Here is a 461,373-nt window from a genome sequence, read left to right on the forward strand (position 1 = left end):
AAAGTAAAACGATGATTACTAAAGACCAGTAAATAAATTTCCCAATTTTTGCATTGCCTAGTAAATTCTTGCTTAAGGATATATCTAATAAATCAGGGTAGGTTAAATATTCGTAATCATCATCTTTAAAATCTGGAATATTTAAATTATATGATTTATAAATACCTTTTATTTTACCACCTAATATTGAACTTTCAATCAGTAAGCAATAACAATTCATCATTATAAGGGGTAAAAAACTACTTAGGATGATTAACATTGGAGATAAGTTCAATGTTAAATTAATCCACTCAAAATCTATACTTTTAGTAGGTTTTATTATTCCCAATGATAAAAAAATTATCAAAATTGAAATCCCAAAAATATATCGATATGATCTGTTAAGGCTTTTTCCCATGGCTTCCATGTTTTTTGATAACTGATCTACAAAGCTTAGTTCTTCTGCTGCTGCCATTTTAGTCGAATGTTGTGAATTAATACAATTAACCTATCAACAGCCTAAACTATTCATAAGTCCTACTTTGTTCTAAATAAATCTTTCGTGGTATTTGCAATCTTCGTGGTACTACGAATGTATAAATAATTTTAACATTTGCCCGCTTTCTTCCATTTATTTTTAAAAAGGATTTGTGGCAAAATATTTTGCGCAAAAAAAATTGCCACAAAAAAATTGCCACAAAAGTGTGGCAAAAAATCTTTCGGTATAAAAATTGCTACACCCAAAATATGAAAGCTGAAAAAAGTATAAGCGCGTATTTGGGATTTACCCAAGAGGAATTGGCCATGCTGTTGTTGGTACAACGAAGCCAGCTGTCTATGTATGAGTTGGGGCTGCGCCCTTTGCCTAGCGGTGCTTCACAGCGGCTGGCTGAGATTATTGCTGCAACAGGAAAGCTGAATCCGTCCGGGCTTTTGGAGCTGCATGCTGAAAAGCAGTCACTGCAGCATAAAGAGCTGCTCGGGAAAATGCTAAAGGACAATGAGTACCAACAATATGCAATGTCCTTAAAGATAGCGGTATTGGAGCAGAAAATCCAAACCAACCTCAAGTCGTTGCATGTAATACAGCAGCTTATCGGAAAAGAGGTGTTCGGGGATGCTTTTCGGTCAGGCCTTCTAAGTGCGTTGGAATCCAAAAGAATCAATGCACTGCAAAAACACAGCACGTTAAAGTTGGCGGAATACCAAATGAAATTAAAAGCCCTGCAATTGGAAGAAAAGTTATTGCGCGGAGCAATGGAAAAGTAGCCGTCAGCTATAAACCACAAACAAAGCTATTCGCCATCATAGGCCGTTGCATTCTTTTGGAGTTTATCATCGAGGATTAATGCAATGGCTCTTTTTAATTCTTCCAGCGGAATGTTGTCGGTTTTCCAGCCATAAGGATAGGTGAGGTGGGAACCATTCTTTACTTCGCAAAGTACATGTTTGTTTCCGTTGCCTACCTGTATGGTTTTCTCAACGGTGAAAATCCGCTCTACTTCATCTCTTTTGTGGTTGAATACAAATACCTTATACGAAACATCCAAGACTTTTTTAGCATCTTCAAGCGATTTATAGATGCTTAGTTTTTCCTTGTCCGATTCATAATCATCGATGTCCACAATCTTATATTTCATGTCCTGCTCCGGAAGTTCGTTATTCCTGTAGGCGGTTTTCATTACGTCAAACACGGCTTCCGCTTTTGCATATTCCTTTGCAGCGTTATAGGCTTTGATAAGTTTGGGATAGTATAGATAATCCTTAGGCTTCAGCGCGACAGCTTCTTCATAGGCCTTTACAGATTTCTGGTAATTCTGGGTGTAGGTATATTCCAACTGTCCAATGCTTTGAAGCGTACTTACATAATACCGGTTCTGTTGCGGGATTTTCTCAAGGGCGATATAATATTGCCTCAGGGCTCGTTCCAAATCATTTTTCCCGTGATAGATATAGGCAATCCAAAAATAGGGTTCACCATACGTATTTGGGAATCGGGCTGCGGCATCAAAATAATCCAAAGCCTTCTCTTCATCCCCCTTGCTTTTGTAAATCAGGCCTTTCTGGTTCATGTACTCCTGATTGTTGGGCTCCTTGACCAGGGCAATGTCGATTTCCTTAACTGCGGCTTCGTATTTTTTCAGATAGGTGAGTGAAATGCTTTTGTAGAAATGCGTCGGGCTGTTATCAAAACCCTTGGCAATGGCTTTGTCGTAAAACTGGACTGCCTTGGCATCGTTTTCCAATTGGTAAAAGGCATATCCTACCATGCACAATTCCTCAGCCGTGAGGCTTTCGGCCTTTTCCTCAAATTTAATAAGCGCTTCGTAGTCTTTACTGCTGTAGAGCTCAGTAGGAGTGGTCTGCCCTTGGATGGCAGTAGCGAGCAAAGCAGTGAATAGTATCGTTACTTTTCTCATAATAGCTGGTTTAGGGGTTAGCTATAATGTCGCTCCAGATTATGCAAATTCCTAAAACTGGAGCAATCTGTTGCGGTAAAGATATATATTTTTTTAATACAAACTACAACTATTTGATTTTTAGCTTTTTGAGGCTAAAATTAAATCGATGAGCAATCCCAAAAAAATCACGCCGGCATAAAATAATAAGTAGCCTAAAAAGTAGGCCAAAAACGCCTTGACATAGTTCAGCACTTTGTTCCCATCAAAGAACTGTCCCATGGCCCAGGTTGGGTAGGCAAGCGATATGATTGAAAGTAGGATTTTGTAAAGCTGTTCATTAAGTACGTTGACAAAGAAGGTTTCGAGTGTCAGCAGCAGCATTCCCTGTCCCATGACAAAACATAAGAGGACTGATATTTCAAAGAAATTGTATTGGTATTTGCGGAACAAAAGCTTCACCCACAACGCAATGAATCCACCCATAATAATATTGGCGTAGCCATAATGCGTTTCGACCCAATTTTGAATCGCCGCAATGCTTGACTTTCCAAACATCAGTTGTTCCTTTCCGTTGTAGATTTCGTCGGCATGGAACAGATGTGAGATTAGGGTAAAGAGCAACGAAGTCAGGATAAGGAACGCAATGGGTTTCATGTGCTTTGTCCTGTTTTCGGTTATGAATTCCCTGATGCTGTGTCCAGGCCTTATCATCAATTCCCTGACGTTATAGAAAAACCCTTTCTCAAAATGAAGCAGGTGAAAGACTTCGTGGTAAACATAATGCTTATCAATTCTTTTGAGATGTATGGGCTGCCCACAGTTGTGGCAGAAGTTTTCGTTGGGCCTTAGTGCGCTGTTACAGTTTTTGCAGTGGGTCATTGGGTAGATGCGGTTTATTGCTTCCAGGTATCCTGGATTTCAGAGATTTCGGTTGAGCCGAATTTCGATTTTGCCGAAGAATAATGGCGTGTATAAATCAGGCTGTTGTCTGCCAGGTCAAAGATGGAGATTTCAGTATAGGAATTATAGGCAAAATACATCAGGCAGTAATCTTTAAGTTCTTCCTCTTTTAAATTGGTAAACTCTTCAGTTGACATCAGTTTGTAATTGATGCCCTTTCTCTTCAAATCATTCAGCTCGATATACTTTTTGGTTCCGTCAAGGATGATTAAGGTTTTGCCCTTTAACGCAATTGATTTTGGGGTAATGCTGTTGTGCAGCCTTCTGTAAAGTGACTGTCCGGTACCTGTAATGTCGTTGTCTTTCATGGTCTGGACCGCATCGTTCATTCCTTTAACTGCCAGGCCTATAAATAGCTCGGCAGCTTCGGAGTCAGAAGTCTGGTTGAAGCCATCCAGGACAAAATAGCCAATGCATCTGTACTTGGACACGGCACCACTCCACTTCTTGAGTTCACCGTAGCGGATAATTGCGAATATCCTGTCGCCATCCATAGAGCTGTCGGTTGCTATGATGTCATCGTCGGTAAGCTGATCTGTTGAGAGGTTTACTGCGTTATAATTAGTGACTTTCCAGTAATCATTAAAGGCATTTAAATAGGCTTTGGTAGTTTGGGAATTGGAATTGATAACAAAACTCAATCCGTTTTTTGCCAGTTTCTTAAAATCCTTATCGCTGTTCCCTTGATAAAAAACCTGAGCCGAAACCATAGTAGTAATTAGCAGGCAGCAAAGCAGGACTGTATTTCTCATGATGATGGCATTTTTCATTTGGATAGCCAAATATAAAAAACCTTTGTAACAAAATATGGTAATACTGTTAATTTCCTTAGAAGCTGGCGCTTTTCACCAGATTCAGATTTTCATCGATAAAAAAACCTGTCATTTGACAGGTTATAATTTTTGAAATACTTTTAGTCATAGGGTGTCCAGATTCCTTTGTCTTTTGATCCTAACAATCTTTTCCAGTATCCCTCTTTCTTTCTCATTTTCCTCACCTCTTTTTCATAAGCTTTTTTCTCTTTATGATAAGTTTCCAACCTTTCGGAGATTGATTTATCATTATTTTCAAAACCTAATAATTCTAGTAATTTCATAATGTTGTGTGTTTTAATTATGAACTAAAGGTAGCGAATATCTTTTTTGAAAACTCTAAAAAAGTCCCTGTTTCTAAGGGTTTAGCTAACGTACCGCCGCTTGGCGCAGTAATTTTCAACAATATTAAAAGAAAAAACTTACGACTTAAATCCGGTTTGTTTTCTATCTTCCGTAGCAAAACTGGAACAGCATTTCTTCACCAATGGAATTCGGTTTTACGGACTCCATATCTGCCAATAGCTCGTCGGTGCTTCTGGTGTCTAATAGTTTGCCGTCTTTGGAATACACGATAGTTTTGATTAAGCCTATTTTTTTTGACGAACAGCTGTATTTATAAAGATACACCGTATACCCGTCAACAGTGGTTGGCTTTGCATCATCGTTGGATGCATAAATGCTGGTCGTTTCCGACACCACTTTTACCCAGGCTGTGGAGCGACTGTTTAATTTGTAATAATACACGTTGTTATTGGATTCCGTTAAATACTGCCAATCCTGGGCGGAGCAGGCAGAACCAATTAACAACAATAGAAGAAGTAGTTGTTTTTTCATAGCGTTTTGATTTGTTTGGGCAAACGATGAATCGTTTATTATTTGACCTTACAAAGTTAAAAAACACCAGAGCGGATGCTCTTACAGGAAAAAAGGAAATAGTTGTAGGATTGTGACGTATGCGGTGATTTATGGTTTAAGCCAATCCAAAACAATGTAATAGGCAATCCATCCGACTTCCTCTGCCACATCATCTTTGTGATTGGTATGGCAATATCCCACGATGTGCATGTATTCATGACAGATATGCACAGCATAGGCGTATTCTATAGGCAAATTTCCCATATCGCATTTAATGGCTTTAAAGTTTGAATTTATTACAGACGATTGAGGACAGGTAGAGCCTAAGGCACCCCTACATCTACCATTGTTGATTATTAACTCCAGTATCACATTCTGCCTTTTGAACAGGCTGTCTAAAACTTCTGCCCCTGGTATTCTTTCATCCCGATTGGAGGATTGGTGACCGCAATCAGAACAATGGTTGTCGTATCTAAAATCCAATTCCGATAGCTTTTGTTTAAATTCCGGGGAATTAAAAATTTTAGACGCAATGATTAATGCACTGTCCGCAATTTTACCGGAAATGGCGTTGCTGTCAAATGTTGTGAATTTATCCTTTGCCAACTTTAGAGTAGGATACTCCTTTGCTAATTGGCCTTGGGTAAATTTTACCTTGAAACTGGTTCTGCCATCGGTATTCGAAGTACAGTCGGATTCTTCTTTACAGCCATTTAAAAATAGAAGCAGGAAACCGGAAAATAGGAGTGCGTTGATTTTTCTTTTCATGATTGAGATTTTAGTTGATGTTTTTATAGGTGCTTTTGGTATCGCCACTATTTGGAAATCCTGATATCGGTGTTTTGTTCTTGTAGATTTTTATCCAGAAATGCTAAAACGGCATGAAGCGTGAAAATTTGTTACGCCTAAATTACAAAACATCGGAAAAGCAGTATGTATTTTTCCGGGTTCCTCGGGCGACGAACAGGAGAGAGTTATCATATAACTGTCAAAAGAAAGTTTTTCTGCCATAGCGTCGCCAAGAAAGATTTTAATAGGACCGGTTTCCAATGCAGCCGGAACCTGTTTCTTACTTTCCTTTACTAGTTTTGTCAGGAAATGTCCATTGCTCATGATTAATTTGTAGAAATGGAAATGGAATATCATTGTTTTGGGTAACTCTGAAAAGACCTGAACGACAGCATCTGCATAGATATGCGATGTTATTTCTAATTTAACGTTTGGAATATCTGGCATGTCTCTAATTTTTTTTACCTACTCTTCATCGGATTTTCGGTTTACTCCACATTGGTTTTGATCATTGTTAACTTTAATCGATACATTGCCGTGAATAACCATAGTTATTCCTAAACTGTATTAATTTCCGTTAAAGATTCTGTGGTATTTTTTGTGTGGTATTTTCGACCTGGAGTAGTACTAAAGTAAAAATAAAATTAACAGCTTGTATGCTTTGTTGATAACTATCAATGAGTTAGGTTATGATAAAATGATTTTAGGATAAAAATTATAGGTATCTTACTTTCTCTTCCTCCATATCCAAATGGTGCAGGTGCCTGCGGATGATGTTCTCATCTATTTTATCATTCTTCTTATTTTTCTTCAAAAGCCATTTCCGTTGCTGGCTTAGGATGTTCAGGTAAATGATTTTACAGTCGGCAGTCATGTCGGTATCTTCGGTCAGCATCTTACTGTCTTCCCATTTATGGGCAATTTTTTGCAGTATTGGCTGCTCTTCCAGTGCTTTTCCGTAATGATCATTAAGATGCTTAAGCGCAAAATCAGCTAGTTCGTATTTAACCTGTTTGAATTGGCGTTCCTCTTCCTTTTCCTCCTCAATGGTAATCATGTGGAATTTCCGAATGATGTAAGGTAATGTCAATCCTTGTACTACCATCGTAAGCAGTATGACCATAAAAGTGATAAACAGGATTAGATTCCGTTGCGGAAATGGGCTCCCATCACTCATATGTACTGGTATGGATAAGGCTGCGGCCAAAGAAACCACGCCACGCATTCCGGTCCAGCCAATGATAAACGGTCCTTTTACTCCGGGATTGCGTCGGTCGGCCACCGTTATAAAGTTTCTGGCGATGAGTGTTGTAATCACAGCACCATAAGCTGCGAGGATTCTTCCCACAATTAGTACTGCGGTTACCAAAACTCCATAACCTATTGCAGAAGTAAGGCTTACATTTCCCAATCCAGCCGTAATCATAGGCAGCGAAAGCCCAATCATGGTGAACACCAACCCATTGAGTACAAACACCAAACTCTGCCATACATTATAACCTCTTACCCGCGAAGCACTCGATAGGAAGGAATGCCTTTTATGCGACAAATACAATCCGGCACTTACCACGGCTAAAACTCCGGAACTGTGCACTTCCTCAGCAGCGAGGTAAATCATATAGGGCGTTATCAGCGTAAGCGCAATGTCCATATTGGCATCGGTAGGAAGGTATTTGTGGAACTTCATGAACAGCCAGCCAATCAGCAATCCAATCCCAATGCCGCCAATGACCATCCAGGAAAAATTCATCGTTGCCTTTGACCAGACAAACTGGCCGGTGCCCACCGCAATCAGGGCAAACCTGAAGATGATTAACGAAGAGGCATCGTTCAGCAAACTTTCGCCTTCAAGTATGGATGATATGGTGCGTGGAACCTTTACAAACTTTAAGATGGCTCCGGCACTTACGGCATCGGGAGGCGATACGATTCCGCCCAACAAAAAACCTAAGGCCAAAGTAAAGCCGGGTATAAAATAATTGGCAACAAATGCTACCGATAAAGCCGTCAGGAAGACCACCACAAAGGCAAAGCTCAGTATAATGCGGCGCCAGTGCCAAAGCTCTTTCCACGAAATTGCCCAGGCCGCCTCATAAAGTAACGGCGGAAGGAAAATCAGGAAAATCAGTTCCGGGTCGATAGTAAATAATGGGATTCCGGGTATGATGCTTATCAGCAATCCTGCAACAATCAATAGGATAGGGTAGGCAATCTTAATTTTGTCGGCAGCCATCATGATGACAACAATCGCGAATATCAATACAAGGAAATAAGGAAAATTGTCTAACATGCGGTTTTAGGGTTTTTGGTCTTGGTTAGCTGATGCATAAAAATATAAAAAAATCCTTTACCGTTTTCACAATAAAGGATTTCAATATAATTAGATGTAGTAGTTAGTTAACGGCTATCTTTTTATAAACAAAACCATTCTCTGACTGGAATTTAAGGAAATAAATCCCGACTGCTAAGTTGTCTACACGTATGGTGTTGGTGTCGATTTTAGTTTCCGATAATTGTTTTCCGCTCAAATCATAAATGCTTACGGTCTTGATTGCAGTATTGGATTCAAAGCTAACAACTCCATTGGTTACAGGGTTTGGGTACACGCTCAGTGCGATGTTTGTATTTTCCTGCAGCCCCAAATTATTGGAAGCATCCTTATAATTGATAATTCCATCATGGTCGTCGTCGTCGTCCATCAGGTTACGGTTGCCATTAGTATCTTCATCTACATTCAAAATACCATCGTTATCAAAATCCTGGTTGTATGGAACAGCAACCAATATTAATCCCATAAATAAGGTTGGACCCCAAAAACAAGGTGGCTGGGCTACAAACTGTGGACCATTACCATTATAGTTAAAGAAAATAACGCATTCTTCACCCAGGACTGTATTGGTATACTGTAACGGAAGCGGAGTCAAATTAGGACCACCTTTCACTTCAAAGTCATACCCTGAAGAACTTACACCATAAATGCTTTCCTGTCGTGGTCTTTCTATATGTTCTACCCAATAGGCAAAGTCAAAAGTGGTATATCCATCATTGTCCATGTCAACGGCAAATACAGGGCTTATTCCCGGAGGAGGAGGAACGTTTCCACATTGGGCATTGGCCAATGTAATAAATCCAATTGAGAAGAATAAGAGTAGTTTTGTTTTCATATGTTGGGTTAGATTGTTTGACTGTAATGAAAATTTCGAGGATAAAGATACTAGTTTTCATAACATTACCAAATTTTAAGGCTTCAAATTGTAAGATTTACGCATAAAAAATCCTTTACCGTTTTCACAATAAAGGATTCAATATAATTACGGGTAATTATTAGTTAATAACTATCTTTTTATAAACTGAGCCATTCTCTGACTCGAACTTAAGGAAATAAATTCCGGCAGCTAAACTATCTACACGAAGTGTGTTGGAAGCCGTTTTTGTTTCCGATAATTGCTTTCCGCTCAAATCATAAATTGTTACTGAAGTGATTACAGCATTCGATTCAAAAGTGGCAATACCATTGGTTACCGGATTTGGATAAACGCTAAGGCTTATGTTTGTATGATCTTGTAATCCTAGGTTATTTACCGTATCCTTTAGATTGATAATACCGTCATGATCATCATCATCGTCCATCAGGTTTCTGTTAAAATTGGTGTCCTCATCCTGATTTAGGATTCCGTCATTATCAAAATCCCCGTCAAACGGGACGGGAATCAGCCTTAGCCCGTAATTCATCCATACATCAATCGGCCAATAACACGGTGGTTGTGGTTCAAACATAGGACCTGAACCGCTGTATTGATGATCCATATAAATGCTTTCGTTTTGAATAACGTTGGTATACATTAAAGCAATAGGCTCATTGTTGGTGTTTTTGGGGATAAAGTTATAGCCCGACGAGCTTACATTGAAATTATACTCCATCAATGGGCGGTCCCAATCATCAATATATTGTTGAAGGTCAAAAGTGGCAAACCCATCATTTTCCATATCAAGCGCATAGATATAATTAAGTCCCGGAGGCGGTGGCGGTACACCAGGACATTGTGAATTGGCATTAATTGCCAGGCATAACGAAAAGAATAAAAGTAATTTTGTCTTCATATATTTTTATTTAACTGCTATCATCGAAATTTCAATGTTTACTCCTTTTGGCAATCCTGCAACTTGAACGGTTTCACGTGCCGGTGCAGTGGCTTCGTCAAAATAGGTTGAATAAACACTATTGATTCGGGCAAAATCACCCATATCGATAATAAAGATACTGGTTTTCACGACATTGCCAAAATTCATTTCTGCCGCTTCCAAAACCGCCTTCATATTTTCCATCACCTGTTTGGTTTCGGTTTCAATATCATCCATAACCAATTCCATTGTGGAAGGGTTCAATGCCACCTGCCCCGAAGTATATAATGTGTCGCCTATCAAAACTGCCTGGCTGTAAGGCCCGATAGGTGCCGGAGCTTTGTCTGTAAAGATTATTTTTTTCGAATTCATAACTTATGATTATTTGATTACCCTGTCTGCCTGGTTGCGTTTATCCCATTTGATATCGCTCAAAACTCCGGCCTTTATCCCGATAAAGAATCCCCAATAGGGATTATCCCCAAAAGGAACCCAGTTGAAATCCATACGCCAGCTCAACAAATCCCTTTCGAATCGCAACTGTGTAAAGGTAACTCCTTTGTTTGCAAAGTCATAACCGGTGGAGGCGCCAATCTTCCATTTTGGAGTTAGGTCGGTATTCATCGAAACCATCAGCGAGTTACCGGTGATTTTCTTCTCACGGTTGTTATTGGAATACGTAAGTGAATAGGCGAGGTTCATATCCCAGGGCAGTTCATATTTAAAGAACTCTGTTGCTGTTTTTTCGGCTTCCCCATCATCTTCCTTAAACTGGCTTTCCCGTCGGTCACTCAAATCGGTATTGGTTCCGAATAAATCATCTTCGCGGCCTCCGTTTCGTTCACCCTGGCTGTTCTTCTTGTCACCGCTGCTGTCTTTGCTTGAAAAGGCATAATTCAGTGTCATGTTGGCACTAGTCATTCGGAACAAACTTCCACCGTTATCAATATTCCATACATTGATACGCTGCCCCGAATTATTGATTGCATAAGGATCGAGGTTTGCCGCAAAGTTGATGTTCATTTTTTGATTGAACAGCTGCGTTCCTCCGCTGATACGTAACGGAGACCATTTTAAGGAATCTGCTGTGATGTCGTAGCTGGTTTGGAAATTCAGGTTGTTCAACAACATGATTTTCTTAGGTTCGGTTTTAGTCGAATCCTTATCGGTAACCTTTGCTTCAAAAGTATTGCTCAGGTTGAAATTCAAATTGTTTGACATATTCTTTCCCGGAGCACCAAATATCCCGCCGTCAAATCGGGTGTATTCCTTTATCATCGTTCCGGTGCCATCGGAATCGTAAGTGTCATAATATTTCGAAAAACTTGGCGTATAACTATAGGAAATATTTGGGCGCATTACATGTCGGATTGCCTGGATTTTTTTCTTTTCACCAAAATTAAAGGTTCCGTAAAGCGTGGTACCCAATCCGGCGCTAAAGGAATACGTCCTAAAAGCGTCAAATCCCTGTACTTCTGTGTCAACCACTTTATTTTGCGTGGCGTCATATTGCCTTTTGATGGTTTTTAAATACCAAACTTCATTATAATTCAAGGAAGTTGTAGCACTAAAATATTTTAATACCTTGAAATTGGTACTCACCGGAATGCTGTGCTGGAAACCAACTTTGGCATCCCTGAACATTTGCGGTTTGAAGAAAAGGGAATCGGTGGTGCTAATCCTGTTTTCAGCCTTAACGCTATACTGGAAGTTGATATTTTTAAAAACTCCTTTTTTGATTCCATCTCCCGGAGCAAAGGGGAAAATCCTGTCAACACTTACCTGCATTGTTGGAAGGGTCATGTTGATTTGCTCTGTATTGGTATTTTGGGAGTGTGTTGCTGCCAAAGTCAGGTTTACCTGCGGCACCGAATTGAAGGTTTTTGAATACGAAATAGAGGAGCTCAGCGTATTATTAAGCCTGGAACCAACATTCGACTGATTGATGGAATTTACAAAATACTTACTACTCCCTAAGTTCACCGAAGCAGAAAACCTCGAATTGGGATTGGATTTTACATCTTTGGAATGTGACCATTGAATGTTGTAGATATTGGTCCTTGAATAGTCGGGATATCCTCTTTCGCTATTGATTAGGTTTTCAAAACGGACATTGATGTTTCCCCTAAACTTATACTTCTTTGCATACGAGGATTCAAATCGCATGGCATAACTTCCATTGGTGTAATAATCCCCAAGGATTGCCAAATCGTAATTGTCGCTCAGTGCAAAGTAATAACCACCATTCTGCAATGAAAAACCTCTGGTATTACTGTCGTTATATGATGGGATGATAATTCCCGAACGGCTTTTTTCAGTCATTGGGAAAAAGGCAAATGGTAACGCAAGCGGAGTAGGAACATCGGCGATGACCATATTGGTGAAACCAACAACTACTTTTTTTCCGGGTACAAATTTTACCTTATTCGTTTGAAAATAATATTCGGGATCATCAATGTCTTTGGCTGTTGTAAAACGGGCACCTTTCATAAAATAAACCGAGTCATTTTCCTTTTTGGTAATTTCAGCTTTTACGTTAAATTCCCCTTGATTAGTCCTTGAATTCCAGACTAATGCTTTTTTGGTTTTAAAGTTGAATCGAATCGAATCGGGCTCAACCACATTATTACCCTGTTTGAAAATAGGCCTTTGTGTCAAGGTTCCCGTCGAGTCCTTTATCCTTCCGGCATAGACTTCGCTTTTTTCGTAATCAATGACTATGATTCCCGATTTTAGTTCTATATCCTGGTAATACACTTCCGCCTTATTGTAAAGCGTGATGAGTTTTTTCTTCTGGTCAAACTTTTCAAAATCAAGAGCCTTTCTTTTTATTTTGCTTTCTAAGATTGGCTTTTTCTTTTTGATGCTGTCCAGCTTGATGGTATCGGTAACCTTTAATGCATTTTGGGTAACAACTTTCGTTGTATCTGGCTGGTTTTTAGGAGCAAAGGTTTTGCTTTTCCGCCTGCCATCTTGTGAGTACGTTTTTGCGTTTCCCAATGTTAGGAAAATTGTTAAAAAAACGATATAAAATAAGTTTCTTTGCAAAGGTTTAGTACTATTTTTGTAGAAATATGGCTTGATTTTTGACGAGGCAAACTTACACAATATTTTTGGTCAAAAATAAGGAAATATTGGTTTTATAAGCTTTCGCTTTTAATTAAAATTAACTTTTGGATTCATGAGATTTTCTAATTATATAAAAAGCTGTTTTACAATACTTTTCGTTTTTAGTATTTTAAATGTCTTCGGGCAAGGTGCTTCCAATAAATTTGTATTGGTATTGGATGCAGGGCATGGCGGAAAAGATCCGGGCAATTCCTATCACGGTTATGTAGAGAAGGATATTGCCTTAAAGACGACACTTAAAGTGGGTAAATTCCTTGAAAGGGAAGAGGGTTTTCAGGTGACTTATACCCGTAAAACCGATGAATTCATAGAGTTGGTCAACCGACCAAAAATTGCCAATAAGATTAATGCCGATTTATTTGTTTCCATTCATTGCAATTCCGTTAAGAACTTTGAACCCGAAGGAACCGAGACCTTTGTAATGGGGCTTTCCCGTACCAATATGAACATGGAGGTTGCCAAAAGCGAGAACTCGGTAATATTACTCGAGGAAAATTACAAACAGACTTATAAGGGATTTGACCCAAACAAACCGGAAAACTTAATCGGGCTAAAAATAATGCAGGAGGAAAACCTGTACAGCAGCATCAATCTTGCCACAACAATCCAGGAAAATTTTACCAACAAGCTAAGCCGAAAAACCAGAGGTGTTAAACAACAGCCTTTATGGGTTTTGGATGCTGCTAAGATGCCGGGAGTATTGATTGAATTAGGATTTTTATCCAATAAAGAGGAAGGTGAATACCTGAATTCTGATGAAGGACAAACAGAAATGGCTCGTCAAATCGCCAATTCCATCATTCATTACAAAAAAATGTATTTCAATGAACCGGAAAGCGTAAACGATTCAAGAGTTGTTGAAAAGCCATACAGACCTGAACCAAAAGTGGTTGTTGAGGATACTGTGGTTAAATCCAACGATACGATAGCAGCTGCTGAAGTTATTGAAGGACAGGGGATTTATAAAGTCCAGTTGTTTGCCAGCTCTAAAAAGAAGGATATTTATTCAAAAGACTTTAAGGGATTGAACAATATCTCAGTTACTTTTGAAAACAACCTTTACCGTTACTATTACGGTAAATCATACGATTTGAATATTGCAAAAAGATTGAATAGTGAAGCTAAAAGCCACGGTTTCCCGGATGCATTTATAGTCGTTTTTGCCGATGGAAAAGTATCTGCCTTAAAATAATTAATTAGAATACATATTTTGAAAATAATAAAAGAAATGAAGACGTTAACCTTGGCAGTAACCACTATTTTGGTTTTTACTTCTAGCGTAATATACTCCCAAAAATTTAAAGTAACACTCGATGCCGGCCACGGTGACCATGACTATGGCGCTGTATACCATGGGCATATCGAAAAGAACATTGCCTTAGCCGTAGTTTTGAAAGTGGGTAGGATTCTGGAAAAAAGGTCGGATATTGACGTGATTTATACCCGTAAAACAGACCAATTCATTGATCTTGTTGAACGTGCCAATATTGCCAACCGTGCTGATGCGAATATTTTTGTTTCGATTCACTGCAATGCCAATCCTAACAATGCTGCCGATGGTTGCGAGACTTATGTAATGGGTTTATCCAAAAATGCATCCAACCTTGAAGCGGCAAAAAGGGAAAACTCGGTAATCACTTTAGAGAAAGATTATAAGCAGAAATATGAAGGTTTTGATCCAAAGTCACCCGAATCAATGATTGGCCTGACTATGATGGGTGAAGAATACCTTAACAATAGTATTTCACTTGCAGGTAAAGTCCAGGAGCAATTTATGAATGTTGGCAAAAAAAGCCGTGGTGTGAAACAGGCACCCTATATGGTTTTGCACAAAGCGTACATGCCAAGGGTTCTGATTGAAATGGGGTTCATTTCCAACCCAACTGAAGGGGCAAAACTAGATTCGGAAGCAGGACAACAGGAAATCGCAGAATCCATAGCCAATGCCATCATTGGGTACAAAAAGGAAAATTTTGAAACAGGAAATGACGACGCAGTTAAGCCTTCCCAAAAGGTAGAACCAATAAAGGTTGTCGATTCAGCAGTTAAAAAACCAACGGCGAAAATTCCGGAAATCAAAAAGCCGGAAGCATCCAAACCAGAAATAAAACCAGAACCGGTAAGCACAGGTGTTGCAACATTCAAGGTGCAGCTTTCAGCAAGTGGAACCAGATTGGATACTACACCAAGCAATTTTAAAGGCCTGAGCAATATCTCAGTTTCGTCTGAAGGGAGTTTGTACAAATATATGTATGGCGAAACCAGCAGCTATGATGAAGCAAAAAGATTGCTGTCGGAAGCCAAAGCTAAAGGATATGGATCAGCATTTATAATAGCATACAGGAATGGTAAAAAAGTTTCTGTCCAGGAAGCTTTAAAACAATAATATCAGGAGTTTTAAGAATTTAGTTTAACTTTGCCACACGAGACCGAAAGGTCGAACTGTATGAAATAAAAAACAATCTACCATTGAAAATCACTAGAGAAATCAAGACCGCGATATTAGTTATTGCCTCTATTTTATTATTTATTTGGGGTTACAGTTTCCTAAAAGGAAGGGACTTACTTTCCAATTATAAGGAATTCTATGTTCAGTACGATAATGTAGAAGGTTTGATGAGCTCAGCACCTGTAACCATTAACGGTCTTACAGTGGGTAAGGTGAGCAGCATCAAATTCCTGAATGATACCGGGAAAATCCAGGTCCAACTCCAAATCAAGAATGATTTTCCTTTTTCAAAATCAAGTGTGGCTTCCATTTACGAGCCAGGGTTGATTGGAGGAAAACAGATTATGATTACACCCAATTTTGAAGATAAAACCATTGCCGAATCGGGCGCAACTTTAGTGGGTGATGTCAAGCCAGGTTTGACTTCGCTCGTTGCTGACCGTTTGACGCCTTTACAGGAAAAAGTAGAGAAAATGGTTGTTTCTGCCGATGTGTTGTTAAAAAATGTCAATTCCATTTTGGATGCTAAAACCAAAGCCGACCTAAAAAGCAGCGTTGCCAATCTGAATGAAACTTTGGCCGAATTCAAGGTGGCTTCCAAAAGCGTAAACGAAATGTTGGCCGATAACAAAGGCAAAATCAATTCGACAATGTCGAATGTGGATAAAGCTTCGGCAAACTTTGCAAAGATTTCCGATTCTATATCCAAAGCCAATATTGGCAAAACTGTTAAAAGCTTAGAAAAAACACTTGCCAGTGTTGATAAGATAATGGCTGATGTCCAGGCAGGAAAAGGAACTTTGGGCAAACTTGCCAAAGATGAAACCATGTATGCCAATCTGACCAAATCTTCAAAGGAACTGGAATTATTGCTGCAGGATTTTCGTTTGAATCCAACGCGATATGTAAATGTTTCGCTGTTTGGGAAGAAGAACAAGCCCTATAAAGCGCCCACTGCTGAGCAAATAAAAACAGACTCGATTGTTAAAAAGAAAGAATAGTTATGATGTATATTGACAACATACTTTTTGCTATAATCCTGATTGCGGGAATTGGTTTTTTTGTTCAAAATGTCAAAAAACTAAAACGCAACATTAACCTTGGCCACGATGTTAACCGTACTGATAATCCATCAGCGCGTTGGAAAAACATGGCGATGATTGCGTTAGGGCAATCCAAAATGGTCAAACGACCGGTTGCCGGATTTTTGCACATCATCGTTTATGCAGGTTTTATCATTATCAATCTGGAAGTCCTTGAAATCATCATTGACGGACTTTTCGGAACGCACAGGATATTTTCATTCCTTGGCGGATTTTATAGTTTCCTGATTGGTTCGTTTGAAATCCTGGCTGTTTTGGTTTTGGTTTCTGTTATTGTTTTCTGGATTAGAAGGAATATTATCCGATTGAAACGTTTTGCGAGCTCCGATTTGAAAGGTGCACCAAAGAAAGACGCTGATACGATTCTGTATTTCGAAATGGTTTTGATGTCGTTATTCCTGATTATGAATGCGACCGATTTGCATTTCCAGGCAATGAATTCCGGGAATGTGATTTCACAATACCTTAATCCATTATTTTCATCTCTGGACTTGGTTCAGGTTGAAATCATCGAAAGGACAGCATGGTGGTTCCATATTATTGGAATCCTGTTGTTCCTAAATTATTTATACTATTCAAAGCATTTGCATATCCTTTTGGCTTTCCCAAATACGTATTTCGCCGATTTGAATCCGAAAGGACAATTCGACAACCTGGAAAGCGTTACCAAAGAGGTAAAACTGATGATGGATCCAAATGCCGACCCATTTGCAGCGCAGCCTGTTGATGAGAACGCTGGTCCGCATAAATTTGGCGCTTCGGATGTGCAGGATTTGAATTGGGTTCAATTATTAAATGCCTACACCTGTACTGAGTGCGGTCGTTGTACATCATCATGTCCAGCAAATCAAACCGGAAAAAAACTCTCCCCACGTAAAATCATGATGGATACGCGTGACCGATTGGAAGAAGTAGGAAGAAACATCGATGCCAACAAAGGTGTTTTTGTTCCTGATAATAAATCCTTGCTGAATGATTACATAACTCCCGAAGAACTTTGGGCATGTACATCCTGTAACGCCTGTGTTGAAGAATGCCCTGTAAACATCAGCCCGTTATCAATCATTATGGATATGAGAAGGTATTTGGTAATGGAGCAAAGTGCGGCGCCACAGTCATTGAATGCGATGATGACCAACATTGAGAATAATGGTGCACCTTGGCAGTACAATCAGCAGGATCGATTAAACTGGAAGAACGAATAAGACAAAAATAAAAAACAAATTTGCCATAAACGTGAGACTTGGGAATTTGTCTAATGAATGTGAAATATTAAAATTAAAAAAATGAAAGCGGAAGACATTGACAAAAGCTTGCAGAGTATCACCCAAAACGGACAGCATCTGAGTCCGATTTTACCAAAAGGGATTAAGAACTATTTAATTGACATTGACGGAACAGTTTGCGACGATATTCCAAACGAAGAGCCTGAAAGAATGCTGACTGCAGAGGTTTATCCTGATGCATTGGCAACATTAAACAAATGGTATGACGAAGGACACATTATATTTTTCTTTACTTCAAGAACTGAAGCACATAGGGAATATACTGAGATTTGGTTGAAAAAACACGGATTCAAATACCACGGAATTTTATTTGGGAAACCTCGTGGCGGTAATTACCACTGGATTGATAACCACTTAGTAAAAGCAACCCGTTACAGAGGGAAGTTCACCAATTTAGTTGAAAAAGAAGTAACCATCCAGGTGTTTGATGACGAGCACCACGATTAAGTTTAGATTTCAAACTTTGCAACTTTGCAGCTTTGCAACTTTGCAACTAAAATAAAAATATGTCAGAAGTATTAAATGTGCCTACAATGGCAGAAATGATGGCTCAAGGCAAACAACCCGAAGTATTGTTCTGGGTTGGTTGTGCTGGTAGTTTTGACGACAGGGCAAAGAAAATAACCAAAGCATTCGTTCGTATCCTGAACAGGGCAAATGTAGAGTTTGCGGTTTTGGGTACAGAAGAAAGTTGCAATGGTGACCCGGCAAAACGCGCCGGAAATGAATTCTTGTTTCAAATGCAGGCAATGATGAACATTGAAGTCCTGAATGCCTACGAAGTCAAAAAAATAGTAACTGCCTGCCCGCATTGTTTTAATACCCTGAAAAATGAATACCCGGATTTGGGTGGGAATTACGAAGTAGTCCACCACACTCAATTCTTGAAATCATTACTGGATTCTGGACGCCTTACTATTGAAGGTGGTCAGTTCAAAGGGAAAAGGATTACGTTTCACGACCCATGTTATCTAGGAAGGGCCAACAATGTTTACGAAGCACCAAGGGATTTAATCCAGAAGCTGGATGCCGAATTGGTTGAAATGAAACGCTCACGTGCAAACGGTTTATGTTGTGGTGCCGGTGGTGCACAAATGTTTAAGGAACCTGAGCCGGGAAACAAAGACATCAATGTCGAAAGGACCGAAGATGCTTTGGAAACCCAACCGGAAATTATTGCGGCTGGATGCCCATTCTGCAATACGATGATGACTGATGGTGTAAAAGCCAAAGAAAAAGAAGGAGAAATCAAGGTGATGGATGTTGCCGAATTGATTGCAAATGCTCAGGATTTATAATCCGGTATTTCAATTAAACCCATAATTTATAAATCATAACTCATAATTCGAATGTACGTTCCTTTTGAAAATTTACCAGAAGATTCCAAAATTTGGATTTACCAATCCAACCGAAAATTTTCAGATGATGAAATGTCCGAAATCGAAAATGATTTGAAAGCATTTATCGAAAACTGGGCAGCACACGGAACCGGATTGGAAGCTTCCTATTTATTAAAATACAACCGCTTTATTGTTCTTGCCGTCAATCAGGAAGTACAGCAGGCAACAGGCTGTTCGATAGATTCGTCAGTGGCATTTATCCAAAACCTGGAACAGAAATATAAAGTTGACTTATTGGATAAAATGAATGTAACCTTCAGGAATGGTGAGCACATAGCCCACAAATCCCTGATTGATTTTAAACGAATGGCCAAGGAGAAAGCCGTTACCCAAAATACTATTGTTTTCAATAATTTAGTAAATACCATCGAAGAATTCAACGAAAACTGGGAAGTTCCGGCTGGAGACAGCTGGCACAGCCGTTTCTTTTAAGCCCTAAATTTTATGAAAAGGTTTTTGCTCAGAAGTGTTTCATTATTTGGATTGTTGCTTTTGGTTTCGAATTGTTCGTCAACCAAAGTCAGCAAACCCGCTCCTGCAGTTGTTGCAAAAACCGAGGTAGTTGCTCCCGTTGATGAAACAGCTTACGTACCACAAACCAAAAAGAACTTTTTCCCCGAAACAGAAGCCGAAACCCGTTGGGTTGACAGTATTTATAATCAAATGTCTTTTGACCAAAAAGTAGGGCAGCTGTTTATGGTTGCGGCTTATTCCAATAAGGATGCTGCACACGTAGCTGACGTTGAAAAATTGGTTACCGAAAATAAGGTTGGCGGATTGATTTTCTTTCAGGGCGGACCAATGCGCCAGGCGTTGTTAACCAACAGGTATCAATCCCTTGCTAAAGTCCCTTTATTTATAGGCATTGATGCCGAATGGGGTTTGAGCATGCGTATTGACTCAACATTCCGTTATCCTTTTAATATGACTTTGGGTGCCATCAAAGACCTCAATCTGGTTCAGAAGGTTGGAACTGCCATGGCTAAGGAGAGCAAAAGAATGGGAATCCATTTCAATTTTGCACCTGTTTTGGATATCAATACCAATCCCAAAAATCCAATCATTGGGTACCGTTCTTTTGGTGAAAACAAAGTCAATGTTACTGAACATGCCATTGCATTAATGAGTGGGGCACAAGGGCAGGGAATATTCTCAACAGGAAAACACTTTCCCGGCCACGGAGATACAGCAACCGATTCGCACAGCACGCTTCCGGTAGTCAACGCTACTTTAGACCATTTGGAAAAAGTGGAACTCTATCCTTATAAAAGAATGTTCGATGAAGGGTTGGTGTCGGTGATGGTAGCTCATTTGAATGTGCCAAGCCTTGAGCCTCGTGAAGGTTATCCCACTTCGGTTTCGAAACATGTGGTTACTGATGTATTGAAAGGCGAACTTGGTTTTGACGGACTTATCTTTACCGACGCACTGAACATGAAAGGCGCAGCCAATTTCAGAAAGCCGGGAGAACTCGACTTGGAAGCTTTCCTTGCCGGAAATGACATTTTGCTTTTTGCCGAAAATGTACCACTTGCCGAAGAAAAAATATGCATGGCGTATCAGGATAGTTTATTAACAGATGCCCGATTGGCGCAGTCGGTGAAAAAGATATTGCATTATAAATTCAAGGCAGGCCTAAACAAATACAAACCCATCGAAGGCATCAATCTTTATAACGATTTGAATCCGAAGTCGAATGAGACTTTGCAATATGAGCTGTATGAAAATGCGGTTACTGTTGTAAAAAATGATGGGAACATTTTGCCTATCAAAAACCTGAATCAAAAAATTGCCTACGTAAAAATGGGCGATGATACCAACAGTTCCTTTGTAAATACCTTAAAAAAATATACCGAAGTCACCGAAGTCGCCGATGCCAATATCGACACATTGATGACCAAGCTGACCAATTATGAAACCATCATCATTGGTTATCATAAATCGGATAAATCGTGGTGGAAATCACCCGAGCTGACAGTTCCTGAATTGCAGATCATTGATTCCATTTCAAAAAAGAAAAAAGTAATCATTGACTGTTTTGCCAAACCATATTCCTTATCCAAGATTTTGAATTTCGGAGAACTGGAAGGTGTAATTGTTTCCTATCAGAATGGTGACATTGCACAGGAAGTTTCAGCAGAATTGATTTTTGGTGCTGTGGATGCCAAAGGATTGCTTCCCGTTTCGATCAACAGTACTTATAGCGCTGGCTATGGAATAACAACCCAGAAATTAAACCGTTTGGGTTTTGGTACACCGGAAAGTGTGGGAATGAATTCCGAAAAACTGAAGCAGATTGAGACCTATGCCCAAAAAGCCATTGATGGAAAAATGGCGCCGGGAATGCAGGTTCTTGTCGCACGAAAAGGAAAAGTCATTTACCAGAAATCATTTGGGAAACAAACCTATGAAGGTGATGTAAAGGTTAAAAATTCGGATTTATACGATGTGGCCTCATTGACCAAAATGGTTGCGACCTTACCCAATGTAATGCAGGTTTATGACCAAAAGAAAGTTACCCTTGAAACCACTTTGGGTGATATGCTGCCCAATTTCAAAGGTTCGAATAAAGACAAAATGACTTTTAAGGAATTGCTTTCGCACTATGGCAGGATGCAGGCCTGGATTCCGTTTTATAAAGCTACTGTTGATTCGGCAAAAATGCCAATGGACAAATATTACAAAAAAGTATACTCTGAAGGATTTACCAAAAGAGTTTCAGACAGCCTGTATCTGAGAGATGATTATCACGATACCATCATGAAGCAAATTATCAACAGTCCACTGATTGATAAAAAAGAGTACCGCTACAGCGATTTTACATTCATAATCCTAAAACAATATTTGGAAAGAATAATGGGCAGGCATTTAGACGAATTGGCAACAGACAATTTCTACAAAACGCTCGGCATGAATAATACGACTTACAATCCGTTGACCAGGTTTGACAAAGCACGGATTGCTCCAACTGAAATTGATACCTATTTCCGCCATGATTTGATTCAGGGATATGTTCATGATATGGAAGCGGCGATGGAAGAAGGAGTAGGAGGTCATGCCGGAATTTTTTCAAATGCAATGGATATTGCCAAGATGATGCAGATGTATCTGCAGAAAGGAAATTATGGAGGTATTCAATATTTTAGCGAAGACACTTTCAATACGTTTAATACAAGTTGGTTTTATGGAGAAGGTGTACGTCGCGGACTTGGATTTGATAAACCACAGATAAGTGGTGGCGGTCCAACATGTGGCTGCGTATCGATGTCGAGTTTTGGGCATACAGGATTTACAGGAACCATGGCCTGGGCTGATCCGGCAACAGATATTGTTTACGTATTCCTTTCAAACCGCACTTATCCTGATTCTAATCTGCCCAACAAATTATCACAGCAGAACATTCGTGAAGACATTCAGCGTGTGATTCAGGATGCGATATTGGACAAATAATCCACAGATAATATATTAATAATCAAACGATAAACCTCAAGTAATCTTGAGGTTTTTTATTTGTACTCCCTCCGACATGGGATATATATAAACAATCAGATTAATCATGTAATGCGTTTCGGAGCAGAGTTAGCCAACTTTGTAATACAATCAAAAACAAAGAAACTATGAAACCAAACGAAGTACAGGAAGCTTTTAAAATTCCCAGCGATTGGGATGTAAAAGCAAAACTATTGCGAAGGAGATTCCCGCAGCTTACATCATCAGATTTAGAGATCGATGAAAAGGAAGACGAAAATAGTTTGTTAAAGCGGATTGAAATCCGACTCAACAAAAAAAGGAATGAAGTAATAGAAATTATCAAAAACACAATACCAAACAAATTCATTAATAATTTAAAAATTCAATATCATGAGTAATCTACTTTATACAATAGCAATCATCTTAGTAATATTATGGGCATTAGGTTTTTTTGCCTACGGAATGGGAAATTTAATCCACATCCTTTTGGTCATCGCAATCATTGCCATTCTATTCAGAGTAATTAAAGGAAAAGATCCGGTATAGTCATACCCTCAGGATTTCCCAAATCCAACAAAATTTAACCTATTAAATAAAAACAAAAATGAAAAAGAGAATTTTTACAGTTTTTGCAGCTATTGCTATGGTTTTTACTGCAAAAGCACAGGAAACAACAACGAATACCGACACCAGGAGCAATTTTGTTTTGGGTGCCAAATTAGGGGTCAATTATTCCAATGTTTATGACAGCGAAGGAGAAGACTTTGTTGCCGATCCAAAAGTGGGCTTTGTAGCCGGTGGATTTGTTACGCTGCCATTAACACAATGGTTTGCAATACAGCCTGAGGTTTTATATTCCCAAAAAGGATTCAAAGGTTCGGGAACATTATTAGGAAACCCTTATAGTTATGAACGTACCACGGATCACTTAGACGTTCCGATTTATTTTGCATTCAGACCGATTGAGTATTTGTCAATTTTGGCCGGACCTCAGTTTTCTTATCTGTTAAGTGAGAAAAATGAATTCAACGGAGCTATTGACCAAACACAGGAGGAAGCATTCAATAATGACAATATCAGAAAAAACACTTTTAGTGTAATTGGTGGTGTCGATGTAAATGTTTCAAAATTGGTTATCGGTGCAAGAGCCGGTTGGGATTTAAAAGAGAATAGAGGTGATGGTACTTCTGATACACCACGTTATAAAAATTACTGGTATCAGTTAACCTTGGGTTACAAATTTTAAAAAATAAAATAAATATATAATAATTAAAAATCAAGTAAAATGAAAAGTTCAGGTAACATGAAAGTAGTAGGTGCCCTAGTTTTAGGAGCAGCTGCAGGAGCCGCATTAGGAGTATTATTTGCACCTAAAAAAGGTTCAGAAACAAGAAAGGATATTGCTGACAATGCAAAAAAAATGTCCAAAAACTTAAAAGACAAATTTCAAGGACAGGTAGATGATTTAAAAGACCAGGTTGCAAAAGCCGAAAAATTCCTTGAAAAAAACGCTTCAAATATCAGGGATAATGTTGAAGAAAGATTTGCGGATGCAAAAAGTTCTGTAGAAGACAGAGTATCCAGCGCAAAAAACAATATTGAACATAAAATCAGTAATGCCGCAAGCGCAGCAAAATCATAAAATTAACCTAGTAACCTTTTATTGTCATTAGCTATGCAACTCAATGAAAAATTAGAAGCGTTAACAGATAGCCTTAAAGAGTATGCAGATACTAATTACGAGCTTATCAAATTGGAAGTTATTGACCATTCCTCAACCATAATTTCTGGAATTGTCACTACACTTATAATTACGGTCGTATTAGTTCTGTTTGCTTTTTTCGGCAGTATGTATCTGGCTTATTATTTGTCGGACCTACTCGATATCGATTACATTGGGTTTGCCATTATTGGTGGATTTTACCTGCTTCTGGCAATTATCATCTACATCAATAAAAAGAGCATGATCGAAAAACCGGTTTGCGATAGTTTTATCGGTAAACGAATGACAGTCAAACCAGAATCAACAACTGAATAGTTATGGGAGCAACAGCCAAACCTTGCCAAGCAAGCTTACTCAGCAGAATTGATGAGTTACGTATTCTAAAAGCCGAACAGGAAGCACAGATAAGCCAGCAGTTTCAGGATTTAAAAAATTCAATTACTGTTGGTAACATCTTAAAAGAATCCATTTCCCATATTGCTGAAGACAAGGATACCCAAAAGGATATCGTAAAAATTGCTGCTACAACGGGTACTAATTTCCTGATTGAGAAATTGCTCGGTAGTAACAACAGCATCAAAGGTTACCTTGGTTCCCTCTTGGCTGAAAAGGTCTCAGGCTCTTTTATTGGTAAATGGATTTCCAAGTTTTAATAACCTTTAGCCATGGTAAATGTAAAGAAAGAAGGTATCCTGTTAGCAAAAACCGATTTGGAATTTGAGCAGGAAGGTGTTCTCAACCCCGGAGTAGTCCAGGAAGGAAATGACGTTCATATTTTTTACAGGGCTTTGAATAAAGGTAATCGTTCCACCATTGGATACTGTAGATTAAATGGACCACTAACTGTTGCCGAACGCAGCAAAGAGCCGGTCATTAGCCCGGAATTTGATTATGATTCCCAAGGTGTTGAGGATGCGAGGGTTGTTAAGATTGATGGCGAATACCACATTACCTATACTTCTTATAACGGAGTCAACGCATTGGGTACTTTGGCAACTTCCACCGATTTGAAAAAGTGGGAAAATAAAAGGATTATAGTTCCGCAGATTACTTATGAAGAGTTCAATCATATTGCGAAATTCAACCGTTACATTACTGAAAAGTACCAATATTTTTACCTGCGCCATAAACCTGAAAGTGAACTTGAAAAATCAATGCTGCTGTGGGATAAAAACGTGGTCTTCTTCCCAAGGAAAATAAACAATTACTATTATTTCTTTCATAGGATACTTCCTGAGATACAGCTTGTAAAAGTCAAAAGGCTCGAAGATTTAACCAAAGAATATTGGCATGATTATTTTCTGACTGTTGATAAACATGTGGTGCTGACTCCAAAATACGGGCATGAAATCAGCTATATAGGTGGCGGATGTCCTCCAATTGAAACCGAAGCGGGTTGGGTGGTAATTTACCACGGAGTCCACGATGTAAAAGGCGGGCACATTTATACAGCCTGCGCAGCCTTACTCGATTTAGATAATCCTGGGATTGAATTATCCCGTTTGCCCTATGCCCTCTTTGTTCCCGATCAGGAATGGGAGTTGATAGGAATAGTAAACAATGTGGTTTTTCCAAGCGGAACAGCGTTATTCGGAGATACCTTATATGTTTATTACGGCGCTGCCGACAAGCTTATAGGCACAGCGTCCATGAGCCTTAAGGAATTGGTAGCCGAATTGGTTCACTATAAAAAATTCAAATAACCAAACCTCATTTTAAACTATTAACTATAAATACTTTTAATTGTCATGGCAAATAATTTAGTGGAAAGAAAAGGTAAAACTTTACTTTTAAACAAATCCGGAATCAAAACTAAACCTACTAAAACTTTATTATTCAAAACTGACAAAAATGGTGGTATTGCCAAAATGGTAAAATCGCCAAAACCTTTACCCGAAATTTTATTCATTACTTCTTATCCTAATCGTGAGTGCGGCATTGCTACTTACACTCAGGATTTGATCCATGCGATTAAAAACAAATTTGGGCATACCTATGCCTTGAAAGTTTGTGCCCTCGAAGAGAAAGACAGGGAATACAAGTATCCTGAAGAGGTAAAATACGTTTTGCAGACTTCTGATTTGATGCGCTATTATGCCATGGCTCAAAAAATCAATGACGACAAGAAAGTCAATTTGGTTGTGGTGGAACATGAATTTGGCTTGTTTGGAGGGGAATATGGCGATTACTACATCAAATTATTATCCTTAATCAAAAAACCGGTAATCACCAGTTTCCACACTGTTTTGCCAAACCCTGATGAGAAAAGGAAAAACGATGTAAAAACAATTTCTGATCTGTCTGCTTCTGTAATTGTAATGACTGAAACTTCTAAGTCGCTGCTGGAAAAAGATTATAATGTCCCAAGTGATAAAGTGCAGGTGATACAGCATGGAACCCATTTGGTAAAATCAGGTGGACCAAGCCTCAAAAATGACAAATACCACTTTGGTGACCGTTTTGTATTTTCTACCTTCGGGTTGTTGAATTCAGGAAAATGCATCGAAACAGCACTGGACGCTTTACCAACCATCATCAACAAATTCCCCAACGTTCTGTACCTTATCATTGGAAAAACACATCCAACAGTTAAGGCAAATGAAGGCGAAAAATATCGAAATTTCCTCGAAGATAAAGTAGTCAGCCTCGGATTGCAGGGACATGTCAAATTCATTGACAAATACCTCGACCTCGAAGATCTGCTGGCTTATCTTCAACGCACGAATATCTACCTGTTTACCTCAAAAGACCCATTCCAGGCAGTCAGTGGCACTTTTTCCTACGCTATGGCTTGTGGCTGCCCAATTATTTCGACACCAATTCCGCATGCTACTGAAATGCTTAAAGACGGAGCGGGATTGATTGTTGATTTTGAAAACCCAACACAATTAGCTCAGGCAGTAATCAAACTACTATATGACCCGATTTTGTTGGAACAAATGAGTTTGAACGGACTTCACAAAATAGCGCCTACAGCTTGGGAAAATTCAGCAATTGCCCATGTGGAGTTAATCAACAAACACCTAAAAAACAACGCAAAGAAAATTCATTACGAATTGCCCGAAATATCTTTGGAACACATCAAAAGGCTTACTACCGAAACCGGAATGATCCAGTTTTCCAAAATTGGAGTTCCCGATTTGTCTAGTGGATTTACATTGGATGATAACGCGCGTGCTTTAATAGCTGTGGCTAAACATTACCAAATGACCGGTGATGAAGCTGATTTGCGTTTGATTGATATTTACCTCGACTTTATCATTTTCTGTCAACAGGAAGATGGCACCTTTATGAATTATGTCGACCACGATGGTACTTATTTTGATAAAAACCGGGATGAAAACCTGGAAGATTCAAACGGGCGTGCCATTTGGGCATTGGGTGAATTTTGCTCCTACGATTGTTTGTTCAGTTATGCGAATTTAAGACGTGCTGAAATTGCGCTCGAAATAGCTTTGCCCAACATTCCGAACCTTACTTCTCCAAGAGCCATGGCTTTTGCCATAAAAGGCTTGTACCATTATAATATCAAAAACAATGATTCCGCTATTCAAAACCTAATTACTTCATTAGCTGATAATCTGGTTTCAAAATTTAGGGGAGTTTCAGATTCAAATTGGAGATGGTTTGAAGATTACCTGACTTATGCAAACAGCGTTTTACCCGAAGCCATGTTGTATGCTTATTTGGCAACTGGCAACACGGTTTTTGAAAAAACGGCCATCATGTCATTTGATTTCCTGCTATCCCTTATTTATAAAAACAAACAGATTAAGGTAATTTCGAATCAGGGTTGGCATAACAAAGGAAAAATTTCGCACACATTTGGAGAACAACCCATTGATGTTGCCTACACCATAATGTCACTCGGATTGTTTTACGACACCTTTGGCGATAAATCCTATCTGAAAAAAATGATTAATGCATTTAACTGGTATCTGGGCAAAAACCATTTGAATAAAATAATTTACAATCCCTGCACTGGTGGCTGTTTTGATGGTTTGGAAGAGCATCATGTAAATTTGAACCAAGGCGCGGAATCGACAGTAAGTTATCTAATGGCAAGGCTTCATGTTGAAAAATATAACAGTAAAAATCAAATTATATACATGCCACTGGAATCAATGATGAATTATCCAGAAACAATGGCAAATGAATTTACATACTAAATAACAACTCAACCACGAAAAAGGCACTCTGAAAAGAGCGCCTTTTTTTATTTCTTAATCCCCAATTTTGTCTAAGGGTGGAATGTCGTCCATTTTATCCAATCGTTCTGATAGTTCTTTTTTAAAGCCAATCAATTCCTTTTCGGCATCAATCAAGGCTTTGTGTAATTCTTCCTTACCGCTTTTTGTTTTACCCAGCTTTCGCAGGATTTCAAAAATTTCACCTTCTGCTTCCATTACCTGAAGCCTTTTGTAATAGGTAAGGGTTTCGGTCATGTGTGCCAATACAATCATTGCAGTCAGGAACGGATGGTTGTTGGTGACATTGGCAGCCTTCAGTCTTCCGTGCTCGAGTTCCACTTTCAAAGCATAGGCAAACTCTTCCATATTAAACCCCTCATATTTACTTTTCGGGTTGAAATAGGCTTTGATGCATTCAACATTATTTAGTGTAGACAAATCTACCGAAGTGTCATTTTTCTTATATAAATCTTTGTAAAGGACGTTACGTATTGCCCTTGCTTCTTCAATTGTAGGATCGTTTTTTGGATTCTCGAAATCGCGTTCCGACCAATCCCAATTTTTGGGATGGACTGGTTTGATGTATTTTTCGCAAAATTCGGTGACGTCATTTTTAAGGCTGATAAGCGTTCCGTCTCTTCTGATATAAACGTCCTGATAGGTTCCTGGAATTGTTTTCATATTTGATTTTCTTATAAAGTTAACACTTTTAAAAACACCATTTTACGAACCGTTAAACTATGTAAATCTTTGCAAAAATCTTATAACCCCGGCTAATTGTTGTAGCGGTAACTTTAAGTAAAAATAAAAAGCCATGATACTACAATTAGAGCCTTCAATATTAGTCGAAACGCCATTGGGAACTGGTCAGGCCATGTTCATCATTGATTATGGAATGCACCAAAACACCTGTTGGGTTGTGGCATTGCAAAAAGACGGAGTCATAAAACATTTCGACTGCAACGACGTGATACTTTCAACGAATTATACCTATGGCATGAATCTGAGAAAAAACAATTTTAACAATAAAGAAAAATCCGCAGACAGGTGACATAGATTAGTTTTAACTAATTTTTAAAGGAGCACTAACCATTTTTCCTTAAATTCGTAGCACTAAAAGCAACACATGAAAATAGCCATCGTATGCTATCCGACCTTTGGTGGTAGTGGAGTAGTAGCAACCGAATTAGGTCTTGAACTTGCCCGTCGTGGACACGAAATCCATTTTATTACCTACCGTCAGCCTGTTCGCCTGGCGCTGTTAAATTCCAATGTGCATTATCACGAAGTTAATGTTCCCGAATATCCTTTATTCCATTATCAACCTTATGAGTTGGCGCTTTCGAGTAAACTTGTTGATATGGTAAAGCTTTATAAAATTGAATTGCTTCACGTGCATTATGCCATACCGCACGCTTATGCAGGTTATATGGCTAAGCAGATGTTGAAGGGAGAAGGTATTTCAATTCCAATGGTTACCACACTTCACGGAACCGATATCACACTGGTTGGAAACCATCCGGTTTATAAGCCTGCAGTTACGTTTAGCATCAATAAATCGGATATTGTAACATCGGTTTCCCAAAGCCTTAAAGACGACACCAATCAGTTATTTAAGATTAAAAGGGAAATCCATGTGATTCCCAATTTCATAGAGCTGGATAAAATACGCAACGAAAGCCAAATTTCCTGCCACCGTTCGGTTATGGCAAAGAAGGAAGAACGTATCGTTACACACATCAGTAACTTCCGAAAAGTAAAACGCATCCCGGATATTATTAGGATATTTGAAAAAATCCAGCAAAAAATCCCAGCTAAACTAATGATGGTAGGCGATGGTCCCGAAAAAAGAGGAGCAGAGCAGTTGTGTAAGGAGTTGGGCATTGAGGACAAGGTAATCTTTTTTGGAAATAGTAATGAGATTGACCAAATCCTATCCTATTCCGATTTGTTCCTGTTGCCGTCTGAAACCGAGAGTTTTGGTTTGGCTGCACTCGAAGCCATGGCATGGAGCGTACCGGTAATTTCGAGTAATTCCGGAGGTTTGCCTGAAGTTAATTTTGATGGGGTTTCGGGTTATCTAAGCAATGTGGGCGATGTAAACAGCATGGCTGAAAATGCCTTAAAAATCCTTTCGGATGATGTTGTTTTAGCTGAGTTTAAACAGAAAGCGCTGACCGTTGCCAAACAATTTGACATCAAAAACATTTTGCCCCTTTATGAAGATTTATACCAACAAGCTATAAACAATTCCAAAAAATGAAAAAATACATTTCAATACTAGCAATCGTGCTGCTGTATTCCTGTTCACCAACAAAGAATGCTGTGAGCAGACCATTGTATGAAGTACTAACGGTCAATAATGATGGTGGTGCCAATATTAAATTTTATGAAGTATTGTCGGAAGAAAAAGAAATCAAAATGCTTTTGGGAGACGAGACTTTGGCCAAATTGATAAAACCAAAGGATATAGTCGAGAGTAGTTTTCTGGTTCTTAATACGGGTCCAACCAAGGAAAGCCTGAACAGGATGAAGATTGAAAAAATAGTGGAAACACCAACACAAATTGAAGTTTATCTCAAGGACACCCAAAAAAACCTCGATGTAACGCAGCTTGATGATGAAACTAAATATCCGTACACGGTTGTAAAAGTAAATTCCAAGAAACCCATAGTTTTTAAATAAAAAAATCCCGTCTGAAATAGACGGGATTTTTTGTTTATCATCGTTTGATTAAAATCTGTAACGAATTCCAAGTGCGATGTCCGGACCAAAACTGTCGTAGTCATCAAAGTCACTTCTGTTGTCTCCAAAATACAATTCAGGTCTAAAGTCTAGAGATAACTGAATTGGAGCCTCTTCAAAATCGTACTCAATTCCGATATCTCCTGCAGCTAGAAGGAATGTTCCTCCATCCGGATCCGGATCACCAGGACCATCGTAGCTCCAGCTACCAATTCCGGCTCCTACACCGGCATACCAATTGAAACCTCCGTCGATGTTCCAAACCCATTGGTATAAACCTACCAACTTGATCGCATCAATGTTTTTGCTGTTTCGCCACCCCAAATCGAACTCTAAACGGTTGTCTTTAGATGCAATCTGTCTTTGGTACGAAATCTCTCCACCAAATCCGTCGTTGTCACCCAAACGTAAACCTAAAGCATTCTTTGAAATGGTCTGAGCTTGTGCGCTAAATGCTAATCCGATTAGCATGAAAGCAGATAAAATGATTTTTTTCATCGTTTGTGTTTTAAATTAGATACTACAAATGTCATCATTATTATGATAAATGACTTATATAATATGGCAAACTTATTACACAATTTTTAACCAAACTAATGAGTTGAATTATTTTATTCCTTAGAAAATATTATCGAAGCGATAAGTTGCTGACTGATATAATCTTCCATTTCAAATAAATCTTCTTCTTCACGTTCGGTATGGTCTTCATACTTGTAAAGTTTCCATCTGCGGTTATTGTATTCCAAAGCTGTGAGGTTTTCAACCCAATCTCCCGAATTTAAGTATAGCGTCGAACCATTCTTATTTTCCTTCTCGATGATTTTAGGCTCATGGATATGCCCACAGATAACATAATCATAACCTTTTTCTATGGCCAAATCGGTTGCAGTGGTTTCAAAATCGGAAATATGCTTCACAGCAGATTTAACGCTCGCTTTGATTTTTTTCGAAAAAGAGTAAGGTTCCTTTCCCATTCTTTTAAGGCACCAATTCACAAATCGGTTTATTAATATCAAATAATCATAACCCAAACCTCCAAGTTTTGCAATCCATTTGGAATGTTGTACCGATGCATCAAATACATCCCCGTGGAAAATCCACGCTTTCTTATAATCCAAATCCAAAACAAGTTTGTCTACAATCGAGAAATTTCCAATGCCCGAATCACTGAATTTGCGCAGCATCTCATCGTGGTTACCGGTTACATAATACACTTTGGTACCTTTGGAAGCCATATCAACTATACGTTTGATGACTTTTAAATGTGCTTTGGGGAAATAGGATTTTCTGAATTGCCAAATGTCGATAATGTCACCGTTTAAAACTAAAATCTTTGGCTTGATAGAGGATAAGTAATAGTTCAGTTCGTGTGCATGTGAGCCAAAAGTTCCTAAATGAACATCTGAAATCACGACTAAATCTAATTTTCTTTTTTTCAAAATGAATGAATTTAGAGTTTAACAAATTAAGAAAGAGCATATTATTTCAAGTTTATCCCAAGGTTAACTTTTGGACAATAATCTTTTTCACTTTTAAACTTTCACCTATATTTGTTTAAAACAACGGAACATGGCCGGAAATAGTTACGGAACGCTTTTTAAACTCACGACTTTTGGCGAATCACATGGCGAAGCTTTAGGCGGAATCATTGATGGCTGCCCCGCAGGAATCACACTTGACTTTGATGCAATCCAAACCGAAATGCAGCGCAGGAAACCAGGCCAGTCTTCAATTGTTACCCAACGTAAGGAAGAGGATGAAGTGCAGTTTCTTTCGGGTTTGTTTGAAGGCAAAACTACCGGCACGCCAATCGGTTTTATCATTCCGAATACCAATCAGAAGTCAGATGATTACTCGCATATAAAAGACAGTTACCGTCCAAGCCATGCCGATTATGTTTATGAAAAGAAATACGGTATCCGTGATTATCGAGGTGGTGGAAGAAGTTCGGCGCGGGAAACTGCCTGTCGTGTTGTTGCCGGAGCCATTGCCAAACAGGTTTTAACCAATATCAAAATCAATGCTTTTGTTTCTTCTGTTGGAGAAATTTTTATTGACAAGCCTTACCAGGCTTTGGATTTTTCATTAACCGAAACCAATGCGGTGCGCTGTCCTGATTTGGCTACAGCCGAAAAAATGGAAAACCATATCAAGGAAATCCGAAAAGAAGGCGATACCGTTGGCGGAACGATTACCTGTGTTTTGCAAAATGTACCTATAGGTTTGGGCGAACCTGTATTTGATAAGCTTCACGCCGAATTAGGAAAAGCAATGCTTTCCATCAATGCGGTACACGGATTTGAATACGGCAGCGGTTTTTGTGGCGCCAAAATGAAAGGCAGCGAGCACAACGATTTATACAACGAAGACGGATCAACCAAAACCAATCTTTCAGGCGGAATCCAAGGCGGTATTTCAAACGGAATGGATATTTATTTCAGGGTGGCCTTCAAACCGGTGGCAACCTTAATACAGAAACAGGAAGTACTGACCAATCAAAATACTTTAGTAGAACAACAAGGTAAAGGCAGGCACGATCCGTGCGTAGTCCCAAGAGCAGTTCCCATTGTGGAAGCTATGGCAGCCATTGTTCTGGCCGATTTTTATTTACTAAACAAAACCTACCAAAAATAAATGAGCACAACCAAAACCCAAAAGAAATCATTCTTTTCCAATCTTACGGTTCAGATTCTTATTGCAATGCTTCTTGGAGCCTTTTTAGGGATTTTTGTCCATTATAATTATACTGAGGACATTGCCAAGGATTTTAGTGGCTATATCAAAATGCTGGCTACAATTTTCATCCGATTGGTGCAGATGATCATATCGCCGTTGGTATTTACAACCCTTGTTGTTGGAATAGCCAAATTAGGTGACATCAAAGTTGTAGGCAGGATAGGAGGAAAGGCCTTAGGCTGGTTTTTTACCGCTTCGTTTATTTCATTATTGATTGGAATGTTTTGGGTCAACACGCTTCAGCCGGGACATGGTTTGGAGCTTGGAAGCGTAGATGTTTCAGCTGCCAGTGAAGTAGTAGAGAAAACAGATGGTTTTTCGGCCCAGAATTTTGTCGAGCACATTATCCCTAAAAGTATCATTGAAGCCATGGCTACCAATGAAATATTGCAGATTGTGATTTTTTCAATATTCTTCGGATTGGCAGCTGCATCAATTGGCGAAACCGCAAAACCAGTCGTGAATGGCCTGGATAAGGCTTCACACATTGTTTTAAAAATGGTAAACTATGTAATGAAATTTGCTCCTGTTGGGGTATTCGGGGCTATAGCCGGAGTTTTTGCCATTAGGGATATAGATGATTTATTACTGACTTACGCGAAGTTTTTCGGGTCGTTTTTAGTCGGGATTTCAACGCTTTGGTTTGTATTGCTATTGATAGGTTATATTTTCCTCAAGGACCGAATGACCGCATTGCTGAAACACATAGTGAGTCCGCTGATCATCGCTTTTGGAACTACAAGTTCGGAAGCCGTTTTTCCTAAACTTACCGAAGAATTGGAGCGATTTGGCGTAAAGAATAAAATCGTTTCCTTCATGCTGCCATTGGGCTATTCCTTCAACCTTGACGGAAGCATGATGTATATGACTTTTGCCAGCATTTTCATTGCACAGGCTTATGGCGTTCCACTTGATTTTGGTACACAAATGACAATGCTTTTGGTGCTAATGCTTACCAGCAAAGGAATCGCAGGAGTTCCCAGAGCGAGCCTTGTTGTGGTAGCCGCAACCTGCGGAATGTTTAAGATTCCGGTTGAAGGCATTGCGTTGATACTTCCGATTGATCATTTCTGCGATATGTTCCGAAGCGCCACAAATGTTTTGGGGAATGCACTGGCTACATCGGTAGTCGGCAAATGGGAAAAGGACAAATAAAAAATATTTTTTAAGAATTCTTTTTTTTAAATTCGCACCTTATAACTAAAAAAACAAAATGTATTTTATGAAAAAACTATTACTATTATCTACGATTATCGGTTTCGCTTTTACAGCAAACAGCCAGGTTGTATTTAGCGAAAACTTTGACGGAATCGGTCCTGGAATGTCTGGATGGACATTATACAACGTTGATGGGCTTACGCCAAATGCAGGTGTTGCTTTTGTAAACGCTGCCTGGGTTGCTACTCCATCTGAATTTGACAACAATGTTGCTATGAGTACTTCATGGTATACGCCGGCTGGAACTTCAAACGACTGGTTGGTTTCACCAGCAATCACTTTACCTGCTGGAACCAATATGTTATATTGGGATGGTCTTACTTATGACCCAACTTACCCGGATTCTTATAAAGTTTATATTTCAACTACCGGAAACGCTGTAGGTGATTTTACAGAATTATTAAATGTTGACCCTGAAGATACTACTGACTGGGTAAGACATGCGCTTGATTTAAGTAATTTTTCAGGACAAACGGTTTACATTGCTTTCCAAAACTATTCTTCTGACATGTATTTATTGGCTTTGGATAACATCGCAGTTATCAATAATGATATCTGCATTGCTCCGGATAGAGGAATCACAAGCAGTACAACTACAACTACTGCAACTATCGAGTGGACAGGTGTTGGTGATTTTGATGTAGCTCTTGGAACTCCAGGTTTTACACCAACTGTTACAGATACTGCAAACGGCGGACCTACTTATACTGCTACAGGTTTGACACCTAACACACGTTACCAATTTTACGTAAGAGGAATGTGTGGAAGCCAATGGATTGGACCATACTCTGTATTTACAGCGAATACTTTACCATATGCTTACGGATTTGATACTGTTGGAGGATTTGCACAGGACGGATGGTCTGGTGGATTCAGTCTTGGAACCACGGCTGCAAATGCACAGGCAGGAACTCAATACGTATTCTCTAATAATTCTACTACAGCTGCTACAAACAGATCGGTATTTACAAGACCAATTTCTATGCAGGCTGGACAACAGGCTACAGTTAGCTTCTGGCACAGAGAAAGCTCTGCTACTGCTAACCGTTCATTGAGATTAAGAGTTTATCCTCCGGGAGCAACTACAGGAACTGTAGTGTGGACAGGAACAGCTTTGAGCAGTAATACTGCATACGTTCAGGTAACTGCACCAGTTTTTACTGCAACTACAGCTGGAACTTATTTCTTTGAATTCAATGATTTCAGTGGTGCAGGTGCTGCTTCTACATTGAGATTGGATTCAGTTGCGATTACTACCAATTTGGCAACAAGCGAAGTTTTGGCAAACAATTTTTCAGTTTACCCTAATCCTGCAAATAACGTAATCAACTTTTCTAACACTATTAATGCAGTAGTGAATACAGTTGAAATGAGTGATTTGAACGGAAGAGTAGTTAAATCATCTAAAGTTAATGCTACAGAAGGTCAAATTTCTATCAGCGATTTAGCTGCTGGTGTTTATATGATGAAAATCAGTACTGACCAAGGCGTTGCAACTAAGAAAGTTGTTAAGCAATAATCCTTACTTCACATAATAGAAAAGCCATCAGGAATGATGGCTTTTTTTATGCTAAAAATTTAGATTGCAATTCGGGTGTAGGAACCATGCAGCTTTCTTTTTGGCCAAACCATTTATACCTTCTTTTGGCAACATAATCATAGACAAAATCTAAAAATGATTTTGGCAGGACTGAAAACACCAGCAAAATTTTATGGATTCCGCTGATTTCCTTTAGAATCTTAAACGCAACATCAGATTTGTAATAATAAGCCTTTGCGGGTTCATACAAAATGGTGCTGTCAATTTTGGAATCTGAGATTCCGATGTGATTAATGATTTTTTGGCCCAATTCCGACTGTAGCGCAACAAACCGGAAAATGTCCTTTTTATCATGCCTGATGACAAACTGGACCGAAGAATCACAAAGATTACAAACCCCGTCAAACAGGATTATTTTTTTGTCTTTAGGTAAGTTTGAAATTTCCATTGGTTATTATTTTGCCTGAACATATTCGAGTTCTTCAAGGCTTACCTTAGAAGTAAAAATCCCGTAGTTTACTACAGCTTTATTTTTTTCAATTTTATCGATGGTTCCAATTGATTTTCCGTCAACCATTCGAACCCTGTCCCCAATTTTCAAGGTGACTTTCGGTTTTTCAGCTTCGGCTTTTTGGGCTTTTATCTTTTTCTCCTTTTTGGCAACACGGATTTCCTCTACCTTAACCTTAACCTCCTCAATTACCTTTTTCTGGATGATTTCCTTTTGTTTTTTCTCTTGGACTGTTGCTTTTTTACGTTTGGAATTTTCTATTTCAACCATCTTTAAAAACTCGCCAATTAAGACTTTTTTGTCTTTGTTGTTAAAGTATTTTTCGGAAATGTCATCCACTTTCTGCCCCATATAAATCAGGCGCTGGTTGGCATCATACAATTCCTGGTAACGCTCGAGTTTCTCCTGTATTTTTGTATTGATGCTTTCCATTTTTTTGCCTTCTTCACGTGCTTTGGTTTCTTCTTCCTTGAGGTTTAACGAAGTTTTCTCGAGTTTGGAACGCTCTTTCTGAAGCGTGGCAATCGTTTTGTCAAAGCGTACTTTACCGCCTTCAATCTTCTTTTTCGCGCGATTGATTAGTCCAAATGGGATTCCGTTTTTCTGTGCGACTTCAAAAGTAAACGAACTTCCGGCCTGCCCAAGGATTAATTTATACATTGGTTCCAATGATTTTTCATCAAAAAGCATATTGGCATTGGATGCAAATGGCAATTCATTGGCCAGCATTTTTAAATTGGAATAATGCGTAGTTATAATTCCGAATGCCTCCCTATGATAGAATTCTTCCAGGAAAACTTCCGCCAGAGCGCCACCCAATTCGGGATCGGAACCGGTTCCAAATTCATCAATCAGGAATAAGGTTTTATCATTGCACTTCTTCAAAAAATAATTCATGTTCTTGAGTCGGTAACTATAGGTACTCAAATGATTTTCAATAGATTGATTGTCACCAATATCAGTTAGAATCCTGTCGAATAAAAAGGTTTTGCTGCGCTCATGAACCGGAATCAGAATACCGCATTGCAGCATCAATTGTAATAAACCAACGGTTTTCAACGAGATGGTTTTTCCTCCTGCATTGGGTCCGGAAATCACAATAATCCGGCTCGAATCTTTAAGCTCAATAGTTTGAGGAAATGTCTTTTCCTTCTTCAGCAGATTATTCAGATACAAAATAGGATGGAAGGCATCCCTGAAAAAAAGTTCTTTCTTATCTGTGATTGCGGGCAGGATTGCGTTGATTTTATGGGCATATCTGGCTTTAGCCGCAACTACATCCACATCGCTCAAAAACTCCTGATACAGAAATAATAGTTCCAGATAAGGGCGGATTTCATTTGATAATTTTTTCAATATCCTGGTAATTTCCTCACGCTCTTCGTATTCCAGATTACTCAATTCCCTCGAATAGCGAAGCGTTGCTTCAGGTTCGATATACGCTATACTTCCTGTTTTGGAGCTTCCCAAAATTGAACCTTTCACTTTTCGTCGGTACATTGCCAAAACAGCCAAAACCCTGCGGTTTTCTACAATGCTTTCGCGGATTTCGTCAAGGTAACCCAAGGAGTTGTATTGGCTTAATGCCTGTCCGAAACTTTGGTTGACCTTGCCACGAACCAGATTCATCGCACGTCGTGTTTCGTTTAACTGAGGCGAAGCATTGTCTTTGATTTCGCCATATTTATCAACGATTTCATCTATTTTCTGAATAATGAATTTAGTATATTCAACCTGTGCTGCTTTTTCGTTCAGCTTTGGATAATAGTCGTGGAATTTTTTAAGGAACAGCAATAAAGCATTTACCGTTTCCGAAAGCGTGGCTATCTTCCTGAAACTACCAACTTCCAGAAAGCTATCTTCTATGGCTAGGAATTTCAAATCGTTGGTAAGATTGTCAAATCCGTGGTTGGGTATAGCGTTATTATTGGTAAATGACGAAAGATATTCAGACGTTTGCAGCAATGAATCCATCAGTGTTTCCTTGTTGCTGAACGGAACAATTTCAAGCGCTTTCTGCTTTCCGATTTCAGTGGTGCATTTATCTGAAATGGTTTGTAGAACGGTATTAAATTCTAAATCCTGTAATGTCTTTTTGGTAATTGAAATCATAAATGTGGCAAAGGTTCAAAGTTACAAAGTTTTAAAGTATCTATATTTGTAAAAAATAATTAAATGGACGTTAAAATACATTCATCCTGGCAAAAGATGCTTTCGGGCGAGTTTGAGAAACCTTACTTTCAGCACTTAATTTCATTTGTTAAAAATGAATATGTTACGAGAAGGTGTTTTCCAAAAGGAAGCGAAATCTTCGCAGCATTCGACCATTGCCATTTTGAAGATGTCAAGGTTGTAATTATAGGCCAGGATCCGTATCACGGATTTGGGCAGGCTAACGGTTTGTGTTTTTCGGTGAATGACGGTATTGGTTTTCCTCCATCTTTAATCAATATTTTTAAGGAAATTGAAGCTGATCTGAGCAAGCCTTTTCCAAAAACAGGAAACCTCGAGCGCTGGGCAGACCAGGGAGTTTTATTGCTCAATGCAACGCTGACTGTTAGGGAAAGCGAAGCAGGAAGCCATCAGAATCAGGGTTGGGAAACATTTACCGATGCAGTAATCCAAAAAATCTCAGACGAAAAACAAAATGTCGTATTCCTTCTTTGGGGCGGATTTGCCAAGAAAAAAGGCGCACGCATTGACCGAAGCAAACACCATGTCTTGGAAACCGGGCATCCTTCCCCGTTGAGTGCTAACCGCGGTTTGTGGTTTGGCAATAAGCATTTCAGCAAAACCAATGTTTACCTGGAAAGTTTAGGAAAAAAAACGATTGAATGGTAAGCTAGTTTACCGTAAAGTGGTAATAACCTGCAGCGTCAATTCCGGTTACCAATGAATCTATGTTTAAAAACAAACGCGTTGGAGGGCTTATCGAACGTATTTCTACACTGTTCAAGGATTCACTGTTGTAGCCATAACTCAAACGATAGGTTCCGGCTGCCAGCAATGGGAATCCCATGCGGTATTCATAAGTTTCGTCGACATCATTGTATTCACAAATGGCATAAACATACGGGCCACTACTGTAGGCGTTTCCTTTTACGATATCCAATAGGTTTTCATCAAGGCTTACCGTTTCCCAATCACCTCCGCTGATTTGCTTCTCGATTACATAAGAAAAAGCAAATTCTGTCGCGCCTGTGGTTTCGAAAGCATCCAAAGTCCTTATGCCATCTGGAAGGTATCTTGAAAAATCTGCACTCAGGTATAATTTTTCTCCAACAGTGTACGTATTAGAATGTGCGTCCATTGCTACCAGATTAGGCACTTCAGCATAAACGTTGTTATAAAAACCATCGTCGTTGGTGTCACAATCAGCAAATAAAAATGCAACTGCAATCAGGGCTATATAATGTAATTTTTTCATCTTTATCTGTATTAAAATCGGTAACCTAAATTTAAGCCAACCCTTGAAATCACGTCAGGGCTTTTATCACGATTGGTAAGGTTGGAACCAAATCCAACAATGAATTCCAAAGCGATACTGTCCTTGAAATACATCTTGTAACCCAAACTTCCTCCAAGTCCAAAATCGGTATATTTTGATTTTTTTGTAGTGTAATAATCATTCCCGACTTCATCGGTCAAACGTATGATTTCCTTGTAATCACCGCCATTATAGGAACCAAAGACTTCGGCAAAATAATAGCGCGATTTGCTTTTGGAAAGCGCATACCTCAAATACGGATTGAATTCAAACTTAGGGACATTGTTTCGGTACCCTTTGTCAAAATCATCGTTGAGTTTATTGCTGTTGGAAAAGTTCACATTGAAACCGGTTGACCAATCCTTTCCGAAGAAACGCTCGTAACTCAAACTCGCTTTTGCATATACTATGGCAGACAAAACGTCTACACGGAATTCGTTCTTTTTATTGGCAAGTACCGTATTTTCTGCACCTTCTTGTGCGAGCAAAGCCAGTGGCAACAAGAGCATTAGGCAAAATAGCTTTTTCATTATAGGATGTTTTATTGAAAACGAATATAGTAAATAAAATGGCGATTAGCAGATTCCCAATTATGAATTATGAACGAGTTATTAACCCGAAATTCTAATCTAAAGTCAATGCTCCGAGGATTTCCTCATTCATAAAAGGGCCTCCGGGATATTTGGCAGTATAATCTAAATTAAGCCAAACATTCCCGCGTTCATCAATGTGGTAATTGATGGGTTTGTTTTTACTTTCCTTTACAAATAAAACCTTTTTGATGGCGTAGTTGATGTGCTCCAAATCCTTTTTGGTTCCAATGAGCAGCTCAGGGTAAATATGCCCTTTGGTATGGATCAATCGGGTAGTGCCGCCAATCGATTTAATACAGGCCGCCATGAAGACCGAATGGTCATCACAATCGCCCGAAAGATATTGTAATGACTCTGTGGCTTTGGCAATATAATCATGTCCTTTTGGGTCGCTGACGTAATTCCAACGGCTGTTGATTTCCTTAAAAATGGCAAACGACTGAATGATAATATAATAATCATAGTAGCCTTTAACATCCTTAAAATTCTTGTTGATTGCCATGATCGCAAAGTTTCGGATTTTAGGATTTTGGTATTCTACTGCATCCAGGATTTTGGATTTATTTGGAAACGGAAGCAGTTTGGTGATGATAATATCCTGCGGATAAGGATTCTCATCCATGGTGTACATCATTGAACGGTAATCCTCAAACACTCTTTGAAAGCTATATTTCCCGGAAACTGTCCCAAAAAGAAGAAAGAGCAGATACAATATCACCGATATCAAAGTTACCCTTCTCATGGCTCTTAAAATGAGTTGGATTGCAACAAGAATAACGATAAACATCAAAACCCTATCGGCATAATGTGCCCACTCGAGCAAAATAAGGTTGTGGTGCAGGATAATAAAAATAGGAATGGTTATCAGGATGTTTAGGATGAAAATGATAATCATGTCCCATGGACTTTTTATCCTGAATTTTTCCCTAAGTTGTTGATAAGTAAGATTCCCAATTTTTATCATATTGCCTTTGGCAAAAGCTAAACGGCTTTTACTATTTCAGCAAAAGTACCCTTTTTATCGATTATTTTGAGGTCAAACAATTGATTTTGGATATTGTTTAACACTTTTTCTTCCAATGGTTTTTGCGACCATTTGGTAAGTTGGAGCCATTGCTGAATATCCTCCAATTTCTGATTGAATCTTGAAGCTAAAGTCCGGTCAATGCTTGGAATCTCTTTGAATTCCTGCGTTGTGTGGTTTATGGTTTCCAAAATGAGCGCCACCGATTGTTTGTTGTTTTGCAGGAATTCGTTCCTAACGACAATTACAAAGCTGGGCCATGGCGTAGGGCAGTCGGCAACACGGCGGAAGATTCCTTTGTCAACCAATGGTTTGGTCATAAAACGTTCCCACATAAAATAATCGGCAGAACCATTTGTCAGCGATTCTACAGCGCCGTCAATGGTGTTTACAATTTCAAACTGCAGGTTTTCGGCATCCCAATTTTGGTTTTGTGCATTGACATACGCCATTAAATGGGAACCCGAGCCATAACGTGAAATAGCCACTTTTGTGTTTTCCAAATCATTCAGCGAATTGTATTTTGAATTCGCACCAACATGGATTCCCCAAATCAACGGACTTTCAACATACACCTGAACAATTGAACAATCGTTTCCTGCAATAATATCCTTTACAATGCCTTCTGTCAGGATGACAGCCATATCGGTTTCGCCATCACGCAGCATTTGGCACATTTTGCCTGTTCCTTCAGGAATATCAGTCCATTGCAAATCAATTCCAATTTCCTCAAACTCGCCGTTTTCAACGCACAATTGCCAAGGCAGGTTAAAATGTTCGGGAACGCCTGCTATTTTTATGGTTTTCATTGTAATTTATTTTTTAATTCATACCAATAACACGGAATGCCTTGGTGTGAGTATTGTTCTTTTTGCTGCAGCCCAATTTTCTTCAGTATTGTATTGGAGCCAATATTATCAATATGTGCCGACGCATATATTGTTGTAATTTTCATTTCATTGAAAGCGTAAACGAGCCAGGCTTTTGCACCTTCAGAAGCATACCCTTTTCCCCAAAACTCTTTCCTTAACCGATAGCCAATGTCATAAAAATTGATATGGCTGTTTTCTTCTTCTGTAATGAATTTCAAGCCAATCCAGCCTATGACTTCTTTGGTCTCTTTAATCTCAGTGATGAAACGGCCAATGCCATTCTGAGTATATTGATTTTGGATGCTTTTGATATAATCGTGAACCTGCTCGATTTCAGTCAACGGATTGTTTCCAAGGAATTCATGAACCTTTGGATTGCTGTCCATGGCAAACAAGGCATCGGCGTCTGAAAACTTAAAAGGACGCATAATCAGCCGCTCTGTTTCGAGAATGAGATTCATTTATTTTAAATTGTGTTTTTCAATTTTATACCAATTGTGTGGCTCATTGTTGGCCATATATTCATTCGTGAATTCAAAGCCCAACTTCTGTAAAACCTTGTTGGAACCAATATTGTCTTTTACCGCACACGCATGGATGACCGATAATTTCATTTCGTTAAATCCGTATTTGAGCCAGGCTTGAGCTGCTTCGGTGGCAAAACCTTGGTGCCAGTGTTCTTCAGCAAAACGGTATCCCAAATCATAAACATTTTCATACCCATTCTCTGCGTTGGCGCGAAGTTTCAAGCCCGAAAAACCTATCAGATTATTGGTGTTTTTCAAAACGACTGCGAATCTTCCGATGCCGTTTTTTTGATATTCGTTGATGATTTTCCGGATGTATGCTTCGGCTTCACCTCTTGTTTTGAGCGGAATCCGAAGGTATTTGCTGACATTCGGATTGTCATTCATAGCAAAGAAACCGTCAACATCGGAAAGTTCCAATGGGCGAAGGATTAATCGTTCGGTTTCAAGGATTAGGTTCATTTTAAACTGTTTTCTAGCCCGGATTGCAACGGCATCCTTTTGCTTTAGCAAAAGATATAGTGGAAAGCCGGATTAGCTCCTAATTACTCAACAAATTTCCCCAAAGTATACTGAATCAAAGCGTCAACTGCTTTGTATGGATCGGCGCTAAAGGTTCCGTTGGCGCGGTTTGCGATGATGGCGTTAAGCGACAAACAGTTGTGTCCCAAAAGTTTACCTAAGCCATATATAGCCGAAGTTTCCATTTCAAGATTTGCCATTCGGGTTTCTCCGAATTTGAAGTTATCCATTTTTCCATTCAGTTCCGGATCTTGAATATCCAAACGCAAAACACGTCCTTGTGGACCGTAAAAACCTCCGGCAGTTCCTGTGATTCCTTTGTGGATTTGGTCGCTGTCGAATTTGTTTTTCATTGTTTCAGAACAGGCAAAGATGTAAGGCGTTCCTTTTTTCAAATCCCAGTTGGTGTGTTTGATGAAGGCCTTTTCCATGTCTTTTTCAACGATGTCCTCAATAAGGTACGAGCGCATCATATTGTCAAGGCCCAATCCGAATTCGCCCATTACAAAGCTGTCAACCGGAATGTCCTTCTGCAACGAGCCTGAAGTTCCGATACGGACAATGTTAAGCGATGTCAGCTCTTTTTTTGGTTTACGCGTTTCCAAATCGATGTTTACCAAAGCATCCAATTCGTTCATCGTGATGTCGATGTTGTCCGGGCCAATTCCGGTTGACATTACGGTAATCCTTTTGCCTTTGTAGGTTCCGGTTTGGGTTTTGAATTCGCGTTTTTGGGTTGAAAATTCGATATTGTCAAAAAACTGCGTAATTTTTTCCACACGGTTTTGATCACCAACAAAGATGATGTCGTGTGCGATATGTTCTGGTTTCAGGTTTAGGTGATAAACACTTCCGTCTGGGTTTAATATTAATTCTGATGATTTAATCATGGTTGGTTTTATTCGTTAATGTGGTTATTTGTTTTTTCTGTCATTCCCGCGAAAGCGGGAATCTATTTTATTTATTTGTGGATTCCCGCCTTCGCGGGAATGACAAAAGGTTTATCCGCCGACACGTTTGACTTTGAAGCCTTTGTCCTTAAGCAGGTTCATGATCTTGTCGCGATAATCGCCCTGTATGATGATGGAGCTGCCCTTAAAAGTTCCGCCTACGCTGAGTTTGGTTTTTAATTCCTTTGCCAAAACCTTGAAATCCTCATCGCTGCCTTCATAGCCTTCAATGATGGTGGTGGCTTTGCCTTTTCGCTTTTCGTATTTGCAGATCATGGGTTCCTTTTGAATGAAAAGAACGTGGTCCTGTTCTTCAACAGCTTCAGGTTCGTTTGAAGGTTCGTGGTCTGGGAATAGTTTCTTTAATTGTTCCTGTAAATCCATAGTTTAAAAAATACAAAAAGTAAAAATCCAAATCCCGACGCAAATCGAGATTTGGAAATTACTAATTCAAAGATATAGATTTATTTTTTGATTAAGCCTAATTCTACCAATCTTTCGTGAAGGAATTCACCAGCGGTAGTATCTTCATATTGTTTAGGATGTTCTGCATCAATACATTCAGGCAGGCAGTTTAATGACATATCGCTAACCGGATGCATGAAAAATGGTATAGAATAACGGGATGAACCCCATAATTCCCTTGCAGGATTCACAACCTGGTGGATTGTTGATTTCAGTTTGTTGTTGGTGTGCCTTGACAACATATCGCCAACATTAATCATCAATTCGTCTGGTTCAGCCATCGCATCAACCCATTCACCATCGTGGTTCATCACCTGCAATCCTTTGCCTTGAGCACCCATCAAAAGGGTAATCAGGTTGATGTCGCCATGAGCAGCTGCACGTACAGCACCGTCTTTAGGTTCGTCTGTAATTGGCGGATAATGAATAGGGCGTAGGATGCTGTTTCCGTCCTTTACATATTTGTCGAAATAGAATTCATCCAAACCTAAATGCAAAGCTAAAGCCCTTAGTACATAAACTCCGGTTTTTTCGATCATTTGAAATGCTTCCTTACCAATAGTATTGAACTTTGGCAGTTCTTTCACCTCAACATTGTCAGGATATTGGCCTTCGTATTTGGAACCTTCGCTAACGTATTGTCCAAAATGCCAAAACTCCTTCAAATCTCCCGCAGAACGGCCTTTGGCTGATTCCTTTCCAAAAGAAACATAGCCTCTTTGCCCTCCAATTCCTGGGATTTCATACTTTTCTTTGGTTTCGAGAGGAAGATTAAAGAAGTTGCGCACTTCTTCATACAGATTCTCAACCAATTGGTCATCCAAAAAATGACCTTTTAATGCTACGAAGCCAATGTCTTCGTATGCTTTTCCGATTTCATTTACAAACTTTTGTTTACGTGCCGGATCGTCCGACAGGAAATCACGTAAGTCAACACTTGGGATTTGTTGCATACCGTTAAATGATTTTTGGGAAGTTTCCCTAATTAAAGGGTACAAAGATAAAGTTTTTCTACGTTATAGTGTTAACGGAATGCTAAGTTTGAAAGTTATTTGATACTCATCCGCATTTCAATCATATGCCTGGAGAAGCCAAATTTTTCATAAGCACTAATCGCTGGACTATTATCGAAATAGACTTCCAGCCTTAATTCTGTTATTTCCTGAGACTGCGCCCAATCCTTTAAATAATCAATGATCTTACGGTTTATGCCTTGTCCGCGATATTCGGGAAGAACATACATAAAACCTAGGTAAGCATGTTTCTCATGTTGCAGATAAGGCTCTGAAGTTTCTATTCTGGCATAACCCGAAGCAATTATTTCATGATTGACTTCTGCCACAGCAAACTGAATATGGGGCATCGTCAGCATTTCTTCGAGATTGTAATATTTGGCATCATGGGTTTTTAAAGTGCTGTCAAAAGCACGTTCAGCGTCAATTACTCCCTGTTCAAAATCCAGGAGTGTTTTCAAATCCTCAAAAGAGGCTTTTCTTATCGTAATGTTATCCATTGATATTTTTTTTAGTTTGCCTGTGGTAAAGATAAGCTTAATAAGTGCAAACAAAAAACCTCAAAGTAAGGGGATTGCTTTGAGGTTTTTAAAAGTAAGTAAGAAGAGTTATTTATATAGAAAAGTTTTTGGGTCATGTTTATGATTTTCCCAATTTATCTTGATGAAGTCTGAAATGATTTTCAACAATTCATTGAATTCATAAGGCTTTACAACATAATAATTGGCACCCAAATCCTGGCTCTTGTCAATATTATCCTGATTGGAACTCGTAGAATACATAATGACAGGAAACTCTTTGGTCTCCGGGTTTTTACGGATTTCTTCCAGAAGCTGGAAACCCGACTTAAAAGGCATGTTGATATCCATGAAAACAAAGCCTTGTGCCTGCTTATTCTTTTTGATGTTTTCTATGAGGCTTTCCCCATTTTTATGAAGATGTAAATGGATGGTGCTTTCAGAATCAGTAGAGATTTTTTCTATAGCTTCATTAAAAAGCATCAAATCATCCTCATCATCGTCAGCATAAAAAATAGTAATTTTCTTCATTGACCCTTATTAAAAATTGTTGAGTAAAATTATATTTTTTAATCAGTAAAGACTTGTAATTTTATAAATGAAATTTCTAAATTTTACTGTTTTTTCTTGGTTAATTCCTGAACGGTCAACCTTCTTTTATTTTTTAGTTTTTTAAAATGTGTCGGATTGTAACCTGTGATTTTTTTGAATTGTGTAGAAAAGGCCGATAAATTATTGAAGTTTAGCATGGCTGCAATTTCCGAAAAATTATAATCCTCAAACAAGATCATTTCCTTTGCCTTCTCAACTTTTAAAAGATTGATGTAATGTACAATGGTACACGATTCAACTTCTGAAAACAGGTTTGACAGGTAATTGTAATCCTTATCGAGTTTGTGGGATAAATATTCGGAGATATTGACTTTTATTAATTTTTCTGAAATGACATATTCCTTGCAGTAATGCTTGACTTTTTCAATAAGGATTTCGCCTTTGTTTTCAACAATCTGAAGGCCAACCTTGTTGATCAAGGCATCGAGTTTTTGCTTTTTGGCATCGGTTAAATCTCCTTTTATTTCAGCTTCGCCAAGTTCAATTTTAACAGGTTGGATATTTAATTTTATGAGTGCATCCCTTAGAACTACTTTACAGCTTTCGCAAGCCATATTCCTAATGTAGATTTTCATTTATATTTCAAATTAAAAGTTAGGTTTTCGTGTAACAATATTATTGTTTTTAATAATAAATTACTTCTACTTTTATATTTGAAATTTCTAAATTTTACTGATTTTCCTTGGTAAGTTTTTGGATTGCAATCCTCCTTTTGTGTTTTAGGTTTTTAAAATGCGTTGGGTTATATCCGGTGATTTTCTTAAACTGGGTTGAGAACGCAGACAAGCTGTTAAAGTTGAGTTTGTGGGCGATTTCGGTTAAATTATTATCCTCAAAAAGAATCATTTCCTTGGCTCTTTCAATTTTCAGCAGATTGATATAATGAACAATGGTGCATAATTCTACTTCCGAAAAGATATTCGATAAATAATTATAGTCGCGGTCTAATTTTTTAGAAAGGAATTCGGAGATGTTGACCTTTACGTGTTTTTCGGAAACCACATATTCCTGGCAGTAGTTCTTGATTTTCTCAATCAATATTCCGCCTTTGCTTTCTACAATTTCGAGACCGGCCTTGTTAATCAGGGCGTCAAGTTTCTTTTTTTTGGCCTCTGTAAGTTCTTCCTTTATTTCTGCCTGGCCAAGGCTTACCTTTACCGGATTGAGGTCAAGGTCCTTGAGGGCTTCCCGTACTACAATCATACAGCTTTCGCAAGCCATATTTCGGATATAGATTTTCATCATAATTTCAAAGTTGGTTTTAGAAGAATAAAGGTAAAAAAATTATCAAAAATTTTATATTTTATATTAAAAAATTACTGCTCCAATCCTAATCGTTTTTATATTTTTGCGGAGCTTAAATAAAACGAGATGAATTTCGATAGAAAAGACTTATCCAATGTACAGTTATTGGACTTATATAAAAGATTGCTGAAACCAAGGCTTATTGAAGAAAAGATGCTTATCCTGCTACGTCAGGGAAAGGTTTCCAAATGGTTTTCGGGAATAGGGCAGGAAGCTATTTCAGTAGGGATAACAGCTGCTTTGGACAAGGATGAATACATACTTCCGATGCACAGAAATTTGGGAGTTTTTACAGGACGAGACATTCCACTGCACCGATTGTTTTCGCAATGGCAGGGAAAGAAAACCGGATTTACCAAAGGACGTGACCGTAGTTTCCACTTTGGGACGCAGGAATTCAAAATCATCGGAATGATTTCGCACTTGGGCCCACAAATGGGTGTTGCCGACGGAATTGCTTTAGCAAACAAACTAAAGAAAAACGGAAAAGTTACTGCGGTATTTACCGGTGAAGGAGCAACTTCTGAAGGTGATTTCCACGAAGCTTTAAATATTGCTGCAGTTTGGGATTTGCCGGTTTTATTCGTAATCGAAAATAACGGTTATGGTTTGTCAACGCCAACAAATGAGCAATACCGTTGTGAAAATTTGGCTGATAAAGGTGTGGGTTACGGAATGGAAAGCCACATCATTGACGGGAATAATATTCTCGAGGTTTTTACCAAAATCGCTGAATTAAAAGCATCGATGGTTGAGAATCCAAGACCGGTATTGTTGGAATTCAAAACATTTAGGATGCGTGGCCACGAAGAGGCTAGTGGAACCAAATATGTTCCGCAGGAGCTGATGGATATGTGGGCAATCAAGGATCCGATTTCAAATTATAAGGAATACCTTCTTCAGATTAGCGTGCTTTCTGAAGAGGAAGATGAAAAGATTACCAAAGCAATCAAGAAGGAAATTGATGAAAATTGGGCAATTACCCAAGCCGAACCAGATATTACGGCTAGTTTGGAAGAAGAATTAGGTGATGTTTACAAACCGTATGATTTTGAAGAAGTTAATCCTTCTGATACAACTGAAAATATTCGTGTGGTGGATGCCATTTCCAATGCATTGAGACAGTCTATGGAACGCCATGGGAATTTGGTGATTATGGGTCAGGATATTGCCGAATATGGTGGAGCATTTAAAATCACCGATGGCTTTGTAGCACAGTTTGGGAAAGAAAGAGTCAGGAATACGCCAATTTGTGAAAGTGCTGTAGTTTCTGCAGGAATGGGATTGTCCATCAATGGGCATAAGGCTGTTGTTGAAATGCAGTTTGCCGATTTCGTTTCTACCGGATTCAACCCAATCGTAAACTTATTGGCAAAACAGCATTACCGTTGGAATGAAAAAGCCGATGTAGTTGTGCGAATGCCTTGCGGTGGTGGAACACAGGCCGGGCCATTCCACTCGCAGACCAATGAAGCCTGGTTTACCAAAACTCCGGGTCTGAAAGTAGTTTACCCTGCATTTCCATACGATGTAAAAGGCTTGTTGAATACAGCAATAAACGACCCAAATCCGGTGATGTTCTTTGAGCACAAGCAATTATACCGTTCGGTTTACCAGGATGTGCCAACAGATTATTACACAATTCCTTTTGGAAAAGCGGCTTTGCTGAAAGAAGGAACGCAGGTAACAATTATTTCGTTTGGTGCAGGTGTGCATTGGGCTTTGGAAACCTTAAACAAACATTCAGGTATTAGTGCAGATTTATTGGATTTAAGAACCTTACAGCCTTTAGATACTGAAGCCATTTTTGCATCGGTTAAGAAAACGAATAAAGTAATCATACTTCAGGAAGATACCTTATTTGGAGGTGTTGCCAGCGATATTTCGGCGATGATAATGGAACAGTGTTTCGAGCATTTAGATGCACCTGTCAAAAGGGTAGGAAGCCTGGAGAGTGCCATTCCATTTGTAAAATCATTGGAAGACCAATATCTGCCAAAGGAACGATTTGAGAAAACCTTATTGGAACTTTTAGAATATTAAAATAAAAAAGACGCTGATTAAAGCGTCTTTTTCATTTACTGTGAGGTGTGTTTTTCAAGCCTTTCACGGATAATCTGCAAGGGCGAAGCAATGGCATTAATGTATTGAAAATTCCCATCGCGTTGGTTGTTGATGGAAAGCTGTATCGGGCATGCTTCGCTTTGCACGGCATTGACCTTGAATTTGTCTGCGGCAGCATCATAAACCACATAAGGTGCGCCCGAAGAACCAAACCTAAAATATCCCTTAATCAGGTAACGCAAACCTTCAAGGTTGTAATTTCCTTCAAAACGTTCCTGGAAAATAGCAAAATGTTCGGTAAAGCCATCAATTTGTGCTTTGTTGAGGAGCTTGCCAATTTCACTTGTAGGCGAACTTTGCAGGCAGTAATAATTTTCCTGATTGTCATCCAAAAGCGTGTAATCAATTTCAAGGCTTGGCATGGCGTCAATTACAGCTTGTGGCGTGTTGATGATTTTATATAGTGCGATGTCTTCATTGTAAAATGCTTCAACCAATTCCACTTCAACCAAAAAGGTATGACGCTGTATGGCCGGTTCGGCAAAATAAGTCGCCTGATTGAAATGCGCCGAAAGTTCAGGTTTGTTAAAGAACAGGTTATTCTTGAATTGGATGACCAAATGCGGCCTGCAGATTCTGCGGTTCATCATCGTAATCCAACGCGAATCGAAATTGATCTGTTTGAGTAAATTAATGATGGTTTGATAATCATTAGGATTGGTAATATTGGCATAACGCCTTTGATTTCCGGGTTCTAAAGGGTAACAGCTCTCAAACAGCTGCGCCTGTTCGGAATTCAGGTATGGAAAAATATCCGTCAGGTATTGCCCGTTTTCAATCGATTTAAAAATATTGGCTTCAACCTTCAGATTATGCGCCACCGAAAGTATAAATCCGTTGCCGATGTGGAACGCGCAAATGTTATTTTCAAAATGGCGCCTGTGAGGCTCATCGCGGTTTTGTATCCACATAATCCGGAATAGAGGAGAGGTTTGTTCGTTGGTCAATTCGAGTTGTTTATTGAGCTTGTTATTTGGTGTCATACTATTTTGGGTAAATAATTTTTAAGGCAAAATCAAATATATACAAAGAAAGGAATCAACTGTTTTTTTGCCTTGCTTTTTCGATAATAAGCACAATAAGAACGCCAACTAGATAACACAGGATGTCCATCCATTCAAACGAAGTGCCAATGGCAGTCCGCGCAACATCGGAACTTTTGAGTTTGAGTTTTTCTACAATGTTGATATACTGAAGCGTTTCGATTGCAAATGCAAACAGCAGTACAAAAACAGCTGTTGGTAAAACCCTTGCATTTAGGAAAGATTTAATGAAGCAGTAAATAAGGATCACCACCAAAACATCACCCATATAAGGCCTGACAAAACTATCATGCACATAAAGGGCTATCAGCACTTCTGTAATAAACAGCAATACAGTTAAGGCAAAATAGGTTTTATTGAATCTTAGCATAGTGGTTTTGTTCCCTGCAATATATGAAAAATCCGCATCGGTTTCGATGTCTTAAAAAAGTATTAAAACCCAAAATAAATGCGGTAGAAATCTATTTATTTACGCTATTTTTGTAGCACTTTTTAAAATCCAATTCCAACTTATGGAAAAGAAAATATACTCTATTTTATTCTCTACACGATTAATGGCGCTTTTGTTTATTGGTTTTGCTGTAGCGATGGCAATCGGAACATTTATCGAAAGCAAGTACAATACTGATACAGCAAGGATTTGGATATACAACTCCTGGTGGTTTGAGGCAATCATGTTGTTTTTTGTGATTAATTTCATTGGAAACATCAAGCGTTACCAACTCTACAAAAGAGAAAAATGGCCTACATTACTGCTGCATTTGTCTTTTATCCTTATCATTTCAGGAGCGTTCATCACACGATACATCAGTTACGAAGGCATGATGCGCATCCGCGAAGGCGAAAGCTCTAACCAGTTCTTATCAGAGAAAACCAATCTGAGTGTTTTTGTGGACGGAATCCACGAAGGCAAAATGATGCGCCGCATTATTGAAAGGCCATTATTGCTTTCTCCAGTGACCAATAATCATTTTTCGATTAATGAAAAGTTTGACGACATCCCTTTTGAAATTGAATACAAAGACTTTGTGCTTGATGCGAAGGAAACCATTAAGGAAGACGCAAAAGGAGCTGTTTATCTTAAGTTAGTAGAATCCGGTGGCGGAACAAGGCACGAGCACATGCTGAAGGAAGGCGAAATCCAGGACATTCACAATGTCTTGTTTTCGGTAGATAAGTTTGTAAAAGGAGCCATCAATATCGACACCAAAAACAACACCATCAGTTCACCTTTTGACGGCCAGTTCATGCGTATGGCTGATAAAATGCAGGGAACCGTAACCAAGGATTCTGTTCAGCCGTTGATGTATCGTTCGTTATATAATGTTGGCGGAGCGCAATTCGTTATTCCCGACCAGCCTAAAAGAGGATTCAAGTCGTATAAACCAAGTGGTGATTTCAAAGCCAAAAAAGGAGAAGATGTCATTACGCTGCTTGTAAAAACGGGTGGAAAGGAAGAAGAGGTTACGCTTGTAGGTTCGAAAGGAGCAACGGGTGAGCCTAAATCAATCAAGCTGGGCAAGTTGGAATTTACTTTAAGTTATGGGAGCAAAGCTTATACTTTGCCATTTAGCATAAAACTGAATGATTTCGTCGCCGAAAAATATCCGGGAACCGAAAAAAGTTATTCTTCCTATGAAAGTAAGGTAACCGTTCAGGATGGAGGCAAAAATGAAGACCATCGAATTTATATGAACCATATTTTGGATCATAAAGGTTATCGTTTCTTCCAGGCGTCATTTGACCCTGATGAAAAGGGAACCGTACTTTCGGTGAACCATGATTTCTGGGGAACTACCATAACCTATGCAGGCTACTTTTTGTTATTCTTCTGCTTAATGCTGATATTGTTTGTAAAAGGTTCGCGTTTTACCGATTTGAAACGAAAGCTGGAAAATGTGAAGAGGAAGAAAGCCAAGCTTTCCGCTATGATTGTTTTGCTGGTTTCGTTTAACGGATTGGCTCAAAACCATCCGAACCATACCAACGCTTTGCCAACGCAAAAACAAATCGATTCCATTCTTAATAAATACAAGGTTTCCGAAAGGCATGCTGCACAGTTTGGCCGTTTGGTTATCCAGGATGAAGGTGGAAGGATGAAGCCTATCAATACGTTTTCATCTGAATTATTGCGAAAAGTAAGCCACAAGGACACGTATAACGGATTGAATTCCGATCAGGCATTTATATCGATGACGCAGTTTCCGACGGTTTGGTTTGAAACACCATTGATTTACATCAAAAGTGGCAATGACAGCATCCGCAAGATATTGGGAATTCCGGCTGATGCCAAATATGCAACCTTCCGTTCCTGCTTTGACGAAAAAGGAAATTATAAATTATCACCTTATCTCGATGAAGCCTACAAAGCGGCCAATCCAAATAACTTCGAAAAGGATTTTGTGGAAACCGATAAGAAAGTCAATCTTCTGAATTCGGCATTAAGCGGGAAAATCCTGCGCATCTTCCCAATACCGAAAGACCCAAACAATAAATGGCTTTCCTTTTTGGAATTAAACCATGCAACAGGAACAGCTTTGGATACGATCAGGCTAGCGTTGCCGGCTTATCTGAATTCGGTCATGAAAGCCAGCCAGGACAATGATTATACGATGGCAAATACCTATTTGGTGGGAATGGAAAACTACCAAAAGAAATTTGGTAAAGCCGTTCGCCCTTCGGATAAAAAAATTGATTGCGAAATATTATACAATAAATACGATGTGCTGCAAAAACTGCCTTATTGGTATTTAACTGCTGCAGGTTTGATGTTTTTATTTGTAATGATCAATATTTTTAAGGAGCGGAAAGCAGTTAATATTTTAATCAGCATTACCCACATAGCAATCGGATTGCTGTTTGTCCTGCACACAGTTGCATTAATCTTCAGATGGTATATTTCGGGCCATGCGCCTTGGAGTAATGCTTATGAAGCGATAGTTTATGTAGCCTGGTCAACAATGTTCTTTGGATTGGCCTTTGCCTGGGAAAAAAGAAAACCAGCACTTTCCGGGAAATTCATATTTGATACGTTTTTTGGATTGTTCTTCAAAAGCAACTCCAAACTTACGGTCGCTTCCTGTGCGTTTGTATCGGCGATGATATTAACAGCAGCTTACGCGAATTGGATCGACCCTGAAATTGCAAACCTACAGCCGGTTTTGAATTCGTACTGGCTGATGATACACGTTGCGGTAATTGTGGCAAGTTACGGGCCTTTCGCAGTAGGTATGATTTTAGGTTTTGTCTCTTTACTATTGATGTTTTGCACTACCGAAAAGAACAAAGCCAAAATGGAACTGCACATCAAGGAAGTTACAATTATTAACGAAATGGCTTTAACGATTGGACTGGTGATGCTTACCATTGGAAACTTTTTAGGAGGACAATGGGCAAATGAGAGTTGGGGACGTTATTGGGGTTGGGACCCAAAAGAAACCTGGGCTTTGATCAGCATCATGGTTTATGCTTTTGTCATTCACATGCGTTTTGTTCCTGCAATGCGCAATAAATGGTTGTTCAACCTGATGTCAATGTATGCATTCCTATCGATTTTGTTTACCTATTACGGAGTAAACTTCCACTTGGTCGGCCTGCATTCGTATGCGAGTGGAGAAGCGAAGTCACTAAGCTGGATTTGGTATTCCCTGGGAACGATTTCAATAATTGGTTTGTTGACCTATCCGAAGTATCGCAAGCATTACAGAAAGAAATAATAAAAAAGTCCCGGTATTTACCGGGACTTTTCCGTTTGACTTGCGTCAACTTTGACAGTGGGATTTAGACTTTCCCCAAAGTATATAATTGTTCCATTGTTGGTGTTGGGCTTCCTCCGGCTGGTTCAAGCGTTATTCCAAATGCTTCTGCATCTCCTGTCTTTTCAACAGCGAAAACCTTGCTTCGGTTGTCTTTGAAATTGGCCAAAGTTCCAATGCTGGTTGGCGTCAACTGTGGCTGTAATTTCAACGACCAGATTTGGTATTCCTTTCCTTCCGGTGGTGTTGGCAATCCGCTGGCGTCTACATACACGACCTGAGTTTGTTTGTTCCAGTATATTTTTGCTTTGGCAGTTGGCGCTACAGCCTGTCCGGCAAGAGCTACTACAGTATTGGTTTCGTCACGAACCACATTCAGGACGGTTTCTGTTTGCTTGTTTTTTGTTTCCAAATCTACTACAGTTTCCTGTAATTTTGATTTTTCCTTTTCTATCGTTGCCACCTGATTGTTCGCCTGGTTCACTTTTGAATATTGGTAGCCAATTCCGATTAGTAGTAGTATTGAAGCAGCCCATCCTATGTAAGCAGACCAATTGCTTCGGTCTCTCATGGTTACGACTTTTCCGTGTTTCAGCTCGAGCTGTGCCTTGATTTTTTCGAACTGGCTATGCGAAATAAAAGGAGAGAAGCTACTTGACAGGTTTATGATTGCCTTTTCAATAGCGAGGATTTCAGTCTTTATTTCCGGGTTTTTATTGGACATTGCAGCAACTTCATCATTTTCTGATTCGCTAAGCAAACCATAAACATAGAGTTCCAATATTCCTGATTCTATATATTCTTTACTTTCCATTACACTTTTAAAAAATTTCGTAGGTCGTTGATACAATTTCGATTTTGGGTCTTAACAGTTCCAAGCGGCATTTTTAATTCATCCGAAGCTTCCTGTTGCGTGAATCCTTTGAAGAACAGCAGGTCAATTAACTGAATGCATTTTGGCTTGAGTTTGTTGACAAATTCCCTTAGTCCAATGCTGTCTATCCTATTGGTCAGCTTGTTGCTGTCATCCAACAGATGTACGAAATTATCAGAGGATAGGTTTTTCTGGCTGTTGTTAAAACCTTTGGAACGCAGCTTGTCAATCGCAGCGTTGCGGGTGATGTTGAGCATCCATGTATATAATCTTCCTTTGCTTTGATTATAGGTTTCGATGTTTTTCCAGATTTTGACAAACACTTCCTGAAGCACATCTTCGGCTTCTTCACGGTCGCTTATCAAATTAGTAATGATACTAAAAAGGCTTTTGGAATACATATCGTATAAAAGGGTAAATGCCCTTTCTTCCTTTCTTAAGAGCAATGGTAATAGTTCTTCCTGTGTCATACTTTAAAATGTTTATTGTAAAAATAGAATGTTTTGCCTTTAAACAGTTGTTAAATATAGAATTAAATTTTAACATTTCCTTAAACCTTTTTGCAAACAATGCTTCAAAATCGTTAATTGAATGTCAAGTGGTAGGGTATACGAAACCCTAACTGTTTTTATAGCGTATATGACGTCAGGGAAGATTTGCTATGAAAATATTTCTTTCGAGGTTTTGGTAATAGAAAGGTTTTCTATTATGTTTTGTTAGGGGAACCCAGCGGATGATTAGACGCTGGGTTCTTTTTTGTTTACAATTTTAAGGAATGTATAACAGTAACTCTTGAAATTATCATTAATTTTATCAAAAATTATGTATGAAAAAGTTCTCTCTATTCGTAACAATATTAACGCTATTCAGCTGCCAGAATCAGGCGCAAAACAATAAAAAAATGGAAACACAAGCACCAATAAAAACGGAAACAATCTATCAGTTTAAGGTAACCGATTTGTACGGCAAGGAATTCGACTTTGCCTCACTTAAAGGTAAAAAAATACTAATCGTCAATACGGCTTCTGAATGTGGTTTGACACCACAATACAAAGACCTGGAAGCCATTTATGAAAAATATAAAGATAAAAATTTTGTCATCATAGGTTTCCCTGCCAATAATTTTGGCGCACAGGAACCTGGAAGCAATGACCAGATTGCCAAATTCTGTGAAATGAATTACGGCGTTACTTTCCCAATGATGGGCAAGATATCGGTAAAAGGGGATGACATGCATTCGGTTTATAAATTCCTTACCCAGAAAAGCAAAAACGGATTGCAGGACAGCGAAGTGGAATGGAACTTTCAAAAATACCTGATCAATGAGCAGGGTGAATTGGTGAAAGTATTATCTCCAAGAATATTGCCAACAGATGCGGCCATTGTAGGCTGGATTAACGGAAAATAAGTATCTGGTTATGTCTAAACAAACGAAAGCATTCATTTATAACTTTCTCAGCTTTGCAGCATTCTTCCTGCCGATTTATTACCTTATTAAATCGTATACCGGTTTAACCGGATTCTGGATTCCTGTAACTTCGGGTGTGGTATCAACGTTATTGGCACCCAAATTCCAATCGATTAAAACACGTGATGGTGAGAAGCTTTTTATGAAGTGGATTTTCAGCAGGGAAGTGAAGGAGCTTAAATAATTTTTTAAGTTATGAATTATGGGTTAAAAAGATTCATAGTAACAATTACTTATAATTCATAACTTATTTCTTTTTCTTTTCCGCTTTCTCTTTTGCTTTTACCGTCGATTTGTAAAGTGGAATGAAATACGAAACGGTATAATTGAACCCAACGCCAAAATCTCCATTATAAGTCCTGTTGAAACCCGGAATATAAAGATTGTCAAAGTTATTTGGCAGTTTCTGTGAAACCAAACGGTTCAGCCTTACACTAAATCCAACAAAGATGTTGTTGAACACTTCAGTTTTCATTCCGGCAACGACTTCAATCCATTGTGCAGATAAGCCTTTAAATTCTTCACCAGAAGGAATTTCCTGTGCCTGTCCAAAGTATGGGTTCGGATTGTAAACGGTATAACTGTTCAACGTCTGGGTGAAACTACTCACACCATAACGCAGTCCAACAGAAATGATATTTTCCATGTTGAGCCAGTTTTCATAAGTATTGTAATCAAAACCAACTTTTAAATAGCTTCCTTTTGTAGTAAAGTTGAGCATATCATCATCAACAGTCTTGTCTTCGTTACCAATTTCTCCCGCCAAATAATATCTTCGTGTCAAACGATAATCACCGACTAATTCCAATCCGCGATAATCCGTTTCGTAAAATGATTTAGTCAGTTTGAATAAATCGACACCCACACGTAAACCGTAACGTTCCTTTTTTACCGGAATGCTGTCTGTTTTCTCTACGCTCTTTCCGGCTGTTCCTTTTGCGGGTTTAAAGTTTATTTCCTCCTGTGCATTGCCTGTAAATGAAAGCAATACCAAGAATAGGCTAAAATAAAATCTTGATATGTGTTTCATTTTCAGTTTCGATGTTTGGTGTTAAAACGTTGACATCCTGCATCCAGAATGTGTCCGGTGTTGCCGAATCGGTTAGTGTAACCCCGTTAGGATTATTCAGTGTGAAGATGGTTTTGTAACCACAGGCTCTTGATACAAATACATCCTCATGGGTATAGTCAAACTGGAGTACGTCTTCATTAGGATTTGCAGCGGTGCTGTTTAATATCAGGCTGTATTTGGTCATCAAATCGTCAATTTTCAAGGGCAATTCAACTTTGCTGCCATTAAAGGTTCCCAAATCCAAATCATTGAACGCCCCAACTCCCTTGACTTTAAGGTTGACTACATTTTTCAATGTTCCCGGATTGGAAACATCATAAAATTCCAATATCAGCCGTGGTGTGGTTTCTTCGGTGCAGATGTCGTCCTTTTCGCAACTTGAAAAGGCTATGGCAATTAATAATAGGGCAAGTATTTTTTTCATTTAAATTTTATCTTTTTACCAAAAGTACAACATTTTCCACATGGTGCGTCTGCGGAAACATATCCACAGGGCGAACGCGTGTCACTTTGTAATGTTCGTCCATCAACGCCAAATCCCTTGCCTGTGTAGCCGAGTTACAGCTAACATATACAATCTTATCGGCACCAATTTTTAATAACTGCTCCACAACATCCTTGTGCATTCCGTCTCTTGGCGGATCGGTGATGACCACGTCAGGTTGGCCATGCTGTGCTATGAAAGCGTCGTTGAATACATTTTTCATATCGCCAACATAGAACTCACAGTTGGTAATATTGTTGCGTTTTGCATTTTCTTTGGCGTCAGCAATCGCTTCGGGAACGGCTTCAACGCCGATTACCTTTTTTGCTTTTTTGGAAACGAATTGTGCAATGGTTCCGGTTCCCGTATATAAATCATAAACCACTTCATTGCCGGTTAGCCCTGCGAATTCGCGTGTGATTTTGTACAATTCGTATGCCTGGTCTGAATTGGTCTGGTAAAACGATTTGGCATTGATGCTAAACTGCAGGCCTTCCATTTCTTCCAGTATGTAATCACGGCCTTTGTACAGTTTGATGTCCTGGTCGTACAGCGTATCATTCGCTTTGCTGTTGATGACATATTGTAGAGACGTAATCTGTGGAAAAGTTGCGTAGATATGGTCGAGCAGCAATTCCCTTTGTTTTTTATCTTCTTTGTAAAACTGGATTAGGGCCATGATTTCTCCGGTTGACGCAGTCCGAATCATCAGCGTGCGCAACAAGCCTTCGTGGTTTCGTGCATTGAAGAACTCCATGTGGTTTTCGGTTGCGAATCGTTTGATTTCGTTGCGGATGGCGTTTGACGGGTCTTCCTGTAAATGGCATTTCTCGATATCCAGGATTTTATCCCACATCCTTGGAATGTGAAAACCCAAAGCAGGTTTTTTACTTAAGGATTGGTCTTCCGATTTGATTTCGATATCGCTTAACCAACGCGTATCCGAAAATCCAAACTCCATTTTGTTGCGGTAGAAAAATTGCTTTTCAGAACCCAATATCGGTTCAAAGTCGGGCAATTCAATTTTGCCAATGCGTTTCAGGTTATTATAAACTTCCTGGTTTTTGTAAAATAATTGTTGTTCGTATTTCATATTCTGCCATTTGCAGCCACCACAGGCGCCAAAATGCTGGCAGACCGGCTCAATGCGGTTTTCAGAATAGGAGTGGAACTTTATGGCTTTGCCTTCAAAATAGGACTTTCTTTTCTTTAAGGTCTGCACGTCTACCACATCGCCCGGAACGACGTTGGGTATGAAGATTACCTGGCCTTCGGGTGCTTTTGCCACCGATACGCCTTTGGCTCCGGCATCAAGTACGGTTACGTTTTCAAAAATGACTTTGTTGGTTTGTTTTCTTCCCATGGCGCAAAAATAAGGCATTATTTTAAATTTTGAATTTTAAATTTTGAATTAAGGAAGTAATGCATTCTACATGCACTATGTATGCATTATCTATGCTTTGTCTATGGAGTATCTATGCTTTATCCTTTGATGAATTATGGAAATTTTGATAGTTGTTAGAGTAAATTATTATATTTGATTGTTACTCAAATTGAGAGTTTGATTTGAGTAGGAACAAATTAACAGGATTTAACAATACAATTTTAGCTTATGAGCAAATGGAATCGAATAAACAAAGATGGGCTATGTACAGTAGAATTATCTTCTTGGAAACATTTTGCAGATTTTGTTAACCAAGATTTCCTAAGTAGTACAGAATATATTTTTCGAGGACATCAAGATAGTAATTGGAAATTAGAATCAACTTTTGACAGGCTCATACCAATTAACTCCAAAGAATATTTGAAAAGAAGAAATGAGCATTTAGAAAAGTTTAAATATTTTTCAAGAGGACGATTAAAATTTGAACACAGAAATCAATTGATTTCTGAGAATGACTGGTGGGCTATAGGTCAACACAATGGACTTGCAACTCCTTTGTTGGATTGGACTGAATCACCTTTTATTGCGGCATATTTTGCATTTCAAGTTGAAAATTTTTCTTTCCCTAATAAAAGAGTTATTTATTCCATTGCTACTGATTATATTACTGAACATTCAGATGACAAAATAGAACTATTTTATTCACACAATGATGAAAATCCTAGATTAATCAATCAGCGAGGGTTATTTACAATAACAAAAGGGAAAATTGATATTGTAGAACATATAAACAAAAATTTTAAACATAAGGCAGACCTTACGGCTATTTATAGAATTGAGATTGAAGAAAAAAGCTCTCAAGACAGAATAGAGTTTCTTAAGTTTTTGAATAGAATGAATATTAATGATTTGACTTTATTTCCAGATTTAATAGGTACAGGTAATTACTGTAATAAAACATTAATGATAGAAAAATACTAATCCAAACTACAACTAATACCTTCGATATTTGACTGGCGCGACGTCTATTGTTGAATGTTGACCACATAAACATCCATATCATCAGCGTAGAAATAAAGGATACAAATAACGGCGGTTTTTAATACATTTGACCTTTTAAAAAATACAATGAAACATAAACTACTTCATATTATAACCGCAATGCTTTTGTGCCTTGCCGGATTCAGTTACGCCCAACCCATCGCAGCAGGCGGCAATCATTCGCATTTTGTATGTACAGCAGGAATAGTGCAGGGCGTAGGGACTAATTTTTCAGGCCAGCTTGGGGATAACACCCTTACGGATAGAAAGATTCCGACCAACGCTTCGGGGCTTACCGGGATTTTAGCGGTGGGTGCAGGATATTCGCATACGGTTTACCTTAAGGATGACGGTACTGTTTGGGCCAGCGGTAGCAATGGTTATGGCCAGCTTGGCGATGGAACCACTGTTTCAAAACGCGTTGCCGTGCAGGTAGTGGGACTTACCAATATTATTGCCATCGCGGTGGGTGACAATCATTCGGTTTTCCTAAAGAGTGACGGGACCGTTTGGGCGGTTGGCTGGAATACCGGAGGACAATTGGGCGACGGAACCACTGTAGATAAAAGCACTCCGGTGCAGGTGACCGGGCTTAGCGGAATTACAGCTATCAGTGCAGGTATGTTCCATACCCTTTGCCTGAAGAATGACGGAACCGCATGGGCAACAGGTGGTAATTACTACGGACAGGTAGGAAACGCACCCTTATTCGGCACCAATATTCCGGTACAGATTGATGTTACAGGAATCACCAAGATTTCTGCGGGAGCTACCTTTTCGCTCTTCCTTAAGGGCGACGGAACGGTATGGGGGGTTGGGTCTAATCAATACGGAGAAATGGGCGCTTCCAATCCGGGTATGAATTACACGCCGTTCCAGATTGCCGGACTTAGCGGCATCACAGCAATGTGTGGTGGATTCCTGCATTCGCTTTTCCTTAAAAATAACGGTACCGTTTGGGCAATAGGAGATAATAATTATGGACAGCTTGGAGACGGAACAACCACCCAAAGGCATACTCCGTTCCAGATAGCGGGACTGACTGGCATTACAGCAATAGCTGCCGGAAAGTACCATTCACTTTTCCTAAAGAACAATTTTACATCCTGGGCAACCGGATTGAACAATGCCGGACAGCTTGGCGACGGAACCTTGATTGACAAACATGCACCTGTACAGGTAAATGGGGTATGTTTTGTAGCCTTGGAAACTGAGGAACATACTATCGAAAATAGTGTTTCGGTTTATCCTAATCCCTGCCACGAACAATTATCCATTCAATTAAACGACTATAATAATACGATTGCAGAAATATATAATTTACAGGGACAGCTGTTGCAAAGTATCAAATTGCAGTCATCCAATACGGCAATTTCGGTTAGTGATTTGCAGACAGGAGTTTATTTGGTTCACCTAAAAAATCCCAAAGGGACAATTGTAGAAAAAATAATCAAGGATTAATGAAAACCCACCTCGCATTGCTCCGTGGCATCAATGTTTCAGGGCACAAAATGATTAAGATGGATCTGCTTAAAAAAGCACTCGAAGCCATTGGGTTTAACAATGTACGCACCTATATCAATTCGGGGAATGTTTTTGTCGATTCGAATGAAGATTCGGCTAAGGTTGGTTTTATGATAAAGCAGGAAATCTTCAAGGTTTTTGGGCACGATGTACCCACTTTTATGGTAAGTGAAGCCGATTTGAAATTCGCTTTGGAGAACAATCCGTTTTATAAGGAAGGCAAAGAAACCAAGCAGTTGTATGTTTGTTTTTTAACAGAGAAACCCACGCCAAACAGCATTCAGGAATTAAAGGATCAGGATTTTAAAGGTGATGTTTTTGAAGTGAAGGAAAGTTTTTTGTTCTTGAAATATGCCGACAGTGCTGCGAACACCAAACTTGACAATAAAATCATCGAGAAGAAACTGAAGGTAAGTTCTACGACACGAAATTGGAATACCACCAATAAGTTGTACCAAATGTTCCGGGAGTAATCTTAAAAAGGCCTTTTATCTATCGACATAATCCACCCTCAAAATTTTAGTAAGGAAATACAAAACTTATTGTAGGAATTTTGTAAGTTTGGCTAAATGTGATGGTTATGGATATATCTGAAAGTATTTTAAGATTAGAAGAGGAATTGAATACCACCCTTACAAAAGGCAATCCAGCAAAAACCGTAGGCAGGAATTCTTACTGCGTTGACGAAAATAATGAAGTCATTATACTTAATTTAAGTAAAAATCATTTGGAGGTACTACCTGATTTAAGTGCATTCCCCAGGCTTCTCGAATTGGATTTAAGCTTTAATAAGCTAACGAATTGCCTGCCACTTAGAATTTTAAAGCGTTTGGTTAAGCTTAATATAAAGAATAATATCAATATTGTCAATATTGATTTCCTTGAAAACTGTGATAAAATCACATACCTGCATCTAGGCAGCAACAGCATTTCCGATATTTCACCAATCCAAAAATTACGCAATCTTGAGACACTGATACTCAATAATAATAAAATTAGAAGCATTGAAAGCCTTAAGGAATTAATGTTTTTAACCGAATTGGATTTAAGTTTCAATGAAATAAACATCATCCCCAGCTTTATTAATTTTAAAAGGCTTACTACGCTCTCGCTTACAAAGAATGGGATAGAGGATGTCTCATTTTTAGAAGGTTTAACCAGCCTGAGGAATCTATCCCTTTCCTCAAATCAAATTAAAGATATCTTTCCTTTGATTAATTTAAAAAACCTCAAAACCCTTGATTTGGATTATAATCAGATTGGAATTGTACCCATTGAACTCAGCAATTTTTTTATTGATTCAAGGAAAAACCTAATCAATCCTTTGGTTAGGCCTCCTAAATTGATTTTTGAGCAGGGCAGGGAACAAGTCCTTAAGTACTATAAGGACATGGAAAGCCAGGACTGGACTGGCATTGAGATTGAAGGGCCGATTGATGAACCTGAAGAAATCTTTGGACGGATTAAAGGAAAAAAAACAGTAAAAAGCCCCAAAATCCCAAACGAACCTAAAAAGGAATACACAGCTCCTAAAACAACAGAAAGTTTAGGGAAGCCTATAGAAACCAAAAAGCCTGCAAAGACATTGCCTATAAATGAGGCCAAGCTGATTTTTATTGGCAATGGCCGTGTTGGTAAAAGCTCCATCAGGACAAAGCTGATGAATAGAGAGGATAAACTACCGGAATTAAGTACTCATGGAATGGATGTTTTTGAATGGGACACCATAATCCAAAAGGAAAATAATCCTATCAAATTCAAGTTTAATATTTGGGATTTTGGCGGACAGGGTGAATACAGGACTGTGCAGCAGTTTTTTTGTGCCAGGAATTCCATATATGTCTATGTTACTTCGCATGACGACCAGACCATCAACCACAATGATGAATACATCGATTTTGATTTTTGGTATCCTTTTGTAATGATTTACAGGAATGATACCGACAAGGAAAAATACAGTCCGTTAATACATGTACGCAACAAAACGGATGTTGGTGTACTTCCGTTAAATGAAAGCAGCTACAGGAAACTATATCCTAATATGTATCCCGAGTTCATACAGGTGAGTTGCAAGGATAATTCCAATATGGATGTGCTCGAGGAACTAATCAAAAAAGTATTGACGCAATTGGGCTCAGACATATTTAGTGAATATCCTGTTTCCTGGATGATGGCTAAAGCGGAGTTTGAAAAAATGAGGAACCACGAAGTCCCTTTTATAACAAGGGATTATTTTGATGAAATCTGCAAAAAGAACGGAATGGATGATGAAGCCATTGAAATTTGGATTAGGATTCTTGACAGCATCGGTACGATTACCTATTTTGGAAAAATCGACAGGCTGAAGCACTTGGTAATCTTAAATCCGGAATGGCTTAAAGAGGCGGCTTACAGAGTGCTGAAGAAAAACCATATCCGCAATAATTATGGAGTTTTCAAGGATTTTGATGAAATATGGAAAGGAGCAAAATACCCTAAGGATCGATTTAAGGATTTAACCGAATTGATGCGGGCTTTCGAAATTTGCTATATAGGAAAAGACGAGAGAAACAATACGGCGTATTTCATACCCTCATTATTTGCCAAAAAAAGTGAGGACCAGCAGGATGTTTTTGATAAATTGGTTAGTGAACATTCTAAAGATGAAGAATGTTATCTGTTTAAAATTACTTACGATTTATATATGCCGGCAGGAATACTGCACAAATTAATGATTAGGCATAGCAATGAAATTGACAGCCGCCATAAATGGTCAGACAGTGTTATCTTTAATTATAAGGGAACGTATGCCGAAGTAAGCGAAAATTGGAAGAAAAAAAGGATACTGATAAAAATCCAGGGTAAAAATCCCGGATACATTTACAGGTTTGTAACCAATGGGCTGAAAGTAATTGGAGAGGAATTGGTTGAAAGTAAATCCATAAGGCCTTTAAAATTCAGGACCACGGCGTTTTATAAAGGGAGTTACGAAAAAATAACTTCGTTAGAAAAGAACCCGTTGGCTGTAAAGCATTTCAATTTCCTGTTTGAAACAAACAGAAAGAAAAGGATATTCATAAGCTATTCGAAAGATGATTTAGACTGGGTGCTTTCATTTACCAGGAGCTTAAAGACATTACTGCAGGATAATCTTATCAGCGTTTGGTTTTGTACCGACATGATTCCGGGCGACGAGGTGGATAAAAAAATCAAGGAAGAGAGTGAAGGCGCCGATATCATCTGTTTTATGTGTTCGGATAAATTTTATGATACGCCATATATTATAGAAAATGAACTCAGACCTGCATTAAAAAGAAAAGAAGAAGGTGGCAAACAGATTTTACTGCCTATCATTGTAGATCATTGTAGATGGATTACAGACGATCCTGAAATAAATTTGGGAAAATATAACGCTCTTCCTTATAGGGCAAAACCGGTTTCCGATTTCGGGAATATCAGTTATGCATGGAAGCAGATCAATTGGTTCCTGGAACAGGTGGTTAAAAATAATTTCAATGGAGACATGTTGGATTTTGATTTGAATATGCCAGCGGAACTTAAAAAAATATTACAAAGGCAGATAAAAGGGGAATTGGATAAAAAGACCAACCTGACCACTTATCTTGCATTATTCCGCGGCGTTAAAACTCCTGATAATAAGTCAATAAAAATGGGTGATTTAAAGCATTCAATGGAAGCTGCAGGATTTGTCAATGTACGCACTTATATTCAGTCAGGAAATGTATTTATTGATTCTGGTGAACCCAATCAAAATATAGTTTCTGATATTATCAGCAAAACAGTAATGGAATCGTTTGGCCTGGATGTACCGATACTCATAGCTACCAAAGAAGATATAAAAGCCTGTTTAGAGAACAATCATTTCCTCAGGGAAGAAGATGCTGATTTAAAAAACCTTTATGTTTCATTTATTTCCAATAAGGTTTCCAGCCAAACAGCTGCAAAGCTTGACCTGAGCTTCATTGAGCCCGATAAGATCCAATTCGACGGAAGACGCATTTATTTAAAATACCTTACATCGAAAGCAGAGAGCAAACTCAATAATAATTGGATAGAAGAAAACCTGAACGTAATTTCAACTATGCGGAATTGGGATACGATAGAAAAATTATACCAAATGTTCCAGGAGAAATAATAATAGTATAATTAATAACAATGATTTCGTAACTTTAGGGACTGATTCAATCCTTACATTTGACAACAATTTTAATCAACATAACACCATGAAAAGAAATGCAACCGCAGTTTGGAAAGGTTCCTTAAAAGAAGGAAAAGGAGCACTTACCACCCAAAGTACCACATTAAACAATACACAATATTCATTCGGTTCCCGTTTTGAAGATGGTGTGGGAACCAATCCGGAAGAATTGGTAGCCGCAGCACATTCGGGTTGTTTTACGATGCAGCTTTCAGCATTTATTGGCGAAGCCGGATTTACACCAGACAGCATTGAAACGAAATGTGTCATCGATTTCCAGAACGGAAGCATTGTGAGTTCTACTTTGACCGTAGAAGCCAAAATCCCGGGAATCTCCAACGATACGTTCCAGGAATTGGTAACCAAAGCAGAGAAAAACTGCCCAATCTCAAAATTATTGAATACCGAAATCAGCTCATCAGCAACCTTGGTATAACGAATCCAATAATCTACATAAATGAAGCCTCATTTCTTTTAAAGTTATGAGGCTTTTTTTATTTAAATTAGCACTAAAAATACTATCAATATGAATCTGGAAAAAGAACTCGCTAAGAAGATAATTTCTGAAGAAGAGGAAATAGACAACCGCACTTTTGGAGAAAGGGTAGCAGATAAAGTCGCCGATTTTGGCGGCAGCTGGACATTCATCATTTCATTCCTGATATTCATAGTGATTTGGATTGGCGTCAATGTCTTTATTTACGTAAACAAGGAGTTTGACCCGTATCCGTTTATACTGCTCAACCTGATATTATCGTGTGTGGCTTCGCTACAGGCGCCTATCATCATGATGAGCCAAAACCGGCAGGAAGACAAGGACCGTGAACGTGCAAAAAAGGATTTCGAAATCAACCTCAAATCGGAAATGGAGATTTGCGAGATCAACCGAAAGCTGGATATGCTTATAAAGCATTATAAATTGGAAGAAAAGAAGTAATTACGAATTATATAAATAACTGTGTAATATGGTATTAATAGATAATGTCTGGAAAAGACTAATCATTTGTTTGATTTTTTCTGGTTTTATAAGCAAGATTGTAACCAAGATTATAGCCAATCTAACAGACTGGAAAGTTAAATTTAGCGCTTTATTTATAGGTATGATATTGTATTTCATATTGGCAGGCATTTATAGAAGGCATGAAAGGCGGATGAACAATCCGTAAAATATACTTTAAATTCATAATTATATTTTACTTTTGCTAACAATGGATGATTTCTCTCCAATAAGAAGGAATTGATATTTTGGAATAGCCCATAACGAGTTTGGGTACAAATTAAAGATTATGTCAGTTTTAGAAAAAATGAGTTCAGCCGAAGCAATTGCTTTAGAAAACAAGTATGGTGCGCACAATTACCATCCGTTACCGGTAGTTTTGAGCAAAGGAGAAGGGGTTTATGTTTGGGATGTGGAAGGAAAAAAATACTACGATTTCCTGTCAGCCTATTCAGCAGTAAACCAAGGGCACTGCCATCCAAAAATCGTTGGCGCCATGTTGGAGCAGGCGCAGACTTTGACGCTTACCTCGAGAGCTTTTTACAATGATAAATTAGGAGTTTACGAAGAATATATTACCAAATATTTTGGTTTTGATAAGGTATTGCCAATGAATACCGGAGCTGAAGCGGTGGAAACAGCTTTGAAGCTTTGTCGTAAATGGGCTTACGAAAAGAAAGGAATCAACGAAAACGAAGCGCAGATTATTGTTTGTGACGGAAACTTCCACGGAAGGACTACAACCATCATTTCGTTTTCAAATGATGAAAATGCCCGTAAAAACTTTGGCCCCTACACAGCAGGATTCATAAAAATTGCCTACGACGATATCGATGCTTTGGAAAAAGCCATCACTTCCTCAAAAAATATTGCAGGTTTCCTTGTAGAACCAATACAGGGTGAAGCCGGGGTTTATGTGCCAAGCGAAGGTTATCTGGCGAAGGCCAAAGCTTTGTGCGAAGCAAATAATGTATTGTTCATTGCAGATGAAGTTCAAACCGGAATCGCACGTACCGGGAAATTATTGGCAGTAAACCACGAAAACGTTCAGCCTGACATTTTGATTTTAGGTAAAGCCATTTCGGGTGGAGCTTATCCTGTTTCGGCAGTCTTGGCAAATGATTCGGTTATGAATGTCATCAAACCGGGACAACACGGTTCTACTTTTGGTGGAAACCCGGTTGCGGCAGCTGTTGCCATTGCGGCACTTGATGTTGTAAAAGATGAAAAACTGGCTGAGAATGCTGAGAGATTAGGAAAAATATTCCGTTCCGAATTGGCAAAATATATTGAAACCTCAAACATTGCGACTCTGGTTCGTGGAAAAGGCTTGCTGAATGCAGTTGTAATCAACGACACCGAAGAAAGCGATACGGCCTGGAACATCTGCATGGCTTTGCGCGACAATGGTTTGCTGGCAAAACCGACCCACGGAAACATTATCCGTTTTGCACCACCTTTGGTAATGAATGAAGAGCAGTTATTGGATTGCGTTTCAATCATCATCAAAACACTAAAGCAATTTGAAAGATAATCCAACAATCTAAAAATCTAACAATCTATTTATGGAAGACCAAAACAAATTAAGTTTAGACCATTTAGCTGTTCAGGCGCTGAGGGAAAGTGCCAAATGGTGCATGTTTTTAGCGATTGTCGGATTCATTTTCATCGGATTGATGGTAATGGCAGGAGTTTTCATGACTATTGTTATGTCGGCTATGCCTGCAAACTTACCAAATGATCCTTATGCACAATTGGGTATGGACAATCCTTTCATGAAGATTAAAAATTATATTGGGATAATTTACTTTGTATTTGGACTTATTAATTTCTTCCCGGTTTATTATTTGTTCAATTATGCCAAAGGCACTAAAGATGCTTTGGACAGCGGAAGGGAAGAAGTGTTGAGCAATGCTTTGGTGAATTTGAAATCACACCACAAATATTTAGGGATATTTACGATTGTAATGCTTTCGCTTTATGTAATCGGAATTATTGCTTTGATTGGTTTCGCCGCTTCGTATGCAAGCTCGGGACTCTAACCAAGTTAAAATATAATCATTTAAAACCAGCTTATTCAGCTGGTTTTTTTATTTTTGAAGAAGTGAAAATCCATACAATGAAAAAACTTCTTATTCCTTTAATGTTCGTGGCAATCATTGTTGGTTTGTTTGAGCAATCCAAAGACAAACCCAACATTTATATCTTGTGCGCAGCAGTTGCGGTGTTTATGTATGGAATGATGGTATTGACCTCAAAAGTTCCGAGTAAGGATAAGAAAGAAGAAATGGAGGACGAAGATGAATAAAGGCGATAAGGTTTCGGTTTTGGATGATGCGATTGACGGAATTGTGGTTGATGTCAAAGGTTCTGATGTTACTATTGAAACTACGGATGGTTTCAACCTGACGTTTAAAATTAATGAGCTCATCAGGATTGAAAGCAATCCGATGAATTTCAGCTTTAACAAAAACCAGGTGATAAGCGAGAAGGAAGTTGTGAAGCCCAACTATAGCAACAAAGCTCCAAAATCAAAAAAGGAAATCCCTGTTCCTGAATTTGACCTGCACATCGAGAAACTGGTCAAAAACCACAAATCGATGAACAATTATGACATCCTGACCAAACAGATTGACACGGCAAAATACCATATCGAATTTGCCATCAAAAACCGAATCCCAAAGATTGTATTCATTCACGGAGTTGGTGAAGGCGTGTTGAAATCAGACCTTGACTTCCTGTTGGGAAGGTACGATAATGTTGTTTTTCAAGATGCTAATTATCAGAAGTATGGACAAGGCGCAACAGAAGTTTACTTTAAGCAGAATGCGAAATAAGTCACAAAGTTCCAAAGTAGCAGAGTCCCAAAGTTTTTTTGCTTTTCTTTTGTATGCTTCTGACACTTTATAATTTTGCTACTTTGCTACTTTGCTACTTTGCTACTTTGCTACTTTATAATTTCTCCAACTTATAGTAATTAATCAACAAATCGACAAACTTACTGTAACTGTCAATGCCTTCTTCCTGCTGGTTTGCCTTTAGGTATTGATCATAAAAAGCATGGAAACCTTTATCGATAAAAGTGTCGTACTGCCTCCAGAAAAGCTCACTTTCCTTGTAATTGGCTAGGATTCCCGGATTTATTTTTGGCTTTAAAGCCTTGAATTTTGCTTCATCTTTCAAAAATACATTCTCCAGGCAGTAACGCAGCGCATTGGAGTAAGCCGAATATTGAAAATACAAATCCTCATTTTTGATGCACGCCATAAAACCAATGAAATTGCATTCGCTTTCGCTGGCATAACCAATCTGATGCGCCATTTCGTGGCAGATTACATTTGGGAAACCATACATCGGCAGTTTGTAATTGACCTGAGATTCATTGGTAAACGGATTCAGGTAACCGCCAAATCCCATATAAGTCAGTGGCAGACTGAATAATGATTTCTTCCGGCTTGGAATTTCATACTTGAAATAAGGATGTATTCTGGCAAGGTTATCATAACCGTTCTGCGTCATAATGAAAATGCTGTCCTGCGAATACGGATTGATTACCTTTTGATTTTTGTTATGTGTAATGGCAAGCTGTACTTCGTTGGTTTTTACAATCAGTTTTTCGGTGAAGGCATATAAATCCTCGTTGGTGTATTCACGTTGGATCCTCATTTTTTCAAATAAAGGTTCGCGATAATAATTCAGCGCCCATAAAATGTGGAACACAAAATAGAAAATGGAAAAGCCGCCTGCGATTTCCAAAAGATTATCTTTCCACTCACTGCGCCAGGTTTTTCGGTTTTTCCAAATGGAAGCCAGTAGATAAATAATCAGCAATCCATATAAAACATCTCCAACCGAAAACGGAATCCAACCCAAAAGGAATCGCTCAACCTTTGAAGTGAAAGCATACAAACCATTGCTGTAATAACGCTCAATGACTTCAGGAAAGAAAGCCAAAACCTTTAGGAAAATGATCTGGAATAACAGGAAAAGAGGAAGAATGTATTTGCGTTTCACTATGCAGATTTAAAATGTAAATATAATGACTAATTAATTTCTGAAGAAGTTAAACTTTGTAACTTTGTGCTCTTGAAAATTTAACTAATACTATATAATGAGCCAGGAAATCAGAAACCTTGAACCCAAAGTGCTTTGGAATAAATTTGCCGACCTAAATGCAGTTCCGAGACCATCTAAAAAAGAAGGAAGAGTAATTGAATTCATGAAAAAATTTGGCGAAAGCCTTGGATTGGAAACCTTTGAAGACGAAATCCGAAACGTAATCATCCGCAAACCGGCAACTAAAGGAATGGAAAACCGCAAAACCATTGTCCTGCAAGGGCATTTGGATATGGTGCACCAAAAAAACAACGATACCAATTTTGATTTTGATACTCAGGGAATCGACATGTATGTTGACGGTGACTGGGTTCGTGCCAAAGGAACCACGCTTGGCGCGGATAACGGACTAGGAGTAGCAGCCATCATGGCAATTTTGGAAAGCAAGGACATTCCGCATCCTGCCATTGATGCACTGTTTACCATTGATGAGGAAACCGGAATGACCGGCGCATTAAATTTGAAAGGCGGAATTCTAAAAGGTGAAATCCTTTTGAATTTGGATACGGAAGAAGACGATGAAATTGATATTGGCTGTGCCGGTGGAGTAGATGTTACCGCAACAAGAAGCTATAATGAAGAGGAAACTCCTGAAGGTTCTGTGGGTTATACAATTACTGTGAAAGGTTTGAATGGTGGGCATTCGGGTATGGATATCCATAAAGGTTTGGGCAACGCCAACAAAATCATGAACCGTTTATTGTTTGACGGATTTGAGAATTTTGGTTTGCAGATTGCTGAAATCAACGGAGGAAGCCTGCGTAATGCTATTCCACGTGAGAGTGTGGCAAAAGTTATTGTAGCCGGAATGTACGATGAGGCTTTTGTGTTTGATATGCAGGAAATCATCAATGATATTAAATTTGAATTTAAAACCACTGAGCCAAATCTTGCTATTGAAATCGTAAAAGGCGATCTGCCTAAAAAAGTAATGGATTTAGGTGTTCAGGAAGGGTTGATTCGCTCGATTTATGCTGCGCACAATGGCGTTTACCGAATGAGTGCCGATATGGCTGATTTGGTGGAGACTTCGAATAATATTTCAAAAGTTGTGGTAAAAGACGGAAACATTTCCATCCAAAACCTGACGCGCTCTTCGGTGGAAAGCTCTAAGTTTGATTTGGCAAATGCCTTGCGTTCGGCTTATGAATTGTTTGGCTGCGAAGTGGAATTTGCAGGAAGTTATCCGGGTTGGACACCAAATGTCAAATCGGAAATCCTGGATGTCCTGGTTGACATTTACGAAAAACAAAACGGAGCAAAACCAAATGTTGTGGCATGCCACGCAGGTTTGGAATGTGGGATTTTAGGAACCAATTATCCGGGTATGGATATGATTTCGTTCGGGCCAACAATCCACGGAGCGCACAGCCCTGATGAAAGAGCTTCAATTAAATCATCGCAGAAATTCTGGAAGTTTTATTTGGAGATTTTGGCAAACATACCAGTAAAGAAATAACAGAAACCCGCTTAGCAATAAGCGGGTTTTTTTATTGAAAATTATTTTGGGAAATTATATACTTTTAGTACGAATTTTACGTTATCACAAAAACACTGACAAATGAAGAAAATCTTGCTTCTCGGAATGATTTCGGTTCTACTTTTTTCCTGCTCTGAAGACAGGAAACTGGCCAAAGTGGAACGTGCTTTTTACTATTGGAAAAGTAGCTATCTGGATAGCGGTGAAAACACTGCCCTGAAATTTTACCATGCCAATAAGTTGTATATAAAATACTTTGAAATTGACTATTCTGAAGCAATGGGGAATTATCCGTTGGATAAAACCCAAATCGGGGAATACAACAGGGAAAAGATTGACAGCCTTACCATTATCCCGACCATTTATATCAAGAATGAAATTTTTCAGTACAACAAGGAACACGATTTAGACAAACTTGCCGACAATATTGTGTTCCTGACAGACAAATACAGCAAGGAGAAATTTGAAAACACGTCGGTCGCCAATGAAATCCAGATTGATTGCGACTGGACCAAAACTACTAAAGAGAAATATTTTTACCTACTCAAAAAAATAAAGGAACTTTCCAAGCGCGAAATCAGTTGCACGCTGCGTTTGTATCCTTACAAATACCCTGAAATCATGGGAACGCCGCCAGTTGATAAAGCAACCTTGATGTGTTATAATTTGGTAAAACCTTTGAGTGATGGCGATAAAAATTCGATTCTCGATTTAAAGGAACTCGATTCCTACCTGAACCTCAAAAAGGAATATCCGTTGCCGTTGGATGTGGCTTTGCCCATTTACAGCTGGACGCATTGGTATCAGAACAATCATTTTTCGGGCTTGCTGACCTTGGGTTCCAAGGAAATAAAAACCTTTGCCAAACCAATAAAACCATTGTGGTACGAAGTTACCAAAGATACGTCACTGAATTACGAAACCTATTTCCGAAAAGGTGACCAGCTCAAATGCGAGGAAATCAATGCCAAACTCATCAATGATGCGATAGCCATAATCAAAAAGAACGTCGTTTTAAAGGACGGCTGTACGATTGCTTTATTTCACTTAGACGAACATATCCTAAATCAATATTCCAATGAAGAAATTAACGGTTTCTATACTGCTTTTACTAAGTAGCATCAATAGCTTTGGATGTGGTTATTCGCCTTATGGCGAAGATATCCGGTATTGCCTGTTCCATCCCGATTATTTCAATTTCAATGCCTATTTCCCATTTTATTACAATGCGAATCAGTTTGGACTTTATGGCTATGATTCCGATGAAGAACGGACAACAAGCTTTTACGAAAGCAATATTTTGGATTGGTACAATTTTGCCCAAAAGAAAGTGCCGCTTTCTGAAATTGAAAAGTTCAATTACCATTTAAAACTTACCGATATCAGTGCAGGCTGTGGCAATGCTTTTTTGGATTATCTGTATAAAAACAAAAAATCAAAAGCGCTGCGTTACCTGATGTTTTCCAAAAAATGCGAAGATTTCAATACGCTGCAAACCGAAGATGTCTGGGAACGAAAAAGAATTGATAATTCAGCTAAAATCGAAAAGTTTTATGACGAGTTATTTGCTGCTTACAAAGCTGAAAGCAGTGATTACCTAAAGCGTAAATATGCTTTTCAGTGCATTCGCTTTTGTTATTATACCAACGATGCCACATCGATAAATGCCATTTTTGAGGAAACATTCAAGGGTTCAAAAAAAGATTATCTGTACTACTGGAGTTTGTACTTTACCTGTTTTTCGAGTGATGCTGACCGTGATGTAAAAATCGCGAACCTTTTTGCGTATTCTCCCGAAAAAGCCTTGGCGGTGTATCATTATTTCCATGAGAGTTTTTCTTTGGAAAAAGCTTTGGCGCAGGCCAAAACCAAAAGCGACGTGGCTAATTGCTATGCGTATGCTTCGGCACAAAAGACTGATAGGAATTTGGAGAACCTCAAAATTATGTACGGCAATAATGCCAATTCAAGGATACTCGATTTCCTGCTTTTACGTGAAATCAACAAAATTGAAGACTGGATTTATACGCCTTATTATTCCAATTACCTGCCTTCTATAGAGGAAACCAATTATTATTGGAGCGGCACTGAAGACAAAATTACCACAGAAGTACTGCGCCAGCGCTCTGAAAAAGACAGGCTCTATGCTCAGGAATTGCTCGATTTTGTCAATACCGTCGATTTTTCAAAAGTGAATAACCGGGTTTTGTGGAAGTCAGCGCAAATCCAATTGTTATTCATGACCCGGAAGTTTGACGAATGCCTGGCTAAAGTTGACGCTTTTCAAAAACAACATTCCAACGAAAAAATATTTCAAGAAGTGGAGCAGATAAAAGCACTCTGCCTTACTGCAAACCAGCCTTATGGAAAAGCAATTGTAAAGGACGAAGTAAAACCGATTTACCTAAAATACAACAGCAACAGTCGCTTTGTTTTTGCACTGGGAAGGGAATTGGAGTTTTTAGGAAACCTTCCTGATGGAATGGCGATGATCAGCAGTATCAATAAAGATAACCAATATTATATGTACAGTGAAGGTTCGACAGGAGTAGAGTGGCAGGGCAATCGTTTGAAAACGACCGATAACCTGAGTTACTTTTATGAGTATTTTGATTATCTGGATTTTGTGTATTCTGCCAACCAGATGCAGGTTATTGTGAATAAATTAAATACTGATATCAGCGATGATTTTGAAAAGAAACTGTATCACTATTTGTTATCCGATAAAAATTACCTAACCGATTTGCTGGGTACCAAATACTTGAGGGAAAACCAATTGAATAAAGCCTTGGTAACCTTCCGTTCGCTGTCTAAAAAATATTGGGAGGAAAATTACAATCCGTGGGAACACGACCGATACAAGGAAGAACTCCAGTTTGATCAAAATCCGTTTTACTCTTTCAAATACACTGAAGATTTTATTCCGCATAAAGAGAAATTCATTGTGACCAAACTTTCAGTGACCGAGCATTTGATAAGTTATCTTAAGAAAGCCAACAATCCAAAAACTGCCGATAGGGATTATTATTATTTCCTTGCAGCCAATTGTTTCCTGAATATGGATTGTAGCGGGAATTCCTGGATGATGCGTCGTTACCAAAGCAGTTCTTCAAGTTATAACGAAGGTTATTATGATGTTTCCTATATCGATGAGAAGGAATACCGGACAAGCCAGTTGGCACAGCATTATTATCAGTTGGCATTTGACCAGGCAAAAACTCCCAAGTTTAAAGCGCTATGCCTACGTATGATTGACTATGCTGAATTTGGTTACCCGGATGATTTTGCCAAAATGAAAGCAGCCTATCCCGATTATTATTCGGAACTCTCCAGTTGCATGAACCTGGATTCTTATTTTAATTCCAGAAGATAAAGTCAGCCCGCTTCCACAAGCGGGCTTTTTTATTCATTCTTAGGTTAATAACTTTATTAAGAACAATTAAAAATAGTTTAATTCTTATTTGGATTTAGTTTAAATAATATTTTACATTTGCCGAATAATAATCTAAGCAATGAAATTAAAGGTATACACGTTATTCTTTTTACTGTTTTCAATTGGTTTATCTGCACAGGCTCCGACTTTAAACGACAGTTTGGTAAAAAAACTAAAAGCCGAAATCAAGGAAGAGCTTCGTCAGGAAATGATGAATGAAGCCAAAAACAAACCACAACAAACATCAACTCTCGATAAATTTTCGCTTCACGGTTATGCAGTGGCCAATTATTATAACTATGATTATGATACCGATCCAAGCTTAAAAGACAAGATTGATGCTGAACGTCTGAATATTTACCCTGAATACCAGTTCAATGACTGGATTGCCTTTCGTTCTGAAATTGAATTTGAACACGGCGGAACCGGAGCTTCGGTTGAATATGATACCCAGGAAGAGTTTGGTGAATTTGAACAGGAAGTTGAAAAAGGAGGAAGCGTAAAAGTGGAGCAGTTATATGTTGATTTTGCCATCAAACCGTATTTCAATATTAAGGCGGGAAGATTGAAACTGCTTTTCAACCTGGCGCAGAGCCTGGATGACCCGGATGAATATTTTACCACGCACAGACAGGAAATGGAAAGTGAACTGCTGCCTTTGGGTTGGTACGAAACCGGAATTTCATTTTACGGAACTTTTGCAAATAAAAAACTGAACTATGTTTTCTCTATCGTAAACGGATTGGATTCTTCGGGATTTAGCTCGAGAGGCTGGGTGAGAAGAGGTTATCAGGAGAAATTCGAGATGGTCAATGCCGAATCGTTTGCTGCCATGATGCGTTTGGATTATAAATTTGGGAAAAACAAACACACTTTTGTCGGTTTGTCAGGATACATAGGTGATTCGGCTAAAAACAGGCCAAAAACAGATATGAAGGAAACAGCGTATGTGACTATCGCGGAAGCGCATTTTGCATACTATGAATTTCCGTTTAGGGTTTATACTTCGGGAATCTTCGGGAACCTTGAGAACTCAAACATCGTATCTATAAAAAATGCCGCTTTGTCCAATAATTTAGGAGTGGTTAGAACTCCGGTTGGAAAAAATGCCGTTGGTTTTACCACTGAGATTGGATACGAAGTATTGCACCATTTCAATTTTAAGAAAAACATGCTTTATCCATTCGTTCGTTATGATTATTATGATACGATGTATGATGTTGAAGGAAGCGTAATTGACAATGACCGATGGGAAAGAAGCTCGATAACTGGTGGAATCAACTGGGTGATAGCACAGGAAGTTACTGTGAAAGCACAGTATTCCAACAGAAGGTTGGGCTCTAAAAAATACGATTTGTCAACCTTGGAATATACCGGCGGAAAACAAATGGAAAATACTTTTTCAGTAGGGCTTGGATTTGAATTTTAATAAACAACTTAATAATATAGATATGAAATTGAATAGAATTTTAGGAATTGGATTAGTGCTTTTGGCACAATTGGCTATTACTTCTTGTAGCAATAATGATGGCGAAAGCGTTGACCCAAATGCACCATTGTATAAAACGGTTTTGACGAATGTTTCGCAGGACGTTATTACCAAAACTTACGAAACCATGAATACAAATTCGCAGGCTTTGGTAAATGCAATTTCTAATTTTACCATTGGAGATGAAGCTGAATTGACTGCAATGAAAAATGCCTGGATGGCAACACGTGAGCCATGGGAAAAATCAGAAGGATTCCTTTATGGTCCTGTTGATACACAAGGGATTGACCCAGCTATGGATTCATGGCCGGTTAACGTAAACGATATCAATGCGATATTGAACAGCAGTGGCGACATTACACCGGATTTATTGGAAAACAACAACGAAGCCAGAGGTTTCCACACTATGGAATATTTCATTTGGGGACTTAACGGAACTAAGACAGCAGCCGATTTTACCGTTAGGGAAAAAGAATATTTGTTTGCAGCTGCCCAAAACCTACATGCAAAAACGACACAATTGTATGAAGGCTGGATTGCTTCAGGAGGAAACTACCAAAACTATTTCATTACTGCAGGTGACGCCGGAAACGCGGTTTATACTTCTCAAAAAACAGCTTTGTTGGAATTGGTTGACGGTATCATCACTATCGCTGACGAAGTGGGTAACGGAAAAATCGAAACTCCGTTAAACGGAAATAATGGTGGGCCAAAACCTGAGGCTGAGGAATCACGTTTCAGCAACAACTCCAAATTGGATTTCGCGAACAACATCAGAAGCATCCAAAATATCTATTTAGGAGATTATAACGGTGTTGATGGTAAAGGTTTGACGGATATTGTTGCAATAAAAAACGCAACTTTAGATACCAACATCAAAACCAAAATCACTGCAGCAATCAATGCAATTGAAGCGATTCCGGGAACATTCACTTCTGCGATTACCAACAACAGGCCGGAAGTTCAGAACGCTCAGGCTAAAGTTGCAGAATTACAACAATTGTTAGACAGTAGTTTAAAACCATTGATTTCTAACTTGTAGAAATCACACTATACATGAAAAGGAAAAGAATTAGAATGCCTGGATTATTCCGGCATTCTTTTTCTGCTTAAAATTAGATTATGATTAAAAATACTTTTTTGCTTGCCATTTTCAGCTCGTTTTTGTTCTCCTGTAACAACAATGACGATTATGTTGATTTGCCCGATTTGAACGAAAGATTATATGCTGGTGGAGAAACTACCGTTTTTTCAGAAAACAGTACCGCTTTCCGAACTCCGGCCGTAAATATCTACGGAACCGATTTGGATATGCATTTGCTTGGTGATACCGATTTTGAACAGGCATTTGTCACAGCGCCGGCGCAAATCAATAATGGACTGGGAAGTATTTTCAACAATACCTCTTGTGTTTCCTGTCATCCAAAAGATGGAAGGGCAGCATTTCCTGAGAATATGGTCAATCTGAGCGGACTCCTTTTAAGAGCCAGCATTCCGGGAATGGATGCTCATGGCGGACCAAATCCTGTTCCGGGTTTTGGTACACAAATCCAGAACCAGGCAGTTTTCGGGACGTTCCCTGAAGCGCGCTATCAGGTTGCTTTTGAAACAAAGACTGAAACACTTGCCGATGGAACTGTAGTTACGTTGAGAAAACCAGTTATTAGCTTGTATGATTCCTATATTCCTTTTCCGGCTAACGGAATGCTTTCCCCAAGGATTGCAACTCCGGTTTTTGGTTTAGGCCTTTTGGAATCCATTCCTGAAGCTAATTTATTGGCAATCCAGGATGTGAATGATACAGACGGTGACGGAATTTCTGGAAAGGCAAATTATGTTTGGGATCCAACGGCAAATCAATTGAAAATTGGACGCTTTGGATGGAAAGCCGGAGCACCAACCGTTTTGGTTCAGTGTGCCGGAGCTTATGTGGATGATATGGGTGTAACCAATTATGTTTTCCCTAACGAAGTAGGCGCAAGTCAATCCAATGGCCAGGACGGTTTAACAGACGATCCTGAAATTGCTGACGAAACCCTGAATCAGGTGACTTTTTACTGCAGAACATTGGCAGTTCCTGCTCCAAGGAATATTACCACTGATGCGGTTAGAAAAGGGGCAAAAACCTTTGAGGAAATCAGCTGTACCAAATGCCACGTTCCAAAACAACAAACCGGTTTCAACATTATTGCTGCTATTTCTAATCAAACCATTTATCCATATACCGATTTGCTGCTGCATGATATGGGAGCTGATTTAGCGGATAACCGACCTGATTTTTTAGCATCGGGAACAGAATGGAAAACAAGGCCTCTTTGGGGAATTGGCCTGACACAGGTTGTCAATGGCCACACACATTTTTTACATGACGGAAGAGCCCGAAACATGACCGAAGCCATTCTTTGGCATGGAGGTGAGGCACAGGCTTCCAAAGAAAAATTCAAACAGTTATCGACCCAGAAGCGTAACGAATTGTTGGCGTTTTTGAATTCGTTATAATTTCGTTTAAGAAATAATAAAAAAGGGTTTGCCGAAAAGCAAACCCTTTTTGTTTTAAAATTAACCAAACAGAAATAAAAACAAAAGAGGAAAAATCAATCCGGCTATGGCCAGTTTCCATCCTCTTCGTTTAAAGCTAAACTTCCCGGCGGGAATCATAATTGCTCCTGTGACAGCTATTGTTATCAATGATATTCCAAAAATATCAGAGTAATAAATCCACCAATTGGATGTGTTTTTGTGCAGCTTCATCATATGGCTGATGAGTGGTGTTTTCTTAAAGGAAACAATTTCACCTCTACCAGTTTTCATATCAATTTCTACATCATGCTTTTCAAATGAAATCTTAAGTTTCCCTTCTTTTACATTATGACGACGTATTTTGTCATCAATCCCTAGGGCTTTTCCCAAAGAATCTGCAAATGGCTCGTTGATTTTTTCTTCTGCAGGCAATGTAACTTCAATTGCTTTGGTTTCGACGGTGTATTTTTCGGGATGCCAACTTTCACGGTGGTTCATCATAATGCCCGAAAAGGCAAAAGATATGATTAATCCAATGTAAAAATAGCCTAAGTCGCGATGGAGATTCCTGATTTTTGCCTGTTTCATTTGTTTAGAATTTATAATTTAATGCTACCGAATAATTTCTTGGAGCAATAGGATTTAAACTGTTATCGTCATGGATATTGTAATTAAGCTCATTGAATACGTTACTCCATTTGGTGTGGATGGACCATTTCTTATAAGAGTAACTCAAAGTTGCGTCCACCTGAATATAACCTTCTAACGGTATCAATTTGTAGGTGTCATTAGGAATAGTCAGCCTGGTTGAACGGCCAGCATATCGTTGCCCAAAATAACTATTGATCAATCCCAGGTTTAAACCTTTCAATTTTCCGGTTTCAAATTTATAGTTGATGTTGAAGTTGGCAGTATTTTTAGGATTGTAACGCAATTCGCTTCCTTCGATGTAGATATTGCTTTTTCTGTATTTGGTTTCATTAAAGCTGTAACCAGCCAAAACGGAAAGACCTTTTAGCGGATTGGCAACCAAATCAATCTCAACTCCATTGCTTCGGGTTTCACCAGCTAATTCCCTTGCAGTTGGAACAGTCAATGATGCCTGAGCCAAATCGCTATTGGTAATTTGGTAAGCGGTTATATTGACAAACAATCTTTCGTCAAAGAATTTGTTTTTAATACCGATTTCATATTGATCTATAATAGACGGATCTAAATTTTTTCCATTAACATCAACTCCGGTATTGGTTTGAAACGAGTTCGAATAACTTGCAAAAATGCTGTGGTTTTCGGATGGCTGGATTACCAAGCCGATTCTTGGAGAAAACGCATCATCATAATTATCGGTTGGCGTATTGGTAGCAGGATTGGCTCCAACAGCATATTTGTAAACATTATTGCGGGTATCCTGATAAGTATAACGCACACCTGCCAGTAATTTTACATATTTATTTAAGGAAACCAAGTCCTGGATATATACTCCGAAACGATTCACAGGTACAGTTGTCAAGGTGTTCTTATCTAAGTCGGGACGAGGAAGTTCAACTGCTGGGTTATAAGGTTGAAAAATATTGATGTTGTCGTAAAAAGCCTGCCCGCCATTATTGGCAGCGGTTAATCCGTAATAAGCAGTTGTTGTGGTTTTATATTTTTCCCAATCGCCACCAAAAAGCATTTGATGTGCAATTTTACCCGTATTAAAATTTCCTTTAAGGTCAAGTTGTTGGATGTAGTAATTGTCCTTTACTTCATTTCTTTGAAGGTTTCTATTCCAACTCCCATCAGGCTGCACTACAGAACCTGCAGAATTTGGTCGTGCGTTTGAGAACAAATCGGTATCGTAATAACGGATTCCGTTTAAATAGGAAATATTCCATTTGCTTGATAATTCGTGAGTTAATGTGGCTGTAGCCGATGCTTGTCGGGCACCAAAGTAACCCCAACTTACACCTACAAAACGATCTCTTGGAATGTCTACAATTTCGTAATTGATGATTCCGGCTCCAAAATCAGGTGTTCTTCTGTCTTTAAGAAAATCACCTTCAATTAAAAGTTGGGTTTTTTTGGAAATTTTAGCTAAAAATGATGGGTTAAAATAAAAGCTTTCTGAATGGACTTCGTTGCGGAAGCTATCCCCTTTTTCGTAAGCACCGTTAACCCTGAAAGCTAAAGTCTTGCTTTTATTTAGTGCATTGTAAACATCAAATGTTGGTTTGAAGGTATTCCAACTACCTAATTTGAAACCTGCTTCACCACCAAATTCAAACTTAGGTTTTTTTGTTACAAGATTCAAAACGCCACCCGGAGCAACATTCCCAAATAGTATGGCTGCGCTTCCTTTTAAGAACTCAGCCCGTTCAATTCCGCTCATTTCAGTTCTCATTCCGCTAAAATAACGAACGCCATTTTTGAATGTATTCGAGCTTGATAGGGCAGAACCTCTTGATGCAATCTCTTCCTGATATCCACCTGTTGTTCCCATTATATAAACCCCATTTACATTTTTCAACAAATCGGTAATAGAGTTTATCTGTTGGGTTTCTATTACTGCTGCTCCAACAACTGTGGTAGCTTGTGGTAAATCCATTGGTTTGATTCCGGATTTTCCAACAGAAACAGGATTTTTTTGCTGGTTAGCGGTCACAATTACTTCCTGCAGAACCTGTCCTTTCTTGTTCTTTACTGTATCGTTAAGTACATAATATTCTTCTGGAGTACTTCTATAATTTTCCTGAGAAAAAGCGGCAACACTTATAAGCAGTGCCATTGTCGTAAGGGGCAAAGATTTAAACATTTATTTAGATTAATTAAAAATAATTTTTTGCAAAGATACTCTTCAAAATGCATTTTCAAAAGATTATTTAGACTGATTATTAATAAAGTTTTTATTTGATTGATTTGCTATATATTACAGCGAAACTTTAACATTTTGCCTTACAGGTTTAGAATTCAAAAAGGCCAACTTTAAAGCTGGCCCTTTTGAATTCTTTTTGTGTATAGTAATTATCTAACGATAAAAGAATCAATAATTTTATCTACTTCTTCCTGAGTTGCCGTTGGTTTTAATTCGAATAAAAATTCGTAAATGTTTTTGCCGTCTACTTTTTTCTGTAGTGTCAGATCTTTGTTGGCTGCATAAACCTTATCCCATTTTGCCCTAACTTTTTTCCAAAGCTCTCCGTTTTTCTTCCAGTAATCCTGAGCTGCCTTACATTTACTGTTGTCCACTTTAGTATAAACATCAAGCCCTTTTTCCTGTGCCAACAAAACATCGTTCCCGCTATCATCGCGAACCAGCTTATCATTATCCTGTTCGTGCAGCCAGCCATATTTTGTGATTTCGTGGATGTTCCTTCTTTTCAAAACATTGTAATCATCACGTTTAGTATACTCCCTTCTTGGAAGCGGCGCGTCGGCAGTATTTCTCCAATAATCACTTCCGTCAACGTGAACCCAGCTTGAACTTCCTTCATATCTTGGGCTGTCATCAACCTGATACACTTTCTGTGTCCATTGTCCTTTCGCATCTTTCGAAGCCAGTTTTTTGTATTTCCAGGTTTTGTCCTTTAAGAACGAATATTGATCAGTGTTTTCATAAAGCCAATCCTGGCGCCAGTGTTTTACAATATCGTCTTCAGTTTTTCCAACGATTAATAAATGTTGCAGTACTAATTTGTTTGGTTGGTCTTCAACCAATTCCACCCATTCCAAGCCATAATCGTGTTTTGTTTCAGATGGTTTGTATTTCGCCGAGTCTTTAGCATAACTGAATGTCTCTGTAAAATTGAATTTTATCTCATAGCAGCCACACATTGATTTAATCGATTTTATGTCTTGTTGTTTTTTTGATTGCTTTACCAGTTCGCTTCCGCTCGTGCCCTGGCTTTTTACAGTAATTCCAACCAGCATAATTGATGCGGAAAATAGGAGTGTTTTGATTTTCATAAGGTTATGTTTTTAAGTAAAAATTTCTTTTGCAAATATATTATATTTATTTAGAACAATTAAAAATAAGGTATATATTTGCCAAAAATAATTATTAAGAATGCTTCTAAATAGATATTGTTGTTGGTTAATGATAAGCTGCTCAGGTGCTGTATTTGCTCAGGAAACGAAGCCTGTTGATAGTACCAAAATAGAAACTCTAGACGAGGTTTTTGTTACCGCAACACGAACGGAAAGACAACTTTCATCATTGCCATTACCCACATCGATAATCCTTTCTTCCGATATTATCAAGGCTGGTGTTACAAAGTTAAATGAAATTTTATCAGAGCAAACCGGAATAATTACAGTCCCTGATTTTGGTGGAGGAGAAGGTGTTCAAATCCAAGGAATGGATTCTGCCTACACCTTAATCCTGGTTGATGGCGTTCCACTTATAGGACGAAGTGCCGGAACTTTAGACTTGTACCGAATCAGTGTTGGAAATATCGACAGGATTGAAATCGTGAAAGGAGCTTCTTCTGCTTTGTACGGTTCAGAAGCTTTGGCCGGAGTAATCAATATCATTACAAAAAGGCCTAAATACGATATGTTTGCAGGAGGTATTTCGGAACGTTTTGCAACTTTCAATACACACGATGTCAACGGGAATCTTATTTGGAAAAAGAAGAAATTTTCAGGAACCTTTTTTACCAATTATCACAGCACAGACGGTTACGATTTTAACGATCAGCCTTTCATACAGACTGTAGAACCTAATCACGATATAACTGTGCAACCCCGATTTTACTATGACTTTTCAGATAAACTAACGCTTATAGCAGGCCTACGGTTTTATAAAAACGAGCAGGATTATAAGGCAATAATTGAAGACGAAAATTGTGAGGGAAAGTCAGATGTCGATGAATGGGGAGCACAATTTCGTTTGGAGCATAAATGGAACTCCAAGATTGAATCGGAATATGAATTTTACAGCACAAATTATAAGGCAGAAGAATTCCTCAACAATCCTGAAGGACAGCGTTTTGATGATAGTTTTTATAATCAATGGCTTTTCCGCCCGGAAATCCGGACCACTTTTTCAATAAACAAGGATAAGCTCACAACCGGAGTTGGTGTCAATCACGAAACGCTGGAACGGACCTATTTTGACAACCGGATCACTTTTGACTCCCAGTATTTTTATGTTCAATACGATTACAATCCGATAGATAAGCTGAACATTTTAGCAGGATTCCGTTACGATATCCACAATCAATTCCAGTCACAATTGAGTCCGAAACTGGCAATGAATTATAAAATTTCCCCAAGCATTTCGCTAAAAACATCATTCGGCTATGGTTTTAAGGCTCCGGATTTCCGTCAGCTGTATTTCGATTTTACGAATTCTTCTGTGGGTTATACCGTTTTGGGATACAACGTGGCAGAAAACCGATTGGACACATTCGAGGTCCAGGGACAATTATTGTCAAGGGTTGAAGGAATCAGTTTTTCCGATCATTTGAAACCGGAAAGCTCAGTCAATTTCAATTTAGGGTCTTTATACCAAAAAGGAAAACTGAAAATGGATGTCAATGCTTTCTATAATTCCATTACAAACCTAATCGATACGCGTGTTGTTGCCCAGAAAACCAATGGGCAGAATGTATTCAGCTATTTCAATATCAATGAGATTTTTACCTACGGAATTGAATACAATGCAACTTATAAATTCAGCAGCGACTTTAGGGTTTCATTTGGTTACCAATATATGGTTGCCAAAGATAAGTCGGTGATTAAAGCAATTGAAAACGGTGAAGTTTTTGCACGTGACCCCATTACTTTGGAATCCTTTCAGCTGACAAAATCGGATTATTTCGGTTTGTTCAATCGTTCGAAACACATTGCCAACATTAAGCTGTATTACAGCATTCCAAAAATAAAAACCGATGTCAGCCTGCGTGTGATTTACCGCAGCAAGTTTGGATTGTTCGACACCAACAGCAATCAAATTTTAGACATCTATGATGATTTTGTAAACGAATATTACATTGCCAATTTATCATTATCCAAATCATTTAAAGACAAAATCACACTCCAGGTTGGCGCCAATAATTTGTTTGATTTTACCAATCCACGTGAGATAAGCAATATTCCGGGAAGACAGGTTTTCGGGAAACTGCAGTTCAATTTTTAACTTATTTAATCACTTATATATAAACACTTTTTTACTATGAAAACAAATTTTTTTAAACTTTCAATTTTAGCTTTAGTAGTTGCATTTTCTTCCTGCAGCAATGATGATTCAAACCATACAGTTGCTTTGGAAACCAAAACAGTTTCCAACCTTAATGCTCCACAGACAGGAGGACAGGGACAACCTGTTGGAGGTGCTTTTACCAAATTCAGTTTCTCTCAAAACGCTGTAGTAACAGATGATTCCTGGGATATCGCTTTCCGCGGAACAACAATCATTGTAAATGGTGGTGACGAAATCGGAATTACTGACGAACCAACAAGAACCGGAGTTGGAGCTGTAAGCATTGTGAGCAGTACCTTGGCGAATGTTACGACTTTCCCGGCAGCAGCTACTTTTGCACAAGACGGAGCAACAACTTATGCAATTCCAACAGGAAGTGGAAATGGTTGGTATTCTTACGATCAGGCAACCAACATCATTTCTCCGATTGCAGGGAAAGTGTTTGTAGTTAAAACACACGATGGGAAATATGCAAAATTCGAAATTTTGAGTTATTATAAAGATGCACCAGCAACGCCTGATGCAACTTCACTGTCGAGATGGTTTACATTCAAATTTGTTTATCAGCCAAACAGTACTACGACTTTCTAGTTTAATTTTTAAATGCAAAAAGACCCGATCATTAATTTGGCCGGGTCTTTTTTATTGTGGGAAATTGATTTTATTTTTTAACCATCGGATAACTTTCCTGGCTTTGTTTTCCCTGCTGTTTTCCTGAAATTGTAGCAAGAAGATTGGTTTCGTTTACTCTTTTATAAGTAATTTTTTGAGGATAATCGTGCGCCGGGTTTTCAAAACTGAAAGCATTTTCAGCATCTGAAGTCATCGTAAAGGTTGTTGGTTCATTGTTGTTTTGACCATTAACCGTTGGGATGTACAACAAATTATCTCCTTTTTGGGTCAACACAATATTCTCTAAATGAATCGTATCTTTTTCCTTAATGAAAAAACTCCTTCCGGTAAAGGTGCTGTCATTTTCCTTGGTCCAGATTTCGGAAACTATTCCGTCAGGAAGCTTTTGTTCCCAGCTTCCGATAACCCATTCCATTTTTTTGAGTTTCTCAAATTTGTTCCCCGTTTTTTTTTCGCACGAAGCCAGGCAGCATAAAGCCAATGCTGATAATAATATTAGTCGATAGTGTTTCATAGAAGTTTGATTAGTAAGGTAAAAATAGTAAACTTATTTGTGATTTACATATTTTGGAAAAAAAGGGATGCGCTTTCTAACTTCAGAAAACTTTTTATGAACGGGATATTGCCTGTTTGAAGTAATGTTGTTGAAAAATAGCGCGACAAGGAGCAATATCATGCTTCCCACCAAAACGGGAGATACCACATACCAATAGCCAAGGTTTTTCAGTTCAGCCGAACCCGTTACAGCAATCAGTGCTGTTGCTCCTCCAGGAGGATGCAGGGTCTTGGTAATCTGCATTAGGACTATAGATAAAGAAACCGCCAATGGAGCTGTAATCCATAAAATATCGGGTGCCAGTTTTTGGACCGTAACCCCAATCAAAGCCGAAACCAAATGCCCGCCAATTAAATTACGTGGCTGAGCCAACGGGCTTTGGATTACACCATATACCAAAACACTTGAAGCACCAAAAGAACCAATGAGGTAAATTACATCCGAATGTGGCAAAGTTTGCGATTGCAGGTATGCAATAATTCCGATGCCTATAAACGAACCAACAAATGCCCAAAAATGCTCGCGGAAATTGATCAGGGTTTCCTTGTACAGAATGTATCTCGTTCGGCGGTAACCTCTTTTTATCTTTTTTATCGGCATGACCTAAGATTTGGAAATGGCAGGAGAATAAGTGTAAACCGTAAACGGATAAATCATTTTCGAAGTGTATTTAGCAATCAGGCACACTACTAGAATTGGCAAAAATAAGGTATAATCATTCGTCATTCCACAAACCAGGAATAATGAAGTGAAAGGTGCATGAATGCTGGCACTTAAAACGGCTGCCATTCCAATCACCATAAAATTAACAGGAATGACATCGGCGTGGAAACTATTCAATATAGTAGCCAACAGCAATCCCAAAAAAGCACCAATAAAAAGGCTTGGTGCAAATACACCACCATCACCACCGGAAGCCAATGTAACCGAAGTGACAATCGGTTTAAGAAGCACGATTCCGGCGAAGCTCAATAAGAACCCTAATGTTAATGTTGGATTAGTTTCCAAAAATAAACCTTTCATGGCATGGTAACCATCGCCATATAATTGCGGAAAAACGAACAAGGCCGCACTCAAAAGCAAAGCTCCAAAACCAATCCGGTAATAATCATTATTGAATTTAGAAAATTGTGACTTAAAAAAGATAACCATTTTTGTCAGGAACACCGAATTGATTCCGGCCAAAATTCCTAGTAAAATAAAATAAGGAATCGCATATAAGTGCCAGCTGGTAATGCTTACAGCAAACAGCGGTTCTTCGTTCATCATATACAATAAGGCTGAAGCCAATGATAAGGCGATGATATTCGTCAGGAAGAAAATCCTATTGGTTTTTTTGGCAATCACTTCCATCGAAAAAAGGATTCCTGCAATAGGACTGCTGAAGAGTATGGTAATTCCGGCTGTAATTCCGGAGCAGATTAATTCGGTTTTATATTTCCTGAAAAGATGCTCTTTCTTTTGTGTCGCCGCACCAATTGCTGCCGTTGAAACTACAGTCGAAACCTCAATTCCCGTTGAACCTCCAAACGCAACAGTAAATAATCCGTTGATGAAGTGTGATGGGATTTTATACATCGGCAGACTTTTGTTTTTGGAATTGGTCGCCTCAAAAATTTCCTTGATGCCTTTATTTTCCTTTTTCTTAAACAGGTAATACCTCAAAAAGTGAATGATGAGCAATCCGATTATTGGGAAAACAAACATTAAAATGCGGTTCTCTGTTGCTTTTAAAAGGAAAATGCTTTCCAGGTATTCGGTGGAATGCTTTAAAGTAATTGCCAAAAAGGAGGAAAGTACACTAATTAGCGCAGCGGCTATAATCAGTTTTCGGATGAGGATGAGGCTGAAATACTTTTTGATTTTTGTAAATGATGTCATTGGGAAGTGTCTATTTTACAAAATTACTAAAGCATTTCCCTAAATCCGATTTTAGAATCTTAAAACTATCACAAAAAAACGAAAGGTTAAAAAGGAGCAAAATTGAACAGTTTTTATTACTTTTGCACTCCAAAATGAATACGATATGTTAGATAGATTGCAATATGTAAAACAACGTTTCGATGAAATCTCGGATTTGATTATTCAGCCCGATGTTATCTCCGACCAAAAACGTTATGTACAGTTAAATCAGGAATACAAAGGATTAAAGGCATTAATGGAAAAGCGTGACGAATATGTTATGCTTGATGCGAATATAAAAGAAGCCAACGAAATCCTGGCTGATGGTTCTGATGCAGAAATGGTTGAAATGGCCAAAATGCAATTGGAAGAAGCCAAAGAACGCTTACCGGAATTGGAAGAGGAAATCAAATTCATGTTGATTCCTAAAGATCCTGAAGACGCTAAAAACGTAATGGTTGAAATCCGTGCCGGAACTGGTGGCGATGAAGCCTCTATTTTTGCCGGAGATTTATACAGGATGTATACCAAATATTGTGAAAGCCGTGGTTGGAGAACTTCAACTGTTGATATGAATGAAGGAACTTCAGGTGGTTTTAAAGAGGTAATCTTTGAAGTAACCGGTGAAGATGTATACGGAACCTTGAAGTTTGAAGCCGGAGTGCACCGTGTACAGCGTGTGCCGCAAACAGAAACGCAAGGACGTGTTCACACTTCTGCTGCGACAGTTATGGTTTTACCGGAAGCTGAGGAATTTGACGTACAGATTGATATGAATGATGTCCGTGTCGATTTCTTCTGTTCATCTGGTCCAGGTGGACAATCGGTGAATACTACAAAATCTGCTGTGCGTTTGACACACATTCCTTCTGGTTTGGTGGCACAATGCCAGGATCAGAAATCACAGCATAAGAATAAGGATAAAGCGCTTGAGGTATTGCGTTCGCGTTTATACGAACAGGAATTAGCCAAAAAACAGGCTGAAGATGCTACCAAACGTACCTCTCAGGTAAGTTCGGGTGACCGTTCGGCAAAAATCAGAACCTATAACTATGCACAAGGACGTGTAACCGATCACCGAATTGGATTGGACGTTTTTGATATGGATGGTGTGATGAACGGAAAAATCCAAAAATTTGTTGACGAGCTTCAGTTGGTCAACAATATGGAGAAACTAAAGGAAAGCGAAGTTTTCTAAACCAAAATAAAAAAGGGCTAACATTTAATGTTAGCCCTTTTCTCTTGCTTACTTAGCATTAGATTCAAAGTGACCGAATCTAAATCCATAAACAAGTTGACTGCTTACTTAGCTGCAGGTTTCCATGTTTTAGAGCCTGAATCCATAAGCAAGTCTCAAAGCGATCATCCCGAAACCTTTATCTGTAGTTCCGTCATCGTTAATTGTCGGGAAATCTGTATAATGTTCATATCTCAAACTGGCATCAAAATATTTATTGGCATAACCAATACCAGGGCTTAAAAGGAATGAGTTGTCGTCATAATCATTGGTAACTGCAAATGCATAACCAACTTCTCCTAGTAAATAAAGCTGGTCTTTTAAAACGAAAGCCTTAAATCCTCCTTTTACAGGAATGTATCCTAAATCGTTGTCATCTCCTTTGATGAAAAAATTGTTGAATCCTGTAGTCAATGTTAGCGAATATCTTGTAGATAAGTCATATTGAAGCCTAACATCGGCTCCTAAATTCCAGTCATAAGGATCTGCACTTAATGGTACTCCGCCGCTAAGGCCGAACCCAAGGCGCCATCCCTGGTCATAATTTTCTGTTGAAGTGCTTGTTGTAGTCGTCGTTTCCTGTGCGGTGGTCGTGACTGAACCTAGTAGACATAGGGCTGCTACTGCTAATTTCGCTGAGTTTTTTAAAATCGTTTTCATGGTATTTAATTTAGTTAGTATTGGTGTAGGTTTTCTACACTCAGAGGTGCAGCATTGCTACACTTTCTCTCCTTTTATGATTTTTAATAATACAACCACAACTGCTGCCAATAATAATAAATGGATAATTGCTCCTGTGTTGTAAATAAAAAATCCTAATGCCCAAAATATTAATAGTAATATCACGATGCTATAGAGTAAATTTTGCATGACAGATTCGAGGATAATTGTTAAAAAAATAGTTCCTGTTCCAATGAAATTGCCTATTCTCATTGTACATTACAAAGTTGCAAGATTTACAAAAATGTTGTGTTATAGTTTTTTTTTGAATTGTTATAGCATTCCCATGAAAAAATCGGTGAACAACAAAAAACTCCTATGAATAACACAGGAGTTGGAGATTTGAAGGATTATAGTTAGTTTTCTGTCTCTTCGGGAAGATAGATGGTAAAGGTTGCGCCTGCATTGGGTTTTCCTGTTGCAGAAATAAAACCTCTGTGGTTCTCTACAATTTTTTTGCAAATTGCAAGGCCTATTCCGGTTCCTTCATATTCATTCTTATTGTGAAGACGGTTGAAAAGCACGAATATCTTTTCGGCATATTCCTGCTCAAAACCGATACCATTGTCCTTGAAGGTAATTTTATAGAACTTTTCCTTGTTGCTCTTTGGAATCAATTCCTCATCAGCAGCAGTTACTTTTTTACAGGAGATTTTTATATCTGGCGGTATACCTGCCTTGCTGTATTTTAGAGAGTTGTTGATAAGATTGATAAACAATTGCTGAATCTGAAACGGAATCACTTTGAGTTCGGGTAAAGACTGATTGGTGATTTTTGCGCCCTTTTCTTCAATAAATTGTGCCAGATCCAATTTGGCATTGTCCAATAACTCATTCAAATCGGTATCCTCAAAAACCTTTTCGTTTTTGGTTGTTCTCGAATATTGGAGTAAATCCTCAATAAGAATCCGCATTCGTTCGACCGAATTATTGATTCGCTCCATATACTCCTTGCCGGTTTCAGATAGGCTATTGCCTTCTTTCTCAGACAAACGCGAAACAAAGGTTTGTATTTTTCGCAACGGTTCCTGCAAATCGTGGCTTGCGGCATAATTGAAAGCCACAAGTTCTTTATTGCTCGCTTCGAGTTCGAGATTTTGTTGTTCCAATGACAATGATGCCAATACTTCATCGGTTACATCGCTATTGGTTCCAATCAGGATTTTGTCTCCAAGTTTATTGATAACGATTCTCCCTGTAGTCCTAAAATACCTTACTTTTTTATCTTTACGGATAATCCTGTAGGTAAATGGGGGAAGGCTGACATTCTTCACCAATTTATCAGTAGCTTCCTTGAATGAATTCAAATCTTCGGGATGGATATATTTCAGGAAATTCTCCTGACTGGCAAAAAATCCCTGTGGTTTGAAACCAAGCAAACTGTAGTTGTTATCAGACAGCGTATATTCATTGGTGTCAATATTCAATTCCCAGCTTCCGAAACTGCCGACATTTTCGGCAAGATTGCTTGACTCGTTAAGCAATGCCAATCGGTTGTTGGTCATTTTAAGCCTGTCCAAATCCTTATTGATCCTAATGTAGGATATTGAAATTAAAACCAGCGTTACCAATAGCGTGAGGTATATGAAAACCGGAGTGACCTTAACAGTGTCTTTGTAATTGATTTCCCTTGCCTTGAGCATTTTTTTCTCAACCAAGTTCATTTCGTCGATTTGTTTCCGAATGCTGTCCATGGTTTGTTTGCCAATGTCAAATTTTTCCTTTAATCTTTTGTCAGATAAGGATTTGCCCATGGCAAGATGTAAGGTCAGCGAAAGATAGTTCTGCCTTTTGCTGATGTAAAATTCCAATTTCCTGAGATTGTGTTCCTGAAGCCTATTGCCCTGGGTATATTTTTTGACCTTTTCAAAAGACTCGTCTATTTTTTTTTTGGAATCAAGATAAGGCGTTAAATAAGTAGAATCCCTTGTAATCAGATAGCCACGCTGTCCTGTTTCAGAATCTTTGATGTAGGACATCAACCGTTCCAATTCCAAACTCACTTCATACGAATGGCTTACCCTGCTGGATGAATTGCCAACAAGGCTGATGTGTTTGAATGTGACGGCAGAAATAAAGAAAATAACAAAAATAGAAACCACAAAAATGCTTTTGAGAAAAATGCTTGATTTGTATATTCTCTTTAGTTCCATGGTTTTTATTTGGGGTTTGGGCTTTATAAACGCAATAGAAAATTATCTTTATTTAATCCTGATGTATGGTATTGCCAGTTGATGGTAACCACTTCGGCGAGTACTTTCTTGAGTGTTGTAAAATCGCTGGGCTTCTTTATATAAATATTGGCTCCCTGTACAAAAGTTTCTTCAATATGTTCTTCTGATGATGAAGTAGAGAATATGGCAATGGCTATATCCTTGAATTTGTCATCGCTCTTAATTTCATACAGGCATTCAATTCCGTTTTTCTTGGGCATGTTTAAATCCAGGAATAAAACGTTGGGTAATACCGCATCAGGCGTATTCAGATAATCCATTAATTCCACACCGTCGTTAAAAGTGTTTACTTTGGTGTTAATCTTTAATTCATCGAATGCATCTGTAAAAAGCAATCTGTCGTCTTCATCATCGTCCGCCAAAATAATGTGTATATAATCCTTATCCATTGGTTTTATTTTTTATTAGCTATTTCTCTTCTTTTGTTTATTATTCGTTGGAAAGCAGAAGGCGTAATTCCTGTTGCGTTCTTAAATTGTGTGCTCAAATGGGCAACACTCGAATAATTCAGTTGAAAAGCAATTTCGGTTAAACTCAAATCAGTGCTTACAATCAGTTGTTTTGCATATTCAATTTTCTGTAAGATAATATAATTCTCGATAGAAGTATAGGTTACGTCAGAAAATAAATTGGAAAGATAGCCATAACTGTGGCTCAGTTTGTCAGCAAGATAAACGGAACTTTTTACGTTTACCAGTTCCGGGCTGTGGATCATCTCGATTATAGTGTCTTTTATTTTTTGGACCAAAACACTTTTTTGGTTTTCAATGATGTCAATGCCATAACCTTTCAGTTCTTCGGCAAATGCTTTAAAAACATCGGTGTCTGGTTTCTCCAAAATGTCAACTTCTCCAAAGCCCAGTATTTTGTGCTTAATGTTGTGTTGGATGAGTTTTTCTTCCAAAACTTTGCGGCAGACAGTATTAAAGTCAAATTTGATAAATAGCTTCATGTAAATTTTTCGGTTTGATGTAAATATAAAGATATTCTAATAAAAAAGCCGCATTTGTCACGCGGCTTTTTTTTACTAACCCCAACTTTTTATTATTGGGCAAACAATAATAGTAGGTGCTTATCGTTTGCTTTACAAAGATATTCGGCATATTCTTCAGGATGGTTATATAATTATCCAGTATTGTTACAGAATTTTCACTTTCTGAATTTCAATTTGTAACTTTGCCCAACACAACTACAATATGACTACACAACAACTTGTTCAGGAAATCCACAAAAAAAAATCATTTCTCTGCATTGGCCTTGATGTCGATTTAACCAAAATCCCAAAGCATTTGGCAGGACTTGAAGATCCAATTTTTGAATTCAGCAAAGCTATTATCGATGCGACACATGATTTATGTGTGGCTTACAAACCCAACATTGCCTTTTATGAAGCCTATGGTTTAAAGGGATGGAAATCGCTTCAGAAAACCATTGATTACCTTAATGAAAACCATCGCGATATTTTTACCATTGCCGATGCAAAGCGAGGCGATATTGGCAACACATCAACAATGTATGCTAAGGCTTTCCTTGAAGATTTGAATTTTGATTCGGTAACGGTTGCTCCTTACATGGGAAAGGATTCCGTAGAACCTTTTCTGGAATTTGAGAATAAACACGCCATTATGCTGGCATTGACTTCCAATGAGGGCGCCTTTGATTTCCAAACAAAAAATGCTGAAGGAAAGGAATTATACAAACTTGTTATTGAAACATCCAAAACCTGGAAAAATCCCCAGAAACTGATGTATGTTGTGGGCGCAACCAAAGCGGAATATTTTACTGAAATCCGGAAAATAATTCCCGATAGTTTTATCCTCGTTCCCGGCGTTGGTGCTCAGGGCGGAAGTTTGCAGGAAGTCTGCAGATATGGAATGAATGAAAATGTTGGGTTGCTCATCAATTCTTCACGTGGAATCATTTATGCCTCAAATGAAAAGGATTTTGCCCAAAAGGCGAGGGAAGAAGCGGTTAAAATGCAACAGGAAATGGAAATCATTTTGGCAAATAAATAATCGCTTTGAAAACCATAATTGACCAAATTGGAGTTTCCCATACTTTTGAAACAACCCCTAAAAGGATAGTCTCATTGGTTCCTTCGCAAACGGAATTGCTTTATGATTTGGGACTGGAAGAAGAAATTGTTGGGATTACGAAATTCTGCGTGCATCCTTTTCATTTTAAATCGACCAAGAAAATCATCGGCGGAACCAAGAAAGTCCATGTTGAAAAAATCCGTTTGTTGCAACCGGACATCATCATTGCCAATAAAGAAGAAAATACCTTTGAGATTGTTGAGGAATTATCCAAAATCTGCACAGTTTGGGTCACCGATATTATTACTTTGGTAGACAATCTGAAAATGATAGAGAATTTCGGGGTTCTTTTCAATAAAAGGACAGAAGCTCAAAAATGGATTGATAAAATCAATTTTGCCCACAAGGATTTTCTAAATTTCATCAAAGAAAAGGAAACTTTAAAAGTGGCTTATTTCATTTGGGCCAATCCCTATATGGTTGCCGGAGGAAATACTTTTATCAATGAATTGCTTAAGCTGAATAAGTTTGAAAACATCTATGATAATAACCCAAAGTATGAAGGAAGATATCCCGAAATCATTATCCAAAAAATGCGTATTCAGGGTGACCCCGATTTGGTTTTATTGTCTTCTGAGCCTTTTCCGTTCAACGATGAACATGCCTTCGAATTAGGCAGGCATACCCATCATGCCAAAACTGTTTTTGTCGATGGTGAGATGTTCTCGTGGTATGGCAGCAGATTGGTAAAAGCTTTTGATTATTTCAAAAAACTACACGAACGTATTGCATAAAAAAAACCGGTGCCTCTTGGGGAAACACCGGAGTTTTTAACTAACCTAAACCAATATAATAAAAAACCAAATTTATTACACTACAAAGATACGCCCACTTTTCGAGTGTCTGTGTTAAACAAATGTTATTCTTATGTTATTGGTTTCTAAAAATTTACAATTATTTTTTGTCCTGCATTGCGAATACATTTTGCAATAAAGTTGAAGTCCTTGAATTGAGGTTGGTTCGGATGTTCTTTTCCTCAACCGCTATCATTTTGAAAACACCTTCCAGTGCTTTATTGGTGGTATAATCTGTTAAATCAGGGTTAACTTTTTTGACAAAGGGAATGCTGTTGTATTTGGTTATTATGTTTGACCAAACCTTATCAGCTCCAACTTTGGCAAACGAATTTTTGATAACCGGATTGAATTTCGTGTATAACGGACTTGTAGTTGTAGTCTGCAGGTAAGAAGTTGCAGCATTGTCATTTCCCATTAAAATGTTTTTGGCATCGGTAAAAGTCATTTGTTTTACTGCATTGACAAAAATCGGAGTGGCTTCTTTGGTGGCATCTTCTGCAGCCCGGTTCAGCATTTTGATTCCATCATCTGCCAAAGAACTCAACCCAATTTTCCTTAATGCCTTGTCTACTTTTTGTAATTCTTCGGGCATAAGGATTTTAACAGCTTCATTTTTATAAAAACCATCCACAGCAGTAAGCTTAGATACTTGTTTGGATATTCCGTTGTTCAGCGCTTCCTTTAATCCGCCGGCAATGTCGATGCCGTTTGTGGAATTAACTTGTGGGAACTGGCTGGCAACCTGCTGTAGTTCGGCACAGCTCATAAATGTAAATGCCAGTAAAAAGAAAAATAATGATTTGATCATAATTGAAAAAATGTTTTTTGGGTATTCAAAAATTGTAAGTTTCATAATAATAGATTTGAAGTTCAAATTTAAAAATAGATTAACAGGAATATGTTAATTTCTGCCCAAACTTTCCAAAAATTATGCCAGTGGATTAGGCGTTAATTTTTATTAATTCCGTAAATTGCGGCACTAAAATTATCATATTCCCATAATGGAACCACAAATCCCATACATTCCAAAAAATAAAGTTAGAATCGTAACAGCAGCGTCACTTTTTGACGGCCACGATGCTGCTATCAACATCATGCGGAGAATCATTCAGGCTACTGGTGTTGAAGTAATCCACTTAGGCCACGACAGAAGTGTTGAAGAGGTTGTGAATACAGCAATCCAGGAAGATGCCAATGCCATTGCGATGACTTCGTATCAAGGAGGCCACAATGAGTATTTCAAATATATGTACGATTTGCTTAAAGAAAAAGGAGCAGGGCATATTAAGATTTTTGGTGGCGGAGGCGGAGTGATTCTTCCGAGTGAAATAGCCGAGCTGCAGGACTACGGAATAACCCGTATTTATGCTCCTGACGATGGCCGCGCTATGGGATTGCAGGGTATGATTAATGACTTGGTACAGCGTTCCGATTATCCGATTGGCGACAAACTAAACGGTGAGCTTAAGCATATTGAAGACAAGAATCCAACTGCGATTGCACGTTTGATTTCTTCTGCTGAAAATTTCCCTGAAATTGCCAAACCGGTTTTTGATGATATACATACCCGAAATGAAACCTCTAAAATCCCAGTCCTTGGAATTACAGGAACAGGCGGAGCAGGAAAATCTTCTTTGGTTGACGAATTGGTTCGTCGTTTCCTTATCGATTTTCCGGAAAAAACCATTGGTTTGATTTCGGTTGACCCATCCAAACGAAAAACGGGTGGCGCTTTATTAGGTGACCGAATCCGTATGAATGCCATTAATAATCCTAGAGTTTATATGCGTTCGTTGGCAACACGTCAGTCCAATTTGGCATTGTCAAAATATGTTGCCGAAGCGATTCAGGTTTTGAAGGCAGCGAAATACGATTTGATTGTTTTGGAAACTTCAGGAATTGGCCAATCCGATACTGAGATTATGGATCATTCCGATGTTTCTTTATATGTAATGACGCCCGAATTTGGGGCAGCTACGCAATTGGAAAAAATTGACATGCTTGATTTTGCCGACTTAGTGGCAATCAATAAGTTTGATAAACGCGGCGCACTCGATGCAATCCGCGATGTAAAGAAACAATATCAGCGTAATCATAATCTTTGGGATTCCAATCCTGATGATATGCCGGTTGTTGGAACCATCGCATCGCAATTCAACGACCCGGGAATGAACACGCTTTACAAAAAAGTGATGGACAAAATCGTGGAAAAGACAAATTCGGATTTGAAATCCGATTTCCACATTACCCGTGAAATGAGCGAAAAGATTTTTGTAATCCCGCCACATCGTACAAGGTATTTATCTGAAATTGCAGAGAACAACCGCAAATATGATGAAACGGTTCTGACTCAGGTTGAAGTAGCCCAAAAGCTTTATGGAATCTATAAAACGATAGAAACGGTTAGCAAAAAAGCAGTCAATATTGACAAGTCTGGAATTGAAGCTAACTCACTGAACATAAATAATGATAACGAAGATTTTCTAAACTTATTGGTTAAGGAATTTGATCGTGTTAAAATGAACCTTGATCCATTCAATTGGGAAATTATCAACACCTGGAATGACAAGGTAAATAAATATAAAAATCCAATCTACAGCTTTAAGGTGCGTGACAAGGAAATCAAAATCCAAACCCACACCGAAAGTTTATCGCATACCCAAATCCCAAAAGTAGCCCTGCCAAAATACCAGGCTTGGGGCGATATTTTGAGATGGAATCTTCAGGAAAACGTTCCTGGTGAATTTCCGTTTGCTTCAGGATTATATCCATTCAAGCGTGAAGGCGAAGATCCGTCGCGTATGTTTGCCGGTGAAGGTGGACCGGAAAGAACCAATAAGCGTTTCCATTATGTAAGCCAGGGAATGCCTGCCAAACGTTTGTCTACAGCGTTTGATAGTGTGACTCTATATGGAAATGATCCGGATTTGCGTCCGGATATTTATGGGAAAATCGGGAATGCCGGAGTTTCAATCTGCTGTCTTGATGATGCCAAGAAATTATATTCAGGTTTTGATTTGAGCCATGCATTGACGTCAGTTTCGATGACAATCAATGGTCCGGCACCAATGTTGTTGGGATTCTTTATGAATGCAGCCATCGACCAAAACTGCGAAAAGTACATTATTGAAAATAACCTTCAGGTTGAAGTTGAAGAAAGAATCAATGAAATCTACAAGGAAAAAGGATTAACCCGACCAAAATACAATGGCGAATTGCCACAAGGAAATAATGGGCTAGGGCTTATGTTGCTTGGAGTTACAGGAGACCAGGTGTTACCAAAAGATGTGTATCAAGATATTAAGGTAAAAACATTATCTCAGGTCCGTGGTACAGTCCAAGCCGATATCTTAAAAGAAGATCAGGCACAGAATACCTGTATTTTCTCTACCGAATTCGCTTTAAGGTTAATGGGTGACGTTCAGGAATATTTCATCCAGAAAAATGTGCGTAACTTCTACTCGGTTTCCATTTCAGGATATCACATCGCCGAAGCTGGTGCCAATCCAATTACACAGTTGGCATTTACACTGGCCAATGGTTTCACTTACGTGGAATATTATCTGAGCCGTGGAATGAACATCAACGATTTTGGTCCAAACCTGTCTTTCTTCTTCTCAAACGGAATTGATCCTGAGTATGCTGTAATCGGTCGTGTAGCGCGTAAGATTTGGGCAAAAGCCATGAAAAATAAATACGGAGCAAACGAAAGAGCGCAGATGTTGAAATACCATATCCAAACTTCAGGGCGTTCATTACATGCACAGGAAATTGATTTTAATGATATCCGTACGACCTTACAGGCGCTTTACGCGATTTATGACAACTGTAATTCACTGCATACAAATGCCTACGACGAAGCGATTACAACTCCAACGGAAGAATCTGTACGCCGTGCAATGGCAATCCAATTGATTATCAATAAGGAATTAGGTTTAGCGAAAAATGAAAATCCGATTCAGGGTTCATTCATAATTGAAGAACTCACAGATTTGGTTGAAGATGCTGTATTACAGGAATTCGATAGAATTACGGAACGTGGTGGAGTTCTTGGTGCAATGGAAACAATGTATCAACGAAGCAAAATCCAGGAAGAAAGCTTGTATTATGAAACCTTAAAGCATACGGGTGAATTCCCAATTATCGGGGTAAATACTTTCTTAAGTTCAAAAGGCTCTCCAACAGTGTTGCCTGCAGAAGTCATTCGTGCCACCGAAGAGGAAAAACAGGAGCAAATCAAAACATTGGACAACTTGCATAAAACCTACCACGACAAAGAGGATGAACAGATTGCGGCACTTCAAAACGCTGCAATTAATAATGAGAACATCTTTGAAGTATTGATGGATGCAACCAAGTATTGTTCACTTGGCCAGATAACTTCCGGCTTGTTTGAAGTAGGAGGACAGTATAGACGAAATATGTAAGCAGAAAACCAAAATCTTGTAAAGATTTTGTGGTGAATCGCTTATCCCGATGACTAATCGGAATCTATCATTAAAAAAGCCTCACATTTCTGTGGGGCTTTTTTTATCGTCATAAATTATTTCCATACTTGCCATTAAAGTGCCATAATCAGTTTCAGCTATTGGAATAGCTTGTTGCTATTACCTATTCTCCTGGCTTCTTCTTATTAAATTTTTTCGCAATCGCCTTGAGCTTTTCTTCACGCACGGCTTTCTTTGATTTTTCCTTATCTTGTGCCTTGTGAAGCTTATCGTTATGCGCTTTGATATTTTTGGCATTGTTTCTTCCCATGGTGTAAAATTACAATTTTTTGTTAAATTAAATTTTTGGCATAATTAATGAGTAGAACTTTGCATATCAAAAAACACTAAAAAAAATATAGCTATGAAAAGAATGACCCTAATTTTAGCCTTTATCGGGATGATATCGCTACAAAGTTGCAGTAATGAAGAAAACACAGACACCATCAGTGAAGTATTTGAATATACCGGTGTTAACTTTTTACCAAATGATTATAGTGTGGTATTAACATATCCTCACTCTACCTTTAACTCTGATATGGTGCTGGTTTACAGACTATCAGGATCCTTTCAGGGAGAAGATGTCTGGAAGCTTTTACCGGAAACGTATTATTTTGATGATGGAACCTTGGATTTAAGATACGATTTCGATTTTACCCGTTTTGATGCCGAAGTGCATCTTGAAGGTTTTGATTTAGCAGGTGTCAGCGATGCATTTAAACTAAATCAGGTATTAAGGGTTGTAATTGTCCCTGGAGCATTTGGTAAAACTGCTAAAGTAGATTACAGAGATTACAAAGCCGTTGTAAAAGCTTATAAGATAAAAGAAAGCAATGTTGTGAAAGTACAACAGTAAGAACATAACGGATTATTTAAAAAGCCATTCTTTTAAGAGTGGCTTTTTTTATTAAAAGATTGTTTTTCAATAGTTTGAAACATTTATTTTATCTCAAGTTAATTATTGATTTTTTAAGAATTTCTTAACAAATAACTTTTATTTTTGCTGATTAAATAATAAAAGCCCTTAAAATGAATATTCTAAAAAACAAGAAGTTTAGCCTTACCCATATTCTGATCTTCTCTTTATTTGCCGCAATCATAACTTATTTCATTACCAACTTTTTTGATTCCAAGCAATCAACCCAACAACTTGCCAGCACTAGTGGAACCTGCCGTGTAGACGTGAAAAGGCTCAATGGCCTAAAATACATCAAACCAATCATGTTTGAAGATGATGAATGTGAGGCGGACAATTTAGCCGACCTAAAGCTTAAAATCTCTCAAATTATAGATAGATATAAGGCAAATAACGATGCAGTAACTGCATCTTTTTACCTTCGTAAATGTGATAATAGTGAATGGACTTCACTAAACGACAATGAAAAATTTAGGCCTGCTTCGCTTTTAAAGATTCCGGTACTGATGACCATCCTTAAGATGAATGAAGACAATCCTGGATTTTTAAATAAGAAATTGAAGTTTGAAAAGAGCTTTGATGTATCCAAAAATGTAGCTTTCCGCTCTAAAGGCATTGAATTAGGAAAGTCCTATACTGTAAAGGAATTGCTGACTTACATGATAAAATTTTCAGATAATAATGCTACTTTATTGTTGGAAAACAATATGAGAATTGATGTTTTTCAAAAGATATTTGAAGATTTTGGACTGCCGGCCTTTAATCCAAAAGATAAATACTTTATCAGTGCCAAAGAGTATTCTTTTTTTATGAGTGCAATTTATAACGCGGCTTATCTGACTATAAAGGATTCTGAATTTGCAGCCGAGCTTTTGACAGAAAGTGATTTTAAGGATGGTATTGTTAAAGGCCTGCCTTCAAACATTCCGGTTGCACACAAGTTTGGTGAAGCAGGAAACATGATTGATAAAGAATTACATGAGTCGGGAATTGTTTATTTAGACCATGGTCCTTATTTACTGACTATAATGACAAAAGGCAGGGATAATCAAAAGCTTTCCAACTTGATTGCCGATATTTCTCAAGCGGTATATTTGGAAATGCGTAACAATGAGGCATCTACAATGTAAATAATTTTGATAAAAAAAGGCGTCCATCGGGACGCCTTTTTTATTTTATAATTACAGCTGATTAAGCCATATCTTCAACGTTGGCTTCAGCTAATTTAGCGTAAGTTCCGTTTGTCAATTTTTCTCGTATAGCATCAAATGCGGTCAAGGTTTCTTCAATGTCGGTTAAAGTATGCGATGCTGTAGGAATCATTCTCAACAAAATAATCCCTTTTGGAATTACAGGATAAACCACAATCGACAAGAAAATATGATAATTTTCACGTAAATCATTTACCATAACCATTGCTTCAGGAATAGAACCTTCAAGATACACAGGAGTTACACAGGTATTGGTATCGCCAATGTTGAATCCGTGGGCTTTTAATCCGTTTTGCAAAGCGTTTACATTTTCCCAAAGCTTGTCTTTCAAACTCGGATTGTCTCTTAACAATTGCAGTCTTTTCAAAGCACCAACAGTCTGGATCATTGGTAAAGATTTAGCAAACATTTGTGAACGCAGGTTATATTTCAAATAATCTATAATGTCTTTATCTGCAGCTAAAAAGCCTCCTATGCTGGCCATAGATTTAGCGAATGTTCCAAAGTAAATATCAATTCCATCCTGGCAGCCTTGTTCTTCTCCAGCACCGGCACCAGTTTTACCTAAGGTTCCAAATCCGTGGGCATCATCAACCAAAAGACGGAAATTGTATTTCTTTTTCATTTCCACAATTTCTTTCAGTTTTCCTTGTTGGCCACGCATTCCGAAAACACCTTCAGTGATGAATAGGATTCCACCTCCGGTTTCTTCAGCCATTTTAGAAGCACGCTGAAGATTTTTCTCCATGCTTTCCAAATCATTATGTTTATAGGTAAAACGTTTTCCCATGTGAAGGCGCACACCATCGATGATACAGGCATGTGAATCGACATCGTAAACAATAATATCATTTTTAGTCACTAACGCATCAATGGCAGAAACCATTCCCTGATAACCAAAGTTTAATAAATATGCTGATTCTTTCATAACAAAAGCAGCCAATTCTCTTTCCAGCTGCTCATGAATATCGGTGTGACCACTCATCATACGTGCTCCCATTGGGTATGCAGCACCATATTGCGCAGCAGCATCCGTATCAGCCTGGCGTACTTCAGGATGATTGGCTAAACCTAAATAATCATTGATTGACCAGTTTAAAATTTCTTTTCCGTGGAATTGCATTCTTGGACCAAGTTCGCCTTCCAATTTCGGAAATACATAATATCCTTCGGCTTGAGATGCCCATTTTCCTAATGGACCTTTATTGTTTTGTATTCTTTCGAATAAATCTTTTACCATAATCACTTTGTGTTTTAGTCGTGGCAAAAGTAATTATAAATTTAGTTTAGTCCTAATGACAATTTTGAATTTTAATTAGAGATTAGGGAATAGGAGGTACTATTGCTAACTTTAACAACCTACTCGTCAATAAACATAGCACAACCTAATCCCAACACTCTAAATATTCAAAAACTAAACAACTTCAAAAATCTTAGGCATTCACTAAAGAACTGATACATTCAAACAGCATTTTTTCATTTACGGGTTTAGCCAAATGTTTGTTTATGCCTATTTCCAATACACGCTCATTTGTGCTCTTTGATATATCTGTAGATAAGTCAATAATTGGTATGCTCTTATAGTTTTCATATGCTTTTCCTCTCCTAATTGCCATTGTCGTTTCGTATCCATCCATAACGGGCATTTCCAAATCCATCAGGATTATATCATAAGCATTCCTGGATAACTTTTTCAAACCTTCTTTTCCATTGGACGCAAAATCCACATTCACATTCATCCATTTTTTGGTAATCATTTTTATGATTATAGGATTAGTCAAATTGTTGTCAATCACTAAAATGGAATTTCCTTTTAAATCATAATCAGCCTGTATCGGTTTCTTCTTGAAAAAACTCTGCTGAAAACAGGTATTGGCAGATTGGTAGATTAGTGACAAATAGGAAGGGAAGTCCCTATTTACAATAGTCTGTGTTATTTGCATCACGTTGGTTAAGTATTTGTTGATGCGAAATTATAGTTACAGATGCTCAATTTGATTTTAGAGTTGCAGTAATATTTAACTAATCGATGAATGCCATTGTTTATCGGATGAATGATTTTCGGAATTCACCGAAATCGCTTTCTTTAAGAATAACGCTACAGATCAACTAACCAGCATTTTTATGATTTCAAAAAGAGTATCCTTATCAACGGGTTTCGACAGATACTTGTTCATGCCAATTTCGATTACCCTGGTTTTGGTAGTTTCCATGACATCCGCTGTTAGCGCAACAATCGGAATCGATTTCTTGTCTTCGCCGGCTTCGCCGTTGCGAATGGCTATGGTAGCTTCATAACCATCCATAATCGGCATTTGCAGATCCATTAAGATGATGTCATAATTTTTCTCCATCAGTTTCTGAACACCTTCCTGGCCATTATTGGCAAAATCAACAGTGGTATTCAGCCATTTTTTGGTAATCATTTTAATTACCATCTGATTCATTGCATTGTCTTCGACAACCAATATCGCTTTACCATTTAAATCGTATTCCAATCCAGTTGCTGCTGTTTTCACTTCGGTTTTGATCTCAACATTCTCATAAGTCAAATCGATAGTGCAGACTGTCCCTAAGCCCGGAGTGCTATCGACTTTAATCTTGCCTTCCTGTAGGTTTACCAAATGTTTAACAATGTAAAGTCCAAGGCCAAGGCCTCCAAATTTCCGCTTGTTGTTAATGCCTTCCTGTGAAAAGGAATCAAAGATGCTGTTCATTTTTTCTTTCGAAATTCCAACTCCGGTATCACTTACAGTAAAAGTAATCAGCGCTTTATTGCCTTTGATATTTTTATAATCCAATTTGAATTTTACAAATCCTTCCTGGGTAAATTTAAGGGCATTGCTCAATATGTTGTGAAGGATTTGGCTAAGCCGGACTACATCACCTTTTACTATTTGAGGTAATTCTTCACTTTTTATAAAAGCAAATTCCAAACCTTTATCTTTTGCTTCGCGGGAGAAGTTATTGGCAATATGTTCAACAGTTTTTACCAGATCGAAATCACTTATTTCGAGTTTGATTTCATTTCGTTCTATTTTAGAGAAATCCAGTATGTCATTGACGGAACTTAGCAAGCTATAAGTCGAATATTTTATGATTTGGCTGCCATTTTGTATTTGTTCGTCATTAGAATCATTTGCCATAGATTTGGCTGTATTTAAAATGGCATTCAAAGGTGTGCGTAATTCATGGCTTATATTCGAAAGGAAATACGATTTCAGTTCGTTCATTTCTTCCGATTTCTGAAGGGCAATGGTTTGCAGTTCTTCTCGTTCATCTTTTAGGTTCCGGATCAAGTTTGCCATCGAAAGAGACAGGAATATCACTTCCATTCCGGTACCAAATTTAGAACCATTTTCTGTTAAAAAGGTAAGAGGAAGAACTCCGAAGTTCTTCAGGATAAAAATCACAAAACCCGCAATAAGGAAGAAAATACCAGTTGCGAAAAAACGGTCAATCTTTCTGGTACGGATGAAAATGATGAATTGAGAAGTAATAATCAGCAACAGCAATATCAATCCAAGGCCATTGGCGATAGGATAGGAGTAGGCATGGTCCTGAATAAGGAATAGCGAGATTAACAGCAGTAAATCTATTGCGTATACCACATAAAAAGCATTGTTTATAAAAACGTTGTACTGCTTTATCTTTAAATATACCTGAGCATAACAACCCAGGAAGAAACTCGCAAAACAGGCAAAAATGATGACCGCATGCATTGAGAACCAACCCGATTGTGGCGTGACAAATTTATAGAAATAACCATCGATTGAAAATTGAAGCAAGCCAATAAAAACCACATACATGCTATAAAAGAAAAACGTTTTATCGCGCATGGCAAAGAAAAAGAACAGGTATAGGATTGCCGCAATAAGAAGTATGCCGTAGAAAAACCCAAAAATGAACTGCTCAAAGGAACTTTGCTCGAGTAAACTCTCGGGAGAATGCAGTATCATTGGCATTGAAAGCTGTTCTCCATCACTTTTTACATGAAGATAGAATTGCTGTGACTCGTTTGGTAACAGATTGATTTTGAATATTGTTTTCCGTAACCTGAAACTTCTCTGATCAAAAGGAATCGCATCACCGCTAATGTACTTCGTAATCATATCGTCGGCCTTTATGATATACAATTCGGCCACATCTGTAATAGGCCTCGCGGTTTCAAAAAAATAATTTACCTCTTCATCGCTGGCGTTCTTTAACTGAAAACGAAACCAAATATTGTGATTTGTGAAACCAAAATCCATATTCTCCTTTTTCATAGGAGCAAACTGGAAACCCTTGATATTTCTAATCTGGTCTAATGAAACTTCCACTTTGCCTACATCGACATACTCAACCTTAGAATAAATTGACAGTGCCTCTCCCGGTTTGGCTTTTTGCAAAAACACTTGGGCTGTAATATGTTGTGATGAAATAATCAAAATGCTAAAGAGGTAAAGCAGGCTCTTCCAATTCAAAGAAGTAGTTGGTATTTTCATAGAGGGTTGTGGTATTTCTACGAATATAGAAAGGTTATGCATTAAACAATTCTTAAAAATAAAAAAATGTTAAAAATATTTTGAAAACAACGAGCTATTGATATTCTTTCCATCTTTGCAATCTCATCAAATACAACCATCAAAATGCAACTCGTCTTTGCTTCAAATAATCAAAACAAAATCAAAGAAGTCCAACTATTGCTGCCTGAATCCATTAAGGTTTTGAGCCTGGAAGACATTGGATGTTTTGAAGATATTCCTGAAACTGCTGACACCATTGAAGGCAATGCAATCCTTAAAGCTGATTATGTTACGCAGAAGTTTGGCTACAATTGCTTTGCAGATGATACCGGTTTGGAAGTAGCGGCACTAAATGGTGAACCCGGAGTTTATTCTGCACGCTATGCGGGCGAACAAAAGGATGCCAATGACAATATGGATAAATTGTTGGAAAACCTAAAGGGCAAATCAAATCGTTCAGCCCAATTCAAAACCGTAATTGCCTTAAACCTCAACGATACACAGATTTTGTTTACAGGAATCATCGAAGGGAAAATCATTACAGAGAAAATAGGAACCAATGGCTTTGGTTATGATCCAATTTTTGTTGCCGATGGATATGATAAAACCTTTGCGGAATTACCAATAGACGAAAAATCTCAAATCAGCCATCGTGGTTTGGCTGTTAAACAATTAGTTGCCTTTTTGAAATAAAAAATCCGCAACAAAAGCTCTGCTAAACATCTTTTGATTGTGAATAAATCGTTAAAATGTTTAATTTATTGATTATCAGTTAATTTTAAATTAGGGTATATGGTATTTAAAGACTACCTTTGCACCCAATTTAAAATACAATATGAATAAATTTGAACAATTAGGTCTGAATGAGTCGTTACTGCTGGCGATCAAGGATCTAGGATTTGAGAATCCGTCAGAAGTGCAGGAAAAGGCTATTCCGATTTTATTGGAACAAGAAACAGACTTAGTAGCTTTAGCACAAACAGGTACAGGGAAAACGGCAGCTTTCGGTTTTCCACTGATTCAAAAAATTGATGCTGAAGACAGAAGCACACAGGCGCTTATTTTATCGCCAACTCGTGAGCTTTGCTTACAAATCACCAACGAAATTAAACAATACTCAAAATATGTAAAAGGTTTACATACAGTGGCAGTTTATGGTGGTGCAAGCATTACAGAACAGGCCCGTGAGGTAAAAAGAGGAGCACAGGTTATTGTGGCGACTCCAGGAAGAATGCAGGACATGATTAATCGTGGACTTGTAAACATTAAAAATATCAATTACTGTATTCTTGATGAAGCAGATGAGATGTTGAACATGGGATTTTATGAAGATATCGTTTCGATATTATCAGACACTCCAGACGAGAAAAAAACTTGGTTATTCTCAGCAACCATGCCTGCGGAAGTAGCGCGTATTGCTAAGAAATTCATGGCTGAACCGGTAGAAATTACCGTTGGGCACAAGAACTCAGGTTCGGCTACGGTTTCACACGAATTTTACTGTGTGAATGCCCGTGATCGTTACGAAGCTTTGAAAAGATTGGCAGATGCTAATCCGGATATTTTCTCGGTAGTTTTCTGTAGAACAAAACGTGATACACAAGCGGTTGCTGAAAAGTTAATCGAAGATGGATACAACGCTGCAGCTTTGCATGGAGATTTATCTCAGGCGCAACGTGATGGTGTAATGAAAGCCTTTAGAGGAAGACAGATTCAGATGCTTGTTGCGACAGACGTTGCGGCACGTGGAATCGACGTTGATAACATCACCCACGTAGTAAACTATCAATTGCCGGACGAAATCGAAACCTACAACCACCGTTCAGGAAGAACCGGACGTGCCGGGAAATTAGGAACTTCTATCGTAATCATCACCAAAAGTGAATTGCGTAAAATTTCGGCTATCGAAAGAATCATCAAACAAAAATTTGAAGAGAAAACCATTCCAAGTGGAATCGAAATCTGTGAAATCCAGTTATTGCACTTAGCAAACAAAATCAAGGATACTGAAGTTGACCACGAAATAGACAACTATTTACCGGCTATCAACGAAGTACTTGACGGATTGTCTAAAGAGGAATTAATCAAAAAAATGGTTTCTGTAGAATTCAACCGATTCATCGCTTACTACAAAAAGAAACGCGATTTATCGGGAGAAAAATCAGAGAGAAGTTCGTCGGAACCAAGAGAAATCAGAGCCGGAGATCCTGTTCGTTATTTCGTGAACATTGGTGCACGTGATGATTTTGACTGGATGCAGTTGAAGGATTTCTTGAAAGAAACTCTAGATTTAGGTCGTGACGATGTGTTCAAGGTTGATGTTAAGGAAGGTTTCTCTTTCTTTAATACTGATGGCGAACACACTGATAAAGTAATGTCAATCCTTAACGGATTTGACCTTAACGGAAGAAGAATCAACGTTGAAATCTCTAAAAACGAAGGCGGAAGCCGTGACAGACGTGATCACAACGGAAGAAGTGGTGGCGGTGAGCGCAGAAGTTCAGGCGGATTTGGAGGAAGAAATTCTGGTGGCGGAAGCTTCGGACCAAAAAAAGAAGGCGGATTCAGAAGCGACAGAAACGACAGCCCAAGAGGTGAACGTTCTGACCGACCAAGAAGAGAAGGCGGTTTCAGAAGTGACAGCGCTCCAAAAAGAGCTCCTGGTTCATTCCAAAGAGAAGAAAGAGCACCAAGGCGTTCAGAAGGTAACAATGACAGGCCAGCTGGTCGTTCGTTCGAAGCGGCAAAAAGCAGAAGGCCGAGAAAAAGCTAAAAGCTTACATCTTATACCCTGAAAAGGGAAATCCACAACTCCGTTTTTACTCAACATTTGAGGTAAAAACGGAGTTTTTTGAGGTGTATATCCCAATTTGTTAATTTTGTTCTAATTCTCAAAGCAAACAACGAAATATCTTAAAAGAGTTTCATACTTTTAAACCATCAAAAGCAACCATGAGATATTTAATATTTTACTTTTTATTTCTGTTTTCCCTTAGCGTAGCAGCACAAGATAATCCAACAGCCCAAAAAGTTTCCGGAACTATCGTCAACGATAATACCCTTTTACCGATTGCGAATGCAAACGTAATCAACCTTAATAAGGTAAAAGGCGTAGTTACTGATTTTAAAGGGTTTTTCGAATTGGAAGTCAGTGTTAACGACACGCTACATATTTCGTTGCTGGGTTACCAATCGTTACGTGTCAGGGTAACTAATGACTGGCTTAAAAACGGAACTGCCAAATTACAGCTGACCGAAAAGGCAATTGCACTGGAAGAAGTCATTGTCAAAAAATACGATTTGACAGGTTATCTTGAAATTGATTCCAAACTGATTCCGGATAAGGATAACAATTACCGCTATAGCATTTCAGGATTATCTCAGGGATATGAAACAGGAAGCAGTTCTCCGGGTGCATTCTCAAGGGTGTTGGGTTCGATTTTCAATCCCGCGGACATGCTCTATAATTTCTTTGGCAGCAAAACCAATGAACTCCGGAAACTCAAGAAAATGAAGCAGGATGACACCGTCCGGCATTTATTGGAATCCAAGTTTGACCGGGAAACGCTAGGCGTATTGCTTGGTGTAGACAAAAAGGAAATCGCCGAAATCCTAACGCGCTGCAGTTATTCGGAAGAGTTTATCAGAACAGCAAACGATTTGCAGATTATGGATGCCATTAGTGAATGCTACGAGCAGTATAAAGTGCTCAAGAAAAAGTAAGCTTTGAATTCCTTCTTCAGAGAATATAAAACCATCCTTTGGCAAATCTGTTTTGCATGGTTTTTTATTCTGATGCTCAACATCACGCTGAAGTATGTTTCCTTTGATTCCGATGCTGCGTTTCTTCAGATCAAACAGACTGAAGTCAATACCATTTCGCCCTATCTTTTCATTTTTTATGTCCACGTCTGTTCGGCAATTTTTACCTTATTTGCAGGATTCACCCAATTCAATGACCGGATTTTAAAACGTAAAACACGCATTCACAAAAATGTTGGAAAGCTCTATGTTCTGGTAGTCCTGTTGCTTGCAGCACCTTCAGGATTTTTTATCGGCTTGTTTGCCAATGGCGGATTTTACGCCAAAGTATCCTTTGTAACCTTATCAATCCTTTGGTTTTATTTTACGTTAAAGGCATTTCTGGAAATAAAGAAACGCCAGATAAACAAACATAAAGCGTTTATGCTCAGAAGTTTTGCCTTAGCATTTTCTGCCATTACTTTGCGGTTATGGAAAGTCATTCTCGTATATTTGTTTCATCCGTCGCCTATGGATGTTTACCAAATCATAGCATGGCTCGGCTGGATTCCGAATTTGTTGCTTATTGAGTATTTCATTTATAAACAGAAAATCAAATGAGAAAAACGATATTTTTATTAGTATTGGCAATAGCTTTTGTCTGTTGTAAAAAAGAAGAGAAGCCAAAACTTGCTGAAACAGGTGTTGAAAAAGACATTTATGCTGATTTTTATGGAAATTGGGTAGGTGACTTTAAAGTCACAGCATCAGACAGTACTGCAAAAGGCGATGATTATGTTTACTCCAATAAACTCAATCTGGTTATCAAGAAAATTGAAGGGAATAAAATTTTCGGGCAAAGCATAGTTGCCGGAAATTCGAGGCCACTAATAGGTGATTTGAAAACAAAAAACGGAGGAGTAAGCTTTGTGTTAAAGGAACCAGGCGATAACAGAAATGACGGAAGATTTGAATTTATTGTCCTTAGCGATACGATTATCGGTAAATGGTTTGTCAATAATAAAAAAGCAGCCGTTTGGGAAAGGGAATTCAAACTAACCAAACAACCTTTTAAATACAATCCGAAACTGATGCTTCCAGAGGAAGGAGAATATGTCGACTGGTACAGTGTAAGGATTGATAGTGCGGAATATGAAAATGAAGACGGTTCAAAGGATATGGACTATTCCGAAATGTACAGGGTAGCTTCGAATGTGATTACAAAACTAAATGCTTCAACTAAACTATTGACCGAAAATGATGTAAAGAACCTAAAGAAACTGGAACTCGAAATTATCAGGAATACGATTTTTGCACGTCACGGCTATACTTTTAAGAAGAAAAGCTTCCGTCAGTTCTTTGATCCTGTAGACTGGTATATTCCGATAACTGATGACATGTCGGGGAAATTAACTCCTGTAGAGCAGAAAAACATAGTGTTGTTAAACCGTTTTCAGAAATATGCCGAAGACAACTACGATAGTTTTGGAAGGTAATTACTTTTCCCTTTCTGAATAATAACGCTGTTCAATGCGTCTGATATCCTTAATTGTATTCTTTGCCCAAAGCAATCTTTTTTCAAGCAATTCTTCTTCTGAAAGCTGCCAATTGACATTCGATTGGCGCAGGCGTGTGGTGATGTCTTGAATGATAATCGCCGCGGAAACTGAAATATTCAGACTCTCGGTAAATCCAACCATGGGGATTTTTAAATAACCGTCAGCCTGGCTCATTACTTCTTCTGAAAGTCCTTCCTTTTCGGTACCAAAAAACAACGCACTTTTTTTCGTTACATCAAATTCATGCAGCAAACAGGAATCATTGTGAGGTGTGGTGGCAATGATTTGATATCCTTTGTCTTTAAGGGTTTGGATGCAATTGGAGATGTTTTCAAACTTATTGATATCAACCCATTTCTGTGCGCCCATAGCAATTTCCTTGTCTATGTTTTTGCCGAAACGCTGCTCCACAATATTGATTTCCTGAATGCCAAAAACCTCACAGCTGCGCATCACCGCGCTGGTATTATGAAACTGATAGACATCTTCTACTGCAATGGTAAAATGGTTGGTCCTGTTGGCCAATACGGCTTCAAAACGTTCCTTGCGGTTTTCGGTTAAAAATCCTTCGAGATAGGCGAGGTAATCTAAATCAATCATAGTGTTGCTTTTATCTGTTAGCTTCTGATATCCAATGGAACTGCCTTTCAGCTAATGGGAATTGTTTTTCATTTCGGATGAGTTCATAAAATAAGGTGTCCTTTTTGAAAACTCCTTCCAGCTGAAGCGTATTTTTATCGATGAGTCTATATTTCATTTGGAATAAACCTTTGGTGTCAGAACGGCCTTCCTTAAAATCAATCAGTTGTTTGGTTTTGTCGGTTTCGTAAATGAAATAAGCTCTTCCGTATTGGTTAAGAAAAGTAGTGTCACAGGTTTTAATACTTCCCGATTTATTTTTATCAAATATAAAATCCTTCCACACCAAACTATCTGTAACATCAATTGCTGTAAGCTGGTTATTCTTTTTGAACGTTTTGATATTGTAAACTCCTTGTGGAATAACATTGTTTTCAAGCGTATGCGTTTCCCCATACCAGTTGATGCAGTCGTAAATATTCCACCCAACAATAAGTAGGATAAAAGTAGTTTTTAAAACCACACGTCCAATCTTCTGCCATTTTTTTGTAAAACGGTAATTGTATCCTGCTGTTGTTACGGTTGGTTTGTTGAGTACAAAGAAATTCAGGTACCTTTTGCCGTCAATGACAATTAGGAATAGACAGCAAATGACTATTTGCATTGAATATAGCTTCACAGGTATGTCATAACACATATTCATTGCAAATACATTGACAAATACCCCGAAGCCAACAATCAGCCCAAGTGGTATAGTCCTTCTGTAAAGAAGTAACAAAGCTACAGTGACTTCAGCCATACCCGAAAAGAATTCATAAGGCTGGGAATATCCAATAAACATCCAACTCAAACGCATCGGAAGGAAATCACCCAAGGGTGTTGCCAGCTGGCTTAGGCTTGGAAAAGGCATCTGCAAACCGAAAAGTTTTATGATTCCATAATTTAATGCCACATAAATTATATAATACCTTATAAAATTATGAAGCAGGTATTCAGATCTCTTTGATTCTTTCTCTTTTTTGTCAACCATTGTCCAAATAATGGCAGTTAATAATGAAATTATGATGATGGTATAAAATTCAGCCCAATAATAAGATGTATCGCCACTTCCAAAACCTTGGGTGTTCAGTTTTTCTTTTATATGAAGAAACCAATCATTAAATAAAAAGACAATCCATTCCATAGCCTTGACATAATAATCGGTTACATAACTCACGCCCGGAATAAAGTTTAGCCAAAGCCAGGGAGCTATAGTCCACAAAAAATAAATAAAGAAAAACCGAAGGGTTATTTTTTTGATATACTCCATAAAAATTGTTTTATTTTGCTTCGCTCCATACCGTTCGCCTGCGGCTCGAGTTTGTAAAAATAATAAAATAGTGTAGTTTTAAAACAAATACAAAAAATGAAAAAGAAACTAGTTGTTTTGACCGGAGCCGGAATAAGTGCCGAAAGCGGCATCAAGACTTTCCGCGATGCTGATGGGCTTTGGGAAGGCCATGATGTTATGGAAGTGGCGTCGTATGATGGCTGGCTTAGAAACAAAGAATTGGTATTGGATTTTTACAATCAGCGACGTAAGCAATTGCATGAAGTGAAGCCTAACCGAGGACATCTTGTTTTGGCCGAATTGGAAAATGATTTTGACGTTCATATCATTACCCAAAATGTTGACAATCTTCATGAAAAGGCAGGAAGCACAAAAGTTCTGCATCTTCATGGCGAATTGCTCAAGGTGAGGAGTGACCGTAATCCGGCGAAATATATTTTGGATTGGGAAACCGATTTGAAACTCGGAGATGTTGATGCCGAAGGTTGTCAATTGCGTCCGCATATTGTTTGGTTTGGCGAAATGGTTCCGGCTTTGGAAGAAGCAGTAAATATCACAGAGCAAGCCGACTATGTTGCGGTAATTGGCACATCGCTTCAGGTATATCCTGCGGCCGGTTTGATGCATTATGCCCATCCGATTGCACCCGTTTTCTACATTGACCCAAAACCGGCAAGCATCGGCAAACTACAGAATCCTCTAGAAGTCATACCGATGAATGCTACTGAAGGTGTTCCTTTTTTAAGGGAAAAATTATTTTCGATTAGAAAATAAAAACGTTCCCGCTAGCCCCGATTGGCAGCGCTACCGTGTAGCGCAGAAAGCGGGTGGGATTTTAATAAGAAAAACTAACGTCCTGCTCCTAAAAAACTCATTACTCATTACCCATAACTTATAACTAATCCTTATTTTTGCCATACAAAACAACAACACAACATGTCACTAACCTCACTAAACGCTGTTTCTCCAATTGACGGAAGATACAGGAGCAAAACCAAATCACTTTCGAATTATTTCTCAGAAGAAGCCTTGATAAAATACCGTGTCCTGGTAGAAGTTGAGTACTTTATTGCTTTGTGTGAAGCCGATTTGCCGCAGCTAAAGGGAATTGATTCCAAGGTTTTTGAAAGCCTGCGCAGTCTCTATAAAAACTTCACAACCGAAGATGCACTTTGGATCAAAGACACTGAATTGACCACCAACCACGATGTGAAAGCAGTGGAATATTTCATTAAGGAAAAATTTGAAGGTTTGGGATTGTCGCAATACAAAGAGTTTATCCATTTTGGTTTGACATCACAGGACATCAACAATACAGCGATTCCATTATCGGCAAAAGAGGCTTTCCAGGATGTTTACCTTAAATCCTTAATTGGTCTAATTGCCAAATTAAAGGAACTTGCGATGGAGTGGAACGATGTTCCAATGTTGGCCAGAACCCACGGACAGCCTGCATCGCCAACGCGTTTAGGGAAAGAGATTCTGGTTTTTGTGGAACGTTTGGAAGAGCAGATGCGTTTGTTGTTCAACATTCCGTTTGCGGCTAAATTTGGTGGTGCAACAGGGAATTACAATGCGCATAAAGTAGCGTATCCTAATACCGATTGGAAGCAGTTTGGTACCACTTTCGTGGAAGAAACGCTCGGTTTGCAGCATTCATTCCCAACTACACAGATTGAACATTACGACCATTTTGCAGCATTTTTCGACGCATTGAAAAGAATCAATAACATCATCATCGATTTGGACCGCGATATCTGGACGTATGTTTCGATGGATTATTTCAAACAGAAAATCAAAGCTGGAGAAATTGGATCATCGGCAATGCCGCATAAAGTCAATCCAATCGATTTTGAAAACTCCGAAGGAAATCTGGGCATTGCCAATGCGATATTTGAGCATCTTTCGGCAAAATTGCCAATATCAAGATTACAGCGCGATTTGACAGACAGCACGGTTTTAAGAAACATTGGAGTTCCAATTGGGCATACCCTAATCGCTTTTGATGCAACCTTAAAAGGATTGAATAAATTATTGTTGAACGAATCAAAATTCGCAGAAGACTTAGAAAAAAACTGGGCAGTTGTAGCAGAGGCAATCCAGACTATCCTGCGACGTGAAGCGTATCCAAATCCGTATGAAGCTTTGAAAGGTTTAACAAGGACCAATTCGGTTATCGATAAGGAAGCGATTCACAATTTCATAGCAACATTGGAAGTTTCACAGGCTATTAAGGATGAATTGATGCAGATTACGCCTGGAAATTATACCGGAATTTAATTCCAATCCATATAAAATAAGAAAGGCATAAGCGGTTGACTTATGCCTTTTTTTATAATATGAAATTGATTTATCTCGAATAATTCGGAGCTTCCTTGGTAATGGTTACGTTGTGTGGATGGCTTTCGCCGATTCCGCTTGCTGTAATCCTAACGAAGCGTCCATTTTCCTGAAGCGTAGGAATGTCTTTGGCTCCACAATATCCCATTCCGGCGCGTAGTCCGCCTACAAACTGCTGCATGCTTTCGTTGAGTTCCCCTTTGTAAGGTACGCGGCCCACAATTCCTTCCGGAACCAGTTTCTTGATATCGTCTTCAACATCCTGGAAATAACGGTCTTTAGAACCTTCCTGCATAGCTTCAACGGAACCCATTCCGCGATAGGATTTGAATTTCCTTCCTTCAAAGATTATAGTTTCGCCTGGAGATTCTTTAGTACCTGCTAATAATGAACCAAGCATTACCGAATCAGCACCAGCGGCAATCGCTTTTGGAATGTCACCCGTATAACGAATCCCGCCATCTGCAATTACCGGAACGCCGCTTCCTTTTAAAGCTGCTGCAACTTCAAGGACTGCTGAAAACTGAGGAAATCCAACTCCGGCAACAACACGGGTTGTACAAATTGAACCTGGGCCAATTCCGACTTTTACAGCATCAGCTCCGTTTTGAACCAAATAAAGTGCAGCTTCTGCAGTGGCAATATTTCCAACTACAACATCCAAATCAGGGAATTTAGATTTTACTTCTTTCAAAACAGTAACAACGCCTTGTGTGTGTCCGTGAGCCGTATCAATAATAACAGCATCAACACCTGCGTTTACTAAAGCTGTAGCTCTTTCCAAAGCATCGGAGGTAACTCCCAAAGCCGCGGCAACGCGAAGACGCCCAAATTTATCCTTATTGGCAATTGGTTTTTGGGTAAGTTTTGTAATGTCCCTAAAAGTAATCAATCCGATAAGTTTAAAATTATCATCGACTACAGGAAGTTTTTCAATTTTATTTTTTTGCAAAATTCCTTCAGCTTCCTGCAAAGTAGTTCCTTCGGCAGCAGTTACTAGGTTTTCGGAAGTCATTACTTCCAATATCGAACGTGAATTTATTTTTTCGAAACGCAAATCCCTATTGGTTGCAATTCCTTTTAAGGTGCCGTTTTCATCAACAACAGGAATTCCGCCAATGCCGTATTCCTTCATCGCCATTTTGGCATCGCCAACAGTGGCAGTTAGTGGCAACGTAACCGGATCGATAATCATTCCGGCTTCGGCACGTTTTACTTTTCTGACTTTAGCTGCCTGTTGTTCAATGGTCATGTTTTTGTGAAGTACCCCAATTCCGCCTTCCTGTGCCATGGCAATTGCCATCGAGCTTTCAGTAACGGTGTCCATTGCTGCGGAAACAATAGGGACATTCAAAGTAATATTCCTCGAAAACTTCGATTGAATGCTGACTTCGCGCGGTAAAACTTCGGAATAATTTGGGATGAGCAGAACATCGTCGTAGGTTAAACCTTCTCCAACGATTTTAGTAGTGTGTGCTTTCATGCAATTTGTAGTTGTAGTTAAATTGCATGCAAATATAAGTCAAAACTACGACTTAAAAAGAATCATTTACAAAGTTTTTAACTTTTAATGATATGCCGTGAAAATTTTTGTGGCTTCGTTATAGGAACTCTCAAAACTCATTGGACTGGTATTGGTATCCGCTTTTTGAGTTGTGAAATAGGAGAGGAGTTTTTCGGTTGGCATATTGCCGGTTAAATCATCTTTTGCCATTGGGCAGCCACCAAAACCCTGAATCGCACCATCAAAACGAACACAACCCGCTTTATAAGCTGCATCCACTTTTTCGTGCCATTTATCCGGAGTTGTATGTAAATGTGCGCCAAATTCGATGTTCGGGTATTTCGGAATCAGATTCGAAAACAAATAGGTGATTACATCCGGAGTTGAACTTCCAACAGTATCAGACAAAGAAAGGATTTTCACTCCCATTTTGGCAAGCCTTTCGGTCCATTCGCCAACAATTTCAACATTCCATGGATCTCCATACGGATTTCCAAATCCCATAGAAATATAGGTTACTACTTCCTTATTCGAAGCATCGGCAATGTTTAGGATTTCCTGAAGCGTGATTAAACTTTCGGCAATAGTCTTGTGTGTATTCCGCATCTGGAAGTTTTCGGAAATTGAAAACGGAAAACCTAAATACTGGATTTCCTTATGCCGCGAAGCAATTTGCGCGCCTTGCGTATTGGCAATGATTGCCAGTAATTTACTTTGTGTCTGTGATAAATCCAAATGCGCCAAAACTTCAGCTGTGTCCTGCATTTGCGGGATTGCCTTTGGCGAAACAAAGCTTCCAAAATCAATAGTATCAAACCCAACCCTAAGCAGCGATTGAATGTAATCGACCTTCTTAAAAGTGGGAATGAAGTCTTTGATACCCTGCATGGCATCGCGTGGACATTCTATGATTTTAATTTTTGGGTTCAAAGTTTTATTGTTGGAAAGTGGCTAAGTTAGGAAGATTTTTTCAGAATTGCCTTGTTGATATCAGCAACCAGTTTTGGACCTTCGTAAATAAATCCGGTGTATAACTGCACCAAACTTGCTCCGGCTTCGAGTTTTTCCAAGGCATCATCAGCCGAATGGATTCCGCCCACGCCAATGATAGGGAACGCTTTATTACTTTTCTCCGAAAGAAAACGAATCACTTCTGTCGAACGTTTGGTCAACGGTTTTCCGGATAATCCACCAGTTTCCGTTTTGTTTTCCGATTGCAAACCTTCTCTTGAGATGGTCGTATTGGTGGCAATGACACCGGCAATTTTGGTTTGGTTTACAATATCGATGATATCCAATAATTGTTCGTCTGTCAAGTCTGGAGCAATTTTTAAAAGGATTGGCTTTTGTTTTGGCTTGGCCAGATTTTTATCCTGTAAAAGCTGCAGCAAGTTGGTTAACGGCTCTTTTTCCTGAAGCTCACGAAGGTTTGGCGTGTTCGGTGAACTGACATTTACCACAAAATAATCGACATAATCAAACAAGGTTTCAAAGCAAATAAGATAGTCAGAAGTTGCCTCTTCATTTGGTGTGACTTTGTTCTTTCCAATGTTGCCGCCAATTAAAACTCCATTATTTTTTTTCAATCTCAAAACAGCTGCATCAACTCCGCCATTGTTAAAACCCATTCGGTTGATAATGGCACTGTCCGGTTTTAGTCGGAATAATCTTTTTTTAGGATTTCCATCCTGAGGCTTTGGCGTAAGCGTTCCAATTTCAATAAATCCGAAACCAAAATTGGAAAGCTCCTGATAGCATTTGGCATCCTTATCAAATCCTGCGGCAAGCCCAACAGGATTGCTGAATTTCAACCCAAAAACCTCGCGTTCCAACCGAGTGTCCTTTACTTCGTAAATCGATTGTAAAATAACTGGGACAAAGGGGATTTTTGAAATAAAACGAATAAAACTAAAGGAGAAGTAGTGCACTTCTTCGGGGTCAAACCAAAATAAAATGGGACGAATGAGTAGTTTGTACATGTGTAGTGTTGTTGTACTGCAAAAATAGAAATTCAAAATCAATTTTCTTTTTTAAATCATTAAATTAAATACTATTTTAGCCAAACAATAGTTTTCAAATGATTTCACAAGAACAGTTTCAAAAAGAACTCCAACTCATTATTCAAAACGGAATCCGAGAGGATATTGGCCCGGGCGATTATAGCTCTCTGGCCTGTATCCCAAATGCCGCAAAGGGAAGAGCAAGGCTTTTAGTGAAAGATACCGGGATTATAGCTGGTGTCGCATTTGCAAAAATGGTTTTCCAGAATGTTGATCCTACTTTGGAAATGGAAACGTTTATAAACGACGGAGCTGAAGTAAAACACGGCGATATTGTTTTTCATGTTTCGGGAAATTCGCAGTCTATCTTGAAAGCAGAACGCCTGATGTTGAATTCGATGCAGCGAATGTCTGCCATTGCAACCAAGACTAATGCGTATGTCAAGCTGTTGGAAGGGACAAAGACCAAGATTTTGGATACGCGCAAAACAACTCCTGGTTTTCGTGCCTGTGAAAAATGGGCCGTTAAGATTGGTGGCGGTGAAAACCATCGGTTTGCTTTGTATGATATGGTGATGCTGAAGGACAACCACAACGATTTTGCCGGAGGAATTACCAACGCTATTAATAAAACGAAAGAGTTTCTGAAATTCAATAACCTGGATTTAAAGATTATTGTAGAAGCAAGGAATTTGGATGAAATTAAGGAAATCCTTCAAAACGAAGGTGTTTACCGAATACTGATTGACAATTTTAATTTTGAGGACACACGTAAGGCAGTAGCGTTGATTGGTGATAAATGTTTGACCGAATCATCGGGGAATATTAATGAAAAAACCATTCGTCAATACGCGGAATGCGGTGTCGATTATATCTCTTCCGGGGCTTTGACACATTCTGTTTATAATATGGATTTAAGTTTAAAAGCTTTTTAAATGTCAGCTGCAACTACAGAAAACAAATTTTTAAAGCTGCCTGTTATCAAACAGCTGGTGTTTTTCCTAAATAAAATAAAGCTTCCCTGGCTTCACGGAATGTCGTTGTATGAAATGCTGGATTTTTATTTTACCGGAATTTTCCAGGGCGAGATAACGTATCGTGCTACAGCAATTGCGTTTAGCTTTTTCATGGCTTTGTTTCCGTTTGCGCTTTTTATACTGAACCTTATCCCATACATTCCGATACCCGGATTCCAGGATGATTTCCTGGGATTTGTGCAACAAAGTGTACCTCCAACGACTTATGATGCTATTTATAAAATCATTAATGACATCCTGCACAACAGTCACAGTGGTTTGCTTTCAACGGGTTTTGTGATGGCAATTTTCCTGATGACCAATGGTGTAAATGCTGTTTTGGGTGGATTTGAAAGCTCGCATCACATCCATGTTTCGCTGAAAAGAAAATTTTTCAGGCAGTACGTTGTTGCCTTGGCGTTGTCGATAGTGTTGTCTTTTTTATTGTTGATTACCGTAGCAGCCATTGTAATCTTTGAGGTTTTTATCCAGAAAACAAAAATCCAGGATGTCTTGTCGGATAACATTCCACTAATCGAAATGGGAAGGTATGCTTTTGTTATCCTAATGATCCTGACGGCAACTTCGATTCTTTTCAGGTATGGTGTCAAACACGAAAAAAAGAGGAGCCTGGTTTCAATAGGCTCAGTGGTTACAACACTTTTAATCATAATCTCATCCTATTTTTTTGGGATTTGGGTTGTTAAATTTTCAAAATACAACGAGCTTTATGGTTCAATAGGTACGTTATTGATTGTAATGTTTTATATTTGGATAAATTCAATGGTGTTACTTATTGGCTTCGATTTGAATGCCTCGATACACTTTATCAAACGTGAAAAACAAAAAGAATTAGATTCGCAATGAGGATAACAACAGCATTTTTTCTTATTTTATTTTTCCAAATCAGCTTCGGTCAATCCATTTTTGGAAAATGGAAAACCATAGACGATTTGACCGGAAAGGAAAAAGGAATTGTTGAGATTTATGAGTACAAAGGCAAAGTATACGGCAAAATCATTGAAATTTTTGAAGCAGATAAAAAGCATCTTAGATGCGAAAAATGTGAAGGTGAAGACCGTAACAGGCCAATTTTGGGAATGAATATTATTAAAGGATTGAAAAGAAATGATGATGTGTATGAAGGTGGAAAAATCATTGATCCTAAAAACGGGAAGAGCTACCATTGCAAAATCACCCTTGAAGGAAAAGACAAACTTATCGTTCGGGGTTATATCGGAATTTCACTTTTTGGACGGTCACAAACCTGGATTAGACAAAAATAACTACCCTTATAAATGAATTATTTCATTGAAGTTATTGTTCCGCTTTCTCTCCCTAAAACTTTTACTTACAGGGTTTCTGAATCAGAATTTGATTTTATTAAAAAAGGAATGCGGATTGCTGTTCCTTTTGGAAAAAGCAAAATCTACACAGCGCTTGTTATCGATTTGCATCAAACGCCGCCAACACTTTACGAAGCCAGGGAAATCGATCAGATACTTGATGAGAAACCCATTGTAAACGAACTCCAGATTAATCATTGGTTTTGGATCGCTTCTTATTATATGTGCAACATTGGCGATGTATATCGCGGTGCGCTGCCTTCGGCTTTGCTGTTGGAAAGCGAAACCATCATTTCCCAAAATAAAGATTCTTTTGTTGATGAAAACGAACTTGCAAATGATGAGTTTTTAATCTATGAAGCGTTGCAGCATCAGTCTTCATTGAAGGTCCAGGACATTGTTGATATCCTGAACAAGAAAACGGTTTTGCCTGTTATTCAAAAACTACTTAGCAAAAATATCATTTCACTTCAGGAAGAAATTCAGGAAGAATATAAACCAAAACTTATCCGCTATATTCGATTACACGAAAATTATTTGGCGGAAGAAAAGCTGATTGCACTTTTGGATTCGCTGCGTTCTGATAAACAGAAAAATGTTGTCCTTCAGTATTTCCAGCTTCAGGCAACGGACAAAAAGCCAATATCGGTAAAGCAAATTACTGAGCTAAGTTCTGCAGCTGTGGTGAAGGGATTGATTGAAAAAGGGATTTTTGAGGAATATTTTATCCAGGAAGACCGGGTCAATTTTGATAAAAATAAAATTGAAAATGAGTTGTCCTTAAGTGATGCGCAAAATGAAGCATTTGTTGAAATTAAAAAAACTTTTGAAGACAAAGAAGTCACGCTTTTACACGGAGTAACTTCGAGTGGGAAAACTGAAATTTATACCAAACTCATAGAAGATTACATTGCCAAAGGTAAACAGGTTTTATATCTTTTGCCGGAAATTGCATTGACAACACAACTGGTTTCGAGGCTTACGGCGCATTTCGGGAATAAGGTTGCTGTTTTCCATTCGAAATATTCCAATAATGAAAGAGTTGAAGTTTGGAACAATGTCAACCAAAATTCAGAAGCCGCGCAGATTGTAATAGGAGCGAGGTCGGCCTTATTTTTACCCTTTTCCAATTTGGGTTTAATCATTGTGGATGAAGAACATGAACAAACATTTAAGCAGCAGGATCCCGCGCCAAGATATCATGCCCGTGATGCTGCAATTGTTCTGGCAAATGCGCATCAGGCTAAGGTTTTGTTGGGTTCGGCAACACCAAGCATTGAGACTTATTATAATGCTTCTTCCGGAAAATTCGGTTTGGTATCGTTAACTGAGCGTTTTGGAAAAGTACAAATGCCTGAAATTGAATTGGTGGATTTGAAAGACAGTTATTTCAGGAAAAAAATGAAAGGACATTTTAGCCTGAAATTGATTGAAGAGATTACGGAAGCCTTTGCCAATGGAGAACAGGTGATTCTTTTCCAGAACCGTCGTGGGTTTTCGCCGGTTTTGGAATGCATGACTTGCGGCCATGTGCCTCAATGCCCGCAATGCGATGTTAGCCTGACGTATCATAAATATAAGAATCAGCTGCGTTGCCATTATTGTGGTTATTCGATGGCCAAACCAACCAATTGTCATGTCTGCTCGAGTGTTGATTTGGAAACCAAAGGCTTTGGAACCGAACAAATCGAAATGGAACTTGCTGAATTGTTTCCAAAAAAGAACATCAAACGCATGGACCAGGATACAACCCGCGGCAAATACAGTTTTGAGAAAATCATAGACGGATTCAAGAATAGAGAAATTGATGTTTTGGTTGGGACCCAAATGTTGGCCAAAGGTTTGGATTTTGACAATGTATCTTTGGTTGGGATTATGAATGCGGATAATATGCTGTATCATCCCGATTTCAGGGCTTTTGAAAGAAGTTTCCAGATGATGACACAGGTTGCAGGACGTTCAGGAAGAGCAGAGAAACGCGGAAAAGTAATCATCCAAACCTATAATCCACTGCATAATATTATACAACAGGTCACCAATAATGATTATGAGGGAATGTATAAGGAACAGCTTTACGAACGCAAGATTTATTATTACCCGCCATTTTACCGTGTAATCCGATTAACCTTGAAACATCGCGATTTTGAGAAACTGAAAGAAGGTTCGATGTGGCTGTATCAGGTTTTGCAGCAAAATCTGGCGATTCCTGTGCTTGGCCCGGAAGAACCCGCTATTGGCAGGATAAGGAATGAATACATCAGGACAATAATGGTGAAGATTCCAGGAGACGCGTCGTTGCAGGGCACAAAAAAAACTATCCAGAAAATACTGAATAGTTTTGATTTGGTTTCACAATACAGAGCCATTAAGGTGACTGTGAACGTTGATTTTTATTAAGTAAATTTACGCAATAGCTAAAGCTTTAATTAAATCCTCTTTTTTGTTTCTGCTCAATGGAATTTTGGTAACTCCAATCTCAGCAAACTTACTATTGAAGCGTTCTACTTTGTCTATATTAATAATGTAAGACTTGTGAACTCTGATAAATTTATCTTTTGACAAATCATTCTCAAAAGATTTCATAGTAGAAAGAACAAGATTGCTATCTTCTTCTGTAACCACTTTCACATAATCTCCGTAAGCTTCAATCCACTTAATCTTATTGGTATAGATTTTAAGTTTCTTAAGGTTACTCTTAATGAAGATGTGTTCTCCTTCTTCTTCCTGGTTTTCTTTTTTAAGCATATGGAAATCCATTGCTCTTCTAACAGATGCATTAAAACGGTCTAGAGCAATCGGTTTTTGTAGGTAATCCGTTGCATCATAGTCGAACGCTTTCATAGCGTATTCGGCTTTTGACGTGATAAAAATGATCTGAGGTTTTACTTTTAAACCGTCTAGAAAATCGAATCCACTGATAACTGGCATTTCAATATCAAGGAAGATTAAGTCGACAGTATGGACCGACATGCAATTTTTTGCTTCAATTGCATTAGAAAAATCACCCACTAAGTGTAGGTTTGGATGATTATTCACTAACTTTGCGATGATCATCCTTTGGATCGAACTGTCATCAACAACAACACAATTTAGTTTCATAATTTTTTGAATTATAGATTTGGTTCGGTAAAAATATATACTTTTTTTCAATCCACCTAACATTTCGTCGATTATTTTTGCTTTTAAACGACATTTTTTACTTTTAGACGATTTAAGGCAATTGGTGATTGTTTATTGAAAAATTATTTATACTTTCGCGCCCAAATTAAATTTTAATCATTTTTATTATGAATCATTACGAAACTGTTTTCATCTTAAATCCCGTTTTATCTGAAGTTCAGGTAAAGGAAACAGTAAGCAAATTTGAAGATTTTCTTACTGCTAAAGGAGCAAAGATGGTATCGAAAGAGGATTGGGGCTTGAAAAAACTAGCTTACGAAATCCAAAACAAGAAAAGTGGGTTTTACCATTTATTCGAATTCCAAGTATCAGGAGAAGCTTTAATCGCTTTTGAAACTGAGTTTAGACGTGACGAGAGAGTTATGCGTTTCCTAACTGTAAGTTTGGATAAACATGCAATCTCTTGGGCAGAAAGAAGAAGAACTAAATTAAAAGAAGCAAAAGCAAACTAATTATGGCAAATTTACAACAATCAGCTTCAGGAAAGAAAGACGGAGATATCAGATATTTAACGCCTTTGAACATTGAAACCAACAAAACTAAAAAGTATTGTCGTTTCAAAAAATCCGGAATCAAATATATTGATTATAAGGATGCAGACTTTTTATTGAAATTCGTTAACGAGCAAGGTAAAATCTTACCACGTCGTTTGACAGGAACTTCATTAAAATACCAAAGAAAAGTTTCAGTAGCTGTGAAAAGAGCTCGTCACTTAGCTTTAATGCCATACGTGGCCGATTTATTAAAATAATATAAACTCAGTTGTTGGTTTCCCAAGCGGAACCTAACTTCTATAATAAGGACAACAACATGGAATTGATCTTAAAACAAGACGTTCAGAATTTAGGATTTAAAGATGACGTAGTAACTGTAAAAAATGGTTACGGTCGTAATTACCTAATCCCACAAGGATTTGCTTCATTGGCAACTCCATCTGCTAAAAAAGTTTTAGCTGAAAATTTAAAACAAAGAGCTCACAAAGAAGCTAAAATCGTTAACGATGCTAAAACGTTGGCGGAAGCTTTGAAAGCACTTGAAATTAAAATTACAGCAAAAGCTGGTGGTGAAAAATTATTCGGTTCTGTTTCTAACATTGATATCGCTGAAGCTTTAGAAAAAGCGGGGCACAGTGTAGACAGAAAATTCATCACAAGTGGAATTGTAAAACGTACAGGAAAATACAATGCATCTGTGAGATTGCACAGAGACGTAATTGTTGACTTACCATACGAAATCGTAGCTGAAGTTTAATATTTCGCTATACATTATAAAAGTCCCGATGCAAATCGGGATTTTTTTTTTAATTAGAATTTATGAAATACAAAAGATTAACCAAAGAACAATTTGAAGCATTGCACCAGGAATTCATTAATTTCCTGGCGACTCAATCTATTGATAAAGGAGAGTGGGATAAGATCAAATTAGAAAAACCCGAAGTAGCCGAACAGGAATTGGATGTTTTCTCTGATTTAATCTGGGAAGGCGTTTTGACAAATGCCGGTTATCTTGAGCATTTTTCAAAAAACCATATTTTCCTTTTCCATTGCCAGGAAAAATTAATACAGTCAATTGTTCTAAAGGCTTTAGATTCTCAGGTTGACTTTATGCAGAAAGAAGGATTGCAATGGTTGAGCGATAACATGTTTACCGATGCTGTTGAAATCCATTTAGGCAAAAAGGAATACGAACAGGAAAGGAATGCTGCAATATTCGAATTGATTACCCAAGGCGCGATTCTTAGCGATGGGCAATTGTATCTTCAAATCAACAGTATAATCCAGTCTTAAAGCCCGATTATTTCTTTATGTATTCCGTCTTAATTTTGGATATGGCTTTGTCTATTACCTGAAGGCTGTCATTAATGATTTTTGTCTTATTATCATTTGTAACATTATAGGAAAGGATTCCTTTGATTAACCATATCTCATCAATAGCACCGCTTTCAAACTTTATGGTTTCATAAAAACTGTTCTCGCTGCTTAATAAAAAGACGTCCTTATTTTTATGGCTCCTGTGAATCCTGTTTACAAACAGCCCTTTCGATTTACTCACAATGACTACCAGTGAATTGTCCTGTATGTGATCCAGACTTGTCTCTTCACAAATTGCATATGAGTTTTCATCTATAATAGGAAACATATTGTTGCTCAAAACCTGAAATACCCTGGTATTTTCTGAACGGATAAATGGGAAATTATATTTGGGCAGGTTTTCTAAAATCGTCTTACTGTCAATGCAATACTGAAACTGTACTTCCCTACAAATTAAAGGTGTTTCTGTCAGATAGTTTTTGGATTTGCTGCTATGATTTTCCGAAGTGTAAAAAATTTCATTCAAATCAAATTCGTATAATTCGCAAATTGAAATTATTGATTCAAAATCGAGTGAATTTCTTTTTTTCCAAGTGGATATGGTATTTGGCTTGACATTTAGGAGTTCAGATAATTCAATATCTGTTGTGATTTTCATCAGCTTTTTTAATTTCGATAAAATTAAATTCGCGTTTAGAGAATTATTTTCTTGCATATTCGCAAAATGTATTGTACCTTTATGACTACATAAAAGTAAGAGTTAATATTTTTTTTAACTTCAATTATAATTAACAACCAGTTTAATTATAAAAATCATTCAATAAAAAAAACATTCACTGAGTGTGGTATTTTTTAGATTGTGGTATTACTTGCACATAGCACAATAAGTTAAGAAATGCTAATAACAAAACACTCTAACCATGTGTTGCGTAAAATACGTTTTTAATAGAATTTAGGGTTTTCTATATTATAAAATGGCAAACCATTCTTAGTAACTCGATAAATATACAAAATTACTTAAACAAAAATATACTATTTATTTAGAAATCACATTAAACAAATCATAATAAAATCTTAAAAACCAATAAAAACCTACAATAAAATACACTAATACCACGACAATTTTTAAAAAATACCACAAAAGCAGATTTTAATTTAAGTTCATTAATGCCCCTTATATAATATTAACTTAATCTAAATGCTTATGGATTGTAACACTATTTTTTTTAGAAAAATCGTATCAAGCTGCTTAGTAATCCTAACCTTATTTTTTCTCTTCCCAGGGAAAAGTTATGCGCAGTCGATACCTGTTTACGCCTCATCAATAGTGAGTGAGGATAATGTAGATGCAGCCACCAATTCCATAGATGGAAATATGGCGAGCAGGGCCAGAATAAGAGCCAGCTCGGGAATTGCCATTGGAATTGGAGCTTATTCTGGACATTTGGAAATTGAATTTCCAACTTTAGTCCCTGCAAACACTACAACATTTGTTAAAATTCAGACCGATGACAATTTGTTGCCTGCACTGCTTAGCGGTAGTTTGGGAGGTTTACTGTCTGATATTTTAGGAACTGCACTTATTGGAAACCAGGAATTTAGCGTTCAGGCTAAAAATGGAAGCACTGTTGTACTTCAGGGCAACAGTTATACAATAAATGACTTTGCGACTTCCAGATTGCGAATCGTAACCAATGCGAATAATGACTACTTTATTGCGCTGACTCCTTCTCAGGCTTATAAAAGCATAAGGCTGACAAACCGTTTGGGTTCTTTAGTCGGATTAGGCAATACCAAAAGACTGGATGTTTATGAAGCGTTTTACATTGGCACACCGGATATTTGTGGAGGCGCAAGCTTTACATCCTTTGACGGAACTGGTTTAAATTTAGATTTGCTTGGTTTAGGCGGAGCAGGAGTGACGAATCCGAATTATGTTTTGGATTCCAATCCCAATAACTTCTCCAGATTAAGTTTAGGGATTTTGGCAGTTGCCGCTTCGGTTGAACAAACGGTTTATTTTGATGGTACATCACAGCCAACCGATCAGTTTTTTGTAAAATTAAAAGTGGATCCTGCATTGCTGGCTCTAGGAGTTGCGAACAATATTCATATTGTTGCAGCCAATGGACCAAATGTCATTCAAACTGTTAATTTGAATTCGCTGCTTAATTTAGATTTGCTGACATTGCTTCAGGGAAACCAGGTTGTTACAATTCCGTTTTCTCCCAATGCAACCGTGAATCGAATAACGGTGCGTTATAGTTCTTTACTCAATGTGCAGCTGACTCAAAGCTTGGACTTGTATGGAATTACAAGAGCACCGGCTCAACCTGTCATTTCCGATCCCTTTACCTTAAATCCAATAACCTGTTCAGGGTCAACTGCAACTTTAGTTGCACAATCCGGCCCGGGAACAGAACTGGTTTGGTATTCTCAGGCTCAAGGCGGAACGGCTATAACAACTGTTAATTCGGGACAGCCTTTTGTAACTTCTATCCTGACTCAGGATACTTCATTTTATGTCGCCTCAAAAAGAACAGGATGTCCGGAAGAATCTCTTAGAGTGAGGGTAGATGTTGAAGTAATTACTTTACCTACGGCAGATGACATCACTATTCCGTCAAGTCTAAATGCCTGTAATGGTTCTATAATTTTATCTCCCGCATCTTCGATTGGTGGTGCTGCATTCAGATATTATAAAGACCAACTCAAAAGCCAGGAAATCACAACAGGTTATACCGGAGATGCTGGTGTTACTTATGCAGTGAACAATGCAACAGGCGAATTGACAATCACTGGTTTGACAGCGATTAATTCACCTTATCACTATTTTATTTCGCTTACTGTTGGAGGGCTTTGCGAAAATGCCGCCAATACTTTAAAAGAAGTTGTAGTGAATTATTCATCAACATTGAGTTTAAGCGTATCCGCTGCAATACAGGGTTGTGGAAGTGTAAATTTGAGGGATGCGATTCTTAACTTTGATAATTCAAGCGATATTGTATATCATTTTTATGATAGTACCCACACTCCAATTACAGCCGAATTGGCTGCTAACATACAAACTGGAGGAATTTATTATATCCAATCCAGCAGCCTTAGCGGAAGTTGTTCCTCTTCGGAAGAGCAGGTAACGGTTACGATTAACCCTGAACCAACTTTAGTAATTACTAATACAAATTTGGTTGTCAATTTAGGGACTTCGGTTACGCTGCAGGCAACTTCAAATGCTTCAATTACATGGTACGATTCAAATGGTAATGCATTGCCATCAAATACCTATGGCCCATTTACTACTGCCAGTTTTTACACTTTTACTGCCATTGCCAGCAATGGTAATTGTTCCAAAAGCCAAAACGTTTTTGTTACCGTAATTGACCCTGCAAATTGCCCTGTTTTAACCGAAAGGGTTTATGCAGACAGTCAAAGCTGGAGTTCAATCATAACAGGTGGTGTTGCAAATGCAAACCTGAGTATTGACGCAAATCCGAGAACACACTCCACTATAATTACAGGATTGGGTTTATTAGGAGTTGGAACCACTTGGCAGACTTTACAATGGAATCAGACTGTTCCTGCAGGAACGCCATTAAGCGTAAAATTGGGTTCAGAATATAGCGGACTGGTTTTAGCCGGAGCTTATTCAGTGGTTGGAACCAAAAGGAATACATCCGGAATCCCAATTGATATTGGATTCCTACAGCCGGTTTCTGGCTCTTTATTGGATTTACTTCCGGGAGAAAATACTTTTGAATTTACTTTTGTGCCTTCCGATTTTACCGGTCCAAAAGACTATGATGGCGTGCGGATTATTGTTGGTTCAGTCCTTAGTGTTGCTCAAAACGTAAAAGTCTATGAAGCTTATTATGACAGAGCCGTTGCTCAGGTTGCCTGTAATCCGGAAGATGTAAAGGATGTTTTTTATGGAGCTGTTGATTTAGGCGTAGGCGTTACCACTGCAACTGTTGGAGTTGCCAATCCTTACGATGCGGTAGATGCTGATGATGCCACTTATGCTACTATGTTTAGTGGGCTTGGAGTATTAGCTGCTGCCGATTTGACTATTTCATTCCGAACACCAACGTTAACAGGTGATTCTTTAAATATTATACTTTCCCGTCCGTCAACTATTTTAAATCTTGGCTTGCTGACTGGTTTTACTGTTCAAATGTATATGGGAAACACGCCTGTGGGTTTACCATTAGACAATACCTCGTCTTTATTACAACTTACACTTTTGAACGGCGGTTCAGAAGCTGCTTTGACAGTACATCCACAAACCCAGCCTTATGATCGGATTAAAATTAGATTTGGAGGTGTTGCAAGTGTATTGGATTTATTGAGGGTTCACGATATTCAAAGGTTTGCTGATACTTCTGTAGTTGATGCCGATTTAACAAATACCATTGAGGCCTGTCCCGGAGATACACTTCGTTTAAACATTTTACCCGAAGATTGCGCCACATTTATTTGGTATGATGCTGCCGTTGGTGGAAATATCGTTTCTACCGGAACCAGTTTCACATTGCCTTCAATTTTGGCCGCAGGAACTTATACTTATTATATTCAGCCGGTTCGTTTTGGATGTGAAACCTATGCAAGAGGAACAGTAACTGTTATTGTTGGGCAAACCGCTCCACCTACAGCTATTTCCCAAATACTGATTAATGGTAGTACAAATCCTGTGGTTTGCACAACAACCGGAAATGTAAACCTTCAGGCTGTATTGAACAGCACGATAACAATTACAAATCCGGTATTTCATTGGTATTCTTTTGATGGAACCTCTCAAAACCCAATCGTAGGACAATCTTCTTCAACCTTAGCACTGACAGGATTAACTCCTGGAAGTTATACCTATTATGTTGGAGTAAGTTCAGATGAATATTGCGAAACTGCCCAACCCGACAGGGCAACAGTTACGATAACTATTTTGCCTTTTACGGTTGCAACTGATATTACAGCTAATGATGCATTGTTTTGTTTGGGAAATAATGCAGCTATAACTCCAACAACTATATTGCCAAACCCACAGTTCTTTTGGTTTTTCTCCAACGATAATTCACAGCCTATTGCAAACGGAAGTGTAGTTGGAGCAGTAACATTTACTATTGGAACTGATGGTACGCTTACCGTTTCGGGATTAGTTGCTGGAGTTTATACTTATTATGTTGGCTTAACTTCTGATACAAGCTGCCTAAATCAGGCTGGAGATTTCAAACCAGTTGTGATAACGGTTAGTGGCGGAACAACACCAACAACTATTTCAGCTTCTCAAAGTTTCTGTATGGTAAATAATCCAACAATATCTGATATTCAGGTTAATGAAACCGGAGTGACTTGGTATGATGCACCAACAAATGGAAACGTTTTGGCCGCTTCAACACCTTTAACAAATGGCGGAATTTATTACGCTTCAATCATTGATGGAACTGGTTGTCCAAGTTCGACAAGATTGGCCATTACAACTACTGTTAATCCCGGAACTACTCCAACAACTACTTCGGCTTCACAGAGCTTTTGCTTGGTAAACAATCCTACTATTGCTGATATACAAGTGAATGGGGCCGGAGTTCTTTGGTATGATGCACCTGTAAATGGAAATATTTTGACATCCACAACAGCTTTGACAAATGGTGGAATTTATTATGCTTCAATCATTGATGGAACAGGTTGTGCAAGTTCAATCCGTTTAGCGGTTACCACAACGGTTAATCCGGGAACAACGCCAACCACATCTTCCGCTTCGCAGAGTTTCTGTTTGGTAAATAACCCAACGATAGCTGATATTCAGGTTAATGAAACCGGAGTGACTTGGTATGATGCACCTGTAAATGGAAACATTATAACATCCACAACAGCTTTGACAAATGGTGGAATTTATTATGCTTCAATCATTGATGGAACAGGTTGTGCAAGTTCAATCCGATTAGCTGTTACAACAACGGTTAATCCTGGAACTACACCAACCACAATTTCGACTACGCAGAGTTTCTGTTTGGTAAATAATCCAACCATTGCTGATATTCAGGTAAACGAAACGGGAGTAACGTGGTATGATGCGGCTGTAAATGGAAGTGTTTTGGCATCGACAACTACTTTGACAAATGGCGGAATTTATTATGCTTCAATCATTGACGGAACTGGTTGTGCGAGTTCAATCCGTTTAGCGGTTACTACAACTGTTAATCCCGGCACAACACCTACAACAACTTCAACTTCGCAAAGTTTTTGTTCTACAAACAATCCAACGATAGCTGATATTCAGGTAAATGAAAGTGGCGTAACCTGGTATGATGCGGCAACGAATGGAAATATTTTAGCTGCTTCGACAGTTTTAACAAATGGCGGAATTTATTACGCTTCAATAGTTGATGGAACAGGTTGTGCCAGTTCAATTCGTTTGGCTGTTACCACAACCATCAATAACGGAACTACACCAACAACCACAAATAATTCGCAAAGTTTTTGTTTGGTAAACAATCCAACAATTGCTGATATACAGGTCAATGAAACGGGTGTGACCTGGTATGACGCTGCAACAAATGGAAACGTTTTGGCGTCGACAACAACCTTGACGAATGGAGGAATCTATTATGCTTCAATTACTGATGGTAATGGTTGTATAAGTTCAGTTCGTTTGATGATTACTACAACTATTAATCCTGGAACTACACCAACCACAACTTCTACTTCTCAAAGTTTTTGTTTGGTTGACAGCCCGACTTTAACCAATATTCAGGTTAATGAAACTGGGGTAACCTGGTATGATGCTGCTGTAAATGGAAATGCACTTCCTGCAACTACATCTTTGGCAAATGGTGGAATTTATTATGCCTCAATCCTTGACGGTACAGGATGCGCCAGCTCAATTCGTTTGGCTGTCACAACAACAGTTAATGGAGGAACAACTCCCACGGCAACTAATCCATCTCAAAGCTTCTGCCAGTCAGCCAGTGCTACATTGGCAGATGTACAGGTGAATGAAACCGGTGTGACTTGGTATGATGCGCCAGCAGGAGGAAATGTTTTGCCTTCAACAACATTATTAGCAGATGGAGGAGTTTATTATGCCTCTATCATAGACGGTTCCGGTTGTGCAAGTTCAATTCGATTAATGGTAAATACAACATTTACACCGAATACTCCAGCTGTAATCAACGGAGGAACAAATCCAGCCTGTGCTTTTGACGAGGTGACGTATACCACAAATCCGGGAATGTCTAATTATGTATGGACAGTAATCAACGGAATTGTGATTGCCGGCGGTCAGCCTACAGATGATTACGTAACTGTTTCCTGGACTTCGGTTGGACCGGCTCAGGTGACTGTTGATTTCATTAACAGCTGCTCTGGACATAGTGTTAGGGAATTGGCTCTTAGCGTGGTTTCATGTTCCGATTTGTTAATCACCAAAACAGTTGATAACCCGACTCCAAACATTGATACGAATGTTGTCTTTACAATTACCGTTACCAATTCAGGTCCAAACCATATCTTGAATGTTTCGGTTAATGAACCTCTGCCTTCAGGATATAGTTTTGTGAATGCAACTTCATCAGTTGGAAGCTACAATTCAGGAGTTTGGGAAATTCCAAGGATAAATTCCAATGAAACAGTAACCATGTTGTTAACGGCAAGGGTATTGCCGACTGGAGATTATATGAACACTGTAAGCATCGGAACTTCAGATCCAATTGATACCGATCTTTCCAATAATGATGCTTCAATAACAACAACTCCATTATGCCTCATTGTTTATAACGAGTTTTCTCCAAATGATGATGGTTCCAATGAATTTTTCATAGTGGATTGCATTGAAAATTATCCAAACAATAAACTTCATGTTTATAACAGATACGGAACACTGGTATACGATCGAAGTCATTATTTGAATGACTGGAATGGTACTGCCAATGTATCTGGAACGATTAACGTTAATGATAAACTGCCTACAGGTACTTATTATTATGTTCTTGATGTTGGCGTAGACAATATAGTAAAAACAGGTTGGTTATCTATTGCAAGATAATCCTGTGGATACTTACGCCTGAATTATTAATCTAAATGTTATAAATATGAAACTAAATATACAAATCAAAAATACGTATTGTTTGTTGCTGATTTCCTTTATCACCAATGTGATGAATGCCCAGCAGGATCCCGAATATACGCAGTATATGTACAATACGATGACGGTGAACGCGGCTTATGCCGGTTCTGCAGGTACATTGGAAGCCATTCTTTTACACCGCTCGCAATGGGTTGGGATAGAAGGTGCTCCCGAAACACAGGCTTTTGCCATTCACGCACCTCTTTCAAATGAAAGGGTCGGATTGGGCTTAAGTGCTGTGAATGATAAATTAGGTCCATCCAACGAATTATTCCTTGATGGAAATTTCTCCTATACCATACCATTGGCGTACGATAAGAAGCTGGCTTTTGGTTTAAAAGCCGGCGTCCGAATGCTGAATGTAGACTGGTCTAAAGGAAGATTCAATAATCCGATTGACCCAGTCTTAAACGAGAACATCAGCAATAATTTCAAGCCTTCATTGGGTGCAGGAATTTATTACTATTCAGACAAATGGTATTTTGGAGCTTCGGTTCCAAATTTCATCCGCAATGATTATTACGATGATGTGCAGGAAGCGGTTAACCGCGACCGATTCCACTATTTCTTTATCGGAGGTTATGTTTTTGATATTTCCGATAACCTGAAATTCAAACCTGCTTTCCTGGTTAAGGCAGTTAGCGGCGCACCTTTATCGTACGATCTATCAGCTAATTTCCTGATTCACGAAAAATTTACTGCCGGCGCTTCCTATCGTTGGGATGATTCGGTGAGTGCACTTGCCGGTTTCCAGGTAACTAAAAGCATTTTCATTGGCTATGCCTTTGACTATACGGTTAGTGACCTTAACAAGTATAACGATGGTTCTCATGAGATTATCCTTCGTTTCCAGATGCAGAAAAAATCAAGTCAAATGAAATCACCAAGATTTTTCTAAAAGCTATTATTATGAAAAAAATATACACTCTTAGTCTGATGTTTTGTTTGACGACCGTTTTTGCTCAAACGAAACTAAAAAAGGCAGACGAACTTTTTAAGACCTTTGCCTATGTTGATGCTGCCAAAGCCTACGAAGAATATCTTCAGAAGGTTGAAAAACCAGGAACCCAAACCTTAAAGAATGTCGCCGATTCGTACTATTACACGGGCGATAGCCGCAATGCTTTAAAATGGTATCAAAAACTCTATGATATTCAGGGACAGAGCATGGAAGATACTTACTTCCTGCGATACATCCAGTCAATGAAAGGCGTCATGGATTATGAAAAAGCCGATTTGCTTACCAAGGAATACCTGAATAAAAAAGGCGACCAGAAGCAAATTGCCCATTATGTAAACCAGAAGAGGCAAATGGACAGCCTGGCCAAAACCAAACCTTTGTATGAGATCAAAAACCTGGATATCAATTCGGCTAAATCTGATTTTGGGACCGCTTTTTATGGTGAAAAAATTGTATACGCTTCGAGTAAGGATACCACAAGTTTCAATGAGAAACTCTACAGTTGGAACAAACAGCCTTTCCTTAATTTATATATTGCTGAAAGGAATACGGCTGACGGAAGCTTGTTTAACGATGCATTATTCCTGCCGAATGTTGCCACGCGTTTTCATGAAGCCACGATAACATTCAGCTCCGATTTAAAGACTACTTATTACACCACGAACATTGTTTCGAAGAATAAGCCGGTTTTGGATAAGGACAGGACAAACAACCTGCAGATTATCAAAGGCTCAATCGACAATGGAAAGGTAACCAAATCGGATAAGGTTTTCTTTGATAATCCTAAGTATTCCGTTGGGCATCCGGCTTTGAGCGAAGATGGCAAATGGTTATTCTTTGCTTCGGATATGCCTGGTGGTTTGGGTGGAACTGATTTATACGTGGCTCAAATCGCAGAAGATGGCACGATGAACACACCACAAAATTTGGGACCAAAAATCAATACTGTTGGAGATGAATTGTTTCCGTATTTCAGAAATGGTGTATTGTACTTTTCTTCGGACGGCCATTATGGTTGGGGTGATTTGGATGTTTATGAAAGCAAATTCTCAAACGGACTAAACTTTTCGGAACCAAAAAATTTAGGAGCACCAATAAACAGCAACAAAGATGATTTCTCTTATATCATTGACGCTGGTGGAACTTATGGTTATTTTTCTTCAAATAGGGCAGGCGGAAAAGGCGATGACGACATTTATTATTTCACAAAAGGAAAGCCAGTTTGTAACGAATACATCACCGGAAAAGTAACGGGCATCAAATCAAAACTGCCAATAGAAGGCGCAACGGTAAATGCCTACAACGCTTTTGGTGATTTGATTGCTACGGCAACTACCGATGCTAATGGTTATTACAAGCTGACCGTTCCATGCGATAAGAAAATAAAAGCCGTTGCGACAAAAACCGGTTACAGTACTGAAGAAAGGGAAGTCACGACCAAAAATGTCAATGATTTCGAAATTCCGGATATCAACTTTGAGCTGAGCAAGTATGATGATTTGGTTGCCAAAGATAAATCAGGTGAAGAAAAGATTGTCATTAATCCGATTTTCTTTGAATTTGACAAATGGAACATCATGCCACAGGCTGCGGCCGAATTGGATAAAGTGGTTTTTGTATTGCAGAAATTCCCTAATGTAAAAATCAAGATCGAGTCACACACTGATTCTAGGGGAAAAGATGCCTATAATATGAAACTTTCGGATAACCGTGCAAAATCAACCCAAACGTACATTCTTTCCAAAGGAATTGATCCTGCACGAATTGAAAGCGCACTAGGTTTTGGCGAAAGCCGATTGACAAACAAATGTAGTAACGGTGTCAAATGTACAGAAGACGAGCATTTTGCAAATCGACGTTCCAATTTCATCGTGATTCAAAAATAAATAATTCAGGGGTATTGTTTCTTTAAAGCCACTCTAATTTTAAGAGTGGCTTTTTTGTTTTTGGTAATAATGTTACATTTGAGGGATTCTAATAACATTTCAATTTTCAAAGTTTTATGGACGTTCAAAATACCATTCAATCACTAAGGGACGAACTCAATCAGCACAATTACAACTATTATGTGTTGGACACTCCAACGATTTCCGATTTTGAATTTGACCAAAAACTAAAGCAGCTTCAGGAATTGGAAGCACAGCATCCGGAGTTTTTTGACGAAAATTCACCAACACAAAGAGTGGGTGGAGCCATAACCAAAAACTTCAACACGGTCGTTCATGACTACCGAATGTATTCGCTCGACAATTCCTATTCAAAGGAAGATTTGATTGATTGGGAAACCAGAATCCAAAAAGTTCTTGGAAATGCTCAACTACAATATACCTGCGAATTGAAATACGACGGCGCTTCTATTTCAATAACGTATGAAGATGGTAAATTAAAGCGTGCAGTAACCCGTGGTGATGGTTTTCAGGGTGATGATGTTACGACGAACATCAAAACGATAAAGTCAATTCCACTTCAGCTAAAAGGAAATTATCCTGCAAAGTTTGATATCCGTGGCGAAATAATATTGCCTTTGGAAGGTTTTGCCAAAATGAATCAGGAACTCATTGAAATTGGTGAAACGCCTTATTCCAATCCGAGGAATACCGCTTCGGGAAGTTTGAAATTGCAGGACAGCGCTGAAGTTGCCAAACGTCCATTGGAATGTTTGCTTTACTTCATTGTTGGTAACAACCTCAATATCAAAACCCAATTTGAAGGTTTGGAAGCTGCACGGAAATGGGGTTTTAAGGTTCCAAAGGAGGCAAAATTGGCCAACAATATTGACGAAGTTTTTGAATTTATCAATCATTGGGATACACACCGACACAATCTGCCTTATGAAACCGATGGTGTTGTAATCAAGGTAAATGATTTCCATCAGCAGGACGAACTGGGTTATACCGCCAAAGCTCCGCGTTGGGCTATTGCCTATAAATTTAAGGCCGAACAGGTTTCCACGGTTCTAAATTCGATTTCGTACCAGGTTGGACGAACAGGTTCCATTACTCCGGTTGCCAATCTGAAACCGGTGCAACTTGCCGGAACCATTGTAAAACGCGCTTCCTTGCACAATGCCGACCAGATTGAAAAACTTGACATCCGCGTGGACGACACCGTTTTTGTTGAAAAAGGAGGGGAAATCATCCCGAAAATTATTGGAGTTGATTTTGCCAAAAGAAGCCAGGATTCCAAACCGACTGAATACATCACGCATTGCCCTGAATGCAATTCGGAGTTGGTACGAATAGCCGGTGAAGCCAATCATTATTGTCCAAATTTCTATGGTTGTCCGCCACAAATCATCGGAAGGATACAGCATTATATTTCGCGTAAAGCCATGGATATTGAAGGCCTTGGAGGAGAAACGGTTGCTTTGCTTTTCAACAACGGTTTGGTAAAGGATTATTCGGATTTATATGAGTTAAATGTTGATGACATTATAAACCTGGAACGAATGGCGCAAAAATCAGCGGAGAATTTGGTAAACGGCGTCCAGAAATCCAAAGAGATTCCGTTTGACCGTGTTTTATATGCTTTGGGAATCCGATATGTTGGGGAAACCGTTGCAAAAAAATTGGCTAAACATTACAAAAACATTGATGCACTTCAGAATGCGTCGCTTATGGATTTGATTTTGGTTGATGAGATAGGAGAGAAGATTGCCCAAAGTGTCATCGAATTTTTTGATAACCAGGAGAATGTCAAAATCATTGAGCGTTTGAAAGCGTTTGGAGTACAATTGGAACTGATTGAAAAATTCAATCCAAATGCAACCGACAAATTGGCTGGGAAAACCTTTGTAGTTTCGGGAGTTTTTGAAAAATTCTCACGTGATGACCTTAAAAAAGCAATTGAAGACAACGGTGGAAAAGTGGGAAGTTCCATTTCTGCCAAAACCGATTTTGTGGTTGCAGGCGATAATATGGGTCCGGCCAAACTCGAAAAAGCCAATCAATTAAAGGTGCCGATTATTTCAGAAAATGATTTTCTGGAAATGATAAGTCGTTAAAATGCTCATTTATATCGTTGTAATTCAAAAAATTAGTTTACTTTTATTAGACATTCAACAATAAAGAGTTGTATCAATTATAAAAGTCCTACTGATGCAAAATGATTATTTGGAAAATCTAAAGAATAATAAAGTTGCAAGCTTGCTGCTGGTATTTTTTTTCACGGTTTCTGTTATTGAAGTCCTTGCCGAATATTTTGAAAACAAGCTTTTAATCTGGATGACCAAACCACTGATTCTGCCAATCCTGATTGCTTACTATTTAAGGGTTTCCAAAAAAATAAGTCCGTTTTTCATCATTGCATTATTGTTTAGCTGGGTTGCCAACCTGTTGTTTATCCAGGATTCATTTCAATACATATTCTACGGTGTTTTTTTCTTTTTGGTTTACAGGATATTGGTCATTTACATTATTGTCAACAAAGTAAAAATGCCCAATTCGGTGCCCTTGATCCTGGGTTGTGTTCCCTTTATCTTTCTATATGTCATTGTTACACTTTACACTTATGACACTTTGGGGAATAATGTTTATTTGTTTTTGCTTCAGGGGGGCTTTACGATATTTTTAGGAGGATTCAGCCTTGGCAATTATATCATGGTTTCCAACAAACCCAATTCGTTATTGCTGATAAGCACCATGTTTATGGCCTTTAACCAATTCATATTTTTGTTGAAACTCTACTATGACGATGTGAATGTATTGCAGGCAACTGCTATGATATTGTTTGTTTTGGGGCAGTTCTTATTGACAAGGTATATGTTTTATACAGAGAAGAGTAAGCATAAATATGAGGTTATATAAAAGTTTATAGATGCAAAAAAGAACCAACATAATAAACGCGCTGACGGTTTGCTATTTTGTACTGGCATTCTTTGAAGTGCTTGCAGAGTATTTTGTAAGCAGGCCTGTTATCTGTACATTAAAACCCATTCTTCCATTATTCCTGATACTTCTTTATTATATAGAATCAGATAATAGGGATAAGGTGTTTGTAGTCGCACTGTTATTGTCCAGCGTTACCAATATCCTCTTCATTCCGGATACGCCACAATATTTATTTTATGGAGTGTTGATTTTTTCAGTGCATCGGATTTTGGTTCTTTACCTGATTTTCATGCATCAGAAGGTTAAGGATTATGTCCCGATTATCATAGCAACAGCACCTTTCTTACTGGTATTCTTTTACCTTTTTTCGGAAACAGTCGAAATCCCAGAAAACAGTGTTTGGATTTTGATTATTCAAAACCTGTTGATTTCGTTATTTGCCGGAATCGCACTTTCGAGTTATGTTATGAATGATAATAAACAGAATTCAATATTGCTGATTAGCGCATTGCTTTTTGTAATGCTGCAGTTTGTGGTTTTTATCGAAAAGTACTTTTTGATTGACGAATTCGAAGAGCTCTTCAGGCCATTGGCGATGACACTCAATGCCCTGGCATTCTTCTCGTTTTACAAGTATGTGGTTACAGGTGAAAAATCAAACAATAATGGATTTTCCTAAAGCTATTTTTGAAGCATCGCTGTCAAAATGAAAATCAATCCTGCCCAGGTTTACACCATAACATCCAACCTGATTGACCAAAACATCTTTACCGTCAGCATTTTTTAAAACAGTTGGTTTATCCAAAAAAGTATGTGTATGCCCGCCAATAATCAAATCGATGTCTTTGGTTAGCGTAGCCAATTTGGTATCACAGATTTTATCAGGTTCGTTTGGGTATTTGTAACCAATATGCGAAAGGCAGATGACCAAATCACATTTTTCTTCGTGCTTTAAAATCCGTGCCATATCCTGGGAAATGCCAACCGGATCGTTATAAACGGTTTCCTTATAATTCTTCTTGTCAACCAAACCTTCCAAGCCAACACCAAGGCCAAATACGCCAACCTTAATTCCGTCTTTGTTGAAAATCTTATACGGTTTCACATGGCCATTCATAATGGTATTTTTAAAATCATAATTTGCCGAAACAAATTCAAAACTGGCATTCGGCAATTGATTGTACAAACCCTCAATCCCGTTGTCAAAATCGTGGTTTCCAATGGTTGCCAAATCGTATTTCATCATGCTCATCAGTTTGAATTCCAATTCGCCTCCATAATAATTGAAATAAGGCGTTCCCTGGAAAATATCGCCCGCATCAAGCAATAACACATTTGGATTTTCCTTTCGAATGGTTTCTATCAAAGCTGCCCTTCGCGCTACGCCACCCATATTTGGATTTTTAGGATGCGTAGGAGGAAAGGGGTCAATGTAACTGTGGACATCATTGGTATGAAGTATCGTCAAATGCTTTGTATCCGGAGCTTTAAAACTACTCAGTGATAAACCGCCAAGTCCTAAAAATGCCGAACTCAATGCTGTGTTCTGTATAAAATCTCTTCTTTTCATGGTCTTATTCTTTGGTAATCCTGATGTCTTTATTGGCTGTAATTGTTTTGTTTTCCTTGAAATAATCAATGATGATATTCCGAAGTTTATAGCTCAGGTCATATTGCGCAACGCCTTTTTTGAAGAACAGCATATTGTCGCCGCCATTTGATAAATAATCGGAAGTCACAACATAATAAACTTTGTTTGTGTCTAATGGTTTTCCGTTGACCAATATGTTTTTAGGTTGATTGTCTTTGCCAATGGTAAATGTCAGCCCTTTTAAAGGATGTGGTTTTTTCTCTGTAATGATATAATTGATCATTTCTAAAATCTGTTCGCTTTTCAAACCAATAACGATGGCGCTGTTCTCAAAAGGCATCACTTCAAAAGCGGTTCGTGCTGTTACATTGCCTTTCGGAATGATGCTTCGGATTCCGCCGTGGTTGAGCAGGCAGATGTCGATTGATTTCTTTTCGCGCATTTGAAAAACCTTGTCCGATTTTTCAAAAGTGATATCTGCAAGGAAGTTTCCCATTGCCGTCTGCCATTCGCCCGATTTGTCCAAAGTTTCGGGAGCATTTGCCAGGACTTTATTCAAATCTTCGTCAATTTTATCGCGATAAGGTTTGATAAAGTTTTCAATTGCAGCAACTTCCGAATTCTTGTCTGTAATTCCAATTTCCCTGCCTTCAATTTTGGTTACGGCATATTTCTTTTCGGCGCAGGAAATAAAGGCTGTAAATGTTAATAATAAAACAAAATGCTTTAATACAACGTTATAGTTTTTTAGTTTTACCATCGCTTTTTGGCACTAATTTTAGTAAATTTGTAATTCAAGTAAAAGTAGTATGTTTTTAAATTACTTAAAGGATTTTTCAACAAAAAAAATAGTTAAAAATAGTTTATCCAATGTTAAACATTTAGCTTCTGATAAAGTAATAAAAACAGTAGGGATTATCTTTGACGAAAGCTATTTTTACGAAAGGGAAGCCCTGGTAAATGAATTAATCCAAAACGGAATTGCAGAAAACGATATTAAAATCCTGGTCTTTAAGGATAAGATAAAAAAGAACGAAGTTTTTGATTATCCGGTTTTCAGCCACAAGGATTTGAGTTGGACAGGAACTGTAGATAAAAAGGAAGTAAAGGAGTTTGTGGCTGAGCCATTCGATTTATTGATTAATTATTACGATACTGAAAAAGTTGCATTACTTTTGGTTTCACATTTGTCCAAGGCTGGTTTTAAGGTAGGTTTTGCGTCCATAGATAAAAGGCTCAATCACTTTATGATTGATACCAATGCCGAAAACTACAAGGTTTTTATGGACGAACTATTCAAATATTTAAAAATTCTAAACAAAATATAACATGCAATCATTAATTGGAACAGGAGTTGCGCTTGTTACACCCTTCAAAAAAGATTTCTCAATAGATGTTGAAGCCTTAAAATCCATAGTAAATTTTCAGATTGATAACGGAATTGATTACCTGGTTGTTCTTGGAACTACAGCCGAAAGCGCTACACTTTCCAAAGAAGAAAAGGAATTGGTTATAGATACTGTGGTCGAAGCCAACAAAGGAAGGCTGCCGTTAGTACTTGGTGTTGGAAGCAACAATACATCCGAAGTTGTTGCCGAATTAAAATCAAGGGATTTCAAGGATTTTGTTGCGGTTCTTTCTGTTTCGCCTTATTACAACAAACCAACACAGGAAGGAATTTACCAGCATTTCAAAGCGATTGCTGAAGCTTCTCCGATTCCGGTGATTTTGTATAATGTTCCGGGACGCACATCAAGCAATATGCTGCCTTCAACTATCATAAGACTGGCGAATGATTTCAAAAATGTGGTTGCCGTAAAAGAAGCTGCAGGCGATATCGTGCAGGTGATGAAACTGCTTCAGGATAAGCCAAAAGATTTTCTGGTAATTTCAGGTGATGATATGATTACACTGCCGATGATTTTGGCTGGTGGTTCTGGCGTTATTTCGGTAATTGCAGAAGGTTTTCCGAAACAATTTTCAGAAATGGTGCATCTTGGTTTGAACAAAAGAGTAGACGAAGCGTATAAACTGCATTATCTTTTAGCCGATTCCATCGATATGATTTTTGAGCAGGGAAATCCGGCAGGAATCAAGGAAGTCTTTAAAACACTGGGCTTATCGGAGAATACAGTTCGTTTGCCTTTGGTAAATGTCGATGAAGATTTGGCAAACCGCCTTCAGGCTTTCACCAATAAAATTGCAAAAATGTAGTTTTTTTGAACCCGAAAAAAATATTTTGTTATCTACAATTAATAACTAAATTTGCAGTTGCTTTTTAAAACACAAAAAGTGTTTAAAATCAGCTGAATTAAATAAAAAAATGAAGAAATTTTTAGTCCTGTTTGCTGTATTACTTTTTTTATCGTCCTGCAGTGAATACCAAAAAGCCTTAAAATCGGAAGATACTGCTGTTAAATATGCCGCTGCAGAAAAAATGTACCTGGCAAAGAAATATGGTAAAGCCATAAGATTGTTTGAACAGCTTTCTCCGGCACTAAAAGGAAAGCCATCAGCTGAAAAGATGTTTTATATGTATGCCCAATCCTTGTATAAAACCAAGCAATATTACTTGGCCGGATATCAGTTTGAGAGTTTTGTAGCGAGTTATCCAAAGAGCGAAAAAATTGAGGAAGCTTCATTTTTAGGAGCAAAATCATTTACGTTCCTATCGCCGGTTTATAGTTTGGATCAGACTGATACCTACAAAGCCATTGATAAGCTTCAAGCTTACATTGATACTTATCCTGAGGGTCAAAACCTTCCTGAAGCCAATACCTTGGTAAAGGCAATGAGGGAAAAACTGGAAAAGAAAGCATTTGAAAACGCAAAGATCTACCATACAATCACCGATTACAAAGCGGCAATGGTAGCTTTTGACAACTTTCTTATTAATTTCCCGGGAACTTCATACAAAGAGCAGGCATTATATTATAAATTTGACTCTGCCTATTTGTTAGCAATAAATAGTGTTCCTGCCAAAATGCAGGAAAGGCTTGAAAATGCAAAAGCTGCTTATTCGAGTTTGGTGAAATTTAAAGCTGATTCTGAATACAAAGCAAAAGCCGATGAAAAGTTGGCGCGAATTGAAAACGATTTAAAACAATATTCTAAATAAAAAGTCATGGATTTAAAAAAGACGAATGCACCAGTAAACACAGTTACTTATAATAAGACTGCGATTGAAGAGCGTACTGGCAATGTTTATGAGGCAATTACAATAATGGCTAAAAGAGCAAACCAAATCAATTCTGAAATCAAAAAAGAATTGACCGAGAAATTGGAAGAGTTTGCTACTTACAACGATAGTCTTGAAGAAATCTTCGAAAACAAAGAGCAGATCGAAGTTTCTAAATACTACGAAAAATTACCAAAACCACACGCATTGGCTGTTCAGGAATGGCTTGATGACAAAATTTACTACAGAGATACTACAAAAGACTAATTAAGATGTCTGTTTTAAGCGGTAAAAAAGTACTACTCGGCATATCCGGAGGAATTGCCGCATACAAGACAGCAACGTTAGTCCGATTATTTATAAAAGCCGGTGCACATGTCCAAGTGGTCATGACACCGGCTTCTAAGGATTTTGTAACACCGCTTACGTTATCCACACTTTCCAAAAACCCGGTGCATTCCTCTTTTTATAATGAAGAGGACGCGAATGCACAATGGAACAACCACGTCGAATTAGGGCTTTGGGCCGATTTGATGCTGATTGCTCCTGCAACTGCCAATACGCTTTCCAAAATGGCGAATGGCAATTGTGATAATCTTTTGATTGCTACTTATCTTTCTGCAAAATGTCCCGTTTACTTTGCCCCGGCTATGGATTTGGATATGCATAAACATCCGTCGACACTTTCCAGTTTTGAGCTTTTAAAGAAATTTGGCAACATTATGATTCCGGCCGAAACAGGTGAATTGGCCAGCGGATTATCTGGCGAAGGAAGAATGGCTGAGCCAGAAAACATCATCGCCTTTTTGGAAAAGGATTTGGAAAGCAAACTGCCATTAAAAGGAAAAAAAATCCTGATTACAGCTGGTCCAACTTACGAAGCAATCGATCCGGTACGTTTTATCGGGAATCATTCTTCGGGTAAAATGGGATTTGACATTGCGTCAAAAGCAGCCGAATTGGGAGCTTCTGTAACATTAATTTCAGGGCCAACACACTTAAAAGCAAAAAATCCCGTTATTAATCTGATCCGTGTGACTTCTGCACAACAAATGTATGATGAATGCCATAAGCATTTTAAAGATATGGATGTTGCCATTTGTGCCGCTGCAGTTGCAGATTACAGGCCAAAAGTTGTTGCAGCCCAGAAGATTAAAAAAGCCGATGCGTCTTTGAGCATTGAACTGGAAAAAACGCAGGATATATTGGCATCATTAGGAAAAATAAAGAAAAATCAGTTTTTGATTGGCTTTGCGCTGGAGACCGAAAATGAAATAGATAATGCAAAGTTGAAAATTCAGAAAAAAAACTTAGATTTGATTGTTTTAAATTCGCTTCAGGATGAAGGAGCAGGTTTTGGGAAACCGACAAACAAAATCACTTTCATCGATAAGGATTTTGTGGTAGAGCCAATGGATTTGAAATCTAAGGAATTGGTTGCAACCGATATTATGAATAAAGTAATTGCTTATTATGAGAAATAGAATCAGTCTTCTTTTATTGCTTTTTGTTGGAGTAGTACAGGCACAACAATTGAATTGTACCGTACAAATTAATTCAGACAAAATAGCGAGTACCAACAATCAGATTTTTAAGAATCTAAAAACTTCGATAAGCGATTTTGTAAATAAAACCGATTGGACAGGAGAAGAATACAAGCAAAATGAAAAGATTGAATGCTCGATGGTGATTATCATCAACAGCTATGATTCCAATCAGTTTACCGCAACTTTACAGGTTCAGTCGAGCAGGCCAGTCTTCAATTCATCGTATTCGTCGCCGGTATTCAACTTTAATGACAATGATTTCAGTTTTCGTTATATAGAATTTGAAAACCTACAGTTCAATCCATCAACATTTGATTCCAATTTAGTTTCTGTTTTGGCGTATTATAGTTATATGATCCTTGGATTTGATGCCGATACTTACAGCCCAATGGGCGGCAATAAGAACTATGAGATTGCACAGCAGATTATGACTGTTGCACAACAAGGAGGTTACAAAGGCTGGAGCCAGTCAGAAGGAAATCAAAACCGCTATTATCTGGTTACCGATGTGATGTCGGGAACTTATGATGCTTACAGGCAGGCACTTTATCAATACCATAGGGAAGGTTTGGATACTATGAATTCCGATTTGAAAGGTGCGAAAGACAAGGTTATAGCTTCAATCAATACGCTTTCTGCTATTTATAAAGTGCGTCCCAATGCCTTTTTAACCAGGGTGTTTTTTGATGCCAAAGTAGACGAATTGGTATCCATTTTGTCGGGTGGACCAAAGGTTTCATTATCTGAAACTATTGATAACCTAAATAAAATGTCTCCACTCAACGTAAGTAAATGGCAATCGATTAAGTTATAATTAGTACATTTACTTTTTAAACTTTCCTTCATTTCCTAAACATGATTACTTCGTTATCCATTGAAAATTTTGCGTTAATAGAAAAATTAAACATCGATTTTTCCAATGGATTTTCAATTATAACTGGCGAAACGGGAGCAGGAAAATCAATACTTCTTGGGGCATTGGGCCTAGTTTTGGGAAAACGTGCCGACCTGACGTCACTAAAAAACAAGGACGAAAAATGCATCGTCGAAGCCAATTTTTCTATCGGTAAATACAAGCTGGAATCCTTTTTTGAATCCAATGATTTGGATTATGAAGAGGAAACCATCATTAGAAGGGAAATCCTTCCTTCGGGCAAATCAAGGGCTTTTATCAATGACAGTCCGGTAAACCTTCAACAGCTTCAGGATTTAAGTTTTTACCTTATTGATGTGCATTCGCAGCATCAAACTCTGGAATTGTCTGAAGAAGATTATCAGTTTAAGATATTGGATTCTATTGCAAATAATCAGGAATTATTGGGCGAATATCAGGCTTTGCTTAAAACATACCGTGTGGCAAAATCAACTTTGGAATCGAAGAAAAATGAATTTTCAACGATTCTCAAGGAAAAGGATTATAATGAGTTCCTGTACAACGAACTGGAATCGGCAAATTTAAAACATGGTGAACTAGAGGAACTCGAACAACAGTATCAGTCCTTGAACAATGTCGAATTCATAAAGGAAAACCTCGACAAACTTTTGTCAATGGCAAATGAGGATGAATTTGGAATCCTGAAAAATCTCAAAGAGTTTAAAGCAACGCTTCAAAAAAATGCTGGTTTTTCGACTGAATATCAATCGGTTTTAGAAAGGACAAATAGCATTTTAATAGAGTTTGATGATATTGTAAAGGAACTGAACCGCGAATCGGAATTGGTTTATAATGACCCTGAAAAACTCGAAGCAATCAATCAAAAACTACAGTTGATTTACAACCTGCAGAAAAAACACAACGTTTTGACTGTTGAAGAGTTATTGGAAATCCAGGCTTCCTTGGAAAGCAAAGTGGTTTCTGTTTCCAATTTGGAAGAAGAAATCGCAAAACTTGAAAATGATATAACGGATTTTGAATCTCAATTGGATGTCATTGCTCTAAAAATAAGCAGGAGCAGGAGTGAAGCTGTTCCAAATTTATCTGAAAAACTCATTGCCATCCTGAATCAGTTAGGCATGCCGAATGTCAGGTTTAAGATTGAAATCAGGTCATCTGCTACATATCACAATAATGGGAAAGACAGCCTTGAATTTTTGTTTTCGGGAAATAAAGGAACCGATTTTGGCCTGTTGAAAAAAGTAGCTTCCGGTGGTGAAATGTCGAGGATAATGTTGGCTGTAAAATCGATTCTATCACAATATTCAAAACTGCCTACTATCATTTTTGATGAAATTGACACTGGTGTTTCGGGTGAAATTGCCAATAAGATTGGAGAAATCATGCGGGACATGAGTAAAACGATGCAGGTTTTTGCCATAACGCATTTGCCACAAATTGCAGCTAAAGGAACCAAGCATTATAAAGTATTCAAAACCGTGATGGGAGAAAATACCGTTTCCGAATTGAAATTATTGAATACTGAAGAGCGAATAATTGAAATTGCAGAAATGCTTTCGGGTAAGGATATTTCAGATTCGGCAGTGAATCATGCCAAGGCATTGCTGAATTAAAATCCGAATTCATTACTTTTGTAACACATAAAAACTAATCTAAAAATATTTATAATATGATTATCGAACCAAGAATGCGAGGATTTATTTGTTTGACTGCACATCCTGATGGTTGTGCTGAAAATGTCAAAAACCAAATTGAATATGTGAAATCAAAAGGTCACATTGAAGGCGCAAAGAAAGTATTGGTCATTGGAGCTTCAACCGGTTTTGGTTTGGCCTCAAGGATTACAAGTGCTTTTGGTTCAGGAGCTGGAACGATTGGAGTTTTCTTTGAAAAAGCACCTGCAGAAGGAAAGACTGCAACTCCGGGTTGGTACAATTCGGCTGCATTTGAAACCGAAGCACATAAGGCAGGTTTGTATGCAAAGAGTATTAATGGAGACGCGTTTTCGAATGAAGTAAAACAACAGACAATTGATTTAATCAAAACTGATTTAGGTAAAGTTGACATGGTAATCTATAGTTTGGCTTCGCCTGTCAGGATGCATCCGGTTACAGGAGTTTTGCATCGTTCAGTGTTAAAACCTATTGGCCAGAAGTTTACAAATAAGACTGTTGATTTCCATACAGGAATTGTTTCTGAAGTCAGCATTGACCCGGCAAACCAGGAAGATATTGACAATACGGTAGTCGTAATGGGTGGCGAAGATTGGGCTATGTGGATGGATGCTTTGAAAGGAGCCGGTGTTTTAGCTGATGGCGCTACCACAATTGCTTATTCTTATATCGGACCGGAAGTTACTGAAGCAGTTTATAGAAAAGGAACCATTGGACGCGCCAAAGATGATTTGGAAGCTACTGCATTTAAAATTACAGACAGTTTGAAATCATTAAACGGAAAAGCTTATGTTTCCGTAAACAAGGCATTGGTAACCCAGGCTAGTTCTGCGATTCCGGTAATTCCTTTGTATATTTCGTTATTGTACAAGACAATGAAGGAAGCAAATGTGCATGAAGGTTGTATTGAGCAAATCCAGAGATTATTCGCTGAAAGGCTTTATAAGGGAGAAGAGGTTCCAACTGATGAAAAAGGAAGGATTAGGATTGATGATTGGGAAATGCGTGATGATATCCAGGATAAGGTAAAAGAATTGTGGGCAAAAGCAACAAGCGAAAACCTTACTGAAATAGGAGATTTAGCAGGTTATAAGCAAGACTTCCTGAATCTTTTTGGTTTCGGGTTTGACAAAGTAGATTACAAGGCTGATGCGAATGAACTGGTTCAGATAGACAGCATTAAAAATTAACACATTTATTAGAATTTTTAAATTAAAACTCACAATTTATTTGTGAGTTTTTTTTATTATCCCTACTTTTATTGCTATTAACTTTTTAAACACTATACAATATGAAAAAAATTACGTTATTATTCCTGTTTTTAATAGGATCAATTACGTCATCATTTGGTCAATTCACGGAAGGTTTTGAGTCTGGTATTCCAGGCACGTGGACTGTTATCAATGATGGCGATGCCAATACCTGGGTTGCGTTCACAACTCCAACGGTATTTGTTTTAGATGGGACGACTTCGGCTGTTATTACGTATTCAGCTACAGCCCATGACGATTATTTGATTACTCCTGCAATCACAGTTGTTGCCGGTGTTAATGATCGTTTTAGTTTTTGGGCAAGAAGTTTTGATGTAGATTACCCGGAAGAATTCGATCTTGTGGTTTCTACAACAACTCCAACTAATGGAGCATTTACTGATGTAATAGATACGGTTGCGCCGAACAGTGCAGACACAACTTATACAGAATATACTTATGATTTATCAGCTTATGTTGGGCAGACCATTTATATTGGAATGCATTCAACTACTACTGACAAATGGAGGATTTCTGTTGACCATGTTGTAAACGATGCACTTCCATCTGCAGCTCCTGATTGTGTTACTTTAACTGCGCCAGCCAACGCTGCAACAGGTGTTGATTATTTGGCTGGAATTACCTTAACCTGGGATGCAGCTACAACAGGTGTTCCTGCAGCATCTTATGATGTATATTTAGATACCAATGCTGCGCCAACTACTTTGTTAGGAAACACTACAGCCTTAACAGGAACAGTTAATGGATTATTAGCTTCAACTACATACTACTGGAAAGTGGTAGCAAAAAACCTTGCTGGTGAAGCTACCGGATGTTCAGTATTCAGTTTTACAACAATGGCAAATCCGGTTGCTCCTTATTGTGGACCAATAACATTTACCAACAATGTTGAGCCAATAACTTTAGTGAACTTTGCAGGAATCAATAATGTAACTGACCCTACATTAAACGGAACTCCGGATCACGAAATTTTTGCATCTCCAACCGGAGCTGTAACTGCCGGAAGTTCTTATACAATTACTATTCAAGGAAACACAGATGGTAATTTTACAAATCGTTTTATGGTATTTGCCGACTGGAATCAGGATAATGATTTCGCTGATGCTGATGAGGCTTACACCATAACACAAACAATCACAAATTCAACAGGTACTGACGCCATTACGGCTACTCAATCGCTTTTGGTTCCGCCAACAGCTTTAGCGGGAAGCACTCGTATGCGTGTTAAAAAAATATACGGAACTACAAACTATACTGATCCATGTCTTGGAACTGGTTTCGGACAGGTTGAAGATTATACCTTAGTAGTTACTGCTGCTCCTTCTGATTTACCTGATTACGCTAACTTACAATGGCCTCCAACGGGTACCATTGTTCAAGGTGCGGGTACAGTTACTGTTTATGGTCAAGTTTATGAAGGTGGTTTAACCGATGTAGCTCCAAATATTGTTGGACAGGCTCCAGGAATCAATGCTTGGGTTGGATACAGTACTGATGATACCAATCCAAATACATGGACAAACTGGTTCCCGGCAACATGGAACTCTGGTGCTGTTGGAAACAACGATGAATACCAATATGCTTTAGGTACTGGATTGCTTGCAGGAACTTACTACTATGCAACAAGATTCCAATTAAATGGTGGAGCATTTGTTTATGGAGGAATTGATCCTGTTGGTGCTGGTAATCCTGGTAACTTCTGGGATGGTACAACATTCAAAAGTGGTGTATTAACGGTAACGCCACCACCACCGCCTGCAAATGATGCTTGCGGAGGTGCGATTGCACTTACTCCAGGTAACGTTTTTGGTGACCATCCAGTTACAGGAACAGTATTGAATGCAACTGATGCAACAGAAACTCCATCTTGTGCTTTCAACAATACTCAGAATTCAGATGTTTGGTATACTGTAGTAGTTCCGGCTTCTGGTACTATAACTATTGAAACTCAGGCTGAAGCTGCAAATAGTTTAGGCGATACTACCATAGCTGCCTTTACTGGTACTTGTGGAGGTGCTTTAACAGAAGTTGGTTGTGATGATGATGCAGGTACCGGATTATTCTCATTACTTTCGTTGACTGGCTTAACTGCCGGAGATACACTTTACATTGGTGTTTGGAAATGGGGTACTGATGCTCCAACCGATACAGAAAACCAATTTAAGGTTTCCGCGTATGATGCATCTTTAGCTACTGGTTCATTTGATAATGCTAACTTTGCATACTATCCAAACCCTGTGAAAAACGTTTTGAATTTATCTTATACTAAAGAAATTTCAAATGTTGATGTATTTAATTTATTAGGACAAAAAGTAAGTGCTAATGCAATTAATGCCAACAACGCTCAAATTGATATGTCTAATTTGGCAAATGGAACCTACATGGTAAAAGTAACATCTGATAATCAGGTGAAAACAATTAGAGTTATTAAACAATAATTTTTTTAAAAAATTTTTATAGTTAAAACCACCTATTTAATAGGTGGTTTTTTTTATTTATAATTATATTTGTTAGCTACAAACATTAACCTTTAATTTATTATGAAAAAAATTACTTTAGTAGGCATTTTGTTGGGAACCTTTAGCTGGGTCAATGCTCAGGTTCTGAATCAAAGTGCCAGCTGGCCGAATCCGGCATGGACGGTAACAGGATCTTATGCAACTGCAGCCGCAGCATTTGAGTCTGACCCATTAACAACTTCCAGCTTTGCATTTGATGACGATGATGCAGCAAATGGGCACGAGGACAATATTGCCGCAGAATCTCCTGTAATCAATTTAACTCCGGCTTTTACTGCTGGTGAAACATGGTTGTCTGTTACTGTTCAGTATGGTTACAGATATTTTGCTAACGATCAATTGCGTTTTGAATACTGGAATGCTGATACTTCGGCTTGGGTAGCCTGGGGTGCAAATATTCCAGGAAACAGTACAACATCTACAGATAACTACTGTACGACAATTGTCAAAACAACTTACACAACAACTACATTGAGTATTGCAGGTTTTACACCAACTCAATTGTCTGGATTTAAATATCGTATTTCATATGATGATGATCCAGCTGGTAACGATTGGAACTATGGTTTTTGTTTCGACTCGCCAACAATTGTTTCTGCAACACCTCCGGCATGTCCAAATCCTTCAGCTTTAGCTGCAGTACCTGCGATTACTTCAGCAGTGCTTTCATGGACAGAAAATGGAACTGCAACACTTTATAACATTGAATATGGAGCTAATGGCTTCACACAGGGAACAGGAACAGTAGTATCTGGTGTTTCAAACTCGTATAACCTTTCACCATTAACCGCCCTTACTGCATACTCATACTATGTTCAGGCAAGTTGTGGAGGTGCATCAGGAAACAGTGCATGGATTGGTCCGTTTAATTTTACAACTTTAGCTGCTCCACCAGCAAATGATGATTGTGCCGGTGCAATTGCTTTGACTGTTAATCCAGATTATGCCTGCGGTACAGTTACAGCAGGAACAACTCAAGGTGCTACCTTATCAATGGCTGCAGCTCCTTGTTTCGGAAATCCAGACGATGATGTTTGGTTTAAATTTGTAGCAACTTCAGGAAGCCACAAAATTGTTTTGTCAAGTATTGTTGCGGTAGGAGGTACAGGAACTAGCACAGATGCTTACATGCAGGTTCTTTCTGGTGCTTGTGGTTCACAAACTTCAGTTTTATGTAGTGATCCAAACACAGCAAACCTTACAGATTTAACAATTGGTGACACTTACTATGTAAGAGTTTATACTTATGGCAATACTAACAATATTACATTTAATATTTGTGTTGGAACTCCACCACCTGCACCTGCAAATGATGAGTGTACTGGAGCTATAGCTTTAACAGTTAACCCAGATTATTCTTGTGGTACAGTTACTCCAGGTTCAGTTGCATCTGCAACACCTTCTAATACTGATACTACTGCTTGTACAGGTACAGAAGATGACGATGTATGGTTTTCATTCGTTGCGACTTCAACAAGTCATAGAATTTCAATTTTAAATGCCGCAGGTTCTGTAACAGATATGGCGCATTCATTATGGAAAGGTAACTGTGCAGCTTTATCATTAGTAGCTGGTTCATGTTCTGATCCTGATACAAGTAATCCAACAGGATTAACGATTGGTGAAACTTACTATGTGAGAGTTTATACTTATACTGCTACTACAGGACAGGATACAACTTTCAATATTTGTATTGGAACACCACCACCACCACCTGCAAATGACGATATTGCCAATGCTATTGCAGTTAGCTGTGGAAATGTTTACACTGGTAATACCAGTTTAGCTACATTAGACCAGGCTAATCCAGCATTTGCTTTTGGAGTTGATTTAGATGCGCCAAACGTATGGTACACATTTACAGGAACTGGAACTGCACAAAATGTTAACTTAAACCTTTGCGGTTCTGGATATGATACATCTGTTTTAGTATTGACAGGAACTCCGGGCAATTTGACTGCAGTAGGAGGGAATGACGATGATAACACTTGTGTTTCTAATACATTGAACTCAAATGCTACTTTCACTTCAGACGGTACAACAACTTACTATATTGTAGTTGAAGGATACAATGCAGGAAGCACAGGTGCATTTACAATGAATGTTACTTGTAGTGCTGTAAATCCACCAGCGGTTGCCAATCAAGATTGTGGTACTGCATTAGCAGTAAATGTTGACGGTACTGATACCAACTCTGATAATTCATTTGGAACTGTAAGTTCTGAACAGCCAACATGTGACCAATTTGGAGCAATCCAGGATGTATGGTTCTCATTTGTTGCACCAGCAAATGGTGAGGTTGCAGCGTTATTGACTCTTGGTACAATGACTTCTTTAAACTATAACGTTTATGCAGGTGTTTGTGGACAATTAGCACCAGTAGGAAATTGTACGTCAAACGTTACTACAGCTACCTCTACACAAACCTATACAGGTTTAACAGCAGGTGATACCTACTATGTTCAGGTTTGGAGTAATAGTGTTGAGCAAGGAACATTTACAATGAGGTTAACAGGTACTTTAGCAACTGGAGACTTTGATAGCTCTAACTTCTCTTACTATCCAAACCCAGTTAAAAACATCTTGAATTTATCTTACAATCAGGAAATTTCAAATGTTGAAATATTCAACCTATTAGGACAAAAAGTAATGACCAATGCAGTAAATGCAAACACTGCTCAAATTGATATGTCTAACTTATCAAATGGAGCTTATATGGTTAAAGTTACTTCCAACAACCAGGTTAAAACCATTAAAGTGATAAAACAATAATTGTTTTAATAAATATCTTTATAATTAAAACCACCTATTTTTAGGTGGTTTTTCTTTTTTATAAAACTTATCTTTGTTACCCGAGACTCATATTCGAATTGTAAGAAGTAAAAATTTAAGCCATGTATTTTTCAATTATCATTCCTGTTTACAATAGACCCGATGAAATCAAAGAGCTTCTGGAAAGCCTCTTGAATTCTGATTATAATAAGGAATATGAAATTGTAATTGTTGAAGATGGCTCTTCAATAAGCTGTAAAGAAGAAGTTGAAAAATTTAAAAGCAGACTTAATATATCCTATCACTTTAAGGAAAATTCCGGTCCAGGAGATTCCAGGAATTATGGTATGAAGGTTGCCGAAGGGGATTATTTTATCATTTTTGATTCCGATTGCATTATTCCAGCACAATATCTTTCAGAAGTTGAAAAGGAATTATCATCCAGTTATGTTGATTGCTTTGGAGGTTCTGATGCCGCTTTGGATTCCTTTTCAGACATCCAGAAAGCCATAAATTTTGCAATGACTTCCTTCCTAACGACAGGCGGAATTCGCGGTGGTTCGGAAAAACTAAATAAGTTCCAGCCAAGGAGTTTCAATATGGGGATTTCCAAAATTGCTTTTGAGGACTCTCACGGATTTGGAAACATCCATCCGGGTGAAGATCCCGATTTAAGTATCAGGCTATGGAAGATGGGCTACCAAACCAGGCTTTTCCCAAAAGCATTCGTTTATCACAAACGCAGGATTGATTGGGATAAGTTTTCCGTTCAGGTAAATAAATTTGGCAAGGCACGGCCAATACTCAATAGCTGGTATCCTGAATACAGCAAGCTGACTTTCTTCTTCCCAACACTATTCATTCTTGGATTGTTTGGTGCCATTGCATTATTTCTTTTCAACATAGAATGGCCATTGCTTTGTTATCTATTTTACTTCCTAATGCTTTTTATAACAGCATTTATTCAAACTAAAAGCATCACGATAGCATTACTTTCATTAGCCGCCGTTTATAAACAATTTTATGGATATGGCTTTGGCTTTCTGGATTCTTTTATCAAAGTTGGCCTGCAAAAGCAAAAACCCGAAACAGCTTTTCCTGAACTATTTTTTAAATTAAAGCCATGACAAAAATAATCGGATTAACAGGAGGAATCGGAAGCGGTAAAACTTTGGTAGCCAAACACATAGAGTCATTGGGAATTCCAGTATACATTGCAGATGATGAAGCCAAAAAAATCACGGAAACAAAAGTAGTCACCGATTTAATCATCGATGCTTTTGGAAGTCAAATTTTAGAAAATGGAAAACTGAATAGGGAAAAACTAGCCCAATTGGTTTTTAACAATCCTGAAAAACTACAGAAGTTAAATAGCATTATCCATCCAAAAGTCAAGCAACATTTTGACGATTGGGTCGCTCAACATAAAAACCATCCTTTGGTTGTTAAAGAGGCCGCTATCTTATTCGAAAGCGGAAGTTATAAAGACTGTGATGCCATTATCACAGTAACAGCACCTATCGAAACCCGGCTTCAAAGGGTCATTGAACGCGATAAGAGTACTAGGGAAGCTGTATTGAAAAGAATGCAGAGCCAATGGACTGACGAACAAAGAGTTGCAAAAAGTAATTATGTAATCCACAATATTTCTGTTAAGGAAACCTATATACAAATTGAAGAAATTCTTAAATTATTGACAAATCAATAATTTATATGTAAGATGTTAATGTTTGGTTAATATATTTATTGAACAAATGTTAAAATGTTAAATTTGTATAATGAACAAATTGTTTTTCCGTTTACTGGTCATCTTAATGAGTTTATCCTTGATAGGAATAATACTCGTTCAAGTGTACTGGTTTGATAAATCCTTTGAAAATAACGAAGAGCAGTTCAAGTATCATGTCAAACAAGTTCTGGGAAATGTTGCCGATAAGTTGGAAAAACAGGAAAAGTACAGTTATTATGAGATGTATAACCATCTTAAGGACAGTACCGGCAAGGCTCCCAAAAAAGAGGATTTCCTCGAATTTGCATTCTATCAGCGCGATTCAAGGACCAATGAAACAATAATATATTCAAACAATATAATTTCCGAAGACTATGGAATTTCGGGATCGTTCTTTGATAAAAAATTAGACAGCGTAAAACTTAAGAATTTCACCGCCACAAGGAAAACAGAGATTTACAACGATAATATCGACAACACAAGCATAAAGCAAAACATCACTCCAGACACCAAGATTGAAAAATCAGGGCGTTTGGATTTATTGGATAATGCGCAATTTGAAATTTTTTATAAAGATTATGCTGCTTTAAAACCTATTCAGGAAAGGATCTCCAACGAAATGCTGCAAAAGTTATTGTCTGAAGAGCTCAAGGAATATGGTGTTAAGACTCCGTTTGAGTATAACGTTTACAGCAATGGCTTAGCAACAAAAATAAAATCGGAACGGTTTAAGTATGACAAACCATCATCTTATTCCATTCCTATTTTTATTGATAACGATTTGAATAACAAATACCAATTGTTGCTGCAGTTTCCTCAAAAGAAAAAATTTTTATTCTCAGAATTGATAGGGATTTGCATATTATCAATTGTTTTTACATTGATTATAATCATTGCTTATTCAAGTGCGCTTAATCAATTAATCAAGCAGCGTCAGATTTCTGAAATCAAAACCGATTTCATCAATAATATGACACACGAATTCAAAACTCCAATCGCCACGATAAATCTGGCTTTGGATGCGATGAAAAATCCGAAGGTCATTGAAGACAAGGAAAAGGTATTGCGTTATATGCAGATGATTAAGGACGAGAATAAACGGATGCATGCCCAGGTTGAAAATGTATTGCGTATCTCCAAATTGGAAAAAAGGGAACTCGACATTACAAAGGAATCCAATAATATCCATGACATCATTGAAGATGCTATTGAACACGTGAATTTGATTATTGAAGACCGTAACGGAACGATAACCAAGCATTTTGATGCCACACGAAGCTCAGTTTTATTGAATGACGTTCATTTTACCAATGTGATAGTAAATATACTTGATAACGCAATAAAATACTCGCCTGAAGAACCTGTAATTGATATTCAGACTGAAAACGTAAAGGATTTTATCATTGTCAAAATTAAGGATCAGGGTTCGGGAATGTCAAAAACGGCGCAAAAAAGAATATTTGAAAAATTTTATAGAGAACATACAGGAGATTTGCACAATGTAAAAGGTCACGGTCTGGGATTAGCCTACGTTAAAAGAATCATAGACGATCATAATAGTCAAATTTTTGTAGAAAGTGAAAAAGGAAAAGGAAGTACATTTATTATTAAAGTCCCACTCATAAATTAAAAACAACAACAAACAAATTACAATGGAAAACAACAAAAAAATATTGCTAGTAGAAGACGATCAGAACTTCGGTATAGTTCTGAGAGAATTCCTCACACTAAACGATTTTGACGTAACACTCGCCAAAAATGGTATGGAAGGATTCGAAAAATTTAAAAAAGATAATTTCGATTTATGCATTCTGGATGTCATGATGCCATATAAAGACGGATATACCTTGGCGAAGGAAATCAGGGAAAAAAACAAAGACGTGCCTTTGATTTTCCTAACAGCAAAATCAATGAAAGAAGATGTATTGAAAGGATATAAAGTAGGTGCAGACGATTATTTGAACAAGCCATTTGATTCCGATGTATTGCTGATGAAAGTAAAAGCAATCATTCAGAGAAAAGCGGCAGAAAACAAAAACGAACCAGCTAAATTTGAGTTCCAGATTGGTAGGTTCCTTTTAAACTCAAAGCTTCGTTATTTGAAATTGGATAACAACGAGCCAATCAAATTGTCGCCAAAAGAGTCTGAATTGTTAAAAATGATGGCTACTTACGAAAACGACTTAATGCCAAGAGAATTAGCATTAACCAAAATCTGGAGAGAAGACAATTACTTCACCTCAAGAAGTATGGACGTTTATATCGCCAAATTGCGTAAGTATCTTAAAGAAGATCCAAACGTTGAAATCTTAAACATTCACGGTGAAGGTTTTAGATTGGTCGTAAAAAAATAAAGAATTGAATCCCGTCATTTGGCGGGATTTTTATTTAGGAGCTATATCCGGCTTTCCATTATATCTTTTTAAGGATTGATGTGCCTTCACGATGTTCAGGCCAATCCTTAAAAAGGATGTCATTCCAATCCGGGCTAGAAATTCAGCTGTAAGGCAAAACAAATCTTTCCTTCAGAACTGACAGTAAAAATAGTTGGGTTTTGATTGCTGCCTTTCTCAATCGAAACGGTTTCATCAAGCGAAACTTCCTTCAGGTAATTCATCTCAAAGCTTTGTAATGCCCGATTCAGCAGTAATTTTGGTTCAGTATAATCCAAACACCATTCTAAGTATTTCACGCTGTTGGCGTGGTTTACAATATCCAAATCAGAAAGCAGTATTTTTTTCTCTGTTACAAACATCTTGTCAATAGTGGTGTCAATTTTTGAGAATTGAATTTCTGTTGCCTTGTCGTTTGGGTATTTCTCAAAATGCTCATGGGCCAATGCCAACGGTTCAGGACGTCGGGTTTTGGTATTAAATACAGCCCAAAAGGTTTCACAACCTACAATCTTTTCATCGCCAATATACAGTTCCAAACAACGGATCGATCGCGAATTTTCTAACGAATTAATCCAGGTTTTAACGGTTACAATATCCCTCCACTTTGGCAAACGCTTAATCTCAACCCGCATCCGGCTCAAAACCCAGGCCTGATCATGAACCTGCATGTCCGAAAAACTGATGCCTCCCATTTCGGCATGAACGCCAGCAGTCAATTGCAGGATATTACACAAATCGGTATACTTTAAATAGCCGTTTGGATAACATTGCAGGAAAGTGATTTCCCAATCTTTGAACAATGTCGAAGTGAAGTCTTTTGAAATGGGCATAATCTGAATTATAAATTTTGAATTTTGAATTTTGTATTGATGTAATCGATGATGTCCTGTTTGTCTGCTTCGTAATCAAACCATTTTGCATTTTCTGTTCGTTTGAACCAAGTCAGTTGGCGCTTGGAAAACCTACGCGTGTTTTTCTTGATTTCCTCAATCGCAAATTCCAATGTAACAGTTCCTTCAAAATAGTCGAATAATTCCCTATAACCAACAGTCTGCAAAGCATTAAGGTCTTTGTTTGGAAATAACCCTTTTGCTTCCTCAACCAAACCTTCGTCAATCATCATATCAACACGTCGGTTGATTCTGTCGTACATGATTGGCCTTTCAGCTTCCAGCCCAATGACGATAGGGGTGAAGTTGCGCTGGTTTTTCTTTTGATTCAAAAAGGAGGAATAGGATTTTCCGGTTCCTAAACAAACTTCCACAAAGCGTTTCATTCGTTGCGGATTTTGTAAGGTCTGCGGGTTTTCAAGTTCAATGTTTTGATAGAAATCGGCATCCATTTTTTTCAATTGCTGCTGCAGGTAAACTATTCCAAGTTCTTCAAAATCAGCATTTATATTTTCCCTAACGGAATTGTCTATTTCCGGAAAATCATCAAAACCTTTCAAAATGGCATCCACATACAAACCCGAACCACCAACCATGATTTGAATATTATTTTTTAAAAACAATTCATCCAATCGGGCTATGGCCTCTTTCTCAAAATCGCCAACAGTATAATTCTCAAAAATAGATTTGTCCTGAATGAAATGATGCGTGGCTGCAGCCAGTTCCTCATCGTTTGGAACCGCAGTTCCAATACGCATTTCCTTAAAAAACTGACGACTGTCACAGGAAAGGATATCACATTTGAAATATTGCGCCAAAGCAATGCTCAGGGAAGTTTTTCCAATTGCTGTAGGACCGATTATGGTGATTAGGTAATTCATATTTCTAGCCCCGATGGAAGCAAGCTACCATGTAGCGCGGACAGCGGGATATAACTTCAAAAAATTAAAATTTCAAAATCTTATAAACCTTGTGTTTGCGAAGGTACATTTGTATGATTGTCTTGGTGTCGCGATTGTTCTGCATTGGAATAATCAGGTTTTTCAATATCTCAATATTATTTACCTGGTAATTAAGGTCAAAGAAACAATATCCCTGATAAACCCCATTTTCAATCAACACTGCACTGCGCTCATCTACGCTGCGTCCTCTGTCAATGATGACCATATTGTCGTTGTCAAATTTCATTTCCTGAATGAATTCCTCCACACGTTCATTATACAATTCTGGTGTTTCCTTTCCGAGGCACGCGCCGTTGCATTCTTTTATCTTATATTGGAAACACCCGTTTTTGGTTTCATATAATTCGTTTAGTTTTTGGCACAGATTGTATTTTTCGGTTATCTTGAACAAGGAATTTTTCCCTTCCTGGATAGAAGTGAAGGAGGTTATTTCCTTTTTGCGTCCATCAGCTTTCATGACTTTTAAAGTCAGGTAACCATTGGCATCCTTTTCAGGATATAATGCCCATTGGAAAATAGTTTTCTTTTGTGAACGGTTGTAAACAGGTTTATTGATTTTGATTTCTTCACATTCTTTGAGCAAGGCAACCAATTCGCTTCCGGTTTCTTCATAGGTCACAGCAAAGACTTCGCGTTGGATTTTTTTGCATTTACTCGAACTTCCGGTAAAATGTTGGTTGATTCGTTTTTTGATATTCCGGCTTTTGCCAATGTAAATCAAATCACCTTTCTCATTATGAACGTAATAAATTCCGGTCTTTGTTGGTAAACTCTCTACGATATCCAATAATTTCGGAGACAGTCCTTTTTTGATTTCAGCTTTAATCAAACTGATTAGGATTTCCTTCTTGACATCTTTCTCCAAAAGCATTTTAAACAATTTCACCGTTGCCATGGCATCACCGGCAGCACGATGCCTGTCTGTAACCGGAATTCCCAAAGCACGGACCAATTTGCCAAGGCTATATGAAAGTTGACCCGGAATTAGTTTCTGCGATAATTCAACCGTACAAAGTGTTGGCTTGATGTAATCATATCCCAAACGGGTAAATTCAGTCCTGAGGATCCTGTAATCAAAGGAAGCGTTGTGCGCTACAATGATGCAGTCCTCAGTCATCTCGATAATGCGCTTGGCTATTTCGTAAAACTTTGGAGCCGAACGCAGCATTGCGTTGTTGATTCCGGTAAGTTTTACAACGAAAGGCTGAATGGGCTTTTCAGGATTGACAAGGCTTATAAACTGGTCTACAATTTCGTGGCCGTCAAATTTATAGATGGCAATTTCGGTAATGCCTTCTTCATTAAATTGTCCCCCGGTTGTTTCTATGTCTATTATTGCGTACAAATTCCAGTTTTCAGTTATCGTCCTCCAAAGATACTACTTCCAATCCGAACCATGGTGCTTCCACATTCAATTGCAAGTTGATAATCTCCGGACATTCCCATAGATAGGGTAGTGAGTTGTTTGTGTTTATCGAATATCGATTTGAGGTGTTGAAATTCTTTTTTGATTTGTGCCTGATTATCAGTAAAGGTTGCCATTCCCATCAATCCAATAACCTTTATGTTTTGCAATCCATTTTTGTCGTTCTGTACGAATTGAAGAATCTCATTCAATTCATTTTCATCCAAACCAAATTTAGATTCTTCTTCGGCAATATAGACCTGAAGCAAACATGCAATAATCCGTTTGTGCTTTGCAGCCTGCCTGTTGATTTCCTGCAATAATTTCAGGCTGTCGACACCATGAACAAGGCTCACATATTCTGCCATATACTTGACTTTGTTAGTCTGTACATGGCCAATCATGTGCCATTGAATATCCTTGGGCATTTCTTCCCATTTATCGGTCATTTCCTGGATTTTGTTTTCGCCAAAAATACGCTGTCCCGCTTGATAAGCCTGCATCAGATCGGAAACAGGTTTGGTTTTGGAAACGGCAACCAGGGTTACGTTTTCAGGAATCGTAGCTTGGATTTCAAGAAGATTGGCTGCAATCGGCATAATTATGCTTTAGGCTTAAAATGGATTTCGATTTTTGTTATTTCTACAGGTGCTTCAACATCTGCTTTTAAAACCATTGCCATCTTTTTGCTCTGCAGGATTGATATCGTCGATTTTAAATCGCCATTTACAAACAATTCTATATTCTTCTTTTTGCCATTATAGCTCCAAGTGCCGGATATTTTTTCGTTTGCCGTATAAGTATGGTCTGTTTTAAAAGTATAGGTCAGCGTTTTCATCTGCCCCATTTTTTGAATTTTCTTGTTATTCATCATTGCGTAATCGGCAATCCATGTTTTGCATAAAAGCTTATTGATGGTTTCCTTTTTGGTTACGCTTTGAGAGTAAACAGCGCCTGATATAAGTAATAATACTATTAGTTTTTTCATGTCTTTTTAAGTGTTAAATTATAATTCGTAAACCATTAATCCGCTTCTGAATTTTGGTTCAATATAAGTACTTTTTGGAGGCATTATCAAATTATTGTCAGCCAAAGCCTTGATTTCTGAAATATCGGAAGGAAACAGCATAAAGCCAACTTCAAATTCGCCTTCATCAACCAATTCCTTTATCGTGGCAACAGACTGTTTTCCCGGAATGTATTCAATACGCTCATCATTCCTCAAGTCCTCTATTCCCAATAAGGGCTGTAAAACCTTGTCGTATAAAATTTGGGCATCAAGGTTTTCCAGGATTGAAGGCTGCTTATTCTCTTGTTTATAGAACAAAGCATAAAAATGACCATCCAAATACATTCCAAATTCGAATTTGCTTTGTGGTTTCCACAGTTCCTGTTCCTTGTCTTTTATGATAAAATTCTCAGCCAGTTTTTCAAGGAAATCCTCTTTGGTAAATCCGTTTAAATCCCTTATAATACGATTGTATTCATAAATTTTGACATTGCTTTCGGCAATCAGGAAACTCATAAAATAGTTCAGGTTCTGGTTGCCTAAATGCTTATCCTCATCATACAATAACTCTGCTGAAGCCGAGCGGTGATGCCCGTCAGCAATGTAGAGTTCCGGAATTTGTTCAAATTGGTTTTGAAGCCATTTGATTTCTTCATCAGCATCTATCTTCCAAAGCTGGTGCTTTTCCTTGTTTGTTGTTGAATAATTATAGATTGGTGCTGTTTTCTTCTTTTCAGCAATCCATTTATTCAAAGCTTCATTGTCGGGATAAGTAATCAAAACCGGTTCGGTGTTAAAGCCCGTTTGATGGAGATAATCCTTAAAATATTCCACACGGTACTGCAGGGTGTCTTCGTGTTTCTTGATAACATTGTTTTTGTAATCTTCAATTGAAGTGCCGGCAACAAAACCTGTGAAAGCCTGCACTTTAGTCTGAATTTCATATAAAAAGAAAACCGGCTTGTCTTCTTCCATAAAGATTCCGTCATTTTTGAAATCCTGGTATTTATGAATCACACCTTTAAAGCGTTTGTCCAAAGTAATTTTCTGCGAATAAACATAAGCAGGATGAATCACATGCAAAAACGAATATGGATTGAAATTCAGCCACGAAGCCAACTCCGCGGGCGAATAATCATCGTAGTTCCTACAGGTAACGAGCGCTACTTTGTCTGGCGTAGGGCGAATCGCTTTAAAAGGGATAATTTTGCTCATAGTTTAAGCGAATTGTTTCGAAACCTTCTCGGCTTTCTTCGATTCTGAGTAATCGTAAAAACCTTCTCCCGATTTCACTCCAAGTTTTCCGGCCATGACCATATTCACCAAGAGTGGGCAAGGGGCATATTTCGGATTTTTGAACCCGTCATACATTACATTTAAAATCGAAAGGCAAACGTCCAATCCGATAAAATCAGCCAATTGCAATGGTCCCATAGGATGTGCCATTCCCAGTTTCATTACCGTGTCGATTTCATAAACTCCGGCAACACCATTGTACAAGGTTTCGATTGCCTCGTTGATCATCGGCATCAAAATCCTGTTGGCTACAAAGCCAGGATAATCGTTTACCTCTGTTGGAGTCTTTCCTAATTTCACCGATAAATCCATGATGATTTTGGTCACTTCGTCTGAAGTTGAATAACCACGAATGATTTCCACCAGTTTCATAATTGGCACCGGATTCATAAAATGCATTCCGATAACGCGTTCAGGATGTACAACCTGTGCTGCAATTTGTGTGATTGAAATCGAAGAAGTATTGGTAGCCAAAATCACATTGTGGTCACAAACTTCACTAAGCTGCTTAAAGATTTGAAGTTTTAAGCCAACATTTTCAGTTGCTGCTTCCACAACCAAATCGGTACCAACAACGCCATCCTTAATGTCGGTATAGGTAATTATGTTTGAAATGGTTTTGTGTTTGTCATCTTCAGTAATCGTTCCTTTGGTAACCATTCTATCCAAATTGGAAGCAATGGTTGCCATTCCTTTTTCAAGTGATTTTTCAGAGACGTCAATCAGTTTTACGGTAAAACCGCTTTGTGCAAAAGTGTGGGCAATTCCGTTACCCATAGTACCTGCGCCTATTACAGCAATTGTTTTCATTATATTGGTTTAAGTTTAAATCATATTCATGGAATCGATAATCATATACGCCACGCGCAATGCTTCCGTTCCGTCTTCCAGGGTCACGATTGGAGTCGTATTATTATTAATGGCATCAGCGAAGGTTTCCAATTCATCAAGGATTGCATTATTATTAGTCACTTCCGGATTGTTAAAGTAAATCTGCTTGCGGTCGCCTTCGGCATTTTGAAGGATCATGTCAAAATCTCCAGGATTTTCGGGAGCTTCCTTCATTTTTACCACTTCACAGGTTTTGTCTAAATAATCCACCGAAATGTAGGCATCCTTCTGGAAGAAACGCGACTTGCGCATGTTCTTCAACGAAATCCTACTCGAAGTGATATTGGCTACACAGCCATTTTCGAATTCAATTCGGGCATTGGCAATATCCGGTGACTGGCTCAACACCGAAACACCACTGGCATGCACCAACTTTACTTTCGATTTCACCACACTTAGAATGGCATCGATATCGTGTATCATCAAATCCAACACCACAGGAACATCAGTGCCACGCGGATTGAATTCGGCCAAACGATGCGTTTCGATGAACATTGGGTTTTCAATTTGGTCTTTAACCGCTGTAAAAGCCGGATTAAAACGTTCAACATGCCCAACTTGTCCTTTTACATTATACTCTTTTGACAAAGCGATAATTTCCTCAGCTTCTTCAACTGTTGTGGAAATCGGCTTTTCAATAAAAACGTGTTTTCCCGATTTTATGGCAACTTTGGCGCATTTGTAATGCGAAAGAGTAGGAGTAACGATGTCAATAACATCAACAGCGTGGATTAATTTGGCAATGGTATCAAATTGTTTGTATCCAAATTCGGCTTCGATTTTTGCGCCGTTTTCGTGGTTTTCGTCGTAAAAGCCAACGAGTTCATATTTTTCAGATTGTTGTAATAATCGTAAGTGTATTTTTCCGAGGTGACCGGCACCTAAAACGCCAACTTTAAGCATATAAAAGTATTTTAAACAAAAATAGAAATTAATTGATAATTGCTGATTGTTAATTGATAATTTGTTTTCTATTTTTACCCAATAAATTACTACCCAAATTGAAAGATACAGCAAAACATCAAGGGCTTCGAAATCAATTAGCCAAAATACTGGAAGAAAAAGGAATCAGTGACGTGAACGTTTTGACGGCAATCAAAAAAATTCCACGTCATTTATTCCTTGATTCGGGTTTTGAGGATTTTGCGTATCAGGACAAAGCCTTTCCAATTGGAGCCGGGCAGACTATTTCACAACCTTACACTGTAGCTTTTCAGAGTCAATTGCTTGAAGTCAAAAAAGAAGATAAAATCCTCGAAATCGGAACAGGTTCGGGATATCAAACTGCAGTCTTAGTGGCTATGGGAGCAAAAGTATATTCGGTTGAAAGACAGAATGAATTGTTTAAAACCACTTCGGCATTATTGCCAAAATTGGGAATCAGACCAAAACATTTATCCTTTGGTGATGGTTATAAAGGCCTGCCAAATTTCGCTCCATTCGATAGCATCATTGTTACTGCCGGTGCACCAATAATTCCAAAAGCACTGATGGCTCAATTAAAGATAGGAGGAAGGCTGGTTATTCCGGTTGGTGAAAAAGATCAGGTAATGACCATGCTCATCCGTAAGAATGCGACCCAGTTTGAGAAGCATGAGTTTGGTGATTTTAAATTCGTACCATTGTTGGAAAATAAGAATTAAAACGACTTCTTAATCCGGTCTAAATCACGCTTGGTATCCTGCTCCTTAAGCGATTCCCGTTTATCGTAGGTTTTCTTTCCACGGCAAAGCCCAATATCTAATTTGGCCAACCCTTTTTCATTGGTAAAAAGCTTCAATGGAATAATCGTCAATCCTTTGGTTTCCGAATTTCGTTCGAGCTTTTTCAATTCCTTTTTATTCAGCAATAATTTGCGTTCGCTTTTGGCTTTATGGTTAAACTGGTTTCCATACAAATATTCATCAATCTGGGTATTGATGGCAAACAATTCACCATTGTGGAATTCGCAAAAACCTTCCGTAATATTAGCTTTCCCCAAACGAATCGATTTGATTTCCGTTCCGGTTAAAACGATGCCAGCAGTGTACGTTTCGATTATTTCATAATCAAATTTCGCGCGCTTGTTTAATATGTTTATTGCTTTTAACATTGGATGGCAAATGTAATACAAAATCAAGTTTCCCGAAAATATAAAATTAAATATAAAAATAACACTAAAAATTAGCCTCATTCCTTATTCCATAAGGGCTTAATGCCAATTTGTAACTATGCCTGCTACGCGTGTAACTTCAACCGCTACGCTCGTAACTGTATCTGCTACATCTGTAACTGCACTTGCTTCACTTGTAATTGCACCTGCTTCACTTGTAATTGCACCTGCTACTTTTATAATTACTCTTGCTACGTTTGTTATTCTACCTGCTACATTTGTAATTACAACTGCTTAAAGATTTATTGCGCTAAATTTTCTAATTTTACCAAATGCAGAACAATACCTCAAAAGATCCGCTTCATGGAATTACACTCCAAAAGATAGTCGAAGATTTAGTGGCTTACTATGGTTTTGATACGTTGGGTGAATTAATCCGAATCAAATGCTTTAACGATAATCCAAGTGTCAAATCGAGCTTAACTTTCCTCAGGAAAACAGATTGGGCAAGAAAAAAGGTTGAAGATTTGTATGTAAGGACTTTGCCAAAGCTGGGAAAATAAAATCAAACCGTCACTTCGAGTGATTTCGTCATTTATGACGAAATTGTATCGAGAAGCTATTTCTTCCAATTTCGTTTTAATAACGAATAAATAACCGTATCCAAAAACCTTCCTTCCCAAAGTTCATTTTCAAGAATATGGGCTTCTTTAACAAATCCGTTTTTTTGTAAAACACGTTCCGAACCAATGTTATCAGGATCAATGATAGCTTCAATTGAATGCAGGTTCATCTGTTCGAAACCATAAGCCACAACAGCTTTAATTGCCTCCGACATATAGCCTTTGCCATTGACTTCGGGAAAAGACATATAACCAATCTCAGCCCTATGGTTTTCGGGTGAAACCTTATAATGCCCAATGATGCCGATAATCTTTGGTTCGCCTTTAAGGGTAATTCCCCAATTGATTCCGGTATTGGTAACGATTTTTTCTTCAATCATATTGATGTGGCCCAAAGCATCTTCACGGTTTTTTGCCAGTGGCCTTGGAATGTATTTCATAGTTTCGGGATTGCTTCTAAGCGCCAAAACTTCATCAGCATCATTCTCGTTTAGGCGACGCAAAAGCAGGCGTTCGGTTTCTATATTTTGAAAAGGGTGAAAATTGATAGTAAGCATAGTGTGTGTTTTTGTAAAATTATAAAATTTGGATGCTAAAGCGGTACTCTTTTTCGGTATTGGCAGCTAGATTTTGGATTGCTTCCTTTTCGGCAATATTTCCTGAAGCATTGACCACATCGGAATAACCAGCCCAAGGTTCAAGGCAGATAAAAGGCGCGTTTGCTTTGGTCCAGATTCCAAAATTCGGGAAATCATCAAACCTGAAATTCAGCAGCGATGAACCATTTTCAAGAATTTGGATCTGTTTCGATTTTAATTCCTTAAAGATTAAAGCGTCTTTTTCGAATAGCGAATAGGTGAGTGGCAGCTGGTTTTCATCAAGTCTTATTGCTGTTCTCCTATCGGAAAGTAAATCGTTTTCCAACTGATAACTAATAAGTTTTTCATCCTGTTCAAACTGTAAGCTGTAGTTTTCAAAACTTTCAGGCAGCGCAAATGCCGGATGACCTCCAATGGAGTAATACATCGTCTTAGGATTTTTATTGATGACCTTATAAGTAATTACCAATTCAGAATCTTTCAAAGCATAGCTTAGCTGCAATTCAAAATCAAATGGATAAAGCTCCTTTGTTTTTATATTAGACTTTAGAGAAAACACTGCCTCAGTTTTAGTAGCCAGAATCAAATCAAAAACCATATCCCTTGCAAATCCGTGGCGTGATAGGGTATAAGCCTTACCATCATAAGCAAATGAATTGTTTTTCAAGGTTCCTACAATTGGAAATAAGATGGGTGAGTGCTTTCCCCAATAATCCGGATTTCCTTCCCAAATGTATTCTCTCTTATTAACTATCGAATAAAGCGAAGTCAATTCAGCGCCATTATGGCTGATTGTTGCTGATAGTGTCGAATTGGATAGGGTCGTTTTCAATGTTTCATTCATTTAGCCACAAATGTATTTTTTATATTTCAGTTTATTGATAGCCTTTTGGCTGTTATTTTAAATATGTAAATATTACAAAATAGATTTAAAATGCGTAAGGCAAACCTTATCGACGAACTACATTAAAGTAAGAAAAATACATTATATAAAGATAAATATATGCATTTCATCGATTTTTTTTGGTATTTAAACGATAAAAGATGTAGAATTGTCTAACCAAATCAATAATACGTTCTGTCAAATTTAACTCAATAAAGTGTTTGCCCCACATCTACTTTATTCAAAAACTTAACCTACTACTATGAAAGCAAAAATGTTTAGAGCATTGTTGCCGTTAGCAATCGTGTTCACTATGGTATCCTGTTCTTCTGACTCAGAAGGATCGTCTTCAGACACTAAAGTTGTAACTTCATACAACTACAATGACACCGAATTAAAACTAGTTACACTTATCAATGATTACCGTGCCAGTGTTGGGCTAAACCGACTTGAGGTGATTAACCACATTTCATACAAATCACAGGAGCACAATATCTATATGATTGATAATAAAGTGGTAAACCACGATTATTTTCAGCAAAGAGCTAATAACTTAGTGGAAGTGTTAGGTGCACAAAGGGTAGCAGAGAACGTTGCCTACAACTATCAAACTGCAGAAAGCGCCATGTATGCATGGCTGCACAGTCCAGGCCACAAAGAAAACATCGAAGGAGATTATACCCATATCGGAGTTTCGGTTACCGTTGATGAAACTACAGGAAAAAAATACTACACCAATATGTTTATGAAGAAAAAACCATAACTTCATAAATGTATGTCAAAAAGAAAATAATAGTTTGATTATTGTTTTGTTTGATTTTGACAGATCGAAAAATCCCGCAGTTAGCGGGATTTTTTTTTATTTAAAACCTAAACGTGTTTTTAATTTTAAAAATAATAAAGCTATGGAATAAGCATCGTCTGAAGCCGAATTCCTTTCAGCTTGCGGCAGTTTGTAATGCTTTATCAAATCGTCCAATGAAAATGGTTTCGCCACATCCATTAATTTCTGGTGCATGATTTCAACATCCAGAGCTTCATTCTTCAATTTGCCACATTCCATTTTTTCCAAAACATCATTAATCATTTCAATGTCAAAATGAATTCGGTGCCCAACCAGGACTGCATTTCCAATATAATCAACAAGCGACTGAATTGCCGGATATTCGGCCAATTTGGTCAGTTTGCTTTCAATCAGGAATTCATTGGACATGCCATTATCGTGAAGGTATTTATATTGTAAAATGACAACTTCAAAATTATCTCCTATCCGAACCACATCATTAACTACACCAATAGCCCCAAAAGATAAAATCACATCCTTTTTGGGATTCAAACCGGTAGTTTCTGTATTCAGGATGACATATCGGTTGGATTTTGTTTCAAATTTTGCCAGATACAATTTCCAGAACTCCGGGTACTTATTGCTGCCTGTAAGCCACTCTAACATATTATGAGAATTGTGTTAATTGAAATTTATCCTTTATCAGCTCTTCCAATTCCCTCATTGGACCCAAAGCATTCCGTAATCGTTCCTTATCCGGTTTTGAAAGTTCATCCACATTGATATAATTTCCGTTACTGTCATTTTTTAAACCTTCAAGCGTCCTGAATTTTGACAGGATCAGGAATGCATCAGCACAGTTTAAATAGATTTCAGAAAATTTAGGGTCAACAATCGCCAATTGCTTAAACCTTAAATAGGTATTATTGATTCCACGCAGGTTGAAACTAATGGCAAAAAGACGTGCACCGTCAACCAAAGGCATAATTGCTTTGTTTTTAATATCAAATTTTCCTTTGTTTTCACCTTCTTCCTCAAGGTTGAATTTTTTGAAAAAGTTTAACGGCGGATGTTTCCTTAATGCGTCATTTCCAAGGAAATCAAAGAATAATGCGTTGTTCTTACTGTTATTGAAGACCAAATCATTGAGTGAGTCTTCAATTTTGCTTTCGCCAAAAACAAATTCGTAGTCAAAAAAGATACTGCTGATATCATTTGATTTGTCTCCGGGAGTTTTCATCCAATTGTTGAATTGCTTCATCCAGTCCGACATTGATTTACACCAAAGCATGTTGCTTGCCATGTGACCATTTGGGCAATATTCATAACCAACTTTCTCCAATATCGCTGTGGCTCTTTTGGCCAATTTCAAAAAGTAATCCTTAACATCCCTGTAATTTTCTGCAGCGACGTCTTCAAAAACGAGGAAACTGTCCTGGTCTGTCAAAAGAAATTGCTCTTTTCTTCCCTGGCTTCCAATGCTGAACCAGGCAAAACGGGCAGGAGGCGAACCCAAATCCAAGATGGATAATTCGATGGAACGCTTTATGATTGCCGTTATAATTTCTCCTGAAATATTGTAAATATGTGGAATTGGGATATTTTTCGCTAATGAGCTTTGGATTAAATCCGTTAATTTTTCCCTAACCATTTTAAGTTCCTTAGGCGATAGGGAACGTTTGATTTCCTTGATCAAAACACCCGGATTGTTGGCTTGTGCCACAATCAAATCGTGTTCGGAAATCACGCCTTTAACATCCGATTTATCAGAACCGTCGACTGTCACACACAAATGGGTAACATTATGCTTTAGCAGCAAAAGCTGGGCTTCAGCAACGGAGACATTCTCCGGAACCGTAATAACTGGAGAGGACATTATTTTGTCAATAGTTGAAATAAGTGGAAATCTTCCGTTGGCAATCTTTGATCTAAAGTCACTGTCGGTGATGATTCCGATAGGATAGTTCTGCTCTGTGACAATCACATTATCCATCAGGTTTTCGGTCATTAACTGAGCTGTGTCCTTGGCGATGGCTGTTATGGTTACCTTTAAAGGCGTTTTGTTATAGGCAAGTGACTGGAAATACTGAATTTCATTTTGTTGATTTTCAGTATAAACGTTGTCCGTTATCAACTTTCCACGGTTTTCCTTATCAAAAGGATTTCGTGTGTTGGTTGCGAAACTTTCCAGTAAAAAGTCCAATACCTGCGGATTCTGCGCTACGAAAGGTTTGAAAGTACTAATGGGAATCGCATAAACAATACTGTCTTCGCGTGCTTTTGCCGTCATCATATAATTGTTCTTGGCAAAAAAGGGACGAAGCCCGAATACATCACCAGGATAACATTTATTCAACAAAGTTTCTTCAGCATCAGCTATAACTGTGAGTGTAATAACACCGGAAGCTACAACATAAAAGCTATCATGAAGTTTGTCATTAATCTGGAACAGGTTTTTATGCTTATCTAAATTTACAACACCAATGCTGGTTGCAACCTGAATTAATTCTTCGTGATTCAAATAATTGAATGGCGCATATTCTTTTAAAAAGTTGGCAATATTTTCAGCAATAGAATTACCCATGTTAAAGTTTATTGATAAATGTGATTTACAAAAATAGTAAAGCTAATGAGAAGAAGAAGCCAATTGTTAAAAACATTTATAACTAAGTTATGCACTATTCTGAAAAATTCTATTTTACATAATATAAATTATAGTTTAAAACATGTAATTTATATTGTAACCAGATAATAGTTTGTATCTAATTGATTTTTAAAACTATAAAATACCTTTTATAAAGTGATAATCTAAAAATTTAGCTCTCTGAATTTCTTTCCAATCGCAAGAGATAATTTATTTTTATAATCTTCAATTAGCCATTCGCGATAATTCTTACTGGTTTTTCCAAGACAGCTGATGAATCGTTTTACACGGCTTTCGATATCGTCTGATAATAATTTTGAAAGCGCTCTGGCTTGATTCAATTCTTTGGAATTTTGGACACACATTAAAGCATGCTGATCGATGGATTTTTCAAGGACTTCCTTAGAGCGTTTGTTTTGTGCAATCGTTTTTTTGAATTCTTCTTCGATGTCAATTGTGATGTCTTGAGTTTTGGCAAACATTTTACGAATCGCATCAGGCATTACATATTTAAAATTAGATTCAATTTCAGAATCATCCCTAAGGCTTTCCAAATAATATTCAGGAGACCTGAAGATATGCTGCCAATCTACAGGATCATTCCACAATCCGAAACGCAGAGCATTATTTCCTAAATCGATAACGGTAAAATTATCCTTATGAGGTAGTTTACGCGATCCACGGCCAATCATTTGGAAATACAGCGTCAATGATTTGGTAGCACGATTCAATATGATGCTTTCCACTGTCGGTTCATCAAAACCTGTGGTTAGGATTCCAACTGAAGTCAGAATTGCATCCGGAGTTCTTTTAAACCATTGCAGGATTTCTTTTCGGTCTTCGACTGAAGTTGTGTTATCCAAATGCCTGATATCAAATCCAGCTTCCCTAAAAGTATCATATACATATAAGGATGTATTGATTCCGTTATTAAAGATCAATGTCTTCTTACCTGATGATTTTTCAGTATACGCATGGAGCAATTTCTCCTGCATTACCATGTTCATATACAAATCGTCAGAAGATTTCACGGTATAATCGCCATTGATGCCAACCTTTAACGAAGTTAGCCCAACATCATAACTATAGGTTGTTGCTTTAGCCAAAAAACCTTTATCTATAAGCGATTGAATAGTGTCGCCAACAATAAGTTCGTCATAATTCTGATGCATTGGAAGCTTAATATTGGAGCTCAAAGGCGTTGCTGTAACACCTAGTATGAATGATTTCTTGAATTGGCTCAATAATTTTCGGAACGAATTATAATGCGCCTCATCAATGATAACCAAACCAACATTGTCAATCATCAGTTTTTCATCATTCAGACGGTTTTTCAAGGTTTCAACCATCGCCACAAAACATGAATATTCATCCTGATCAGGCAATTCCTTGATATTACTGTTGATGATTTTATTTTTGACATCAAATCCTTTAAGCATTTTTGAAGTCTGCTTGCAAAGTTCAATTCGGTGTGTAAGGACAACAACTTTTTTGTTATGTTGTGCCAGGTAACGTCTTACTATTTCTGAAAAAATTACCGTTTTTCCTCCACCAGTTGGCAGTTGATATAATAAGTGATAATCGCTTGGAGCGTTATCAAGCTTGTCAAAAATTTTGTCAATATCTCCCTTTTGGTAGCCATAAAGCTCCTTTTTCTCTTCAATTTCGGTAATAAAATCTTTGTGAGACATGGTGATTTTTACAATTTTGCAAAAGTACACCTAAAAAAGAGTTATCTCAAAAATTTAATCGCTTATTTACAAAAAGTTATCATCAAATTTTTCGAGTAGTTCATTGAAATCATACTTATTAACCCAATTCTGACGATTTGCTTCTTCCTTGATCTCCACTACTCTATCCAAAAACTCATTGATGATTCCGTTTTCAATCATAAAATTGAGCGCCTGTTGATAAGCGGTAAACAGGCTTTTAAAGAAAGATTCGTACTTGATATACCGTTTTGAGGAAAAACGCTGAGCAGTTTCAATGGTAAACAGCATTAAATCAGCAACCAAAGTCACATCAACGCCTAGTGAAATAAAATGTTTGATAAATTTTTGGGCTATAGAGCGTCGCATTTTGGCTTTTCGTCCTTTCATTGGGAAATACTCATTGGCAATTTTGACTTTGGCTTCACCAATCAGTTTTTCTTCATTGGGATTGAAGGCAAAATCATAATAGACTTTCACGTCCCTGAACTTCTCGTATAATTCAAACAATTGCTCTTCCAATTGTTCTTTGCTGAGTTCCTTTAGGTATTTTTTTAAATCGCGCTTGCTCATAGCAACAAAAGTAAATTACTTTATTGTTTCTTCCTTATATAATTAAGGATATTCGTTATTTTTGCAACATAAATCATATAGCATGACCAAACTTTTCAAATTCGCTGCCATTGCCGAAGGCATATCTTATCTAGTATTATTTTTTAATATGTTAGTCATCAAACGTTTAAATCCGGAGTTGTACAAATCCTTATTGTTCCCAATAGGAATGGCTCACGGATTATTGTTTATTTCGTATGTGGTCTTGGCTTTCATTATATGGAAAAAACAAGGTTGGAACCTAAAAGAATTTTTAACTGTACAGGTTGCGTCATTATTACCATTCGGCACTTTTTACATCGAGAAAAAATACCTAAAGCATGCATAAAGCTGTAGAGAAAATATTCAATTGGTGTTATCCGCTTTTAAAGAAGCTGGAGTTGGGCGAAACCATTTCTGCCTATCTAAGCCTTGCGGTAAATATTTTCATTCTCGCTGTTTTGTCCTATATCATTTATTTGATTTTCAGGTTTATATTGGTAAGGACTATGATTATCATTGCCCGAAGAACCAAAACAAAATTCGATGATCTATTGGTTTCCAACAAAACGGCAAAGTATACCGCACACTTAATTCCGCTGTTATTCATTTATAAATGTGTTCCGATTATCCTGGAAAATTTTGTGTATTGGGAAGCCGTTTTCGGAAAACTGGTCGGAATTTATATTGTGTTATTGAGTTTATGGATTATCAAAACCATCTTCAATGCGCTGCGTGATTATTTAAAACAGGATCATAAATACAGTGATAAACCGATTGACAGCTACATTCAGATTATCATGATCGTGTTGTGGATTTTCGCCTTCATTTTTGTGGTTTCCAAAATGTTTGAAATCAATACTGCAACAATGTTGGGAACCTTCGGAGCCATTTCTGCAATCATCATTTTGATATTCAGGGACACTATTCTTGGATTTGTGGCCAGCGTTCAGGTTTCGTTAAATGATATGGTTCGGATTGGCGACTGGATTACTTTTGACAAATTTGGCGCTGATGGCGATGTCATTGAAATCAACCTGGCTACTGTAAAAGTGAGGAACTTTGATAATACTACCACAACTATCCCAACCTATAGTTTGATTTCCGACTCGTTCAGGAACTGGCGCGGAATGTTGAATTCTGATGGAAGGCGAATCAAAAGGCATATTTTGATTAAAGCCAATACCATTCGTTTTTTGGGAGAAGAAGAACTAACGGAATTAAAGAAAATCCAATTGGTTTCGGGTTATATTGAATTGCGCCAGACAGAAATTGACAAGTTCAATAAAACCCATGGCATTGATAAATCGGTTTTGGTCAATGGAAGGAACATGACCAATTTTGGTTTGTTCCGAAAATACATCACGCAATATTTAAGTCAGTATCCCGGTTTAAATAAAGATATGATACTACTTTGCCGTCAGCTGCAGCCAACACCACAAGGAGTTCCGTTGGAAATTTATACCTTTTCAAATGACAAACGCTTTGAGAATTACGAATACATCATGGCTGATATTTTTGACCATATTTTTGCATCAATAAGCTACTTCGATTTGGAAATTTACGAAATGCCGTCCGGGAAAAGTGATTTTGTGGAATAACGGTTAATATTTGCATACAATAAAAAAGTTGATTATTAAGTGGAAACATTTATATTTGTAACGATTTAACATTTCATTAAATAATCATAAATCAAACCTTATGAAGAAAAGCTTACTATTATTGATGACATTTTTATGTTTTTCATTAACTACAAATGCCCAAAAGAAAGACAAAAAAAATAAAGCTCCTCTAGATCTTATTGCCGCAGAACCAGACAAGGAACTAACTGGAGAAACTTTCAACAGATGGTCACTCGAAGCTGAATTTGGTACGGCCAAAGGTTCGAAACCTTACACGGATGGATATTATGCAAACAATCCTGGTAAGTTTTTTGGTGGAGTGCAAATCAATCATTATGGTATTGGTGCAAGATATATGTTTAGCCCAAAATTTGGTGTTAAGGCAAATTTGAATGTCGATAATCTTCAGGAACAAAATAATTCAGGCAGCCCTGCTTTTCAAATGCAGCATCACCAGTTCTCTGGTGAAGGAGTTGTAAACCTAACCCGATTATTTGATATCCAGAAACAAGCCGGAAGATTTGGTTTATTATTCCATTTAGGTTTCCAGATTTCTCGTATGACTCCTCAAATGGGACCTCAGGACAAAACAGAATGGAATGGTGGTCTTGTAGGTGGAATTGCTCCACAATTCAGGATATTGAATAATGTGAGCGCCTTTTTGGATGTTACGGTAAACTCAAATGTTAGGCAACATTACAATTGGGATGGTACAACCTTCTCTGATGGAAAAAATAACTTGACAGGTAGTTTATTCAGAACTTCATTAGGTATTTCTGTTGCATTAGGTAAAGGCAAAATGCATGGTGACTGGGCTATTATCCAGGATAAAAATGATGCTAAGTTAGATTCGTTAAACAACAGAATTGGCGAAATCGAAGAATTGATGAATGACAGTGATAAAGATGGTGTGCCAGATTACTTAGATGCTGAACAAAACTCTATCGCTGGTGTTGCCGTTGATACTAAAGGTAGAATGGTTGACAAAAACAACAATGGTGTACCGGATGATTTAGAGAAATATGTTAACAATACAATTTCGAATAATAACACTGCAACTACAAGTGCTGCTACAGAAAATGCAGTATTGCAGCTTATCAACGATGGTTATATTGCAGTTTACTTCGATACGGCTAAATCAAATCCAAACTCTGCATCAGCAAGCAATATCGGATTTATCCTGAACTACCTGAAGAGCAATCCAAGCAGGACTGTTGATATCACAGGTTATGCTGATGAAATTGGCGGAACAGCTTACAATAATAAATTATCAGGTGACAGGGCTCAGGCTGTTAAGGCTATCTTGACAAGAGCCGGTATTTCAGAATCAAGAATAACCATCACTCCTAGAGGTGAAGATGACTCTGTAGACAAGCAATCTGACTGGGCTAGACGACTGGTTCGTAAGGCTGTCTTTAAAGTAAAATAATTAACAATTGATTATTGATAACTATAAATCAACCCCTGTTTTTCAACAGGGGTTTTTTTATAACTTTAAAAATATCTGATACCCTAAAAACATACCCCATGGAAGCTAGAGATAACAATGTCCTTGAATTAAGAGGCGAAGCCTTAGGAACAATAACCAATCAATCTTCCGCAGAGGAGATATTTCAAAATAAAACCCTACGCCCCATTTTAAAGCTGCAAAACGATTTATTCATTCAAGTGTTTATCAATTATGCCGTAAAACAGAAAAGCGTATTCTTTGGGCTTACACCTGAAAAAAAAGAAGCCTATATAGAAAATGTAATCCATCGTGATATTAAGTTCCGTAACTCTTTAAAAGGGATGGTGATTGCTTTCTTTACGCTGGATGAATATGCCGAATACATTCAAATATCTTCCAATCTGAACAAGCGTATGATGAATATGCTTATCGAACGCCTGAAAAGCCAGCTGCAGCTTATTGAACAATAAGTCGGTTATTGCCAATTATTAAAATCGTCCATTGATTTTAAACGTTTTTTTAAGGATAATTTAAAAACTAAATATCTTTAAAAAGTATATCGTAATAGTTCGGTATTGCTCAATTTTTATGTATTTCACAACATTTTTTTCATTATAATTGTTAATCTAATAACAATTTATGAGAGAAGAATATTTTAAATGGCATTCGCCCAATTTAAATCGTGAAATTGAAATGCTTGTTTTTGGACATGCCGGTTATCCGGTCATCCTCTTCCCTACTTCTATGGGAAGTTACCACGAAAATAAAGACATGGGATTAATAGAAAGTGCCCGCTGGTATATCGACCAGGGATTGATCCAGATATTCTGCCCCGATAGTATTGATAAAGATAGTTTCTATAATAAATTCATCCATCCGGTACACCGCATTCAAAACCACGCCTGGTATGACAAGATGATCTGCCATGAAATTGTAGAGCGTGTAAAAAACAATACCGGTGCCGGAAAAGTAGCGGTTGCAGGATGCAGCTTCGGAGGCTATCACGCACTCAACTTTGCTTTCAAGCATCCTGGCTATGTAAGCCATATGTTTTCGATGAGCGGCGCCTTCTCCATAAAAAGTTTTATGGATGGGCATTGGGATGATGATGTATTCTACAATTCTCCCGAAGATTACCTATACGGATTGAATGATGGCGAGTTGTGGAATATGGATATCATTTTAGGGACTTCCAATTGGGACATCTGTTTTGACGCCAATTTAAAACTAAGCAAAATCCTTTCTGAAAAAGATTTGCCACACTGGCTTGATGTCAGGCAGGATAAGGAACACGATTGGCCCGTCTGGAAGGAGATGTTCCCGCATTATTTATCGCGGATTAAGTTTTTTTAAAATGAGTACTATAAATTAAGTAAGTAGTACTCCAAACTAAATAACTAGTACTATAAATTAAGTAGGTAGTACTCCAAACTAAATAACTAGTACTCCAAATTAAGTAAATAGTACTCCAAACTAAATAACTAGTACTCCAAATTAAATAAGTAGAACTCTAGATTAAATAAATAGTACTCCAAACAAAATAAGCAGTACACTAAATCAAATAAGTAGTAAAGAATTATATAAAAGATAACAAAATGAAATCGAAGATTCACGAATTCAAAAAAAAAATATAAAATCATGAGTAAAAAGATTGGAATATTATTCGGAATGGAAGACACATTTCCACAGGCATTCATAGACAGGGTTAATTCGAAAGGAGAAAAAGGAATTGTAGCCGAAGCAGTTTCCATTGATAAGGTGGTACAGAATAAAGGTGGCGAATATGCCGTGATTATCGACAGGATTTCGCAGGATGTGCCTTTTTACAGGGCATTTTTAAAGAATGCTGCGCTAACGGGAACCAACGTAATCAACAACCCGTTTTGGTGGAGCGCTGATGATAAGTTTTTCAATAATTGCTTAGCAGATACTTTGGGAGTTCCACTTCCCAATACCGTAATACTGCCCTCGGCTGAACATCCAACAGATACTACTTCCAAATCATTCCGAAACCTCAAATACCCAATGGATTGGGAAGGCATTTTTGCGTATATCGGTTTTCCTGCTTATATGAAACCTTATGCCGGTGGTGGTTGGAAAAATGTTTACCGTTTGGAAAATATGCAGGAGTTTTGGGAAAAACACCAGGAAACCGGACAATTGGTAATGCTTTTGCAGGAAGAGATTGTGTTTGAGGATTATTACCGTGTGTATTGTTTGGGATGTAAAGATGTCCGCATCATGCCTTATGAGCCAAGAAATCCGCATCATTTAAGATATGTTGTAGAAAACCCAAATACCGATAAAAAACTGATGGCAACCATCAAAGATTATACACTAAGGCTTTGCAAAGGATTGGGCTATGATTTCAATACCGTAGAATTTGCCGTTCGTGATGGAATACCGTATGCAATCGACTTTGGAAATCCTGCACCTGATGCCGAACTGACTTCTGTTGGCGCAGAGAATTTTGAGTGGGTTGTAGAAAATGCGGCCAAAATGGCAATTGCAGCAGCCAAAAAACAAAAACCGGGACAAACGAATTTAACCTGGGGAACATTTATTAAAGATTCAGCAGCACATAAATAAGATTGCTACTCAATAAAAAGGAAGAATGATGAAGAGAAAATTACCCATATTTACACTCGGTGTAGAAGAAGAATACCAAATTATAGATCCGGAAACGCGTGACCTTCGTTCGCATTTGTCCAAAATTGTTGATGGTGCCAAAATCATTTTAAACGAACAGGTTAAAGCAGAAATGCATCAGTCTGTAGTTGAAGTTGGAACCAACATCTGCAAAAATGTCTGCGAGGCCAAAGACGAAATCCGTTTCCTGCGAAGCAAGATTATTGAGTTAGCAGACAAACAAGGACTTGTTGTTGGCGGTGCCGGAACGCATCCCTTCTCGCGTTGGCAGGACCAGCCCATTACCGATGATCCGCGTTACCATCATATTGTAAATGAATTGCAGGATGCAGCGCGTTCCAATCTAATCTTCGGGATGCATTGCCATGTTGGGATTGAGAATCGTGAAATTGGACTGCAGCTGATGAACCAGGCGTGTTATTTCCTGCCGCATATTTTTGCATTATCCACAAACTCACCCTTTTGGGAAGGAAGGAATACAGGCTACAAATCCTTTAGGACCAAAGTATTTGACAAGTTTCCGCGTACTGGATTGCCGGAGTATTTCGACAGCGTTCAGGCGTATGACAATTACCTGGAAACTTTGGTCAAAACAAAATGCATTGACAATCCAAAGAAAATATGGTGGGATTTGCGCCTGCATCCGTTTTATGACACAATTGAATTTCGTATTACAGACATGATGCTGACCGTTGATGAAGCGATGTGTGTGGTTTCGGTAATACAGGCGGTTGTTGCCAAATTGTACAAGCTTACGATGGCCAATACCAGTTTCAATATTTATCGGATTGCATTGATCAAGGAAAATAAATTCCGCGCAGCGCGCTACGGAATCGACAACCACATGATTGATTTTGGTTTGCAGAAAGAAGTTGAAACTAAAGGCCTGATCCTAGAATTGCTCGAGTTTATTGATGATGTTGTAGATGAATTGGGAAGCCGTAAACACATTGATTATGTTCATACTATACTAAACGAAGGAACTGGAGCAGACAAGCAATTAAGGGTCTTTGAACAAACCCAGGATTTGACCAAAGTTGTTGATATGATTACCAGCGAATTCACAAAAGGATTATAATTGAAAATGTATATTTGCCAAAAATAAAATAGCATGAGCCACCAAATCAGGATAGCGGTTTTAGACATGTATGACGGAGAACCCAATCAGGGAATGCGTTGCATCATTGACATTATCAACAGATTCAATCAAATCGTTACGTTTCAGATTTTTGACATACGCGGAAAAAGTGAATTCCCGGATATCAAAAAATTCGATATTTATATTTCTACCGGCGGTCCGGGAAATCCTTTGGAAGGTGACGGCAATTGGGATTTAAAATGGTACGATTTCATCAACCAGATTTGGGAATGGAACAAAGAACAGAAAGTAAAGAAACACGTTTTGTTTATCTGTCATTCGTTTCAAATGGCCTGCCACCATTTTGGCTTAGCCGAAATCACCAAAAGGAAATCAACCTCGTTTGGCGTAATGACCATTCACAAAACCGAAGCCGGAATGAACGATTCCATCCTTGAAGGTTTGAACAGTCCGTTTTATGCCATTGACAGCCGCGATTATCAGGTAGTGCAGCCCAAGTTGAGCATCTTTAGCAAAAAAGGCGCAATGATTATCGCATTGGAAAAAATCAGGACACACAAAGAATACGAAAGAGCGATTATGGGAGTTCGTTTTTCGGATGAATTTGTCGGATTGCAATTCCATCCCGAAGCTGATGCCTTGAGTTTTATCGCCAATCTGAAAAACCAGGAAAGACGCGAAAAAATTATCGAAATGAAAGGAAAACAAAAATTCCGTGATATGCTCGAGGATTTACTCGATGAAGACAAAATCTATAAAACCAACGAAACGATTATCCCAAACTTCCTTCGGGTTGCCATTAATGATTTGATCAAAACCAAAAAAGTGCTTTCTAATTAGTTTTGAATGAATACAAAATACAGACATCTTTTTAACGAGGCTTTTTCGGTTGAAAAATACAAGGATCTGATTCAGGATATTAATTCCGAGTTTGATTATGAAGTAACTTTTCGAATAGGTGAATCGCCTTTTTTCATTCGCAACGAATTGAAACAACAGTTAATCGAGGGCTGTAACCAGGTAATTGATTTTATCAAAAGGGATGATTTCAGAAGTCTAACCAACAGGGCGCTGGAGCTCAACCGCAAGGTTCCCAACGAAGATAACCACACTACCTTTTTGGCCATAGATTTTGGGATTTGTGAAGAAGATGGTAAAATTGTGCCTAAGCTGATTGAAGTACAGGGCTTTCCGTCCTTGTTTAATTTTCAGTATCATTTGTCCAAAAAATTTGTCAGCCACTACCCTTTCCTTTCCGAATTGACACCATTCCTAAACGGTTTGAATCACGAAAGCTATTTGAAATTGGTTGAGGAAGCCATTTGCAACAATCATCCCAAGGAAAATGTTATCCTGCTGGAGATTGAGCCCGAAAAACAAAACACCAAGATTGATTTTTATTATTGCCATCGGGATATCGGGATTCCGATTGTCTGCGTAACCGAATTAATCCAAAAGGGAAAACAGTTGTTTTATAAAAACGATAAAGGCGAAGAGATTTTGGTAAAACGAATTTACAACCGCGTAATTTTTGATGAACTGGATTTGCGCACCGATTTGAAACTGAATTTTGATTTTTCTTCGGATGTTGATGTCGAATGGGCAGGCCATCCTAATTGGTTTTTCAGGATCAGTAAATTCATCCTGCCGTATCTTAAAGGAAAATATTTCATAGAAACCACTTTGCTTTCCGACATAAAGGAAATCCCAAAAGATTTGGAAAATTATGTGTTGAAACCCTTATTTTCCTTCTCGGGAAGTGGTGTAATCTTCCATGTCAAAAAAGAGGATATTGAAGCCGTTATCGAAAAGGATCTATACATACTTCAGAGAAAAGTAAACTACAAACCGATTATCCAATCGCCAAATGGCAAGGTAAAAGCTGAAGTCCGCATACTGGCAGTTTGGAAAAAAGATGCACCTTCCCCTACTCTTGTTACCAATTTGGTTCGTCTGAGCCGTGGCGAAATGATAGGCGTAAAATTCAACCTCGATAAGGATTGGGTTGGTGGAACAGTTGGGATGTTTGAAAAGTAATTATTTTGAATTAAGTTAAATACTGCTTCTTAATCTCCAAAAAGGTCTTTTCTGTAGTAATCAATTCGTTGATAATTTCTTTTCGCAACGCGTCCAAATCGTCGTATTTCAAATGTTTCGCCCAATCGGTTTCATTTAAAACCTGTTTGATTGTCCTGATAGCCCTTGCAGTTTCCTTGGCATTGCGCAGTATGGTTGTTTTTTGATTTTCCAAGGTTTGCTTGTGGTAGAAATTGACATCCTTGGTGTCAAAATCCATCTTGATGTAAAACAATTTTGAGGAATCATCATTCGAATAAAAATCAGTCCAGTTTGCAAAAGCCACTGTGATGTTTTGGTTTTTAAATTCTGCCAAAGGCATCAGGCGCCAATGGCAATCGGCAACCCTTCCCCAGTGATTTGATATCCGGTATATTCCTATTGGCGTAAAAATATACTGGCTTCCCGACTGGCTGGTATAGCTGATTTTCAAATCCTTTATTTCTGCAGGCAGGACTTCATTCCAGATACAGAATGTGTGCTTGTGGAAATTAAGCCTGCTGTAGATTTTATTTTTCACTTTTAATGTAGTTTTTTGACGGCTTCCTGTTGGGCTACTGTGGCAAAATCGCGAATCAGCCTTTCGGCATAATCATCAAGCAATTGCCTAACTCTGGTATCGGAATCACTTTTGACAATCAAACCGGCATGATATTCCAAAGGTACGCGAAAACAAACTTCACCGTCATCAAACCCCGATAAATCAGGATGTTCAAATTTGGAAAGCGTCAATACGATTCCGGCAAACTCCTTTTTCACTGCAGGTAATTTGTATTCTTTTCCTTTGACTAAGCAGTCTTCAATTTTAGCCCACTCTTTCCAAAGATTTATATCGGAAGCCGCATCAACCATTTCGGCAAGATGAGCCCCACCAACACGCGAAGCGGTTTCAAGGAAATAGATTTTCCCGTCATCGTTGCATTTGATAAACTCTGTATGATTGGCTCCATGCATCATTCCGAAAGCCTTGAGCACTTGTGCGTTTATCTTTTTGATTTCCTTATCGTCCTTAGAGTCATACGGAATGTTGGCGCTTCTGAAAATTCCTCCGCCTTGTGAGATTTCCATTGGCGTTGCCAAATATTGTGAGGTAATTGAAAATACTGTTTTTCCTTTCCAATTCAGTCCGTCACAATGATATACTGCGCCGGGCTTGAATTGTTCTACCAAATATTTCATACGGTTGTTGTCTCCCAATTGATGGATTTTCTCCCACAGTTCTTCTTTTGAATACACTTTCATGATTCCCGATGCTGAAGCTTCTGATCGTGGTTTTAAAACCCAAGGAGGCGAAACGGTATCGGCAAACTGATTGATTTCTTCATCGTTGAATAACGAACTAAATGCAGGAATCGGAATCCCGGCATCCTTGGCTTTCATCCGCATCGCAAGCTTGTCACGGAAATACCTTCCTGTAGTCTGACCCATTCCATCGATTCGGAGGTTCTCTCTGAGGAAAGCAGCTTTCTCCACATCAAAGTCATCCAAAGCCACAATGCCATCAATCTTTTTATGGCGCATCAGGCTTCCAACTCCAGTCAGTAATTCGTCCAAATTCCAATCCATATCCTGACCGGGCATGAAGTAAATCTCATCAATATAATCAACAGCCCAGGGTTTATCACGCAGCTTTTCCGAAGTAATGAGATAAACGCGGTTTCCCTGCTTTTTTAAATTGGTCAAAAAATCATTCCCTTTGAAATAATTGGAAACACAGATGAAATTTTTAATTGGACTTTCCATATTATAGATTTTCAACAAAATTAGTAATTAAGTGTACTCCGTAAGCTGTGGCATGTTTTGTTTTGGCAAACTCTGAATCAACAAAGGCAACTCCGGCAATATCCAAATGTGCCCATGAAGTATGTTTGTCTGTAAAGAACTCCAGGAATTTTGCTGCAGAAATCGCTCCTGCAACAGGTTTACCCGAATAGTTTTTCACATCGGCAATCTCGCTTTCAATATCCGGAGTGTAAGCATCCCAAAGTGGCAGCTGCCATAAACGTTCGCCTATTGCATCTCCTGCTTTTTGCAACGCTTTGGATAATTCTTCGTTATTGGTGAACAATCCGGCACATTCATAACCTAAAGTCCCAACAACACTTCCTGTTAAGGTAGCCAAATCAACGACAGTATCAGGTTTATGGTTCTTTATCAAATAAGATAACCCATCAGCCAGGATTAATCTTCCTTCGGCATCGGTATCAATAATTTCAATGGAATGCCCGGCATAACTCTGAATCACATCACTAGGTAAAAACGATTGTGCATCAACCGAATTTTCACAGGCTGGTACAATCGCCGTAATCTGAACCGGCAATTTCAAAGCAGAAATCAACTGCATTGCACCAAGAACAGCAGCTGCTCCGGCCATATCGCATTTCATCTGCACCATTCCGGCTACCTTGATGTTCAAGCCACCAGTATCAAAGGTGATTCCCTTGCCGACCAAACCAACATGCTTTTTGGCATTCGCCGGTTTGTATTCCATGATAATGAACTGTGGTTCCTGCGCACTGCCTTTTCCAACAGAAAGAAACGAATGCAGGCCAACGTGCTCCGATTTTTCCCTTCCGAAAACCGTTACGTCAAAACCATTGGCTTTACCCGTTTCGGTTGCCCAATTGGACAAGTATTTAGGTGTGATTTTATTTGGCGGTAAATCCACTAAAGCCAAAGTTTCGAGTTGGGCTTTGGCTATTTTAATGGCTTTGCCAATTGTTTCCTCAAAATCAGCATTGGCAATGTAATTCAGCTCAAAGTCCGCATTTAAAATAGGATGTGCTTCTGTTTTTTTGTAGTGGCCCAAATTGTAGGTTCCCAATAATAAGCCCGAAACAGCAGCTTCCACCTGATTGTTATTGAAACTATCAGGAAAAACCAAAGCTACTTTTTTCCCGAAAAGGTCTTTCTGTTTCGCTGCGATTCTCCTAAAAATGGTTTTCAGCGATTTATAATCCAAATCTTTTCCAAGACCAATGAATACATGGGTTGAATCGTATTTCTCAACTAAATAATGCGTATCCTTTTTTCCGTAAAACACCTGTGAATAAACCGAAACTCCGTGATATTCAATTGGAACTATGCTTTTTGCAGTGGTTTCAAAAACGGGGATTAATATCGTTCCTGTGAAATTATCTAAATTTTGTATTTTTTTTACCTTCATAATTATTCTTCTTTGTTGCTAAAGTACAGCCATTCAATTGCTTTGGGAAATTCATCGCTCCAATAGCGTTCGTTATGTTTGCCTTCCATATTAAGGCTTAGGCGTACTTTCATCTTATCGGCGTAACCTTCTTTTTTTAATAATCTTTTTCTAAAATTCTTTACATGGTCAATCATCGTTGCACTTTCATCGCCACCGGCATACAGGTAAATCCTGGTGTCCTGTGGTTCATCAGTATCTAAAAATGAAAGCTTGATTTTGGGTACGACCCAAAGCGAAGGCGAGAATATCATCAGCTTTCCAAATACCTCAGGATACATAATCCCGGAGAAAATGCTAACCAATCCGCCCATCGAACTTCCGCCAATTCCCGTATTATTCCTATCAGCCTTGGTCCTGAAATTACTATCAACAAAAGGTTTTAGCGTTTCGGTAAGAAAGCGGATGTACTTTTTTCCCTGCCCGTTTCCAAGCACGGTATTCCCAACATTGTACTCCCTGATGCGTTCCTTTTCGGCATGCTCCACAGCAATAATAATGATTTTGCCAATGTTGTATTCTGACATTACAGCGAGCTTTTTATCAATCTCCCAATTGCCATATTTGGCTTTTTCATTAAACAGATTCTGCGCATCCTGTAAATATAAAACGGGATAACTTTCGGTAGATTTATCATAGTCGTGCGGAAGCAAAGCCCAAACCCGGCGTGTTTTATTCAATTGGGGGATTTCGAATTCTTCAGAAATCAGTTTGACTTTTGGTAAGAATTTGGATTTAAAAGGCAGCCAGTTTTTCCGCCATTTATCAACGTGCTCCTTGCGAACGCCTTGATGTTGCTTGCATGAACGGTTCTCGGTCCGGTTTCCATATTTATCGATTTCTACCTCACTCCAGTCGCCACGGGTAAATTTGTATAACATTTCTTCAGGATAGACAAAATCGTGTTCAAACTTGAAGTGGTACAAGCACTGCCCTACTTTTTCCATCTCGAATTTTTTATCCTGGGTTACCCAATTATTGAAATTGCCCGAAATATAAACCGGACGATCATCATCTTCGTCGGTTGTTAGAATAATATTGAGTTGGGGTTCAATGATTTTTTTGATTTCTAAGTCTTCTGCCACACTGCTTTGTTCTTTGCTCATTGCATTATTATATTCAAAATTTTAAGCGTAGTAAAAATAACTTTTTGCGTTTTGATAACAAAGGCTTTGCCCAAAATATATGGATATTTAGGCAGAATGGAATTGTTGTTGAAGAATACAGTTTTTAAAGGCTGAATTTTGAGAAAACAGCATAAAAAATCAATCCTCATCTTCATGCTCTTCTGCTTCAGAATGGTCAGCTTTATAATCTTTCCTAATTTCAGTGTGACGGATTTCTCCACCAGAAGTTCCGACATGTTGTGCTAAAAAGACTCCTAGGCAGGCAAAGATGAATGTTAAAAATGATATCAAAGCGGCTTTGCTGTGGTTCTTGATATTGGCATACAATCCCAATAATGAAAGAAGTGCTGTGAAATATAATACGTAAGCCAGTTTGTGTGCAACGTCCGCATGTTCGTGAATCCTTTCCTTAGTAATATCGGGCATTCCCTTTACTACTCCGGCAGCAGAACCACCAGTTTTAAGGCTTAAAAATGCAAAAATTGCAGCAACTATGAAGATGACATAGGAAACGTTTTTAACCGTGTTGTTTTTTAAAAGCATTCCGGCAATCATGATTCCCAAACCAAAAATGGTTCCGATGATTGGGAAATGATTTACAACCAAGTGATAATGAGCGTCGTTCATGGCGTGGTGCTTTAGAGTTTAATCAAAGTTAGTTTATTTTGATTAATCCCAATTACATAATTCCCACAGGCTATTTCGTAAAGCTTAAGATGACTTTGGTTCCTACATTTTCCTGGCTTTCGATGCGGAGATCAATTTGGAGCAGTGTACACAAACGTTTTACAATCGACAAACCTAAACCAGTTCCTTTAATTTCAGGATGCTCATTGGCTTTGGAACGATAGAACTGATCGAAGATTTTCTTCAAATCTTCGGTTGCTATTCCAATTCCGTTATCGGCAATGGTGCAGATGGTTTTATCATTTTCTTCAGTAATGGTAAAACTGATCAAACCGTTTGTTTTCGAATATTTGACGGCATTCGTTAGAATATTATTGACAACTATGGAAAACAGATACGCATCGGTCTGTACATGGAAATCCTTGGCAAACATTGCCTCACATTGAATTTTCTTTACATTGATAATGCTGGAGTTTCTTGAAATAATATCCAAAAACAAGGCATTTAAGGAAACATTTTCAAGTTTGAGTGACTGTCTTTGATTTTCAAATCGGGCCAATAGAAGCAATTCATCCACCAGTAAATTAAGGCGGTTGACTTCGTTAATGCAGAAATCGATTTTCTCTTTATACTCTTCCTGGTTCCGTGGTTTGCGGATCAGGACTTCTAAGGTTCCCTTTATTACTGCCAATGGCGTTCTAAGTTCGTGTGAAGCGTCGGAAGTGAACTGCTTTTCTCGCTCGATGGCGTTTTCAACCCTATCCAAAAGATTGTTGATGGTCATGGAAAGCAAATGCAGTTCATCTTTATTTTGAGGTAATGAAATCCTTGATTTCAGGTTATCTTTGGTAATGATATTTGCTGTATGGATAATCGAACTAATTGGCTTAATGCTTCGTCCTGCAATGAATCGGGCAATAAGGAAGAGTACTAAAAGTATCAATGGATACGCCACAACCAATATGAAAAAGAGATTGTTCAAAACCATTACCGAGTCTTCTACCGACATCGCAATGATCATAAAGCCAATAATTTTAGTGTTTTGATAAAGAGGAACTTGTATTTGTCTAACTGAAGTGTTTTCTAGTTTTCCGTCAAACAATACATTGTTGATTGCTTCGGGATAATAGTTTAGTTTTTTCTGTTTTAAATTAGGTGATTTGTCAACAAGTGCTCCCAATTCATCAACAAACTGAATGAAAGCCGGGCTGATTTCAACCTTATTAAACTGTATTTTCTTCCATTGCTTTTCCCTGATGAGCAACACACAGTTTTCCTTGACTTCGATTTCCCGCAAATGCCTTGCAACTTCAATTTTAATATCGTTGTTAACCTTAATATTGATGCTGAACCGTACAATGGCATAAATCACACAAAACACTACAAAAATCAGTAATGCTGTGGAAATAAGATAATTGGAAGCGATTCTATTTTTAAAAGAGAGTTGTTGCATTTTTTATTTAATCGTTGGCAATATAGCCCACGCCACGAATGGTTTTGATGTAGTCCTCGTCTACTTTTAGGTTGAGTTTTTTTCGAATGGAATTCATGAAAACATCAATGACTCCGGTATCGTATTCAAAATGAATGTTCCAGACATCCTGTATGATTTGGGTTCTGGAGCAAACATTGCCTTTGTTTTTTATAAGATAAGATAATAAATCGAATTCCTTTTGGGTTAGTGATACTTCGCGTTTATCAACGGTTACGGAATGTTTCTGAATGTTGATTTCAATTGGCCCCAAAGTCAAAATTTCCTGTTCGCTTTTGTCTCGAAGCTGTACTTTTATACGTTCCAAAAGTTCATCAAAACTAAAAGGCTTTTTGATATAATCATTGGCTCCAGCCTTCAAACCTTCGATGGTCTCCTGTACAGTATCTTTGGCGGTTAAAAATAGTATTGGAGTTTTTGAATCGGTTTCCCTGATTTTCTGACACACTTCCAATCCGGTCATTTTTGGAAGCATCCAATCCAACAAAACCAAATCAAACTTTTCACTTTGGAAAAGATTATAACCGTCCAAACCATTATTTACCGCAGAGATTTGATAGTTTTCCTCTTCCAGTCCTTGCTTCAGGAATTGAAGGATTCCTTCCTCGTCTTCAACTATTAGTATGTGCTTCATAGGATTTTGGGATTAGTGGATAAAGGTACTTTAAAATTAAAACCTAAAACTACTGAGGATTTTATTTTAATCAAAATTTAATTAACGGATTCTGGCAAATGGGTTGTAAAAAAAAAGACCTTCGATTTACGAAAGTCTTTTTTATTTAAAGTTGATTTTTAATTTATCTTTTAACAACCCTAACCGTTTCAACACTGTCTCCTTGTGATACAACTACGTTGTAAACGCCACTTGGATATTGGCTTCCAATGGTTGTGTCCTGCATCTCTGAAACGCTGATGTTTCTTTGTTCCATTAATCTGCCCAGCATGTCGTAAACCTTCAGGTTAACCGATGATTGACTGTTGGTTTTAATATCAAGCATAAAGTTGTCAGCAAAAGGATTCGGATAAGCAACTGCTTTGAATGGCATCATTGCTTTTACAATTGTGCCTCCTTCATCGTCCCCATCTTCATTAGACGCTGTGAACAGGTCACAAGCCGTATCATAATCCCCAAATACGCCATTCAGTTTAATTGCCACAGAAACATTGTAGATCTTACCTTCCTGTGCAATAGAGAAGTCGCTCAATTTGAAATGCGGATAGGTAATTTCTCTTTCTTCAAAGTTAACCACATCCTCTCCACTGATTTCTTCTAGTTTAACTCTGTAGTGAGGGAAACCTGGATACGGAGAAATATTCAACTGTTGTGTCAATGATGTTGCTGTTGACAAACCACACTGACTTGGAATAAGGCTGGTAACCGGGAAGAATGGTGTTTTGATTTTACATTCAGCTCCATAACCTGACCAAACAGTAGAACTTCCGTTAAGTACGCTGTATTGAACTGAAATCGCATAATTCGTATTGTATGCAAACGTAATTCCCTGGAAAGCTGTCAATGATGAGAAACGACTCGCATTTGGCACTGAATAATAGTACGTTGGATTTGGCCCGTTATCCGTGAACAATCTGATTCGGAATTGGTAAGACGTAGCATAAGATGCAGCAGCAGCCGAAATATTGGCATTCATTGCGGCCACTTGTGAACCACAGGTTGGTGAAGCTAAGTTCGTCAACGGAATTGATGGTGTGTTAACCGTACATTCTGCTCCGTAACCCGACTGAACAGGCAAACTTGTAATTGGATCTGTAAAAGTATACTGAACCGCTATTTTATAGCTGGTTGAATATTGCAATGGGAAACCTGTAAATGTATTTGCTCCAACGAAACGTGTTGCCGATTCTGAATAAGCATACGTTGGTGATGGATTTCCATCATTCAAACGAATACGGAAAGTATAGCCTAAAGCATTCAATCCTGCATTTGCTGTGATTGTTGTTGTCAAAGCTGCCAATGTCGCACCACAACTTGAAGTATTCAAGGTGATCAATTGAACTGATGGCGAATTTACAGTGATTGTATTTCCGGCAAAAGCTACAACTTCATCATTAATTACAGCCGAAGCCTTTATCGTAAACTGTGAATTATACGAATGGATTGAAGCCGGAATCGTTACGTAACGAGACGTTTGGATAATATCCGGAGCTGTTATTCCTGTTGTAAGGTTTTTGATTGAAAAACGATATTTAAGATTTGTTGAACCCGAATAAGTATATTCTACTGCTGGTACAGCGATAGATAAAGATGGCAGCGTCGAATTGTTATAAGAAGCTGTCATATTTACTACTACAGGTGTGCATCCTTCTGAGAAGGAACCATCACAATTGTCATCAATGTTGTTATAGCAAATTTCAACTGCACCAGGATTGATTGCAGGATTACCATCATTACAATCTCCACCACCTAATACACTCAAAGTATATCCTGCACCTGGTGAAGTACATGAAGGTGTAGCTGCTCCTGTATAATAGTGATCTCCATCAGCATCTAAATACCATAATGGTTGTGGTGTGATGGTAATATTGGCCGGAGCACTCGTTGCAGAACAACCATTTGAATCGGTATAAGAATAAGTATAGGTTGTACTGCTTGTTCCAACGTAAGGGTTTGCAACACTAAAGTTACCTCCTATTGGTGAACCAACTAAGGCAATTGATGTACCTGCACAACCACTTACATCAGAAGCCGTAACTACTGGCAATGGATTAACCGTTACAGTTGAAGAACCTGTTGCAAAAGTGGAGCCGCTGCAATTTGCATTCACAACACTACCCAAAGTTAAGGTAACATCTGCAGTAGCATTGGATGCTGTTATAATCTGATTAATTCCGGTCAAAAGTAATTGTTGTGTTCCAACCTGACCTGTGATAGTATAATTCAGGGTAGCTCCATTAGATCCATTAACAGTAAACGTAGCATTAAAGCCTGAACAGATTGTTCCTCCATTACTAACAATAGTCGCTGAAGGTGTTGGATTTATTGTAACAGATGAACCATTTGTAGTAGTGCTGGTTGAAGCACTATTTCCAACCAAATCAAATACAGTAGCTGTAAAGGTTACAAGAGTACCTGAACAAGTACCAACCAACTTTGTAGCAGACCATGAAGTACCACTTCCGCTAACGGTTGCAGCTGAGCCATCAATTGTTACTGACGGTGTAGATAATAATGCTTCAGAAGTAGTAAAACTTAAGGTAATTGTATCACCTGTTCCTGCTACTGAAGGGTTTGCATTGTTGGATGCTATTGAAACTGTTGGGAATGTTGGTGCTGCAGTATCAACTGTCACCGATGAGCTGTTTGTAGTTGCTGTTCGTGATGCGGTATTTCCTGCCGCATCCGAAATACTGATCGAAAATGGAGCAATGCCATTCGTATCGCCACTAAGTGTCGTTCTTGTAGCTGTATACGATGTGCCGCTTCCGCTAACTACAGCAGCGCCTCCACTGATAGTTACTGTTGGCGTAACTGCAGGCGTTTGTGAGGTAGTGAAGGTTAGTGTAATAACGTCACCGGCTTTTGCCCGTGTAGTATTTGCATTGTTGGAAGCTATCGAAGCTGTTGGAATTGTTGGTGCCACAGTATCGACGGTCACTGAAGAACTATTGGTTGTAGTAGTTCGCGATGCAGTATTTCCGGCAGTATCAGCAATGCTGATTGAAAACGGAGCAACACCGTTGGTATCCCCACTAAGCGTCGTTCTTGTAGCTGTATACGATGTGCCACTTCCGCTAACCACAGCAGCGCCTCCACTGATAGTCACTGTTGGTGTTGCAGCAGGCGTTTCTGAAGTGGTAAAGCTTACCGTGATAACATCACCGGCTTTAGCCAATGCAGAATTCGCATTATCAGAAGCTATAGAAGCTGTTGGAATTGTCGGAGATAAAGTATCAACCGTAACCGATGAACTATTGGTTGTAGCGGTTCCAGCTGTAGTATTTCCGGCAGCATCACGGATGCTGATTGAAAATGGAACAACACCATTGGTATCTGCACCTGTCACTGTTCTAGTAGCCGTCCATGAAGTACCACTTCCGCTAACAGAAGCAGTGAAACCATTGATACTTGCTGTTGGTGTAGCTGAAGGTGTTTGTGATGTTGTAAAACTTAATGTAATAACATTCCCGGATCTTGCCAACGAGGTGTTGGCATTATTTGATGCTATGGAAATGGTTGAAAATGTTGGTGCTACAGTATCAACTGTAACAGAAGAACTGTTTGTAGTTGTAGTTCTTGAAGTACTGTTTCCTGCTGCGTCTGCAATAGTTATTGAAAACGGTGCAACACCATTGGCATCTCCACTAAGTACTGTTCTGGTAGCTGTATAGGATGTTCCACTTCCGCTAACACTAGCAGCTCCGCCACTTATGGTTACAGTTGGTGTACTTGCAGGGGTTTGTGATGTTGTAAAGCTTAACGTAATTACATCACCTGCTTTAGCCAGATTTGTCGTAGCATTGTTTGATACAATTGTAGCTGTTGGAATAGTTGGTGCCGCAGTATCAACTGTCACTGAAGAACTATTGGTTGTAGCAGTACGTGATGCTGTATTTCCTGCAGCATCAGCAATGCTGATTGAAAACGGTGCAACACCATTGGTATCTCCAGCAAGCGTTGTTCTTGTAGCTGTATAGGATGTTCCACTTCCGCTTACTGAAGCAGCACCTCCACTGATAGTCACTGTTGGCGTTGTAGCAGGTGTTTCAGAAGTTGTAAAACTAACCGTGATAACATCACCGGCTTTAGCCAATGCAGTGTTGGCATTGTTTGATGCAATTGTTCCTGTTGGAATTGTTGGAGCCGCTGTATCAATTGTTACAGATGAACTATTTGTGGTTGCCGTTCCCGATGTGGTATTTCCGGCTGCGTCACGGATACTGATTGAAAATGGCGCTACTCCATTGGTATCACCAGCAAGTACTGTTCTTGTAGCTGTATAGGATGTTCCACTTCCACTCACAGAAGCTGTTCCGCCACTTATGGTAGCTGTTGGCGTAGCACTTGGAGTTTCAGAAGTAGTAAAACTTACAGTAATTACATTTCCGGCTCTGGCCAATGAAGTATTGGCATTATTTGATGCTATTGAGATTGTTGGAATCGTTGGTGCAACTGTATCCACAGTAACAGATGATGCATTGGTTACAGTCGTACGTGTAGCTGTACAGCCAAAAGCATTCTGGATTGAAAGTGAAAAAGTAGCCAACCCGTTACTATCCCCACTAACAGTTCTGGTAGCAGTATAAGAAGTTCCGCTTCCGCTAACTGTAGCTGTTACCCCATTTATGGTTGCTGTTGGGGTAGTACTTGGAGTTTCTGAAGTTGTAAAACTTACAGTAATCACATCCCCATTTTTTGCTAAAGTTGTAGTCGCATTGTTTGATGCAATTGTTGCTGTACTAATCGCCAATGTACAACCGTCGCCACTAACCGTAATATAACCTGTGGTTCCTGATGTAAAATAGGTATTGGTTTTATAAACTGTTGGTGTAGCAGAAGTGCTCGTACTTCCGTATTTAGCTGCCGAACCTCCTACACCACCAAGCGTAATTGTTCCCGCTGTATGTGTGGTTAAAGAACCCGGACTCATAACTGTACCTGAAGCTATCGAAAGGTTTCCACTGATTGCTGCTTGTTTACCACTAAAGTCTTTTGTTCCTCCACCGGAAAAAATGACATTGTTAAAATTAGCGCTAGCCGCTGTACCACTGAATACTTGATTCAAAAAATTGAAATTGATTGTACCCGCGCCTGGCACAAACGTACCATTGTTTGTCCAGTTTCCTGAAACCAAATGGGTAACGCTTCCACCAGTCAAAGAACCACCAGTGCTAATTACAACATCGTTAACTGTAATCGCGGCATTCAATGTAACCGACCCACTAGTATTGGAAATTGTCAAATCATTCATGGTAGCATTACCAAAGTTTGCCGTTTGATTAGCGGCACCATTAAAAATATAATTAGCGGAAGAATTATAAGACTCTGTCGCAAATGATGTAGAAATACTTGCACTTGTACCTGAAACTCCATTAATATTGGCTGTTTTTAAGGTTGCTCCCGAACCTAATGTAAATGTTCCAACACTACCACCTGACACTGTAAATGTCTGCGTATCCAAAGTACCATTAACGGTCATAGAACTTGATGGCCCTGAACCGTCACCAACCTTCAAAGCTGATGTAAGTTGTACAACAGCACCATTATTAATGGTGATACCGTAATATTCATCTCTTGTTGCGTCCACGAATGGTGCTATGCTTACCAATTGTGTAGTGCCCGGACCATTAAATACAAAGCCTCCGTTTACAACTGATGCAGACGTATAGAATCTACCTGTTGATCCTGTTTTAGTACAGTTTCCTGAAATCCTGAATTGATTACTCTTAGTATTGCCTTCGCTACCAAAATCAATGATACCGGTAGAAGAATTCGCCGTACTTGAAGAAGTAAAGTTAGTCGTTTGAAAAGTCGAAACATTCGCTGCCGGTGCTCCTCCGTTATCCATTTCTATAGATGCAGTTCCCGAAAGTGTAACTCCGGTAGCACCGTTTACTGTTGTAGTAGCTCCTGCTCCACTGCCTGAAGACTGCATGCGGAAAAGACTGCTTCCTGACATAGTGAAATTGCCTGTAACCGTTAAACTATAAGCAGTAGCACCAGTGTTTTGAACATAGGTTCCTCCTGTTTGGTTATAATTTCCAGATACAGTAGTATTTATTCCTTGTGATATGGTACCTGCACTTACTGTCAAATTAGGGAAAGCGGTTGTGCTTGATCCTCCAATTGTTCCGGATGCGCCAAATACAACTGTTCCGGTTCCGCTGACAGTCCCTCCATTATTGGTCCAGTTACCATTTACATTGATACTTGAGTTAATAGTTTTGGCTCCGGATGTTGAGAACAAAAAGTTAGTAAATGTAAATGTTCCGGCTCCACTGATGGTTTGACTCCCTCCATTGAATGCAATATCCACGAGCCCTCCATTATCTGTAAAAGTCCCGGCATTGGATAAGTTTCCTCCGATAGTAAGGTCATTACCCCCATTTCCCGCCGAAGTAATTGTTGCGCCTGCATTTACGGTTACGTTTCCGGTAACTGTAAGGGCGCGGTCGGTGTTACTATTTCCTAAAGTAAGGGAACCACTTGTTCCACCACCAACGGTAAGACTGGCAACAGTTACTGTAGTATTAAATACAACTGTAGCGCCATTACCGATAACTACGTTATCTGAACTGCCCGGTAATGAGTTACCACTCCAGTTGTTAGCATCATTCCAGTTATTGGTGGATGCTCCTCCATCCCAAGTCTTTTGGGCGAATGAATTTTGAATTCCGAAAAAGAAAACGAAAAAGAAAAGCGATTGAATGAAAATTGAATTAAAACCTTTTTCACTCAATCTTGTCGAATGAGTAGTTGTTTTTTTCATAAGTAAGTGTAGGTGTTAGTTTGAATCCTAAAATTATCTTAGGTTTTAGTATCAGGACAAAAAAAATCGTTGAGGGAATGATAAATCGGACTAACTTCAAAATTTTGACAGTTTTTGACTCTCTTTTAATGTAGAAAAGATTACAAAACACTTGTTAACGCCTGATAATAAAGTAATTGAAATTTGTATAATCCCGACAAAGTGTAAGAATGACTCGTTGAATAGCATAAATAAAAGAAGCTTTTTTCTTATTTAAAACTACTTTTTTAGTACAAAATGATTTTAAAGAAACTCTTTTTTTCATAATTTCGTTAATAGCACCATAACTCATTTTTTATGGAACGAAAAATTTACAATCCGATACAAAAAGATTATGTCACTTTTTTAAAGACAACTAACGAAACCAATGGTGAATATACTTTGGTGGAAGTAGAATTGGCTGATGGCGGTGGCGTAGGACTGCATTACCACAAAACCTATTCAGAAGCTTTTCATTGTGTTGAAGGGGAAGTCCAGATTAAATTAGGGAAAATCATCCATAGACTTAAGGAAGATGAATCTGCAGTTGCCGAAAAAAACATTAACCAGTTCTTTCGCAACAGAAGCGGAAAGCCCTGTAGGTTTCAGGTTGAGTTAAGGCCGGGAAGCCGTGGTTTTGAGCAGTCGTTGCAAATTGGTTACGGATTGGCTCAGGATGGTTTGTGCAGGCCGAATGGCTTTCCTAAAGACCGACTTGCGTTGGCTTGGTTATTTGATATCAGTGAAAGTAATCTGCCTGGCTGGATGAGTATTTTCGAATTCATTTTACGCAGGCAATCCAAAAAAGCCATAGCGAAAGGCATTGATAAGACCCTTATCGATAAGTATGTGAAGTTTTAGGTTTACAACAAACCATTATATTTCCTGATAAACCATTCTGCCGCAAGTGAAATGGCTATCAAAACCAACAGCCAAACCCAATCAATCAATGGTGATTTCTTTACGAGTGTTTTTTGAACGGCTTTATAGCTGTCATCTGCCATAAGTTGTTTTATAAGCATATCTGCCTGATTTGCCAGATACGCTTTTCCTTTGGTCTGGTTTGCCAATTGGCTGAGTTTATTCCAATCCGGATTTACAAACTGCTTTTCAATGTCAAAATCCAATACCTCAAAACTACTGCTATAGGCCGAATTCGAATTCAATTCCTTTACGGTAAAGGTATAATTGCCTGCAGCCAATCCGTCAAGGTTTACTTTGAAAGCATTGGAAGTGCGAAGCAAATCATAATGTTTGACCTGCTTGGTTTTGTTATTGGTAACCGAAATCGTCAGTCTGGCTTTCTCATCAAGCTCGTAGTTTTTATTGAAATATTGCGCTGTTATTTCAATGCCTTCTCCCGAATTATAAAAACGTTCATGATTTACAACCAAAGATTTCCTCGCATTGTTTGATGCGAGGTATTGAATCGTTTTATCCAGGAAGATATCAAAGTCGGCAAATGTTTTTTTGTCCAAATAGCTGTCTGCTCTCCATTTCCAGATATTTTCTCCAAAAAGTAACGCACTTCTCCTACCCTTATTTTCGGCGAAAGCCAACAAAGGCTGATTGGTTGGAATGTTTCGGATTGTGGAAGATAATAATACATTCGAATTTCCGCTGGCTGTAATGGCTCCAAACGGGTTTTCCAAAGGCGGAAACTGTTCAAAACCGATATTGTCTAAAGCAAAAAGATTGAACTGGCTGTCAAACGAAGCCAGGTAATCCTCTTTTTGGCCTGTCATCTTAAACGAATAATTATCCTGATTCTGATTTAAAAAGCCATAATCGGTATCATTACCAGTGATAATCCAGGTATTGATTTTAGCATTTTCGTTTTGATCAAAAATGGCTTTAAATTCATTATTGGGCTGATACAATACCAACACATTATAATTTGTTAATGAATTGACCTGATTAGGTTTAAGTATCGTTACTTTTCTTTGTGCATTAGATTCAATGCTGCGTTTTATGGCACCTAGATCGGGATGCGATATTGAAGAGATCAAAGCTACTTCAGTCTTTTGGTCAATGACTTCTACCGCAAAGTTCTTAGTGTTATTATATGTGTTTTTTTCCTGTTCTTTTGAGGATAGCGTTGCTTTTAGTATCTGCAGTCCAACCTTATCTGCAGGCAATAATACATTAAGCGTAGCCGATTTTTTGGAAGGTGAAAAAGCAACGGTTTGCTGGTTCAGGACGCTATTTCCTTGGGTAATCTTGAACGTAGCATTGATGCTTTTGGTTCCGGAATAATTCAGGAAAATCTCTACAGGGAACTTGTTTTTGTGGAATGCATATTTATTGACGTTCAATTGCGAAACCCTTAAATCTAAATACGTCAGCGTGTCGCCAACAACCAAAGGATAGACTTTATTATCGGGATTGAATCCAAAAACATAATCTTCACCCGAAGTCTGGTTTCCATCAGAAATCAAAACCGTTGGGAAATGCTGATTTTTATAGATGTTCTTCAGGCTTTTGGCAGCCACATCAATATTGGATTGCGTTCCTTTAAAATCAATCGTGTCCGAAGGCAGGAAATCGGTATCAAACTGATAAGTCTGAACATCGAATTTGTCTTTTAGCTCATTATTTTCAGAGAGCTTTTCAAAGGCTTCCATTGCCGATTTATCTGCTTTTAAATCTTTTATAGAAGCAGAATTATCAATAATGATTGGTAAAGGTGTTTTAACTGTTTCGATTGATTTTCTGGTAATGATTGGATTTATCAGCAACAACAGCAATCCGAATATCGAAAAGAAACGCAAAAAAGCCAAAAGCAGCGTTGTATTGGTCCTGCTTTTGACTTTATATAAATATTGGTAAAATGATAAACCAGCAGCAACAGCTATTGATAAGATTAATAACAGGATTGTCGTGGAATTCATTTAGAAAAGTTATTTTGAATTATGAATTTTAAATTTTGAATGATTCAAATATAGCTTAATTCAAAATTTATAATAATTTTAGGTAAGCATTCCGCCATCAACATTCAAAACCTGCCCAGAAACATAAGCACTCATGTCAGAAGCAAAGAAAAGGCATGCATTCGCTACATCTTCGGGAGAACCACCTCGTTTCAACGGAATAGAATCCCTCCAGCCCTGAACCACATCTTCGTTTAATTTGGCAGTCATTTCAGTTTCAATAAATCCGGGTGCAATTGCATTGCAACGGATATTCCTTGAACCTAATTCCAAAGCAACCGATTTGGTAAAACCAATCATACCTGCTTTTGAAGCTGCATAATTTGCCTGGCCTGCGTTTCCTTTCACACCTACTACACTACTCATATTCACGATAGAACCTTTGCGGTTTTTAAGCATGATTTTCTGAACCGCCTTAGTCATATTGAAAACCGATTTCAGGTTGATTTCAATTACTTTGTCAAAATCTTCTTCAGACATACGCATCAAAAGGTTGTCTTTTGTGATTCCGGCATTGTTGATCAATACATCAACATTCCCGAATTCAGCCATAACATCATCTACAAGTTTTTGCGCTTCGTTGAAATCAGCTGCATTTGATTTATATCCTTTGGCTTTGATTCCCATAGCCGACAATTCATTTTCTAAAGCCTGCGCTGATTCGGCTGAAGAGCTGTAAGTGAATGCAACATTTGCTCCGTGTTGGGCAAATACTTTGGCAATTCCGCTACCAATTCCTCTACTCGCGCCAGTGATGATGGCAACTTTTCCTTCTAATAATTTCATAAGTCGTAGTTATTGTTTTTTAATTGTCTTATGTAATGGCCACATGAAAAAAATAATAATTTTCCAAGCAAAACTCCCGTGTCCATTTCATTTTATAAAAGAGTTTAATTTGATAGCCCAAATATAGGATAATTTATACTTAGTAAAAAATCATTTACTATCATTGTAATCTGAAACCAGGCAAAATGATTGAAAACCAAAGCCATTTTGAAAAATTATACCACGAGTATAAAACACTCGTGTTCAATGTGGCATTGAATTACCTGCAGAATGTTGAAGATGCAGAAGAAATCACTCAGGATGTATTTGTAAAAGTCCACAATTCGCTCCAAACTTTCAATCAGCAGTCCTCTCACAAAACCTGGATTTACCGCATTACAATTAATCAGTGCCTTGATTACATCAAACAAAAAAACAGCCAGAAACGCTTTTTCATATTTGGCAAAAAAAACCAGAATGAGCAGGAATACCTGAATGCATCCAACTTTGAACATCCCGGAATTTTAATGGAAAACAAAGAAGATGCTGCTGTTCTTTTTGCAGTAATTAATACATTGACCGAAAATCAAAAAACTGCTTTCCTGCTTTCAAAACTTGACGGATTGAGTAATCCCGAAATTGCCGAGATTATGCAGCTCAGCATTTCGTCTGTGGAATCCTTGATTTTTAGGGCGAAAGCAACACTCCAGGAAAGATTGACAGAAAAATTCAACCACTATCGCAAGAAAAAATAAAAACCTTCGTCTATATGAACATGGAAAAAGAAACCTGGATAGAAACCATTTTAAACAGTACAAACGGAATTACAGAAGTTGTGCCGAATGATGATTTGCTTTCAAAGATACAGCACAAGATAAAAAACCAGGATGCTGTTTCTTCCAGGACAGTTTGGCTGGTTGCTGCATCGATAGCAGTTTTGGTACTGTTGAATATATCTGTAATCAGTTCCAAAAGCAAATCCGCTAAAGATTCAACCACAGCTTATCTGGAAATGACTGTCAATAAAAGTAACCAATTATATTAATAATCATGGAAAAGACAAAACTCTTAACAATCGCCGTTATTGGATTATTGGTAATCAATTTTGGAACTTTGGGATTCCTGCTTCTGAACGGAAAAGGGCATCATCCTCCGCATGGTGGCAGGCCTGAACCAAAGGAAGTAATCATTGATAAATTGCATTTGGATGCCAATCAGCAAAAGGAATATGCCAAACTAATTGAATGGCATCACAGTGAAATTGAAAGGTTGGACGAGAATATACGCCATGCGAAAAATGAATTGTATTCCCAACTAAACCAACCAGAAATCAATTCAAAAATCAGGGATTTGCTTATAGCAGATATCAATTCGAATCAGAAGAAAATTGAGGAAACCCATTTCAAACATTTTGCAGATATCAAAAAGCTCTGCCGTAAAGATCAGATGGATGAATTCAATTCGCTGACCGAAGAACTTTCAAGGTTATTTGCACCAAAACCTCACGGGCCAAGACATGATTAAAAAGGGAATACATAGTGTTTTCCTTTTCTTTTTTTGTTTCTGGCTTTCGGCACAAAACAAAAGCGATTCACTTGCGGTTAATTTCCATTTGGAATTCAATAAACTTCCACTAAAACTGAATCATAAATATGTTTCTGCAGCCAATGATACTTTGACTGTCGAAACTTTTAGATGCTATATTTCAGGCATTCAGATTCAGTATGACGACAATTCGGTGTTTACCCAAAAAGAGAGCTATCACCTACTCGATTCTGAAAATCCCAATTCTTTCAGCATTCCGATAACCAAAAAGAGCGACAAACTGATTTCAAAAATAATCTTCAATATTGGGATTGACAGCGTGACGAATGTTTCGGGAGCATTGGCTGGTGATTTGGATCCGATAAAAGGAATGTACTGGGCTTGGCAGAGTGGTTACATCAATATGAAGATTGAAGGGAAAAGCCCAAGCTGCAAAACCCGTAAAAATGAATTCCAGTTTCATGTTGGCGGTTATCTCAAACCTTTTTATGCGATGCAGTGCATGAAGTTTCCACTTGATAAAAAAGCGGATGACGACATCAATATCGGAATTGATTTAAATCGTTTTTTCTCCAATCTGGAACTCAGCAAAACCAACAGCATTATGATTCCCGGAAAGGAGGCTATGAAACTGGCGGCACACAGCAACAAAATGTTTTATTCGCAATGAAACGGTATTGGAAACATAGTACACTGATGTGCCTTATACTGATTGGCTTTGCTTTTACAGTTCGGTTTGCTACTCCAATCTATTTTGAGGTTCCTGACAAATGGCCAAAACCGGTTTATGATTTTTCAAAAAATCCAATTACAGAAGAAGGATTCCAATTGGGCCGAAACCTATTTTACGACCCAATTTTGTCTCGTGACAAAACCATTTCCTGCGCGAGCTGCCATTCACCAAATAATGCATTCACACATGTTGACCACGATCTGAGCCACGGAATCGAAGGCCGAAAGGGCAAACGGAATTCACTTGCCTTAGTCAATTTGGCCTGGAGCAAAAATTTTATGTGGGATGGTGGTGTGAATAACCTTGAAGTGCAGCCTATCAACCCGATTACAAACCCTGTTGAAATGGATGAAAAACTCGAAAATGTGGTCACCAAGCTACAGCAAAGCCCTAAATACAGAACTCTTTTTTCAAAAGCCTATGGTGACGAAAAAGTAACAAGCCAACGGATATTAAAAGCGCTCGCACAGTTTACGGTGATGCTCAAATCATCGGATTCCAAATACGATAAAGTGATGCGCCATGAAGCTTCTTTTACACAACAGGAAGAAAAAGGATACCAGCTCTTTAAAGCCAACTGCGCTTCCTGCCATACAGAACCGTTGTTCAGTAGTGACAAATTTGAAAACAACGGGCTAAAGCCTGATGATTCCTTAAAGGATGGTGGACGTATTAAAATTACCAAAAACATCAAAGACTCCTTAAGGTTTAAAGTTCCGACATTGCGGAATATTAAACTTACCGGACCATACATGCATGACGGTAGCATTCAAAACCTTCCGATGGTTTTATTCCATTATACGGATGATTTGTATAAAAGCCCAAGTCTTTCAAAACAACTGACTAAAAAAATAACTTTAAATAAAGAGGACAAAGATAATCTGATTGCGTTTTTAGAGGCTTTAACCGATGAATCGTTTATACACAATCCAAAATTTCAGTATCCGAGATAATTTTTTTTATAACCGTCGCAAGAATAAAAAACTTCTTTCGTCTAAACCGATATTAACCAACCTAACGAATATGAAAAGAATAGTTTTATTGTTATTAATTTCAATTGCTTCTTATTCCCAAACCAATCCAATCATTACAAAATGGCTTAAAAACACAACCGGAATTACCGGCCGTCACTATGTTTCAGGAAATCCTACTCCCATAACTGATGCGGTAGCAGCCAATGTACAAACGGTTCAGTATTCGACCAATTGGGTTTATGTAAGTACCAATGGAATACCTGCTTATATCACAGGTCCCTTTTTAGATGGAAACCCTTCATTGGCAACATCCCAAAACGCAATTTTTAAATTGCCCCTAACCCCAACGCAAAACACAGGAACTCCAACAGCTACTACAGGTGGCAACATCGGTTTGTTTAAGAATGGTGTTGCTTTATTTGATTACCGCGATGGCGCATCCTGGAAGAATTCGACCCAACAGATGTGTGGTGGTCCAACAGGAATGTGCATGGGTGATGGTGTATGGAACAGGGATGCAATTCCGGCAGAAAGAGCAGGTTTTGATTGTGCCAAAGCGCATCCTGCAATGGGTAATTACCACCATCATCAAAATCCGAGTGCCTTTAATTTGGATTTGGTTGTGATTTCAAATGTCTGCAGTACCTATCCATCAGACGGTTTGTATGTAATCAATACATCGGAACATTCGCCACTAATTGGTTTTGCTTATGATGGTTTCCCAATTTATGGAGCCTATGGTTATGCCAATGCAGATGGAACAGGAGGCATCGTTAGAATGAAATCGAGTTACCAGCTTCGCAACATTACTGTTAGGACGCATTATGCTGACGGAAGCAATGTCACTGATGGTCCGGCTGTAAGTACAACGTATCCTTTAGGTTATTTTAGGGAAGATTATGAATATGTTGCCCATGCTTCTGACGCCAGTTATTTGGATGTCCATAATGGAAGGTTTTGTGTGACACCGGAATACCCTGACGGGATTTATTGCTATTTTGCTACCGTTGATGCCAATCATAATTCGGCTTATCCTTATGTGGTGGGCCCAACATTTTACGGAAATAAAACTGCCGTAAAGGTTACTTCGATAACCGAAGCTACGACGCAGTATACTTTGGCGACAGCCGATTTTAACCTTTCGCAACTGAATATTAAAATCTACCCAAATCCGGCTCAGGATTTCATAGCCATCCAGTCGGATATGATTGAAGAAAATTTGGAAGTAAAGCTTGTGGATGAATTGGGCAAAATAATACAAACCAACGAAATCCTTCAGGGAAGCACGCTATGCATTATGGATTTGACTTTGGTAACCAACGGAATTTATTTTGTAAAAATAGCCAGTTCGAAAGACGATAAGACCTTTAAGATAATAGTTGATAGATAGTTTAAAAGTAGGTAAGTGTATAAGCCATCTAGAAACGAAAAGCTCCCGATAATTCGGGAGCTTTTATTTTTATATTGTTAGGAATATTATCCCATCACTTCTTTTACTTTTTTTCCAATTTCAGCTGGAGAATCAACTACATGGATTCCGTTTTCCCTCATGATTCTTTTCTTTGCTTCAGCTGTATCGTCAGCACCACCAACGATGGCACCTGCGTGACCCATTGTTCTTCCTTTTGGAGCTGTTTCTCCGGCAATGAATCCAACAACCGGTTTACGATTACCATCAGCTTTCACCCATTTGGCAGCATCAGCTTCCAATTGGCCGCCAATTTCACCAATCATTACGATACACTCTGTTTCAGGATCATTCATCAGTAATTCAACTGCTTCTTTTGTTGTTGTTCCAATGATTGGATCACCACCAATTCCGATAGCTGTAGTAATTCCCATTCCCTGTTTTACAACCTGATCGGCAGCTTCGTAAGTCAGGGTTCCTGACTTAGACACAATCCCAACATTTCCTTTTTTGAATACAAAACCCGGCATGATACCAACCTTAGCTTCTTCCGGAGTAATTACTCCAGGACAGTTTGGACCGATTAACCTACAGTCTCTTTCTTTGATATATTCGTATGCCTTGATCATATCGGCAACAGGAATTCCTTCTGTAATAGCGATAATTACTTTGATACCCGCATCAGCAGCTTCCATAATGGCATCAGCAGCAAAAGCTGGTGGAACAAAAATAATCGAAGTATCAGCTCCGGCTTTATCTACAGCATCTTTTACCGTATTGAAAACTGGTCTGTCCAAGTGGGTTGTCCCTCCTTTTCCTGGTGTAACGCCACCAACAACATTAGTACCGTATTCAATCATTTGTGTAGCGTGGAAAGTTCCTTCGCTTCCTGTAAATCCCTGAACAATTATTTTTGAATTTTTATTAACTAAAACGCTCATGTTTGTGTGTGTTTATTGGTGTTTAATTTATGTGTTGCAAAAGTAGAAAAATAGTAATTAGTAATCAGTGATTCGCAATTAGTTTTTTTCTAATTAGAGTTGGCTCATCTGATAACCTCTGTAAAGCTTATTGTTCTTTAATTCCCAGATTACCATAAAATGCGCCAAGAGCATTTCCTCTCTTGGGTTTTCAATGGTTTTGACATAATGGGAATAACGAACGGAAACCGTATTGCCTTCTTCTAAAATATGGGTAATCATGGTTTTGGAACGAACGTATGCCTTAGCAAATTCGGAGGTTAAATCTATTATCTCCTGACGTTTCAGTTTTAGAAAGCCTTTACTGCTGTGCCATTCCAAAACAACATCGTTGTGTAAAAGCCTGGATACCGTTTCGGCTTCCAATAATGCGTCTGATTTGTAAAATTCCTGAACGATTTCTTTAGCGCTCATTTTTATTTAAGTTTGTTTAAGATTTCTGGTATTCTTTTGACATTTGCCAACTGCTTCAATTTCTCTCTTGACTCTTCTATTGGTGTCCCAAAATAACTCTTTCCGCCTTCAATCGATTTGGTTACTCCGGTTTGACCCATAATAACTGCCTTCGCTCCTATGGTGATTCCGCTGGTTGTACCAACCTGTCCCCACATGGTTACTTCATCTTCAATGACGACACAACCCGCTATTCCGGTTTGTGATGCTATCAGGCATTTTTTACCAATGACAGTATCATGTCCGACATGCACCTGATTGTCAATTTTAGTTCCGGCACCGATAGTGGTATCACCGGTAACGCCTTTATCAATCGTACACAACGCTCCTATTCCGACATTGTCTTCAATTACAACTCTTCCGCCTGAAATTAACTGATCAAAACCTTCGGGACGTTTTTTATAATAAAAAGCATCAGCTCCGAGTATTGTTCCCGAATGAATGATGACATTGTCTCCAATTACGGTGTTGTCATAAACAATGACATTCGCGTGAAGTAGGCAATTTTTACCAATTGTAACATTGTGCCCGATAAAGCAGTTAGGCTGAACCACCGTGCCTTCTCCAATGTTTGCTGAAGCAGAAATACTCACATTAGCTGCCACAAACGGACGGAAATGTTTTGTCAAAGTATTGAAATCCCTGAAAGGGTCATCGGAAACCAACAAGGCTTTTCCAGCCGGGCAATCAACCTGCTTGTTAATCAAAACAATGGTTGCTGCCGACTCGAGTGCTTTATCGTAGTATTTTGGATGGTCAACAAAAACGATATCACCAGGTGTAACCACGTGGATTTCGTTCATGCCTTCTACCGGAAAATCATCAGCACCAACATATTGGCAGCCAATGATTCCAGCAATTTCTTTAAGTGTATGTGTTTTGGGAAATTTCAAAATTATTCTTTTACACGTTCCATATATGAACCAGTAGCAGTATCAATTTTGATTTTGTCTCCTTCATTGATAAATAAAGGAACGTTAACCGAAGCTCCGGTTTCTACTTTTGCAGGTTTTGTAGCATTGGTTGCAGTATTTCCTTTTACACCTGGTTCTGCATAAGTAACTTCCAAAATAACAGAAGCCGGCATATCTACAGAAAGAGGAAGTTCAGTTTCAGTATTAATCTGAACCATTACATTGGTTCCTTCTTTTAATAAATCTGGTGCATCAAGAATGTTTTTATCCAAAGTGATTTGCTCATAAGATTCCACATTCATAAAATGAAATTGGTCTCCTTCTGCATATAAATACTGATAGTTTTGAGTTTCAACCCTAACCGTATCAATTTTGTGTCCCGCAGAAAACGTATTGTCCAGTACTTTTCCGTTAGTCAGTGATTTCAATTTTGTTCTTACGAAAGCTGGTCCTTTTCCAGGCTTCACGTGAAGGAATTCAATGATTTTATAAATATCGTGATTGAACTTGATGCATAATCCGTTTCTAATATCTGATGTAGATGCCATTATAATATGTATTTGTTAATTTACTTCGTCAGTTCGCTGACGCTCGTGTGATAATTTGTTTAATTTTTAATAAGAACCTGAATATCCTTTCATAATACCTCTTGATGAGTTTCGGATGAAATCCAATATCTCATCACGCTCGGGAGTTGCCTCCATTTCACCTTCAATGATTGCCATTGCCTGCGAAGTATTATAATTTTTTTGATATAAAATCCTATAGATTTCCTGAACTTCCTTGATTTTTTCGGAGGTAAAACCTCTTCTTCTCAACCCAACTGAATTGATACCAACATACGAAAGTGGTTCTTTTGCAGCTTTGGTGTAAGGCGGAACGTCTTTACGAACCAATGAGCCTCCGGAAATCATGGCGTGGTCACCAATATGGATAAACTGGTGAATCGCTGCAAGTCCGCCAATGATGGCAAAATTCCCAACAATTACGTGTCCGGCCAAAGCAACACCGTTTACAATAATGGCATTATCACCAATATGGCAATCGTGCGCAATGTGTGCTGTAGCCATGATCAGGCAGTTAGCTCCAATCTTAGTCTGGCCAGAAGCTATTGTCCCTCTGTTAATAGTAACACACTCTCTTACAGTTGTGTTATCGCCAATTATTGCAAGTGATTCTTCTCCTCCAAATTTTAAATCCTGAGGAACAGCTGCGATAACGGCACCGGGAAAAATATTGCAATTTTTTCCAATTCGGGCACCTTCCATAATGGTCACATTAGAACCAATCCAGGTTCCTTCTCCAATGACAACATTGTTATGAATGGTTGTAAATGGTTCAATAACTACATTCTTAGCGATTTTCGCTCCGGGATGTACATATGCTAACGGTTGATTCATATATTTTTTATGGTTTATGGCTTGTTGTCTGTGGTTTTGATTATAAACCACAAACTATAAACTATTTAATTATTGTTTTTTAGCGATTTGCGCCATTAATTCAGCTTCAGCAACTAATTTACCATTCGCATAAGCGCTAGCCTGCATATGGCAGATTCCTCTTCTTATAGGAGTAATCAAATCACATTTAAATACCAAAGTGTCTCCAGGCAATACCTTATGCTTGAATTTTACATTGTCAATTTTCATAAAGTACGTCAGGTAATTTTCAGGATCGGGAACAGAACTTAAAATCAAGATTCCTCCGGTTTGTGCCATTGCTTCAACAATGATAACACCCGGCATTACTGGTGCACCCGGAAAATGCCCAATAAAGAATGACTCATTCATAGTCACATTTTTCATTCCCACAACATGCGAATCTGACATTTCAATGATGCGGTCCACAAACAAGAATGGTGGACGGTGAGGCAGTAAATTCATGATTTTATGAATGTCCATCAAAGGCTCTTTATGCAAATCGTAAGTCGGAACCTGATTTTTCTGCTCAATCTTTATAATTTTAGAAAGCTTTTTGGCAAACTGTGTGTTTACATAATGCCCTGGTTTATTGGCAATCACCTTACCTTTGATTCTTGTTCCAATCAAGGCCAAATCACCAACAACATCAAGCAATTTATGTCGCGCAGCTTCGTTTGGGTAATGCAGTGTTAAATTATCGAGGATGCCGTTTGGTTTAACCGAGATAGAATCCTTTCCAAAGGCAACTTTTAAATTTTCAATGGTTTTTGGAGAAATTTCCTTGTCAACATAAACGATGGCATTGTTCAAATCGCCTCCTTTAATCAGGCCATTATCCAATAAGGTCTCCAATTCATGAAGGAAACTAAAAGTTCGGGAATCAGCAATTTCGGTCTTGAATTCAGAGATGTTTTTCATTGTGGCATTTTGGGTTCCCAAAACCTTGGTTCCAAAATCGACCATGGTAGTTACCTGGTAATCTTCTGAGGGCATCACTAAAATTTCACTTCCGGTAGCTTCATCTGTATATGAAATTACTTCCTTTACCACATAATAATTGCGTTCCGCATCCTGCTCAACAATCCCGGCTTTCTCTATTGCTTCAACAAAATACTTTGAGGAACCGTCCATAATTGGCGGCTCTGATTCATTTAGCTCAATAATGACGTTGTCAACATCACAGCCTACAAAAGCCGCAAGGACGTGCTCTGAAGTTTGGATTTTAACTCCAAGTTTTTCAAGGTTTGTTCCTCTTTGTGTGTTTACAACATAATTGGCGTCAGCTTCAATAATTGGACTTCCTTCCAAATCAACCCTGACAAAAGTATAGCCATTGTTGATAGGTGCCGGTTTAAAGGTCATCTTAACTTCTTTCCCGGTGTGTAATCCAACGCCGGTAAGTGAAATCTCGTTTTGGATGGTTTTTTGTTTAACCATTGGTATGCTTATTTAAGTTTAGTTTTTATTCTGAAATATTCTTTTTCAAATCATCTAAATCGGCGACAATCTTAGGCAGATTCCTGAAATGCACATAAGACTTGTTCCAATCAACATAATTAAAGGATGGCGAACCTTGAATCACTTCTCCGTCTTTGACATTTTTCCCAACTCCGGACTGCGCCTGAATCCTGACATTATCACCAATTACAATATGGCCTGCAAATCCAACTTGTCCACCAATCATGCAGTTTTTACCAATTTTGGTCGAACCTGCAATTCCGGTTTGGGCTGCAATTACCGTATTCTCTCCTATTTCAACATTGTGTGCAATTTGTATCTGATTATCGAGCTTTACGCCTTTTCGGATTATGGTTGAACCCAATGTTGCTCTGTCGATTGTAGTACAGGAACCAACTTCTACATTGTCTTCCAATATCACGTTGCCAATTTGAGGCACTTTGCTGTAGGAACCGTCTTCCTGTGGCGCAAAACCAAATCCATCAGAACCAATAATGGTTCCCGAATGAATTACACAGCCACTCCCGATTACAGATTCTGAATAAACCCTTGCTCCGGCAAAAAAGATACAATCGTCTCCAATTGTCACGTTATCACCAATGAAGGAATTCGGATAGATCTTTACATTTTTACCAATGACCACATTCTTTCCAATGTAGCTGAAACTCCCTAAATACAAATGTTCACCATAAGTTACATTCTCCGAAATCACAGAAGGCTGCTCAATTCCCGATTTCATCAGCTTCACCTGATTATAGTATTCAAGCAGTTTAGAAAAAGATTTATAAGCGTCTTCAACCTTGATTAAGGTCGTTGTCAGCTCGCCTTCAGGAATAAAATCAATATTTACAATGGTAATGGTAGCCGCTGTTGTATAGATGAAATTAGCATACTTGGGGTTTGCCAAAAATGTTAGCGAACCTGCCGTACCTTCTTCAATCTTAGCCAATTTGAATACTTCGGCTTCAGGGTTTCCCACCACTTCGCCTTCTAGAATTCCTGCTATTTGCGCTGCTGTAAATTTCATCCCGACAAAAGTATAAAAAAAACGATTTTAATGTTAAAATTCTTCAAGTTGTTTTGGGTAACAGATAAAATACTTGGTTACCGGTTTTGACAGGGCTTTCAAATTCAATTGGTCTGAAGCTTCCACTACATCCTCAATCGTTTTATCCTTCTTCAGAATCCGGATTGGTTCCGCATCTTTGCTGTATGCCTGGTTTTTGATTTTTCCCTTAAAGATAAAATATTTGGCTTCCTGTTGGGTAATATTATTTTCTTTAGAAAACCTTACTGTCATTGCTTCCAAAACTTCGGCAGGAAACTTTTCGCTGTTCAGTTTGATTTTGGACAAATCCCTGTTAATGATCATTTTGCTCAAACTGCTCAAAATGAAATCCTCGTGAAACTGCCAATTTTTTAAAGCGCTAACAATATCAGAATCATCAAGTTGTGCAAAAGTATTTAAATCATCATTTGAAAAATTATCCGGTGTTATTTTATGCTCCATAAAATACTTCAACGGACGACTGCATTCTACATCAATTCCTTTGTGAAGCAGTTCTTTTGCCCTTTGCAGGGTTTTGGTCAAAGTCAATTCGGCTACCAGACTGGTCTTGTGCAGATAAGCCTGCCAGTACATCAACCTTCTTGCCATAAGGAATTTTTCTATAGAGTAAATCCCTTTTTCTTCCATCACCAAAACATCGTCCATCACATTCAACATCTGGATTAAACGGTCGGAATTGATGTTCCCTTCGGCAACTCCTGAATAAAAACTGTCGCGTTTCAGATAATCCATCCGGTCCATGTCCAACTGGCTTGAAATCAGCTGCAGCATGAATTTCCTATGGTATTCGCCTTTAAAGATTTGGATTGCCAGACTCAATTGGCCTTCAAATTCGGCATTGAGCTGATTCATAAAAAACAACGAAACTTCTTCATGGTGTACTTCCACGATGCTGTGCTCCATTGCATGTGAGTAAGGTCCGTGTCCGATATCGTGCAGTAAAATTGCAATGTATAAAGCGTTTTCCTCCTCTTTTGAAATCTGCACTTCCTTGAAACGCAATACCTCTACAGCTTTCTGCATCATGTGCATTGCACCAATGGCGTGATGAAAACGCGTGTGATGTGCGCCAGGATAAACCAGATAAGATAATCCCATTTGACTGATGCGTCGCAAACGCTGAAAATAAGGATGCTGGATTAAATCATAAATCAACGAATTGGGGATGGTAATGAAACCATAAATTGGGTCGTTGAATATTTTAAGTTTATTGATATTGCTCACAAAAGTGTGTTTTAGTAAAGATATGAATTTATACCAAAGCTTTGAAATAGTCCGATAAGAGTTTGTCATTCTCACGTGTTGGCGTAAAAACTTCGAGTATCATCGGTTTGTTGTTTTTCTTGTAGAGCTTTGTCAAACCTTTGTTCAATGAAGCTTCATCACTTGCCGAGGCATAATCAAACAAGTACATTTTGGCTAAATGCTCAGCAGTCAAACAATGCGATGTTTCAAAATAGGTATGGAACGTTTCATTTTCCTGATGTCCGGGCAGAATCCTAAAAATGCCACCACCACCATTGTTGATCAAAATGATTTTAAAGTTCTTTGGAATGTAATTGTTCCAAAGCGCATTGCTGTCATACAGGAAACCTACATCGCCGGTAATCAAAACCGTTGGTTTGCCGCTTCCGATTGCTGCTCCGATTGCCGTAGACGTGCTTCCATCAATGCCGCTTGTTCCTCGGTTACAAAAAACCTCAATCGATTTGTCGATATCAAAAAGTTGCGCATAACGAATGGCCGAACTGTTACTGATTTGAAGCTGGATGTCTTTTGGCAGGCTGGACAAAATCCCTTCAAAAGCCTTTAAATCTGAAAAAGGAACTGTGGACAAATAATTGTCGTGTTTACTTTTTCGATGGGCATGTATTTTTGCAAAAGTTGCTTTGTAATCACTTTCGGTTTTCTTTATGAATGGTAAAAACTGCTTAAAAAACTGATTGGGTTCAACCTGGAAATGCTTGGTTAGGATTCCGAAAGTATCATAAGCCCGATGTTCGTCTATATGCCAGTGATGCCTTGGTTTGTATTTCCTCAAAAAGGCTTTCACGCGTTTTGAAACAATCATGCCTCCAAAGGTAATGAGTATCCTTGGCTGTAGTTGCAGGAATTCGGCATTTGAAAACGGAGTTATCAGCACATCGATATTATTGATAAAACTGGGATGATCCAGGTTTGAAGTCGTTTCCGTCATTACAACTACCGAAGGCAGTAAAGCCAGTTTTTCAATCCATTCCGCTTCAATGGAATTCGGAGCGCATTCTCCGACAAGAACTAAAATCTTATTGCTGTAATTCCACAACGTGGTGTAGGCAATGATATCATCAACATCTACCAATCGTTGAGGCTTAATCAAACCGGTAACATTAAAATCTACCGAAAGCTTATTTGTTGTTTCATACAATGGCTCTTCAAAAGGAGCATTAATATGCACTGGGCCTTTTCGGGCAATGGCAACATTAATCGCTTCATTGATAAACACATCGTTAGCTTCAGAAGCGGTTTCGGTTAAATTGGCATTGTATAAGGAATGATTGATAAAAACATTTTCCTGGCGGATGGTTTGTCCGTCACCAATATCAATCTTGTCAGCAGGCCTGTCTGCAGAAATAACAATAAACGGAATCTGGCTGTAAAATGCTTCTGCCAAAGCCGGATAATAATTCAGTAAAGCTGAACCCGAAGTACAAACCACCGCAACCGGTTTTCGTGTCTGCTGAGCAATTCCCAATGCAAAAAAAGCAGCACAACGTTCGTCGGCAATGCTGTAACAGTTAAATCTTGGATCATTGGCAAACCCAATCGTCAGTGGAGCATTCCTCGAACCTGGCGAAATAATAATATCGTGAACTCCTTTGGCATGGCATATTTCAATAATGCTTTGCGCTAAAGGTATTTTGGGATAAATCATTGTTGCTATTTAGGAACACAAAGATACAATCAAATTTCATATTTTTATAACATGGAAATCAAAATAAGACCTTATCAAAAAAGCGATGCCCAAACCATTGTTGGCATGCTCAATTATTATATTGCAAATTCAACGGCTTTGTATGATTATGACGCAAGGACAACGGAACAGCAAATGAAGATTTTTGACGAAAAACAGCAGAAAGGATTTCCTATTATTGTAGCAACTATTGATAATGAAGTTGTTGGTTTTGGCTATTACAGCGAATTTCGTTTTCGGGAAGCGTATAAATTTACCGTAGAACATTCGGTTTATGTTGCGCCAGACGAGCATGGAAAAGGAATCGGAAAACTGCTGATGGAGCATTTGATTGATTTGGCAAAACAGCAAAAACTACATACGATGATTGCTGTGATTGATTCAGAAAATATAAACAGCATTGCATTTCACGAACAATTTGGCTTTACCACTGTTGGAAACATTAGGGAAAGTGGTTTTAAGTTTGGCCGCTGGCTGCACAGCATTATTATGCAGTTGATGCTGGAATGATTTAGATTATTTCAATTCCGTTTTCCTCAAGCAAACCTAAAAGATAGCTGCTTTGGCTTGGGTTGTATTTTTCGATTCCGCTTTGGTACCATTTTGAAATGACATCAATCTGAAAAGCGGTATAACCATCATCATTAATACTGATTCCGAGCATGCCTGCCAAAAGAAAATCCTCTAAAACCTTATTGGTGACAATTAATTTAGGGATTCCGTGAATGACTTTTCCGTTCATTCTTTCATAATCCAACCTACCCTGATTAAAGCCATATACATAGGCTTCATTCTGATTGTCCTTAATTTCTAGATAGGGGTTTTGACCTTGAGAATACCCTTTTAGGTAGTCTTGTCTATATACTGGATTGAATATATTATTCATGATATTGTCTTGTTGTGGCATTTAATTTCTATTCAAACTTATTAACAATTATTTAAACTTAATCTAAAAATCGTTTAACGGAAAAAAAACTCTTCAAATCGCAAGGCGTATGAAGTTCGTCGATATAAATGTAATTTCAACAATTCTTAATTTTAAGAAAACTTTAAACATCTGGAGTGTTGTTTATTTTGCAAATAGATTATTTTTGGCCTTTAGAAAATAAAAATTGAAACCGAACGTCCACCGGACGTTCTCCTCTTACTATCAAATATGAAGAAATTACTCCTTGCTGTTGTTTTTTGTTTCTCTTCATTTTTTGCTGTTGCCCAATCGGGTTACGAAATTACCATCACTCTAAAAAACTGCCCGGATTCTTTAGCCTATCTTACTTTTTATCAGTTTGACAAAACCCTGGTTAAGGATACCTGCACCTCTATAAAGAACGGCAAAATCGTTTTTACCGGAAAAAAGAAACTGGAAAAGGGAGTTTATTCATTGGTAAGCCAAAAGAAAGCAATCTATTTCGATTTCTTTGTGGATGACAATACCCAGAAATTAGAATTGAAAAGCGAAGCCAGCGCCAATATCGGTAAGGAATTAACCGCCTTGAACTCGCCTATGGAAGATCAGTTTTTCAGGTATGTACAATTCATCAATGACCAAAATAAGGCTTTTCAGGCTTATAAGGAATCTGTAAAATTAGTAACCAAAAAAGATTCTTTGGCATTAAACAAAAAGCAGCAGGAAATTGAGAAAGTAATCCAGGCTTATGAAGAAAAGTTTTTGGCAGAACACAAAGGAACTTACATTGGAGACGTACTGAACCTTAAGGTGGAAAAGCTGCTTAAAAATGTTCCTAAAGCCTCCAACGGAAGACCCGACAGTATTGCTTCATTCAATTATTATAAAAAACATTATTGGGACAATGTTGACTTCAAGGATGATGCAACAATGAGGAATCCTTTTTTCAATCCCAAACTCAAAAAATACTTTGAACATATTGTCCAGAAACATCCGGATAGTACCATTGTTGAAATGGACAGGATGTTATCCAAAACACAACAGGGATCATTGTTTTATAAACTCCTGCTGGCCAATTTTACCTATTCTTCTGAAACCTCAAAAATAATGGGCTTTGACAAGGTATTTGTACACATGTCCGATACTTATTTCAAATCCGGAAAAGCGGATGGCATTTATGAGGATAAGGAAATTGTACAGAAAATCATCAAACGTGCCGAAAAAATAAAACCACTTCTGATTGGAAACCCTGCATTGGATTTATTCATGATAAAGGCGGAAGACTTTCCTAAAATGAAGGCAATGGGATTTGAAGACGCCAAGAACAGCGAGGAAATGACCAATGTGTTTTATAAAAATGTAGACCAGATAAACAAAATGTTTGTCAAATTGAGCGACGTCAGTGCCGATTATACAATCCTTGTTTTTTGGGATGTTGATTGTGGCCACTGCCAAAAGGAAATCCCAATCCTGCTGGACGCATACAACGAAATGATGAAAGAGAAGAAAAATGTAAAAGTCTACAGCGTTTACATGCAGCATGAAGGTGAAAAATACCTCAAATACATTGACGACCACAAACTGCCATGGATCAATGTTTATGACGGTGCGCATTACAATAACGCCATCGAAAAGTATGACGTATATTCTACTCCGGTTATTTATATCTTAGATAAAAATAAGAAAATCAAAGCCAAACGCATAGATGCCAATCAGGTGAAAATGCTGATTGAACTTTTTGAAAAGGAAAAATAATCATTCTTCCGAATTCATATATTTCCCTTTTTTACTGCCTTCGTACATTTCGTATTTCACCAAGCGCGCTTCCAGGCTTCCGTTGAAAAGTTTGATTTTCCTTGACGGACGAAGCCCGACATATTTCAATGCTTCCAAATTAGCCGTAATAAACCACGCATTGGTATTGGGGTAGTTGTTTTTCAGCGTGTCGCCCAATTCCCTGTAAAAACGCTCCAGTTCAATGTTCAGACGCTCTCCGTAAGGTGGATTGAAAACCATCTGCAATGGCCCGCTGGTTTCTTTTTTGGTTTCAAAAAAATCAGCCTGATGGATTGTTACATAATCCTCAAGGTTGGCATTTTCAATATTGTCTTTCGCTTTACTGACTGCACTTGGTGCTTTGTCGTAACCTGTAATCGTATAGTGGAATTCCTTTGTGCGTTTCATCAAGGCATCGATAATCTGGTCAAACAAATCGTTATCCCAGTCGTTCCATTTTTCAAAGGCAAACTCCTTTCTATTGATGTTTGCCGGAATATTGCAGGCAATCATAGCAGCTTCCGCCAATAATGTCCCCGAGCCACACATTGGATCCAGGAAATCACTGCTTCCATCCCAACCCGAAAGCAACAGCATTCCGGCTGCAAGCACTTCGTTTATCGGAGCAATATTCGTAGCAGTCCGGTAACCTCTATGATGTAGTGAAGCACCTGAAGTATCCAGCGAAACCGAACATTGGTCACGGTCAATATGGATATTGATTCTTAAATCTGGGAAATCCTTGTCAATGCTTGGACGTACTCCGGTTTTTTCGCGAAACTGGTCGACAATGGCGTCTTTTGCCTTTTGGGAAACAAATTGTGAATGCTTGAAATTATCGGAGTGGATTGTCGTATCAATGACAAAGGTCTGGCCTTCGTTTAGGTATTTCGACCAATCAATTCCCTGAATGCCTTTATACAGGCTCTGGTCATTAAAAGCCCGGAAATGGTAAATTGGTTTCAAAATCTTCAAGGCAGTACGCAGCGAAAGATTGGCTTTATACATAAAACCTTTGTCTCCTTTGAAACTTACGGCACGCGTGCCAATTTCAACTTCCTGCGCACCTAATTGCTGCAATTCCTTTGCTAATATTTCTTCAAAACCAAAGAAGGTTTTGGCTAACATTTTAAAATTCTCCATATCCAATAAATTCATCTGCAAAAATACACTAAATTTGCACGTTCAGAATTCATTTGAAAAGAATAAATGTCAGAAGCAATAAATCGTAAATCCGATATCGTAAATCCTAAATCAGAAAACTGGTATTCTTCCTGGTTTGACACGCCTTATTACCACATACTTTACAAGGACAGGAATTACCGTGAAGCGCAGATTTTCATGGACAACCTTACGCATTACCTGAATTTACCCGAGAAAGCAAAAGTGCTTGACCTGGCTTGTGGTAAAGGAAGGCACGCCATTTATCTGAACCAACTGGGTTATGATGTACTTGGTGCCGATTTGTCTGAGAACAGCATTGCGGAAGCAAATAAGAATGCGAATGACACGCTGCATTTTGTAGTCCACGACAAGCGTGAACCTTATGATGAGAAGTTTGATGCCATCTTTAACCTGTTTACAAGCTTTGGCTATTTTGAAAACCGTGAAGATGATATCAAGACTTTGACTGCTATTAAGGAAAGCCTTTCGGAATATGGTTTTGCTGTAATTGATTTTATGAATTCGCAGCACGTTATTGATAATCTGATTCCCGAAGAAATCAAGGAAGTTGATGGGATTATCTTTAACATCAGGCGTTTTGTGGTTGATGGTTTTATCATCAAGGAAATTGATTTCGAAGACAAGGGTGAAAAATTCCATTTTACCGAAAAGGTAAGAGCCTACACTTTGGAAGATTTCCAGGCAATGATGAACGAAACAGGCATTTATCTCTTGGACACTTTTGGCGATTACAAACTTAAAAAATACCACAAAAACACCAGCGAACGTTTAATAATGATTTTTAAATAAAGTGGATTTGATTATTTGTGGATTTGGTCATTCGAAAACCAAATAACCAAATAACCGGATAACCGAATTAACAAATGAACTATTTATTACCCTTACTTTCAGTACTTTTTGGTTATTTAATTGCCATATCGCTTAAGCCAAGAGTAAAGCAAAACCTAAAGCTGTTACTGGCATTCAGCGGTTCGTTTTTATTGACACTGACGGTAACACATTTACTTCCCGATTTGTACATCCAGCATGCAGCGGGCGAACTGAATATTGGTATTTTCATTATGATTGGGATCTTATTCCAAATCATCCTGGAATTCTTTTCAAAAGGTGCCGAACACGGGCATGTGCACGGTCATGGAAAAATGACGCAGATGCCGTGGCTGCTGTTTATCAGCTTGTGCATTCACGCTTTGTTGGAAGGTTTCCCTGTTGGGCATAATAAGGACCTGGCTTACGGAATTGCAGTCCACCACCTGCCTATCGCCATTATCCTTACTACATTTTTCATCCAGGCAGAGCTGAATAAGACCAGCTTGTTTTTCTTTATGCTGACGTTTGCAGTCATGACACCTCTAGGAACTTTTGCATCGGATACTTTGCCAGTTTTGAATCAATATTATACCCAAATAACTGCTGTTGTGATTGGAATCCTGTTCCATATTTCGTCCACGATTATTTTTGAAAGCAGCGAAGGCCACCGATTTAACATTGCAAAAATCACAATGATTATTTTGGGAATTGTATTGGCGGGTTTTTTATAAAACTTAGTATCTTAGCAGTTCATAATTTTATAAAATGTCGTTTACCAAAACCACTGAACAATCCTCGCATTACGAACATTTAGAACAAATGTCGGTTGCGGATTTGTTATCCAATATCAATAAAGAAGATAAAACCGTTCCGCTTGCTGTTGAAAAAGCACTGCCACAAATAGAAACTTTAGTGTTCAATGTCGTTTCCAAAATGAAATTGGGCGGAAGACTGTTCTACATTGGCGCAGGAACTTCGGGAAGGCTTGGCATTGTAGATGCTTCTGAATGCCCTCCTACTTTTGGCGTTCCGTTTGATTTGGTCAACGGAATCATTGCTGGTGGCGACAAAGCCATTCGCCGTGCGGTTGAAAATGCTGAAGACAATACAACCCAGGCATGGATTGACCTGCAGGAGCAAAACATTGGACCTAATGATGTCGTAATCGGAATTGCAGCTTCGGGAACCACACCTTATGTAATTGGCGGTTTGGAAAGATGCAATGAAAACGGCATTATTACAGGATGCATTACCTGCAATGAAGGAAGTCCAATAGCTTTAACGGCAAAATTTCCCGTAGTGGTTGTTGTTGGTCCGGAATTCGTAACCGGAAGCTCGCGAATGAAAGCAGGAACCGCACAGAAATTGGTTTTGAATATGATTTCTACGGCGACTATGATTCAGCTTGGAAAAGTAAAAGGAAACAAAATGGTCGATATGCAGCTGAGCAATGACAAATTGGTAGATCGTGGCGTTAAAATGATTATGGGTGAAATTCCTGTTGATTACCAAAAAGCTTCTGAGCTTCTGAAGGAATTTGGCAGCGTTAGGAAAGCGGTAGATAATTGGACAAAATAAATAAACTTATGAAGAATTTACTTTTAGCGCTTATACTACTCTTTGGGTTTACAGCTTTTTCACAAGGCCTTACTTTGAATGATACCAAACCCAAACCCTTAAAATTGGAAAACGGAAAAATCTACCGCAACGGAATCCAGATTCCGAGTTATGAGGTTAGCAAGATTTTAGCAACCGATTTACACGCTCTGAAAGTATACAAACAGGCAAAAACAAAGGAAACATTGGGCGCTACACTTCTAGGGTTGGGCGTGACATTATCTGTTGTTGATGCCGCGATTGGTATCTTTTCGGATGCGAAATACCCAACGGTAATGACGTATGTGGGCGTTGGAATGATTGCGGTTTCGTTTCCGATACTTTCAGGCCGAGCCAAAAAGGTTGAAGAAGCGGTCCGGTCTTATAATGAAAGTTTAAAAAATACCAGCGCTGTCGATTTTGAACTGAATGCCGTTTCGAATCAGAATGGTGTTGGAATACAAATAAAATTTTAGGATGTCAGGAAACAAGAAACTTTTGGACAAAGGAATCAAGTACATGCTGTATGCATTGCCGCTTATGTTCCTTGGGCCAAGCGTCATTTATAATGCCTTTATCAACAAGCATAATGTGTGGCATTATTTGGTTCTTGGAGTGGGAATCATACTCTGCTTACTGGCAGTCTATTTTATGTTCAAGGGAATTAAAACTTTAACCGACGTACTATTCAACCATGATAAATAAGCAATACCTCGAAAGCGTTAAAAAGCAGTTTCTCTATTACAAAACCCTTGGAGAAAAGGCAATGGAACAACTGGAACCGGAGCAATTGTTCTTCTCTGCAAATGAAGATACCAATTCTATTGCAATCATTGTAAAACACCTTTCCGGGAATATGATTTCGCGCTGGACTGATTTCCTGACTTCTGATGGCGAAAAGGAATGGCGCAACCGCGATGGTGAATTTGAGGAAACCATTACAACCAAAGAAGAACTGATGGCTGTTTGGAACAAAGGCTGGAATTGCTTTTTCGATACCTTTGATTCGCTTACGCCTGAGCAGTTGGAAACCATTATTTACATCCGCAATGAAGGACATACCGTGATGGAAGCGATAAATCGTCAGTTGGCACATTATCCATATCATGTTGGGCAGATTGTTTTTTATGCCAAAATGCTGAAGAAAAGCGAATGGAATTCGCTTTCCATTCCGAAAAATAAATCGAACAGTTATAATGCGGATAAGTTTTCCAAAGAGAAAAGCATTAAGAATTTTACCGACGACGAACTCGATAAACTAAAGTAACCAGCCCCGATTGCAGCAAGCTACCATGTAGCGCGGAAAGCGGGAAACAGCTCCTAAAATGAAGAATCTAACACTACTCCTATTTACAATTTTTCTCGTATCCTGCAACGAACATGAACGCAATTGCGCGGATTTCAAAACTGGTAAATTCGAATTTACCCAAACGATAAACGGTAAAAAACATACATCAACATTTTCACGAACCGAAAAGCTCCAGATTGAAACCTACAACGGGAAAACGGATACGGCTTCGGTGCGCTGGGTGAATGACTGCGAATTTATTTTGCAGAAACTGCATCCCAAAAACATGACCGAAGAAAAGGCAATCAGCATGAAAATCTTGTTTACTGAAAAGAATAGCTATACTTTTGAATATTCCTTTGTGGGAAGCAATAAAAAAGAACGTGGTGTTGTAACAAAATTGGATTAACTACGTTAAATGTTTGAGATTAAGAGGAGAATGTCCTGTGGACATTCGGTTTTTTAACTAAGAACTGATAGAATAAAATAAAAACTAAATTATAAAATGGATATCTTATTTACGCCAAATGCCTTAATGGCTCTGTTAACACTGACTTTTCTTGAAATCATCCTTGGGATTGACAACATCGTTTTCCTTTCTATCGTTTCTGGGAAATTAAAAGCCGAAGACCAACCCAAAGCACGACGCGTAGGATTATTGCTTGCGATGGTTTTTAGGATTATCCTGCTGTTTGGAATTACCTGGGTTATGGGTTTAAAGGAAGTCCTGTTCCATGTGGATTGGGGATTTTTTGAAGCCGGAGTAACAGGTCAAAGCCTTATCATTTTTGGCGGTGGATTATTCCTATTGTACAAATCGGTTTCTGAAATACACCATAAAATGGAAGGCGAAGAAGACAGCGTTGGCGGAAAAGCCAGCAACAGCCTTTCTGCGGCCATCATACAAATTGCATTGTTGAACATTGTTTTTTCATTTGACAGTATTTTGACTGCAATCGGAATGGTAAGCAATGCCGAGCCTGAACAAGGTGGTTTTGGACACACCGGCGCTTTAATCATCATGATTTTATCAGTGGTGATTTCTATCTTGATTATGATGGTTTTTGCAGGACCGGTTTCCAAATTTGTAAACGAGCATCCAACGATACAAATCCTTGGTTTGTCGTTCCTGATTTTGATTGGGGTAATGCTTATCGCTGAAGGTTCGCATCTGGCGCATTTTAAATTCGGCAATGATGTTGAGGTCGGAACGATTCCGAAAGGTTATCTGTACTTCTCTATCTTCTTCTCGTTGTTTGTGGAATTCCTGAATCTTCGAATGAAGAAAAACAAAAAACCTGTCAAGCTCCACAACAATAAGATTATTGACAAGCAGTTAAAGGATCAGGACGTAACGGATTAAATACTGTAATCTTCCGAATATGAGCAATCTGGAAAATAAAATTGAAGCACTTGGATTGTCCTTATCTGCTCCAAAAGCACCAGTTGGTAATTATTTGGGATGCAAAAGGTCAGGTGAATTGCTGTTTGCTTCAGCACGTGTTAGTGACTGCAGAGGTGAAGTTGGGACAGAAGTTTCTTTGGAAACAGCTCAAATTGCTGCGCGTGATACGGTTTTGTCCATTTTGGCAATTATCAAGGAAGACATTCAGGATTTGGATTTATTGACAGGCGTTTTAAAAATGACCGGGTTTGTGCGTTCGGCTTCAAATTTTACCGAACATCCCAAAGTCATTGATGGCGCATCCGATCTTTTAATCCAACTATTGGGAGAAAAAGGCCGCCATGCACGGACAGCAACAGGAGTTGCGCAACTACCATTTGGTGCTTCCGTTCAGCTGGATATCATTTTTCAGATAAAATAAATCATAAAAAAACGCCTCTCAGTTTGAGAGGCGTTTTCTGTTATTCTAAACTTAAGGTAATCTGTCCGTCGTCACCTGTTTCGGTTTGGATATCATCAGAAACATCGGTTTCGTCATTGACTTCCATAGTCTCTGGTTCTTCCGGTTCTGGTTCCTCATACGGCAAAGATTCCAAAAGATTCACCTGTTTCAATTTATCTGTAGTCAATTGGTTTCCTAATGCTTTGATTCCTTTTACCGAAATGAATTCTTCAAGATTTATCGTCTGATTGTCTTTCTGGATTCCTTTTACTTTGGCAAAAACAATTTCAGCTACAGGGCGCCAATCGGTGGAAACAATTTCCAACTGTGATTTTTCGTGTTCACTGATGAAGATTTCCTCTTTGTTTTCATTTTCAACAAGGAAACGTTTGATAAAATAACGCTCTTTTTCACCATCGTAATATATGGCCGAAATGGGTTTGTTTGGATTCCACTTTTCCATTACAATCATACCTTCCTCAAAGTGTGTCGTCAATTCGGGAATAATCGTTTTCAGTTTTCCATTCTGATTGATAATCAGCAAACGGTCATTAGGTTTGAATTCGCCCAGCAACTCTCCTCTTCCATCTACATTCAGACGTTGAACCGTATCATCAAACCAAACTTTCCTCGGACGCAGAGTAGAAATTCCTTTTTCCTTTAGTTCGATTTTCTTGATTGGATATTTGGTTACGGTATTTCCGCGCGAAGCCCTTCCTTTAATGGCAATATCGGTAAAATCCAAATCCCATTTCAGTTTTTTGATGCTTCCCACCTGACGCAGTAAAACTGTAATTACTTCGGCTTCTCCATTTGGATTTGCCGAAAAATACAATACCTGTGAGCCGGCTTTTTCCTGTGTCAGATCATAGAATTTATCACGGGTAACTCCCGAAACATTAAAACGCTTGATGAAAGTTGAGCCATTTTTGCCATCGCGGTACATCATATTGTAAATCGTCCGCTTGTCGTTCTTATCGAAAACCGCAATGTGGATGATGTCCTTGCCGACAAACTTCTTGTCATCGACTTTGGAAATCATCATTTTTCCATCACGCAAAAACACAATTACGTCATCAATGTCAGAGCAATCGGCAACGTATTCATCTTTCTTTAAACCAGTTCCAAAGAAACCTTCTTCCTTGTTTACATACAACTTCGTGTTACGCAAAACCACTTTCGTCGCTTCAATGGTATCAAAACTCCTAAGCTCAGTCTGGCGTTCCCGGCCTTTGCCATATTTGTCCCTCAGCATTTGGAAAAAGTTTATTGCAAAGTCAATAATATGGTCCAAATCGTGTTTTACCTGCTCCATTTCGGCTTCCAATTTGGCAATGGCATCATCAGCCTTATCCGAATCGAAACGCGTAATACGGATCATTGGGATTTGGGTTAGTTTCTGCAAATCGTCGTCGTTGATTTCGCGTACAAAATCTTTTGCAAATGGTTTGAAACGCTTGTACAAATATTCATAAAGCGATTCCCTGTCGTGGTACAATTTGAAATCGATGTACATTTCCTCACGGATGAATATCTTTTCCAAAGTCGACAAATGCCATTTGTTTTCAAGCTCGTCCAGTTGGATTTCCAGCTCACGTTTCAGCAGGTCAACCGTACGATGTGTCGAAATCTTCAGCATATCGGAAACGCCAATAAACAAAGGTTTGTGGTTTTCGATTACACAACCCAAAGGCGCAACGGAAGTTTCGCAGGCAGTGAACGCATAAAGCGCATCAATGGTTTTATCGGGAGAAACGCCTGGAGGAAGATGGATCAGAATCTCAACTTCGGCGGCAGTGTTATCTTCAATTTTTTTGACCTTGATTTTCCCTTTTTCATTTGCTTTTAAAATACTGTCAATCAATGTTGAGGTATTGGTAGAAAACGGAATCTGGTTAATGACTAAGGTTTGTTTGTCCAGCTGATTGATTTTGGCACGAACGCGAACACGTCCGCCACGCAAACCATCATTATAGTTGGAAACATCGGCAATTCCCGCAGTTGGAAAATCAGGGAAAAGTGTAAAAGGTTTGTTTTTTAAGATCTTAATCGAACAATCGATCAGTTCGTTGAAATTGTGTGGCAGTACTTTCGTGGACAAACCAACAGCAATTCCTTCTGCACCCTGCGCCAGCAACAACGGAAACTTTACCGGAAGGTTTACCGGTTCGTTTCTACGTCCGTCATAGGATGCCTGCCAGGTTGTGATTTTTGGCGAATATAAAATGTCATGCCCCAATTTTGAAATACGTGCCTCAATGTAACGCGAAGCCGCTGCACCGTCACCTGTGAGGATATTTCCCCAGTTACCCTGCATGTCGATAATCAAATCCTTCTGCCCAATCTGAACCATCGCATCACCAATACTCGCATCTCCGTGTGGATGGTACTGCATGGTGTGCCCTACAATGTTTGCTACTTTGTTGTAACGCCCATCATCAAGCTCTTTCATGGAGTGCATAATCCTACGCTGCACCGGTTTGAAACCGTCTTCAATCGCAGGAACCGCACGCTCGAGGATAACATAGGAAGCATAATCCAAAAACCAATCCTTATACATTCCTGTAACTTTGGTAATGGTGTCATCGGGATTGACTTCGTCATGCTCGTAGAAATGATCCCCTGAGCCTTTCAGGTCTTCAAAACCTTCGTCAGTGGAATCATCAAACGGTTCGTTATTCTCGTCGTTGTTTGGGATAATATCGTCTTCTTCTTCGTTATTCATAGTTGCAAAGTTGCAAAGTTGCAGAGTTACAAAGTTTAACCTTATAAATATGAGACTTCACTATTCTATTACTTGATTATTATTTTATTATTAATCATGCTTTTAAGAGCTGGAAAAATGCAGAATACAAAGTTAGCATGAATAAATACTTTGCAACTCTGCTACTTTGTTACTCCTTTTCCACCACATCCAATTCGACTTTCAAATTATTGATAATGAAAATCTGTCTGTCTGGCGTATTTTTACCCATATAGAATTCCAACAGCGTTTCAATTGATGTGGCTTTATCAAGCATTACCGGGTCTAATCTGATATCCTGCCCAATAAAATGCTTGAACTCATCAGGTGAAATTTCACCCAATCCCTTGAATCGGGTAATTTCCGGTTTTGGCTTTAATTTTTCGATGGCATTTACACGTTCTTCTTCCGAATAACAGTAAATCGTTTCCTTTTTATTTCGCACACGGAATAATGGCGTTTGTAGTATGTATAAATGTCCGTCCTTAATCAGTTCAGGGAAAAACTGCAGGAAGAAAGTTATCAAAAGCAAACGGATGTGCATTCCATCGACATCGGCATCTGTGGCTATTACGATATTGTTATAGCGCAAATCACCCATATCCTCTTCAATATCCAACGCAGCCTGAAGCAGGTTGAATTCTTCGTTCTCGTAAACAATTTTCTTTGACATTCCGTAGGAATTCAAAGGCTTTCCACGCAAACTGAAAACTGCCTGTGTATTTACGTCACGGCTTTTGGTAATGGAACCCGAAGCCGAATCTCCCTCGGTGATGAAAAGCGTGCTTTCCAAGCTTCGTGGGTTTTTGGCGTCGGTTAAATGTACACGGCAGTCGCGTAGCTTTTTATTGTGAAGACTGGCTTTTTTTGCCCTGTCCTTTGCCAACTTCCTAATTCCTGAAAGTTCCTTTCGCTCCCTTTCCGCCTGAAGGATTTTGCGCAACAATAAATCGGCAACTTCAGGATTCTTATGTAAATAGTTATCAAGTTTGGTTTTGATAAAATCGTTTACGAATGTTCGTACGGAAGGGCCTTTCGGGCCAATTTCGGTGGAACCCAGTTTGGTTTTGGTCTGAGACTCAAAAACAGGTTCTTCTACTTTTACCGAAACCGCAGAAACAATTGATTTACGAATGTCAGAAGCCTCAAAAGGTTTGTTGTAAAATTCCTTTATCGTTTTGACAATCGCTTCACGGAAAGCACCTAAATGCGTTCCACCTTGTGTTGTATTTTGACCATTCACAAATGAATGGTATTCTTCTGAATACTGCGATTTGCTGTGTGTCAGCGCAATTTCAATATCTTCACCCAAAAGATGGATGATTGGATACTGCATATCTTCCTCGGCAATGGTTTCTTCCAATAAATCCTTTAAACCATTATCTGAATAATACTTTTCGCCATTGTAATAAATTGTCAAACCAGTGTTGAGGTAACAATAGTTTTTGAGCATTTTTATCACATACTCATTTCGGTATTTGTAATTTTTGAAAATCGCTTCATCGGCAACGAAGGCAACTTTGGTTCCTTTTCGTTTGGTTGATTCTGTAACATCTTCTTCAATCGTCAGATTTCCGGCTGAGAATTCGGCGGCTTTCTGTTGGTTGTCACGCACCGATTCCACACGGAAAAAGTTGGACAACGCATTTACGGCTTTGGTACCAACTCCGTTCAAACCAACCGATTTCTTAAACGCTTTGGAATCGTATTTTCCTCCGGTGTTCATTTTGGAAACAACATCCACAACTTTCCCAAGCGGAATTCCACGTCCATAATCACGAACGGTGACCATTTTGTCCTTGATGGTAACTTCAATCACTTTTCCGGCACCCATGACAAACTCATCGATACAGTTATCAATGACTTCCTTCAGAAGGATGTAAATACCGTCGTCGGGCGAAGAGCCGTCACCCAGTTTCCCGATATACATTCCGGGACGCATTCGGATGTGTTCCTTCCAGTCTAACGAACGTATATTGTCTTCTGTATATTGATTTTGATCTGACATTTGAAAATTATCGAGTTGGTGCTAATATAGTGGAAATGCAAGGGAAATAAAAAGCAAATAATCAGAAGTTATCAATAATGATATTGACAATATCTTTCAATAAAAAAACCGTCAGATAGTTGACGGTTTTTATTCGATTTATACGTTGAAACGGAAATGCATCACATCGCCATCCTTGACAATGTATTCCTTTCCTTCTACCCTTAACTTTCCGGCTTCCTTTACTTTGGCTTCAGAGCCAAAATTGGAATAATCATCATAAGCTATCACTTCAGCGCGGATGAATCCTTTTTCAAAATCGGTATGGATCACTCCTGCAGCTTTTGGTGCCGTATCTCCAATGTTAATGGTCCACGCACGGACTTCCTTAACTCCTGCTGTGAAATAAGTCTGTAATTTCAATAATTTATAAGCCGCACGAATCAAAACCGATGAACCTGGCTCTTTCAAACCTAAATCCTCTAAAAACATCTGGCGTTCTTCATAAGTTTCCAATTCGGTGATATCCGCTTCGGTGCCAACAGCCAAAACGATAACTTCGGCATTTTCATCCTTTACCAACTCCCGAACCTGGTCAACGTACTGATTTCCTGTTGCCGCCGAACCTTCGTCTACGTTACAAACATAAAGCACCGGTTTGGTTGTAATCAATTGGAAATCTTCCATCAATTCTTCTTCATCAGCATTTTGCGGAGCTACGGTCCTTGCCGATTTTGCCTGTAATAAGGTTTCACGAATCCTGTTTAAAAAAGCCTGCTCCACCTGAGCTTCCTTATTTCCTGTTTTAGCAGCACGGTTTACTTTTTCCAAACGTTTTTCAACGGTTTCCAGGTCCTTTAACTGCAATTCGATATCGATGGTTTCCTTGTCACGGATTGGGTTTACATTTCCATCAACGTGAACAATATTGTCATTATCAAAACAACGCAAAACGTGGATGATAGCATTACATTCCCTGATGTTCGCAAGGAACTGATTCCCTAAACCTTCACCTTTGCTGGCTCCTTTTACCAAACCGGCAATATCAACAATGTCAACGGTTGCCATCTGAACACGCTCTGGTTTTACCAATTCTTCCAAACGGTTTATCCTTGTATCGGGAACATTTACCACGCCAATATTGGGCTCAATGGTACAAAACGGAAAGTTGGCACTCTGCGCTTTGGCGTTTGATAAACAATTAAATAAAGTTGATTTTCCAACATTTGGCAATCCTACAATTCCTGCTTTCATATCTCTTTGATATTGATTTTATTGGTGATATGGAACGCTAAAGCGTTTCATTTGATTTTTGTTATAAAAAGTGTGCAAATATAACTTAATAAAATCAAGTAGCAAAGGTTAATTTATGGTCGGAATTCGAGGGTTCCAATAATGGCTTCTTCCTCTTCTGTAGCGGTTAGCCCGGAAACATCCCAGTAATTGGTAAGTATGGAGTTCTTCTTATTGTAAAGTGTTTTTTCCTTGAAGACATCACTATTGCTGTAAGTGAATTTATGTGTGCTGAAATTGGTAATGATAAAATAGTTTTTTACTTCGATGTCGGTTCTTATATTTTTTTTGTCAATTCTTTCAAAACCAATCTCTTCTCTGGAGCCAACTAAATAATAATTGGAATTGTCAAGTCGGTAAATTGTCTTGAATGAAGACTTGTAAATATTCTTCGAACCCACAGCGGTTTTGTCCTTAATATTTGAAAAAGTATTGGGAGATACAAACGAACTCGCCTCAACAATCAGTTTTCTTTTCCTGTCGTAAATAATCGTAAAATCGTCACGCATGATTTTGGTTGGATCAACCGGAGTTATTGACATCACATAATAGTCATCGTTTTTGGAATAGGATTTAATCAGGAAATCGTATTTCTTTTTTGCGCTTTGGTCTAAAATGGGTTCCAGGTATTTAAAACTGTAATAATTCTCAATGATATCATTGAGGTTATAGCCCAAAACGTCAGGACTGAAATCTTCTTCAATCAAGCCATAGGAACGATTCTGTTCAATCAAAATATCTGCCCTGATATTCTTTTCTTTCCCAAACAACTGGAAATTCATCAACCCATCATTATAATAGGAATTGGTGCCGTTCTTTTTGAAAAACTCCCTTGAGTAAACTTTTAAACGTCCGGGAATGGTGAGTTTATTAATGGAGTTTTCGACTAAGGCTTTGAGGATTTTTTGCGGATGCTGCTTGGTAATGATAATCTCGTCAAGGCCTGTGATGTTGTTCTTCATATAAACAACATTCTGTTTTTCCTTAAGCGTATTGGATCGTATCTTTACCATTACGTAAGAGGAATGCGTAACCTGGATATTCGAAATTCCGTTCAACACAAAGCTCACCGTGCCCTCAGCGTTGCTTAGCAAAGTCTGTCTTGTTTTGGCAACAAACACCGTAGCGTCTTCGATAGGAAGATTCGTGTCGGCATCTTTAAGCACAATTACCTTTTCTTCATTTTGAGAAAAAGCGTTGAGGCTGAAGATTAATAAAAGTACAATTAAATGTTGCTTCATAACACAATGGGTTCGGTCAAATTTAGCAAAAAACTTTTACCTCCGAATGCGCATATTTTGAATTGTTTGTTAAATTGTTAACAGTATTTACTGCCTTTTTGTTAAAATGTTATATAAAATATTAAATTGCATTCACTAATTCTAACCAAACATTTTATGAAAAAAACTACCTTATTATTATTGGCGATTCCGTTTTCGACGGTTTTGGCCCAAAATGATCCCAATGAAGTCAAATCGGACAGTACCAAAGTACAGGCTTTGCAGGAAGTGCAGCTTGTAGGTTCGAGAAATACCCGAAGAACAGTGCTGAATTCTGCTGTTCCCATAGACGTTATAAATGTAAGGGATGTAACTACACAAAGTGGTAAAGTTGAAATCAATGAATTGCTTCAATATTTAGCGCCTTCTTTCAATGCGAACAAACAATCCGGTTCTGATGGCGCCGACCATATTGATCCTGCTTCGCTTAGAGGAATGGGACCAGACCAAACCTTAGTCCTCATTAATGGAAAGAGAAGGCATCAGTCTTCCTTAGTTAATTTATTCGGGACACGTGGCCGTGGAAATACCGGAACCGATTTGAATGCGATTCCGGCAAGTGCCATCAAAAGGATAGAAATCCTCCGTGATGGTGCTGCAGCCCAATATGGTTCTGATGCAATTGCAGGTGTAATCAACATTGTACTGAATGATAATGTGGGCGAATTAAATGCTTCATTGACAACAGGTGCTTATCGAAATGATCCTGAAGGCGACTTTCTTCCGGGAACACCAAATACTCCTGGTTATCAACTGGATCAGAACGGCAACGGAAATTCCTATGGCAAAGACCACAATTATGATGGGTTTTCAATAAAGGCCGGAGCAAATTATGGTGTGAAGCTTGGCAAAAATGGTGGCTTTGTGAATTTGACCGGAGAATATCTATCCAAAGACAAAACACTCCGTCCCGGATTTGATTTCAGGAAAGGTTATGGCGATGCCGAAATCAAGAGCTATAACCTTATGGCTAATTTACAGGTTCCGCTTTCTAAAAGTATTGATTTTTATGCCTTTGGCGGAAGAAATGACCGAAATACCGACGCTTATGCATTTACCCGAAATGACGGCGAAAGGGTTGTAGAATCCATTTATCCTGGTGGATATACTCCAAGGATTACTTCTAAGATTATCGACAATTCGATTGCTGCAGGTTTTAAGGCAAAAGCTGGAGACTGGAATATTGACCTGAGTAATACCTACGGACAAAATTCCTTTGATTACACGATTAAGGGTACGCTGAATGCCAGTTTAGAGGAAGACTCCCCAACCGAGTTTGATGCAGGTGGATTCAGCCTGGCTCAAAACACGGTGAACCTTGATTTTTCAAGAAACTTTAAATCGGTTTTAAACGGATTGAACTTTGCGTTTGGAGGTGAATACCGTATGGAGAAATATGAAATTACTGCAGGCGAAGAAGGCTCGTATGCAACGTATGACACCAATGGAATTCCAATTGACCCAACCATCAATCCTCCAACACAATTTGCTCCTATTGACCCTATTTCCGGAAATCCAAGACCTGGAGGTTCACAAGGATTTCCTGGTTTTAGTCCGCAGAACGAAGTTAGCGAAGACAGATCAAGCACAGCTGCTTATGTGGATGCCGAGTTGGAAGTGTCTGATGAGTTTATGTTGGGAACGGCTTTCCGTTATGAAAACTACAGCGACTTCGGAAACACATTGAATCTCAAAATGACCTACAAATATAATCTTTGCAAGCATGTAAGTTTAAGAGGTTCATTCAGTACAGGATTTAGGGCACCATCTTTGGCACAAATCTATTTCAATACAAGCTTTACCAACTTTAATGCAGATGGAGCTTCAGAAGTTTTATTGGCAGCCAATGGAAGCGCAGTAACCGAAGGTTTTGGAATTGATAAATTAAGAGAGGAAAAATCAAAAAATGGTTCCATTGGATTGACTGGTAAATTTGGAAAATTCACCGCCACAGTTGATGGCTACCTAATTAATGTTAGCGACAGGATTGTTCTTACAGGTTATTTTGATGCTACTGCCTTAAACCTAAACGTTGATTCAGCGCAATTCTTCGTAAACGGAGTTAGTACAGTTACCAAAGGGATTGATGTTGTAATGGCATGGAGAAATTCTTTTGGAAGCTCAACAGTTGGCGCAACTTTAATAGGAAATATTAATGATATGCAGGTAACACATGTCAATAACGGGAATTTAGATCAGGAAACTTTCTTTGGAGCACGTGAAATTGCCTTCCTTAAAGCATCGGCGCCAAATAGTAAATTTGGTTTAAATCTGAACTATGAAAGAAAATGGTTCAATGCTGCTGCAGCTTTCACCCGATTCAGTAAAGTAGTTTTGGTTGATTATGCCGGAGCGAATAATGTGTACAACCCAAAAATTGTTACCGATTTGAGTTTGGGATTCCAGGTAATCAAACAGGTAAAACTGACCGTAGGAAGCAATAACCTACTGAATGTATATCCAACAAAGCAGGACGAATCCGGCAATACTGAAGCCGGTGGATATTGGGATGCCGTGCAGATGGGATCCAACGGAGCCTATTATTATGCAAGGCTTGGTTTCAAATTTTAATCTAAACCTAAATAATCAACCTGAAAAAATCCTGAGTTTGACTCAGGATTTTTTTATGTGAAAAGTATAACTTAAACTTAAAATCCTATAACAGGTTTTAAACGCTATGAAACTAGATTTGTAATATCTAATCATTAAAAATTAAATATTATGAAAACTATATTTCTAGGAGCATTAGCTCTTTTATTTACGTCGGGTCTTCAGGCTCAAAACCAAAATAAGAAGTCGGAAACCATTACCAAAGTCACCACCGTAAAAGACGACAAAGGAGAACACAAAGTTGTCAAAAAAGAAACTGTAAATGAGGTTCAGAACATTGAACTAAAAGCGGTTCCGGCCGGAACGAAAGATACTGATATTGTACCTACTCCAACTCAGGCAACAACAACCACAACTGTTAACGTTGATGGCCAGGAAAGAGTTGTTGATGTAGACCACTCAGCTTATTATTCCTATAACGGTGAAAGATACCAGGTTTTGGCGGACAATGCCGGATATACAGTTACAAGCCCAACGAATAAGTCGATATTGAGAAGAACTACTTCCGGAAATAATTATATATATAGAAGCAAAGATAAATTTTCGATAGGGCATTTTGATGCTAACGGAAATTTAGTATTGGAAACTTATGACGACAAAACTGATAAGGTTACCGTCGAAGTTTTCAACCTGCAGAAATAATATCTGACTTGAACGAAAAAATCCTGTGCTCTAAACACAGGATTTTTTTTATTTATTCATTATGAAGGAAAGACTGCCTGTTCAAAAGCGTCTCTTCACTCTCTACATGATTATCATCAGGAACGCAACAATCTACTGGGCAGACAGCCGCGCATTGTGGCTCTTCATGGAAACCTTTACACTCAGTACATTTTCCGGGAACGATATAATAAATATCATCCGAAAGCGGAGTCTGTGCCGCATCCGAATCCACTTCAGTTCCATCAGGCAAAATAATTTTGCCTCTCAGCGAAGTTCCGTCCTTATACCTCCAGTCATCTGCACCTTCATAAATTGCCGTGTTCGGACACTCAGGTTCGCAGGCACCACAGTTTATACATTCGTCTGTTATAATGATTGCCATTTTATTTTTGCTTTATGCTAAAGACATTTACGTCTATTGCGGATAAAAAGATTAATTTTGCGCAAAATTACAATCAAAACCCTTTATAAACAAATCTAAATGGATTCTATTAACACAAAATTATCTTTTGTCGAATTAGGAAAATTTTTAAGCCAATTCACATTGAATGAACAGGTTCAACGTGCAAATGTACTCCATAATGATTTGTATTTTGATAAGTTTAAGGATTTAATTGAACTATCACAGTCACATAACGGATGGTTTACACCTGAACAGGTTTACTTTTCCATTGAATCATGGGCTGAAGCTTTGACAGAAGTTAATTTGAATGAATGGCTATCGGATTACGAGCTACCAGTCAAAGAACCCAAAACAATCGGATTGATTTTGGCTGGAAACATTCCGCTAGTTGGTTTCCACGATTTCCTTTCTGTTTTGATTTCAGGAAATAAAGCCTTGGTAAAAATGTCTTCGAATGATCAGCATCTGCTACAGTTTCTTGCCAAATACCTGATTAGTGTGGAACCAAAACTTTCCGGTTATATTTCATTTACCGATGGAAAACTCGAAAACTTCGATGCCATCATTGCCACCGGAAGCAACAACACGGCGCGTTATTTCGAATTTTATTTCAAAGACAAGCCAAGCATCATCCGTAAAAACAGGAATTCTGTTGCGGTTTTGAACGGAACGGAATCACATGAGGATTTGGTTGGTTTGGGTGAAGACATTTTTAAGTATTTTGGTTTGGGATGCCGTAATGTTTCAAAGCTTTTTGTTCCGAAAGACTATAGTTTTGAAGCCTTTTTTAAGGCAATGTACGAATATAAGGATGTCATTTTTTACGAAAAATATTCCAACAACTATGATTACAATAAGGCCGTTTTCCTGATGAGTAATTTCAAATTGCTGGATAACGAATTCCTTACCTTAAAAGAAGATGCAAGCTACGCCTCTCCTATTTCTTCAGTGTTTTATGAGACTTACGAGACCGTTGCTGAAATCCAAAAAAGATTGAAAAATGAAGCAGAACAAATCCAATGTATCGTTTCCAATAATTTGATTCCGAATTCAATCCCATTTGGCCAAACCCAAAAGCCCAAACTTTGGGATTATGCTGATAATGTGGACACTTTGCAATTCTTAACGTCTTTGTAATATTCTTAACGTTTGTTATGAACTATAACGTTTTCGTTAATAACATCGCTTAATTATTGCGGAATTCTAATCGCTTTTTAAATAGTGGTTTACGAAATTTGCATCTCACAAATTAGAAATCTGTCACATGAAAAAACATAATTACAGCGCTGGTCCGTGTATTCTGCCTCAGGAAGTATTTGAAAAATCAGCACAAGCCGTTTTAAACTTTAATAATTCTGATTTATCGATTCTTGAAATTTCACACAGAAGCAAAGATTTTGTCGCTGTTATGGATGAAGTCCGCGCTTTGGTATTGGAACTTTTAGGTTTGGAAGGCAAAGGATATCAGGCATTGTTTTTACAAGGTGGAGCAAGCATGGAATTTTTGATGGTTCCTTATAACTTGATGAAGGTGGATGGAAAAGCAGCCTATTTAGATACCGGAACCTGGGCTAACAATGCCATTAAGGAAGCTAAATTGTTTGGAGAAACGGTTGTTGTGGCTTCTTCTAAAGAGCAAAACTACAATCACATTCCAACCGATTATACAATTCCTGCTGATGCCAGTTATTTTCACTGCACGAGTAACAATACGATTTTCGGGACACAAATGAAATCGTTTCCAAAAACCAATATTCCTGTGGTTTGCGATATGAGTTCGGATATTTTTTCGAGGAGTTTGGACTTTACCAAATTCGATTTGATTTATGCCGGTGCTCAAAAAAATATGGGTGCAGCCGGAGCGACATTGGTAGTTGTAAAAGAGGAAATCTTAGGAAAATCAGGAAGAGCGATTCCAAGTATCCTGGATTATGAAAAACATATCAAGGCGGAAAGCATGTACAATACTCCTGCGGTTTTCGCGGTTTACACCTGCCTGCTGACTTTACAATGGTTAAAACGAAATGGCGGAATTGCAGCTGTTGAAAAAATCAACGAAGCCAAAGCCGAATTATTATACAACGAAATCGACAGGAATCCTTTATTCATTGGAACTGCCGACAAAAAAGACAGGAGTTTCATGAATGCAACCTTCCTTTTGGTTGATGAGAAAAACCAGGAGGCCTTTGACAAAATGTGGAAAGAAGCCGGAATTTCCGGAATTGCGGGCCACCGTTCTGTTGGTGGTTACAGGGCTTCTATGTACAATGCCTTACCATTGGAAAGTGTTCAGGTTTTGGTAGATGTAATGAAAAAATTGGAAGAAGTTGTAAAACAAAACGAAGTTACAGTTTAAAACAGAGCCTAGCCCCGATTGCAGCAAGCTACCATGTAGCGCGGAAAGCGGGATTAGCTCCTGATAATTTAAAATTTAGAATTCAGAATTTAATATAATAAGATGAGAGTATTAGCCAACGATGGGATTTCTAAAAGCGGGATTAAGGCTTTGGAAAATGGGGGATTTGAAGTTTTTACCAATAAGGTTGCGCAGGAACAGGTAGCCAATTATATCAATGAACACAAGATTGACGTGATTATTGTACGAAGCGCTACCAAAGTACGCCAGGACATTATTGACAACTGCCCAAGCCTTAAAATCATAGGCCGTGGTGGTGTTGGAATGGACAATATTGATGTGGATTATGCACGTAGCAAAGGATTGCACGTCATCAATACGCCTGCATCTTCGTCTGAAAGTGTGGCCGAATTGGTATTTGCACATTTGTTTACAGGCGTTCGTTTCCTTCAGGATTCAAATAGGAATATGCCTTTGGAAGGTGATACCAATTTTGAAGGCCTGAAAAAAGCCTATGCCAACGGAATAGAACTGCGTGGAAAAACATTGGGAATCATTGGTTTTGGACGTATTGGACAGGCTGTGGCCAAAATGGCGCTTGGCCTTGGAATGCGTGTTATTGCTGCTGATAAATTTGTAGATAAAGCCGAAGTAAGAGTTGACTTTTACAACGGGCAATTCATCAATGTTGAGTTTATAACCGAACCAATGGAGGACGTTTTCAGGCATTCCGATTTTATTACGCTTCACGTTCCTTCGCAGGAAGGCTATGTAATTGGTGAAGCCGAATTCCAGTTAATGAAGGACAATGTTGGAATCGTAAACTGTGCCCGTGGTGGTGTAATTGATGAAGTGGCCTTGGTTGCTGCCTTGGATTCGGAAAAAGTCCTGTTTGCAGGTTTGGATGTTTTTGAAAACGAGCCAACTCCGGAAATCCAGATATTGATGCACCCGAAAATTTCGTTGACGCCTCACATTGGAGCGGCAACCCTGGAAGCACAGGACCGCATTGGAACCGAATTGGCGGATCAGGTTATCAGTCTTTTGAAAGCCGAGAAAGTATAATCTTACTTGATAAATATTTAAAAAAACCACGTCATCCGCGTGGTTTTTTATTTGTTAAAATTGAAACAAACAGGCTTTGTTTTTTGTAATTTTATGCAAACTACACAGCTATGAAGAGGATTATAATACCACTGATTTTAATCATTGCTTTGGCTTCCTGCCATTTTGATAAAAACATTACCACAAAAGCAAAAACACCGGATACTAAAAAATCGGATGCAGTAAGGATTGCGAATGATTCGCTCGAATATGAGGTGATTATAATGGATTCCGGATTTAGTACGTGGCTTGCAGGACGCGCCAAACCGAGAGGTTTTTACTCAGAAACCTATCTTGAAAATAAAAATCAACTTTACGTAAGCGAATGGAACAGCAGAGTGATGCAGCCACAGCGTTACAGCCGCGATTTATATGAAATGCAGATTAGCTACGACAGGAATATCCATTACGGTTATGAAGTAAACTATCTGATTTATAATTATATGGTTTATTTTCAGATTACCAATAAACAACAACTGGCAGGATTTGTTCCAAGTCCATAAATTGAGTAGATTTGTGGAACTTTAACAATCATGGGAAACTTTAAGGAACGCTGGAATATCAAATCAAATTGGCAATTCTTTGTCATTATTGTCGTATTTGCAGTTACCGGTTCCAGTGCCGCGTATCTTTCCAAACCTATTTTGGCGGGCTTAAATATTACTAAGGAAAATCCCTGGGAATATTATCCGTTGTACATCATCCTTATATTTCCTGTGTATCAGGTACTCTTGGTATGTTATGGATTTCTCTTTGGGCAGTTTGCCTTTTTTTGGGCATTCGAAAAGAAAATGCTGCGCGCTTGTGGCTTGGGATTTATGGTTAATTGGTTTGAAAAAAAATAATCACTTCCCCCCTTTTATCTTGTAAACATAAAACCAGGTAATGGTAAATGTTGGAACAAAATCCACAATAGGCAAAAGTTCTTCGGCAAAATCGAAAATACCTGCAATTTTACCTGTTTTTCCTTTGTACATTGTTGCCAGAACAAATGCTGAAAATGGTGCCCATATCAATGCTAACGGTGGAAATAATGATGGAGACATCCCAATCAGGTCGAAAATAATGCCTATGCAAAGTTTGACTGTTCTTGTGTGGTTGGATGTTTTGCCTGAATGTAATGATTTAGTTTGATCCATTTTTTTAATTTTAGAATTGGGAACTTTACAAATCTGATGCCAAACTTCAAAACAAAAAGAGTAGCTAATTAAAAACTATCTTTGTTACTTTGTGAAAAATACTTTGAATGATAATTGCCAAAAATATCCATAAATACTACGATAACTTACATGTTTTAAAAGGTGTCGATTTACATATACGTAAAGGCGAAATTGTATCGGTCGTGGGCGCTTCAGGAGCAGGAAAAACTACGCTGTTACAAATATTGGGTACGCTGGACAACACCAAAAAAGAAAGTGACACATCACTTGAAATAAATGGTGAAAACATCTTGATAATGAAAGACAAAGCATTGTCTAAATTTAGAAATACCCATTTGGGTTTTATCTTCCAGTTTCATCAATTATTACCCGAGTTCACTGCTTTGGAAAATGTATGCATTCCAGCATTTATCGCCGGAAAAGACAAAAAGGAAACTGAAACAGAAGCCAAAAAACTGCTTGGTTATTTAGGCTTGTCCGAGAGAATCAATCACAAACCTAACGAACTTTCCGGTGGAGAACAACAGCGTGTGGCTGTGGCTCGTGCCTTAATCAACAAGCCTGCAGTCATTTTTGCAGATGAACCTTCCGGGAATTTGGATACGGCTTCTGCCGAAAACCTGCACCAATTGTTTTTTAAATTAAGGGATGAATTTGGGCAAACCTTTGTAATAGTTACCCACAATGAAGATTTTGCAAACATGGCCGATAGAAAATTGGTCATGAAAGACGGACTAATCGTGTGACGATATGATACTTATCCTATTTAGCTGGCTTTACATTTTTTTTACTACAGTTACCTTTGGCATTGCTTTTTCCAAAGCGTTGCGCATACTGCAGCTAGACACTGTAATTACTACTATTTTAGGATTGTTTTCAGTAACCATTATGGCTTCGGTTTGGGCGTTCTTTGGCCCAATCAATATGGGATTCCATATTGTTTTGCTCTTGCTTTCAATTATTTTTTGGTACCAAAACAAAGCAGCATTCCTTTCCATACTACAAAGCATATTGAGGCAGGTTAAATTATTCTCCTTCCCTATTCGAATCCTGTTAATCGTAAGCAGCCTGCTGATTTTAGCACAAAGCGCAACACTGCCATTCATCATAGATAACGAAAGTTATTATATCCAAACGATAAAATGGCTCAACGAATATGGTTTTGTCAAAGGTTTGGCAAACCTGCATTTATTTTTAGGGCAAAATAGCGGCTGGCACATAACCCAAAGTGTTTATAACCTTTCGTTTCTTTACGACCGATTCAATGATTTGAACGGATTCTGCCTGCTGCTGGCGAATTTCTTTGCGTTCCAAAAGCTACACTCCTATTTTACAAAAGGCAATCCAACGGATTTGATTTTTGGCTTATTGCCGTTGAGTTATGTTTTCCTGTTCCAATTCGTTAGTGCACCTTCTCCCGATTTGCCGGTCTATATTTTTGGCTTTGTCCTGTTTTCAGTCTATCTGCAAAACGACAACCTAAAAGACCGATTTGTCATTATCAGTATTTTATCCTTGTTTGTGGTTTTTATCAAGGTCACAGCGGTTGTTTTGTTCTTGTTTCCAATAGTTTTATTGATAAATAATTTTAAGGCTGTACAAAAGCAAGTGTTCACTATTGGTGCGATTGGAGCTTTGGTTTTGATAGTATTTGTTTCAAAAAACACCATGCTTACGGGCTATCCGTTGTTTCCGTTATTGTGTTTTAGGATTGATGCGTTTGATTATACCGTTCCGGCAATCATCATGGATTTTTTCTTCAGCAAAAGCATGCTCCAGTCTTTTTTTATTCCGAATGAGGCTTACGGAATCATGACTTTTTCCGATATGGTCAAAAAGTATCTTTTCAACAATGGATTGACCGGCTACATTGGATTGGTTTCTATTTTAATGCTTTTGATTTCACCAATTATCATTATCAGAAAGCAATTGTCAAAATCGATTTGGACGATTTATGCAGCCTTTTTGATATTGGCTGTTTTATTGTGCCTGAGTTCGCTGCAGTATCGTTTTTACGTTTATTTTACGCTGTTCTTTTTGTTATTGTTGATTTCGTTGTGGCTTTCCAATCCAAAATGGATCATTCGATTTTATATTTTGAGCACAGTTTTGATAATGATTGTGGTCTTCGTTCCAATGTCCTTTGGCAATTTAACAACCAACAAATATTTATCCCAAAACACTACATTCCATTTTAAGAACATTTTGATTCCTGAACCCAATTCCAAATGGAGACCTGAATATAGAGGCGGCAGTGTCGGCAACATGCATTATCATTCCCCTATTGACAATTCCTTCTTCTGGGTTACCGGTAATGGACAGTTGCCCTGTATTAACACCTTGCAATTAGACTATTTCCACAAAGGATTTTTCTACATTCCGCAACAGCGGAGCATTGATTTGAGTGATGGCTTTTATGCCCAAAAAGTCAGTGGCGATGAATAAGGCCGAACTCAAGGAATTCCTGGACGAAAAAGTCTTATTGTATAATAATCCGAAATTTATCGAAAGCGACCCGATTCAGGTTCCGCATCAGTTTTCACTGAAGGAAGACATTGAAATTTCGGCTTTCCTGACATCAACGATTGCCTGGGGAAACCGTAAGATGATTATCAATAACAGCAAACGGATGATGGATTTAATGGGAAATTCGCCTTTTGATTTTGTCATGAACCACAACGATTCCCAACTTGAAAACCTCGAGGGATTTGTACATCGGACATTCAACAGCAATGATTTTGTCACATTTATAAAGGGATTACAGCATATCTACAATAATCACGGTGGATTGGAACTGGCTTTCGCCAAAAACCAACACCCCTTATCCATGCAGCAAAGCATAGCCGAATTCAAGAAATTATTCTTTGAAGTCAGCCACCAGCAACGTGCCACCAAACACGTTTCCGATCCAACGCAGGGTTCGGCTGCAAAAAGGATTAATATGTTCCTTCGCTGGATGTCCCGAAAGGATAATGCCGGTGTTGATTTCGGAATCTGGGAAAGCATTTTACCCGCTTCGCTTTCCTGTCCGTTGGATGTTCATTCCGGGAACGTTGCCCGAAAATTAGGCCTGCTTACCCGAAAACAAAATGACGGCAAGGCGTTAGCCGAATTGGATGCTGCTTTACGCCTACTTGACCCGAATGATCCTGTGAAATATGATTTCGCTTTATTTGGACTTGGAGTCTTTGAAGGATTTTAACAATCGTCAGTTCGAGTATTTTTATTTAACGAAGTAAAATAAAAATGTATCGAGAACTTTCTTTATAAAACTTCTCGATACAATTTTGTTTCACAAAATCACTCGAAGTGACGTATCAGATATCTTAACTTGGCTGCATTTCTGTAGCAATTGCAATACGGTTCCACGTATTGATTGTGGCAATCATTAGGATAATTTGAGCTACATAGTTTTCATCAAATAACTCAACCGCTTTGTTGTAGGTTGCATCAGAAAGATGATTTTGTATCAAAGTAATTTCCTCAGTCATTGCCAATATTGCCCTTTCTTCTTCGGTGTACAAACCGTGCACTTCTTTCCAGGCATTCAAAAGATAGATTCGTTGCTCGGTCATTCCCATTTTTCGGGCGTCTTTTGTATGCATATTGATACAGAATGCACAGCCGTTGATTTGGGAAGCCCTGATTTTTATCAGCTCTTTGTGAACAGGATCCAACGATGTGGATGCAATGTATTTTTCTATGCCCATCAAAGCTTTGTAAGCTTCCGGCTGTGTCTGTAAAATGTTTACTCTTGTGTTCATTTTGATTGTTTTTTAAAGTTCGATACAAAGTTCCGCAGTATCTGTTTCAAAAAACTTGAACTAGTTCAAGAAAACGTTTTCATACTTTGCCTGCCCTAATTTTGCTCATGAATTCGGCAGAGAAATCTAAGTACGATGCCAACATATATTGGGGAATGCGTTGTACGAATTCGGGTTGTACCGAATTGAAATGATGATAGCGTTCTTCTGCTGATTGTGTGTAAAGAAACTTAATCCGCATTTGCGAAGCCGCATAAGACTTTTGCAGAATCAAACGAAAATAGCGTTCCATTTTAGGAACCTTTCCTAACAAATCATCTAATGCATCTTTGCGGATTGCCATTACTTGTGAATTTTCAACAGTTTGAATATAAAAGTGCGTTGGATGCTGTGTCTGCAGGCTCATATAATCTGTAATCCACCAGTTTTCAATCCCGAACTGAAGCGTTTGTTCATTGCCCTTGTCATTAATGATGTAAAGGCGCAGGCAGCCTTTGAGGATAAAATACTGAGTGGTACAGATTTGGCCTTCTTCTAAAAGCTGGGTCTTTTTAGGATAGCTTTTCTCTTCAAAATAAGACAGGATTATTGCTGATTCGGCATCATCAATTTCTATAAATCTTTTGATATGTTCAATCAGTTGGTTCATTACACAAATATACTAAAAAAGGCACTCCAAGTGGAATGCCTTTTTAACTAGAAAGATTTGATTATTCCCAACCGCAGTCGGAAACCACCGGTATTTTGTTCGCCATTCATATTCTGGATTACAGGCAGTGAAAGAGTTAGTGGAAAACTCCATTTTTTATAACTGATATTATTACCCAATGTTGCATAGCCCAAATAATAACCTGAATCGTGGTCCACTTCTCCATCCTCTTCAAGCATGTCGAGCCATTCGCCATAATAACCACCAAATACAGCCCAACCCAAAGTTGATGATGCTGATTTTGCCTTGTCACTTTTATCATCAGAAGGTAGCGCACAAAATGCATTTCCTCCTTTTATATTATAACTCAATGAGAGGTTTTGAATCGAAATGCTTCCGTAATAATTATCATGGAACCCTTTGGTAGTGTGCTTGTACAATGCATTTCCCTGAAGCGTGATTTTGTCCCACCTTTTGGATAGAATGATTCCCGCCATCGGATCATAGGAACCCGAACCCACCACTACTGTCGTGTTATCAAAGTTGGCATCTTTCTGGATTCCGGTTGGGAGTTCAATACCTGCCTGTAATGCAAGGCTGAAGTTATTTTTAGTGTATGCATTAAAAGTTCCCAACAACATTAAATCTCCAAAACCACTGTCGTTTCCTGTATCAGTATTCAGGAAAACATAAGGAAGCAAAGCCGAAACCGTAATCGATTTGGTTATGCCATAACGAACACCCAGAGATTGTATCAACATACTGGTGAGTGGTGCCTCTTCTTCGGTCACATCGGTTACGGGTTCAAGATTTTGATTGATTTTCCGGTAATCGGCATAGGTTTCTAATACGAATTGGTTTTTATTTAGCGTTAGGATTCCGTTATTGTAATCGCCATTGGCAGCACCGGTTCCGGCGCCGGCACAGCAGGCACATTGGCTGTAGCCATAGGTTGACAGCAAGAATGCCGCAACCGCACAGATTGTTTTTTTCATTTTGATATTTTATGTTAAAGCATAGTAAACGAGGCTGTCAAAAGATTGAAAGCCTGAATTGTTGAACGGTTTTACCAGGATAACACTTGTGGGGGTTTTAACAAATCTGTTAAATAGCCATTTAATGGGGAATTTGAGTAATTTGAAAAAACAGTCTTTTTACCTAAAACCTTAATGATATTTGGCTGCCAAAAAGTTGTCATTTCAATAAAGGAATCCACTGGTTTGAGTTTTAGGACTGCCATTGGGAGTTTGTTGTTTGCTGCTTCTTCGTCGGCTGCTTTTTTAAGCTGTCGGTACAATTGGCATTTCCCGTTACAATGCATCATTGGTTTGAACCTATTGATACATTCGGTTTTGGCAATTTGATCTTTGTTGATTTCCCAATAACTTATATATCCCATTTGATAAAAGGGCTGCCAAAGAAGTGCAACTAAAAATGATATGGAAAATACTGCTTTCAAACTGAGCGCGAATTTACGGCTTTACTATTATTTTTTAGTCAAGGCTCCAGTATTTTTTTTGAAATAGTTGGGATATTCCCTATCTTAGCACAAAACAACACCAATCTATCTATGAAAGCAAAACTACTCCTTTCCATTACCTTTTTATTTCTATTTGCCGCAAACTCCTTTGCACAGCCTTATGTCCCAATGCTCAACAATTCGACCTGGATTGTAAAAAGCGCCAACTTTGGCGGTGAGCAGAGTTTTGTTATGGGTCCGGCTACTAATGTTACGATTGGAGCTTACACCTACAAAAAATATACTGACCAAACAGTTTACAGCACTGATAATTATGTCAGGGAAGATGTTGCTGCAAGAAAGGTTTACCGAAATGTCAACGGTGTTGACCAACTATTATATGATTTCAGCCTTCAGGTTGGGAATCATATTGTTTTGGCCAACGGCAAGGATTATACAGTACAAAGCATTACCGATGTAAATGTAAACGGAGGCACAAGGAAAAAGTTTTACCTAATCAACTGGATTGGAAGTTTTGCCGGGCAAAGTGAAACCTGGATTGAAGGTGTTGGCAGTAACCGCCATCCGTTGAAGCCACAATTTGACATGTTTTTAAGTGACCCTTATATCTATTTGGGATGCAGTGCACAAAACGGTGTTGGAATATACAATCACGGTTTAGCCAATGGACAGCCTACTCCAACTGATTGTTCGGCACTTTTGAGTGTTGAGGAAATAAACCAAATGAGGCATCAGATTAGTTATAGTCCAAACCCATTCAACACAGAACTTCGAATCAGCTCAAAGGTAAATTTTGAAAATGCCACTGTGAAAATGTATAATTCAATTGGGCAGCTAATCAGGGAAATAGCTGATGTTAATGGTGATACGGCTATCATCAAAAGAGAGAATCTAAACAACGGAGTATATTTTGTACAGGTTGTCCAGGAAGGAAAATTACTTTCTACCAATAAAATAATCGTAGCCGACTAATTCACATGACCGAGCAGCAGCGCATAAGCAGTTTGTTTGAAAAGCTATACCATGGCGATCCATGGATTGATATCAATATCGTCTCCACTTTAAGCAGCCTAACTGCAGGCGAGGCATCAAAAAGGGTTTTGCCCAATTGCAATACCATTTGGGAAATCACAAACCATCTGATAAGCTGGAGGCAGAATGTGCTTCAGCGTGTTCACGGCAATACTTTGAAAACACCTTCACACAATTATTTTGTGGAAGTAAAAGATACCACGGAAGAAGCATGGACTGAGGTCTTAAAAAAGCTGGAGGAAACCCAAAGCCATTGGCTTCATTTCTTAAAAAATGTAAAAATTGAAGATTTTGAGAAGCAATATCCGGTAAACAATATGACCTATTACGAGCACATACAGGGCATCATACAGCATGATGCCTATCATTTGGGACAGATTGTATTGTTATCAAAACTGTTGTAAAGTGGAGCAGTTCAAGGCAGAAATAAAGATAATCGGAATCAATCCATTTGTATTTGTGCCCGAAAAGATATTGGAAGCAATTTTTGACCAGGCGAATAAAAGTAAGGGACACATTCCCATTTACGGGACAATCAATTACAAAGCCTACACACAAACCTTAGTTCGATATAGTGGCGAATGGCGTTTGTATATCAATACCACAATGCTCAAGGATTCTCCCAAAAGGATTGGTGAGATAATTGATGTCGGTATTGCTTTTGACCCAAAAGACCGAACGCTGAAGCCTCATCCCAAATTAACAAAAGCGTTTCAGGAAAATAAGGAAGCCAAAGATATATTTGATTTGTTGCCTGCATCAAGGCAGAAGGAAATCATCCGTTATATTTCCTCTTTAAAAACCGAGGAAAGCATTACAAAAAATATAGCCAAAGCCATTGGCTTTTTAAAGGGTGAAAATAAATTTGTTGGACGGGATAAACCTTAAAAGATAAAAACAGCTTACGCCAGGTATTTTACCAGGAATTTTTCTTTGCTTGGGATACAATTATCATTGCTATTAAATTCAAGCGCACCGGAAATAATATTTTTAAGGTTATCAAACAAAGTAGGCTTTACATAATAACAGCTCGCTCCATTCTGATAAGCTTCTTCAATATCATCGGCATGGGAGTAAGTGCTAAGGATAACAACCTTAAGATCTTTAAATTTTTGGGTCGACTTGATTTTTTTCAGGCATTCGAGCCCATTTAATTTGGGCATATTAATGTCTAAAAATATAATTTCGGGTTGTGGTGTATCGGGATTGTTGAGCGTTTCAATCAATTTGAAAGCGCTGGGCAGTTCAGTAAGACTGATAGATTTGTTGACATACGAAAGCGCTTCCGAGAATAATTCCCTGTCTTCCTGATCGTCATCTACCAAAAAAATATGCCTGTTATTAGTCGGATTCTGTGTCATAGCGGTGACATTATATTGCAGAAACAAAATCCGGGTTAGGAACGAATTGAATGCCTGTAATAAATTAATAGCAAGCTAAGTTAGTGATAATTAATCAATAATGACTGCTTAGCATGTTAAATTAATGTTTTTAAATTGTGGATAAGATTCGCTAAATGTGAATTGTGAGTGAAAATTCTTGTGAATATTTTTTATATTTGATTGTCAGAATCAAAATATTATGGAGCAAAAGTTAGTACATATCTTTATCGCTTCTTCTGCGGAAGTAGCAGAGGAAAGAAAAAAGTGCATCTTAATATTGAATGAAATCAATAAAAGCCATCCCCATTTAAATCTGGTGCCAATAGAGTGGGAATATGATTTACCCAAAGGTAATTTCCCGGATTTTGAAAGCATCCAAAAGGCAATCAATCCACATTTAAAGAAAAGCCAGTTATGCCTGTTCATCTTTAATTCCAAGATTGGAAAATACACTAAAGAAGAATTTGAATTGGCCGATAAGCTCAAAAAGAAACACATCCCTTTTTTCAAACAGGGCTTTTCTCCAAAAACCAGGGAAGAAATTGCCAAATGGACTGAACTGATTGAATTTAAGGAAAGTTTGAACGACTCGTCCCTATATATTGACTATACTGATTTAAAGGATTTTGAATTGGAATTAAACAAAAGCCTTCATTTGTATTTGGCGCAGGCGTTTCCACAAGAAACCACAAATGATAATAAACCTTTACCCGCTGATGTTGCGGCTTTGCTAAAAATTCTCACCGAAAAACAGGATGAAATTGATGGTCTCAAAAATTCTTTACAATTACCAAGTGATGAAACAAAGCAGCAATTAATAACATTAGAAAGAGAGAAGCAGGAATTACAGGATGAGCTAAACAAAAGCAAGGAATTTCAGGAACAGCAGGCAAAGGATAAAGGAGAATTGGAATTGCTGTTGGCTCCACAAATTGAGAATAACAATTTGAAAGAAAAGGCATTTATAGCTATTAAAGAAAATAAATACGAAGAAGCTAAGGAATTGCTAAAAAGGAGTGCAAAAGACAGCATTCAAAATACATCAACCACTTTTTATGAATTGGGTAAAGTCAGCAAATTGCAGTTGCTTTACAAGGAAGCGTTAGAGTATTTTGAATTGGCAGCAAGGATAAATCCCAGTAATTTTGATATGGGCATGGAAACAGGGAATATGCTTTTAAACTTAGGGCATTATGACAAATCCATCAGCATTTATGAAAGGTCATTTAGTTTATTGACTGATAGCGAGGAAGACCAAAGCAGGAAATCATATGTCAACAATCAATTAGGGATAGCGTACAGTGGTATTGGGAATTATGATAAAGCCATAAGTTTTTATGAAAAAACCCTTGAAAATGATAAAAAATTATATGAAGAAGGAAATGTTCATATCGGGACTTCCTATTCTAATTTAGCTGCGACCTTTTGGAAAAAAAACGAATTTGATAAGTCTATTGAGCTGAGTAAGAAAGCACTTGAAATCCTGACAAAATCTTGTGGAGAAATAAACCATGAAGTGGCTGTTTGCAATAGTATCATCGGACTGGCTTATTCTGGTAAAAAAGAATATGACAATGCTATTAAGTACCATGAAAAAGCGCTTCAAATCGACTTAGAGGTTTTTAATGAAGTGCATCCAACAATAGCAACGCGTTATAATAATTTAGGAATATGCTATCAAAATAAGGGCGAGACTGATAAAGCTATCGAATATTTAACTCTTGGAATTACAATTGATTTAAAATTTGTGGATGAAGAACATCCTGAAATTGCTATAAGTTATAATAATTTGGGGATAGCCTACCTTATGAAAGGTGAATATGAAAAAGCGATACAATACTCCGAGAAGTCAATAAACATATTTAAAAAATTCCTGCCGGCAGATCATCCCCACATCATTATAAGTGAAGAGAACTTAAAATTTGCAAAAGAAGCGCTGGGAAAACAACAAAACAACAACCAAAACCCATCAAAATAGACACGAGCGCAGCGACTGCCGAAGGAATTCCCTATCTTTGCGGCATAAATAAATCCGCATGAGCACTTTCGAGCAATTCAATCTTCCAAAATCATTACAAAAAGCCATTGATGAATTAGGCTTAACCAAGCCTACTCCCATTCAGGAAAAATCATTTTCGGTGATTATGTCAGGACGTGATATGATGGGAATTGCACAAACCGGAACCGGTAAAACCTTTGCTTATCTGTTGCCCATATTAAAGCAATGGAAATTTGTTGCCACCGACACTCCAAGAGTTATGATTATTGTCCCAACACGTGAATTGGTCGTTCAGGTCGCTGCCGAAGTGGAAAAACTTACACAATACATGTCGGTGAGAACACTTGGCGTATATGGAGGTGTGAATATCAATACACAAAAAACCGCAGTATACCAGGGAATTGACGTTTTGGTTGGAACTCCGGGAAGGATTATGGATTTGGCTCTGGATAATGTTATACGCTTTGACAGCTTACAGAAACTGGTCATAGATGAATTTGACGAAATCCTGAATCTAGGGTTTCGTTTTCAGGTGACTTCAATCCTGACTATGCTTAAAAACAAACGCCAGAACATTTTATTTTCGGCAACGATGACCGATGAAGTGGATGAAATACTGGATGAATATTTTGAATTTCCTGAAGAGGTTTCCCTGGCTCCAAGTGGTACGCCATTGGAAAAGATTGAACAATTAGGTTATAAGGTTCCCAATTTTTTGACGAAAATCAATTTTATCATTGAATTGCTTCAGGATGAAGCATTTGAAAGGGTTTTGCTTTTTGTCAACAATAAAAAAACAGCCGATTTATTGGCTGATAAAATGGAAGAAGCTTTTCCGGACCAATTTGGAACCATTCACTCCAACAAATCGCAAAATTATCGTCTGCAAACTATGGAAGCATTCCGGAATTCTGAAATCCGCGGGATTGTAACTACTGATGTTATGGCGAGAGGTTTGGATATTTCAGACATTACGCATGTCATCAATGTTGAATTTCCCGAAATCCCGGAGCAATACATTCACAGGATTGGGCGAACAGGCCGTGCCGATAAATCGGGTATTGCAATTAGTTTAATCAGTCCGCGTGAAGAAGAAATCATGATTGAAGCCGAAATGCTGATGGAAAAGGAAATTTCCTTTTTGCCAATGCCGGAAAATGTTGTGATTGCTGAACGTTTATTGGAATGGGAAAAAGACAAGAAAAAGAAAATGAAGTTCCTTACTCCGAAACCAAAATTGGAGGGCGGAGCATCCTTTCATGAAAAAGCTGCCAAAAACAAAAAAGTGAATCTTGGCGGCCCATCAAAAACCAAAAAGAAAACCTCGAGCTCAGTAAATAGAAACATCTTAAAAAACAGGGCAGCGAAAAGAAAGAAAAAATAGTTGATAATTGATAATTGATTGCTATTTTTGACAAACAAAATTAGAAATGAATTTTAAACACCCAGAAGTACTTTATTTCCTCTTCTTATTGGTCATCCCAATTCTGGTTCATTTATTTCAACTGCGTCGTTTCAAAAAAGAATATTTCACCAACGTACAATTCCTGAAGGAACTCTCGATACAAACACGTAAAAGTTCTACCATTAAAAAATGGCTGTTGCTTTTAACCCGTTTACTGTTGCTGGCTTTCCTGATATTAGCCTTTGCACAACCTTTCTTTTCTGCCAAAGACAGTAAAAAGAATACAAACGAAATGTACATCATCCTGGATAATTCGTATAGCATGCAGGCCAAAGGCAAAAAAGGGGAATTGCTCAAACGCGCCGTTCAGGACTTGTTGGAGCATACACCGGAAACACAAAGTTTTTCGTTGATTACCAATTCTGAAAATTATTGGAATACCGATATCAAATCGATTCAAAAGGATTTGCAGAACCTAAAATACAGCGCCTCACCTTTCCAACTTGATAACCTGATTGCAAAAGTCAATGCGAGGAAATCGGCTTTCAACAAAGATATCATCGTAATTACAGATGCTGTAGGTTTGGATGATAACCAGGCCAAAAGTTTCAGAAAGGAAGACAATGTATACTTCATCATTCCCGAAGCGGAACAAAAGGACAACATTGCGATTGACAGCGTTTACATCCAGCAAACCTTAGATAGTTTTTACGAAATTGGCGTAAAGCTTTCTGCAAATGGTGCCGATTTTAAGGATGTTCCAATTGCACTATACAACAAAAACAAACTCACTGCCAAAACGCTGATCAACTTTGAAACCAAGGAAAAAACCATCAATTTCACGATTCCGAAGGAAGATTTTCATGGGTATGTTTCAATTACCGATAAAGGCCTGGCTTACGATAACACTTATTATTTCAGCATTTCTAAACCTAGTAAAACGAATGTCATCAGCATTGGCGATACTGAAAAAAGCAATTTCCTGTCGCGGATTTATACCAGCGACGAGTTCAATTTCAACAACTTCCCAATATCAAATTTGGATTACAATTTATTGGAAAAACAAGATGCCATTGTGCTTGATGAGTTGAGTGATATTCCACAGGCGTTGCAGACCACGCTGAAATCTTTTGTGGCCAAAGGCGGAAACCTGGTTATTATTCCGGCTCAGGAAAGCAATGTTTCGCAATTGAATGCGTTTGTATCCAATTTTGGAGCCTTAAAATTTAATACGGCTTCGCCAAATGAAAAGAAGGTTACTAAAATCAACTTCAACCATCCTTTGTTTAGCACAGTATTCGAAAAGAAAATCGATAACTTCCAATATCCATCCACTAAGGTTTCCTTTGGATTAAACAGTACAACTCCTTCGGTTTTGGCTTACGATGACCAAAGCGCATTCCTGACTTCATTGCCAAATGACCTATCATCGGTTTATGTTTTTGCAGCGCCAATCAACAAGGTAAACAGCAATTTCCAGAACTCGCCACTGATTGTTCCAACATTTTACAACATGGCACAGAACAGTCAGAAAACGGGAGTTAATGCGATTGTCATCGGCGAAAGCCAACCTTTTATTGTGGATGCATTATTGTCAAAAGATGAAATACTTACAGTAAAAAATACAGCCGAAAGTTTTATTCCTGTACAGCAATTGCTGAATACCAAAGTGAAACTGAGCTTTAACGATAATCCGACAGAAGCCGGAAATTTTGGTATCCTTAACGAATCAAATCTGGTGCAGAACATCAGCTTTAATTACAACAGGACTGAGAGCAATTTGGCACTGGCAAATCCAGATGTAGCCAAAAACTTTAAGGAAATTGAGGACATCGAAACTGTTTTCAATGACATTCAAACCGATAGAACCGATACGCAAATCTGGAAATGGTTTGTGATTTTAGCCTTACTCTTTTTAGCATTAGAACTACTCATTCAAAAATTTGTAAAATGAACCTAATCATCCGAAAAGCCAAAATTGTAGACCCAAAAAGTCCGTTTCATAATCAGACAGTTGATGTGAAAATTACCAAAGGCATTATCGAAGAAATTGGCGTTTCGCTTTTGAATATCGATAACCATCAGGAATTTCATCATGAAGACCTGCATCTTTCACAAGGTTGGTTTGACACCAGTGTTTCGCTTGGCGAACCAGGTTTTGAGGACAGGGAAACGATCACGAACGGATTGGATGTTGCGGCAAAAAGCGGGTTTACGGGAATTGCATTGCAGCCCAACTCCTATCCTATTATTGACAATCAGTCGCAGGTACATTTTGTAAAACAAAAAGCCACTAACTCAGTTACCGAATTGTTCCCGATTGGCGCTTTAACAAAAGGAAGCGAAGGCAAAGATTTAGCCGAACTCTACGATATGAAAAATGCAGGAGCTGTCGCTTTTGGGGATTATAATAAGAGCTTGTCAAATGCCAACCTGATGAAAATTGGCTTACAGTATGTCCAGGATTTTGATGGATTGCTAATAGCATTCTGCCAGGATGAAAACATCAAAGGAAATGGGGTTGCTAATGAAGGGATTGCCTCTACCCAATTAGGATTAAAAGGAATTCCAAATCTAGCCGAAGAATTAATTGTTACCCGAAACCTCTTCTTACTGGAATATACCGGAGGTAAATTACACATCCCAACAATATCTACAGCAAAGTCTGTAGCCTTGATAAAAGACGCCAAGAAAAAAGGGCTGAATGTGAGCTGCAGCGTTTCGGTACATCATTTGGTTTTAACCGATGAAAAACTCGAAGGCTTTGATACACGTTATAAAGTTTCGCCGCCACTTCGCAATGAAACCGACAGGCAGGCATTAATAGCCGGGGTTTTAGACAATACCATTGACTGCATTACCAGCGATCACAATCCGATTGACATTGAAAATAAAAAGATGGAATTCGATTTGGCCAAGAACGGGACAATTGGCCTTGAAACCGCATTTGGTGCGTTGCTGACTGTTCTTCCTTTAGAAAAAATAATTGAAAAATTGACTTTCGGTAAACAGCTTTTAAACATTGAAAATCAAAAAATTAAAATAAAAAACAAAGCCTCATTTACTTTGTTTACGGTAGACAAAAAATGGACATTTGAGAAAGAGCATATTTTATCAAAATCCAAAAACTCAGCTTTCCTTGGACAGGAAATGAAAGGCAAAGCAATTGGTATTTACAACAAAGGAAAATTAGTCTTAGCATAAATTTAACTCATGGAAAATTTAGACAAATCAAACAACACAGCCATCATTGCTTACTTAACCATCATTGGAGCAGTGATTGCAATTTTTATGAACCAGGAAGAAAACAAAAGTGAGCTTGGCTCTTTTCACATCAGGCAGGCTTTAGGATTGTTTCTTTCCTTTTTCCTACTTGGATATTTTGTAGGTTACGCCAACAGCTGGACGGCAACAACGGCATTTTACCTGTTCTATTTCATACTTTGGATTTATGGCTTTGTTGGTGCATTACAAGGGCAAAAAAGATTACTGCCGTTAGTAGGCGAGTTTTTTCAATCATTATTTAAAAGCCTGTAATGAGTTTGTCACTTCACTACTTGGTTCGGGAACCAAAAATAAAAAAGGATCAAAACCCTTTGCTCCTATTGCTTCATGGCTATGGCAGCAATGAGGAAGACTTATTCTCTTTTGCTTCAGAGCTTCCTGAAGAATATTATGTCGTCTCAGCCCAGGCTCCATTTGACATGATGTATGGAAGTTATGCGTGGTATGCCATCAATTTTGATGCTGATGAAAACAAATTTTCTGATATTGGACAGGCAAGAGCTTCACGGGACATTATCGCTGGTTTTATTGATGAATTGGTTGCTTCATATCCTATCGATGCTAACAATGTTACATTGATTGGTTTCAGTCAGGGCTCTATTTTGAGTTATGCCGTTGCCTTATCCTATCCTGATAAAGTCCAGCGTGTTGTGGCAATGAGTGGTTACCTGAATACCGAAATTGCCGTGGATGATTTTGCCAGCAATGATTTTGGTAACCTCAAAATATTTGCGTCACACGGAACCGTTGATCAGGTGATTCCTGTAGATTGGGCACGAAATTCCATTCCCGTTATTGAAAATTTGGGAATTCCGGTAGTGTATAAGGAATATCCTGTTGGGCATGGTGTGGCACCACAAAACTTCTTTGATTTTAAAAATTGGTTACAATCATAAAAAGAAAAGTCCCGAAGATTCGGGACTTTTTTATTCTTGTTCAGTATCACTGTTTATTGATTTCTGGCCCATTTCACCATCACCGGCAAATTTGCTTTCACTGCCTTTCTTAAGCACGTAGCCTTTCCAAGGCACCAACTGCCAGTCATTTAAAATCCAAGGTTTGCCTTCGGCGCTTCTTGATAAAACTATGGATGTCGTATCCTTTGGCAAAAATATTTCGGCCTTGCTTGCATCCTCATTGAATAAAACATAAGCACTAAGCGTTTCATCTTCATTATCAGGTTTGTCAATCGGATTCAATTGGATTCCCGAAAAACCTTTTACACATTCCTTATTCACTTTTGACCAGACATAACCCGCTGAAGCCAGGCATCCATTCTCATCCTTGTCATTTACAACAGAGGAATCTTTTGAAGTTGTCGCATTTTGAGTTTCGTCCGTTTCTTCGGTTTGATCCATATATTTACAGGAACAGACTAAAAACAGGACAAGGATTAGGGTACTTATTTTTTTCATTTTGACAGATGTTGTTTGCTTAATTTAAAGATGCTGGGTACAAATAGGAATTCATGATTTCGAAGGAAATTGCACCTTTTTCATCAACAAAATACTTTAACAATACTTCGCCCCAAAGCTGGCCATTGCTATAGTTTGCAATAATCCAACGATGATTCAACAGTTTGATGCTATTGATAATGTATTTCTGTTCTCCCATTTTAGGCTGATCAGTATATTTATTTCCTTCAGGGCTGTCGTTAAAGCTGAAAAGTGCCTGTTTCACTTTTTCGGTAAATGCCGGAATGTCTTTTACCTGAGCGCTTTCGTATAAATAGTTTTGAGCCCTGTCATTGTTCTCTAGAGCAAAAATATCCGAGTCATATGTCATTTTACCAGTGCTGGTAGTGTCTGAAGGAGCTTTTGGCAAGCTATCACTAACAGCATCTTTTTTCTCGCTGGCTTCTTTTGATGAAAAATATTTATAGGTAAAAACATTCATCAGCACAGCGATAATAAAGAGATATAGAAATAATGATTTCTTCATGTTTTAAATTGTAATTTTTAAATTGTCATAAGCCAGGAAAACATTGCCCGGCAGGCGTTTTTGTACTTCCTCATGAAAGCCAAGCAAATGGCTGATATGGGTCAGATAAGCTCTTTCGGGCTGAACCAAATGTATGAAATCTAATGCATCCTGCAAACTAAAATGTGAATGATGTGGTTCTTCACGCAATGCATTCACAACCAATACTTTTGCACCTTTCACTTTTTCAACTTCGGAATCACTGATTGTTTTTACATCGGTTAAATATACAAAATCCTGAATCCTGTATCCAAAAACCTGAAGATTTGCGTGATCAACTTCTATCGGGATTATCGCTGTACCATCTAAAGTGAAATTCTGGTTATTATTCACAACAAACGTTTGTACGCCCGGTGCTCCGGGATATTTGTTTTCGGTTTCAAAAATATATTCAAAACGCTTTTTAAGGTTATCCAAAACCCGCTGATGCCCATAAATTGGAATGTCCTTTTTCTGCCTGAAGAAGAAAGGGCGTATATCATCCAAACCCGCAGTATGATCGGAATGCTCATGGGTAAAAAGTATTGCATCGAGCTTTTCACAACCCGAAGTCAGCATTTGCTGCCTAAAATCGGGACCGCAATCAATTACAATTGAATGGTCATCCCAGCTTACCCAAACCGAAACACGCAACCTCTTGTCTTTTAAGTCATTGCTTTTACATACAGGATGATCACTTCCTATAACTGGAATGCCTTGAGATGTTCCGGTGCCAAGAAAATAAACTTGCATAATAGCACGGTTTTTGATGGTAATTTTTTAACTATTATAAAGATAAATTTATAAACTAATATATTTACAAAAATAGAGGTTAATTCTCTTTTATAAAAATAGGTATTTTAGTATTTTTGCAAAGTATACAATTATATTATGGGAACATCTGAATCAGATATTAAATTAAAAGGTGACAAAGTCATTGAGCAAATTCCTTCTTTGAAGGATAAAGCTTTGCGGATCAACCTTAATGAAAATATCTACGGAACTTTTGCCGAAATCGGAGCTGGTCAGGAAACGGTAAGACATTTTTTTAGATCTGGTGGTTCTTCAGGGACTATAGCTAAAGCAATGTCTGCTTATGACAAAGATTTTAGTGATGCTATTTATGGTATTGAAGATGACGGAAGATATGTGACGGAAAGCCGTTTAAAAAATATGCTTTCACATGAAGTGGAATTGATTGAAAAACGTTTAAGCAGAGACAAACATCCAAACAAACTTTTCTTTAGTTATGCCAACACAGTTTCAACAATTGATTTTGCTAAGCAATTCAAAGGCCATGGTTGGGTTGGAATTAAATACCAGGTTGAAGCAGAAGAAGAATACAACGAAATTACATTACACATTCGTTTTAAGGAAAATGACGCCAGATTACAGCAGGAAACTTTAGGAGTTCTTGGTGTAAACTTAATTTATGGCGCTTTTTACAAATATAATGACCCAAAAAAATTATTGCGTTATCTATACGACCATTTAGATAAAGACCAGTTGGAGATTGACACAATCAATTTTTCAGGACCACGTTTTGTAAATGTTGACAATCGTTTGATGAGTCTGCAATTGGTTAAAAACGGAATGACTGATGCCGTAATGTTTGGCCCTGACGGTCAGAACATCCTTCCTGCAGCCATACTTTACAAGAAAAATATATTAGCGCTTCGTGGAAGTTTCCGCCCTGTTACGCAGGTAAATATGGACATGTATGAGAAATCGCTGAAAATGTTCTTAGAGGAAAGTAAGGTTGATAAAGACAATACACTTGTTGTGTTCGAGATTACCTTATCCAATTTGCGTTCTGAAGGTGAGATTGATGAAAGGGACTTCATGGACAGGGCACAATTGCTTTGCTCACTTGGCCAAACAGTAATGATTTCAAATTTCCAGGAATATTACAAAGTAGTCGAATATTTTGCAAGTTATACCAAAGCCCGTATGGGATTAGCAATGGGAGTAAATAACCTGGTAGATATTTTTGATGAAAAATACTATCGCCATTTGAGTGGTGGGATCTTGGAAGCTTTTGGTAAATTATTCTACCGTGATTTAAAAGTATTCCTGTACCCAATGGAAGATGAAACCGGCGAAATCATAACATCCCAAAACCTGAAAGTACATCCAAGGATGAAAGAGTTGTATAAGTTCTTCGCTTACAACGGAAAAGTAGTGGATATTACAGATTTTGATAAAGGCCATTTAAAAATCTTCTCGAGGGAAGTGTTGAAAATGATTAGCGATGCAACTCCGGGTTGGGAAAAATTGCTGCCTGAAGGAATTGCAGAGATTATAAAGAAATATGAGCTTTTTGGGTATGATCCAAAGAAAATACTACAGAAAGTATAATAAGAATTATGATTATGGTAAAAGTCCGGATTGTGAAAAACAGTCCGGACTTTTTTTATCTGTTAATTGTGTAAACCATGCTTAAGATTCTGTAACACATTCATCAGTAAAGAAGCTCAATTTTGTAATGATTCCAAAATCACAAACAACACAATAAAATCTACTAATTAAATTTAAAAAAAATGGAAACTGCAAACACGATTATCGTACTAAACAAACTTATCACTATTAATAATGATCGCATCGAAGGCTATCAGAAAGCTTATGATGAAACTGATGAACAAGATTTGAAAACATTATTCTCAGGCTTTATCAGAAACAGTCAAAAATGCAAAACGGAATTGGAAGACAGCGTAAACCGATTAGGTGGTGAAGTTGCCGAAGGGACAATGACTTCCGGAAAATTTTTCCGTGTATGGATGGATGTGAAAGCCGCATTGACTGGTAAAGACCGTAAAGCTATACTGGATTCTTGTGAATTTGGTGAAGATGCTGCCAAAGGCACTTATGAAAAAGTTTTAAAAGATGATTTGTCAAACCTGAGTTCAGAACAGCAAACAATGATTAGAGCCCAGCATACACAAATAAAAGCCGACCACGACAAAGTAAAATCAATGAGAGACTCATTGGTTACTGTATAAAGATTAATGCTATGAAAAGGAAAACTCCGGTAGTGTTTTGGTTTTCACTATCGGAGTTTTTAATATTATTTCAGAATCTGGTCAGAATGTATTTTTGATTTCACATCGGATATCACTTCCTCAATGATTCCTTTTTCATCAATTACAAAAGTAGTCCTGTGGATTCCGTCAAATTCCCTTCCCATAAATTTTTTTGGTCCCCAAACTCCAAATGCTTCAATAACCGATTTATCTTCATCGGCCAATAACGGAAACGGTAAATCAAACTTTTTCTTAAAATTCGCCTGAGCTTTGGCTTTGTCGGCACTTACTCCCAACAATGCATAATTTTTGCTTTTGAATCGTTCAAAATTATCCCTCATATTGCAGGCTTCGACAGTGCAGGTCGGCGTATTTGCTTTCGGATAAAAGAAAACTACCAGTTTTTTTCCTTTATAATCTGCTAAGGAATGTGTAACTCCATCCTGGTCTTTGGCTGAAAACTGTGGAGCTTTATCTCCTTTTTGCAATGTGGTCATATTTTGATGTATAAGTTTTATAAATTTACAGTTCAAATTTAGACTAAAATGACCAAAAAAGAACGAGCAGCATTCGTTATAAATACGTTAAAAGAATTATATCCTCAAATCCCAGTTCCTTTAGACCATAAAGATCCTTATACCCTATTGATTGCTGTTTTGCTTTCGGCCCAATGCACTGATGTACGGGTAAATCAAATCACTCCTCTCCTATTTGCAAAAGCCGACAATCCTTATGATATGGTCAAACTCTCCATTGAGGAAATTAAGGAAATCATTAGACCTTGTGGGCTTTCGCCGATGAAATCAAAAGGCATTCACGGATTATCCGAAATCCTGATTGCCAAACACAACGGACAGGTTCCGCAAAGTTTTGAGGAATTGGAAGCGCTTCCTGCTGTTGGGCATAAAACTGCAAGCGTAGTAATGTCTCAGGCATTTAATGTCCCGGCGTTTCCTGTTGACACACACATTCACCGATTGATGTATCGTTGGGATTTATCCAATGGAAAAAATGTAGTGCAAACCGAAAAAGATGCCAAGGCAATTTTTCCTAAGGAATTGTGGAATGATCTGCATCTTCAGATTATTTGGTACGGAAGGGAATATTCTCCAGCCCGAGGTTGGGACTTAGAAAAAGACATCATAACCAGAGCAATTGGCAGAAAAAAGGTTTTGGATGAGTATTATAAAAAAACATCCCGATAATTGTATCGGGATGTTTCTTAATTAGCGATGTTGTCGAAGTTCATATTACCAACTTTCACGATATTCAATGCACAAGAATATTGAAGAATTAACCGTATTGTACTTTTTTTTGGTAACATTTTTTTGGGTGCTAATTTTCTTTTAGAGTAAAGTTTTGCCATATAAAAAACGGGTTAGTTTTAAGTTGTTTTATATATAACGCAAAAAATTACTTTTTATTGTCTAAGAAGGTAAATAAATTTGATTTTTTTCGATCACCTTTCTCAAATTAGTAATTGCATAACGCATTCTGCCCAAGGTTGTATTAACACTGACACCTGTAATATCTGCTATTTCCTTAAAACTCATATCTGAATAATAGCGCATCATCAGAACTTCTTTTTGATCCTGAGGCAGCTTTTGAATGATCTTTTTTAAGTCCATATCAACTTGGCTTTTAATTAATTCACTTTCAATATTAAGCGAATTATCAGTTATTGCAGAAAAGATAGAATACTCTTCAGTATCCCTTTTCATATACATTTTTTTGTCATTGCGGAATTTATCGACAATAAGATTGTTTGCGATACGTAATACCCAAGATAAAAACTTACCTTCTTCGTTGTAATACTTTTTACTTTTCAAAGTATGGATTACCTTAAAAAAGGTTTCCTGAAAAATATCTTCAGTAAGGTCTCTATCAGAAACTTTCGAATAAATGTATCCGTAAATTTTTGATTGGTGTCTTTCAACAAGTATTGCAAGGGAATTCTCATCGCCAGCAATGTACTTGTTTACTAATATCGCATCAGGGAGTTGCGTCTTTGCCATAATAATACCTTTTAGTAAGCGTTAAAAAAAGTGGTTTTTAATCTAAAAAGTAATTATTTTCTATAGGCAAAAGTGCTTTTGTGGGTTATTTATAAAATCAAATTTAACACAATTTTGATACAAAACAAGTTTTAGCATAAAAAATTCGTTAAAATGCAGATTCTATCGTTATAAAAATCATTCCTTTAGGATTCGTTTTAATTGCACAAGCTAATTGATTACCTTTGTAATCTTGAAAAAAAAACGCATGAAATCCTCAGAAATTGCCACATTAGAACCTAAAAAAAATATCCTTATCAAAGGTGCACAAATCCATAACCTAAAGAACCTGGATGTAGTGATTCCGCGGAATGAACTCGTTGTCATTACCGGGCTTTCCGGGTCAGGAAAATCCAGTTTGGCATTCGACACACTATACGCTGAAGGACAACGCCGTTATGTTGAAAGCTTGTCTTCATATGCACGTCAATTCTTAGGAAGACTGGACAAACCAAAAGTAGAATACATCAAAGGAATTGCGCCTGCCATTGCCATTGAACAAAAAGTAAATACAACCAATGCGCGCTCCACTGTTGGTACTTCAACTGAAATTTATGATTATTTAAAATTACTCTTTGCCCGAATTGGAAAAACTTTTTCTCCAGTTTCAGGAAATGAGGTTAAAAAAGATACCGTAACCGATGTTATTGCCCAAGTCAAAACATTTCCTTTGGAAAGCAAATGGCTGCTGCTCTCTCCTATTCATCTGGAAGAAGGCAGAGCATTGGAAGATAAGTTAAAAGTATTGCTGCAACAAGGTTTTGCACGTATTTTGGTTAACAACGAAATGATTCGCCTGGATGAAATTGAGCAACATTCCTTAGACAATAAAGACATCCTTTTAATAATTGACCGAATTGTGGTTAAGGAAGAGGAAGAATTTTATAACCGTTTGGCTGATGCAACGCAGACTGCTTTCTTTGAAGGCAAAGGCGTTTGTTACCTTCAGGAATTGGATACGAATAAGCGATTGACCTTCAGTAATAATTTTGAACTCGATGGAATCACTTTTTTAGAACCCAACATTCATTTGTTCAGTTTCAATAACCCATATGGAGCCTGTCCAACCTGTGAAGGTTATGGCAATATCATTGGCATTGATGAAGAATTGGTTATACCAAATACGGCACTTTCTGTGTTTGAAAATGGTATTTTCCCTTGGCGTGGAGAAAGCATGAGCTGGTATCGCGACCAATTGGTGAATAATGCCTATAAATTTGATTTCCCAATCCACAAACCGTATTTTGAATTGTCCGATGAACAAAAGGATTTGGTTTGGAAAGGAAACAGTTATTTTACCGGATTGGATGATTTCTTCCGTGAACTGGAAGAGAAAAACTATAAGATACAAAACCGCGTTATGTTGTCGCGTTATCGTGGTAAGACCAAATGTACAACCTGCAAAGGCAAGCGTTTGCGTAAAGAAGCCAATTATATTACCGTTGGCGGAAAAACCATTTCGGAGCTGGTTGATATGTCCATCAAACGATTGATTCCTTTTTTTAATGAACTTACGCTTTCTGAATACGACCTAAAGGTAGCGAAACGCCTTTTGATTGAAATCAATAACCGATTGGCATTTTTGAGCGATGTTGGTTTGGATTACCTTACGTTGAACCGGAATTCTGCAACACTTTCCGGAGGTGAATCACAGCGCATCAATTTGGCAACCTCATTGGGAAGCAGCCTGGTTGGCTCGATGTATATTTTGGACGAACCAAGCATTGGCCTGCATCCGAAAGACACTGAACGTTTGATTAAGGTTTTGAAAAACCTCCGCGATTTAGGAAATACGGTTATTGTTGTGGAACACGATGAAGATATCATGAAAGCTGCCGACCGAATTATTGATATTGGCCCGGAAGCCGGAACTTTTGGCGGCGAATTGGTAGCAGAAGGAACCTTTGACGAGATCTTAAAATCCGATTCGTTGACGGCCAAATACCTCAATGGAAAGTTGGAAATTACTATTCCAAAAAAACGCCGGACTTCCAAAAATTTCATTGAAATAAAAGGAGCCCGTGAAAACAATCTTCAGAATGTTGATGTGGCCTTCCCATTGGAATGTTTAACAGTGATTACAGGAGTTTCAGGAAGTGGAAAAAGTACGTTGGTAAAGAAAATCCTGTTCCCTGCAATGCAGAAGAAACTGGAAGGAATCGGAGATAAAGCTGGTCAGTTCACTGAACTCAGTGGAAGCTTTTCGCATATTAAGCATATTGAATACGTTGATCAAAACCCTATTGGTAGGAGTTCACGTTCCAATCCTGTGACTTATATCAAGGCTTATGATGACATTCGGGATTTGTTTGCCAAGGAAAAATTATCCAAAATCCGTGGTTATCAGGCAAAACATTTTTCATTCAATGTTGATGGCGGACGTTGCGAAACCTGCAAAGGTGAAGGTTCTATTAATGTCGAAATGGTTTTCATGGCCGATGTTTCGCTTCCCTGCGATACGTGCGGAGGAAAACGTTTTAAGAAAGAAGTTTTGGAAGTTACTTTTGAAGGCAAAAACATTGATGACATCTTAACTATGACTATTGATGATGCCATTGCATTTTTCATCGAACACAAACAAACAAAAATCACCCAAAAACTACAACCGCTGCAGGATGTTGGATTGGGTTATGTGCAATTAGGGCAATCCTCTTCTACCCTTTCAGGAGGAGAAGCACAGCGCATCAAACTGGCTTCGTTTTTGGTAAAAGGTGTAACTAAGGAAAAAGCGCTGTTTGTTTTTGACGAACCCACAACGGGATTGCATTTCCACGACATTAAAAAATTATTGGCTTCCTTTGACGCGTTGATTGAAAAAGGGCATTCCATCATTGTTATTGAACACAATCTTGATCTGATAAAATGTGCCGACTGGATTGTTGATTTAGGTCCGGAAGGTGGAGAAAACGGCGGGAAAATCCTGGCAATAGGCACTCCCGAAGAAATCATAAAAAACAAAAAATCTGTTACAGGACATTATTTGAAGGATAAATTATAAAACAAAAAAGCCTCGATTGATTCGAGGCTTTTTTTATCTAAGTTAGATTATTCTATAATAATCTTTTTAGTGATTCTTTTGCCGGATGTTTGCAAAACCGCTAAGTACATTCCTTTTGATAAAGCGGGTAATGCTAAAGTTTCAATCAAACCTGCATTTTCAATCTGCTTATTCAACACTATTTTTCCCTGTAAATCAATCAATGAAAAAGTATAATTGGTTTCGTTCAATGAGCCAAGACTGATATTCAATTCGCTGCTTGCAGGGCTCGGAAAGAAATTTACCTGGTCTTCATTTTGGAATTGGTCGTTTCCCAAGGCCGACGTAGGAGCGACTGCAAAGTGCATAACTGCACCTATAGTTGCTTTTGCTACATTATAATTGTAAACAGGATCCATATAAATCAACAAATCGGTATTGGTATGTTTGTGTGTAGTTTCATTGCTTTCAAAAAGCCCGGTAATGATTTCATTATTGCTTTGAAATGACATATAATCCGATGCGTAGGCATAAGATAACTCCGCATTTAAAGGGGAATACAATCCTACACAAGTCATTAACTGCTCTGTCATCGAAGCTGATTCCGCATTATTGGTCGAAGGATTATTATTTTGATCCCTTTCACAGGTTATCGTATCATTTGTCAAACCGGCAACTCCACCAACTTCATCCAAATTGATAACTAAACGGATGTCCATTTTTGGAGATGTTCCATTAACCACAGCGCTAACGTAGTGCTGGCTTCCTTTCAAACCATCCTCTTCCCCACTGAAATTGATAAATTTAATCGAATATTCCGTTGGGATGGTTCTCAATAATCGGGCTGTTTCCAAAATAGAGACCAATCCACTTCCGTTATCATTGGTTCCTGTACCACCGATCGAATCGTAATGTCCGCAAACAATAACATAAGTATTCGGATAAACTGTGCCTACTTTGGTTACAATAAGATTCTTGCAAATGGCACTTGAGCCTGTATAGGTATATGAATCTTCCGTGATTTGGCTTGCCGTATAGCCAAAACTTTCGTATTTGGTTTTTAACCAATTAAAGGTATTCTGCAAAGAAGTTGTGCCTCTTCTCTTAAGTCCAAGGGATTCGTATGCTGTCAAATTGTTGGTAATATTCGATTGGGAGCATTGTTCAACCACAGAAGCATAATAGGGAATGTATTCCTGGCTGTAGCCTTTTGTTACTGATAACAATAAAAGAAATGAAAACTGTAGTAGGTTTTTCTTCATTGGGTAATATGATTTTAAATATGAAATCGGGGCAAATGTAATAAAAAATCATTCCGGATAATCATCACTAAATTAATTTAATTATAAACAAAGGGTTTTTAATTTGTTGACAATCTAGGAGTTAATTTATATTAATCAAACCTTAAGAATTTATTTTGGCACAATGGCACAACGTTTGAAATATGCCAAACAACAAAATGAATTTGTTCGAAGAAGCTGAAAATCGAAAGAGTAAGCAAAAAACTCAAATTAGAATGATTATGAAAAAAATTACACTTTTAGTAGCTAGCATCTTACTGGTTGGTAGTGCAGTGAACGCATCAGAAATAATCAAAAATTCTGGTGAAGAAAAAAGAACGGGAATGAGCTTTGATGAGCCAATCTCATTTACTGAGCGAGGAATTGAGTTTTTCGTTTTTCCAAATGGAGAATTTGATTTCAACACTCGACCAGATGACAGCCAAGGCGATTATTATTATAAAACCGCCGGAAAAAGAGGAGCTTCAACCCAAGCCCGAAGACCACAGAATTATGGAGTTCGTATAGAACAGGATAGTTATGGTAGAGTAAGAAGAGTTGGTAACACGTTTATCAATTATGATAACAGAGATAGGGTAAGCCGAATTGGTACTGTTTATATGAAATACAACAGAACTGCACTGGCTCAAATTGGAGGAATGCGAATTGTATACAACAGAAGAGGAGAAATCGTTGATACCGTTGGACGTATCAAAGGTTACAGTAACTCTGGCTATGCTTACAACTATGACGATTATGATAACAATTATTCAGCGTCAAACTACAATGACAATGACTACTACTATTATAAAGCTGATGGTACAAAAGCAAAAATTGAAGATGATAAAATAAAAAAATAAGGTTAGGTTAGATTGAGATTGATGTTAGGTTTTGATGAAAAAATCCCGCAAAGTTGAAGATACTGAGCGGGATTTTTGTTTTTATGTTTTGAATCGATTAATGTGCTGCCTCATCCATTTCTATGGCATCAACATCAATGTTTTGTTTTCTTAGAATTCCTCTTACCAAAAAGGCGAACAAAGTCAGATATGCAAAACAAACAACCGTAATGATGTAGGATTGATGAATTCCAATGATATCCGATAATTTTCCTTGTATTGGAGGAATGATTCCGCCACCTAAAATCATCATAATTAAAAATGCAGATCCTTGTGAAGTATATTTCCCTAATCCGATAATGGATAAACTGAAAATTGCCGGCCACATAATGCTGCAGGCCAAACCTCCGGCAAGGAAGGCGTAAATGGCAACCATTCCTGATGAACACAAACCGACAATCATCGCCAACATTCCGAATATACCAAAAATAATCAATGTTCTTGCTGGCTTGTCCTTACTAAGGAAGAATGCACCAATTTGAATCAAAACACAGAATACATAATAATACAAAGGCTTCATATCCTTACCTGAAAGTATGTTAACCCCTAAAATGATTCCGAATGCAATCAAAGGAATGATAATCAAGGCTATGGTTTTACTACTGCCTTTTAAGTTAAAAACACTTATTGCTCCAGCCCAACGCCCAATCATCAAACTTCCCCAATACATCGAAACGTAAGGTGCAATGTCTGATGATTGCAAACTTCCAAATTCCTTGAGGTTCAACAAACTCCCCAAATTGCTTCCAATGGCTACTTCTACTCCAACGTATGTAAAAATTGCCAACATTCCCAAAACCAACTGTGGATATTGCATTGCCCCCCAGCCTTCAGCCTTTTGCTGTGCAGAAGTATAAGAAAACAATATCCCTACGACTACAACTGCTAAAGCTCCTAAAAGCCAGTTCATCCTGTATTGCTCTAAATCAGCCATATCAGCAGGACTAAAATTCGAGGTGTCTGTTTGATATGTTTTGAAAATCGGGATAAAACAGGCAGCCAATAAAACTGTCATGACTACAAGTATCAATAAGGCTTTATTCGCTTTTTCCATTTTTTCAACGGAAATACCATCAGGTACCTTTTTGGAAAAGAAAAATAAACCAGCAGCAGCAATGAATAACAACCCGACACCAACATAGAGAATTACAACTTTGCTTAATTCAAGATTTTTGATTTGATCTTCAGAAACCGAAGCCGCTGTTCCAAACAAGGCTAAAGCTACTACAATAGGGCCAATTGTTGTTCCAAATGAATTGATTCCTCCGCCAAGATTTACCCTGTCGGCTCCTGTTTTTGGGTTACCCAATAAAATAGCAAAGGGATTGGCAGCAGTTTGTTGCAGCGAGAATCCAAGTGCCACAATAAACAATCCGACTAACATTCCGGTATACATATTGGACTCTACAGCCAAAATCATAGCTCCTGCTCCTAATGCAGAAAACAACAATCCGTAAACAATACTCTTTTTATATCCCCATTTCCCAACAATGTCCCTTCCGCTAAAATTACCATATGCAAAAAGCAATAAGGCTCCTACATAATATGCTGTATAAAAAGCAAAATCAACCAACTGGGATTGAAACTGGTCTAAATGAAAATAGCTTTTACAAAAAGGAATGAAAATACTGTTCCCTGCAGCGATGAAACCCCAAAAGAAAAAAACGGTAATCAGGGTATAAAGCGCAGGATAATTGGTTTTGGTTGTGCTCATAAAATATAATTAATGGTTGGTTAGTTAATTGGTTGAAAAGAAATAGCAGCACCGCCGCCAGCAGCTAAATTCAATTGAACTGCATCTTTGGATGTTACTGTTTTTGTGATGATTTCGTAACTCATTGGATTATTTTTCCAATCAGCAGTTTTTCCATCCTGATAAATGATTGCTTTGTATTTTTTACCAGGTGTTAAAAACGAAAGATTGATTTTTGATTTTCTGGCATTTTCGTCAGTGATTGCGCCTACAAACCAGTTTTCCGAATGCTTATCTTTTCGGGCAACGGTCAAATAATCTCCAGGTTCGGCTTCAAGGTATTTTGAATCCTGCCAATCCACAGCAACATCTTTAATAAATTGGAATGCATCCAAGTGCTTTTCATAATTCTCCGGCAAGTCTGCAGCCATTTGCAAAGGAGAATACATCGTTACATACAATGCCAATTGTTTCGCCAAAGTCGTGTGCACCTGTTCTGTTTTCTTAGCATCATAAGCACTCATCTTGATTTCGAAAATTCCCGGTGTATAGTCCATTGGGCCACCAAGCAATCGGGTGAATGGTAAAATGGTTTCATGCATTGGCGGATTTCCAACACTCCAGGCATTGAATTCGTTTCCCCTTGCTGCTTCAGCTGCTATGTAATTTGGATACGTTCTGCTGTAACCTGTAGGGCGTGAACTTTCGTGCGAATTAACCATTAACTTATTTTCAGCCATTCGCTGCGCTACATAGTTATAGTGATTGACCATAGTTTGCCCATCGTGGAATTCACCACGCGGAATAATCCGTCCGACGTAACCCGATTTCACAGCAGGATAACCATATTTTTTCATCAAATCCATCGCTCTGTCCAAATGGCGCTCATAGTTTGCTACTGAACCCGAAGTCTCATGATGCATAATCATCTTGATTCCTTTTGATTTGGCATAATCATTTACCGCCTTCAAATCAAAGTCGGGATAAGGCGTCGTGAAATCAAAAACATTTTCCTTCCAGTTTCCAAACCAGTCTTCCCAGCCCACATTCCAGCCTTCGACCAAAACTCCGTCAAATCCGTATTTGGCAGCAAAATCAATATATCTTTTTGTATTTTCAGTGGTTGCCCCATGTTTGCCTGTTGGCTTTAACTGACCATCAGCTGCATTTTGGGCGTTTTGTGAACCTGCATAATCCCAGGTAGATTTCCCAACATGCATTTCCCACCAAATCCCAACATATTTCATAGGTTTAATCCAGGAAGTGTCTGTTATTTTTGAGGGTTCATTTAAATTCAAAATCATTTTGGAGCCAACAATATCGCGTGCATCATCACTAATCATAACTGTTCTCCACGGTGAAACACACGGAGCCTGTAGATAGGCTTTGTCGCCAATGGCATTGGGAACCAAATGCGATTTTAATTTGAATTCGTTTGGCACTAAATCCAAATGCATTACCGGATAATTTACTACCGCTGCTTCAAAGATATTAAGGTAAATACCATCAGCCGATTTCATCATCAATGGCGACTGAATCACATATTTCCCGGCTATGCTCTTCAAGCCAATTCCGTTATTCAAATCGATTTTATCAGTACTTATTTCGGAAAGCTTGTTTTCCATGTATGGATATTCCTGGCTGTCAAAATCTCCCGGAAGCCAGAATGTTTTGTGGTCTCCAGTCAGATTAAACTCGGAAACTTCATCTGAAATGATGAAATAATCCAGTTTAGCTTGTTTTGGAAAAGCATATCGGAAGGCTATTCCTTCGTTAAAAATACGGAAAATCACATTCAACTGCTTGCCGCTTGATTCCTGATTCATTTCAACTTCCAATTCATTGTATCGATTCCGTATGCTACTCTGTTCCCCTAATACAGGATTCCAGGTATCATCAATATTATAGATTGTATTAGTGGTTGAACTGAATCCTGAAGTAAAATCGGTACCATCTTTTAACTTAAAGCCTAACTTACTTTTCTTTACAATTGGTTTTCCTTTATAGAAAACCTCATAAGTGGGTTCGCCCTTAGTAGAAAAAGAAAAGTTGAGTGTGATTTCTTTTGAAGGCGATTGGACACTTTGCGCAGCTAACTGCAATCCTAAAAGCAATAATCCAATTATAGTGATTCTTTTCATTAAAAATATTTTTGCCTAATATAGCAACTTTTTAAAAACAAATAATCCCGAACGAATCGGGATTATTAGATAGTTATTAACTTAAATTGTTATTTGGCAGAGACTACATTTTCATCAACATAGTCCTGTAGATAGGCAAAACGAGGCGTCAATTTTCCGTTTTCAGTTACTTTGGCTCTAGCCAGGATTCCGTCTTTGTCACCATTAAAGAAAGCCGGAATAACATGCTCCATAAACATTTCTCCAAAACCTTCGCTGGCGTCTTTTGGCAATTCACAAGGCAGATTATCCACAGACATCACCATTATGGAACCCGGATGTGAATAAGGAACTTCTTCTCCGGTACTTGGCAAATACCCAAAAAACGGATCCGCAATCGTAGAAGCTTTTATAGTACTGGCAATCGGTCCATCAACATCACAGGAAATATCGGCAACGACTTTTATTTTATTGTCAGGAGCATTCAGCATTTCGCGTGTTAAAATATCAGGCGAACCATTGGCATGGAAATGCCCGGCCATAAAAATATCAGATACTTTTGAAAAACGCTCAAAGTCTGAAGTATAAGCTTCAGGATGCTGATAGAAATCTTTATTGCTATCGGCTTTTGTTCCGTCGATGCGCTTGTTATAATCCAAAACATCAATTTGGGTATAAACAGGCTGTGTGTAAACCTTGTTTAGGAAATCATCAGGCGAAACCTGTTTGATTTTCATTCCGTCAAGGATTTCCTTTGCTCCCATTCCCACTTTTCCATGTCCGGTCAAAACAATTTTAATGTTTGGCAAAATCTGCCTTTTCAAACGAACAATCAAATCCTCTTTAGTCTGTAAGGTTTCCGCTTTCGGAATGGTAAACATATCGTATTTTATTCCAAAAGCCCTAAAGCCATTGTAAGCTCCAACAATCCCTGCATAACGGCCAAAGCCTATTAATCGCTTGTTATTGGCATCAACAATCGTTTCGTGGTCATAAAGTTCAATGTTCTTTTCAAGTATGGCCTGAAGCAGTTTGCGGTTATGCACCTGCTTTTTTATCGTATGCGAAAAGAAAAAGTACTTCTTATTCGGAATCAGGTAATCAACTGGAATTTCCTTTACGCCAAAGAAAACATCACAGTCCGAAATATCGTCTGCCACTTCAATTCCCAGATTTCTGTAAGCCTCATCATTAAAAACCCTGATATCCGAACTTTCTACTTTAATAACCGCTTCAGGATGTTCATTTTTCAAACGAACCAGTTCTTCCGGTGTAAAAACGACTCTTCTATCTGGTGGATTTTTCCTTTCTTTTATAATTCCAAACTTCATTGCAATATTTTTATTTGACGCCAAAAGTAATCGGAACGAAATCGATTTCAAAGCTTTTTCATAAAAATAACATTTCTTTATTTTTTGATACGATTAGTCTGTCACGATTAATAAATGTTTGTTAAAAAACCATTGTGGAAAACCTGTTGAAAGCTTTCTTCGAAAGTAATTTTATACCTTTATTGAATACTTATATTTGTTTTTCAAGATTATTATAATGACATCAAGATTTTCCCAATATACACTCCTACTATTATCAACGTTGTTCCTTAGTTTTTCATGTTCCAAACAGGAAAAAACAGAAAAGGAAATTGTAAAAGTCAACGAAAATGGCCTTCCGGTAATGACACCGATGCATGAGGAAATGCCTAAACTTTCCAAAGCCTTTATCGATGACAAGAAATATGGCGTAAGCCGGTTTTTTGAAAAACTGTGGTCTGAGAAAAACGACAACGTAGCCTTTCTGGTAGCAAAGAACGGACAGATCATTTATGAAAACTATATGGGTTTTGCCAACAAAAGAACAGGCGAAATGATCAATAAAAATATGCCGCTGCACATTGCATCTGTAAGTAAGGTATTGACTTCGACTGCAGTTTTAATGCTGATTGATGCCAAAAAAATCAAGCTCGACCAAAAGGTAAATACCCTTATCGAAAATTTCCCTTATCCTGATGTTACCATACAGACACTTTTGAACCACCGAAGCGGAATGAGGAATTACGCTTATTTTACTTTTGAAAACAATAACTGGGACAAACACAAAACCCTTACCAACGAAGATATCGTAAAGGTTATGGTTGATAAAAAAATCCAACAGGAAACAAAAACCGATACGCATTTCAGCTATTGCAATACCAATTATGCGATGCTTGCGCTGATTATTGAAAAAGTTACCGGACTGAAATATCCTGAAGCAATGAAGGAAATGATTTTCCAACCACTTGGAATGACCAATACCTTTGTATTTGACATTAACAAAGACCGCGATATGATTGCTCCTTCTTACAAAGGAAACAACATGGAAATCGGGATTGATTACCTTGACGGGATTTATGGCGATAAGAACATTTACTCCACGCCACGTGATTTGCTTAAGTTTGACAAAGCGCGCTATGCTCCTTTTTTCCTGAACCCAGAGTTGCTCAAAAAAGTTTACCAAGGTTACAGCTACGAAAGCAAAGGAACCCGAAACTATGGTTTAGGCGTACGTCTAATCGAATGGGACAAAGGCGAGCCTTTCTATTACCACAATGGCTGGTGGCACGGAAACACTTCCTGTTTTATCAATATGAGGAAAGAGAAAGTTACCATGATTGTATTATCAAACAAATACACACATAAAACCTATCAGACAAAACGCCTTGCCTCGTTGTTTGGCGATTATCCGTTCAAGTTGAATGATGATGGTGAGGAATAATTTATTTTTATCTTAAAACAAAACCAGAATCAATGCCTAAAATCATTATTAAAAGAACTTCTGAATTCGCAAATAAATTCCGCTCGATAGGACTTTATATCAACAACAAAAAAATTGGAAGCATACAAGACGGAAAGTCACTGGAATTTGACATCGAACCGGGATCACACCTGATAGAGGCTAAAATTGACTGGTGCAGCTCAAATGTAATCCACGTTGATATTAAAGATAATGAAACCCAAAGATTTTTGTTGAGCGGAAGAAATCCTTTTACATCTCTTTACTATGTAATGGCAGATGTCAACAACTATCTTAAATTGGAATCTATTGCCTAATGCTAAAATTTTCGGTAATTTAGCCACATGATTCGACTCTCGATAATTGGTTCCGGAAATGTTGCCCAACATCTTATTCAGGCATTCAGTAAAAGCACTGAAACCGAATTGGTTCAGGTATTTGCCCGAAATCCCGAATCGGTTTCGCATTTGGTTTCCCTTGACAGGATTGTTTCCGATTTGAATGAATTAAAGCCTGTTGACATAAACATCATTGCAGTTACTGATAATGCCATTGCATCCGTTTCAGAACAAATCCCTTTTGAAAATCATTTGGTAGTCCACACTTCAGGAAGCTTGGCGATGGAAGCTTTAGACAGCAAAAACCGAAAAGGCGTCTTTTATCCGGTGCAGACCTTTTCCAAATCAAAGGAAGTCGATTTCGAATCCATTCCGATTTGCCTTGAAGCTGCGAATGATGCCGACTTTCAGAAACTTGTAAATCTTGCGAAAGCCGTTTCCCATTCGATTAACAATGTCAGTTCAGAACAACGCAAAGCATTGCACATTGCTGCGGTATTTGTATCAAATTTTACCAATCACATGTACCAGATTGGCGACGAAATCTGTGATAAAAACGGACTTTCCTTCGATATTTTGAAACCACTTATACAGGAAACGGCGAATAAGATTCTAACTTTGTCACCAACAGAAGCACAAACCGGTCCAGCCAAACGAAAGGACACCCAAACCATAAATGCACATCTGAATTTTTTAACAGATGACCATCAGAAGGAAATCTATAAAATGCTAACAAAATCTATCATCGATAATGGGAAAAAGCTATAAGGAAATATTAAACAACATCAACACCTTTATTTTTGATGTAGATGGTGTCCTGACCGACAGTTCGGTTCACGTAACACCAACAGGCGAAATGCTGCGTATCATGAATATTCGCGATGGTTTTGCAATGAAGGCTGCCGTTGAAAGCGGCTATCATGTCTGTATCATTTCGGGTGGAAATAACGAAGGTGTACGCATTCGGTTAAAAAACCTTGGAATTACTGATATTCATTTGGCTTCGCCAGATAAAGTAGCAACATTTAAGGAGTACGTCGATGTATACAACATTGATCCTGAAAATGTTTTGTACATGGGCGATGACATTCCTGATTACCACGTAATGCAGTTGGTGGGTTTGCCGACTTGTCCTCAGGATGCAAGCCCGGAAATCAAGGCTATCTGCAAATACATCTCGCATAAAAAAGGCGGCAAAGGCGCTGTTCGCGAAGTCATTGAGCAGGTGATGAAGGTTCAGGGCAAATGGCATATGTACTACAATGGCAAACACGATTAAACAACCCAATTAACAAATGAAATACCTAAAATTAATACGCTACCAAAACCTATTGCTTCTTGCTTTCATGCAATTGATTTTCCGTTACGGATTTTTAAAACTGCAGAACATTCCGCTGGCGTTAAACCATTTCCAATACGCCTTATTAGTACTTTCAACCGTGTTGATTGCGGCTGCAGGCTATATCATCAACGATATTTTAGACCAGGAAACAGATTATGATAATAGGCCCAATAATGTAATTGTAGGGAAAAGCATTTCCGAAAAGGCTGCCTACAATTTGTATTTTGTACTGAATGTTTTAGGCGTTGGAATCGGGTTTTATTTGTCGAATGTAATCCAGAAACCAAGCTTTACCGGAGCGTTTATCATTGTTTCGGCAACTTTGTACATGTATGCGACAAGCCTGAAGCAAATGCTTTTGGTTGGAAATATTATAGTCGCTTTGCTGCTGTCATTCAGTGTTCTTATCATTGGATTATTTGATTTACTTCCGGCAACCTATGACGGAAACAGAGCAGAAATGGGCGTGATGTTTTCGATGCTGATTGATTATGCTGTGTTTGCATTTATCATCAATCTAATTCGTGAAATCGTTAAAGACATGGAAGATGTAGATGGCGATTACAATCAAGGAATGAGCACGTTACCAATTGCCATTGGTGTCAGCCGGACTTCAAAAGTCATCTTTGGCCTGGGCATCATTGCTACCTTAATTTTGCTTTGGTATGTCAATACCTATTTGATGGATTACCATCTTTATTACGCTGTGGTTTACGCGCTGATTTTTGTGGTTTCACCAATGATTTTCTTTTTGGTTAAAATTTGGAATGCCCAATCAAAAAAGGAATTCCACCTGCTAAGTTCTGTTTTAAAATGGGTCATTTTCTTTGGTATACTTTCGGTTTTGGTAATTACACTAAACATACATCTCAATGCTTAAGGACAAATTCAAGGACTATAAAATTATCCTGGCTTCGGGTTCGCCCAGAAGGCAGCAGTTTTTCAAGGATTTGGATTTGGATTTTGAAATACGTTTAAAAGACATCGAAGAAATTTATCCCGATAATTTACAAGGTGCTGAAATCACTAATTTTTTGGCCGAACTCAAAGCCAGCGCTTTTGAAAGCGAATTGAATCCGAACGAAATCCTGGTTACCAGCGATACCATCGTTTGGTTGCAAAACAAAGCGTTGGGCAAACCAAAGGACTATGATGATGCGTTCAATATTTTAAGGTCTTTATCCAATCAAACGCACGAAGTGATTACCTCGGTTTGTTTTAAAACCACAGACAAAACCGATACTATTTTTGATGTCACCAAAGTAACATTCAATCAGCTTTCAGATGAGGCAATCCGTTATTATCTGGACAATTACAAACCTTTTGATAAAGCTGGCGCTTACGGCATTCAGGAATGGATTGGTTTGGTGGGCATCACCCGGATTGATGGTTCCTATACCAATGTGGTTGGCCTTCCGACAGAAAAAGTCTATCAGTTTTTGAATAACTATATTTGAAAACAGTAACTTTACTAAAAACAAACTGCTATGCCTGAAACCGCAAAATTTCCATTTTACATTAAACTCACAGTCATCTTAGTTTGTTTAATTTCCATTTTTGTTATTTTTTATTTCGGGAATGAGATTATTTCTCCGGTATTATTAGCCTTGCTTTTTGCCATAATGCTTCGTCCTGTTGTGAATTTTCTAATCAAGAAACTCCATTTTCCACACATTATTGCCGTGGTTTTTGCCATTACTTTATTTGTAACGATTTTTTTGGGACTCTTCTATTTCTTATCCATACAGATAAGTGAGATGGCAAGCGATTGGGGAAAAATAAAAAGGAACTTTTTATTCCATATCGAGCATTTTCAGCAAATGATACGGGATAACTTCCATCTAAGCAAAAAAGAACAAAACGAAATCATTACACAGGCTACCAGCGACAGCATAACTTCAGGAAAGGAAATCGTGGGCACAACCCTAACCTCTTTTGCTGACATATTGTTTAATGCTGTTGTGGTTCCTATTTACACCTTCCTCTTTTTATATTATCAAACCCATATTGTCACCTTTTTAACCAAAGTGGTAAAGCCGGAAAACCATAAAAAACTCCGTGAAGTTTTATACCAGATAAAGATTGCAGTGCAGAGTTATATCACAGGCCTACTGTTTGAAATGGTTGCTGTTTCGGTGCTGACTACAATCGGATTGTATTTCATAGGCGTTGAATATTTCATCTTACTCGGAATCATAACCGGAATCTTAAACCTCGTTCCTTATATCGGGATTTTGTTTGCCGGTGCGTTAAGTATAGCAGTTTCACTTTCAGGCTCAACAGATCTTTCAATTGTGGTGGGTGTGATTGTGGTGAATATCATTGTACAGTTTATTGATAACAACATACTCGTTCCGGTATTTGTAAATTCAAAAGTCCAGATTAATGCAATTGTGTCCATTATCGGAATTATCATTGGAAACGCTTGGGGCGGAATCACCGGAATGTTCCTTGCAATTCCTATAATTGCCATCATTAAAGTGATTTTCGACAGGATTGATACTCTGGAACCCTGGGGTTATTTATTTGGCGACGATTTACCCAAAACCTATGAATGGCATAAAATCAGGATTCCAAGATACAGCTATCAAAGTACTACAACCGAGCTGGATGTAACCACTGATATCATAAAACCGGAACCAATAAAGGAAACCGTGCAGACCACTGATGTCACCGCTGAAATTGTTCCGCCAATCATTTCAGACGATAACAATAACACTGAAACGCCTATTGACAAATAGTTTTATTTGAGTATTTTTACATAAAAAACCATGTCATTCTTTTCCAGTTTAACCAAAGAAGTTATTGCAACGGCAATTGTTTTAGCCTTTGTTATATTCCTAAGGATTATTTCAGCCAAATTAATCCGTCGTTATGCGAAACTATCTTCCATCATGGAACATAGAACCAATCTGGTTATCAAATACATCCATATACTGATTAATATCCTTGCACTCATTTGTATTATTGTGATTTGGGGAGTTCAAAAAAAGGACATCTTCATTACCCTCTCTTCGGTTACGACAGTTGTGGGTGTTGCGATGTTTGCCCAATGGTCGATTTTAAGTAATATCACTTCGGGCATTATTCTATTCTTCTTTTTCCCGTTTCGCATTGGCGATGTCATTCTGGTTCATGACAAGGACTTCCCTATCCAGGCTGAGATTGAAAATATCAAAGCCTTTCATATTTATCTAAAAACTTCAGAAGGAGAACGCATTACGTATCCCAACAATTTACTGCTTCAAAAAGGCATTTCAATCATTAAACCTAAGTACGACGAGGATAAGGAATTCATGGACTAATGTGAATTATACAACTTTTAGCATTATTCCTATAATATTTTTCATCACAAAAGTTTTCATCTTTGTTTGACCAGTAGGAAAACAAAAAATGATGAAAATAGTACCTGTCTCCAATATCAGAAGGTATGCGCACAAAAAAACAATCGATTTAAGCGATGAGACTTTGACGCATAAAAGCAAATTCACTGAATTTATAAAAAATTCCGGTGATGTTGCATTGTTCGTTGTCAATGTTTTCCGAAATACATTCTCAACTGAATTTGAATTCAAGGAATTTATCAGACAGTGCTATGCTGTTGGAAATAGGTCTTTGGGATTGATTTCGATAACTGGAATTGTCATTGGTTTGGTATTAACGATACAATCAAGACCTGTCCTCGTAGATTTTGGCGCTGTTACCATGTTGCCCGGAATGGTTGCCATTTCGATAATCAGGGAAATGGGGCCGGTTATTACGGCATTAATCTGTGCCGGGAAAGTAGGTTCGGGAATTGGCGCCGAATTGGGTTCGATGCGTGTAACCGAACAAATTGATGCCATGGAGGTTTCTTCTACAAATCCGGTACGTTTTTTAATTGTTCCGAGGGTTTTGGCAACCACATTGATGATTCCTTTATTAATAATGTATGCCGATATTCTTGGCATTTTGGGAAGCTGGATCGCTTCCAACATCAAAGGTGATGTTAGTTTTGTTTTATTCATTACACAGGCTTTTGGCGATGTAGATTTTATGGATTTCATTCCGGCTGTAATCAAATCGTTCTTTTTCGGAGCGGTGATTGGACTGGTGGGATGCTATCAAGGTTTTAATGCAGGGCGCGGAACAGAAAGTGTTGGTGTTGCAGCAAATGCAGCCGTAGTAATGGGTTCCCTGCTTGTAATATTAGTCGATTTAATTGCAGTTCAAATAACCGATTTATTATGAAAAACGCAATTATCAAAATAGAAAACCTGCAGAAACATTTTGGAAATCTCGAAGTCCTTAAAGATGTTTCAATAGATTTATATGAAGGGGAAAACCTTGTCGTTCTTGGAAAATCAGGAACAGGGAAATCAGTTTTGATTAAATGCATCGTGCGTTTATTAGACGCTGATGCAGGGAAAATAACTGTTACAGGGGAAGAAATCAATCATCTAAAATCTAAGGAACTCGACAATGTTCGGAGGAAAATTGGATTCCTGTTTCAAAGTGGTGCGCTATACGACTCAATGACGGTAAGGCAGAACCTTGCTTTTCCTTTAAAAAGGATAAAAAAGGATTTATCATTGGAACAGGTCAATGCCAAAATCGAGGAAGCTTTAGAAAATGTTGGACTGCCTGATGCTATCGATAAAATGCCATCGGAACTTTCGGGCGGGATGAGAAAAAGGATAAGCCTTGCCCGAACAATAATTGTTGATCCGTTAATAATGCTTTATGATGAACCAACAACCGGTCTAGATCCGGTTACATCGGATGAAATCAGCGCACTAATTAACAAAATCAAAAAGAAGTATAAAACATCTTCAATAATCATTACCCATGATATCGAATGCGTAAGAGCTGTTGCTGATAGGATTGTAATGCTTCATGAAGGACTAGTATACAAGGAAGGTTCTTTATCTGAATTTGAAAAATCTAAAGACGAATTGATTCAGTCCTTTTTTAAAAATGAAAAACACCATTAAAAATATACGTTATGGAAACACATACACCCGCATTTAAATTCCGCTTAGGATTGTTTGTAATCATAGGCATTGGATTGTTTGTGCTTGGCATCTTTGTCATCGGGAAGCAAAAAAACCTTTTCAACCCTGTTTTTACACTTAAAACTTACTTTCATAATGTTAGTGGATTACAGGTAGGAAATACGGTGCGATTTTCCGGGATAAATATTGGAACTATTGATAACATCCAGATTGTAAATGATTCTACTGTAAGAGTGGAAATGTTGATAAAAAAGGAAGTTCAAAAGTTCATAAAAGCCAACAGCATTGCCAGCATTGGATCGGAAGGAATCATTGGGGATAAGGTCATTGTTATCTCACAAGGCCAATACGCAAATAAAATGGTAAAAGAAGGTCAAAGAATTGTATCAGTCGAACCTATTGAAACAGATGCCATTATGCGGAGCTTAAAAACAACGGCTGACAATGCTGCTGTTGCCTCTAAGGATATGGTCGGAATTATGCACAAAATAAATAACGGGCAAGGAACAATAGGAAGGCTTCTAAAGGATGAAAAAATGGCTGACAATCTTGATCAAACTGTCTCAAACCTAAAAACCAGCAGCAAAAAACTAGATGAAAATATGGAAGCCGCTAAACACAACTTCCTTTTAAAAGGCTATTTCAAGAAAAAAGAAAAAGCAGAAGCTAAAAAGAAAGAAGAAGCTGCAGCGAAAGCCAAAGATGCCGCTAACAAAGCTAAAAAAGAGGCTGAAGCAAAAGCCAATCAAAAACAGGAAATCAAAAAATAATTGATATGGGAATCGCATAAAATATTCCTTTTTTCGTGTAACTCATTCGGTTTTATTATTCAGAATTTTACACTAACTAATTTGTTTAACCAAAACGATAATAACAATGAAAAAAATCACTCTTAGTTTAATGATATTCGTTTTATCATTAACAGTGTTGCCGAGCTTAGCTTCGGCAAGCACACCAGAATCATTAGCGCCAACTACAGCTACTGAAGTTCCTGCAGAAGTACAAAAAATGTACGATAGACTGGAAGAAATTAAAGCAATGGATAAATCAGAAATGACCAGAGCCGAGAAAAAAGAACTTCGTAAAGAAGTTCGTGCCATCAAAGCCGACTTAAAAGCATCGGGAAATGGCGGTATTTATTTATCAGTAGGAGCGATTATTATCATCATCCTGCTATTAATCCTTTTATTATAAGATTATGAGAAAGCTAACTTATTATATTATCACAGCATTGCTTTTCGCAGCAAACAGTATGAATGCTCAAGCTGAGAAAGTTAATCATACTTACGGTCCGGCACAGACTAAGCCACCTGTTTGGGCTCCAAAAGCACCAACAACAGTAAGGTATTATTATCTTCCGGACATTCAGACCTATTATGATGCTTCGTCCCAACGTTATATTTACAATAATAACGGAACATGGACCAGAACAGCTGCCTTACCGGCATATTACAGAGGTTATGATTTACGCAATGGTAATACAGTGTACCTGAGTGATTACAAAGGAAATACACCTTATGTTTTATTCAACGAACACAAAGTAAAATATAAAGGGAACGGAAAATGGAAACGAAATGGCCATGACAATGGCCTACATAAAGGCCAGCACAAAGGAAAAGGCAAGAAAAAATAACAACCAAACACCACTGAAAAAGGCAAAGACTGATATCTTTGCCTTTTTTATTTTAATTTTAAAATATTAAATCTCTACAAATCAATCATTTAAGTAATATATTTCTTAGATACACATATAAAAAGTGCACTTTATCGATATTTTTTGCACTTAATCTATGTTTTTAAAAAATAATCATATATATTTGTCTCATAATTTTTTACTGTTTTGTATAAATGAATTATATCATTTTGTGCCCCAAAACTTTAAAGCAAAAAATAGAAATTATGAAATCAATAGAAAAAGTATTTATGATGATGCTTCTTTTCACTTGTTTTTTTTCTAGTGCCCAAGCATCAAGCGACAGTCAAACTTCTTCTCCTGCGAAGAAAACAGAAATCAGATATTATTACTTCCCAAACCTGGAAGCTTATTTTGACCTTCAGGAAAAAGTTTATCTCTATAAAGAAGATGGTGAATGGGTTGAAGCAGAAGAGCTTCCTAAAAATTATGGTGGCTATTCGTTATACAATAAAGTAAGAGTGTCCATTGAGGATTATGACGGAGATGAGCCTTACTTATTACTAGCAGAGCATAAAAAGAAATATCCTTACAATGCCAAAGGAAGATTTCAAAACCAAAAGGCGCAGACAGCGTCAACTGAATAAGTTCATGTTTTTCAAAGTTAATAAAAGTAAAAAAGCCCTTTGTCCCCCAACAAGGGGCTTTTTTTTGCCCAAACATTATTTGTTAAAGAAATTGAAAAATCAAAAACCACAATTCAAATAATAGTATATTTGGTGAACCGCATAATCCATCCCATGAAGCGACTTCTACTTATTTCACTAGTACTCCTAAGCATAAAAGGACTGGCGCAACAACCAGTCAAACCAAATGCTGTAGAGATTTACAACCAAATAAAAAAACTGAATTTCCTTGGTTCAGTGCTCTATATTGCAGCACATCCTGATGACGAAAATACACGGCTGATAGCTTATTTATCAAATGATGTCAAGGCCAGAACTGGCTATTTATCTTTAACGCGTGGAGATGGAGGGCAAAACCTGATAGGTTCTGATTTGCGGGAATTATTAGGTGTAATCAGGACACAGGAACTTATCGAAGCCCGAAAAATAGACGGAGGCGAACAGTTCTTTTCGCGTGCCAACGATTTTGGTTTTTCCAAAAACCCTGATGAAACGTTGCAGATTTGGGACAAAGACCAAGTTTTAAGCGATGTGGTTTGGGCAATTCGTAAATTCCGCCCTGATGTAATCATCAACCGTTTTGATCATCGCTCTCCGGGAACAACACATGGCCATCATACATCTTCAGCCATGCTGAGTGTTGAAGCATTTGACAAAGTCAACGATGAAAATGTGTTCCCGAATCAGTTGCAGTATACCACAACCTGGAAGCCAAAACGATTGTTTTTCAACACTACCTGGTGGTTTTATGGCAGCAGGGAAAAATTTGATGCCGCAGATAAAACCAATTTAAGCAAACTTCAAATTGGGACATATTACCAGTCTTTGGGCAAATCCAATCAGGAGATTGCAGCGTTAAGCCGCAGCCGTCACCAGTCACAAGGCTTTGGATCAACTGGTACCCGTGGCGAGGAAGACGAATATTTGGAATTCCTGAAAGGTGATGCGCCAAAGGACAAAAGCAATATTTTCGAAGGTATTGACACTTCCTGGAATCGCGTAAAAGGTGGAAAAGTTATTGGTGATATCCTGGCGAACGTTGAAAAGAATTTCGACTTTAAAAATCCATCGGTTTCTATTCCTGAATTGGTAAAAGCTTATGATTTAATCCAGAAACTGGATGATGAGCATTGGAAAAACATAAAATCGGAAGAAATCAAAAAAATCATTGCAGGCTGTGCCGGATTATACCTTGAAGCTTCGGCAGATGCGCAGGAAGCAACTCCCGGAAGCATTGTAAAAGTCAAGCTTGAAGCCATCAACAGAAGCAATGCAAAGATGAATTGGAACGCAATCAATACGGTTCCAAATTCGATGAACATCCAATCGGTAACACCATTGGAAAACAACAAACCCATTTCAAAAACAATAGATTTAGAACTTCCGGATAATGAGGAATATACCAATGCCTATTGGCTAAACCAAAAAGGAAGCGTTGGCATGTATGCGGTTAGTGACCAGCAAAATATTGGAAAACCTGACGTACAACGTCAGGTGAAAGTTACTTATATCATAGAAATAAACGGCATCGCTATCCCATTTGAAAGAAATGTGATCTACAAATACAACGACGATGTAAAAGGCGAAGTATACCAGCCATTGGATATTGTTCCTGCTGTAACTTCATCATTTACAGAAAAGGTCTACATCTTCAACAACGACAGGGATAAAGTAATTGCCGTAAAGGTAAAGGCCGGAAAAGACAATTGCAAAGGCAGCGTAAAATTGGATCTGCCTCAGGGCTGGGAAGTTTCACCTGCTGATATTCCGTTTACAATTGACAAAAAAGGTCAGGAAGTATTGGCTGTTTTTACCGTTTCACCATCAAAGGAAGTAAGTGAAATTGACATTAAAAGCATTGTAACCATCAATGGGAAAAACTACGACCAAAACAAAATTGACATCAATTATCCGCACATTTACAAACAAATGGTACTAAAACCCGCCGAAGCCAAAGCCATTCGCCTCAAAATCAAAACCAAGGACGAAAAAATTGCTTACATCATGGGCGCTGGCGATGAAGTTCCGAAAAGTTTGGCCCAAATGGGATACGAAGTGGAAACCATAAAACCCGAAGAAATTTCACTTGAAAGGCTGCAAAACTTTGATGTCGTAATGACCGGGATTCGTGCCTACAATACCGTAAATACTTTGGCATTCAAACAAAGGATATTATTGGATTTTGTCAAAAATGGTAAAACTATGATTGTGCAATACAACACTACCGACGATTTGGTTACCAAAGACATAGCGCCATTTCCGTTAAAGATATCACGCGACAGGGTTACCGAAGAAAATGCTGAAGTCCGGTTTTTAGCACCAAATCATCCTGTTTTAAATTATCCTAATAAAATCACAACCGAAGATTTCAAAGGCTGGAAACAGGAACAGGGATTATATTATCCAAACGAATGGGATGCTGCCTTCACTCCTATCCTTTCGGCAAATGACAAAGGGGAAACACCAAAGAATGGTGCGCTGCTCATTGCCAAATACGGTAAAGGAAATTATGTCTACACCGGTTTGAGTTTCTTTAGGGAATTACCCGAAGGTGTTTCTGGAGCTTTTAGGTTATTGGCAAACATTATAGCAATTGGAAAATAACATGGAAAAGAAAACGAACACTTGGAAAAACAGTTATACCTGGGTTTTGGTCATCAACGCCATTTACATTATTATTTTCTTCACACTAATGCAAATATTCTTTTAAGCCATGCAACAACTCGACTGGATTGTTTTATCGGTAACACTATTATTCATCGTTTTTTATGGAGTTCATAAAACGCGCGGAAGCAAGAATGTAGAAGAATACATTCTGGGCAGTAAGGAAACACCCTGGTGGACTGTCGGCCTTTCGGTGATGGCAACTCAGGCAAGCGCAATTACGTTCCTTTCCACTCCGGGACAGGCTTATCACGACGGAATGGGATTCGTGCAGTTCTATTTTGGTTTGCCTATAGCAATGGTGGTCATTTCAATGACCTTTATCCCTATCTATCATAAGTTGAAGGTTTTTACTGCCTACGAATACCTCGAGCAGCGGTTTGATTTAAAAACGCGTTCGCTTACAGCAATCCTATTCCTCATCCAACGTGGATTGGGAACTGGATTAACCATATATGCTCCGGCTATTATCCTTTCTTCCATTTTGGGTTGGAACCTGACCATGCTGAATATCATTATTGGAATTTTGGTAATCATTTACACCTTTGCCGGTGGAACAAAAGCCGTAAATGTTACCCAAAAACAGCAGATGTTCATCATCATGCTGGGAATGGTTACGACTTTCTTTTTAATCCTTCATTTGCTGCCTAATGACATGACGTTCTCCAACGCCATGCATATTGCCGGTGCCAATGACAAAATGAATATTCTTGATTTTTCATTTGACCCTGAAAACCGATATACGTTTTGGAGTGGAATTACCGGAGGTTTCTTTTTGATGCTTTCCTATTTCGGAACCGACCAGTCCCAGGTTGGGCGATATCTATCTGGAAAATCAGACCGTGAAAGCCAAATGGGATTAATCATGAACGGTTTCCTCAAAGTGCCAATGCAGTTCTTTATCCTGTTGACTGGTGTAATGGTTTTTGTATTTTTCCAGTTCAATCCTGTGCCGCTGCATTTCAATCCGGTGAACAAGGTTGCGATTGAAAAATCAAAATACGCCGCCGAATACCATTCGCTTGAAAAACAATTGGCGCAATTATCGGAAGAAAAGAAAGAGTTCAACCTGATCTACATCGATCACTTAAATCAGGGTTATGACAATAAGACTGTGAGGCATAAACTCATATCCCTTTCCGGAAAAGAAAGGGATTTACATGATGAGGCAAAGGTAATCATCAGTAAAGTAGATGAGAAAGCTGAGACCAATGACAAGGATTATGTGTTTATTTATTTCATCCTTCACTATCTTCCTTCGGGATTGATCGGGCTTTTACTGGCAGTAATCCTCTCAGCAGCTATGTCGTCTTCAGCATCGGGATTAACCGCTTTAGCATCAACCACAGCCATTGATATCTACAAACGGAATATTAGGGGAATCAAATCGGAAAAACATTTTGTAAACGCTACCAAAGCCTTTACCTTAATTTGGGGATTGATTGCCATTGGTTTTGCCTGTGTCGGGACTTTATTTGAAAACCTGATTCAGTTGGTAAACATTGTGGGGTCTATATTTTACGGAACCGTTTTAGGGGTTTTCCTTGTTGGTTTCTATATCAAATACGTAAAAGCCAATGCAATTTTCTACAGTGCTGTACTTAGTCAGATTACCATCTTTTTCATCTACTATTACACCATTCACATTTATCCGACCGGACAGGAAAAATTAGGCTATCTGTGGTTGAATTTCATTGGGGCTTCACTAACTGTTTTCCTGTCAATACTCTTTCAGTCCATTTTGAGGGATAAGCAACCCGATGAAATAACCGCATAAAAAAACCACGAAATCTCAAGAGAAATCGTGGTTAATCAATTGTGGGAAATTGAAATTATTTTTTAGTCCATTCCTTGATGCTGTCGTTATTCATCTTAACATAATCAGCATTCTTTGCTTTTTCAGCTCCTTCCAAAGACAATTTAGCTGTAGCAATTGCTCCTGCCTTATCGCCTAATTTAGCCTGGATTAAAGACTTTTGACGTAAATGCCAAAATGGAACATTCTCTGGCTTATTCATCGAAACTGCTTTATTGACATACTCTAAAGCCTTGTTCATATCGCCGTTTGAATTGTAATAATATTGTGCTGCCGAAAAGTAATCGTTTGCTGTTGGCCCGGCCAAAGTCTTTTCAATGCTCGCCATTGCAGCTTTTGCTGTTGGAACGCTGAACTTAACCGAAACCATTGTCTTTTCCCATGAAATGTCAAGCGTAGCACTGTCATTTGTAAGGTTTCCAATTCCGATAGTGAAAGTCTCAACATTGTTATTCAAAGCAATTGGATCAACATTGGTAGAAACCACTACATTGTTTACATTCCAATTTTCAGGTGTTCCCCAGTTATCCGTTGTTGAATAGAATATTACTTCCCACATGTCAGCCTTAGGCTCCGTGAACAAAGCATATGATCCTTTTTTAAGAGTGCTGCCATTGATTACTACATCCTCACTGAAAGTCACTGTAGTATTTGCATTGGCTCCGGTTCTCCATAGTTTTCCAAAAGGAACTAAGTCGCCAAAAATAGTTCTTCCTTTTGCACTAGGCCTTGAATAATCTACCGTTACATCTGTCAATCCGACAACCTGGGTTAATGTTGAATGCGGACTTGGCGCTGGTGTTTTAACCTGTGCGTTAAGGACATAACTCGCAACCATAGAGGTTAAAATAAAAATAATTTTTTTCATAAAGAGGTTTTTTAGAAGTTGCCCAAATTTACAAATAGTAGGGTTTGGTGTATGTTAAGAATAACTTAAAGTATATTTATGTTTAACGTTTGAATAAAATAACTAAACAAATATTGTAACTTTACGCAAACGCCATTCATGAAGATTTACACCTTGCATACAATCCAAAAATTACCAATCAGCCTTGAAGCTGCCTGGAATTTTTTCTCAAACCCAAAAAATCTCGAAATCATTACTCCCGACGACATGGCATTTAAAACCATTTCAGGTGATGACAGGGATATCTTTCCTGGGCAGATATTACAGTATACGGTAAGTCCGCTTCTTGGAATAAAAATGAAATGGGTTACCGAGATTACCCACGTTGTTGCCAAAAGTTATTTTGTGGACGAACAGCGTTTTGGGCCTTATGCACTTTGGCACCACAAACATTTCTTTAAGGAAATTCCAGGTGGCGTTGAAATGGAAGACATTGTTGATTATGCTTTGCCAATGGGGATTTTTGGCAGGATGGCACATCCGTTTCTGGTGAAACCAAAACTGGATGAAATATTTGAGTACCGAAGAGAAAAACTAATCGAACTTTTTGGAGAATTTAAAGGATAAAAAATGAATGTATTTTGGTTTCGACGCGATTTGCGCCTGGATGATAATGTTGGCTTGTTTCACGCCTTGAACAGTAGTGAAGAAGTTGTGCCGATTTTTATATTTGACGAAGCCATTCTTTCACAATTACCAGCCGACGATGCGCGTGTGACTTTTATCCAGCAACAATTGGAGCTAATACAAAACCAGCTTAAGGCAATTGGAAAATCACTGGCTGTCTTTCACGGAAAACCTTTGGAGGTATTTGCCAGATTGATAAAGGAAAACCAAATTCAAACCGTTTTTACCAATCACGATTATGAACCTTATGCACGCAAACGCGATTTGGAAATCTATCATTTGCTCAAGGAAAATAATGTCGAATTCAAGACCAGCAAAGACCAGGTTGTCTTTGAAAAAAGCGAAGTGATTAAGGACGATGGAACGCCGTATGTTGTCTTTACTCCTTATTACAATAAATGGAAAGATAACTTTAGTAAAACAGCTTTAAAATATTATAATTCAGAATATTACCTTTCCAACATAAAAAAACACAATTATCCTTTTTTAAGTTTAAAGGACATTGGTTTTAAAACCTCGTCTATAAAGGTTCCTGCCTATGACATTTCAGATTTCTTAATTGATAATTACGAAGCAACACGCAATTTTCCTGCTTTGGATAAAACCTCGCATATTGGAATTTACCTGCGCTTTGGAACGGTTTCGATACGAAAGGTTGTTGCCAAAGCTTTGGAAAGCAAAAACGAAACCTTCCTTAAGGAATTAATCTGGCGCGAGTTCTTTATGCAGATTCTTTGGCACTTTCCACAAACCGTTAATTCCAGTTTTCGTCCAAAATACGATAACATTGTCTGGAGCAACAACGAAGATTTATTCCGCAAATGGTGTGAAGGCAAAACGGGTTATCCTTTTGTGGATGCCGGAATGCGCGAACTCAATGCAACCGGGCATATGCACAACCGCGTGCGGATGATTGTGGCAAGTTTTCTCTGCAAGCATTTGTTAATCGACTGGCGCTGGGGCGAAACCTATTTTGCAACAAAGCTGTTGGATTATGAGCAATCGAGCAATGTAGGCAATTGGCAATGGGCTGCCGGAAGTGGCGTTGATGCTGCGCCTTACTTTAGGATTTTCAACCCAATGGAACAAATCAAAAAATTTGATAAAGAATTAAGCTATGTCAAAAAATGGATCCCGGAATTTGGCACACCATCCTACCCTGAACCAATTGTAGACCACAAGGAAGCACGTGAAAAATGCCTGATATCCTATAAAAAAGCCTTGGAATAATGTAAAATCTAAAGTGCCCTTTTCAGGTAACTTTACCTCAACTTAAAAACGATATATCATGAAATCGAAGATTCACGAATACCAAAAAAACAATTTTACAATTATGAGTAAAAAAATCATTTTATGCTTTGGATTAGCTTCATTCCTAATGTTTGCATCCTGCGACAAGAAAACAGAAAAGACGGTCGAAACCACTGAAACTACCACAGTAGTCCAAGACACTGTAGTTAAGGAAGTTCCGGCAGAAGAACCAAAAGAGGAAGATGGGACTTCGGTAAAAATAAACAACAATGGTGTTGACGTTAACAGCAAAGATGTTGATGTGGAAATCAAAAAATAAACGCCGTTTCAATTGAAAAAGAAAGCCAGTTTTATACTGGCTTTTTTTTTATTTAATGTTCCTGATTTTTGAATAATCCAATTCCGCAAAATTAGTAATCACCCTATCTGCAAGCGAATAATCCTGATTTTTCGAATGAAAACTGTCATAAGCAATGCAAAAGATTCCCGCTGCATAGGCTGCTTTGACTCCGTTCGTGCTGTCTTCAATCACAACACAATTTTCAACAGGCGTATTCGATAACATCGCTGCATGCTGAAATATTGCAGGATGTGGTTTCGATTTAGGAAAGTCTTCTCCTGAAACAATATGTGTAAAATATTGATGCAATCCAAAACGGTTGAAAATCCTGTTGATGGTGACTTTTGCCGAAGACGAAGCCAATACCAACTGCATTCCGTTGTTGTATAAATCCTTAATCAAATCCTCAACGCCTTCCAGCAAATACAAATCCTCCTTGCTGTCGAAAGCATCATTGAAAAGATTACGCTTGGTTTCCACCAAACGCTGAACCTCATCTTCAAGTTTGAACTGCTCTTTAAGGCGTTCAAAAATATTCCTGGTTGAATTGCCCGTAAAACTGCTGTACAGCTCTGGAGTCACTTCAATCCCCAACTGGTTGAAATGTTGAAAATAAGCGTATTTGTGCACAGGTTCGGTGTCTACAATTACACCATCCATATCAAAAATTACTGTTTGTATCATTTTTATGCGTTTTTAGAGGGTATAATCAGGTAACAGAAAACAGGTCCCATTACCAAGGCAGTCACAAGCAATAGAAACCATTTACCCAATACATCGGGAAAGCCCATAGCTAACTGTATGGTTTCAAATGCAATTAGGAAAAACACAATCACTATCGCCATTTTCAACATGCGGAACATACTAATCACTATCAAATACTGCTTTTTTGCATTGGCTTCAGTAATTGTAACCAGGTAATTCATTTTGTGTGGATATCTTACAACAGTTAGCCCCAAATACATGAGGGTACCAACAATCGGTAAAAAGATAATCGACCATTTACTTCCGTAACCATCAATGTCTCCATTGGTGCGAAAGTGAGTCGGAATAATATCCGGCAATTGTTCGAAATGCGACAGCGTATACACCCAAAAAGCAATTAACAGCAACACACCTGCGAATTCCATTATTTTACCGGCAAGGGTAATTGGAGTTTCGATTATAGGATTGCTGTTTTCGGGCATTTTATTTTTCGTTTTTCAATAAGTGCCTGATTACGGTTTCGGCAGCATACAACCCAAAAAGACAGGGCATATAACTGTTGGTTCCATAAAAGGATCTTTTATAATTGGTGCCATCCGTCATTTTCAAACTGCAGGCATCCTGTATTTCTGAAGAGTAAACTACTTTGAGTTTATCAATCTTAACCTTTTTCAAACGTTTTCTGATGGTCTTCGCCAAATGGCAGTTCACCGTATTTTTGATATTGGCAACCTTAACCTTCGAAGCTTCCATCTTCCCTCCTGCGCCCATGCTCGAAATAACCTTTACCCGTTTTCTTTTGCAGGCAATGATTAAATTGAGCTTTGGTGTAACGCTGTCAATGCAGTCAAGCACATAATCAAAATCGGTAGTCACAATTTCCAAAGAGCGTTCCGGTGAAAGGAATTCCTCTACCCTTGTCAGGTTCAGTTCCGGATTGATGTCCATTAAACGGTCACCCACCACATGTACCTTAGGCATCCCAACAGTTGAATGAAGCGCTGGAAGCTGCCTGTTGATATTGGTAATATCTACAACATCTCCGTCAACAATTGTCATGTTTCCCACTCCGGCACGAGCCAGGAATTCGGCTGCAAACGAACCCACACCACCAAGGCCGACAACCATTACGTTGGAGTTCCTTAAATTGTTTAATCCTTCCGTTTTAAATAAAAGCTCCGCTCTTTCCTGCCACTTTGCCATTTTGAAATATCATTTTAGAAGTGGCAAAAATAAGCAATTCATTGCGATGTTTTATGTTAAAAATATTTTCTATCTTTACGTGAATACCGATTTGATACACTGAATCTTAGCTTCCAAAACTACTATGAAAAAAATACTGTTGCTTTTTCTTTTAGCCGCTTCAACTGCAATTGCACAAAAACTTAAAGTCACGGGCATACAACCGCTTGGCCCCTATAAATTTTCCGCCACGCTCGCCCTACAGAATGAATCCAACCAAATCATCAATTACCTCAGTACCTACTGCTCGGTAACCGGCTTTTATGTAACCGACAATCCCAATGTAAAAGTGGTTCCAAAGCCCTGCGATAAAAACATTCCCATCACGGCAAGCCTTCCAAAACATTATACAAAAAACACCGAGCTCGAGCTGCAAACACTTAAGGACGTAAAGAAAGTCCAATTCAGGATTGGCTTTAAGTTTACCGAAATACCCAAAAACACCACGCTTTTTGAACTCGACACTACACAGGTTAAAAGCGTAATCATTTGGTCGAATACGATTGAACTGAAAAACCGCTAATTGCCGGATTCCCTTAAATGACGCCTAGGGGAAATACCCTAATGCACCTATAGAAAACCCTAATTGATTTGAATTATTATAGTACAACTTTACACTATCAATAATTCAAAATCATCTTATCATGGATAATGTTTTAGAAACCGCGCTTGAAACCTTTATCGGTTTTATAGAAAATGGAATGTTTATAGCACCGCCAGACAACACAACGCTAAACCATTTCACCCCAAATATTGCGCAATTGCAAAACCAACGCGATCAATACGGAATTATCGAACAGGTCCAGGCGGATGGTGTTACGCTCGATGGTGGCGATTCAGCCCATAAGACCGGCGTGCTGGCATTTTGCAATAGCATTCCCGACATTTTAGTCCTGAATAACTTTGAACAGGATGGAATCATGGTTCGCCATCCCAATTTTGTACCTGCAAATAATTGGAAAAACTGTTCAAGGGATCAATTGATTGCCTATATAAGTGGATGTTGGAGAGCAGGGAAATTTGATATTGCCAACAGGCTTTATGAAAAACATCAGCAGCGAATACCTCCATTCACTTGTCAGAATACTGAAAATGACCATCCCGGCACTGCAAAAAATCCGCCTATTGGAGATTTACTGATGCCGCATGATATAATGTTCTTCAAGATATGCACTGGCGATAATGATGCCTACAAGGATTTGATGGGTCAACTATCATTGCAGATTGCTATTGAGGTTACCCCTAATGACATCTCACACGAATATACCCAGCTTTTGTTGCAGGCGATTGTATGCGGAAGGCTCAATCATTTTGTTACCATCCATCCTGAATACAAAAGCAATCTTAGATATTACTGGGGTGGCTGGAGAAATCAGATTCAAATAGCTGAAGCCTTAATCGAGGTGATTGATATTGAAATGAAAAGATACGATAACTTAATCCCAATTCCTTTGCCATTTCGGTTTCCGGCTAATCTAATCAATGAAATATTAAAATTAAAATTACCTGATGATCTAATCAATTTTGATCCAGCCAACAGGATTGAGCTTGCCCAAAGATTCATAAATGCCTTCCTGTTGGATATTCAGATTGAACTGATGAAACAGTTTGAGTTGAACAAGGCCATTGTACAATTCGCATTAAATGCTTTAAACGATGTCATGACCTGGGCACAGATAGGTTTAGGCTTAGCGGAACAGATAGTGGAACAGGGAATCGAATTTGCAGTAAATGTCCTTTTTGGCGGCCTCATCAATAAGAATCAGAACCTGGAGGAATTATATCAAAAATTCGCCGACCAGATTGTAGAAAGGCTTACCGCAAATATGAGGGATATTGTCAATAAGGCTTTTTATCAAAATAATATGACGCTGTTGGTAAACAATGCCCAGTCAATGGAAAATGAATATCGTGCCTATCAAAAAGTCAAATCCACTCATTTATTGGATGATTTGGAGGAAAAAACATTTGCCATCATTCAATCTGCCAAATCAATGGAGATACCCGCCATTGGCATTTACTGCACACAGGTCTGTATTCAAATTGCCATCTTTAGGATTAGGGCACAAACCAATAAAAGGTACCACGATTTAATTGCCGAAACTATGATCGTTGCCGAAAACCATATTAAAGGCTTACGCGATAAGGCTATTCAGAAAATCAATGACTCCTTTGAGTTAGAAAGCAGGACACAATACGTTAAAGGTGAAATCGATGTTTCCTGGGTTAGCATTTACTATGACAAGGTTTACGTCAATTCGGTCATCACCTATTCTGAAAGATTCCCAGATAATGAAAAAGACCTCTATGCTATCTTAAATAAATATAAAGCAGAAAAAATAGCGCAATGGGAAGCACCTATTTACACACCCGCAATAAAAATCATTGAGAATCTAAAATTATCCCTTGCATAACAATCGTTCATACTTGATTGGAAAAGTGCCTTGTTTTTAACAGGGCATTTTTTTATAAAGTAATTTGCTAAATTTACATTACTAACCATCTAACAACCAAACCATGAAAATCAATTTTCTTTATACTTTGACAGTAGCAATGCTTGCCGTATTAAGCACTTCGGCACAGGACCTGAAAACCATCCAGGAAGACTATTTCAACCAGATGAAAGCCACAACTTATGGCAATGACCCGAAGGTTGGGAAATATGTAGACATTCGCGGATTTAAGATGTACTATGAAACCTATGGTTCGGGTGAACCTTTGCTACTGATCCATGGTAACGGAGGCAGCATCAACAATTTTGTAAAACAGATTCCGGTCTTCGCCAAAAGCTATAAGGTTATTATTGCCGACAGTCGTGCACAGGGCAAGTCCATTGATACTAAAGATTCGCTTTCGTATGAGATGATTGCCGATGATTATTCGGAACTATTAAACAAGATTGGCGTTCCGTCTGCCAATGTCATTGGCTGGAGCGATGGTGGCATAGAAGGCTTGCTGCTGGCAATACGCCATCCTGAAAAGGTAAAGAAACTGATGGTTACGGGTGCCAACCTCGAGCCTGATACCTCTGCAGTGGAAAACGATGTCCACGATTGGGCTGAGGGCATATTTGCAAAATTAAGGGATATCAAAGACAAGGACGCTGAACAAAAACATCAATACAAATTATTCAGCCTGTTGGTAACACAGCCCCACATCCCTATTGCCGACCTTAAAAAAATACAATGCCCGACCCTGGTGGTTGGGGGCGACCACGACATCCTTAAACCGGGTCACACGTTAACCATCTTTCAGAACATAGCCAATGCCTACCTTTGGATACTGCCCAACTCCGGCCACAGCACCTTGGTGGTATACTCCGAGGAATTCAATAAAAAAGCAGATGACTTTTTTAAGACACCTTACAGGAAGATTGCCATGGAAGGTAGGTTTTTTTGATGGGATGTTTTAGAATTAAGTAGTATATTAGACTCGTATATAGTAAGTTATCGGTAATTTAAAATACCGTTGTATAATAACGCTAAATTAAAAACAAGATGCTAGAAAAATTATCCAATCTTCCGAATCCGTTTCAAATTATCAGTGACCCGGTATCTATAATTGTTATCGCTATATTCCTTTGCCTATTAATTGCAGAAGAAACGTTTCCTGCCCGGGTTTTACCTAAAATCCCTTATTGGAAAATTAAAGGTATTTGTGCTTTCGTTATCTATTTCTTCCTTTCATCCTATCTTCCACTGATATGGAATGATTATTTGGCAGATTATCAAATTGTCAACCTGTCCATATTAGGAGATTATTGGGGTGCTTTAGTTGCCTTATTGGTATATGAATTAGGCGTTTACGTTTGGCATCGTGCCATGCATAATAATAATCTGTTGTGGAGGGTTTTCCATCAAATGCATCACAGTGCCGAACGGGTTGATACGTATGGCACTTTCTTTTTCAGCCCAATGGATATGATAGGCTTTACTTTTCTAACAAGCCTCGCTATGGTATGGATTGGCTTTACGCCACAAGCAACTATTTATGCATTATATGGTGCCACTTTTTTAGCCGTAATCCAACATACCAATATCAAAACACCACTATGGATGGGTTATATATTCCAACGTCCTGAATCACATTCCGTACACCACGAAAAAGGGGTTCATGCGCATAATTATTCCGATCTCCCAATATTTGATATCCTATTCGGAACATTCCACAACCCTAAAGAGTTTGCCAAAGAAACTGGGTTTTACACTGGTGCGTCCTTCAAAATAGGTAAAATGATGCTGTTTAAAGATATTAATAAGGAATAAAAACCGCTGCCACTCCGCAAAGTCTTCAGGCTTTGAGTCAACAAAGAAATAATTAAAAAAATGAACAGACACCAACTCGCCTGTATTCTAGTTATCGTTTTACTGCTTTCCTGCCAGCATAAGGAATCTAGTGATTCAAATGAAGGAAAAGACAGCCTGCAGAAAGGCTTAAAAAAGGGGGAAATCACAACAGGTATTTTTGAATTTGTCGAATATGAAGATGGCGGTGATGATAACTTATTGTATGCAAAGAAAGGAAACACAGATTATGATTTCCTGGCCGGAAATGTTGATTGTGGGGATATATTACGGGGTGATACCTGTGAAATCCAATGGAAAAGAGACACCGTTCGTTTGGCTGGAGATGATGATTATCCACAGCTCAAAAACGTGTTGGTCTCTATCAAAAAAATACAAAACGGAAATCTTTCAAAATTTATAAAAGCGTATAACAGGGATTTAAAATACCATTGGGGAGATGATCAGGACGCCTATTCTGAAGACTTCTTCAACAAACTCTATACTGTCGCGCAGTATTATATCGCAAATTCAAATAACCAATCCATTAAGGCACGTGTAAAAAACAAGGAAGAAATCGAGTATTCCATCGAAGAACAAACCAGGGATAACCGGGTTTATGAAGTTTTGGGTATTGGCTATACTTTTGAAAACCATTTTACCCTTATGCAGTGGGTTTATTTTGACGTGGAAAACCACAAAATCTACGAATACGACTTGCCTAACGACAAGCTCGTCAAATTTGACTAAAAAGCGCTGGCGCGGATTTATAATCCGTGCTTTTCCACAACCACAACCCTCACGCTCTTACTCCCATCCTCCAGCTGTTGATACCCCGCTTTTTCATAAACATAAAACTGTGTTTCCAGCAAGGTGAATAATATTGCTGAATTATCAGGTTGCAAAGGCAAATCAATTACAACCACATCCATCAAATCAGCTTTGTTTTTAATAATCCAGTCGGTGCTTGTCAAGGCATTAGCGTTTGCATCAAAATCAAAAGCCAGCCGGTGCAGCCTAAACCCAACAACATTGACTCCTTTGGGAAAATTGATACTCTTGGAATTTAACTGTATAGAATCCTCGTGAAGCGTATGCTCTATGAACGTTTGAACATCAGGGTTAAATTCATAACCTGTCATTTGCTTCCTGCCATCTTCGCTAGCGAGTGCCTTCTCCAATTGCCTTTCTCCCCTTTCGTTGATGGTATCACAGTTCAGGACTTCACGCATCTTTTTGGTTAGCGCATTGGCAACTGCCCAGTTATTTTCTTTTGGTAAAATGCCGGTCAAGGCTAATCGAAAGTATTTGCATTGTTTAGAAAGCCTGCCAAATTCATTGGCTGTCTGCCTACAGTTTTCATACTTTGGGGATTGCTTAAGGGTTTCGCTGGTAAAACCGCTGATGGTTCGTACAATCATCATATCATTACAAGGGTAAAAAAGTAAATCCCCTTCGCGTGCCTTAAACAATTTATCGGTAATGATCTTTCCCATAAAGTTACTCTTTTTAAAAGATTTATGTTCAGGTTTTGTTCGGGTCTTGTTCGGGGTTGTGCTACTATAAACCCGCCTTTTTCCGAACAACTATAGGGCAACGCCCAAACAAAATCCCTGCCAGTATTTTACTGCTATCGTAAACCAACCATCAAAATGCAATAATTATGTATCTTTGCCTGCGTTAATAAAAGGCCTTATTCTTATCATGAATCACAACTTCAGAAAAGCAATTAATTCCGAAATCCCGGCCATTTGGGAAATCCTACAACAGGCTATTGAAAGAAGAAGGCAGGATGGCAGCAACCAATGGCAGAATGGTTATCCTAATCCTGAAACGGTGCAAAACGATATCGCCAAAGGCAACGGCTTTGTGTTGACTGTTGACGGAACACTTGCCGCCTATGCTGCGGTACTCATCAATGACGAACCTGCCTATTTAGACATTAATGGAAAATGGCTTACCAACGGCGATTTTATCGTCGTACACCGTGTTGCCATACACGAAAGTTATTTAGGCCAGGGATTGGTGCAGAAAATGTTTGGCTATTTTGAGGATTATGCACTCGAAAATAACATCCACAGCGTTAAGGTAGATACCAATTTTGACAACATCCCAATGCTTCGCATCATGGAAAAACTGGGTTACACCTATTGCGGTGAAGTCCATTTTAACGGAAGCCCGAGAAAAGCATTCGAAAAGGTTTTATAGGCTGATGCATGAATTGCCGTTTACTTTTAAACCAATTTAGTATCTTAGTGGTTTAAAAAAATAAATTGCCATTTTTCATCATGCCGCCAATAAAAATCCTCAAACCTGTTTTACTGCTTATCCTTTTCCTGAGTCTAGGAAATGCCTATGCCAACAAAAACCGTATTGAACGACCACAGACGTATAAGTTCACCCTTGACAATAAGGAAGTGGTTACGTTTAAAGCTTCTGATCCTTTAATAGCTTCCTACTGCGACGAAATTGCCAGCGGACAGATTAAAATCATTGAAGCGGAGCTGACCTACAAAACTGGTGAAATCATTACGGCACGATATAATGGGAACGATTGGCTTTCCATCAACATTGCCTATAACGGGGAATATGCAACAGTACCCAAAATGGTCCTAAAAAAAATAACCACCATACGTTTTAATACGCTCAACATTTTGTGGGGTCAGGATGATAAAAAAGCTTTTGAGGCTTCTTCGTTCTTTATTCAATTTGAAATGGGTTTTGTGCCGGTTTATCAAAAGCTTCCAAAAGTGGACATCAGTTTCAAGAAACACATCTTTTCCGAAGCCGGTGTTTGGACAGAGCAATCTAATGGCTCGATTAAATGGTCATTGCTTTGACATTTGGAAATCGTAATAAGCTTATTAAAAGAAAACCAACCATAAACAATACATTACAAACTACATAAACAATGGGAATATTTGACAAACTTTTTGGAAAGAAGACCGAAAACAAACCACAGGAAGAAAAGAAAGACCTCTTTATGGAAGCCTTATACCAGGAAGATGACGAAGCAACAGACGAAGTTTTTACTGTAGCTGCCGACAAGGACATTGTCATTGCGGATACTATAGGCTATGAAATCGTCCGCCCGCTAACCGATGCTCAAAGGGAAGCTGTTTATAATTCTACCATTTACATCAGCAATGGGCAGTTGTACATGCATTATTATACAGACGGATTAAAAGAAGACCGGGACAATCCTGAGTGGCAGAATAAAGTGCTGTTCTTCTGGACTGCCGAAGAAGAGTTTCCTAAAAAATCACTTCCTGCCGCATTTGAAACCTATAAACACAAACACTTTATCTTTAGCGGTGATACTGAGGGAATACAACTGCAGGTTGGGAAAGCCATTCCGTGGTTTGGCATGCCTGGAGAAGGCAAAAAACACGCCTGCCTGATTGATGGCAAGATGGTATCCATCCCCGAACTGAACAAAATGGGATTGGTTGATTATATAGAAATGGTGGAACTTACAGATAGCAACCTCAACATATTGACCAATCAGGAAGAGTATTACCTGTTGGTTGACGAAAGGATTACACCTTATGAAGACGGTAATTTTTACCTAAACGGCAGATCGGTTCCAATTGATGTTGCGTACAGCGTGGGTGGAATCCATATCATCAAAATGACAACTCTGGAGTAATGAAAACCAACAGGGAATGGCACGAAAAGCACCGGATGCCCAAAAATGTGACATTCGACCAAAGGGTGCAATGGCACCTCGAGCATCAGAAACACTGCCATTGCCGTCCTATTCCTAAAAAGCTTGCGGAAGAGATGACGAAGAAAGGAATTAAGTTTTAAAGCGCTTTTGACATATCGAAGAATTAAAGACTTACCTTTGATTGGAATGAATCAAAAAACCCGTGTCCCCGACCCAAAGGCTATTCAAAACGAACTTGAGAACAGCCATGCCGAATTACTTATCGCCAATAAGGAACTTGCGTTCCAGAATGAGGAAAAGGAAAAACGCGCTGCCGAATTACTTATCGCCAATGAAGAACTTGCGTTCCAGAACCAGGAGAAGGAAAAACGTGCTGCTGAACTGGTTATTGCCAATAAGGAATTGGTTTTTCAAAATACCGAAAAGGAAAAACGCGCTGCAGAGTTAATCATAGCTAACAAGGAACTTATTTTTCAAAATGCGGAAAAGGAAAAGCGTGCTGCCGAACTGGTAATCGCCAATAAGGAACTGGCTTTTCAGAATACAGAAAAAGAGAAACGCGCAGCCGAATTGGTCATAGCCAATATGGAACTGGCTTTTCAGAATGTAGAAAAGGAAAAGCGTGCTGCCGAGTTAATGATTGCCAACAAGGAACTGGAATCCTTTACCTTTATTTCCAGCCATGACCTGCAGGAACCCTTAAGAAAGATACAGGCATTTTCAAGTCGCATCCTTGCCGAAGAACACAGCAACCTTTCCGTAAAGGGAAAATACTATTTTGAGCGTACACAGAATTCTGCACTCCACATGCAGAACTTAATAAATGACCTGCTTGCCTATTCGCGTACCACGGTAACCGAAAGAAAATTTGAAAAATGCAGTTTGAATAAGATTATTAGGGAAGCGATGGCAGCCCTGAAGGAAGAAATGCAGCACAAAGGTGCGAACATTGAAATGGGAGAATTACACGAAGCCTGCATCATTCCGTTTCAGTTTCGACAGCTGATACAAAATCTTATTGCCAATTCCCTTAAATTCTCAAGGACTGAAGCACCGCCCCACATTACAATAAAAAGTGATTACATCAAGTATGATGCATCAAACCCAGACCGGTTTCCAATGCAGGCAGATTATTACCATATCAGCGTTGCAGACAATGGCATTGGTTTCAGTCCTGAATACAAAGACAGGATATTTGAAATCTTTCAGCGGCTACATCTTAAGGAAACTTATGATGGTACGGGAATTGGGCTAACCATTGTCAAGAAAATCGTAGAAAACCACAACGGAATCATTACTGCTACTGGTGAACCAGGCAAAGGATGCACCTTTGACATTTACATTCCTGAGCAGCAGTAGCAAAACATTCAGATGATGATAATGCCACAATTAAGAGCAACTTGTCAAAAGGAAATAAATTATACCTTTACAGCAATCAAAATCATCAATCATGAAACAATCAATCTTATCTACATTGCTATTACTTGTGACAGTAGTATCATTTGGGCAAACCCAAAAAATCGAATTCGGTAAAGAATATCCTGTAAGCATTACTAAAGAATTAAATTCTGAATATAGTTTCCAACTTCAAAAAGGCGGACTCTATGCTGTTTCAGTGCTTCAGCAGGGAATCGATGTTAAGTTGGTTTTCTCTGACGGAGACAACAAACAAATCCTTGAAAAGGATTCTCCCAATGGTTCCAACGGCTATGAGCAGTTTGAGTTTACCCCAACAGCAACGAGTTTGTATCACTTGAATATCATTCGGCTTGACGAAGAAGGAAATGCTGAAAAAGGCAAGGTTACGGTTTTGATAACCAAAATCTCAAAGGTAGAAATCCAAAGAAGGGAAAAAATCAAAAAGGAGCTCGCTCCTGAAAACGGCAAAATAGTCCAGACCTTAGACATTGATCATTTCTGGCAGGCGTTTGATAACTTAAAGCAATGCAAAACCAGGAATGACAGCATCCATAATTTCCAGACCGTATATCTGGACAGAGCCACCGATGGTTTAAAGGATTTTATTATTGCAAGGCAGTTTACCGCTGAGAAGTTTGTAGACGCCGTTGCCCATTTTCCTAAGTTTTATAAATCGGTGAGGAAAAATACTTATGAGGTTAAGAATGCTGTGCCTCTGGTAGAGGAAATTGTTTCAAAGTTCCAGCAAATCTATCCCAACTTCACACCGCATAAGGTTTGTTTCGCGATTGGAATTGTCAATACAGGCGGAACAGTTTCCGATAAATTCCTGTTGATTGGTACAGAGGTTTCGACTTCAACAAAAAACACCGACCTATCCGAATTTAAGAATAGTGCCTTTGGCAAACAATTGGCCAGTGGCGATGACGTTATCCAGAAAATAAAGAACATTGTGGCCCACGAATATGTGCATACCCAGCAAAACACACCTTTCGACAAAAATGCCATTAGCTGCGGATTGCTGTACAGTGCCATGCAGGAAGGTTTCTGCGATTTTATAGGCGAACTCACATCTGGCAGCCAGATTAATTTGGTTGGATTGGAATATGGTGACAAGAATGAAAAACAGGTTTGGAAAGACTTCAAGAGCGAACTTTGCAACAGCAGCAACAAAAACTGGCTGTACAATTATTCATCAGTAAAGGACAAGCCGGCTGATTTGGGTTATTATGTGGGCTATAAAATAGCGCAGGAATATTATAAAAATGCTCCGGATAAAAAACAGGCTGTTATTGATATCATTGAAATGAACGACCCAATAAAATTCCTGCAGCTTAGCAGGTACGATCAAAAACCTAAGAATTAAGCAATCCTGTAAAAAGCATTTATTAAAAAACTAACTGAGGTTCAGCTGTTTATTCAATAAAATATAGTATTTTTATTCTGTCAAAAATCATTTCTAACAAAACAATAACCGATAGAGCCTTGCTTTATTGGTGACAGGCTATTTTTATGCGAAAAATTATTTTCCAAATCCTGATGCTCGGCTATGCTTTGAGCATCAATGCGCAACTAGCGGACGGTTCTACAGCACCCGATTTTACAGTTACAGACCTTAACGGGAATTCCCATACGCTCTCCACCTATCTCAATGCGGGCAAAAGGGTCATTATCGATTTTTCGGATATCATGTGTGGGCCTTGTTATAAGTACAAACAAACTGAGGCAATGGCCGATTTCTACAACGCTTACGGTCCTAAAGGATCTAATGAGGTAATGGTTTTGTTTATTGAAGACGGACCTAATAATTCGTGGGTTTTGAACGGATTAAACGGCATTTACAATCCTCCGACCTTTGGCAACTGGATTGCAGGCAGTCCTTATCCTATGGCAATTTCAGAGGCTGTACCTATTGCTTTCAGCCTAAATTATTATCCCTATATCGCTTTGGTCTGTTCTAATGGCTTAACCTATAATATTGGGCAACCGTCTGCCAACAATCTAAAGTTTTGGACAGGACATCATTGTGGCGCACTTACCGGTGTTCAAAACCACGTTAAGGTTTTGGATACCGAAACCGGTTTTTGCAGCAATCCGGGAAGTTTTAAGACCAGGGTTAGAAATTATGGGACGAATCTTGTGACCAACATGGTACTCAAACTAAAGAAAAATGGAACCGTAATCAGTACAAAAACCTTTACGGGAGCTCTGGCTCAATTTGCAACCCAGGAAATATTCTTTGATCCTATAACCCTCGACCCGACTGCGCAATATACCGTCGCTGTTACCAGCGTAAATGGTGTGGCAAACAAAGAGGCAAGTTTTTCAACTGCCAATGCTACATTCCATTTGGCGCAACAAACTGGTGTTGCCATAGAAATTAAGGTTCATACTTACAGTTATCCTGATGCGATGTCCTGGAACATAAAAAACAGTGCAGGAACAGTAGTTGCAACTGGCGGTCCTTATCCATCAGGTAGCACTTATGCAAACACGGTTTTAACCCAAACCGCTACATTGCCCAATACTCCTGATTGTTACACTGTAGAATTATTGGCTCCAAATGGTTATGGCTGGAGGAATTTCCATGCCTATGCTGATGATAATCCGGTAGCGGCTGGACTTGAAGTTGTATCCAACGGCACCACTGCTTTTAGTAAATTGTATGTTGGGAACTTTGGCTATTCGATAAAATATGAAAACGTTTTTAAAGTGGGGACTTTAGGAATTGAAGAACCAATAGTGGAAACCTTTTCAATCCATCCAAATCCCACAACAGGGTTAATCCGCATTAAAACCTTAGAAAGTTTCGATTTGAGCGTTTATGACCTGACGGGCAAGTTGATTATGCATTCTGAAAACATGCCTGCTGACAGTGAGGTTAATTTGGGGACTTTACAAAAGGGAATTTATATTGCCAAAATTGTAGCAGGAGATAAATCCTATCAGAAAAAGATAGTGCTGCAATAAGTTAGGGCCCAAAAACGGTTTTCCAATTATCGGCTACCTGCAATTTCATTTCATCCAAAGCCATCTGTTTATAATCAGAAGCTAAGGCGTATACTTGTTCCAGCGTTTCTTCTATCATGTCGGTTTCCAGGAAAAAGCGATTGTTTGGAACCATTTGAAAGACTTTTTTTAGTTCGGGATTCTGCAACAGGTATTTTCCAAAAGAGAGGTAAAAACCATTATCGAGTAATTGTTTAGCTACCTGCTCATTTTTGGAAAAGCCATGGATGATAATCGGTACCGATATTTTCAGTCGTTTTTTTATTTCAAGCAATTCATCAAAAGCTGCAACCAGATGCAATACTAAAGGTTTTCGGTATAACTCCGCTAAAGCAATCTGTTTTTCAAAAACTTCAGTTTGCAGTGCCATTGGGATTTCAATCCGCTTGTCCAGGCCACATTCGCCCAATGCAAGGCATTCCTTCAGGGATAACTTCTGTTCTATTACCTTCAAATCACTTTCCAGTCTTTCCTGATTTATATGCCATGGATGGATTCCAACTGAATACAACGGAATGCCGGCATCAAATTCCCAAGGGTATTGATTGACCAGTTCCATAACATTGGCATCATGGGTAAACTTATGCGTATGAAGGTTATAGAATTTCATCAGTCGTGGAATTTCTTTACGCCAGCCAGAATTTCGATGTTGAGGTTATTATCTAAAGGAACAATTGGGCAGGAATATTTGTGGTTGTAGGCACAATAGGGATTATAAGCCTTGTTAAAATCAATGGTTACCGAATTTCCTTTTGGGATTCTCATGTCAATATAACGGCCTCCAATATAGGTTTCCTTTCCACAACTCAAATCAGAAAACGGAAGGAACAGATGATCTTCAAAACCGGCTTTCTTCACCAGCTCAATGTTTTGATAGATATTGAGTGTAAAGGCCTTGCCATCGATTGTAAAAGCCAGTTCGCCATATTTTACATATTCCGGCAGACGAGTGCCTGTAGTTTTCATTTTAAACACCTTCTCGTCAGCGGTGCGTTTGAATTGGGCTTCCACAATAAATTTTTCGCTTATCGGATAAAAATCCAATCCTTTAAATACCTTAAAGTCCTCCTCAGTCAAAGGGCTTTCTTCGCGGTTGGCATATTCGGCATTGATGGTCTGCTGAAACTCTTTTGCCGTCTCAACTTTGGTTTCCTGGGCCAGAAGTGGCAATGCATTGAATAAAAATAAAAAGCAGCTTAGTTTTTTCATCGGACTCTTTTCAACAAAAATACTGTAAAACTAAATACGACACTACCAATACAAGCATCAAAGTTTTTTACCTTTGTAATATCATTCAACAATCAATGCTTACTACCGCCTTTCAACGCTACATCAACAACTTCAGGGGATTTTCAAGAGAGATTTGGATACTGACGCTTATCACATTCATCAATCGCGCCGGCACGATGGTGCTTCCCTTTCTGTCTAAATATTTAAAGGAAGACCTGCATTTTTCATATAGCGAGGTTGGATGGATTATGGTGTGCTTTGGTACAGGTTCCATCATTGGTTCCTGGCTTGGCGGAAAGCTTTCGGATAAGATTGGCTTTTACAAAATTATGATTTTCAGCCTGCTTACCACAGGTATACTCCTTTTCTTTGTGCAATTCATCCACACCTTTGTTGGATTGTGCATCGGAATGTTTGTATTGATGATTATTGCTGATATGTTCCGTCCTGCGATGTTTGTTTCACTGGGAGCCTATGCCAAACCTGAAAACAGGACCCGTGCGTTGACTTTGGTTCGTTTAGCCATTAATCTTGGATTTGCAGCCGGACCGGCTTTGGGTGGAATTATTATCATGACTATTGGCTATGCTGGTTTGTTTTGGGTTGATGGTGCAACCTGCATTATTGCGATACTTATCTTTTGGTTAAAAGTAAAGGAAAAGAAAAAGTCGCCTTTCATAGATAAGAAACATCCTGATGATGTGCTGACCCATTCCGTGTTTAAGGACAAACCGTTCTGGATATTCCTTTTTGCCTGTTTGGTTTCGGGAGTTTTATTTTTCCAGTGCTTTACCACTATTCCACTTTACCATAAAGAACAATTCAACCTGACGGAGTTACAGACCGGATTATTACTGACGATGAACGGCCTGATGATTTTCTTTATGGAAATGCCAATTGTCAGTTATGTTGAACGCAATAAGATCAGTAAGGTAAAGGTTGTTGCATTTGGCTGCCTGCTGATGGCAATCAGCCTGTTCCTGATGTTGGTGGATAGTTGGGCAGGAATACTGGTTATTATGATGCTGTTTATGACCTTTGGAGAAATGTTTGCTTTCCCGTTTTCCAATTCGGTTGCGTTAAGCCGTGCGCCAAAAGGCCATGAAGGACGCTATATGGCAATTTACACCATGAGTTATAGTTTGGCGCACATCTTTAGTGCCAAAGCCGGTATGGGAATCATAGATTACTACAGCCATAAATATGGGCATTTATACGGCTACCAGATGAACTGGCTCTTTATGGGAATCCTAGGACTTTTAGGAATGTTTTCTGGATTTTGGGTATATCGCCTAATACAAAAAGAGTCTAAAGATTTATAAATCAATATTTTAGCATTCAAATATTTTTTCAATCCTTAAAAAATAGTTAAATAACTATAAAAATAGTTGTGTAACTAAAAATATAGTTGTACTTTCGATTCAAAATAAAAAGAATCATGCAAAAGTTAACAAACAAGGAAGAGGAAATCATGCAGATTTTATGGAAGCTTAAAAAAGCTTTTGTAAAAGAAGTCATGGCAGAAATCACAGACGAGCAACCCCATTACAATACGCTTTCTACCATCATCAGGAACCTGGAAGAAAAAGGATTTGTGTCGCACAATGCTTTTGGGAACACCCACCAGTACTTTCCTATCATAAAAATGGAAGACTACAGAAAGAAGTTTATGAAAACAGCTATCGACACCTATTTTAATAGTTCCTATAAAAATATGGTTTCATTCTTTGCTGAAGAGGAAAAGATTTCGGCAGACGAATTGAGGGAGATTTTGGCAATCATCGAAAACAAAAAATAGTAGAACGATGGACCAGCTATTCCTATATCTTTTAAAATCAGGTGGATTGATTGCGGTGTTTTACCTTGCCTATCATTTTTTAGTACGCAAAGAAACATTCTTTAACAGCAACCGATGGTTTTTACTAAGTGGTTTAGCGACTTCGCTCCTATTGCCTTTATTTTTCATTAGTAAAATTGTAATAGTTGAAAGACCTGTAATTCAGGTTCAGGATTATGCAGTTGTACCACAACAGCCAGCTCCAATAATCCATAATATTCCAGTTGCTGAACCCTTTGACTGGACGCAGTTACTATGGACCGTTTATTTCATTATTGCGGCTGTTTTAGTGATTAAGATTGTGATTAACCTAGCATCACTTTATCGAATGCTAACAAAACAGCAATCTATTAAAAAAGAGCAGTTTAAATTAATCAATCTAAATGATAACATCGCTCCATTTTCGTTCTTTAATTATATTGTATACAACCCAAATTTGTATTCAGAAAAAGAGCTCGAGAATATTTTACTCCATGAAAAAATCCACAGTAAAGGAAAGCACTCCATTGATGTTTTGACAGCTGAAACAATGTGTGCACTATTTTGGTTCAATCCGTTCATGTGGCTGTATAAAAAAGCCATTACCCAAAACCTGGAATACATCGCCGATCAGCGAGCTATCGAACAGACTGACGATAGAAAATCCTATCAACACGCTTTGCTAAAAGTAGTTTCTAATCAAAACTGCCTGCCTATAACCAATAATTTTTATCAATCATTAATCAAAAAACGAATCGTTATGTTAAACAAAAATCAATCACACAGAAGAAGTTACTTAAAGTATGCCATGATCCTTCCGGCGCTAGTTGGCTTTGTACTTTTATTCCAGGTAAAGGTAATCGCACAGGACAAATTTATTGCGCTAACCAACGATGTAGCTTTGGCCAGCAGCAACACTGTAACTAATCAAGACAGTGTAACAGAAGAAGCATTAGCCATACCTATTCCAACAGAAGGCGAAGGCAATTATGTTTTTGACAAAACCGAAACCGATGAAAACCTAAAGGACGATGCAGCAGATATTGAACAGGTACATAAAATCAGTTTTACCATTTCTAATGTAAAAAGAAACAGCAACGGGGAAATCATCTCCATTAAAATGGCTTTTGATGATAAAAAAGGAAACAAAGGTAAAGTCGAACAAGACCGAACCATTCCAATCCGTCCAATATTCTTTCAGGTAAAACAAAAAGACGGCAAAAGCATCATCGGTTTTTATGACAATCCGGATATGGTCGTAAAACCTGTAGATCCGGTAAATGAGAACAAAATTGTAACCATTGAATCCATTAAGGACAATGCATTGATATATGTAGACGGAGAAAGATATACCAAAGAAAGCCTGAGTGAACTTGATCCAAAAGGATTGGAGAAAATTGAGCTTTTGAAAGACGCGGCATCCTTGGCACAATATGGCGCCAAAGACAGATCGGAAGTGGTGGTGATTACAACCAACTGGCCATCGCGAGAGCAGAACATTGCAATGAGACAGCAACAGTCTCCCAACATCATCACCCTGCAAAATGGCGATGAAGTGGTAATATTTGACAAATGCAATATGAAAATTCCGGGCTATCCTTCGGTTCAATTCACTGATAGCTCACCGGTTATGATACTAAATGGCGTGCAGCAGAAAAATCCAAGGCTTATTTTGGAAAGCATGCCTCTTTCAAAGATTAAGACAATAAAAGTGCTTGATGCCAACGACAAGGAAACAAAGGGCACTCCAATTTATAAACTGATTTTAACAACAAAGTAAAAATAAACCAACATGGAAGCGATATTTATATACTTACTTAAATCGAGCGGATTGATTACTGTTTTTTATTTAGCGTATCATTTTTTGGTTCGAAAAGAGACGTTTTTCAACAGTAATCGTTGGTTTCTCTTGAGTGGATTATTTACATCGCTTCTATTACCATTGTTTATCATTAAGAAAATCATATTGGTGGAACGCCCAAAAATAGCAGCCGAAGATCTGGTTGCCTATTCCCAGATTTCTGCCCAAAGAATACAAGATGTTCCTGCTGTTGAAGCATTTGATTGGATGCAATTTATTTGGATTAGTTATATCATCATTGCCTGCGTACTCGTGATTAGAATAGTATTTAATTTCACTTCGCTCTATCGAATGCTTTATCAACAGCAAGTTATTAAAAGAGAACAATTTAAATTAGTCAACCTAAATGAGAATATAGCTCCGTTTTCGTTCTTCAACTACATTGTTTACAACTCCGATTTGTATTCAACCGAAGAACTGCAAAGTATCTTATTACACGAAAAAATCCACAGCCAGGAGAAACATTCCCTTGATGTGCTTATTGCCAAATTGTTCTGCATCGTATTTTGGTTTAATCCGTTTATGTGGCTTTACAAAAAGGCAATTACACAAAACCTTGAATACATCGCCGACCAGAAAGCCATCGAACAACTAGAGGACAAAAAGTCTTATCAAAGAGCTTTATTAAAAGTAGTTTCTCATCAAAGCTGCCTATCAATCACCAACAATTTTTATCAATCATTAATCAAAAAAAGAATCGTTATGTTAAACAAGAACCAATCACACAAAAGAAATTCGTGGAAGTATGCCATGATCATCCCGGCCCTCATTGGCTTTGTATTTTTATTCCAGATAAAAACCATAGCACAGGAAAAGGAAGAAAATGTAATCTTCACCAAAGCCATTCACAAAGGCAATGAAGTACGCGTTACCGTAAATAAAAATTCCACCGATGCCGAGATGAAAAAAGACGCATCCGAACTTAAGAAAACTCACGGAATCACCTTGAAATACTCTAAGGTAAAAAGAAACAGCGATGGAGAAATCACAGGAATCAAGGTAGAATTCAAGGATAAGGATGGTAACAAAGGCGTTTCTCAGGTAGACGGAAAAGAACCTATCAAACCTATCCATTTCTACAAAAACGATTCAGGTGTAGGTTTCGGAAGACCAAAGGAACTGAGAATGTACACCAACTATTCAACTGGTGGAAATGACAATGCCCCAATGGCAATTGCAATTGGCGACAGCGTGAATGTTGTTGGGAATTTTGATTTCGACTTTGATTTGGATTTACCGGAACCACCGGAAGCTCCTGAGTCACCGGAAGCAGTAGAATTACCTGAAGCTCCTGAAGCATTTGCATGGGGCGACAACCAAAAAATAATCATCAAGACCGATGGCGATAAAAAACCTATGGTAATCATCAATGGAAAAGTGCTTTCAGATGAAAAAGAAATCGAGGAAGCTTTGCAAAAATATGGTGCCAAAGGAAAAGGGAAAGGAAAAGCCTATTGCTACAGCTACTCCTCATCCTCTGATGGCGATAGTCAGCAAATCATCATCAATGGCAAGGATGTAATGAAGATCAAATCTGATGCTATGGCTAATGCCAACATCCAAATGAAAAAATTACGCCCAATGATGGCGAAACAAATGGAATTGGCTAAACTAAGTAAAAGCAAAGCCAGAGCTGAAATGGATGCGGCAAGAGCGCAACTGAATGCATCCAAACCGGAAATGGAAGCAGCAAAAGCTGAAATGAACAGAGCTAAGGAAGAAATGCTGAAAGCAAAAGCCGAAATGGAAGCAGCCAAAGCCGAGTATGAAAAAGCCAAAGCTGAACTAAAAAAATAATAGTTAAAAAATTGCAAAACCCTTTTTACGAAAAAGTGATTCGTTTTAAGTTTGCTACAAATTAATCAATTACAATTATCAACCACTTTAATATTATTGTTATGAAAAACAACTTGTTTTATTCGCTGGTATGCATTGCGTTGTTTCAATCATCAATCTTTGCACAGGATAAAAAATCATCTGAGTCTTCAGATAAAACGTTTGACAATATTGTCATGACTTGGAACAAGGATACGCCCGAAAGCGAAATGAAGGACGATATCAAGGCTTTAAAAGAGCATGGCGTTACGATTACCTATTCCGATGTAAAACGAAACAGCAAAGGGGAAATTACAGCTATCAAGGTTGACTTCGCTGATAAAGACGGAAGCAAAGGCAGTATGTCGGTAGACACTCAAAAACCAATCAACACCATTAAAATTTACAAGCAAAATGATGAAGTGGGATTCGGAGATCCCGCTGGTTCAGGTTTCATGAATGGAAATAATTTTGCGTATGGCTTTAATGGCAATGATATGATGAAAGGTTTCCCGTTTAACGAAGATGGATTGCCTGGACAACAGTTTCATTATAGTTTCCCAAATGGTAATTTATTTGGAGATTCGGATTCCAAAATCATTATAAAGCAGGATGGTAAAAAACCATTGGTAATCCAGGATGGGAATATTGTTGAAGGCGGTGATGATTATACCAAAGAAGAATTGGAAGACATCAAAAAGAATAACAAAACAGAATCTTTTGGAAGTTTCAACGGACAGGGAATGGAAAACCTGGATGAGCAAATGGAACAATTACAGCAACAGATGGACGAAATGTCGAAATCATTTGGTAAGTCAGGCAAACCAAAGTCTGAATCTGAAAGCACCAAGGAAGAAATGAAAAAAGCCACCGAAGAAATGAAAAAGGCAAAAGAGGAATTGGAAAATGCCACGAAGGAACTCAAAAAAGCCAAATCGAGCTTAAAGACACAAAAAGCATAATTTCAAAAAAAGCAAGTCAGTTACGGCTTGCTTTTTTACTTTTGTAAAAACTTCAACAATGTTTAAGCTACTTGCCAAACTCAATAAAATACTCCTACCCAGCTTTACCAAGCAGCAACTCGATTTGGCTAAAGCCAAAAAATGGCAGATGGCAATCATTGGCTGGAGGTATTATGTTACAACAAGGGCATTGGATTTTAAAAAATAATTTTACTTATTCATTTGCGGATTTAATAGTATTAGCTATATTTGCACCCACAAAAAAGGCCTCGTGGCGCAACTGAATAGCGCATCTGATTACGGCTCAGAAGGTTACTGGTTTGAATCCAGTCGAGGTCACAAAATAAAAAAGCTTCCACAACATGGGAGCTTTTTTATTTTTAATATTTAAACCTGCACCGTCTTCCATTTTCCTTTTTTAAAGAAATAAAACGCCAATATTGCCAATACGGTTTCAGCCGATGGAATCGCGATAAACGAACCAAGAGGCCCAAAACCTAAATGAACCGCCAGAAACCACGCCAACGGAACCTGTACCATCCAAAAACAGAAGATGTTAATCCATGTCGGTGTTTTGGTATCCCCGGCACCATTCAGCGATTGAATCATCACCATTCCAATTCCGTAAAAAATATAACCAAAGCCAATGATACGCAAAGCCTGGCTGCCGTAAGCCAAAATCACTTTGTCCGAAGTATAGAAACTTATTATTATTTCTGAAAAGCAGACAAACAACAGCGTTACAAGGCTCATAAAAATAACATTGTACTTGGTGGTCAGCAAAACACTTTGCTCTGCTCTTTCGGGCTGTTTTGCACCAAGGTTCTGTCCGACCAAAGTAGCTGCAGCATTACTCAATCCCCATGCCGGCAATATAAAAAAGACCACATTTCGTATCGCAATCTGATATCCTGCGCTGGCATCGGTACTTCCGGTAATGGAAACAATGTATGTCAGCGCAATCCAGCTGCCACTTTGAATAAAAAACTGGAACATGGCCGGAGTTGAAATCGCCAATAACGATTTGATGATTTCAAAATTGGGTTTGAAATAAGAACTGTAGATTTTGATAATCCTGTTTTTGGCAAACAGATGATAACATTGATAAAGCACACCTGTGGTTCTTCCGATAGCCGTTGCAATAGCAGCACCAATCAGCCCAAGTTCGGGAAATGGCCCTACGCCATAAATCAGGATTGGACACAGGATAATATTGATAAGGCTTGCCAGCCAAAGGCTTCGCATCGCCATTGCCGCATCACCGGCACCACGGAAAATCCCGTTGATCAAAAACAGTAAAATAATCGACGGGCTACTGGCAAAAATGATTTGGGCAAACGAAGTTCCTTCCTTGATCACTTCCGGCCTTGCTCCCATTAAAGCCAAAATATCCGAAGCAAAATAAACGCCAAGAACAGCTACCAAAACCGCCACAATCAGTGATACTCCTATAGCCTGCATTCCCGATTTGGACGCTTCCTCATAATTCTTTTCGCCTACGCGCCGCGCTACAATTGCTGTTGCACCTGTACTCAAGCCAATTCCAAGTGTGTATACCAAAGAAATTACCGCCTCTGTAAGACCTACAGTTGCAACCGCCACATCTGCATTGGGCAAATGACCCACAAAATAAATATCTACAACAGCAAATACCGATTCGAGGCTCAACTCCAGTATCATTGGAATCGAAAGTAAAAGGATGGCAACCTTAATGTTTCCCTGAGTGTAATCATATTCCTTGCCTCGGAGTGATTGCCTGATTAGTTTGAATATCGTCTTGATTTTATTGATGCTAAAAGCCATTTGTAGAAATTTTACTAAATCAAAAATACAAAAAAAGGGACTCATTCCTGAATCCCTAAATTATACTTGTCAAATGACCGTTATTTATTGGTTTTGTATCCCCAAAGTTCAACATGTGCCTTATCATCTCCGGCGACAGTCTTATATTTGAAATCTACACGTTTGACATTTTTTTCACCGCCAAACTCAACCACTTTGGTTTCTCCGGGAACTTTAAACTCGGTGCCAACAGGGAAGTTTTTTTTGGTGTCGTCATCAAAAACAACATCAAAGGACTCCAGATTAATTGGAGCATCAGTTACCTTAATTTTAAGCGCTGCAAAACGCCTTGCCCCAACGATTGGGATTTTGTCAATTTCCCTTTTAAAATCAACTCTGGTTTCCCCTATTTTGTGCCAGCCGTCTTTATCACTAATGACAACTTTTGGGCTCTGTGCCAATAACGTGGCGTGGCTTGCTATAAACAGCAGTGCCAATACAATTTTTCTCATTTTTTCAATTTTTAAATTAGTTATGTTGATGATGGTAAAATTACAAGTCATCCGTTCCAAAAGGATTATACAACTGCTTCATTCTTTTATAGAATTCTCATTTTAACATTTGGCTTCAATGATATAAAATTGACCCAAAATTCTATAACACATTTACCCTGATTGTATTGCAATTTTGTAAAAGACATTAACAACTAAATTATAATACCATGGACTCAAATCAGAAAAAAAGTCAATCCGTACAAGGTTCTCGGATTGATGATAGCAAGAATGAAGCAAAGAAAGCTGTTGCCAATGCTGAAAGAGAAGATGACTTCTTAAGTGGTGACAATGCAAAGAAAACGGCTCCAAAGAACCCAAACATCGGAGGTAATGAAAGCGAATATGAAAATTCAACTTCTGATGCCGATCAATATGCAGAAGATTCAATAGCAGACAACACCGAAGGTTTCGCAAACCGAAGGGACAATGAAGAAGTTGAACGTCATTTGGATGAAGACCGATACAGCAGCCCTACTACACGAAACCGAGCGGAAGAATGGTAAGACATTAGGATTGATGATAAAGGTTTCAGTTGGTGCAACCCTAGTTTTTGGATAGTATTAAAAATGAAAATGCATCAATAAAAGAACAACTACAGATGATACTCTTCCAAGGGAGATTCAGAAGGTTTTCCGAAACAATTAAAAATAATCCTATTGGGCGTCAGCCCTGAAAACAGTGTAATGAAAGTTACACTGTTTTTTTTCCAAAATCAAACCCTACAAAAATGCCCGAAGGTCCATCCATAATAATCCTAAGAGAAGAAGTCATGCAGTTTGAAGGGCATAAAATCTTTTCGGCTTCAGGCAGTGCCAAGATTGACATGGACAGGATTGCAGGTAAAAAATTACTTTCCTTTAAAACCTGGGGCAAAAATTTCCTGATTTGTTTCAGTGGTTTTACCATTAAGATCCATCTGCTGATGTTTGGAGTTTACCTGATAAACAAAAGGAAAAAATTGGAACCGAAATTAAGCCTGGTATTTGATAACGGCGAACTCAACTTTTATACGTGTTCTGTAAAGCTTTTGGAAGGCGACCTCAATCAATATTATGATTGGACAGCTGACATAATGAATGAAAACTGGGATTCTAAAGCAGCCAAAAAGAAACTTGAGGAGATTCCCCAAAAAATGATTTGTGATGCATTACTCGAACAGGACATTTTCTCTGGTGTTGGGAATATTATTAAGAATGAAGTTTTGTACCGGGTAAAAGTCCATCCGGAATCATTGATTGGCAAAATTCCGAAACCCAAAATAACGGAGATTATTAAGGAAAATATAATCTACAGTTTTCAATTCCTTGATTGGAAAAGGAAAAATGAACTTGCCAAACACTGGCTCGCTTATAGTCAAAAAACATGTGTGAGATGCAATTTGCCTTTTGTAAAAAAAGATACAGGATTAAAAAAACGGGCTAGCTTTTTTTGCAACCATTGCCAAAAACTATACGAATGAAAAAAGAACTACATATTGGCTGTTCCAGTTTTAACAGCTCCTATTGGAAAGAAGTATTTTATCCAAAAGATTTGCCAAGGAATAAATGGTTTGAATTCTATTGCCAGCATTTTGACACTTATGAAATGAATGGCACTTTCTACAGATTTCCAAGATTGAAAACATTTCAGGATATGTTTGACAAATCTCCAGAACATTTTCTCATTTCCGTAAAAGCACCAAAAGAAATAACGCACATCAGGCTGTTTGTTGATTGTGGGGAATTATTAAAGGATTTTTACAGTCGGTGTGCTGAAGGTTTACAGCATAAACTCGGCTGCATTTTATTTCAATTTCCGCCAAGTTATGATTACACTCCCGAAAGACTGGACTCCATAATCCGCAAACTCGATACTGGTTTTAGGAATGTTCTTGAATTCCGTCATAGAAGCTGGTGGATTCCTGAAGTCTGGAACCAATTGGTAAAAAACAGCATTACACTTTGCAGTGTAAGCCATCCCCAATTGCCTGAAACCATTTTTACTGTTTCACCTCTAATTTATGTAAGGCTTCATGGAAAACCAAAAATGTTTTACTCGAGCTATAGCACAGAAGAATTGGCAAAACTGAAAGATTTGATCCTAACCAGTAATGCCGATAAGGCTTTTGTTTACTTCAATAATACCGCCAGCACAGCAGGAATCATGAATGCACTTGAGATGGAAGAAATAAAATAAATAATTATTCCTCTTCGTTCTTTTTCTTATCCTCAAAGCTAAAATCACGGAGTTGTGGTGCCTTAAAGAATGTAAACACAACGACTCCTAAAGTCAGGCAGCCACCTACAACTACGGCACGAACCGTTCCAAGCCAATTGGCCATGACTCCGCTCTCAAAATCACCAAGCTCATTGGACGAACTCACAAACATGGTATTTACGGCAGAAACCCTTCCACGCATTGCGTCGGGAGTTACCAACTGCAGGATGGTGCTTCGGATGACTACGCTCACCGCATCAAACATTCCTGAAAGCAACAGCATAAAAAACGAAAGATAGAAGTTTTTGGATATCCCAAAAATAATGATGGAAAGTGCAAAACCGGTTACACAAACAAACAGTTTCCTTCCCGGATAGGTTTTTAAAGGCAGGAATGCCAATAATCCTAAAGTCAGCAAGGCTCCAATTCCGGGTGCGGCACGAAGGATTCCAAAACCCATTTCGTTGACATGCAGGATTTCCTTTTGATAAACCGGCAGCAAAGCCACCGCGCCTCCAAACAACACCGAAAACATATCCAAAGATAAGGCTGCCAAAAGTATCGGGGTTTTAAAAACAAACTGCAAACCGTCATGCACACTCTGCAAAATGGGTTCTTTTTCCTTTTTTAATATCGGCTTGACCGTTATGGATAAAATGGGGAAAAATAACAAAAGCTGGATTCCCAGCACTATAAACAAACCAGTTGAAATCCCAAACCATGCGATTCCGAAACCCGCAACCAAAGGTCCGAGTACCGCTCCCATTTGCCAGGACATGCTACTCCAACTCGTAGCATTGGCATAATGTTCTCTCGGGACTACCATTCCAAATAACGAAAACATCGACGGGCTGAAAAACGAGCGCAGGATTCCGCCAAGAAATACAAAGAAATAAATAAAGCAGACAATCGTGGTCACCGAAAGGCTTTGGTGCGTCATCGGCAAAGCCAAAATGGCCAAACAAACAGCGATGATTACATAACCTGCAAGACAGGTTACAACCAATTTCCTTTTCTCGCTCTGGTCCACAAAATGACCTGCAAATAAAGAGCATCCAATTGCAGGAATAACTTCGGCTAGGCCTACAAAACCTAAGGAAAGCTTGTCATTGGTGATGTGGTAAACCCAATAATACAAAATCGTGGATTGCATGTTTAAGGCAAATATCAATCCCAAACGGGTTGTGAGGTAAGCTTGGAATTCTTTTATCCTGAGTGAAGGATTTTTATAAAAAAAGCCGGAAACCTTAGTGTTCTCCTGATTCATGGTGCTTGGAAAATTGTAGCGTAAATTTAACCAAAAAAACACTTAGTTTTACACTTTAAAAATCCATTATGTCTTCCGATTACCTACTTGACGAAAAATTTGAAGATATCTTCTTTCTCGAAGCCGATATCAAATACAAGGAATATGAAAATTGTACCTTCCACAACTGCGATTTTACCGACTGCACCTTTCAGAGTGTCGCATTCATAGATTGCAATTTCTTTGACTGCAATTTCAACGACACCAAAATCAATTATGTTTCGCTTCGCGGCGTTCAGTTTAACGGTTGCAATTTTACCAATGTCAATTTTGCCATGACCGATCAGGTAATTTATGAATTCCATTTTAAGGACTGCCAATTGGATTATGCCAAATTCTATGCATTGAAGCTAAGAAAAATGCAGTTCATCAATTGTAGCATGGTTTCGGTAGATTTTATGGCCAGTGATCTGACCGAAGCTGTGTTTGATAACTGCAACCTACGAAGAGCAGTATTCATTGACACCATTGCCAACAAAGCTGATTTTTACACCAGCTATGATTACACTATCGACCCTGAGAAAAACAAACTAAAGAAAGCTATTTTCTCAACCGATGGACTGAAAGGCCTTTTGGAAAAGTACAATTTGGTAATCAAATAAATAGTTTCGTCAGTTCGAGTGATTCCGACTTGTCGGAATTGTATCGAGAACCGTTCAAATAATGCATCTTCTCGATACAATTTTGTTTCACAAAATCACTCGAAGTGACGGCTATTTGGTAAACACACGGTTTTCCTGCTCAATTACGCGTATAAATGTGGTTCTTTTGGTTAGTTCCTTGAGCTTTGACGCTCCAACATAAGTACACGTACTTCGGATTCCGCCAAGAATATCGAGAAGCGTATCAATAACATCTCCCTTAAACGGAACCTGAACGGTCTTTCCCTCGCTGGCTCTATATTCGGCAACACCTCCAACATGTTTTTTCATGGCGGTTTCTGAACTCATCCCATAAAATTGTTTGAACTTTTCGCCTTTGATTTCTATGATGTCGCCACCACTTTCGGTATGGCCTGCAAGCATTCCGCCAAGCATCACAAAATCGGAACCCGCTCCAAAAGCCTTGGCAACATCACCCGGAGTGGTGCAGCCACCGTCGCTGATGATATGTCCACCAAGTCCGTGAGCGGCATCGGCACATTCAATAATTGCGGAAAGCTGTGGGTAACCAACACCAGTCTTAACACGGGTTGTACAAACAGAACCAGGACCAATCCCAACTTTTACGATATCGGCGCCTTCCAAAAGCAGTTCTTCTACCATTTCTCCGGTTACGACATTTCCGGCAATGATTACCTTGTCTGGGAAATGCTTCCGCGCCTGGCGCAAAAAGCTTACAAAGTGTTCCGAATAGCCATTGGCCACATCAATGCAGATGAATTTTAGCTGGGAATTGTACTCAAATATTTCGGCTACTTTTTTGAAATCATTCTTTCCGGTTCCGGTGCTGACAGCAATGTAATCGCAAATATCCTTGGGAGCCTTTTTGATAAAGTCATTCCATTCCTGAACCGAATAATGTTTGTGGATAGCAGTAAAGAGTTTTTCTTTGGCTAAAGCCAATGCCATTTCAAACGTACCGACGGTATCCATATTGGCAGCCATGATTGGAATCCCTGTCCATGTTGCCGTACTGTGCATAAACTTGAATTCGCGCTCCAGGCTCACCTGCGCACGGCTGTTTAGTGTTGAACGCTTTGGGCGTATCATGACGTCCTTAAAGCCCAATTTGATATCGGTTTCTATTCTCATTTTGACAACTATTCTAGCATCTCAAATATAGAATTAAGTGGCGAAAATGCAGTCTGTTTTCCAAAAAGTAATCAGTAATTTATCAACAGCAATTTTGTTTACAGTATTGGAAAACACTTTGTCGACGCACTTGGAAAACATTTTGTCGATGCCTTGTCGACATCTTGTCGAAGCCTTGTCGACATCTTGTCGAAGCCTTATGGACATTTTATTATCCGTGTATGGTTTCCTTATTGCCGTAATTGGCAATGACCTGGGCTTCAAAAGCAATCCATTCGCGCCAGCGTTTTTCAACGTCGATGCCTTTGCCATACTTGCGCGCATACGTGATGAAAGTGGTATAATGCCCGGCTTCGCTTTCCATCAGTTCGCGGTAGAATTTTGACAATTCCTCGTCCTGGATATTTTCTGAAAGTACCTTAAAACGCTCACAACTCCGTGCTTCAATCATAGCCGAAAAAAGCAATCGTTCGACTAATCCCGAGACACGGCTTCCGGTATTACTGCGTTTCATATATTGCGCGAGTTCGTTGACATAGTCGTCTTTGCGTTCGCGTCCAAGCTTCAATCCGCGCTTTTTAATGATATCATGAACCTGTTCAAAATGGTCCAGTTCTTCTTTGGCCAAAGCCAATAAATCGGTTACCAAATCTTCGTGTTCGGAATTATTCGTGATGATGGTTATGGCATTCGTAGCGGCTTTTTGCTCGCACCATGCGTGGTCGGTTAGGATTTCCTCAATGTTTTTTTCAACGATGTTTACCCATCTTGGGTCGGTTGGTAATTCCAGTCGTAATACTCCCATTTTTTCTTTATTAAAAAAACCTCCAGAATCTGGTCCTGAAGGTTTTGAATAGTCTTATTTTAATCTTTTAGTAAACAAAAATAGCTCTTTCGCTCATCATGTCATTTACCTCGTCAGCTATTCCGTCCAGCAATTCATCATTAGCCGCATTGGAAAGTACACGGTCGATTAAATCAACTATGGCCTCCATATCGCTTTCAACCATTCCACGTGTAGTGATTGCTGGTGTTCCAACCCGGATTCCCGAGGTTACAAACGGTGACTTATCATCAAAAGGAACCATATTTTTATTTACGGTAATTTCTGCTTTCCCTAAGGCTGTTTCAGCATCCTTTCCAGAAATTCCTTTGTTGCGCAGGTCAATCAGCATCATGTGGTTGTCTGTTCCGCCAGAGATAATGTTATAGCCTCTTTTTACGAATGCAGCAGCCATGGCTTTTGCATTTTTCTGAACCTGCATCGCATAGGTGAAAAACTCATCGGAAAGACATTCGCCAAAAGCTACAGCCTTAGCCGCAATGATATGCTCCAAAGGCCCACCCTGATTTCCCGGGAAAACCGACATATCCAAAACATGTGACATCATTCGGATTTCGCCTTTCGGAGTTTTCAATCCCCATGGGTTTTCAAAATCCTTGCCCATCATGATGATTCCGCCTCTTGGCCCGCGTAAGGTTTTGTGGGTTGTAGTCGTTACAATATGGCAATGCGGAATTGGATCATTCATCAAACCCTTGGCAATCAAACCTGCAGGATGCGAAATGTCTGCTAATAAAAGTGCACCAACGCTGTCCGCAATTTCACGGAAACGCTTAAAATCCATATCACGGGAATACGCCGAAGCTCCTGCAATAATCATTTTTGGCTGCTCTTTTGTGGCAACTTCCTGTATTTTATCATAATTTAAAACACCAGTTTCCTGGTCAACACCATAAAAAACAGGAGCATATAATTTTCCTGAAAAGTTAACCGGCGAACCATGCGTTAAGTGCCCACCGTGCGATAAATCAAAACCCAGGATTTTATCTCCAGGTTTTAAACAGGCAGCATAAACCGCTGTATTTGCCTGTGAACCAGAGTGTGGCTGCACATTTACATATTCGGCGCCAAAAAGCTCTTTAGCCCTGTCGATAGCAATTTGCTCGATAACATCCACTACCTCGCAACCGCCGTAATATCTCCTTCCAGGATAGCCTTCGGCATATTTATTTGTTAGTACCGAACCTGCAGCTTCCATTACCTGGTCGCTTACAAAGTTCTCTGATGCAATTAGTTCAATTCCGTGAATCTGTCTGTCTTGTTCCTCAAGGATAAGGTCAAAAATTTGTTTGTCGCGTTGCATTTGAAATTATTTCGATTAATTGTGCTCAAAATTACAAAAATGGTTTGGTAAATTAATAGTAAATGATATATTTGATTACTTAAAATTTTCAACAACTAAAACAACACACTATGCCTTCAATGACAAACAATCCTAAGAGAAAATCTTGGCTTACCGTCCCCAAAGACAGCGACTTCCCTATTCAAAATATTCCATTTGGCGTTTTCCTGACTAAAGAAGATGTCATTACAATTGGAACAAGAATTGGAGACTACGCAATCGATTTGGGAGCTTTACAGCAGCTGAATTATTTCGAGGGAATTGATTTGACCGACGATATGTTCATGCAGGACTCTTTAAACGATTTTATTTCGGATGGAAAGAAAACCTGGCGCGCAGTCCGCAATAGGATTGGCGATATTTTTGATCATGGTAATCCAGAACTTAGAGACAGGAAAGACCATCGCGAAGTAGTTATTTTCAAAATGGAAGATGTAGAGATGCAGCTTCCTGTTATAATTGGTGATTACACCGATTTTTATTCGAGCAAGGAACATGCTACCAATGTAGGTAAAATGTTCCGCGACCCTGAAAATGCCTTATTGCCTAACTGGCTTCACATTCCGGTTGGTTACCATGGAAGAAGTTCTACCATTGTTCCTTCGGGTATTCCGGTACACCGGCCTATGGGACAGACAATACCAAATAATGATAATATTCCGGTTTTTGGTCCGTCAAAATTGATTGACTTCGAATTGGAAACCGCTTTCATTACTACAGATGCCAACATTATGGGGGAAAATATTCCAATCAACGAAGCCGAAGATTATATTTTCGGAATGGTTTTGCTGAATGACTGGAGTGCCCGCGATATCCAGAAATGGGAATATGTTCCACTTGGACCCTTTTTGGCAAAAAACTTCGCCTCTTCAATTTCCCCGTGGATAGTAACCATGGATGCGTTGGAGCCTTTCCGCTGCAAAGGGCCAATGCAGGAGCCGACACCTTTACCCTATTTGCAGCAAAAAGGGAAAAACGCTTACGATATCAACCTCGAAGTGTACATCGAACCTGAAAATGTGGAACCAAGCCTGGTTTGCAAGTCGAATTTCAAATACATGTATTGGTCAATGGCGCAACAATTAACGCACCATACTTCAAACGGCTGCCGTATCAACTCGGGCGACATGCTGGGTTCGGGAACGATTTCAGGCCCAACACCCGACAGTTTTGGCTCTATGCTCGAATTGACCTGGGGCGGAAAAAACCCAATCAGGATGAATGATGGCTCAGAGCGTAAATTCGTAAATGACAACGATACGGTAATCATGAAAGGATTCTGCCAAAACAGTTCGGTCCGCATTGGTTTTGGTGAAGTCAGCAGCAAACTGCTACCGCCTTTTGTTAGAAAATAAGAAACATACAATTCTTCAATTACAACACAATAAAAATTATAATGAAAAATACAGCGTTAACACACGTACACGAAAGCCTTGGAGCGAAAATGGTTCCGTTTGCAGGATACAATATGCCCGTTCAATATGAAGGCGTAAATGCCGAACATGAAACCGTTAGAAATGGCGTAGGTGTTTTTGATGTGTCGCACATGGGTGAGTTTTTGCTTAGTGGTGAAAATGCCCTGGCATTAATACAAAAAGTAACTTCCAATGACGCGTCGGTTTTGGAAATTGGACGCGCACAATATTCGTGTCTGCCAAATAACGACGGCGGAATTGTAGACGATTTGATCGTGTACCGTATGAAGGAAAACCAATATTTATTAGTGGTAAACGCTTCCAATATCGACAAGGATTGGAATTGGATTTCTTCGCACAATGATTTAGGTGTAGAAATGAGAAACATTTCTGAGGATTATTCTTTGCTTGCCATACAAGGCCCAAAAGCGGTTGAAGCAATGCAGTCATTGACTGCTGTTGATTTATCAGCTATAAAATATTATCATTTTGAAGTGGCTGAATTTGCCGGAGTTCAGGATGTAATCATTTCCGCAACGGGTTACACCGGTTCTGGTGGATTTGAGATTTACTGCAAAAATGCAGACGTTGAAAAGGTTTGGAATAAGGTTTTTGAAGCTGGAAAAGCCTTCGGAATCAAACCGGTTGGACTGGCAGCACGTGATACACTCCGTTTGGAAATGGGATTCTGCCTTTATGGGAATGACATTAACGATAGCACTTCTCCACTGGAAGCTGGTTTAGGCTGGATTACCAAATTCACCAAAGATTTTACCAATTCTGAAAACCTTAAAAAACAAAAAGAAGCTGGTGTAACCAGAAAACTCATTGGTTTCGAATTAACCGAACGTGGCATTCCGCGTCACGATTACGAAATCGTTGATGTCAATGGCAACAATATCGGAATCGTAACCTCGGGAACCATGGCGCCATCTTTGGGTAAAGGAATCGGAATGGGTTATGTCAAAACCGAATTTTCTGCTGTTGACAGCGAGATTTTCATTCAAATCCGAAACAACAAGGTCGCTGCGAAAGTGGTGAAAATGCCTTTTTATAAAAAATAAAATTGAAAAAAATTGTATTCTTAATAGTAAGCCTTCCTGTATTTGCATTCGGGCAAACCGATAAAAATCCGTGTGAAACACTAGCAAGAATCAATGCGTTGATCCAACAGCAACATTACAGGCCAAAACCCATTGACGATAGTCTGTCGGTTTTTGTTTTTGATGATTTATTAAAGCAGTTGGATGACGACAATCGTTTATTTACCCTTGTTGAAATCAATGATTTAAAGAAGCACAAATACAAAATTGATGACTATATCAAGGACCGGAATTGTGACTTCCTGACTGATTTTTACAAAGCCTATACACATGCCATTGAGCGTTATGCAAGGATAATCGAAGCGCTTAAAGAGGAATCTTTCCCGTTGAAAAGTACTGAAACAATCCAGTTCTCCAAAAAAGCATTCCCTTACGTAAAGGATGAAACCGAATTGAAAAAGCTCTACAAAAAAAGAGTCCTGTTCCACATCCTGAAAGATATTTCAGAAGTCAGCCAAAACAAGGATTCGTTATTGGCGAATTTTGATAAGATTTCCAAGACCTCAAAAGACAAGGTATTTGACACCTTTTCGTGTAAAAGTGCAGGTTTTCAGTTAAGCAGCCAGGAATTTAATTCCAAGTTCTTTAATGCGGTCTGCTCCTACTTTGACCCACACACCGAATATTTCTCGCAAAGTGACCGCTCGAGTTTCCTAACAGCTGTTAGCGCTGACAACCTTACGTTTGGAATGATGATTTCGATGAATGAAAAAGACGAAATCATTGTCGACGAAGTCATTCCCGGAAGTTCTGCCTATTATACCGAAAAAATTGACGGTGGCGATCAGATTATCAAGATTAAATACCACGATGAGGAATACAATATTGCGTGCTCTTCGATGCAAAAAGTCGAAGCCATTTTCAGCTCGAGCGAATACAAGAATGTCGAATTCACGCTTCGCAAAAAAAGCGGCGAAGTCTACAACGTCAACCTGACCAAAAGAGTCATGAAGGATTACAACAATAATGTTTACAGTTATATTTTAAATAAAGACACTAAAAAGATTGGCTATGTGAGGATTCCGAGTTTTTATGGAAAAATTGAAGACGGAAAAACCAATATGAGCGATGACGTCATCAAAGAAATATACAAACTCCAGGAAGACAAGATTGAAGGGCTCATTATCGACCTGCAGAACAATGGTGGTGGCTCAATGGATGAAGCTGTGAAATTAAGCGGAGCATTCATAGAAGCTGGCCCGGTTGCGATTATGAACAACCGTAGAGGCCAAACCCAAACCTTAAAAGATCCAAACCGCGGAAGTGTTTACACCGGTCCATTAGTGGTTTTGATAAATGGCTTTTCAGCTTCTGCAAGCGAATTTTTCTCTAATGCCATGCAGGACTACAACAGAGCTGTCGTGATTGGTTCACAGTCGTATGGCAAAGCATCAATGCAGCGGATTTTTCCATTGACGATGGAAGATGAACCCAGCGAATTTGTCAAACTGACCATCGAGGAATTTTACAGGATAACCGGGAAAACAAACCAAACCATTGGCATTAAACCCGATGTGGAAATCCCGTCGCTTTTTGAAGGACAGATGCCAAAGGAAGGTGATAACAAAACCGCCCTTAAAAATGACATGATTGAAGCAGCTCCGCGTTTTACCCTTTTTACAAATCCGTTAAAACCTGCAGCAATCGAAAACAGCCGCAAAAGAATCAGCGCTAGTACTGATGCCAAAATGATTACGGATATGAATGTCAAAATCGACCAATTATACGATGGTGTGATTGCTCCGGTTACACTCGAATTCAATTCGGTTTTCGCAGAAGTAAACAGGATGAACTCGCTTTGGAAAGACATCAAGGATTTATCCGAAAAGGAATATCCAATCAATGTAGAGCGCAATTCCGTCGATATTGGATATCAGGAATTTGATGACTACCTTAGGAGCAGCAATACCGAAAAGATTAAGGCTTTGAAGAGCAATTTCCCTGTTAGCGAAGCCATTAACATCATAAATGATTTAAATAAATAACAATATGAGACTAAGATTACTATTGATTTTATTTTTAGCCACAAGCCTCAATATCGCTGCGCAGGAATTCAAAACTGCTGTTGATTATTTGACATATATCGAAAAGGAACAAGGGCTGATTTCAAAAAGTACATGGAAATATACCACAGCTGTAGCGCATTCCAAAAGTGCGCGCCGCATTGACAATACCCGAAAACAGTTGGTAAAAAGCATAGAAGCCGCACAAAAGAAAATCAGCGCATTGAAAGACGGTTACAAAGGCGATGTTGATTACAAAAACCAAGTGTTACAATACCTTGACGTCTGCAAAATAAACATCAATGAAGAGTATGACAAACTCATCGACATGCAGGAAGTTGCCGAACAGTCCTATGATGCGATGGAAGCCTATCTGTTGATGCGCGACAAAATCAATGAAAAACTGGATGCTGAAAATGAAAAGGTCGAAAATGCCTTTCGCTCTTTTGCATTGAAATACAAGATTACCGTTAATGAAGGAAATACCGAACTGGGCGAAAAAATTAAGCTTTCGAACGAGGTTTTTGACTATCACACTGCACTCTACCTGATTTTCTTTAAGGTGAATTTTACCGATGGCAATCTTTCAAAAGCAATTGAAAGGAAAGACCTGAGCGCCATTCAGCAAAATGCCAATACGCTGACGCAGTATGCCGAAGAAGGTTTGACAAAGTTAAAGGCAATCAAACCTTACAAAGGCGACTCCTCTATGATTAATGCAACCAAAAAAGCATTGGATTTCTATAAAAAGGAAGCACAGGATTATGTGCCAAAGATGACGAACTTTATCATGTTTAACGACAAATTCGAAAATGCTAAAAAAACCTTGGAAGCCAAAACCGCAAACGACCGCACCAAGGAAGAGATTGACAGTTTTAATGCGATGGTAAAACAGGTCAATAAGGAAATCGACAATTACAACAAAATCAACAGCACATTTTTCCAGGAAAGGAATAACATTATTGCCGAATGGAACAACACCGGAGAGAATTTCATCTCGGGCCACGTTCCGATGGATTAATTTTTTGATATTTTCATCTAAAAAATTACTTTTGCAACACATAATTAAAACAAGAAATGGGAAGAGCATTTGAATTTAGGAAAGGTAGAAAAATGAAGCGTTGGGCAGCAATGGCCAAAGCATTTACCCGTATTGGGAAAGATATTGTAATGGCAGTTAAGGAAGGCGGCCCAAATCCGGAAGCCAACTCGCGTCTGCGTGCGGTAATGCAGAACGCAAAGGCAGCCAATATGCCAAAGGAAAACGTTGAACGCGCCATTAAAAAAGCAACCGATAAAGACACCGCTAACTATAAAGAGGTTTTGTTTGAAGGCTATGCACCTCACGGAATTGCTATTCTTATTGAAACTGCAACCGATAACAACAACAGGACTGTTGCCAACATCAGGAGTTATTTCAACAAATGCAACGGAACGATGGGAACCCAGGGTTCGGTGGAATTTATGTTTGACCACACCTGTAATTTCCGTATTCCGGCTGCCGGACAGGATGTTGAGGAACTGGAACTGGAAATGATCGATTTTGGCGTTGAGGAAATCTTCGCAGATGAGGAAGACGGAATCCTAATGTACGCTCCTTTTGAAAGTTTTGGAGCTATCCAGAAGGAATTGGAAAACCGCAAAATCGAAATCCTGTCTTCAGGTTTTGAAAGAATCCCACAGATTACCAAAGAACTTACCGAAGCACAGGTTGCCGATGTAGAAAAACTTTTGGAAAAAATCGAAGAAGATGATGATGTAATGAACGTGTACCACACGATGCAGGAATAACACATCATTGAATATTATATGGAACGCCGGGTTTTACCTGGCGTTTTTTATTGCAATATTTAGTAACTTAGCTATCTTAAATCGTTACTCATGAAATATTTATGCTGCTTACTCGTGCTTATAACTTCGGCGACACTTACTGCCCAAAAAATCAAATTGAAAAAGGAAGTGGTTTATATTGATGAACTTCCGGTTTTTAGTTACGGGAAGAAAGCTATGGGAAATGAACTGTATGTTTACAAACTGAATACCAAGGAAGAACTGCTGAACATGGTTGTGGATAACAATAACACCGAAAGCAAGGTCGATGACAGCAAGCGGATTGTTTTTGCCAAACAAAATACTACGATTCAATCCAGGAATTTCCGTGGCAGGGATTATGAATTCCTGATAGGATTGCTCCTCGAGGAACATGTAATCGATCCCAAAGGCGAAATCAACCTCAACAGCCTGGTACGGTTTAAGTCCAAATTTGATGATGGCAATATCAACCACATAAACCGAAACTAAATATCCAAAAATCGTTTTGTCAAAGCAAAGCGGTTTTTTTATTATATTTGATATCCCATTGATACCTAAACCATTATCTTCTGAATGTAGTGCTAACCAACCCACACCAAACACCATGAAGAAAATTACCTTATTGTTTATCCTATTCACCTCATTCACTTATTCCCAAATCAATCTTGGGACAACCATACTGCAGAACACTGTCGTAGCATCCAATCTTAATGTGCCGTGGGATATGGTTTACGGACCTGACGGCTGGATTTGGTTTACCGAATTGAGCGGTAATATCAAGCGGATGAATCCAACAACCTATCAGATACAACAGGTTTTTGCCATCAGCGATGTAGCGCTTTTTGGTTTCAGTGTTGGACTGCATTCGATACAACTGCATCCCGATTTCAATACGAATCATTATTTGTACGTGCATTATGCCTACACCAATACGACTTCCAAAATAGTGCGCTATGAATACGATGTGGCCAACAATACCTTAATCAATCCGACTATTATACTCAATGCCATTCCGGCTGGAGTTTCGCACAATGGCTCGAGGATTGTAATCTTGGGGGACAAATTATTCATTTGTTTAGGAGATACCTATAACAATGCGCCTACAGCACAGAATACCGCAACCATCAATGGTAAAGTATTGCGAATGAATCTCGACGGGAGCATTCCGAGTGATAATCCAACTCCCGGAAGTTATGTGTATACGATGGGGCACCGAAATCCACAGGGAATGTGTTATGCCAATGGCAGGATTTACAGCTCAGAACACGGGACTTCCGCCAATGACGAGGTCAATATCATAGAGCCTGGCCGCAATTACGGCTGGCCAACGGTGGAAGGCGTTTGCAACACCGCTGCCGAAATTACCTTCTGTAATGCCAATAATGTCAAGGAACCTATCTACAGCTGGTCGCCCTCGATTGCTCCTGCGGGAATGGATTATTATCAAAACGCTGCGATACCCGAATGGGATAATTCGTTGTTGGTTGCCGTCCTGAAAAACAAGGTCCTAATCCAGTTAAAACTGAATGCCGATGGCTCTCAGGTCACCCAACAGAACATTTACCTGACCAACACTTACGGAAGATTGCGTGATGTTTTGGTGATTCCCGACGGACGTGTATTTTTATGTACTTCCAACAGGGATTACGCCGGAAGCCCAATTGCCGCAGACGACCGCATTATTGAGTTAAAAAACCCTGCTCTTAGCATTGGTCAAATCAACGAAACCAAAGCCACCGTCTACCCTGTTCCATCCGACAATGTGATTAATATCGAATCAAATTACGATATCAAATTCGTTTCAATCATCAATATGGATGGAAAGGAAGTCTACGCCGCCAAATACTCCAGCAAGGTTGATGTAAGCGGGTTTGCCGCTGGGACTTATTTTTTAAGATTGTTGGATGGCGATAAGAAGTTGGTGGAACAGAAAAGGGTTTTGGTGAAGTGATTATTAGAAATTTAGCCTGCAATATTTAACCAAAATTATTCTGAAAAATATGTGTAGAGTCTATAATAAAGTAGGATGCCTCAATGCCATACAGTATCATTTGGTAAAAAATAATCTTGACGATTTTAATTCGTTAGACGAGTTAATTAATTTTCAGAAGGATTATCATATTACTGAAAAACAGGTTGTATTAAATCATACGCTCTTAATTCAACAAGAAAAATCAAGTCTTGAAAAAGATATTTCTGAATTGAATGATGAAATTTCTAAAAGTAAGTCGGAACTTGAAGACCAATTAAAACAAAGGATTAATGGTTATAATCTACAAATTGAAAATTTACCCATAGCTGATGAAGTTATTGCTACAATTAAGGATTATTGGTTAAATCTTGTAATTTGGGTAAGGATTTGGTCTACGCAAGTCCAATTTCATTTCAAGATTATGACACTTGTACATTTGTCGAACAAAACACTTTTCAAAAAAAATAATCGTTTACAATTTATCGATACAAATTTTGAAGATGCAGTAAATCGGAGTAGCTGCTCACACTTACAAACACTTCAGAGAAAAAAAGCTGTAGTTAAAGAAGTTAACAATATGATTTATGGAGCGATTGGAGAACAGAAGGTAGTGAAAGTCTTAGAGAGTTTACCAGATGATTATATCTTAATAAATGATTTTAGATGTTCATTCCAATCTCCTATATATAATCGAAGAAACAATGATTATATAAAATCTGTTCAAATTGACCATGTTTTAATTTGCCCATCCGGTATTTTTATAATTGAAACAAAAAATTGGAGCAAAAATTCTTTAGAAAAATTGTATTTGTTTTCCCCTGTCCAACAAGTCAGAAGAACCAATTATGCATTATACAAAATCGTAACGGACAGAATAAAAAAATCAAGTTGGGATTTTACAAAAAGTCATTGGGGAGATCGAAAAATTCCAATGAGGAATATTATTGCTTTCACTAACGAAAAACCAACTGAAGAGTTTGAACTGGTAAAGATTCTGGGATTAAGGGAACTACTTGGATACATCAAATACTTCACCCCATGTCTATCTCCCAAAGAAGTACAAACAATTGCTGATTTCTTACTGAAGATGTCAGACCGACAAGTAACTTCGTCTAAGTTAAGTATTTGAATAAGCTGTCAAAGAATCCGCAGCTTTTCTTAACAAAAATCAAAAACCTGAGCATTTCCAAGCCTTCCCAGCCCTCGGACGAGCTTCCGGGTCTCTCCTGTAAGCTTCCATGTGTCTCAAATTAGCTTCCGCATCCCTCAAAAGGTCTTCCGCCTCACTCCCATCAGCTTCCGTCTGATTCATTCTATCTTCCGTGTATCGCACGAATACTTCCGTTTCCCTAATATTGGCTTCCGTCCATAAAAAACAAAAAACTCCAAATTGCTTTGGAGTTTTTTTTATATGGGATAAGTAGTATTACTTAATAATCTCTATCTTCTGGGCATCTTCAGCGTTAATGCTGTCAAAGAATCCCTGCTCGCTCATCCATTCGTCACTGAATACCTTGCTCATATAACGGGAACCGTGGTCTGGGAAGATGGCAATCACATTGCTGTTTTCATCAAACTCACCTTCTTCGGCATATTGCTTAATCGCCTGCATTACCGCTCCTGAAGTATAGCCTACGAATAAACCTTCTTTCTTAGCGATTTCTCTGGTAGTGTGTGCACTTTCCTCATCGGTTACCTTAACGAACTGATCAATCAAATCGAAGTCGGTTGCCGTTGGAATCAGGTTTTTACCCAATCCTTCTATTCTGTATGGATAGATTTCTTCTGCGTCAAACTCTTTGGTTTCGTGGTATTTCTTCAACACCGAACCGAAAGCATCAACACCCAAGATTCTGATATTTGGATTTTTCTCTTTTAAGAACTTCGCAGCACCTGAAATGGTTCCACCTGTTCCGCTACACGCTACCAAATGGGTAATCTTTCCGTTAGTCTGTTCCCAGATTTCAGGACCGGTTGATTTGTAGTGCGCATCAATGTTCAATTGGTTAAAATACTGATTGATGTATACAGAACCTTTGGTTTCTTCGTGTAAACGCTTTGCTACACTGTAGTAAGAACGGTCATCATCAGCAGAAACGTGTGCCGGGCAAACATATACCTTAGCACCCAAACTGCGTAACATGTCAATTTTATCTTTGGAAGATTTTGAGCTAACCGCCAAAATGCAGTTGTAACCTTTAATGATGCTTACCATAGCCAGACTAAAACCGGTATTTCCTGAAGTAGTTTCAATAATGGTATCGCCTGGAGAAAGGATTCCCTGTCTTTCAGCTTCTTCAATAATATATAATGCGATTCTGTCTTTGGTAGAGTGACCTGGATTGAAAGCTTCAACCTTAGCGTAAAAATTTCCTGGTAAAGATTCGGTGATTTTGTTAAGCCTGATTAGCGGAGTATTCCCTATTAGGCCTAATACATTATCGTGAGCTTTTATATCTTCTTTCATAAAATAAATTAGTCAAGCAATATCATGGAGCCGGTATCTAGATACTCCAAAACTCTGCAAATTTAGTAAAATATTTTTAAACTATTTTTTTATTCCTTCTAAATCTAATAAAAAACTGAATTCTTTGGCAATTTCCTTAATGGCTTCAAACCTTCCCGAAGCACCACCGTGCCCCGCATCCATATTGGTATCCAAATATAATTGATTATTATTTGTTTTCAAAATGCGTAATTTTGCGACCCATTTTGCTGGTTCCCAATACTGTACTTGCGAATCGTGCAAACCCGTTGAAATATACAGGTTTGGATAATCCTGAGCCATCACATTGTCATAAGGCGAATACGAAAGCATATAATTATAATATTTCTTCACATTCGGATTTCCCCATTCGTCATATTCTCCCGTTGTTAGTGGAATCGTATCGTCCAACATAGTCGTAACCACATCCACAAACGGCACCTGAGCGACGACCCCATTGTACAAATTTGGTGCCATATTGATAACCGCACCCATCAAAAGCCCGCCTGCAGAGCCACCTTCAGCGTATAAATGACTGGAAGAGGTATACTTAGAATCAATTACAAACTGCGAACAATCGATAAAATCGGTAAAGGTGTTTTTCTTTTTCAACAGCTTGCCATTGTCATACCATTCCCTACCCAAATCCTCGCCACCGCGAATGTGTGCAATGGCATAAATAAATCCTCTGTCCAAAAGCGACAAACGCACTGACGAAAAATGACAGTCCATCGTCACGCCATAAGAGCCGTAAGCATACAATAGCAACGGATTTTTGCCGTCTTTCTTAATGCCTTTTCGGTATATCATTGAAATCGGCACTTTGGTTCCGTCTTTTGCGGTTGCCCAAATACGCTCTTCCTTGTAATTGTTTTTATCAAATTTACCACCCAAAACCTCTTGCTCCTTTAGAACGGTTTTCTCTTTAGTTTTCATATTGAAATCAATCACCGAAGCCGGAGTTGCCAAAGACTGATAACTATAGCGAAGGATTTCAGTATTAAAATCAAGATTGGTCGTGGTGTACGCCATATAGGTTTCGCTGTCAAACGGCAGGTAATATTCCCCTTTCCCACTCCAAGGCATAATGCGAATCCGGTTCAGCCCATTAAAGCGTTCGGCAACAACAAGGTAATCCTTGAAAATATCGATGTCCTCAAGCAAAACATCATCGCGATGCGCAATGACATCTACCCAATTTTCCTTTGTTGTGTTGGTTTCATCCGTTTTCATCAGCTTGAAATTGGTTGCCTTATCCTTATTGGTCAGGATGTAGAAATGTTCCCCATAATGCGAAATATCGTATTCCAAACCGCGTGTCCGTTTTTGGAACACCTTGAACTTTGCATCAGGCGTAGCCGATAATACTGTTTGGTATTCGGTGGTCATCGTGCTGCTCGAATTGATAATCAGGTATTTTTTGGATTTCGATTTATAAACCGAAACATCAAAGGTTTCATCCTTTTCAAAATAAACCAAAGCATCTTTAGTAGCTTCAGTTCCGATTTTGTGCTTATAGATTTTATCCGCACGAAGCGTGACTTCATCTTTTCTAGAATAGAACAAGGTTTTATTATCGCCTGCCCAGGTAGAACCGCCAGTAGTATTCTCCAGTTTTACCGGAAGGATTTCTCCCGTAACCAGGTTTTTAATCTGAATGGTGTACTGCCTTCTCGAAACCGTATCCACGCCAAAAGCCGCCATGGTATTGTCCTCACTGACGCTCAGTCCGGCAAGGTTAAAATAGGCATGCCCTTTTGCCATTTTATTACAATCAAACAGGATTTCCTCCTTAGCATCCAAACTGCCTTTTTTTCTGGAATGGATTGGATAATCCTTGCCTTTTTCAAAACGTGTGATATAAAAATAGCCATTGTAGAAATACGGAACCGACTCGTCGTCCTGCTTAATTCGGGCTTTCATCTCTTCAAATAAATCCTTTTGAAAATCTTTGGTATGTGCAGTCGATTTTTTGTAATAATCGTTCTCCTGATTCAGATAAGCAATGACTTCGGGGTTTTCTCTTTCGTTCAGCCAATAATAATTATCGGTACGGACATGTCCGTGCTTTTCCAGGAAATGTGGAATTATTTTGGCAACTGGTGATTTTGGCATTTATAGTCAATTTGTGATACTACAAAAATAACCAATCTTTAAGCGTGCCTTAAAATGTATCAGGGAAGTTATAAACCTAGAAATTAACAAGTTTTCCGTTAGAAGGCAATCTTATCAAAAGCTTCCAAAACGTATTCATGCATCACCTGACGATAATCCAAATGGGTAACAATCCTTAGTTTTCCTTTAGCCATCAGGCTGATTGCGATGCCTTTCTGTTTGAGTCTGTCAATGACCAACTGATCGGAAATGTGTGGAAAGGGTGAAAAAATGACAATATTGGTTTCTACAGGTTCCACTACTTCAACCCACGAACATTGTTCGAGTTTGTTTCCCAATTCCTTTGCCCTGCGATGATCGTCTTCTAATCTGCTGATGTTATTCTGCAACGCATAAATTCCGGCTGCAGCCAAATAACCCGACTGACGTAAGTTGCCGCCAAATATCTTTCGGATGCGCAAAGCCCTGTTGATGGTTTCCTTATCGGCAATCAAAACCGAACCTATTGGTGCGCCCAAACCTTTTGAAAAACAAACCGATATCGTATCAAATAATTCTCCAAACTGCTTTGGATGCTGCTTTTTGGCAACAAGCGCATTCCACAAACGCGCACCATCCAAATGGTAAGTTAGATTGTGTTGTTTGCAGATTTCCTTTATTTTCTGAAGTTCCGAAATTTCATAACAGGCACCACCACCTTTATTAGTCGTATTTTCAATGGCAACCATTTTGGACATTGGCATGTGGTAAAAAGAAGGATCATTGATTCCGTCCTTCACCTGCTCTGCGGTTATCATTCCGCGATGCCCATCAAGCAGATTGAAGTTAACGCCACTGTTTGCCGAAGCTCCACCCGATTCATATAAATGGATATGCGACCATTTATCGCAGATGATCTGGTCACCGGGATTGGTATTCAATTTAATTGCAGTCTGGTTTGCCATGGTTCCTGTTGGAAAAAACAGCGCGGCTTCCATTCCGAATAAATCAGCAACGATGCGCTCAAATTCGTTTACCGTTGGGTCTTGTTTGAATACGTCGTCTCCTACTTTTGCCTGGAACATTGCCTGAAGCATTTCGGGAGAAGGTTTGGTTACTGTGTCGCTGATTAAATTTATTTCCATATGATGATGAGATAGTCTATTTTTGTAGTGGATTCTAGCCCGGATTGGAACGGCATCCTTTTTTATCCTGAACTTTTTCCTGGATAAAAAAGATATAGTGGAAAGCCGGATTAGCTCCTAATAATAAAAACACAAAACTACATTATTTATGACAAATACCGAACAAATAAAAGGTATTGTAGAACGCCTTGGTGCGTTGAGGAGGTATCTTTGACATTGATGCCAAGCTTATAGAAATTACCAACGAAGAGGAAAAAACCTTTGCGCCAGACTTTTGGAACAACGCCAAGGAAGCTGAGGCTCTTGTTAAAAACCTGCGCTCCAAGAAAAAATGGGTCGAGGATTTTGTCAAAGCTGAAAACCTTACCGAAGAGCTACAGATTACTTATGAATTCTTTAAGGATGGCGATGCAACTGAAGAAGAACTGGATAATCAGTACGATTTGGTCAATACCCATATTGAAAACCTGGAATTCCGCAATATGCTTTCTGATGAAGGCGACAGTTTGAGTGCTGTGCTTCAGATTACTGCCGGTGCCGGAGGTACGGAAAGCTGTGACTGGGCTTCAATGCTGATGCGTATGTATATGATGTGGGGCGAAAAGGAAGGCTACAAAATCAAGGAACTGAATTTTCAGGAAGGCGATGTGGCGGGAATCAAAACGGTGACTTTGGAATTTGAAGGCGATTATTCCTTTGGTTACCTAAAAGGGGAAAACGGCGTACATCGTTTGGTGCGTATCTCGCCATTTGACAGCAATGCCAAACGCCATACATCCTTTGCTTCGGTTTATGTGTATCCTTTGGTGGACGACAGCATTGAAATTGATATCAATCCGGCTGACATTGAAATTACAACTTCGCGTTCCAGCGGTGCAGGAGGACAAAATGTAAACAAGGTGGAAACCAAAGTGCAGTTAGTCCATAAACCTACCGGAATACAGATCCAGTGCTCGGAAACGCGTTCGCAACAGGACAACAGGCAGCGTGCGATGCAGATGCTTCGTTCGCAATTGTATGAAATTGAGCTCAAAAAACAGCAGGCACAACGCGCGGATATTGAAGCAGGTAAAATGAAAATCGAATGGGGTTCGCAAATCCGAAATTATGTGATGCAGCCTTATAAACTGGTAAAAGACGTACGAACAGGACATGAAACCAGCGATGTTGACAGTGTAATGAATGGCAACATCGATGCGTTTTTGAAAGCCTATTTGATGATGATGGGACAGAAAGAGGAATAGTTTAACTTTCTTTTTTAGGATATTAAAATCCTTATTCCTTTATTTGGCTCCTATTCACCTCAAAAATCTACTATGACCAGTTTCTCAATTCATGAAATCAACGATGTTTTAAATGGCGAAATCGTGGGCACGACTTCCTGCAGGATTACAGCGCCCGAACAATTGGAAGCAGCAAAGGAAACCGAAATTTCATTTATTGGGAACAAAAAATACGAGAAGCTTTGGGAGTCCTCAAATGCCTGCGTTGCTATAGTAAACGAGGACATTTCTATAGAACCCGGAGAAAACCGCGCCTTTATAAAAGTAAAAAACGCAGATATTGCCATATCTCAGGTTTTGCAGCTCTTTGCTCCTGCTCCGCCGGTTTTTGAAGTCGACCTTCATCCCACAGCGGTAATTGATAAAGGGGCAACCATAGGAAATGGAACACGGATTGGTGCGGGTTGTTATATTGGGCCAAATGTTTCGATTGGAGAAAATGTTACTATTTATCCTAATGTTACGATTCTTGATGAATGCAGCATTGGAAAGAATACGGTTATCTGGTCCGGAACCGTAATACGTGAACGCTGCCACATTGGTGCGTATTGCATCCTGCATCCCAATTGTACCATTGGTGCCGATGGTTTTGGATTTAGGCCCTGCCCTGAAAAAGGATTGGTGAAAATTCCACAAATCGGGAATGTAATCATTGGAAATGGTGTGGAGATTGGTGCGAATTCATGTGTAGACAGAGGAAAATTCAGCTCGACTGTCCTTGGCGATGGCTGCAAGATTGATAACCTGGTACAAATTGGGCACAACTCTAAACTTGGAAAGTGCTGCATTATGGCAGGAAATTCTGGTTTGGCAGGTTCGGTTACTTTAGGAAACGGAGTCGTAATTGGCGGAAGTGCCTCGATTAGGGATCATGTTACCATTGGTGACAGAGCTATGGTTGGTGCCGGTTCCGGAGTTGCCGGTGATGTTGAAGCCGGAAAAACAGTATTGGGGTATCCTGCTGTTGAAGCTCGTGACGCCATGAAACAATGGGCAATTTTGAAAAGATTGGTAAAAGACTCCAGTAAATAATTATTTTGAAATTTGAATTCTAAATTTTAAATGATTTTAAGTCATTGTTACTAACTTCAAGGAATATTGCATTTTTCAAAATAAAATTTGAAAACAATTCAAAATTTATAATTCAAAATTTAAAATAACAACGTACATTTGCAACGAGGATTCCGAAAGGAAGTTACACCTCACCGCAATAGTCGATCGCTCCAGATCGGCTTTTGTATTTTATAGGGGTTTGGTAATCCGTATTTTCAGAGTATTTTAATCCCAATGCCAAAGAAAATACAGGAAGCTTATCAGCATATATACGACGGTGCCCACAATTGCCAAAATAGTCAGCCCGCAAAGCACCATAGTACTTCTGAAGACAATATTTTTAAAATATTCTGAATTCATTATAAAACCTCTTTGAGGAAATCGAGCATTGCCTGCCAGGAACGCTTATCTGCTTTTTCATTATAGGCTACACCTTTTGAATTATCATTTCCGGCGCTTTTTTCGGTAAACGCATGCACAGCATTGGCATAATAAACCATTTGCCAGTCGGCTTTGGCAGTACGCATTTCATTTTGGAATTTATCAATGTCATCTTTTGGAACATTGGGGTCATCGGCACCGTGAAGCACCAGCACTTTTGGTGAAATTTCATCAATCTTCCTTGCTTCATCCTTTGCCAAACCGCCGTGAAAGGAAACTGCTCCTTTAACTTTCATATTTATTCTTGCAGCTTCGATAGCTCCGGTTCCGCCAAAACAGTAACCAATGACTACAATTTTTTCTGGATTCGCACCCTGTTTAACCAACTGATCTAAGGCCAGCTGAATTCGTGTTTGGTATTCTTTTATGTTCTTTTTGAAATAACCCGCTTTTGCCCCGGCTTCTTTAGGGCCTGTCGGACGTTGGTCAATACCATAAATATCGGCAATGAACGTTTGATAACCTAAGTCTGCCAATTGATTCGCAACTTCCTTTTCGTGATTTTGGATTCCCATCCAGGCCGGAAGGATTAAAACTCCGGGCTTGTCCTTAAGTTGTTTTGCCGGTACAATGGATATTCCGCTTAAAACCTGGTTTCCGTCTTTATACTCAACAGCTTTAGGCTGTGCAAAGCTTTCCGAAACAATTAATCCGAAAAGGATTAGGTAAGTTATATTTCTCATAATCATGGTTATTTTTTATTTCCTTCGGCTGTCGCTGCGCTCCATACAATTCGGCTGCGCCTCGGGTTGTGAACCATAAATTTAAAAAATAAAGCGGTATCGAACTGTTAAGCAAACAATAAATTAAATCCCGATTTCAACCTGGAAGCGCAGGTACCAATTGTTTTTGGTAGTTCCGTCGTAGTAATCCAAAGTGTCGAATGTCAATTCACTCTGCACTTTGAATGAATGTTCCCAAATATATTTGGTAACCCCAACGCTGTATTCTTTGGTATTTGGAGCCAATGTTTGAATGTCGTTACCTACTTTCTGTATCGAATACCTTCCGATAAATTCGTAATTTGAACGCAGGTTATAACTCAATTGATAATCAAATCCGTTACCAACAAATACATAGTTGCTTTCGGTAATATCATCAGGGTTGATGGTTATGGCATTTTCATTGGTTGTCCTCGACATATAACTCATCATCGCTGCCCAGCCATTGTATTTAAACATCGCATCCAATAAAACCGATTTCATAGTCCTTCTTTCAAACAAATCATCACCAAGCTGGCCTTGTGTCCGCTGCGCGTGGTTGTTTTGCTGAAATGCTCCTGAGAGCATCAGTTTTGGTTTTTTCTCGCGTTGGATATCGCCTTCAAAATAAGTCCCGTCTTTGGCGAAAGCTCCAAAAGGCAGTAATTCTATCTTCCCTGTAAAGGCAACACCATCATCGCCTTTCCCGGTCTGATTCCTTCCTTCACCACCTGTAACGGCTGTTTTGAAATTATAGGAGAATTTGTCCTTAAACTCATTAAGGTTGTGCACCTGAAAACCAAAATCCCTGTCGATGGTAAATTTGGCATTATTGATTGTCCTGTCCGTTAACTGTAGACCACCGGAAGAATTTACCCGTTGACGGTTTCCTGGCAGTTTGGTTTGGCCAAAGCTAATGTTCCAATTCTTGTTTGGCCTGTAAAAAATTACCGCATCGCGGATGATATTGATGTTTTCACCTTCCTTGACTTCGCCAACATCGCCGGGAGCAAATGATAATTGGATGGCATAAAGGAATTTTGGATTCCCAACATAACCATCAAAACGCAGACGCAAACGTCGCACCTGTCCATCGTAAGCGCCGTTTTCACCTTCTTCCTTAAGATAGGTAACCCTATTCTGCATCCTGAACCTGATGTTCAATTGAAACAAACTGTCAGGCGAAGTGATTCCGATTCCCTTTCCGAAACTGTAATAGGGCAAAGCCGATAATTTTACGTCATTGTCGTGTTTTGTCTGCTGGATTGTTACCTGTGCATGAATTGAAACTGATGTTAGTAAGACAATCAGGAATAGTGCTTTCCTCATTTTAATTGTTGTTGTTAGTTTATGATAATTTAATGATTTCCAAATAATTTGATAACCTATAAGCATCAGATATAAAAAAAGCCAACAATTTCAGTCGGCTTTCGAATTATATTTTTTATATGAACATTTTCAACAGGTGGTAAACCAATCCGGCTACCAATGCCGAAACGGGTATGGTTAAAACCCAAGCCCACAATAATTTAACCGTAACTCCCCATCGCACTGCAGAAACCCTTTTGGTAACTCCTACTCCAATGATTGAACCGGTAATAGTATGTGTCGTAGATACCGGAATCTTGAAATGTTCGGTTGTAAATAAGGTTAAAGCTCCCGCTGATTCGGCAACCACACCTTCAAAAGCAGTGACTTTTGTGATTTTGGAACCCATTGTCTTTACAATTTTCCATCCACCGCTTAAAGTTCCAAGCGCGATTACAGTATAACAGGTTAACGGAATCCAGCCCGGCATTACACCGTCAATCTTTACCCCATTTTTTTCTGATGGAAGGACAACGTTCAAGTCGAGCCATCCCAAAGACATATTGGTATTTGGATGTGTATTTAAGTAAACCGCTACCGCAGCGGCAATAATACCCATAACTTTTTGCGAGTCATTTCCACCATGCCCCAAGCTAAAAGAAGCGGAAGAAAGCAACTGCATTCTTTTCAATACTTTTTCCGCTTTTGATGTTGGAAAGCTGCTGAACATCAAATTGAATATCGCCACGCTATAAAAGATAATCGCCACCAAACTCCACTTAATGTTTGCAGGTTCGAATACAACTGCCCAAAAATGGCTTTCAAAACGGGGTTTCTTTATATCGTCATAGCCTTCATATACCGACCAAAGGAAAAGTGCCACCAACAACATTAAAATAACTGTCAGCACTTTGGGCCAGATATTCTTTTGTGAAGAATACATTAACCATATCGAAATGAAATACGAAATAAACATTCCCAATAAAGGAGCCAGAACAATAAAAGCAATAATAACCGAAACTCCCGAAGGCAGTCCTCCGTCTTCGCCAGGCTTGTACCAATTCACAATATTATACCAATGTTTTGTCATCTGTACCCCATCATCAATAACTGTATAATCTGAAAAACCATGAAGTGAAATAGCGTGTGCCAATGCTGCTCCTGCAAAACCACCAATCAGGGTATGCGATGAAGATGATGGAATTCCCTTCCACCAGGTAAACAGGTTCCAGGCAATCGCCGCAATAACTCCGGCAAGAATTACCGTCAAATCAATGCTGTCTGTTTTTGCCGTTTTGGCTACGGTATCGGCAACACCAAATCCGAAAACCCAATACGCCAGAAAGTTGAAAAAAGCAGCCCAGAGTACAGCCTGAAAAGGGGTCAACACTTTTGTGGCAACAATGGTAGCAATAGAGTTTGCCGCATCATGAAAACCATTAATGTAATCAAAAATTAAGGCAAGGACTATAATTACAATTAGTAACGTCATAATTTCCTAATTGATTATATTAAGAGTGTTTAACTGAAATTTGTTCCATGACATTGGAAACACTTTTACATTTGTCAGAAGCCATTTCCAGGGCTGAAAGCACTTCTTTGTATTTGATGACGTTTTTAGCGTCTGTCTCATTTTCAAAAATATCGGCAACAGCCTTGTCAAATACAGAGTCTGCCTTGCTTTCCAGCTTATTGATTTTTTTGCAGGTATCCTTAATTGCCTTGTGGTTCATCACTTTCAATTCCTTGATACCCACACCAATCAATTGACAGGCTTCCAGGTTAATCTCTGTTAATTTACGGATTGATTTTGTAATTTTTTCCACCTGGTACAAACGCATCCTACTTGATGCACCATGCATATTATCTGCAACGTTATCCATAGCCTTAATCAGGGAGTGAATATCTTCACGATCAAAAGGTGTGATGAAGTTCCTGCTTAATTCCAAATGTGTTCTATGTGTAATTTCTTCAAGTTCAGCTTCGAGCTCTTCCACTCTTTTGAAAAACTCCTCCCTTTCTGCTTTAGGGGCATTTACGGCTTCATGAAGCGTTTCTGCCAATAAAATCAAACCGGCAGCACCTTGTTCAAATAATGGAAAGAACTTTTTATCCTTAGGAACTAAAAACTGGAAAATGTTGTTAAGAGTCATTTTTTTCTGTTTATTTTGGTGCAAATGTATTTTTCTAATGTTAAGTGAATATTAACAATCAAAAATATGTCTTTTTTTAATTCAAATTCGAATTTAGCTTATTGAAAACGTTTTCGTATTTTAGCCAGCGTTAAAAACACAGCACAAATATACAATCATGGACATCAACTTCAATAAAAACGAAGACCACAATAAGCTTTTGCTAACCGATTTAAAACAGCGCTTTGCCAAAGTAAAAGTTGGCGGCGGTGAAAAACGTATCGAAAAATTACACGCCGAAGGAAAAATGACAGCGCGTGAACGAATCGATTACCTGCTTGACGAGAAAGCCAAAAGCATTGAAATTGGAGCTTTTGTTGGTGACGGAATGTATGCCGAACATGGTGGTTGTCCTTCCGGCGGCGTTGTGGTAAAGATGGGTTATGTCAAAGGAAAGCAATGTATTGTTGTGGCCAATGATGCAACTGTAAAAGCCGGTGCCTGGTTTCCGATAACCGGGAAAAAGAATCTTCGTGCACAGGAGATTGCAATGGAAAACCGTCTGCCAATAATTTACCTGGTTGATTCTGCAGGAGTTTACCTTCCAATGCAGGATGAAATTTTCCCCGACAAGGAACATTTCGGACGCATATTCCGAAACAACGCCATTATGAGCAGCATGGGAATTACACAGATTGCAGCCGTTATGGGAAGTTGTGTTGCCGGTGGTGCCTATCTTCCTATTATGAGTGACGAAGCGATGATTGTCGATAAAACCGGAAGTATTTTCCTTGCCGGAAGTTATCTGGTAAAAGCTGCCATTGGTGAAAATATTGATAACGAAACGCTTGGCGGGGCTACAACACACTGTGAAATCTCAGGGGTTACCGATTATAAAGCCAAAGACGATAAAGATGCCTTGGACCGGATCAAAAGCATCGTTGGAAAAATTGGCGATTATGAAAAAGCCGGTTACAACAGGGAAAAATCGCAAAAGCCAGCTCTGGAAGAAAAAGACATTTACGGAATACTTCCAAAATTACGCACAGAGCAATACGACATGTTGGAAATCATCAGGCGTTTGGTAGACAATTCAGAAATGGATATGTACAAACCCGATTATGGAAAATCCCTGATAACCTGTTATGCAAGAATAGACGGTTGGGCTGTTGGAATAGTAGCCAATCAAAGAATTGTTTCCAAAACCAAGAAAGGCGAAATCCAATTTGGTGGCGTGATTTATTCCGATTCTGCTGACAAGGCAACCCGCTTTATTGCCAACTGCAACCAAAAGAAAATTCCATTGGTATTCGTTCAGGATGTAACCGGATTTATGGTTGGAAGTAAATCAGAACATGGCGGCATCATTAAGGATGGGGCCAAAATGGTCAATGCGGTTTCCAATTCGGTTGTGCCAAAATTTACTGTAATTGTAGGCAATTCTTATGGCGCCGGAAATTATGCCATGTGCGGAAAAGCCTATGATCCCCGACTGATATTTGCCTGGCCAAGTGCAGAACTTGCCGTTATGGGCGGAACTCAGGCCGCAAAAGTATTGGCGCAAATTGAAGCTTCTTCCTTAAAAGCAAAAGGTGAAACAGTTGACGAAAAAGTGGAGCAAGAGTTATTCGATAAAATCAAAGCGCGTTACGATGCGCAGGTTTCCCCTTATTATGCCGCAGCAAGATTGTGGACTGATGCCATTATCGATCCTTTAGAAACCCGAACTTGGATTTCTATGGGTATCGAAGCTGCCAACCACTCACCTATTGAAAAGAAATTTAATTTGGGTGTGATTCAGGTATAATGTAACAAAACCCAATTGCGCCCTACTAATTTCCTAGATTTCGATTTATATTATGAAAAAAATAATTGCCTTTAGTTTTATTGTTTTGGGTTTTCAATTGCTTTCTGCACAGGAAGCCACAACCCGAAAAGATTCACTTCAGGGTGGCTTACGCCCGGAAAGAACTTGTTACGATGTTTTACGCTATGATTTGAACATCAAAATTAACCCCGATGAAAAATCAATAGTGGGTAACAACAGGATTTCTTTCAAGGTTGTTGAAAACACTTCTAAAATCCAGGTTGATTTATTTGACAACATGAACGTTGACAGCATTGTTTACAGCAACAAAAAACTAAACTATAAACGCGAATTCAATGCAGTATTCATCGATTTTCCCGAAGTACTCAATGCCAAAACCAATCAAACCCTTAAGTTTTATTATTCGGGAAAACCAATAATCGCCAAAAGAGCACCTTGGGACGGCGGATTTGTGTTCACAAAAGATGGACAGGGAAAACCTTGGATTGGCGTTGCCTGTCAGGGAACTGGCGCCAGTTTGTGGTATCCTGTTAAGGATTCACAAAGCGATGAACCCGATTTTGGTGCAACCATAAGAGTCGCTGTTCCTAATGGATTGATGTGTGTTGCCAATGGAAGGATCAAAGGCAGCGAAGATTTGAAAAACGGCTATACACGTTGGGATTGGGAAGTTACAAATCCGATAAATACTTATGCAATCAATGTTACCATAGCCGATTTTGTACACATCCATGACAATTATAAAGATTTGGATTTGGATTATTATGTACTTCGTGAAAACGAAGCCAAAGCCAGAACGCATTTTGAGGAAGTAAAACCAATGATGGATTGTTTCCAATCGAAATTTGGACCTTATCCTTTTGCCAAAGATGGCTACAAACTGGTAGAAACTCCCTACTTAGGCATGGAACATCAGAGTGCTGTAGCCTATGGAAATCATTATATGCAAGGATATTTGGGAATGGACCGTTCAGGAACAGGTTTGGGATTGCTTTGGGACTACATCACTATCCACGAAAGTGGCCACGAATGGTTTGGCAACAGCATTTCTGCAAAAGACAGCGCCGATATGTGGATACATGAAGGCTTCACTACTTACACCGAAGCAGTTTATGTGGAATGCCTTAAAGGTTATGACAAAGGCCAGCAATATGTTAATGGATTGAAAGGCAACGTTGATAATGATAAGCCTATTATTGGGCCTTATGGTGTTAATCAGGAAGGTTCCGGAGATATGTATGATAAAGGTGCGTTGTTTTTGAATACGTTGAGGCATGTTGTAAATGATGATGATAAATGGTGGAAAATGCTATTGAAATATTCCGAAACCTTTCGTAAAAAAATCATTGATACGAATACTGTCATCGCTTTTTTCAACGCTGAAACGGGAATGGATCTGACACCTGTATTTAATCAATATCTGAAACAGGCATCGATTCCAAATTTGGCAATCAGGAAAAAGAACAACAAACTGGAATACAAATGGGTTGCTTCTGATACGACTTTCAACATGCCAATTGACATCAAGATTAAGGATAAATCGATGAGAGTGCAGCCAACAAATTCCTGGACAGCTTCAAAACTAGGGATAAAATCTTTGGACGAAGTTTATGTTGATACCACAGCATTTTTCATTAATGTAGTAAAGGAATGATAATTTTTTGGTGTTAAAAAAATCCATATAAAGTTTAAAATTAGTAACTTAGTTAAAATTTTAAACTTTGTTATTATGGATACTTCAGTAAAAGGTTTGAACAAATGGGCCAACGCCCACTCTACATTTTGGTTTGACGCCATCAGGATTATACTAGGGATTTTTTTAATTTACAAAGGAGGTTATTTTGTTAGCAACAGTAGGGATTTTGAGGACCTTATTGCGCCAGTAAGCAATTTTATGGGCGGCATGTTAACCTTCCATTACATTGCAGCAGCCCATATCATGGGTGGTATTATGATTGTTTTTGGATTATTGACACGCTGGGCATTAATTGCGCAATTGCCTATTTTAATTGGCGCAGTGCTTATCAATTTCCTTGGTGAAATGAATGTCGCTAATTTGATTATCTCAACGATAACTTTGGCAGTTAGTATTTTCTACACCATTTATGGCAGCGGAAAACACTCTGCAGATTATTATTTCAAAATGGAAAAATAATAATATGTTTGCTTTAAGTCAAAAAACGCACTAAGAGTTAACTTTTAGTGCGTTTTTTTATTCTATTTGACTGTTTCCTTCCTCATGATTTTACCGCTTCCGGTTTCCTTGAATTTAGGAATGAAAATGATTTCCTTTGGTTTTTCATATTTATCCAAAGCTTCATAAAGGGTTTCATCAAACTCCTGCTTCTCTCCTTCTATGACTAAAACAACCTTTTCCCCTAGTTCCTTATCGGTTTTGGAAGTAATGAAAAAGCGTTCGTGGATTTTATTTGCAAGTTTTTCTTCAATCTGTTCCGGAATCAATTTAATTCCGCCGCTATTAATTACATTATCCATACGTCCCAGGAAAATGAACTGATTTTCATTGACCAATTCCACAATGTCATTGGTAATAATGACCTCTTCCGAAATTCTTGGCGCATGGATGACCAAACAGTTTCTTTCGTCATAGGAAATGGTAACATATGGCAGGACTGTAAAGGCTTTTTCACCAAGTTTCCTGGCAGCGATATGGGTAATGGTTTCGGTCATACCGTAAGTTTCATAAACTTCTGTTGGCAGCTTTAGGAGTTGTTTTTCCAAAGTTTTATTGACTGCAGCTCCGCCAACAATCATTTTCTTTGCTTTCTTTAATTCCTGTACTGAATTTTGTGCCTGAAGCGGAACCATTGCTACAAAATCATACACAATTTCATTATTGCGCAACGGATGCGAACTTGGCGCAACAAACTCTAAATCGAGTCCTAAAATCATGGCGCGGACCAACATCATTTTTCCGGCTACATATTTAACAGGAAGGCATTGCAATGCTTTATTCCCAGGCTGCAAGTCGAAGAAATCGCCTGTCGCCAAAGCCGAATCAACCATCGCCTGTTTGCTCACGCAGATTATTTTTGGAGTTCCGGTGGTTCCAGAAGTCTGCATTTCGATATAATTTTTGCTGTCAAACCAATCCAGCAGAAAATCACCAACTGGTTTTTCGAATTCTTCGCCTTCTTTGATAAAGCTATAGGCCACACGGCACAAGTCTTCCCTGTCAAGATGGAATCCGTTCAGCTTGAACTGGTTGTGGACATTTTCATAGGTTGGATTACTCATGGCTTTCAAGGTTTTCGGTTGGTGCTATTTTGTTAATGGCAATAGTTCCGGTAAGTTTTTCTTTCCAATTGGACCATTTATATTTCTTAGCTAAGATAAAAAGAATTAATGGATAGAGTATCAGCATTGAGATTATCATTTCGTTTAGAGTATCTGCTGTATCTACCTTTCCAGAATATTTGAACATCGCATCGGTTTGCAATGCCGAGAATTCTGAAGTGATCAATATGGCAGCCATAAGGTTATTCCCTAAATGAAATCCGAGCGACAATTCCATTCCTTCATCCATCAAAGTCATTATTCCCAATAAAAATCCGGTTCCAATATAAAAAACCATTACGCCATACCCCATTTCGGCAACCTCGGGATTGGCGCTGTGCAATAATCCAAACATTACAGATGTTATTAGCAAAGGAGTCCAACGGTTTCCGGCTGCGATTCCAATCTGCTGCATCAGGTAACCCCGGAAAAGGTATTCTTCCAAACCAATCTGAAACGGAAAAAGCAACAGGCTTAAAATACAGAGAACGGCAAACTTGGATGGATTAAAATTCCATATAATCTCTGAGCTGTCAGTATAATAGGAAATTGCAAAACTAGCGGCTATAAAAAACACGATGATTCCAAACGAAAAGAAGAATCTTTTAAAATCGAACCTGCTCCTGGATGTTGTCAACGACATAATGCTCCGGTTGTGCAAAGCATAAACCAATAAAAACAACAATCCCAACAGGAAAACGAAAGGCAGCAAATTGAGCGTCAAAGCCACATTATTTGAAAACGATTTCATCATCTCGGTACTTTTATCGATTGCGTCCTGAGGCAGGATAAAAAAGGCGATGATATTTGCTATGAAAATACCGGCTGATAAGATGATGGTAGTGACAACACGCCACCATTTGTTATTTCCTTTTAAGGCTAATTCGATAAACATCTGTCAATAATTTTGTTCCGCCTAAGATAACTTTTTTCTAGTAAAATCAATTACTTTGCAAAAAAAATATGTTACAGATACTCCACAATCCAAGATGCGGGAAATCAAGAGACTGCCTGCTTTTTACTACCGAAACTGCAACGCCTTTTGAAATCATAAATTACATCGAAAATCCGCTGACGGTTGACGAATTAAAAGCGCTTATCAAAAAACTGAAAGTAAAACCTATTGAAATCATCCGTCAAAAAGAACCCATTTGGATTGACAAATACCAAGGCAGGAAACTGACCAATGCCCAAATCATAAAGGCAATAGCCAAATATCCCATTTTGATGCAAAGGCCTATCGTTATTGATGGTGACAAGGCTATCATCGGAAGGGAAATTGACAAACTTGAAGCATTTCTTAAATAAGATTTAACAAAGATTTGGGAAACCAGCCTTAAACCACTATGTACTTTTGTTGTCTTTAAGACTGTTTAATCTTATTTACATGAAAAAATTTCATTTTCTTTTATCTGCACTATCATTATTTTTTTCAATAACAGTTTTTGGACAGGAAACCCGAGCCGGAGGCGAACGGACCGAAGGTAAACCAGAACGTGCCAAAATAACAATCACCGGAAAGATTAGCGAAAAAACCAGCAAACTTCCTCTGGAATACGCTACAGTTACTTTCAAAAACAGTAAAAACCCGAAAGCGGTTTTTGGCGGAATTACTGATAACAAAGGAGATTACAGTGTTGAAGTTACCGCTGGGACATACGATATTACTTTTGAATTCATTTCATTTAAACCTACCATTATTAGTGGAAAACAATTGAATGAAAATACAAACCTAGGCAACACGGCTTTAGAGGAAGATGCCCAGCAATTACAGGAAGTGGTTGTCCGTGCCGAAAAAAGCACTGTTGAAATAAAGCTCGATAAAAAAGTGTACAATGTTGGCCAGGATATGATGGTCAAAGGCGGAACAGCTAGCGATGTGCTTGATAATGTTCCTTCTGTAACAGTTGACGCTGAAGGAAATGTTGCCCTGCGTGGCAATGAAAATGTAAAGGTGCTTATCGACGGAAGACCGTCAAATGCCATAAATGTTGCAGATGCCCTTAAATCGATTCCGGCTGATGCTTTGGATAAAGTTGAAGTAATCACCAATCCGTCTGCGCGATACAATGCCGAAGGTGGCGGTGGAATCATCAATATTTTACTGAAAAAAGGGAAAAACCTTGGATTAAACGGGACCGTTGTAGCAAGTACAGGTTATCCTGAAACTTACGGTTTGACCGGAACCATTAATTATAAAGCAAAGGAATTCAACCTCTTCACGACACAAGGCTATAATTACCGAAACAATCCGGGACAGGCTTTTACCAATTCCAGATTCCTGAATGACGATAATTCCACCAGGAATTTCATGAATGAAAATAGGGAAAACGAAAGGCTGAACAAATCCTATAATGCCAATTTGGGAATGGATTGGTATTTAGACAAATCGACAACATGGACCAACACCTTCAACTACAGAAGAAGCAACGGAGATAACCGGGACAATGTTTTCCAAAATTATTATGATGTAAACCATCTTTACACATCAACAACCAACCGGATTAACAATACCGACAGCGAAAGCCGTGACGTTGAATTTACCACCAACCTTACTAAGAACTTTAAAAAGGAAGGACACAAACTGACCATAGATGGTGCATTTTCTTCTGACCACGATTTGGATTTGGCTACCATTAACGAAACAAATACCCTAAGCTCAGGGCTTAGCGTTGATGAAACCGTAAACAATCAGCATCAAAGCAGGAACACCATTCAAGCCGATTATGTACTCCCTTTAGGCAAAGGCAGTCAGTTTGAAGCAGGGTATCGTGGTGATTTTTCTAAAAATCTTAGCGATTACAGTGTGTCAAGAAACGGCGAAATCCAAAACAATTACACGAATTCACTTGAATACAAAGAAAAAGTGAACGCGCTTTATACGCAATACGGATTCAAAATCAACAAATTCTCGACGCTTTTAGGGCTTCGTTGGGAGGATTCAGATATTGATGTAAACCAATTGGCAACAGCCGATTTTACCAATAAAAAATACAACAACTTTTTCCCAAGTGCTTTCTTCACTTATGAAATCGATGACAAAAGCAGCGCTTCCATCAGTTTTAGCCGAAGGATCCAAAGGCCAAGAGGAAGACAGCTGAATCCGTTCAATAATCTTTCCAGCAACGTCAATATCTTTGTGGGTAATCCCGATTTGAACCCGGCATACACCAATGCAATTGACCTGGGCTACATCAGGCGTTGGGACAAACTCACCTTCAACACTTCGCTTTACGGAAATAAAACTACCGATGTCTTCCAACAGGTAAGAATCCAAACCGATACACTCGAAGACGGAACTCCGGTGATAACCACCACTCCAATAAACCTGGCGACAGAATACAGAAGCGGTTTTGAATTTACCCTGAACTACAGCCCTTATAAATGGTGGAAACTAAATTCGAATTTCAATTTCTTTTATATCAAAACTGATGGTGACTACTCGTATATCGATACCAACAATGTTGAACAGGAACAGGATTTTGATTTTGAAACCACTTCCTGGTTCACGCGTCTGACCTCAAAAGTTACGCTGCCTTATAAAATTGACTGGCAGACCAACATGAATTATCAGGGCGCACAAAAAAACAGGCAGGGAAGTTCTTTAGGTAATTTCAGTATGAACCTCGCTTTGAGTAAAGATATCTTAAAAGATAAAGGAACGATTGCCTTCAACGTGAGCGATGTTTTCAATTCGAGAAAAAGGATACAGGATACTTTCATAGACGGAACTGTTGAATCCCACAGCGAAATGCAATGGAGAAAAAGACAATTCAACCTGTCATTCACGTACCGATTCAATGTTCAGAAATCGGATAGGGAAAAAGAAAAACGCAAACAAAACCAACAACAAGGTGATGACAATGGAGATTTCCAAGGATAGCATAAAAAAAGCCCCGAATTTCGGGGCTTTTTTTTAACAAAAACTTTGTTTAAGATTTTTGCTCAGCTTCTTTTTGAGCTTTTCTTTCCTGGTACAATTCAGTGATACCACCATACAACCAATAAGGTACGATGAAGGTAATCAAGAAAATCATTAACCAAAAACCGATCGTTAAAACGGTCAGGAAAAGTAAGAAACCTAAATACTGTTGAAATTCAAACATGTTTTCCGGAATTTTTTTGAATTATACGCAAATGTAAGCTGAATTATTATCCTAACCAAAAACAAAATCAATTTTTATTAAATACTTTTTATCCGTATTTTTGGGCTGGAATTTTTAGGAGCTGTTTCCCGCTTTCCGCGCTACACGGTAGCTCGCTCCAATCGGGGCTAATTTTGAAAACTACTTTATTAACATATACAAATACACAATGGAATACAGAATTGAAAAAGACACGATGGGTGAAGTAAAAGTTCCTGCCGATAAATATTGGGGAGCTCAAACGGAACGTTCAAGGAATAACTTTAAAATCGGGCCATCAGCATCGATGCCTAAGGAAATCATAGAAGGTTTTGCTTACCTGAAAAAAGCGGCTGCTTACGCAAACTCTGAACTTGGAGTGCTGACCGTTGAAAAACGCGATGCAATTGCCGCCGTTTGCGACGAAATCCTCGAAGGAAAATTAGCTGATGAATTTCCATTGGTAATTTGGCAGACAGGTTCTGGGACACAAAGCAATATGAACGTGAATGAAGTGATTGCCAATCGCGCACAGGTTTTGGCCGGTCAAAAAATTGGCGAAGGCGAAGCAGTGGTAAAGGCAAACGACGACGTAAACAAATCACAATCCTCTAACGATACGTTTCCAACAGGAATGCATATTGCCTGTTATAAAGCTGTAGTTGAAGTGACGATTCCAGGCGTTGAAAAACTTCGCGATACTTTGGCTAAAAAGTCAAGGGAAAACATGAATGTGGTGAAAATCGGAAGAACGCACCTTATGGATGCTACGCCTTTGACCTTAGGACAGGAACTTTCGGGTTATGTAGCCCAATTGGATTACGGAATCAAAGCATTAAAAAATACTTTAGCACATTTATCAGAAGTTGCGCTTGGCGGAACTGCCGTTGGAACCGGATTGAATACTCCGGCTGGCTATGATAAAATTGTTGCCGGATATATTGCCAAATTCACTGGTCACCCATTTGTGACTGCGCCAAATAAATTTGAGGCATTGGCATCGCACGACGCAATTGTTGAAAGCCATGGTGCCTTGAAACAATTGGCTGTTTCGTTAAACAAAATTGCCAATGATATCAGAATGCTGGCTTCTGGTCCGCGTTCGGGAATTGGAGAAATCCTTATTCCTGAAAATGAGCCTGGTTCATCCATCATGCCTGGAAAAGTTAACCCAACACAATGCGAAGCCTTAACCATGGTTTGTGCTCAGGTTATGGGTAATGATGTAGCTATTTCGGTTGGTGGCATGCAGGGTCATTACGAATTGAATGTTTTCAAACCAGTAATGGCGGCTAACTTTTTACAATCGGCACGTTTGATTGGAGATGCCTGTGTTTCGTTCGACGAGCATTGCGCACAAGGAATCGAGCCAAACCACACTAGAATCAAGGAATTGGTAGACAACTCATTGATGTTGGTTACCGCTTTGAATACTAAGATTGGTTATTACAAATCGGCTGAAATTGCACAGACAGCGCATAAAAACGGAACAACCTTAAAAGAGGAAGCAATTCGTTTAGGTTATGTTTCTGCCGAAGATTTTGATGCCTGGGTAAAACCTGAAGATATGGTTGGAAGCCTGAAATAATCAAAATCATACCTAATAAAAATAAAAAAAATCCCGCTAACTGCGGGATTTTTCGATCTGTCAAAATCAAACAAAACAATAATCAAACTATTATTTTCTTTTTGACATACATTTATGAGGTTATGGTTTTTTCTTCATAAACATATTGGTGTAGTATTTTTTTCCTGTAGTTTCATCAACGGTAACCGAAACTCCGATATGGGTATAATCTCCTTCGATGTTTTCTTTGTGGCCTGGACTGTGCAGCCATGCATACATGGCGCTTTCTGCAGTTTGATAGTTGTAGGCAACGTTCTCTGCTACCCTTTGTGCACCTAACACTTCCACTAAGTTATTAGCTCTTTGCTGAAAATAATCGTGGTTTACCACTTTATTATCAATCATATAGATATTGTGCTCCTGTGATTTGTACGAAATGTGGTTAATCACCTCAAGTCGGTTCAATCCAACACTAACACGGTAATCATTGATAAGGGTAACTAGTTTTAATTCGGTGTCATTGTAGTTGTATGAAGTTACAACTTGTCTGTTTGAAGTTGAGCTGTCTTCTTGGTCTGAAGAACAGGATACCATAGTGAACACGATTGCTAACGGCAACAATGCTCTAAACATTTTTGCTTTCATAGTAGTAGGTTAAGTTTAATAAAGTAGATGTGGGGCAAACACTTTATTGTGATTAATATTGACAGTTTTTAATAAAGTAGATGTGGGGCAAACACTTTATAGAATTATTTTTGACAGAACGTAATTGTTATTTTGTTAGACAATTCTACATCTTTTATCGTTTAAATACCAAAAAAAATCGATGAAATACATATATTTATCTTTATATAATGTATTTTTCCTACTTTATAAGATTTTATTACACAGATTTGTACTACAACATTAACGGAATGGATTTCATAAAAAAAACACTCCGAAGAGTGGTTGAATATTATTGATAAAATCAATTTGCAGTCAAGGCGAAAGTCGTTCCATTTTCCAATTGAAAACAGCATGCAGTTGATACCTGATTCTGTCGTGTAATCGGTTGGGCCTTCCCTGCCAAAACTCCACTTCTACTGGTCGAACGAGGAATCCTCCCCAGAATTCAGGCCTTGGAATTGGTTTGCCCTGATACTTAGATTCCAATTTTTTTAATTGGTCATCCAAAAATTCCCGTGAAGGGATAACTTCGCTTTGTGACGAAACAATTGCGCCAAGCTTGCTTCCATCAGGCCTTGATTCGAAATAATTATCTGAAACAGCTTCCATGGTTTTTTCGACTACGCCTTTAATGATGACCTGCCTTTCCATGCCCGGCCAAAAGAATGAAAGACAGACATTTGGATTATTAAGGATTGCTTTCCCTTTTTCTGAATTGTAATTGGTATAAAAAATAAAACCCTCTTCGTCATATTTTTTAAGCAATACCACTCTCGATTTTGGAAAACCGTCCAAACCAATCGTAGCTACTGTCATGGCATTGACCTCATCTACTCCACCAAACTCCTTAGTTTCATGAAACCATTTATGGAATAAATTGATTGGATCTTCAGGAAGCTCAGTTTCAACAAGCTGGCTTTTCTCATAGGATTTTCTATAATTGCTTAAGTCTTCCATTTTGATAATGATTTTATACTAACAAATTTACTCAAATTCAAAAACAACTCCGTCATCGGCTAAAAGGACATTGGGATGTATGGTTAAGGCTTCCTGCCGGAATAATTCGATATTGGAATAACGGGTGCTATAATGGCCCAGGATCAAATCCTTTACGTTTGCTTTCTGCGCAATCATTGCTGCCTGCTTTGCGGTACTGTGCATCGTTGATTCGGCTTTATCAGCCTCAGATTCCAGGAAAGTTGTTTCGTGGTACAATACATCGCATTTTTCTATAATTGGAATAATAGATTCGTCATACATCGTATCGCTGCAGAATGCGTAGCTTTTTGCAGGTTCGGGATCAAAGGTCAGTTCGGCGTTAGGAATGATTGTTCCATCTTCTAGCTTGATATCGCCACCATATTTTATCTTTCGATAATAAACTACATCAATATTATATTTTTCGACAGCTTCAATATTCAACTTTCGTTCTTTGGCTTTTTCCTGAAACAGATAACCGTTGGTATAAATACGGTGTTTTAACGGAATTGTTTTTACCAAAACCTTATCATCTTCAAAAACAACTTCGCTTTCCTTAGAATCCAATTCATGGAAATAGAGATTGTAACCGGTATAGGAATTGGAATAACGCAATTGCAAAAGGATAATCTCCTTGATGCCTTTTGGGCCATATACATGTAAATCGGTTTGGCGGTTAAGCAGCATGAAAGTTGAAATCAATCCGACCAATCCATAAAAATGGTCGCCATGCAGATGCGAGATAAAGATGTGGTTGATTTTAGAAAACTTGAGCTTGTTTTTGCGCAACTGAACTTGTGTTCCTTCGCCGCAGTCAATCAGGAACATTCGGTTCCTGATTTCCAAAACTTGTGAAGTCGGATTGGTTATCGTACGTGGAGTTGCAGCGTAACAGCCAAGAATGGTTAATTTCATTATATATATATGTGGAAAATTAAAAACCTAAATCGCGCTCAATTTCTTCCATCTCAATAATATCATGTGCTTCCTGTATGGTTGGAACTACCGTAAGCTTTGCAGGAACATCATTAAAGTTAATGTTATCCGCAACAAGCACTAAGGATTTCTTTTCCTTTTTATGGGATTTCGTCATATCGCCAAACAACTTTATATCATTCATCGTTATTGCTTTATCATACGATAAATCAATGATTAGGTTTTGGGATTTATAACTATTGTATTCATTATTCAGTTTCAGGAAAAACTCTGCAGTATTGTATTGAGTATTCCTTATTGTGGTGGTATGTCCTTTTCGTTCGACTTTCATTTGGAATGCGGATATAATAATATGACGCTAATTTACTAAGATTTTGCCATTAATCCTTGATTTGTCATCTGATTATGATTTTGATGTTGCAGTTCATAGAAAATATTGGTTTTTCACCGATGAAATGCACGTTTTTTTAACATTTTCTAGACGAACTGCACAAAAAAAACGCTGAAAACCCCCGAATTCATTGAATTTGTCGATTAAACGACTTTTGAGGTTAGTTATCGTTTTTTTTTTCACCGCTTAGGGTGTTGAAGTAGTTTTGAATCAGAAATAACAAAGAAACCAAAATTATGACAACAGCTAATAACACTTCAACTCAAACAAACTTTAAAGTAATTGTTTTATTTGTATTAGTAATGTTATTTTCAAATGTAACTTTTGCTCAGTCTAACACAACGGCTGTTGCTTCAACTACATCAACTGAGGTTTCTGTTTCTAACGATGCTACAATCGTTATCTCGACTGACAACAGTGTAGCTGCTTCAATGGATTTCGCAGTTTGGTTCATGGGTTCTAAAAAAACTTCTAACAATACATCAAATAACGGTTCATTCAGCAAAAAACAATTAATCAATGCTGGTATTAAAACCAACAGTGTATTAGTTAGATCTTTCTTGAAAAAAATGAGTTCTCAAGAAAATGGTGTTGCATAATTATGTTTCTATATAAATTTGGTTAGTTTAGGAAACTAAAAGCCCCGAAGGTTCTCTTCGGGGCTTTTTATATTTAATGGAATCTAAATTTATTATTTTCCCATTTTAGCTTTCAATGCGCTGGCTTTATCGGTCATTTCCAAAGCACGGTAAACGCTTAATAAGGTTTTTGAAGCTGGCTCATCAGTTGGTTTCAATTCCACTGCTTTTTCAAGATAAGGCAGTATCGATTTGAAATTCTTTTCTCTTTCAGCCTTAATAACTTCATAACGCTTGTTGTCTTTGTCAGAAGTTCCCAATTTATTCATCTCGGTTACCAATTTTTCATCAGCCCTCAATTTTAATTCCGAAAGGTTCAAAAGTGCGTTAAAGTAGTTTCCGTCGATTTCCAAAGCTCTTTTATAATATTTTTCAGCTTCATCAAGTTTGTTGTTATTAGCACTGATAACCGCTAAATTATAAACCAAATCAGCATTATTAGGATTTTTTTCCAACGCCTGGTTTACCAATTTAGTATACGTATCAAAATCTTTATTGGCCAAATACAATTCAGCTTCAGCGAGGATTAAGGAATCATCATTTGGATTTTCTTTCCTGGCATCAGTAATTGCGGTCAATGCTTCAGCTGTTTTGCCTTTTTCCTTTAATATCAAAGCGATGTTTTTGTAAATCTCCCCTCTTTTGGAAGGAATCTTTTCGTCCCTTGGCTTAGAGTGGGAAGTGGTAATCATTAAATCTCTCAGCTTTTTGTTATTCCCAAAATTTTCTTCCACTTTGCTTGTATTGTTAACAGCGTAGTATACGGTTCCTTCCCCTGAATAATTGGCGGCTTTAAGTTCACCGTAGTATTTCAGCGCAGCGTCATAATCAACTGCATTTACAGCGTATGAAGCAGCATAAAAAAGCATGTCCTGGTCTTTTTTATCTAAAGTATAAATGGCATACAATACATCAGCGGCTTCTTTGTTTTTGTTCATTTTACCTAATGCCAATGCGTAGTCAATTAAATTAGGTTTGAATTCGTTTATGACTTCATTGATTTCATCGGTATAAATTTTCTTGCCGGTTTTCTTCTCGTAATCTAAAGTAGCGTTCAAACCTACCGCCAAATCAGTAATCGCCTTTGGGCTTATTACTTTTGCCAAAGACATTTGCATTTGTTGTGGTGTCATTGATTTTAAGTCCAATGCTGAAACTTCCAATGCAGGAATCATAGCTCTGTAAAAACCTGCATAAATCTTGTCCCCTTCTTCAGTGGCAAGCGGTTCAACCTTGTTTACTAAAGCTTTATATTCTATCAAATCATTTCCTTTCACTTCACCTTTGCCATAAATTTTCTTTAGGGATTTTAACTCATCTTTTTGTGCGAAAGACGAAACAGAAACTAATACTGCCGAAGCAAGCACAATGTGTTTTATTTTCATTTTTATTTAATTTTAATTTATAATTAAAATCACCAACTAAAATATTCTAATTGGTGATTCATTGTTTTTATTCATCATCTTCAGAATCGTCCTCAGCATCATCATCTTCAACGATATCGTCATCATCTTCCTCATCGTCATCTACTGCTGAACCATCATCTTCAAGAACTTCCAACACTGGTTTTACCCTTTCAATTGCCTCATTTTCGATTACATTTCCGTCTTCATCCAATTCCGGCTCAGAAACATCATCCTTCATTACTTTGGTAACCGCAGCAATCGAATCGTTTCCTTTGATATTGATCAGTTTCACACCTTGTGTTGCTCTTCCCATTACCCTTAAATCCTCAACTGCCATCCTGATCGTTAATCCCGATTTGTTGATGATCATCAGGTCATCTGCATCGGTAACCGAATTGATGGAAATCAGTTTTCCGGTTTTCTCAGTGATATTGAGGGTTTTCACACCTTTTCCACCACGATTGGTAATTCTGTATTCATCAAGAGAAGAACGTTTTCCGTAACCGTTTTCTGCAACCACAAGGATTTCACTTTCCATGTCGTTTACAGTAACCATGCCAATTACTTCATCGGTCTCATCTTTTAATGTAATTCCACGAACTCCGGAAGCTGTTCTTCCCATTGGACGTGTTTTGGTTTCTTCGAAACGAACCAATTTTCCGGACTTAACCGCTAAAATGATCTGGCTTTGCCCGTTGGTTAATTGTGCACCTAATAATTCATCGTCTTCTTTAATGGTAATAGCAGCAACTCCGTTAACCCTTGGTTTAGAATATTTGTCTAAAGATGTTTTCTTAACCTGTCCTTTTTTGGTCACCATAATAAGGTTATGGCTGTTGGTGTATTCTTTGTCTTTTAAATCCTGTGTGCAGATGAATGCTTTTACCTTGTCATCAGATTCAATGTTGATCAGGTTTTGCAGCGCTCTTCCTTTGGCAGTTTTGCTTCCTTCAGGGATTTCATAAACACGCATCCAGAAACATTTTCCTTTTTGGGTAAAGAACATCATGTATTGGTGGTTTGTAGCGACATACATATGCTCAAGGAAATCCTGATCTCTGGTTCCGGCACTTTTCTGGCCTACACCACCTCTATTCTGGGTTTTGTATTCCGATAAGTTGGTACGTTTGATATAACCTGCGTGCGAAATTGTAATTACCACATTTTCATCGGCAATCAAATCTTCAATGCTTACGTCTCCACCTGAATATTCAATCATTGAGCGACGCTCATCACCATACTTTTCTTTGATCTCGATTAATTCTTCCTTGATCAGTTCCATTCTTAATTCCTTGCTTGCCAATAAGTCTTTCAAGCGTTGGATTAATTTCATGATTTCTTCGTATTCCGCTCTCAATTTGTCCTGCTCAAGGCCTGTCAACTGACGCAAACGCATTTCAACAATGGCACGAGCCTGAATGTCTGAAAGGCTGAACCTTTCGATCAATTTGGCACGAGCTTCATCTCCATCTTTAGAAGAACGGATTAATGCAATTACTTCGTCAATATTATCCGAAGCGATGATTAAACCTTCTAAGATGTGTGCTCTTTCTTCTGCTTTACGCAATTCAAATTGGGTTCTTCTGACTACAACATCATGACGGTGCTCCACAAAATAGTGGATCAAATCCTTCACGTTCAGCATTTGTGGCCTTCCTTTTACCAGTGCAATATTGTTTACACTGAAAGAAGATTGCAGTTGCGTGAACTTATATAACGTATTTAAAACTACATTCGGAACAGCATCGCGTTTCAGTTCGTATACGATACGCATTCCGGTTCTGTCCGATTCATCACGGATGTTCGAAATGCCTTCGATTTTTTTCTCGTTGATAAGGTCAGCCGTTTTCTTAATCATTTCTGCCTTATTCACCTGGTATGGAATCTCAGAAACAACGATAGCTTCCTTGCCGTTTGATTCTTCAAAGTTTACTTTCGCACGGATAACAATCCTTCCTCTTCCGGTTTTGAATGCTTCACGAACGCCTTCCATTCCGTAGATGGTTCCACCTGTAGGGAAATCAGGAGCTTTGATATGATGCATCAATTCATCGATCTCAATGTCATTATTGTCAATGTATGCCAATGTTCCGTCAATAACTTCAGAGAGGTTGTGAGGTGCCATGTTGGTAGCCATACCTACTGCAATTCCTGATGCTCCATTAATCAAAAGATTTGGAACGCGGGTTGGCATTACTGTTGGCTCCTGCAAAGTATCGTCAAAGTTCAGCTGGAAGTCAACCGTTTCTTTGTCAATATCTGCCATAATGTCTTCCGACATTTTTTTCATCCTTGCCTCAGTGTAACGCATCGCTGCAGGACTGTCTCCGTCAATCGAACCAAAGTTACCCTGACCGTCAACCAATAAATAACGTAAACTCCATTCCTGGGCCATACGAACCATCGCGTCATAAACTGAAGTATCGCCGTGTGGGTGATACTTTCCTAAAACTTCTCCAACAATTCTTGCGGATTTTTTGTGAGCCCTGTTTGAAAAAACTCCTAAATCATACATTCCGTATAACACTCTTCGGTGCACTGGCTTTAAACCATCACGCACATCTGGCAGTGCTCTTGACACAATAACTGACATCGAATAATCGATGTAAGCTGATTTCATTTCATCTTCAATGTTAATAGGAATTAACCTTTCTCCGTCAGACATATTTTATAAATTATTTAATAAAAATTACTTTAAATTCGAAACGTGCTAATATAGGGCAATTAAAAAAATTTAGACACATTTTTACTTCACAAATTTCAATGATTTATTAACAAAATAGGTGCTTTTTTTGGTTAATAAGTTAGTGACTTAACTACTTTTATTATTGGCTTTTTTTTTGTCAATTAGCTGACAGTACTTTTAGTCGGAATAGTTTTTGTTAGAATGATTCTGAATAACTAAATTTACATTACCAATTATATATTATGGATGATAATTTTTCACCAAGAGTAAAAGACGTGATTACCTACAGCAAGGAAGAAGCTTTGCGATTGGGTCACGATTTTATTGGGACAGAGCATTTGATGCTCGGAATATTAAGAGATGGAAATGGCAAAGCGATTACTATTCTCAATAATCTTTCCATTGATTTAGAACATTTGCGTAAAAAGGTTGAAATATTAAGTCCGGCAAACCCAAATGTTGAAATAAGCAACGAAAAGAAGAACCTACACTTGACCCGTCAAGCGGAACGCGCTTTGAAAACTACTTTTTTGGAAGCTAAAGTTTTTCAAAGCACGTCTATCAGTACTGCACATTTATTATTGTGTATTTTAAGGAATGAGAATGATCCAACAACCAAACTACTGCATCGTCTGAAAATTGACTATAACGTGGTTAAAGAACAGTATTTAAATATGACACCTAACGAAGAAGATTTCAATGATAATTTGCCAACAAACGAGTCTTATAATGATGACGCAGGACAAGATGACAGTTTAAAGGAAGGTAGTTTCAACAATCCGGCGAATAAAACCAACAAAAAATCGAAAACTCCGGTTTTGGATAATTTTGGGCGTGACTTAACGGAATTGGCTGAAGAAGGAAAACTGGACCCAGTTGTTGGTCGTGAAAAAGAGATCGAAAGGGTTTCACAGATTCTAAGCCGTAGAAAGAAAAACAATCCATTATTGATAGGAGAACCAGGTGTTGGTAAATCTGCAATCGCTGAAGGTTTGGCTTTGCGCATCATCCAGAAAAAGGTTTCAAGGATTTTGTTCAACAAAAGAGTCGTGACTTTAGATTTAGCTTCTTTGGTTGCCGGAACAAAATACCGTGGACAGTTTGAGGAAAGAATGAAAGCAGTGATGAATGAGTTAGAGAAAAATGACGACATCATTCTTTTTATTGACGAAATCCACACCATTGTTGGTGCAGGTGGCGCCACAGGTTCGCTTGATGCTTCCAATATGTTCAAGCCGGCATTGGCAAGAGGTGAAATACAATGTATTGGTGCCACGACGTTGGACGAATACAGACAATACATCGAGAAAGATGGAGCTTTGGAAAGACGTTTCCAGAAAGTAATCGTTGAACCTACATCTGTAGAGGAAACTATCACCATTCTGAACAATATCAAAAACAAATACGAAGACCATCATAACGTAATCTACACAGACGAAGCTATCGAAGCTTGTGTAAAATTGACCAACAGATACATGTCAGAGCGTTTCCTTCCGGACAAGGCTATTGATGCTATGGATGAAGCTGGTTCAAGGGTTCATATTACCAATATTGATGTGCCAAAACAAATCCTTGATTTGGAGAGACAGCTGGAAGAAGTACGTGACCTTAAAAATTCTGTTGTTAAGAAACAGAAATATGAAGAAGCGGCCAAACTCCGTGACGATGAAAAACGTTTGGAAAAAGACCTTGCAATCGCTCAGGAACAGTGGGAAGAGGATTCTAAAAGCAATCGTATCCGTGTAACTGAAGATAATGTTGCCGATGTAGTTTCGATGATGACCGGAATTCCGGTGAATAGAATTGCGCAGACAGAAAGCAACAAACTGGCGCATTTACCTGATTTAATCAAAGGAAAAGTTATTGGCCAGGATGAAGCAGTTATCAAAATTGCACGTTCAATCCAAAGAAACCGTGCCGGGCTGAAAGATCCAAACCGACCAATTGGTTCGTTTATCTTCTTAGGTCAAACCGGTGTTGGTAAAACGCAGTTGGCTAAAGTTCTTGCCAAAGAATTATTTGACTCAGAAGACGCATTGGTTCGTATCGACATGAGTGAATATATGGAGAAATTCGCTATCTCACGTTTGATTGGTGCACCTCCGGGATATGTTGGCTATGAAGAAGGTGGGCAATTGACCGAGAAAGTTCGTAGAAAACCATATTGTGTTGTCCTTTTGGATGAGATTGAAAAAGCACACCCAGATGTGTTCAACATGATGTTGCAAGTACTTGACGATGGATATCTTACTGATAGTTTAGGTCGTAAAATCGATTTCAAAAACACCATTATCATTATGACTTCTAATGTTGGAGCACGCCAATTGAAAGACTTCGGACAAGGTGTTGGATTCGGAACGGCAGCCAAAATTGCGCAGGCCGATGACAATTCTAAGAGCGTTATCGAAAATGCATTGAAGAAAACATTTGCTCCTGAATTCCTAAACCGAATTGACGATGTAATCGTATTCAATCCACTGGAAAAAGAACATATCGATTTGATCATCGAAATCGAATTGAAAAAACTATACGGCAGGATTGCTGAATTAGGGTACACCTTAAACCTGTCTGACAAAGCGAAAGCATTTATTGCGGAAAAAGGTTTTGACAAACAATTTGGTGCGCGTCCGTTAAAAAGAGCCATCCAGAAATATGTTGAAGATGCTTTAGCGGAAGAAATCATTACCTCCAAAATAAATTCAGGGGATGAAATCTTTATGGATTTAGACGAAACTTCACAAGAGTTGACAGTCACTATCAAAAAAGCTAAAAAGCCTACGAATTAAAAGATAAATATTTAACTTTAAGCCACGAATCAATTCGTGGCTTTTTTTATAGACTATGAATCCTTACCTAGACATTATCCTTCGAAGCGTTGCTGTATATATCTTTATGCTGGTTGCTATCCGCGTTTTTGGAAAAAAAGAATTATCCCAACTCAACACTGCCGACATTATCCTGATTTTACTGATAAGCAATTCGGTGCAGAATGCAATGGTCGGAAGCAATTCCTCGCTACAGGGCGGATTGGTTGCTGCCTTGGTTCTGTTTATTGTCAACTATCTCGTTAAACGAATCATTTACAAATCAAAAATAATTAACGATTTGGTAGAAGACAAACCCGAAATCCTAATCCATGACGGCAAACTCGATTTCAAAACTTTGGCACGGCTTGAGATCTCTTCATCAGAACTGGAAGAAGTTGTCCGCGAACACGGCGTTCAGCATTTTAGTGATGTCAAATTGGCAATGATGGAAATTGATGGAAATATCAGCGTGATTTCGGGAGAGAAGGCTTTAAAACAAACGCATCACAAACGTAAAATCCATAAAACATTAGGAACCGTCAACAATTAAATTATGAATAAAAACCGACTCGAAGCTTTCAGCGATGGTGTTCTGGCCATTATCATCACCATTATGGTCCTCGAATTCAAGATTCCCGAAGGTTCACATTATGAGGATTTACAACCTTTGATTCCCAAGTTCCTGAGCTATGTTTTGAGTTTTATTTATGTTGGGATCTATTGGAACAACCATCACCACATGATGCATACGGTCAAACAGGTCAATGGGAAAATTCTTTGGGCAAACCTGCATCTGCTGTTTTGGCTTTCGCTGATTCCGTTTGCCACAGCCTGGAACGGTGAAAACAACTTCGCTCCTATTCCAATGATGCTATACGGAATAATCCTGCTGATGAATGGCGTGGCTTATTTTGTTTTGCAACAATTAATTTTAAAACACGACGGCAAAGATTCGTTATTGTCTAAGGCTTTGGGCAAGGATTTCAAAGGCAAATCTTCGCCGATTTTGTATACAATTGCTATTTTGTTTGCTAATTTCTACCCAATAGTTTCAGGTGGAATTTACATCTTGGTTGCACTGATGTGGCTAATTCCAGATTCAAGAATCGAGCGTATTTTTAACGAAAACCAATAATCATGAACATACTTTCACAACTCATTATCGGATTTATTGCAGCATTGCATATTTATATTCTTTGGCTCGAAATGTTTGCCTGGACTACACGCGGGCGAAAAGTCTTCAAATCCATACCCGAAGACCAGTTTGAAAAAACCAAAGTAATGGCCGCAAACCAAGGATTATATAACGGTTTCCTCGCTGCAGGTTTGATCTGGTCGCTTTGCATTACCAATGTTGACTGGAGTAAAAATGTGGCAATCTTTTTCCTTTCCTGCGTTTTGGTTGCCGGAATTTATGGCGCAATGACCGCTTCCAAAAGAATCTTTGTAGTGCAGGCTGTTCCTGCTATTTTGGGATTGCTGAGTTTTATGCTGCAGTTGAATTAATCCTCAAGCTCCACCATAAAACTATTCAAAAACGCCACTGAATTCTCAATATCATAATGCAGGATTCGATCTTCCTTTACCAATGGAACATCTTCCCTGTAGGATTTCAAAAACGATTCTATAAACTCACTCGATTGCAATGGTTTTCTAAAAGATATTGCCTGAGAGGCATTCATTAATTCTATTGCCAAAATCCTTTCCAGGTTCTCCATCACTTTCAAACATTTAGTTGCAGCATTTGCCCCCATAGAAACATGATCTTCCTGTCCGTTGCTCGAAACAATACTGTCTACACTTGCCGGAGTTGCCAATTGCTTGTTCTGGCTGGCAATGCTTGCTGCAGTGTATTGCGGAATCATAAATCCGGAATTCAATCCCGGATTGTCCACCAAAAATGCAGGCAAACCTCTTAACCCTGAAATCAGTTGATACGTCCTTCTTTCGGAAATGCTTCCCAGTTCGGCTAAAGCAATAGCAAGGAAGTCCAATGTTAAAGCCAATGGCTGCCCATGGAAATTTCCACCCGAAATAATCACATCTTCCTCAATAAAAATATTGGGGTTATCAGTAACCGAATTGATTTCGGTCTTGAATACTTTTTTCACATAATCAATTGTGTCCTTTGAAGCTCCATGAACCTGCGGCATACAACGGAAAGCATAAGGATCCTGAACGTGTTCTTTATGTTGGGCAATAATCTGGCTGCCTTCCAGCAATTCATTCATCCTTCGTGCGGTTACAATCTGCCCTTTGTGCGGACGCACCATGTGGATTAATTCATTGAAAGGCTCAATCCTTCCATCAAATCCTTCCAAGGAAACAGCACCAATCACATCGGCAAAATACGAATATTTAGCAGCTTTCATCAGGATATAACAACCATAAGAACTCATAAACTGTGTTCCGTTGAGCAAAGCCAAACCTTCCTTAGACTGCAATACAATTGGCTCCCAATTAAATTTCTTCAAAACTTGGGAAGAATGCACTTTACTACCTTCAAAATTTACTTCACCTTCACCCAACAGCGGTAAGGATAAATGTGCCAATGGCGCTAAATCGCCACTCGCACCAAGCGAACCCTGAGTATAAATCACAGGAAGAATGTCATTGTTATAAAAATCCACCAAACGCTCAACAGTGATCAACTGAACACCTGAATGTCCGTAGCTCAAAGACTGAATCTTAAGCAACAGCATAATCTTTACGATTTCTGCAGGAACTTCATCTCCTGTTCCGCAGGCGTGTGATTTCACTAAGTTTTCCTGGAGCTGCGATAGGTTTTCATTGGAAATTTTCACATTACACAACGAACCAAAACCAGTATTGATGCCATAAATTGGCTTGTCATTCGACGCCATTTTCTTGTCTAAATAATCACGGCATTTCTGAATGTTGACTTTGGCTTCTTCCGAAAGTGCAAGCGATTTATTTTGAGAGATAATTTCCGCTAACTGCTCTAAACTCAATACTTCCGAACTGATATAGTGTGTGTTTTCCATTTTTTATTTGCAAATTGAGTCCAAAATTCCACAAACAAACGCTAAAAAACAAGTTTTGCCGATACTATTTTATTGTGAAATTGCTAACGAAACCTTACATCTGATAGAAAAAATCCTAATACCTTTTACTCATTACCAGAAAAATACGATTTTGATAAAAATAAAGCCAAAGCTTTTTTCATAGCCAAAAAATGCTATTTTTGGAAAACTATGTGGAAAAATAACAACAAATACCCTTTGACGACGACAGCTAATACATTGGCTGTAACCACTGTTGTTACCACAACAACTACAACCCCGTTTGGGGTATAATCATTTCATATAATCCTGTGACCTGTTCTTTCATTGTGAAAGAAAAAAAATAATGACCTTACATTTCCTTAAAAAATAGAAAAATGATAGTATTAAAATTTGGCGGAACTTCAGTTGCCAATGCAGAAAATATTTCAAAAACAATAGCGATTGTAGCCAACAAAAGCAAAGAAGATAAATTAGCCGTAGTGGTTTCAGCCTTTAGTGGTGTTACCGATTTGTTGATCCTTGCCGGTAAAACAGCTTCCGCAAAAGACAAAGCCTATAAAGAAATCATCAGCGATATTGATAAAAAACACAAGGATGCGATTGACGAATTGATTCCGCTGAGCGAACAAAGCGAAATCATCGAAAAAATCAACAGCGACATCAATCTTTTGAAAACCCTGCTTGACGGCTGTTATCTTTTGGGTGAATTATCCAACAGGACTGCCGATATCGTAGCTGGTTTTGGCGAATTATTGTCTTCCCAGATCATCGCAGTTGCCTTGAAACAAAAAGTCAGTAATTCTACCTTTAAGGATAGCCGCGAAGTAATCAAAACGAATTCGAATTTTGGAAAAGCAAGTGTTGATTTTGCCATAACAAACAAGCTTATCGCCGATTATTTTAAAAAGAATGATTTTCAGGTGGTTTTATTTCCCGGATTCATCGCTTCTTCTGTAGATGGGAATACTACAACCTTAGGCCGTGGTGGTTCTGATTATACCGCAGCAATCATTGCAGCCGCAGTAAAATCGAATGTTTTGGAAATCTGGACCGACGTAAACGGAATGTTTACAGCCAATCCGAGAGTTGTTAAACAGGCACAGCCAATCGAAACGATTTCGTATCAGGAAGCTATGGAACTGTCGCATTTTGGCGCTAAGGTTTTATATCCGCCAACAATACAACCCGTTTTAAAGGATAACATTCCCATCTTTATCAAAAACACTTTCGAACCCGAAGTTTACGGAACCTTAATTTCCAATAATCCGGCAGCGACTAATAACCCTATTAAAGGGATTTCACATATTGACAATATTGCATTGCTTACCCTCGAAGGTTCTGGAATGGTTGGTGTTGCAGGTTCTTCCAAACGTCTATTCGAGGTATTGTCTAACGAAAGTATAAACGTAATTTTCATTACACAGGCTTCTTCTGAACATTCAATCTGCATTGGTATTTTGAGTTCCGATGCCGAACGTGCAAAAACTGCCATTGACAAGGCATTTGAACTCGAAATAGCACAAGGAAAAGTAGATCCGTGCATTATCGAAAAAGAGTTGTGCATTGTAGCCTTAGTAGGTGAAAGCATGAAAAACCATCAGGGAATCAGCGGGAAAATGTTTAGCACTTTAGGGAAGAACAATGTGAATATCCGTGCGATTGCACAAGGTGCTTCCGAAAGAAACATCTCTGTAGTTATCAATGAAAAAGATGTCAAAAAAGCGCTCAACACCTTACACGAACGTTTCTTTGAAGATAATACCAAACAGCTGAACCTGTTTGTAATGGGAATCGGAAACGTAGGCGAAAAATTCATCGACCAAATCGCTCAGCAAAAGAAATTCCTAAAGGAAAACCTGAAAATCAACCTTCGTGTAATCGCCTTGTCCAATTCCCGTAAAATGGTTTTCAACGAAGACGGAATCGATTTAAAGGATTGGAAAACTGCCGTTGACAATGGTGAAAAAGCCAATGTGGAAAGCTTTATCGCAAAGGTAAAAGACCTAAACTTACGCAATAGTATTTTCGTTGATATTACAGCAAATTATGATATTGCCAGCATTTACAGCAAATTCCTGAGTGAGAACATTGCAGTAGTAACCTGTAACAAGATTGCCTGTTCGTCTGAATATGACAACTACAAAAACCTGAAAAGCCTTTCGAGGAAATACAACGCGCCATTCCTATTTGAAACCAATGTTGGAGCCGGATTACCAATCATTGATACGCTGAAACATTTAATTGCTTCTGGTGATAAAGTAAACAAAATCCAGGCAGTTTTGTCGGGAAGTTTGAACTTTATCTTCAATAATTTTAGCGATACTTATAATTTTCATGACGTTGTTAAAGAAGCAGGTGTTCAAGGATTTACAGAACCTGACCCAAAAATTGATTTAAGCGGTGTTGATGTTGCACGCAAAATATTAATCCTGATTCGCGAGAGCGGTTACCAAATGGATATTGAAGATATTGAGAACAATTGCTTCCTTCCTCAGGAATGTATGGACACCACCAACAATGAAGATTTCTTCAAGTCGTTGACTAAGCACGATGCCCATTTCAACAAACTTTTGGCCGATGCCAAATCAAAAGACAGCCGTATTAAATTCGTAGCCAAATACGACAACGGAAAAGCCTCCGTTGGACTGCAGTTCATTCCAAAGGAAAGTCCGTTTTACAATCTGGAAGGGAAAGATAACATCGTCGAATTTTACACCGATCGTTATGTTGATCAACCGCTAATCATCAAAGGTGCGGGTGCCGGTGCCGCGGTGACTGCTTCAGGGATTTTTGCCGATGTAATCCGAATTGGAAACGTATAAATCATGAGTAACGAAATTAAAATATTCTGCCCTGCCACCATCGCCAACCTCAATTGCGGCTTTGACGTCATGGGTTTATGCCTTGACGGGATTGGGGATGAAATGATTATCCGGAAAGTTGCCGGAAAAGGAATCAAAATCACCAAAATCACTGGCGCCGATCTGCCATTGGAAACAGAAAAAAATGTTGCAGGAGTTGCTGGTTTGGCGCTATTGAACGCTACGAAATCCGACTTTGGTTTTGAAATTGAAATCCATAAAAAAATAAAGGCCGGCAGCGGGATTGGAAGCAGTTCGGCAAGTGCAGCCGGAGCAGTTTTTGGCATCAACGAACTTTTGGGCAGGCCATTTACCAAACACGAATTGGTTTATTTTGCAATGAAAGGCGAAGTAGTTGCCAGTGGAAGCGAACATGCCGACAATGTTGCGCCTTGTGTTTTAGGCGGATTTACATTGGTTCGTGGTTATAATCCGTTGGATGTCATTAAGATTGAGAGTCCAAGTGAAATATACGCAGTGGTTTTGCATCCGCACATTGAAGTGAAAACTTCGGATTCGCGTGCGGTTTTAAAACCTGAAGTTTCACTCAAAAATGCCATCACACAATGGGGAAATTTAGGTGGATTAATTGCAGGATTGTATACGAAAGATTATAATCTTATTGGCCGTTCGTTAAACGATGTCATCGTTGAACCAGCAAGAAAGCATTTGATTCCGAATTTTGATAAAGTTAAAAACAGTGCTTTAGAAAATGGCGCTTTGGGTGCCGGGATATCTGGTGCCGGACCATCGATTTTTGCACTATGCAAAGGAAAAACAATTGCAGACAATGTGGCTAAAAGCATGAAAGATGCTTATGCAGATACCGGAATTCCTTTCGATATCCATATTTCAAAAGTGAATGATGAAGGAACAAAAATCATATAAAAATGAAGTATTTTAGTTTAAATGATAAATCACATAAAGTTAGTTTCCAACAGGCTGTCGTTGCCGGATTGGCGCCAGACAGAGGTTTGTATTTCCCTGAAAGCATAACACCACTACCCGATTCTTTCTTTGAAAATATCGAAAATCTTTCCCACGAGGAAATTGCTTTTGAAGCAATCAAACAATTTGTTGGCGATGAGATTCCGGAAACCGAATTAAAGAGGATCGTTGCCGAAACGCTATGCTTTGATTTTCCCTGCGTTCCTGTGGAAGATAATGTCTTTTCCCTCGAATTATTCCATGGTCCAACTATGGCCTTTAAGGATGTTGGCGGCCGATTCATGTCGCGTTGTTTGGGCTATTTCAACAGGGATAAAGACATAAAAAATACTGTACTAGTTGCAACTTCCGGAGATACCGGCGGCGCTGTTGCCAGCGGTTTCCTTGGCGTAAAAGGCGTAGAAGTTATCATTCTCTATCCTTCGGGCAAAGTGAGTGACATTCAGGAAAGGCAGCTTACTACTTTAGGCCAAAACATAAAAGCACTCGAAGTTGACGGCGTATTTGATGACTGCCAGGATATGGTCAAGAAAGCTTTTTTGGATGATGGTTTGAAACATAAAAACCTGACTTCAGCAAACTCAATTAACATCGCGCGCTGGCTTCCTCAAATGTTCTATATTTTCTTTGCGTACCAACAATTAAAAAAACACAACAAACCTATCATACTTTCATGCCCTAGTGGGAATTTCGGGAACATCTGTGCCGGAATCATGGCAAAAAGATTAGGCCTGCCAATTACCCATTTTGTGGCTTCTACCAATTCGAATGACACGGTCCCAAGATTTTTGGAAAAAGGAAATTACGATCCAAAACCTTCTGTCGCAACAATTTCAAATGCGATGGATGTTGGGAATCCAAGTAATTTTATCCGAATCCAGGAATTGTATCATAACGATTTAAACGAATTTGAAAAAGACTTCTCTTCTTACAGCTATACTGATGCCCAGACTGAAGCTGCCATCAAAGACATCTATAACCGGACGAAATACGTGGCCGAGCCTCATGGCGCTGTTGGTTATTTGGGTTTGAAAAAGGAAATGGCAAAACAACCAGGCAGTATTGGCGTTTTTCTCGAAACAGCGCATCCAATTAAGTTCCTTGATGTTGTAGAACCTTTGCTGAACATAAAGCTACCAATTCCAAAACAGATTGAAAGTGTGCTGGGTAAGGAAAAAGTACGCACCAAGATTAAGACTTATGAAGATTTGAAGCAGTTTTTAAATTGATTTTCTATATTTGTGGAAACAACTTTTCACATGAAAAAAACTACTTTTTTACTTGCTTTCTTTTTAATTATTAGCGCCTGTGGCGTTAAGCAAACCCGCAACCTGGTTTCTGAAGGCGATTATGATTCCGCTATTGACAAAGCTGTCGATGGATTGCGTGGCAACAAAAACGCTAAAGGCAGACAGGATTACGTCTATTTACTGGAAGAGGCTTTCGCCAAAGCCAAAGAGCGTGATTTGCGAAACATCAACAGTTGGTTTAAGGATGCCAATCCGCAGAACCTTGAAAAAATATATACTACGTATGTACAGTTGAATTCCCGCCAGGAAAAGATCCGTCCGTTATTGCCGTTGAAATTATTAAAGGAAGGACGCGATGCCATTTTCCCATTTGATGACTATACCGACCAGATTGTAAGTAGTAAAAATGCTTTGTCAAAATATCTTTATGACAATTCTAAGGCGCTTTTGGCAAACAAGGATAAAATGGTAATTCGTCGGGCTTATGATGATTTGGTGTATCTGGAAAGCATTAATCCCGGATTTAAGGATGTTGCCAAATTAACCGATGAAGCTAAATTCAAAGGAACAGACTTTGTCAATGTGTATACGAAAAACGAAACCAATATGGTCATTCCTGCACGTTTACAGGATGATTTATTGGATTTCAGTACTTATGGCTTAAACGATAAATGGACGGTTTACCACAGCAACCGCCAGAAAGGAATTGACTACGATTATGGTTTGATTGTCAATTTCAGGCAAATAAACATTTCACCAGAGCAGGTTAAGGAAAAACAATTCGACAAGGAAAAATTGGTTAAAGTTGGGCTTAAAAACCTATTGGACGCTAATGGACATGCCGTAAGGGACAGCCTTGGCCACCCAATTAAGGTTGACGACATGAGAACAGTGCGCATCAGTATTTATGAGTTTTCACAAATCAAATCCTGTCAGGTTACGGCAAAAGTGGACTACATCAATTTCAAAAACAACCAGTTGATTGAAACTTTTCCGATAGCAAGTGAATTCGTGTTTACCAATATGTATTCGAAATACAAAGGCGACAAACGTGCTTGTGAAGATACCTACTATCCAAATTTCAATAAAAAACCGGTTCCGTTTCCTAGCAACGAACAAATGGTTTCCGACACAGGAAATGATTTAAAGGCCAAATTGAAAGACATCATCGTCAGGAATAAATTCAGAAGATAAATAAAAAATCCCTCAATTAGAGGGATTTTTTATAGGTATTAATCTAATTTCGTTGCATCGATGCGTTCATGCGAAGCATCATAAATCGCTTTCCCATTCTTGATGATAATGACTTGTGGTGATTGATGAATCACATTATAACGATGTGCAATTTCATTTGAAATATCGCGGTGTTCCAATAAATCCAAAAAATACGGAATGATTTCTCCTTGTGGATTGAACTCATTTTCAAACATTTTCAATGCTGATTTACTGATAAAACAACGCGTGCTATGTTTGAAAATCAGTATTGGGTTTTCAAATGATTCCGCTTCAATCGTATCCAATTGTCCTAAAGTTTCTATTCGATTCCAGTCCATTTTGTATTTCTTCATAATGTTTGGACAAAATTACAACTTTTAACGCTGCCCAAATGCATGCTTAACATTTCCTAATCGCGAATTCGCTATATTTGCTTAACTAAATCGATCTAGTTTATGGAAGAATGCATTTCCGTTTTTGATATGCTTAAAATTGGTGTCGGGCCATCGAGTTCACACACACTTGGACCTTGGCGTGCTGCTGAGCGTTTTTTATCAGAGTTGCAAACCGAAAACCTATTCGATAAAATAACACGTGTTAAAGTCGATTTGTATGGTTCGCTTTCGCTGACAGGAAAAGGCCACGCTACCGATTTGGCAATAATGCTTGGCTTAAGTGGCCAGGATCCCGAATACATTCCTGTTCAAAACATCGCCGGTATTATCAAAAACATCGAAGACAAAAATGAAATCCATCTGGGAAACAAAACCAAAATCCCATTTTATTTTTTGCAGGATATTGTCTTCAATAAAAACTTCCTTCCTTTTCATGCGAATGGTTTGATGTTTACCGCTTACCTGAATGACGATACGGAGTATGCCTCGACTTTCTACTCCATTGGTGGCGGATTTGTAGTCAAGGAAGAGCGCGTCAATGCCATAAAGAAAATGGAAATCAAATGTGCATTTCCCTATCCGATCCAAAACGCAGAAGAATTGTTGCAATACACCATCAACCTCAACAAATCCATTTCTGAAGTCGTTTACGAAAACGAAAAATCGATGCGTTCTGAAGCTGATATCCATCACGAACTGATGCGTATTTGGAATACAATGCTCGAATGCATGTACATTGGCTGTCATTCAGAAGGCGTTCTGCCTGGCGGTTTGAACGTCAGAAGGCGTGCTTTTGACATGCATCAGAACCTTATTGGTTTAGCCAATTATACCAATCCACAGGAATGGCTTGAGACCATTCGAAAAACAGAAGTAAAGTTTAGGCAGATATTGAAATGGGTTTCCTGTTTTGCCTTAGCGGTAAACGAAGTAAATGCTGCTTTAGGAAGAGTTGTAACCGCACCAACCAATGGAAGTGCAGGTGTAATTCCATCTGTTTTGATGTATTACCTGGTAATCGAAAACCACGATGCCGGTGAAAAGGAAATCAAACAATTCCTGATGGTTGCCGGTGAAATTGGAAGTATCTTCAAAAAAGGTTCCACCATATCTGCGGCTATGGGTGGCTGCCAGGCCGAAATTGGCGTTTCTTCTGCAATGGCTGCAGCAGCATTGTGCGAAGTAATGGGCGGAACTCCGGACCAGGTTTTAATGGCTGCCGAAATTGCAATGGAACATCACCTAGGAATGACCTGTGACCCTATTGGCGGTTTGGTTCAGATTCCATGCATTGAACGCAATACCATGGGCGCCATCAAGGCTATCAATGCTGCGGAACTGGCTATGGAAACGGACGCTAAAAATGCCAAAGTCCCATTGGATAAAGTCATTGAAACCATGTGGAAAACTGCAAAAGACATGAATTCGAAATACAAGGAAACTTCTGAAGGAGGTTTGGCAGTGGCTGTAAATATGGCCGACTGCTAGCAAATCTTGTAACTTTTTAAGCTAATTATATAAAGGTTTTACCTAATAAAATTGTCATCTTTGAGGTGAATAAGCGGAATCTATCCTCTTATTTCTCTAACCAACGACAATTTAGATTTGAAAAAGTACTTTACAAAAGGCCTAAGGATTATCCTTTGGATAATGCTGTCCCTCATAGGATTAGTCCTGTTGGCTGTTATTGCGCTTCAAATTCCAGCTGTCCAAAATTATGCTAAAGGCAAAGCTGTTGCTTACCTCGAAGACAAACTAAAAACCAAAGTTGTTGTCAACAAACTCCAAATTGCCTTTCCAAAAGACGTCACATTACAAGGCGTTTATTTTGAAGATCAAAAAAAAGATACGCTTTTGTCAGGTAAAAAGATTGCCGCAAACATTAATCTATACGGAATTTTATTTGGCAACAAGGTTGAAATCAATTCGGTGGAATTGGATGGCATCGTCGCCCACGTTGACCGGAATAAGGACAATATTTTCAATTTCAATTACATTATCGAGGCTTTCAAATCTCCTGAAAAACAGGATGACAATTCGCCCCCAATGGAATTTTTATTGGATAAGATCAAAATGGATAATGTCCGAATCCGATACAATGACGTCTATTCGAATAATAATTTAAAGCTGAATATAAATCATTTAGATACGCGCCTCAAAACATTTGACCTCAACCAAATGAATTTTGAGGTTCCGCGTTTTAAGATTGATGGAATGCAGTTTTCGTATAAACAAGGTTTGGTTGGAAATGTAGTTGAACCCAAAACAGCAAAATCGAAAAGTCCAGATTTAAAACTGAAATTGGGAACGCTCGACTTATCCAAAATCAAAGTCGATTACCAGGACGACAATTCCAAAATTACAACCAATATCGGCTTGGATAAATTGTTGGTAAAAGTCAATGCGTTCGATTTAAAAACCAATACGATTGATCTCGATAAAATAGAATTGTCCAATGCAAATGGTGGTTTGGCCTTAGGCAAAATCCCAACACAGGAAGATAAAAAAACAGCAGGCTCAAAATCTAATTGGAAAGTAAAAGTAAACGAAGTCGCTTTTGAAAAAGTAAATTTCACTTTTGACAATGCCAATGGTGACGCAGTTCAGAAAGGAATTGATTACAGGCATCTTGGCATCAAAAACCTCAACCTTGGCGCGGAAAGAATCGCTTACAATGCGCAAACCATTTCCGGAAAAATCAACGCTATGAAAGCCGAGGAAAAAAGCGGGGTAAAAATAGAATCCTTCAAAACCGATTTCTATTACGGAGAAAAAACAGCCTACTTAAAGGATTTGTATTTTAAAACGCCACAAAGTACCGTGCGAAACGAAATCGTCATTGGTTATCCATCGATTGAATCGCTTTCCAAAAATCCGGGCGGACTTATCGTAAATGCCAATCTGAATCAAAGTAAAATCGGATTTAAGGACATTCTTCTTTTTGCGCCTGAATTGTCAAATACCAATCCGTTCAAAAGCAATCCTAATGCTGTGGTTCTTTTGGACACAAAAATATCAGGAAAGCTAAGCAACCTTAATTTCCCAAAACTTCAGCTTAGCGGAATTGGCGCTACGAAAGTCAATGCCAGTGGCTGGGTTGTGGGTTTGCCCGATTTTAAAAAGGCATATTTCAACCTTAACATCAAAAACCTGCAATCGAGTGCAAAAGATGTTTATGCGTTTGTTCCGAAAAATACCATTCCAACCAACATTCAACTGCCGTCACAATTCAGTACCAAAGGAACTTTCAGAGGAACCATCAATAATTTCAGTACCAATATGGACTTGGCAACAAGTTCCGGAAATGCCAAAATAAAAGGTTCGTTGGATCGAAGGATTAAAAACCGTGAAAAATACAATCTTGATGCTGCATTGGATAATTTCGATTTGGGAAGGTTTTTGAAAAACGATTCTATCGGAAAGATAACGTTGAAAACGGAAATCAAAGGAACAGGCTTTAATCCGAAAACAGCAAACGCTGTAGCCAATGCCACAATAATTAAGGCCAATTACAATCATTACACCTATCAAAACCTGGTTGTTGACGGGAAAATCAATAATGGGGCTTTCAATGCCAATGCGTTTATCAAAGATCCCAATTTGAAATTTGACCTGGTGTCGAGCGGCAGTTTTAAGGACAAATATCCAAAAGGCGAAATTCATCTGAATGTTGACATAGCCGACTTAAACAAACTCAACCTGCACGCCGGGCCTTTGAAACTGCGAGGCGAACTTGACGCCGACATACAATCGGCGGATATTGATTTCCTCAACGGGAAAGCGAGCATCCATCATCTGCTGATTGCCAATGACAAAGAGCAGTTTGCTACAGATTCGATTAATGTCGTTGCGGTTGCAACAGCAGAAAAAAATTCCATCACTTTGGATTCCCAATTTATGGACGCCGAATTTGTTGGAAAATACAGATTGTCGACTTTAGCGAATTCGGTAAAAAACAGCGTTTCGCATTATTACAATTTAAAAGCCACTTCGAAAAACGTTCCTTATGGCCCACAACAATTGGCATTTAAGGTAAATGTAAAAAGCACTCCACTCCTACTGAAAATAGTTCCTGCAATTAAAAGCATTGAACCTATTGCTCTCAGCGGAAGATACAATTCGGTTAATGACACGATTGTTTTGAATGGTTCGATACCGAAATTGGTTTATGGTAACAACACTATTGCGAATGGCATGATAAAAATTGACACAAAAGACGATGCCTTGGTTTATAATTTGAGTGTGGATGAAATCAGGAACAATCAGTTTCTGCTGCACCGCACCAGTTTTTCAGGAACGGCTGCCAAAGATCTTTTAGATTATACTCTGCTCGTTAAGGATTACAATAACAAAGACCGTTATTTGATTGCCGGTAATTTAAAATCTCAGAATGGTGGCAGTGAAATTTGGCTTGACCCAAAAAAATTATTGCTGAATTATGACAACTGGAAACTTTCTGAAGACAACCGCATCCGGATTTCCGACAGAGGGATTTATGTAACCAATTTCGATTTGAGAAAAGGCGACAGCAGTGTAATATTTGAATCCCAAAATGATGGATACAATCCTCCGCTGGAAGTCGACTTCAGGGATTTTGAAATCAAAACCATCGCCGACATCGTTCAGATGAAAAACCTAGAAATGAATGGACTGATCAATGGAAATGTGGTGTTGAAAGACTTAATGTCAAAGGTACTTTTCACTGCCACGGTAAGCATTGATGATTTCACTTTCAAAAAAGAGCTTGTTGGAAATATCAATGTCAATGTCGATAATTATACTGCCAATACCTATACTGCTAAAATTGAACTTACAGGACAGGAAAATCAAATGAATCTTGATGGAACCTATCAGGCTACAGCAGACAACCTCAACATGAACCTCGATATCCAAAAGCTGAACCTAAAAAGCGTTCAGGGTTTTTCTATGGAGAATATCAAAGAAGGAACAGGTTACTTTACAGGAAACATGAAAGTTTACGGAAATGCCGGCAACCCAAAATTAGTCGGTGATTTAAAATTCAATGAAATCGGTTTCAAAGCGACCAAACTCAATGCCAAGTTCAAATCGATGAACGATAAATTGGTATTTACCGAGAATGCCATCCTTCTTGACAATTTTACGATTTATGATGAAAAGAACAATGATTTGGTCATCAATGGAAAAGTAGACAATACCAATTATACCAATCTTGGATTTGACTTAACTGTAGATGCTGACAATTTCAAGGCGGTAAATTCAAAAGCAAAAGACAATGATACTTTTTATGGCGAATTGTATTTGGATAATCATTTGACCGTAAAAGGTTCTATGGACAGCCCGTATGTGGAAGGAAACATCAAGATCAATAAAGACACCAAATTTACGGTTGTATTGCCGCAAGACGATCCATCAATAGCTGATCGTGAAGGGATTGTAGAGTTTATCGACCAGGACCAGCCTCAATTATTTACCAAAGTACCATTGGTTGAAGCCACTGCCGAAACCGAAGTAAAAGGAATCAATGCAACGGTAAATATTGAAATCGACAAAGATGCCGAAATATCAATGATTATTGATAAAGGAAATGGCGATTACCTCAAAATGAAAGGCGAAGCGCAACTTTCAGGAGGCATTGACCCTTCGGGAAAAACTACCTTAACCGGACGTTACGCCCTTGAAGAAGGAAGTTATGAAATGAGTTTTAATTTGATAAAAAGGAAATTCGATATCAAAAAAGGAAGCTACATCCTTTGGACTGGTGAACCCACAACAGCCGACATCAACATTATTGCGGTTTATAAACTCCAAACGGCGCCAATCGATTTGTTAAACGACCAGCTTACAGCACTGACTCCTGAGGAACGCAATACCTACAAACAAAAAATACCTTTTGAAACCGAGCTTAAAATGACTGGCGAATTATTGAAACCCAACATTACGTTTGACATTATCCTGCCTGAAGGAAACAATTCGGTTTCAAGCGACATCATTACCAAAACCGAAGCCAAACTGGCACAACTGCGACAAGAACCGGACGATTTAAACAAACAGGTTTTCGCCTTGCTTTTATTGAACCGATTCATAGGTGAAGACCCATTCTCAAGCGAAAGTGGTGGAACTACGGCTTCATCCCTGGCACGCGAAAGCGCAAGTAAAGTATTATCGCAACAATTGAATAACCTTGCCAGCGATTTGATAAAAGGCTTTGAAGTGGATTTTGATTTGGATTCGTCAGAAGATTATACCACAGGCCAAAAAGAAAACAAAACCGATTTGAATGTTGGGCTCTCCAAGAAACTATTGAACGATCGATTGAAAGTAACTGTCGGAAGTACGTTTGGGATTGAAGGTCCTGAACAGGTAAATAAGGAAACCAATACCATTGCAGGCGACATTGCAGCCGAATATCAAATTTCAAAAGATGGACGCTACAAAGTCCGCGCCTACAGGAAAAACCTCTATCAGGTTGCCTTGCAGGGACAAGTCATTGAAACCGGAGTTGGATTCATCATTACTCTGGATTACAACAAATTCAGGGAATTATTCCATTCAAAAAAAGATACGGATAAACCAAAAAAAGCTAAAAAGAAAACAAATGATTAGGAAGTTATGCTACATAGTAGTCCTGGTATTATTTGCAACCGCATGCAACTCGACAAAGTTTGTTCCGGAAGGCGACCTGCTTTATACCGGAGCAACCGTAAAAGTGGTAAAAGACAGTAATATCACAAACAAACAACGCAAGCTTTTACAAGCAAAACTCAAAGAAATTCCGCGTCCACTCCCGAACAAAAAGTTTTTGGGAGTCCGTTATAAATTATTTTTCTACAATCTTGCCGGTGAACCAAAAAAAGAAAAAGGATTTCGTCATTGGTTAAAAACGTCTCTGGGTGAAGCTCCGGTTTTATTCAGCCAAGTTGACTTGGAATACAATAGGAGTTTGCTGCAGAATTTTTCAGAAAACAATGGATACTTCAATACCCGAACCAGCGCCGATTCGACAAGGCATGGAAGACGCGCAACTGCGGAATATAAGGTAAACGCAGGAAAGCAATACAAAATCAAATCGGTGGAATTTCCATCAGATTCATCCGTAATTGGAAAAGCCGTGGCACGGACTTACAAACGTGGAAGCGATAAAACAACGGGAAGGCAGAATATCAAAGATAAAAAAGCCAAACCCGGAAGAGTAAGAAGCCTGCTTAAAGTGGGTGATCCTTACAGCCTGGACAATATCAAGCTGGAAAGAAAACGAATCGATACCCGTCTGAAGGAAAAAGGTTTTTATTATTTCAATGAAGATTATATCCTGGTTCAGGTAGACAGTACTGTTGGAAAATATGAAGTTGATTTAAAGGTAAAAGTAAAAGACGAAGCACCTGTTGCAGCCAAGACACCTTATAAAATCAATCGGATTATCATTTACCCAAATTATTCGATTAATAATGATACGATGAAGACTTATGAAAAATACAAAGACCTCAGAATCATTGGCAACGATGGTTTGTTTAAACCTCGTGTTTGGGACAGGACATTGTATTTTAAAAGAAATGATTTGTACAACAGGACCAACCATAACCTTACCTTAAACCGATTGGTAAACCTTGGGACATTTAAGTTTGTAAAAAACCAGTTCAAGGAATCGGATACGATTGGAAATTACCTTGATGCTTATTACTATTTAACACCTCTGGAACGGAAATCAATCCGTGTTGAAATATTGGCTAAAACCAATTCGGCGAATTATACCGGTAGCGAATTAAAGATAAACTGGAGCAACCGCAATACTTTCCACGGTGCTGAATTATTGACTATTTCTACATTTGGCGGTGTCGAAGTACAATTGGGAGGCAAAAATAATGGCTTTAATGTTTTCCGTTATGGTGGTGAAGCCAGCTTAACATGGCCACGATTCATTTCTCCGTTCAGGCTCAAATCGTCGAGCGGATTTGTTCCGCGGACCAATGCAACAATTGGCTACGAATTCCAAAACAGGATGAAACTGTATTCGCTGCAAACCTTCAAAGGCTCGTTTGGTTATGGCTGGAAAGAAGACGTTCGCAAGGAACATCAATTGAACATCACGGAAATCAGCTACGTAAGGCCTCAAAATGTGACCGATTTGTATCAGGAGCAGGTTGATTTGAACCCGTCATTAAAACACGTAATTGAAAAGCAACTGATTTTCGGGCCAACTTATTATTTTACCTATACGAATGAAATGAATCAGAGAAGGAAAAACACCTTCTATTACAAAGGCGGAATCGATTTGTCGGGAAATATAGCTGGCTTGGTTACCGGTGCTGATATCAAAAAAGGAGATACGATTAAGATTTTTGACATTGCATTCAGCCAGTTTGTCAAAATCCAAAATGAATTCAAACACACCTATAAATTCAATAAAACATCATTGCTTAAAAGCCGAATCATAATCGGAGCTGCCTTTGCTTATGGTAATTCAGACGAGATTCCGTTTAGTAAACAATTCTTCATTGGCGGAACCAACAGCCTTCGCGCTTTCCGCTCAAGGTCATTGGGTCCCGGAAGTTATGATGGTTCCAACGAAGTGAGCGAATTTATTCCCGACCAATCGGGTGACGTGAAATTGGAATTCAATACCGAATACAGAACTGACATCTATAAATTTATAAAGGGCGCCCTATTCCTCGATGCGGGAAATATTTGGCTTATCAATAAGGATATAGACAAACCGGGTTCCCAATTTACCAAAGATTTTATGAAGGATATCGCTGTGGGCATTGGCGCGGGGCTTCGTTTTGATTTCAGCTTTTTGGTACTGCGCACCGATTTGGCATTCCCAATACGAAAACCTTTTCTTCCCAACGGGCAACGCTGGGTACTTGATGAAGTCAACTTTGGCAGCGGTTCCTGGCGTAAATCAAACCTATTGTTCAATCTGGCAATTGGGTACCCGTTTTAGTTATATCCTAAACAAAATTGCAAAAACAATCCTATTTTCCATTTTTACCAAATCGGGTTTCCAGTCAGATGGCAATGGTGTTGTAGTATAACCTGATGGCGAAGTTACGCCGCCACTTCCTGCAAAGTAAGGAACACTTGATTCCCTGTGGACAAATTCCACCCTAAAGGTAATGCTTTGGTTGGGCATGAAATCGAAATTGGTTGAACAATCCCAGCCTTCAAATTGGTCGCCTGGATTTGCTGTAAACGGATGTGTTCCTGCAGGTTGTGTAGGATTATTGGGATTTGGAAGCGGGCTCGCATCGCCTGTTGGATATAAAACCAAGTACCTTCCGGGATTTTTCATGACTCCACCACCTATTGTCCACGCCATTTTATCCTTATTGAACCAAATACGGTTGTAGATCATTCCGCTAAGGAAATATTGTGACGGTTTTTGAGCATTGCCATTAAATCCTGCTACTCCATCGCCATTTTCAAATCCAACATCGAAAGTTGAAGAAAAAGCCGCTTTGCTGATTCCCTTTGATTTGGGCTGGTTAAAATAGCGTACCAATAAACTATTGTCCGAGTGAAAGCGGATCCTGTTCTTTAAACCTGCTGCATCAGTTCCGTAATAATCATTCGTCAACAATTTTACCGCTTCATTGGGGCACCAGGTTAGGTTTCCTCCTATTCCCGGCATGCTGTTGAACTTACCATAACTTTGCCAGCCGTTAATCAGCCAGCCTTCAATTTTTAAGGTTTTGGTTGGAAAAATCTGTACACGCAGACCATTGAAAAACCAAGGAGTGTTATCTGAAGTAAACGAAGCCTGGTATTCCCAGTTCTCAACCTGGTAATAAGAGTTCAAACCAATATATGACATGAACATTCCGGCATCTACATTGATTCCGTACCATTTATTAAAGTGGTAACCAGCATAGGCTTCAGACAAATAACGATAGACATTATCTAATTGATACTGACCTCTATAAACACTATAATCATTGCGCGGAATTACAGTAGAACGCGTTCCAAACTGCATCATGATTTTCCCGCGGGCACCTTCATAATAGAAATCGCCACCAATATTGGCACTCGAAACCTGCATTTCATTGTTGCGTGCCAAAGCGGTTGAACCTACTACCGTATTATCAATTGGGTTGTTGAACGAATGCGTATAATTCGCATCAATCATAACGCTTCCTGTAAAATATTTACCTGATAAAACCGGTGGTTTTGTCCTTCTGTCGGAACCATTCTGCCAGGACATGTCCATTCCTTCAAATGGAATTTTTTCCTTTAAAGTATCCTGAACTGTATTTTGTGCAAAACCTGTCATACAACTAAGCATTGCGATTGTTGAGATTATTTTATTCATGATCTTAAATTGTTTTTCTTTCTAATTGTAATTTGGAAATCGGTTGATATACTATTGGGACGTTTTCTATTTCGACATCGCTTTTGTCCAGGCCAAATGCTTTTTCATCTGACAATGACAATCCTTTGAGCCAGTAATAGGAATGTAACAGTAAGGCGTCTTTGGTGCCAAAATCATTTTCGACGGAAATGAATTTTTCGATGATGATGAATTTGAAATCAGGTTCTGTATTATACTTGGTCGAACCGTCAGGCCTGATGTGCAGTTTCAGTTCTTTTTTGTTAACCAAATCCTGGACAATTTTCTTGAAATACAATTCAACTTTTGGCTGCACCCGAAAACCTATATTCAGTACAATCTTGATGACTTTATCGTCTAACAATTCGATGACTTCGTAGTTGAGTGTGAAAGGCTCATTGGTTCGGTTGATATGGAAAAACCAATAAATATCAGCACGCTTGGGTTGTTTGGAAAATATCGATTTGATGATTTTCTCTTCAATTTCATAGGTCTTATCCGCTTTGGACAGGTAAATGAGATGCGTAGCATATTTCGGAATCGCATCGTCTTCGCTTAATTCCTTAAGCATTGGGATTTGTTCCGTCAGGTTGGAAAACTTCAGGAAGCGGTTGTTAATTTTTCGGGAATAATACCAAACATACATCACCAAAAAGATGAACAGTTCAAAAAACAAAAACATCCATCGTTCCTTTATTTTAGAGACATTAGCAATGAAAAAGGAAACTTCAATAATCGAAAAAACGATTAGGATTAAGGTCACCCAGCCTTTGTTTACTTTTTTGATAAAGACCAGATAATACATCAGCAAAAGCGTGGTCATCATCATGGCAATCGTAATCGAGAATCCATAAGCTGCTTCCATGTGCGTAGAGTTTTTGAAATACAATATCATTAGTATGCAACCAATCCACAGTATGGTGTTCACTGACGGAATATAGATTTGCCCTTTTAGATTCGTTGGATTTTTGAGTTTGACCCTTGGCCAGAAGTTGAGCGAAATCGCTTCATTTATCAAAGTGAATGAACCGCTGATTAGTGCCTGCGATGCAATGATTGTGGCCAATGTAGCTATAATGATCCCGATGAGTAGAAACCATTGTGGCATGATTTGGTAAAACGGATTTCGGTCGCCAAGCAATGGATTTTGCTGATTCATCAGCCAGGAAGCCTGGCCCAAATAATTAACAACCAAACATATTTTTACAAAAACCCAGCTAATCCGAATATTCTTTTTCCCGCAATGCCCTAAGTCGGAATACAATGCTTCAGCTCCGGTTGTGCAAAGAAAGACTGCACCAAGCAGCCAGAATCCGTGTGGGTATTCGACCAGCAATTGGTAGGCGTATATCGGATTTAATGCTTTTAGGATGTTGGGGTGGTGTAAAATTTGGGAAAAACCTAAAACAAACAGCATCGAAAACCAAACCACCATTGCCGGTCCAAAGATGAACCCTACTTTCTGTGTCCCAAAACGCTGGAAAAGGAAGATTCCTGAGAGAATTGCAATTACAATCGGAATCGTTGGAATATCGGGAATGATGACTTCCAAACCTTCAACAGCAGAAGCTACAGAAATGGGAGGTGTGATGATTCCGTCTGCCAACAGAGTGGTTGCACCAAGAATTGTTGGAATTACCAGTTTCCCTTTTCCAAAACGTTTGACTAAGGCATAAAGCGAAAAGACTCCGCCTTCGCCATGATTATCTGCTGAAAGTGTCAGGAAAATGTATTTGAAAGTCGTTTGAAAAGTCAGCGTCCAAAAAACACAGGAAACTCCGCCATAGACCAATAATTCGGAAATGGGCCTGTCTCCAATAATGGCTTTCATAACGTACAACGGACTGGTACCAATGTCTCCATAGATGATTCCGAGTGCGACGAGAAGCGTTACCGCGGTTACTTTTTGATGTGTGGAAAGAGAATTCATAAGTAAGGTATTTAGAAAAAATTTGACATGAGTTGTCCCTGATGGTATTCTACAGAGAATCCACAAAGAGATTTTAAACGAAATGTGATTTAGATTTTAACCCGAATTAAAACGGTAGCCAACACCCGATTCGGTGATTATATATTTAGGAAGGTTGGGATCATCTTCGATTTTTTTCCGGAGCTGTGCTACAAAAACCCTCAAATATTGGGTTTGTTCTGCATAAGCATTTCCCCAAATTTCCTTTAGGATGTATTGATGCGTCAGTACGCGCCCATCATTTTTGAGCAGTAAGGTAAATAGATTGTATTCAGTTGCGGTTAGTTTTAAGACTTCCTCATTTAGTTTGATGATTCTCGAAGCAAAATCAACCGTAATATTTCCAAAAGCAATGATCGGTTCCTGGTTTTGATTGAAACTGCCACGCAAAGCTGTCCTTATTCGGGCTAAAAGTTCCTGTGTCCTAAAAGGTTTAGTCAGATAGTCATTGGCACCATTATCCAATGCTTTTACTATTTCCTCTTCGGTGCTTTTTACTGATAGAATGATGATGGGATTTTGATACCAATCGCGTAATTTCTTCAATATTTCCTGACCGTCTTCATCGGGCAAACCCAAATCCAACAGGATCAAATCGGGTTGATGGCTCGCCGCCATTGTGATTCCCTCTTTACCGTTGACTGCAAACAGCAATTTATACCCATTTGCTTCAAGCGTAATTTCGAGAAGCTTCCTGATTTGGCTTTCGTCGTCAATGACTAATATGGAATAACTATTGCTCATTTTCTACGGTATTTATTGGCAAAGAATCCACTGCAAAAGCCATTTCAAAAACAGCTCCGCCCTCTTCAGCATTACTCAGTTGTATTGTTCCATGCTGCACTTCTACAAATCCTTTTACAATTGAAAGCCCTAAGCCTGTCCCACCAGTTTTTGAATGCTGTAATCTGTAAAACTTATCAAATACTTTATCTATTTCATTTTCAGGAAAACCATGACCATCATCGGCAATAGTAATTACGCATTTTTTAATCACATCCATGTGCATGTCATAATCGGCATCCACTTCATATTTTACATCAATTTGAATCTTTGCGCCTTTTGGTGTGTATTGTGTTGCATTATAAATCAGGTTGTAAAGGATTTGATCCATCAATCCATAATCAAGTCTGAAAAGTGGTAAATTTTCTTCGGCGTTTATAATTAGTTTATGATGTGCTAATTCTTCTGTCAATCGATTGCTGGCATTGTAGATGATTTCCTTAACATCGCACCAATCGAGTTTGGGCTGAATATAACCTGATTCAAGACGTGACATATTCAGCAGGTTTTCAACCTGATAGTTCAGCTTTATCGATGCTTTTTCAATTTCATCCAATAGGTTTTCTTTACTGTCTGGAGAAAGATCTACATTCTTTTGTTGCAGTGTATCTATTGAACCAATGATTGCAGCAATTGGTGTTCGGAGTTCATGGGAAAGTGAATCCAGCAGCGTATTATACAATTTCATTGTATTGGCTTTGGCTTCCTTAATATGGATTGCCTTTTGCATTCGTTTGATTTTATAAGTCAAAACAGCATTTATAAGCGTTATAACAAAGAACAATAACAGCAGTAAAGCATCTTCGGCACTATCAATATGAAGTGTATAATAGGGTTTTATAAATAGGAAATCTAACGCTAAGGCGCTGAGGACCGCAGCTATCAATACTGGCTTTATTTCGAAGAAAATAGCCAGTATGGAAACCAGGAATAAAAGTAAGTAACCAATGATTTTATAATCGATGACATCGCGCACGAACAGTCCCAATAATGAAACCGCCGTAACCGAGAGTATGCTGATTAAGTACTGATTATTTTTGGCTTTAAACTCTAACATGGCTTTGCTGCTAATTTTTGACAAAGTTACGGCATTCGTTATAAGTAGAATATAAAGCAAATGTTAGAAAGCATAAAGATTTTATAAAGATTTTCAGATTATGAAACCTTTATGCCTTTTTCTAATATCTAAGCCATTTCGCAAGTTCTTTCCAGCTTGGTTTTTTGCCATACATCAAAATACCAACACGGTAAATTTTGGCCGCAAACCAAACAACGCCAAGGAAGGTTCCAAACAATATCAGCATTGAAACAATAATCTGCCAGGTTGGAACACCAAACGGAATCCGCATCATCATTACTATTGGAGAAGTCAGCGGAATCATCGAAAAGACTGTGGCAATGGTTCCGTGAGGGTCATTCATTACGGTAAAGAAACCTATGTAAACTCCCAAAATCAAAGGCATGATGATTGGCAGTAAGAACTGCTGCGAATCGGTTTCGTTATCAACAGCCGCACCAATTGACGCATAAAATGAGCTGTATAAAAAATAACCTCCGATAAAGTAAATGATAAATGATATCAAAATGGTTGCGATTGGAAGGTTCCAAAGTTCCTTAATGTACATTTGAATGTCACTGCCCGAATGCTGTGCTGCTTCCACAGCCTGAGCTCCGGCTGCACCTGATGCTCCCATATGTACACCAAGCATTCCCGAAAGAATAAACATCGCACTCAAACCTAAAACAGCCCAAATTAGGAATTGCAAAATTCCGGCTAAAGAGGTTCCAATGATTTTACCCATCATCAATTGGAATGGTTTTACCGATGAAATGATGACTTCAATGATACGTGAAGTCTTTTCTTCGATAACGCTTCGCATGACCATATTTCCGTATAAAATAATGAACATCATAATCAGGTAACCAAAAGCACCACCAATGATGATTTTGATTTCGTTCAAGCCTTTCAATGCCTGTTCACCCGACGCCTTTTCCAAATAAATCGAAACATCAGCTTTGGCATTGTTGATTTTTAGGGTATCCAAACCAGCTTTCTGGAAATTCTCTGCTGTAATTTTTTTGGCAATGATATCTTCGAGGTCTTCTGTAAAGGAAACGCTCGGGCTGTCATTGGAAACATATTGGATTCCTTTTTGAAGTTTGGCATTATCATCCAATTTCGGAATGATCAAAAGCCCTTCGTAGCTTTCGCTCACGATGCTGTCTTTTAGTGTTTTTAAATCGACCTGAGATAAATCGACATACTTATATTCCTGATCGGTTTTGAACTCATTGACAAACCTTCCGGTTTCATCGTGTATGGCAATGGTTTTCAGCTCGGCTTTCATTGTGCTTAGATATCCCACAAAAACACCAATGGCAACAAACAGCAGCGGACTTAGAAAAGTCATTACGATAAATGATTTATTGCGCACTTTGGCAACAAATTCCCTTTTTATGATAAGAAGTGTTTTGCTCATTATTTCTCGCTTACGGTTTTGATAAAAATATCATTCATACTTGGGATTTTTTCCACAAAATGGGTTACCTGTCCTCGTTGGACTAAGGTGTTCAGCAAATCATTTGGTGTTGCGTTTCCGAGGTTGATTTCCAACTTCAGCTCGTCGTTTAGTGATTTGAAATCAGTTTGGGACAAAGTGAACTTTTGTGACAAATCATACATCAGGCCTTCGATATTATCGCTCAGGATTCCGACTTCGTAGCTATTGCTCCTGAATTTCTTTTTAACATCAATCAGTTTCCCTTCAATCAGTTTGTTTGATTTATGGATTAAGGCAATATAATCACACATTTCCTCAACGCTTTCCATTCGATGCGTAGAAAAGATTACAGATGTTCCCTGTTTGTTCAACTCAATAATTTCATCCTTAATCAGATTGGCGTTCACCGGATCAAAACCAGAGAAAGGTTCGTCAAGGATCAACAACTTTGGTTTGTGCAAAACGGTAACCACGAATTGGATTTTCTGAGCCATACCTTTCGAAAGTTCCTGGATTTTTTTATTCCACCAACCCTGGATTTCCAAACGTTCAAACCAATAGTCCAATTGCTGTTTTGCCTCCTGTTTGGACAAGCCTTTGAGTTGCGCCAGATAGAGGCACTGCTCGCCTACTTTCATGGTTTTGTATAAACCTCTTTCCTCAGGCATGTAACCAATAACGGCAACGTGTTCCGGTTTTAGTTTTTCGCCATCGAGGATAACATCGCCACCATCGGGCATGGTGATTTGGTTTATGATACGGATTAGGGAAGTTTTTCCGGCGCCATTCGGACCAAGAAGTCCATATATGCTGCCTTTGGGAACGGTTAAGGAAACTTCGTTAAGCGCAGTATAATCGCCATATTGCTTAACTACTTTGTTTACTTCAAGTATATTGCTCATACTTTATTAAGATTGATTTCTTTTATTGCCTTATCGGCAGCGTAAAAGTACAGAATAAGTATGAAAAGAAATTATTTGTTACAAAAAAAACCCACCCTAATTTTTACAAAAGGATGGGAAAAATTGCTATGAAAAAGAAATTACTTGTTTCCAAGTAACATTCAAATATAAATATATTTTTTTAACTATGAAAACATATCCTTTACTTTTTCAAAAAAAGATTTGTCCCCTTTTTCGGGATTTGGAATAAAGTTTTCATCGGTTAATGATTTTTCAAAAAACTGGCGTTGTTCCTTCGACATTTTTCTAGGTGTCCATACATTCACATGTACTAATAAATCTCCACTTCCATAACTGTTCAGGCTAGGAATTCCTTTGCCTTTAAGCCTTAATATCTTGCCGGATTGAATTCCTTCCTCCAGCTTAATCCTAACCTTGCCATTGACAGCATCGATTTCTTTTGAAGCTCCTAAAGCTGCTTCGGCAAAACTGATGTATAAATCATAATGAAGGTTTTCACCTTCACGTTTCAAAAATTCATGCTCCAATTCTTCTATCGCAACAATCAAATCACCCGGAATTCCATTTCCCGGAGCGTCGTTTCCTTTTCCGGAAACCTTTAATTGCATTCCGTCAACAACTCCTGCCGGAATCTTGATAGAAACGGTTTCATCTTCCAGTATCATTCCGTGCGCATCGGCATTGTTTGGTTTGCTCTCAATAGTCTGGCCAGTTCCACCACAGGTGTTACAGGTAGTTGCCGACTGCATTCTTCCTAAAATCGTATTGGTAACCCTCAGCACCTGTCCTTGTCCATTACAGGTTGGGCAGGTTTTATATTTTACTCCAGGAGCCTGGACTTTACGCTTCACTTTTACTTTTTTCTCCACACCATTTGCAATTTCCTCTAAAGTCAGTTTGACCTTAATGCGGAGATTGCTTCCTTTTACCCTGCGCTGGCCACCAGAATTCCCTCCGAAACCGCCAAATCCACCACCGCCAAAAGCACTTCCGAAGATATCGCCAAACTGGCTGAAGATATCATCCATATTCATGTGATGTCCTCCACCAAAACCACCGGCACCATCAAAAGCGGCATGGCCATATTGATCGTACTTTGCTTTCTTATCGGCATCACCAAGCACTTCATAAGCTTCGGCTGCGGTTTTAAAATTTTCTTCGGCTTGTTTATCTCCCGGATTTTTATCAGGATGGAATTCAATGGCTTTTTTTCGGTATGCTTTTTTGATTTCTTCCGGAGAAGCACTTTTTGAAACGCCTAATATTTCGTAAAAATCTTTTTTGCTCATAGTATTTTATAAAAATTAGACCCGATTATTGTCCTATAACCACTTTTGGGAAACGAATTATTTTGTCGCCCAATTTATATCCTTTCTCGATTACATCAACCACTTTTCCTTTCAGATCATTTGATGGCGCAGGAATTTGGGTAATGGCTTCAGCAAAATCGGCATTGAAATTATCGCCAGCTTTTACTTCAACCTGTTCCAAACCTTTAGAAACAAGAGTGTTTTTCAATTTTTCGTGGATCAACTCCACGCCTTTCAACAACACATCGTCTTCCGATTTGGAAATTTCAACCATTGCCCTGTCAAAGTCATCCAATATTGGCAGGATTGCCTGTAATACTTCTTCGTTAGCAGTTTTAAACAATTCGATACGCTCTTTAGCTGTTCTTTTTTTAAAGTTTTCGAATTCGGCAAAAAGACGTAAAAATTTATCTTTTTCTTTGGCTAAATCCTCCTGCAGCTGTTCTTCGACAGTCAGCTCTACAGCAGATTCCACTTCGTTTACCGTGTTTTCATTCACGTCACATTCTTTTTCGCTATTTTCAGTATTCATTGTGCTTTTATTTTTAAATATATTCTTGATATTCATTTGCGGATTTTGGAAAGCAAAAGTACTGCCATTTCTTTGAAAATGTCAAATTGTCACTCTTTTTTTATTGGGCTGAAAAAAAACAACTTTCGAAGATTTAATAAAAAATTAATAAAATTTTAAGACTATTACGATTTCGTTTTGATTAAGTTTGTACAAGATACTTAAAGGTATCCCGTATAAGGTTAGCTCAAAAAATTATTAATTCGAGAATATTTTTGTAAAAAAAGTGCTGTAGGTTAACAGCACTTTTTTTAGTTATATAAGTCATTGATAGCGTCTTCTATCTGTGAGAATCTAAATTGGAATCCCAAACTCCGTATTTTTTCCGAACTGAGGTTTTTACTTGAGAATAACAGGTAACTCATTTCGCCGAGAATCAATTTCATTACAAACTCCGGAATATTTGGCAGCCAAAGTGGTTTTTTTAATGCTTGGGCTATAACTTTTGTCAACTCCTTATTGCTAACCGGATTTGGTGCAACTGCATTATAAACGCCCTCAAGCTGGTTTTCTATTGCAAAATCATAGAGTGCGACCAAATCCTTAAGGTGTATCCAGGATTGCATCTGTTTTCCATTTCCGAACGCTGCGCCAAAACCCATTTTTATTGGTTTTGCCATCTCGGGTATGGCTCCACCATCTTTTGAAACGACAACACCGGTTCTGATTTTACACACTTTTAAGCCTAAGACCTGAAACCTATTGGCGCTTTCCTCCCATTTCTTAACGACATGGGAAAGAAAACTGTCTTCCGTTTCGGTGGTGTTTTCATCATAAACTTTGGTATAACTATCAGGATAAATCGCAATTCCAGAAGCAGAAACAAACTGTTTCACCTGGTTTGGAGTTTTGCGAACCAGGTTATAAAGTAACTCGGCGGATAGAATCCTGCTTTCAATAATTTCCTGTTTATAAGCGTTTGTCCAGCGTTTGGATATGCTGGCTCCTGCCAAATGCACAATGACATCAACTTCGTAAAGGCAATTCTCATCTATTTTCCCTAATTCGGGATTCCAGTAGAAACCTTTGTAATTGGACTTGCTTTCAATTTTGGATAATGAAGTCGTTAAATAATTTACAGTATGATTTTGGGCCAGTAAAAGTTTAACCAACTCCTTTCCTACCAAACCTGTAGCGCCTGTAATGAGAATCTTCATAAGTAATTAGTTGTGTGTTCAGTAAATTTACAACCAACTTGTCTTAAATAAAACCTAATTATAATGGGTTTAACTTTATGGCTTCAATTTAATACTCCATTCGAAATTCATTTCGGAAACCTGCTCTCCTTTTTCATTTACGCCAATAGATTTCATCCAGATGGTTTGGCCCTCACCGTTTGCAATGGTTTTGTGGATAGCTTCCTCAATTAAATGCCCCTCATTGCAGGTGAAGGTAATTCTTCCTGTGGCTTTTTTGGTAAAGTTTCCATTGTTATTGGCAACCAGCATTGATATTCTTCTGCCGCTGAGTTTGATCTGCATCATTACCAAAGCGCCTGTTGTCAATTCAGCAGCCATTGCCTGAACGGCAAAATACATCGACTTAAAAGGGTTTTGATTGAACCAACGATGCTTTACGGTTACCACGCATTGTTCCTTTGAAATGGATTTTACCCGTACTCCACTCCAAAATGCGGAAGGTAATTTTAAAAATAAAAAGGTATTCAATTTTGACGGAGAAAATTCCATAGCACTTGATTTTACTGTAAATGTAATGAAAAAGAGCCTCAATATAGGCTTATATCAAATGTTAATATTTTGTTAAATGTTAGTACTTTGTATTGCATAGTATCTTTTTTTGGTTGTATCTTTGTATAAGAAATTAATAGCTTATCTATAGTATTAAAGAATAGCAGTTTCAATATCAATCTAAAAAAATCAAATCATGACAACAACTAATGACAAAAACATCGCTACAGTTTTACACCTTAGCACTTTGACACAGTATATCATTCCATTTGGGAATTATATTTTTCCAATTGTCATTTGGAGCTCAAAGAAAGAATCTGAATTTATCGACAACAATGGTAAAAGCGTTATGAATTTTCAATTGAGCATCCTTATATATAGCATCATATTATGTTTAATCGCCATACCTATTTTGCTATATACAATTTTCAGCAACGTTCCTATAAATCTAATTTTTAGTGATGACGATTTTATCATTGAAAACTTCAGTTTTGGCCAAATTGGAGGATTAGCAACAATTGGAATCACAGCAGCTTTCATATTTGGAGCGATGAAAGTAATTGAATTTGTTTTAGTAATCCTTGCAGCCGTTAAAGCTTCAAACGGGGAAAACTATAAATATCCGCTCAGCATACCCTTTTTTAAATAATCATCAATCACAATCAATCACAATCAAATCATTAATCAATTAAATCACAATCAAAATGAAACAATTAATCTTAATCGCAGGAATGCTACTAGCTATGACAGCAAACTTAGTAGCACAGGAAAACAAAGGTATCGAAGTTAAAAGCTTCCAAACACACAACACAGGATTACAAAAAGAAAATCATCAATTCGAAATTGTAGCCCATGAAGAAGTAGACGTTAATTTGAAATTCAACCTTAAAACCGAGGACAACATTAACATCATCGTAACTGACAAAAGAAACAACACTGTCCTTACTGAAAAATTTAAAAATGCAGGGCAAAACAAATTAAGCTTCACCATGGAAGAAAATGAAAAATACCTAGTGAAACTTATTGGAGAAAAACAATCTAATCTAATTGTTGAGCTTTCCGAAAACGACTAATCATCACGCCCCAAATTTCCAAAACATCAATCAATATCATCAATCATTACAATCATCAACCAGGTTTCAACCATCACTCAAAAAACGAACAGTATTAATCAAAAAAAATTAAATCATGTATTATGAATATTGAAAACACAAAAGCCCAGATGCGTAAAGGTGTTTTAGAATTTTGTATCTTGTCAGTTCTCAAAGACAAGGAAGCATACACTTCTGAAATATTGGACACTTTAAAAGACGCAAAATTGCTTGTGGTAGAGGGAACTGTTTATCCGCTATTGACAAGACTAAAAAATGACGGTCTGCTCAACTATCGTTGGGAAGAATCAACTTCTGGACCACCAAGGAAATATTATGGTCTTACAGAAATAGGAAAAACATTTTTAACGGAATTAAGCGGTACATGGTCTGAACTTTCAGGCGCCGTAAACATCATCACAACCAACAAATCAAAAAAATCATGAACAAAACAGTAAATATTAATATAGGCGGTTTAGTTTTTCACATAGATGAAGATGCATACCAAAAACTGACTCGATATTTCGAGGCTATCAAACGTTCGCTTTCAAATTCATCAGGAAAAGATGAGATCATGAAAGATATTGAAATGCGTGTGGCAGAATTGCTTACAGAAAAGCAAAAAAGCGACAAACATGTTATCAATAACAAAGATGTGGATGAAGTAATCGGTGTTATGGGGCAACCTGAAGATTACCGATTGGATGATGACGCAGACGACAAACCGGCAGAACCATTTTATCCATACACAAAATCAAAAAAATTGTACCGTGATAAAGACCGCGCAACCATTGCCGGAGTTTGTACAGGTTTGAGCCACTATTTCGGAATTGAATCGGTGTGGATCAAAATATTCTTTATCCTTCTTATCTGGGCTGGTGGAGCCGGTATCATCGCATATTTGGTACTTTGGATTGCAACTCCTAAAGCCATAACCACTACCGAGAAATTGGAAATGACCGGTGAACCGGTAACGATTTCCAATATCGAAAAAAAAGTAAGGGAAGAGTTTGATATCGTGGCCAACAGGGTTAAAAATGTAGATTACGACAAAATGGGAAACGAAATAAGAACCGGCGCCAGCAGGACAGCTGATGGAATTGGTGAGGTTTTCGTAAACATCTTTAAGGTATTTGCCAAAATACTTGGCGCAATAATCGTAGTATTCTCTTCGGTAGCTTTATTGGGAATCTGTTTTGCTTCGATCTTTATGATCTTTTCATCATCAATGCCTGATAATTACATCCTAAACCACATCAGCACTCCAATCGGATTGGAAACGCCAATTTGGGTTCAGGGAGTATTGTTCTTACTTGCTGCAGGAATCCCGGCATTCTTCTTCCTGATACTTGGTTTGAAATTGTTGGTGACCAACCTAAAATCATTAGGCAACATTGTTAAGTTTACCTTATTGGGAATTTGGATCATTGCAATGGGATTATTGATATCATTGGGAATCAACGAAGCTACGCTAATAGCTTATGATGGTAAAGATGTTAAAAAGGAAGTAATCAACATTGCTCCTACTGACACCCTGCTGATCAAATTCAAAAACAATGAGTTTTATTCTAAAGACAGATACCACAATACTGATTTCAGATTGACACAGGATGAGAAGAATAAAGAAGTAATTTATTCAAATAATATCTCTTTCGAAGTACGTCCAACCGAAGAAGCACTGCCTTACATTCAAATCGAAAGAATGGCAGCAGGAAAATCGGCAGCAGACGCTAAAGGCCGTGCAGAAAAAATCGAATACGGATATAAAGTTGAAGGAAATCAATTAATTTTAGACAATTATTTACTGACAGATGTTATCAACAAATTCAGAGGACAAAAGGTAGAGTTGTATTTGTATCTTCCAAAAGGAACCTTATTCAAAGCCGACGAAAGCGTTCAAAATTTTGACAATGGCTACAATGACTTCTTCGATTTACAATACAATTCAGACGAGTACATCTACAAAGTGGAAGAGTCACATGTAAAATGCCTTACCTGTCCGGATGATGAAAACGAAAACGGCGATGCTGAAGGTACAACTGAAGTCATCACCAATGAAAATGACAGCACCGATGTGGTTACCGTAAAGGTAAATGGTAAAATAGTTACCGAAACAAAAACCGGAAAAGGTGCTACTGGCAATGACAAAAAAACAACCCTTTCAGTTGACAAAAACGGAGTAATAATCAAAACAAAATAATCATGGTAAAGTTCGCAGTATTTTGCACCAAAGTAGTAGCAGCATCTTTTGCAGCAGTAATGTTTAGCTCATGTCATACCAGCATTGATTTAGGAAATGGCATCGACGGAAATGGAAATGTAACCAGGCAGACCCGTAACGTTAGCGATTTTACAAAAGTAGATGTAAACCGCGGTTTGAATGTAACTTTAGAACAGTCAGATTCTTTCTTTGTGGAAGTTGAAGCCGATGATAACCTACAGTCCCATATTTCAACCAAAGTAGAAAATGGTACATTGGTCATCACTACCGACGAAAATATTGACGAGGCTACAGCCAAAAACATCCATGTAAAAGCACCTTCGTTAACCAAGATTGAAACCTCAAGCGGTTCATCAGTTACCACAAAAAGTGTGTTCAGGGGAACGGATATGGCAGTAAAATCAAGCAGTGGAAGTGAATCAAGCCTTGATTTGGAATTTGATAATATTAGCTGCGAATCTTCAAGCGGTAGTTCAATCACCGTAAGAGGAAAAGCATTAAAATTAACAACCGATTCCTCAAGCGGAAGCGAAATAGAAGCCAAACATTTATTGGTAAACGATGTGGTTTCCGAATCAACCAGCGGAAGCTCAACAGGCGTTCATCCTTTAGTTAGCCTAAACGGAAAAGCTTCAAGCGGAAGCTCCATTAATTATGACGGTTCACCCAAAACGGTCACAAAAGAAGAGAGTTCCGGCGGAAGTGTTTCAAAAGAATAAGTTAATAAAACATCCCAATTTTCATTGGGATGTTTTTTTTTCTATTTTTGGCAAACTAACCATTGACCAACCCAAATGAAAAAAATAATTACACTTACCCTCCTTTGCGTTTCCGTGCTGGCATTTGCCCAGAAAAAGGAAAAAGTAAAAGGCTCTAAAATTGTCAAGCTCGAACAGAAGCAGGTCGAGAATTTCGAGAGTATTGAACTGGAAGACAACCTGGAAGTATTTTTAGTTAAAGGCGATGAGTGTGGATTGGAAATCGAAGCAGATGACAACCTGATAGAATTTGTGGATTATAAATTGACCGGGAAAAACCTGCGGATTTCAACAACAAGGGATATCAATAGCTTTAAAAAACTGAGTGTGCGCGTTACCTACAACGACAAACTCAATATGGTCATTGCCAAAGACGAAACCAATGTGACCGCACTTTCCGATGTAACTTTAGACAATATAACCTTCAAAAGTTATGATTACGCCAAATTGTTCCTGAATGCCAAAACCAAGAACTTCACGTTGATGGCAAACGACAAATCAAAAGTAGAACTGAATTTGAAATCCGAAAAGACAGCTGTTGATTTGAGTAAAAGTGCCTATGTAAAAGCCCTGATTTCGAGCGGTGAAATGCGGTTCGATATGTATCAGAAATCTTCTGCCGATATTGAAGGTGATGTCCTTACTTTAAAACTGAGGTTGGACAATAGTTCCGATTTTACAGGAAAAAAATTAACCGCAAAAACCGCCATGGTCGAAGTTGGCGCATATTCAAAAACCAGCATCAACATCAGTACCAATGCCGTAATCGATGCTTCGGGAAATAGCGAAATTGAATTGTATGGCGAACCAAAAATTGAAATGAAGCGTTTTGTAGAAAGCGCCATGATCAAGAAAAGACCCATCAAAAATTAAATAAAAAGTCCCATCTCTACAGATGGGACTTTTTTATTATAGTACGTCAGTTCGAGTGATTTCGACGTGTCGAAATTGTATCGAGAACATTTCTCTCACCATTATTCTTTTGCTGCCAAATACCTTTCGGCATCCAAAGCCGCCATACAACCTGTTCCGGCAGCAGTAATCGCCTGCCTGTAAACATGGTCTGCAGCATCACCCGCAACAAAAACTCCAGCCACATTGGTTTTTGAAGTTCCTGCTTCGTTTATGATATAACCTGTTTCATCAAGTGTAATATAATCCGCAAAAATATCAGTGTTGGGTTTGTGACCAATGGCTACAAAGAAACCGGTTGCCGGAATTAGTTTTTCCTCTTTTGCAGTTTTATCAATAACCTTTACAGCGGTCACGACTTGTCCGTCTCCAACAACTTCAAGGGTTTCTGTATTCAGCATGATTTCGATGTTTTCAGTTTTTCTAACGCGTTCCGCCATAATTTTAGAAGCCCTGAAGTTTTCACTTCGCACCAACATCGTAACTTTTTTACAAAGTTTGGATAAGTAATGTGCTTCCTCACAGGCCGAATCCCCTGCTCCAACAATCACCACTTCCTGGTTCCTGTAAAAGAACCCGTCGCAAACCGCACAGGCCGAAACACCACCACCCATTTGCAGGTAATGCTGCTCAGAAGGCAATCCTAAATATTTAGCCGAAGCTCCTGTTGAAATGATTACGGTATCGGCATGGATTTCGGTAGTTTCATTAATCCAAACTTTGTGAACGCTTCCCGAAAAATCAACTTTGGTTGCCCAACCATCGCGAACATCAGTTCCAAAACGTTTGGCCTGCTCCATTAATTGAATCATCATTTCCGGACCGGTAACCCCGTCAGGATAACCCGGGAAATTTTCTACTTCGTTGGTTGTGGTCAACTGTCCACCAGGTTGTGTCCCTTGATATAAAACCGGGAACATATTAGCTCTGGCTGCATAAATTGCAGCTGTATAACCCGCAGGTCCAGAACCTATTATTAGGCATTTTACTTTTTCTATAGTATCAGACATTGTAATGTTTTTTAAGCACCGCAAAGGTAACTTTTTATGTCCTAATTTTATGGGCTGCCTAAATAGTAATTAACAATATTTACATAAAGATTGGTGATTTCTTTTTAGTTCAGAATTAAGTCCTTATTTTTGAGAGAGATAAAAACCAAATTATTTATGAGAAAAATTATACCCGCTGCAGGACTGATTTTAATTGCACTATTGTTTAACGGATGCTCGGTTGACGAGGACAATAATGAAGATTTGGCCACCTTCGCACAGATTCAGGGAAAATGGAAACTAACCGAATATTACTCTGACGATCAGCCTGTAAACACACCAATACCAGACGGATATGAAATCGAATTCAATGAAGATAAGACCTTCACATCCAATGAAATTGACGGTTACAGCGGTGGAAACTACAGGGTTACTAAAGAGCCAGGTAAAAACATACAATTAACATATAGAAAACAATGGGACTCTCAAACTGCTTATAAATACATTGATGCTGTAGACGCTGATCACATTTATCTGCAGGAATCAACTTCTGAACCAACACATGACGGCGGTGTTAATTTAAGCGGTTATGTCCTGACACGCGTTCCGTAATTGACAATCAATTTAAAATATAATCCTTCCTTTTGGAAGGATTTTTTATTTATCAGTAGCACAACATTAGCTCTATTAGGATAAATCCTCCCGCTGTCCGCGCTACGCGGTAGCCTGCTCCCATCGGGGCTATAGAGGCGTTTCTTTTTAATCAGGCAGTATTGTCATTCCCGCGCAGACGGCAGGATTACTCCGTGATCCTGAGTTTGGGCTCTATCACTGGTAAATCCTTTATGGATGTTCCGTCCAAATGCTTTTTTATTTAGAAAAACAGCTCAAGTAAACTTGGCTGTTTTTCTAAATAAAAAATCCTTTCTGCAATAACAGAAAGGATTTACCCGTCGGGGTGGCAGGATTCGAACCTGCGGCCTCCTGCTCCCAAAGCAGGCGCGATAACCGGGCTACGCTACACCCCGAAAGCGAGTGCAAATATAGAATTAATAATTAGTTTACAAAAGCTTTTTATTTTTTTTATCTTCAGAAGGCAGGCACTTCAATTTAAAATTTAAAATTCAAAATTTAAAATAAAAAAGTCGATATAATTTCTATTTTTGTTGAAACTAAAACAACACAACAATATATGCTAATTATTGGAATTGCTGGCGGTACAGGAAGTGGAAAAACAACCGTGGTCCAACAGATTATTAATGAACTGCCGGAAGCTGAAGTCGGCGTAATTTCCCAGGACTCCTATTACAGGGTAAACGACAGTTTAAGCTTTGAGGAAAGAGGACTGATCAATTTTGACCATCCTCGTGCCATCGACTTTGAATTGTTGGTAAGCCATTTGACAGAACTCAAAAAAGGCAACACCATAGAACAGCCCGTTTATTCCTTTGTAACACACAACCGCACAGACGACAGCATCATCACACATCCAAGAAAAGTAATGATTGTTGAAGGAATCCTTATTTTGGCAAACCCCGAACTGCGTGAAATGTTTGATGTAAAAATATTTGTCCACGCCGATTCTGATGAACGCCTTATCCGTCGTTTAAAAAGGGATATCGCCGAACGTGGCCGTGATATGGAAGAAGTATTGAACCGTTACCAAACAACGCTCAAGCCAATGCACCAGCAGTTTATCGAACCAACCAAAGCGTATGCCGATATCATTATTCCAAATGACAAATACAATACGGTTGCCATTGACGTGGTAAGAGCGGTTATCAATCAAAGAATTACCTAAAAGCTAAGATTCATGAGCTATTTTAAAAACCTGACTGATGCCTATCCTATCCTGAAAATCCTCGGGAACAGGTATGTTATCGTTTTGGTTTTTTTTACCGTTTGGATGCTCTTCCTGGACAATACTTCCTATATGGAACACCGAATCCTGAACAAACAGCTCAACGAACTCGAAGACAATAAAAAATACTATCAGGATGAAATCCGGAAAGATGATGAAAACATCAAACTCCTCAAAAATCCTGACCAGATAGAGAAATACGCGCGTGAAAAATATTATATGAAACGCGACAGCGAAGACATCTACATTATCGAATTTGAAGGCGATTCCATCAAGGATGAAAAATCAGATTCAAAATCTTTATAAAGTATAGTTATGGCTGAGAATTTATTTGATGCTTTCGAACCCGTTTCCTCCAAACAATGGAAACAGCAAATCCAGTACGAACTAAAAGGTGCCGATTACAACGACACTTTGGTTTGGGAAAGCCTGGAAGGCATCAAAGTTAGGCCATTTTATCACAACGATGAATCGGAAGCCAGGTTTACAATAAAGGAAAACACTGAACCTTTTTCAATACTACAAAACATTTATGTTCATGACATTGGCCTGTCCAATAAAAGAGCTTTGGATTCGTTAAATAGAGGCGCTGAAAGTATTCGGTTTACGCTTGAAAATGAGAAGGTTGCGATAGCCGACTTAATGCGGAATCTTCCTCTGGAAAACACCTCTTATTTTTTTGTCCTGCCATCCTTATCCATTGATTTGGTTTCCAAAATCAACGAATTTGCAGCTCAAAACAAAGCAGCTTTTTTCGTTCAGCTTGACCCCGTTGGGCAATTGGCAAAAGACGGAAACTGGTTCGAAAACCTGGATGCCGATTTTGAAAAACTGAATAGTATTTCAGATAAAACCAATACTCCATTCCTGACAGTCAACGCAGGGATTTACCAAAATGCAGGTGCCAATATGGTACAGCAGTTGGGCTACACTTTGGCACACGTCAATGAATATTTCAACCGCGTTAAAAACATCAGTCAGCCTATAACAATTGAAGTTTCAGTTGGTACAAATTACTTTTTTGAAATTGCCAAATTACGTGCTTTGCGTCTATTGTTCAATACATTGGCAGCAGAATACAACTACAATTTGGATTGCCATATTATTTCCACGCCAACCAAACGCAACAAAACCCTTTACGATTACAACGTCAATATGCTCCGCACCACAACCGAATGCATGTCGGCTATTTTGGGCGGTGCCAATGCCATTGCGAATCTTCCTTACGATGCTTTGTACCATAAGGACAATGAATTTGGTGATCGAATTGCACGCAACCAATTATTGGTATTGAAACACGAAAGTTATTTTGACAAAGTCAGCAATCCTGCTGATGGCGCGTATTATATAGAATCCTTAACCGAACAGTTGGCTGAAAAGGCCTTGCTGCTGTTCAAGGAAATTGAAGAAAAAGGCGGATTCATCACTCAGCTTATCGAAGGGAACATCCAAAAGAAAATCAGCGAAAGTGCGACAAAGGAACAGGAGCTTTTCGATAGCGGGAAAGAAATTTTATTGGGAACCAATAAGTATCCTAACAAAAATGACAGAATGAAACAGGATTTGGAATTGTATCCTTTCCTAAAACAAAACCCACGTAAAACCTTAATCACACCGATTATTGAAAAGCGATTGGCAGAGAAACTGGAACAGGAACGATTAGCCTCGGAATAATATGGAACTTTATTTCATCATTTTCTGGATTTTGGCTTTAGCCGCTTTGATATTTGGCTTAGTCAACCTGACACTGGGAATAACATACAAAAAATGGAAAAGGATTGTGATAGCAGTAGTCAGTTTTGCATTAGCCCGCTATTTTTATTATTTACCCTATGATATTTTCATAGACGGCCTGTCAAATGTTTTGGGAAGCCGCAATTAGTATTTAAAGCATGAGAAAAAACATCCAACATATAAAAATAAAGTCGGAAGCACAAAATGCTGAGAACAAAGATAGATTTTTGACTGCTGAAGGAGTTGAACTCAAGTCGTCTTACACAAATGCCGACATTGAAAACCTCGAACACATCGGTTTCGGAGCCGGCTTTGCACCCAATCTTCGTGGGCCTTATGCAACGATGTATGTGCGCCGTCCGTGGACCATTCGTCAATATGCCGGATTTTCTACTGCCGAGGAAAGCAACGCCTTTTACCGAAGAAACCTGGCTGCAGGACAAAAAGGATTGTCGGTTGCTTTCGATTTGGCTACGCACAGGGGTTATGATTCCGATCACGAGCGTGTGGTGGGCGATGTTGGTAAAGCAGGTGTTGCGATAGATTCGGTTGAGGATATGAAAATCCTTTTTGACCAGATTCCATTGAATGAAATGTCGGTTTCAATGACCATGAACGGTGCAGTTTTGCCCATCATGGCTTTTTATATTGTCGCTGCAGAAGAACAGGGCGTTGCTCCCGAACTGCTTTCAGGAACGATTCAAAATGATATTTTAAAGGAGTTTATGGTGCGGAATACCTACATCTATCCTCCCACGCCATCTATGAAAATCATTGCTGATATTTTTGAATACACCAGCAAATACATGCCTAAGTTCAACTCGATTTCCATTTCGGGTTACCACATGCAGGAAGCCGGAGCTACTGCCGATATTGAACTGGCGTATACTTTGGCTGACGGATTGGAATACATCCGAACCGGTTTGGCTGCCGGAATGAAAATCGACGAATTCGCTCCACGCCTATCCTTCTTTTGGGCAATCGGGATGAATCATTTTATGGAAATTGCCAAAATGCGTGCGGCCAGAATGTTATGGGCAAAACTATTGAAACAATTTAATCCGAAAGATGAAAAATCATTGGCCTTACGAACGCACTGCCAGACTTCGGGTTGGAGCCTGACCGAACAGGATCCATTCAACAATGTGGCACGAACAGCCATCGAAGCTGCGGCTGCAGCCTTCGGCGGAACCCAATCCCTACACACGAATGCTTTAGATGAAGCGATTGCACTGCCAACGGATTTCTCAGCACGAATTGCGAGAAACACCCAGATATTTTTACAGGAAGAAACCAAAATCTGCAAAACCGTAGACCCTTGGGCCGGAAGTTATTATGTAGAAAGCCTTACGGCAGAAATCACCGAAAAAGCCTGGGCATTAATTCAGGAAGTTGAAGAATTAGGCGGAATGACCAAAGCCATCGAAGCCGGAATTCCGAAACTTCGAATTGAAGAAGCCGCAGCACGCAAACAGGCGCGTATCGACAGCTCTCAGGATATTATTGTTGGGGTAAACAAATACCGTTTGGAAAAGGAAGATCCTTTACATATTCTCGATGTGGATAACCAAATGGTCCGCAAACAGCAAATCGAACAGCTCCAGCAAATAAAAGCAACCCGTGATGACGCCAAGGTAAAAGCCAGCCTGGCAAAATTAACCGAATGCGCTATCAACGGTCAGGAGAATTTATTATCTTTAGCCGTAGAAGCAGCCCGAAACCGAGCCACACTGGGTGAAATCAGTGATGCATTGGAACAGGTTTTCGGACGCTATAAAGCACAAATCAGAAGTTTCAGCGGCGTGTACAGTAAAGAAATCAAAAACGACCAGAGCTTTGAAAAAGCCAAACAATTAGCCGACGCTTTCGCCAAAAAGGAAGGCCGTCGCCCGCGTATCATGATTGCCAAAATGGGCCAGGACGGACACGACCGTGGTGCCAAAGTAGTGGCAACCGGTTACGCCGATGTTGGCTTTGACGTAGATATTGGACCGCTATTCCAAACCCCACAGGAAGCCGCCAAGCAGGCTGTGGAAAACGACGTACACATTTTAGGGGTTTCTTCATTGGCAGCCGGACATAAAACCTTGGTTCCACAGGTAATTGAAGAACTCAAAAACTACGGGCGTGAAGACATTATGGTAATTGTCGGCGGTGTAATCCCGTCACAGGATTACCAGTTCCTTTTTGACTCTGGTGCCGTTGCAGTCTTTGGTCCCGGAACTAAAATCAGTGATGCTGCGATTAGTATTTTAGAGGTATTATTAGAGGATTAACCCTTTTGTCATTCCCGTGAAGGCGGGAATCCATTTAATATAAACCATGGCTATGAAACCCGGTTCAACCAAAGACATCCGTTTGTTTTTACTATTGATTCCGATTATCAATCTGCTGAATTATTTCCTTACGTATAACAATATTCAGTTCAACGGTTATTTTATCCAAACGCTTTTAATGGATACGATTCAGGGCTATTTGTGCTGGCTCATCATTCGGTACACTATATTCAAGATTGAAGAAAAAAAGCCTTTGATTGATTTCAGTGTATCTAGATTAGTCTTTCAACTTGCCGTTACAGTTGTTGTGGGATTGCTTTCGATTATCATCCCAACCGAAATCCTAAACGCGATCTTAAAGGACACGCCGGTTCCAACCAATTTTTACACCCACGACATTTTCATCTTCCTGATTTGGATATTGGTCATCAACGGTATTTATATAGGAATGTATTATTACGACATCTGGAAATCAACCACCACAACCCTCACCGATGAAAGAACCTTAAAGGCAGAAGGTTTTAGTGTCCGTTTGGGAAGCAGGAATATCAAGATTCCGTTAAACGAAATCCGGGGATTTTACGTAGAAGACAACAGCACCTATATTGTCAATGCTGATTTTAAATCACATATTATTGACAGTTCGCTCGAAAAAGTCGAGGAAACCCTTCCGGCCGAATTGTTCTTTCGGGTAAACCGAAAATACATCCTGCACCGCGATGCAATAAAATCCTTCAAACGCATCGAAAACAACAAGATTGAGATTGAAACTTCAATCGAGGATCCTACTCCAACGCAACTTACGATAAGCCGACTCAAAGCTCCCGATTTTAAGAAATGGTTCGGGCAGGACGCCGCTTCGCTCTAAACACTCCGCCTTCCGTTTCGATACATTCGACTGCATTTCAACTCCAAAATTGGTACACTTCGGCAACAAACCCCTTGATTTGCTTGAGTTGTGCCCTGGCATGCCTATACATTTGCCTCAAGTTTCACTCATCAATTAATCATTAAAAAATCAAAATCATGTCAGAACTCAACTTCATCGTAAAAAGGCTAAAAATCATTACCGTATTTATTGCATCATTATTCAGTTTTTCCCAATTGGGCTTTGCCCAAGGCACACAAAAAACATTCGAAACCCGAAAAGCAGACGTAATCGAAATCCTGAAAAAAAATGTAGCCAACGGACTTCCCGGAGCGGCCATTTCATTTTCTTCTCCACAAGGCGATTGGACCTATTCCGAAGGGTATGCCAATCTGGAAAACAAACAACCCCTTACCAACGACAACCTGCATTACCTGCAAAGTGTCAGCAAACTGTACATGGCAGTGGCTATCCTAAAATTATCCGAAGAAGGTAAAATCAAGCTTTCAGACGACATTTCAAAATACCTTGACCCAAAACAGGCAGGATTGTTAACCACAAGAGGCATCACAGTAAAAATGCTGCTCAACCACACCTCGGGAATTCCGGAATATGCCACAAAGCCCAAATTTGTCACTTTCGTTTTGGAACATCCTCTGCAGACATTTGATGTATGGAATTGCGTTTATATGGTGAAGAACGAACCGCTGGATTTTGCTCCGGGAACGCAATACGCCTACTCTAACACCAACTATACTCTCCTATCGCTAATCGCAGACAAAATCACCGGCAACCACGTAAAGTATCTGGAAAAGGTAATCTTCAAACCTTTGGGATTGACCCAAACCCACTACCTTACAGCAGCCAATTACAGGAAAATTGAAGGCATAGCTGATTCGTATTGGGACGTCCTAAACATCGAAAAACCAGCCAACATCACCAACATCCAAAAAGTAAATGTAGCCTCATTGCGTGGCGATGACGGAATCGTATGCGCTACTTCCGACGCAGTCAAATTCATGAAAGGCTTGGTACAGGGCAAAATCCTGAAACCCGAAACATTAGCCCTGATGCAGCAATTCGTAAGCAAAGACGGTCGCAAAAGATACGGTCTTGGTTTGGAATACTATGACCTCGGAACCACGTACGCCATTGGCCACTCCGGCGGCGGAATTGGCGCCGGCTGTGTCCTGATGTACTTACCCGAACTCGACAGCTATGTATTCCTCGCTACCAATTTCACCACACTCATCGAAAGCAAAATTTCAACAAAGTGCCAAAGCATCCAGACGGATATTTTGATGGCGTTGTTTATGTAACTGCCTATTTACTTTGTCATTCCGACGAAGGAGGAATCTATGCACTCACTCTTAAGTGGGTGTTTTTTTGTCTGTCAATACGGTGGAGAAAATGTCGAGGCTGCGTCGACAAAATGTCCAGGCTGCGTCGAAAAGAACTGGAAGCATGTGTCGAGATGAACTTGAAGCATGCGTCGAAAAGAACTGGAAGCATGCATCGAAAAGAACTGGAAGCATGCGTCGAGAAAATGTCGGCGCAAACTTGTTGTCTTTCCCGCGAAGGCGGGAATCCATAAACAGAAATACAGGTTTCGCGCTTAGTCGTAATCTTATAAACTTTCCTCAAAAAGTGATAAGCCGAAATCTTAATTAAGAAATAACTTTACTGGTAATCCGTAAATAAACTAAGTCATGGAAACCATAGAAAATTTCAAAAACAGCCTCAGAGGAAAAACAGTAGTTATTACCGGCGCAAGCAGCGGTGTGGGCCGTGCCGCAGCCGAACTGTTCGCTGCCGAAGGATGCAACCTGGTCCTCGTGGCAAGGGGAAAAAAAGGAGTGGACGAAATCGTCGCCATCTGCAGGGCGCTCGACGCCACCGCTATAGGAGTCTATGCTGATGTTTCAAAAGCCGAGGATGTGAGTAGGATAGCTGAAGAGGCTTTGCAATTGAGTGGCCGCATCGATGTGTGGGTGAATAATGCCGGAGTTATGGCGAGTGGAAAGTTTGAAGAGATTCCAATGGAAATCCATGAACAGGTGATCAAAACCAATCTGTTCGGATATATGCATGGCGCCTACGAAGCCATTAAAATTTTCAAGGAACAAAACGAAGGAATACTGATTAACAACGTATCCATCGGAGGCTATGTACCGGCACCTTACAGCGCGGTATACTCCGCCACAAAATATGGCATTAGGGGCATGATGGAATGCCTACAGGGAGAAATCTCCAACAGAAGCAACATCCATGTCTGCAATCTTTTTCCACAGCTGCAAAATTCCACCGGAAACCTGCACTCGGCGAAATATTCCGGATTTGACATCCCCATTTCCCCAATTGCCTCCGACCCTTTTACAACAGCCTCAAAAATGATTGCCTTGGCCAAACATCCAAAAAAAGGCCAGTATCCCGACTTAAAGGCAGCAGTAATCACCAACCTGTACTTGTTGTTTCCAAAGCTCATCATCAATGCGGCATCAGCAGTCATCCGATATAAAATGAAACACAATGAAAATAAAGACGCTAATCCGGGCAACATCCTGGAAGAGTCTCAAAATCCGCATCGCGTATATGGGAATCCTCCTTCCGGGTCACCATCAAATAACAATATAGGCCTGGCTGTTCTGGCTGGGGTTGGTTTAGGACTGGGATTGTTGCTTTTGAGTAATAGGGAGGATTAGGATATTTTCTTAGGTTATATGAGCACTCACTTTAAGTGGGTGTTTTTTTCGAGAATAGTTAACATCCCAATGTTAAAAAATTTGGTAAAGAATTAATCAACCTCCTAATTTTTTAATACAAAATTCACGAACTTGCAACTCAACTAATTACTGCTTAAAATGAAATTGAAAGAAAGGATATCCATTGATGAATTTGACGATAAAAAATTTAATGCTCGTTTCGATGAGGATAGTAATAATAAAAAGGCTGTTCTAACACATTATCTACACAACTATCATAATGGAGTTAAAGATCATTTTAAGAAAGAAGCAGCACATTATTTGAAACAAATCGTTGAATATAAAAACGAAGAAGAAAAGCTAAATTTAGTGGAAGATGTAGCGCTTCAACAATTGTTGTTCGAGGTAGAAGATGTTCCCTTTCCTACTCCAGAAAAATATGATTTTAAATTTATAGATTTATTTGCAGGGATTGGCGGATTTAGAATTGCTCTACAGAATGTTGGAGGAAAATGTGTTTATACTAGCGAATGGGATACCAATGCTAAAATAACCTACAGAACAAATTTCGGTGAAGTCCCTTTTGGGGATATTACAAAAGAATACACCAAAAATTACATTCCTAAAAAATTTGAAGTCCTATGTGCTGGTTTTCCATGCCAGGCATTTTCCATTGCAGGCTATAGAAAGGGCTTTCACGATACCAGAGGAACCTTATTTTTTGATTTAGAAAAAATCATTGAAAAACACAGACCAAAAGTTGTGTTTTTGGAGAATGTAAAAAACCTTGTTTCGCATGACAATGGAAATACATTTAAAATTATTTTAGAAATTTTAGAAGATAAACTTGGTTACAAGGCATATACAAAAGTTCTTAATTCTGCTACTCATGCGAATGTCCCTCAAAACAGAGAAAGGATATTTATCGTTGCTTTTGATCCCAAACAAGTTAAAAACTACGAGAATTTTAATTTTCCAGAACCAATTCCATTAACCAAAACTATTCATGATATTTTAGAAAAAGGAAAACAGGCGGATAATCTTTATTATAAAAAAGATCACCAATATTATCCTGAGTTAGTAAAAACAATGACTTCGAAAGACACTATTTATCAGTGGCGGAGAGTTTATGTAAGAGAAAACAAAAGTAATGTCTGCCCTACTCTTACTGCAAATATGGGCGCCGGAGGACATAATGTACCATTAGTTTTAGACGATTATGGTATTAGAAAACTTACTCCAAAAGAATGTTTTGCATTTCAAGGTTATCCAATGGATAAATATATTTTACCAAATATCTCTAACAGTAAATTGTATATGCAGGCTGGTAATTCAGTAACGACTACTTTGATTGAAAGGATAGCCAAACATATTATAAAAGTACTGTAATATGAGTATTTGGGAAAAATATTCTAAAGAAGAGCGTGAGGATTACATCAAATTTTTACAGGTGTATGGTGCATTATCTAATTTGTTTCGTCAGAAACAGGGAGATTTAATTCCATATCTTGACTCAAAATTTCAAGAAACTGTTTTCGCTAAAATATTTAAAAGTCAAAATGCTGATATTGGAAATACTCCACATGATGTTGTATCTGTTTTTGACGATGAAAGAATTGGTATTGGATTAAAAACCTGGATGTCGAGTAAACCATCATTTCAAAAAGTGATGCAGTTGAAACGCAATCAAAATGAGATAAATATTTTACTTGAGGCTGGCGATAAAGAAGCTTTAGCTTACAGAATATCGGAAATTAAAAATGAAAAGTTGGAAAGTGACTATTTTCGCTTAGGATTATCAAAGGATAAAAATATTTATCATTATATCACTCGCGATAAAGGTATTTTTACTGTAAATGAGTGCACATATCCATTGATCGACATTAATAACTTGAAAGACTTTAATATAGCACCCAATGCCCTTTTATGGTCGGATGGAATTAAAAATTATAAATATACTTTTGGAGATTCTCAAATATGGCAGAAATTCGATTCTTCGAAAAGCGACACTTTAATACTTCATAAATTTGATGTAAAAATAATTGAAGATCCTTTTTCTTTTTTACTTAAAGCATATTTTAATTTAATTGAAACAGCAGAGGAAACTAAAGAAGAAATTGTTGAAGCGTATTTGCCATTATATTCTTATGACAGTAAAGAAGTTGAACAAAAATCAGGTTTAAATGCTTGGAATGGTGCCCCAAAAAGTGGTACAACTCCCAGACCGTTAAATGAAGTTTACATCCCTATTCCTAGAGATTTTCACAAAAAGCATCCTGACTTCTTTACGAAGAATATATTTGAATTCGAGAAATTTAGGGAAAGTTATTCAGGAAAAGGTAATAAACCAGAAATTAGATTTCACTTAAATTTGCCTAATGGTAAAACTATTCCTTGTTTATTAACAGGGGACAGCATGAAACATTTTCAATCAGGTAGTCATAATGAAGTAGATGAAAATGGAAAAAAGTATGGACAATCAGCATTAGGTCAATGGCTTTTAATAGATGTATTAGGTTTAAATGAACGGAAGTTAGTAACTCGTGAATGGTTACAAAAAAAGGGTACTGACTCTGTTCGTCTGTGGCGAAAAAAAGAGGATTATAATACTATAAATATTGATTTTGCACCAGTGGGAGCATTTGAAGCATTCATGAAAGACGAGCCAATTCCACAAGAAGAAGAATAAAAAAATGAAAAGATGGACAACCTTACCCCATCACAACGTCTTAAAAACATGCGTGCCATCAAATCCACCGGCACCAAACCCGAATTAATCCTCTCCAAAGCCCTATGGGCACTCGGCCACCGCTACCGCAAAAACAACAAAACCGTTTTCGGTCGTCCGGATTTAACCTTTAAGGAACATCGTATTGCGATATTTATAGATTCCGAATTCTTTCACGGCAAAGATTGGGAAACGAGAAAGAAACCACAAACCAATGCCGAGTTCTGGGAAAAGAAAATCCTCCGCAATATGGAACGCGACAAAGAAGTAAACGAATTCCTCCAACAATCGGGTTGGCTCGTATTTCGCTTTTGGTCAAAGGAAATCCACAAAAAACTTCCGGAAGTAATTGCAACAATTGAGGCCGCGCTCACAGCAGCTAAAAATAAAACTATTTAATTCCTTAAATAATGTAGGGTGCTCTGGCCTTAAAATCTGGAAGCGAGAGTCAATTAATTGAAAAATCCGTAAAAAAGAAAAGCTGTTTGAGCATAGCGAGTTCTTTTCTTTTAGGATTTAAAATTTAAATTGACCGCTGAAGATTTAAAGCCTTGATTTTTTGGTTCGTTTTGTATCAAGACAAAATGAACATATCATAATTTAAGCCCCACCAACTCCTCCACAATAGGAACATCCGAAGCCGCCCAGTCCAAAGACCTCAACTCCGTTTTAGACAGCCATTTAAAATCAATATGCTCAGTTAATACCAATTCAGCCGATCTGCACGAACAAAGGAAATTATGTAGTACCAATAAAAAATCAGGATAATGATGTGTTACTGAAGTGAGCTGTGAAACGATTGTGACATCCATTTGCAGCTCTTCTTTAATTTCCCGGATTACCGCTGCTTCATGGGTTTCCCCCTCTTCTACCTTACCACCGGGAAATTCATATTTATAAGCGATATAATCGTATTTGTTCGCGCCTTTTTGGACGCAAAGGAATTTTTTGCCATGATAGATTATCGCCGAAACAGCTGCAATGGTTTTCATCGAATTGGACTAGTATTCAAATGTAATTAAAAATCTCACACAGCCTCAACATGCGTATCATTCGGCAAAGCAATTACTGATTCCTTATCGAGTTCCTGTTGGATTACCTTGATAACGGCATCATACCCATCGCTCAGCGCAACCAAGAGGTCTCCCTTTTTCAGAATCTTAAAAGCATGGACAATCGCTTCCGTTTCCTCCGGAACCAGATCATAGGTTACCTTAGGTCCTGCAGATTGAATACCTTTAACCACCAGTGCATTGATTTCATCAACGGTTTTACCCCTAAGGCTGTGCTCCTGCCTTACAATGATATGGTCAAACATTGTAGCCGCTATCCGTGCCAGTTCAATGGTGTCTTCATCACGACGGTCTCCTATTCCGGCAATGATGCCAATCTTCCTTTTGGGATGGAAGTTATCCAGGTATTCCTTTAAGGCTAAAAATCCGTGTGGATTGTGCGCATAATCCACCAATACCTTATAGTTTTTGAATTCAAAAAGGTTCATTCTTCCCGGTGTCATTTCATGCCCCGGAATAAACGTCAACAGTGCCTCTCTAATGTGGTCTACCGAAATGCCCCACGCAAAGGCAGCAACCGATGCTGCCAGGATGTTGGCCACCATGAATCGCGCCTTGCCTCCTTCGGCTAGCGGAATATTGGTAACGTCTTCAATCCTGTATTTTTCTCCTTCGTAAATAATGGTGATATGGTTTCCTTCTACCGTAGCAACCAGGGCATCTGTATTGATAAGATGATGTACCCGGTCGTCTGTTGGGTCTAAGGCAAAATAGGCAATGTTGCAATCGAGTGTATCGGCAATTTTAAGGCAGTTATCGTCTTCGGCATTCAGCACAGCCCATCCATTTTTCCTGACGCTTCTGGCAATCACGCCTTTTACATTCGTAAGGTCTTCCAAGGTGTGGATATCGTTAAGTCCCAAATGATCCTCGGCAATATTGGTAATGATACCCACATCACAATGGTCAAAACAAAGCCCACTGCGTAACAGTCCGCCCCTGGCAGTTTCAAGCACTGCAAAGTCTACAGTAGGATCCTGGAGTACCAAAGTGCCGCTCGAAGGCCCGGAGCAGTCACCACTTTTTATTTTATAGCCGTTGATATAAATGCCGTCTGTAGTAGTATATCCGGGAACATATCCTGCCGATTTGGCCATGTGTGCCAATAATCGGGTAGTCGTGGTTTTACCATTGGTTCCGGTAACTGCAAAAAGGGGAATTGTAGGTTGTGTCCCTTGCGGGTAAAGCATGTCAACCACAGCCGAAGCAACATTTCTTGATTTTCCAACAGAAGGATCAAGATGCATCCTAAATCCAGGTGCGGCATTAACTTCAAGCACGACACCCCCATTCTCACGCAAAGGCTCTTCAATGGATTCAGCCATAATGTCAATCCCACAGATATCAAGCCCAATGATTTTGGCAACCCGTTCTGCAAGGAATTTATTCTCAGGATGGACATTATCGGTCACATCCTCAGCAGTGCCACCTGTACTCAAATTGGCGGTCGATTTAAGATAAATGATTTCACCCTTCTTCGGAATGGAAGCAATGGTATAATCATATTTTTCAAGCTGTGTAAAGGTATCCTGGTCAAAATGTATTTTGGTTAAGGATGACTCATGCCCATCGCCACGACGCGACTCACTATTAACCTCATGGATGAGTTCATCAATAGTACGTACTCCGTCTCCGGTTACCATAGCAGGAATGCGTTTGGCAGCAGCAATGAGTTTTCCATCAATAACCAGCAGACGGTAATCAGAACCTGCAACAAAGCGTTCTACAATAACATAATTGCTGATTTGCTTCGCATATTCAAAAGCAGTAACAGCTGCTTCATAATCAGGGATATTAATGGTAGCACCCCTTCCCTGATTGCCATCAATAGGCTTAATCACTAAAGGAAAACCAATAGTATCAACTATTTCCTTTAATCCTTCAACCGTAGAACAGCTGTCTCCTTTGGCTACAGGTATGCAATGGGTTGCCAGTAATTCCTTGGCGGCATGCTTATTCCCTGCCAATCGTACGGCGGCATCGGAAGTATTGCAGGTCATAGTGGCCTGGAATCGTTTTTGTGCGGAACCGAAGCCAAGCTGTATCTTCGAATTGGTGCCAAGCCTCATCCAGGGAATACCCCTTCGCTGTGCCTCTTTGACAATGCTTTTGGTGCTTGGCCCGAGTCCGTGTCGTCTGGCTAAGATTTTTAGTTCTTCAATATCCTTTTCAAAATCATAGGGCTCGTTTTTAGCAATTGCCTCAACCATCCGGAAGGCAGATTCCGCAGCATATAGACCGGCTTCTTCCACCTCATAGCAAAACATCATATTGTAAACTCCACGGATATTGGTTCCTTTCGTACGGCCAAAGCCGCATTCCATTCCAGCCATCGACTGGATTTCGAGGGCCACATGTTCCATCACATGACCCAGCCAGGTACCGCGTCTTAGCCTTTCAAAAAAGCCACCTTCCTTTCCTTCTGAACATTCATGGGAAACCATTTGTGGAAATACCGCTTTAAAGCGTTCCAAAAACCCATCGATTTTATCGGTTGGGAAGTCCTCCATTTCTTCAAGGTCGAGGCGAACCTGTATTAATCGATTGCGGTAATTACTCCAGACATTGGGTCCACGGAGTACTTGTTTTTTCAAAATTTTCATAACCTACTGAATCTGGTAAAAGTGCAACACAAATTTCAGTGTATCCTGCGTTTTTATCTTTACATCATTAACGGATTTCCTTACATTTAAAAGATATCGTAAAGAACGCGCATTTTTGTATGTCAAAAAACAGAGTTGTTTCATTAATTAATCGTAACTTGGTATCCCTAAAAATCCCCATAGATGTCCACACCCAAAAACACAGAGCCCATCATCCTCATACTCCTGACAGGCCTTGCGGTATACACCATCATCCGTGGTAAAAAACTGGACTATCTCGGGCACAGCCTAAGGCACCACATCATCAAACCCTCGATGAAGGCCCTCAAGATGAAATCAAAAACCAACCGCGAACTAAAGCGGGAAATGACGCATTGAATCTCATTTTAATACGACTGTATTACATTCTATAACAATTAGAACTCTTAGCGCATCGTCAGTTCGAGTGATTTTTACAGCGTAAAAATTGTATCGAGAACCTTTCCGTTAATACCCCTTCTCGATACAATTTTGTTTCACAAAATCACTCGAAGTGACGGATTGCATAACATAAGCTTATAACAGTACCATAAAACAATCTGTCAAATATTTTGTTTGGAATATTGATTTTCAGCAAATTATTATTACATTTATGAATCGAAAAAACCACTTAAACCAAACTTATATGAAAAACAGAATTTTAAACAGTGTCGTTTTTATGGCAGTTTTATCCCTAGTCATAAGCTGTAAGCCAAAATCACAGGAGGTTGCCATAGACAAAGAACAAATCAAGAACGAGATTCAGGCTATGGAAAACAAAATGGCCGAATTGTTTAATGACCGTAACGTTACCGGCGAAGAATATTACGCTGATGACGCTACCAGTTTCTCTCAAAACAAACCACCTTTAGTGGGCAAGGAAGCCATTAGAAAGTCAACCAAAGAAGACCTGGCAGAATTCCCTGAAGGATACCAAATCGCTTTTGTAGTCAATGAAATCTTCCCTTCAACAGACGGAAACCAGGTCGTAGAAATAGGAAACTATAGGGTATCTGATGCTGCAAGCAACGCATTATACACCGGAAATTATATCGCAGTCTTCGAAAAACGAGACGGGAAATATGTATGCGTCCGCGATATGTCCGCTTCAGACAGGCCAAGACTGGAAAGCAAAAAGGAAATAGCTGAAGAAGCAGCTAAAAAACAGTAATACAACTAAACTTTATTTGTTGAAAGCACCTTATAACAGGGTGCTTTTTTTATGCCGAATATGTTAAGATTTGCCTCCGCTTATTGAGGTTCAGTAATTTATTAGTACTTTTATAATCCTCCAGTAGTAGGGAAAACCGATGTTTAACTGTTATAAATGAACATATTACCCCCAATGTTCGTATGAAGGTATTATCCAATATCCGGGTTGCAATACTCCTCTTTTTATTTCCTATAATAGGATTTGGATTCAGCCTGTCTGTGACTCATACCAACGAAACCTGCCCGGGAAATGGCACCTTAAGTTTTTCGGTTTCCAATACCGATCCAGCCGGAACCATGGATTATTTCATATACAAACTACCCGACCTCACCACACCTTACGCATCTGGACCGGCTTCAGTACTCAACGGCCTCGTTGCCGGAGACTACCGCATTATTGCCAGGGAGACTGTCGGAAGTACGACCACTACCCAGCAACAGGACGTCACGATTACAAGCTCCTTTGCCCCGCTTACCTATGCCGTCAACTCGGTTAATGAGGCTTGTGCCAATACCAGCACGGCTACGATTACCGCTCTTACCGGAACCGCTGCAACTTATGCTATAATATCAGGACCGGCTACATTTCCGCCTCAGGCATCCAATACCTTTACCGGTTTGGCAGCCGGCGTTTACCGATTTAGGGTTACCGATACCTGCGGGAACTCGGTAGTACAGGCATATACGGTAAATGTAAACCCTCCTATCCTTTCCACCATCAATCCCGATTTTACTCCCGCATCCCCTCCTTCCTGTAACTTTATATTGGCCAATAACACAGTAGCAGCAGCACCGGGAACCGTAATTGCTTATCCATTACAGATACATTATATCCTGCATCTTCCTACGGGCGACACGCACATCAATACCGTTTTAAACTCTGGAGATCCTTTATCACAACACATTGAGCAGACTATTCCTTTCCTTCCTGCACCTTATGTATACGATGTCATCCTAACCGACAGCTGCGGGATAACCTATCCGTTGAACAACTTTATCGTAAGCGACGAAATAACATTATCCCACACCCTGACAACCTTACCCTGCAACCGATTCTTCTTCAGTCTGAATGCAAGTAATTTTACCGGCTCTTATACAATTCAGTTTACTGTAGCTCCGCCGGGCTTTAATCCTGCAGCGTTTACTACTGGATTTCCGGGTCCTTATACCCAATCTGTAGTGCAATTTGGGAACGACCCTAATTTTGTACCCGTAGGCGATTATTCCATCACCATCACCGATACCTGTGGCAGGACCGACACCGTTGATTTTACCATCGAAGATGAGCTTCCGGTTCCCAACATCGTTGGCTTTGCCAATGGCTGCCTAAGCAATGACGGGACCATAATTGTGAGCATTGCCAATCATGAAATCATTTCCGCCATAATAACTGCTGCGCCGGCTACTTATCCTTTTGCATTGCCAGACAATGTATCAGACATAATAGACAGCGCGGGTGCCCTAACCTTAACTCCCGTTCCTCTTGGTGATTATACCGTTGAAATTATTGACGAATGTGGCAACGTCTACGACCCATTGCATGTAACTGTGGAACCATTCATGAGTTTAGGAATCAAGATAGATGTACTACAGGGCTGTGATGTCAACAAAGGCTCTGTAAAGATTATCAGTAATAATGGCTTGCTGACATCGGTAAAGATTACAGCAGCTCCTCCTGCCTTTACGGCTGCGCTCCCTTTTGATATTTCCAATCACATAATCAGCAATGGTGAATTATACATGGCTGATCTGCCTGCCGGAACTTATACCTTTAGCTCTGAAGATAGTTGTAGTTTAACTTCTATAGCGTCTGCAACCGTTGATGGCTATGTGGTAAGCCGAAGCAACTATTCTCTGGTTGCCGATTGCGGCGTGTTCAACATTCCGCTCGACTTCCTGGATAATGTAACTTCATCTGAAACTTTCTGGCTTCAAAAGTTATTGGACCCAATAACAGGAACCTGGGGACATCCGGGAACAGAAATTGTTTATGTTGATGGAACGGTACCAAATGCCACAAATTCCTATCTATTACAAAATAATGACACCACTGTCAACCTTACGTTTAGCGGAACTTTCAGGATTGTACACCAATTTATATCTTTTAATAACGGCAGCGACATCAACAGCGGTTTGGTTCCGTCGCCAAATAAAGATTGTATCGAAATATTATCCCCTACACTAAGCTTCACTACGGCTTTGGGCATCACCGATGTGTTGCGTATTCCGTGTTCAACGACAGGTAATTTTGATGTACTGCTGCATACTACAGGTCCACCACCACTCCATTTTAGGATTATCGAAAAGGACCACCTCCCATTTATTGTAGACAACGGGAATTCGAATGTGTTCACCAACCTCACAGTCGGTATTTATAAGTTTGAAGTAGAAGACAGCTGTGGCAATGGCGTGGCAGTTACTTTTGACTTATCCGATTTGAATTCACTGGTTACCATTTATCCAACCTGTAACATCGTTCAATGCATTCCAACCCTAACAGGCAATGAAACTTTTGATTTAACAGTCCAAAACCCTGTAATACTCGGAAGCCAGTCAACAGCGGAATATACGCTGTCTTATCATACCTCGCAGGCAGATGCCGACAACAACAGTAATCCTATAACCAATACTACTGCTTTCAATCCGGCAAACAATCCGCAGACGATTTACATCAGGCTGATTTTTAATCAATTGCCTAATTGCTACCAAACCGCTTCTTTTGATCTGATTGCAGGACAGATACCAAGGATTAACCTGCTGACAGAATACAATATCTGCGACAACCAACCCGTAACATTAGATGCCTCTATTGGCAATCTTCCAACGACGACTTATGCATGGTCCGACGGCTCGACTAATCCATCCATAACCATAAGTGACATCGGTACGACTATTGTAACGGTGGCTGCAACCAATGATTATGGCAGTTGTAATGGCGTTCCATCGACTTGCAATAATTCACAAACCATCACGGTCAACATTGCCGACGTGCCCGAAATAGAACGCATCGACACTCACGACTGGACCGATAATGAAAACAGCATTACGGTAGTAACCACCCGTCAGGGTGCTTTTGAATATTCCCTTGACGGGATTAATTGGCAGCTCAGCCCTGAGTTTTTGCATTTAAGACCCGGATTATATACTGTTTATGTTCGTGACACAAGTGGCTGCCGACTCATAACCCAGGAAATATGGCTGCTCAATTATCCTAAATTTTTTACCCCTAATGGCGATGGTTACAATGAAACCTGGTACATCCGGAACTCAGAAAACGAACCCGACTTCAAGGTTTATATTTATGACCGTTACGGGAAGCTGATTACAGGCTTTATGTCGGGAAGCCCGGGTTGGGATGGCAAACTCAACGGCAAATTATTATTCGCCGACGATTATTGGTTTGTAGCCCACAGGCAGGACGGACGGATTCACAGAGGGCATTTTACTCTGAAACGTTAACCTTTTGTATACCTCATTCTTTAAACGCTTTTTAGTTTTAAAGTGATTTTTTTATACTTTTAGCTTCCAAAAAACAACATTATGAAAAAAGAATATTGGGATGTTTCCGATGAAAAGGTAATTGAAAAAACAGGTCACAATATCGACCATTGGATAAAAATCCTTACCGATTTTGATGCCAAAAACAAAAAGTCAAACGATGCCGTGGCCCATTTACAAAACGAACATAACGTTCCAAGATATTGGGCCCGAACCATGACTACCCTGTTCCTTAAATCGGCTTAGCATGTCCAAACTCCCGCACATAGGCACCAGCATCTTTACGGTAATGTCGCAAATGGCAAACGAATACAATGCCATCAACCTCTCGCAGGGTTTTCCAAACTTCCCTGTAGACAAACGACTGACCGATATCCTTTCGCGACTCACTACTGAAAATGTACATCAATATACACCGATGAGCGGTTATCCGCCACTCTTGGACAAGGTTGCCCAACTTACGCAGCAATCTTATCAAAGGACTATAAACCCTAAGGACGAAATCTTGATTACTGCCGGTGCAACCGAAGGGATATTTGCCACTATACAGGCATTGGTCAATGCCAATGAAGAGGTAATTATCCTCGACCCAAGTTATGATTGTTATGAGGCACCTATTTTGTTAAGCAATGCCAAACCCGTTCGCGTGCCACTCAATGATGATTTTACTCCAAATTGGGATACGATAACTGCGGCTGCCAATGAAAAAACCAAACTCATCATCATCAATAACCCGCATAATCCAACCGGAAAAACATGGACAGACACCGATTTTATCCAATTGGAAAAATTATTGGATTCCTTTCCTAAACTGCTGGTCCTTTCGGATGAAGTTTATGAATACATCACTTTTGAGCAAGCGCATATTTCGGTTCATCATCGCCCCAAACTGTGGAACCGAAGCATCAGCATTTCCTCTTTTGGAAAATCATTCCACATTACAGGCTGGAAAATTGGCTACGTGATTGCTCCCGAAAACCTGATGAGGGAAATCAAAAAAGTGCATCAGTTCCTTGTTTTTAGTGTTAACAGCATTTCGCAGGTTGCTATTTCTGAGTATTTGGATAGTGTCGATGTGTACAGCCTTGGTAGCTTCTATGAGCAGAAAAGGGATTTCTTTAGGGATTTACTAAAGGAAACCAAACTCCAATTACTGCCTTGTGAAGGAACCTATTTCCAAGTGGCTTCGTATGCCAATATCTCAAACGAGGATGATTTGGCGTTTACCAAACGTTTAGTGTCGGAATTTGGCGTGGCTACAATCCCGATTTCAACCTTTTATGCTAATGGAAAAGATACGAAATGCATTCGTTTTTGTTTTGCAAAAGATGATGATACGCTTATTCAGGCTGCAGAACGCCTGATAAAATTGTAGTATGACCGAGTGTTTACTTATTGTACACCTTCAATCTTAGGAATGACAATAAAAAATTCTAATTTTGGGGCATGAATTTTACCAAAAGACTTTTCGTCACTTTACTTTTCATCATTTCGCTGAGCGCATTTGCATCGCCATCGAATAACCCGTTGATGCAAAAAGGCTGGGCTGCTTTGGTAAAAGACAACGAGAATGAAGCTTTTGGCTACTTCTGGCAGGCTCTTGAAAAGGCTAAAAAAGAGAAAAATACCGCCGACAAAGCCGAATCACTACTATACTTGGGTATCTGTTCTTATGGTTCCAGTTTGGAAAAAGGTTTACAGTTTGTCACAAAATCCCTCAACGAATACAAGAACCTCGAAAAAACCGATCCTGAAAAAGCTTCGGTTGGGCGCTATAAATGCCTGCAGTTGATTAGTACCATTTATGTCCGCCAGAAAAAATATGACGAAGCGATGGAACTCAGCACCGAAGTTGTAGACGGGCTTAAGGACAAAAATGATAAATCAGGAACTTTGGGATTGGCCTATAACAGTCTTGGTTCACTGCACGAATTAAAAAATGAACGGTTCGAGGCCGAAGAATATTACACTTTAGCTTTAGAGGAATTTGAAAAGACAAAAAACATAGCTTATTTACCTTCATCCTACTGCCGATTGGGTGAAATTGCAAAGGAAAAAGACTTCAAGGACGAAAGCCTAAACTATTTCAAAAAAGCATTGGCACTTGCCGAAAGTTCCGAAAACAAACAGGCTCAGGTTACTGCCCTGATTGCAATGGGCAACTGGCAGATGCAGTTTGAAGAAGATACGGCTCAGGCGGAAAACTACTTCAACAAAGCGCGAATCATCGCTGTTCCTCTTTCCGATAAAACATTTGAAATCAAAACGATAGAGGCTTTGATTGAATTAAAAAAAGAGCAGCAGGATTTTGAGGAAGTAAGCAAACTCCAACACCAAATCATAGCGATTAAGGACAGCTTTTTTTCTTACGAAAGGGAACAAATTGTAAAGAGCCTCGAAGTACAGTTTGATGTCTCTGAAAAAAACCGAAAACTCGAATTGATTTCCGCCGAACAAAAAGTTTCCAGGCTGACCAACTTTCTGTTGGTTACAGTTCTGATTGTATTGATCCTTGTGTTTACGATATTGTTTTTCTTCCTGAAACGCATCAATAAAAGAGACAAACAATTGCTTAAAACCAAAGAGGAATTGGTCAATTTGATGGAAGAACAAAAACAATTGAAGGAACAGCAATTCCAAAACGACATCGAACACAAGGAAAGCCAGCTTAGCGCGATAACCATCCAAATGCTGGAAAAGAACGAGTTGCTCGACGAAATCAAGACGATACTCAGCAAAAAAGAACCAACATCTGAAAAGGACCTGAAGAAATTGGTATCCAAATACACCATTCAGGATAACAACTGGAAGGATTTTGACAATTACTTTGAAAGTGTCAACAAGAATTTCTACACGCGTTTGAAACAAAAATACCCTGAAATCAGCACGAATGATTTAAAGATTTGCGCCTTAATCAAGTTAAACCTGTCCATCAAGGAAATGGCATCCATCCTGAATATTTCTCCCGACAGTGTAAAAACAGCACGCCACCGATTGCGCAAAAAACTTCAGTTAAGCACCGAGGAAAACCTTACTGATTTCATACTTACAGTTTAAGCAAATAACTGAAAACGAAGCATTTATTGCTTTTGTACACCTTTTGTAAACCCGAAAAATTTAGTAAAACCTTCGAAGCATTATAATTTTGGTAACAACTAAAAAAATATGCTATGAAACAATTTTTACCAACCAGAGTTAGTGCATTATTACTGCTGGCACTTTCACTTTTTTACCAAAAGGATTATTCGCAGGCACCCACACTGGAATTTGCAAAAGTACTCCAATCAGAACACGACCAGGGCGTTTGGTCAAGGTCAACTGTAACAGATGCCAATGGGAATTTTTACATGACCGGTTTATTTCACGGAACCGTGGATTTTGACACCAGTTCAACAGCCAATTTTTTGCTCACTTATCAAGGTGGAACTCCAAATGATGGCGATGGTGAATCGGATGTTTACATCGCCAAATACAGTCCAAATGGAGAGCTTATCTGGGCTCAAAAACTATTGGAACCAACCTTCGGCGGCATGAATGAAGAACGTGGTTCGTCAATGATCCTGGACTCCAACAACAATCTTTTCCTAACCGGGTTTACCAATACGCGTGGTTTTTTTGTTTCCAAATGGAGCAGCGATGGTGATGAAATCTGGACAAAATACTTTGATGACACCGAAGACAATGCGCTAACCTCTTTTCAGGTTCGGAAAAAAGGGAACTCCATTTTAATTTCGGGAGTGTTTGCCGACATTATGGATTTTGATCCGTCATCTTCGGGAGCTGCTACGCTTGTTGCTTCAGCCAATGATGGCTTTTTGCTATCGCTTTCAGAGGCAGGTGATTTTGAATGGGTAAAAAAAATCAGGACCAACGGTGGCGTAATCATTACGGGGCTTGAAGTGGATGCTGACAACAATATTTTCCTGAGCGGTATCTTTTTAGGTTCTGTCGATTTAGATCCAAGTGATATTGCAAGTGCAATTATCACATCACAATCAGTTTCAGGCTCAGCCATAAGTTCCGCTTTTTTGGCAAAATACGACAGCAATGGGCAGCTCTTATGGAACCGCCATTTCCAGGGCAATAGCACTACCGATTTTTTTATGACATTTATCAAAAAAGATAATGCCAATAACATCATTGTTTCGGGTACTTTCAAAGGCAATACCACTTTTTTGGGCAGTGCAACTTCTTTAAACACAGGAGATTTCTATACTTCATTTTTAGCAAAATATACTAATGACGGAACCTTGCTTTGGGCAAAGTTGTTTGGAGCACCAACAGCAACCCAAACCACTTTTTTTCCCTCATCATTCTGCGCCAATGTATTGACGGACAGCTGTAACAACATCTATGTTTCGGGAGAATTCCAGGGAAATTGTGATTTCAATCCTTCTCCAACGGCTGAAAATGTTGAAAGTTCGCTTACCAATCTGGTTAGTGGATTTGCAGCAGCGTATTCCTCAGACGGAAATTATCTATGGTCCTTCCCTGTTGCTGGTTTGGGTAATGTCACTTTTGTAGAATTCAATGGGTATCTCCCAATTGCTTTGGATAACAATAACGATTTGATTTTTACAGGTACTTTCAGGCAGCAACTCGATTTTGATCCTTCGGCGGGTTCGTCCGTTTTGACATCCAATGTGGCGAATCCAAATATTGCCGGTGTGTTTATAGCCAAGTATGATAACCCCATTGATAATTGTTTGCTTGCAAATGCCGATTTTGACCAAAAAGGTTTTAGGATCTATCCAAATCCATCAAGTGGTTTGGTTACTATAGAAACTAAAGAGTTTGCAGAATGTGCGATGAAAGTTTACGACATCTCAGGGAAACTTTTGGTATCAGGCATCATCACATCTGAACTTTCGACTTTCGATTTGAGCGGTTTGAGTAAAGGAGTTTACATTATCGAACTCAACAAAGGCACTCAATCAATGCATCAAAAATTAATACTGAAATAACACAAATATTTGATTTTCAAACAATTTCGACATTGTCAACCTATTGTCAACCTACAATTTTAGCCTGCATTGGAAATAAGAAATACATTTGTTTTGAAATTGCTATGAAAAAGAATTTCATCTAATAACCAAAAAACTATTATCATGAAAAAGAACTATTTTATCCTAAGTATTGCATTGCTGTTTGCCTCATTTTATGCACAGGCACAAGTTGTCAACGGCAACTTTGAAAATGTTAAACCCAACTTTTTACCAAGCAACTGGGGAATGACATTCCTTCAGCAATTTGGCTTTGACGAATTTGGAAATCCCCTTGGTGATCAAATACAATTCACTTGGTGCGTCCCTTCTATGGTATATGCATCATTTGAATCTGAAAGCGGCGATTATGCTATGGAAATATCCAATGCATTCAATGTGACCCAAAATACAGTCATTCCTGGAATGGCTTCTATTTTTGCTGACCCTGAACAGGATAGCCCAGGTTGGAATCCCGGAGTACCTGTAAATCCTGGAACCAGTGTTATTATGTTGGGATTTGATTATAAATTTTTACCGGTAGGAAATGACATTGCCCAGGCCACGCTTGAAGTTGTTGATGCTGATGGAAATGAAATTGGCAAAACTTCACTTGATATCAGCGGAACGCATAACATTTATGAATATGTATACAGCCCAATCGCTGTTACCCATGCAGGAACTCCGGCTTTTATGTACATTTCCTTCAATATGGCTAAAGAAGGTTCGGAACCAACATTTGGTACGCGTTTGCTGATTGATAATGTGATTGTGAATTTCAGCAGCCTCATCACTTCTGAAAACCCGGAGCAGGGAGCCAAAGTTTATCCAACGCTTGTTGATAACACCATCAATGTAGTTCCGAATGGCTTTTCTGATTCAGTAAGCTATAAAATCATCAATACTGAAGGCCGTGTTGTAAAACAATTTGCCGTAACCCAAGACTCAACTTATGAGTATGCAATGGACTTGAGTGATCTTAATTCAGGTATTTACTTCCTAAACATTCAGGACGGAACACGAAACAGTACCAAAAAGTTTATCAAAAAATGATTTAGGTTGGTTAAAATTTAGGTTAACTATCTCTGCCGGGTTGTAAGTCAAGCTACAATCCGGCATCTTTTTTCATGTTCATTTTCTTTGCTTGTCCAAAGAAAACGAACCAAAAGAAAAGACCCCTTTTCGAGGAATTTTTGAACAAGTTCAAAACCGTCTGGCAAACTTCGCGTCGCTTCGCTCCTGAATCTCGAAGCTTTGCTCAGACTATTCTTCCGAAAAGGATTACCATCTAAGAGCTATCTTTTAAAAGAGAGGTTTTTGGCATTAGAATTTGCAGGCGAGTGTCAAATATTCGAAGAATCCGTTAAAATTAAAAGCTGTTTGAGCGCAGCGAGTTCTTTTAATTTAGGATTCAAGAATTATTTGACCGCCGAAAATTCAGAGCCTTGACTTTTTGTTTCTTTTGGGTCAAGCCAAAAGAAAATAAAACTTTCTATATTTACTGAAAAATAAACCTTATGAATTTCTCAGCAAAAATGCTCCGCGATAATGCCTTAGCCGATAAAGTAATTGTTGTAACTGGTGGCGGAAGCGGATTGGGCAAAGCCATGACCAAATATTTCCTGGAATTGGGAGCCAAAGTCGCAATCACTTCCCGCGATTTGGAAAAACTAAAAACCACAGCCTCCGAACTCGAAAAGGAAACTGGCGGAACATGCCTTCCGATTCAATGTGACGTCCGTCATTACGACCAGGTTGAAGCCATGTTGGCGCTTACATTGGAAACTTTTGGCAAAGTGGATGTATTGCTCAACAATGCAGCCGGAAACTTCATCTCTCCTACTGAAAGGCTTTCTGCCAATGCCTTTGATACGATTATTGACATCGTTTTAAAAGGCTCTAAAAACTGTACGCTGGCTTTTGGGAAACACTGGATTGAAACCAAGCAGACCAACTGCAATGTCCTGAACATTGTAACCACTTATGCCTGGACAGGCTCGGGCTATGTAGTGCCAAGCGCGACAGCTAAAGCCGGAGTTTTGGCCATGACCAGGAGTTTGGCCGTAGAATGGGCAAAATACGGAATCCGGATGAACGCCATTGCTCCGGGGCCATTTCCTACCAAAGGTGCCTGGGACAGATTATTGCCTGGTGATTTAGCGGAAAAATTTGATATGGCGAAGAAAGTGCCTTTGAAACGTGTTGGCGACCATCAGGAACTGGCAAACCTTGCCGCTTACCTGGTTTCTGACTTTTCGGCGTACATCAATGGTGAAGTCGTAACGATTGACGGTGGCGAATGGCTTCAGGGCGCAGGACAATTCAATATCCTTGAAAAAATTCCACAGGAAATGTGGGACATGCTTGAGATGATGATTAAGAATAAGGGAAGCAAGTAATCTTTTCAAAAACAAATTTTCCATTAACTGACTCAGTTTTAGCCCCGATGGGAACGGCATCCTTTTGCCTTGCTTGGCGGGGCAAAAGATATAGTGGACAGCGGGAAATAGCTTCTAAAAAACTTTACAAGAATGTTAACAAAATTCCGTTGTCAAAGCCATAATTAATTGTATTTTTACGGCTCTAAATTTTTAAAAAATAAATGGGTAAAATCATTGCTATTGCCAATCAAAAAGGTGGTGTTGGAAAAACAACAACTTCTGTAAACCTTGCAGCATCACTGGGAGTTTTAGAAAAAAAAGTGTTACTGATAGATGCAGATCCGCAGGCCAACGCCAGTTCAGGTTTAGGCATTGATGTGGAAGATGTTGCTATTGGTACCTATCAGATCCTGGAACACAGCAATACTCCGAAAGAAGCCATAGTGCAATGTAGTGCTCCGAATGTTTCAGTCATTCCTGCGCATATTGATTTGGTTGCCATTGAAATTGAACTGGTTGACAAGGAAAACCGCGAATACATGCTGAAGGAAGCATTGGAAAGCGTAAAGGATGATTACGATTATATCCTGATTGACTGTGCGCCATCATTAGGTTTGCTTACGCTTAACGCGTTAACAGCAGCTGACAGTGTCGTGATTCCGATTCAGTGTGAATATTTTGCCCTTGAAGGTTTAGGAAAACTATTGAATACGATTAAAAGCGTTCAGAAAATCCACAATGCAAATTTAGATATTGAAGGACTTTTATTGACCATGTTTGATTCGCGTTTGCGTTTGTCAAACCAAGTGGTTGAAGAAGTCCAGAAACATTTCAACGATATGGTTTTCAAAACGATTATCCAGCGAAATGTCAAACTAAGCGAAGCACCAAGTTTTGGGGAAAGCATCATCAACTTTGATGCAACGAGTAAAGGAGCCAGCAACTATCTAAGCCTGGCACAGGAAATTATCAAAAAAAACAGTAATTAAGCTATGGCAAAAGCTATAAAAAAACAAGCATTAGGAAGAGGATTATCTGCCTTGTTGAAAGATCCTGAAAATGATATTAAATCGGTAAATGATAAAAATGCCGACAAGGTTGTGGGCAATATCATTGAACTGGATATTGATGCCATCGAAATCAATCCGTTTCAGCCCAGAACCAATTTCAATGAAGATTCGTTACAGGAACTGGCTTCTTCCATCAAGGAATTGGGCTTAATCCAACCCATTACTGTCCGTAAATTAGATTTCAACAAATACCAATTGATTTCGGGAGAACGCCGTTTGCGTGCTTCCAAATTGGTTGGCTTAAATACCGTTCCGGCTTACATCCGGATTGCCAATGACAATGAGTCATTAATCATGGCTTTGGTTGAAAATATCCAGCGCCACGATTTGGATCCAATCGAGATTGCGCTTTCTTACCAAAGGTTGATTGACGAAATCCAATTGACCCAGGAACAAATGAGTGAGCGTGTTGGAAAAAAACGTTCTACCATTGCTAACTATTTGCGTCTGTTAAAGTTAGACCCGATTATCCAAACCGGAATTAGAGATGGATTTATCAGTATGGGCCACGGTCGTGCCATCATCAATATTGAAGATCAGGACGTTCAGACCGATATTTATCAAAAGATTGTAAGCGATAATCTTTCGGTTCGCGAAACAGAAGCTTTGGTAAAAAACTACCAGGACAGCATCAAACCTGCTCCGGCAAAAGCTGCTAAAAAAGCTTCAAAATTCACAATTGAGGACGAACATAAAAAAGCCTTTACCAATTTCTTTGGCTCCAAAATAGATGTAAAGATTGGCGGCAACGGAAAAGGGAAAATCACTATCCCATTCCATTCCGAAGAAGACTTTAACCGCATTATCAAATTAATAAAAGGTTAGTGAATAAGGCTTATTACATAGTTCTACTCCTATTTCTATTTGGAAGTCAGTCGATTTTCTCCCAGCAGATTGGCAATGCCATAGTTGCAAAAGATACGGTTAAATCCAAAGAGATTGATCCGCTTCGTCCTTCGAAAGCGGCTTTTTATTCGGCAATCCTTCCGGGTTTAGGCCAGGCATACAACAAGAAATATTGGAAAATCCCAATTGTTTATGGTGCCATCGGAACCAGCCTTTACTTTTACATCGATAACAATAAGAAATACCACAGCTATCGCGATGCCTACAAACAAAGGCTTCTTGGGCAAACAGGTGATCAATATGATTACCTCGATGATTCGAGATTGATTGCGGCTCAGCGTTTTTACCAGCGAAACAGGGATTTATCGCTGTTGGTTTCCGTTGGGTTTTACATACTTAACATCGTCGATGCCAATGTTGATGCGCATTTGATTCAGTTCAACGTAAATGATAAACTCTCCTTTCAACCTGATGTTTATACCAACGAACTCAACTACAAACCCAACTTGGGCCTAAGTTTAAATTACAAGTTCTAAATGAAGATAGCACTATTAGGATATGGCAAAATGGGGCAGATCATCGAAAGGATTGCTTTGGAACGAGGACACGAAATTGTCCTTAAAAAAACCAGTGCTGTTACTTTTGAAGGTCTGGAACAAGCTGATGTTGCCATAGATTTCAGTGTTCCCGATGTTGCAACAGAAAACATTTCAACCTGCATCAATAAAGGGATTCCTGTTGTTTCAGGAACCACAGGATGGCTCGGGAATTACCACGAAATGGTAAAACTCTGCAACGAAAAAAATGCCGCTTTTTTGTATGGCTCCAATTTTAGCCTTGGCGTAAATCTATTCTTTGAACTCAATGATTACCTGGCGAAGATGATGTCGAAGTTCAAGGAATACAAGGTTTCGATGGAAGAAATCCATCATACCCACAAACTGGACAAACCAAGCGGAACCGCTATTTCACTGGCAAATGCCATTATCAATCGTACCGATAAAAACAATTGGGCAATCGAAAACCCAAAGGCGGATGATGTATTCATTGATGTAAAACGAATAGACGAAGTTCCCGGAACACATAGTGTTTTCTATAATTCAGATGTCGATTTTATCGAAATCAAACACGTAGCCCACAACCGTGAAGGCTTTGCGCTTGGCGCTGTGATTGCAGCCGAATGGATTATTGGCAAAAAAGGTGTATTCTCAATGAAAGATGTATTGGATTTACATAAATAAATCTTAAAATTGTAACAAATAAGATAGACTTAAAACTTATACCCAACTTTTAAAATCAATATCATGTCATTATCTCAATGGTTTATATTTTTCCTAATCGTTCAAGTAATTCATGGCTTAGGAACCTGGAAACTCTATCAAAAAGCCGGTAGAAAACCTTGGGAAGCCTTTGTTCCTGTTTATAATTCCATCGTATTGATGAAAATCATCAACAGGCCAACCTGGTGGACGATACTGTTGTTCATTCCGATTATCAACCTAATCATGTTCCCTGTAATTTGGGTTGAAACGCTGAGAAGCTTTGGCAAAAATTCTACAGCCGATACCTGGCTTGGAATCTTCACTTTTGGATTATACATTTATTACATTAATTATACGCAGGATGTAAAACACATCAAGGACAGGAGTTTGGTAGCGCAAACCAAAACAGGTGACACAGTAAGTTCGCTTTTATTTGCAGTGGTTGTGGCAACTTTGGTCCACACTTATGTGATGCAGCCTTACACCATTCCGACTTCCTCTTTGGAAAAATCATTATTGATTGGTGATTTCCTTTTTGTGAGCAAATTCCATTACGGAGCACGAACTCCAATGACAACCGTTGCGGCACCAATGGTTCACGACACCTTGCCAATCATTAAAACAAAATCGTATTTAAGCTGGCCACAATTGCCTTACTTCCGATTTCCCGGCTTTGAAAAAATAGAAAAAAATGACATTGTCGTTTTCAACTGGCCTGCCGATACCGTTTACAAATTCTTTGATACTTCGGGAAGAAGCATCATTAAGCCTGTCGACAAAAAATCAAACTATGTAAAACGCTGCCAGGGAACTCCGGGCGATTCATTACAGATAAAAAACGGAACGGTTTACATCAACGGAAAGGAATTGATACTACCGGAAAGAGCAAAACCGCAATATTCGTATGCAGTGACTTATGACATGTCGAATCCTGACCTTGATTTTGAATACTTATTAAATCAGGTTGGTTCTACAGACGGCGCCGGTTTTAAAAATGAGACCCGAGACACCTTATTCCTAAGAGCCTTAACCAAGCAGGGAGCTGCTACATTAAGGAGCATTCCGGGAATCAAAACCGTTACCCAGATTGTGAACAAACATGGAGAAGGCAATATCTTTACCAAAAATCCAAACTGGAATGCGGACAACTTTGGCCCAATCTATATTCCTGAAGCCGGAAAAACCGTTGCATTGAACCTGCAGTCACTTCCTTATTACAAAAGGATCATCGAGGTTTACGAGCACAATACGCTAAAGGTTGTTGGTAACGATATTTATGTAAACGACCAAAAAGTTACATCCTACCAGTTCAAACAAAACTACTACTGGATGATGGGAGACAATCGCCATAATTCTGAGGACAGCCGTTATTGGGGTTATGTTCCGGAAGACCACATCGTAGGTAAACCGGTTTTTATCTGGATGAGTTGGGACGGAAACGGAAAAGGATTTGGCAAAATCCGTTGGGAACGTTTATTTACAACCGTTAACGGAGAAGGACAGCCACAGTCGTATTTCAAATATTTCCTAATTTTGTTAGCCTTGTATTTTGTGGGTGATTATTTCTGGAAAAAGAAAAAAGTGAAAAATAGTTAATTTGGTCATTTGTTAATTTGGTTATTTGTAAAATGCAATGTATACTTTTTCATTTGAAAAATTAGACGTATGGATGGAAACCAAAGAGTTTTCGAAAGCTATTTATGAAATAACTTCACATTTTCCAGATACAGAAAAATTTAGTTTGTCATCGCAATTAAGACGAGCTTCAATATCCATTGCTTCTAATATTGCAGAAGGTTCTGCTAGGAAAAGCTATAAGGATAAAGCCCATTTCACTTCATTAGCGTTTAGTTCTGCTGTAGAAGTGCTTAATCAATTAATAATTTCATTTGAGTTACATTTTATTTCAGAAGTTGATTACTTAAAACTTAGGGAGATATTAGAAAGCATAACTAATAAGCTAAACTCCCTGAGAAATTATCAAATTGACATATCCAACGAAACCAAATAACCAAATCCACAAATAACCAAATGAAAAACATTATCATCCATCCGAGTTATTTTCCTTCAATCAGTCATTTTGTAGCGATTGCGAAGGCCGATATGGTGACTTTTGAGATGGAGGATAATTTCCAGAAACAAACCAACCGTAACCGGATGTACATTTACAGCCCGAATGGAGTCCAGCTGTTGAATGTTCCGGTAAAACACAACAAAGAGCGTCATCAACGCATTAAGGAAGTTAGGATTGAGAATGATTTTGACTGGCAGAAACAGCATTTCAAATCATTGGAAGCTGCGTACAGAACCTCTCCTTTCTTTGAATATTTTGAAGATGAAATTACTCCGATTTTCCAAAAGAAGCATACTTTCCTAATGGATTTGAACCTCGAAACAATGGCTGTTGTTTCTAAATGCCTGAAACTTGAATTTGATTACGATGAAACTGCTGAGTATTTTCACGAAGTAAATCACAAAACAGATTTCCGTAATCTGATTAATGGCAAAAAGGACACTTCCGAATTTGAATCCTACACTCAGGTTTTTGGTGACAAACACGGTTACCTGAACAATCTTTCTGTTTTGGATTTGCTGTTCAACGAAGGACGCTATGCTTTGGAATATTTGAAGAAGCAGGAACTTTAATTATTCCACAAAACTCAATCGCGTCATGATCGGGAAATGGTCTGAGTTTTCAAACTTCGTAAAGGTATTGAAGCTTTTGACTTTCATCTTTTTACTCGCAAAAATATAGTCAATACGTGCCGGATAATATTTGAATTTATACGTTTGCCCAAAGCCATTTCCTGATTCCACAAAACAATCATTCAGATCGGATTTAATGCTTCGGTATACGTAAGAAAACGGACTGTTATTCATATCTCCACAAATAATCACAGGATACGGGCATTCATTTTTATGCTTTACCAAAATCTCGGCCTGCTGTTCCTGTTTCTTAAAGGCGTCGCGGATTCGGCTGAATAACTGTTGGGATTTGCTTTGATTAATGGCATCAACATGTTCTGAAATCTCATTGACATCGGGAGAAATCTTGATGGACTGCAAATGAATGTTATACACGCGGATGGTGTCCTTCCCTTTTTTGATGTCGGCATAAATTACATTATTTCCGGCAGTCGGAATCTTAAAATCGCCTTGGTTGAAAATTGGATATTTTGAGAAAATCGCCTGACCTGTCTTGATTTGCTCGCCCTCCATAAAGATGGCTTTATACTTGTAAATCCTCAAATCTACTTTGGCATTTTCCGAATATTCCTGAATGCACAAAATATCAGGATTCTCATCATTGATAAAATGCAAAATCGTATTGCCCACGCTATCGTCGTTGATCCAGTCAAAAAGATTGAACAAACGCACATTATAGCTCATCACTGTAAAGTCTTTTTCCTCTTTCTCCAAATCATGCGATGAGAATTTGTAGAATTTATTGATGAAGGTTATCCCAAGCAATAATACCAAACCCGAAAGGAAAATCTGCCGTTTCAACTGAAGCATCCAGTAAATAAAAAACAAGGCATTCAAAATCAGGAATAAAGGCAAAATCAAGGTCAGCACCGAAAGCAGCGGAAACATTTTGGGCGCCAGGAATGGTAAAACATAAGCAATAAAAGTCAATACAGTAATTACTATATTGAATCCAAATACCACTTTATTAAACCACGAAAGTTTCTTCATCTAATTTTGTTGCTATTTTCCCGCTTTAAAAAGAAACTCTTTTTCTTCACTGGTCAGGCTGTCATAACCCGATTTACTGATTTTATCCAAAATCTCGTCCAACTGTTGCTGTGTTTTATCCTTAACTACAATTTTGCTCTCTCTTTTCACTGCAGGTTTCCTCGGGTTTATGTGCACCTTTTTGAAAGGAGTCGATTGTTTGTTGCTGAATACATTCAGTATTGAGTCTGTTATTTTACTCAAATCAGTTCCGTTTTGCAGCAGTTTGATGTAAATATAGCCAAAAAAAGCTCCGCTCAAATGTGCAATATGACCACCGGTATTACTCATCTGAATCTGCAGTAAATCCAGCAACAACACTACCGCAGTAATATGCCATAGCTTTACATTTCCAATCAATAACAATCGGATTTCCATTAACGGCTGATACGCTGTAGTAGCTACCAACAAAGCCATAATTGCTGCCGAAGCACCAACCATAGTTGAACTTTGATGCAGCAGATAGAAACTGAGGACAAAACACAATCCGGCAAATATGGCACTCAAAAGATATAATCCGAGATATTGCTTTTGGGTAAAGAAAGTCAGGAATAATCGGCTCGCAAAACTCAACACCATCATGTTAAAAAACAAATGCATAAATCCGTAATGGAAAAAAGCATAGGTTAATAAAGTCCAAGGCCTTGTTAAGACAATCGATGGTTCAGAGGAAACAGCAAGCCAATTTGGGAAAGTAAAAACGCCAAACTTAAACTGGTAAAAAAAAATTACCGACAAAAGAAAGAGACCAACATTCCAATAAATCATTTTATTGGCAATGCCACCCATTCTGTATTGCAGTTTTATGTCATCAAAAATATTATTCACGGTTTAATTCCAACGGTTTTTATTAAACTGATTCCGTTTCCAATACCAAACCATCAGTATTCCGAACAATGCTCCGCCAACGTGTGCAAAATGCGCAATTCCGCCACCCATTACTGAGCTTCCGGTGATTCCTGAAAATAAATCAAGCAGCACTAAAATTGGCACAAAATACTTTGCCTTAACGGGAACAGGAATAAAGAACAACAGCAATTCAGCATTAGGAAACATAAAGGCAAAAGCCGCCAAAAGTCCGTAAATAGCACCGGAAGCTCCTACAGCCGTAACCATATAGCTTTGAATGAAATGCGAGAAATCTGATTGTCCTAAAACCTGCATCCATTGCTGGTCGTATTTTCCTTCTGCCAAAATTTTTAGGATCTCTGTTTTATTGTATCCATTGTCAATCAGCACATTCAAACCTTGATGGAACTGATAATAATTGGCTGCTGTATGGATTAAAGCCGCACCCAATCCACAGGAAAGATAGAAAAAGAGGAATTTTTTGGAACCCCAAATATACTCCAGGTTGCTTCCGAAGGAATATAAGGCAAACATGTTAAAGGCGATATGCATCAGGTTTCCGTGCATGAACATGTGCGTAAATGGCTGCCAGGCTTTGAATGCCGGGTTTTCGACATAATACAATGCGAAATACGTTTCGGCAATTGGAACAAACTGCGTCCCAATAAAAAAGATAATATTGATAATTAAAAGTTGTTTTACAACTGGTGTGATATTCATCATACGCTGAATTTTTTATCTAAATCTTCCACACTCATCGTGATGAAAGTTGGCTTTTGGAAAGGCGACACATTGGGCTCTCTGCAGGCAAAAAGATTGTGCACCAGGTTTTCCTGTTCTTTTTCGTTTAAATAAGTTCCGGTTTTTACGGCAAGGCTTTTTGCCATCGATTTGGCTATCGTGTCATTTTGGCTAAAACTATTATCCGGAATTCCGTCCTGCAGGTCACTCAATAACTCTTCCAAAACAATTGAAATCTCGCTTTCAGACACATTGACAGGCAAACCTGAAATCATCACATGGTCTTCGTTGATGGATTCAAATACGAAACCGGTGTTTTCCAGCGACGATTTTAATTCGGCCAACAGTTCAATTTCAGAAGTCGAATAATACAACTGCAGCGGAAACAGCATTTGCTGGCTCGAAGCCTGATGAACGGTCATGCTCGTCAAAAATTCCTCATACAGCACACGTTCGTGCGCACGCTTCTGGTTGATGATGACCATTCCCGATTTTATGGGGCTGACAATGTATTTTTTATGGATTTGATAGGTGCGTTTCGCTTCCTGCTCAATTTCATTTTCCTCGAATAAGGAAGAAGTCACGGCTTCATTCTCAAAAGCCATTTCGGCAATGTCATGAGTAGCCTGTTTTAAACCCACATACAAACTTTCCCAACTGGGCTGGGCTTCGGTTTTTTGATACGATGATGAAAACGATTTAGCAGGTTTATCAGCTATGCTTCGAGTGTCTTCCGAAAATGGATTGAAGCTTCTGTCAACCTGTATCGTTGGATATTCGGCTTCCTTATTCTGATATTGATAAGGCGTGTCCAAATTAGGATCCCTATCAAAATCCAAAACCGGAGCCACGTTGAATTGTCCTAAACTATGCTTGATGGAAGAGCGCAATATTGCATACAACGCGTGCTCATCATCAAATTTGATTTCAGTTTTTGTAGGATGGATATTGATATCAATGGTATGAGGCGGAACATCCAGGTACAGGAAATAACTTGGCTGGCAGCCGTCTTTCAGCAAACCTTCATAAGCAGCCATCACCGCATGGTGCAGGTAACCACTTTTGATGAATCGGTTGTTGACGAAAAAGAACTGCTCTCCTCTATTCTTCTTAGAGAATTCGGGTTTGCCAATAAATCCGTGCAGGTTTACAATTTCGGTTTCTTCCTTTACCGGAACCAGTTTTTCATTGGTTTTACCTGAAAAGATGTTAACAATCCTTTGCCTGAAATTTGAAATTGGCAGGTTGAACATTTCGCTTCCATTGTGGTACATCGTAAAATGAATGTTGGGATGCGCCATCGCCACACGCTGGAATTCATCCACGATATAGCGCTGTTCCACCGTATCTGATTTGAGGAAATTACGTCGTGCCGGTATGTTGAAAAACAGGTTTTTAACCGCAAATGAAGTTCCTTTGGGCAATACTGCTGGTTCCTGAGAAACAAATTTACTTCCTTCAATGATAAGATGCGTGCCCAATTCGTCCTGCTCCTGTTTGGTTTTCATCTCCACATGGGCAATTGCCGCAATCGAAGCCAATGCTTCACCTCGAAACCCTTTGGTATGCAGTGAAAACAAATCTTCGGCATGGCGTATTTTGGAGGTCGCATGGCGTTCAAAACACAAACGCGAATCGGTAATGTTCATTCCGATGCCATTGTCTATGACCTGGATTAACGATTTCCCGGCATCCTTAATAATCAGTTTGATGTCGGTAGCTTTGGCATCAACCGCATTTTCCATCAACTCCTTGACTACAGAAGCGGGTCTTTGCACCACTTCTCCGGCAGCAATCTGGTTAGCAACATGGTCTGGAAGTAATTGAATTATGCTCGACATTTATACTGTTTGTGGTTTATCGTTTGTGGTTTTTAAGTAAAAACCAAAGTAAGCAAATTTAAGGAAAAACAATCGGGATTTTTACTTAATAATTAGCTAAATATTCACATTCGAACAGGCTTGATTTTTATATAGAAATCGTTATAAAATATACACTTTTTGTATATGGAAATGTTTTGTGTGATTTCTACATTTATCAAATAAATTAATCTAAATAATTGACTGGTAATCAAGTGGCTTACCTCCACAGCGTGACATCGCTATTTACTTTTATAAGGTTTGTTATTTAAATAGCATTATGGCAAAACAAACCAAAAGAAAAACAGCCCTACCTTAATTATGTTTTCGACGACAAAAGCTAGGACTGTTATAATTAAAAAATTATATACAAAATTATGAAAAAAAAAGTATTTAGTTTAATAGCCTTGGTAATGATAGTATTAAATGTAAATGCACAAAGACCAAGTTTATCTATGGTTGCATGCGATCCAGGTCAGCATGCGGTCCTTTCGTTCGAGTTTAACGCGTTGCGGTTTCACAGGGCATCAACCGGCTGTGAAAAAAAATTTTCGATTTGTTCAGATGGAACCTGGACAATTTATTGTGTTGCTGATTCTAAACGAAAACTATCCAGTTTTAATTCAGTAAAAAATTCCGCCATAGTTATTGGTGAAGTGAGTAACGATGGTAATTATGTTACATTGCATTTCCCAATTGAAATTACTAAATTAGATGGCTATCAATCGGGTGATTTTGAAAATTTTGGATTTGATAGTGATTATGATTTATCCAAAGACTTTACAATTCAAAAAGGAAACTATATTCCAACCTTTACAGAAGATGAGATTTTGGTCAAGGTAAATTTAAAGTAATTTATATGGAATTAAGGTCGTTATCATTTTTTATTATCTTTTTATTTTTCATCTCTTGCAGCACTATTGTTTCTGTAACTGAAAATGTAAATTCAAAATATAAATTTGATTCAAAAGAAGTATATCTTGAGAGAATCAGTAAACACAAACATTTTTCAAAAGACAAATTGGTTATCTTAAATGATAACGATCTTAATCTTCTTTTATATGAAATCGTCAATAATCATTTAAGTACTTATTATGGCATAGCTAATACTAATTATTTTGTTAGTGCTGATCAATTAAAAATTAAAAGTTGTTCCGGTCAGATAATAACCTTGTATAAAATGTTTGTAACTCAATCTAATGACTTAAATAAATCGGAAGTCTCAGAATCAGGGATATTAGAAAAATTCAATATTGATCATTCCAAAAACACTTTGATTTTTTTATATTCCTATAAATTAGGAAATCTTGCCAAAAGTAAAATCAGTGCGGTAATAACAAAACTGCAGAATGAAAATGATTTTGACTACAGGATTATATGTCTTGATAATAATGATATAAATAATAAGCAATGATTTTTGTTTTGTAAAACCTGTTATGAAAAATAATTACATCATATTATGTTTTGCATTTCTGCTTACTTCCTGTAGCATCAAAGGCCGTTTCTATGGATTATATGGTTATTATAAAAAAGCACAATCTGAAAATCCAGATTTATACAAAAAAGTTGATGAAACTTCTAAAATTACCAATTTTAACAATGAAATCTTTAAAGACAAGGTTATTGTAACTAATGGTAAAATGGTAAGGAAGAATTTAGGCTACAATGAATATTCTGTTGTATATATTTGGAGTCCTAAATGCCATAGTTCTATATGCATCCCGCCAGACTTGGTTCAAAGCAAATGCAATTTGAAAAATCTTGAATTATATGTGGTTTCTGAATACTATAGTAATGAGGAAATGTCAGAGAAGTATAATTTGGCAAACAATATTATCGGAGTAGATACAGAATATTATAAATCCAGTTTAACTAAAAAATATTTATCGAGATTCTTATTTGATCTTACTGGAAAAAAAGAGATTGATCGGCAATATTTGTTTTTCAAAAAAGGGATTTACCAGGCATCCTACACTACCCTTGAGGAAATACAACTACAATAAAAATTGCTGTCAAAATTAGGTGTTAAAAAAGGGCGCTCCAGTGGAGCGCCTTTTTGATATAGGGATTACATCGTTTTCCTTCTTAACTCAGCCATTTTAATTGCGGCGATTGCAGCTTCGGTTCCTTTGTTTCCGTGCTTTCCTCCGCTTCTATCAATGGATTGCTGTTCGTTGTTATCTGTCAACAGGCAAAAAATCACCGGAACATCGGTTTGGACATTCAAATCCTTGATGCCTTGGGTTACGCCTTCGCAGACAAATTCGAAATGCATCGTTTCTCCTTTGATGACACAGCCAATCGTAATGACCACATCAACTTCCTGGGTTACTATCATTCGCTGTGCGCCATAAACCAATTCAAAACTTCCGGGAACATTCCAACGGATAATATTCTCAGCTTTTGCGCCACAATCCAATAATGCAGCTTCTGCCCCATTATAAAGCCCATTGGTCACATGGTCATTCCATTCTGAAACCACTATCCCAAACCGGAAATCCTTCGCGTTTGGCAGGCTGTTTTTATCATAATTGGATAAGTTCTTATTTGCTGTTGCCATAAAATTTGTTTTTGAAAATAAAAAAGGATTAAAGATACAATCCTTAATCCTTTTTAAATTATTTTTCCTTAAAAATTATTGAGCCAAACCAATCAAAGCATCGATTCCCTGAGCTTCAGGAGAAGCTTCGAAGTTGTCTTTGATATCAGTAAAGTATTTTAAAGCATCAGCTTTATTTCCTAATTCAAAAGCAGTTTTACCAGCTTTCAATAAATATCTTGGTCTTGTAAAATCATTTTGACTTTTATCAGCAGCCTTGATGTAGAATTCCAAAGCTTCTTTTTGTTTGTTTTGTTGTGCATAAGCATCACCTGTAGCTCCAATAGCCAAAGTGCTCAACATAATATCATCCGATTTGAATTTCTCCAAACTTGTAATAGCCTCTGCGTATTTTTTAGTGTTCAGGTAAGCAATACCTGCATAGTAGTTGGCAAGGTTTCCAGCGTCAGTTCCTGAATATTCTTCAGCAATCTTAACAACTCCAAATTTACCTTCAGAACCTTTCAACACTAAGTTGTACAATGAGTCCGTTTTTGTTCCGGTTGCATCATCAACCGCTTTCTGGAAGTTTTGCTGTGCTACGAACAATTCATCTGCTGCCTCATTTTGTTTTGGCTCAGCAATAAATTTTTGATACAATAAATAAGAAACTGTAGCCAAAGCAACAACAGTAAGAAAACCGATAATAGCTTTTTGGTTTTTTGCTGCGAAATCTTCTGCTCTTGATGCAGTTTGGTCTAAAGTGTCAAATGCTTTTGCAGTTGCACTATCTTTTTCGTCAACATTAATGTTTTCCTCAATAAAATTATTATCTAATTTTTCAGCTTTTTCTTTTGGTGCTTTATATCCTCTTTTGTTAAAAGTTGCCATCTATTTTTAATTTAGTGTGCGCAAAAATAAAAATTAATTCATATTTTAAAGCTATTTTTGTCGATATTTTTGAATAATTTGCACCACTCAAGTTTAGAGCACTAATTTTAAGCAAAAACCAAATTGTTTTTAAAGCGGATTTCATTACTCAATTACAAAAATTTCTCGGAAGTCACCTTCGAACTTGATGACAAAATCAATTGCTTCGTGGGTAAAAATGGCATTGGAAAAACCAACATCCTCGACGCTGTTTATCATTTGGCAAACGGGAAAAGTTATTTCAACCCTTTGGCGGTGCAAAACATCAAGCATGATGAAGATTTTTTTGTTGTGGATGGCGAGTTTGAAAAAAACGGCAGGCACGAGCAGATTTTATGCAGCCTAAAAAAAGGCCAAAAGAAAATCATGAAACGCAATGGCAAAATCTATGAGAAATTCTCGGACCATATTGGCTTTATTCCGCTTGTAATCATTTCTCCGGCTGACCGTGACTTAATCATCGAAGGAAGCGAAACCCGAAGGAAATTTGTAGACAGTGTCATTTCGCAATTGGACAATTCCTATTTACAGCAATTGATCCAGTATCAGAAAATCATCAGCCAGCGCAATGCCCTGCTAAAATATTTTGCACTAAACCATATTTTTGAAAACGACACCTTATCCATATATAATGAGCAATTGAATGCTTTAGGACAGGCTATTTTTGAAAAAAGAAAGCAATTCCTAAACGATTTCATTCCGATATTCAATCAGTACCATCAGGACATCACCGATTCGGCAGAAACCGTTCAGTTGGTTTACCAAAGCGATTTGTTTGAAAATGACACCTTGACCTTATTGGAACAAAATCTTCAAAAAGACAGGGCGTTGCAATATACTTCTGTTGGCGTCCATAAAGACGATTTGTCTTTTGAAATAGACCATCATCCAATCAAGAAATTTGGTTCCCAAGGCCAACAAAAATCTTTTCTGATTGCACTCAAACTGGCGCAGTTTGATTTTGTCAAAAAACAAAGTGGCGAAAAACCAATTTTGCTGTTTGATGACATTTTTGACAAGCTCGACGAATTTCGCGTAAGCAAGATTATCGAAATGGTCAATAACGATGAATTTGGGCAGTTATTCATTTCGGATACACATCCGGAACGGACGGAAAACATAGTAAAAACAACGCATCAGAGCTATAAAATATTTAATCTTTAGTATTGCCCAAATTTGTAATTTTGCAAAAATTTTAACACTATGAAACTGAAATTCATTTCCTTCATATTAATATCCTTTTTATTCATCAGTTGTCATGGACAGACTTCAAAAAACATCCACACCATTGATGCAAAAACGTATGCGGAAAAATTAAGCGTTACTGAAAATCCCCAATTGCTTGACGTAAGAACTCCGGAAGAATATAACAGCGGTCACATCGGCAATGCTGCCAATATAAACTGGAACGGCGATGATTTTGTTGCTCAGACAGGGAAACTCGATAAATCAAAACCGGTTTTTGTGTATTGTAAAGTTGGCGGAAGAAGTGCGAATGCCGCAGATAAATTAGCTGAGTTAGGATTCACCGAAATCTACAATCTTGAAGGCGGAATAATGAAATGGAAAGCAGCAGATGCTTCGGTATCAAAGCCAAGTGACAAAATTATTGGGATGTGCGATCAGGAATATGGCGAATTGCTAAAGTCAGGCGATAAGGTCATGATTGATTTCAATGCCAAATGGTGTGCTCCTTGTCAGAAAATGAAACCATTTATTTTAAAAATGCAGACTGAAATGAAAGACAGCGTTAAAATCGTACAGTTGGACGCCGATGAAAATAAAACTATAGTGGAACAGCTCCATTTAGAAGGATTACCTACTATAATTGTCTATGAAAAAGGCAAAGAGGTTTGGCGCAATGTAGGCTATATTTCAGAAGAGGATTTAAAAAAACATTTGTAATTATGTTAACGAAAGAAGCAGTTCAGTTCCTGGCAGATTTGGTTGCCAACAATAATACCGATTGGATGCATGCCAACAAAAAAAGGTATGAGAACTTCAAGAAAGAGTACCACAATTACATAGCTTCCATTTTAGCTGAAATGAAACCTTTGGACAAGAAGCTAGAAGGATTGGAAGTAAAGAACTGTACCTTCCGAATCAATCGCGACATTCGTTTTTCTAAGGATAAATCACCCTACAAAACCAACATTGGTGTTTGGATGTCCCAAAATATGAACCGCAAAAATGCTCCCGGATATTACATTCATTTTGAGAAAGGAAATTCTTTTATCGCCGGTGGTTGTTGGTGTCCGGAACCAAACGAACTTAAACAGATCCGAAAGGAAATTGCATTTTTCCACGACGATTTGGAAAAAATCGTCAACGATAAAAAATTCAAATCGGAGTTTGGTGCCATGACACGTGACGAAAACAATACGCTCAAAAAAGCACCCAAGGATTTTGAAGCAGATCATCCGGCAATCGAGTTTTTGAAACTCAAAAGTTTTACGGCTTCGGAAAAAATTGATGACAAATTATTTTTAGATAAGGATTTCAGCAAAATTGTTGCCCAAAAATTAATTGCGCTAAAACCAATGAATGACTTTTTAAACAGAGCCCTGGAAACGGAAGATTAAATCAAATGTCGAAAAAACGAATCCTATTTCTTGGCGAAACCTATCGCGCTGATGCCATTACCTGGATGAACGGTCTAAGGGAATTTGGCAACTTCGAAATCGTAACCTGGGAACTTGAAACAAGCAGTAATGGCGTCAACCGTATTAAACGGATTTTTGAATTGGCCAAAGCCATACTATCCATAAAAAGCATTGCAAAAAAATTCAAGCCCGATATGGTCATTGCCGAAAGGACAACCAGTTATGGCTATCTCGCAGCAATTTCGGGTGTAAAACCGATGGCAGTTGCACAACAGGGCATAACCGATTTGTGGCCACACAGCTCGCCACTTTACATTTTCAAAAAAGTGCTTCAGGATACTGCCTTCCGTAAAGCCGATTTAATCCATGCCTGGGGAAATGTGATGGCGCAACACATGGTTGAAAGTAATGTAGACATGTCGAAAGTGATGGTTTTACCAAAAGGGATCAACCTGAATTTTTTTGAATTTAAGGACATCCACGATGACACAATGATTCAGGCAATTGTTACACGTGCTTTGGAACCTGAATACAGGCATGACATTATTTTAAAAGCCTTTTCGATTGTCAAGCAAAATAAAATCCCATTCAGGCTTACGATCATTGGCGATGGAACGGAGCTTGAAAACCTTCAACATTTGGCAAAGGAATTAAATATTGAAAACGAAGTCGATTTTGTGGGCAGGATTAACAACAATGATATTCCAAAGTATTTGCAGGAATCCAATTTCTATATCAGCATGCCCATAACCGAAGGGGTTTCTGCTTCACTTTTTGAAGCCATGGCTTGTGGTTCCTTTCCAATTGTAAGTGATTTACCGGGTAATAGAAGCTGGATAACAGAAAAAGTAAACGGAATACTTGTACCATCAGAAAATCATACTAAATTAGCCGAAGAATTGGAGTGGGCATTTAACAATAGTAATGTTACAAAAAAAGCTATTGTTTCAAACAGGAAATTTGTGGAGGAAAATGCCAATTACCAAGTCAACATGAAAAAAATAGCAGATACTTACAATGATTTAATTAAAATTAAATCAACTACTACTTAAAGGAATATGTGTGGGATTAATGGAATTTTCCATTTAAATTATAAACAGGTTGATGAAAATCAACTGATAAAAATGCGTGACATCTTGGAACACAGAGGTCCGGATGACTCAGGCATATACATCAGCAACAATATCGGATTAGGCCACAGGCGTTTATCGATTATTGATACTTCGGCTGGAGGTCACCAACCCTTTGTTTCTGGCAACGGTCGTTATATCATTGTCTTCAACGGAGAAATTTATAACTACCAATCTTTTTATCCCGAATTAAAAGCCAAAGGCATTGAATTAAAAACCAGTTCCGATACCGAAGTTTTGTTGAAACTCTACGAAATCTATGGTTTGGAAATGCTGCATCGTTTGAACGGAATGTTTGCATTTGCCATTTGGGATACCCTTGAAAAGAAGCTCGTGCTTTGCCGTGACCGAATGGGTGTAAAACCTTTATACTACTGTATTCATAAAAACACTTTATATTTTGCTTCCGAACAGAAAGCGCTTTTTGCTGCCGGAGTTCCGCTTCAGATTTCTGAAAATGGCATGGAAGAATACATTTTCAACCGTTTTGTTGCCGGAGAGGAAACCCTGTTTGCTGACGTAAAGAAATTACTTCCGGGCCATCATATGATTATTGATGAGGACGGAAACAGCAAAACAACCCGTTGGTGGAATTTAAAGGAACAAATCCAGAACCATGCGCAAATACTGAATCCGAAAAAATGGTTTGAGGAAACCTTTTTCGAATCGGTGAAACTACGAATGGTCAGTGATGTAGCCGTTGGGGTTTTATTGAGTGGCGGATTGGATTCCTGCTCTATCCTATCGTCTTTGCACGAACAGAAGTTTGAAAAAATTGAAACGTTCAACATCAGTTTTTCCGAAGAAGAGCACAATGAATACCATTTGGCAAAAAAAATAACCGACCAATACGGCTATACTTTCAACCATACCAAACTGGAAGATGAAAGTTTGTACCAAAACCTAATCGAAACCTCGTATTACCAGGATGAGCCAATCATGCATCTTAACGAGCCTCACCTTCTGGCCATAGCCAAATTGGCGAAGCCAAAAGTAAAAGTATTGCTTTCGGGCGAAGGCGCAGACGAATTGATGGGTGGTTATGTTCGCTACAAAGCCTTGAAAAATCCATCATTGCTCAAGGTAATTTCGCAAATCAGCAAGTTTGAAACCTTTAATAAAAAACCGCGTTACGATAAATTATTCCGTTATTCCAAAATCAACAGCGACTCCGATTTGGTGATTTTCAACGGTTCGAATGTGTATCCTGAAGATATCAATTCGTTTTACGGAAATAAACAGAAACCGGTCAATGAATACCGTCACCAAATCCTAAAGGAAGCTCAGGAATTGTATCCAAAAAACCTGCAGCGACAGGCTTTGTATTTTGACCAGCATACCTATATGTGTTCGCTTTTGGACCGAAATGACCGCTGTACAATGGGAACTTCGATTGAATGCCGTGAACCGTTTTTGGATCAAAGGTTAATCGCAGGTTTGGGAACTTTGGATGACAAATGGATGTTTACCGGTAAAAAAGGAAAGTTCATTCTGAAAACCACAATGGAAGACAAGCTTCCAAGAGAGATTGTCGATTTCAGGAAAATTGGTTTGAGTGCACCTTGGGGAAGTTATTTGTTGAGTTTCCCGAGATTTATTGACGAACTGGACAATTTTGCCAAAAGCCCGATTTTTGAAATGCCAATGCTGGAAAATCTGGACGGACAAAAAATGGTTGTTGAAATCAGAAAAGGAAACACCAAAATCCTGCCGTATTTCATGCCAATATTTATGCTTCACAAATGGCAAAAAAACTATTATAATAAATTCGTTTAAAAAATCTTTGACTTACTTTTGTCATCAGATAGATTTTTTAGAATATGAATATCCAGCATAATTTTTCCCTCAAAAAATACAACACATTCGGCATCGAAGCAAAGGCAAGGCAATTTGTTGCAGTCCATTCGGTTGACGAATTAAAAACCATTTTAAAAGAACATCAATCTGAACCAAAATTCATATTGGGTGGCGGAAGCAACATGCTGCTGACACAGGATATTCAGGCATTGGTGATCCACATCGATTTAAAAGGAAAAAAAATCATCAAGGAAGACGAAGATTATGTTTGGGTAGAGTCTCAGGCTGGCGAAAACTGGCACGAGTTTGTGCTTTGGACCATCGGTCAAAACTTTGGCGGTTTGGAAAACATGTCTTTGATTCCCGGAAATGTAGGTACAACACCGGTTCAGAATATTGGCGCTTATGGCACTGAAATCAAGGACACTTTTGTTTCGTGTGAGGCAGTCAATATCGCAAGCCAGCAAATGAAAACCTTTACTAAGGAAGATTGTAATTTTGGATACCGCGAAAGTGTTTTCAAGCACGAAGTAAAAGACCAATTCATCATAACTTCTGTAGTTTTTAAACTGACCAAACGCAATCATAAAATCAATACCTCATATGGCGACATCACTAAGGAGTTGGAAAAACAGCATGTCTCCACTCCTACTTTGAAAGATGTTTCGAATGCCGTTATTGCCATTCGTCAAAGCAAATTGCCCGATCCTAAAGAGCTCGGAAACAGCGGAAGTTTTTTCAAGAATCCCATCATACCCAAAACACAATACGAAAAAGCACACGCTTTGCATCCTGAAATGCCCCATTATGTCGTTTCGGAAACTGAAGTTAAAGTTCCTGCAGGTTGGCTGATTGAACGCGCCGGGTTTAAAGGAAAACGTTTTGGCGATGCGGGAATACACAAAAACCAGGCTTTGGTTTTGGTAAATTATGGCAATGCAACAGGACAGGAAATATTGGCAGTTTCAAAAGACATCCAGGCGACAATCCTAAAGGAATTTGGCATTGCGATTGAGGCGGAAGTTAATGTAATTTAAATAGAGATAATGTACATTCCGGAAATTTATAAAAACGAAAACCAACAGGATATCCAAAATTTCATCCATCAGAATGGGTTTGCGATTTTGGTAAACCAAACTGATGGAAAACTTTGGGCAACACACATCCCATTGTTTTTGGAAGAAAAGAACGAAAAGCAGTTTCTGGTTGGTCATGTTTCCAAAGAAAATCCACAGGCTGAGAGCTTTAAGGCTAATGATGAAGTACTTGCTGTTTTCTCGGGTTCACATGCATACATTTCCTCATCCTGGTATGACCATGAAAATGTTCCAACCTGGAATTACCTCGCAGTCCATGTTTATGGAAAGGTAAAAATCCATTCGCTCGACGAGAGCATTGAAGCCCTAAAAAAACTGGTTGATAAGTACGAAGCCAAATCGGAAAAACCGGTTCGTGTAGAAGATATGTCAAAGAAAACGCTGATGCAGGCAAGAGGAATAGTTTCGTTCGAAATTGAAATCTCAGATATTCAGGCTGTGAAAAAGATGTCACAAGGCAGAGATGACAAAAACTACCAAAACATCGTTTCGGAATTGGAAAAAACCAACGACAACCAAGCCATAGCCGTTGCTGATGAAATGAAGAAAAACAGAAATCTTCAAGGCTAAAATTTCCGCATTCTTCATCTAAAGTTCACAATTGATTTTGTACATTTGCAGTCCTTTTTAAAAGTCGAAAAAGCACTATGTTACTAACTTTATTCTGTTTATTTATTGCCATTGTTGTCATACAATTCATTTATTATATTGTAGTCTTTGGCAAATTTTCATTTGCCAAACCACAAAATGCAACTCCAAAGAGAATTCCGATTTCGGTGGTTGTTTGTGCAAAAAATGAAGAGGAAAATGTCAGAAGGTTAATCCCGATGCTTGTAGAGCAAAATTACCCGCAATTTGAAATTGTTTTGATTGACGATGCGTCAAGCGATGATACTTTGGAGATTTTTGAAGAGTTTGAAAAACTGCATTCGAATATCAAACTGGTAAAAGTGGAGAATAACGAAGCTTTTTGGGGCAATAAAAAATACGCTTTAACCCTTGGAATCAAAGCAGCGAAATACGAATACCTTTTGTTTACTGACGCCGACTGTGTTCCGGCTTCACAAGATTGGATTGCCAATATGAGCTCGCAGTTTACTGTTGAAAAAACAATTGTCTTGGGTTATGGTGCTTATGAAAAAATAGCGGGTTCATTCCTGAATAAAATCATCCGTTTTGAGACTCTGCTAAGTGCTACGCAATATTTTTCTTGGGCAAAATTAGGAAAACCGTATATGGGCGTTGGCCGTAATATGGCTTACAAAAGAGAAGAGTTTTTCAAGGTTCGCGGTTTTATGGACCACATGAAAATCCGTTCAGGAGATGATGATTTATTCATCAACCAGGCTGCAGAAAAGAAAAACACAACGGTTTGTTATTTGCAGGATAGTTTCACTTATTCCAAACCAAAAACCTCTTTCAAGGATTGGTTTACCCAAAAAAGGCGCCACGTTTCAACAGCCAAGCATTATAAAATATTTGACCAGAACCAATTGGGGATATTCTATCTTTCGCAATTGCTGTTCTTGTTGCTGCCGATTGTTTTACTGGCATTCCAGTTTCAATGGATTGCGGTAGTGAGCATCATTGGCTTCCGCTATATTTTTGCATGGATTACGATGGGATTTGCTGCAGGAAAGCTTAAGGAAAAAGACGTAATGTATTGGTTTCCAATCATTGAAATTGTTTTAATTTTCACGCAACTGAATGTATTCATTACCAATACATTCTCAAAACCGGTACATTGGAAATAAATCCGTACATAGAAAAAGCCAAAAAAGGTGATCAGGTTGCCTTTACCTATCTGCTGGACCATTACTGGAATGAGGTTTATGGCTTTATGCTGAAACGTACCGAAAACGAAACCGATGCCGAGGACATTACTATTGAAACCTTTTCTAAGGCTTTTGATAAAATTGCTACTTACAATCCCGAATTCCAGTTCAATACCTGGTTGATTGCCATTGCCAAAAATGTCCATATTGACATGCTGCGCAAAAAGAAATCCACCTTGTTTGTTGAAATCACCGACGAGGAAGATCAACAGGCTTATAATGTTGCCGATACTTCCCCTTCTGTTGAAGATGCTTTGATTACGGAGCAAAACCTATCACAATTATTACAGTTCATCAAGGAATTGAAACCGCATTACCAGGAAGTAATCCAGCTGCGTTATTTTCAGGAAATGAGTTATCAGGAAATTGCCGAGCAATTGGGCGAACCCTTGAGCAATGTCAAAATCAAATTGCTTCGCGCCAAAAAACTATTGGCCGAAATCATCGAAAGCAAAAAATAATCTTTCTTAAAATCCCTTTTAAATTCTTAGTCTTTTAAGGGTTTCCTTTTATTAATCTGAAAATATTTGACAGATTGATATACTATTTTCATATTTCCTGCGTTATATAATAAAAACCAACGCTTATGTAACATAGATACTTAACTTATAAACCATTTAATCATGTCAAACGTTAGTATTTATGAAAAAAACTGGACTGAACTAGTTTTTGAAGACAGAAACAAAGCTTATGGCGCTTACCAATTGCGTCAGGAAAACCCTAAAACCACAGTAATTGCCTTTGTCAGTGGTTTACTTTTGATTTTTACTTTGATTGGTTCCTGGATGCTGCTTTCTTCTTTTGGGGATAACCCTAAAACTGCAGCATTGGAAGATGACGACATCATCATAACTATTTCTGATTTTAACTATCCTAAAAAAGAAAAGCCTAAAAAAGAGGAAGTAGTGGCTCCGTTAAAGAAAGAGGAAACAAAGAAAAAAATCGAGAAGGAAGATTTAAAAAATGCCGTTTTGGTTAAGGAAAATTTTGATGACGTTAAGACCAATAAGGAATTAAAGGAAAATCCAACTACCGATAATCGGACTGATGGTGGCAACACTACAGGAACGACGACTACAACAAACACAACCGGAACAACTACGACTACTACAGTGATGACCGGAACAAAAACCGGTGATGATAAAGCAAGGACAACCAACGAATTGGACAGACTGCCTGCTTATCCCGGAGGTATTGACGAATTCTATAAATATGTTGGAAAAAATATTGACAAACCAGAAGTAGATGAACACTTGAGTTCCATTAGTGTTATCATGTCTTTTGTCATTGAAAAAGACGGTTCAATGAGCGAAATCAAAGTAATGCGAAGCTCTGACAAAAACCTCGAGAGGGAAGCCATTCGCGTGCTGAAAGCCCTAAAAGTGAAATGGTCACCAGGTTATAAGGATGGCGAAAAAGTAAGGACACTCTATGTGTTACCGATAAAAGTACAGCTTTAAGTTAGTTATTAATTCTTTTTGTGTTTTTGCCCCGAACCTGGCCAGTCTTAAAAAACTTGTCAGGTTTATTTTTGTTTAATAACTAGCTGATAACTTTACAAAATCACTTTTTTATTTTAGTCAAATATTGGTATTATTGTAAAGTTTAGAATTCTTATGAAGCTTACGTTTATTACCTTTTTCCTATCACTGATGTGTTATTTTTCCGGTCCCAATTCCGGACAGGCTGATATTGGAGCCAATACACACAATCCAGATGACAGCCTGTTTGTAAAATCTAATTTCCCGATACGGATGGGAAAGGTTTCTGAAACTTACATCTCTGAAAAAAGGCATTACATAGATTCCTTTTACAACAAGAATATAAATTCCCCTTTTTATAGCGGTGGATTTATTGTCGTAAAAAATGGCCGCGTACTTTATGAAGATTATAAAGGGTATGCAAATGCAAGAACCGGACAGAAAATTGACAAAAACACTCCAATCCATTTGGCTTCAGTAAGCAAGGTTTTAACCTGCACCGCAATCCTTCGATTGGTACAGCAGGACAACATCATGCTCGACCAAAAAGTAATTGATTGGCTTCCCGATTTTCCATACAAGAGCACCACGATCCGAACATTGCTCAACCACAGAAGCGGTTTGCAGCATTATGCCAACTTCCCGGGTTTGATGAAAAAAAGATGGGACAGGCGTAAAATATTGACCAATCAGGATGTTTTTGATTTATTGGTACAAAACAAATTCCGATTGGTGACCCCAAATGATACGCATTTCGATTATTGCAATACCAACTATGTGATTTTGGCCCTGATTATCGAAAAAGCAACTGGTGTAAATTATCGCAGGGCGATGCAGGAACTGGTTTTCAAACCTTTAGGAATGACAAACACCTTTGTCTTTGACTATGACAATGACAGGGAAACAGCTTCTAAGTCGTACAAAGGCAACATGATTTTTCCTTGGGATCAGTTTGACAATTTGTATGGCGATAAGAATATTTATTCAACGCCAAGGGATTTGGTAAAATTTGATTTGGGCTGCTATTCTCCGAATTTCATCGACCAAAAACTATTGCAGGAAGCTTATTTTGGATATAGTGCGGGCAAAGTGGCAAAACCAATCAAGGATTATGGTTTAGGAATGCGTATGCGTTTTCTGCCTCCAACAGGAGAAAAAATGGTGTATCACAATGGTTGGTGGCATGGAAATAATACGTCATTTGTACCTGTAAAAAAGGACACGGTGACCGTTGTTTGTTTGGGAAATAAATATTCCAACAGGCCTTATTCGACCTTGAGTATGGTTAGCAGTCTTTTTTACAAAAAGAAAACAGAGATTGAAACTCCGGTTCCAACCGAACTCGAACTTGGCGAATAGTTATTCCTTTACCAAATAAATCCCGTCTTCCTTTATCTCGATAAGTTTGTCCTTGTAAAGTGAGCCAATGGCTTTCTTAAAGGTTTTTTTACTCATCTTCAATACGGTTTTAATGTCTTCGGGATGGCTGTTGTCATTCAGCCTAAGGAAACCTCTGCTGGCTCTTAATTCGTCAAGGATTTTCTCGGCATTGGGTTCGATGTTTTCATAACCCAGTTTTTGGAGCGAAACATCAATCTTATGATCAGGGCGGATATTTTTGATATAACCGGTCATACGGTCTCCGGTTCGGATGTCATCATAAACCTGGTCTTTGTACAACAATCCTTTGTGGATATCGTTGATAATGACATTGATTCCCAATTCGGTGATGTGCGAAATGATTAAATCCACTTCATCACCTACAGCAACGGTCAGGTTTTCATTGTCCAAAAACTGATTGGTTTTACTTGAGGCGACAATACGGTTGGTTTTTTCGTCGATGTAGGCAAAGACAAGGTATCGTTTGCCTTTCTCCATTGGCCTTGCCTGTTCCTTGAATGGAACCAGGATATCTTTTTCCAATCCCCAATCGAGGAAAGCGCCAACATTATTGACATAATTCACACGCAGCAATCCAAATTCATCCATCAAAATATAAGGTTCCAGCGTAGTTGCAACCGGTCTTTCTTCGTGGTCAAGATAGACAAACACTATAATCTCATCCCCTATTGCATATTCTTTTGGAACATATTTTAAAGGCAATAAAACATCATCCTTACCATCGGTTAAATAAAGCCCGACTTTGGTTTCCCTTGCAATTTTGAGCGTATTGTAATGTCCTATTTCCATTTTGAATGCGTGTAATTTGAACCGCAAAGATAGCACATTCTTTTTTGCCATGAAACCACAAACCTAATTGTGGAATCCTCTTTAACCATCTCTTAAACTTTTGTAGCAATTTTTTTGAAACAATATTTTTTGCCACAATTTTGTGGCAATTTTTTTGTGGCAATTTTTTTTGCGCATACTATTTTGCCACAACTTTTACTGATATGATTTCTAAAGCAAAGCTTTTTATGGTTGTTTTTTACAGCACATTATTATATGACGGTATAATTTTTTATATTTTTGAGACTGTAACAAAACCACTGCTTTCTATACTAACTCGACTATGAGTGACAACCTGGAACAAATATTTGTAAAACAATTAAAGGACAATCAAAACATCATCCATAAGATATGTAGGTTGTATACCAATGATGAAGATGCACATAAGGACTTGTTTCAGGAAATTACCATCCAGTTATGGAAGGCTTTCCCCAAATTTAGAGGCGAATCTAAATTCTCAACCTGGGCTTATCGCGTGGCATTGAACACCGCGATTACACTCTACAGGAAAAGTACCCGAAATGTTGCCACAACCAGTTACGAAGGACAAAAACACTTCTTGTCCAACGACGAATACAACTTTGAGGAAGAAGAACAAATCAAGTTGATGTATCAGGCAGTGCAGCAGTTGAATGATATCGAAAAAGCGTTGGTGTTCCTTTACCTGGAAGACAAGGATTATACAGATATATCTGAAACATTGGGTATCAGCGAGGTTAACGCCCGAGTAAAAATGAACCGGATTAAAGGAAAATTAAAAAAAATATTAAATCCCTAAGGATTATGGAAGAGTTGGATTTATTAAAGAAAGCGTGGCAGAAAGACACCCACAAATTTGAGCAGGTTTCAGAAGGTGAAATCTATAAAATGCTCCATAAAAAGTCGTCTTCAATTGTAAAATGGATTTTAATCATCAGCATTGTTGAAGTCCTGTTTTGGACTGCTGTTAGTGTGATATGGAACACCGACGAGTACATGAGGAAAATACATGCCGAGAATACCATCATTTATTTTAAAGTGGTAAACTTTATCAATTATGCCGTGATTTTGTGGTTCATCTACCGTTTTTATAAAAACTACATCAAGATCTCTACGACAGCATCCACAAAACAATTAATGTACGACATTTTAAAAGCCCGTAAAACGGTTCAGTATTATGTTTGGTACAATTTGGGAATGGCAGCCCTGACCCTTATTGCAGGTTTTGCCATCCAGTTCCTTTTTAACCCAAAGATGGAATTGCTGAAAGATAAAATCGCGCACGAACAGGATCATATCCTTCTGTTCAAGACTTTAGGGATAATGCTGTTGGCAATTGTGATTTTTGTATTTATCTTCTGGGTAATCTATTTGTTGCTATACGGAATACTACTTCGAAAACTCAATACGAATTACAAGGAGTTGAAGAAAATAGATTTATAAAATAAAATCCCGGCTGTTAAGTCGGGATTTTATTTTTATCTACATGGTATTCTCTAAGCTTATTTAATCGTTCCTGTTCCTCAATTTCCTCAGCAGGAATTACCTTTAGGAACGATGGATGCTGCTCAATGGCGTATTCCACTTTTTCCACAATCTGCTCAATCGTTTCGTTTTCATAATCAATTTCCAAAGGCTCCTTGATGATGAAGGACTGCAGGATGTTCTTCTTTTTCATGCGCAGTCCCTTTTTGTCAAACGAGCGACGGAACCCGTCAATCACAATCGGAACCACAATAGGCTTGTATTGTTTGATGATATGCGCAGTTCCTTTTCGGACAGGCTTAAAGGATTTTGTCGTTCCCTGCGGAAAGGTAATCACCCAGCCATCTTCAA

The 461,373-nt window shown here is 38.6% G+C and carries 432 protein-coding genes and 2 tRNA genes (2 of these 434 cut by a window edge); 261 read left to right on the plus strand and 173 right to left on the minus strand.

Features of this window, described 5'->3' with window-relative positions; all coding sequences use genetic code 11:
- On the minus strand, nt 1–454 hold the 5' portion of the coding sequence (locus tag L1S31_RS06535; protein ID WP_236463757.1) for a hypothetical protein. 155 nt of this gene lie to the left of the window's left edge; only the first 454 of its 609 coding nucleotides appear in the window; its start codon is at nt 452–454; its stop codon lies beyond the left edge, outside the window.
- Nucleotides 455–726: 272 nt separating this feature from the next.
- On the opposite strand from L1S31_RS06535, the gene L1S31_RS06540 reads away from it, so the two are divergent.
- A complete protein-coding gene (locus L1S31_RS06540; RefSeq protein WP_236463759.1) occupies nt 727–1,248 on the plus strand; it encodes a hypothetical protein in 522 nt (173 codons plus the stop codon).
- 26 nt (nt 1,249–1,274) lie between these two features.
- Here the strand turns inward: L1S31_RS06540 and L1S31_RS06545 are convergent, their stop codons facing one another.
- The 12 genes from L1S31_RS06545 to L1S31_RS06600 all read right to left on the minus strand — a co-directional run bounded on the left by L1S31_RS06545 (nt 1,275) and on the right by L1S31_RS06600 (nt 12,922).
- Entirely contained in the window at nt 1,275–2,399 is a 1,125-nt protein-coding gene (locus tag L1S31_RS06545) for a tetratricopeptide repeat protein (RefSeq protein WP_236463761.1), read from the minus strand.
- A gap of 120 nt (nt 2,400–2,519) precedes the next feature.
- Nucleotides 2,520–3,260 carry a DUF3667 domain-containing protein gene (locus tag L1S31_RS06550; RefSeq protein ID WP_236463764.1) on the minus strand — a complete coding sequence of 247 codons (741 nt, stop codon included), beginning with the start codon at nt 3,258–3,260 and terminating at the stop codon, nt 2,520–2,522.
- A 14-nt stretch (nt 3,261–3,274) separates the two neighbouring features.
- A complete protein-coding gene (locus tag L1S31_RS06555) occupies nt 3,275–4,093 on the minus strand; it encodes a hypothetical protein (RefSeq protein WP_236463766.1) in 819 nt (272 codons plus the stop codon).
- Nucleotides 4,094–4,254: 161 nt separating this feature from the next.
- Nucleotides 4,255–4,437 (minus strand): hypothetical protein, encoded by a 183-nt coding sequence (locus tag L1S31_RS06560; RefSeq protein WP_236463768.1) that lies wholly within the window; start codon nt 4,435–4,437, stop codon nt 4,255–4,257.
- Between the two features lie 163 nt (nt 4,438–4,600).
- Nucleotides 4,601–4,990, minus strand: a complete 390-nt coding sequence (locus L1S31_RS06565; RefSeq protein ID WP_236463770.1) for a surface-adhesin E family protein — start codon at nt 4,988–4,990, stop codon at nt 4,601–4,603.
- Nucleotides 4,991–5,119: 129 nt separating this feature from the next.
- The gene (locus tag L1S31_RS06570) at nt 5,120–5,779 is read right to left on the minus strand and encodes a hypothetical protein (protein WP_236463772.1); all 660 of its coding nucleotides are present in this window, start codon (nt 5,777–5,779) and stop codon (nt 5,120–5,122) included.
- Nucleotides 5,780–5,869: 90 nt separating this feature from the next.
- A complete protein-coding gene (locus L1S31_RS06575) occupies nt 5,870–6,247 on the minus strand; it encodes a hypothetical protein (protein WP_236463774.1) in 378 nt (125 codons plus the stop codon).
- Nucleotides 6,248–6,515: 268 nt separating this feature from the next.
- Nucleotides 6,516–8,090: a Na+/H+ antiporter gene (locus tag L1S31_RS06580; protein WP_236463776.1), complete on the minus strand. Its 1,575-nt coding sequence runs from the start codon at nt 8,088–8,090 to the stop codon at nt 6,516–6,518.
- Between the two features lie 103 nt (nt 8,091–8,193).
- Nucleotides 8,194–8,964 carry a T9SS type A sorting domain-containing protein gene (locus tag L1S31_RS06585; RefSeq protein WP_236463778.1) on the minus strand — a complete coding sequence of 257 codons (771 nt, stop codon included), beginning with the start codon at nt 8,962–8,964 and terminating at the stop codon, nt 8,194–8,196.
- Between the two features lie 160 nt (nt 8,965–9,124).
- On the minus strand, nt 9,125–9,901 hold the full coding sequence (locus L1S31_RS06590; RefSeq protein ID WP_236463780.1) for a T9SS type A sorting domain-containing protein: 777 nt from the start codon (nt 9,899–9,901) through the stop codon (nt 9,125–9,127).
- Between the two features lie 6 nt (nt 9,902–9,907).
- A complete protein-coding gene (locus L1S31_RS06595) occupies nt 9,908–10,294 on the minus strand; it encodes a RidA family protein (RefSeq protein ID WP_236463782.1) in 387 nt (128 codons plus the stop codon).
- A 9-nt stretch (nt 10,295–10,303) separates the two neighbouring features.
- Complete coding sequence (locus L1S31_RS06600; RefSeq protein ID WP_236463784.1) at nt 10,304–12,922, minus strand: putative LPS assembly protein LptD; 2,619 nt, start codon at nt 12,920–12,922, stop codon at nt 10,304–10,306.
- Between the two features lie 181 nt (nt 12,923–13,103).
- Between L1S31_RS06600 and L1S31_RS06605 the strand changes: the two genes are divergently transcribed.
- From L1S31_RS06605 to L1S31_RS06680, 16 genes are all read left to right on the plus strand, one after another.
- Complete coding sequence (locus L1S31_RS06605; protein WP_236463785.1) at nt 13,104–14,243, plus strand: N-acetylmuramoyl-L-alanine amidase family protein; 1,140 nt, start codon at nt 13,104–13,106, stop codon at nt 14,241–14,243.
- A gap of 36 nt (nt 14,244–14,279) precedes the next feature.
- Nucleotides 14,280–15,437, plus strand: a complete 1,158-nt coding sequence (locus L1S31_RS06610; RefSeq protein WP_236463787.1) for an N-acetylmuramoyl-L-alanine amidase — start codon at nt 14,280–14,282, stop codon at nt 15,435–15,437.
- An 83-nt stretch (nt 15,438–15,520) separates the two neighbouring features.
- On the plus strand, nt 15,521–16,501 hold the full coding sequence (locus tag L1S31_RS06615) for an MlaD family protein (protein WP_236463789.1): 981 nt from the start codon (nt 15,521–15,523) through the stop codon (nt 16,499–16,501).
- 2 nt (nt 16,502–16,503) lie between these two features.
- The gene (locus L1S31_RS06620) at nt 16,504–17,808 is read left to right on the plus strand and encodes a 4Fe-4S dicluster domain-containing protein (RefSeq protein ID WP_236463791.1); all 1,305 of its coding nucleotides are present in this window, start codon (nt 16,504–16,506) and stop codon (nt 17,806–17,808) included.
- An 81-nt stretch (nt 17,809–17,889) separates the two neighbouring features.
- Complete coding sequence (locus tag L1S31_RS06625) at nt 17,890–18,336, plus strand: LNS2 domain-containing protein (protein ID WP_236463793.1); 447 nt, start codon at nt 17,890–17,892, stop codon at nt 18,334–18,336.
- Between the two features lie 59 nt (nt 18,337–18,395).
- Complete coding sequence (locus tag L1S31_RS06630; protein WP_236463794.1) at nt 18,396–19,187, plus strand: (Fe-S)-binding protein; 792 nt, start codon at nt 18,396–18,398, stop codon at nt 19,185–19,187.
- 51 nt (nt 19,188–19,238) lie between these two features.
- A complete protein-coding gene (locus L1S31_RS06635; RefSeq protein WP_236463797.1) occupies nt 19,239–19,721 on the plus strand; it encodes an ABC transporter ATPase in 483 nt (160 codons plus the stop codon).
- 12 nt (nt 19,722–19,733) lie between these two features.
- A complete protein-coding gene (locus tag L1S31_RS06640) occupies nt 19,734–22,739 on the plus strand; it encodes a serine hydrolase domain-containing protein (protein ID WP_236463799.1) in 3,006 nt (1,001 codons plus the stop codon).
- A 167-nt stretch (nt 22,740–22,906) separates the two neighbouring features.
- On the plus strand, nt 22,907–23,158 hold the full coding sequence (locus L1S31_RS06645; RefSeq protein ID WP_236463801.1) for a hypothetical protein: 252 nt from the start codon (nt 22,907–22,909) through the stop codon (nt 23,156–23,158).
- The gene (locus L1S31_RS06650) at nt 23,151–23,306 is read left to right on the plus strand and encodes a lmo0937 family membrane protein (protein ID WP_236463803.1); all 156 of its coding nucleotides are present in this window, start codon (nt 23,151–23,153) and stop codon (nt 23,304–23,306) included. Before L1S31_RS06645 ends, L1S31_RS06650 begins: the two co-directional genes overlap by 8 nt.
- Nucleotides 23,307–23,364: 58 nt before the next feature.
- A complete protein-coding gene (locus tag L1S31_RS06655) occupies nt 23,365–24,006 on the plus strand; it encodes a porin family protein (protein WP_236463805.1) in 642 nt (213 codons plus the stop codon).
- 39 nt (nt 24,007–24,045) lie between these two features.
- Nucleotides 24,046–24,402: a YtxH domain-containing protein gene (locus L1S31_RS06660; protein WP_236463807.1), complete on the plus strand. Its 357-nt coding sequence runs from the start codon at nt 24,046–24,048 to the stop codon at nt 24,400–24,402.
- Nucleotides 24,403–24,435: 33 nt separating this feature from the next.
- On the plus strand, nt 24,436–24,798 hold the full coding sequence (locus tag L1S31_RS06665) for a phage holin family protein (RefSeq protein ID WP_236463810.1): 363 nt from the start codon (nt 24,436–24,438) through the stop codon (nt 24,796–24,798).
- A gap of 2 nt (nt 24,799–24,800) precedes the next feature.
- Nucleotides 24,801–25,136, plus strand: coding sequence for a hypothetical protein (locus tag L1S31_RS06670; RefSeq protein ID WP_236463812.1), 336 nt, complete (start codon nt 24,801–24,803; stop codon nt 25,134–25,136).
- A gap of 12 nt (nt 25,137–25,148) precedes the next feature.
- Nucleotides 25,149–26,186, plus strand: coding sequence for a glycoside hydrolase family 130 protein (locus tag L1S31_RS06675; protein ID WP_236463814.1), 1,038 nt, complete (start codon nt 25,149–25,151; stop codon nt 26,184–26,186).
- A 45-nt stretch (nt 26,187–26,231) separates the two neighbouring features.
- Complete coding sequence (locus L1S31_RS06680) at nt 26,232–28,652, plus strand: glycosyltransferase (protein WP_236463816.1); 2,421 nt, start codon at nt 26,232–26,234, stop codon at nt 28,650–28,652.
- Nucleotides 28,653–28,706: 54 nt separating this feature from the next.
- Here L1S31_RS06680 and L1S31_RS06685 read toward each other — a convergent pair whose 3' ends face one another.
- The gene (locus L1S31_RS06685) at nt 28,707–29,354 is read right to left on the minus strand and encodes a DUF5661 family protein (protein WP_236463818.1); all 648 of its coding nucleotides are present in this window, start codon (nt 29,352–29,354) and stop codon (nt 28,707–28,709) included.
- Between the two features lie 133 nt (nt 29,355–29,487).
- Here L1S31_RS06685 and L1S31_RS06690 point away from each other — a divergent pair, with 133 nt between their 5' ends.
- The 3 genes from L1S31_RS06690 to L1S31_RS06700 all read left to right on the plus strand — a co-directional run bounded on the left by L1S31_RS06690 (nt 29,488) and on the right by L1S31_RS06700 (nt 31,358).
- The gene (locus tag L1S31_RS06690; protein ID WP_236463820.1) at nt 29,488–29,724 is read left to right on the plus strand and encodes a hypothetical protein; all 237 of its coding nucleotides are present in this window, start codon (nt 29,488–29,490) and stop codon (nt 29,722–29,724) included.
- Between the two features lie 75 nt (nt 29,725–29,799).
- Nucleotides 29,800–30,936 (plus strand): N-acetyl-alpha-D-glucosaminyl L-malate synthase BshA, encoded by a 1,137-nt coding sequence (gene bshA / locus L1S31_RS06695; RefSeq protein WP_236463823.1) that lies wholly within the window; start codon nt 29,800–29,802, stop codon nt 30,934–30,936.
- Complete coding sequence (locus L1S31_RS06700) at nt 30,933–31,358, plus strand: hypothetical protein (protein ID WP_236463825.1); 426 nt, start codon at nt 30,933–30,935, stop codon at nt 31,356–31,358. Before bshA ends, L1S31_RS06700 begins: the two co-directional genes overlap by 4 nt.
- A 48-nt stretch (nt 31,359–31,406) precedes the next feature.
- Here the strand turns inward: L1S31_RS06700 and L1S31_RS06705 are convergent, their stop codons facing one another.
- Together L1S31_RS06705 and L1S31_RS06710 are read right to left on the minus strand one after the other, a co-directional pair.
- A complete protein-coding gene (locus L1S31_RS06705; protein ID WP_236463827.1) occupies nt 31,407–31,916 on the minus strand; it encodes a hypothetical protein in 510 nt (169 codons plus the stop codon).
- Between the two features lie 113 nt (nt 31,917–32,029).
- Nucleotides 32,030–32,857, minus strand: coding sequence for a UDP-2,3-diacylglucosamine diphosphatase (locus L1S31_RS06710; protein ID WP_236463829.1), 828 nt, complete (start codon nt 32,855–32,857; stop codon nt 32,030–32,032).
- 130 nt (nt 32,858–32,987) lie between these two features.
- Between L1S31_RS06710 and aroC the strand changes: the two genes are divergently transcribed.
- The 3 genes from aroC to L1S31_RS06725 all read left to right on the plus strand — a co-directional run bounded on the left by aroC (nt 32,988) and on the right by L1S31_RS06725 (nt 36,891).
- The gene (gene aroC / locus L1S31_RS06715; protein WP_236463831.1) at nt 32,988–34,052 is read left to right on the plus strand and encodes a chorismate synthase; all 1,065 of its coding nucleotides are present in this window, start codon (nt 32,988–32,990) and stop codon (nt 34,050–34,052) included.
- A complete protein-coding gene (locus tag L1S31_RS06720) occupies nt 34,053–35,309 on the plus strand; it encodes a dicarboxylate/amino acid:cation symporter (protein WP_236463833.1) in 1,257 nt (418 codons plus the stop codon).
- A 67-nt stretch (nt 35,310–35,376) separates the two neighbouring features.
- A complete protein-coding gene (locus L1S31_RS06725) occupies nt 35,377–36,891 on the plus strand; it encodes a T9SS-dependent choice-of-anchor J family protein (protein WP_236463835.1) in 1,515 nt (504 codons plus the stop codon).
- A gap of 46 nt (nt 36,892–36,937) precedes the next feature.
- On the opposite strand, the gene L1S31_RS06730 is transcribed toward L1S31_RS06725, so the two are convergent.
- Both L1S31_RS06730 and L1S31_RS06735 read right to left on the minus strand, forming a co-directional pair.
- The gene (locus tag L1S31_RS06730) at nt 36,938–37,360 is read right to left on the minus strand and encodes a thiol-disulfide oxidoreductase DCC family protein (RefSeq protein WP_236463837.1); all 423 of its coding nucleotides are present in this window, start codon (nt 37,358–37,360) and stop codon (nt 36,938–36,940) included.
- Nucleotides 37,361–37,366: 6 nt separating this feature from the next.
- Nucleotides 37,367–39,535: an endonuclease MutS2 gene (locus L1S31_RS06735; protein WP_236463839.1), complete on the minus strand. Its 2,169-nt coding sequence runs from the start codon at nt 39,533–39,535 to the stop codon at nt 37,367–37,369.
- 63 nt (nt 39,536–39,598) lie between these two features.
- Between L1S31_RS06735 and L1S31_RS06740 the strand changes: the two genes are divergently transcribed.
- Nucleotides 39,599–40,264, plus strand: coding sequence for a uracil-DNA glycosylase (locus L1S31_RS06740; protein ID WP_236463841.1), 666 nt, complete (start codon nt 39,599–39,601; stop codon nt 40,262–40,264).
- A 1-nt stretch (nt 40,265) separates the two neighbouring features.
- On the opposite strand, the gene L1S31_RS06745 is transcribed toward L1S31_RS06740, so the two are convergent.
- The 13 genes from L1S31_RS06745 to L1S31_RS06805 form a co-directional block, all read right to left on the minus strand.
- Entirely contained in the window at nt 40,266–40,850 is a 585-nt protein-coding gene (locus L1S31_RS06745) for a hypothetical protein (protein ID WP_236463843.1), read from the minus strand.
- 11 nt (nt 40,851–40,861) lie between these two features.
- A complete protein-coding gene (locus L1S31_RS06750; protein ID WP_236463845.1) occupies nt 40,862–41,440 on the minus strand; it encodes a DUF3575 domain-containing protein in 579 nt (192 codons plus the stop codon).
- A 94-nt stretch (nt 41,441–41,534) separates the two neighbouring features.
- On the minus strand, nt 41,535–42,467 hold the full coding sequence (locus tag L1S31_RS06755; RefSeq protein ID WP_236463846.1) for a transglutaminase-like domain-containing protein: 933 nt from the start codon (nt 42,465–42,467) through the stop codon (nt 41,535–41,537).
- A 17-nt stretch (nt 42,468–42,484) separates the two neighbouring features.
- Nucleotides 42,485–43,336 carry a substrate-binding domain-containing protein gene (locus L1S31_RS06760; RefSeq protein WP_236463848.1) on the minus strand — a complete coding sequence of 284 codons (852 nt, stop codon included), beginning with the start codon at nt 43,334–43,336 and terminating at the stop codon, nt 42,485–42,487.
- Nucleotides 43,333–43,860 carry a GNAT family N-acetyltransferase gene (locus L1S31_RS06765; protein WP_236463850.1) on the minus strand — a complete coding sequence of 176 codons (528 nt, stop codon included), beginning with the start codon at nt 43,858–43,860 and terminating at the stop codon, nt 43,333–43,335. Before L1S31_RS06765 ends, L1S31_RS06760 begins: the two co-directional genes overlap by 4 nt.
- The gene (locus L1S31_RS06770) at nt 43,861–44,388 is read right to left on the minus strand and encodes a GNAT family N-acetyltransferase (RefSeq protein WP_236463852.1); all 528 of its coding nucleotides are present in this window, start codon (nt 44,386–44,388) and stop codon (nt 43,861–43,863) included.
- A gap of 83 nt (nt 44,389–44,471) precedes the next feature.
- Nucleotides 44,472–45,338: a nucleoside phosphorylase gene (locus L1S31_RS06775; RefSeq protein WP_236463854.1), complete on the minus strand. Its 867-nt coding sequence runs from the start codon at nt 45,336–45,338 to the stop codon at nt 44,472–44,474.
- Nucleotides 45,339–45,449: 111 nt separating this feature from the next.
- On the minus strand, nt 45,450–45,782 hold the full coding sequence (locus tag L1S31_RS06780; RefSeq protein ID WP_236463856.1) for a translation initiation factor: 333 nt from the start codon (nt 45,780–45,782) through the stop codon (nt 45,450–45,452).
- 80 nt (nt 45,783–45,862) lie between these two features.
- Nucleotides 45,863–46,816, minus strand: coding sequence for an isopenicillin N synthase family dioxygenase (locus L1S31_RS06785; RefSeq protein ID WP_236463858.1), 954 nt, complete (start codon nt 46,814–46,816; stop codon nt 45,863–45,865).
- Nucleotides 46,817–46,911: 95 nt separating this feature from the next.
- Entirely contained in the window at nt 46,912–47,376 is a 465-nt protein-coding gene (locus L1S31_RS06790) for a GNAT family N-acetyltransferase (protein ID WP_236463860.1), read from the minus strand.
- Between the two features lie 108 nt (nt 47,377–47,484).
- Nucleotides 47,485–47,925 carry a response regulator gene (locus tag L1S31_RS06795; RefSeq protein WP_236463862.1) on the minus strand — a complete coding sequence of 147 codons (441 nt, stop codon included), beginning with the start codon at nt 47,923–47,925 and terminating at the stop codon, nt 47,485–47,487.
- An 83-nt stretch (nt 47,926–48,008) separates the two neighbouring features.
- Nucleotides 48,009–48,581, minus strand: coding sequence for a helix-turn-helix domain-containing protein (locus L1S31_RS06800; protein ID WP_236463864.1), 573 nt, complete (start codon nt 48,579–48,581; stop codon nt 48,009–48,011).
- A gap of 94 nt (nt 48,582–48,675) precedes the next feature.
- Nucleotides 48,676–49,251 carry an AraC family transcriptional regulator gene (locus tag L1S31_RS06805; protein WP_236463866.1) on the minus strand — a complete coding sequence of 192 codons (576 nt, stop codon included), beginning with the start codon at nt 49,249–49,251 and terminating at the stop codon, nt 48,676–48,678.
- 126 nt (nt 49,252–49,377) lie between these two features.
- Here L1S31_RS06805 and L1S31_RS06810 point away from each other — a divergent pair, with 126 nt between their 5' ends.
- On the plus strand, nt 49,378–51,354 hold the full coding sequence (locus L1S31_RS06810) for an alpha-ketoacid dehydrogenase subunit alpha/beta (protein ID WP_236463867.1): 1,977 nt from the start codon (nt 49,378–49,380) through the stop codon (nt 51,352–51,354).
- A 35-nt stretch (nt 51,355–51,389) separates the two neighbouring features.
- Here L1S31_RS06810 and L1S31_RS06815 read toward each other — a convergent pair whose 3' ends face one another.
- Nucleotides 51,390–52,418 carry a hypothetical protein gene (locus L1S31_RS06815; protein WP_236463870.1) on the minus strand — a complete coding sequence of 343 codons (1,029 nt, stop codon included), beginning with the start codon at nt 52,416–52,418 and terminating at the stop codon, nt 51,390–51,392.
- Nucleotides 52,419–52,473: 55 nt separating this feature from the next.
- A complete protein-coding gene (locus tag L1S31_RS06820; RefSeq protein ID WP_236463871.1) occupies nt 52,474–52,848 on the minus strand; it encodes a ribosomal maturation YjgA family protein in 375 nt (124 codons plus the stop codon).
- Between the two features lie 142 nt (nt 52,849–52,990).
- Between L1S31_RS06820 and L1S31_RS06825 the strand changes: the two genes are divergently transcribed.
- Nucleotides 52,991–56,194: a cytochrome c biogenesis protein CcsA gene (locus L1S31_RS06825; protein ID WP_236463873.1), complete on the plus strand. Its 3,204-nt coding sequence runs from the start codon at nt 52,991–52,993 to the stop codon at nt 56,192–56,194.
- Between the two features lie 64 nt (nt 56,195–56,258).
- On the opposite strand, the gene L1S31_RS06830 is transcribed toward L1S31_RS06825, so the two are convergent.
- Entirely contained in the window at nt 56,259–57,047 is a 789-nt protein-coding gene (locus L1S31_RS06830) for an anti-sigma factor (RefSeq protein ID WP_236463876.1), read from the minus strand.
- Nucleotides 57,047–57,577, minus strand: a complete 531-nt coding sequence (locus L1S31_RS06835) for an RNA polymerase sigma factor (protein ID WP_236463878.1) — start codon at nt 57,575–57,577, stop codon at nt 57,047–57,049. The genes L1S31_RS06830 and L1S31_RS06835 overlap by 1 nt, the downstream gene beginning before the upstream one ends.
- 356 nt (nt 57,578–57,933) lie before the next feature.
- Here L1S31_RS06835 and L1S31_RS06840 point away from each other — a divergent pair, with 356 nt between their 5' ends.
- Together L1S31_RS06840 and L1S31_RS06845 are read left to right on the plus strand one after the other, a co-directional pair.
- Nucleotides 57,934–58,515, plus strand: coding sequence for a glutathione peroxidase (locus tag L1S31_RS06840; RefSeq protein ID WP_236463880.1), 582 nt, complete (start codon nt 57,934–57,936; stop codon nt 58,513–58,515).
- A gap of 10 nt (nt 58,516–58,525) precedes the next feature.
- Nucleotides 58,526–58,759 carry a hypothetical protein gene (locus L1S31_RS06845; RefSeq protein WP_236463882.1) on the plus strand — a complete coding sequence of 78 codons (234 nt, stop codon included), beginning with the start codon at nt 58,526–58,528 and terminating at the stop codon, nt 58,757–58,759.
- 63 nt (nt 58,760–58,822) lie between these two features.
- On the opposite strand, the gene L1S31_RS06850 is transcribed toward L1S31_RS06845, so the two are convergent.
- Genes L1S31_RS06850 through rlmD form a run of 3 tightly spaced genes read right to left on the minus strand, consistent with a single transcriptional unit; the run spans nt 58,823 to nt 61,494 of the window.
- The gene (locus L1S31_RS06850) at nt 58,823–59,605 is read right to left on the minus strand and encodes a DUF6048 family protein (protein ID WP_236463883.1); all 783 of its coding nucleotides are present in this window, start codon (nt 59,603–59,605) and stop codon (nt 58,823–58,825) included.
- Nucleotides 59,577–60,071, minus strand: a complete 495-nt coding sequence (locus L1S31_RS06855; RefSeq protein WP_236463886.1) for a DUF6452 family protein — start codon at nt 60,069–60,071, stop codon at nt 59,577–59,579. Before L1S31_RS06855 ends, L1S31_RS06850 begins: the two co-directional genes overlap by 29 nt.
- Before the next feature lie 7 nt (nt 60,072–60,078).
- Nucleotides 60,079–61,494 (minus strand): 23S rRNA (uracil(1939)-C(5))-methyltransferase RlmD, encoded by a 1,416-nt coding sequence (gene rlmD / locus L1S31_RS06860; protein WP_236464435.1) that lies wholly within the window; start codon nt 61,492–61,494, stop codon nt 60,079–60,081.
- A gap of 249 nt (nt 61,495–61,743) precedes the next feature.
- Here rlmD and L1S31_RS06865 point away from each other — a divergent pair, with 249 nt between their 5' ends.
- The 10 genes from L1S31_RS06865 (at nt 61,744) to L1S31_RS06910 (ending at nt 72,112) form a co-directional block, all read left to right on the plus strand.
- Nucleotides 61,744–62,496 (plus strand): FRG domain-containing protein, encoded by a 753-nt coding sequence (locus L1S31_RS06865; protein ID WP_236463888.1) that lies wholly within the window; start codon nt 61,744–61,746, stop codon nt 62,494–62,496.
- A 147-nt stretch (nt 62,497–62,643) separates the two neighbouring features.
- Complete coding sequence (locus L1S31_RS06870) at nt 62,644–64,017, plus strand: RCC1 domain-containing protein (RefSeq protein ID WP_236463890.1); 1,374 nt, start codon at nt 62,644–62,646, stop codon at nt 64,015–64,017.
- Complete coding sequence (locus L1S31_RS06875) at nt 64,017–64,553, plus strand: DUF1697 domain-containing protein (RefSeq protein WP_236463893.1); 537 nt, start codon at nt 64,017–64,019, stop codon at nt 64,551–64,553. Before L1S31_RS06870 ends, L1S31_RS06875 begins: the two co-directional genes overlap by 1 nt.
- Nucleotides 64,554–64,660: 107 nt before the next feature.
- Nucleotides 64,661–68,215 (plus strand): DUF1697 domain-containing protein, encoded by a 3,555-nt coding sequence (locus tag L1S31_RS06880; RefSeq protein ID WP_236463895.1) that lies wholly within the window; start codon nt 64,661–64,663, stop codon nt 68,213–68,215.
- 88 nt (nt 68,216–68,303) lie between these two features.
- A complete protein-coding gene (locus L1S31_RS06885) occupies nt 68,304–68,714 on the plus strand; it encodes an OsmC family protein (protein ID WP_236463897.1) in 411 nt (136 codons plus the stop codon).
- Nucleotides 68,715–68,804: 90 nt separating this feature from the next.
- On the plus strand, nt 68,805–69,215 hold the full coding sequence (locus tag L1S31_RS06890) for a DUF1003 domain-containing protein (RefSeq protein ID WP_370637870.1): 411 nt from the start codon (nt 68,805–68,807) through the stop codon (nt 69,213–69,215).
- A gap of 349 nt (nt 69,216–69,564) precedes the next feature.
- On the plus strand, nt 69,565–70,809 hold the full coding sequence (rocD, locus tag L1S31_RS06895; RefSeq protein ID WP_236463899.1) for an ornithine--oxo-acid transaminase: 1,245 nt from the start codon (nt 69,565–69,567) through the stop codon (nt 70,807–70,809).
- Nucleotides 70,810–70,840: 31 nt separating this feature from the next.
- Nucleotides 70,841–71,317 (plus strand): hypothetical protein, encoded by a 477-nt coding sequence (locus tag L1S31_RS06900; RefSeq protein WP_236463901.1) that lies wholly within the window; start codon nt 70,841–70,843, stop codon nt 71,315–71,317.
- Between the two features lie 77 nt (nt 71,318–71,394).
- Entirely contained in the window at nt 71,395–71,583 is a 189-nt protein-coding gene (locus L1S31_RS06905; RefSeq protein WP_236463903.1) for a hypothetical protein, read from the plus strand.
- Complete coding sequence (locus L1S31_RS06910; RefSeq protein WP_236463904.1) at nt 71,576–72,112, plus strand: DUF8465 domain-containing protein; 537 nt, start codon at nt 71,576–71,578, stop codon at nt 72,110–72,112. Before L1S31_RS06905 ends, L1S31_RS06910 begins: the two co-directional genes overlap by 8 nt.
- 115 nt (nt 72,113–72,227) lie before the next feature.
- On the opposite strand, the gene L1S31_RS06915 is transcribed toward L1S31_RS06910, so the two are convergent.
- A complete protein-coding gene (locus L1S31_RS06915; RefSeq protein WP_236463906.1) occupies nt 72,228–73,289 on the minus strand; it encodes a DUF3810 domain-containing protein in 1,062 nt (353 codons plus the stop codon).
- Between the two features lie 97 nt (nt 73,290–73,386).
- Here L1S31_RS06915 and L1S31_RS06920 point away from each other — a divergent pair, with 97 nt between their 5' ends.
- The 6 genes from L1S31_RS06920 (at nt 73,387) to L1S31_RS06945 (ending at nt 82,292) form a co-directional block, all read left to right on the plus strand.
- The gene (locus tag L1S31_RS06920; protein ID WP_236463909.1) at nt 73,387–74,850 is read left to right on the plus strand and encodes an aminoacyl-histidine dipeptidase; all 1,464 of its coding nucleotides are present in this window, start codon (nt 73,387–73,389) and stop codon (nt 74,848–74,850) included.
- 102 nt (nt 74,851–74,952) lie between these two features.
- Entirely contained in the window at nt 74,953–75,990 is a 1,038-nt protein-coding gene (locus L1S31_RS06925) for a hypothetical protein (protein WP_236463911.1), read from the plus strand.
- Nucleotides 75,950–78,244, plus strand: coding sequence for a hypothetical protein (locus L1S31_RS06930; RefSeq protein ID WP_236463913.1), 2,295 nt, complete (start codon nt 75,950–75,952; stop codon nt 78,242–78,244). The genes L1S31_RS06925 and L1S31_RS06930 overlap by 41 nt, the downstream gene beginning before the upstream one ends.
- 139 nt (nt 78,245–78,383) lie before the next feature.
- The gene (locus tag L1S31_RS06935; protein ID WP_236463915.1) at nt 78,384–79,733 is read left to right on the plus strand and encodes an autotransporter outer membrane beta-barrel domain-containing protein; all 1,350 of its coding nucleotides are present in this window, start codon (nt 78,384–78,386) and stop codon (nt 79,731–79,733) included.
- A 22-nt stretch (nt 79,734–79,755) separates the two neighbouring features.
- Nucleotides 79,756–80,835, plus strand: coding sequence for an imelysin family protein (locus L1S31_RS06940; RefSeq protein WP_236463917.1), 1,080 nt, complete (start codon nt 79,756–79,758; stop codon nt 80,833–80,835).
- Between the two features lie 83 nt (nt 80,836–80,918).
- Entirely contained in the window at nt 80,919–82,292 is a 1,374-nt protein-coding gene (locus tag L1S31_RS06945) for a di-heme oxidoreductase family protein (RefSeq protein WP_370637874.1), read from the plus strand.
- 60 nt (nt 82,293–82,352) lie between these two features.
- Here the strand turns inward: L1S31_RS06945 and L1S31_RS06950 are convergent, their stop codons facing one another.
- The 3 genes from L1S31_RS06950 to L1S31_RS06960 all read right to left on the minus strand — a co-directional run bounded on the left by L1S31_RS06950 (nt 82,353) and on the right by L1S31_RS06960 (nt 86,258).
- Nucleotides 82,353–82,901 (minus strand): PepSY-associated TM helix domain-containing protein, encoded by a 549-nt coding sequence (locus L1S31_RS06950; protein ID WP_236463921.1) that lies wholly within the window; start codon nt 82,899–82,901, stop codon nt 82,353–82,355.
- Between the two features lie 4 nt (nt 82,902–82,905).
- The gene (locus L1S31_RS06955; protein ID WP_236463923.1) at nt 82,906–85,107 is read right to left on the minus strand and encodes a TonB-dependent siderophore receptor; all 2,202 of its coding nucleotides are present in this window, start codon (nt 85,105–85,107) and stop codon (nt 82,906–82,908) included.
- 209 nt (nt 85,108–85,316) lie between these two features.
- On the minus strand, nt 85,317–86,258 hold the full coding sequence (locus L1S31_RS06960) for a DUF6607 family protein (protein WP_236463925.1): 942 nt from the start codon (nt 86,256–86,258) through the stop codon (nt 85,317–85,319).
- 130 nt (nt 86,259–86,388) lie between these two features.
- Here L1S31_RS06960 and L1S31_RS06965 point away from each other — a divergent pair, with 130 nt between their 5' ends.
- Both L1S31_RS06965 and L1S31_RS06970 read left to right on the plus strand, forming a co-directional pair.
- Complete coding sequence (locus L1S31_RS06965; RefSeq protein ID WP_236463927.1) at nt 86,389–88,434, plus strand: TonB-dependent receptor plug domain-containing protein; 2,046 nt, start codon at nt 86,389–86,391, stop codon at nt 88,432–88,434.
- A 36-nt stretch (nt 88,435–88,470) separates the two neighbouring features.
- Nucleotides 88,471–89,088, plus strand: a complete 618-nt coding sequence (locus L1S31_RS06970) for an HmuY family protein (protein ID WP_236463929.1) — start codon at nt 88,471–88,473, stop codon at nt 89,086–89,088.
- Between the two features lie 70 nt (nt 89,089–89,158).
- On the opposite strand, the gene L1S31_RS06975 is transcribed toward L1S31_RS06970, so the two are convergent.
- The 3 genes from L1S31_RS06975 to L1S31_RS06985 are packed head-to-tail and all read right to left on the minus strand — an operon-like array spanning nt 89,159 to nt 91,567.
- Complete coding sequence (locus L1S31_RS06975) at nt 89,159–89,644, minus strand: DUF6265 family protein (RefSeq protein WP_236463933.1); 486 nt, start codon at nt 89,642–89,644, stop codon at nt 89,159–89,161.
- Nucleotides 89,645–89,677: 33 nt separating this feature from the next.
- Nucleotides 89,678–90,286: an HPP family protein gene (locus L1S31_RS06980; protein ID WP_236463935.1), complete on the minus strand. Its 609-nt coding sequence runs from the start codon at nt 90,284–90,286 to the stop codon at nt 89,678–89,680.
- A gap of 3 nt (nt 90,287–90,289) precedes the next feature.
- Nucleotides 90,290–91,567, minus strand: coding sequence for a chloride channel protein (locus L1S31_RS06985; protein WP_236463937.1), 1,278 nt, complete (start codon nt 91,565–91,567; stop codon nt 90,290–90,292).
- A gap of 145 nt (nt 91,568–91,712) precedes the next feature.
- Here L1S31_RS06985 and prfA point away from each other — a divergent pair, with 145 nt between their 5' ends.
- The gene (gene prfA, locus L1S31_RS06990) at nt 91,713–92,786 is read left to right on the plus strand and encodes a peptide chain release factor 1 (RefSeq protein WP_236463939.1); all 1,074 of its coding nucleotides are present in this window, start codon (nt 91,713–91,715) and stop codon (nt 92,784–92,786) included.
- Nucleotides 92,787–92,915: 129 nt separating this feature from the next.
- Here prfA and L1S31_RS06995 read toward each other — a convergent pair whose 3' ends face one another.
- The 5 genes from L1S31_RS06995 to L1S31_RS07015 all read right to left on the minus strand — a co-directional run bounded on the left by L1S31_RS06995 (nt 92,916) and on the right by L1S31_RS07015 (nt 96,731).
- Entirely contained in the window at nt 92,916–93,485 is a 570-nt protein-coding gene (locus L1S31_RS06995; RefSeq protein WP_236463941.1) for a hypothetical protein, read from the minus strand.
- A gap of 57 nt (nt 93,486–93,542) precedes the next feature.
- Nucleotides 93,543–93,758 carry a lmo0937 family membrane protein gene (locus L1S31_RS07000; RefSeq protein WP_370637871.1) on the minus strand — a complete coding sequence of 72 codons (216 nt, stop codon included), beginning with the start codon at nt 93,756–93,758 and terminating at the stop codon, nt 93,543–93,545.
- A gap of 143 nt (nt 93,759–93,901) precedes the next feature.
- Nucleotides 93,902–95,698, minus strand: coding sequence for a sensor histidine kinase (locus tag L1S31_RS07005; RefSeq protein WP_236463944.1), 1,797 nt, complete (start codon nt 95,696–95,698; stop codon nt 93,902–93,904).
- Nucleotides 95,699–95,721: 23 nt separating this feature from the next.
- Nucleotides 95,722–96,168 (minus strand): response regulator, encoded by a 447-nt coding sequence (locus L1S31_RS07010; protein WP_236463947.1) that lies wholly within the window; start codon nt 96,166–96,168, stop codon nt 95,722–95,724.
- A 5-nt stretch (nt 96,169–96,173) separates the two neighbouring features.
- Nucleotides 96,174–96,731, minus strand: coding sequence for a helix-turn-helix domain-containing protein (locus tag L1S31_RS07015; RefSeq protein WP_236463949.1), 558 nt, complete (start codon nt 96,729–96,731; stop codon nt 96,174–96,176).
- Between the two features lie 244 nt (nt 96,732–96,975).
- Between L1S31_RS07015 and pyrF the strand changes: the two genes are divergently transcribed.
- Nucleotides 96,976–97,794, plus strand: coding sequence for an orotidine-5'-phosphate decarboxylase (pyrF, locus tag L1S31_RS07020; protein ID WP_236463951.1), 819 nt, complete (start codon nt 96,976–96,978; stop codon nt 97,792–97,794).
- 5 nt (nt 97,795–97,799) lie between these two features.
- A complete protein-coding gene (locus L1S31_RS07025) occupies nt 97,800–98,609 on the plus strand; it encodes an ABC transporter substrate-binding protein (protein WP_236463953.1) in 810 nt (269 codons plus the stop codon).
- 160 nt (nt 98,610–98,769) lie between these two features.
- Here the strand turns inward: L1S31_RS07025 and L1S31_RS07030 are convergent, their stop codons facing one another.
- Entirely contained in the window at nt 98,770–99,480 is a 711-nt protein-coding gene (locus L1S31_RS07030; RefSeq protein ID WP_236464437.1) for a DUF4197 domain-containing protein, read from the minus strand.
- Nucleotides 99,481–99,673: 193 nt separating this feature from the next.
- Here L1S31_RS07030 and L1S31_RS07035 point away from each other — a divergent pair, with 193 nt between their 5' ends.
- Nucleotides 99,674–103,099: a methylmalonyl-CoA mutase family protein gene (locus L1S31_RS07035; protein WP_236463955.1), complete on the plus strand. Its 3,426-nt coding sequence runs from the start codon at nt 99,674–99,676 to the stop codon at nt 103,097–103,099.
- Between the two features lie 184 nt (nt 103,100–103,283).
- On the opposite strand, the gene L1S31_RS07040 is transcribed toward L1S31_RS07035, so the two are convergent.
- Nucleotides 103,284–103,430: a hypothetical protein gene (locus tag L1S31_RS07040; protein ID WP_236463957.1), complete on the minus strand. Its 147-nt coding sequence runs from the start codon at nt 103,428–103,430 to the stop codon at nt 103,284–103,286.
- Between the two features lie 93 nt (nt 103,431–103,523).
- Between L1S31_RS07040 and L1S31_RS07045 the strand changes: the two genes are divergently transcribed.
- Complete coding sequence (locus L1S31_RS07045; RefSeq protein ID WP_236463959.1) at nt 103,524–104,015, plus strand: hypothetical protein; 492 nt, start codon at nt 103,524–103,526, stop codon at nt 104,013–104,015.
- Between the two features lie 173 nt (nt 104,016–104,188).
- The gene (locus tag L1S31_RS07050; protein ID WP_236463960.1) at nt 104,189–105,205 is read left to right on the plus strand and encodes a serine hydrolase; all 1,017 of its coding nucleotides are present in this window, start codon (nt 104,189–104,191) and stop codon (nt 105,203–105,205) included.
- A 61-nt stretch (nt 105,206–105,266) separates the two neighbouring features.
- On the opposite strand, the gene capB is transcribed toward L1S31_RS07050, so the two are convergent.
- The 3 genes from capB to L1S31_RS07065 form a co-directional block, all read right to left on the minus strand.
- A complete protein-coding gene (gene capB / locus L1S31_RS07055; RefSeq protein ID WP_236463962.1) occupies nt 105,267–106,526 on the minus strand; it encodes a cysteate-C-fatty acyltransferase in 1,260 nt (419 codons plus the stop codon).
- 193 nt (nt 106,527–106,719) lie between these two features.
- Complete coding sequence (locus L1S31_RS07060) at nt 106,720–107,229, minus strand: response regulator (protein ID WP_236464438.1); 510 nt, start codon at nt 107,227–107,229, stop codon at nt 106,720–106,722.
- A gap of 162 nt (nt 107,230–107,391) precedes the next feature.
- Complete coding sequence (locus L1S31_RS07065; RefSeq protein ID WP_236463964.1) at nt 107,392–109,773, minus strand: hybrid sensor histidine kinase/response regulator; 2,382 nt, start codon at nt 109,771–109,773, stop codon at nt 107,392–107,394.
- Between the two features lie 144 nt (nt 109,774–109,917).
- Between L1S31_RS07065 and L1S31_RS07070 the strand changes: the two genes are divergently transcribed.
- From L1S31_RS07070 to L1S31_RS07090, 5 genes are all read left to right on the plus strand, one after another.
- Nucleotides 109,918–110,487 (plus strand): non-canonical purine NTP diphosphatase, encoded by a 570-nt coding sequence (locus L1S31_RS07070; RefSeq protein WP_236463967.1) that lies wholly within the window; start codon nt 109,918–109,920, stop codon nt 110,485–110,487.
- A 142-nt stretch (nt 110,488–110,629) separates the two neighbouring features.
- The gene (locus L1S31_RS07075; protein WP_236463969.1) at nt 110,630–112,567 is read left to right on the plus strand and encodes a DEAD/DEAH box helicase; all 1,938 of its coding nucleotides are present in this window, start codon (nt 110,630–110,632) and stop codon (nt 112,565–112,567) included.
- A 179-nt stretch (nt 112,568–112,746) separates the two neighbouring features.
- Nucleotides 112,747–113,517 (plus strand): carboxypeptidase-like regulatory domain-containing protein, encoded by a 771-nt coding sequence (locus L1S31_RS07080; protein ID WP_236463971.1) that lies wholly within the window; start codon nt 112,747–112,749, stop codon nt 113,515–113,517.
- A 3-nt stretch (nt 113,518–113,520) separates the two neighbouring features.
- Nucleotides 113,521–114,156, plus strand: coding sequence for a DUF2306 domain-containing protein (locus L1S31_RS07085; protein WP_236463973.1), 636 nt, complete (start codon nt 113,521–113,523; stop codon nt 114,154–114,156).
- Complete coding sequence (locus L1S31_RS07090) at nt 114,153–115,031, plus strand: YARHG domain-containing protein (protein ID WP_236463975.1); 879 nt, start codon at nt 114,153–114,155, stop codon at nt 115,029–115,031. The genes L1S31_RS07085 and L1S31_RS07090 overlap by 4 nt, the downstream gene beginning before the upstream one ends.
- On the opposite strand, the gene L1S31_RS07095 is transcribed toward L1S31_RS07090, so the two are convergent.
- Both L1S31_RS07095 and L1S31_RS07100 read right to left on the minus strand, forming a co-directional pair.
- A complete protein-coding gene (locus L1S31_RS07095; protein WP_236463977.1) occupies nt 115,032–115,694 on the minus strand; it encodes a TrmH family RNA methyltransferase in 663 nt (220 codons plus the stop codon).
- Nucleotides 115,695–115,704: 10 nt separating this feature from the next.
- Nucleotides 115,705–116,982, minus strand: coding sequence for a hypothetical protein (locus L1S31_RS07100; RefSeq protein WP_236463979.1), 1,278 nt, complete (start codon nt 116,980–116,982; stop codon nt 115,705–115,707).
- 96 nt (nt 116,983–117,078) lie between these two features.
- Here L1S31_RS07100 and L1S31_RS07105 point away from each other — a divergent pair, with 96 nt between their 5' ends.
- Together L1S31_RS07105 and purB are read left to right on the plus strand one after the other, a co-directional pair.
- Complete coding sequence (locus L1S31_RS07105) at nt 117,079–117,777, plus strand: SIR2 family NAD-dependent protein deacylase (protein ID WP_236463981.1); 699 nt, start codon at nt 117,079–117,081, stop codon at nt 117,775–117,777.
- Nucleotides 117,778–117,939: 162 nt separating this feature from the next.
- On the plus strand, nt 117,940–119,283 hold the full coding sequence (gene purB, locus L1S31_RS07110) for an adenylosuccinate lyase (protein WP_236463983.1): 1,344 nt from the start codon (nt 117,940–117,942) through the stop codon (nt 119,281–119,283).
- 70 nt (nt 119,284–119,353) lie between these two features.
- On the opposite strand, the gene guaB is transcribed toward purB, so the two are convergent.
- The 3 genes from guaB to L1S31_RS07125 all read right to left on the minus strand — a co-directional run bounded on the left by guaB (nt 119,354) and on the right by L1S31_RS07125 (nt 122,826).
- Nucleotides 119,354–120,826, minus strand: coding sequence for an IMP dehydrogenase (guaB, locus tag L1S31_RS07115; protein ID WP_236463986.1), 1,473 nt, complete (start codon nt 120,824–120,826; stop codon nt 119,354–119,356).
- A gap of 84 nt (nt 120,827–120,910) precedes the next feature.
- Complete coding sequence (locus L1S31_RS07120) at nt 120,911–121,777, minus strand: hydroxymethylglutaryl-CoA lyase-like TIM-barrel protein (protein WP_236463988.1); 867 nt, start codon at nt 121,775–121,777, stop codon at nt 120,911–120,913.
- Between the two features lie 26 nt (nt 121,778–121,803).
- On the minus strand, nt 121,804–122,826 hold the full coding sequence (locus L1S31_RS07125; protein WP_236463990.1) for a quinone-dependent dihydroorotate dehydrogenase: 1,023 nt from the start codon (nt 122,824–122,826) through the stop codon (nt 121,804–121,806).
- Between the two features lie 98 nt (nt 122,827–122,924).
- Between L1S31_RS07125 and nadC the strand changes: the two genes are divergently transcribed.
- Genes nadC through priA form a run of 4 tightly spaced genes read left to right on the plus strand, consistent with a single transcriptional unit; the run spans nt 122,925 to nt 127,606 of the window.
- Nucleotides 122,925–123,782, plus strand: coding sequence for a carboxylating nicotinate-nucleotide diphosphorylase (gene nadC, locus L1S31_RS07130; RefSeq protein WP_236463993.1), 858 nt, complete (start codon nt 122,925–122,927; stop codon nt 123,780–123,782).
- Nucleotides 123,783–124,730 carry a YihY/virulence factor BrkB family protein gene (locus L1S31_RS07135; RefSeq protein WP_236463995.1) on the plus strand — a complete coding sequence of 316 codons (948 nt, stop codon included), beginning with the start codon at nt 123,783–123,785 and terminating at the stop codon, nt 124,728–124,730. It abuts the gene before it with no gap.
- Nucleotides 124,727–125,149 (plus strand): DUF2147 domain-containing protein, encoded by a 423-nt coding sequence (locus L1S31_RS07140; RefSeq protein WP_236463997.1) that lies wholly within the window; start codon nt 124,727–124,729, stop codon nt 125,147–125,149. The genes L1S31_RS07135 and L1S31_RS07140 overlap by 4 nt, the downstream gene beginning before the upstream one ends.
- A gap of 12 nt (nt 125,150–125,161) precedes the next feature.
- Entirely contained in the window at nt 125,162–127,606 is a 2,445-nt protein-coding gene (priA, locus tag L1S31_RS07145) for a replication restart helicase PriA (protein ID WP_236463999.1), read from the plus strand.
- 6 nt (nt 127,607–127,612) lie between these two features.
- On the opposite strand, the gene L1S31_RS07150 is transcribed toward priA, so the two are convergent.
- Complete coding sequence (locus tag L1S31_RS07150; protein ID WP_236464439.1) at nt 127,613–128,308, minus strand: LytR/AlgR family response regulator transcription factor; 696 nt, start codon at nt 128,306–128,308, stop codon at nt 127,613–127,615.
- 188 nt (nt 128,309–128,496) lie between these two features.
- Between L1S31_RS07150 and rpsF the strand changes: the two genes are divergently transcribed.
- From rpsF to L1S31_RS07170, 4 genes are all read left to right on the plus strand, one after another.
- Nucleotides 128,497–128,841: a 30S ribosomal protein S6 gene (rpsF, locus tag L1S31_RS07155; RefSeq protein WP_136152298.1), complete on the plus strand. Its 345-nt coding sequence runs from the start codon at nt 128,497–128,499 to the stop codon at nt 128,839–128,841.
- Nucleotides 128,842–128,843: 2 nt separating this feature from the next.
- Nucleotides 128,844–129,140, plus strand: coding sequence for a 30S ribosomal protein S18 (gene rpsR / locus L1S31_RS07160; protein ID WP_136152299.1), 297 nt, complete (start codon nt 128,844–128,846; stop codon nt 129,138–129,140).
- A gap of 59 nt (nt 129,141–129,199) precedes the next feature.
- Nucleotides 129,200–129,640, plus strand: a complete 441-nt coding sequence (gene rplI, locus L1S31_RS07165; RefSeq protein WP_236464001.1) for a 50S ribosomal protein L9 — start codon at nt 129,200–129,202, stop codon at nt 129,638–129,640.
- Nucleotides 129,641–129,702: 62 nt separating this feature from the next.
- Entirely contained in the window at nt 129,703–130,176 is a 474-nt protein-coding gene (locus tag L1S31_RS07170; RefSeq protein WP_236464003.1) for a DUF6495 family protein, read from the plus strand.
- A 7-nt stretch (nt 130,177–130,183) separates the two neighbouring features.
- Here the strand turns inward: L1S31_RS07170 and L1S31_RS07175 are convergent, their stop codons facing one another.
- Nucleotides 130,184–130,915 (minus strand): LexA family transcriptional regulator, encoded by a 732-nt coding sequence (locus tag L1S31_RS07175; protein WP_255702215.1) that lies wholly within the window; start codon nt 130,913–130,915, stop codon nt 130,184–130,186.
- 489 nt (nt 130,916–131,404) lie between these two features.
- On the opposite strand from L1S31_RS07175, the gene L1S31_RS07180 reads away from it, so the two are divergent.
- The 6 genes from L1S31_RS07180 (at nt 131,405) to L1S31_RS07205 (ending at nt 144,785) form a co-directional block, all read left to right on the plus strand.
- Complete coding sequence (locus tag L1S31_RS07180) at nt 131,405–138,235, plus strand: Ig-like domain-containing protein (protein ID WP_236464008.1); 6,831 nt, start codon at nt 131,405–131,407, stop codon at nt 138,233–138,235.
- Between the two features lie 46 nt (nt 138,236–138,281).
- On the plus strand, nt 138,282–139,214 hold the full coding sequence (locus L1S31_RS07185) for a PorP/SprF family type IX secretion system membrane protein (protein WP_236464010.1): 933 nt from the start codon (nt 138,282–138,284) through the stop codon (nt 139,212–139,214).
- An 11-nt stretch (nt 139,215–139,225) separates the two neighbouring features.
- Nucleotides 139,226–141,163 carry an OmpA family protein gene (locus L1S31_RS07190; protein WP_236464012.1) on the plus strand — a complete coding sequence of 646 codons (1,938 nt, stop codon included), beginning with the start codon at nt 139,226–139,228 and terminating at the stop codon, nt 141,161–141,163.
- Nucleotides 141,164–141,279: 116 nt separating this feature from the next.
- On the plus strand, nt 141,280–143,280 hold the full coding sequence (gene ligA, locus L1S31_RS07195; protein WP_236464014.1) for an NAD-dependent DNA ligase LigA: 2,001 nt from the start codon (nt 141,280–141,282) through the stop codon (nt 143,278–143,280).
- A gap of 94 nt (nt 143,281–143,374) precedes the next feature.
- Nucleotides 143,375–144,082, plus strand: a complete 708-nt coding sequence (locus tag L1S31_RS07200) for a lysoplasmalogenase family protein (RefSeq protein WP_236464016.1) — start codon at nt 143,375–143,377, stop codon at nt 144,080–144,082.
- Nucleotides 144,083–144,092: 10 nt separating this feature from the next.
- A complete protein-coding gene (locus tag L1S31_RS07205) occupies nt 144,093–144,785 on the plus strand; it encodes a lysoplasmalogenase family protein (RefSeq protein ID WP_236464018.1) in 693 nt (230 codons plus the stop codon).
- Here the strand turns inward: L1S31_RS07205 and L1S31_RS07210 are convergent.
- Nucleotides 144,762–145,676, minus strand: a complete 915-nt coding sequence (locus L1S31_RS07210) for a bifunctional metallophosphatase/5'-nucleotidase (protein WP_236464020.1) — start codon at nt 145,674–145,676, stop codon at nt 144,762–144,764. The genes L1S31_RS07205 and L1S31_RS07210 overlap by 24 nt on opposite strands.
- 4 nt (nt 145,677–145,680) lie before the next feature.
- Complete coding sequence (locus tag L1S31_RS07215; protein ID WP_236464022.1) at nt 145,681–146,457, minus strand: 5'-nucleotidase C-terminal domain-containing protein; 777 nt, start codon at nt 146,455–146,457, stop codon at nt 145,681–145,683.
- Between the two features lie 49 nt (nt 146,458–146,506).
- Between L1S31_RS07215 and L1S31_RS07220 the strand changes: the two genes are divergently transcribed.
- The 14 genes from L1S31_RS07220 (at nt 146,507) to L1S31_RS07285 (ending at nt 163,635) form a co-directional block, all read left to right on the plus strand.
- A complete protein-coding gene (locus L1S31_RS07220; RefSeq protein ID WP_236464024.1) occupies nt 146,507–147,025 on the plus strand; it encodes a DUF6913 domain-containing protein in 519 nt (172 codons plus the stop codon).
- A gap of 1 nt (nt 147,026) precedes the next feature.
- Nucleotides 147,027–147,911, plus strand: coding sequence for a 4-hydroxy-tetrahydrodipicolinate synthase (gene dapA, locus L1S31_RS07225; protein ID WP_236464026.1), 885 nt, complete (start codon nt 147,027–147,029; stop codon nt 147,909–147,911).
- Nucleotides 147,912–148,020: 109 nt separating this feature from the next.
- On the plus strand, nt 148,021–148,815 hold the full coding sequence (locus L1S31_RS07230) for an outer membrane protein assembly factor BamD (protein WP_236464028.1): 795 nt from the start codon (nt 148,021–148,023) through the stop codon (nt 148,813–148,815).
- 6 nt (nt 148,816–148,821) lie between these two features.
- Nucleotides 148,822–149,142: a DNA-directed RNA polymerase subunit omega gene (locus L1S31_RS07235; protein ID WP_236396634.1), complete on the plus strand. Its 321-nt coding sequence runs from the start codon at nt 148,822–148,824 to the stop codon at nt 149,140–149,142.
- A 5-nt stretch (nt 149,143–149,147) separates the two neighbouring features.
- On the plus strand, nt 149,148–150,359 hold the full coding sequence (coaBC, locus tag L1S31_RS07240; protein ID WP_236464030.1) for a bifunctional phosphopantothenoylcysteine decarboxylase/phosphopantothenate--cysteine ligase CoaBC: 1,212 nt from the start codon (nt 149,148–149,150) through the stop codon (nt 150,357–150,359).
- Nucleotides 150,349–151,236, plus strand: a complete 888-nt coding sequence (gene porD, locus L1S31_RS07245) for a type IX secretion system protein PorD (RefSeq protein WP_236464031.1) — start codon at nt 150,349–150,351, stop codon at nt 151,234–151,236. The genes coaBC and porD overlap by 11 nt, the downstream gene beginning before the upstream one ends.
- Before the next feature lie 41 nt (nt 151,237–151,277).
- The gene (recN, locus tag L1S31_RS07250) at nt 151,278–152,930 is read left to right on the plus strand and encodes a DNA repair protein RecN (protein ID WP_236464032.1); all 1,653 of its coding nucleotides are present in this window, start codon (nt 151,278–151,280) and stop codon (nt 152,928–152,930) included.
- A 56-nt stretch (nt 152,931–152,986) separates the two neighbouring features.
- The gene (gene fabV / locus L1S31_RS07255) at nt 152,987–154,180 is read left to right on the plus strand and encodes an enoyl-ACP reductase FabV (RefSeq protein ID WP_236464034.1); all 1,194 of its coding nucleotides are present in this window, start codon (nt 152,987–152,989) and stop codon (nt 154,178–154,180) included.
- Between the two features lie 101 nt (nt 154,181–154,281).
- Nucleotides 154,282–156,699 (plus strand): T9SS-dependent choice-of-anchor J family protein, encoded by a 2,418-nt coding sequence (locus tag L1S31_RS07260; protein WP_236464037.1) that lies wholly within the window; start codon nt 154,282–154,284, stop codon nt 156,697–156,699.
- A 102-nt stretch (nt 156,700–156,801) separates the two neighbouring features.
- Entirely contained in the window at nt 156,802–159,552 is a 2,751-nt protein-coding gene (locus L1S31_RS07265) for a T9SS type A sorting domain-containing protein (RefSeq protein WP_236464038.1), read from the plus strand.
- 122 nt (nt 159,553–159,674) lie between these two features.
- Complete coding sequence (locus L1S31_RS07270; RefSeq protein WP_236464040.1) at nt 159,675–160,679, plus strand: glycosyltransferase family 2 protein; 1,005 nt, start codon at nt 159,675–159,677, stop codon at nt 160,677–160,679.
- Nucleotides 160,676–161,260 (plus strand): dephospho-CoA kinase, encoded by a 585-nt coding sequence (coaE, locus tag L1S31_RS07275; RefSeq protein ID WP_236464041.1) that lies wholly within the window; start codon nt 160,676–160,678, stop codon nt 161,258–161,260. The genes L1S31_RS07270 and coaE overlap by 4 nt, the downstream gene beginning before the upstream one ends.
- Nucleotides 161,261–161,330: 70 nt before the next feature.
- Nucleotides 161,331–162,911, plus strand: coding sequence for a sensor histidine kinase (locus L1S31_RS07280; protein ID WP_236464042.1), 1,581 nt, complete (start codon nt 161,331–161,333; stop codon nt 162,909–162,911).
- Between the two features lie 22 nt (nt 162,912–162,933).
- Entirely contained in the window at nt 162,934–163,635 is a 702-nt protein-coding gene (locus L1S31_RS07285; RefSeq protein WP_236464043.1) for a response regulator transcription factor, read from the plus strand.
- 134 nt (nt 163,636–163,769) lie between these two features.
- On the opposite strand, the gene L1S31_RS07290 is transcribed toward L1S31_RS07285, so the two are convergent.
- From L1S31_RS07290 to L1S31_RS07325, 8 genes are all read right to left on the minus strand, one after another.
- Nucleotides 163,770–164,507, minus strand: a complete 738-nt coding sequence (locus L1S31_RS07290) for an acyl-[acyl-carrier-protein] thioesterase (protein ID WP_236464044.1) — start codon at nt 164,505–164,507, stop codon at nt 163,770–163,772.
- Nucleotides 164,508–164,515: 8 nt separating this feature from the next.
- Entirely contained in the window at nt 164,516–165,448 is a 933-nt protein-coding gene (miaA, locus tag L1S31_RS07295) for a tRNA (adenosine(37)-N6)-dimethylallyltransferase MiaA (protein ID WP_236464045.1), read from the minus strand.
- A 64-nt stretch (nt 165,449–165,512) separates the two neighbouring features.
- Nucleotides 165,513–166,874, minus strand: coding sequence for an exonuclease domain-containing protein (locus tag L1S31_RS07300; RefSeq protein ID WP_236464046.1), 1,362 nt, complete (start codon nt 166,872–166,874; stop codon nt 165,513–165,515).
- A 14-nt stretch (nt 166,875–166,888) separates the two neighbouring features.
- The gene (locus L1S31_RS07305) at nt 166,889–167,533 is read right to left on the minus strand and encodes a YggS family pyridoxal phosphate-dependent enzyme (RefSeq protein ID WP_236464047.1); all 645 of its coding nucleotides are present in this window, start codon (nt 167,531–167,533) and stop codon (nt 166,889–166,891) included.
- A 2-nt stretch (nt 167,534–167,535) separates the two neighbouring features.
- The gene (locus tag L1S31_RS07310) at nt 167,536–167,922 is read right to left on the minus strand and encodes a hypothetical protein (protein WP_236464048.1); all 387 of its coding nucleotides are present in this window, start codon (nt 167,920–167,922) and stop codon (nt 167,536–167,538) included.
- Between the two features lie 18 nt (nt 167,923–167,940).
- Nucleotides 167,941–169,158: a DUF1015 domain-containing protein gene (locus L1S31_RS07315; RefSeq protein ID WP_236464049.1), complete on the minus strand. Its 1,218-nt coding sequence runs from the start codon at nt 169,156–169,158 to the stop codon at nt 167,941–167,943.
- Between the two features lie 3 nt (nt 169,159–169,161).
- Nucleotides 169,162–170,049 carry a 3-hydroxyacyl-CoA dehydrogenase family protein gene (locus L1S31_RS07320; protein ID WP_236464050.1) on the minus strand — a complete coding sequence of 296 codons (888 nt, stop codon included), beginning with the start codon at nt 170,047–170,049 and terminating at the stop codon, nt 169,162–169,164.
- A 15-nt stretch (nt 170,050–170,064) separates the two neighbouring features.
- The gene (locus L1S31_RS07325) at nt 170,065–171,033 is read right to left on the minus strand and encodes a Gfo/Idh/MocA family protein (protein WP_236464051.1); all 969 of its coding nucleotides are present in this window, start codon (nt 171,031–171,033) and stop codon (nt 170,065–170,067) included.
- 98 nt (nt 171,034–171,131) lie between these two features.
- Here L1S31_RS07325 and L1S31_RS07330 point away from each other — a divergent pair, with 98 nt between their 5' ends.
- Nucleotides 171,132–171,773, plus strand: coding sequence for a protein-L-isoaspartate(D-aspartate) O-methyltransferase (locus tag L1S31_RS07330; protein ID WP_236464052.1), 642 nt, complete (start codon nt 171,132–171,134; stop codon nt 171,771–171,773).
- Here the strand turns inward: L1S31_RS07330 and smpB are convergent.
- Nucleotides 171,770–172,222 (minus strand): SsrA-binding protein SmpB, encoded by a 453-nt coding sequence (gene smpB, locus L1S31_RS07335; protein ID WP_236464053.1) that lies wholly within the window; start codon nt 172,220–172,222, stop codon nt 171,770–171,772. The two genes, L1S31_RS07330 and smpB, sit on opposite strands and share 4 nt — an antisense overlap.
- A gap of 118 nt (nt 172,223–172,340) precedes the next feature.
- On the opposite strand from smpB, the gene L1S31_RS07340 reads away from it, so the two are divergent.
- Both L1S31_RS07340 and L1S31_RS07345 read left to right on the plus strand, forming a co-directional pair.
- Entirely contained in the window at nt 172,341–172,520 is a 180-nt protein-coding gene (locus L1S31_RS07340) for a hypothetical protein (RefSeq protein WP_236464054.1), read from the plus strand.
- 34 nt (nt 172,521–172,554) lie between these two features.
- Nucleotides 172,555–172,785, plus strand: coding sequence for a VF530 family protein (locus L1S31_RS07345; RefSeq protein WP_236464055.1), 231 nt, complete (start codon nt 172,555–172,557; stop codon nt 172,783–172,785).
- Between the two features lie 56 nt (nt 172,786–172,841).
- Here L1S31_RS07345 and L1S31_RS07350 read toward each other — a convergent pair whose 3' ends face one another.
- A complete protein-coding gene (locus tag L1S31_RS07350; RefSeq protein WP_236464056.1) occupies nt 172,842–173,402 on the minus strand; it encodes a GNAT family N-acetyltransferase in 561 nt (186 codons plus the stop codon).
- Between the two features lie 19 nt (nt 173,403–173,421).
- Entirely contained in the window at nt 173,422–174,288 is an 867-nt protein-coding gene (locus L1S31_RS07355) for an aldose 1-epimerase family protein (protein WP_236464057.1), read from the minus strand.
- 301 nt (nt 174,289–174,589) lie between these two features.
- Between L1S31_RS07355 and L1S31_RS07360 the strand changes: the two genes are divergently transcribed.
- The gene (locus tag L1S31_RS07360) at nt 174,590–175,090 is read left to right on the plus strand and encodes a CAP domain-containing protein (RefSeq protein ID WP_236464058.1); all 501 of its coding nucleotides are present in this window, start codon (nt 174,590–174,592) and stop codon (nt 175,088–175,090) included.
- A 96-nt stretch (nt 175,091–175,186) separates the two neighbouring features.
- On the opposite strand, the gene L1S31_RS07365 is transcribed toward L1S31_RS07360, so the two are convergent.
- From L1S31_RS07365 to L1S31_RS07380, 4 genes are all read right to left on the minus strand, one after another.
- Nucleotides 175,187–175,777, minus strand: coding sequence for a 3'-5' exonuclease (locus tag L1S31_RS07365; RefSeq protein WP_236464059.1), 591 nt, complete (start codon nt 175,775–175,777; stop codon nt 175,187–175,189).
- Between the two features lies 1 nt (nt 175,778).
- Nucleotides 175,779–177,695: a DUF294 nucleotidyltransferase-like domain-containing protein gene (locus L1S31_RS07370; protein ID WP_236464060.1), complete on the minus strand. Its 1,917-nt coding sequence runs from the start codon at nt 177,693–177,695 to the stop codon at nt 175,779–175,781.
- Between the two features lie 224 nt (nt 177,696–177,919).
- Nucleotides 177,920–179,446: a DEAD/DEAH box helicase gene (locus L1S31_RS07375; protein WP_236464062.1), complete on the minus strand. Its 1,527-nt coding sequence runs from the start codon at nt 179,444–179,446 to the stop codon at nt 177,920–177,922.
- Nucleotides 179,447–179,512: 66 nt separating this feature from the next.
- Entirely contained in the window at nt 179,513–180,037 is a 525-nt protein-coding gene (locus tag L1S31_RS07380; protein WP_236464064.1) for a DUF6155 family protein, read from the minus strand.
- An 82-nt stretch (nt 180,038–180,119) separates the two neighbouring features.
- Here L1S31_RS07380 and L1S31_RS07385 point away from each other — a divergent pair, with 82 nt between their 5' ends.
- From L1S31_RS07385 to L1S31_RS07425, 9 genes are all read left to right on the plus strand, one after another.
- Nucleotides 180,120–180,404 (plus strand): DUF3817 domain-containing protein, encoded by a 285-nt coding sequence (locus tag L1S31_RS07385; RefSeq protein WP_236464066.1) that lies wholly within the window; start codon nt 180,120–180,122, stop codon nt 180,402–180,404.
- A complete protein-coding gene (locus L1S31_RS07390; protein ID WP_236464068.1) occupies nt 180,397–181,656 on the plus strand; it encodes a mechanosensitive ion channel family protein in 1,260 nt (419 codons plus the stop codon). Before L1S31_RS07385 ends, L1S31_RS07390 begins: the two co-directional genes overlap by 8 nt.
- A gap of 100 nt (nt 181,657–181,756) precedes the next feature.
- A complete protein-coding gene (locus L1S31_RS07395) occupies nt 181,757–183,106 on the plus strand; it encodes an OmpA family protein (protein WP_236464070.1) in 1,350 nt (449 codons plus the stop codon).
- Nucleotides 183,107–183,204: 98 nt separating this feature from the next.
- On the plus strand, nt 183,205–183,597 hold the full coding sequence (locus tag L1S31_RS07400; RefSeq protein WP_236464071.1) for a glyoxalase: 393 nt from the start codon (nt 183,205–183,207) through the stop codon (nt 183,595–183,597).
- A 169-nt stretch (nt 183,598–183,766) separates the two neighbouring features.
- Nucleotides 183,767–184,480 (plus strand): esterase family protein, encoded by a 714-nt coding sequence (locus L1S31_RS07405; RefSeq protein WP_236464073.1) that lies wholly within the window; start codon nt 183,767–183,769, stop codon nt 184,478–184,480.
- 285 nt (nt 184,481–184,765) lie between these two features.
- Nucleotides 184,766–185,716 carry an ATP-grasp domain-containing protein gene (locus tag L1S31_RS07410; RefSeq protein ID WP_236464075.1) on the plus strand — a complete coding sequence of 317 codons (951 nt, stop codon included), beginning with the start codon at nt 184,766–184,768 and terminating at the stop codon, nt 185,714–185,716.
- A 25-nt stretch (nt 185,717–185,741) separates the two neighbouring features.
- On the plus strand, nt 185,742–186,854 hold the full coding sequence (locus tag L1S31_RS07415) for a carboxylate-amine ligase (protein WP_236464077.1): 1,113 nt from the start codon (nt 185,742–185,744) through the stop codon (nt 186,852–186,854).
- A 33-nt stretch (nt 186,855–186,887) separates the two neighbouring features.
- A complete protein-coding gene (locus L1S31_RS07420; RefSeq protein WP_236464079.1) occupies nt 186,888–187,715 on the plus strand; it encodes a type 1 glutamine amidotransferase in 828 nt (275 codons plus the stop codon).
- A 6-nt stretch (nt 187,716–187,721) separates the two neighbouring features.
- The gene (locus L1S31_RS07425; protein WP_236464080.1) at nt 187,722–188,912 is read left to right on the plus strand and encodes a hypothetical protein; all 1,191 of its coding nucleotides are present in this window, start codon (nt 187,722–187,724) and stop codon (nt 188,910–188,912) included.
- A 10-nt stretch (nt 188,913–188,922) separates the two neighbouring features.
- Here the strand turns inward: L1S31_RS07425 and L1S31_RS07430 are convergent, their stop codons facing one another.
- From L1S31_RS07430 to L1S31_RS07465, 8 genes are all read right to left on the minus strand, one after another.
- Nucleotides 188,923–189,471, minus strand: coding sequence for a hypothetical protein (locus L1S31_RS07430; RefSeq protein WP_236464082.1), 549 nt, complete (start codon nt 189,469–189,471; stop codon nt 188,923–188,925).
- Between the two features lie 2 nt (nt 189,472–189,473).
- Nucleotides 189,474–190,694 (minus strand): ATP-grasp domain-containing protein, encoded by a 1,221-nt coding sequence (locus tag L1S31_RS07435; RefSeq protein WP_236464084.1) that lies wholly within the window; start codon nt 190,692–190,694, stop codon nt 189,474–189,476.
- 1 nt (nt 190,695) lies between these two features.
- Complete coding sequence (locus tag L1S31_RS07440; RefSeq protein ID WP_236464086.1) at nt 190,696–192,117, minus strand: leucyl aminopeptidase family protein; 1,422 nt, start codon at nt 192,115–192,117, stop codon at nt 190,696–190,698.
- A gap of 2 nt (nt 192,118–192,119) precedes the next feature.
- Nucleotides 192,120–193,262: an alpha/beta hydrolase gene (locus L1S31_RS07445; protein WP_236464088.1), complete on the minus strand. Its 1,143-nt coding sequence runs from the start codon at nt 193,260–193,262 to the stop codon at nt 192,120–192,122.
- Nucleotides 193,263–193,421: 159 nt separating this feature from the next.
- Nucleotides 193,422–193,910, minus strand: coding sequence for a hypothetical protein (locus tag L1S31_RS07450; protein ID WP_236464090.1), 489 nt, complete (start codon nt 193,908–193,910; stop codon nt 193,422–193,424).
- Between the two features lie 70 nt (nt 193,911–193,980).
- Complete coding sequence (locus L1S31_RS07455; RefSeq protein WP_236464091.1) at nt 193,981–195,363, minus strand: sensor histidine kinase; 1,383 nt, start codon at nt 195,361–195,363, stop codon at nt 193,981–193,983.
- A 7-nt stretch (nt 195,364–195,370) separates the two neighbouring features.
- Complete coding sequence (locus tag L1S31_RS07460) at nt 195,371–196,036, minus strand: response regulator transcription factor (protein ID WP_236464093.1); 666 nt, start codon at nt 196,034–196,036, stop codon at nt 195,371–195,373.
- A 163-nt stretch (nt 196,037–196,199) separates the two neighbouring features.
- Complete coding sequence (locus L1S31_RS07465; protein WP_236464095.1) at nt 196,200–202,847, minus strand: T9SS type A sorting domain-containing protein; 6,648 nt, start codon at nt 202,845–202,847, stop codon at nt 196,200–196,202.
- A 336-nt stretch (nt 202,848–203,183) separates the two neighbouring features.
- On the opposite strand from L1S31_RS07465, the gene L1S31_RS07470 reads away from it, so the two are divergent.
- Nucleotides 203,184–203,726: a cupin domain-containing protein gene (locus L1S31_RS07470; protein WP_236464097.1), complete on the plus strand. Its 543-nt coding sequence runs from the start codon at nt 203,184–203,186 to the stop codon at nt 203,724–203,726.
- A 2-nt stretch (nt 203,727–203,728) separates the two neighbouring features.
- Here the strand turns inward: L1S31_RS07470 and L1S31_RS07475 are convergent, their stop codons facing one another.
- Together L1S31_RS07475 and fabG are read right to left on the minus strand one after the other, a co-directional pair.
- Nucleotides 203,729–205,756: a hypothetical protein gene (locus L1S31_RS07475; protein ID WP_236464098.1), complete on the minus strand. Its 2,028-nt coding sequence runs from the start codon at nt 205,754–205,756 to the stop codon at nt 203,729–203,731.
- A 78-nt stretch (nt 205,757–205,834) separates the two neighbouring features.
- Entirely contained in the window at nt 205,835–206,581 is a 747-nt protein-coding gene (gene fabG / locus L1S31_RS07480) for a 3-oxoacyl-[acyl-carrier-protein] reductase (protein ID WP_236464099.1), read from the minus strand.
- 185 nt (nt 206,582–206,766) lie between these two features.
- Here fabG and L1S31_RS07485 point away from each other — a divergent pair, with 185 nt between their 5' ends.
- From L1S31_RS07485 to L1S31_RS07510, 6 genes are all read left to right on the plus strand, one after another.
- Nucleotides 206,767–207,315 (plus strand): RNA polymerase sigma factor, encoded by a 549-nt coding sequence (locus L1S31_RS07485; protein WP_236464100.1) that lies wholly within the window; start codon nt 206,767–206,769, stop codon nt 207,313–207,315.
- A gap of 14 nt (nt 207,316–207,329) precedes the next feature.
- Nucleotides 207,330–207,605, plus strand: coding sequence for a hypothetical protein (locus tag L1S31_RS07490; RefSeq protein WP_236464101.1), 276 nt, complete (start codon nt 207,330–207,332; stop codon nt 207,603–207,605).
- Between the two features lie 5 nt (nt 207,606–207,610).
- A complete protein-coding gene (locus L1S31_RS07495) occupies nt 207,611–208,084 on the plus strand; it encodes a periplasmic heavy metal sensor (protein ID WP_236464102.1) in 474 nt (157 codons plus the stop codon).
- Nucleotides 208,077–208,775 carry an MbnP family protein gene (locus L1S31_RS07500; RefSeq protein WP_236464103.1) on the plus strand — a complete coding sequence of 233 codons (699 nt, stop codon included), beginning with the start codon at nt 208,077–208,079 and terminating at the stop codon, nt 208,773–208,775. Before L1S31_RS07495 ends, L1S31_RS07500 begins: the two co-directional genes overlap by 8 nt.
- A complete protein-coding gene (locus L1S31_RS07505) occupies nt 208,772–209,791 on the plus strand; it encodes a cytochrome-c peroxidase (protein WP_236464104.1) in 1,020 nt (339 codons plus the stop codon). Before L1S31_RS07500 ends, L1S31_RS07505 begins: the two co-directional genes overlap by 4 nt.
- Nucleotides 209,792–209,861: 70 nt before the next feature.
- Nucleotides 209,862–211,202 (plus strand): T9SS type A sorting domain-containing protein, encoded by a 1,341-nt coding sequence (locus tag L1S31_RS07510; RefSeq protein WP_236464105.1) that lies wholly within the window; start codon nt 209,862–209,864, stop codon nt 211,200–211,202.
- 86 nt (nt 211,203–211,288) lie between these two features.
- Here L1S31_RS07510 and sucD read toward each other — a convergent pair whose 3' ends face one another.
- The 9 genes from sucD to menD all read right to left on the minus strand — a co-directional run bounded on the left by sucD (nt 211,289) and on the right by menD (nt 220,429).
- Nucleotides 211,289–212,161, minus strand: coding sequence for a succinate--CoA ligase subunit alpha (gene sucD, locus L1S31_RS07515; protein WP_236464106.1), 873 nt, complete (start codon nt 212,159–212,161; stop codon nt 211,289–211,291).
- Between the two features lie 93 nt (nt 212,162–212,254).
- A complete protein-coding gene (locus tag L1S31_RS07520) occupies nt 212,255–212,614 on the minus strand; it encodes a nuclear transport factor 2 family protein (RefSeq protein ID WP_236464107.1) in 360 nt (119 codons plus the stop codon).
- A gap of 2 nt (nt 212,615–212,616) precedes the next feature.
- On the minus strand, nt 212,617–213,546 hold the full coding sequence (gene lpxD, locus L1S31_RS07525) for a UDP-3-O-(3-hydroxymyristoyl)glucosamine N-acyltransferase (RefSeq protein WP_236464108.1): 930 nt from the start codon (nt 213,544–213,546) through the stop codon (nt 212,617–212,619).
- A gap of 2 nt (nt 213,547–213,548) precedes the next feature.
- Nucleotides 213,549–214,115, minus strand: a complete 567-nt coding sequence (efp, locus tag L1S31_RS07530) for an elongation factor P (protein WP_236464109.1) — start codon at nt 214,113–214,115, stop codon at nt 213,549–213,551.
- Nucleotides 214,116–214,181: 66 nt separating this feature from the next.
- A complete protein-coding gene (gene lpxA / locus L1S31_RS07535) occupies nt 214,182–214,967 on the minus strand; it encodes an acyl-ACP--UDP-N-acetylglucosamine O-acyltransferase (RefSeq protein ID WP_236464110.1) in 786 nt (261 codons plus the stop codon).
- A 69-nt stretch (nt 214,968–215,036) separates the two neighbouring features.
- Nucleotides 215,037–216,425 (minus strand): bifunctional UDP-3-O-[3-hydroxymyristoyl] N-acetylglucosamine deacetylase/3-hydroxyacyl-ACP dehydratase, encoded by a 1,389-nt coding sequence (locus L1S31_RS07540; RefSeq protein ID WP_236464111.1) that lies wholly within the window; start codon nt 216,423–216,425, stop codon nt 215,037–215,039.
- 25 nt (nt 216,426–216,450) lie between these two features.
- Nucleotides 216,451–217,473, minus strand: coding sequence for a UDP-3-O-(3-hydroxymyristoyl)glucosamine N-acyltransferase (lpxD, locus tag L1S31_RS07545; protein WP_236464112.1), 1,023 nt, complete (start codon nt 217,471–217,473; stop codon nt 216,451–216,453).
- A gap of 33 nt (nt 217,474–217,506) precedes the next feature.
- On the minus strand, nt 217,507–218,739 hold the full coding sequence (locus tag L1S31_RS07550) for an HD domain-containing protein (RefSeq protein WP_236464113.1): 1,233 nt from the start codon (nt 218,737–218,739) through the stop codon (nt 217,507–217,509).
- A 28-nt stretch (nt 218,740–218,767) separates the two neighbouring features.
- A complete protein-coding gene (gene menD, locus L1S31_RS07555) occupies nt 218,768–220,429 on the minus strand; it encodes a 2-succinyl-5-enolpyruvyl-6-hydroxy-3-cyclohexene-1-carboxylic-acid synthase (protein WP_236464114.1) in 1,662 nt (553 codons plus the stop codon).
- Between the two features lie 51 nt (nt 220,430–220,480).
- On the opposite strand from menD, the gene L1S31_RS07560 reads away from it, so the two are divergent.
- Nucleotides 220,481–220,978, plus strand: a complete 498-nt coding sequence (locus L1S31_RS07560) for a GNAT family N-acetyltransferase (RefSeq protein ID WP_236464115.1) — start codon at nt 220,481–220,483, stop codon at nt 220,976–220,978.
- Nucleotide 220,979: 1 nt separating this feature from the next.
- Here the strand turns inward: L1S31_RS07560 and L1S31_RS07565 are convergent, their stop codons facing one another.
- On the minus strand, nt 220,980–221,354 hold the full coding sequence (locus L1S31_RS07565; RefSeq protein ID WP_236464116.1) for a hypothetical protein: 375 nt from the start codon (nt 221,352–221,354) through the stop codon (nt 220,980–220,982).
- Nucleotides 221,355–221,624: 270 nt separating this feature from the next.
- On the opposite strand from L1S31_RS07565, the gene L1S31_RS07570 reads away from it, so the two are divergent.
- Nucleotides 221,625–223,130 (plus strand): TlpA family protein disulfide reductase, encoded by a 1,506-nt coding sequence (locus L1S31_RS07570; protein ID WP_236464117.1) that lies wholly within the window; start codon nt 221,625–221,627, stop codon nt 223,128–223,130.
- Here L1S31_RS07570 and L1S31_RS07575 read toward each other — a convergent pair whose 3' ends face one another.
- Nucleotides 223,131–224,294: a THUMP domain-containing class I SAM-dependent RNA methyltransferase gene (locus L1S31_RS07575; protein ID WP_236464118.1), complete on the minus strand. Its 1,164-nt coding sequence runs from the start codon at nt 224,292–224,294 to the stop codon at nt 223,131–223,133.
- Between the two features lie 66 nt (nt 224,295–224,360).
- Between L1S31_RS07575 and L1S31_RS07580 the strand changes: the two genes are divergently transcribed.
- From L1S31_RS07580 to L1S31_RS07620, 9 genes are all read left to right on the plus strand, one after another.
- The gene (locus L1S31_RS07580; protein WP_236464119.1) at nt 224,361–225,125 is read left to right on the plus strand and encodes a class I SAM-dependent methyltransferase; all 765 of its coding nucleotides are present in this window, start codon (nt 224,361–224,363) and stop codon (nt 225,123–225,125) included.
- A 74-nt stretch (nt 225,126–225,199) separates the two neighbouring features.
- A complete protein-coding gene (locus L1S31_RS07585) occupies nt 225,200–225,877 on the plus strand; it encodes a ZIP family metal transporter (protein WP_236464120.1) in 678 nt (225 codons plus the stop codon).
- 34 nt (nt 225,878–225,911) lie between these two features.
- On the plus strand, nt 225,912–226,724 hold the full coding sequence (murQ, locus tag L1S31_RS07590; protein ID WP_236464121.1) for an N-acetylmuramic acid 6-phosphate etherase: 813 nt from the start codon (nt 225,912–225,914) through the stop codon (nt 226,722–226,724).
- An 8-nt stretch (nt 226,725–226,732) separates the two neighbouring features.
- The gene (locus L1S31_RS07595; RefSeq protein ID WP_236464122.1) at nt 226,733–227,218 is read left to right on the plus strand and encodes a hypothetical protein; all 486 of its coding nucleotides are present in this window, start codon (nt 226,733–226,735) and stop codon (nt 227,216–227,218) included.
- Nucleotide 227,219: 1 nt separating this feature from the next.
- Nucleotides 227,220–227,447 carry a DUF6095 family protein gene (locus L1S31_RS07600; RefSeq protein ID WP_236464123.1) on the plus strand — a complete coding sequence of 76 codons (228 nt, stop codon included), beginning with the start codon at nt 227,220–227,222 and terminating at the stop codon, nt 227,445–227,447.
- Nucleotides 227,437–228,009, plus strand: a complete 573-nt coding sequence (locus L1S31_RS07605; protein WP_236464124.1) for a DUF1572 domain-containing protein — start codon at nt 227,437–227,439, stop codon at nt 228,007–228,009. The genes L1S31_RS07600 and L1S31_RS07605 overlap by 11 nt, the downstream gene beginning before the upstream one ends.
- Before the next feature lie 58 nt (nt 228,010–228,067).
- Nucleotides 228,068–228,439: a DNA topoisomerase IV gene (locus L1S31_RS07610; RefSeq protein ID WP_236464125.1), complete on the plus strand. Its 372-nt coding sequence runs from the start codon at nt 228,068–228,070 to the stop codon at nt 228,437–228,439.
- A gap of 96 nt (nt 228,440–228,535) precedes the next feature.
- Entirely contained in the window at nt 228,536–229,393 is an 858-nt protein-coding gene (locus L1S31_RS07615) for a TerC family protein (RefSeq protein WP_236464126.1), read from the plus strand.
- Between the two features lie 19 nt (nt 229,394–229,412).
- Nucleotides 229,413–229,856, plus strand: coding sequence for a RidA family protein (locus tag L1S31_RS07620; protein WP_236464127.1), 444 nt, complete (start codon nt 229,413–229,415; stop codon nt 229,854–229,856).
- Between the two features lie 40 nt (nt 229,857–229,896).
- Here L1S31_RS07620 and L1S31_RS07625 read toward each other — a convergent pair whose 3' ends face one another.
- The 4 genes from L1S31_RS07625 to L1S31_RS07640 form a co-directional block, all read right to left on the minus strand.
- The gene (locus L1S31_RS07625) at nt 229,897–232,602 is read right to left on the minus strand and encodes a DNA gyrase/topoisomerase IV subunit A (RefSeq protein ID WP_236464128.1); all 2,706 of its coding nucleotides are present in this window, start codon (nt 232,600–232,602) and stop codon (nt 229,897–229,899) included.
- A gap of 169 nt (nt 232,603–232,771) precedes the next feature.
- Entirely contained in the window at nt 232,772–234,628 is a 1,857-nt protein-coding gene (locus L1S31_RS07630) for a DNA topoisomerase IV subunit B (protein WP_236464129.1), read from the minus strand.
- Nucleotides 234,629–234,766: 138 nt separating this feature from the next.
- Complete coding sequence (ychF, locus tag L1S31_RS07635) at nt 234,767–235,861, minus strand: redox-regulated ATPase YchF (RefSeq protein WP_236464130.1); 1,095 nt, start codon at nt 235,859–235,861, stop codon at nt 234,767–234,769.
- 113 nt (nt 235,862–235,974) lie between these two features.
- On the minus strand, nt 235,975–237,141 hold the full coding sequence (locus L1S31_RS07640) for a hypothetical protein (RefSeq protein ID WP_236464131.1): 1,167 nt from the start codon (nt 237,139–237,141) through the stop codon (nt 235,975–235,977).
- 156 nt (nt 237,142–237,297) lie between these two features.
- Between L1S31_RS07640 and L1S31_RS07645 the strand changes: the two genes are divergently transcribed.
- Together L1S31_RS07645 and L1S31_RS07650 are read left to right on the plus strand one after the other, a co-directional pair.
- Nucleotides 237,298–239,751, plus strand: coding sequence for a TonB-dependent receptor plug domain-containing protein (locus tag L1S31_RS07645; protein ID WP_236464132.1), 2,454 nt, complete (start codon nt 237,298–237,300; stop codon nt 239,749–239,751).
- A gap of 150 nt (nt 239,752–239,901) precedes the next feature.
- The gene (locus L1S31_RS07650) at nt 239,902–240,432 is read left to right on the plus strand and encodes a hypothetical protein (protein ID WP_236464133.1); all 531 of its coding nucleotides are present in this window, start codon (nt 239,902–239,904) and stop codon (nt 240,430–240,432) included.
- 52 nt (nt 240,433–240,484) lie between these two features.
- On the opposite strand, the gene L1S31_RS07655 is transcribed toward L1S31_RS07650, so the two are convergent.
- Nucleotides 240,485–240,835, minus strand: coding sequence for a 4Fe-4S dicluster domain-containing protein (locus L1S31_RS07655; protein ID WP_236464134.1), 351 nt, complete (start codon nt 240,833–240,835; stop codon nt 240,485–240,487).
- Between the two features lie 99 nt (nt 240,836–240,934).
- Between L1S31_RS07655 and L1S31_RS07660 the strand changes: the two genes are divergently transcribed.
- The 5 genes from L1S31_RS07660 (at nt 240,935) to L1S31_RS07680 (ending at nt 245,161) form a co-directional block, all read left to right on the plus strand.
- Nucleotides 240,935–241,993 (plus strand): acyl-CoA reductase, encoded by a 1,059-nt coding sequence (locus L1S31_RS07660; protein WP_236464135.1) that lies wholly within the window; start codon nt 240,935–240,937, stop codon nt 241,991–241,993.
- 127 nt (nt 241,994–242,120) lie between these two features.
- Nucleotides 242,121–243,212 (plus strand): 3-phosphoserine/phosphohydroxythreonine transaminase, encoded by a 1,092-nt coding sequence (gene serC / locus L1S31_RS07665; RefSeq protein ID WP_236464136.1) that lies wholly within the window; start codon nt 242,121–242,123, stop codon nt 243,210–243,212.
- A 102-nt stretch (nt 243,213–243,314) separates the two neighbouring features.
- Nucleotides 243,315–244,277: a D-2-hydroxyacid dehydrogenase gene (locus tag L1S31_RS07670; RefSeq protein WP_236464137.1), complete on the plus strand. Its 963-nt coding sequence runs from the start codon at nt 243,315–243,317 to the stop codon at nt 244,275–244,277.
- 110 nt (nt 244,278–244,387) lie between these two features.
- Nucleotides 244,388–244,819: a DUF6146 family protein gene (locus L1S31_RS07675; protein WP_236464138.1), complete on the plus strand. Its 432-nt coding sequence runs from the start codon at nt 244,388–244,390 to the stop codon at nt 244,817–244,819.
- A 30-nt stretch (nt 244,820–244,849) separates the two neighbouring features.
- On the plus strand, nt 244,850–245,161 hold the full coding sequence (locus tag L1S31_RS07680; RefSeq protein WP_236464139.1) for a DUF6787 family protein: 312 nt from the start codon (nt 244,850–244,852) through the stop codon (nt 245,159–245,161).
- On the opposite strand, the gene L1S31_RS07685 is transcribed toward L1S31_RS07680, so the two are convergent.
- Entirely contained in the window at nt 245,162–245,455 is a 294-nt protein-coding gene (locus L1S31_RS07685) for a hypothetical protein (protein ID WP_236464140.1), read from the minus strand.
- A 107-nt stretch (nt 245,456–245,562) separates the two neighbouring features.
- Between L1S31_RS07685 and L1S31_RS07690 the strand changes: the two genes are divergently transcribed.
- From L1S31_RS07690 to L1S31_RS07700, 3 genes are read left to right on the plus strand one after another with little or no spacing between them, the layout of a single operon-like run.
- Complete coding sequence (locus L1S31_RS07690) at nt 245,563–246,222, plus strand: ABC transporter ATP-binding protein (protein ID WP_236464141.1); 660 nt, start codon at nt 245,563–245,565, stop codon at nt 246,220–246,222.
- Between the two features lie 4 nt (nt 246,223–246,226).
- Nucleotides 246,227–247,921, plus strand: a complete 1,695-nt coding sequence (locus L1S31_RS07695) for an LIC_10190 family membrane protein (protein WP_236464142.1) — start codon at nt 246,227–246,229, stop codon at nt 247,919–247,921.
- The gene (locus L1S31_RS07700) at nt 247,914–248,678 is read left to right on the plus strand and encodes a TIGR02757 family protein (RefSeq protein WP_236464143.1); all 765 of its coding nucleotides are present in this window, start codon (nt 247,914–247,916) and stop codon (nt 248,676–248,678) included. The genes L1S31_RS07695 and L1S31_RS07700 overlap by 8 nt, the downstream gene beginning before the upstream one ends.
- A 124-nt stretch (nt 248,679–248,802) precedes the next feature.
- Here the strand turns inward: L1S31_RS07700 and L1S31_RS07705 are convergent, their stop codons facing one another.
- From L1S31_RS07705 to L1S31_RS07720, 4 genes are all read right to left on the minus strand, one after another.
- A complete protein-coding gene (locus tag L1S31_RS07705) occupies nt 248,803–249,240 on the minus strand; it encodes a carboxymuconolactone decarboxylase family protein (protein ID WP_236464144.1) in 438 nt (145 codons plus the stop codon).
- A gap of 79 nt (nt 249,241–249,319) precedes the next feature.
- Nucleotides 249,320–249,889, minus strand: a complete 570-nt coding sequence (locus L1S31_RS07710) for a Crp/Fnr family transcriptional regulator (protein WP_236464145.1) — start codon at nt 249,887–249,889, stop codon at nt 249,320–249,322.
- A gap of 47 nt (nt 249,890–249,936) precedes the next feature.
- Nucleotides 249,937–250,884 carry a transporter gene (locus L1S31_RS07715; RefSeq protein WP_236464146.1) on the minus strand — a complete coding sequence of 316 codons (948 nt, stop codon included), beginning with the start codon at nt 250,882–250,884 and terminating at the stop codon, nt 249,937–249,939.
- A 71-nt stretch (nt 250,885–250,955) separates the two neighbouring features.
- Nucleotides 250,956–251,348 carry a hypothetical protein gene (locus tag L1S31_RS07720; protein ID WP_236464147.1) on the minus strand — a complete coding sequence of 131 codons (393 nt, stop codon included), beginning with the start codon at nt 251,346–251,348 and terminating at the stop codon, nt 250,956–250,958.
- Between the two features lie 111 nt (nt 251,349–251,459).
- Between L1S31_RS07720 and L1S31_RS07725 the strand changes: the two genes are divergently transcribed.
- From L1S31_RS07725 to L1S31_RS07735, 3 genes are read left to right on the plus strand one after another with little or no spacing between them, the layout of a single operon-like run.
- Nucleotides 251,460–252,341 carry a T9SS type A sorting domain-containing protein gene (locus L1S31_RS07725; RefSeq protein ID WP_236464148.1) on the plus strand — a complete coding sequence of 294 codons (882 nt, stop codon included), beginning with the start codon at nt 251,460–251,462 and terminating at the stop codon, nt 252,339–252,341.
- Nucleotides 252,342–252,346: 5 nt separating this feature from the next.
- Nucleotides 252,347–252,805: a DinB family protein gene (locus L1S31_RS07730; protein WP_236464149.1), complete on the plus strand. Its 459-nt coding sequence runs from the start codon at nt 252,347–252,349 to the stop codon at nt 252,803–252,805.
- Between the two features lies 1 nt (nt 252,806).
- On the plus strand, nt 252,807–253,289 hold the full coding sequence (locus L1S31_RS07735) for a YdeI/OmpD-associated family protein (protein ID WP_236464150.1): 483 nt from the start codon (nt 252,807–252,809) through the stop codon (nt 253,287–253,289).
- A gap of 14 nt (nt 253,290–253,303) precedes the next feature.
- On the opposite strand, the gene L1S31_RS07740 is transcribed toward L1S31_RS07735, so the two are convergent.
- Nucleotides 253,304–253,762, minus strand: coding sequence for a response regulator (locus L1S31_RS07740; RefSeq protein WP_236464151.1), 459 nt, complete (start codon nt 253,760–253,762; stop codon nt 253,304–253,306).
- A 220-nt stretch (nt 253,763–253,982) separates the two neighbouring features.
- On the opposite strand from L1S31_RS07740, the gene L1S31_RS07745 reads away from it, so the two are divergent.
- Genes L1S31_RS07745 through L1S31_RS07770 form a run of 6 tightly spaced genes read left to right on the plus strand, consistent with a single transcriptional unit; the run spans nt 253,983 to nt 261,368 of the window.
- The gene (locus tag L1S31_RS07745; RefSeq protein ID WP_236464152.1) at nt 253,983–255,761 is read left to right on the plus strand and encodes a tetratricopeptide repeat protein; all 1,779 of its coding nucleotides are present in this window, start codon (nt 253,983–253,985) and stop codon (nt 255,759–255,761) included.
- 58 nt (nt 255,762–255,819) lie between these two features.
- Entirely contained in the window at nt 255,820–257,166 is a 1,347-nt protein-coding gene (locus L1S31_RS07750; RefSeq protein ID WP_236464153.1) for a DEAD/DEAH box helicase, read from the plus strand.
- A 46-nt stretch (nt 257,167–257,212) separates the two neighbouring features.
- Nucleotides 257,213–259,141, plus strand: coding sequence for a vWA domain-containing protein (locus L1S31_RS07755; RefSeq protein WP_236464154.1), 1,929 nt, complete (start codon nt 257,213–257,215; stop codon nt 259,139–259,141).
- Entirely contained in the window at nt 259,138–260,391 is a 1,254-nt protein-coding gene (locus L1S31_RS07760) for a dihydroorotase (RefSeq protein ID WP_236464155.1), read from the plus strand. Before L1S31_RS07755 ends, L1S31_RS07760 begins: the two co-directional genes overlap by 4 nt.
- A 9-nt stretch (nt 260,392–260,400) precedes the next feature.
- Nucleotides 260,401–260,724, plus strand: a complete 324-nt coding sequence (locus L1S31_RS07765) for a hypothetical protein (protein ID WP_236464156.1) — start codon at nt 260,401–260,403, stop codon at nt 260,722–260,724.
- Nucleotides 260,724–261,368 carry an alpha/beta hydrolase gene (locus L1S31_RS07770; protein ID WP_236464157.1) on the plus strand — a complete coding sequence of 215 codons (645 nt, stop codon included), beginning with the start codon at nt 260,724–260,726 and terminating at the stop codon, nt 261,366–261,368. Before L1S31_RS07765 ends, L1S31_RS07770 begins: the two co-directional genes overlap by 1 nt.
- A gap of 30 nt (nt 261,369–261,398) precedes the next feature.
- On the opposite strand, the gene L1S31_RS07775 is transcribed toward L1S31_RS07770, so the two are convergent.
- From L1S31_RS07775 to L1S31_RS07785, 3 genes are read right to left on the minus strand one after another with little or no spacing between them, the layout of a single operon-like run.
- Nucleotides 261,399–261,887, minus strand: coding sequence for a hypothetical protein (locus tag L1S31_RS07775; RefSeq protein WP_236464158.1), 489 nt, complete (start codon nt 261,885–261,887; stop codon nt 261,399–261,401).
- Nucleotides 261,888–261,906: 19 nt separating this feature from the next.
- Nucleotides 261,907–262,413: a hypothetical protein gene (locus L1S31_RS07780; RefSeq protein ID WP_236464159.1), complete on the minus strand. Its 507-nt coding sequence runs from the start codon at nt 262,411–262,413 to the stop codon at nt 261,907–261,909.
- 3 nt (nt 262,414–262,416) lie between these two features.
- Nucleotides 262,417–263,184: an MBL fold metallo-hydrolase gene (locus L1S31_RS07785; protein WP_236464160.1), complete on the minus strand. Its 768-nt coding sequence runs from the start codon at nt 263,182–263,184 to the stop codon at nt 262,417–262,419.
- 138 nt (nt 263,185–263,322) lie between these two features.
- On the opposite strand from L1S31_RS07785, the gene L1S31_RS07790 reads away from it, so the two are divergent.
- Together L1S31_RS07790 and L1S31_RS07795 are read left to right on the plus strand one after the other, a co-directional pair.
- Nucleotides 263,323–264,789, plus strand: coding sequence for a TonB-dependent receptor (locus tag L1S31_RS07790; RefSeq protein ID WP_236464161.1), 1,467 nt, complete (start codon nt 263,323–263,325; stop codon nt 264,787–264,789).
- Between the two features lie 182 nt (nt 264,790–264,971).
- The gene (locus L1S31_RS07795) at nt 264,972–265,430 is read left to right on the plus strand and encodes a ferritin-like domain-containing protein (RefSeq protein ID WP_236464162.1); all 459 of its coding nucleotides are present in this window, start codon (nt 264,972–264,974) and stop codon (nt 265,428–265,430) included.
- 65 nt (nt 265,431–265,495) lie between these two features.
- Here L1S31_RS07795 and bcp read toward each other — a convergent pair whose 3' ends face one another.
- Nucleotides 265,496–265,948, minus strand: a complete 453-nt coding sequence (bcp, locus tag L1S31_RS07800) for a thioredoxin-dependent thiol peroxidase (protein ID WP_236464163.1) — start codon at nt 265,946–265,948, stop codon at nt 265,496–265,498.
- A 48-nt stretch (nt 265,949–265,996) separates the two neighbouring features.
- Between bcp and L1S31_RS07805 the strand changes: the two genes are divergently transcribed.
- Nucleotides 265,997–266,656, plus strand: a complete 660-nt coding sequence (locus L1S31_RS07805; RefSeq protein ID WP_236464164.1) for an endonuclease III domain-containing protein — start codon at nt 265,997–265,999, stop codon at nt 266,654–266,656.
- Nucleotides 266,657–266,878: 222 nt separating this feature from the next.
- On the opposite strand, the gene L1S31_RS07810 is transcribed toward L1S31_RS07805, so the two are convergent.
- On the minus strand, nt 266,879–267,466 hold the full coding sequence (locus L1S31_RS07810; RefSeq protein ID WP_236464165.1) for an RNA polymerase sigma factor: 588 nt from the start codon (nt 267,464–267,466) through the stop codon (nt 266,879–266,881).
- Nucleotides 267,467–267,713: 247 nt separating this feature from the next.
- Between L1S31_RS07810 and uvrA the strand changes: the two genes are divergently transcribed.
- Nucleotides 267,714–270,503, plus strand: coding sequence for an excinuclease ABC subunit UvrA (gene uvrA, locus L1S31_RS07815; RefSeq protein ID WP_236464166.1), 2,790 nt, complete (start codon nt 267,714–267,716; stop codon nt 270,501–270,503).
- A gap of 47 nt (nt 270,504–270,550) precedes the next feature.
- On the opposite strand, the gene L1S31_RS07820 is transcribed toward uvrA, so the two are convergent.
- Complete coding sequence (locus L1S31_RS07820) at nt 270,551–271,744, minus strand: M28 family peptidase (protein ID WP_236464167.1); 1,194 nt, start codon at nt 271,742–271,744, stop codon at nt 270,551–270,553.
- Nucleotides 271,745–272,055: 311 nt separating this feature from the next.
- On the opposite strand from L1S31_RS07820, the gene L1S31_RS07825 reads away from it, so the two are divergent.
- On the plus strand, nt 272,056–272,622 hold the full coding sequence (locus L1S31_RS07825; RefSeq protein WP_236464168.1) for a hypothetical protein: 567 nt from the start codon (nt 272,056–272,058) through the stop codon (nt 272,620–272,622).
- A 97-nt stretch (nt 272,623–272,719) separates the two neighbouring features.
- Here L1S31_RS07825 and L1S31_RS07830 read toward each other — a convergent pair whose 3' ends face one another.
- From L1S31_RS07830 to L1S31_RS07840, 3 genes are all read right to left on the minus strand, one after another.
- Nucleotides 272,720–274,375: an MFS transporter gene (locus L1S31_RS07830; protein ID WP_236464169.1), complete on the minus strand. Its 1,656-nt coding sequence runs from the start codon at nt 274,373–274,375 to the stop codon at nt 272,720–272,722.
- A 20-nt stretch (nt 274,376–274,395) separates the two neighbouring features.
- A complete protein-coding gene (locus L1S31_RS07835; RefSeq protein ID WP_236464170.1) occupies nt 274,396–276,495 on the minus strand; it encodes a glycoside hydrolase family 97 protein in 2,100 nt (699 codons plus the stop codon).
- Between the two features lie 89 nt (nt 276,496–276,584).
- Nucleotides 276,585–277,805 (minus strand): NAD(P)-dependent oxidoreductase, encoded by a 1,221-nt coding sequence (locus tag L1S31_RS07840; protein ID WP_236464171.1) that lies wholly within the window; start codon nt 277,803–277,805, stop codon nt 276,585–276,587.
- 217 nt (nt 277,806–278,022) lie between these two features.
- Here L1S31_RS07840 and L1S31_RS07845 point away from each other — a divergent pair, with 217 nt between their 5' ends.
- From L1S31_RS07845 to L1S31_RS07920, 16 genes are all read left to right on the plus strand, one after another.
- Entirely contained in the window at nt 278,023–279,225 is a 1,203-nt protein-coding gene (locus tag L1S31_RS07845) for a serine hydrolase domain-containing protein (RefSeq protein ID WP_236464172.1), read from the plus strand.
- A gap of 32 nt (nt 279,226–279,257) precedes the next feature.
- Complete coding sequence (locus tag L1S31_RS07850) at nt 279,258–279,560, plus strand: hypothetical protein (RefSeq protein WP_236464173.1); 303 nt, start codon at nt 279,258–279,260, stop codon at nt 279,558–279,560.
- A 27-nt stretch (nt 279,561–279,587) separates the two neighbouring features.
- A complete protein-coding gene (locus L1S31_RS07855) occupies nt 279,588–280,349 on the plus strand; it encodes a Rossmann-like and DUF2520 domain-containing protein (RefSeq protein ID WP_236464174.1) in 762 nt (253 codons plus the stop codon).
- Nucleotides 280,333–280,860 carry a KdsC family phosphatase gene (locus L1S31_RS07860; RefSeq protein ID WP_236464175.1) on the plus strand — a complete coding sequence of 176 codons (528 nt, stop codon included), beginning with the start codon at nt 280,333–280,335 and terminating at the stop codon, nt 280,858–280,860. Before L1S31_RS07855 ends, L1S31_RS07860 begins: the two co-directional genes overlap by 17 nt.
- A 16-nt stretch (nt 280,861–280,876) precedes the next feature.
- A complete protein-coding gene (locus L1S31_RS07865) occupies nt 280,877–281,803 on the plus strand; it encodes a geranylgeranylglycerol-phosphate geranylgeranyltransferase (protein WP_236464176.1) in 927 nt (308 codons plus the stop codon).
- Nucleotides 281,796–282,380 (plus strand): Maf-like protein, encoded by a 585-nt coding sequence (locus tag L1S31_RS07870; protein WP_236464177.1) that lies wholly within the window; start codon nt 281,796–281,798, stop codon nt 282,378–282,380. The genes L1S31_RS07865 and L1S31_RS07870 overlap by 8 nt, the downstream gene beginning before the upstream one ends.
- Nucleotides 282,381–282,410: 30 nt before the next feature.
- Nucleotides 282,411–283,664: an AI-2E family transporter gene (locus L1S31_RS07875; RefSeq protein WP_236464178.1), complete on the plus strand. Its 1,254-nt coding sequence runs from the start codon at nt 282,411–282,413 to the stop codon at nt 283,662–283,664.
- Nucleotides 283,665–283,694: 30 nt separating this feature from the next.
- On the plus strand, nt 283,695–284,228 hold the full coding sequence (locus tag L1S31_RS07880) for a mechanosensitive ion channel family protein (RefSeq protein WP_236464179.1): 534 nt from the start codon (nt 283,695–283,697) through the stop codon (nt 284,226–284,228).
- A gap of 88 nt (nt 284,229–284,316) precedes the next feature.
- Nucleotides 284,317–285,153, plus strand: coding sequence for an MlaE family ABC transporter permease (locus tag L1S31_RS07885; protein ID WP_236464180.1), 837 nt, complete (start codon nt 284,317–284,319; stop codon nt 285,151–285,153).
- A complete protein-coding gene (locus L1S31_RS07890; RefSeq protein WP_236464181.1) occupies nt 285,150–285,896 on the plus strand; it encodes an ABC transporter ATP-binding protein in 747 nt (248 codons plus the stop codon). The genes L1S31_RS07885 and L1S31_RS07890 overlap by 4 nt, the downstream gene beginning before the upstream one ends.
- A gap of 11 nt (nt 285,897–285,907) precedes the next feature.
- Nucleotides 285,908–286,687: an MlaD family protein gene (locus tag L1S31_RS07895; RefSeq protein WP_236464182.1), complete on the plus strand. Its 780-nt coding sequence runs from the start codon at nt 285,908–285,910 to the stop codon at nt 286,685–286,687.
- 106 nt (nt 286,688–286,793) lie between these two features.
- A complete protein-coding gene (locus tag L1S31_RS07900) occupies nt 286,794–287,111 on the plus strand; it encodes a hypothetical protein (RefSeq protein WP_236464183.1) in 318 nt (105 codons plus the stop codon).
- A gap of 4 nt (nt 287,112–287,115) precedes the next feature.
- On the plus strand, nt 287,116–287,550 hold the full coding sequence (locus L1S31_RS07905) for a hypothetical protein (protein ID WP_236464184.1): 435 nt from the start codon (nt 287,116–287,118) through the stop codon (nt 287,548–287,550).
- Between the two features lie 266 nt (nt 287,551–287,816).
- The gene (locus tag L1S31_RS07910) at nt 287,817–288,197 is read left to right on the plus strand and encodes a hypothetical protein (RefSeq protein WP_236464185.1); all 381 of its coding nucleotides are present in this window, start codon (nt 287,817–287,819) and stop codon (nt 288,195–288,197) included.
- A 153-nt stretch (nt 288,198–288,350) separates the two neighbouring features.
- Nucleotides 288,351–290,840: a PIG-L family deacetylase gene (locus L1S31_RS07915; RefSeq protein WP_236464186.1), complete on the plus strand. Its 2,490-nt coding sequence runs from the start codon at nt 288,351–288,353 to the stop codon at nt 290,838–290,840.
- 109 nt (nt 290,841–290,949) lie between these two features.
- Nucleotides 290,950–292,677, plus strand: coding sequence for a sodium:solute symporter family protein (locus L1S31_RS07920; RefSeq protein WP_236464187.1), 1,728 nt, complete (start codon nt 290,950–290,952; stop codon nt 292,675–292,677).
- Nucleotides 292,678–292,732: 55 nt separating this feature from the next.
- On the opposite strand, the gene L1S31_RS07925 is transcribed toward L1S31_RS07920, so the two are convergent.
- Nucleotides 292,733–293,584, minus strand: coding sequence for a DUF2911 domain-containing protein (locus L1S31_RS07925; RefSeq protein WP_236464188.1), 852 nt, complete (start codon nt 293,582–293,584; stop codon nt 292,733–292,735).
- 138 nt (nt 293,585–293,722) lie between these two features.
- Here L1S31_RS07925 and L1S31_RS07930 point away from each other — a divergent pair, with 138 nt between their 5' ends.
- Genes L1S31_RS07930 through L1S31_RS07940 form a run of 3 tightly spaced genes read left to right on the plus strand, consistent with a single transcriptional unit; the run spans nt 293,723 to nt 295,820 of the window.
- Nucleotides 293,723–294,190, plus strand: coding sequence for an SRPBCC family protein (locus tag L1S31_RS07930; protein ID WP_236464189.1), 468 nt, complete (start codon nt 293,723–293,725; stop codon nt 294,188–294,190).
- Between the two features lie 3 nt (nt 294,191–294,193).
- Nucleotides 294,194–295,480, plus strand: coding sequence for a cryptochrome/photolyase family protein (locus tag L1S31_RS07935; protein ID WP_236464190.1), 1,287 nt, complete (start codon nt 294,194–294,196; stop codon nt 295,478–295,480).
- A 58-nt stretch (nt 295,481–295,538) separates the two neighbouring features.
- Nucleotides 295,539–295,820: a hypothetical protein gene (locus tag L1S31_RS07940; RefSeq protein WP_236464191.1), complete on the plus strand. Its 282-nt coding sequence runs from the start codon at nt 295,539–295,541 to the stop codon at nt 295,818–295,820.
- A gap of 48 nt (nt 295,821–295,868) precedes the next feature.
- Here the strand turns inward: L1S31_RS07940 and L1S31_RS07945 are convergent, their stop codons facing one another.
- From L1S31_RS07945 to L1S31_RS07955, 3 genes are read right to left on the minus strand one after another with little or no spacing between them, the layout of a single operon-like run.
- Nucleotides 295,869–296,525, minus strand: coding sequence for an HAD family hydrolase (locus tag L1S31_RS07945; RefSeq protein ID WP_236464192.1), 657 nt, complete (start codon nt 296,523–296,525; stop codon nt 295,869–295,871).
- 2 nt (nt 296,526–296,527) lie between these two features.
- Entirely contained in the window at nt 296,528–297,028 is a 501-nt protein-coding gene (locus tag L1S31_RS07950; RefSeq protein WP_236464193.1) for a DUF1648 domain-containing protein, read from the minus strand.
- A 1-nt stretch (nt 297,029) separates the two neighbouring features.
- Complete coding sequence (locus L1S31_RS07955; protein WP_236464194.1) at nt 297,030–297,749, minus strand: tRNA threonylcarbamoyladenosine dehydratase; 720 nt, start codon at nt 297,747–297,749, stop codon at nt 297,030–297,032.
- 124 nt (nt 297,750–297,873) lie between these two features.
- Between L1S31_RS07955 and L1S31_RS07960 the strand changes: the two genes are divergently transcribed.
- The 5 genes from L1S31_RS07960 to L1S31_RS07980 all read left to right on the plus strand — a co-directional run bounded on the left by L1S31_RS07960 (nt 297,874) and on the right by L1S31_RS07980 (nt 302,821).
- Nucleotides 297,874–298,311 carry a hypothetical protein gene (locus tag L1S31_RS07960; RefSeq protein ID WP_236464195.1) on the plus strand — a complete coding sequence of 146 codons (438 nt, stop codon included), beginning with the start codon at nt 297,874–297,876 and terminating at the stop codon, nt 298,309–298,311.
- 121 nt (nt 298,312–298,432) lie between these two features.
- Complete coding sequence (locus L1S31_RS07965; protein ID WP_236464196.1) at nt 298,433–300,202, plus strand: hypothetical protein; 1,770 nt, start codon at nt 298,433–298,435, stop codon at nt 300,200–300,202.
- Between the two features lie 103 nt (nt 300,203–300,305).
- The gene (locus L1S31_RS07970) at nt 300,306–301,187 is read left to right on the plus strand and encodes an alpha/beta fold hydrolase (protein ID WP_236464197.1); all 882 of its coding nucleotides are present in this window, start codon (nt 300,306–300,308) and stop codon (nt 301,185–301,187) included.
- 98 nt (nt 301,188–301,285) lie between these two features.
- Nucleotides 301,286–302,053, plus strand: a complete 768-nt coding sequence (locus tag L1S31_RS07975) for a sterol desaturase family protein (protein WP_236464198.1) — start codon at nt 301,286–301,288, stop codon at nt 302,051–302,053.
- 60 nt (nt 302,054–302,113) lie between these two features.
- Nucleotides 302,114–302,821 carry a hypothetical protein gene (locus L1S31_RS07980; RefSeq protein WP_236464199.1) on the plus strand — a complete coding sequence of 236 codons (708 nt, stop codon included), beginning with the start codon at nt 302,114–302,116 and terminating at the stop codon, nt 302,819–302,821.
- 17 nt (nt 302,822–302,838) lie between these two features.
- Here L1S31_RS07980 and L1S31_RS07985 read toward each other — a convergent pair whose 3' ends face one another.
- Nucleotides 302,839–303,567 (minus strand): hypothetical protein, encoded by a 729-nt coding sequence (locus tag L1S31_RS07985; protein WP_236464200.1) that lies wholly within the window; start codon nt 303,565–303,567, stop codon nt 302,839–302,841.
- 208 nt (nt 303,568–303,775) lie between these two features.
- Between L1S31_RS07985 and L1S31_RS07990 the strand changes: the two genes are divergently transcribed.
- The 6 genes from L1S31_RS07990 to L1S31_RS08015 all read left to right on the plus strand — a co-directional run bounded on the left by L1S31_RS07990 (nt 303,776) and on the right by L1S31_RS08015 (nt 310,130).
- Entirely contained in the window at nt 303,776–304,279 is a 504-nt protein-coding gene (locus L1S31_RS07990; RefSeq protein ID WP_236464201.1) for a GNAT family N-acetyltransferase, read from the plus strand.
- Between the two features lie 80 nt (nt 304,280–304,359).
- Nucleotides 304,360–304,911, plus strand: a complete 552-nt coding sequence (locus tag L1S31_RS07995) for a hypothetical protein (protein ID WP_236464202.1) — start codon at nt 304,360–304,362, stop codon at nt 304,909–304,911.
- Between the two features lie 71 nt (nt 304,912–304,982).
- Complete coding sequence (locus tag L1S31_RS08000) at nt 304,983–305,720, plus strand: hypothetical protein (RefSeq protein ID WP_236464203.1); 738 nt, start codon at nt 304,983–304,985, stop codon at nt 305,718–305,720.
- A 207-nt stretch (nt 305,721–305,927) separates the two neighbouring features.
- Nucleotides 305,928–307,100, plus strand: a complete 1,173-nt coding sequence (locus tag L1S31_RS08005; RefSeq protein ID WP_236464204.1) for a sensor histidine kinase — start codon at nt 305,928–305,930, stop codon at nt 307,098–307,100.
- Nucleotides 307,101–307,191: 91 nt separating this feature from the next.
- The gene (locus L1S31_RS08010; protein WP_236464205.1) at nt 307,192–308,526 is read left to right on the plus strand and encodes a gliding motility protein GldB-related protein; all 1,335 of its coding nucleotides are present in this window, start codon (nt 307,192–307,194) and stop codon (nt 308,524–308,526) included.
- A 146-nt stretch (nt 308,527–308,672) separates the two neighbouring features.
- Nucleotides 308,673–310,130 carry a T9SS type A sorting domain-containing protein gene (locus tag L1S31_RS08015; RefSeq protein ID WP_236464206.1) on the plus strand — a complete coding sequence of 486 codons (1,458 nt, stop codon included), beginning with the start codon at nt 308,673–308,675 and terminating at the stop codon, nt 310,128–310,130.
- 1 nt (nt 310,131) lies between these two features.
- Here the strand turns inward: L1S31_RS08015 and L1S31_RS08020 are convergent, their stop codons facing one another.
- Nucleotides 310,132–310,779: a TatD family hydrolase gene (locus L1S31_RS08020; protein WP_236464207.1), complete on the minus strand. Its 648-nt coding sequence runs from the start codon at nt 310,777–310,779 to the stop codon at nt 310,132–310,134.
- Nucleotides 310,779–311,378 carry a DUF1684 domain-containing protein gene (locus L1S31_RS08025; RefSeq protein ID WP_236464208.1) on the minus strand — a complete coding sequence of 200 codons (600 nt, stop codon included), beginning with the start codon at nt 311,376–311,378 and terminating at the stop codon, nt 310,779–310,781. Before L1S31_RS08025 ends, L1S31_RS08020 begins: the two co-directional genes overlap by 1 nt.
- A gap of 95 nt (nt 311,379–311,473) precedes the next feature.
- On the opposite strand from L1S31_RS08025, the gene L1S31_RS08030 reads away from it, so the two are divergent.
- The 7 genes from L1S31_RS08030 to L1S31_RS08060 all read left to right on the plus strand — a co-directional run bounded on the left by L1S31_RS08030 (nt 311,474) and on the right by L1S31_RS08060 (nt 318,192).
- Nucleotides 311,474–312,721 (plus strand): MDR family MFS transporter, encoded by a 1,248-nt coding sequence (locus tag L1S31_RS08030; protein ID WP_236464209.1) that lies wholly within the window; start codon nt 311,474–311,476, stop codon nt 312,719–312,721.
- Between the two features lie 116 nt (nt 312,722–312,837).
- A complete protein-coding gene (locus tag L1S31_RS08035; protein WP_236464210.1) occupies nt 312,838–313,197 on the plus strand; it encodes a BlaI/MecI/CopY family transcriptional regulator in 360 nt (119 codons plus the stop codon).
- Between the two features lie 7 nt (nt 313,198–313,204).
- Nucleotides 313,205–314,995, plus strand: coding sequence for a M56 family metallopeptidase (locus L1S31_RS08040; protein WP_236464211.1), 1,791 nt, complete (start codon nt 313,205–313,207; stop codon nt 314,993–314,995).
- A 12-nt stretch (nt 314,996–315,007) separates the two neighbouring features.
- Nucleotides 315,008–316,873: a M56 family metallopeptidase gene (locus L1S31_RS08045; protein WP_236464212.1), complete on the plus strand. Its 1,866-nt coding sequence runs from the start codon at nt 315,008–315,010 to the stop codon at nt 316,871–316,873.
- 101 nt (nt 316,874–316,974) lie between these two features.
- Nucleotides 316,975–317,853, plus strand: coding sequence for a hypothetical protein (locus tag L1S31_RS08050; protein ID WP_236464213.1), 879 nt, complete (start codon nt 316,975–316,977; stop codon nt 317,851–317,853).
- Nucleotides 317,854–317,911: 58 nt separating this feature from the next.
- Nucleotides 317,912–318,061: an SsrA-binding protein gene (locus L1S31_RS08055; protein WP_236464214.1), complete on the plus strand. Its 150-nt coding sequence runs from the start codon at nt 317,912–317,914 to the stop codon at nt 318,059–318,061.
- 57 nt (nt 318,062–318,118) lie between these two features.
- Nucleotides 318,119–318,192 (plus strand) — tRNA-Arg (locus tag L1S31_RS08060).
- A 48-nt stretch (nt 318,193–318,240) separates the two neighbouring features.
- Here the strand turns inward: L1S31_RS08060 and L1S31_RS08065 are convergent.
- Entirely contained in the window at nt 318,241–319,656 is a 1,416-nt protein-coding gene (locus L1S31_RS08065; protein WP_236464215.1) for an MATE family efflux transporter, read from the minus strand.
- Between the two features lie 80 nt (nt 319,657–319,736).
- Nucleotides 319,737–320,147, minus strand: a complete 411-nt coding sequence (locus L1S31_RS08070) for a DUF2541 family protein (RefSeq protein ID WP_236464216.1) — start codon at nt 320,145–320,147, stop codon at nt 319,737–319,739.
- A gap of 209 nt (nt 320,148–320,356) precedes the next feature.
- Here L1S31_RS08070 and L1S31_RS08075 point away from each other — a divergent pair, with 209 nt between their 5' ends.
- From L1S31_RS08075 to L1S31_RS08085, 3 genes are all read left to right on the plus strand, one after another.
- Nucleotides 320,357–320,692 carry a hypothetical protein gene (locus tag L1S31_RS08075; protein WP_236464217.1) on the plus strand — a complete coding sequence of 112 codons (336 nt, stop codon included), beginning with the start codon at nt 320,357–320,359 and terminating at the stop codon, nt 320,690–320,692.
- Nucleotides 320,693–320,916: 224 nt separating this feature from the next.
- Nucleotides 320,917–321,648, plus strand: a complete 732-nt coding sequence (locus L1S31_RS08080; protein WP_236464218.1) for an endonuclease — start codon at nt 320,917–320,919, stop codon at nt 321,646–321,648.
- Nucleotides 321,645–322,364: a DUF72 domain-containing protein gene (locus L1S31_RS08085; protein ID WP_236464219.1), complete on the plus strand. Its 720-nt coding sequence runs from the start codon at nt 321,645–321,647 to the stop codon at nt 322,362–322,364. Before L1S31_RS08080 ends, L1S31_RS08085 begins: the two co-directional genes overlap by 4 nt.
- Before the next feature lie 4 nt (nt 322,365–322,368).
- Here the strand turns inward: L1S31_RS08085 and L1S31_RS08090 are convergent, their stop codons facing one another.
- A complete protein-coding gene (locus L1S31_RS08090; protein WP_236464220.1) occupies nt 322,369–323,652 on the minus strand; it encodes an MFS transporter in 1,284 nt (427 codons plus the stop codon).
- A 68-nt stretch (nt 323,653–323,720) separates the two neighbouring features.
- Between L1S31_RS08090 and L1S31_RS08095 the strand changes: the two genes are divergently transcribed.
- Entirely contained in the window at nt 323,721–324,293 is a 573-nt protein-coding gene (locus L1S31_RS08095) for a pentapeptide repeat-containing protein (protein ID WP_236464221.1), read from the plus strand.
- Between the two features lie 111 nt (nt 324,294–324,404).
- Here L1S31_RS08095 and L1S31_RS08100 read toward each other — a convergent pair whose 3' ends face one another.
- The 3 genes from L1S31_RS08100 to glyA all read right to left on the minus strand — a co-directional run bounded on the left by L1S31_RS08100 (nt 324,405) and on the right by glyA (nt 327,592).
- Nucleotides 324,405–325,445, minus strand: coding sequence for a GMP reductase (locus tag L1S31_RS08100; RefSeq protein WP_236464222.1), 1,041 nt, complete (start codon nt 325,443–325,445; stop codon nt 324,405–324,407).
- A gap of 211 nt (nt 325,446–325,656) precedes the next feature.
- Nucleotides 325,657–326,250, minus strand: coding sequence for a MiaE family protein (locus tag L1S31_RS08105; RefSeq protein ID WP_236464223.1), 594 nt, complete (start codon nt 326,248–326,250; stop codon nt 325,657–325,659).
- Nucleotides 326,251–326,317: 67 nt separating this feature from the next.
- Nucleotides 326,318–327,592 (minus strand): serine hydroxymethyltransferase, encoded by a 1,275-nt coding sequence (gene glyA / locus L1S31_RS08110; protein WP_236464224.1) that lies wholly within the window; start codon nt 327,590–327,592, stop codon nt 326,318–326,320.
- A 110-nt stretch (nt 327,593–327,702) separates the two neighbouring features.
- Between glyA and fahA the strand changes: the two genes are divergently transcribed.
- From fahA to L1S31_RS08150, 8 genes are all read left to right on the plus strand, one after another.
- Entirely contained in the window at nt 327,703–328,986 is a 1,284-nt protein-coding gene (gene fahA / locus L1S31_RS08115) for a fumarylacetoacetase (protein WP_236464225.1), read from the plus strand.
- 41 nt (nt 328,987–329,027) lie between these two features.
- Entirely contained in the window at nt 329,028–330,110 is a 1,083-nt protein-coding gene (gene gcvT, locus L1S31_RS08120) for a glycine cleavage system aminomethyltransferase GcvT (protein ID WP_236464226.1), read from the plus strand.
- A gap of 2 nt (nt 330,111–330,112) precedes the next feature.
- Nucleotides 330,113–332,134: a S41 family peptidase gene (locus tag L1S31_RS08125; RefSeq protein WP_236464227.1), complete on the plus strand. Its 2,022-nt coding sequence runs from the start codon at nt 330,113–330,115 to the stop codon at nt 332,132–332,134.
- Between the two features lie 4 nt (nt 332,135–332,138).
- Nucleotides 332,139–333,173, plus strand: coding sequence for an LIC11966 family surface protein (locus tag L1S31_RS08130; RefSeq protein ID WP_236464228.1), 1,035 nt, complete (start codon nt 332,139–332,141; stop codon nt 333,171–333,173).
- Between the two features lie 56 nt (nt 333,174–333,229).
- Nucleotides 333,230–333,943, plus strand: coding sequence for a YebC/PmpR family DNA-binding transcriptional regulator (locus L1S31_RS08135; RefSeq protein WP_236464229.1), 714 nt, complete (start codon nt 333,230–333,232; stop codon nt 333,941–333,943).
- Between the two features lie 90 nt (nt 333,944–334,033).
- On the plus strand, nt 334,034–334,453 hold the full coding sequence (locus L1S31_RS08140) for a hypothetical protein (RefSeq protein WP_236464230.1): 420 nt from the start codon (nt 334,034–334,036) through the stop codon (nt 334,451–334,453).
- A gap of 115 nt (nt 334,454–334,568) precedes the next feature.
- Nucleotides 334,569–335,915 carry a PQQ-dependent sugar dehydrogenase gene (locus tag L1S31_RS08145; RefSeq protein ID WP_236464231.1) on the plus strand — a complete coding sequence of 449 codons (1,347 nt, stop codon included), beginning with the start codon at nt 334,569–334,571 and terminating at the stop codon, nt 335,913–335,915.
- Nucleotides 335,916–335,964: 49 nt separating this feature from the next.
- A complete protein-coding gene (locus tag L1S31_RS08150) occupies nt 335,965–337,065 on the plus strand; it encodes a nuclease-related domain-containing protein (protein ID WP_236464232.1) in 1,101 nt (366 codons plus the stop codon).
- 297 nt (nt 337,066–337,362) lie between these two features.
- On the opposite strand, the gene capA is transcribed toward L1S31_RS08150, so the two are convergent.
- The 3 genes from capA to L1S31_RS08165 all read right to left on the minus strand — a co-directional run bounded on the left by capA (nt 337,363) and on the right by L1S31_RS08165 (nt 341,660).
- The gene (gene capA, locus L1S31_RS08155; protein WP_236464233.1) at nt 337,363–338,403 is read right to left on the minus strand and encodes a cysteate synthase; all 1,041 of its coding nucleotides are present in this window, start codon (nt 338,401–338,403) and stop codon (nt 337,363–337,365) included.
- An 81-nt stretch (nt 338,404–338,484) separates the two neighbouring features.
- Nucleotides 338,485–340,536, minus strand: coding sequence for a S9 family peptidase (locus L1S31_RS08160; RefSeq protein WP_236464234.1), 2,052 nt, complete (start codon nt 340,534–340,536; stop codon nt 338,485–338,487).
- Nucleotides 340,537–340,634: 98 nt separating this feature from the next.
- On the minus strand, nt 340,635–341,660 hold the full coding sequence (locus tag L1S31_RS08165; RefSeq protein WP_236464235.1) for a threonine aldolase family protein: 1,026 nt from the start codon (nt 341,658–341,660) through the stop codon (nt 340,635–340,637).
- Nucleotides 341,661–341,808: 148 nt separating this feature from the next.
- Here L1S31_RS08165 and prfB point away from each other — a divergent pair.
- A protein-coding gene (gene prfB, locus L1S31_RS08170; RefSeq protein WP_236464236.1) for a peptide chain release factor 2 occupies nt 341,809–342,904 on the plus strand; the annotation gives its coding sequence in 2 pieces (ribosomal slippage) (nt 341,809–341,871 and nt 341,873–342,904; 1,095 coding nt in all).
- A gap of 72 nt (nt 342,905–342,976) precedes the next feature.
- Nucleotides 342,977–343,975 (plus strand): UDP-3-O-(3-hydroxymyristoyl)glucosamine N-acyltransferase, encoded by a 999-nt coding sequence (lpxD, locus tag L1S31_RS08175; protein WP_236464237.1) that lies wholly within the window; start codon nt 342,977–342,979, stop codon nt 343,973–343,975.
- Between the two features lie 380 nt (nt 343,976–344,355).
- On the opposite strand, the gene L1S31_RS08180 is transcribed toward lpxD (L1S31_RS08175), so the two are convergent.
- The 4 genes from L1S31_RS08180 to L1S31_RS08195 form a co-directional block, all read right to left on the minus strand.
- Entirely contained in the window at nt 344,356–345,120 is a 765-nt protein-coding gene (locus tag L1S31_RS08180; protein WP_236464238.1) for a dienelactone hydrolase family protein, read from the minus strand.
- Between the two features lie 123 nt (nt 345,121–345,243).
- Nucleotides 345,244–346,467 (minus strand): porin, encoded by a 1,224-nt coding sequence (locus L1S31_RS08185; protein WP_236464239.1) that lies wholly within the window; start codon nt 346,465–346,467, stop codon nt 345,244–345,246.
- A 115-nt stretch (nt 346,468–346,582) separates the two neighbouring features.
- On the minus strand, nt 346,583–347,938 hold the full coding sequence (locus tag L1S31_RS08190) for an inorganic phosphate transporter (RefSeq protein ID WP_236464240.1): 1,356 nt from the start codon (nt 347,936–347,938) through the stop codon (nt 346,583–346,585).
- 19 nt (nt 347,939–347,957) lie between these two features.
- On the minus strand, nt 347,958–348,599 hold the full coding sequence (locus tag L1S31_RS08195) for a DUF47 domain-containing protein (RefSeq protein WP_236464241.1): 642 nt from the start codon (nt 348,597–348,599) through the stop codon (nt 347,958–347,960).
- A 157-nt stretch (nt 348,600–348,756) separates the two neighbouring features.
- Here L1S31_RS08195 and L1S31_RS08200 point away from each other — a divergent pair, with 157 nt between their 5' ends.
- The 3 genes from L1S31_RS08200 to L1S31_RS08210 all read left to right on the plus strand — a co-directional run bounded on the left by L1S31_RS08200 (nt 348,757) and on the right by L1S31_RS08210 (nt 352,561).
- Entirely contained in the window at nt 348,757–350,385 is a 1,629-nt protein-coding gene (locus L1S31_RS08200) for an acyl-CoA carboxylase subunit beta (protein ID WP_236464242.1), read from the plus strand.
- 52 nt (nt 350,386–350,437) lie between these two features.
- Nucleotides 350,438–352,060 (plus strand): M1 family metallopeptidase, encoded by a 1,623-nt coding sequence (locus tag L1S31_RS08205; RefSeq protein WP_236464243.1) that lies wholly within the window; start codon nt 350,438–350,440, stop codon nt 352,058–352,060.
- A gap of 75 nt (nt 352,061–352,135) precedes the next feature.
- A complete protein-coding gene (locus L1S31_RS08210; protein WP_236464244.1) occupies nt 352,136–352,561 on the plus strand; it encodes a DoxX family protein in 426 nt (141 codons plus the stop codon).
- A gap of 62 nt (nt 352,562–352,623) precedes the next feature.
- Here the strand turns inward: L1S31_RS08210 and L1S31_RS08215 are convergent, their stop codons facing one another.
- Nucleotides 352,624–353,664 carry an AMP-binding protein gene (locus L1S31_RS08215; RefSeq protein WP_236464245.1) on the minus strand — a complete coding sequence of 347 codons (1,041 nt, stop codon included), beginning with the start codon at nt 353,662–353,664 and terminating at the stop codon, nt 352,624–352,626.
- The gene (locus L1S31_RS08220) at nt 353,657–354,598 is read right to left on the minus strand and encodes a CPBP family intramembrane glutamic endopeptidase (protein ID WP_236464246.1); all 942 of its coding nucleotides are present in this window, start codon (nt 354,596–354,598) and stop codon (nt 353,657–353,659) included. Before L1S31_RS08220 ends, L1S31_RS08215 begins: the two co-directional genes overlap by 8 nt.
- Before the next feature lie 68 nt (nt 354,599–354,666).
- Here L1S31_RS08220 and L1S31_RS08225 point away from each other — a divergent pair, with 68 nt between their 5' ends.
- Complete coding sequence (locus L1S31_RS08225) at nt 354,667–355,011, plus strand: ArsC/Spx/MgsR family protein (protein WP_236464247.1); 345 nt, start codon at nt 354,667–354,669, stop codon at nt 355,009–355,011.
- Nucleotides 355,012–355,090: 79 nt separating this feature from the next.
- Nucleotides 355,091–357,586, plus strand: a complete 2,496-nt coding sequence (locus L1S31_RS08230) for a TonB-dependent receptor (RefSeq protein WP_236464248.1) — start codon at nt 355,091–355,093, stop codon at nt 357,584–357,586.
- 49 nt (nt 357,587–357,635) lie between these two features.
- Here the strand turns inward: L1S31_RS08230 and L1S31_RS08235 are convergent, their stop codons facing one another.
- A complete protein-coding gene (locus L1S31_RS08235) occupies nt 357,636–357,809 on the minus strand; it encodes a hypothetical protein (RefSeq protein ID WP_236464249.1) in 174 nt (57 codons plus the stop codon).
- 208 nt (nt 357,810–358,017) lie between these two features.
- Between L1S31_RS08235 and fumC the strand changes: the two genes are divergently transcribed.
- Complete coding sequence (gene fumC, locus L1S31_RS08240; RefSeq protein WP_236464250.1) at nt 358,018–359,415, plus strand: class II fumarate hydratase; 1,398 nt, start codon at nt 358,018–358,020, stop codon at nt 359,413–359,415.
- Nucleotides 359,416–359,535: 120 nt separating this feature from the next.
- On the opposite strand, the gene L1S31_RS08245 is transcribed toward fumC, so the two are convergent.
- From L1S31_RS08245 to L1S31_RS08260, 4 genes are all read right to left on the minus strand, one after another.
- Nucleotides 359,536–360,039 (minus strand): CAP domain-containing protein, encoded by a 504-nt coding sequence (locus tag L1S31_RS08245; protein ID WP_236464251.1) that lies wholly within the window; start codon nt 360,037–360,039, stop codon nt 359,536–359,538.
- Between the two features lie 333 nt (nt 360,040–360,372).
- A complete protein-coding gene (gene pdxH, locus L1S31_RS08250) occupies nt 360,373–361,017 on the minus strand; it encodes a pyridoxamine 5'-phosphate oxidase (RefSeq protein ID WP_236464252.1) in 645 nt (214 codons plus the stop codon).
- Between the two features lie 27 nt (nt 361,018–361,044).
- Nucleotides 361,045–361,953, minus strand: a complete 909-nt coding sequence (locus L1S31_RS08255; protein WP_236464253.1) for a ribonuclease Z — start codon at nt 361,951–361,953, stop codon at nt 361,045–361,047.
- Nucleotides 361,954–361,972: 19 nt separating this feature from the next.
- Nucleotides 361,973–362,305, minus strand: coding sequence for a ribonuclease Z (locus L1S31_RS08260; RefSeq protein ID WP_236464254.1), 333 nt, complete (start codon nt 362,303–362,305; stop codon nt 361,973–361,975).
- Nucleotides 362,306–362,601: 296 nt separating this feature from the next.
- Between L1S31_RS08260 and L1S31_RS08265 the strand changes: the two genes are divergently transcribed.
- On the plus strand, nt 362,602–362,964 hold the full coding sequence (locus tag L1S31_RS08265) for a hypothetical protein (RefSeq protein WP_236464255.1): 363 nt from the start codon (nt 362,602–362,604) through the stop codon (nt 362,962–362,964).
- 92 nt (nt 362,965–363,056) lie between these two features.
- Here the strand turns inward: L1S31_RS08265 and L1S31_RS08270 are convergent, their stop codons facing one another.
- Nucleotides 363,057–364,388, minus strand: coding sequence for a tetratricopeptide repeat protein (locus tag L1S31_RS08270; RefSeq protein WP_236464256.1), 1,332 nt, complete (start codon nt 364,386–364,388; stop codon nt 363,057–363,059).
- Between the two features lie 67 nt (nt 364,389–364,455).
- A complete protein-coding gene (gyrA, locus tag L1S31_RS08275) occupies nt 364,456–367,074 on the minus strand; it encodes a DNA gyrase subunit A (RefSeq protein ID WP_236464257.1) in 2,619 nt (872 codons plus the stop codon).
- Nucleotides 367,075–367,337: 263 nt separating this feature from the next.
- Here gyrA and L1S31_RS08280 point away from each other — a divergent pair, with 263 nt between their 5' ends.
- Genes L1S31_RS08280 through L1S31_RS08295 form a run of 4 tightly spaced genes read left to right on the plus strand, consistent with a single transcriptional unit; the run spans nt 367,338 to nt 371,408 of the window.
- Nucleotides 367,338–369,881 (plus strand): ATP-dependent Clp protease ATP-binding subunit, encoded by a 2,544-nt coding sequence (locus L1S31_RS08280; protein WP_236464258.1) that lies wholly within the window; start codon nt 367,338–367,340, stop codon nt 369,879–369,881.
- A gap of 55 nt (nt 369,882–369,936) precedes the next feature.
- Nucleotides 369,937–370,452 carry a DUF421 domain-containing protein gene (locus L1S31_RS08285; RefSeq protein WP_236464259.1) on the plus strand — a complete coding sequence of 172 codons (516 nt, stop codon included), beginning with the start codon at nt 369,937–369,939 and terminating at the stop codon, nt 370,450–370,452.
- Between the two features lie 3 nt (nt 370,453–370,455).
- The gene (locus L1S31_RS08290) at nt 370,456–371,037 is read left to right on the plus strand and encodes a TMEM175 family protein (protein ID WP_236464260.1); all 582 of its coding nucleotides are present in this window, start codon (nt 370,456–370,458) and stop codon (nt 371,035–371,037) included.
- 2 nt (nt 371,038–371,039) lie between these two features.
- Nucleotides 371,040–371,408 carry a DUF1304 domain-containing protein gene (locus tag L1S31_RS08295; RefSeq protein WP_236464261.1) on the plus strand — a complete coding sequence of 123 codons (369 nt, stop codon included), beginning with the start codon at nt 371,040–371,042 and terminating at the stop codon, nt 371,406–371,408.
- On the opposite strand, the gene hutH is transcribed toward L1S31_RS08295, so the two are convergent.
- Complete coding sequence (gene hutH, locus L1S31_RS08300) at nt 371,405–372,907, minus strand: histidine ammonia-lyase (RefSeq protein ID WP_236464262.1); 1,503 nt, start codon at nt 372,905–372,907, stop codon at nt 371,405–371,407. The two genes, L1S31_RS08295 and hutH, sit on opposite strands and share 4 nt — an antisense overlap.
- 395 nt (nt 372,908–373,302) lie before the next feature.
- On the opposite strand from hutH, the gene thrA reads away from it, so the two are divergent.
- The 4 genes from thrA to L1S31_RS08320 are packed head-to-tail and all read left to right on the plus strand — an operon-like array spanning nt 373,303 to nt 379,181.
- Nucleotides 373,303–375,750, plus strand: coding sequence for a bifunctional aspartate kinase/homoserine dehydrogenase I (gene thrA / locus L1S31_RS08305; RefSeq protein WP_236464263.1), 2,448 nt, complete (start codon nt 373,303–373,305; stop codon nt 375,748–375,750).
- 3 nt (nt 375,751–375,753) lie between these two features.
- A complete protein-coding gene (locus L1S31_RS08310; RefSeq protein WP_236464264.1) occupies nt 375,754–376,677 on the plus strand; it encodes a homoserine kinase in 924 nt (307 codons plus the stop codon).
- 2 nt (nt 376,678–376,679) lie between these two features.
- Complete coding sequence (gene thrC / locus L1S31_RS08315; RefSeq protein WP_236464265.1) at nt 376,680–377,966, plus strand: threonine synthase; 1,287 nt, start codon at nt 376,680–376,682, stop codon at nt 377,964–377,966.
- Nucleotides 377,967–377,996: 30 nt separating this feature from the next.
- Nucleotides 377,997–379,181 carry a hypothetical protein gene (locus L1S31_RS08320; protein ID WP_236464266.1) on the plus strand — a complete coding sequence of 395 codons (1,185 nt, stop codon included), beginning with the start codon at nt 377,997–377,999 and terminating at the stop codon, nt 379,179–379,181.
- A gap of 38 nt (nt 379,182–379,219) precedes the next feature.
- Here L1S31_RS08320 and ytxJ read toward each other — a convergent pair whose 3' ends face one another.
- Entirely contained in the window at nt 379,220–379,555 is a 336-nt protein-coding gene (ytxJ, locus tag L1S31_RS08325) for a bacillithiol system redox-active protein YtxJ (RefSeq protein ID WP_236464267.1), read from the minus strand.
- Between the two features lie 102 nt (nt 379,556–379,657).
- Here ytxJ and L1S31_RS08330 point away from each other — a divergent pair, with 102 nt between their 5' ends.
- The 3 genes from L1S31_RS08330 (at nt 379,658) to tamL (ending at nt 388,520) form a co-directional block, all read left to right on the plus strand.
- Nucleotides 379,658–381,085 (plus strand): L-serine ammonia-lyase, encoded by a 1,428-nt coding sequence (locus L1S31_RS08330; protein ID WP_236464268.1) that lies wholly within the window; start codon nt 379,658–379,660, stop codon nt 381,083–381,085.
- A gap of 162 nt (nt 381,086–381,247) precedes the next feature.
- Nucleotides 381,248–386,182 (plus strand): translocation/assembly module TamB domain-containing protein, encoded by a 4,935-nt coding sequence (locus L1S31_RS08335; protein WP_236464269.1) that lies wholly within the window; start codon nt 381,248–381,250, stop codon nt 386,180–386,182.
- On the plus strand, nt 386,175–388,520 hold the full coding sequence (gene tamL / locus L1S31_RS08340) for a translocation and assembly module lipoprotein TamL (RefSeq protein WP_236464270.1): 2,346 nt from the start codon (nt 386,175–386,177) through the stop codon (nt 388,518–388,520). Before L1S31_RS08335 ends, tamL begins: the two co-directional genes overlap by 8 nt.
- On the opposite strand, the gene L1S31_RS08345 is transcribed toward tamL, so the two are convergent.
- The 10 genes from L1S31_RS08345 to L1S31_RS08390 all read right to left on the minus strand — a co-directional run bounded on the left by L1S31_RS08345 (nt 388,521) and on the right by L1S31_RS08390 (nt 399,648).
- On the minus strand, nt 388,521–389,885 hold the full coding sequence (locus tag L1S31_RS08345) for an outer membrane beta-barrel protein (RefSeq protein ID WP_236464271.1): 1,365 nt from the start codon (nt 389,883–389,885) through the stop codon (nt 388,521–388,523).
- Nucleotides 389,886–389,889: 4 nt separating this feature from the next.
- Nucleotides 389,890–391,833: a KUP/HAK/KT family potassium transporter gene (locus L1S31_RS08350; RefSeq protein WP_236464272.1), complete on the minus strand. Its 1,944-nt coding sequence runs from the start codon at nt 391,831–391,833 to the stop codon at nt 389,890–389,892.
- 96 nt (nt 391,834–391,929) lie between these two features.
- Nucleotides 391,930–392,616 carry a response regulator gene (locus tag L1S31_RS08355; protein WP_236464273.1) on the minus strand — a complete coding sequence of 229 codons (687 nt, stop codon included), beginning with the start codon at nt 392,614–392,616 and terminating at the stop codon, nt 391,930–391,932.
- A complete protein-coding gene (locus L1S31_RS08360) occupies nt 392,606–393,712 on the minus strand; it encodes a sensor histidine kinase (RefSeq protein ID WP_236464274.1) in 1,107 nt (368 codons plus the stop codon). Before L1S31_RS08360 ends, L1S31_RS08355 begins: the two co-directional genes overlap by 11 nt.
- 121 nt (nt 393,713–393,833) lie before the next feature.
- A complete protein-coding gene (locus L1S31_RS08365; RefSeq protein WP_236464275.1) occupies nt 393,834–395,135 on the minus strand; it encodes an ABC transporter permease in 1,302 nt (433 codons plus the stop codon).
- Entirely contained in the window at nt 395,135–396,058 is a 924-nt protein-coding gene (locus L1S31_RS08370) for an ABC transporter ATP-binding protein (RefSeq protein WP_236464276.1), read from the minus strand. The genes L1S31_RS08365 and L1S31_RS08370 overlap by 1 nt, the downstream gene beginning before the upstream one ends.
- A 185-nt stretch (nt 396,059–396,243) precedes the next feature.
- Entirely contained in the window at nt 396,244–397,368 is a 1,125-nt protein-coding gene (gene dnaJ / locus L1S31_RS08375; RefSeq protein ID WP_236464277.1) for a molecular chaperone DnaJ, read from the minus strand.
- A 25-nt stretch (nt 397,369–397,393) separates the two neighbouring features.
- Nucleotides 397,394–397,957: a nucleotide exchange factor GrpE gene (locus L1S31_RS08380; RefSeq protein ID WP_236464278.1), complete on the minus strand. Its 564-nt coding sequence runs from the start codon at nt 397,955–397,957 to the stop codon at nt 397,394–397,396.
- Nucleotides 397,958–398,211: 254 nt separating this feature from the next.
- The gene (locus L1S31_RS08385) at nt 398,212–399,117 is read right to left on the minus strand and encodes a TIGR01777 family oxidoreductase (RefSeq protein ID WP_236464279.1); all 906 of its coding nucleotides are present in this window, start codon (nt 399,115–399,117) and stop codon (nt 398,212–398,214) included.
- Nucleotides 399,118–399,192: 75 nt separating this feature from the next.
- Nucleotides 399,193–399,648: a DUF4442 domain-containing protein gene (locus L1S31_RS08390; RefSeq protein ID WP_236464280.1), complete on the minus strand. Its 456-nt coding sequence runs from the start codon at nt 399,646–399,648 to the stop codon at nt 399,193–399,195.
- 196 nt (nt 399,649–399,844) lie between these two features.
- Here L1S31_RS08390 and L1S31_RS08395 point away from each other — a divergent pair, with 196 nt between their 5' ends.
- The 6 genes from L1S31_RS08395 (at nt 399,845) to L1S31_RS08420 (ending at nt 404,591) form a co-directional block, all read left to right on the plus strand.
- Nucleotides 399,845–400,297: a DUF4870 domain-containing protein gene (locus L1S31_RS08395; protein WP_236464281.1), complete on the plus strand. Its 453-nt coding sequence runs from the start codon at nt 399,845–399,847 to the stop codon at nt 400,295–400,297.
- 55 nt (nt 400,298–400,352) lie between these two features.
- On the plus strand, nt 400,353–400,721 hold the full coding sequence (locus L1S31_RS08400; protein ID WP_236464282.1) for a hypothetical protein: 369 nt from the start codon (nt 400,353–400,355) through the stop codon (nt 400,719–400,721).
- 122 nt (nt 400,722–400,843) lie between these two features.
- The gene (locus tag L1S31_RS08405) at nt 400,844–401,185 is read left to right on the plus strand and encodes a PadR family transcriptional regulator (RefSeq protein WP_236464283.1); all 342 of its coding nucleotides are present in this window, start codon (nt 400,844–400,846) and stop codon (nt 401,183–401,185) included.
- Nucleotides 401,182–402,939: a PspC domain-containing protein gene (locus tag L1S31_RS08410; RefSeq protein WP_236464284.1), complete on the plus strand. Its 1,758-nt coding sequence runs from the start codon at nt 401,182–401,184 to the stop codon at nt 402,937–402,939. Before L1S31_RS08405 ends, L1S31_RS08410 begins: the two co-directional genes overlap by 4 nt.
- Nucleotides 402,940–402,941: 2 nt before the next feature.
- Nucleotides 402,942–403,679 (plus strand): head GIN domain-containing protein, encoded by a 738-nt coding sequence (locus L1S31_RS08415; RefSeq protein ID WP_236464285.1) that lies wholly within the window; start codon nt 402,942–402,944, stop codon nt 403,677–403,679.
- Between the two features lie 75 nt (nt 403,680–403,754).
- The gene (locus tag L1S31_RS08420) at nt 403,755–404,591 is read left to right on the plus strand and encodes a GIN domain-containing protein (protein WP_236464286.1); all 837 of its coding nucleotides are present in this window, start codon (nt 403,755–403,757) and stop codon (nt 404,589–404,591) included.
- Nucleotides 404,592–404,692: 101 nt separating this feature from the next.
- Here the strand turns inward: L1S31_RS08420 and trxB are convergent, their stop codons facing one another.
- Nucleotides 404,693–405,640 (minus strand): thioredoxin-disulfide reductase, encoded by a 948-nt coding sequence (gene trxB, locus L1S31_RS08425; protein ID WP_236464287.1) that lies wholly within the window; start codon nt 405,638–405,640, stop codon nt 404,693–404,695.
- A gap of 156 nt (nt 405,641–405,796) precedes the next feature.
- Here trxB and L1S31_RS08430 point away from each other — a divergent pair, with 156 nt between their 5' ends.
- Entirely contained in the window at nt 405,797–406,231 is a 435-nt protein-coding gene (locus L1S31_RS08430) for a lipocalin family protein (RefSeq protein ID WP_236464288.1), read from the plus strand.
- Nucleotides 406,232–406,572: 341 nt separating this feature from the next.
- On the opposite strand, the gene L1S31_RS08435 is transcribed toward L1S31_RS08430, so the two are convergent.
- A tRNA-Pro gene (locus L1S31_RS08435) sits at nt 406,573–406,647 on the minus strand.
- 164 nt (nt 406,648–406,811) lie between these two features.
- Between L1S31_RS08435 and udk the strand changes: the two genes are divergently transcribed.
- From udk to L1S31_RS08490, 11 genes are all read left to right on the plus strand, one after another.
- Nucleotides 406,812–407,420 carry a uridine kinase gene (gene udk / locus L1S31_RS08440; RefSeq protein ID WP_236464289.1) on the plus strand — a complete coding sequence of 203 codons (609 nt, stop codon included), beginning with the start codon at nt 406,812–406,814 and terminating at the stop codon, nt 407,418–407,420.
- 12 nt (nt 407,421–407,432) lie between these two features.
- Nucleotides 407,433–407,786, plus strand: coding sequence for an FtsB family cell division protein (locus L1S31_RS08445; protein ID WP_236464290.1), 354 nt, complete (start codon nt 407,433–407,435; stop codon nt 407,784–407,786).
- A gap of 9 nt (nt 407,787–407,795) precedes the next feature.
- Nucleotides 407,796–409,154 carry a methylmalonyl-CoA mutase subunit beta gene (locus L1S31_RS08450; protein ID WP_236464291.1) on the plus strand — a complete coding sequence of 453 codons (1,359 nt, stop codon included), beginning with the start codon at nt 407,796–407,798 and terminating at the stop codon, nt 409,152–409,154.
- A gap of 1 nt (nt 409,155) precedes the next feature.
- A complete protein-coding gene (locus tag L1S31_RS08455) occupies nt 409,156–409,362 on the plus strand; it encodes a hypothetical protein (protein WP_236464292.1) in 207 nt (68 codons plus the stop codon).
- A gap of 10 nt (nt 409,363–409,372) precedes the next feature.
- The gene (gene scpA, locus L1S31_RS08460) at nt 409,373–411,490 is read left to right on the plus strand and encodes a methylmalonyl-CoA mutase (protein WP_236464293.1); all 2,118 of its coding nucleotides are present in this window, start codon (nt 409,373–409,375) and stop codon (nt 411,488–411,490) included.
- 52 nt (nt 411,491–411,542) lie between these two features.
- The gene (locus L1S31_RS08465) at nt 411,543–412,358 is read left to right on the plus strand and encodes a LytR/AlgR family response regulator transcription factor (RefSeq protein ID WP_236464294.1); all 816 of its coding nucleotides are present in this window, start codon (nt 411,543–411,545) and stop codon (nt 412,356–412,358) included.
- A gap of 158 nt (nt 412,359–412,516) precedes the next feature.
- Nucleotides 412,517–413,677, plus strand: coding sequence for a serine hydrolase domain-containing protein (locus L1S31_RS08470; RefSeq protein WP_236464295.1), 1,161 nt, complete (start codon nt 412,517–412,519; stop codon nt 413,675–413,677).
- Nucleotides 413,678–414,067: 390 nt separating this feature from the next.
- Entirely contained in the window at nt 414,068–415,060 is a 993-nt protein-coding gene (locus tag L1S31_RS08475; protein ID WP_236464296.1) for an SDR family NAD(P)-dependent oxidoreductase, read from the plus strand.
- Nucleotides 415,061–415,219: 159 nt separating this feature from the next.
- A complete protein-coding gene (locus tag L1S31_RS08480; protein WP_236464297.1) occupies nt 415,220–416,449 on the plus strand; it encodes a DNA cytosine methyltransferase in 1,230 nt (409 codons plus the stop codon).
- Nucleotide 416,450: 1 nt separating this feature from the next.
- Nucleotides 416,451–417,749 (plus strand): phospholipase D-like domain-containing protein, encoded by a 1,299-nt coding sequence (locus tag L1S31_RS08485; protein ID WP_236464298.1) that lies wholly within the window; start codon nt 416,451–416,453, stop codon nt 417,747–417,749.
- 12 nt (nt 417,750–417,761) lie between these two features.
- Nucleotides 417,762–418,187 (plus strand): very short patch repair endonuclease, encoded by a 426-nt coding sequence (locus L1S31_RS08490; protein WP_236464299.1) that lies wholly within the window; start codon nt 417,762–417,764, stop codon nt 418,185–418,187.
- Nucleotides 418,188–418,381: 194 nt separating this feature from the next.
- Here L1S31_RS08490 and L1S31_RS08495 read toward each other — a convergent pair whose 3' ends face one another.
- Together L1S31_RS08495 and cphA are read right to left on the minus strand one after the other, a co-directional pair.
- Nucleotides 418,382–418,780, minus strand: a complete 399-nt coding sequence (locus tag L1S31_RS08495) for a (deoxy)nucleoside triphosphate pyrophosphohydrolase (protein ID WP_236464300.1) — start codon at nt 418,778–418,780, stop codon at nt 418,382–418,384.
- A gap of 35 nt (nt 418,781–418,815) precedes the next feature.
- Complete coding sequence (gene cphA / locus L1S31_RS08500; RefSeq protein ID WP_236464301.1) at nt 418,816–421,464, minus strand: cyanophycin synthetase; 2,649 nt, start codon at nt 421,462–421,464, stop codon at nt 418,816–418,818.
- Nucleotides 421,465–421,647: 183 nt separating this feature from the next.
- On the opposite strand from cphA, the gene L1S31_RS08505 reads away from it, so the two are divergent.
- The 16 genes from L1S31_RS08505 (at nt 421,648) to L1S31_RS08580 (ending at nt 439,379) form a co-directional block, all read left to right on the plus strand.
- The gene (locus tag L1S31_RS08505; protein ID WP_236464302.1) at nt 421,648–421,842 is read left to right on the plus strand and encodes a hypothetical protein; all 195 of its coding nucleotides are present in this window, start codon (nt 421,648–421,650) and stop codon (nt 421,840–421,842) included.
- 286 nt (nt 421,843–422,128) lie between these two features.
- Nucleotides 422,129–422,653, plus strand: a complete 525-nt coding sequence (locus L1S31_RS08510; RefSeq protein ID WP_236464303.1) for a YybH family protein — start codon at nt 422,129–422,131, stop codon at nt 422,651–422,653.
- A 182-nt stretch (nt 422,654–422,835) separates the two neighbouring features.
- Nucleotides 422,836–426,153: a T9SS type B sorting domain-containing protein gene (locus tag L1S31_RS08515; RefSeq protein ID WP_236464304.1), complete on the plus strand. Its 3,318-nt coding sequence runs from the start codon at nt 422,836–422,838 to the stop codon at nt 426,151–426,153.
- Nucleotides 426,154–426,234: 81 nt separating this feature from the next.
- On the plus strand, nt 426,235–426,438 hold the full coding sequence (locus L1S31_RS08520; RefSeq protein WP_236464305.1) for a DUF4287 domain-containing protein: 204 nt from the start codon (nt 426,235–426,237) through the stop codon (nt 426,436–426,438).
- A gap of 1 nt (nt 426,439) precedes the next feature.
- A complete protein-coding gene (locus tag L1S31_RS08525; protein WP_236464306.1) occupies nt 426,440–427,567 on the plus strand; it encodes a methionine aminotransferase in 1,128 nt (375 codons plus the stop codon).
- Between the two features lie 71 nt (nt 427,568–427,638).
- Nucleotides 427,639–429,249 carry a tetratricopeptide repeat protein gene (locus L1S31_RS08530; protein WP_236464307.1) on the plus strand — a complete coding sequence of 537 codons (1,611 nt, stop codon included), beginning with the start codon at nt 427,639–427,641 and terminating at the stop codon, nt 429,247–429,249.
- Between the two features lie 113 nt (nt 429,250–429,362).
- The gene (locus L1S31_RS08535) at nt 429,363–431,156 is read left to right on the plus strand and encodes a T9SS type A sorting domain-containing protein (RefSeq protein ID WP_236464308.1); all 1,794 of its coding nucleotides are present in this window, start codon (nt 429,363–429,365) and stop codon (nt 431,154–431,156) included.
- A 144-nt stretch (nt 431,157–431,300) separates the two neighbouring features.
- Nucleotides 431,301–432,227: a T9SS type A sorting domain-containing protein gene (locus L1S31_RS08540; protein WP_236464309.1), complete on the plus strand. Its 927-nt coding sequence runs from the start codon at nt 431,301–431,303 to the stop codon at nt 432,225–432,227.
- 464 nt (nt 432,228–432,691) lie between these two features.
- Entirely contained in the window at nt 432,692–433,573 is an 882-nt protein-coding gene (locus tag L1S31_RS08545; RefSeq protein WP_236464310.1) for an SDR family oxidoreductase, read from the plus strand.
- Between the two features lie 203 nt (nt 433,574–433,776).
- Nucleotides 433,777–434,544, plus strand: coding sequence for a ParA family protein (locus tag L1S31_RS08550; RefSeq protein ID WP_236464311.1), 768 nt, complete (start codon nt 433,777–433,779; stop codon nt 434,542–434,544).
- Between the two features lie 3 nt (nt 434,545–434,547).
- Nucleotides 434,548–435,450 (plus strand): ParB/RepB/Spo0J family partition protein, encoded by a 903-nt coding sequence (locus L1S31_RS08555; RefSeq protein WP_236464312.1) that lies wholly within the window; start codon nt 434,548–434,550, stop codon nt 435,448–435,450.
- Nucleotides 435,450–436,007: a DUF5683 domain-containing protein gene (locus L1S31_RS08560; protein ID WP_236464313.1), complete on the plus strand. Its 558-nt coding sequence runs from the start codon at nt 435,450–435,452 to the stop codon at nt 436,005–436,007. The genes L1S31_RS08555 and L1S31_RS08560 overlap by 1 nt, the downstream gene beginning before the upstream one ends.
- Nucleotides 436,008–436,712, plus strand: coding sequence for a 4-hydroxy-tetrahydrodipicolinate reductase (dapB, locus tag L1S31_RS08565; RefSeq protein ID WP_236464314.1), 705 nt, complete (start codon nt 436,008–436,010; stop codon nt 436,710–436,712). It begins immediately after the preceding gene.
- 63 nt (nt 436,713–436,775) lie between these two features.
- Nucleotides 436,776–438,329: a signal peptidase I gene (gene lepB, locus L1S31_RS08570; RefSeq protein WP_236464315.1), complete on the plus strand. Its 1,554-nt coding sequence runs from the start codon at nt 436,776–436,778 to the stop codon at nt 438,327–438,329.
- Between the two features lie 37 nt (nt 438,330–438,366).
- Complete coding sequence (locus L1S31_RS08575) at nt 438,367–438,744, plus strand: four helix bundle protein (protein WP_236464316.1); 378 nt, start codon at nt 438,367–438,369, stop codon at nt 438,742–438,744.
- A 20-nt stretch (nt 438,745–438,764) separates the two neighbouring features.
- Nucleotides 438,765–439,379 carry a WbqC family protein gene (locus L1S31_RS08580; protein WP_236464317.1) on the plus strand — a complete coding sequence of 205 codons (615 nt, stop codon included), beginning with the start codon at nt 438,765–438,767 and terminating at the stop codon, nt 439,377–439,379.
- Here L1S31_RS08580 and L1S31_RS08585 read toward each other — a convergent pair whose 3' ends face one another.
- From L1S31_RS08585 to mutL, 4 genes are read right to left on the minus strand one after another with little or no spacing between them, the layout of a single operon-like run.
- Entirely contained in the window at nt 439,380–440,429 is a 1,050-nt protein-coding gene (locus L1S31_RS08585) for an endonuclease/exonuclease/phosphatase family protein (protein ID WP_236464318.1), read from the minus strand.
- A gap of 12 nt (nt 440,430–440,441) precedes the next feature.
- Nucleotides 440,442–441,257 carry a rhomboid family intramembrane serine protease gene (locus tag L1S31_RS08590; RefSeq protein WP_236464440.1) on the minus strand — a complete coding sequence of 272 codons (816 nt, stop codon included), beginning with the start codon at nt 441,255–441,257 and terminating at the stop codon, nt 440,442–440,444.
- Between the two features lie 42 nt (nt 441,258–441,299).
- Entirely contained in the window at nt 441,300–442,040 is a 741-nt protein-coding gene (locus L1S31_RS08595) for a rhomboid family intramembrane serine protease (protein ID WP_236464319.1), read from the minus strand.
- Nucleotides 442,037–443,899, minus strand: a complete 1,863-nt coding sequence (gene mutL / locus L1S31_RS08600) for a DNA mismatch repair endonuclease MutL (protein WP_236464320.1) — start codon at nt 443,897–443,899, stop codon at nt 442,037–442,039. Before mutL ends, L1S31_RS08595 begins: the two co-directional genes overlap by 4 nt.
- Nucleotides 443,900–444,294: 395 nt before the next feature.
- Here mutL and L1S31_RS08605 point away from each other — a divergent pair, with 395 nt between their 5' ends.
- From L1S31_RS08605 to L1S31_RS08615, 3 genes are read left to right on the plus strand one after another with little or no spacing between them, the layout of a single operon-like run.
- Nucleotides 444,295–444,771, plus strand: a complete 477-nt coding sequence (locus L1S31_RS08605) for a hypothetical protein (protein ID WP_236464321.1) — start codon at nt 444,295–444,297, stop codon at nt 444,769–444,771.
- A 5-nt stretch (nt 444,772–444,776) separates the two neighbouring features.
- A complete protein-coding gene (locus L1S31_RS08610) occupies nt 444,777–445,331 on the plus strand; it encodes a hypothetical protein (RefSeq protein ID WP_236464322.1) in 555 nt (184 codons plus the stop codon).
- A 22-nt stretch (nt 445,332–445,353) separates the two neighbouring features.
- Nucleotides 445,354–445,920 (plus strand): hypothetical protein, encoded by a 567-nt coding sequence (locus L1S31_RS08615; RefSeq protein WP_236464323.1) that lies wholly within the window; start codon nt 445,354–445,356, stop codon nt 445,918–445,920.
- A 65-nt stretch (nt 445,921–445,985) separates the two neighbouring features.
- On the opposite strand, the gene ribH is transcribed toward L1S31_RS08615, so the two are convergent.
- Both ribH and L1S31_RS08625 read right to left on the minus strand, forming a co-directional pair.
- The gene (gene ribH / locus L1S31_RS08620; protein WP_236464324.1) at nt 445,986–446,477 is read right to left on the minus strand and encodes a 6,7-dimethyl-8-ribityllumazine synthase; all 492 of its coding nucleotides are present in this window, start codon (nt 446,475–446,477) and stop codon (nt 445,986–445,988) included.
- 75 nt (nt 446,478–446,552) lie between these two features.
- Complete coding sequence (locus L1S31_RS08625) at nt 446,553–447,347, minus strand: tetratricopeptide repeat protein (protein ID WP_236464325.1); 795 nt, start codon at nt 447,345–447,347, stop codon at nt 446,553–446,555.
- Between the two features lie 123 nt (nt 447,348–447,470).
- On the opposite strand from L1S31_RS08625, the gene recF reads away from it, so the two are divergent.
- The 11 genes from recF to L1S31_RS08680 all read left to right on the plus strand — a co-directional run bounded on the left by recF (nt 447,471) and on the right by L1S31_RS08680 (nt 458,688).
- Nucleotides 447,471–448,550, plus strand: a complete 1,080-nt coding sequence (gene recF, locus L1S31_RS08630; protein WP_236464326.1) for a DNA replication/repair protein RecF — start codon at nt 447,471–447,473, stop codon at nt 448,548–448,550.
- A gap of 39 nt (nt 448,551–448,589) precedes the next feature.
- A complete protein-coding gene (locus L1S31_RS08635) occupies nt 448,590–449,291 on the plus strand; it encodes a rhodanese-like domain-containing protein (protein ID WP_236464327.1) in 702 nt (233 codons plus the stop codon).
- Between the two features lie 2 nt (nt 449,292–449,293).
- A complete protein-coding gene (locus L1S31_RS08640; RefSeq protein WP_236464328.1) occupies nt 449,294–449,968 on the plus strand; it encodes a DUF2461 domain-containing protein in 675 nt (224 codons plus the stop codon).
- Between the two features lie 5 nt (nt 449,969–449,973).
- A complete protein-coding gene (locus L1S31_RS08645; RefSeq protein ID WP_236464329.1) occupies nt 449,974–451,041 on the plus strand; it encodes a glycosyltransferase in 1,068 nt (355 codons plus the stop codon).
- 6 nt (nt 451,042–451,047) lie between these two features.
- Complete coding sequence (gene asnB, locus L1S31_RS08650) at nt 451,048–452,895, plus strand: asparagine synthase (glutamine-hydrolyzing) (RefSeq protein ID WP_236464330.1); 1,848 nt, start codon at nt 451,048–451,050, stop codon at nt 452,893–452,895.
- A gap of 44 nt (nt 452,896–452,939) precedes the next feature.
- A complete protein-coding gene (gene murB, locus L1S31_RS08655) occupies nt 452,940–453,953 on the plus strand; it encodes a UDP-N-acetylmuramate dehydrogenase (RefSeq protein WP_236464331.1) in 1,014 nt (337 codons plus the stop codon).
- A gap of 9 nt (nt 453,954–453,962) precedes the next feature.
- Nucleotides 453,963–454,583: an FMN-binding negative transcriptional regulator gene (locus L1S31_RS08660; RefSeq protein ID WP_236464332.1), complete on the plus strand. Its 621-nt coding sequence runs from the start codon at nt 453,963–453,965 to the stop codon at nt 454,581–454,583.
- Between the two features lie 77 nt (nt 454,584–454,660).
- Nucleotides 454,661–455,767 carry a glycosyltransferase gene (locus tag L1S31_RS08665; RefSeq protein WP_236464333.1) on the plus strand — a complete coding sequence of 369 codons (1,107 nt, stop codon included), beginning with the start codon at nt 454,661–454,663 and terminating at the stop codon, nt 455,765–455,767.
- Nucleotides 455,758–456,309, plus strand: coding sequence for an RNA polymerase sigma factor (locus L1S31_RS08670; protein ID WP_236464334.1), 552 nt, complete (start codon nt 455,758–455,760; stop codon nt 456,307–456,309). Before L1S31_RS08665 ends, L1S31_RS08670 begins: the two co-directional genes overlap by 10 nt.
- A 162-nt stretch (nt 456,310–456,471) precedes the next feature.
- A complete protein-coding gene (locus L1S31_RS08675) occupies nt 456,472–457,308 on the plus strand; it encodes an energy transducer TonB (RefSeq protein ID WP_236464335.1) in 837 nt (278 codons plus the stop codon).
- A gap of 156 nt (nt 457,309–457,464) precedes the next feature.
- Nucleotides 457,465–458,688, plus strand: coding sequence for a serine hydrolase domain-containing protein (locus tag L1S31_RS08680; protein ID WP_236464336.1), 1,224 nt, complete (start codon nt 457,465–457,467; stop codon nt 458,686–458,688).
- Here L1S31_RS08680 and L1S31_RS08685 read toward each other — a convergent pair whose 3' ends face one another.
- Nucleotides 458,689–459,519 carry a CvfB family protein gene (locus L1S31_RS08685; protein WP_236464337.1) on the minus strand — a complete coding sequence of 277 codons (831 nt, stop codon included), beginning with the start codon at nt 459,517–459,519 and terminating at the stop codon, nt 458,689–458,691.
- Nucleotides 459,520–459,841: 322 nt separating this feature from the next.
- On the opposite strand from L1S31_RS08685, the gene L1S31_RS08690 reads away from it, so the two are divergent.
- On the plus strand, nt 459,842–460,336 hold the full coding sequence (locus L1S31_RS08690; protein WP_236464338.1) for an RNA polymerase sigma factor: 495 nt from the start codon (nt 459,842–459,844) through the stop codon (nt 460,334–460,336).
- Nucleotides 460,337–460,341: 5 nt separating this feature from the next.
- On the plus strand, nt 460,342–460,980 hold the full coding sequence (locus L1S31_RS08695; protein WP_236464339.1) for a DUF8845 family protein: 639 nt from the start codon (nt 460,342–460,344) through the stop codon (nt 460,978–460,980).
- A 16-nt stretch (nt 460,981–460,996) separates the two neighbouring features.
- Here the strand turns inward: L1S31_RS08695 and L1S31_RS08700 are convergent, their stop codons facing one another.
- Nucleotides 460,997–461,373: the 3' portion of a lysophospholipid acyltransferase family protein gene (locus L1S31_RS08700; RefSeq protein WP_236464340.1), read on the minus strand. The gene runs 454 nt beyond the window's last position; only the last 377 of its 831 coding nucleotides appear in the window; its start codon lies off the right edge, out of view; its stop codon occupies nt 460,997–460,999.

Origin of the sequence: Flavobacterium wongokense (assembly GCF_021608265.1) — a bacterium.
Lineage (GTDB): Bacteria > Bacteroidota > Bacteroidia > Flavobacteriales > Flavobacteriaceae > Flavobacterium > Flavobacterium wongokense.

Excerpts from the sequence above, each read along its gene's own strand:
- L1S31_RS06850 (WP_236463883.1), bottom strand. The coding sequence starts at position 59,605 with ATGAAACACATATCAAGATTTTATTTTAGCCTATTCTTGGTATTGCTT.
- L1S31_RS06720 (WP_236463833.1), top strand. The coding sequence starts at position 34,053 with ATGAGCACAACCAAAACCCAAAAGAAATCATTCTTTTCCAATCTTACG.
- lpxD (WP_236464237.1), top strand. The coding sequence starts at position 342,977 with ATGACCAGTTTCTCAATTCATGAAATCAACGATGTTTTAAATGGCGAA.
- L1S31_RS07965 (WP_236464196.1), top strand. The coding sequence starts at position 298,433 with ATGGATAATGTTTTAGAAACCGCGCTTGAAACCTTTATCGGTTTTATA.
- L1S31_RS06540 (WP_236463759.1), top strand. The coding sequence starts at position 727 with ATGAAAGCTGAAAAAAGTATAAGCGCGTATTTGGGATTTACCCAAGAG.
- L1S31_RS07680 (WP_236464139.1), top strand. The coding sequence starts at position 244,850 with ATGGGAAACTTTAAGGAACGCTGGAATATCAAATCAAATTGGCAATTC.
- L1S31_RS06680 (WP_236463816.1), top strand. The coding sequence starts at position 26,232 with ATGGCAAATAATTTAGTGGAAAGAAAAGGTAAAACTTTACTTTTAAAC.
- L1S31_RS07205 (WP_236464018.1), top strand. The coding sequence starts at position 144,093 with ATGCAAAAAAGAACCAACATAATAAACGCGCTGACGGTTTGCTATTTT.
- L1S31_RS07150 (WP_236464439.1), bottom strand. The coding sequence starts at position 128,308 with ATGAAACTAAATTGTGTTGTTGTTGATGACAGTTCGATCCAAAGGATG.
- L1S31_RS07445 (WP_236464088.1), bottom strand. The coding sequence starts at position 193,262 with ATGAGCAAAGAACAAAGCAGTGTGGCAGAAGACTTAGAAATCAAAAAA.
- L1S31_RS07970 (WP_236464197.1), top strand. The coding sequence starts at position 300,306 with ATGAAAATCAATTTTCTTTATACTTTGACAGTAGCAATGCTTGCCGTA.
- bcp (WP_236464163.1), bottom strand. The coding sequence starts at position 265,948 with ATGACCACATTGCAAAAAGGAGATAAAGCTCCACAGTTTTCAGCCAAA.
- L1S31_RS08295 (WP_236464261.1), top strand. The coding sequence starts at position 371,040 with ATGAACATACTTTCACAACTCATTATCGGATTTATTGCAGCATTGCAT.
- uvrA (WP_236464166.1), top strand. The coding sequence starts at position 267,714 with ATGAAATCCTCAGAAATTGCCACATTAGAACCTAAAAAAAATATCCTT.
- menD (WP_236464114.1), bottom strand. The coding sequence starts at position 220,429 with ATGATTTATCCCAAAATACCTTTAGCGCAAAGCATTATTGAAATATGC.
- L1S31_RS07930 (WP_236464189.1), top strand. The coding sequence starts at position 293,723 with ATGAAGATTTACACCTTGCATACAATCCAAAAATTACCAATCAGCCTT.
- L1S31_RS07865 (WP_236464176.1), top strand. The coding sequence starts at position 280,877 with ATGAAATACCTAAAATTAATACGCTACCAAAACCTATTGCTTCTTGCT.
- L1S31_RS06605 (WP_236463785.1), top strand. The coding sequence starts at position 13,104 with ATGAGATTTTCTAATTATATAAAAAGCTGTTTTACAATACTTTTCGTT.
- L1S31_RS07040 (WP_236463957.1), bottom strand. The coding sequence starts at position 103,430 with ATGGGAAGAAACAATGCCAAAAATATCAAAGCGCATAACGATAAGCTT.
- L1S31_RS07620 (WP_236464127.1), top strand. The coding sequence starts at position 229,413 with ATGAGCAATCTGGAAAATAAAATTGAAGCACTTGGATTGTCCTTATCT.
- murQ (WP_236464121.1), top strand. The coding sequence starts at position 225,912 with ATGTCGTTTACCAAAACCACTGAACAATCCTCGCATTACGAACATTTA.
- L1S31_RS08495 (WP_236464300.1), bottom strand. The coding sequence starts at position 418,780 with ATGAAAACCATTGCAGCTGTTTCGGCGATAATCTATCATGGCAAAAAA.
- L1S31_RS07345 (WP_236464055.1), top strand. The coding sequence starts at position 172,555 with ATGCAGAACAATACCTCAAAAGATCCGCTTCATGGAATTACACTCCAA.
- L1S31_RS08605 (WP_236464321.1), top strand. The coding sequence starts at position 444,295 with ATGAAAAAAAAAGTATTTAGTTTAATAGCCTTGGTAATGATAGTATTA.
- L1S31_RS06585 (WP_236463778.1), bottom strand. The coding sequence starts at position 8,964 with ATGAAAACAAAACTACTCTTATTCTTCTCAATTGGATTTATTACATTG.
- L1S31_RS06760 (WP_236463848.1), bottom strand. The coding sequence starts at position 43,336 with ATGAAAACCATAAAAATAGCAGGCGTTCCCGAACATTTTAACCTGCCT.
- guaB (WP_236463986.1), bottom strand. The coding sequence starts at position 120,826 with ATGAAAGCACACACTACTAAAATCGTTGGAGAAGGTTTAACCTACGAC.
- L1S31_RS08415 (WP_236464285.1), top strand. The coding sequence starts at position 402,942 with ATGGTAAAGTTCGCAGTATTTTGCACCAAAGTAGTAGCAGCATCTTTT.
- L1S31_RS06845 (WP_236463882.1), top strand. The coding sequence starts at position 58,526 with ATGTCTAAACAAACGAAAGCATTCATTTATAACTTTCTCAGCTTTGCA.
- L1S31_RS06870 (WP_236463890.1), top strand. The coding sequence starts at position 62,644 with ATGAAACATAAACTACTTCATATTATAACCGCAATGCTTTTGTGCCTT.
- efp (WP_236464109.1), bottom strand. The coding sequence starts at position 214,115 with ATGGCATCTACATCAGATATTAGAAACGGATTATGCATCAAGTTCAAT.
- L1S31_RS08385 (WP_236464279.1), bottom strand. The coding sequence starts at position 399,117 with ATGAAGATTCTCATTACAGGCGCTACAGGTTTGGTAGGAAAGGAGTTG.
- L1S31_RS08180 (WP_236464238.1), bottom strand. The coding sequence starts at position 345,120 with ATGAGAAATATAACTTACCTAATCCTTTTCGGATTAATTGTTTCGGAA.
- L1S31_RS07630 (WP_236464129.1), bottom strand. The coding sequence starts at position 234,628 with ATGTCAGATCAAAATCAATATACAGAAGACAATATACGTTCGTTAGAC.
- L1S31_RS07005 (WP_236463944.1), bottom strand. The coding sequence starts at position 95,698 with ATGGAACTAAAGAGAATATACAAATCAAGCATTTTTCTCAAAAGCATT.
- L1S31_RS06780 (WP_236463856.1), bottom strand. The coding sequence starts at position 45,782 with ATGGATTTACAGGAACAATTAAAGAAACTATTCCCAGACCACGAACCT.
- L1S31_RS07805 (WP_236464164.1), top strand. The coding sequence starts at position 265,997 with ATGACCAAAAAAGAACGAGCAGCATTCGTTATAAATACGTTAAAAGAA.
- L1S31_RS07925 (WP_236464188.1), bottom strand. The coding sequence starts at position 293,584 with ATGAAAAAAATTATTTTTATTTTAACCTCTATGGTTGCGAGTTATGTC.
- L1S31_RS07075 (WP_236463969.1), top strand. The coding sequence starts at position 110,630 with ATGAATAAATTTGAACAATTAGGTCTGAATGAGTCGTTACTGCTGGCG.
- L1S31_RS07975 (WP_236464198.1), top strand. The coding sequence starts at position 301,286 with ATGCTAGAAAAATTATCCAATCTTCCGAATCCGTTTCAAATTATCAGT.
- L1S31_RS07100 (WP_236463979.1), bottom strand. The coding sequence starts at position 116,982 with ATGGAGTATATCAAAAAAATAACCCTTCGGTTTTTCTTTATTTATTTT.
- L1S31_RS07615 (WP_236464126.1), top strand. The coding sequence starts at position 228,536 with ATGGATATCTTATTTACGCCAAATGCCTTAATGGCTCTGTTAACACTG.
- L1S31_RS07655 (WP_236464134.1), bottom strand. The coding sequence starts at position 240,835 with ATGGCAATCATTATAACAGACGAATGTATAAACTGTGGTGCCTGCGAA.
- L1S31_RS07870 (WP_236464177.1), top strand. The coding sequence starts at position 281,796 with ATGCTTAAGGACAAATTCAAGGACTATAAAATTATCCTGGCTTCGGGT.
- L1S31_RS07510 (WP_236464105.1), top strand. The coding sequence starts at position 209,862 with ATGAAAAGAATAGTTTTATTGTTATTAATTTCAATTGCTTCTTATTCC.
- L1S31_RS08520 (WP_236464305.1), top strand. The coding sequence starts at position 426,235 with ATGAAAAAAGAATATTGGGATGTTTCCGATGAAAAGGTAATTGAAAAA.
- L1S31_RS06755 (WP_236463846.1), bottom strand. The coding sequence starts at position 42,467 with ATGATAAAAATTGGGAATCTTACTTATCAACAACTTAGGGAAAAATTC.
- L1S31_RS07840 (WP_236464171.1), bottom strand. The coding sequence starts at position 277,805 with ATGAAGTTTGGAATTATAAAAGAAAGGAAAAATCCACCAGATAGAAGA.
- L1S31_RS06930 (WP_236463913.1), top strand. The coding sequence starts at position 75,950 with ATGAAGAAATTAACGGTTTCTATACTGCTTTTACTAAGTAGCATCAAT.
- L1S31_RS06555 (WP_236463766.1), bottom strand. The coding sequence starts at position 4,093 with ATGAGAAATACAGTCCTGCTTTGCTGCCTGCTAATTACTACTATGGTT.
- L1S31_RS07940 (WP_236464191.1), top strand. The coding sequence starts at position 295,539 with ATGAAATCGAAGATTCACGAATACCAAAAAAACAATTTTACAATTATG.
- L1S31_RS08200 (WP_236464242.1), top strand. The coding sequence starts at position 348,757 with ATGGACATCAACTTCAATAAAAACGAAGACCACAATAAGCTTTTGCTA.
- L1S31_RS08135 (WP_236464229.1), top strand. The coding sequence starts at position 333,230 with ATGGGAAGAGCATTTGAATTTAGGAAAGGTAGAAAAATGAAGCGTTGG.
- asnB (WP_236464330.1), top strand. The coding sequence starts at position 451,048 with ATGTGTGGGATTAATGGAATTTTCCATTTAAATTATAAACAGGTTGAT.
- L1S31_RS06620 (WP_236463791.1), top strand. The coding sequence starts at position 16,504 with ATGATGTATATTGACAACATACTTTTTGCTATAATCCTGATTGCGGGA.
- L1S31_RS07835 (WP_236464170.1), bottom strand. The coding sequence starts at position 276,495 with ATGAAAAGAATCACTATAATTGGATTATTGCTTTTAGGATTGCAGTTA.
- L1S31_RS06980 (WP_236463935.1), bottom strand. The coding sequence starts at position 90,286 with ATGCCGATAAAAAAGATAAAAAGAGGTTACCGCCGAACGAGATACATT.
- L1S31_RS07425 (WP_236464080.1), top strand. The coding sequence starts at position 187,722 with ATGAATACAAAATACAGACATCTTTTTAACGAGGCTTTTTCGGTTGAA.
- L1S31_RS07305 (WP_236464047.1), bottom strand. The coding sequence starts at position 167,533 with ATGCCGATTGCAGCCAATCTTCTTGAAATCCAAGCTACGATTCCTGAA.
- L1S31_RS07985 (WP_236464200.1), bottom strand. The coding sequence starts at position 303,567 with ATGGGAAAGATCATTACCGATAAATTGTTTAAGGCACGCGAAGGGGAT.
- capA (WP_236464233.1), bottom strand. The coding sequence starts at position 338,403 with ATGAAAGAAGATATAAAAGCTCACGATAATGTATTAGGCCTAATAGGG.
- L1S31_RS06640 (WP_236463799.1), top strand. The coding sequence starts at position 19,734 with ATGAAAAGGTTTTTGCTCAGAAGTGTTTCATTATTTGGATTGTTGCTT.
- scpA (WP_236464293.1), top strand. The coding sequence starts at position 409,373 with ATGAGAAAAAACATCCAACATATAAAAATAAAGTCGGAAGCACAAAAT.
- L1S31_RS08235 (WP_236464249.1), bottom strand. The coding sequence starts at position 357,809 with ATGTTTGAATTTCAACAGTATTTAGGTTTCTTACTTTTCCTGACCGTT.
- L1S31_RS06735 (WP_236463839.1), bottom strand. The coding sequence starts at position 39,535 with ATGATTTCAATTACCAAAAAGACATTACAGGATTTAGAATTTAATACC.
- L1S31_RS07960 (WP_236464195.1), top strand. The coding sequence starts at position 297,874 with ATGAAAAAAATACTGTTGCTTTTTCTTTTAGCCGCTTCAACTGCAATT.
- L1S31_RS07105 (WP_236463981.1), top strand. The coding sequence starts at position 117,079 with ATGAAAAAGAAACTAGTTGTTTTGACCGGAGCCGGAATAAGTGCCGAA.
- L1S31_RS08590 (WP_236464440.1), bottom strand. The coding sequence starts at position 441,257 with ATGGGTGGCATTGCCAATAAAATGATTTATTGGAATGTTGGTCTCTTT.
- L1S31_RS07945 (WP_236464192.1), bottom strand. The coding sequence starts at position 296,525 with ATGATACAAACAGTAATTTTTGATATGGATGGTGTAATTGTAGACACC.
- L1S31_RS08420 (WP_236464286.1), top strand. The coding sequence starts at position 403,755 with ATGAAAAAAATAATTACACTTACCCTCCTTTGCGTTTCCGTGCTGGCA.
- L1S31_RS06635 (WP_236463797.1), top strand. The coding sequence starts at position 19,239 with ATGTACGTTCCTTTTGAAAATTTACCAGAAGATTCCAAAATTTGGATT.
- L1S31_RS06750 (WP_236463845.1), bottom strand. The coding sequence starts at position 41,440 with ATGAAAAAGCTATTTTGCCTAATGCTCTTGTTGCCACTGGCTTTGCTC.
- L1S31_RS06960 (WP_236463925.1), bottom strand. The coding sequence starts at position 86,258 with ATGAAAATCAAAACACTCCTATTTTCCGCATCAATTATGCTGGTTGGA.
- L1S31_RS07885 (WP_236464180.1), top strand. The coding sequence starts at position 284,317 with ATGATGAAAATAGTACCTGTCTCCAATATCAGAAGGTATGCGCACAAA.
- L1S31_RS07360 (WP_236464058.1), top strand. The coding sequence starts at position 174,590 with ATGAAAGCAAAAATGTTTAGAGCATTGTTGCCGTTAGCAATCGTGTTC.
- L1S31_RS07645 (WP_236464132.1), top strand. The coding sequence starts at position 237,298 with ATGAAAAAAACTACCTTATTATTATTGGCGATTCCGTTTTCGACGGTT.
- L1S31_RS06970 (WP_236463929.1), top strand. The coding sequence starts at position 88,471 with ATGAAAACAAATTTTTTTAAACTTTCAATTTTAGCTTTAGTAGTTGCA.
- L1S31_RS08350 (WP_236464272.1), bottom strand. The coding sequence starts at position 391,833 with ATGAATTCTCTTTCCACACATCAAAAAGTAACCGCGGTAACGCTTCTC.
- L1S31_RS06950 (WP_236463921.1), bottom strand. The coding sequence starts at position 82,901 with ATGAAACAGGCAAAAATCAGGAATCTCCATCGCGACTTAGGCTATTTT.
- L1S31_RS08050 (WP_236464213.1), top strand. The coding sequence starts at position 316,975 with ATGAAAAACAACTTGTTTTATTCGCTGGTATGCATTGCGTTGTTTCAA.
- L1S31_RS07060 (WP_236464438.1), bottom strand. The coding sequence starts at position 107,229 with ATGCAAATAACACAGACTATTGTAAATAGGGACTTCCCTTCCTATTTG.
- L1S31_RS07855 (WP_236464174.1), top strand. The coding sequence starts at position 279,588 with ATGATTCGACTCTCGATAATTGGTTCCGGAAATGTTGCCCAACATCTT.
- L1S31_RS08665 (WP_236464333.1), top strand. The coding sequence starts at position 454,661 with ATGTTACTAACTTTATTCTGTTTATTTATTGCCATTGTTGTCATACAA.
- L1S31_RS06955 (WP_236463923.1), bottom strand. The coding sequence starts at position 85,107 with ATGTTTAAATCTTTGCCCCTTACGACAATGGCACTGCTTATAAGTGTT.
- L1S31_RS06660 (WP_236463807.1), top strand. The coding sequence starts at position 24,046 with ATGAAAAGTTCAGGTAACATGAAAGTAGTAGGTGCCCTAGTTTTAGGA.
- L1S31_RS07740 (WP_236464151.1), bottom strand. The coding sequence starts at position 253,762 with ATGACACAGAATCCGACTAATAACAGGCATATTTTTTTGGTAGATGAC.
- L1S31_RS07125 (WP_236463990.1), bottom strand. The coding sequence starts at position 122,826 with ATGTACAAACTACTCATTCGTCCCATTTTATTTTGGTTTGACCCCGAA.
- L1S31_RS08080 (WP_236464218.1), top strand. The coding sequence starts at position 320,917 with ATGCCCGAAGGTCCATCCATAATAATCCTAAGAGAAGAAGTCATGCAG.
- L1S31_RS06685 (WP_236463818.1), bottom strand. The coding sequence starts at position 29,354 with ATGAAAACAATTCCAGGAACCTATCAGGACGTTTATATCAGAAGAGAC.
- L1S31_RS06550 (WP_236463764.1), bottom strand. The coding sequence starts at position 3,260 with ATGACCCACTGCAAAAACTGTAACAGCGCACTAAGGCCCAACGAAAAC.
- L1S31_RS08580 (WP_236464317.1), top strand. The coding sequence starts at position 438,765 with ATGAAAAACATTATCATCCATCCGAGTTATTTTCCTTCAATCAGTCAT.
- L1S31_RS07890 (WP_236464181.1), top strand. The coding sequence starts at position 285,150 with ATGAAAAACGCAATTATCAAAATAGAAAACCTGCAGAAACATTTTGGA.
- L1S31_RS07850 (WP_236464173.1), top strand. The coding sequence starts at position 279,258 with ATGCCTAAAATCATTATTAAAAGAACTTCTGAATTCGCAAATAAATTC.
- L1S31_RS07140 (WP_236463997.1), top strand. The coding sequence starts at position 124,727 with ATGAGGATAACAACAGCATTTTTTCTTATTTTATTTTTCCAAATCAGC.
- L1S31_RS07050 (WP_236463960.1), top strand. The coding sequence starts at position 104,189 with ATGAATATTCTAAAAAACAAGAAGTTTAGCCTTACCCATATTCTGATC.
- L1S31_RS08280 (WP_236464258.1), top strand. The coding sequence starts at position 367,338 with ATGGATGATAATTTTTCACCAAGAGTAAAAGACGTGATTACCTACAGC.
- L1S31_RS07660 (WP_236464135.1), top strand. The coding sequence starts at position 240,935 with ATGGATTCTATTAACACAAAATTATCTTTTGTCGAATTAGGAAAATTT.
- L1S31_RS08690 (WP_236464338.1), top strand. The coding sequence starts at position 459,842 with ATGAGTGACAACCTGGAACAAATATTTGTAAAACAATTAAAGGACAAT.
- L1S31_RS08525 (WP_236464306.1), top strand. The coding sequence starts at position 426,440 with ATGTCCAAACTCCCGCACATAGGCACCAGCATCTTTACGGTAATGTCG.
- L1S31_RS07505 (WP_236464104.1), top strand. The coding sequence starts at position 208,772 with ATGAAACGGTATTGGAAACATAGTACACTGATGTGCCTTATACTGATT.
- L1S31_RS08285 (WP_236464259.1), top strand. The coding sequence starts at position 369,937 with ATGAATCCTTACCTAGACATTATCCTTCGAAGCGTTGCTGTATATATC.
- L1S31_RS08265 (WP_236464255.1), top strand. The coding sequence starts at position 362,602 with ATGACAACAGCTAATAACACTTCAACTCAAACAAACTTTAAAGTAATT.
- L1S31_RS08510 (WP_236464303.1), top strand. The coding sequence starts at position 422,129 with ATGAAAAACAGAATTTTAAACAGTGTCGTTTTTATGGCAGTTTTATCC.
- L1S31_RS07070 (WP_236463967.1), top strand. The coding sequence starts at position 109,918 with ATGCAACTCGTCTTTGCTTCAAATAATCAAAACAAAATCAAAGAAGTC.
- L1S31_RS07700 (WP_236464143.1), top strand. The coding sequence starts at position 247,914 with ATGAATAAGGCCGAACTCAAGGAATTCCTGGACGAAAAAGTCTTATTG.
- L1S31_RS08045 (WP_236464212.1), top strand. The coding sequence starts at position 315,008 with ATGGAAGCGATATTTATATACTTACTTAAATCGAGCGGATTGATTACT.
- L1S31_RS08370 (WP_236464276.1), bottom strand. The coding sequence starts at position 396,058 with ATGAGCAATATACTTGAAGTAAACAAAGTAGTTAAGCAATATGGCGAT.
- L1S31_RS08445 (WP_236464290.1), top strand. The coding sequence starts at position 407,433 with ATGAGCTATTTTAAAAACCTGACTGATGCCTATCCTATCCTGAAAATC.
- L1S31_RS06800 (WP_236463864.1), bottom strand. The coding sequence starts at position 48,581 with ATGAAAATCTACATTAGGAATATGGCTTGCGAAAGCTGTAAAGTAGTT.
- pyrF (WP_236463951.1), top strand. The coding sequence starts at position 96,976 with ATGACTACACAACAACTTGTTCAGGAAATCCACAAAAAAAAATCATTT.
- L1S31_RS07895 (WP_236464182.1), top strand. The coding sequence starts at position 285,908 with ATGGAAACACATACACCCGCATTTAAATTCCGCTTAGGATTGTTTGTA.
- L1S31_RS07490 (WP_236464101.1), top strand. The coding sequence starts at position 207,330 with ATGAACATGGAAAAAGAAACCTGGATAGAAACCATTTTAAACAGTACA.
- L1S31_RS07810 (WP_236464165.1), bottom strand. The coding sequence starts at position 267,466 with ATGGCAAAGACGCAACTCCCTGATGCGATATTAGTAAACAAGTACATT.
- sucD (WP_236464106.1), bottom strand. The coding sequence starts at position 212,161 with ATGAGCGTTTTAGTTAATAAAAATTCAAAAATAATTGTTCAGGGATTT.
- L1S31_RS07600 (WP_236464123.1), top strand. The coding sequence starts at position 227,220 with ATGTCAGGAAACAAGAAACTTTTGGACAAAGGAATCAAGTACATGCTG.
- L1S31_RS08330 (WP_236464268.1), top strand. The coding sequence starts at position 379,658 with ATGGAAGAATGCATTTCCGTTTTTGATATGCTTAAAATTGGTGTCGGG.
- L1S31_RS06565 (WP_236463770.1), bottom strand. The coding sequence starts at position 4,990 with ATGAAAAAACAACTACTTCTTCTATTGTTGTTAATTGGTTCTGCCTGC.
- glyA (WP_236464224.1), bottom strand. The coding sequence starts at position 327,592 with ATGCAACGCGACAAACAAATTTTTGACCTTATCCTTGAGGAACAAGAC.
- L1S31_RS07310 (WP_236464048.1), bottom strand. The coding sequence starts at position 167,922 with ATGAAAAAACTAATAGTATTATTACTTATATCAGGCGCTGTTTACTCT.
- L1S31_RS07715 (WP_236464146.1), bottom strand. The coding sequence starts at position 250,884 with ATGAAAAAAACAATCTGTGCGGTTGCGGCATTCTTGCTGTCAACCTAT.
- L1S31_RS08095 (WP_236464221.1), top strand. The coding sequence starts at position 323,721 with ATGTCTTCCGATTACCTACTTGACGAAAAATTTGAAGATATCTTCTTT.
- hutH (WP_236464262.1), bottom strand. The coding sequence starts at position 372,907 with ATGGAAAACACACACTATATCAGTTCGGAAGTATTGAGTTTAGAGCAG.
- L1S31_RS08205 (WP_236464243.1), top strand. The coding sequence starts at position 350,438 with ATGAAAAAAATAATTGCCTTTAGTTTTATTGTTTTGGGTTTTCAATTG.
- L1S31_RS08190 (WP_236464240.1), bottom strand. The coding sequence starts at position 347,938 with ATGACGTTACTAATTGTAATTATAGTCCTTGCCTTAATTTTTGATTAC.
- L1S31_RS06840 (WP_236463880.1), top strand. The coding sequence starts at position 57,934 with ATGAAAAAGTTCTCTCTATTCGTAACAATATTAACGCTATTCAGCTGC.
- L1S31_RS08640 (WP_236464328.1), top strand. The coding sequence starts at position 449,294 with ATGTTAACGAAAGAAGCAGTTCAGTTCCTGGCAGATTTGGTTGCCAAC.
- L1S31_RS06820 (WP_236463871.1), bottom strand. The coding sequence starts at position 52,848 with ATGCTAAGATTCAATAAAACCTATTTTGCCTTAACTGTATTGCTGTTT.
- L1S31_RS08515 (WP_236464304.1), top strand. The coding sequence starts at position 422,836 with ATGAAGGTATTATCCAATATCCGGGTTGCAATACTCCTCTTTTTATTT.
- L1S31_RS07375 (WP_236464062.1), bottom strand. The coding sequence starts at position 179,446 with ATGTCTCACAAAGATTTTATTACCGAAATTGAAGAGAAAAAGGAGCTT.
- L1S31_RS06740 (WP_236463841.1), top strand. The coding sequence starts at position 39,599 with ATGGACGTTAAAATACATTCATCCTGGCAAAAGATGCTTTCGGGCGAG.
- L1S31_RS07500 (WP_236464103.1), top strand. The coding sequence starts at position 208,077 with ATGATTAAAAAGGGAATACATAGTGTTTTCCTTTTCTTTTTTTGTTTC.
- L1S31_RS07910 (WP_236464185.1), top strand. The coding sequence starts at position 287,817 with ATGAAATCAATAGAAAAAGTATTTATGATGATGCTTCTTTTCACTTGT.
- L1S31_RS08165 (WP_236464235.1), bottom strand. The coding sequence starts at position 341,660 with ATGGAAATAAATTTAATCAGCGACACAGTAACCAAACCTTCTCCCGAA.
- L1S31_RS07090 (WP_236463975.1), top strand. The coding sequence starts at position 114,153 with ATGAGAAAAACGATATTTTTATTAGTATTGGCAATAGCTTTTGTCTGT.
- L1S31_RS07540 (WP_236464111.1), bottom strand. The coding sequence starts at position 216,425 with ATGGTTAAACAAAAAACCATCCAAAACGAGATTTCACTTACCGGCGTT.
- coaBC (WP_236464030.1), top strand. The coding sequence starts at position 149,148 with ATGTCTGTTTTAAGCGGTAAAAAAGTACTACTCGGCATATCCGGAGGA.
- L1S31_RS06875 (WP_236463893.1), top strand. The coding sequence starts at position 64,017 with ATGAAAACCCACCTCGCATTGCTCCGTGGCATCAATGTTTCAGGGCAC.
- L1S31_RS07725 (WP_236464148.1), top strand. The coding sequence starts at position 251,460 with ATGAAAGCAAAACTACTCCTTTCCATTACCTTTTTATTTCTATTTGCC.
- L1S31_RS07380 (WP_236464064.1), bottom strand. The coding sequence starts at position 180,037 with ATGAGCAAGCGCGATTTAAAAAAATACCTAAAGGAACTCAGCAAAGAA.
- L1S31_RS07470 (WP_236464097.1), top strand. The coding sequence starts at position 203,184 with ATGGAACGAAAAATTTACAATCCGATACAAAAAGATTATGTCACTTTT.
- L1S31_RS07780 (WP_236464159.1), bottom strand. The coding sequence starts at position 262,413 with ATGAAGAAATCATTATTTCTATATCTCTTTATTATCGCTGTGCTGATG.
- L1S31_RS07220 (WP_236464024.1), top strand. The coding sequence starts at position 146,507 with ATGTTTTTAAATTACTTAAAGGATTTTTCAACAAAAAAAATAGTTAAA.
- L1S31_RS06925 (WP_236463911.1), top strand. The coding sequence starts at position 74,953 with ATGAAGAAAATCTTGCTTCTCGGAATGATTTCGGTTCTACTTTTTTCC.
- L1S31_RS06855 (WP_236463886.1), bottom strand. The coding sequence starts at position 60,071 with ATGAAAAAAATACTTGCCCTATTATTAATTGCCATAGCCTTTTCAAGT.
- ribH (WP_236464324.1), bottom strand. The coding sequence starts at position 446,477 with ATGGCAACAGCAAATAAGAACTTATCCAATTATGATAAAAACAGCCTG.
- L1S31_RS07450 (WP_236464090.1), bottom strand. The coding sequence starts at position 193,910 with ATGAACGACGCTCATTATCACTTGGTTGTAAATCATTTCCCAATCATC.
- L1S31_RS06655 (WP_236463805.1), top strand. The coding sequence starts at position 23,365 with ATGAAAAAGAGAATTTTTACAGTTTTTGCAGCTATTGCTATGGTTTTT.
- L1S31_RS06645 (WP_236463801.1), top strand. The coding sequence starts at position 22,907 with ATGAAACCAAACGAAGTACAGGAAGCTTTTAAAATTCCCAGCGATTGG.
- murB (WP_236464331.1), top strand. The coding sequence starts at position 452,940 with ATGAATATCCAGCATAATTTTTCCCTCAAAAAATACAACACATTCGGC.
- L1S31_RS07185 (WP_236464010.1), top strand. The coding sequence starts at position 138,282 with ATGAAACTAAATATACAAATCAAAAATACGTATTGTTTGTTGCTGATT.
- L1S31_RS07795 (WP_236464162.1), top strand. The coding sequence starts at position 264,972 with ATGGAAACTGCAAACACGATTATCGTACTAAACAAACTTATCACTATT.
- L1S31_RS06700 (WP_236463825.1), top strand. The coding sequence starts at position 30,933 with ATGAAAAAATACATTTCAATACTAGCAATCGTGCTGCTGTATTCCTGT.
- L1S31_RS06625 (WP_236463793.1), top strand. The coding sequence starts at position 17,890 with ATGAAAGCGGAAGACATTGACAAAAGCTTGCAGAGTATCACCCAAAAC.
- L1S31_RS08160 (WP_236464234.1), bottom strand. The coding sequence starts at position 340,536 with ATGCCAAAATCACCAGTTGCCAAAATAATTCCACATTTCCTGGAAAAG.
- L1S31_RS06965 (WP_236463927.1), top strand. The coding sequence starts at position 86,389 with ATGATAAGCTGCTCAGGTGCTGTATTTGCTCAGGAAACGAAGCCTGTT.
- L1S31_RS08075 (WP_236464217.1), top strand. The coding sequence starts at position 320,357 with ATGGACTCAAATCAGAAAAAAAGTCAATCCGTACAAGGTTCTCGGATT.
- pdxH (WP_236464252.1), bottom strand. The coding sequence starts at position 361,017 with ATGGAAGACTTAAGCAATTATAGAAAATCCTATGAGAAAAGCCAGCTT.
- L1S31_RS08360 (WP_236464274.1), bottom strand. The coding sequence starts at position 393,712 with ATGTTAGAGTTTAAAGCCAAAAATAATCAGTACTTAATCAGCATACTC.
- L1S31_RS07365 (WP_236464059.1), bottom strand. The coding sequence starts at position 175,777 with ATGTTAGAGTGGCTTACAGGCAGCAATAAGTACCCGGAGTTCTGGAAA.
- L1S31_RS07475 (WP_236464098.1), bottom strand. The coding sequence starts at position 205,756 with ATGAATTCCACGACAATCCTGTTATTAATCTTATCAATAGCTGTTGCT.
- L1S31_RS08260 (WP_236464254.1), bottom strand. The coding sequence starts at position 362,305 with ATGAAAGTCGAACGAAAAGGACATACCACCACAATAAGGAATACTCAA.
- prfA (WP_236463939.1), top strand. The coding sequence starts at position 91,713 with ATGTTAGATAGATTGCAATATGTAAAACAACGTTTCGATGAAATCTCG.
- L1S31_RS07710 (WP_236464145.1), bottom strand. The coding sequence starts at position 249,889 with ATGAACCAACTGATTGAACATATCAAAAGATTTATAGAAATTGATGAT.
- L1S31_RS06995 (WP_236463941.1), bottom strand. The coding sequence starts at position 93,485 with ATGAAAACGATTTTAAAAAACTCAGCGAAATTAGCAGTAGCAGCCCTA.
- recN (WP_236464032.1), top strand. The coding sequence starts at position 151,278 with ATGATTACTTCGTTATCCATTGAAAATTTTGCGTTAATAGAAAAATTA.
- L1S31_RS06790 (WP_236463860.1), bottom strand. The coding sequence starts at position 47,376 with ATGGATAACATTACGATAAGAAAAGCCTCTTTTGAGGATTTGAAAACA.
- L1S31_RS06545 (WP_236463761.1), bottom strand. The coding sequence starts at position 2,399 with ATGAGAAAAGTAACGATACTATTCACTGCTTTGCTCGCTACTGCCATC.
- L1S31_RS07175 (WP_255702215.1), bottom strand. The coding sequence starts at position 130,915 with ATGCAAGAAAATAATTCTCTAAACGCGAATTTAATTTTATCGAAATTA.
- L1S31_RS06975 (WP_236463933.1), bottom strand. The coding sequence starts at position 89,644 with ATGAAACACTATCGACTAATATTATTATCAGCATTGGCTTTATGCTGC.
- gyrA (WP_236464257.1), bottom strand. The coding sequence starts at position 367,074 with ATGTCTGACGGAGAAAGGTTAATTCCTATTAACATTGAAGATGAAATG.
- L1S31_RS08475 (WP_236464296.1), top strand. The coding sequence starts at position 414,068 with ATGGAAACCATAGAAAATTTCAAAAACAGCCTCAGAGGAAAAACAGTA.
- udk (WP_236464289.1), top strand. The coding sequence starts at position 406,812 with ATGCTAATTATTGGAATTGCTGGCGGTACAGGAAGTGGAAAAACAACC.
- L1S31_RS06935 (WP_236463915.1), top strand. The coding sequence starts at position 78,384 with ATGAAATTAAAGGTATACACGTTATTCTTTTTACTGTTTTCAATTGGT.
- L1S31_RS06725 (WP_236463835.1), top strand. The coding sequence starts at position 35,377 with ATGAAAAAACTATTACTATTATCTACGATTATCGGTTTCGCTTTTACA.
- L1S31_RS08625 (WP_236464325.1), bottom strand. The coding sequence starts at position 447,347 with ATGGCAACTTTTAACAAAAGAGGATATAAAGCACCAAAAGAAAAAGCT.
- L1S31_RS06815 (WP_236463870.1), bottom strand. The coding sequence starts at position 52,418 with ATGACACCAAATAACAAGCTCAATAAACAACTCGAATTGACCAACGAA.
- L1S31_RS06905 (WP_236463903.1), top strand. The coding sequence starts at position 71,395 with ATGAAAAAACTTCTTATTCCTTTAATGTTCGTGGCAATCATTGTTGGT.
- L1S31_RS07035 (WP_236463955.1), top strand. The coding sequence starts at position 99,674 with ATGGAACCACAAATCCCATACATTCCAAAAAATAAAGTTAGAATCGTA.
- L1S31_RS07670 (WP_236464137.1), top strand. The coding sequence starts at position 243,315 with ATGAGAGTATTAGCCAACGATGGGATTTCTAAAAGCGGGATTAAGGCT.
- L1S31_RS08505 (WP_236464302.1), top strand. The coding sequence starts at position 421,648 with ATGTCCACACCCAAAAACACAGAGCCCATCATCCTCATACTCCTGACA.
- L1S31_RS07210 (WP_236464020.1), bottom strand. The coding sequence starts at position 145,676 with ATGAAAAGAAGAGATTTTATACAGAACACAGCATTGAGTTCGGCATTT.
- L1S31_RS07520 (WP_236464107.1), bottom strand. The coding sequence starts at position 212,614 with ATGAGCGCTAAAGAAATCGTTCAGGAATTTTACAAATCAGACGCATTA.
- L1S31_RS06610 (WP_236463787.1), top strand. The coding sequence starts at position 14,280 with ATGAAGACGTTAACCTTGGCAGTAACCACTATTTTGGTTTTTACTTCT.
- L1S31_RS08040 (WP_236464211.1), top strand. The coding sequence starts at position 313,205 with ATGGACCAGCTATTCCTATATCTTTTAAAATCAGGTGGATTGATTGCG.
- L1S31_RS07900 (WP_236464183.1), top strand. The coding sequence starts at position 286,794 with ATGAAAAAAATCACTCTTAGTTTAATGATATTCGTTTTATCATTAACA.
- L1S31_RS07830 (WP_236464169.1), bottom strand. The coding sequence starts at position 274,375 with ATGAGCACAACCAAAACCAATTATCCTGCGCTTTATACCCTGATTACC.
- L1S31_RS08470 (WP_236464295.1), top strand. The coding sequence starts at position 412,517 with ATGTCAGAACTCAACTTCATCGTAAAAAGGCTAAAAATCATTACCGTA.
- L1S31_RS06570 (WP_236463772.1), bottom strand. The coding sequence starts at position 5,779 with ATGAAAAGAAAAATCAACGCACTCCTATTTTCCGGTTTCCTGCTTCTA.
- priA (WP_236463999.1), top strand. The coding sequence starts at position 125,162 with ATGAATTATTTCATTGAAGTTATTGTTCCGCTTTCTCTCCCTAAAACT.
- L1S31_RS07170 (WP_236464003.1), top strand. The coding sequence starts at position 129,703 with ATGAAATACAAAAGATTAACCAAAGAACAATTTGAAGCATTGCACCAG.
- L1S31_RS07390 (WP_236464068.1), top strand. The coding sequence starts at position 180,397 with ATGCATAAAGCTGTAGAGAAAATATTCAATTGGTGTTATCCGCTTTTA.
- trxB (WP_236464287.1), bottom strand. The coding sequence starts at position 405,640 with ATGTCTGATACTATAGAAAAAGTAAAATGCCTAATAATAGGTTCTGGA.
- L1S31_RS07095 (WP_236463977.1), bottom strand. The coding sequence starts at position 115,694 with ATGATTGATTTAGATTACCTCGCCTATCTCGAAGGATTTTTAACCGAA.
- rpsR (WP_136152299.1), top strand. The coding sequence starts at position 128,844 with ATGGCAAATTTACAACAATCAGCTTCAGGAAAGAAAGACGGAGATATC.
- L1S31_RS08430 (WP_236464288.1), top strand. The coding sequence starts at position 405,797 with ATGAGAAAAATTATACCCGCTGCAGGACTGATTTTAATTGCACTATTG.
- L1S31_RS08185 (WP_236464239.1), bottom strand. The coding sequence starts at position 346,467 with ATGAGGAAAGCACTATTCCTGATTGTCTTACTAACATCAGTTTCAATT.
- L1S31_RS07790 (WP_236464161.1), top strand. The coding sequence starts at position 263,323 with ATGGGAACATCTGAATCAGATATTAAATTAAAAGGTGACAAAGTCATT.
- L1S31_RS08615 (WP_236464323.1), top strand. The coding sequence starts at position 445,354 with ATGAAAAATAATTACATCATATTATGTTTTGCATTTCTGCTTACTTCC.
- L1S31_RS07845 (WP_236464172.1), top strand. The coding sequence starts at position 278,023 with ATGACATCAAGATTTTCCCAATATACACTCCTACTATTATCAACGTTG.
- L1S31_RS07650 (WP_236464133.1), top strand. The coding sequence starts at position 239,902 with ATGAAAACTATATTTCTAGGAGCATTAGCTCTTTTATTTACGTCGGGT.
- L1S31_RS08680 (WP_236464336.1), top strand. The coding sequence starts at position 457,465 with ATGAAGCTTACGTTTATTACCTTTTTCCTATCACTGATGTGTTATTTT.
- L1S31_RS07285 (WP_236464043.1), top strand. The coding sequence starts at position 162,934 with ATGGAAAACAACAAAAAAATATTGCTAGTAGAAGACGATCAGAACTTC.
- L1S31_RS06785 (WP_236463858.1), bottom strand. The coding sequence starts at position 46,816 with ATGCAACAAATCCCAAGTGTTGACTTACGTGATTTCCTGTCGGACGAT.
- L1S31_RS07215 (WP_236464022.1), bottom strand. The coding sequence starts at position 146,457 with ATGGTAAAACTAAAAAACTATAACGTTGTATTAAAGCATTTTGTTTTA.
- lepB (WP_236464315.1), top strand. The coding sequence starts at position 436,776 with ATGTCATTATCTCAATGGTTTATATTTTTCCTAATCGTTCAAGTAATT.
- L1S31_RS08035 (WP_236464210.1), top strand. The coding sequence starts at position 312,838 with ATGCAAAAGTTAACAAACAAGGAAGAGGAAATCATGCAGATTTTATGG.
- L1S31_RS08220 (WP_236464246.1), bottom strand. The coding sequence starts at position 354,598 with ATGTTTATCGAATTAGCCTTAAAAGGAAATAACAAATGGTGGCGTGTT.
- L1S31_RS06595 (WP_236463782.1), bottom strand. The coding sequence starts at position 10,294 with ATGAATTCGAAAAAAATAATCTTTACAGACAAAGCTCCGGCACCTATC.
- L1S31_RS08550 (WP_236464311.1), top strand. The coding sequence starts at position 433,777 with ATGGGTAAAATCATTGCTATTGCCAATCAAAAAGGTGGTGTTGGAAAA.
- L1S31_RS07695 (WP_236464142.1), top strand. The coding sequence starts at position 246,227 with ATGATACTTATCCTATTTAGCTGGCTTTACATTTTTTTTACTACAGTT.
- L1S31_RS07410 (WP_236464075.1), top strand. The coding sequence starts at position 184,766 with ATGAGTAAAAAGATTGGAATATTATTCGGAATGGAAGACACATTTCCA.
- L1S31_RS06910 (WP_236463904.1), top strand. The coding sequence starts at position 71,576 with ATGAATAAAGGCGATAAGGTTTCGGTTTTGGATGATGCGATTGACGGA.
- L1S31_RS07440 (WP_236464086.1), bottom strand. The coding sequence starts at position 192,117 with ATGAAGGTAAAAAAAATACAAAATTTAGATAATTTCACAGGAACGATA.
- rpsF (WP_136152298.1), top strand. The coding sequence starts at position 128,497 with ATGAATCATTACGAAACTGTTTTCATCTTAAATCCCGTTTTATCTGAA.
- L1S31_RS08335 (WP_236464269.1), top strand. The coding sequence starts at position 381,248 with ATGCTGTCCCTCATAGGATTAGTCCTGTTGGCTGTTATTGCGCTTCAA.
- L1S31_RS07270 (WP_236464040.1), top strand. The coding sequence starts at position 159,675 with ATGTATTTTTCAATTATCATTCCTGTTTACAATAGACCCGATGAAATC.
- L1S31_RS08065 (WP_236464215.1), bottom strand. The coding sequence starts at position 319,656 with ATGGCTTTTAGCATCAATAAAATCAAGACGATATTCAAACTAATCAGG.
- L1S31_RS07395 (WP_236464070.1), top strand. The coding sequence starts at position 181,757 with ATGAAGAAAAGCTTACTATTATTGATGACATTTTTATGTTTTTCATTA.
- mutL (WP_236464320.1), bottom strand. The coding sequence starts at position 443,899 with ATGTCGAGCATAATTCAATTACTTCCAGACCATGTTGCTAACCAGATT.
- L1S31_RS07385 (WP_236464066.1), top strand. The coding sequence starts at position 180,120 with ATGACCAAACTTTTCAAATTCGCTGCCATTGCCGAAGGCATATCTTAT.
- L1S31_RS08545 (WP_236464310.1), top strand. The coding sequence starts at position 432,692 with ATGAATTTCTCAGCAAAAATGCTCCGCGATAATGCCTTAGCCGATAAA.
- L1S31_RS06675 (WP_236463814.1), top strand. The coding sequence starts at position 25,149 with ATGGTAAATGTAAAGAAAGAAGGTATCCTGTTAGCAAAAACCGATTTG.
- ychF (WP_236464130.1), bottom strand. The coding sequence starts at position 235,861 with ATGAAAGCAGGAATTGTAGGATTGCCAAATGTTGGAAAATCAACTTTA.
- L1S31_RS07995 (WP_236464202.1), top strand. The coding sequence starts at position 304,360 with ATGCCGCCAATAAAAATCCTCAAACCTGTTTTACTGCTTATCCTTTTC.
- L1S31_RS06830 (WP_236463876.1), bottom strand. The coding sequence starts at position 57,047 with ATGGAAAGTAAAGAATATATAGAATCAGGAATATTGGAACTCTATGTT.
- L1S31_RS07770 (WP_236464157.1), top strand. The coding sequence starts at position 260,724 with ATGAGTTTGTCACTTCACTACTTGGTTCGGGAACCAAAAATAAAAAAG.
- L1S31_RS08355 (WP_236464273.1), bottom strand. The coding sequence starts at position 392,616 with ATGAGCAATAGTTATTCCATATTAGTCATTGACGACGAAAGCCAAATC.
- ligA (WP_236464014.1), top strand. The coding sequence starts at position 141,280 with ATGGACGTTCAAAATACCATTCAATCACTAAGGGACGAACTCAATCAG.
- L1S31_RS07750 (WP_236464153.1), top strand. The coding sequence starts at position 255,820 with ATGAGCACTTTCGAGCAATTCAATCTTCCAAAATCATTACAAAAAGCC.
- L1S31_RS07760 (WP_236464155.1), top strand. The coding sequence starts at position 259,138 with ATGAACCTAATCATCCGAAAAGCCAAAATTGTAGACCCAAAAAGTCCG.
- L1S31_RS08490 (WP_236464299.1), top strand. The coding sequence starts at position 417,762 with ATGGACAACCTTACCCCATCACAACGTCTTAAAAACATGCGTGCCATC.
- L1S31_RS08255 (WP_236464253.1), bottom strand. The coding sequence starts at position 361,953 with ATGAAATTAACCATTCTTGGCTGTTACGCTGCAACTCCACGTACGATA.
- L1S31_RS06705 (WP_236463827.1), bottom strand. The coding sequence starts at position 31,916 with ATGAAAAAAATCATTTTATCTGCTTTCATGCTAATCGGATTAGCATTT.
- L1S31_RS07775 (WP_236464158.1), bottom strand. The coding sequence starts at position 261,887 with ATGAAAAAAATAAGTACCCTAATCCTTGTCCTGTTTTTAGTCTGTTCC.
- L1S31_RS07080 (WP_236463971.1), top strand. The coding sequence starts at position 112,747 with ATGAGATATTTAATATTTTACTTTTTATTTCTGTTTTCCCTTAGCGTA.
- L1S31_RS08380 (WP_236464278.1), bottom strand. The coding sequence starts at position 397,957 with ATGAATATCAAGAATATATTTAAAAATAAAAGCACAATGAATACTGAA.
- L1S31_RS07640 (WP_236464131.1), bottom strand. The coding sequence starts at position 237,141 with ATGAAGCAACATTTAATTGTACTTTTATTAATCTTCAGCCTCAACGCT.
- L1S31_RS06985 (WP_236463937.1), bottom strand. The coding sequence starts at position 91,567 with ATGACATCATTTACAAAAATCAAAAAGTATTTCAGCCTCATCCTCATC.
- lpxD (WP_236464112.1), bottom strand. The coding sequence starts at position 217,473 with ATGAAATTTACAGCAGCGCAAATAGCAGGAATTCTAGAAGGCGAAGTG.
- L1S31_RS07955 (WP_236464194.1), bottom strand. The coding sequence starts at position 297,749 with ATGGCAAAGTGGCAGGAAAGAGCGGAGCTTTTATTTAAAACGGAAGGA.
- L1S31_RS08020 (WP_236464207.1), bottom strand. The coding sequence starts at position 310,779 with ATGAAATTCTATAACCTTCATACGCATAAGTTTACCCATGATGCCAAT.
- L1S31_RS08345 (WP_236464271.1), bottom strand. The coding sequence starts at position 389,885 with ATGAATAAAATAATCTCAACAATCGCAATGCTTAGTTGTATGACAGGT.
- L1S31_RS07820 (WP_236464167.1), bottom strand. The coding sequence starts at position 271,744 with ATGAAGAAAAACCTACTACAGTTTTCATTTCTTTTATTGTTATCAGTA.
- L1S31_RS07465 (WP_236464095.1), bottom strand. The coding sequence starts at position 202,847 with ATGAAAAAAACAACTACTCATTCGACAAGATTGAGTGAAAAAGGTTTT.
- L1S31_RS08145 (WP_236464231.1), top strand. The coding sequence starts at position 334,569 with ATGAAGAAAATTACCTTATTGTTTATCCTATTCACCTCATTCACTTAT.
- L1S31_RS07580 (WP_236464119.1), top strand. The coding sequence starts at position 224,361 with ATGTCAGAAGCAATAAATCGTAAATCCGATATCGTAAATCCTAAATCA.
- coaE (WP_236464041.1), top strand. The coding sequence starts at position 160,676 with ATGACAAAAATAATCGGATTAACAGGAGGAATCGGAAGCGGTAAAACT.
- L1S31_RS06835 (WP_236463878.1), bottom strand. The coding sequence starts at position 57,577 with ATGACACAGGAAGAACTATTACCATTGCTCTTAAGAAAGGAAGAAAGG.
- L1S31_RS07290 (WP_236464044.1), bottom strand. The coding sequence starts at position 164,507 with ATGCCCATTTCAAAAGACTTCACTTCGACATTGTTCAAAGATTGGGAA.
- L1S31_RS07570 (WP_236464117.1), top strand. The coding sequence starts at position 221,625 with ATGAAGAAATTACTCCTTGCTGTTGTTTTTTGTTTCTCTTCATTTTTT.
- L1S31_RS07180 (WP_236464008.1), top strand. The coding sequence starts at position 131,405 with ATGGATTGTAACACTATTTTTTTTAGAAAAATCGTATCAAGCTGCTTA.
- L1S31_RS07320 (WP_236464050.1), bottom strand. The coding sequence starts at position 170,049 with ATGAAAACAATTGCTGTAATAGGCGCAGGTACTATGGGTAACGGAATT.
- L1S31_RS07015 (WP_236463949.1), bottom strand. The coding sequence starts at position 96,731 with ATGAAGCTATTTATCAAATTTGACTTTAATACTGTCTGCCGCAAAGTT.
- L1S31_RS06940 (WP_236463917.1), top strand. The coding sequence starts at position 79,756 with ATGAAATTGAATAGAATTTTAGGAATTGGATTAGTGCTTTTGGCACAA.
- L1S31_RS07325 (WP_236464051.1), bottom strand. The coding sequence starts at position 171,033 with ATGCTTAAAGTTGGCGTTTTAGGTGCCGGTCACCTCGGAAAAATACAC.
- L1S31_RS07860 (WP_236464175.1), top strand. The coding sequence starts at position 280,333 with ATGGGAAAAAGCTATAAGGAAATATTAAACAACATCAACACCTTTATT.
- L1S31_RS07405 (WP_236464073.1), top strand. The coding sequence starts at position 183,767 with ATGAGAGAAGAATATTTTAAATGGCATTCGCCCAATTTAAATCGTGAA.
- dapA (WP_236464026.1), top strand. The coding sequence starts at position 147,027 with ATGCAATCATTAATTGGAACAGGAGTTGCGCTTGTTACACCCTTCAAA.
- L1S31_RS07485 (WP_236464100.1), top strand. The coding sequence starts at position 206,767 with ATGATTGAAAACCAAAGCCATTTTGAAAAATTATACCACGAGTATAAA.
- L1S31_RS07905 (WP_236464184.1), top strand. The coding sequence starts at position 287,116 with ATGAGAAAGCTAACTTATTATATTATCACAGCATTGCTTTTCGCAGCA.
- L1S31_RS08485 (WP_236464298.1), top strand. The coding sequence starts at position 416,451 with ATGAGTATTTGGGAAAAATATTCTAAAGAAGAGCGTGAGGATTACATC.
- fabV (WP_236464034.1), top strand. The coding sequence starts at position 152,987 with ATGATTATCGAACCAAGAATGCGAGGATTTATTTGTTTGACTGCACAT.
- L1S31_RS06580 (WP_236463776.1), bottom strand. The coding sequence starts at position 8,090 with ATGTTAGACAATTTTCCTTATTTCCTTGTATTGATATTCGCGATTGTT.
- L1S31_RS06775 (WP_236463854.1), bottom strand. The coding sequence starts at position 45,338 with ATGATTAAATCATCAGAATTAATATTAAACCCAGACGGAAGTGTTTAT.
- L1S31_RS08270 (WP_236464256.1), bottom strand. The coding sequence starts at position 364,388 with ATGAAAATAAAACACATTGTGCTTGCTTCGGCAGTATTAGTTTCTGTT.
- L1S31_RS07915 (WP_236464186.1), top strand. The coding sequence starts at position 288,351 with ATGAAGCGACTTCTACTTATTTCACTAGTACTCCTAAGCATAAAAGGA.
- L1S31_RS06795 (WP_236463862.1), bottom strand. The coding sequence starts at position 47,925 with ATGAAGAAAATTACTATTTTTTATGCTGACGATGATGAGGATGATTTG.
- L1S31_RS08070 (WP_236464216.1), bottom strand. The coding sequence starts at position 320,147 with ATGAGAAAAATTGTATTGGCACTGCTGTTTATAGCAAGCCACGCCACG.
- serC (WP_236464136.1), top strand. The coding sequence starts at position 242,121 with ATGAAAAAACATAATTACAGCGCTGGTCCGTGTATTCTGCCTCAGGAA.
- L1S31_RS07880 (WP_236464179.1), top strand. The coding sequence starts at position 283,695 with ATGTCATTCTTTTCCAGTTTAACCAAAGAAGTTATTGCAACGGCAATT.
- L1S31_RS08015 (WP_236464206.1), top strand. The coding sequence starts at position 308,673 with ATGCGAAAAATTATTTTCCAAATCCTGATGCTCGGCTATGCTTTGAGC.
- L1S31_RS07950 (WP_236464193.1), bottom strand. The coding sequence starts at position 297,028 with ATGCCCGAAAACAGCAATCCTATAATCGAAACTCCAATTACCCTTGCC.
- L1S31_RS07280 (WP_236464042.1), top strand. The coding sequence starts at position 161,331 with ATGAACAAATTGTTTTTCCGTTTACTGGTCATCTTAATGAGTTTATCC.
- L1S31_RS08530 (WP_236464307.1), top strand. The coding sequence starts at position 427,639 with ATGAATTTTACCAAAAGACTTTTCGTCACTTTACTTTTCATCATTTCG.
- L1S31_RS07045 (WP_236463959.1), top strand. The coding sequence starts at position 103,524 with ATGAAAAGAATGACCCTAATTTTAGCCTTTATCGGGATGATATCGCTA.
- L1S31_RS06825 (WP_236463873.1), top strand. The coding sequence starts at position 52,991 with ATGGAAAAGAAAATATACTCTATTTTATTCTCTACACGATTAATGGCG.
- L1S31_RS07135 (WP_236463995.1), top strand. The coding sequence starts at position 123,783 with ATGTCAGCTGCAACTACAGAAAACAAATTTTTAAAGCTGCCTGTTATC.
- L1S31_RS08585 (WP_236464318.1), bottom strand. The coding sequence starts at position 440,429 with ATGAAGAAACTTTCGTGGTTTAATAAAGTGGTATTTGGATTCAATATA.
- L1S31_RS08030 (WP_236464209.1), top strand. The coding sequence starts at position 311,474 with ATGCTTACTACCGCCTTTCAACGCTACATCAACAACTTCAGGGGATTT.
- L1S31_RS07065 (WP_236463964.1), bottom strand. The coding sequence starts at position 109,773 with ATGAAAATACCAACTACTTCTTTGAATTGGAAGAGCCTGCTTTACCTC.
- aroC (WP_236463831.1), top strand. The coding sequence starts at position 32,988 with ATGGCCGGAAATAGTTACGGAACGCTTTTTAAACTCACGACTTTTGGC.
- L1S31_RS07610 (WP_236464125.1), top strand. The coding sequence starts at position 228,068 with ATGAAGAATCTAACACTACTCCTATTTACAATTTTTCTCGTATCCTGC.
- L1S31_RS06650 (WP_236463803.1), top strand. The coding sequence starts at position 23,151 with ATGAGTAATCTACTTTATACAATAGCAATCATCTTAGTAATATTATGG.
- L1S31_RS07605 (WP_236464124.1), top strand. The coding sequence starts at position 227,437 with ATGATAAATAAGCAATACCTCGAAAGCGTTAAAAAGCAGTTTCTCTAT.
- L1S31_RS06865 (WP_236463888.1), top strand. The coding sequence starts at position 61,744 with ATGAGCAAATGGAATCGAATAAACAAAGATGGGCTATGTACAGTAGAA.
- L1S31_RS08290 (WP_236464260.1), top strand. The coding sequence starts at position 370,456 with ATGAATAAAAACCGACTCGAAGCTTTCAGCGATGGTGTTCTGGCCATT.
- smpB (WP_236464053.1), bottom strand. The coding sequence starts at position 172,222 with ATGTTAAAAGCAATAAACATATTAAACAAGCGCGCGAAATTTGATTAT.
- L1S31_RS06880 (WP_236463895.1), top strand. The coding sequence starts at position 64,661 with ATGGATATATCTGAAAGTATTTTAAGATTAGAAGAGGAATTGAATACC.
- L1S31_RS08130 (WP_236464228.1), top strand. The coding sequence starts at position 332,139 with ATGAGACTAAGATTACTATTGATTTTATTTTTAGCCACAAGCCTCAAT.
- lpxA (WP_236464110.1), bottom strand. The coding sequence starts at position 214,967 with ATGAATCAACCGTTAGCATATGTACATCCCGGAGCGAAAATCGCTAAG.
- L1S31_RS08685 (WP_236464337.1), bottom strand. The coding sequence starts at position 459,519 with ATGGAAATAGGACATTACAATACGCTCAAAATTGCAAGGGAAACCAAA.
- L1S31_RS08400 (WP_236464282.1), top strand. The coding sequence starts at position 400,353 with ATGAAACAATTAATCTTAATCGCAGGAATGCTACTAGCTATGACAGCA.
- L1S31_RS08230 (WP_236464248.1), top strand. The coding sequence starts at position 355,091 with ATGAAAAAATTTCATTTTCTTTTATCTGCACTATCATTATTTTTTTCA.
- L1S31_RS08320 (WP_236464266.1), top strand. The coding sequence starts at position 377,997 with ATGAAAAAAACTACTTTTTTACTTGCTTTCTTTTTAATTATTAGCGCC.
- L1S31_RS07235 (WP_236396634.1), top strand. The coding sequence starts at position 148,822 with ATGGATTTAAAAAAGACGAATGCACCAGTAAACACAGTTACTTATAAT.
- L1S31_RS08000 (WP_236464203.1), top strand. The coding sequence starts at position 304,983 with ATGGGAATATTTGACAAACTTTTTGGAAAGAAGACCGAAAACAAACCA.
- fahA (WP_236464225.1), top strand. The coding sequence starts at position 327,703 with ATGCCTTCAATGACAAACAATCCTAAGAGAAAATCTTGGCTTACCGTC.
- purB (WP_236463983.1), top strand. The coding sequence starts at position 117,940 with ATGTCACTAACCTCACTAAACGCTGTTTCTCCAATTGACGGAAGATAC.
- rlmD (WP_236464435.1), bottom strand. The coding sequence starts at position 61,494 with ATGGGAAGAAAACAAACCAACAAAGTCATTTTTGAAAACGTAACCGTA.
- L1S31_RS08610 (WP_236464322.1), top strand. The coding sequence starts at position 444,777 with ATGGAATTAAGGTCGTTATCATTTTTTATTATCTTTTTATTTTTCATC.
- L1S31_RS07675 (WP_236464138.1), top strand. The coding sequence starts at position 244,388 with ATGAAGAGGATTATAATACCACTGATTTTAATCATTGCTTTGGCTTCC.
- L1S31_RS08405 (WP_236464283.1), top strand. The coding sequence starts at position 400,844 with ATGAATATTGAAAACACAAAAGCCCAGATGCGTAAAGGTGTTTTAGAA.
- L1S31_RS08675 (WP_236464335.1), top strand. The coding sequence starts at position 456,472 with ATGTCAAACGTTAGTATTTATGAAAAAAACTGGACTGAACTAGTTTTT.
- L1S31_RS07000 (WP_370637871.1), bottom strand. The coding sequence starts at position 93,758 with ATGAGAATAGGCAATTTCATTGGAACAGGAACTATTTTTTTAACAATT.
- L1S31_RS07875 (WP_236464178.1), top strand. The coding sequence starts at position 282,411 with ATGCCTGAAACCGCAAAATTTCCATTTTACATTAAACTCACAGTCATC.
- L1S31_RS07575 (WP_236464118.1), bottom strand. The coding sequence starts at position 224,294 with ATGGAGAATTTTAAAATGTTAGCCAAAACCTTCTTTGGTTTTGAAGAA.
- L1S31_RS08595 (WP_236464319.1), bottom strand. The coding sequence starts at position 442,040 with ATGATGAATATCACACCAGTTGTAAAACAACTTTTAATTATCAATATT.
- L1S31_RS06890 (WP_370637870.1), top strand. The coding sequence starts at position 68,805 with ATGAATCTGGAAAAAGAACTCGCTAAGAAGATAATTTCTGAAGAAGAG.
- L1S31_RS07745 (WP_236464152.1), top strand. The coding sequence starts at position 253,983 with ATGGAGCAAAAGTTAGTACATATCTTTATCGCTTCTTCTGCGGAAGTA.
- L1S31_RS07785 (WP_236464160.1), bottom strand. The coding sequence starts at position 263,184 with ATGCAAGTTTATTTTCTTGGCACCGGAACATCTCAAGGCATTCCAGTT.
- L1S31_RS08540 (WP_236464309.1), top strand. The coding sequence starts at position 431,301 with ATGAAAAAGAACTATTTTATCCTAAGTATTGCATTGCTGTTTGCCTCA.
- L1S31_RS06900 (WP_236463901.1), top strand. The coding sequence starts at position 70,841 with ATGGAAGACCAAAACAAATTAAGTTTAGACCATTTAGCTGTTCAGGCG.
- L1S31_RS08695 (WP_236464339.1), top strand. The coding sequence starts at position 460,342 with ATGGAAGAGTTGGATTTATTAAAGAAAGCGTGGCAGAAAGACACCCAC.
- L1S31_RS06765 (WP_236463850.1), bottom strand. The coding sequence starts at position 43,860 with ATGAATCTCATTCTCGAAACAGAGCGGCTGATTATGCGTCCTTTTAAG.
- L1S31_RS08005 (WP_236464204.1), top strand. The coding sequence starts at position 305,928 with ATGAATCAAAAAACCCGTGTCCCCGACCCAAAGGCTATTCAAAACGAA.
- L1S31_RS07990 (WP_236464201.1), top strand. The coding sequence starts at position 303,776 with ATGAATCACAACTTCAGAAAAGCAATTAATTCCGAAATCCCGGCCATT.
- L1S31_RS08105 (WP_236464223.1), bottom strand. The coding sequence starts at position 326,250 with ATGGGAGTATTACGACTGGAATTACCAACCGACCCAAGATGGGTAAAC.
- L1S31_RS08195 (WP_236464241.1), bottom strand. The coding sequence starts at position 348,599 with ATGACTCTTAACAACATTTTCCAGTTTTTAGTTCCTAAGGATAAAAAG.
- L1S31_RS08635 (WP_236464327.1), top strand. The coding sequence starts at position 448,590 with ATGAAACTGAAATTCATTTCCTTCATATTAATATCCTTTTTATTCATC.
- L1S31_RS08390 (WP_236464280.1), bottom strand. The coding sequence starts at position 399,648 with ATGGAATTTTCTCCGTCAAAATTGAATACCTTTTTATTTTTAAAATTA.
- L1S31_RS07230 (WP_236464028.1), top strand. The coding sequence starts at position 148,021 with ATGAAGAAATTTTTAGTCCTGTTTGCTGTATTACTTTTTTTATCGTCC.
- L1S31_RS07755 (WP_236464154.1), top strand. The coding sequence starts at position 257,213 with ATGAATTTTAAACACCCAGAAGTACTTTATTTCCTCTTCTTATTGGTC.
- thrC (WP_236464265.1), top strand. The coding sequence starts at position 376,680 with ATGAAGTATTTTAGTTTAAATGATAAATCACATAAAGTTAGTTTCCAA.
- L1S31_RS07370 (WP_236464060.1), bottom strand. The coding sequence starts at position 177,695 with ATGGGTAATTCTATTGCTGAAAATATTGCCAACTTTTTAAAAGAATAT.
- tamL (WP_236464270.1), top strand. The coding sequence starts at position 386,175 with ATGATTAGGAAGTTATGCTACATAGTAGTCCTGGTATTATTTGCAACC.
- L1S31_RS08310 (WP_236464264.1), top strand. The coding sequence starts at position 375,754 with ATGAGTAACGAAATTAAAATATTCTGCCCTGCCACCATCGCCAACCTC.
- L1S31_RS06665 (WP_236463810.1), top strand. The coding sequence starts at position 24,436 with ATGCAACTCAATGAAAAATTAGAAGCGTTAACAGATAGCCTTAAAGAG.
- L1S31_RS07625 (WP_236464128.1), bottom strand. The coding sequence starts at position 232,602 with ATGAATAACGAAGAAGAAGACGATATTATCCCAAACAACGACGAGAAT.
- L1S31_RS08055 (WP_236464214.1), top strand. The coding sequence starts at position 317,912 with ATGTTTAAGCTACTTGCCAAACTCAATAAAATACTCCTACCCAGCTTT.
- L1S31_RS06810 (WP_236463867.1), top strand. The coding sequence starts at position 49,378 with ATGAATTTCGATAGAAAAGACTTATCCAATGTACAGTTATTGGACTTA.
- ytxJ (WP_236464267.1), bottom strand. The coding sequence starts at position 379,555 with ATGAAGAAATACAAAATGGACTGGAATCGAATAGAAACTTTAGGACAA.
- L1S31_RS06885 (WP_236463897.1), top strand. The coding sequence starts at position 68,304 with ATGAAAAGAAATGCAACCGCAGTTTGGAAAGGTTCCTTAAAAGAAGGA.
- L1S31_RS07495 (WP_236464102.1), top strand. The coding sequence starts at position 207,611 with ATGGAAAAGACAAAACTCTTAACAATCGCCGTTATTGGATTATTGGTA.
- L1S31_RS08455 (WP_236464292.1), top strand. The coding sequence starts at position 409,156 with ATGGAACTTTATTTCATCATTTTCTGGATTTTGGCTTTAGCCGCTTTG.
- L1S31_RS06630 (WP_236463794.1), top strand. The coding sequence starts at position 18,396 with ATGTCAGAAGTATTAAATGTGCCTACAATGGCAGAAATGATGGCTCAA.
- rplI (WP_236464001.1), top strand. The coding sequence starts at position 129,200 with ATGGAATTGATCTTAAAACAAGACGTTCAGAATTTAGGATTTAAAGAT.
- L1S31_RS07355 (WP_236464057.1), bottom strand. The coding sequence starts at position 174,288 with ATGAATGAAACATTGAAAACGACCCTATCCAATTCGACACTATCAGCA.
- L1S31_RS08450 (WP_236464291.1), top strand. The coding sequence starts at position 407,796 with ATGGCTGAGAATTTATTTGATGCTTTCGAACCCGTTTCCTCCAAACAA.
- L1S31_RS08140 (WP_236464230.1), top strand. The coding sequence starts at position 334,034 with ATGAAATATTTATGCTGCTTACTCGTGCTTATAACTTCGGCGACACTT.
- L1S31_RS07565 (WP_236464116.1), bottom strand. The coding sequence starts at position 221,354 with ATGAATAATATATTCAATCCAGTATATAGACAAGACTACCTAAAAGGG.
- L1S31_RS07460 (WP_236464093.1), bottom strand. The coding sequence starts at position 196,036 with ATGAAGCACATACTAATAGTTGAAGACGAGGAAGGAATCCTTCAATTC.
- L1S31_RS07340 (WP_236464054.1), top strand. The coding sequence starts at position 172,341 with ATGCCTGCTACGCGTGTAACTTCAACCGCTACGCTCGTAACTGTATCT.
- L1S31_RS07455 (WP_236464091.1), bottom strand. The coding sequence starts at position 195,363 with ATGCAACAACTCTCTTTTAAAAATAGAATCGCTTCCAATTATCTTATT.
- L1S31_RS08150 (WP_236464232.1), top strand. The coding sequence starts at position 335,965 with ATGTGTAGAGTCTATAATAAAGTAGGATGCCTCAATGCCATACAGTAT.
- dnaJ (WP_236464277.1), bottom strand. The coding sequence starts at position 397,368 with ATGAGCAAAAAAGATTTTTACGAAATATTAGGCGTTTCAAAAAGTGCT.
- L1S31_RS06805 (WP_236463866.1), bottom strand. The coding sequence starts at position 49,251 with ATGATGAAAATCTATATCCGAAATATGGCTTGCGAAAGCTGTATGATT.
- L1S31_RS07705 (WP_236464144.1), bottom strand. The coding sequence starts at position 249,240 with ATGAACACAAGAGTAAACATTTTACAGACACAGCCGGAAGCTTACAAA.
- L1S31_RS08465 (WP_236464294.1), top strand. The coding sequence starts at position 411,543 with ATGAAACCCGGTTCAACCAAAGACATCCGTTTGTTTTTACTATTGATT.
- L1S31_RS08100 (WP_236464222.1), bottom strand. The coding sequence starts at position 325,445 with ATGAGAATAGAAACCGATATCAAATTGGGCTTTAAGGACGTCATGATA.
- L1S31_RS08210 (WP_236464244.1), top strand. The coding sequence starts at position 352,136 with ATGGATACTTCAGTAAAAGGTTTGAACAAATGGGCCAACGCCCACTCT.
- fumC (WP_236464250.1), top strand. The coding sequence starts at position 358,018 with ATGGAATACAGAATTGAAAAAGACACGATGGGTGAAGTAAAAGTTCCT.
- L1S31_RS08660 (WP_236464332.1), top strand. The coding sequence starts at position 453,963 with ATGTACATTCCGGAAATTTATAAAAACGAAAACCAACAGGATATCCAA.
- dapB (WP_236464314.1), top strand. The coding sequence starts at position 436,008 with ATGAAGATAGCACTATTAGGATATGGCAAAATGGGGCAGATCATCGAA.
- L1S31_RS07935 (WP_236464190.1), top strand. The coding sequence starts at position 294,194 with ATGAATGTATTTTGGTTTCGACGCGATTTGCGCCTGGATGATAATGTT.
- L1S31_RS07595 (WP_236464122.1), top strand. The coding sequence starts at position 226,733 with ATGAAGAATTTACTTTTAGCGCTTATACTACTCTTTGGGTTTACAGCT.
- L1S31_RS06575 (WP_236463774.1), bottom strand. The coding sequence starts at position 6,247 with ATGCCAGATATTCCAAACGTTAAATTAGAAATAACATCGCATATCTAT.
- fabG (WP_236464099.1), bottom strand. The coding sequence starts at position 206,581 with ATGAAATTATTAGAAGGAAAAGTTGCCATCATCACTGGCGCGAGTAGA.
- L1S31_RS07200 (WP_236464016.1), top strand. The coding sequence starts at position 143,375 with ATGCAAAATGATTATTTGGAAAATCTAAAGAATAATAAAGTTGCAAGC.
- L1S31_RS08245 (WP_236464251.1), bottom strand. The coding sequence starts at position 360,039 with ATGAAAGCAAAAATGTTTAGAGCATTGTTGCCGTTAGCAATCGTGTTC.
- L1S31_RS07690 (WP_236464141.1), top strand. The coding sequence starts at position 245,563 with ATGATAATTGCCAAAAATATCCATAAATACTACGATAACTTACATGTT.
- L1S31_RS06690 (WP_236463820.1), top strand. The coding sequence starts at position 29,488 with ATGATACTACAATTAGAGCCTTCAATATTAGTCGAAACGCCATTGGGA.
- L1S31_RS08365 (WP_236464275.1), bottom strand. The coding sequence starts at position 395,135 with ATGAGCAAAACACTTCTTATCATAAAAAGGGAATTTGTTGCCAAAGTG.
- L1S31_RS07560 (WP_236464115.1), top strand. The coding sequence starts at position 220,481 with ATGGAAATCAAAATAAGACCTTATCAAAAAAGCGATGCCCAAACCATT.
- L1S31_RS08085 (WP_236464219.1), top strand. The coding sequence starts at position 321,645 with ATGAAAAAAGAACTACATATTGGCTGTTCCAGTTTTAACAGCTCCTAT.
- rocD (WP_236463899.1), top strand. The coding sequence starts at position 69,565 with ATGTCAGTTTTAGAAAAAATGAGTTCAGCCGAAGCAATTGCTTTAGAA.
- L1S31_RS07415 (WP_236464077.1), top strand. The coding sequence starts at position 185,742 with ATGATGAAGAGAAAATTACCCATATTTACACTCGGTGTAGAAGAAGAA.
- bshA (WP_236463823.1), top strand. The coding sequence starts at position 29,800 with ATGAAAATAGCCATCGTATGCTATCCGACCTTTGGTGGTAGTGGAGTA.
- L1S31_RS07315 (WP_236464049.1), bottom strand. The coding sequence starts at position 169,158 with ATGAGCAAAATTATCCCTTTTAAAGCGATTCGCCCTACGCCAGACAAA.
- L1S31_RS06730 (WP_236463837.1), bottom strand. The coding sequence starts at position 37,360 with ATGGAAATTTCAAACTTACCTAAAGACAAAAAAATAATCCTGTTTGAC.
- L1S31_RS07030 (WP_236464437.1), bottom strand. The coding sequence starts at position 99,480 with ATGATCAAATCATTATTTTTCTTTTTACTGGCATTTACATTTATGAGC.
- L1S31_RS08225 (WP_236464247.1), top strand. The coding sequence starts at position 354,667 with ATGTTACAGATACTCCACAATCCAAGATGCGGGAAATCAAGAGACTGC.
- L1S31_RS07435 (WP_236464084.1), bottom strand. The coding sequence starts at position 190,694 with ATGGAAAGTCCAATTAAAAATTTCATCTGTGTTTCCAATTATTTCAAA.
- L1S31_RS07265 (WP_236464038.1), top strand. The coding sequence starts at position 156,802 with ATGAAAAAAATTACTTTAGTAGGCATTTTGTTGGGAACCTTTAGCTGG.
- L1S31_RS07685 (WP_236464140.1), bottom strand. The coding sequence starts at position 245,455 with ATGGATCAAACTAAATCATTACATTCAGGCAAAACATCCAACCACACA.
- L1S31_RS08535 (WP_236464308.1), top strand. The coding sequence starts at position 429,363 with ATGAAACAATTTTTACCAACCAGAGTTAGTGCATTATTACTGCTGGCA.
- L1S31_RS07765 (WP_236464156.1), top strand. The coding sequence starts at position 260,401 with ATGGAAAATTTAGACAAATCAAACAACACAGCCATCATTGCTTACTTA.
- thrA (WP_236464263.1), top strand. The coding sequence starts at position 373,303 with ATGATAGTATTAAAATTTGGCGGAACTTCAGTTGCCAATGCAGAAAAT.
- L1S31_RS08215 (WP_236464245.1), bottom strand. The coding sequence starts at position 353,664 with ATGAGTAATCCAACCTATGAAAATGTCCACAACCAGTTCAAGCTGAAC.
- L1S31_RS08395 (WP_236464281.1), top strand. The coding sequence starts at position 399,845 with ATGACAACAACTAATGACAAAAACATCGCTACAGTTTTACACCTTAGC.
- L1S31_RS08480 (WP_236464297.1), top strand. The coding sequence starts at position 415,220 with ATGAAATTGAAAGAAAGGATATCCATTGATGAATTTGACGATAAAAAA.
- L1S31_RS06745 (WP_236463843.1), bottom strand. The coding sequence starts at position 40,850 with ATGAAAAAATTACATTATATAGCCCTGATTGCAGTTGCATTTTTATTT.
- L1S31_RS08555 (WP_236464312.1), top strand. The coding sequence starts at position 434,548 with ATGGCAAAAGCTATAAAAAAACAAGCATTAGGAAGAGGATTATCTGCC.
- L1S31_RS07980 (WP_236464199.1), top strand. The coding sequence starts at position 302,114 with ATGAACAGACACCAACTCGCCTGTATTCTAGTTATCGTTTTACTGCTT.
- capB (WP_236463962.1), bottom strand. The coding sequence starts at position 106,526 with ATGGTAAAAGATTTATTCGAAAGAATACAAAACAATAAAGGTCCATTA.
- nadC (WP_236463993.1), top strand. The coding sequence starts at position 122,925 with ATGATTTCACAAGAACAGTTTCAAAAAGAACTCCAACTCATTATTCAA.
- L1S31_RS08575 (WP_236464316.1), top strand. The coding sequence starts at position 438,367 with ATGTATACTTTTTCATTTGAAAAATTAGACGTATGGATGGAAACCAAA.
- miaA (WP_236464045.1), bottom strand. The coding sequence starts at position 165,448 with ATGAATTACCTAATCACCATAATCGGTCCTACAGCAATTGGAAAAACT.
- L1S31_RS08090 (WP_236464220.1), bottom strand. The coding sequence starts at position 323,652 with ATGAATCAGGAGAACACTAAGGTTTCCGGCTTTTTTTATAAAAATCCT.
- L1S31_RS07730 (WP_236464149.1), top strand. The coding sequence starts at position 252,347 with ATGACCGAGCAGCAGCGCATAAGCAGTTTGTTTGAAAAGCTATACCAT.
- L1S31_RS06670 (WP_236463812.1), top strand. The coding sequence starts at position 24,801 with ATGGGAGCAACAGCCAAACCTTGCCAAGCAAGCTTACTCAGCAGAATT.
- L1S31_RS07010 (WP_236463947.1), bottom strand. The coding sequence starts at position 96,168 with ATGGATAAGGATTATATACACATTATTTTGGCGGACGATGATGAAGAC.
- L1S31_RS07920 (WP_236464187.1), top strand. The coding sequence starts at position 290,950 with ATGCAACAACTCGACTGGATTGTTTTATCGGTAACACTATTATTCATC.
- L1S31_RS06590 (WP_236463780.1), bottom strand. The coding sequence starts at position 9,901 with ATGAAGACAAAATTACTTTTATTCTTTTCGTTATGCCTGGCAATTAAT.
- L1S31_RS07260 (WP_236464037.1), top strand. The coding sequence starts at position 154,282 with ATGAAAAAAATTACGTTATTATTCCTGTTTTTAATAGGATCAATTACG.
- L1S31_RS07350 (WP_236464056.1), bottom strand. The coding sequence starts at position 173,402 with ATGCTTACTATCAATTTTCACCCTTTTCAAAATATAGAAACCGAACGC.
- L1S31_RS06920 (WP_236463909.1), top strand. The coding sequence starts at position 73,387 with ATGAGCCAGGAAATCAGAAACCTTGAACCCAAAGTGCTTTGGAATAAA.
- L1S31_RS07400 (WP_236464071.1), top strand. The coding sequence starts at position 183,205 with ATGGAAGCTAGAGATAACAATGTCCTTGAATTAAGAGGCGAAGCCTTA.
- L1S31_RS06560 (WP_236463768.1), bottom strand. The coding sequence starts at position 4,437 with ATGAAATTACTAGAATTATTAGGTTTTGAAAATAATGATAAATCAATC.
- L1S31_RS08010 (WP_236464205.1), top strand. The coding sequence starts at position 307,192 with ATGAAACAATCAATCTTATCTACATTGCTATTACTTGTGACAGTAGTA.
- L1S31_RS08645 (WP_236464329.1), top strand. The coding sequence starts at position 449,974 with ATGTCGAAAAAACGAATCCTATTTCTTGGCGAAACCTATCGCGCTGAT.
- porD (WP_236464031.1), top strand. The coding sequence starts at position 150,349 with ATGAGAAATAGAATCAGTCTTCTTTTATTGCTTTTTGTTGGAGTAGTA.
- L1S31_RS08025 (WP_236464208.1), bottom strand. The coding sequence starts at position 311,378 with ATGAAAAAACTAAGCTGCTTTTTATTTTTATTCAATGCATTGCCACTT.
- L1S31_RS08410 (WP_236464284.1), top strand. The coding sequence starts at position 401,182 with ATGAACAAAACAGTAAATATTAATATAGGCGGTTTAGTTTTTCACATA.
- L1S31_RS07420 (WP_236464079.1), top strand. The coding sequence starts at position 186,888 with ATGAGCCACCAAATCAGGATAGCGGTTTTAGACATGTATGACGGAGAA.
- L1S31_RS07585 (WP_236464120.1), top strand. The coding sequence starts at position 225,200 with ATGAACTATTTATTACCCTTACTTTCAGTACTTTTTGGTTATTTAATT.
- L1S31_RS07190 (WP_236464012.1), top strand. The coding sequence starts at position 139,226 with ATGAAAAAAATATACACTCTTAGTCTGATGTTTTGTTTGACGACCGTT.
- L1S31_RS06770 (WP_236463852.1), bottom strand. The coding sequence starts at position 44,388 with ATGAACCTAATCCTTGAAACCGAACGATTAATCCTTCGCCCATTGGAA.
- cphA (WP_236464301.1), bottom strand. The coding sequence starts at position 421,464 with ATGAAAATTTTGAAAAAACAAGTACTCCGTGGACCCAATGTCTGGAGT.
- gcvT (WP_236464226.1), top strand. The coding sequence starts at position 329,028 with ATGAAAAATACAGCGTTAACACACGTACACGAAAGCCTTGGAGCGAAA.